Origin of the sequence: Rhizobium leguminosarum, from assembly GCF_001679785.1 — a bacterium.
GTDB lineage: Bacteria > Pseudomonadota > Alphaproteobacteria > Rhizobiales > Rhizobiaceae > Rhizobium > Rhizobium leguminosarum_R.
Genome location: NZ_CP016286.1, coordinates 1,461,470 through 1,915,139, shown reverse-complemented (window position 1 = coordinate 1,915,139; position 453,670 = coordinate 1,461,470). Strand labels below are relative to the sequence as shown.

The following is a 453,670-nucleotide window of genomic DNA, read 5'->3' as shown; positions in this document are numbered from 1 at the left end:
ATTCAAGCCGCAGAACATGTCGAACAATGCGGCGGTCGCCGATGACGGCGGCGAGATCGGCCGGGCGCAGTGGCTGCAGTCGCTGGCTGCGCGCACGCCATCCTCGGTGCACATGAACCCGGTGCTGCTTAAGCCGCAATCGGAAAATGGCAGCCAGATCATCGTGCAGGGCAAGGTGTTCGGGCAGGCGAAGGGGCGAGACTACCAGCGGCTGAGGCCGCAGCTTCTCGGCGCCGTGCTCGAAAGTTTCGAAAAAGTGGCTGCGGGGGCCGACCTCGTTATTGTCGAGGGCGCCGGATCGCCGGCCGAGATCAATCTCAGGGCCGGCGATATCGCCAATATGGGCTTTGCGACGCGTGCCGGCGTGCCGGTCGTGCTCGTCGGCGATATCGACCGCGGCGGGGTCATTGCCTCGCTGGTCGGCACGCATGCAATCCTCGACGAGGGCGACCGGGCGACGATTGCGGGCTATATCATCAACAAGTTCCGCGGCGACGTCTCGCTGTTTGACGACGGCATCCGCGCCATCGAAGGCTTTACCGGCTGGTCGTGTTTCGGCATCGTGCCGTGGCTGCCGGGTGCTGCGCGCCTGCCGGCCGAAGATTCGGTCGTGCTCGAACGGCTGGCGAGGGGCGGGGCGGGCGCGCTGAAAATCGCCGTGCCTGTGCTGCCGCGCATCGCCAATTTCGACGATCTCGACCCGCTGCGGACCGAGCCGGATGTCGAGCTGGTCTTCGTGCGATCAGGCGAGCGGATCCCTGCCGATGCGGGCCTCGTCGTACTTCCCGGCTCGAAATCGACAATATCGGATCTCGACGACTTCAGGGCTGAGGGCTGGGACCGCGATCTCCAGGCGCATGTCAGGCGCGGCGGCCGGGTGATCGGCATCTGCGGCGGTTACCAGATGCTCGGCCGCATGGTGCACGATCCGCTCGGCATCGAGGGCGGGACGCTGGAGACACCGGGGCTTGGGCTGCTCGATATCGAGACCGAGATGGCGCCGGAAAAGACCGTGCGCAACAGCAAGGCTCGCTCGACCGAATATGACGCGCCGCTTGCCGGCTACCAGATCCATCTCGGCATCACCCGCGGCCCGGATTGCGATCGGCCTTCGGCGATCATCGACGGCGCGCCCGACGGTGCGTTGTCGGCCGACGGCCGGATCATGGGCACCTATCTGCACGGCCTCTTCGGCAGTGACACTTACCGCGCTCGACTGCTTCAAAGCTTCGGCCTATCAGGCGAGCAGCGGAATTACCGCGAGAGCGTCGAGCAGGCGCTCGACGAGATCGCCGGAGAATTGGAACGTCATCTCGATCCGCGCTGGCTGGCCGGGCTGCTCGGTTAGGCCGCACCTCGTAGCATCATCGGCCGTCGTTCGGCTATTGCCAAATTAGTTGACTGAGTCCATTAATTGTCGCGACGGCGGGCCTGGTTGAGAGCGACGAAAACTGTGAGCATATTGGATAGATTTTCACTGGCAGGTCAGGTGGCGCTCGTGACCGGCGGCGGCCGTGGTCTGGGCTTCGAGATTGCGCGCGCCCTTGCCGAGGCCGGCGCGCATGTCATCGTCAACGGACGCACGGCGGCAACGCTGGAAGATGCCGTCAGGATCATACGCGCCGCGGGCGGCACGGCGGAGGCGGCTGCATTCGACATCGCCGACCGCGAGGCTCAACGTGCTGCGATGGCCGATATCGACAAGATCCATGGCCGTCTCGATATTCTGATCAACAATGTCGGCGCCCGCGACAGGCGGCCGCTGGCCGAATTCGACGATGATGCGATCATCGAGCTGCTGCGCACCGACCTGGCGGCGGCGATGACGCTTTCGCGTGACGCTGCCGTGCTGATGAAGCGACGCAACCACGGCCGCCTGATCGCTGTAACCTCGATCAGCGGCCATGTCGTCATGCCTGGCGACTGCGTCTATCCGGCAGCCAAGCAGGGACTGACCGGACTGATGCGCGGCATGGCGGTCGAATTCGGCCCGCACGGCATCACCAGCAATGCGATTGCGCCCGGCTGGTTTGCCACCGAGACGAACGCTGCGATGGCCTCGAACGAGGATTTGATGCCGTTCGTGCGCCAACGAATCCCGGTCCAGCGCTGGGGACGCCCGGACGAGATCGCCGGCGCCGCGCTGTTTCTTGCAAGCGACGCCGCTTCCTTCGTCAACGGCCACGTACTGACAGTGGACGGCGGCATGACGGTCCGGATGTGAGATATCCGCAGACGCTGCGGCATCGTCTTTCATTTCTGCGGCACTCTCCACTGCTTCTCGTCGGAGGTGAATGACGGTAACGGCAGGTATCACTTGCTCAGCCTGGCTTGTGGTCGTCGTAGCCGGAGTCCATGGCTAGAAATATCTGCCTGACTCGACTATTGGTTGATGTGGCAACGCCCCGGTTGGTCATCGCCGTCCATTTGCCCGATTTCCGACCATAAACTGCGTCGGTCATTTGGAGGTTCGGAAATTAACAATAATATTCAGTGGCTTATAGAACATGGAATCACAGCTGAGCATATTGGCGAGCTGATAGCCGGATTGTGCGATCGGCTGATCGCGGATGGCTTTCCGATCTGGCGGGGAAGTATTGCGATGCCGTCTATTCATCCCATGTATGGCGGCGTCTCGGCCAATTTCTTGCGCGGCGGTGCAACCACGATCGAGAATGCCGAATATGGCAGTGCGGCAGTCCTGAATTTCGAGAAGACGCCGATCTATTTTCTTTTGGGCCGTGGCGAAACGTCAGGTCGATGGAACATCGCCAAGGGTGAGGGTGTCGATGACTATCCGCAGCTTGCGGAATTCGCGCATGGCGGCGGCACGGATCACCTGGTCAGCCTGCTGGAATTCCCAAAGGAGGCTGCGCTGCGCGGGGTCAGTCTGTCTCTCACAAGCGACAGGCCGGGCGGATTTTCTGACGACCAATTGGCGATCGTCGCGAAGCTCTTCCCGGCGCTGGGGCTGGCTTGCTACCGCATCGCGGCATCGAAAACCGCTGCGGATATCCTCGCCGTCTACACGGGTGCCAAAACAAGCGCACGCATCCTTGCAGGCGAGATCCAGAGAGGAAAGGGTGGCTCGATCAATGCTGCGATCCTGCTTGCGGATCTCAGGAATTTCACGGCGTTGACCGAAGTCTATCAGCCAGGCGAAATCGCCGGGTTTCTGGACGAGCATTTCGAGCTGATCGGCCGGCATGTCGAGGAGAATTCCGGCGAGATCCTCAAGTTCATGGGCGACAGCGTGCTGGCGATCTTTCCGACCGATGCCGAAGACCAGCAAAAGGCGTGCATGGCTGCACTGGCTTCTGCAAGGAATATTCTGGAAGCCAACAAGGTGCTGAACGGTCAGCGGAGGAACGGTGGAGGTCCTGACATCGGCGTCGATGTCGTGCTGCATCTCGGCGAGGTCTTCTATGGAAATATCGGGGCGCGCGGCAGGCTTGATTTCACGGTCATCGGCAGCGCCGTCAACGAGGCCTCGCGGCTTGAAAAGCTCTGCGGCACGCTTGAGCAGGACCTGCTGATGTCGGAGAGCTTCGCGGCCACTTGCGCCGTGGCCTGCGAGTACCTGGGTTCGTTTGAATTGCGTGGCGTTTCGAAACGGGCAGAGGTGTTCAAACTCGCCGACGCCGTATCCTGAAGCGTCGATCCGATCGGCGCGACGGTGCTTAGATCTCGCCTGACACTTCACGGCGGCGGCGGTCGAGTTCTTCGCTGTAGCGGCGCAGCGTATAGCTTTCACTCAGCTGGCCGATCACCTTGCGTTCGATCAGGTTGTTGACGACGGCAAGTGCTTCGCTTTCGCTCTTGTCGAAGATCGCCGCCGCCTGCCTGGCATTCATCTGCGGCTGCAGGAAATCAATGCGGTAGTGGATGAAATCGGCAAGCGTCTTGCCCTCGTCCTGCGCATCGGTCGGATTGGCGTAGATCTCCGGCACCAGCACGAGGCCCGCATATTTGTCGCTCTCCTTGACGAGAATGACGCGCTGGGTCGAGCCGATCGGGAAGGCCTGCTTGAATTCCTCCAGAGAAATGCCCGCCCTTGCCGTCTTGACGTCGGCGCGCATCAGCTTGTCGACCGTCAGATTGCGGATCCAGCCGACATCATGGGCGCTGCGGATGCTTTCGCCGCGAAGATGAAAGCGCCATGTGGCGAAGGAGTAGCCGAAGGTCGAACTCACGACGAGCGAGGAGGTGATGACGGCGGCGAGGACCAGCGCCGTGATCGGGAAATCGCCGGTGATTTCGAGCGCCAGGAACGTCATGGTCAGCGGCCCGCCGATGACGGCGACGGCAAGCGAACTCATGCCGACAACGGCATAGATGACGGGCGTCAGCGTCGCATCGGCGAAATAGGGGCCGCAATAGGCGAAGAGTTTGCCGAGCAGGGCGCCCATGAACAGCGAGGCGAAGAACAGCCCGCCCCTGAAGCCGGAGCCGATCGAGATCGCCGAGGCGAAGGATTTCAAAAGGAAGAGGCCGATCAGCGTTGGGATCGCCACCTCATGGGAAAGGTTGAGATGCAGCGCGCCGTGGCCGGCCGAGAGCACCTGCGGCGAGATCATCGCCAAGAGGCCGACGATGATGCCGCCGAGTGCCGGGCGGAAGGGTGGGGCGATCGAGCTCTTGCGCGCCAGTTCCTCGACAAAGGCGACGCCCTGCATGATCAGGATGCCGACGCCGGCGCAGAACGCACCGAGCAGCAGCGCCGGGACATAATCGGCCGGCACGACCGAGCCGAAGCTGCCGATATCGATGGTGAAATCGCTGCCGGCGAGCAGCCTTGCGACCAAGGTGGAGACAAGGGCGGAGACGACGACAGGCGTCAGCGAGACGATCGTATAGGTGCCGATGATCAGCTCGAAAGCATAGAAGGCCCCGGTCAACGGCGCGTTGAAGGCGGCGGCGATGGCGCCCGCCGCGCCGCAGCCAACGAGGGTGCGCAGGTCCGAGCGGCGAAGCTGCAGCTTCAGGCCGAATTTTGAGGCGAGGCCGGCGGCAAGCTGGGTATACCCAGCCTCCAGGCCGACGGAGGCGCCGAAACCGTTGGAGATCAGGTTTTGGACGGCAACGATAATGCTGTCGGTCAGGGACAGGCGGCCGCCATGCAACGCATTGGCCTCGATCGGGTCGACCATCGGTTTCTTGCGCCGTTTCGCCAGCACGAAAAGCAGCAGGCCGAGCAGGGCGCCGCCGATGACGGGGGCGGTGAGCAGCAGCAGCTTGCTCTCGATCTCGGACGAGCTCAACCGTTCGCTGTCGGCGATGCCGAAGACCAGCTGATGCAACTCATTGGAGACATAGCTCATGCCGGTGACGGCGAGGCCCGAGATGATGCCGACGACGGCGCCCGCCAGCGACAGGCCGACCTCGCTGCGCCGGGTCAGCGCCCGCAGGCGTCCCGGATCGAAGAAAACACGCAGCGCGCGGAAACGGCGCCGATCCAATTTCATAAGCATGGCTAGACAACTAGGCGGGGAGAGGCCCGGTCAAGGGCGGAGATGGTCGTACAGTCCGCTTGCGATGCAATTGCGGCGAAAAACCGGCGGTTGGAATAAATTTTGATGACGTAAGTCTCTGATAAATGACGATATTTTAGGTGGGGTAAGTCGTGTTTTGGTAGCCACGCCTGTGAACTGGCGATTGGGCGGCCGCCAAGGCCGGTTGACTTCATCCCTGCGCTTGCCTAACCATCCGGATAACGGATGGTCGACTGACCATCCTGACATAACGGATGGTTCCGGATCGGTGTTGCGCCCCTCCGGATGAAAAGGGAATGTGACGGGGCGGACCCAAGCCGGGCGCCTTCATCACAGCCGACCCCGCGACTGTAGAGCGGTCAGGGTCTTCCATCCGGCATCAGGCCTTTCGGCTGACGGCTTGCAATAGTGCAAGCGGGCGGGATGGACGACATGCCGGAAAAGCCACTGGATATGCATGGTGATCAACCGGGGTCGGACGCCTCTCAAGTCTACGAATCGTCCACCTTTTCACTGATGCAGCCGGGAAGGCGAGGATGATCCGCTGGCACGATCAGGGCGACCGGTTTCCGGTCTGCCCCGATCGCGGCCGATAACCGCGAGCCAGGAGACCTGCCATGCGTGCCGGGCGAGAAGCCCACACCTGGGCACTATGCCCGTTGCCAGCACGGAGGTTGTCTTGGCTGAACGATTGAATTCAGCGCGGCCTGGTGCGGCGCACGCCACGCCTCCAAGCAGCGCTGCAGGAGGAGTGTTTTCGGCCGCTTATGTCGAATGCTGGGTACCCCCCTCTGTCCTGCCGGACATCTCCCCCACAAGGAGGGAGATCGGCAAGCAGCACGACCGTCGTCCTACATCAATTGTTTGGAGAAAAGCTCTCGGCGATTCAATCTCCCCCCTTGTGGGGGAGATGTCCGGCAGGACAGAGGGGGGTGTCACACCCTCAGTAACCGAGACAGATGCACTCGGAGCAAGCCACGGCTACGCACCCTCCCTGAGGGGCGTTTGAATATGACCGCCACCTTCATCCTGGGCGGCGCGCGCTCCGGCAAGTCGCGCTTCGCCGAAGCCCTTGTCACCGCGACCGGCCTCGACCGTCACTATGTCGCGACCGGCCGCGCCTGGGACGAGGAGATGCAGGCGCGCATCGCCCAACACCAGGCCGATCGTGGTCCGTCCTGGACGACGCATGAAGAGCCGCTCGACCTCGTCGGCAAGCTTACCGCCATCGACGGCGAGGGGCGCATCGTCCTCATCGATTGCCTGACGCTCTGGGTCACCAATCTGATGATCGAGGAGCGCGATATGGCGACGGAATTTGCCGCCCTTGCCGATTTCCTTCCCGCCGCGAAAGCGCGGCTCGTTTTCGTTTCCAACGAGGTGGGTCTCGGCATCGTGCCGGACAATCGCATGGCGCGGGATTTTCGCGATCATGCCGGCCGGCTGCACCAATCGATCGCGGCGAAGGCCGCTGAAGTCTATTTCATCGCGGCAGGCCTGCCGCTGAAAATGAAGGGTTAAGTCCATGAACCAGCAGAAGATTCCCGCAACCGTCATCACCGGCTTCCTCGGCGCCGGCAAGACGACGATGATCCGCAACCTGCTCACCAATGCCGGTGGCAAGAAGATTGCGTTGATCATCAACGAATTCGGCGATCTCGGCGTCGACGGCGACGTGCTGAAGGGCTGCGGTGCGGAGAATTGCACCGAGGACGACATCATCGAGCTCACCAATGGCTGCATATGCTGCACGGTTGCGGACGATTTCATTCCGACGATGACGAAGCTGCTCGAGCGCGAGCAGAGGCCCGACCATATCGTCATCGAGACTTCTGGCCTTGCCCTGCCGCAGCCGCTGGTCGCCGCCTTCAACTGGCCCGACATTCGCACCCAGGTGACCGTCGACGGCGTCATCACGGTGGTCGATAGTGCTGCCGTTGCCGCCGGTCGTTTCGCCGATGACCATAATGCCGTCGACGCGCGCCGCGCCGAGGATGAGTCGCTCGATCACGAGAGCCCGATCGAGGAGTTGTTCGAGGATCAGCTGACCTGCGCCGATCTCATCGTGCTCAACAAGACCGACCTGATCGACGCTGCCGGCCTCATCAGGGTGCGCGACGAGGTCGCCTCCCGTACGGTGCGCAAGCCCGTGATGATCGAGGCACGGAACGGGGAGGTGTCGGCCGGCATCCTGCTCGGCCTGGGCATCGGCACGGAGGACGATGTTGCCAATCGCAAGTCGCATCACGAGCTGGAGCAGGAGGACGGTGCGCCGCACGACCATGACGAATTTGACAGCTTCGTCGTCGAGCTCGGCCCGGTCGCCGATCCCGCCGGCTTCATTGAGTCGCTGAAGACTGTTATTTCAGCCCATGATGTGCTGCGCCTCAAGGGTTTCGTCGATGTCTCGGACAAGCCGATGCGGCTGCAGCTCCAGGCCGTCGGCAGCCGTATCGACCATTATTTCGACCGTGCTTGGGGCGCGAGCGAAAAGCGCGCCACGCGCCTTGTCGTTATCGGCCTGCGCGAAATGGATCAGGACGCGGTAAGGGCGGCGATCGAAGCGCTGGCATAGACGGATGCATCTGCTTCTGGTTCAACAGGGAACGATCAGCGACGGCGAGGAGGCAATCGACTTCGGGCAGACGCCGGGCGATATCCTGTTCCTGTCGGCGGCCGACAGCGAGCTTGCCGCGATCGCAACCGCCCATCGCGAGCGCGGGGCGGCACCTTCGCTGAGACTCGCCAGCCTGATGAGCCTCAAGCACCCGATGTCTGTTGATACCTATGTCGAGCGCACGGTGCGGCATGCCAAGCTGATTATCGTGCGCGCTCTCGGCGGTGCCAGCTATTTCCACTATGCGCTGGAAGCGCTGCATGCGGCTGCGGCCCGCGCCGGTGCACTGATTGCGGTCTTGCCGGGCGATGCCAGGCCGGATGCGGGGCTTGTGCCTTTCTCCAATGTTGATCTCGACGATCTCAATGCGCTCTGGGCCTATCTGATCGAGGGCGGCGATGCCAACGCGCAGGCTTTTCTTGACTATGCCGAGGCGATGCTGTCGGGCGCCGAGAAGCCGGCGCCGGCTGTGCCGCTGATGAAGGCAGGTATTTGGTGGCCGGGGCGGGGGTTGATCGGGGTTGAGGAGTGGCGGCGGGTTGCTGTTGCCGCGGTGTCTTCGGGTGTGGTGCCCGCCTTATCCGCAGAGCTCGAGATACCCCCCTCTGTCCTGCCGGACATCTCCCCCACAAGGGGGGAGATTGGCAAGTCGCTGAGGCTTCCCACAAACGAAACGTCGGAGGATGCCGCACTTTCGTCCGAGGAGATGGAACGAGGCCTCTCATCCCTGATCTCCCCCCTTGTGGGGGAGATGTCCGGCAGGACAGAGGGGGGTGTGCGGGTAATGGTAGCGGAGGAGGGATTTGAACCCCCGACAGTCGCCATCAGCTTCTACCGCGCCCTCGTCCAAAGCGGCGAGACCGGGCCGATCGAAGCTCTAGTCGGGGCGCTGACGACACTCGGCCTCCGGCCGCTGCCGGTCTTTGCCTATAGCCTCAAGGATCCGGTTTCCACAGGCATTCTCGAAAGCGTGTTTTCGACGCTGAAACCCGATGTCGTCATCAACACGACGGGCTTTGCCGTCTCCGCGCCAGGTGCAGACCGGCAGCCGACGGTGCTGGAGGCGAATGAGGCGATCGTGCTGCAGGCGATCCTGTCGGCCTCGTCGAGGGAGGCATGGCTCTCTTCCTCACAAGGCCTGTCGGCGCGCGATCTCGGCATGAACGTGGCGCTGCCCGAGGTCGACGGCCGGGTGCTGGCGCGGGCGATCTCGTTCAAGACGGCGGCGCGCTACGATGCTGCCGTCGAGACCAATATCGTCGCCAGCCAGGCCGATGCCGGCCGGGTGCACTATACGGCGGAGCTTGCCGCCAATTGGGCACGGCTGCGGAAGACGTCAGCGCACAACCGGCGCATCGCGCTCGTCATGGCGAATTATCCGAACCGCGACGGTCGGCTTGGCAACGGCGTCGGCTTGGATACGCCTGAAGGCACCATCGAGGTGCTGAAGGCTATGCGGGCGGCGGGTTATCCGGTCGCCGAGATTCCCGCCGATGGCGATGCGCTGATCCGCCACCTGATGGAAGGGCCGACCAATTCCGGTTCCGACGGAAAGATCATTCGCGAGACACTTTCCCTGAGTCGCTACAACAGCTTCCTGGAATCTCTTCCCAATAAGATTCAGGATGAGGTGAGAGCCCGCTGGGGCAGCCCGCAAGACGATCCGTATTTTCGCGAGGGCGTCTTCGCTCTGCCGTTCGCCCGTTTCGGCGAGGTGCTCGTCGGCATCCAGCCGGCGCGCGGCTACAATATCGATCCGAAGGAGAGCTACCATTCGCCGGATCTCGTGCCGCTGCACGGTTATCTCGCCTTCTATGCTTTTCTGCGCGAGAAATTCGGCGCTCATGCCGTCATCCACATGGGCAAACACGGCAATCTCGAATGGCTGCCCGGCAAGTCGCTGGCGCTGTCGGAGACATGTTATCCGGAAGCGATTCTCGGGCCGCTGCCGCACCTCTATCCTTTCATCGTCAACGATCCGGGCGAGGGCACGCAGGCCAAGCGCAGGGCCAGTGCCGTCATTATTGATCACCTGACACCGCCGCTGACGCGGGCGGAGAGCTACGGGCCATTGAAGGATCTGGAGGCACTGGTCGACGAATATTACGAGGCCTCCGGCGGCGATCCCCGCCGCATTCGTCTGCTCAGCCGTCAGATCCTCGATCTCGTGACCGATATCGGCCTCGACCGGGATGCCGGGATTGCGAAGGGCGAAAGCGAGGGCGAGGCTCTGAAGAAGCTCGACGCCTATCTCTGCGACCTCAAGGAAATGCAGATCCGCGATGGACTGCATGTGTTCGGTGTGTCGCCAGAGGGGCGGCTGCTGACGGACCTGACCGTGGCGCTGGCGCGGGTGCCGCGCGGGCTGGGTGAGGGTGGGGATGCGAGCTTGCAGCGGGCGATCGCGGCGGATGCGGGCTTGGGCGGCGGCATGCGGGGGATACCCCCCTCTGTCCTGCCGGACATCTCCCCCACAAGGGGGGAGATCGGCAAGTCGCTTGGGCTTCCCGAAAAAGAACCGTTTGAAGATGCCGCACCTTCGAAGCATGAGATTGAGCGGGGCCTCTCATCCTCGATCTCCCCCCTTGTGGGGGAGATGTCCGGCAGGACAGAGGGGGGGCCTCCATCTTCGACCCTCTCGATTGTGACATGGCCGCCGTTTGGACCGGCCCGCGACCTGAGATTCTCGCCGATATCCTCGATGCTCCATGGCGAACCAATGGAGACACCGTCGAGCGCATCGAACTACTCTCGGCGAAGTTCGTTTCCGGCGAGATGGATTGTCCAACCCTCTGGTCCCAAGCCAGATCGGTACTCTCCGAGATCGAAACCCGTCTTAAGCCCTCCATCCTCGCCTCCGGCCCGGCCGAAATCGCCGGCCTGCTCAAAGGCCTCGACGGCCGCTTCGTGGCGCCCGGCCCTTCCGGCGCGCCGACGCGCGGGCGGCCCGATGTGCTGCCGACCGGGCGGAATTTCTATTCGGTCGACAGCCGCGCCGTCCCGACGCCGGCCGCCTACGAACTCGGCAAGAAATCGGCGGAACTGCTTATCCGCCGCTATGTGCAGGATCACGGCGAATGGCCTGTCTCCTTCGGGCTGACGGCCTGGGGCACTTCGAACATGCGCACCGGCGGCGACGATATCGCCCAGGCCCTGGCGCTGATCGGCGTCAAGCCGCTCTGGGACATGAGCTCGCGCCGGGTCACCGGCTACGAGATCATTCCGCCGGCGATGCTCGGGCGGCCGCGCGTCGACGTGACGCTCCGCATTTCCGGCTTCTTCCGCGATGCCTTTCCCGAGCAGATCGCACTGTTCGACAAGGCGATCCGCGCCGTCGGCGCGCTGGAGGAGGATGTTGCCGACAATCCCATTGCCGAGCGCATGCGCGGCGAGGCGGCGCGGCTTGCGGCTGCGGGTCTCGACGAGAAGACGGCAGCGCGGCGGGCGGGCTACCGCGTCTTCGGCTCGAAGCCCGGCGCTTACGGCGCCGGCCTGCAGGCGCTGATCGACGAGAAGGGCTGGGAGCGGCGCGCCGATCTTGCCGAGGCCTATCTCGTCTGGGGCAGCTATGCCTATGGCGCCGGCGAGGAGGGCAAGGCCGAACGCGGTCTGTTCGAGGAGCGGCTGCGCTCGGTGCAGGCCGTCATTCAGAACCAGGACAATCGCGAGCACGATCTGCTCGACAGCGACGATTATTACCAGTTCGAGGGCGGCATGGCGGCGGCGGCCGGACAGCTCACTGGTGCGCGTCCCGAGATCTATCACAACGACCATTCCAGGCCGGAAAAGCCGGTGATCCGTTCGCTGGAAGAGGAGATCGGCCGGGTCGTGCGCGGGCGCGTCGTCAATCCGAAATGGATATCGGGTGTCATGCGCCACGGCTACAAGGGCGCTGCCGAGATCGCTGCTACGGTCGATTATCTCTTCGCCTTTTCGGCGACGACGGGCGCAGTCGGCGAACATCATTTCGAGGCCGTCTACCAAGCCTTTGTCGCCGATGCCGGCGTGCGCGACTTCATGATCGAGAAGAACCCTGCGGCATTCGACGAAATGAGAGAGCGGCTGTGCGAGGCGATCGACCGCAGCCTCTGGACGCCGCGCAGCAATTCGGCCCGGTTCCATCTGGCTGCAAACAACAGAATGAGGTGAGCTATGAGTGACGAGATCCCGGAAAACGAAACCGGCAAGGATGATGCGCGCCACGCCGAGAAAATGGCGAAGAAGAAGGCCGCGCGCGACAAGATCATGGCGACCAAGACCGATGGCAAGGGCCTGATCATCGTTCATACGGGCAAGGGCAAGGGCAAGTCCTCGGCGGCCTTCGGGATGATCTTCCGCCATATCGCCCACGGCAAGCCTTCGGCCGTCGTGCAGTTCATCAAGGGTGCGATGTGGACCGGAGAGCGTGACCTGATCGAGAAGCATTTCTCCGATCTCTGCCAGTTCCACACGATGGGAGAAGGTTTCACCTGGGAAACGCAGGACCGCGCCCGCGATGTCGCCGCAGCCTCAGCCGCCTGGGAAAAGGCCAAGGAGCTGATCCGCGACGAGCGCAATTCCATGGTGCTGCTCGACGAGATCAACATCGCACTACGCTACGACTATCTCGACATCAACGACGTCGTCACTTTCCTGAAGAACGAGAAGCCCGCCATGACACATGTCGTGCTGACGGGGCGCAACGCCAAGGAAGAACTGATCGAAATCGCCGATCTGGTGACCGAGATGGAACTCGTCAAACATCCCTTCCGCTCCGGCATCAAGGGCCAGCCGGGCGTGGAGTTCTGAGGCGTCAGTTGAGCGCGAGGCTGCGCAGGATGGCAGCCGTTTCCTCATCTGCCGGGAAGAAGGATTCGACCGCGAGTTCCGACAAAGTGATTTCGACAGGCGTGCCGAACACAGTCGTTGTCGAGATCAGGGAAAGCAAGCCGGCCTTGGTCGAAAGCTGAAGGGGAACGGCGATGCCGGCATAGTCGGTATGGACCTCGCCAGCAGTTTTAGGCGTTGGATAGGACAGCAACTCCTTCAAAAGCTTGTCCAACATTGGATCGCCCGAAGCCGAGAGCTGTTGGCGCAGCCTGCCGATAAGGTGGGCGCGCCACTCGGAAAGGTTTTTGATATGGGGCGCCAATCCTTGTGGATGCAGGCTGAGGCGCAGTACGTTGACGGGTGGCGTGAGCAGAGACTGGTCGGCAACGGCTGAGAGCAGCGGAGCGATGGCCGCATTGGCCGCGATGAGTGTCCAATGGCGGTCGACAGCGATTGCTGGGAAGGGCTCGTGCCCTTTCAGCACCATGTCGATGGCGCGACGGGCCGGTTCCAATGCGGGATCGTCGAGCGCGCGTTCGGCAAAAACAGGAGCGAAACCCGCCGCGAGCAGCAGCGGGTTCCTATCGCGAAGGGGCACGTCGAGCCGTTCGGCAAGATGCAGCAGCATGTCGCGGCTCGGTGTCGAGCGCCCGCTCTCGATGAAGCTCAGATGCCGCTGCGAGATCTCTGCCTCCAGCGCGAGGTCGAGCTGGCTCATGCGGCGGCGCTGGCGCCATTCGCGCAGATGGTCTCCAAGGGAGCGGGCGGTCGGCGTCATCAGGCGGCTTCCGGCAGCAAATCTATGAAACCGCGGACGGATTTCAGCTTGCCGCCTTCGAGCTCGGCGAAATCCGTGCCCTTGATTAGCGCATCGCCGTTTTCCGGGCCGAGGCCCCAGGAGAAGCGCAGGTTGTCGCCGTAGCCGTCGGCCGCCCCGATCAGGGCGAAGCGGAAGCCGGGGAAGCGGCTTTGTACCGCCTCGACCAGCGAATTGATCTGCTCATGGCCTTCGCCGCGCATCAGTGGGTCGATATAGGTCGCGGCTTTGCTCCAGCTCTCGGCGATGAGAGCGCGACGGCGAGCGGCATCCGTCTCGTTCCAGATGGCGAGATAGCGCTCTGCGTTGGTGTTTGCGTCGTTCATCGGGTCATCTCCTTTTGATCGCCCGTCAGTTCCAGGCAGTCCGATCATGCGGGAAGGCGATGCACCTTATCAATTACGCCAGAGGTAATGGAAGAGGGTCGAGGGGTCGTGTCAGACGCCGAGCCAGACACGCAGCGGATTTTCCGGGTCGGCGAGCAGCTTTACCGCAAGGGCGACGCAGACGATCACGAGCAGCGGCTTGATGAGCTTTGCGCCGATGCGCATGGCTAGCCGCGAGCCCAGCTGCGCGCCGAGGAACTGGCAAGCACCCATCAACAGGCCGATCTTCCAGAGTATCGCGCCGAAGCTTGCGAAGACGATCAGCGCGCCGAAATTCGAGCCAAGATTGAGAAGCTTGGTGTGGGCCGTCGCCTTCAGCATGCCGAAGCCGGCGAGCGTGACGAAGGCCAGCATGAAGAAGGAGCCCGTGCCGGGGCCGAAGACGCCATCATAGAAGCCGATAATGGGCACCAGGGTCAGGCCGAAGGTAAAGGGGGTCATGCGGCGGTAAGTGTCGAGGTCGTTGAGGTTCGGCTTGACGGCGAAGAAGATGGCGATCGCCACCAGGAGCACCGGCATGATGGCCTGCAGCATCTGGCCTGGAACGATCGTGGCGAGTGCCGCGCCGAGCGAACCGCCCATGACAGCCATCAGCGCCATCGGCAATTGTTCCGCAAGCTGCACATGGCCCTTGCGGGCATAGGCGATCGTGGCCGAGGCCGCGCCGAAGAGGGACTGCACCTTGTTGGTGCCGAGGGTCTGGAGCGGCGGAAAACCTGCGATCAGCATGACGGGGACGGTGATGAGGCCGCCGCCGCCGGCAATGGAATCGACGAACCCGGCAAAGAAAGCCGCCGCGCAGAGCAGCAGAAGCAGATGGAATGTGATATCGGGCAAGGTGGTCTTTCGGGCAAGGGATTTCGGAGGGCCTTGTTGCATTTGCCGTCCCGAGCTGCAATGTCTGCAAAGACATGGGCAGGGCGTATTTGACGGTTTCCATGAGCGATATCTCTTTCGATACGGCGAGGCGCCACGTGCTCGGCCTCGGCTGCGAGCGCGGCACGCCGCCTGCCGAGATGCTGGCGCTTGCGATCGAGGCGCTCGACGCAGCCGCTATCGGCGCGGCGGAACTCACAGCTATTGCCTCGATCGACAGCCGAAGATTGGAGCCGGCGATCCTTGCCGTTGCCGCGCATTTTTCCGTGCCTGCCGTGTTCTTCGGCGCGCTGCGGCTGGAGGAGGAGACGCCGCGGCTCGCGAATCCCTCCGCGATTGTCTTTGCCCGCGTCGGCTGCCATGGGGTCTCCGAGGCAGCTGCGCTGGCCGCTGCGGGGCCGAATGCCGAGCTTGCTGTCGCCAAGATCAAATCTGCACATGCGACGGCGGCAGTTGCCCGCAGCGGGTTGCAGAAAGCGTGATCGGCGTTATGTTGGCGCCAATTCACGGCGCCGTCCGGCAGCCTCACGGTTCACATCTAGAGGATATCTCATGCACAAGGTCATTTATGACACTGACCCTGGCGTCGACGACGCCATGGCGCTTCTCTTCCTGCATCGTCATCCCGAAATCGAGCTTCTCGGCATCACCACGGTCTTCGGCAACGCCTCGGTCGAGACGACGACGCGCAATGCGCTCTTCCTCAAGCGCGAATGGAATATTCCGGCACCCGTTTCCAAAGGCGCCAGCGTCACCATCGATTCCTCGCGCGCGGAGCGGCCATGGCCGGCCATGGTGCATGGCGACAACGGTCTCGGCGATATCGACGTACCGGAGACGATCGACCTGCCGCTCGATCCGCGCCCGGCGCATCGCTTTATCATCGACACGGTACGCGCCCATCCGGGCGAAGTGCGACTCGTCGCCGTTGGCCGAATGACCAATCTGGCGCTGGCGCTGAAGGAAGACCCGGAGATTGCGACGCTGGCGAAGGACGTCGTCATCATGGGCGGCAATTTCTATGTGCCGGGCAATGTCTCGCCGGTCGCCGAGGCCAATATCCACGGTGATCCCGAGGCTGCCGACATCGTCATGACCGCGCCGTGGAAGGTGGCCGTCATCGGCCTCGATGTCACTGCAATCACCACGATGAGCCGCAGCTATCTCGGTGAAATGGCAGCTAGGGGTGACAGGGCGGTCAAGCAGCTCGACGCACTTTCGCAGTCCTACATCGACTTCTACAAGCATGCGGTCGAAGACGGCATGATGGTGCATGACAGCTGCGCTTGCGTCTATGCCGTGGCGCCGGAGTTGTTCTCGTCGATATCGGGTGCGGTGCGTGTCGTCTGCGGCGGCATCGCCGACGGTCAGACGATCGTCAGGCCGGACGGACGGCGTTTTCCACCTGACGGCGCCTGGGATGGCCTGCCGAGCCAGGTGGTCTGCACCGGCATTGAGTCGAGAAAGGTCCTCGACCTCATCCGCAACACGCTGCTTGCAGCCTGACCGCTTGGGAGCCGGCTGCGGCGCAGCCGGCTCCGCGACAATACGACCATAATTCATAGTGTTATTCGGATTTCCCGAGGATTTGAATTCGCTCCCTCGCAAAGTGAGTCATGGTCATCTCAGCAACTTCGAGTGAGGCGGTGCTGACGGCGTTGACCTTACCCCTTACGGGGCCTAGATCAGCAACATGATCGATGCCGCATTCTCCCATCTTCCGGCGCTTGAGCCGGGCAGCGTCTGGCTCGTCGGCGCCGGTCCCGGCGATCCCGGGCTTCTGACGCTGCTCGCCGCCAAAGGGCTTTCCGAGGCTGACGTCATTGTTCACGACGCGCTGGTCAACGAAGAATGCCTGGCGCTGGCGCGGCCGGAAACGTTGGTGGAATATGCCGGCAAGCGCGGCGGCAAGCCTTCGGCCAAACAGCGCGACATCTCGCTGCGGCTGGTGGAACTGGCGCGCGCCGGCAAGCGGGTGCTGCGGCTGAAGGGCGGCGATCCCTTCGTCTTCGGTCGCGGCGGCGAAGAGGCGCTGATGTTGGTCGAACACAATATCCCCTTCCGCATCGTGCCCGGCATCACCGCCGGTATCGGCGGGCTCGCCTATGCCGGCATTCCGGTGACGCATCGCGACATCAACCATGCTGTCACTTTCCTCACCGGCCATGATTCCTCGGGCATCGTCCCCGAGCGGATCAATTGGGAGGCGATCGGCCGGGGCTCGCCCGTCATCGTGATGTATATGGCGATGAAACATATCGCCGAGATCAGCGCCAATCTGATCGCTGCCGGGCGGCTGCCGTCGGAGCCCGTTGCCTTCGTCTGCAATGCTGCCACCGGCCGTCAGCAGGTGCTGGAGACGACGCTTGGAGAGGCGATCGAGGCCGTTGCTGCCTCCGGCCTGGAGCCGCCGGCGGTGGTCGTCGTTGGCGAGGTGGTGCGGCTCAGGGCCTCGCTCGATTGGCTCGGCGCCCTCGGCGGACGGCGGCTGCAACCCGATCCATTCCGCCGTTCCGGCAAGGTGACGGCATGAGCGGCCTCCTGATCGCAGCACCTTCCTCCGGCGCCGGCAAGACGACGGTGACGCTCGGGCTGCTCCGAGCGCTTCGCCGGCGCGGCATCGCGGTCGCGCCCGGCAAGGCCGGCCCCGACTATATCGATCCTGCCTTTCATGCGGCCGCGAGCGGCACGCTTTGCCTGAATTTCGATCCCTGGGCGATGCGCCCGGAACTGATCTCGGCCAATGCCGCCCTTCACCGTTCCGGCGACCGCATCCTCGTCATCGAGGCGATGATGGGGCTTTTCGACGGCGCGGCCGACGGAAAGGGAACGGCGGCCGACCTCGCCGCCCAGCTGGGGCTTTCCGTGGTGCTCGTCGTCGACGCCTCGCGCATGTCGCAGTCAGTGGCGCCGCTGGTTGCCGGTTTTGCCGGCTTCCGCGCCAATGTCCGCGTTGCCGGTGTCATCCTCAACAAGGTCGGCAGTGACCGGCACGAAGCGATGCTGCGACAGGCGCTGGAGGCTATCCGCATGCCTGTCATCGCCGTGATCGGCAACGACAAGGCGCTTTCCCTGCCGGAGCGCCATCTCGGCCTCGTCCAGGCCGGCGAACATGCAACCCTCGACACTTTCATCGACAATGCGGCGGATGCGGTTTCCGAGGAATGCAATTTCGAATTTCTGCTACGCATTGCAAAGCAAGGGCTTAACCGGCCGTCGGCCGCCAATATCGACCGGCTGCCGCCGCTGGGCACACGCATTGCCGTGGCACGCGATGTCGCTTTTGCCTTTTGCTACGAGCATATGCTGCTCGGCTGGCGCCGCCGGGGTGCTGCGCTCTCCTTTTTCTCGCCGCTTGCCGACGAGGCACCAGCTACCGATGCCGATGCGATCTATCTGCCTGGCGGTTATCCTGAGCTGCATGCCGGACGGCTCGCGGAGGCGCAGAATTTCCGCGCCGGCATGCTCGACGCGGCGGCGCGCGGCGTCAGGATTTACGGCGAGTGCGGCGGCTACATGGTGCTCGGCGACGGGCTGATCGATGCGGAGGGCAAGCGCCATCAGATGCTCGGCCTGCTGCCCGTCGTTACCAGCTATGCCGAGCGAAAGCGCCATCTTGGCTATCGCCGTGTCGTGCCGCTCGACGGCGCCTTCTTCGCGCGGATGATGACGGCCCATGAATTCCACTATTCCAGCGTCGTCTCCGAGGGCGAGGGCAAACGGCTTTTCCAGGTGCAGGATGCGCTCGGGACCGATCTGGGTGCAGCCGGGCTCCGGTGCGGGCAGGTGGCGGGGTCCTACATGCATCTGATCGATCTAGCCGGAGCAACGGCTGCATGAGCGCACCGATCGTCCATGGCGGCGGCATCACCGCGGCTGCCGCTACCTTCGGCGGCAGGCCGGACGACTGGCTCGATCTTTCCACGGGCATCAATCCGTGCCCTGTCGCCCTGCCTGACATTCCGGCGCGAGCCTGGCACCGCCTGCCGGACCGGCACCTCGTCGACGAGGCGAGGCGTGCGGCGCGCGATCACTATGGCAGCGGTGAGATCCTGCCGCTGCCGGTGCCAGGCACGCAATCGGTGATCCAGCTTCTGCCACGCCTCGTCGAGGCGGGTAGGCTGGTTGGCGTCACGGACAACAGGGTCGCTGTGACGGACAACAAGGTTGCCGTGACGGACGATAGGATCGCCGTGACGGACAACAAGGTTGCCGTGGTATCGCCGACCTATGGGGAATATGCGCGTGCCTTCGCCTCTGCCGGTTTTGCCGTCGATGCGGTCGACGATCTTGCCGCGATCGGGAGCGAGCATCGGCTGACCGTCGTCGTCAATCCGAACAACCCCGATGGGTTGATATGGCCGACCGGAACGCTGATTGCCCTGCACGATAAGATGAAATCGGCAAACGGGTTTCTTGTCGTCGACGAGGCCTTCGGTGATACCGATCCGGCGCTCAGCCTCGCATTCCGGGCGCCGCAGCTTCCGAACCTCATCATCTTCCGCTCTTTCGGCAAGTTCTTCGGACTTGCCGGCCTGCGGCTCGGTTTTGCCATTGCGCGGGATGATATTCTCGAGCGTTTCGAGGACTGGCTCGGTCCCTGGGCAGTCTCCGGCCCGGCTCTTTCGATTGCAGGTTCGCTGCTGCGCTCGGATGTCTCTCCGATCCGCGGCCGCATCGATGAGCGCAACGCCGGCCTGCATGCGGTGCTGAGGGGCGCCGGGTTGCAAATCTCCGGAGGGACGGCGCTCTTCACCCTTGTCGCCGATGCGAGGGCCGGCGACATTTACACGCATCTCTGCCGCCATCATATTCTCGTCCGCAAGTTCGACTATGCGCCGGATTGGCTGCGTTTCGGGCTGCCGCCTGATCCGGCGGCAGACAGGCGGCTTGGCGAAGCCCTTCAGAGATTTGAGCGATGACGATCGACGAAAAGCTTCTCGTACTGCTTCTGGCCCTGCTGCTCGACCGGATCGCCGGCGATCCGCAATGGCTGTGGTCGCGGATGCCGCATCCCGTCGTCATGTTCGGCGCGGCGATCTCCTATGCCGACCGGCAGCTCAACCCGGCAAGTCTCACCGGCTCGCAACGCCGAATGAACGGTATCGCCGCCATCCTGGCGCTGCTTCTGGTGGCGATAGCCGCAGGCTTCGTGTTCAACCGGTTCTTCGCGCTGTTCGGCCTCGTCGGCATCTTGCTGGAGACCGGGCTGGTGGCGATCTTCCTGGCGCAGAAGAGCCTTGCCGATCACGTCGCGGCCGTCGCCGTCGCCTTACGCGACGAGGGGCTTGCCGGCGGGCGGGCCGCCGTTTCCCGTATCGTCGGACGCGATCCCGAGACGCTGGACGAGCCTGCCGTCTGCCGCGCGGCGATCGAAAGCCTTGCCGAGAATTTCTCCGACGGCGTCGTGGCGCCGGCGCTCTGGTATGCCATCTTCGGCCTGCCGGGGCTCTTCGCCTACAAGATGCTGAACACGGCGGATTCGATGATCGGCCATAAGTCGGAAAAATACATCGACTTCGGCTGGGCCGCCGCCCGACTCGACGATATCGCCAACTGGCCGGCCGCGCGCCTATCAATCCTGCTGATTGCCGCCGGCGCCTGGATCCGGCGGGGAATAAGCGCCGGCCGTGAGGCGATCCGCGTGGCGATGCGCGACGGGGCCCTGCACCGTTCGCCGAACTCCGGCAGGCCGGAGGCGGCCATGGCAGGTGCGCTGAACGTCCAGCTCGCCGGGCCGCGCATCTACGGCGGCGTCATCGTGCGTGAACCGATGATCAACGACACCGGCCGCGACGTGGCGACCTCAGGCGACATCGAGGACGGCGTATCGGTATTCTATGCCAGCTGCATGGTGCTCGCCGGTGTGACGTTCGGGCTTTTCTTGTGTTTTCTGTAGACGCGGCACGGTACGACCACGCCTCGGTAGACAGCTCCCACTCAAACGTTTATGCGAAACGCCTCATAACCCTACCAGACCGGAAACAGAGCGATGACAGTTCAGGTTGAATTACCGTGCCCAAAGTGCAAGAGCACCAAGATGAAGTTCGAGCGTCCCGAGATCCGGGAGACCGACATCATCACCTGTGCCGCCTGCGGCCATAATCTCGGGACCATGGCCTCGATCCGCGAGAAGATGAACAAGGCCTACCAAGGGCTCAATCAGGCTGGGGCGAAGCGCAAGCTTCAGTAAGCCTGCGGCCCACCCGCTTGCTGCCATGCGCCGTTAAAATTGTGATTACCATTCAGATTAAAGCAATCTAATAAGGATTGCCGTAGTCTCTCTTTCGTGAGGGCGCAATTAAGCTGCGCGAGTTCGAAGAGGGGTTATGATGAAGACGATTTTGGCGGCTGCGGCCGCAAGTTTATTGCTGCAGTTTTCTCCTGTTGCTGCTCAGGCAGCAACGCTGGTCGCCAATATCAGCATCGGCAAGCAGACGATGACTGTTTCCGAGAACGGCTTTGTCAAGTATCGCTGGAAGGTTTCGACCGCGCGCAACGGCTATGTCACGCCGACCGGTTCGTGGAGCGCCAAGTGGCTGTCACGCGATCATCGCTCGCGCAAATACGACAATGCGCCGATGCCCTTCGCCGTATTCTTCAACGGCGGTTACGCCGTTCACGCGACTTTCGACCTGAAGCGCCTGGGCCGGCCGGCTTCGCATGGCTGCGTTCGCCTGCACCCCGACAATGCCGCCCAATTCTTCTCGCTGACGCGGCAGGCCGGCCTTGCCAATACCCGCGTGGTCATTACGCGCTAACCGAACGGTTATGCGCCGCGATGATCCCTCTTATGCGCTGATCATCCGCTCCAGTTCATCCATGTCGGGGACGATGATATGTCGGAAATTCTCGATGCGAATGACGCCGCTCTTGCGCAGCCTGGTCATCTGGCGGCTGACGGTTTCGATCGTCAATCCGAGGAAATCGGCGATCTCGGCGCGGGATAGCGGCAGGTCGAAGGCGGTGCTTGTGGCCGTTTGCGGTTCGGCGTGGGTGGCGATGAGGTGGAGCAGGCTTGCGACCTTCTCCTCGGCGGTGCGGCGGCCGAGCGTCAGCATCCATTCGCGCGCGGCATCCAGCTCCTTCAGCGCCTGATCGTGCAGGCTGCGCTGCAGTTCCGGTGTCTCCGATATCATGCGGTCGAGCAGGTTGCGCGGGAAGACGCAGATTTCGGAATCGGTCGCAGCCTCGGCCGACAGCGTGCTTTCGCGCACGAAGGGCCTGCCGACGAAATCGGGGGCGAATTGCAGGCCGACGATCTGTTGGCGCCCGTCCGGCATCACCTTGCAGAGTTTCACTACCCCGCGCATGATGTTCGAATAGAAAGAGCTTTCCGAGCCTTGAGCGATGATCTCGCTGCCGACATCGACCTTGCGGCGTAGCGAGTGGCGGCCAAGCTCCCGGAGCTGGCTGCTGGACAGCGCGCCGCAGACGACGCCGTGCCGCGCCTGGCAGGAACGGCAGGCGACGAGAGTGCCGGCGTCGGAAACCTCACTGCGTGCGACGTCCATGTCCTGATCCCTTCGAAACCGCCTGTGCCGGTATGGCTGCGCATGCCGGGCATACCCTAGACGATTACGCCGCGATTGCGGGTTCGGCTATCCCGATTTCTTCCAGCGCGGCTTGATGATTATCAATTTCGCCGGGATCGCGATCTGATCCAGATCAAAGTTTCCGCGCGCTGGCAGTTGTTGGAAGCGCCGAGAAGAGGCCGTCCCGCGGGTTTGATTCGGATGGCTTCTTCGCCCCGCCGACAGGGCGGGCTTTCTAAAGCGGCATCGCCTTGCGCCCTGGGTGACAGCAAAGGCCGGCATTCCATTGCTGTTTAGGCAACACCCAGCCGGCAAATTGCCGCAACGCCGGGACGAAAGCATTGGCTTTTGAAATGGATTTGCCTATGAGGGGGTTTAAATCGTCATTTCATGAGGTACAGCGCGTGACCGCTACATTCGATAAAGTTGCCGACATTATTGCAGAAACCAGCGAGATCGACCGCGCGACGATCACGCCGGAGAGCCATACGATCGACGACCTCGGTATCGACAGCCTCGATTTCCTCGACATCGTCTTTGCGATCGACAAGGAATTCGGCATCAAGATCCCGCTCGAAAAGTGGACGCAGGAAGTCAACGAAGGCAAGGTTTCCACCGAAGAATACTTCGTGCTGAAGAACCTCTGCGCCAAGATCGACGAGCTCAAAGCAGCCAAGGCCTGAGCGATATAACAGTCTTTTTTGAACGCCCTGCCGCCCTGAATATGGCGGCCGGGCGGTTTCGTTCCTAACTAGTGCATGCGGCCCAAAAGTGCGCAGCGGTTTTGGGACAACGGCATGCATAAAACAAAGACCTAACGTGCGAACCAGACGCGCTTTAGGCGTCACCGGCGGGCGGATCTGGCCTGTCGGGCCGGAGGATCCGAATGCTGCTGGAATATTTCCAGATGATTGACCGCGTCGAAGCGGTGGACCTGAAGAAGGGCACGCTTAAGGCGCGATCCGTCGTGCCGGCGAAGAGCCCCGTCTTCGAGGGTCATTTTCCCGGCATGCCGCTCGTTCCCGGCGTGCTCCTGATCGAGACCATGGCCCAGGCCTCCGGCATGCTGGTGCTTGCCGTCACCAATTTTGCCGCCATGCCCTTCCTGATGACGGTCGACGGCGCCAAGATGCGCACCTTCGTCGAACCGGAAGCGGTGCTCGACATCGAGGCGGTGCTGGAGCATGACGGTTCGGGTTTCGCGGTCACCAAGGCTAAAATCACCAGCGGCGGCAAGAAGGTCTGCGATGCGCAGCTGAAACTGCGCACCATGCCGTTTTCCGAGGTGCCGCTCGGCGATATCGTGAAGAAACGTGCCGGCGAGATCGGGCTTCTCGAAGCGATCGCGGCGCAGGGAGTGATTGGATGAGCAAGGCTGCAAACGACGTCGTCATCTCGGGCATCGGCATCGTCACCTGTCAGGGCGTCGGCAAGGACGCGCATATCGCGCTGCTTTCGGCCGCGAGCACCCCGAAGGCGATCGTCGAGACCGAGAAGTTCAAGCCCTATCCGGTGCATCCGCTGCCCGAGATCGACTGGTCGCAGCAGATCGCCAAGCGCGGCGATCAGCGCCAGATGGAGAATTGGCAGCGCATCGGCGTCTTCGCCGCCGGCCTTGCGCTCGATGACGCCGGTTTCAAGGATGATATCGACGCCTGCGGCACGATGGACATGATCGTGGCGGCCGGCGGCGGCGAGCGCGACATCAATGTCGACACACTGATCGTCGACGAAGCGCTGAAGCGCAATGACCGCGAGTTGCTGCTCAACGAGAAGCTGACGACCGAGCTGAGGCCGACACTGTTCCTCGCCCAGCTGTCCAACCTGCTCGCCGGCAATATCTCGATCGTGCACAAGGTCACCGGTTCGTCGCGCACCTTCATGGGCGAGGAAGCGGCCGGCATATCCGCCGTCGAGACCGCCTTCTACCGCATCAAATCAGGCGAATCCTCGCATGCACTTGTTGGAGGCGCCTTCGCGGCTGAGCGGCCTGATATGATCCTGCTCACCGAAGCGATCGGCGCCCATGCGCGCGGCGACTGGGTGCCGCTCTGGTCGCGCAAGCCGAGCGACGGCGGCGGCATGATCACCGGTTCGGCAGGCGCCTTCCTGGTGCTCGAATCGCGCAAACATGCTGAAGCCCGCGGCGCCCATATCTATGCTGTCATCGACGCGGTCGAGGGCGACCGCGGCAACCGCAATTCCGGCAATCTCGAAGTTCGGCTGGAGCGGCTTTTGGCGCCGGCTGCCGGGCTTGCCACTGAGAGCACGGCGATCTTTTCCGGATCGACCGGCATGCACGATCTTGCCGCTCGCGAGCGGGCCGTGCTCGAACATCAATTGCCCGACGTTGCGATCCGCGGCTTCGGCGGCGTCACCGGCCATACGATCGAGACGCAGTTCACGCTGGGTCTAGCGCTTGCAGCCCTTGCCGTCGACGGCAAGGCCAAGGTTCCGCCGTTCGATGCCGCTCATGAGGCGCCGATGCGGGCAGGGGCCACGGCCGCCGTCGTGACCACGGTCGGACACCAGCGCGGCGAGGGTGTTGCCGTTCTTTCCGCAGATGCGTGAGGAGTGAGAGATATGACAGCTTCCGCTTATAGAGATCACCTCGGCCGTCCGATCGTGGCTGTTACCGGCATGGGCATCATCACCTCGCTCGGTCAGGGCCTCAGCGATAACTGGGCAGCGCTTTCGTCAGGCACGTCGGGCATCCACGAGATCAACCGATTCCCGACCGAGGGCCTGTCGACGCGGATCGCCGGCACCGTCGATTTTATCGGCATCCCGGTGCCGAATGCCGTCGAGCGCTCCTATGCCTTCGCCCGCGAAACGACGATCGAGGCGCTTGCCGATGCCGGCCTTTCCGGCGATTTCAACGGCCCGCTGTTCCTCGCCGCCCCGCCGATCGAGCCGGAGTGGAGCGCGCGCTTCGAGCTTGCGGACCGTTCGCCGGCTTCCGACCATCCAGGGGATGCCTATGAGCGCTTCCTGACGGCGCTGCGTCAGCGTCCGGATCCGGCCTTCCATGAGGCGGCCCTGTTCGGTGCGATTTCCGAGCGCCTTGCCGACCGGTTCGGCACCCGCGGCCTTCCCGTTACGCTGTCGACCGCCTGCGCCTCCGGGGTCACGGCGATCCAGCTCGGCATCGAGGCGATCCGTCAAGGCCGCACGGATCGCGCATTGACGGTCGCAACCGACGGATCGCTGAGTGCCGAAGCGCTGATCCGCTTCTCGTTGCTGTCAGCTCTTTCGACGCAGAACGATCCGCCGACCAAGGCTTCCAAGCCGTTCAGCAAGGATCGCGACGGCTTCGTCATCGCCGAAGGTGCAGCGACCCTGGTGCTGGAATCGCTGGAATCAGCGGTTGCCCGCGGCGCCAAGGTGCTCGGCATCATGAAGGGCGCCGGCGACAAGGCCGACAGCTTCCACCGCACCCGGTCGTCGCCCGATGGCGGCCCGGCAATCGCGACGATCCGCGCGGCCCTTGCCGATGCCGGCATCGACGAGAGTGGCATCGGCTACATCAATGCGCACGGCACCTCGACCCCGGAGAACGACAAGATGGAGTATGGCGCGATGTCGGCCGTGTTCGGCGACCGGCTCGTCGGCATTCCCGTGTCGTCGAACAAGTCGATGATCGGCCATACGCTGACGGCGGCGGGCGCCGTCGAGGCGGTGTTCTCGCTGCAGACGATGCTGACCGGAACGCTGCCGCCGACCATCAACTACAACAACCCCGATCCGTCGATCGTTCTCGATGTCGTGCCGAACAAGAAGCGGGAAGCACAGGTTTCAGCCGTGCTTTCCAACTCCTTCGGCTTCGGCGGGCAGAATGCCAGCCTTGTCATGGCGCTCGAACCGGCTTAAGCGGTTCGCGACAATTTCAAAACAAGAAGACCGTCTTGAAGGCGAGGGATTTTGCCATGCGCGCTTTGCAACTGATCGATGACCGCAAGCTTGAGATCACCGACCTGCCTGAACCGGACGTTCCTGGTGCCGGCGAGGTGACGCTGCGCGTCAAGGCGGTGGCGCTCAACCATATCGACGTCTGGGGCTGGCGCGGCATGGCATTCGCCAAGCGCAAGATGCCGCTGGTCATCGGTGCCGAAGCCTCCGGCGTCGTCGAGGCCATCGGGCCGGGCGTTGCCAACGTGCTGCCGGGCCAGCTCGTCGCGATCTACGGCGCGCGCACCTGCGGCCTCTGCCGCCCTTGCCGCGAAGGCCGCGACAATCTCTGCGAACATGTCTCCGGCGTGCATGGCTTCCATCTCGACGGCTTCGCGCAGGAGAAGGTCAACCTGCCGGCGCGCCTGCTGGTGCCAGCCCCTCCCGGCGTCGACGCGATCGGCGCGGCGCTTGCTCCTGTCACCTTCGGCACGGTCGAGCACATGCTGTTCGACAATGCCAAGCTTGAGCCGGGCGAGACGATCCTCGTCCATGCCGGCGGCTCCGGCATCGGCACAGCGGCGATCCAGCTTGCCAAGAAGATCGGCTGCACTGTCATCACCACGGTCGGTTCGGACGACAAGATCGAGAAGGCCAAGGCGCTCGGCGCGGATCACGTCATCAACTACCGCACCGACCGTTTCGAAGGCGTGGTGCGCAAGCTCACCAAGAAGAAGGGCGTCGACGTCGTTTTCGAACATGTCGGCAAGGACACTTGGGCAGGCTCGATGCTCTGCATGAAGCGCGGCGGGCGCCTCGTCACCTGCGGCTCGACCTCGGGTGTTTCCACTGAGATGAACCTGATGATGCTGTTCCAGCAACAACTCAAGCTCTTCGGTTCCTTCGGCTGCCGCATGGAGAACATGGCGAATGCGATGCAGAAGATGGGCCGCGGGCTCGTTCATCCCGTCATCGATACCGAAGTCAGCTTCAGCGATATCGACCGGGCGTTGGAGCGGATGGAATCGCGCCAGATCTTCGGTAAGATCATCCTGAAGATGGATTGACCGCGTGAAGCTGTTCATCACCCGGATCGTTCTGGCGCTCAGGAATTTCCAGCAATGGCTGGTGGCTCAGCTGATGTTCGGCTTCATGAATTTCCTGAAGCTGTTTCCGGCCGATGGCGCGATCCGCTTCGCCGACAGTATGATGCGCCGCCTCGGCCGGCTGACCAGCCGACACAGACTGATGCTGACCAATCTGCGCAACGCCTTCCCTGAGAAGAGCGAGGCCGAGATCGAGGAGATCGCGCTCGCCAGTTGGGGCAATATGGGCCGGCTTGCGGCCGAATACGTCTTCCTCGATCAGCTGTTCGACTATGATCCCGAAAAGTCGGAGCCGGGCAGGGTGGAGGTGTCGGGCGTCCCGATCTTCCTCGACCTGCGCGACAATCCGCGCCCCTTCATCGTCTTTACCGGCCATACCGCCAATTTCGAGCTGCTGCCGGTGGCGGGTGCCGCCTTCGGCCTCAACGTCACCGTGCTCTTTCGTCCGCCGAATAATCCTTATGTCGCCAAGAAGGTGTTCGACTTCAGGAGCGCCCGCATGGGCAAGCTGGTGCCCTCGCATGCAGGTTCGTCCTTCGCGCTCGCCCGTCAGTTGGAAGCAGGCCAGGGGGTGGGCGTGCTGGTCGACCAGAAATTCCGCAAGGGGCTGAAGGGCACCTTCTTCGGGCGCGACGTCAAGACCAATCCGCTGCTGCCGAAGCTGGTGCGCCAGTTCGACTGCGAAGTCTATCCGGCGCGCTGCATCCGTCTGCCCGGAAATCGCTATCGGCTGGAAATCGAGCCGCGGCTGGACATGCCGCGCGACGCCAAGGGCAATCTCGACCTGCCGGCCGCCGCCCAGCTGCTCAACGACAAGGTGGAAAGCTGGGTGCGGGAATATCCGGAGCAGTGGCTCTGGTACCACGACCGCTGGCAGATCAAGCAGACGCTCGCGCCTTAGAATAGGATGCTCCAAACGAATGGTTGGAGCATGATGTCGCCCGAAAACCGCTCACACTTTTCGGCATCATACTCTGAAAAAGGTCCACCCCCATTTATCAGCGGTGAAAAGCGGCAGGTGCTCTCGGATTGAAACTGAGGGCGCTTCATGTTACCCGTCACCCACCAAGACGCGAATAATGTCTACCGGAAGGCGCATTTTTGGGAAATGCAGCCATGTGAGGTTTCGGACTCGTCTCTTGTGACAATGGGAGTGGGAGGCGTCTTGCTGGAGCTTTTTCGAGCTTTTTCTTTGCGTTGCGTGCAAATCGAGGAAGCCATACGCGTCGGCGACGACCAGCGCGTCACAGCGCTCGACCGTCATGTCGAGCCGCTGGTCGAGGCAATCCTCGCCTGCCGGGCAGCCAATCTGCTCGAAGTCTACATGCAGCTGCAGTTCGTGAGCCACCTGATCAGCCAGGATGCCGACGACAGCGCCAGCGTCACGGAGCACACGTCGGTGCTCTCCTATCTGCTCGACCGCTATCTCGCGGCGCATGGGCCGGACTGGCGCGTGCCTTCGCCGCAGGATGTACGCATCGAGCCGCCGCCGGCCTATGTGCCGGATACCGATAACGGTCAGTTCCTCAACGCGGCGATCCTCGAAAGCCTGCCGGATCGCGTGGCGGTGCTGACCAGGGACTATCGCTACCTCTATTCCAATCCGGCCAACAGCGCCCATCTCAACAGGAAGCCGATGGAGCTCATCGGCCGCCACCTTTCCGAATTCATCGGCGAGGAGCGGTTTGCCGAATGCGCCAAGCATAAGCTCGACGCCTGTTTTGCCGGTGACCAGATCGACTATACCTATGAGCGTTCGGACGGCAGCGGCGGGTCGCGGCAGGTGCGCTGTCGCATGTCGCCGCTGCGCGATGCGGGCGGCACGGTGATTGGCGCCCTGCTCGTCATGGAGGATCTCGATCGGCTGTCGCAGGCTGCCTGATCCCGGTCGGTAGCCTTAGGCAGCATGACCAACTCGGCTGCCTTGGGTAGTCTGGCTAAGCAGCCGCCCAGACGGCGAGTTCGTAACCATCGCGGTCGAGGAAGTGGAAGCGACGGCCGCCGGGAAAATCGGTGATCGGCCGGCAGATCGTGCCGCCGGCTCTTTCGACTGAGGTCAGCACTTCTTCCAGATCATTGGCATAGACGACGACCAGCGGGCCGCCGCCTGTCCGCACCGGTCCGAAATCGGTAAAGCCGCCCTTCAGCCGGCCGTCGTCGAATTCGCAATAATTCGGGCCGTAATCGGTGAAACGCCAGCCGAAGGCCGAGCCGTAAAAGGCTTTGGCGGCAGCGATGTCGGCGACGTTGAATTCGACATAGTCGATGCGGCGGTCGTTGTTTTCTGTCTTCTCGGCCATCTATCTCTCCATCAGGGCTTTCAGCATGGCGAGATCTTTCTCGACATGGGCGGCATCGGCGGAAAACTGCGCGTCGGTCATGCCGGGCAGACGCAGCAGCGTGAACATGACCTCGCAGCCATCGCCGTTCGGCACGATGCGGAGGGCATTATAGACCCGGAGGCCGGATTCGATCGTCACCGTATGGTCGATCACGCCGAATTCATTGGCAGGCACGAAGCTCACCTTGACGCTGCCGAGAGCGCCGTGGGCGATCCAGTCGGCGCCGTGCGGCTCGAGTCCGGTCGCAAGGCCGGACGCCCAGAGCGGCATGTTCTCCGGCTTACCCGCGAATTCATAGACGTCGCGCCAGTCGCGCTCGATCGACAGGTGGATGATTTTCGCGGGCATTGTCGTCATGGCTTGCAGGTCCCTGTCATTTAGTTCGTCAGAATAACAAGCCGGCCGGCGGCGTCTTGAACAAAACGGTCAGTCGCCTCTTTTCCGCGTGCCGAGCTGGTCGAGAATGACGGCGGGCGTCAGCGTCGAAAGCTCGCCGACCTCGCGCGTCATGTGGGGCTGGTCGGCAAAGCCCGCTTCCAGCGCAAGGCGGGCAAGCGGCATCGTCCCCGACTTGCGGCAGAGGTCGAGGAAACGCTGGAACCGGCGGATCCGTTCCAGCGTCTTTGCGCCGTAGCCGAAATGATGGTGGCAGCGACGGCGCAGCTGCCTTTCGCTTATGCCGAGCCGGTCGAGCAGGCCGGATGCCGGGCGACCGCCGTCGGCGGCGGCGGCAAAGATCATGGCGGCGTCGCGGGCGGGCTCCTCTGCATCGCGCGCGGTCCCTTCGAGCAGGCGGCCAAACAGCGCCATCGCGGCCGAGAGGTCGGGACAATCCGCAAGCCGCGCTTCGAATTCGGCCGTGTTCTTCCAGCCGATGTCAGCAAGAGGCACCGAGCAGCCGACCAGTGCCGAGATCGGCGTCTTCAGCCAGGGTGCTGCAGCGCCGGGCGCAAAGCGTGCGCCGATGACTGTCGCGCCCGGCCGGATGATGGGAAAGGCCGCCGTCCTGTCGGGGCCGGCGACGACCAGCCGGCCGTCGATCCAGAGGAGATCGCAATAGCCATCCGGCACGATCGCCACCATTGCCGGCGGTCCGTTGTGAAGCGCATGAGACCAGAGGCGGCTGAAATGGCGTCGCAGCGTCGGCGGCGGTGCATATTCGCGGTAGCGGCCGGCGCGGGCCGCCAGGAGAGCCGTTTCTTTTCGTTTTCCCGATGCCAATGCGATATCTCCCGAGGCACTGATTATAACATGAGATAGGGCATTACGGGCAGAACGCGCGAAAAACTTGTGGCTTCGGATTAAAGCGGCAGCTGGTGGGTTGTCGGACAAGCAGGGATATTGCAAGCCTCATTTCATTGGTTTTTGCGAACCGATTGGACCCTTGCGAGACTTGCCGTTTGACCGAGACAGTGCCACAACACCGGTCCAAATGACACATCGGAGGTTTGTCGTGGAAAAGGCAGAAATCGGACTGATCGGCCTCGCGGTCATGGGCTCCAACCTGGCGCTCAACATCGCGGAGAAAGGCAATAAAATCGCGGTCTTCAACCGCACGCCGGAGAAAACCGACGAATTCTACGAAAGCGCCGGCGATCTGAAGAAGCAGATCATTCCCTGCAAGACTATCGAGGAATTCGTCGATGCGATCCGGCCGCCGCGTCCGATCATCATCATGATCAAGGCGGGCGAGCCTGTCGACCAGCAGATGGAGCTGCTGCGCCCGCATCTCTCCAAGGGCGACATCATGATCGATGCCGGCAACGCCAATTTCCGCGACACCGTCGCCCGCTTCGATCGGCTGAAGAATACCGATCTGACCTTCATCGGCATGGGTGTTTCCGGCGGCGAAGAAGGTGCGCGCCACGGCCCGTCGATCATGGTCGGCGGCACTGAAGAGTCCTGGAAGCGCGTCGAGAAGGTGCTGACCTCGATTGCCGCCCGTTACAATGACGAGCCCTGCGTCGCCTGGCTCGGCAATGACGGCGCCGGCCATTTCGTCAAGACCATCCACAACGGCATCGAATATGCCGACATGCAGATGATCGCCGAAATCTACGGCATCCTGCGCGACGGCCTCGGCAAGAGTGCCTCCGAAATCTCCGGCATCTTCGGCGAATGGAACAAGGGCCGGCTGAACTCCTACCTGATCGAAATCTCCGAGAAGGTGCTTGCCGCAACCGATCCGGTTTCCGGCGGGCCGATGGTCGATATGATCCTCGACAAGGCCGGCCAGAAGGGTACCGGCAAGTGGTCGGCGATCGAGGCGCAGAATATGGGCATTCCGGCAACGGCGATCGAAGCCGCAGTCGCCGCCCGCAGCCTCTCCTCGATGAAATCGCAGCGCGAAGCCGCCGAGAAGATCTTCGGAAAGCAGGTCGTGTCCTTCCCGATCGCTTACGGCCCCGAGCTCAACAAGGATCTGGAACTGGCGCTGTTTGCCGCCAAGATCGGCGCCTATGCGCAGGGCTTCGCGGTGATGGCGGAAGCGTCGCGCGAGTTCAACTGGTCGCTGCCGATGCCGACGATTGCCAGGATCTGGCGTGCCGGCTGCATCATCCGCTCGCAGTTCCTCGACGAGATCACCTCGGCCTTTACCAAGGCGCCTGATGCTGCAAACCTCATCGTCACGCCAGCCTTCTCCGACATGGTCAAGGAATCGATCCCGGCGCTGCGCCGTGTCGTCGGTGCCGCGATTGCCGCCGGCCTGCCGGTGCCGGCGCTGACCTCGGCCCTGACCTATTTCGACGCCTACCGCCAGGGCAGGGGAACGGCAAACCTCATCCAGGCGCAGCGCGATTTCTTCGGCGCCCACGGTTTCGACCGCCTTGATGGTAAGGCTTTCCACCACGGCCCCTGGGGCAGCGGCGCCTCGACCTTCTGAGGTTTACCGATTTTCAAGGAGAGGCCCGGCCACAGTGCCGGGCCTTTTGCTGAGATTCCGCAGCCGAGAACCCGGAGATCTAGGTGACGAGCATTCGGATAGCCGCCGCGCAGACGCCGGAATTTCGGGAGAATGTTGGGGCGGCCTTGGATTATGCGGTTAGGGTCGCGGCGCTCGCCGAGGCTGATGGCGTTGCCCTGCTGGTCTTTCCCGAAGGTTTTCTGCAAGGCTACCTGACCGATGAACGATCGGCGCGGCGTGTTGCCCTCGATCTCGCATCGGCCGAGTTCGCGGCGGTCCTGGATCGGTTGCCGAAGTCGGGACCGGTGCTGGTCATGGGGTTGATCGAGATCGATGACGGGCGATTGTTCAACACCGCCGTCGTCGTCGAGCGCGGCGTTCTCCTCGGCCGCTACCGGAAGGCCCACCTGTTGCGCGGCGAACGGGCTTTCGAGGCTGGAAAGGACAGTCCGCTCTTTGCGATCGGTGCCCTGCGCTTCGGGATCAATATCTGCTACGACACCAATTTTCCGGAGGCAGCCGCAAAGGTTGCTGCGTCTGGCGCATCGCTGATCTTATGCCTGTCCAACAACATGATGCCACGGGAGAAGGCGGAAATATTCAAGCCGCTGCACAATGCCGTTCGCGGTGAAAGATGCCGCGAAACGGGCCTGTGGCTGATATCGTCCGACGTAACGGGCGAGCGCGACGGGCGCATCGCCTGGGGACCGACGGCCGTGCTGAACCGGCAAGGGGAGGTCGTGGCGCAGCTCCCGCTGGAGGAGCTCGGCTTGCTGGTCTTCGACTTTCCCTGTGATGGACAAGATGCAGGGGCTCGACTCAAATGACGAGCACTGCGGAATTCGGGAATGTGCGAAAGTTGGATGGGGACTGTATCCCCATCCACTTCTCATGGCTGGCTAGATCCGCTGGCCAACGTCAATACGGTTGCCGTCGGGGTCTTCGAACACGAAGGCCCGCAATCCGTAGTCCTTGTCCTGAAGGCTCTTGATGATTCTCAGCCCATATTGCTGGCAAACCGCGTGCAAGGCATCGACATTGTCGACCATCAGGTGGGCAACATTGAAGTCCGCAGCCTTGTGGTTCGGCTGCAAGGTGAGATGCACTTCGCCCTGATCGCGCTTCAGGATCATGAAGCCGACAGGATTGCCGTTCTCGAATGTTTTCTTGAAGCCGAGGACATTGGCGTAAAAATCATAGGCTTTGGTCATGTCCTTGACCGGCAGCATGGCGGCAATTCGTCCGAAACGAACACCGTGATCGGCGATATCATTCATCGCAGAACCTCTGATTGCGAAGACGCAAACACCCTCCGGACGGTGCCGACAGTGATGGTACGCTTCGATGTTTCGATCAGCAGGACGGTGCCCACGAGCTTAGGTCTATAGCCTCGGAATCCTCTTCGGAAGAGCGGGTAGCGGAATCTCCGCGAGATTTTTCTGGGATCTACGACACTTCGTTTCAATGGGATAAGACATTGTTTGTACGGGCAGCCCTGACGACAACGCGCTTGAGGAATTGACAGAGATGCTTATCCGAGACGAAACGCCTGATGATATCGATGCGATTCATGATCTGACCTCGACCGCCTTCAAGCCGATGCCCTACAGCGACGGTACGGAAGCGGAGATTGTCCGAAGACTTCGTGCGGCGGGCGATCTCAAGATATCGCTGGTGGCCGAGCAGGGCGGCGAGATTCTCGGGCATGTGGCGTTTTCGCCGGTGACGATCAACGGCGCGCATGACGGCTGGTTCGGGCTGGGGCCGATATCGGTCAAGCCGGAGAGACAGCGACAGGGCATCGGCAAGGCGATGATTGCACGGGGTCTCGAATTGTTGAACGAGATGGGCGCCAGCGGATGCGCCTTGATCGGCAATCCCGAGATCTACAGCCGTGTCGGTTTCAGCAGCGATGGACAATTGAAGTATCTCGACCTCGATACGCGGCTCGTGCAGAGGATTGTTTTTCGCGGATCTCCGCCGAGCGGGACGTTGCAATTCGCTCCGGCATTTGAAAGCTAGAATATTTCGTTCAACGGCCGAAACTCCAAACCCAAGCTGACAGAGAAGGCGACGACATGTCCGAAGCGGGCGCGATGACCATTCGAACCGAGCGTCTCAAGCTCCGCATGCCTGGTATCAACGATTTCGCCGCCTATGCTGAGATCATGGCGTCGCCGCGATCCATCGGAATGGGTGGTCCGTTCGATCTGCGCGCGGCGTGGGGGATGTTCTGTCACGACGTCGCTCTGTGGCAGCTTTTCGGGCACGGAGCGCTGACGGTCGAGCTTGGCGAAACCGGCGAATGCGTCGGTCAGGTGGGGATCAATCACGGACCGCTCTTTCCCGAAAAGGAATTGGGCTGGTTCGTCTACGAGGAATACGAGGGCAGAGGCTATGCGACCGAAGCGGCCTTGGCGCTGCGCAACTGGGCCTTCGCGACGCTCAAGCTGCCGTCGCTGGTCAGCTATATTGCTCCCGGCAATGCTGCATCCGCTGCCGTTGCCGAACGGCTGGGCGCACGCCTCGATCCTGCTGCACCCAGAGATGACCCTAAGGATCTGGTTTATCGTCACTTCGCTTCCTGAACGGAGAACATGGTCCTGGGCACACTGCGACTGGTTGCAGACGTCTCAGTCCCTACATGTTGATCGGTTAGGGAATCGGGCTCTGCAAGAGATGGGGATATCGGATGACAGGCGAGAAGCGGGAACACTGGGACGAGGTCTATCGGACGAAATCTGCCGACAGCGTCAGCTGGTATCAGCCGACGCCCGGGCCTTCCTTGCGGGCGCTTGACGATCTGCAACTGCCGGCCACGGCCTCGCTGATCGATGTGGGCGGCGGCGCATCGAGCCTTGTCGACCGTCTTGTCGAGCGCGGGTGGTCCGACCTCACCGTCCTCGACATCGCCGCGCCGGCGCTCGAGGTCACCAAGGCGCGGCTGCGGGATGAAGCCGCCCGCATCGCCTGGGTGGTTGCCGACGTCACTTCATGGCAGCCCGACCGCCATTACGACGTGTGGCACGACCGCGCCGTTTTTCACTTCCTCACCGAACCGGAGCAGCGGCTGGCCTATCGTCGCGCGCTCGAAACCGGCACGGCGCCGGGCAGCGTCGTGATCATCGCGACCTTCGCGCCGGACGGGCCGGAACGGTGCAGCGGCTTGCCGGTCCAGCGTTACGACGCGGTGGCGCTTGCGACTGAATTCTCGTTTACCTTCGCGCTTCACAGTGACTGGCGGGAGGAACATACGACACCCGGCGGCGGCCGGCAGTCGTTCCAGTGGTGCGTTTTTCGCCGGCACTGACGATCTCGTCTACTGCTGCTTCGGTTCCCGAGAGAGGCAGTCGAGAATGAAATCCGCCCGGTCGGCGACCGCGATTTTCGGCAGCATGAAGACGTCGTAGCCGAGCGTCGGATAGACGGCGGCAAGTCGATCATATTCGGCGACCGCCTCGTCGAAGCCATGGCGCCGCTCGGGGTCGGTCGTGTAGATTTCGGGCCATGGCGGGGTGAGAAAAACCCTCTGGTGATAGCGGTGGGCGACGCTCAATTTTTCCAGGATCGGTTCTCCGGTGAGGTGTTGGAGCGCTGCCGCCGCATCGATCAGCCCACGATCGAAAAACGTCCAGCCCGCCTGCTCACGCGCCGCCGTGTGGTCAGCCATCGCCATCTCGATCGCGCGGCGGGCAAAGGCCGCCATGTCGACCCAGGGCAGGGCCGTGCCGCCCTCGAGTTCTTGGCTGACGATCCGCCGACCGGGCTCTTCGACGACGGCATGACCGCGGGCGGCAAGTTCCGCAAGCAGTGTCGATTTTCCGCCGCCGGAACATCCCGAAATCAAGACCGACCTGTTCATGATCAAGCTCCCGTCTCAGGCGGTCCGTCGGGCGCGCGCCAGGCCGTGGTCCACCAGTCGGTCGATGATTTCGGCGTAGGTGACACCGCTTGCCGCCATCGCCTTGGAATACATGCTGATATCGGTGAAGCCGGGGATGGTGTTGATTTCATTGACGAGGAACCGCATGTCATCTGTCAGGAAGAAGTCGATGCGGGCCATGCCGTCGCAACCGACGGCCCGGAAGGCCCTTGCGGCCACGTCGCGCATGGCGGTCTCGACCTCCTGCGGCAGTTCGGCCGGCACTTTCAGCGCCGCACCTTTCTCGTCGATATATTTGGCATCGTAACTGTAGAAGCCGTGGCTTTCCGCCGGCACGATCTCGCCCGGCCGGGAGACGAAGAGTTCTCCTGCCGCATCTTCCAAGACGCTGAATTCGATCTCACGGCCGCGCACGAATTCCTCGGCGAGCAGTGTGCGATCGTGGCGGAAGGCCTCAGTAAGGGCGGGCGCAAATTCCTGGCTGGCATGGACCTTGGCGACGCCGACCGACGATCCCTGGCGCGCAGGCTTGATGAAGAGCGGCAGGCCGAGCTCGCCTTCCAAGGCTGCCAGTGAAGGGGCGGCACCCGCATGGATCGTTACCGCGCGTGCCACCGGCAGGCCCGCTGCCCTCAGCAGGCGTTTGGCGATGTCCTTGTCGAGCGCTGCGGCGGAGCCGAGGATGCCGCAACCGGCGAGTGGAACGCGGGCCACCGCTGCAGCGCCCTGCACTGATCCGTCCTCGCCATGCGGGCCGTGGAGGACAGGAAACAGAATGTCGACCTTTGCTAGGTCATGCGGCGCGCCATGAGCTGGGATCGCCAGCACCCGGCCGTGCCCACCCGGCACCAGGCAGATTTCCGTGCCCGATGAAGGCGTCGCCAGTATACCGTCCTCGAAACTGCTCAGCAGCCATTGCCCCTCGCGGGTAATGAAAACAGGGATGGCGTCGTATTTTTCGGGCTTGAGCGCGCCCATGACATTGGTTGCCGAGAGCACGGAAACCTCATGCTCGGCCGAGCGGCCGCCGAAGAGCACGGCAATGCGCAGCCTGTTTGGGGATGGGGTCATGAAAGCCTCCGAAACGATCTGGTGTTGAAAAGGGTCAGGCGTCGACCGATATGCCGCGATTGGCGAAGAAACGGTCGAAGACGGCAAGCGGCAGTGTCACATCGGCCTGGCTCGCTTCGTCATGACCGGACGGGTTGTGAAAACGGATTGTTTCATCGCTGGCTGCCGTCACCAGCACCAAGTGTCCGCCTTTCGAGGGCGGCTCGCGCTCTGGCCAGCGGATGCCCGAGTTCACCGAGGCGATGAAGAACCGGCGCTTCGCGAGATGCTCGGGAATGGCCGATGTCTTGACACCGGTGATCGTCTCGGCGCCGAGGCCGAAACGCTCGGCGGCGAAACGGACGAAGGGCGCGTAGATCAGCCCTTTGATCGAGGCATCGATCTCGTTGACGACATAACCGCCATAGGCGGTGCAGGCGCGGGCAAGCTCGAGTGTCGGATGGATCTCGCCGCGGGCGGCAAGGATCATCTTCAGGCAGGCCATGCCGCAGACATTGACCGCCCAGCGCGCATATTCCTCGATCGTTCCGGCTCCCGAATAGCGCCAGAGCGGATCGTTGAGCAAGGCCTGCGATCCCTCGGCAAGCACCGGCAGTGTCATGCCCGGTGTTTCCCATTGGCTGAAATAGGGCACGCCGCTCTGCTGCATCCTGTCGAATCCCCCGTGGCTCGTCTCTGAGATGGCGGGCAATCTTGGCTTTTTTCGAACCGATGCGGCACACCCTGATCGTCAAGCCGCTGGCGCCATCCGTCCACCGCGCTATCCATGCCGTGACGCGGCGCGGCGAGGCAGTCACCCGAAGATCGCGGCGGTGCTCCGATCAGCTGGTAAGGAACGCGCTGGCGGATCTGAACGGAGCCTTTCGTACAAATACCCTCTTGGCATAAGCGATCTTATCGGGCACTCTTGGCTTATGACCATGGCAACTCAAGCACCAATTGCCCGCAGAAGCGGTGCACGACTTATCACCACGGCCTCCTGATCGGAGCCGGGTCAATGCTGTCGTTTGCTTTCCGTTTATTTGCCTGAGTTACCATCCATGGACATCAGATCGTTTCCCAAGCCATATTGTGCCTTTTCCGTCCTGCAGGCGGTACTGAGATTCCGTGCCGCAACTCCGCGTGCGTTTCGACTTGGCCGCGGCTGCCGGACGTCACCGGAGCACCGGCAGCCGTAGCTGCTCCTGAACCAAAGAACGCCTCCATTTTTCAGGACACGCCGCCGCATAGCCGACCGGCGCCAGGAGTGATGCATGCCTTATGATCCCAAGACGATCGAACCGAAGTGGCAGGCCTATTGGGCCGACCACCATATCTTCCGGGCGGAAATCGATCCGGCCAGACCGAAATTCTACGCACTCGACATGTTCCCATATCCTTCCGGTGCGGGCCTGCATGTCGGCCACCCTCTCGGCTATACGGCCACTGATATAACGTGCCGCTACAAACGCATGTGCGGCCTCAATGTCTTGCATCCGATGGGATGGGACAGTTTCGGGCTGCCGGCGGAGCGCCACGCGATGCGGACTGGTGTGCATCCCGATGTCACGACGAAGCGCAATATCGAGACGTTTCGCGGGCAGGTGCAGAGGCTGGGTTTCTCTTATGACTGGAGTCGCGAGTTTGCCACGACCGACCCCGCCTATGTGCGCTGGACGCAGTGGATCTTCCTGAAGCTGTTCGAGAAGGGCCTCGCCTATCAGGCGGAGGTCGCGGTCAACTGGTGCCCGGCCCAGAACGCGGTGCTTGCCGACGAGGAGGTCAAGGACGGGCGTTATGTCGAGACCGGCGATCCCGTCATTGGCCGCAGGATGCGTCAGTGGATGCTGCGCATCACGGCCTATGCCGATCGGCTGCTGCAGGGACTGGACGGCCTCGACTGGCCCGAAAACCTGAAAATCATGCAGCGCAACTGGATCGGACGCTCCGAGGGCGCCGAAATCCGGTTTTCGCTCGAGAATGGCGCGGAGGGCATCACCGTCTTCACGACGCGCCCCGAGACCCTGTTCGGAGCAAGCTATATCGTGCTCGCGCCGGAGCATCTCGCTGTCGCCACCACCGTTACGCCGGAAGCCCGAGAGGCGGTTGCCGCCTATATCGCCGAGGCCGAGGCATTGGAGGAAGCGATGCGTGCCGATGCTGGACGCGAGAAGACCGGCGTCTTCACCGGCGCCTATGCCGTCAATCCCGCCACCGCCGCCCGGCTCCCGATCTGGGTGGCCGATTACGTGCTGGCTGGCTACGGCACCGGCGCCTTGATGGCGGTGCCGGCCCATGATGCGCGGGACCGCGCCTTTGCCTGCGCGCAGGGCCTGCCGATCATTCGCGTGATCGACAGTGCGGACGATATCGAAAAGGCGGCGTTTGAGGGCGAGGGGAGGATGGTCAATTCCGGGCTTCCTGAATGGTCTGGCCTCGCCGGAGGCTAGGAAAGCCATCATCGCCTGGCTGCAGGCGAACGGCGCGGGCTGGCCTAAGGTCACCTATCGCCTGCGTGATTGGCTATTCTCCCGCCAGCGCTACTGGGGCGAGCCGATACCGGTGCTGCATCTGGCGGACGGCTCGGTGATGCCGCTGCCCGAGGAATGCCTGCCGCTGCTGCCGCCTGAACTGGACGACTACGCTCCGACGCCGGATGGCGAACCGCCGCTTGCCCGTGCGCAGGCCTGGGTCGAAACGATCGTGCCGGGTACCGACATTCCGGCACGGCAGGAGACTAATACGATGCCGCAATGGGCGGGCTCCTGCTGGTATTATCTTAGATTCCTCGATCCCGAAAACATCAGCGAACCTGTTGGGCGCGAGGCCGAGCGCTATTGGATGCCGGTCGACCTCTATGTCGGCGGCGCCGAGCATGCGGTCCTGCATCTTCTCTATGCCCGCTTCTGGCACAAGGTTCTCTACGACATCGGCGTCGTTTCGACGGAAGAGCCGTTCCACCGGCTGTTCAACCAGGGCATGATCCTCGCTCATTCTTACCGCGATACGGCGGGCCGGTATTACGAGCCGTCTTCCGTCGTCGAAGAGGAGGGCAGATGGTTGGCTGGATCGGCCGAAGTGCAGCGCGCCGTCGAGAAGATGTCGAAGTCGCGGCTGAACGTTGTTAACCCCGACGATGTCATCGATCAGTTCGGGGCCGACGCCTTGCGCCTGTACGAGATGTTCATGGGACCTCTGGACGCGGCAAAACCCTGGCAGACCGCTGGCGTGATCGGCGTGCGTCGGTTTCTGGAGCGTGCCTGGCGCATTGTCTGCGACGAGAGCGACGGATTGTCTCCAGCGGTGGTGGAGGCGGCCCCCAGCCCGCAGCTTCTGCGCTTGCGCCACCAGACGGTGAAGACCGTCACGGCGGATATCGAAGCAATTCGGTTCAACACCGCGGTTTCCCGGCTGATGGAACTGGCCAACGCACTGACGGCGGAAGCAGCGCGTCCGCGCGAAGTGGTGGACACATTCGTGCTGTTGCTTGCACCCTTTGCGCCTCACATAGCGGAGGAGTTATGGAGCAAGCTTGGTCACGGGGAAACACTGACATGGGTTTCCTGGCCGACCTTCGATCCTGCAATGATCGAGATGGAGACCCGCGAATATGTCGTGCAGATCAACGGCAAGGTTCGCCACCGCTTCGAAGCCGCCACCGATCTCGGCGAGGCGCTGCTTGCGGCGGCGCGATCCGAACCTTCAGTCATGGCCTTGCTCGACGGCAAAACGGTGATCAAGGAAGTTCTTGTCCCGGGGAGACTGGTGAATTTCGTCGTCGAAGACCAATGATGATCCAAAGCTGATCGTCGGGATTTGAGTCCGGCGGTCGGTTTCCTCCATCGACTGCCCTACCGGCCGCTCTCCGGCCAAGTCGGCTGGCTTACGCTCTGCAGCAGTTCCGGTTCGACGCCATCGATGCGGGCGATGACGGCTTTGGCCATTTCTCGGCCGGCTTGGCGCACGTCTTCCTGGGCGGTGATGATCTCGGGGCGGATCCAGTTCAGGATTGGTACCGATTGCTTGGAGACCATGTCGAGATCGCGGCCGAGCGCCTTGCCGGCGGCTTCTATGCCGGCATTGACAGCGATCGCCGCGCTACCGGCCGAACAGACGATGCCGTCGGGGGCGTTGGCCGAGCGCATCATCACCTCGACGATGTCGCGGATGTCGGCGAGCGGTGCGTCGGTGTTGACGCGCAGCGGCACTTCCTCGGCGCCGTAATCATGCAGGCCGGTTTGGAAGCCGATGCGGATATGGGCGTAGTAGGTGAGCTTGCTCGGCGGCTGCAGCAGGGCGATGCGGCGCCGGCCGCGCTTGACGAGCTTTTCCACCGCCTGATGAGCGAAGGCCTCGTTGTCGAAATCGTGGAACGGATGCGTGAGACCCGCATCGGTGCGCCCATGCGTAGCGAAGGGCATGCCGCGCTCCGTCAGCAGCCGCACGCGCGGATCATCCGGCTCGATGCGGGAGATGATGACGCCGTCGGCCGAGCCGGTATCGAGGATATAGCGCACCGGCTGCATCGGGTCCTTACTGTGGGAATGCGGCGTGATGACGATATGATAGGGCGTGCCGGACAGCACCTCGGAGATGCCGAAGACCATCTGGCTCGAAAAGCCCATGATCTCCTCGTCGATGCTGAGGACGAGGGCGATGACGTTGGTCTTGCCAGTGCGCAGGCGCACACCTGCCCTGTTCGGCTGGTAGCCGAGCTGGCGGGCGACCATGCGCACGCGCTCCTTGGTCTCGGCCCCGATATCCGGCGCATCCTTCAGCGCGCGTGACACCGTCGTCACGCCAAGGCCGGTCATGAAGGCGATCGTCTTCAATGTCGGGCGCTCGCGCGCCGTCGGTGCCGATGCGGCCTGCCCGAAATTTCCCTTGTTTTCCATCCCTGTAAGCCTGCCTCGCGCGAATTGGTGTCGCTTATAGAGGCTTTCTCAAGCGCGGTAAGCCCGCCCACCTGCCAAAATCGCGCCTCCCTAAGGAACGCAATCTGTAACGATACAGTAGAAATGTCGAGGACTTTTTCTTGTGTGCATTGCGGGATGCTACGCATAGGTTGAATCGGCGATTTATGACCCATTTTTCTGCAGTTGCGAAAAGGATAATCGGCCGCACGCAAGAATTGTTCTGAATATACTGTTTAAATTCAACAATTTATACCAGAAAACGCAGGTGCGGTGGCGCGTGGTCGAGAATCGATTCAAGGCACGCGAACGCCAGCCTTTCAACAGGCAGAAGTAGCAACTGTGGTGCTCACGGAAAAATTTGCAGGCGGGCAGTTGCGTGAGGAAATCGATTGATCTAAGTTTTTCCGGCAACGTTTCAGTGAGGGAGGAAAACTCATGAAAATCCGTCTAATGGCAGCCCTGCTTGCCGCTTCGGTCGCGCTTCCGCTGGGAGCCGCCAATGCCACCGATCTTGAAGTCACCCACTGGTGGACGTCTGGCGGCGAAGCTGCAGCGGTCGCCGAGTTGGCCAAGTCATTCGACGCCACCGGTAACCACTGGGTCGACGGCGCGATCGCCGGCTCCGGCGGCACTGCTCGCCCGATCATGATCAGCCGCATCACCGGCGGCGACCCGATGGGCGCGACCCAGTTCAACCATGGACGCCAGGCCGAGGAACTTGTCCAGGCCGGCCTGATGCGCGATCTGACCGACGTAGCGACCGCCGAGAAGTGGAAGGACATCATTCGTCCGTCGAGCCTGCTCGATTCTTGCACGATCGACGGCAAGATCTACTGCGCTCCCGTCAACATCCACTCCTGGCAGTGGTTGTGGCTTTCGAACGCCGCCTTCAAGAAGGCCGGCGTCGAAGTTCCGAAGAATTGGGACGAATTCGTCGCTGCGGCTCCGGCTCTCGAAAAGGCCGGCATCATTCCGCTCGCCGTCGGTGGTCAGCCGTGGCAGGCAACAGGCGCCTTCGACGTGCTGATGGTTGCGGTTGCCGGCAAGGATACCTTCAACAAGGTCTTCAAGGACAAGGATGCGGAAGTTGCTGCCGGTCCTGAAATCGCCAAGGTGTTCAAGGCCGCCGACGATGCTCGGCGCATGGCCAAAGGCAGCAACGTCCAGGATTGGAACCAAGCCACCAACCTTGTTATCACAGGTAAGGCCGGCGGCCAGATCATGGGCGACTGGGCGCAGGGCGAATTCGCGCTGGCCGGTCAGAAGGCCGGCACCGACTATACCTGCCTGCCGGGCCTCGGCGTGAACGAGATCATCTCGACGGGTGGCGACGCCTTCTACTTCCCGCTGCTGAAGGACGAGGAAAAGTCCAAGGCGCAGGCGGTGCTCGCCAAGACCCTGCTCGATCCCAAGACCCAGGTTGCCTTCAACCTGAAGAAGGGTTCGCTGCCGGTTCGCAGCGACGTCGATCTCGCCGCCGCCAACGATTGCATGAAGAAGGGTCTCGAAATCCTTCAGAAGGGCAACGTGATCCAAGGTACCGACCAGCTGCTTTCGGCCGACAGCCAGAAGCAGAAGGAAGACCTATTCTCCGAATTCTTCGCCAATCCGTCGATGACGCCGGAAGACGCTCAGAAGCGTTTCGCCGGGATCATCGCTTCTGCTGACTGATCGGCAGACTTGCTGCCTTGCGGTCCGGCTCCCATGGGGGCCGGATCGGTCCGGACGGCCGGTGATCGTCCGGCGGTTGGCGGCGTCTCTCCGGTATCTTCAAAGGTTCGGAGGTGGGGACGACAGGCGGCGTCTTGCCGTTTTGTTACTGTCGCATTTGCGATTGAGGAGAAGTGTTTATGACGGGTCAAGCGCGAGCAGGCCGGCCAAACAAGTTACTGCGCAATCTGAATGCCAAGATTGCGTCTATCCCGATGATCCTGACAGCGCTGGTGATCTTTGTCGGCGGCACGTTTTGGACGATCTTTTATTCTTTCACCAATTCCAAACTGCTTCCGCGGTTGAGCTTCGTCGGCTTCGATCAGTACGAGCGCCTATGGGCGGCACCCCGCTGGGTGACGGCGATCGAGAATCTGGCTGTCTACGGCATCCTCTCGCTGATCTTCAGCCTCGTGATCGGTTTCATGCTCGCCGCGCTGATGGACCAGAAGATCCGTTTCGAAAACACTTTCCGCACCATCTTTCTCTATCCCTTCGCGCTGTCCTTCATCGTGACGGGCCTGGTCTGGCAATGGGTTCTGAACCCCGATTTCGGCATTCAGGCGGTGGTGCGATCGATCGGGTGGACGAGCTTCACCTTCAATCCGCTTTATACGCCTGAAATCGTCATCTACGGCATTCTGATCGCGGCGCTGTGGCAGGGAACGGGTCTCGTCATGTGCCTGATGCTTGCCGGCCTGCGTGGGATCGACGAGGACATCTGGAAAGCGGCGCGCGTGGACGGCATTCCGATGTGGAGGACCTATCTCTTCATCGTGATCCCGATGATGCGGCCGGTCTTTATCACCACGATCGTGATCATCGCCTCCGGCATCGTCAAGGTCTACGACCTCGTGGTCGCCCAGACTTCAGGCGGACCGGGCATTTCCTCTGAAGTGCCGGCGAAATATGTCTACGACTACATGTTCCAGGCGCAGAACCTGGGGCAGGGCTTTGCTGCCTCGACCATGATGCTCGTCACTGTCGCGATCATCATCGTTCCGTGGGCCTATCTGGAATTCGGTGGAGGGCGCAAGCGTGGCTAATATAGAAGCTCTCAACACCGTTGCTGCCGGCATCGACGCCGTTGCGCGGAAGCTTGGCGACGGCCCCAGTGGCCCGAAGCCACGCCCGGCGCTGTCGGCGCGCAACATCATGCTCTACGGTACGCTGATCGTCGCAGCCCTTTACTATCTGCTGCCGCTCTATGTGATGGTCGTCACTTCGCTGAAGGGCATGCCGGAAATTCGTCTCGGCAACATCTTCTCGCCGCCGGTAGAGATCACTTTCGAACCCTGGGTGAAGGCCTGGGCGCAGGCCTGCACCGGCCTGAACTGTGATGGGCTATCGCGTGGGTTCTGGAACTCGGTGCGCATCACAGTGCCGTCGGTCATCATCTCGATCGCAATCGCCTCGGTGAACGGCTATGCGCTGGCCAACTGGCGCTTCAGGGGATCCGAGCTTTTCTTCTCGATCCTTATCATCGGCGCATTCATTCCCTACCAGGTGATGATCTATCCGATCGTCATTATCCTGCGCGAAATCGGTATCTACGGCACGCTGACCGGCCTCGTCATCGTCCATTCGATCTTCGGCATGCCGATCCTGACGCTGCTCTTCCGCAACTATTTCGTGTCGCTGCCGGAAGAGTTGTTCAAGGCGGCGCGTGTCGACGGGGCGGGCTTCTGGCAGATATTCCTGCGGATCATGCTGCCGATGTCGCTGCCGATCTTCGTCGTCGCGATGATCCTGCAGGTGACCGGCATCTGGAACGACTTCCTGTTCGGCGTGGTTTTTACCCGGCCGGATACCTATCCGATGACCGTGCAGCTCAACAACATCGTCAATTCCGTTCAGGGTGTGAAGGAATACAACGTCAACATGGCGGCAACGATCCTCACCGGTCTGGTGCCGCTCATCGTCTACTTCGTGTCGGGACGGCTTTTCGTCCGCGGCATCGCCGCCGGCGCAGTGAAGGGTTGATCTCATGAATATGAATGCAAGCGTCTCCATCAAGGATCTGTCCCTGAACTTCGGCTCGGTCAGCGTGCTGAAGGATCTCAATCTCGACATTAACGACGGCGAGTTCCTGGTTCTGCTCGGCTCGTCCGGCTGCGGCAAGTCGACCTTGCTGAATTGCATCGCCGGCCTGCTCGACGCCTCGGAAGGGCAGATCTTCATCAAGGGCAAGAACGTTACCTGGGAAGAGCCGAAGGACCGCGGCATCGGAATGGTGTTCCAATCCTATGCGCTCTATCCGCAGATGACCGTCGAGAAGAACCTGTCCTTCGGTCTTCGCGTCGCCAAGGTGCCGCAGGCAGAGATCGACAAGCGGGTGGCGCGTGCCTCCGAAATCCTGCAGATTCAGCTCCTCCTGAAGCGTAAGCCGGCTGAGCTTTCCGGCGGCCAGCGCCAGCGCGTGGCGATCGGCCGGGCACTGGTGCGCGACGTCGACGTCTTCCTGTTCGATGAGCCGCTGTCCAACCTCGACGCCAAGCTGCGCTCGGAACTTCGCGTCGAGATCAAGCGCCTGCACCAGTCGCTGAAGAACACGATGATCTACGTCACCCACGACCAGATCGAGGCGCTGACGCTTGCCGACCGCATCGCCATCATGAAGAGCGGCATCATCCAGCAGCTCGACGACCCGACGACGATCTACAACCGGCCGCGCAATCTGTTCGTTGCCGGCTTCATCGGCTCGCCGTCGATGAATTTCCTGCACGGCGAGCTGGTCAAATCAGGCGACGGCATTGCCTTTTCGGCCAACGGCGTCATTTTCTCGCTCGCTGCCTACGACGCTAGCGAGACGCTGCAGCCCGGCCGCAAGGTGGTGCTCGGCGTTCGTCCAGAACACATCAAGGTCAACGAGAATACCGGCGGCGAAGAACATGACGCCACCGTCGATATCGAGGAGCCGATGGGCGCGGACAATCTCCTGTGGCTGAAACATGCCGGTCACACGATGTCGGTACGCGTCAACGGCGCGCGCCGCTTCAACGTCGGAGCCAAGGTGAAGCTCAGCTTCGACATGTCGGTCGCCTCGGTCTTCGATGCCGAAACGGAGGACAGGATTTGATTGGCCGTCGGGAGGCTGCGTCTGAAGGCGCCTTGCTATTTCGTTGCTGCAAGGCCGTTGCCTAAGAATTCGACCGATGCTCCATACTCCCTCATTCCTGTGCTTGTCACAGGAATCCAGTGCGCCCAAGTCCTTGGGCGCGGGAGACTCTTTGGAAGCGCTTCTATTCACGGCGCGGACGCGCCGTGGCTGGATTCCTGTGACGAGCACAGGAATGAGGGAGGAGAGGTGAGTGCCTCTCATGCACAGTGAGGGTGGGCGGGAGGGCCCCTGAACGAACGACAGCTACCGGACGACGACCAAACGCCGTCCTTTTCAAAAACGTAAATCGGAAACGATATCGTGACGCATCGATCAACTACTCCCAACATCGACCTTTCCGGTTCGTGGCAGCTCGCCTCTGTCGACGGCGAGATCCGCACCGCGATCATGCTGCCGGGCGACGTGCACACGGCGCTTCACCGGGCAGGGCTGATCCCCGATCCCTATTTCGGCCGCAACGAGGAAAAGGTGCAGTGGGTCGCCGAGCGCGAATGGGCGGTCGAGCGCAGCTTCACGCTTCAGGAGGTCGAGGGCGACTGGTATCTCGATATCGACTATCTCGACACGGTCGCCAGCGTCCACGTCAACGGCTTTCTGGCGCTCGAAGCCGACAACAGCTTCCGCCGCTACCGGCCCGATGTCTCCAGCATGCTGAAATCAGGCGACAACAGCATCCGCATCGTCTTTGCCTCCAACATCGCTGTCGGCGCTGCGCGACAGAAGCAGCAGCCCTTCTACATTCCCTACAGCACGGGCAACTCGCCGATCCCCGACGGCAACATGCTGCGCAAGCCGCAGTGCCATTTCGGCTGGGACTGGAACATTGCCATTGCCCCGCTCGGCCTTTACGGGACGATCGCGCTGAAAAAGCTCGAAACGGCGCGCATCGAACACGTCGTCACCCGCCAGACCCACAATAATGACGGTTCGGTCGATCTCAAAGTGACGGCGACGCTGTTTTCCAAGGGGCCAGATATTGCCCAGGTCTATTTCGACCTCGATGGCGAGCGCGTGCGCCTGGATGTCGGCGTCAATGGCGAGACCCATGTCAACCACCTCTTCCATATCGACAATCCGCGCCTCTGGTGGCCCTCCGGCAGCGGCGAGCAGGCGCTCTACAGGCTTTCCGTCGAATTGCCGACGGATGAGGTGATCAAGCAGATCGGTCTTCGCAGCGTCGAGCTAATCACCACGCCGGATGCATCAGGCAGCCGCTTCGCCTTCAAGGTCAACGGCCGCGAGATCTTCTGCCGCGGCGCCAACTGGATCCCGGCCGACGCGCTGTTTTCGCTGTCTTCGCCTGAGAAGACCGAAGACCTGCTGCAATCGGCCAAAGCCGCCAACATGAACATGATCCGTGTCTGGGGCGGCGGCTTCTACGAGCAGGATCATTTCTACGATCTCTGCGACCGGTTGGGCCTGATGGTCTGGCAGGACTTCATGTTCGCCTGCAACCTCTATCCCTCGACCGAGGACTTTCTCGACAATGTGACGATTGAGGTCGATTACCAGGTGCGCCGGCTCTCCTCGCATCCCTCGATCGTGCTCTGGTGCGGCGACAACGAACTGGTCGGAGCGCTCACCTGGTTCGAGGAATCGAGGAAGGACCGCGACCGCTATCTCGTTTCCTATGATCGCCTCAACCGCACGATCGAGCAGGCAGTGAAAAAGGCGCTGCCCGGCGCGCTGTGGTGGCCGTCGAGCCCCGCTTCCGGTTATCTCGATTTCGGCGATGCCTGGCATGCGGACGGGTCCGGCGACATGCATTACTGGTCGGTCTGGCACGAGAACAAGTCGTTCGACAATTACCGCTCGGTGCGTCCGCGCTTTTGCTCGGAATTCGGCTTCCAGTCCTATACGTCGCTGCCTGTGATCAAGACCTATGCTGAGGCGAAAGACATGAACGTCGCTTCCCCGGTCATGGAGCTGCACCAGAAGAATGCCGGCGGCAACGAGCGTATCGCCGGCACGATGTTCCGTTATTTCCGATTTCCCAAGGATTTTCCGAACTTCGTCTATCTCTCTCAGATCCAGCAGGGGCTGGCGATCAAGACGGCGGTGGAATACTGGCGGTCGCTCAAACCGCATTGCATGGGCACGATCTACTGGCAGCTCAACGACACCTGGCCGGTCGCCTCCTGGTCGAGCCTCGATTATGGCGGCCGCTGGAAGGCGATGCACTATCTCGTCAAGCGCTTCTTCCAGCCGGTCGCGGTCGCGGCCATTCCTTCCGACGACGGAAAGACGATCCGCTTCTCGCTGGTCAACGACACGCTTGCCGATGTCAGCGTCGACCTTTCGATATCGCTGCTGACGACGAAGGGCGAGCGCGGGCACCTGAGAGACGTACAGGCCATATGTTCGCCGGATGCGGCCGTCACTGCCACGAGCATCGACGTTTCCGATATTCCCGAGGGAACGTTGCTTGCCTGGCGTTTCACCGCATCGAACGGCACGGGCGGCGAGGGGCACCATGTCAACGGTACCTACAAGGCGCTGGAGCTGGAACCTGCGGGGCTGACAGTCACCCACGAATATGTTGAGGAGAATGGCTCCGTCGACATCAACGTCACCGCTAGGGGACTTGCGCTTTTCGTGATGATCGAAACCGAGACAGACGGCAAATATTCCGACAACGCCTTCGATCTTGCGGCCGGCGAGAGCCGCCGCATCACCTTTACCCCGGCACGGCCGCTTGATCGTGGCGCGCTTCCGGAGTTCCGATTCTACGACCTGTATTCCTGCCAGTCGGCGGATTGATCTTGCAAGAATGGGCACGAGGCCCAAGGAGAACATGATGACGAAACTCAGCTACCAGCTCTATAGCGCCCGCAACTTCCAGCCCTATTCGGCGATCTTCGAAAAGCTCGGCAAGGCTGGCTATGCCGAAGTCGAGGGCTTCGGCGGCATCTATGCCGATCTCGACGATGCCGGGCTGAAGAGCCTTCGCGCCGACCTCGACAAGAATGGCCTGGTCATGGCGACTGGCCATTTCAGCCCTGATTTTCTGGAGAAGGAAGTCGAGAAGTCGCTGAACATTGCCAAGATTCTCGGCATGGATTCGATCTATGCGCCGCATCTGGCCGCTGACCAGCGGCCCTCCGACGCCGCCGGCTGGGTCGTCTTCGGCAAGCGTCTGCAGGAGATAGCCAAGCCCTACAAGGCTGCCGGCTACGAATTCGGCTGGCACAATCATGATTTCGAATTCTTCAAGCTGCAGGACGGCTCGCGGCCGATCGAGCGTATCTTCGAAGGCGCGCCCGATATTTCCTGGGAAGCCGACATCGCCTGGGTTATCCGCGGCGGCGCCGATCCCTTCGTCTGGGTCGAGAAGCTTGGGTCCCGCATCACCGCCGTGCACGTCAAGGACATCGCGCCGGCCGGCGAAGCGAAGGACGAGGACGGCTGGGCCGATGTCGGTCACGGCAAGGTTGAGTGGGCCAGGCTGATGACGGCATTGCGCGCCACCAAGGCCAAGCACTACGTCGTCGAACACGATAACCCGAATGACATCGACCGCAATATCAGCCGCTCGATCGCATCCTTCCAGACCTATTGAGGCTTCATCATGACCAGGGAACTTGGCGTCGGCATCATCGGATGTGGCAACATCTCCACCACTTACTTTTCGCTGGCACCGCTCTTCAAGGGGCTGAAGGTGCTGGCTTGCGCCGATATCAACGTGCAGGCGGCCGAGGCGCGCGCCAAGGAATATGGCGTCAAAGCGCAGACGATCGACGAGCTTCTCGTCAATGACGAGATCGACGTTGTTGTCAACCTGACGATCCCGGATGCGCATTTCCGGGTATCGAAGGCGATCCTCGAGGCCGGAAAACACGTCTATTCCGAAAAGCCGCTGGTGCTTTCGCTCGAAGAGGGCGAGGAGCTTCGTCGCATCGCCAAGGAAAAGAACCTCGCCGTCGGCTGCGCCCCCGACACGTTCCTCGGCGGCGCCCATCAGCTCGCACGCAAGTTCATCGACGACGGCGGCATCGGCCGGGTGACCTCGGGCGCCTGCTACGTGATGAGCCCCGGCATGGAAATGTGGCATCCGAACCCGGATTTCTTCTTCCTGCCGGGCGGCGGCCCGATCCTTGATCTCGGCCCTTATTACATCGCCAACCTGATCAACCTGATCGGCCCGGTCAAACGTGTCGGCGGCATGACCTCGATGGCGTCGCCGACCCGCACCATCACCAGCCAGCCGCGCAACGGTGAAATCATCCCGGTCAAGACGCCGACGACGATCCAGGCGCTGCTCGAATTCGTCAACGGCGCCACGGTGACGCTGACGGCGAGCTGGGACGTGTGGTCGCACCGCCATGCCAATATGGAACTCTACGGCACCGACGGCTCGCTCTACGTGCCGGATCCGAACTTCTTCGGCGGCGTGGTCGAGGCAAGCGGCCGTGACAAGGACATCAAGCCGCTCGATGCCTGGGAGCATCCATTCGGCAAGATCAACCAGGAAAGCCCGAGCGGATCGCGCGCCAACTACCGCACCGCCGGCTTGGCCGACATGGCGATGTCGCTGATCGAGGGCCGCGATGCGCGCTGCTCGCTCGACCGCACGCTGCACGGCGTCGACGTCATGACCTCGATCCTAAAGTCAGGCGAAGAGGGCCGTTTCATCGACCTGACCACAACCTGCACGCAACCGGCCGCCCTCGGCATCGAAGAAGCGCAGGCGCTTTTGAAGTGATAAGAAGATGCCGGGGATCTCACTGGATCGCGAGGCACCCCGCCAGAAACGTCATCCTCGGCCTCGTGCCGAGGATCTGCAAACAGGATGGCAGATGCTCGGCACAGGGCCGGGCATGACGACTAGACAGATATTTTTATCAAGGAGAGTCTCATGAGCTGGCAACCAGCCGCAGACCGTTATTCGAAAATGAAATATAACCGCACGGGCCGTTCCGGCCTGAAGCTGCCGGCCGTCTCGCTCGGCCTTTGGCACAATTTCGGCGGCGACACGCCGCATGACCGCAAAATCGATATGTGCCGCACGGCCTTCGACCTCGGCATCACCCATTTCGACCTCGCCAACAATTACGGCCCGCCGCCCGGCAGCGCCGAGACCGCTTTCGGCGAAATCATGCGCACCGAATTCGTCGGGCTTCGCGACGAGCTGATCATCTCCTCCAAGGCCGGCTACGACATGTGGCCCGGCCCTTACGGCGAATGGGGCAGCCGCAAGTATCTGATCGCCTCCTGCGACCAGAGCCTGAAGCGCATGGGCCTCGACTATGTCGACATCTTCTATTCACACCGCTTCGACCCGGAAACACCGCTGGAAGAGACCTGCGGCGCGCTCGACCATATCGTCCGTTCCGGCCGGGCGCTTTATGTCGGCATTTCCTCCTATAATTCGCAGCGCTCGCGTGAAGCAGCAAAGATCCTGAAGGATCTCGGCACACCGTGCCTGATCCACCAGCCGAGCTATTCGATGCTCAACCGCTGGGTCGAGGACGACAGGCTGCTCGATACGTTGGAAGAGGTCGGCATGGGCTCGGTCGTCTTTTCGCCGCTTGCCCAGGGCATGCTGTCGACGAAATATCTCGGCGGCATTCCCGAAGACAGCCGCGCGGCGCAGAACCACTTTCTCAAGCGCGACTACATCCGCCCCTCGATCATCGACAATATCCGCAAGCTCAACGAGATCGCCGAAAGGCGCGGCCAGACTCTGGCGCAGATGGCGATCGCCTGGGTACTGCGCGGCGGCCGCGTGACCTCCGCGCTGATCGGAGCAAGCCGCTCGTCGCAGATCGTGGATTGCGTCAAGGCGCTCGACAATCTCGAATTTAGTGTCGAGGAGCTTGCTGAGATCGACGTCTATGCCCGCGAGGCCGACATCAACCTCTGGGCCAAGTCCGCCGAACGCGAATAGTCATCTCAGGCCCGGAGGCAAGTCTTCCGGGCCTTTTTCTGCTATAATCTGATGTACGTACAGCAAAGCACCGCCGGTCGGAGGAGACCCTGTCATGATCCGCAATCCCATCCTGCCCGGGTTCAATCCCGATCCGTCGATCTGCCGCGTCGGCGCGGAGTATTACATCGCTACCTCGACGTTCGAATGGTATCCGGGCGTGCAGATCCACCATTCGCGTGACCTGGTGAACTGGACGCTGGTGCGCCGGCCGCTGGAGCGCAGATCGCAGCTCGACATGCGCGGCAATCCCGATAGCTGCGGCATCTGGGCGCCGTGCCTGTCCTATGCCGACGGGCAGTTCTGGCTGGTCTATACCAACGTCAAGCGCTACGACGGCAATTTCAAGGATGCGCCGAATTACATCGTCACGGCACCCACGATCGAGGCCGAATGGTCCGAGCCGGCCTATGTCAATTCCTCCGGCTTCGACCCTTCGCTCTTCCACGACGATGACGGCCGCAAGTGGTTCGTCAACATGCAGTGGAACCACCGGACCGAAAGCTATGGCGGCTCGCCGAAATCGCCGGCCTTTGACGGCATCCTGCTGCAGGAATGGGACCCGGCGGCAAAGGCGCTGAAGGGGCCGATTAAGAACATCTTCGCCGGCAGCCCGCTCGGCCTCGTCGAAGGTCCGCATCTCTTCAAACGTAACGGCTGGTATTATCTGACCACCGCCGAGGGCGGCACCGGCTACGACCATGCCGTCACCATGGCGCGGTCGCGTAATATCGACGGACCCTATGAGATGCATCCGAACATGCATCTGATTACCTCGAAGGACCATCCGGGCGCGGTGCTGCAGCGGGCAGGGCACGGCCAGTACGTCGAAACGCCCGAGGGCGAGGCCTATCACACCCATCTTTGCGGCCGGCCGCTGCCGCCAAAGCGGCGCTGCACGCTGGGCCGCGAGACCGCCCTGCAAAAGTGCGTCTGGCGCGACGACGACTGGCTGTACCTCGAAAACGGCACCTCAGTGCCCGATGTCGATGTGCCCGGCCTTTTCGGCGCGGTGCCGGTGGAAAAGCCGATGCGCAGCGAATACGGCTTCGATGGTGGCGCGCTGCCCGCCGATTTCCAATGGCTGCGCACGCCGGAGCCCGCGCGCATCTTCAACCTGGCGGATCGTCCCGGCCATCTGCGCCTGATTGCGCGCGAAAGCATCGGCTCCTGGTTCGAACAGTCGCTGGTCGCTCGCCGCCAGGAGCATCACAGTTTCCGCGCCGAGACCGTGGTCGAATTCTCGCCCGACACCTATCAGCAGGTGGCGGGGCTGACGCACTACTACAACCGCCATAAATTTCACGCCGTTGCGGTGACGCTGCACGAAACACTCGGCCGCTGCGTGACGATCCTCTCCTGCAACGGCGACTACCCGAACGGACGCCTGAGTTTTCCCGCCGAAAGCGGCGTGGCGATTGCCGCCGAGGGCCGCGTCCAGCTCGCCATGGAAATCCGGGAGAACGATCTGCAATTCTTCTGGCAGACCGAAGGCAAGGGCGCCTGGCAACCGATCGGCCCGGTCCTCGATGCCGGCGTGATCTCAGACGAGGGCGGACGCGGCGAACACGGCTCCTTCACCGGCGCCTTCGCCGGCGTGTTTGCCTTCGATACGTCAGGTCGGGCGAAGGCTGCGGATTTCGACTGGTTCAATTACGACGAGCTGTGAGGGACGGGCGCCAAGTCACCCGCCCCGTCCTACGAGGCTTCGGCCTCTGGCCTCCGCACCTCAGGATGAGGGCTGATCGGCGTGCCGTGCGGCTACGAGGCTGATGAACTCGGCTGTCATCCGCTATCCTGTCTCCAGCCTCATCCTTGTACGTTGCCGTTGCTGTATAAAAGGGCTGCGCGGCGGGGATGCGTGTCATCCTTGGGTCTTGAACTCGTACCTCAGCAAGCATCTCCGTCGCCATGTCTTCGCTCGAACGGTTGGTTGGGCTTCGAGCCCGCGTTGCAAGGAGGAGCAGTCATGCATATTCAGCAATCTTTCATGGTCGGTATCGATGTCTCGAAGGCCCATCTCGACGTGGCCGTCGAGGGCAAACGCGCCGTTGTCCGCTTCGACAACGATGCGCCAGGCTGTGCCGCGCTCGCAACGGCAGTGGCCGGCGCAGAGCTTGTCGTCGTCGAGGCGACCGGCGGTTACGAGATGGCGATCGTCAGAACGCTGATGGCCGCCGGTATTCCCGTCGCCGTCGTCAATCCCCGCCAGGTGCGCGACTTCGCCAGGGCCAGCGGTCGTTTGGCCAAGACCGACCAGGTCGACGCCCGCGTCACTCTCCACTTCGCCAGAGCGATGCGGCCGGCACAGATCCCCCATATCGACGACGGCCGCATCGCGCTTGCTGCGCTTGTCACCCGCCGTCGCCAACTCATCGACATGGCGGTCGCCGAGAAGAACCGCCTCGAGCATGCGCCTGAGGCCGTCGCAGCGCTGATTGGCGAGACCCTCGCCGCCCTCAAGGCCCAGCTCGCCCGCGTCGATGCCGCCATCGCGCTTGCCATCGAGGCCGAGCCCGACATGGCCGCACGCCGCAATCTGCTGCTGACCGTGCCAGGCATTGGCGAGGTCGGTGCCGCCGTGCTCATCGCCGAACTGCCCGAACTCGGCGCCATCGACGACAAGAAGCTCGCAGCCCTCGTCGGTGTTGCGCCGATGGCTCACGACAGCGGCACATGGCGTGGACAACGCCATATCGCCGGCGGCCGCGCCACCGTCCGATGCGCCCTCTATATGGCTACCCTCTCGGCCATCCGCTGCAACCCGGCCATCAAGACCTTCCACAAAAGGCTGCGCGACGCGGGCAAACCGCCCAAGGTCGCCATCGTCGCCGCCATGCGAAAGCTCATCATCATGATCAACACCATTCTTAAAAGACGAACCCCATGGAACCAGCCCCAACAACACGGTTGCTGAGGTGCCCCGCATGGGCCTCGAAGGACGGGGCTGGCCACTGGCGCCTTGGATACGTCAGGCAGGGCGAAGATGGCGGATTGTCGAAAAAAGAAAGCCGGCACAGGGCCGGCTAAGGCGAACGCGGCTGAACAGGGGATACTGGCCGGTTCCAAGCACTTCGTGACTGAACAATAACTTTCACTACAAGCCGAGGCAGCAAAAAAAGGCGCAACGAGAACACCCGAAACGGCTCCGCAAAGGAGTGGGCGGCGGGGCGGATACCGGTGCTGGCCTCGGTTCTGTTATCGGGCACGAATATCACCGGATGATGACATCTGAGACTAGCTGCCGCCTTTTCTTTTCGCTGGCCAGGTCGGCTTCTCGCGAAAACCCGATGCCGGCTACGTCACCTGCGTCAGTGGGTCGCCTACGCCATTGGGCCAACCGTGTTGGCAGCACGCGAATGCAGTGTTCATGCGCTTAAGGATGTTAAAGCGTTACAAAGGGACTATATAGCGGGCCGAAGTAAACTCCGAGAATCCGCAAGAGTCCCGCATGGCCCCCATCATTTCCGTTCAGAACCTCACCAAGACCTACTCCAATGGGTTCGAGGCCCTGAAGGGCATCAATCTCGACGTCGAAAAGGGTGAGATTCTGGCGCTGCTCGGGCCGAACGGCGCGGGCAAGACGACGCTGATCTCGATCATCTGCGGCATCGCCAATCCGAGCGGCGGCCGGGTGCTGGTCGCCGGCCACGACGTCGTGAAGGATTTCCGCGCCACCCGCGGGATGATCGGGCTGGTGCCGCAGGAGCTCACCACCGATCAGTTCGAGACGGTGTTCAATACAGTCAGCTTTTCGCGCGGGCTGCACGGCAAGAAAGCCAATCCTGCGCATATCGAGAAGGTGCTGCGCGCGCTCTCGCTCTGGGACAAGAAGGACAATATGCTGCGCCAGCTCTCCGGTGGGATGAAGCGACGGGTGCTGATCGCCAAGGCACTCTCCCATGAGCCGGATATCCTTTTCCTCGACGAGCCGACCGCCGGCGTCGATGTGACGCTGCGCAAGGACATGTGGCATGTCGTCGAAGAGCTTCGAGCCTCCGGTGTCACCATCATCCTGACCACCCATTATATTGAAGAGGCCGAGGAAATCGCCGACCGCGTCGGCGTCATCAACGGCGGTGAGTTGCTGCTCGTCGAGGACAAGGCAGCGTTGATGGCCAAGCTCGGCCGCAAGCAGCTCATCCTCGATCTCACCGAACCGCTGAGCCGCCTGCCGGACTGTTTTGCCGGCAATGGACTGACGCTGGAAGCGGACGGCAACCGGCTGACTTATGAGTTCGACGCTGGCAACGAACAGGAAAGCATTGCGGCACTGCTGACCCGGCTCGGTGAGAATAATATCCATTTCAAGGATCTGTCGACGCGGCAAAGCTCGCTCGAGGACATCTTCGTGGCGCTGGTGGGAGCGGGAAAATGAATATCGAGGCCGTCAAATCGATCTATTTCTTCGAGATGGCGCGCACGCGCCGCACGCTGTTGCAGAGCGTCATCTCGCCCGTCATTTCGACCTCGCTCTATTTCATCGTCTTTGGTGCCGCTGTCGGATCACGCATCCAGGAGGTGGAGGGTGTGTCCTACGGCGCCTTCATCACGCCCGGCCTGATCATGCTGACGCTGCTCGGCCAGTGCATCAGCAACGGCTCTTTCGGCATCTATTTCCCGAAATTCACCGGCACGATCTATGAGGTGCTTTCGGCGCCGGTGGCGATGACGGAGATCCTGCTCGGTTATGTCGGGGCGGCGGCGACCAAGGGGATGATCATCGGCTTCATTATCCTCCTGACCGCCAATCTCTTCGTTGACGTCAGGATCGAGCATCCCTTCATGATGATCCTGTTTTTCCTGCTGACGGCGATCACCTTCAGCCTGTTCGGCTTCATGATCGGCATCTGGGCCGGTAATTTCGAGCAGTTGAACCTCATTCCCATGCTGGTCGTGCCGCCGCTGACTTTCCTCGGCGGCAGCTTCTATTCCGTCAGCATGCTGCCGCCCTTCTGGCAGGCAGTCAGTCACCTTAACCCGGTGCTCTATCTCGTCAGCGGCTTCCGCTGGAGTTTTTACGGCATTGCCGACGTCAACCCAGCGATCAGCCTGGCGATGATCACAGGATTCTTGGTGATCTGCCTAGGAACACTCGCCTGGATCTTCAAGACAGGTTATCGGCTCCGCAACTGACTATTTCACCCGAACCATCGGAAAATCCGATGACGCCATCGGTTTCTTCCGTTTTTCTTCTGCTGTGATCCGCGGCATCTGCTGCGTCAGCCAAGAAGGAGACGGCAGATGACGGATATCAGGATCGAAGGCGCAAAGATCGTGATTGTTGGTGGCAGTTCCGGAATGGGGCTGGCACTGGCGAGGCGGCTGCTCGGGGAAGGGGCTATGGTGACGATCGCAGGACGCAGCGAAGACAAGCTTGCGGCGGCTCGCCGCGATCTCGGCGAGCATCCGAAACTCAAGACTCACGCCGTCGATATATCGCGGGAGGAGGAGGTCGCGACGCTGTTCCGCAATAGCGGGCCGGTCGATCATATCGTCAGCACGGCGGCCGACATAAAGGGTGCCTATCAGCTGCTGCCGTCAATCGAACTTGCGGCGGCGCAAAGGGTGGTCGAAAGCAAGTTCTACGGGCCGCTGCTACTGGCGAAATATAGTGCCGCCCATCTGCCGCCCTCAGGATCGATTACTTATACGTCAGGTGTCGCGGCCTACCGGCCGGCGGCGCGTGGATCAGTGGTCGCAGCCGTCAATGCGGCGCTCGAAGGCCTGGTCAGGGCGCTTGCTGTCGAACTGGCGCCGATCCGGATCAACGCGGTGTCACCCGGATGGGTGGATACGCCGATCTGGAGCTTCGTCGCCGGCGACGCCAAGCAGGCGACACTTGATGCGATGGCAGAGCGCCTGCCGGCCGGACGCGTTGGACGGCCCGATGATATTGCCGATGCGATCCGCTTCCTGATCGGCAACGGATTTACGACAGGCACTATCCTGCATGTCGAAGGCGGGCACCGGCTGGTCTGAGCGGCGAGAGTTCTTCGCTTGCCGATTGCAGCAGGAGGGCAAGCGTCGGCGGCTGCATGCGCCTGCGCCGCCACATCATCACCAGCGAGGCTGCGGGTGGTTTGCCCGGCCATGGCAGTTCGACGACGTTGCCCCTCGTCACGGCTGGGCCGACCGCAAGGCGCGGCACGAGGCCATAACCGGTGCCGGATGCGACGAGCCGGACGATCGTCGCGATGCTGTCGGCTTCGGTGACGATTGATGGTGCTGCAATGTGTGCTTCGGCAAAGGCCGTGTCGAACAGGTAACGGTAGACGCAGCCGGTTTCGGTGGCGACGAAGGGTGCGGTGCTCAGTGCCGCGAGGCTTGCGGGTGGTCGGGCTTGAAAATCGCGACCGGCAATCAGCACCAGCGGTTCACTGCAGATGCGGCGTGTCAGGAAGCGCTCATTCTGCTGCCCCCGATCGAAGGTGAAGGCGATATCGATCGAGCCCTGCTGCAATTGCGCATGTAATTCGCCGCTGCCGCCGACCTTGAGCTTGAGGCCGACGTCTGGGTTCTTCTTGCGAAAGAGTGACAGCCACGGCGCCAGCCTTTCGGCGGCGATGGTTTCGAGCGTCCCCAAGGTGATGGACTGTCCAGCGTTGCCGGCTGCAGCACTGACGCTGGCTTTCGCCTCCTCGTTCAGTGCCAGTATCTCCTCTGCGTAGGTTTTGAGGACTGCGCCTGCGGGTGTCGGGACAACGCCCTGGCGAGAGCGGAGGAAGAGGTCTGCGCCGACTTCCTCTTCCAACGCCTGTATCTGGTCGCTGAGGCTCGACTGAGCGAGATTGACCTCGGCAGCGGCGCGCGTGAGATTTCCGTGCCGGATCACCGCAAGGAATGTTTTCAATTGTCGTGGGTTCATGTCGGGCTCCGGTACGGCGCGCAGTGGCGCCTTGACGCAGGATATCAACAAAGCAGAAGGCGCTGCAACGCAGGAGCATGTGGCGGCGAACTGCTCACCTGCTGCGTATTGCATCAGTTCCCGTCAGGCGCTGCTGACGAGAAGGGCGCCGGAGATGATGAGGAGGGTGCCGGCGACGAGCTTTACGATGTCGAGTTCGGAGGCTTCGCCGAGAAAGACGGCGCCGATTGCCAGTGTCATCAGCACGTTGCAGCTCCAGATTGGGGCGAGTTTCGAGACGGGGACACCATAAGTGAAAAGCGCAAAGCTGATGAGGCCGGTGCCGACGGCAAAGCAGGCGCCGGCGAGGGCGGCAAAACCGAGACCTTCGGCGGTCCAGGGGGCAGGGCGCCAGATGAGTGCGGCGATCAGCCCGGCAAGCGCGCAGGCAGCGCCGAAGGCGATCAGGTAGACGGCGGAGCCGGTGGCTGATGTGGCGCTCTGCTTCTGGAAGATGGCGGTAATGCCCCAGAACAGGGCGGGCAGAACGCCGCCGATGACGATCGGCCAGAGTGAATTCATTGCAAAACTCCTGTCGCACCCATAGGTCAAGGCCTCGCCTGAGGCGAAGGCCGGCCGAACATGTGGTGCCACCAGACTAGGAGTTTCTTTTTGCTCTTTGTGGTCTTGTTGTTCTTCCGCTCAAGCTGCCAGATCCGGTCGTCGCCGTAAAGCGGCGGAACCGCAATTAGTCGCGCATGCGGAGTTCGTCGGTCTGCATCTGCAGCGAGCCCAGCGTTTCCAGGAAGCTCATGCCGAGCAGGCTCTGGTCGAGCCGGCCATCCTCGGAAACGCTGGCTGCGACATTGTTGCGGACGATCGGGCCGATCGCTACCTGGTCGAGCGTGACAGGTGCTGCGCGGCCGCGGCCGTTGGCTGTCATGATCGTCATGGAATAGGTGAGGCGGGAGAGATCGATGCCGATCCGTTCGGCATCTTCGCGCGACAGCGCCACCATGCTGGCGCCGGTATCGACGAGCATCTCGATCGTCTGGCCATTTACCGCGACATCGGCTTGGAAATGGCCGTTCAGCAGCTTGTGCAGAATGATCTCCTGGCCGCCCTCACTTGTGGTGACGACGACGGCGCGGCCGGGAACGAGGCCGGCGAGCAGCCTGTTGCCGACGCCGAGCGCTTCCTGGCGATAGAGGTAGACGGTCACGAGCGCCAGGATGATGACCAGCCAGATCATCATCTGGCGCATCGTTTCACCGACGCTGCGCCGGCTCGCCCAGATGCCGGCCGACAGCATCAGCGCGATCGGCAGCAGATAGACGACGCGGCCGAAGTCATCGCTCTGCAGACCGAGGATCCGGCTGTTGTCACTGTTGAGGATCAGCACGGCAAGGCCGATGCCGATCACGACTAGGAAGACGGTCAAACGGATCATAAAGGCCGCTCCGGCCCACCGGCGAGGCTCGTTTTCATATGGTTCGGCACCGTGGCGGCGCCGGCAAGCCTTGCCGGCAGCAGCGTCATGATCCGCCTTCGCTCAGCGTCGGAATAGCTCGTCCAGCTGCAGATTTCCTGAAGAGTCCGGCCGCAGCCGGCGCATAATCCGGTGCTGGGCTCCAGGGAGCAGAGGTGAATGCAGGGTGTTTGCATGAAGGATATATCGGAGTTTCAAAGAGCCGTGGCAAGGGCGCAAAGAGTGGCGATCTCGCAAATTTGTTGCGTTGCGCCCAAGGTATCGCCGGTGTGGCCGGCAAGCTTGCGGCGGATGAAAGCAGTGAAGGCGAGCCCTGCGATGCCGGTGGCGAGCAGGCTTGCGACCAGCGGCCGCAGGCCGAATGCGGGCCAGATCAGAAGCGCCGCGACGAGGCCGGCTGAGGCGAGCGCAAACTGCATCGCCGCCTCGTCCGGCTGGCCGGTCGAGGCGGCCACGCCATCAGCCTTTGCCGGTGCCAACCGCTGCCAGTGCCAGGCGATGGCGCCGCGGCTGAGAGCCGCGACGGCGGGAATGGCGAGGGCTGTCGTGAGCGGCGAGGAATGGCGGGCGATCACAGCAATCGCGGCTGCGCGGATCGCGAAGGAGAGGATCAGCGCTATCGCGCCATAGGTGCCGATCCGGCTATCTTTCATGATGAGGAGGCTCTGTTCGCGGCTCTTGCCGCCGCCGATGCCGTCGGCCGTATCGGCCAGACCGTCCTCGTGCAGCGCGCCGGTGACGAGGACCTGGACGGAAAGCGCGATCAGGGCTGCCATCAGCGGGTCCGCACGCAGCCCCAAAAGCAGGAGGAGGGCGAGTGCGGGGATGAAGCCGATGACGATGCCGGCAAAGGGAAAGGCGCGCACCAGCCGGCCGAGCCTGCCGTCATAACCTTTGAACAGCGATTGCGGCATGGGAATGCGGCTGAGGAAGGCGACGGCGCGGGCGGTATCGACCGCATAGTCCTTGATCTTCATTCTGCTTCATTCTGCCGGAGGTCTCGGCTTATGGTCGCGGCGGCGCTTTTGGAGTTGTTCGCCTCGTCCGCCCGCTTTAAGAGAGTGGCCACCCGCAAAGAAGCTGATTTGCGGGAAAAAAACAAGAATACCCGGATTCATAGGAAAACCGCACAGATGAGCGTTTCAGGCCTGCCGTTCGACGATTTCCGTACCCTGCTCCGTGACCTGCCGGGGCCGGATGCCCGCGCGCTGGTGGCGGCGCGCGAACGTGACGCGCAGCTGACCAAGCCGCCGGGCGCGCTCGGACGGCTCGAGGAAATCGCCTTCTGGCTTGCTGCCTGGACCGGCCGCACACCTGCCGTCAACCGGCCGCTGGTGGCGATCTTTGCCGGCAATCACGGCGTCACCAGGCAGGGAATCACGCCCTTTCCGCCAACGGTGACGCAACAGATGGTCGAGAACTTTGCAGCCGGCGGTGCTGCAATCAACCAGATCTGTGTCGCCTATGATCTCGGGCTGAAAGTCTTCGATCTGGCCCTCGATTATCCCACCGGCGACATCACCGAGGAGGCAGCGCTTTCCGAGCGCGATTGCGCCGCGACCATGGCCTTCGGCATGGAGGCGATCGCCGGCGGCACCGATCTGCTTTGCATCGGCGAGATGGGCATCGGCAATACGACGATTGCTGCGGCGATCAACTATGCACTCTACGGCGGCTCGGCGCGCGACTGGGTGGGACCCGGCACCGGTTCGGAAGGCGAAATGCTGGAGCGCAAGATCGCGGCGGTGGAAAAGGCGGTGGCGCTGCATGGCGACCATCTCGACGATCCGCTTGAGATCATGCGTCGGCTTGGCGGCCGCGAGATCGCGGCGATGGCCGGCGCCATCCTTGCTGCGCGCATGGAACGCATCCCGGTGCTGATCGACGGTTATGTCGCGACCGCGGCGGCGGCGATCCTGAAAGCCGCCAATCCGTCGGCACTCGATCATTGCCTGATCGGCCATGTTTCCGGCGAGCCCGGGCATTTGCGCTCGATCGAGATGCTCGGCAAGACGCCGCTTCTGGCGCTCGGCATGCGGCTCGGCGAAGGCACCGGTGCGGCGCTTGCCGCCGGTATCGTCAAGGCGGCCGCCGCCTGTCATTCCGGCATGGCGACCTTCGCCCAGGCAGGTGTGTCGAATAAGCATTAAGGCCGCGGTCGGCGCCGTCGATCCGCACGCGTTCGCTTGCGCGCCTCAAGTGGATTCGGTATTTGCGTATTCGCTCATCAAAGAGGAGACGGCAAAGCCTCTCCCGGTCTGTGATGCAACGGGAAGAGGAGGAGGCATCTTGACGAAGCCTGCGGTGACGAAAGAGACCGGACTTCGGCATTTCATCGCCGCTGCCAGCTATTCCTGGGCGGGCTTCCTGCGGGTGCTGAAAGAGGCGGCCTTCCGCCAGGAACTCGGCTTCTTCGTCGTTTCGATCGCGGCGCTGGCGCTGGTGGGAGCTACTGCGGGCGAGATCGTCGTCGCTGTGCTTCTGTTTCTCGGGCTCTTTTCGATGGAGGCGATGAATACCGCCGTCGAAGAGGTGATCGACCGGATTTCACCGGAGATTTCAATCGTCGGCAAACATGCCAAGGATCTCGGCTCCTTCGCGGTGACCTGCATGATCGCCGCCTGCTGCCTCTATCTCGGCTTCGTCCTCGGCAAGCACCTGTTCTTTGGATCCGGATGATTTCACGCTGGATCGGCCGGTGTCATCCGGATCCAAGTCTAAAAATTGAAGCATGATGTTGCCCGAAAACCGCTCACACTTTTCGGCATCATGCTTTCGCTGAATCAGGCAAAACTCTTGCGCTTGCGCGCGACGGCCTGAGCCTCCTCGACGGCCGGCAGGCTCTGGAGCACGCGCTTGGCGGGCAAGATAGCGATGACCTCGGTGCCCTCGCGAAGCTTCGATTTTAGCAGGAACTGTCCGTCATGCTTGGCAAGGATCGCCTGGACGATCGGCAGGCCGAGGCCGGTGCCCTGTTCGGCGCTCTTGATGGCGATCGAGCCCTGGCCGAAGGCCGACAGGACGACGGGAATCTCTTCTTCCGGAATGCCGGGGCCATTGTCCTTGATCGAGATGTACTGGCCGCCGCCGGCGGTCCAGCCGACCTTGACGTGGATCTCGCCGCCTTGCGGCGTGAACTTGACGGCATTGGAGAGAAGATTGAGCACCACCTGGCGCATCGACTTCTCGTCTGCCCAGATGGCCGGCAGCTGCCGCTCGAACTGGTCCGAAATGGCAATGTTCTTGGCGCGGGCGCGCAGTTGGACCATGCCGATGCAATCTTCGGTGATATCGAGCAGCGATATCGCCTCCTCGCTCAGCTCGTATTTGCCGGCCTCGATGCGCGACAGGTCGAGGATCTCATTGATGAGATCGAGGAGATGCTGGCCTGAACGGTGAATGTCGCCCGCATATTCCTTGTAGGTCGGATTGGCGAGCGGCCCCATGACCTCGGCCGACATCACCTCGGAAAAGCCGAGGATGGCGTTGAGCGGGGTTCTGAGTTCGTGCGACATGGAGGCAAGGAAGCGGGACTTGGCGAGGTTTGCCTCTTCGGCGCGACGGCGAGCCTCGTCCGACATCGATTTAGCCACTTCCAGCTCGGCGATCAGGTCGTCCTTCTCCGATTGGTAGGAAAGGATTCTGAGGTTCGACTTGAAGAGCCGGTCGCTGATATAATTGAAGAAGACGAGGGTGGTGGTGAAGAGCCCCGTGAGGCTGATTTCGAGCAGGTCGCGCGACAGGCCGCTCTTGGCGGCAAGCGCCAGGACCGCCGGCGAGAAGGCGGCGAGCACGGCGGGCGTCAGCATGAAGTTCGACATGGCCGTGACGGAGAGCGCGATCAGCAGCGTAGCGCCCTTATAGAGAATGAAGCTCGACGGATCGCAGGTGTCGCAGCCCTGCAGCGCGAAGACGGCCCAGCAGCAGCCGAGCAGGCACTGGCCGAGCAGCAGCAGGCGGCGCCATTTGCGGGCGTTCTCGGAGGTGATTTCCTGCCGGCGGGCGCGCCGCGCCAGCAGGATATTACCGGCGTGACAGGTGAGCGTCAGCAGCGCCCAGAAGAGCAATTGCGTATTCTGGGTGAAATAGACGCCAAGCGCGGTGATGATGACGACGAAGAGCGGCATGATCGTCGCGCCCTGCAGCACCGATGCCACGTACATGTTGAGCACGTCACGATCGAAGGAGGAATTTGACGCATGACCGGACTGAAGACGTTCGCGCGTCTGCCGCACGGCCTTGGAAACGGCCTTGTTGCGGTGGCTGCGCGACCTGTCGACGATGATCTTGTCGGTCGATGTGCTTACGCCGGTACTCATGTGCACGTTGAAACTTCATCCCAGGGTGGATAAGAGCTTAACCGACAATTCTTAAGAAGATGTTTGCCATCTTTGCCAAGGATTTGTTTTTTAAGGAGGCAAAAGCGTGACACGGGGCCTGCGCCTGATTCGCGACGGCGTGACCGCTTTTGCCATGCTGGCGCTCGTCGCGCTAATCGCCGCCAAGCTCAACGATGCAGCAAAAATCGAGCATATGGGCGCCTTTCATGCTGCCGACGGCGACAGCCTGACATTGGGAGACGAACGTTTGCGCCTCGAAGGTATCGATGCGCCGGAGCTCAACCAGAGCTGCGAGCGGGCGGGGAAGGCCTGGGCCTGCGGGCGCGCGGCGCGCGCGGCGCTGCAGGACATGGTGCTGGCATCGGGAACGCTGTGTCAGGGCAGCCGGCGCGACCGCTACGACAGGCTGCTCGTCATCTGCCGCAGCGGGGCGGGCAGCGACATCAATGCCGCCATGGTGCGCCGGGGCATGGCCATTTCCTATGACGGTTATGGCAAGGAGGAGGCCGAGGCGAAGACTCAGAGGGCGGGTCTCTGGGCCGGGACTTTCGAGCGGCCGCGCGATGTGCGCGATCATGCGCGCCAGAGTTCCGGTTTCGATGGCGCTCTGCGCTTCATCGGGCAGATCGTCGGGTGGGAGTAAAGCCATGAGCGACGAAGCCATGCTGGAGATGCTGCGGCATGAGATCGCCTCCTGTCGCATCTGTCGCGACGCGCCGGCGAAAGGCCTCGAATACCGGATGCCGCACGAGCCGCGGCCGGTGGCGGTGATCTCATCGAGCGCGCGCATCCTGATCGCCGGGCAGGCGCCCGGGCTTCGGGTGCATGAGAGCGGCCTGCCGTTTGACGATGCATCGGGCGACCGGCTGCGATCATGGCTCGGCGTTGACAGGGCAAGCTTCTATGACCGCGACCGATTCGCCATCGTGCCGATGGGCTTCTGCTTTCCCGGCTATGATGACAAGGGCGCGGATCTGCCGCCGCGGCGCGAATGCGCACCGTTCTGGCGGCAAAGAGTGATCTCGGCCATGCCGCAGATCGAACTGGTGCTGGTCATCGGCCAATATGCGCAGGCCTGGCATATGGCCGGCGAAAGGCAGGACAATATGACCGAGACGGTGCGGGCATGGCGCGACAGTCTTCTGTCCGACCGATCGCCGGCGGTGCTGCCGCTGCCGCATCCGAGCTGGCGCAATAGCGGCTGGCTGAAGCGCAATCCCTGGTTCGAGAAAGAATTGCTCCCGGTCCTGCAGGATCGGACGAAAATGCTGCTTTCCTGAAACAAAATTCTTTTCGTTGCGCGGAATCGAGTTATACAAAGAAAATAATTCGAAAGGACTGCTGTGCGCATGGATCGCCTCGACCGAAAAATACTGCGTCTTCTGCAAGAAGATTCGACGCTTGCCGTTGCCGATCTCGCCAAGAAAGTGGGGCTTTCGACGACGCCGTGCTGGCGGCGCATCCAGAAGATGGAGGAAGACGGCGTCATCAAGCGCCGAGTCGCCATTCTGGATCCGGAGAAGGTCAACACCAAGGTCACCGTCTTCGTGTCGATTCGCACTGCCACTCATTCGATCGAATGGCTGCGCCGCTTTTCCGAGGTGGTCGCCGAATTCCCCGAAGTGGTCGAATTCTACCGGATGAGCGGTGATGTCGACTATCTCCTGCGAGTCGTCGTGCCCGATATCGCCGCCTATGACGCGTTTTATAAGCGGATGATCGCCAAGATCGAGATTCGCGACGTTTCCTCCGCCTTTGCGATGGAGCAGATCAAGTATTCGACGCAACTGCCGCTCGACTACATGATTCTCGACAATGCCAAGTCCAACGAGGATTGAGGTCAAGCGTGCGGCGTGACCGCACGCGACACCGCAAAGTCCAGCGGGCCTCATACCAGGCGTGAGTCTGCGACCTCGGATATGCCGGTTGGGAGGCGACTTGTGACATTCTGGCCGGACGGGGAATGCCGGTTCGGCAAGACCGAGTTTGGGGATGTGCGGTCGCCCAACTGAAAAAAGCCTCAAAAATAGCGAAAAAACGCTCAAATCGCCCCTAATTCCTGGAAAAATGAATAGCCTGGTAAGGATTCCGGGGTTATGGTCGATGTAACCAATGGGCGATGTGTCATAATTTTGTCTCATTGGTATCGAATTCAGGACACCATGTTCCAAACCGCCACCTTGATTGTGCTTGTTAGCTGGCGGTAGAGTTTATGCGCTTCACCAGTATGTTCGACGGGGTTCGGACGGTGGAGAATTTGACAAATGGGGTGTAGCGTGTGCGGCTTGCGATGGAGGATCTCCGTCGCGGAGCCGTTTTGCATGTTTTTTGTATAAATATTTGAAATTGTTGTATAAAAATCACGTTGCCGGGGAAAGTAGCCCGTGAGAAGCCATCTGGCGTATATCTACAATTGCTTGATAGAGCCTTGTATGTGATGACGGTTTGGCGGTTCGATCGATCCGCACGCCGAGATGGCTGTTCAAACTGGGCCGGCTTCAAATCGACTACCCGATCTGAAGCCAGCCCCGATCGACAAAGGAATGGATTGGTAAATGAACATCAGAATGGTTTTGCTTGCATCAGCAGCAGCATTTGCTGCATCGACGCCGGTTCTTGCAGCTGACGCTATCGTTGCTGCCGAGCCGGAACCGGTTGAATATGTTCGCGTCTGCGACGCTTACGGCACCGGCTACTTCTACATCCCGGGCACCGAAACCTGCCTCAAGATCGAAGGCTACATCCGTTTCCAGGTCAACGTTGGCGACAACCCAGGTGGTGACAACGACTCTGATTGGGATGCAGTGACCCGCGGTCAGGTTCAGTTCACGGCCAAGAGCGATACCGAGTATGGTCCGCTGACCGGCGTCATCGTCATGCAGTTCAATGCTGACAATGCCACCGATCAGGACGCCATCCTCGACTCCGCTTACCTCGACGTCGCGGGCTTCCGCGCCGGTCTGTTCTACAGCTGGTGGGACGATGGTCTCTCCGGTGAAACCGACGACATCGGCTCGGTCGTAACGCTCCACAACTCGATCCGTTATCAGTATGAAAGCGGCACTTTCTACGCCGGCCTCAGCGTCGACGAACTGGAAGACGGCGTTTATCAGGGTGACGTGGATCCCGTCACCGGCCTCCTTGTTCCGAACGATGGTCCGAACAATGTCGGCGTTGCCTTCGGCATCGGCGGCACTGCCGGCGCATTCAGCTACCAGCTCACCGGTGGCTGGGACGTAGACAACGAAGACGGCGCAATCCGCGCTATGGGTACGGTTGAAATCGGTCCCGGTACGCTCGGCCTCGCTGCTGTGTACTCTTCCGGCCCGAACTCCTACTACTCGACGGCTGAATGGGCAATTGCTGCCGAATACGCCATCAAGGCAACCGACAAGCTGAAAATCACCCCGGGCGCTCAGTACTACGCCAACTACATCGGCGGTGCAGGCTCGTTTGACACCGTTCCTAGCGATTACGACGGTGCCGGTGATGCCTGGAAGGTCGGTCTGACGGTTGACTACCAGATCGTCGACAACTTCTACGCCAAGGCTTCGGTTCAGTACCTCGATCCGGAAGATGGTGAGGACTCCACTTCGGGCTACTTCCGCCTGCAGCGTTCGTTCTAATCCACTTGGTGGATGCTCCCGGTCTTCGGATCGGGAGCACTTCAATCAGTTTCTGATCCGAGTGACCTCCGATCAGCTACGGGGACGGGTCCGGTCTTCCCTGCCGGACCGTCCTTGCAGTGTTTTTTTGCGTGCAGGCTTCAAGGCAGTCAATCACGATGCCTCCAGGTGAGCCGAACCGATGCGGTGCGCATTGCACATGGGCATTCCGCCAGCCTCGCTTCTAGAGGCACCCCGTTTTTCCATTTTCTAACGAGTTGGATCCACCGATAGAATTGTCGTGCGGACGGCTATTTGTGTCCGTTCTCCCAAACAGCGTTGACTCACAGCGCCAGGCATCCTTATTCGAGCCGGCATCCCGCCTTATCTCAACCGTGCCAATAGTTTTTCGCCGGCCAGCTCCCTGACGGCATCCTTGCCGATCCAGCGGGCGGTTTTATCGGGACTTTCCGCCAGGATCCTTGCGAGCGCCAGGGCCGGCGCATGGCAGGCGAGGTTGCGCTTGCCGATGCTGCGCAGCGCCCAATTCACCGCCTTGCGCACGAAGTTTCGCGGGTCGCCGGCTTGGGCCTCGATCAGCGGCAACCAGGCGAGGATGGTCGCATCAGGTTCCTTCTTCAAGTGAACCGCGGTACCGGCAATCATGGCGAAGGCTGTGCGCCTAATAAATTCGCGCTCGTCGGCGGCGAAGTCTGAGATGAGCTCGTCCAGCCCGGCCTCGACGAAGAGATCGGCGGCGCAATCGACGATCTCCCAGGAGTTGAAATCATCTGCCCAATGTCGGGCTTCTTCCGTCGTCAACCGCTTCGGTTCGGCTGTGTAGAGGGCGAGCAGGCGGGCTTCGCGGATATCGCTTCGCCAGAGCTGCATTGCCCTGAGGTGATCCTTCTTCGCCAGTCTGGCGACCGCCCTTATATCGGGATTGGAGATGCCGAGGGCGCCGCCGGTAACGATGCCGAAGCGCGCCATGCCGGCGACATTCTCCTCCGAACGCAGCGTTTCGAGATGCGCGATCAACTCTGCCGCATCGGAGGAGGGGCCGATCATTTCTCGAGGCGGGCGAGCAGCGAGGATGTGTCCCAGCGATTGCCGCCCATTGCCTGCACGTCGCCGTAGAACTGATCGACGACGGCGGTGACCGGCAGTTTGGCGCCGTTGCGGCGGGCTTCGGTGAGCACGATGCCGAGATCCTTGCGCATCCAGTCGACCGCGAAGCCGAAGTCGTATTTGCCTGCGTTCATGGTTTTGTGGCGGTTTTCCATCTGCCAGGAACCAGCCGCACCCTTGGAAATCACCTCGACGACCTTTTCAATATCGAGGCCGGCGCGCTTGCCGAAATGCAGCGCTTCGGCAAGTCCCTGGACGAGGCCGGCGATGCAGATCTGGTTGACCATCTTGGTCAGCTGGCCCGAGCCTGCCGGCCCCATCAGGCCAACCATGCGGGCGTAGGCGTCGATGACAGGCCTGGCGCGTTCGAAGACGGCCTCGTCGCCGCCGCACATGACGGTCAGGATACCGTTTTCGGCGCCGGCCTGGCCGCCGGAGACGGGAGCGTCGATGAAGTCGACGCCTTTTTCCTTGGCCGCGGCATAAAGTTCGCGGGCGACTTCAGCGCTGGCGGTGGTGTTGTCGATCAGCACCGAACCGGGCTTCATGCCGTGTAAAGCGCCGCTCTCGCCCGATGTCACCGAGCGGAGATCTTCGTCATTGCCGACGCAGACGAAGACGAAATCGGCACCGGCGGCGGCCTCCGCCGGGGTGGGGGCGGCGTGGCCTGAAAATTTCTCGGCCCAGGCGGCGGCTTTTGCCGGCGTGCGGTTATAGACGGTGACATCGTGGCCGCCTTTCGTCTTCAAATGCCCCGCCATAGGGAAACCCATGACGCCGAGACCGATGAACGCGACTTTTGCCATATGTCCTATCCTTTTCCTCAAAGTGTAGGCCCGAGGATTAACCGAAACGGCGGGAGCAGAAAAGCCCGTGAAGACGGACTTCCTTCCGATTGACGCATATGAGGCTGGCTACCGTTCGGCCGAGCCCTAGATTGGAGGGAAGGCATTATGTTCCGGGGGTGACATGACCGAAATTCCGACGATCAAGCCGCGGCGCAAAGGCCGTAGCGGAATGCAGGCGATGCTTATTCCATCGCAGCAGATGGTCGCAGCGCAGATTCGATCGGCACCGGAAGGTGTCCTCACCGAATTAGGCACTCTCCGCCGCCGTCTCGCCGCTCAATACGGGGCGGACGCCTGTTGTCCGGTGACCGTGCAGCGGCATTTGCGTGCGATCGCCGAGTTGTCATTCGGCGCGCTGGAGAAGGGCGAGCCGGTTTCGACGATTACGCCCTATTGGCGCATGGTCAATCCCGCAAGCCTGCTTGCGAAGCGTCTTGCCGGCGGCCCCACCTTCATCCGTGAGCGCCTGGCCGCCGAAGGTCGGAGTGAGCCGGGATAATAGGCAGCATAAGGGCGCGCGAAAAAATTCCGCTTAAGGGCGATTCTCGGGCTGCAAAATTTCAGCAAAGGCCGAATGTCGCAAATAAAATTGTCGATCTAAATTATAGATTTCATCATCATGATGCTGGTAACTGACAGGTCGACCAGCCCGAAAACAGGCCCGACGCCGTTCAAGAAAGGAATAGTCATGATTTCACGTCGACAAACGCTCGGGCTTTTCGGAGCCGCTGCGGCCACGGCAATCTTGCCGGCCGTCAAGCCGGCACGCGCTGCCGCCAGCGAGTTGCGCATCGGCTGGCAGAAGAACGGCGTGCTGGCGCTCGCCAAACGCCGCGGCGCGCTTGAGAAGCGGCTTGCCGACCGCAGCATTGCGGTCAGCTGGTCAGAATTTACCTCCGGCCCGCCGCTTCTCGAAGCGCTGGGCGCCGGCGCTCTCGATTTCGGCGCGACCGGCGATGTGCCGCCGCTCTTTGCCCAGGCGGCCGGCGGGCAGCTCTATTATGTCGGGCTCTACAAGGGCAGCCCGGCAGCGTCGGCCATCCTCGTGCGCAAGGATTCGCCCATCAGGACGCTTGAAGATCTCAAGGGCAAAAAGGTTGCCTTCAAACGCGGCTCCAGCGCGCATAACGTAACCGTCAAGGTTCTGCGCCAGGCGGGGTTGAAGCCCGAAGATGTCGAGCAGCTCGATCTTTCGCCGCCGGATGCTGCGGCCGCCTTTAAGAATGGCAGCATCGACGCCTGGTCGATCTGGGATCCCTATCTGGCGATTGCCGAAGCCGATCCGGAGACGCGTATCCTGACGACCGCCGAAGGCATCGTCGACTCCTACAGTTTCTTCCTCGCCAATCGCGATTTCATCGAAGCCAACGGGCAGGTGGTCGTCGATGTGATCGATGAGCTTGCCAAGGTCGGCACGTCGGCCCAGAGCAATCTCGACGAGACGGTGAAGGAACTTTCCGAGATCACCGGCGTGCCGGTTGACGTGACACGCGTGACATTGACGCGAAAGGGTGCCGATCTCGGCAGCGTCTCGACCATCACCGATGCCGCCGCCGCCTATCAGCAGGCGCTCGCCGACGAGTTCTATGGGCTCAGCATCCTGCCGAAGAAGCTTACGACCGGCGATATCGTCTGGCGTCCCAAGGCAAGCTGATTTTCCGGCCGGGCCAAGATTTCCGCGAGGCGGCATGGAGAGGGCCTCCATGCCGCCGAACCGGAAAAATATTCCCCAAAACGGATTACAATAGAAAATTGATATTGTCGATCTAATTGGTGGTCTATGTCAGTATCCGATGATCAGAGCGGGACACAGGGCATCGACCAGCCGCCTTCTGATCGACAGGGATATTTCAGATGCTCACGCACAGATGGATAGTCCACCTTCTTACAACCGCCAGCGCGATCCTCCCAAGCATTCGCGCGGTGGGGACGTCGAGAGGGCGGAGAGTCTGCGCGTCGCCGCTTGCCGGGGCCATTTCTACCGCGCGAGTTGATTTTCGAATTCCGCAGCTAAAGGACCGTCTTTCATGACCACCATCTCCCATACAGGCACATCCGAGCCGATCAATTTCCTCTGGTTCATCCCGACATCGGGCGACGGCACTTATCTCGGCTCCTCCGAGCTCAACCGTGCACCCGAGATCGGCTATCTCACGCAGATCGCCCAGGCCGTCGACCGGCTCGGCTATTCCGGCGTGCTGCTGCCGACCGGGGTTGCCTGCGAGGAATCCTTCGTGACGGCCGCAGCCCTTGCCGCCAAGACTGAGAAGCTGCAGTTCCTGGTGGCGATCCGCCCGGGCACGGCGTCTCCGGCCTATTACGCGCGTCTGGCGACGACGCTCGACCGAATCTCTAACGGCCGCCTGCTGCTCAACATCGTCGTCGGCGGCAGTCCGGCGGAGCTTGCCGGCGACGGCATCCATCTCGAACATGACGAGCGTTATGCTCATGCCGAGGAGTTCTTCACCGTCTTCGAGGAACTGCTGGAAAAGGGAACGGCAAGCTTCGACGGCAAATACATCAAGGCAACCAATGCGCGCCTCGGCTTTCCCTCGGTGCAAAACCCGCGTCCGCCGCTCTATTTCGGCGGCTCGTCGGATGCCGGCATCGATTTCTCCGTCGGACGCGTCGACAAATACCTGACCTGGGGCGAGCCGCCGGCACAGGTTGCCGAGAAGATTACCAAGGTGCGCAAGGCCGCCGGCGAGCGCGGCCGCGAGGTGAGCTTCGGCATTCGCCTGCACTTCATCGTGCGCGAAACCGACGAGGAGGCATGGGAGGCGGCCGAGCGGCTGATCCGCCATCTCGACGACGACACGATCCGCGAAGCGCAGGAGCGCTTCGTTCATGAGTCCGACTCGGTCGGCCAGAAGCGCATGGCTGCCCTTCACGGCGGCCGGCGCGACAAGCTCGAAGTCTCGCCGAACCTCTGGGCCGGCGTCGGCCTGGTGCGTGCCGGTGCGGGCACGGCGCTGGTCGGCTCGCCGAAGACGGTGGCCGCGCGCCTTCGCGAGTATCAGGAGATCGGCATCGATACGGTGATCGGCTCCGGTTATCCGCATCTGGAAGAGGCCTATCGCGTCGCCGAACTGCTTTTCCCCGAACTCGGCATTACCCGCGAGCAGCAGCGCCTGGGCTTCAACAACGAGTTCGGCCGCAAGCAGGTCTTCGCAGGCGGCAGCCATGGCGGCAATCTGAAAGTCGTCTCCGGCTCCTGAACTCGAACGAAGACGCCGAGCGTGACACCATCGCAAGCCGCTTACGGCTTGCGACATCCTGCTCCCGATAAGCGCGAGGACAATCCCATGTCGACTTTCGATACTCCATTCGTACGATCGGTCGCTTCCGAAAAAGCCGGGAAGGCGGGGCTCCGCCTGCCGCTGCCCGGCCTGGAGAAGCTGACGCCCTATCTGGTGCCGGTGGCGATCGTGGCGTTCTGGCAGCTTGCCTCCTCGGCCGGCTGGATCTCATCGCGCATCATGCCGTCGCCGGCCGATGTCGGCCTTGCCTTCTGGTCGACGACGGTTTCCGGCCAGTTGCCGAATGACGTGCTGGTGAGCGCCGGCCGCGCCTTTGCCGGCCTTCTCGTCGGCGGCTCGATCGGCTTCCTGCTCGGTATCGCCAATGGCGTATCGCGCATCTCCGAACAGCTGACGGATACGACGCTGCAGATGCTGCGCACCATTCCGCATCTGGCGATGATCCCGCTTGTCATCCTGTGGTTCGGGATCGGCGAGGAATCGAAGCTGTTTCTCACGTCGCTCGGCGTGCTCTTCCCGGTTTATCTCAACACCTATCACGGGGTGCGCAATGTCGATCGCGATCTGATCGAGATGGGCAAAGTCTATGGCATGGGCAACTGGACGCTTTTCCGCAAGGTGATCTTTCCTGGTGCGCTGCCGTCGATCTTCGTCGGCCTCAGATATGCGCTCGGCATCATGTGGCTGACGCTGATCGTATCGGAATCGATTGCCGCATCGTCAGGCATCGGCCATATGGCCAACAATGCCCGCGAATTCATGATGACTGACGTCGTCGTGCTCGCCCTCGTCATTTATGCCGTGCTCGGCAAGCTTGCCGATGTCATCGCCCGGGCGCTGGAGAGGCGGCTGCTCGCCTGGAACCCGGTCTATCAGAAATAGGAGAGACGCCGTGACATCGATCGCAGATGAGCGTTTTCACGCCGTCGCCGAAGAAGAGCCAGCTTATGCGCGCGAACACGCGCCGGCAGTGGGCCGCAGTGCGTCCGCGGCGATCAGCCTGACGGGGCTTGAAAAGAGCTTTGGGGCCAACCGCGTGCTGCGCGGCATCAATCTGCATATTCCGGCCGGCGAGTTCGTCGCCGTGATCGGCAAGAGCGGCTGCGGCAAGAGCACGCTGCTGCGCATCCTGATGGGCCTCGACGAACCGAGCGCCGGCGAGCTGCATTTCGAGGATGCCGACGGCGCGCAGGTGAACCCGAACGCGCGTATCGTCTTTCAGGAGCCGCGGCTGCTGCCCTGGCTCAGTGTCGCAGACAATGTCGTCGTCGGACTCGGCGACGGCATCGACAGCCGGGCGGCGGCGAAGGCGGCCGATACCGTGCTTGCCGAAGTCCAGCTTGGCGAAAAGACCGGGGAATGGCCGGCGCGGCTTTCCGGCGGGCAACGGCAGCGCGTGGCGCTGGCGCGGGCGCTGGTCAGCCGGCCAGGCGTGCTGGCGCTCGACGAACCGCTCGGCGCCCTCGATGCGCTGACGCGGATCAGCATGCAGGAACTCATCAACCGTGTCTGGCACGAACTCGGCTTCACCGCAGTGCTCGTCACCCATGATGTCAGCGAAGCGGTGCATCTCGCCGACCGGGTCATCGTGCTCGACGAGGGGCGGATCGCACTCGATCTTCCCATTCCCTATCCGCGTCCACGCCGGCACGGCCATCCTGGCCTCGCCGAGCTGGAAGGCCGGCTGCTTGCTGCGATTCTCGGCACCGACGGCGGCCATTGATCCCAAGGCTATTCGCGACGCTGCATGACCTCGGCATAGGCGAGGCGTGTCCGCGCGAGCATGCATGCCCAATGGCGAAAATGTATAGCCGCTTGGGTATGTGAAACTTACTCGCCTCTGCCAAGCGCGCTGCCACGCGCACTAGATGCAGCAATAACTATTTTCTCGAGGTATTTTACGTCCAGCTTGACTCACTCATATCTCCATGGCTATACATAAATCCATAGCCAACGGGGTATGGATTGTAGATGTCGGACACCCAGGATGTGCTCTTCAGAACGCTCGCCGATCCGACCCGGAGGGCTCTTTTCGAACGGCTGTGCCGCGAAGGGGAGAAGACGGTCGGGGCTCTGACGTCTCGGGCCGGGGTCTCGCAACCGGTCGTCTCGAAACATCTCGGAATCCTCAAGCAAGCCGGATTGGTGCGCGACCGCCATGAAGGTCGCCAGACCCACTATAGCGCCCAGCTCGGTGCGCTGGCGCCACTGGTCGACTGGACGAGTGAGATGGCGGGCTTTTGGCAAAATCGGTTCGACCAGCTGGAAGATCTATTGAAAAGGATGGACCAATGACCGAAATTTCAAACGAAACCCGTTCCGTCATCGTCGAACGAGAGATCCCTTTTCCGCCGGAAAAGATCTGGCGCTCGCTCACCCAGCCGCATCTTATCGCGGACTGGCTGATGAAGAACGATTTCGTGCCGGTCGTGGATCACCGTTTCAAGCTGAGCGCGGATTGGGGCTCCGTCGATTGCCAGGTCCTGGAAGTCGAGCCGAACAAGACCCTGTCTTACACCTGGGCTGCCTATGATCTCGAAAGTGTCGTCACCTGGACTCTCACGCCCACGGGTGCGGGCACGCAGCTGCGCATGGAGCAGTCGGGCTTCCGGCCGGATCAGCGGCAGGCTTACGGCGGCGCCAAAAGCGGTTGGCAGCAGTTCTTCGCAAAGCTGGAGCAGGTGCTCACGCGCATCGAGTGAGATCGCTGCCAAAACGGATCACGCCATCCGCTTCGCTTGTTTTCGCAGGAGGTTCCCTTGAATTGGAATAATTGGCTTCGGCAGATCCACCGTTGGCTGTCCATTGCCTTTACGCTGGCCGTCATAATTAATATCATCGCAATGGTGCAGGAGAAATCGTCCGTCCGGGTGGGCCTCATGGCGCTGCTGCCGCTGACCTTGCTCCTGCTCACCGGTCTCTACTTGTTCGCGCTGCCATATGCCACCAGGTGGCGCGGCGCAGGACGCAGCGGAGGGTAGGAGTGAAGGCAATGTCCGGGAAGACATCCAAGACCGCGGCAAAGCTCACGAAGAAGACAGCCGCCAAGCCTGATACTGTGGAGCCGGTCCTTCTCTCGGGTGGCAACCCTCAGATCGCCAAGGGTTACGGCGACGCTCCAGTGCAAGCCTACATAGCCGCCATGCCCGGCTGGAAAAGCGATGTCGGGCGCCGTCTCGACGCGCTCATCACGCGCACGGTGCCCGGGGTGTATAAGGCCGTGAAATGGAACTCGCCTCTCTACGGCATGGAAGGGCAGGGCTGGTTCCTCGGTGTCCATTGCTTCGCGAAATATATCAAGGTCGCTTTCTTCCGCGGCACGTCGCTCAGTCCCATCCCGCCAGGCGAGTCCAAACAAAAGGAAGTGCGTTACTTCCACATTCATGAGGAAGACCAACTCGACGAGGCTCAGTTCGCCGCCTGGGTCGAGCAGGCCAGCCAATTGCCCGGCGAACGAATGTGAGCGGACGTCAAGGCACCAGCACTTAAGGGATGGAGGGGAAGATATCGATGAAAAAAGTCACGGCAACCCTGAAGAAGAGCGACTCCAGCGAAGAGAAGGGCGGAGACTCTCCTTCTCGTTTGATCGACGCGAGAATTGAGGAGTTGAGCGATTGGCGCGGCGAGATGCTCGCTCGGGTCCGAACTCTCATCAGGCAGGCCGAGCCCGACGTGGTCGAGGAATGGAAGTGGAGAGGCGTTCCGGTGTGGGAGCACGCCGGGATCATCTGCACCGGCGAGACCTACAAAAGCGTGGTGAAACTGACCTTCGCCAAAGGCGCCTCGCTGGAGGACCCTTCAGGCCTTTTCAACTCCAGCCTTGACGGCAACACCAGGCGAGCCATCGATTTCCATGAGGGCGACGAGATCGACGAGGAGGCGTTGAAGGCGCTCATTCGCGGTGCTGTCGCACTCAACACCTCAAAGCGGGCTGCGGTTCGTCCTGCCGGCTCGGGCAAGAAATCAAGCAGCGCTTGAGGCTTGGCTTATTTCGCCTGAAACGCGTCGCGTCAAACTTGATTCATGCGAGGCGATTTGGTTTTGCGTGACATGCGATCAGTGGATCGGGCTTTCCTCGCGCTCGAGGAAGAGTTCCAGATTGTCGAGGCCGATCTCGGTGCCCTGGAGGCGGGCACCGTTGTCGGCGTAGCCGTCGAGGAAGACCACCTGTTCGGTGAAGACCATTTTCGTGCCGCCGGGTGCGGCTTCGAAGGCAACGGTTGTGAGCGACGCGGAGATGCGGCTTTCCCCAAGCTTCATCTCATAGGCGTAGATGATGCGGGCATCGGGCACGATATCGATGTAATGGGCGTCATAGGCGTGCAGGAGGCCGTCAGTATCGGCGACGTAGTTCCTTTCCGCGCCGCCGGGGCGGAAATCGAGCCCGTAGTCCAGCGGCACCCACTCGCCATGGCAGGCGAACCATTGCCGTTTGGATTCCGGTGTTGACCAGGCGCGGAAGGCGCGGGAAATCGGCGCCTTGAGGTGGCGTTCGATGACGAGAGTGGCGTGTTCGGCGGATCGTGTCGTCATTCGGGGAGGGTCTCCGTTTCATTGGCGAGAAAGTGGTTCAGCCTGTCGAAGGTGGTCGTCCATTGGATCTTCCGCTGTTCCACCCAGCGCTCGACGGCGGCAAGCGCGTCCTGCTGCAAGCGGTAGGTTCGCACCCGGCCGGATTTTTCGGAGAAAACGAGGCCGCTTTCCTCCAGCACCTGCAGATGTTTCATCACCGTCGGCAGGGCAACCGCGAGCGGCGCGGCCAGTTCGGTGACGGAGGCCGGGCCGCGGCCGAGACGATCGATCATGCCGCGGCGGCTGCGGTCGGAAAGCGCGTGAAACATGCGGTCGAGATCTGCCTGGCTTTCCATCATCCCGCCGCATCCCGGAAGCGGGCCGGCAGCCTGTCTTTGTAGGGATAGAACTTGAAGTAGGGGCGGGCCTCTTCCAGCGCCCGTGCAAAGGACGGGCGCGCCTGCAGTCGCTCGTAGTAGCCGCGAAGGTTCGGCTGTTCCGATGAAAACGGAACCAGAGTCTCGGCATAGAAGAGGGCGGGGGCAGCGGCGCAATCGGCCATGGTGAAGCCGTCCCCTGATATCCATTGCTTATCGGCGAGCTGCTTTTCGATCATCGCGTAGGCGGTCGCGAGTGTCGCCTTGGCGGCTGCCACCTCCATTTCATCTGCCGTGCCCTCGGCGCGCCGACGATTGCTGACGATGGTCTGCATCGGTGTCTGGACATAGTGGTCGAAAAAGCGGTCCCAGAGGCGAACCTGCAGCGCCCGGTCGATCTCCGGCGGCAGCAGGCGAAGGGGGCCGGGATAATATTGCTCGAGATATTCGATGATGATCGACGTCTCTGGAATGGTGCTGTCGCGCGCCTCATCCCGCAGCAGCGGCATCTTGCCGATCGGCCAGAAGCGAAAGAGATCGGCGCGCGAGCTTTCGTCGGAAAGGTCGACGATGCGATTCTCGAAGGGAGTGCCGTTTTCGTAAAGCGCGATCAGCACTTTGTGGCAGAAAGAGGCGAGCGGATGCCCATAGAGCACGAGCGACATGCGGCGACCTTTGCTATCGTTGTGGTAAACTTTACCGATCGACTAACTATCAGGTCGTGACGCATTTCGCAACAGATACTTCGCCAACCGGGCAAGTATTCCGTCAGCCGATCTATCAGGTGTTGGCGTCAGCCATTATACCGGGCGATCACCAAATGGCCTGGTGTCGGCTGGCCGTCTTCCATGCGCACGTTGATATCCGATATCTCGACGAGTTCGAAACCGGTGGCCGTCAGGCGTTCTCTCACATAGGCGTCGGCATGGGCGAAGCGCTGGTGCGGGCCGACCATATAGGCGCGGCCGGCGAGGATTTCCTCGGGCAGGGTTTCCGAGGAGAAGATGAACAGGCCGCCCGGCGTCAGGTTCTCGGCGGCACCGAAGAACAGAGGTTCGAGCGCGCCGAGATAGGGCAGCACATCGGTGGCGGCGATGATGTCGAAGGCTTCCTCGTCGTTGTCGTCGAGGAAATCCTCGACCTCGGCGACGAAGAGCGTCTCGTAGAGATCCTTCTCATCGGCGATCTCGACCATCTTCTCCGATATGTCGATGCCCGTCATATCAGCGCAGAGGTCGCGCAGCGCGCCGCCGGTGAGGCCCGTGCCGCAGCCGAGATCGAGCAGCCGCTTGAATGGCCCGAGCTGCAGCGCCTGCAGGCGCTGACGCACCAGCATCGGTACGTGATAGCCGAGCTGCTCGACGAGCACGTCCTCGAAAACTTCGGCATGCTGGTCGAACAAGGTCTCGACATAGGCGTCGGGCGCTTTGACCGGCGTTTCGCCGCGACCCATCGCCGCAATGCGCACGGCCGCACCGCCGTGATCGTCGGGATCGATCGCCAGGACTTCCTCATAGGCTGCAACGGCGGCGTCGACATCGCCGGCCTTTTCCAGCGCCAGCGCGCGGTTATAGGCCTCGCCAAGAGCTTCTTCGTCGATCTTCTTTGCCATCGCAGCCCATCGTCCTTTTGTTTCAGGCATGCGTCTAAGACGGCTTTCGATGTTTTGCAATGGCGCGATTGCGGGCGCAGAATGGCCGAAAAGAAGACCAAGGGAGGAAAGGCCATGAAAACGGAGCCAGAGAGGACATCATCGGCGAGGGAAGGAGAGACCGGCCGGGCATTCCTGCTACCTACGACACCAAACGAGGTCACCAATACGCTCAGCCACTATTACCGCGGTGAACTCGGGCGGATGACGAGCTGGCGCGACCGCATCGACCGGACGTCCAACTGGGCGATCACCGTGGTTGCCGCACTGCTTTCGGTGTCGCTGTCGACGCCGACCTCGCATCACGGGGTGCTGCTGTTCGGGGTGATGCTGGTGACGCTGCTTCTAATGATCGAGGCGCGGCGCTACCGCTTCTTCGATATCTATCGCGCCCGCATTCGCCAGATCGAGCGCTGCTATTTCGCGCAAATCCTGGCGCCCGACGCCAATTCCGGCAGCGAATGGGCGGTGGTGGTCGCCAGCAGCTTGCGCAAGCCGCGCTTCCTGCTCAGCTATCAAGAGGCGATGCACCGTCGGCTCAAACGCAATTATGGCTGGATGTATTTCATCCTGTTGCTCGCCTGGTGCCTGAAGATCTCGACGCCGAAGCTGCAGACGGAGGGCATGCCGGCGCTGCAGGCGCAGTCATGGGCCTATGTCATCGACAATGCCGTGCTCGGGCCGCTTCCCGGCCTTGCGGTCATTGCCATCGTCGTCGCCTTCTATCTCGGCATGCTCGGTTTCGCGCTTCGCCCGGATCGCGACGAAGGCGAATTCGGCCATGGCGAGGCGCATGTCTGACGCGGTCAGAACATATCGCCCGAACCGTTCACACTTTTCGGCATCATGCTGCAGAGCCGATCAGTGCAGGATGAACTCGCCCTTCAGTGCCCGCCATTCGGTTGCCGAGATCAGTTTGCGGTGGATGTAGCGCACCGAATGCAGCGGCCCATCCAGCTTCTCTTCCCAGAATTTCAGGAAACCGCGCATTTCGGGAAAATCAGGAGCGAGGTCATAATCCTGCCAGACATAGGTCTGTAGGATCACCGGGTGGTCCGGCAGACGGTAGAGGATCTGGGCGGTCGTCAGACCATAGCCCTTCAGTTGTTTTTCCATGTCCTTGTGCATCGTATTCCGCTTCTTCTTGTTCCCACTCGCGCGCTTATTAGCGCCACATGATATGGAAACATGCGAGTGGTTAACGAAAGCTTTACAGATACTTCGTAAAAGGACAATTTATTTTTGATATCAATGGCTTGGCAGCGCCATTCCGAGAGTGCTGCCAAGCTGGCTTTTGTTTGATGAATGCCGTTATCCCAAAGCCGCGAGACAGTTTTGGGCGTCATGTATCAGCGCTTGAGGTGCCGGGTCAGGCGGCGCTCGAACCAGGCCCAGAGATGGCGTAAGGCCTCTACGATGGTGAGGTAGAAGATCGCCGCCCAGAGATAGGTCTGGTAGTCGAAAGTGCGGGAGAAGGCGTAGCGGGTTTCGCCCATCAGGTCGAGCACGGTGATGATGGCAACGACCGCCGAGCCCTTGATCAGAAGGATGATCTCGTTGCCGTAAGGGCGAAGTGCGACGATGAAGGCCTGCGGCAGGATGATCTTGCGAAAGGCGATGCTGTTATGGATGCCAAGTGCCGCGGCGGCCTCGCGCTGGCCGTGCGGCACGCTTTCGATCGCGCCGCGCAGGATTTCCGCCTGGTAGGCCGCGGTATTGATGGTCATGGCAAAAAGGCCGCAATACCAGGCTTCGCGGAAGAACCACCAGATGCCGACGGCCTCAAGCTGCGGCCGGAATACGCCGAGGCCGTAATAGACCAGGAACAGCTGGGCAAGCAGCGGCGTGCCGCGGAAGAAATAGATGTAGCCGTAGGCCAGCGCATTCAGCACGCGATTGTTTGACATGCGCGCCATGGCAAGCGGCAGCGACAGGATGGCGCCACAGATAACCGAAATGAAAACGAGGCTCAGCGTTATCCAGAGACCATGGAGGTAACGCGGCCCGTAGCGAATGAATTTTTCCGGATCCCAGCCATTGATAACGGAAATGACAAGAAGGGCCGCGAGCACAGCCCAGATGGCGACGAGAATATAGCCGGCCATGCGCGCCGGCGTCATCGGCTTTATCATCTCGCGGGGTGCTGGCTGCGGCGGGATCAGCGTTTCGGCGTAGCTCATCGACGGACCTCCGAACGCTTGGCCCAACGCTCGACATAGACGAGCAGAAAGGAGGAGAGGATGGCAAGCACCAGATAAAGACAGCAGGCCACACCATAAAAGAAGAAAGGTTCCTTGGTCACGCGCACGGCAACACTTGTCTGACGCAGGATATCGGCAAGGCTGATGATAGAGACGTAGGAGGTGTCCTTCAGGAGGACCATCCAGAGGTTCGTCAGGCCCGGCAGCGCGATGCGCACGAGCTGCGGAAGGATGATAAGGCGCAGCGTGCGGCCGCGATGCAGCCCAAGCGAGTCGCCCGCTTCATATTGTCCCCTGGGAATGGCGCGGAAGGCCGAGAGCAGCACTTCCGAACAGTAGGCGGAGAAGACGACCGAAAGCGCGATGACGCCGGCGAGGAAGGCGTTGATCTCGATCGGCGGCCCGTCATAACCGACGAAGGCAAGCAGAGACTGGATCAACATCTGCATGCCGTAGTAAATGATGAAGAGCGTCAAAAGCTCCGGCAGGCCGCGGAAGATCGTCGTGTATATGCCGGCCGCCAGCCGCAGCGACTTTTCCTCCGACTGCTGGCCGAGCGCAACCAGGAAGCCGATGGCGAGGCCGATCGGCAGGGTGACGATCGCCACCGAAACGGTGACCTGCAGGCCAAGCGCGATCTCGTCGCCCCAGCCGGTATCGCCACAGGCAAGAATCGTCGACTGACCTAACCAAGTGAAGATGCCAACGGGTCCGCACAGCGGATCGAAAATGTGCACAATCCAGCTCCAGAAGGAGCCCAGCGCGGAAAATAATCCGCCCATGCGAGAATTCCCCTCACGGCTTTTGCCGTTTTAATCTTGCTATCTTTGTCAAACAAAAATGGCGGAAGAGCAAGCCTTCCGCCATTACCTTCATCGGCGAGATAACGAATTTCTTATTCGCCGTAAACGTCGAAGTCGAAGTACTTGTCCTGGATCTTCTTGTATTCACCGCTGGCGCGGATCGCAGCGATCGCCGTGTTCAGCTTTTCCTTCAACGGGTCGCCCTTGCGGATGGCAATGCCTGCGCCGTTGCCGTTGATTTCCTTGTCGACCGGCAGGGTCGTCAGGATCTTGCAGCAGGCGCCGGCGTCGGACTTGACCCATTCGGAGAGAACGACGACGTCGTCGATGACGGCGTCGACACGGCCGCTGGCAACGTCGAGCTTGTATTCGTCAGCGGTCGGATAGAGCTTCAGCTCGGTGTCGGCGAGATGCTTCTCGGCATAGTTGGCGTGCGTCGTGGAGGTCTGCGCGCCGATCACCTTGCCCTTGAGGCCGGCGACGTCTGATATCGTCGAATCCTTCGGCACGGCAATGGCCGGCGGGGTGTTGTAGTATTTGTTCGAGAAATCGACGAGCTTCAGACGCTCCGGCGTGATCGACATGGAGGAGACGATCATGTCGAACTTCTTGGCGTTGAGCGCCGGGATGATGCCGTCCCAGTCGGTGCTGACGAAGGAGCATTCGGCCTTCATTTCAGCGCAGAGCGCCTTGGTAATGTCGATGTCGAAGCCCTGGATCGTGCCGCTGGCATCGACGAATTCGAAGGGCGGATAGGTCGAATCGGTGCCGATCACATATTTCTCGCCATCGGCCATGGCCGAACCGGTAAAGAGCGATATCGCCGCGATCGAGGCTGCCGCGAAAATACGGGTAGGGTTAAGCATGAGGATCCTCTCTGTTGGTAGCCGTCGCTCCTTTTTCTGTTGGGCTGACGGCCGCAGTTCAACGGTGCCGAGACCGCCTTGCGGCGATAATCAGACTTTTTTTCATGGAATTGCAACACAAATTCCCGCGCAATTGTGCGGTGCAAATAACAGGCGAGATGAACGAAAGCAGACTGCAACATTCACGGGAGGTTAATCCGGAGCTTTCTAGAACCGGAACAAATCGGCGGCTCGGCCATTGCCATTCCGCCGTTTCGCCTCAATGCGAAGCTAGGGGCGGAACCAGGGCCTGACGGCCTCAAGAAGCTCAAACAGGATCGAGGAAACCCGATGGGCATGAAATCAAGATTGTTCGCGAGCGCGGCTTTTCCGTTGCTTTCTATTTCGCTGGCTCTGCAGCCGGCAACGGCGATGGCTGCCGTGCGCGATGTCGCGACGCAGGCTTCGGCCGTGCGGCAGGCCGAGCAAGGCAGCTTCGAGGTGGCGCAGGATGCGCCTTCCGAGGAGGAACTGCTAAAGAAGAAGCGCAAGCAGAAGGAGGAAGCACCGGCTGAACAGGCGCCGGCCGCCGAGCAGCCGAAGGAAGCGCCCGCCGAGAAGCCGAAGGCCGAGCGGAAGGAGGCGCCTGCGCCCGAACCCAAGGCAGAGTCGGAACCGCCGAAGGCCGAAGCGCCGAGGGAGGAGCCTGCGCCCGAAAGCAAACCGCAGCGGAAAGCCAAGCAGGCAGCTCAGCCGGAAGCCGAGCCGCAGCAGGAAGAGCAACCTGTAACGCAGGAAAAGCCGAGAAAGCCGAAGAAGCAGGAGACGCAGCAAGCCGAGCCTGAGGCGCAGCCGGCGCCCGAGCAGCAGCCGGCCGCCAAGGAAACTCAGCCGGAGACGGAACAGGCCGAGCCCGAGGCCAAGCCCGAAGGCGGTAAGCGGGAAAAAGGGCAGGATAAGGCCCAGGGCCGAGACAAGGGCAAGGCTAAGACCGAGACTGCCGCTCCCGAGGCAGTGTCGCCGGCTGAGGAACAGGCAAAGCCCGAGGTGAAGCCGGAGGCAAAACCCGCTGCCGAAGCGCCTGCCAAGAAGCCGACAAAGGGCGAGGCTGCAGCACCCGCGGAGAAGCCAACCGAAGACAAGGCGGCCGCTCCCGAAGCCGCGCCCGCCGAAACGCCCAAGGATGGCACGGCTGCAAAGCCTGCCGCCAAACAGCCCGCCGGCGGACTGCCGGCTGCGCCCGCCACCGACACCGCCCAGCCGCTACCGGATGCCAGCAGTGGTCAGCAGGTGGAGCAGGCCATTCCGGCGCCGGAAAAGGCTTCGCCCGAGGAGTTGGAGCGCCGCAAGAAGATCGCTGCAGATCCGGCCAAGAGCAGTGAGACCGTCGTGCTGCCGGTCGAAAACGGTGCAGCCGTGCTCGACAGCGACAAGGATGCCGACCGCAGCAAGGGGCGGGAAGGTCGCCGTGACCGCGACAAGTTGCGCGCCGAGAGCCAGGAGGTGAAGGTGCCGACCTCGGACGCCGATGCGCAGGCCGGTGCCACCGCTGCGGCACCGGCGATCAAGCTCGAGGCAGTGACCAGCGAGAAAGGCACGAGGCTCGATACCCGGCCGCAATTCGTCCGTCCCGAGGGCGCGCGCGTCGACGACAGCACCGACGACAGCCGCGTGATCATTCAGTACAACAATCAAGTGATCGTGCGCAGCGACGATGACAGGCGGTTTCTGCGCGACGGCGAACGGCCAAGCTATGAGCAGCTGTCGGGCGATCGTTACCGCGAGACGATCGCGCGGCCGGAGGGCTATCGCATCGTTACGATCCGCAACCGCTACGGCGATATCATCCAGCGTTCGCGCGTCGATGCCCGCGGGCGCGAATACGTACTCTACTACTCGCCCGATCTCTATGAGGACCCGGATCGCGACTACTTCGAGGATCCGGGCGCCGATCTGCCGCCGATGCGGCTGCGCGTGCCGCTCGACGACTATATCATCGACACCAGCAGCGATCCGGACCGGGATTATTACGAGTTCCTCAGAGAGCCGCCCGTCGAGCAGGTAGAGCGCGTCTATTCGCTTGACGAGGTGAAGTATTCCGCCCGTATTCGCGACAAGGTGCGCCGTATCGATCTCGATACGATCACCTTCGCCACCGGCAGCGCCGAAATCCCGATGGCCCAGGCACGCACATTGCGCAAGGTCGCCGACGCGATCAACCAGGTGCTGGAGAAGGATCCTAGCGAGACCTTCCTGATTGAAGGACATACGGATGCGGTTGGTTCCGACCAGAGCAACCTGATCCTCTCCGACCAGCGGGCGGAGTCGGTCGCCAACGTGCTCTCCGATGTCTACGGCATCGCGCCGGAAAACCTGGCGACGCAGGGTTATGGCGAGCGCTACCTGAAGGTCAGTACATCAGAGCCAGAACAGGAAAACCGCCGCGTCACCATCCGCCGCGTCACGGCACTGGTCCGCCCGGTCGCTGCCAACAAGTGATGATTTGGGTGCCCCTCTCCATTTTTGGGGAGGGGCATTCCGTTTGCTTCTTCTTTCCAAGTGGCTTGAAGGGTGATTGAGAAGCGCGGCTCGCTCCCTCTTCTCCGGAGCGCCGGCAGGAGAGCGGATTGTCGTCGATCACCGGAGGCATTGCTACGCCCTTTAGCGCCTATGCGGCGCTGCCGACGCCCCGTATCTTTGAATTCATACGGCGCAGATCGCGATGTCCGAATGTCCTCTTGGTGGATTGCCGTACAAGTTACGGAGATTTTAGCCCACCGTGTCTCCGGTATTTTTAAGAAAAAAGTGCATTTTTTGGGTATCAATTGGAACGCTAATCCTGTCATCCGGGCCAACGCGCGATGACGCGTGAATCTGGGCAGTAAAGGCCGCTGACCCGACCTTGCCGATCGCCAGTGTGTATGGACCGAGGGGCTCGATATCGGCGACATGAAGGCTCACAGTTGAAACGTTGGGATCCCCAACCATAGTATGTTCCGGTCGGATTCCGAGAACCACTGACTGTCCCACTGCCGCCGAAAGGCGCTCGGCTCTTTGTGTCGGAACCGGAATGTCGACCCCACCCTCGGCTTGGAAGGCAATTCCACCGGCGTTTTGCACAAGCTGCCCCTCGATGAAGTTCATGCTTGGCGAGCCGATGAAGGCAGCAACGAAGAGATTCTTCGGAGATTCGTAAAGGGTGATCGGATCAGCGGCCTGTTCGATCCGCCCTTGATTCATAACCACCACCCGATCTGCCATCGTCATCGCCTCTACCTGATCATGTGTAACGTACACGATCGTGGTTTTGAGCCTGCGATGTAGGAGCTTGATTTCTGTTCGCATTTCAATGCGCAATTTGGCGTCGAGATTGGACAACGGTTCGTCGAACAGGAACACATCCGGCTGGCGAACAATCGCCCGGCCAATCGCCACGCGTTGGCGTTGGCCACCTGAGAGCGCGTTCGGCTTGCGTTTCAAATAGGCACCGAGATTGAGAATGCGCGCCGCATTTGCAACGGCGGCATCGATGTCCTGCTTCGGCGTTCCGCGCACCTTCATGCCGTAGCCGATGTTTTCGGCAACCGTCATATGCGGATAGAGCGCGTAGTTCTGAAACACCATCGAGCAATTGCGCAGACCCGGGCGCAGCGAGGTAACGTCCCGCTCGCCGATACGGATTTCCCCTGATGTCGTCTGTTCCAGCCCCGCGATCATCCGCAGGGTGGTTGTCTTGCCGCAGCCGGAAGGCCCGACAAGAACCACGAATTCCTTGTCGGCAATTGCCAAATCGAGCGGAGGAATGACCTCAACGCTACCAAAGGATTTGGTGACCTGATCCAAACGCACCTGAGACATGCTGTAACCTTTTCATGAGAATTCCAGCGCCTGGCCCAGCGCATCGGCCCGAAATCGGAATCGAATTTTCGGAAAGTACGATGCGTAGATTCAAAGTGTTAGAGCGTCCTTTGTGCGTCCGAAAGGACGCACGGCGCACTAAGCGGCGATGGTTTGCTTTTTCTTCAACGATGTCTAATCCCATCCCGGGACCGCCGGGATGGGATGTTGAGGACAGGTTTACTTTGCAGGCAGACCCATCGACGAACGATAGGCTGCCAGTTGCTTGTCACGGCCGAACTCGTCCGTCAGCTTGTTCCATCCCGCAGCCACGGTATCCAGCGCCTGCTGCGGCGTCACCTCTCCAGCCAATGCCTTTGAAAGCTCGATTTCGAGAATTTCCGTATAGGAGAAATAGCCCGGCAGGCGCATGTCGAGCGCCGTGTTCTTGGCGGTCACCGCGTTCTTCTGGCTTCCGAGATATTCCTTGGCCTCACGCTCGGAAAAGATCTTCGACCACAACGCCGTATTTGTCGTGTGCGAAAGACGGTAAGGATTGACGCCTGTGCCGCCGGTGATGGCCGCCTGACCGGAAACCGCCGGGCTCGTCAGGAACTGGATATAGTTCCAAGCGGCCTCCTGGTTCTTGGAGGACGACGGAACAGCCGCCTGCCAACCGCCGAAGGCCATGAAGGAAGTCTGGACGACCTCGGGCTGCTTGTCCCACTTTTTGGTCTTGTAGTTCCAGATCTCGTCGGATCCCGGCAGGGATGCCGAGCCGACGCTACCAGCAACTTTCGACTGCTTCGGGTCGGCGGCGATGACGCCGGTATCGCCCCAGCCGATCGATTCCGCGGCCTGGCCACCGGCAAAGGCCGCGTTCACTTCGCCGAACGAGAAGTTCAGCGCATTTGGCGGCGCCAGTTTGGAGGCGCGGATATATTCTTCCAGGCCGCGCACCCAGCCCGGATTGTTGACCTGCGCATCCATCGTGTCAGGATCGAAGAACATACCGCCGGGATTGTCGGGATGGCTGGTGTATCCTGCCACGTGACTGAACAGGAACCAGAATTGCTGGCCACCACGGCGGAAGGCTTCCGCCGTGCCCCAAAGGCCCTTGTCCGGCTGCTGGAAGAATTCAGCGATGTCGAGATACTGCTTCCATGTCTTCGGCGGGGCCAGATCGTAGCCATACTTCGCCTTGAAGGCGCTCTGGTTTTCCGCGTTTTCAAACAGATCAATGCGGTAGGTATAGGTGTGGGCGTCACCGTCCATGGTCTGCGACAGGACCTTGCCGTTCCAGACCATCAGTTGCTCGCGGTAAACCGGCGCGATGTCCTCCCAGTCGGCACCTGATTGCATCGCCTTGGGCATTTCCGAGAGAAAATCGGTGAAGTCCGGTGCCCAGGCCGGCGCAAAGGCGACCACGTCGAACGTGTCTTCGCCCGAGGTCAACGAGGTTACGATTTTCGGATAGAGTTCCGACCACGGAAATTCGACGACATTCACCTTGCCGCAGGTCTTTTCTTCCCAGCCCTTGGCCGCGAGTTGCAGCGCAGAGGCGATATAGGGGCCTGTCTGCGTCGTGGCGGTGAGCGTGACACCGGTGTAGTCCGGTTCGCACGCGAGCGCCGATGTGACGCCCGCCGCAGCAAGTAGTCCTGCGGCCGTTGAACTCAATAGCAATCTTCTCATGTTTTCCTCCCCGGAATTGAACAATGACTAGGCTTGTCGAACGGTCACTTTATTGCTCCTAAAAGCAGGCCAGACCGCATCAGCCTGCTCAAAATGCCCGCCATGACGACCATGGGTATGATCGCGACCAGGGCGGCTGCCGATATCGACCACCACTCGTCGCCGCGCTGGCTGTTTTGCCCTGCGACGAGAATGGGAAGGGTCTGCCATTTGGAACTGGTCAGGAAGAGTGCGAACAGGAACTCGTTCCAGACGAAGGCGAGCGTGATCATGAATGTCGCGATCAGGCCCGGCTTGGACATGGGCAGGACGATACCGAAGAAAATTCTCCACGACGGCACATTGTCGACCATCGCCGCCTCTTCGACTTCCACCGGCAGTGCCGCAAAGAAATCGCGCATCAGCCAGATCACGATCGGCAGCGAGAAGGCGACATAGGCAAAGGTGAGGCCCGTATAGGTGTCCACCAGCTTGAACCCCAACTTGCCCATTTCCGTGTACATTAGGAACAAGGCAAAGGCGGCGACGATCGGCGGAAACATGCGCTGGCTGACGAACCAGAAGACGATATCATCATTGCCCAGGAGCGGCCCTGGAAGCTTGATGCGGCTGGAGCCGATGGCGAGCGCAAGCGCGGCGACAAAGGCGTAGATCAGCGAAATAGCCTGTCCGTAGCCCAGAACATGACGGCCAAGAAGATATCCGCCGAAGGCAACAACGACGAAAATCACCCCGGATAGCAGCTTGACCTCGAAGGTGAAGCGCACCAGCGCATAGGCTGCCATCGAACCGATGAAGGTGGCCAGCACCGATGCGGATAGCCCGATGATCGTCGAGCTGATGAAGGTGTTGTAGAACTGGCCGCGTGCGCCGGACAGAAGCTCGCTCCAGGCTGTCAGCGTCGGGTCGAAATCGACGAACGGAATATAGGTCGGTCCGCCGACGACGCCGAGCGGCGACTTGAACGACGTGATCGCCACCCAGTAAAGCGGAAAGAAGGTGAAGGCGAGCCACAGTAGGCAGCCTGCGAGCGCCCACCAGCGGCCGGATCCTTTGAGGTCGCGCACGCTCATTTGTGCTTCTCCAGATAGGGCTTCAGGATGGCGAGATAGACGAGCCCGATCACGGTAATGACGATCAGGAACAGGAAGGACAGGGCGGAGGTGTAGCCGAGGTTGAACTTCTTGAAGCCCTCCTGATACGCGAACAGGGTCAGCGTTTCGGTCGAAATGCCAGGCCCTCCTCCTGTCATGACGAACACCGTGTCGATGATCTTGTAGCTCTCGATGAGGCGGATGAAGACCACAGCCACCGAAATCGGCAGCATCATCGGGAAAGTGATCCCCCAGAACTGCTGCCAGGGGCTGGCATTTTCAAGCGCGGCAGCCTCGTAGACGTCCTCCGGCAGGGTTTGCAACCCGGCAAGAAGCATAAGGATGACGAAGGGTGTCCACTGCCACACTTCGACGGAAATGATGGCGCCGATAGCCCATCTGGTCTGCGTCAGAAACGGCAGGTTGGGAAAACCGAAGACGGTCATCAGCTCATTGAGCGGGCCCATCGTGGGATTGAGGATCTGGCGGGCAATGAGTGCAACGGCAACGGGCGCTACCAGCATTGGCACCAGGAAGCTGACCCGGAACAAACCTTCGCCAGGCACCCGACGGTTAAGCGCCAGCGCCACGGAAAAACCGATGACATATTGCAGCGTCACCGCCACAAAAGCGATGATCGTCGTCGTCCAGGCGACATTCCAGAAGCGCGGATTCTGAAGCAGTTCCGTATAGTTGCCGAAGCCGACGAAACGCGCGGGGATCGGCGGCACGAGCCGCAGGCTCATGAAGCTGGTGGTCAGCGAATAGATCAGCGGGAAGATCGAGATCACCAGCACGATCAGCAACGCCGGCCAGATGAAGAAGTGTTTGATCGGATCATTGCGGGTCATGCTGCGCCTCCCTCATGGAGAAGCGCCTCGATTTCCTCGATCTTCGGCATTGCAGGTGCGGTACCCCGCCGCGTCACCGCAATACCGGCGGTCGCGCAGCCGAAGCGCACGGCCTCGACCGGACTAGCGCCCCGCGAGAGCGCTGCCGAGAAGCCGCCGACAAATGCATCGCCGGCGCCGGTGGTATCGATGACCGCTCCCGACGAGACCGCCGGAACATGAACCGATTGCCCGGCCGTATGATAGAGCACACCGCGACCACCCAGAGTGATCAGCGCGGCTTTCACGCCCTTGGCGAGAAGCGCGTCGCCAGCCCGTCTGGCGTCGTCGAGCGTGTCGAGCGGAAAACCGACGATGGCCGCTGCCTCGGTTTCGTTTGGGACGATATAGTCGCAGAGCGGGTAGATCGTGTCCGGAAACGGCTCGGCCGGCGCTGGATTGAAAACAGTGGTAACGCCGGCCGCATGGGCGATTTCGAGGGCGCGCTGCGCCGCTTCGGCCGGTTGTTCGAGCTGGGTCACGAAGACAGCCGATTGCTCGATGGTTTCGCGTGCCGCCTCAACATCGCTTACGCCGATGGTGCCTGCGGCACCTGGATAGACGATGATCGCATTGTCGCCGTTACCGTCATTGACGTAGATGAAGGCAGCGCCGGTCGGCATATCGTCCATCTGCACAACCTTCGGCGTCACGCCTGCTTCTGCATAGGTCTTCAGCGCCATATCGCCGAACGTGTCGCGGCCGATCTTCGAGATGAAGGAGACTGTTCCACCGGCGCGGGCAGCAGCGACAGCCTGGTTGGATCCCTTGCCGCCCGGGCCCACTGCAAAACCGGTCCCGGTGATGGTCTCGCCAACGTTTGGCATGCGCTTGGCCAGATAGGCCGTGTCGGCGACGAAAATCCCGAGGATCGAAACACCCACCTTCATTATCGTTTCCCCTCAAACGGTTTCCGGCGGAATGACGCCTTTGGTGAAGAGGAAGCAGCCGTAGAAGCGGTTTTCGCCCGTGGTGATGACGCAATAGGCCTTTTTGGCCTCCTCATAGAAGGCGAAACGCTCGATGCCATACATCGGCGCCGGCTTGCCCTCGGCGCCGTCGATAACGGCCTGGACTTCCTGCTGCACTGGAGGGATCTCGTCCGGCGCGCCCATGATTTCCATTCGCCCGGCAGACGGCTGCAACGGCGTATCCAGCGGCATCACCGAAAGAATAGCTTTGATGGCGCGGGCAGAGGACACATTGTCTATCCGCAACAGCTTGCCGAGCACCGTTTGCCGGGCAATGGAATCCGAAGGAAAATTGGTGTCGGAAACGACGACTGTGTCGCCATGCCCCATGGACCGAAGCGCGTGCAGCACATCCGCATTCAGAGCCGGATCGATATTCTTCAGCATGGAAATCCTCCCTTAGTTGCACCATTTCGCAGCACCTCGTGCCGCAAAACAGAGCCCGATAACCGCAGCTCTGTTACAGCTTTGCGATTCCCCTCAAATTCCGTCGTTTTCGCCTGCCGGTGCGGTTCTCCTCCCGCCCGGATGACCAGAGTTGGAGCCCTTATTCTCCGTAGGGGATCCAGATATTCTTCACATCCACAGCGCGGCGAAGGTATAGCGTGCCTTCGCCAGCGGCTCTGTCCATCCAGTCCGTCGCCTTGCCATTGTCCACGAAGGTTCGCTTGAGATTGCCCGAAGACAGCTTCTCCACCGTCGTCGAAAGTTCCGCCGAGCCGAAGGCCCACAACGCATCAACGTCATTGTGCGCGGCAAGGATCTTTGCCAGTTCGATCGCCGATCCGGTGACGATATTGACGACACCGGCAGGCACATCCGACGTTTCCAGAACGGAATAGAAATCCGTGGCCGAAAGCGGGAAGGGCTCACTCGGCACCGCGACGACACGATTGCCGGTGGCAATCAACGGCGCAATCAGACTGATAAAGCCGAGCAGCGGCGCTTCCGGCGGGCAAATGACGCCAACGACGCCAATGGCTTCCGGCATGGCCAGAGCAACGCCGCGAAGCGGCGGCTGGTGAATGCCACCCTCATATTTGTCCGCCCAGGCTGCGTAGGTGAACAGACGGGAAATCGCGGCGTCGACCTCGGCGTTTGCATTGGCTGCGGAAGCTCCGGTCATCGTTGTTATCCGCGAGGCGAACTCGTCGGCGCGGCCACTGACGTTTTCGGCGATGTAATAGAGAATCTGGGCGCGGTTATGAGTCGTCGCATTCGACCAGGCGGAGGCGGCCTGTGCGGCAACCACCGCATTGCGGATGTCCTTGCGGTTGCCTTCGCCGACCTCCCCGATCGCCTTGCCCTTGGGTGAGGCGATGACACGGGAATAATTGCCGTCCGGGCGTGCCTGCTTGCCGCCGATGAAGAGCTTTGCCGTCCGGTCGATGCTTGGCAGGGCAAAATCGCCGGCAACCGGCTTTACTTGCGAAAGTGCGGGCATGGCTGCGCGCGCCTTGCGACCGACCCAAGCCTTCGGCTTCAGATATTCGTAGCAACCTTCGCGTCCGCCTTCGCGGCCGAATCCGGATTCGCGCTTGCCGCCAAAACCGACGGCGGCATCGAAAAGATTGGTGGCATTCACCCAGACCACGCCGGCTGCGAGCTTTGCCGCAACGTTCAGCGCCAAGCCGATCGTCTCGCTCCAGACGCTGGCGGCGAGGCCGTAGCGGGTGTGATTGGCAAGCTGGATAGCCTCTTCCGGTGTGCGGAAAGTCATGGAGACCGCAACCGGGCCGAAGATTTCCTCGGTCGCGACGATCGATGTCGGCTGCACGCCGCTCAGAAGCGTCGGCGGGTAGAAGCTGCCGCCCTTCGGCAGGTCGATCTTGGCCTGATGCAGTGTCGCGCCTTCTGAAACTCCCTTTTTCACCAGCACTTCAATACGCGTCAATTGCACGGGCGCTATGATCGCACCCATATCGATGCACTTGTCCAAGGGCTGACCGACCCGCAATGTCTCCATCCGGCGCTTCAGCCGCTCGTGGAAAAGATCGGCAATGCCTTCCTGGACCAGAAGCCGCGAACCGGCGCAGCAGACCTGTCCCTGGTTGAACCAGATCGCGTCGACCACGCCTTCCACGGCGCCGTCAATATCGGCGTCGTCAAAAACGACGAAAGGGGACTTGCCGCCGAGTTCCAGCGTCAGCGATTTGCCGCTACCCGCGGTACGCTCGCGAATAACGCGCCCGACTTCGGTCGATCCGGTAAAGGCAATTTTGTCGATATCCTCATGCCCGACGAGCAGCGCGCCTGTTTCGCCTTCTCCGGTCACGATATTGAGTACGCCCGGCGGAAGGCCCGCCGCGGATGCCAGTTCGGCAAAGAGAAGCGCCGTCAGCGAGGTGAATTCGGCAGGCTTCAGGATGACGGCGTTGCCGAGCGCCAAAGCCGGCGCCACTTTCCACGCCAGCATCAGGAATGGGAAATTCCACGGGATGATCTGGCCGACGACGCCGACCGGCACATGATCGGCAAATTCCGTGTCCTGGATTTGCGCCCATCCAGCGTGATGATAGAAATGACGGGCCGCCAGGGGCACGTCGAGATCGCGGGTTTCGCGGATCGGCTTGCCGTTGTCGATTGCCTCGACCACAGCAATCAGACGCGCATGGCGCTGGATCATCCGGGCAAGTGCATAGAGATGGCGCGCCCGCGCGTGGCCCGGCAATCGCGCCCATGACGCCTGTGCATTGCGAGCCGCCGCAACTGCGTTGTCCACATCCGCCGCGCCGCCGTTTGCGAGCTTCGCCAGGACCTTGCCGGTGGCTGGCTCGAACGTGTCGAAGTTCTTGCCCGACGCAGAGGGCACGAATGCGCCATTAATGAAGTGACCGAAACCGGAAGCGTGGCGCGCCAGCCAGTCGCGAGCTTCGATATCGGATTCAGGGGCGGGGCCGTAGGACATCTCGTCGAAATACTTTGCAACAGTCATCTGGATCATCCAATCGGGTGTCTGTTGAGGGCCGAATAGGCACCGGTGACGTGATGCTCCAGCTGCCGCTCGATATCCGCAAGCAGGCTTGATGCACCGATGCGGAAGAGATCGGACTCCAGCCACTCGCGCCCCAGTTCGTCCTTCATCAGGAACTGGTAGTTCAACACGTCCTTCGCCGCGGAAATGCCTCCGGCCGGCTTGTAGCCGATTTTGATACCGGTGCGCTCCTGATAGGCGCGGATCGCCCGCAGCATGGTCAATGTCACGGCCAGCGTCGCATTGACGCCTTCCTTGCCGGTCGAGGTCTTGATGAAATCGGCTCCCGCCATCATGCAGACCAGCGAGGCCCTGGTGACATTGCGGAGTGTCTTCAGGTCGCCGGTCGCCAGAATGGCTTTGACATGCGCATCACCGCAGGCGGCGCGATATTCTTTCATTTCCTCGTAGAGTGCCGTCCAGTTGCCGGTCAGCACATGCTCGCGGGTGATGACGATGTCGATTTCCTTCGCACCATCGGCAACTGACGCCTCGATTTCCTTGACCTTGAGGTGGTGCGGGCTGAGGCCGGCAGGGAAACCGGTCGAAACCGCGGCGACCGGAATGCCGGAATCCCCGAGTGCTTCGACGGCCGTTGCAACAAAACGATGATAGACGCAGATGGCGCCGGTGGTGATCGAACGGCCGCTCATGCCAAGCGAATCCAGAATGTCGGCACGTATCGGATTCATCGCCTTCGCGCATAACCGCTTGACGCGCTCGGGAGTATCGTCGCCGTTCAGCGTCGTCAGATCGATGCAGGTAACCGCCTTCAGGAGCCAAGCCGCCTGTGCGTCTTTTTTGACGGTTCGGCGCCCGGGAAGCGAGGCTACGCGGCGCTCGGTGGCAGACAGGTTGACCCGGGCGTCAAGCACCCACGACAGGTCGAGTTCCATACCGGTATTGCGCGGCCGGTTATGGGTGCCGTCCGGCAATCGCGAAGGGGCTGCGTGATGCGCCGCGTTTACCGCATTGTGAACAGCAACGGTTTCCAAATCGAATCCTCCCGGCCAGAGCGTGAAAGTCTTGTTGCCATCAGTGCAGACGCACGAAGCGGAAGCTTCACAACTGGGTCAAATGTGACTTTTTTTTCACCGTTTGTGACGTTTGCATCACCGCGCCGCTGCGTCAAGTTTAGATTTCAATAGGCGCAGAAAAAATGCGGATCTCTCTCAGTCGAAGTCGTTCATACCGTTTTCGGTGATGACCACATCGAACGACTTCATGTCGCTGAAAAAGGCCGGCTTAAGCTTGCCGATTTTGCTGCTGTCGGCGAGAAGAATATTCTTTCGTGCCCGGGACATCGCCTTTTTCTTGATCTCCGCTTCGTGAAAATGCGCGCAGGTCGCGCCACGCCGGGCATCGACACCGGCTGCAGAAAGAAATGCCACGTTGATGACAAGCTGATCGAGCATTTCCAGCCCCGTGGCACCGGAAAAGCTCGCCGATGCGGGATGGTAAAGACCACCGAGCATAACAAGGCGAACGTTGGGTTTTCGCGTCAGACGATCGGCGACATTCATGGCGTAACAGATCGCCGTTATGTGAATCTGGTCTGGGAGGAGATCGACCAGATAGGGTAACGTGGTGCCGCAATCGAAAAAAACCGTATCATCATGGTGAATGTAATCAATGGCTTGTGCGCAAACTTGGCGTTTTGCAGCGGCATGACTGTCGGCTGCCTTGGAAATTTCATAGGCATCGTTTTCCGCTTCGATAGCCGGAACGATATGGCCGCCGAGGAACGCGAATTGGTCTGCATTGGCACTGACATCACGCCGAACCGTCATCTCTGAGACGCCCAGGATCTCGGCAGCATTCTTGATGTGCAGAATGCGATGTTGTGAAAGGGCCTCGGATAAGACTGCGATGCGCCGGCCCCTGCGACTATCCATATCGCATGTCTCCCTTAGTGTTCTGATGAAAATTTAACAAGGGACTGCCATTCCCATTCGTTTGCTCCTCGATCCACGATTCGGCATCAGCGCCGAGATACAGCTTCTGCACCAGCCGGTTGCGAGAGCATGGGATATCGTCGCAATTATATAGAGAAACTCTGCAATTTGAAATGAGAATTTGTGACTGATCTTCCATTTTGTGATGGAATAGTCACAAGACCGCATAAATGGTGCCCGACTTCGGCTGCGGGAGGCGGGGACGACGAGATCGACATTTCGGCCGGCAGGGGCGACTTCGTCATGCCTCTGGTCGGGTGACCTTCCGACCAGAGGCTTCATCCTCGCGACTGCTTAGGACATTCCTGGCTGCGCGCGCTACTCGCCGGCTTTCCTTGCTGCCGTTTCGATCGCATCGGCGACTTTTTCCGGTTGGGATGCGAAGACGGCGTGGCTTGCCTTTATTTCAGTCACGTCGCTTCCTGCACGTTTTGCCATGTCGCGTTCCAGCTCGGGGTTGATGGAGCGATCCTCGGTGGCGACGATCGACCAGCTTTTCTTCGTCCGCCATGCAGGCTGAGTGATCTTGGCGGAGAATGCTTGCTTTGCGGCGAAGACCTGTGACTTTGCCATGAAATCGGCTTCGGCCCGCGGAAGGTCGGCTGCGAAATCCGCGGCGAAGGCGCCCGGATCGAGATAGAGATATTTGCCGTCCTTCGTTTCCTTTATATCCATGCTGCCGGCGGGCTTCGAGCTGGCGAGGCTCAGCAGGCTTTCGCCCTTGTCGGGCTGGAATGCCGCGACATAGACCAGGCCCGCGACCGCGGGATCGTTGCCGGCTACGGTGATGACCATGCCGCCATAGCTGTGGCCGACGAGCAGGACCGGTCCGTCCTGAAGGTCGAGAACGCGCTTGGTCGCCGCCACATCGTCGTCGAGCGAGGTGATGGGCTGCTGGACGATGGTGACGTTGAAGCCGCGCTTCTCGAGAATGTCAGTCGCCTTGCGCCATCCCGAACCGTCGGCCAGCGCGCCGTGGACGATCACGATGTTCTTGACCGCGGCGGCCTCTGCGGCGAACGCGATGGCGGTGGTGGCAAATGCAAGCGCTGCAGTGAAAAGAAGACGTTTGTTCATGACTATCACTCCTTTGGTCATTGTTGATGATCGGGATATTGATGCGTTTCAGGTTCAGCCGAATGTGAAGGCGTAAGCCTGCACGCCGGGATCGAGGAAGCGGATCTCGAAGTTGCGGGCGGCGACCGTGCCTGACTGGCGGACGAGTTGATAAAGCCTTGTCGCGGTCACCGTGCCGTTGCCATCGGCATCGATGTCTGACCCGTGGTCGGGCCCTGGCGCCTTGCCGTCGATCTTCACCTGGAAGCGGATCGGCTTGTCGCCGGCGCCAGGCCCAAGAACGAGATGCAGATCGCGGGCGCTGAAGCGATAGGTGATGCCGCCGCCCGGCTGATCAAGCGTCGCCTGATCCCGGCCGACGATCCACGTTCCGGATAGACCCCAGCCATTGAGGCCGGGTTCGGCGATCGAATAGTTTTTCGCCGTATCGGCCTGCAGCCCTTCGGGAGAGGCGAAGTTCGCCGCCTGTTGGTAGCCGAGATAGGTCTCGCCGGAACGGATATTGCTGAGATCAGGACCTGCTTCCACGCCCTTGGCATCCGGCACGACCGGCGCACTTGCCGTCGTTTGGCTGCCGGCTTCGCGCAGCAGGTCCTGAATGGCCTTTTCGGTCCTGTTGTAATTGCCTTCGCCGAAATGGTGGTAGCGGATCTGGCCCTTGGCATCGATCAGATAGGCGGCAGGCCAGTAGCTGTTTTCGAAGGCGCGCCAGATGCTGTAATTATTGTCGATCGCAACGGGATAGCCGATCTGGAAGTCGCCGATCGCCTTCTTGACGTTGTCGATCTTCTTCTCGAAGGCAAATTCCGGGGCGTGGACGCCGATCACCACGAGACCCTGATCCGCATATTTTTCGGCCCAGGCCCTGACATAGGGGATGGTACGAATGCAGTTGATGCAGGAATAGGTCCAGAAGTCGACGAGCACGACCTTGCCTCGCAGCTGCTCGGTGGTGAGAGGCGTTGAGTTCAGCCATTCGACCGCGCCGTCGAGCGAAGGGGCGTGGCCTTCGACGGGCAAGTCGCTACGGAAGGGTTTCTTCGCATCGGCTGCGGCGATCATCACTTCGTTGCTCGCCAGCTCGGAGGATGCGCTACTGAGCGGCTTTGTATGCAGCCTGTCGAGCACGGCCTGTTCCAGCGATGTGGTGCTGGCATAGGAGAGCCGGGCGAGCAGGCTGGTGTCGAGGCCGAGCGCGATGACGGCGACGCCCGCCAGCACGGCAGCACCGAGCCCCTGACGAATCCTGTCGCCAACGCCGAGCGAACGCTTCATGGCGGTGAATATCCGGCCACCGACAAGCAGGGCGACGGCAAGCGAACTTGCAGCACCGGCGGCATAGGCGATCAGCAGGAAGGTCGTCTGCAGATTGGCGCCCTGCAATGCGGCTCCGGTCAGTACAAGGCCGAGGATCGGACCGGCGCAGGGCGCCCAGAGCAGCCCGGTGGCGACGCCGAGAAGAAGCGCGCTCTTCACTGTCGTGGTGCCGCGTCCGCCGCCGGTGGCATTCACAAGGTTGTTGCCAAGGTCGACGATCGGCCGGGCAAGCGTGCTTGCAAAACGCGGTGAAAGCAGGCTTGCGCCGAAGAGAGCAAGCAGAACGATGGCGGCAAGCCGGCCATATTCATTGGCGCGAATGGCCCAGCTGCCGCCGACTGCGGCCAGTGTGGCGACCAGCGCAAAGGTGGCGGCCATGCCCGCCAGCATGGGCAGCGTGCTCCTGACGAAGGGCTGTCCGGCACGGGCGAAGACGAAGGGGAGGATGGGCAGGATGCACGGGCTGAGGATCGTCAGCGCGCCTCCGAGATAGGCAATGATCAGAAGTGTCATCATCGTTTCCTTTGAAACCGATTGATCGGGCTCTGGACGGCGATGGGGCCTGAACCAGCAACGGCGGGGATATGGCCGGTGTAAAGTATCCCCGATGTGTCCGGCTTTGCGGGAAAATGTACCGAAGTGTCGGGGTAGGGCGGCGGCGATACAAAACGATACAAACTGCCGCGGTGGCGAGGAAAGGGCTGCGGCCAATGCGACTACTTGCTGAGGCCGCGCGATTGTATCGGAATGTATCCAGGCGGCCGGAAGCTACATCCGCATTCAAAAAACGGTTGCTTGCGACATATCAGGGATACAAGTAGAGCGCCTTTTCGCGACCGTGATCCATTCGACAGGAGAGACCGATGTCAGAGCAAATCAACCATCACCGCCGCCGTTTCTTCGGCATGACGGCAATCGCCCTTGCGGCCGTCGAATTCGGCGTAGCCGGCACGGCCGCGGCCCAGTCGTCTGCCACGGCCGCATCGGTGCCAGCTATAAAGCCCGGAACCAACACATCCTTCGAAGCGCTGAAGCAGGTCAAGGCAGGCGTGCTCGACATCGGTTATGCCGAGGCGGGAAAGGCGGATGCCCCGGTCGTATTGCTGCTGCATGGCTGGCCCTATGACATCTATAGTTTCGTCGATGTCGCACCGCTGCTTGCCGCGGCAGGCTACAGGGTGATCGTGCCCTATCTGCGCGGTTACGGCACGACGCGCTTCCTGGACGATCAGACGCCGCGCAACGGCCAGCCGTCAGCGCTCGCCGCCGATATGATCGCGCTGCTCGATGCGCTCGATATCGAGAAGGCCGTCGTTGCCGGCTACGACTGGGGCGGGCGGACCGCCAATATCATGGCGGCGCTCTGGCCCGAGCGCTGCAAGGCGATGGTATCTGTAAGCGGCTACCTGATCGGTAGCCAGGAGGCCAACAAGAAGCCGCTTCCGCCGAAAGCCGAACTTGCCTGGTGGTACCAGTTCTATTTCGCCACTGAACGCGGCCGTCTGGGATACGAGACCAACACGCATGATTTTGCAAAGCTTATCTGGCAGACGGCATCGCCGAAGTGGACTTTCGACGATGCGACATTCGGCAGATCGGCCGCTGCCTTCGACAATCCCGACCACGTCGCGATCGTCATTCACAATTACCGCTGGCGCCTGGGGCTTGCCGAAGGCGAGGCCAAGTACGATGCCTATGAGACGACTCTCGCCGCAGCGCCCGTCATTTCGGTGCCGACCATCACCATGGAGGGCGATGCAAACGGCGCACCGCATCCGCAGCCCTCCGCTTATGCCGGAAAATTCTCCGGCAGATACGAGCATCGCACGATCGGCGGCGGCATTGGCCACAACCTGCCTCAGGAAGCGCCGCAGGCGTTCGCGCAGGCGGTCATAGACGTCGATCGTTTCTAGGTCGACGATGCCGGTTGCAGCGCCTCGTTGCTCCGGCCAGCGGAATATGCGTAGGTCGCGTCAACCGCCTCGACATCGAGGCGGAGGGTGACTATCGGTGGGGAATAGGCAAATATGGATCATGTCGATCACATCCTGATCGTCGATGACGATCGCGAAATCCGCGAGCTGGTATCGGGCTACCTGCAGAAGAACGGCCTGCGTACGAGCGTTGCTGCCGACGGGCGGCAGATGCGCAGTTTTGTCGACGCCAATGCCGTCGACCTGATCGTGCTCGATGTGATGATGCCCGGCGATGACGGGCTGGTGCTGTGCCGCGAACTGCGCGCCGGCCGGCACAAGGCGATCCCGATCCTGATGCTGACGGCCCGCACCGACGAAATGGACAGGATCCTCGGGCTGGAGATGGGCGCCGACGACTATCTTCCCAAGCCCTTTGCTGCGCGTGAGCTGCTCGCCCGCATCAAGGCGGTGCTGCGGCGCACGCGGATGCTGCCGCCCAACCTGCAGATCAGCGAAGCCGGACAATTGCTGACCTTCGGCGACTGGCGGCTCGATACGGTGGCCAGGCACCTTCTCGACAGGGAGGGGACCGCGATTGCGCTGAGTGGCGCCGAATACCGTCTGCTCCGCGTCTTCATCGATCACCCGCAGCGGGTGCTCAATCGCGACCAGCTTCTGAGCCTGACACAGGGGCGCGACGCCGATCTCTTCGATCGCTCGATCGATCTCCTGGTCAGCCGCCTGCGTCAGCGGCTGGGCGACGATGCGCGCGAACCGACCTATATCAAGACGGTGCGCAGCGAAGGCTATGTGTTTTCGGTCCCGGTCGAAATATCGGAGCCGCGCCAATGAAGGCGGCGATCCCCTTGCGTTCGGGCCTGACGTGGCCGAGCACGTTGCGGTCGCGGATCTTCCTGATCCTGCTGATCGGACTGGCCTTCGCCTACGGTCTGTCCTTCAGTGTGCTCTATATGGAGCGGTACATGTCGGCCAAGGCGGTGATGCTCGGCACGCTGGAAAACGATGTTGCAACATCGATTGCGGTTCTCGATCGGCTTCCGCCAGGTGAGCGCGGCGACCTGCTCGACCGGCTGAGCCGCGGCAATTACCGTTTCGTGCTCGGACCCGGCCTTCCCGGCGTGCCTGACACGTCAAGCAAAGGGGCGGAAATCTCAGGAAAGATCGAGGAGGCCATCGGGCACCGCTTTCCCATCCGGATCGAACGAATTCCTGGCGATGTGAACCGGCTGCAGGCGCATCTGACACTGAGCGACGGAAGCCCCTTGACGATCGACGTCACGCCGAAGGGCGTCATGCCGATTGCCGCATGGCTGCCCTATGTCTTCATCGTCCAGATGGCGCTGCTCATCCTCTGTACCTGGTTTGCGGTTCGCCAGGCGATCCGGCCGCTCGGCGAGCTTGCCGCCGCCGCCGATGCGCTTGACCCGAACAAGGACGGCCCGGCTTTGAGTGAGGCGGCCCCGAGCGAGGTCGCACATGCGGCACGGGCTTTCAATGCGATGCGGGAGAGGATCGCCCATTACCTCGAAGAGCGCGTCCAGATCCTGGCGGCAATCTCGCATGACCTGCAGACGCCGATCACCCGCATGCGGCTGCGTGCCGACATGGCGGAGGATTCGCCGGAGAAAGACAAGCTGGTGCATGATCTCGGCGAGATCCAGCGCCTCGTTCAGGACGGCATTGCCTATGCACGCAGCGCGCACGGCAATGGCGAGAAGAGCGCCCGCATCGATCTCGCCTCGTTCATCGATAGCATAGCCTACGACTACCAGGATACTGGAAAGGCCGTCTCCGTCGTCGGTCTGGTTCAGGGCGCCGCCATTACCAAGCCGCATGCTCTTCGCCGCATCCTGTCGAACTTCATCGACAATGCCCTGAAGTTTGCCGGCGCCGCCGAGATCAGCGTCGAGCGCAGCCCAGAAAACGATATCATCATCACTGTCATGGACCACGGACCTGGAATTCCGGACGACATGCTCGAGGCTGCCATGCAGCCTTTCTTCCGGCTGGAGCAATCCCGCAACCGGGAAACCGGCGGCACCGGTCTCGGTCTTGCGATCGCCCAGCAGCTGACGGCCAAGATCGGCGGGTCGCTCCGGCTCTACAATCGCGCCGGTGGCGGACTGGCGGCGGAAGTCACCATCCATTGACGTCGGGGGTCGCCGCAAAATCTCGCCAGGTTTTGTATGCCAAGATGTCCTTGATACCGGATGCTACGCTTTGTGACATTTCGGGCGATTTCGGAAACATGGCGGATATATCCGTCAATCAAACCACACTCTGTCAACCCGGCCGCGCATCGCGGCCAGTCGCCTTTAGCGACGCAACAAAGGAGTGTTCCATGACAAAGATCGACAAGGTTCTCTATACCGGCAAGACCCACACGACAGGCGGGCGCGACGGCGCTTCGCAAAGCGACGACGGCGAACTGGACATCAAGCTTTCGCCTCCAGGCAGCAACCGTACCGGCACCAATCCCGAACAGCTTTTCGCTGCCGGCTGGTCTGCCTGCTTCATCGGCGCGATCGGCATTGCTGCCGGCAAGCTGAAGGTCAAGCTTCCTGCAGATGCCGCCGTCAACGCCGAGGTCGATCTCGGGGCGACCGACGGCGACTATTTCCTGCAGGCTCGCCTCAAGGTCAGCCTTCCGGGCATCGAAGCGGATCTGGCAAGGGCGCTTGTGGATGAAGCGCACCGGACCTGCCCCTATTCGAAAGCAACCCGCGGCAATATCAATGTCGAATTGAGCATTGCCTGACAGATGGGATCGATCGCCAAAAGGAACATGACGAGGCCGGTCGGGCCTCGTCGATGGAGGAACCAATGAGACTGATGATGATCTGCATTCTGGGGGCGACGATTTTCGCAGCGCCCTGCATCTACGATGTAAGCTCACAGGAGCCGTCGCCGCTTGCCGGCCTCGTGACGGCGGCATCCGCAGCTTCATCCTCAGGAGAGCGGCCGCCGCTCCAACTGCTCTATTAGACTCACCAGGGAGAAGACTGTGAAACTCTATCAGAACGAAATTTCCTCGGCGACATCTCGAGTTCGTATCGCGCTCGCCCTGAAGGGACTGACGGCCGAAGCGCTGCCGGTCACCATCCTTGGCGAAGATGCCGAGAGCCGGCAGGCCAGATATCGCAGTGTCAATCCGCAAGGGCTCGTGCCCGCCTTACTGACGGATAGCGGCGTTCTCCTCACCCAGTCGCTGGCGATCGTCGAATATCTCGATGAGCTTCAGCCTGAACCGCCATTGCTGCCTGATACAGCGGAAGATAGGGCGCTGGCGCGGTCGATCGCGCTTGCGATCACAGCAGAGATCCATGCGCTGTTGCCGCCACGCATCGGCCTGCATCTTCGCGCCACGTTCCAGGCTGATGCCGATGCCGTCACCGCCTGGGATCGTCATTGGGTCGGCGAGGGAATGGCCGCTGTCGAGACGATGATCGCCGGCCGCCGGCAAGGGGCCTTCGCCGTCGGCGATCGCCCGAGCATTGCCGATATCTTCCTGTTCCCGCAGGCGATCGGCGCCAGGCGCTTGGGGTTCGACCTAACGCAATGGCCTAATATCGCGGATATCGTCGCGAGGCTTGAGGCGATACCGGCTTTCCAGGATAATGCGCCAACACCGAGACGATGAGGCAATCGATGAAGAAGCGGCCGCAGGTGACTGTGGCCGCTTCGCTTCTCGTGTTCGGATGAGAGATCGCCCTGACGGACTTTCGGCCGCTTTTAGCGGTTGACCCTTGCCAGGCGGTGCGGGCGCCGGGCTCGAAGGTGACGCTGGCGCCAGCTGCACGTGCGGGGCTGGTCGCGGCAAACAGCGGGTCGACACGCACGCTGCCGGTAAACCAATCGGCCGATCCCTTGGCCGAAGGCTGCGAACCGCTTCGCTTGATTTCCATCTTTGTCTTCCTTTCGATGTCGGGGTGGACAATGTCCACTTGAGTAGCAAGGTATTTAGCGCGTGTGTTTGGTCGCGATTAGATGGTATAAACGGCAAGAACCCATGAGGAAGTTTCATCAATGCCGCGCCCTGCCGTCAACGACCTCATCGCCTTCCTCGCCGTTGCACGCGCACAGAGCTTCACAAAGGCGGCGGGCAAGCTGGGTGTGTCACAATCGGCGCTCAGCCATACCATCCGAGGGCTCGAGGAGCGGCTTGGACTGCGATTGCTGACACGCACGACGCGCAGCGTCTCGCCGACGGAGGCCGGCGAACGCCTGCTCGTCTCCATCGGGCCGCGGCTCGACGAGATCGAGAGCGAGCTGGCTGCCTTGAGCGCCTTCCGGGAGAAGCCGGCAGGCACCATCCGCATCAATGCCGGCGAGCATGCGGCCAATGCCGTCCTCTGGCCCGCCTTGGAAAAGCTGCTGCCTGATTATCCTGATATCAATGTCGAGATCATCGTCGACTACGGTCTGACTGACATCGTCGCCGAGCGTTATGATGCCGGGGTGCGGCTTGGAGAACAGGTGGCGAAAGACATGATCGCGGTGCGCATCGGCCCCGACATGCGCATGGCCGTGGTCGGCGCTCCCACCTATTTCGACACCAGGCCGAAGCCGCTGACGCCGCAGGACCTTACGGATCACAATTGCATCAATCTGCGCCTGCCAACCTATGGCAGCGTTTATGCATGGGAGTTCGAGAAGGGCGGGCGCGAGCTCAGGGTTCGGGTCGAAGGACAGTTGGTCTTCAACAATATAGCCCTGCGGCTGAACGCAGTGCTGGCTGGTCTTGGGCTGGCCTATATGCCGGAGGACTTGGTCGAGGCACATCTTGCCGAAGGGCGGCTGGTGCGCGTCCTCGAGGATTGGTGTCTGCCGTTTTCCGGCTACCATCTCTACTATCCGAGCCGCAGGCATACATCGCCGGCATTCGCCCTCGTCGTCGATGCACTTCGCTATCGAGGATAGATGCCCACCGTTTCCGGGCGGCCGGATCCGGGACTTACTGCCGAACCTCTCCAAGGCCGACGATGTCAGCGATGAAATCGGCGATGGCGCCTGTGTCGTCCAGATCGAAGACCGGCAGGGCCGTATCCGTGACGGTATGATCGGCGGCGATGGCGCAGATATGGGGATCGCTCGGCGCCAACGGTTCACGATTGGCGGCCTCCAGGCGGCGGGCCTCTATCTTCGGGATCGGTTCGCGTTTGTAACCTTCGATCAGCACGAGATCGCAGGGCGCGAGACGGGCGAGGATCTCCTCGAATTCAGGTTCCGGGGCACCGCGCAGCTCGTGCATGATGGCGTAGCGGGTGCCGGAGACGATGGTGACCTCATGGGCGCCAGCCTGGCGATGGCGGTAGCTGTCGGCCCCGACCTTGTCGATGTCGAAATCATGATGGGCGTGCTTGATCGTCGAGATCTTATAGCCGCGGCGGGTGAATTCCGTCACCAGCCGGACGGCGAGCCCCGTCTTGCCCGAGTTCTTCCAGCCGGCGATGCCGAAGATTTTCGGTGCGGTCATGCGCGGAGGGCCTCCAGCCAGCGTTCCGCCTCGACGAGATCATCAGGCGTGTTGATGTTGAAGAAGGGATCGAGCAGGCTGGCGCGGGTCGGATGCAGCGGGAACGCCACTTCCGTAACGTCATGCCGTAACAGGAAGTCGCGCACGCGGCGCTTCTCGTCGATGGCGATCCAGGCTTCGAGATCGGCGGCCAGCGTCACCGGCCAAAGCCCGAAGACGGGATGGCTGCGGCCCTCGGAGGCGGCAATGGCGATCTGCGACGGGTGCTCGACCGCTGCCGCCAGCCGGGCGACGAGATCGGCCGGGAAGAACGGGCAATCCACCGAGACCGTGACGACGTGGGTGATCGAGGGAAGGCCGGCGGCATAAACCATGGCCGCATGGATGCCGGCCATCGGTCCGGCCTTTCCGGGAAAACGGTCGGGAACGACAGGCACGTCCTCGGCGGCGGTTTCTGCATTGACGGCAACGAGCAAGGTCTGTTGCGAGAGGCGGGTCAGCACATGGCGGAGCAGGCTCTCGGCTCCGAGCATCACGCCCGCCTTGTCGCGGCCCATGCGCTGCGAACGTCCGCCGGCCAGGACGACGCCTGCTATATGAGATTTATCCAAGGAGAATTCAGCCATGATCCTTCCTCAAACCGGCGCGCGCGGCGCGGATTCCTGCGCGATCGGCGATACACGGCGCTTGGCCTCACGATAGAACGTATAGAGGCCGGAGGCGATGACGATCGCAGCCCCCAAGAGCGTCCAGTTGTCAGGCACTTCGGCGAAGAAGATGAAGCCGAGCAGAGAGGAGAAGATCAGGCTGGTATAGCGGAACGGCGCGACGAAGGAGATTTCGCCGGTGCGCATGGCGAGGATGACCGATTGGTAGCCGATGAGCACCAGCACAGAGGCGAGCACGAGATGCCCAAGCGCGTTAGCGCTGACCGGCTGCCAGCCGCCGAGCACCGGGATGAGGAGCGCGCCGAAGAAGGAGGCTGATATGGCGGTGATGACGGTTATCATCAGCGAGGGAATCTCCGGACTGATGCTCCGGGTGGCGAGATCGCGGCCGGCCGTCGTCAGCACCGCGGCGACGCAGAGGAGGGCGGCGGCGGTGAATCCCTCAGGGCCGGGGCGGATGATGATCATCACGCCGATGAGGCCGACGACGATGGCCGACCAGCGCCGCCAACCGACCGGCTCGCCAAAGAAGAGGGCAGCGCCGAAGGTGACGACCAACGGCAGCGATTGCAGGATCGCCGAGGCGTTGGCGATCGGCATCATGCCGAGCGCGGTGATATAGGTGACGGCGGCGAGCGCCTCGCAGATGATCCTGAAGATGATCATCGGCTCCAGCACGATGCGCCAGGAACGCAGCGCGCCCATTCTCCAGGCGATCAGATAGACGAGCAGGCTGGTGAAGAGGCCGCGCAGGAACATGATCTCGCCGGCGTTCATATAGGCGATCACCGATTTGGACAGAGCGTCGCTTGCGGAAAAGCCGGCCATCGCCAAGCTCATATAGATGGCGCCCTCAGTATTGCATGACCGCGGCATGAAGAGATTCCCGTTACCTGTGCGCTCCTTTTAGTCGCGAAGATGCATGAAGGGAATCGGATGAATGTCACACAAAGCATAAATCGATGATGCGGTGCACAATAACGCGGATGTCAACGCAGGCGTGGACACAGGTTTCCGCAAATCCCCGTTTTATAAGATGAATTCCGATATTTCCGACGCCGCAATCAAGGCGTCGATGAGGACGCGCCGTCGAGCTGCCGGTTCGGCCATAGGCGTTTTTCTCGTGCTACGCGGGAAACGGGTGGCTGCATCGTCTGAAGTTTGAGCATCTCGGATATCGCAACAACCCAGGAGAGACCGATATGACACTTCTCAACGACAAGATCGCAATCATCACCGGCGCAAGCTCCGGCATCGGCCGCGCGGCGGCGAAACTCTTTGCGCGGGAAGGCGCCAAGCTTGTGGTCACCGGCCGGCGGCAGGACGCGCTCGATGCCGTCATCACAGAAATCGAGGCGGAGGGCGGACAGGCCGTCGCCATATCAGGCGATGTCAGGGACGAGGCGCTGCAGGCAAGGCTCGTCGAGACGGCAGTCTCGCGCTTCGGCAGGCTCGACATCGCCTTCAACAATGCCGGCATCCTCGGTGAGATGGGGCCGGTCGCCGGGCTGTCGCTGGAGGGCTGGCGCGAGACGATCGAGACCAATCTCACCGCCGCGTTCCTCGGCGCCAAGTACCAGTCGGCGGTGATGGGAAAAGGCGGCGGATCGCTGATCTTCACCTCGACTTTCGTCGGCCACACTGTCGGCATGCCTGGCATGGCCGCCTATGCGGCGAGCAAGGCGGGGTTGATCGGTTTCGTGCAGGTGCTCGCCGCTGAACTCGGAGCGCAGAAGATCCGCGTCAACGCACTGCTTCCCGGCGGCACCGACACACCCGCCAGCATTACCAACGCGCCTGATGCCACGCCGGAGGTGCTCGCCTTCGTCGAGGGATTGCATGCGCTGAAACGCATGGCGCAACCCGAAGAGATCGCCAATGCGGCGCTTTTCCTCGCCTCCGACATGTCGAGCTTCGTGACCGGCACGGCGATGCTGGCGGATGGTGGGGTTTCGATCAGCCGGACATAGGGGCAGGAAATAGGGTGTGCTGTGGTAACCAGCCGTTCGCGTCTGGGACCCAGCCACCCGCCCTCGTCCTTCGAGGCTCCGGCCTGCGGCCTGCGCGCCTCAGGATGAGGGCTAATTGTGGTGCCGTGGGGCTTGGCACGCCCTCTCTCCAGCCTCATCCTGAGAGGCTGTGAATGTTTGGTGGCGGATGCGATTGGATTGTGATTCTGTTGGGTGGTTGATTTGCTTGGGGGATGATGGTGGGCGACGAGCTGTTCGAAGGATTGCCGGTGCATGAGGCGCGGCGAAGTGCTCAGGTGGCGGGCGGTGCGGCGCGCATGCGCGAGCCGGTGCGCGATCAGATCGAGTTGCGTGTGGTGGATATCGACAGCTTGATCGGCCAGGATCACGCGGTGCGCGTCATTTGGAGCTATGTCGAGGGACTGGATCTGAGCGGGCTCGAAGATCGGATCAAGGCGCGTGAGCACAGGCCGGGCCATCCACCGATTTCACCACGGCTTTTGCTGGCGCTGTGGCTCTATGCCAGCAGCGACGGCGTCGGCAGCGCGCGGGCGCTGGAACGGCTGTGCGGGAGCCACGACGTTTATCGCTGGCTGTGCGGCGGTGTCTCGGTGAACTATCACACGCTGGCGGATTTTCGGGTTGGTTGCGCCGATCTGCTCGACCGGCTGCTTTGCGAGCATCTGGCGGCGCTTGCCAATGCCGGGCTCGTCGCTCTCGATAGTCTGGCGCAGGATGGCGTGCGGGTACGGGCGAGCGCGGGCGCCGCCTCGTTCAGCCGCAAGGCGACGCTCGATCGGCATCTTTCGATTGCCGAGGCCGTTGTGGATCAGCTCAAGCAGGAGGTTGATGCGCGTTCGGATGCCAGCAATCGGCGCATCAAGGCGGCCAAGCAACGAGCGGCGCGCGAGCGTGGCGAGCGGGTCAGAGCAGCCCAGGCCGCGCTTGAAGAGATCGAGCACCGGCGCCAGGCACGCGAAGAAAAGCGTGGCAATGGCAAAAAGCCGAAGGAGCCGCGCGCCTCCAGCACGGATGCACAGGCGCGGGTGATGAAGATGGCCGACGGCGGCTTCCGTCCAGGTTATAATGTGCAGGTTGCGAGCGCGGCCGGTGAGCAGCTCGTGGTCGGGCTCGAGGTGACCAATGCCGGTTCCGATCGCGGCCTCATGCGGCCGATGCTGGAGCGGTTGGGCGCGCTGAGCGGCCATCTGCCGCGGCGCTATCTCGCCGATGGCGGCTTTTGCAGCGCTGAAGATATCGAGTGGGCGCACGCCGAAGGGGTTGAGGTCTTTTGTCCGCCCACTCAGTCCAAGCACGGAACCGATCCCTTCTTGCCGCGGCACGGCGACGGTCCGGGTGTGCCAGCCTGGCGGGCTCGCATGGCAAGCGAGATGGGCAAGGCTCAGTACAAACCCCGCTCGATCTGCGAATGCATCCATGCCCGCTGGCGCAACTGGAACCTGCGACAATTGCCGGTGCGCGGCATCGAAAAGGTCCGTGCCGTCGTGCTCTGCTACGCACTCACCAACAATATCTTGCAAGGCCATCGGCTTGCCAACGGCTAAACCAGCCCAATCACCCAGACGCCAACAAGCGACCATCCGAACGCACCTCGCAATCGTCTGACGCTCGATTGCATCGGCCAACCAAGACCGGCCAGAAACGCACCAGATTCAAAAGCTTCACAAGCTCTGAGGTGCCCCGCAGGGGCCTCGAAGGAGGGGGCTGGCGGCTTTGCGCAGATTAAGCGACTTCGCGTATGTCTCTTTCTGCTTGGCGGTCGAGATAGGCGACCAGATCCTCGATAGTGACGAGGGGGAGGTTGTGGCGTTCGGCGAAGAGCGTGAGTTCGGGCAGGCGGGACATGGTTCCGTCGTCATTGGCGACTTCGCAGATGACGCCGGCGGGGATCCTTCCGGCGAGGCGGGCGAGATCGACGGCGGCTTCGGTGTGGCCGGGGCGGCCGAGCACGCCGCGGGGGTTGGCGCGCAACGGGAAGATATGGCCGGGGCGGGCGAATTCGGCTGGCTTTGCGCGATCGTCGACTAGGGCGCGGACGGTGGCGGCGCGGTCGGCAGCCGAGATGCCTGTTGATGTGCCCTTGAGATAATCGACCGAAACCGTGAAGGCGGTTTTGTGCGATTCCGTGTTGTTGGGCACCATCAGCGGAATGTCGAGTGCATCGAGGCGCTCGCCTTCCATGGCGATGCAGACGAGGCCGCGGGCGTGGGTCATCATGAAGGCGATCGTTTCCGGGGTGACGGCATCGGCGGCGACCACGATATCGCCTTCGTTTTCCCGGTTCTGATCATCGACGACGACGACCATCTTGCCGCTGGCAATGGCTGATATGGCATCTTCAATTCTTGCGATAGTCATGCTGTCTGGCCTTTCAAGGGTTATGTCAGCGGGCTGACATGGTCTGCTCGGCTCAATCCGTGAGCGAGCCTTCTTCCCTTGGGCGAACAAACGTCAGCCGACTCCGGGATGGAGTGCGACTGCCCGTGTTGTCCTCTTCCATCCGGACTATACCGTCGGCTCCGGCATCTCACCGGATCTGCTGACCTTCCAGCAATAGTGCTACAGCGTCCTTTGCGCGTCTGAAAGACACGCGGCGCTGTAGTGCCGGAAGCGCTCGCGGGCTCCAGGATTGCTCCTGATACCGCCGGTGGGGAGTTACACCCCGCCCTGAGAACATTTCAAAGATAGGATCAAAAACAGGCAAATGGCAAGGTCACTCGACCTGGCAAAAATGCAAGGTTGCCCTAACGCCGATGGACACACTGTTCACACGGAGGCGACGACGGCGTGGCCTTCCGCGTTTCGTTGGTGGTTTGATTCGTGTCGTTGTCCCCAAACCACTGCGCACTTTTGGGCGACATGCATCAGGACATGATCAGGCCGCCGTCGACATTGATCGTCTGGCCGGTGATATAGGCGGCGTCATCGCTGGCGAGGAAGGTGACCAGGCCGGCGACGTCTTCGCCGGAGCCGGCCCGTTTCATCGGGATGCCTTCGACCCATTCCTTCATCAGTTCGCCGGGGGCGTAGTTGCCGAGCAACTTGCCCCAGGCCTGGTCGTTATAGGCCCACATGTCGGTCTCGATGATGCCGGGGCAGAAGGCGTTGACGGTGATCTTCTCGGTCGCGACTTCCTTGGCCAGGCTCTGGGTGATGCCGACGACGCCCATTTTCGAGGCGGCATAATGCGGCGTGTAGATGAAGCCGTCGCGGGCCTGGCCGGAGGCGGTGTTGATGATGCGGCCGCCGCGCTTGTGTTTGCGCATTCTTGATATCGCCTCCTGGGCGCAGAGGAAGACGCCCTTGGTGTTGACGGCCATGACCTTGTCCCATTCGTTTTCGGTCAGGTCCTCGACGCGGGCGATGGTGATGACGCCGGCATTCTGGATCGAGACGTCGACCGAGCCGAATTCCTTCTCGGCGGCATCGTAGAGGGCGGTGACGCTCGCCTTGTCGGTGACGTCGCCGATGAAGGAGATCGCCTTGCCGCCTTCGGCCCGGATCTGTTCGGCAACGCCGTGAACCAGGTCCTCATTGGCCGAGACGACAAGATTGGCGCCTTCTTTCGCAAAGCGTTTGGCGATCGCCGCTCCGATGCCGCGGCTTCCCCCGGTAATGACGACAGTCTTCTGCTCAAAGCGTTTCATGCTCTTTCCTTACGTCCGTCGACAAACAGCAAATGTGGATGCGACCTACCATGCGATCATTATTGGAGCTCAACTGGTTGTCGTGAATTCAGGCAGTCTTGAGCGCTGATGACGACGCCTGAGCTCTCCGTCCGTTCGATCGGCGTGAAGGGCGGGCAGACGACGATATCGCACGCCGTCATACCCGTTAGTCCCTTCAGCGCCTCGATCTCAGCCAGGGAGGAAGCGAGACCGTGCATTTTCCAGCGGCGGCAATGAGCTTTCTCATCGCATCACCAGCAGCAGAAACCGCCGTCGACGAGAAGATCGACGCCGGTCACGAAACTTGCCGCATTCGACAGCAGGAACACCGCCGGGCCTACCATCTCGTCCACCGCTGCCATGCGCTGCATCGGCGTCTGCTCTTCGAAGAGCTTGGTCTGGTGGACCATCTCCGGACGGGTGTTCATGGGCGTTGCCGTGTATCCGGGGGAGATGGTGTTGACGCGAATGCCGCGGTCGACCCATTCCATCGCCATGGACTTCGACATATGGATCACGCCGGCCTTGGAGGCGTTATAGTGCGCCTGGCTCAGCCCGCGGTTTACGATCACACCCGACATGGAAGCGATGTTGACGATGGAGCCGCGTCCATTCTTCAGCATGGCGCGAGCCTCTGCCTGGCAGGAAAGAAAGACGCCTTTCAGGTTGATATCCATCAACGTCTGATATTGGTCCTCCTCCATCTCTTCCGCCGGGTTTGCGTTAGCGATGCCCGCCGCGTTGACTGCAAGTGTCAATGGGCCGAGATCGGCCTCGGTACGTGCTATTGCATCTCCAAGGGAAGATTTGCTCGTGACATCCGCCGCGATCTGGATCGAGCGGCGGCCGGCGGCGCGAATATGTTCAGCCGTCTTGGCCAGCCCGTCGTCGGTTCGGCGGTCGAGCAGCGCCACGTCGGCGCCGCATTGCGCAAGGCCGATGGCAATGCGCTGCCCAATGCCGCTCCCGGCTCCGGTAACGATGGCAACCTTGCCGCTGAGATCGAAAAGCTTCGGGGCGTTCAGAGTGATGTCGGACACCGCTCTTCCTTTCTGTGTCTGTTTAGATGGTGGCTAGCTCCATGACCGAAACGTCATTTGCCTGGTCACGATTGAGAATCCCCGCCTGTTTGCCCTGCGCAAGCACGAGAATGCGATTGGAGACTCCGAGAACTTCTTCGAGGTCTGAGCTTACGACGATGACCGCCACGCCCTGTTTGGCAAGATTGACGATGATGTCGTAGATGCCCGCTCGGGCGCCGACGTCGATGCCTCTCGTCGGTTCGTCGAGCACGACGACCTTGGGATCGCGCATCAGCCACTTCGCGATCACGACCTTCTGCTGGTTACCGCCGGATAGGTCCGAGGCGTGCTGTTCAGCACGGCCCTTTACGCCGAACTTGGAAACTGCCTTTTCTGCAAACGAACGCTTGATGCGCGGCGTGATCCAACCGCCGCCGAGTTTGTCAAGATTGGCGTAGATAATGTTCTCGCTGATCCGGTGCCCGACGATCAGGCCCTGCTCCTTGCGGTCTTCCGGAACCATCACGATACCCTTGGCGATCGCGTCCGCCGGATCTCGCAGCCTCAGTTCCTCGCCTTCCAGCTTGATCGAACCAGCACTGATTGGATCTGCTCCCGAAATCGCACGCACCAGTTCGGTGCGGCCGGCGCCGACCAATCCGGCGATCCCCAGAATTTCCCCGGCCCGGACCTCGAAGGTAACGTCACGGAACGAGTTGTCCGGCGAGCTCAGCCCGGACACCTGGAGTACCGGACGATCTGTCGGAACCGGCAGGGTAGGGAACAAACGGTCAAGCGGGCGCCCGACCATGCTCTCGACAATCGTTCGCACCGGGGTCGCGCTGTCTGAGAATTCTTGCACCCGCTCCCCGTCACGAAGAACGACGATCCGGTCGGTTATCTGCTTGATCTCTTCCATACGGTGGGAAATGTAGACGATGCCGACGCCTTCTGATCGAAGCTTGCGAACCTGTTCGAAGAGAGCTTCCGTCTCCGCGCCGCCAAGGGCGGCTGTCGGCTCATCGAGGATCAGGAGCTTTGCGTTGAGAGCCAGCGCCTTGGCGATCTCGATAAGTTGCTGATTTGCCGTGGAAAGGCCGGCGACCGTTCGCGTTGCGGGGATGTGAAGGTTCAAGCGAGCGAGCTGGTCCTGGGCCCGGCGAACCATCTGGGCGCGGTCGACGACGCCGTTCTTCATCAGCCAGCGTCCGATGAAGACGTTTTCCGCGATCGACAGCTGCGGCAGAAGCTGCAGTTCCTGATGGATCAGGACAACGCCCTTGTCGATCGCTTCCCTTGGGGTGGCCGGGGCATAAGGCTGCCCCAGCCATGTCATTGATCCTTCGGATGGTGTGCGGGACCCGGCGATGATGCCGGATAGTGTTGACTTGCCCGCTCCGTTTTCACCGAGAAGTGCAACCACTTCGCCCGGATAGACGTCCAAGCTGACATTCTTCAGAACCTGGAGCGGCCCATACCATTTGGATATGCCCCTCAGGGAAAGAACTGGATCAGTCACGGCACACCTCCTCAAGACCTCGACTTCATTATGGATGGTTGGCGATGAAGCCTGCGACGTTTTCCTTGGTTGTCAGCGTGGCATCCATAAGCTGCACCGGGGGTACCTTTTCTCCGGCGACAAGTTTGGCGGCATTTTCGACCGCATCGCGGCCCATCTTCTGCGTCTGCTGTGTCGCCGTTACGTTGAAGACGCCCTTGCTGAGCGCTTCGAGAGCCGCGGTGTCGCCATCGAAGCCGCCAACGACGATCTTCTGCGACGGATTGGCGACCTTGATCGCCTGAGCGGCGCCAAGTGCGAGGCCGTCGGCCTGGGCGAACACGATGGAAACGTCAGGATTTGCCTGCAGCATATTCTGCATGATCTGGAAGCCTTCGTCCTGGCTCCAGATGTTCGAGAACTGTTCGGCGACAACCTTGACATCAGGATATGCCTTGAGAGATTCAGCGCAACCCTTCGAACGATCGACTTCCGGCGTTGTGCCCTTCTGGCCGTGGATGATGACCATCTTCCCCTTGCCGCCGGCTTCCTTCAGAATGTAGTCGCACACGGCCTTGGCAGACGCGACGGAATCCGTTGCAAGGAAGGTATCGCCGGGTGCTCCCTCGGCGTTGCGGTCAACGTTCACGACCGGAATACCAGCGCTCTTCGCGAGTTTGACCGGAACGGTCGCAGCCGCCGCACCTGCCGGAATGTAGATCAGCGCGTCGATCTTCTGGGTCAGGAGGTCCTGGATCTGGTTTACCTGCGTCGGCCCGTCGCCCTTTGCGTCGACCGTGATGACTTCGATGCCGCGCTTCTTGGCTTCGGCTTCGACCGATTGCTTGATCTGGTTGAAGAAGTTTGCCTGAAGGTTCGCAACGGCCAGGCCGAGCTTCTTCAGTTCCGCAGCTTGTACGGGCCCGAGCGTGAGGCCGAGCAGTGCAGCAGACGCGAGCATGATGCGCGCTATTTTCATTGTATTTCCTCCGTTGTTTGATGGAACCCTCGGGTATGTCCTCCCCCTAGGGGTATTGATCCGCCCCAAATTTTTGGGGCGGAATTCCGGGTCCGCCAACGCGGCGGACCCCGCTCGTCAGGCGCGACGCCGACGAATGGTCTCGGCGCCGACCGCGAGCACGATGACGATGCCGATGATCACCTGCTGCAGGAACGGCGAGACGTTGAGAAGATTGAGCCCGTTACGAAGGACGCCGATGATAAGAACGCCGATCAGCGTTCCACCGATGCCGCCCGCGCCGCCCGAGAGCGAAGTCCCGCCGATGACGACCGCTGCGATGGTGTCCAATTCATAGCCCAGACCGCTGGACGGCTGGACGGAATCCAGCCTGGCGGCGAGTACGATGCCTGCGAGCCCCGCAAGGACTGAACTTGCGACGTAGACGCCAATCGTCACGAGCGGGACGTTGATACCCGCAAGGCGCGCGACTTCCGGATTTCCTCCCACCGCGTAGAGCATGCGACCTTCGGACCGGAAGTGCAGGAAAAGCCAGGCCGCAAGAACAACCGCAAGCATGAGAAACACGGTGGCTGTCAACACGCCGAAATGGCGATCGATTGCCAGCATCATGAACCAGTCGGGGAATCCGACGATCTGCTGGCCGTCGGTGATCATATTTGCGACGCCGCGAGCCGCGGACATCATCGCAAGAGTGGCAATAAACGCTGGAACCCTGAACTGCGTCACCAGAAGTCCGACGATCAGCCCCGAAACGCCCGCTGCGACCAGAGCAAAAGCGATCCCGACCGGCAGCGGTAGGCCGGCGACATTCGCAGTCCAGCCCATGACCATCATCGCAAGAGCGAGCGCCGAGCCGACGGAAAGATCGATCCCGCCGATCAGGATGACGAAGGTCATTCCGACGGCCATGATGCCGAGGACAGTGATCTGATCGAGGATGTTGAGGCCGTTCCGAACCGAAAGAAACGTGTCGGTGCTGAGGCTCAGGAAGACGCAAAGCGCGAGCAACCCCACGAGCGGGCCGGTGGCACCCTTGAGCTTGTTCAACCAGGCGCCGGACGAAAGCCCGTGTTCATTGATATCGAGCGCCACCATTGTTCCTCCCTATGCCTAGGCTGACTGCTAATTCATTCTCAGAATAAATATTCACCGATGCTGGAAAATTCATTAACAAGTTGCTTTCCGGCTGTCAACAGGATTTCTAGACTTGCAACTGTTGGTGTAGCACTTAAAGGGCTTGACTAATCGTTGTCTTGTGCAAAAATATTGATGACTGAATATTTATGCATGAGAGGAATCCATGAATACGACAGAACTCGAGCGGGTCGCTCGCGAGATCCGATTGCGCGATCTCCAGGCGGTCTTTGAAGCGGGCGCCGGCCATATTGGCGGGGAAATGTCGGTCATCGACATTTTGACTGCCCTCTATTTTCGTGTGCTGAATGTTTGGCCCGATCAACCGAAGCACCCCGACCGCGACAGGTTCGTTCTTTCGAAGGGACATACTGCATGCGCGCTGTATGTGACGCTCGCAAAACGCGGCTTCATCCCGGAGGAAGAGATTTCCACCTTTTTGCAGCCGCATTCGAGGCTGAACGGGCATCCAAATTGCAACAAGGTTCCTGGCGTCGAAACGAATACCGGGCCACTCGGCCACGGTCTTCCAGTCGCAATAGGAATGGCAAAAGCCGCCAAACTCTCAGGTGCGAAATATCACACCTATGTCGTCACCGGCGACGGTGAGATGCAGGAGGGCTCCAACTGGGAAGCGATCATGGCGGCCGCGCAGTTCAAGCTCGATAACTTGACGCTGGTGATCGACCACAACAGGTTCCAGCAGGGCGCCGCCCTGGCGGAAACCAACGATCTCGCCCCGCTTCGTCCGAAGCTTGAAGCTTTCGATTGGCAAGTCACCGAGATCAATGGGAACAATATGAGCGAAGTCGTTTCAGCCCTCGAACACCGGGGATCGAGACCGCATTGCATCGTGGCCCACACTAACAAGGGGCATGGAATCTCGTTCATGCAAGACCGAGTCGACTGGCACCACAAGGTACCGAGCAAGGAACAATACGAAATCGCATTGGCAGAATTGTCGGAGGCACTGCAATGAACGCGCCAATAAACGCACCCAAGCTCTACGATTGCCGCGACGCATTCGCCACTACGCTTGAGCGGCTGGCAGCCGAAAACGAAACGATCGTTGCCGTCTGCAACGACTCCGTGGGTTCTTCCAAGCTCGGCGGCTTCAAGGCGAAGTTTGGAGAACGCCTCGTCAATGTCGGTATCGCCGAGCAGAACATGGTGGGGGTTGCAGCAGGCCTCGCCAATGGCGGACGCCTTCCGTTCGTGTGCGCCGCCGCTCCGTTTCTAACGGGACGGTCGCTGGAGCAGATCAAGGCCGATATTTCGTATTCGAATGCCAACGTCAAGCTGGTCGGCATTTCTTCCGGAATGGCGTATGGCGAACTCGGCCCGACCCATCACTCGATCGAAGACTTCGCTTGGACGCGGGTTCTGCCTAATCTTCCGGTCATTGCGCCTTGTGACCGCATCGAAACAGCTGCTGCGGTTGAGTGGGCCGCGGCCTACAACGGCCCCTGTTTCCTGCGTCTGTCTCGCGTAGGTGTGCCTGATCTTCTTCCGGAGGGTCACAAATTCGAACTTGGCAAGGCAAACCTCCTTCGCCAGGGTTCTGACGTCACCCTTATCGCAAACGGCACTTTGACTCATCGAATCTTAAAGGCTGCCGAGATCCTCGCAGAACGCGGCATCAATGCCAGGGTGCTCAACCTTGCAACGGTTCGTCCGATCGACGAGGACGCTATCATCGCCGCGGCGAAGGAAACCGGAGCGATCGTCACAGCCGAAGAGCATTCGATCTTTGGCGGGCTCGGTTCCGCGGTCGCCGAAGTGGTGGTCGACAATGCTCCGGTCCCGATGAAACGTCTCGGCGTTCCCGGCGTCTACGCTCCGACCGGTTCGGCAGAGTTCCTGCTCGACGAATTCGGGATGGCGCCGTCCGCAATCGCCGACGCGGCGCAGTCGCTGATCAGGCGCAAGTAACTGGGATCACGTGACCAGCCCGGACGCTTTTTGTCGTCCCGGCTGCCGTCTGATCTGGGGAGGATAGAATGCGGGCAATTCTGGCAATTGACCAGGGCACGACCAATTCAAAGGCAGTTCTCGTTTCCGAAAAGGGAGAAATTGTTGGCAGAGGTTCGGCTCCGGTCGGCATCACCTATCCGAAACCCGGCTGGGTCGAACAAGATCCACGCCGGCTCTACGCATCCGTCTGCGAGGCGATCGACGCCTGCCTGAACACCGCCCCCGACGTGGCTGTCGAGGCCGTGGCGATTTCCAATCAGCGCGAGTCAGTCACTGCCTGGGACGCCGAAACGGGAGAAGCACTTGGGCCGGTGGTAAGCTGGCAGTGCCGTCGAACGGCGCAAGATTGCGAACGTCTCATTGTCGAAGGCCACCTTCACCGTGTGCAGGCGCTCACAGGCCTGCCACTCGATCCGATGTTCCCGGGTTCGAAATTCCGATGGCTGCTCGACCGTATTCCGGCCGGGCGATCGGTGCGGCTGGGAACCGTCGACAGTTGGCTCGTCCACTGCCTGACGGGCGGGCGCCGGCACGTTTGCGATGCTTCGAATGCCGCCAGGAGCCAGTTGTTCGATCTCCAGGAGCAGAGATGGAGCGAGGAACTTGGCGAGATTTTCGGCGTGGATATCGCGCTCCTCCCCGAGGTACTCGACAGCTCTGCCGACTTCGGCAGGACGCAAGGGTTGCCAGGCGTGCCGGATGGAACTCCGATAATGGCCGTGATCGGAGACAGTCATGCTGCGCTGTTCGGTCATGGAGCATTCAAGCCGGGTGATGGCAAGGTAACCTTCGGAACCGGCTCGTCGGTGATGACGACGCTTCCGCGATTTATTCCCCCACGCAACGGCGTCACAACGACCGTAGCATGGCGTCTCCATGGAAAGCCGACTTTCGCTTTCGAAGGCAATATTCTCGTTTGCGCCGCCAGTCTCCCCTGGATGGCAGGCATTCTCGGCCTTTCGGACGTGGCGGCCCTCGTCGAACTTGCGGCGAGCGCCGAACCGGGCGGACCGGGCTTCGTGCCAGCATTCGTGGGACTGGGCGCACCTTATTGGAATTCCGACGCCCGGGCCCTGTTCTCCCAGATCAACTTCAATACGACACGTGCACAAATGGCGCGGTCGGTAACCGACTCGATCGCCCTCCAGGTGCACGACGTGATCGCCGCCATGCGAGCACAAAGCGGCGGCGAGCTCGGGGCGCTCTATGTCGACGGCGGACCGAGCCAAAACCGCTTCCTGATGCAATGTGTCTCGAACCTCATCGAACATCCCGTGATCCAATGCGAAGCACCCGAGGCGTCGGCTTTGGGGGCTGCATATCTCGCGGGTCTCTCACTTGGCTTGTGGAGCGATCTCCAGGTCATCGCGGAGCTGCCCCGGAGTTCACATATCATTGACCCGGAACCCGTGGATCGAGCGGTGCTTCTGAATACCTGGAATGATGCACTTGCCCGCTCGACGGCACGCGAAACAACGGCTAATGATGAATAAAAATTCACCCTAGGATTAGCGATGACTCGCCTCAATGAACTCCGTCTCATCTCAAGGGTCGCCCAGATGTACCACTTGGAGGGACGGCGACAGGCGGAGATCGCACAGCACCTTCGCCTGTCGCAGGCGACAGTGTCGCGCATGCTCAAGCGTGCCGAGGCCGAAGATATTGTGCGAACCAGCGTGACCCCCCCCGTTGGCACCTACAGCGAGCTTGAGAGCGCGCTTCGCGAGAAATATGATTTGCCGGAGGCGATCGTCGTTGAGTGTACGGAAGATCGGGACGGCGCCATCATGGCCCGTATCGGAGAGGCCGCGGCTCATCTCTTGGAGGTGACGCTTGCGCCAGGGGAAATCATCGGCGTTTCGAGCTGGAGCCAGACCATCTCCAAGATGGTCGAGAACATTCATCCCCTGAAGAGCGCTCAGGCGAAATACGTCGTCCAAACCCTTGGAGGCATGGGCGATCCTTCAGTGCAGACGCATGCGACGCAGCTTACCACGCGGCTTGCTCGGCTGACCGGCGCTGAGCCAAAACTGCTCGCTGTGCAGGGCGTTACGACGTCCAGAGAGGCAAAATTTCTTATGCAGGCCGATCCATACGTTCGGGAGACGATGGACTTGTTCGGCAGCATAACGCTTGCGATCGTCGGAATCGGAGCAGTCGAACCGTCCGAACTTCTCGCACGGTCCGGCAACATCTTTTCGTCTCGCGAACTGTCTGATCTCGCGGAAGCGGGAGCTGTCGGCGATATCTCCCTTCGCTTCTTCGATAAAAACGGCAAGCCGGTCAAGACACCTCTGGACGACCGGGTCATAGGGCTTCCACTCGAGGATCTCGAACGCGTGGACCGGGTCATTGCTCTTGCCGGCGGGTCCAAAAAGACCGACGCTATCGCAGGCGCGCTCCGCGTGGGGGTCATCCACATGCTTGTTACGGACAAGTTTACCGCGCAGCGACTGATCAACTGATGAGGCGGACTGATTTTGGCAGCCTCAATGCGCTGTACCATCCACAATCACGTGGTCGTGGTCCAGCGAGCATTTCTCCACCCGGGCCTCGACCCTGTAGATCTCCCGCAGCATCTCGGCGGTGACGACGTCGCGGGGGGTGCCGCAGGCGTGCATGCGGCCGTTGGCGATGACGAGGAACTTGTCAGTCGGCTTAGCTTCAGCTGCTCGCTGGCGCGGAGCAAGTGTTCGGTCGTCAACATCCCGTCAATGTAAGGCTCGATCGACAAAGGGAGCCTGCTGCACGTGCACTACAACACCTCGCGTCAACCATTTCTCCAAAAGCCTCGCCCTGGAATGGGTCAGCCGGAGGCCTTCGCGCCCGGGCTATGCGCTGTCTCCGAGGTGGCAGAGCAGCTGAAGGATTTTACGGCGAAACGTCTATGGCGCGGATTGCGACGATGGATGAGATGGTTAGGCCGGCGGTGTTCCTGGCGACTGGCTCGGCTTCTTTTACTACGGGGCGTGATTTGTTGGTGGATGAAGGTACCGATTGGTGAGTGGTGGTGGGAGTGACGAGCAGAACCTTGAAATGTACGGTAATACCTTTGTTTCAGAGTTCACCGCCATTGCGGGATTCTGCTATTGTTCGGAATGGCTGCAATGTGGAGGTTTTCTGCGGCAGCCGGTCGATAGCGCAGCGGCACGCTCCGCCCGGGGTTCGGAGCGCAGACCTGCAGCATCGACCCGACCACCGCCTCACGCGCGATCTTTACAGAGCCGCGTTAGCCAGGCAGCCCTTGGCCGATGGGGATCGGGCGTAGCAAAATAAATGCTCGATGTCTGGGAAAAGCGGAGTAAAGTCAGAAGCTGTCAACACCCATTGAGATCCTTCGGATGGGCTCGTCTGCTAATCCTCTCCGTGCTTACCGATGTCACGATATCCCTCTCTTGGAGACCTCCGGCGCCGGGTTCGCCGCAATCGCATGCGACCGGCCTAGCCCGAATCTCTCAAAGTAAAGGATGCATCGGGCCGAGAATCTGAGAAACTGGCTTTACGACAAAGGCTTACCAGATTCATTACGGAGCCACGTCACCTCGCTTGCGCCGGAATGCTGGGCGGCACAACCGCTTTACGAGGAACTCTACTGCGCGCGCGGCGACATGGAGAACCGCATCAAGGAATGCCAGCTCGATCTCTATGCCGACCGCACCAGCGCCCACACCATGCGCGCCAATCAGTTGCGGCTCTGGTTTGCATCCTTGGCCTATGTATTGATCGGTGCGCTACGTCGCCTCGGCCTCGCTCATACCCGGCTTGCCGATGCCACCTGCGGCACGATCCGATTGAAGCTGTTGAAGATCGGCGCGCAGGTCCGCGTCTCAGTCCGCCGCATCAAGGTGGCGATGGCTTCGGCCTGCCCCTATGCCGAGGAGTTTGCTCTGGCTCACGCCCGAATACGTGGCTGCGGCCCGATGATGCCGCCGGACCCGAACCCTCCCACCAACAACAGAGAATACATCACCGGCCCAGACAAAACGCCCCACATCGCGGCGACGACCGCCCGCGTCCTCCATGTGGACGCAACGCCAGCCGGCAGCGCGCGCAATCAATAACAGAGCGCTGTGAGAAAAGCGGGCTAGCGCGAACGAAGCATATCGCTGATCCTTCACTATGTTGACTCTTAAAAGGAATCGTCATCTTTTCAACCAAGGATAGTGGGGTGGTGGTTGGGTCATGGTGAATTCGAAAAGAAGTCAAGTAGCAACAGACATTGCAATCGCGGTGGCAACTGCCGTTCCCCTAATGATAGCCGGGCAACCGGGCGCCGCTATGGCCGCTCTTTCCGCCTCAGCGCCGAGTTTGATGGCGGCGGTTTCAAAATTTATGGCAGAACCGGACAAGCGCGACGCAGAGGTGGCGTGGGATATTTTGTCAGAAGCGTATGCTTTGAGTTTGGTCTATTTCTTCAGCAAAGTCGGTCTGGAGAGACGACCGGAAGGAGCAGAACTTCGGGATCTAATAGCGCGCCTGGTCACTCGTGCCGAAATTCTGGTGGAGCAAAGTAGTCAGAATGTCACAGCCGAGATGCTATATTCCCCATTGAAAGTTCCCTTTCTAAGGGATGCAGCAAAAAATCTACCGTATGAGGTGAAATTATTTCATCTTTTAGGTAGTGCGACGGATTGCAGAAACCTGTTCGAAAACTGTGTTGCCGAAGCTTTGATTAAGATCAAGGATTCATCTCCCGAACGATGGACGAGATTTGAGCAATCCTTGTCCGGCGCTTTTTTGGAGGCAATCGAAAAGCGTAAAAGCCTAGCAAGGCATCATGATTCGATTATTCGAACCTTTACACAGCGCGCAGTATTCGGTCAGGAAGATACAGGAATAACGCTTTCTGATCTTTACGTCCGGCAGCGGGCAATCTGGAATACAAAGGTAGCTATGGCTTTGCAACTCGGCGAGGAGGAGCATGAGCACCCGGCCGATCGTCGTAACTTCTTCCAAGATGAAAGGCAGCCACGCAAGTGGTGTTATCCGCTATTCGTAAATGACCTCCATGAGGTAGGTTTGTCATGGCTCGATGCGAAGGATCCGCAGGATGCAATTCGCGTGGTTGCTGGTGGACCGGGATCAGGTAAGTCTACTTTGCGCGTGCTTTTGCGATCGAAGTCATAGACCGGGGAACTCATGATGTCTTATTTATACCTCTTCAGGAGATAGAGGCGTCGGGGCTTTTTCAGCAAAGAATAGAAAATCTTTTCAGAAATCGCACAGATTTGGGCTTGGATCGCGTGCCAAACCCTCTTCTGTGGCTAGGGCAACGCGATCCAGACGGCTCGCCTCCAGAAAAGCCATTGCTGCTGATATGCGATGGTCTGGATGAAATCGCTCCACCAGATTCCTCTGAGGCAGCCACTGTTACATCTGATTTTATTCAAGCTCTGAAGAATTGGATGGACAGTAGGAATTCGGGTGGCTTCTTCACTTGCGCAATGGTTCTCGGCCGAACAATCTCTGCACAAGAAGCTTTCAAGAAGGCCGCCATCGACAACGGCGCGCTGATACGAGTGGGTGGATTGTTACCCATCAGTGGAACGGAAGAGTGGCGCGCCGCAGAGGAGCAGGGCGTTGCAAACGACCTGAGTAATTTGGCAGACGTAGACCAGCGTGCAATTTTTTGGAGAAATTGGTGTAGCGCAATCCAATCAAAAGAAACCGACCTTCCACAGGCTCTACAAGGGAACACCGAAGCAGCGACCGCCTTACGCGAGCTAACCACTGAGCCGCTGCTTTTATATCTTCTTCTGTGGACTGGCTATCTCGGGCACCGTTGGGAAGTCGCTGCAGAAAACAGAAACAATGTATATGAAGAAATTTTCAGACAGATCTATGTGAGGCGTTGGGGAATTGGACCCGAACAGACATCGAACCGAAATCGAGAAGAAGGAGGTCATGCGGCTACGCGAACGTTGGAGCAGAGTGATTTCTTTCTCTTACAAGAGGCTTTGGGTCTGGCGTCTTGGGCAAGTGGTGGTAGGACCGTCGCAACTGAGTCGTATAATTCTATGCTTAGGGATTATCTTCACCCCGATACCCACGAAGACCTATCGGGAGACATTTCCAGTTCTCTGAAGTCCGTAGCCATGCAAAGCTACACCCGCAGTATAGGGGGAGATGACGCCGGCTATGAGTTCGTGCATAAGTCACTCGGTGAGTACTTGATTGCTCGCGGACTTTCGACATGGATCCTAGGCAGTCTCAAACCCCTTACGGAGAGACAGTCAGAGCGCAGATGCTCCGATGCTGGAGCAATTCTCGCCAAAATAACCTGGCATGGGCCATTAACGACGGAGATATGTCGATTCTTCGAAGATGAATTGCGATTGCGCGTAGCGTCCTTCGATGCTGCTCGCGCTCGTCTCCGACACCTTGTTCCTCTTGCAAGCTGGGTGCTGACACATGGTATCCCGGTTCATCGAGAAGTACCCATAACTTACAGTGTTTCGCGAATCGGAAGCGCAGAGCAGCGTTCTTTAGACGTTTTTTGGACAGCTCTTCAAGCAGTCGCGCGACAGGCATACCCAGATGAAACTTACGGATTGTCCGAAGCCGCCGGTGGATGGAGCGCCGGGCCTTTGAAAATAACGTGGCATGGACCGTTTGGGTTCGCATCAATACTTTCTAAGTTATCATCGCCTTCATTGGTGGCGGAGACCAAACGATTCACTCGATTTGACTACCTTGATCTTCAAAAACAAGCTCTTACCGAAATAACCATCGGGGCCGTTCTATATACGACAAATCATAAAGACGGGACCGTATCTCCCAGGGAGTGGTTTCCAGTATCACTATTCGGCGCTAACTTAACCGACGCAGAATTTTACGGATCGAACCTCAGAAATGCCAACTTAAGACGGGCCGATTTGTCTGATGCCAGGCTTGTTGGGGCAAACTTGTCGAATGCTAATCTTTCTTATGCCGTTTTGCGTGGAGCATCGCTTAGTTCGGCACGGCTGGAGGATGTGCATCTAAACAATGCTGATTTCGAAGGAGCGAATCTTAGCGGGGCGTTTCTACGGCGATGTGATTTAACGGGAGCCAACTTAAACAAGATCGTGTCGGGTCTTGACTTTCCGATTCCCGACGACGTTGTCTCTCTTCTGGTGATGCAAGATTGTGATTTGGATAAAGCTTATCTAAGGGATGTCGACCTGAAAGACACCGTTATAGAGAGGTGTTCATTGATCTCGACTGACATTGGTGGGGCGAATCTGTCTGGCACTATTATTGTTGGAAGCAATCTAGACAGCTGCATAATTACATCCGAAACACGCCTTCCACAAAATGAATCCGATCTGATTCGGAAGTGGGAAGAATTGAATAGGTTGGCGCAGGAGGATGCCGAGCCTAGGGAGAGGCGCTCCTCGATCACCGGCATCCTTATTCGAATGGAAAAGCGCAATCATCTTTTGACCGTTGGGACCTAGGTGTTTAGTCATTCAAGGCCCACGTGCCAGGAATGCGTCGGGGAGCAAAAAATACCTGCTGTGCCCACAGTTCAACCCATCTTCACGTCCGAGAGCCGCTTCGTTCTTCGAGTTCCGAGTATTTCAAGCTCCCCCAGGCTCAATGCGCCGTCCCATCCACAATCACGTGGTCGTGGTCCAGCGAGCATTTCTCCACCCTAGCCTCGACCCTGTAGATCTCCCGCAGCATCTCGGCGGTAACGACGTCGCGGGGGGTGCCGCAGGCGTGCATGCGGCCGTTGGCGATGACGAGCACCTTGTCGGCGAAGCGCAGCGCCTGGTTGAGATCGTGGATGGCGATCAGCACGATCATGCCCTTGGCGCGGGCCTGGCGGCGCATGAAGTCGAGGACCTCGACCTGGCGGTGGAGGTCGAGCGCGCTGGTTGGCTCGTCCATCAGCATGATTTCGGGTTCGCGGACCAGCGCCTGGGCGATCGAGACGAGCTGGCGCTGGCCGCCAGAGAGAGCGCCGAGATCGCGGAAGGCGATGGCTGACATATCGAGCGCTTTCATGATCTCGTCGATGAAGCGGAGGTCGCTGTCGCTGACGGCCCAGGACTGGCCCTGCTTGCGGGCAAGCAGGATGGATTCGTAGACCGTCAGCACCGCGTTGGCCGAGGTATCCTGCGGCATGTAGCTGATGGCGTTTTTCGCCTTCGACCCTTCGACCACGATATGGCCCGGCCCTTTGAGCAGACCGGTGATGCGCTTGAAGAGGGTCGACTTGCCGGCAGCGTTCGGGCCGATCACCGCCACAACCTCGCCCGATTTCATCATCGGCGTCGTCACGTCTTCGACGAAGAGCTTGCGGCCGTGATAGGCGCCGACCGACTGCAACTGAAGCGCTACCACGACCGGCTCCTGTTCGAGAGGATGAGGGAGAAGAAGAAGGGCACGCCGACCAGCGCGGTGATGATGCCGATCGGGAAGACGACGCCCGGAATGATCGACTTCGAAACAATCGAGGTCAGCGACAGGAGCAGCGCGCCTGAGAGGATCGAGCCCGGCAGGAAGAAGCGCTGATCCTCGCCGAGGATCATGCGCGCGATATGCGGCCCGACGAGGCCGACGAAACCGATCGTGCCGACGAAGCTGACGGGGACTGCGGCAAGCAGCGAGACCACGAGCATGGTCTCCAGCCGGATGCGGCGGACATTGACGCCGAAGCTTGCGGCTTTGTCCTCGCCGAGGCGGATGGCCGTCAGCGCCCAGGCGTTGCGAGCAAAGAGCGGAAGTGCTGCCAGCAGCACGGCGAGCGTCACCCAGATCTTCGGCCAGGTGGCCTTGGTGAGGCTGCCCATCGTCCAGAAGACGACAGCCGACAGCGCCTGTTCTGAGGCGAGATATTGCAGGAAGGCGAGCAACGCATTGAAGGTGAAGACCAGCGCGATGCCGAGCAGCACCACCGTCTGCACCGAGACGCCGCGAGCCTGCGAGACGAAATGGATGAAGAGCGTGGCAATCAACGCCATGATGAAGGCATTGACCGGCACCAGCAGGCCGGCTGCAACCGGCAGAAGCGGAACGCTGGTGACGATCGCAAGTGCCGCGCCGAAGCTTGCCGCCGCTGAAATGCCGAGCGTGAAGGGGCTGGCGAGCGGATTGGCGAGGATCGTCTGCATCTGCGCGCCGGCGACGGAGAGCGACGCGCCGACGACGATCGCCATCACTGCAACCGGCATGCGGATGTCCCAAACGACGGCCCGCACCTGATCCGAAACGGAGGAGGGGTCGAGGAGGGCCGAGACAACCTCGGTAAGACTGTAGCGGGCCGGCCCCCAGGCGAGATCGACGGCAAAGGACAGGCAGAGCGCTGCCGTCATGGCGACAAGGATCAGCAGCTTGCGCCGGGCGAGGGCGCGGTAACGCTCCCTCCCGGCTTCGGCTTCGATCGATAGTGCGGCGATCTCGGCCATTTCGGATTACTGACCCGCCTTGGCGTCGACCCAGTAACCCGGCTGATAGGCAACCGGCAGGAATTTTTCGTGGAATTCCTTGAAGGTGGCATCCGGATCGAGATCGGCAAAGAGGTTCGGATGGAACCACTTGGCCAGCTGCTGGACGGCGACGAACTGGTAGGGGCTGGTATAGAACTGGTGCCAGATCGCATGGACATTGCCGCCGGCAACCGCTCTGGAGCCGGTAAAGGCAGGGTTTTCCATCAGCGTGTTCAGCGCCTTGCGGCTGTCGTCGAAGGTGGCTGCGGCATTCGGGCCGACATTCACAAAGTCCTTGGCATTCTTGGTCTGGCTCCAGTTGGAGCCGGTGACGACAATGACATCAGGATTGGAGGCGACGACCTGCTCGGCATTGATCGAACCGGTATAGCCCGGCAGGAAATCGGAGCCGAGATTGTGCCCGCCGGCCCAATCGACCATCAGGCCGAAATTATCGGGACCGAAGGTGCCGCAGCATTCGACCAGGCCTGCGGCGCGGTACATGAAGACATTCGGCTTCGGCGGATTGGCGGCCTTCAGCTTGTCGGTCACGCGGGCCATCTGCTCTTTCCAGAAGCTGGCGACGGCTTCGGCGCGGTCTTCATGGCCGAAGATCTGGCCGAGGATCTTCAAGCTCGGTTCGGTGTTGGCGAGGATATGCTCGCGGAAATCGATATAGACGATCTTCACACCGATGCCGTTCAGCATGTCTTCGAGCTTCACCTCGTCGGCGGCCGCCTTGTTGCCGATCGGCAGCAGCAGCACATCGGGATGAAGCTTGACGACTGTTTCGGTCTGCAGCGTGCCATCGGTCAGATTGCCGAGGAAGGGCAAGTCCTTGCCCTTCGGAAACTTCTCGACATAGGCGTTGAAGCCGTCCTTGTCAGTGGTCCAGAGATCGTTGCGCCAGCCGACGATCTTGGCGAAGGGATCGTCCTTCTCGATCGGCGCGACGGCGTAGAGCATGCGGCCTTCCCCAAGGATCACTCGCTCGACCGGCTTGTCGAAGCTCACTTCACGACCGGCCACATCCTTGATGGTAAAGGATTGCGCAAGCGCCGAAAGCGGCATCAGGCCCGCAACGGCGAATGCTGAGGCTGCGAGCGTTTTTACGAAATTCATCTGGAAATTCCCCCGAGGTCTGAATAATGTCCGCAGGCATAGGAAATATGACTTTGTGAATCAAGTTATATGTTTTAGAGCGTTTCCAAACTGATGCCGTGCCGGGGGCTGCGATGAATTCCATGAATACCAATTACTCCATCCGTGACGAAATCCGCGACTTCTGGTCGGAACGGGCGGCGACCTTCGACCAAAGCGTCGGCCATGAAATCTTTTCGGAAGCGGAGCGGAAGGGCTGGCAGCGGCTGATCAAAAAACATCTCGGCGAGGGCGAAGGGCGCGCAGCCCTCGATCTTGCTTGCGGCACCGCCGTGATTTCGCATCTGATGAACGATGTCGGCTTCAAGGTGACCGGGTTGGACTGGTCGGATGCGATGCTGGCGCAGGCGCGCGCCAAGGCGAAGAAGCGCGGCACCGATATTCGTTTCGTTTCCGGCGACGCCGAAAACACCATGGAGCCCAAGGACAGCTACGACGTCATCACCAACCGCCATCTCGTCTGGACGCTGGTCGATCCGGCTTCGGCCTTTAAGGAATGGTTCTCGGTATTGAAGCCGGGCGGCAAGGTGCTGATCCTCGACGGCAATATGGGCAAGGAAACTTGGGTCAAGGGCCTGCAGAAGCTGTGGACAAAGGTGACCGGCAAACCGCCGGCGAGCCACATGTCGCCGGAGATGATGGCGCGGCACCAGAAGATCCGCTCACGTGTGCATTTCTCCAGCCAGATGCCGGCCGAAGCAGTCGTCGACCTTCTGCGCCAAGCCGGCTTTACGGATATTGTCGTCGACCGCAAACTCGCCGATATCCATTGGGCGCAGGCGCGCAAGATGCCGTTCCTGTGTGGGCTGGAGCGCATGGTGCAGGACCGGTTTGCGATTTGTGCGCGTAAGCCTGGGTGATGGGGTGGGGTTGTCGATGAAGGGCGCGGCGTGCTCCCTCTTCTCCCCAGCGGGGAGAAGGTGGCCCGAAGGGTCGGTTGAGCATCTGTGTTTGGTGTCAAGGTGGATTTGGTGTCCAGATGCGGTTTTTGGTGATGAGGGTATTTGCGAGCACGATGAGCTTTCGCATGACGGCGACGAGGACGACCTTATTGGGTTTTCCGGCCTTCTTCAGTCTTTCGGCGAAGTGCGCGAGGTCCGGGTTGTGACGGGAGGCGGACAGGGCGGCCATGTAGATGGCGTTCCTGGGTGCGGGGCGTCCGCCCCTGATGGCGCGATGTCCGGCCCGCTCGCCGCTTTCGCAGGCGAGCGGCGCAAGGCCAGCCAGCATGGCGGCCTGCTTGCCGGAGCAGGCGCCAAGTTCGCAAAGGCCAGCGATCAGGCTTGCGGCGGTGACGGCTCCGATGCCGGGAATGGAGATGAGGATGTCGAGGCGGCGGCGCATCTCGGGCTCGGCGCCGATGCTCCGCTGGATTTCGGCATCCAGTCTTGCGATATGGGTGTCGAGCGCGGCAAGCCGGCGCGTCAGTTCCTTGCGCAGGAAGGCGGTCACGGCCGTCTTCATCCGGTTGGACAGGGCGGTGCGTTCACCGTTGGCCGCAGATCGGGCATTGACCAGTTCCTGCAGGGCTTCCAGGGCTTGGTCCTGCGGTGGGGTCTGTGCGGGCTTGAGGGCTTCTCCCATGATGGCCAAAAGCCGCGCATCGAGCCGATCGGTCTTGGCGAGAAAGCCGCAGGCTTTGGCAAACAGCCGGGCGCGCAGCGGATCGACGACCGACACGTAAAAGCCATCGGCATGCAGAGAACGCTGAACGGCGCGATGCCACTTGCCGGTCGCTTCCATGACGATATGCAGCGTCGAGCGCGGCATCTGGTCAAGCGCATCGAGCTCCCGCTTGAGGCGGCGCAGGCCGGCCGTGTCGTTGGCCACCCGAAAACTCCGGCCGAGAGGATGCAGATGAATGTCCAGCCACTCTTTACAGACATCGATACCGACATAAACTGTCGCTATCGCGGTGCGTTCGGACGATACCTTGCCTTGCATACGGGACCTGCTCCCCACTATCTGTTCAGGACAAACGCGAAGGACGGGCGGACCAGGCTCATCCCCGGTTCAAGCCAAGGGGGTTACGGTCCCGCCCGTCCGACCTCTGGGGGATGGCCATCCCCCAGAGGTCGCACCCATCATCAATGGATGCAGTTTGAACATGCAAGGGGGCCACTCGGCACAGCGTTGATTGCTCTTCGCTTGCGCTCAGCGCATTCGCTCCTGTCGTCGCTCACCCCCTCATTTGCCCTGAAGGGCATCTTCTCCCCACTGGGGAGAAGAGAGGAGGGAGTCTGCCGCACCGTATCCCGGCCCTTCGCATGGCTCAGGGCGTTCGAAGCTGCAATCGATTCACTGGATCGATTGCTCCCGCTTTGCGGGACCGCATCTCACCCCCCAGTGACACTCATATGCCGCGCGACCGCGGGGCGGTTATGCGTGCGGTCGATGATGAAGTCGTGGCCTTTGGGTTTGCGGGTGATGGCTTCGTCGATGGCAGTGCGGAGGAGGGCGTCGTCTTCGGTGGCGCGGAGTGCGGCGCGGAGATCGGCGGCGTCGTTCTGGCCGAGGCACATGTAGAGCGTGCCGGTGCAGGTGAGGCGGACGCGGTTGCAGCTTTCGCAGAAATTATGGGTCATCGGGGTGATGAAGCCAAGGCGGCCGCCGGTTTCTTCGACCCTGACGTAACGCGCCGGGCCGCCGGTCTGGTAATCGATGTCCGCAAGGGTGAACTGCCCTTCGAGATCGGCGCGCAGCTTTGAAAGCGGCAGATACTGGTCGGTGCGGTCTTCTTCGATCTCGCCCATCGGCATGGTTTCGATGACGGTGAGATCCATGCCGCGGCCATGGGCGAAGCGCAGCAGCTCCGGCATCTCGGCATCGTTGAAATCCTTCAGCGCCACGGCATTGAGCTTGATCTTCAGCCCGGCTTTCTGACCCGCGTCGATGCCTTCCATGACCTTGGCGAAATCACCCCAGCGGGTGATCTTGCGGAACTTGTCGGGGTCGAGCGTATCCAGCGAGACGTTGATCCGGCGCACACCGCAATCATAGAGCTCCTCGGCATGGCGGGAAAGCTGCGAGCCGTTGGTGGTCAGCGTCAATTCGTCGAGGCCGGAGCCGATCTTCTGGCCGAGCTGGCGCACCAGATACATGATGTTCTTGCGCACCAAGGGTTCGCCGCCGGTCAGCCTGATCTTGCTGACGCCCTTGGCGATGAAGGCGGAACAGAGCCGGTCGAGCTCTTCCAGCGTCAAAAGATCCTTCTTGGGCAGGAAGGTCATATTCTCCGCCATGCAATAGGTGCAGCGGAAATCGCAGCGGTCGGTGACGGAGACGCGGAGATAGGTGACCGCCCGCCCGAAGGGGTCGATCATCGGGTGTGCACCCGCCACCAGCGGCGATGCATTGCCTATCGTTCCGACTCTGGTGTTCACCTGTATCTCCGTACTCTCATCAATGTGGGCATATGCTATTGTCGCGTCAAGGGAAACAGCCCGCGCGAGCATGCCAATTTCAGCTTGCGCTGAAAAAGATCAGCGCCTACTCCTCGCATGAGAAGAGGACAAAATGATGAGCGATATCTGGCCGATCGAACTTCGCGTCTCGAAAGATAGGCAGCGGCTGGTGGTGACCTTTAACGACGGCCAGAGTTTCGACCTGTCGGCCGAACTCTTGCGCGTGCTGTCGCCCTCCGCCGAGGTGCAGGGCCATGGGCCGGGGCAGAAGGTGACGGTGCCGGGCAAACGTAATGTCGCGATCATCTCCATGATGCCGACCGGCAATTACGCGGTCCGGATCGGCTTCGACGACATGCACGATACCGGCATCTACACGTGGACTTATTTGCGCGAGCTCGGCGAACGGGGCGCTGAGCTGTTTTCCGCCTATGAGGACGAGCTGAGTGAAAAGGGCATGAACCGCGACACGGCGGAGAAGCCGCGCTGACGGCCATCAGAGTATCGCTATCACTTTCAAGCCACGCATAATTTCAGCCATCGGGGGCCATATGGCGAAGACGAACGGAAAGAATTGGCTGCGCGCCAAGGGCAGCGCCAGCGGCAACAAGGTGACCTTCCTCGAACTGTTTTTCGATCTGGTCTTCGTCTTTTCGATCTCGCAGCTTTCGCATGCGCTCGCTGCCCACTACACGCCGCTCGGTGCCGCCGAAGCGGCGCTGATGACCTTCGCCGTCTGGTGGGTGTGGATTTTCACCGCCTGGGTGACGAACTGGCTCGATCCGGACAAGATGCCGGTGCGCGGGATGCTGGTGGCGCTGATGATGCTCGGCCTGCTGCTGTCTGCCTCGATCCCCGAGGCTTTCGGCGACAAGGGACTGCTGTTTGCCGGCGCCTATGTGGCGATGCAGGTCGGGCGCTCGCTGTTTGCGACCTATGCGATGACGCGCGTCGACCGCGCCAATACGCTGAATTTCATCCGCATCACAACCTGGCTCGCGGTATCGGGGGTCCTCTGGATCGCCGGCGGGCTGCTCGAGCATGAAGCCCGGCTGATCGCCTGGGCGATTGCGTTGACGATCGAATATGCCGGGCCGGCCGCGGGCTTTGCCGTGCCGGGGCTCGGCCGCTCGACGGCGCGGGACTGGGACGTTTCCGGCGCGCATATGGCCGAGCGCTGCGCGCTCTTCGTCATCATCTGCCTCGGCGAAGCAATCCTCGTTTCCGGCCGCACCTTTTCGGAGCTGCCGTTCTCGGGGCTGACCGGCGTCGTCTTCGTCACCGCCTTCGTCGGAACGGTCGCCATGTGGTGGCTCTATTTCCGATTTGGACACGGGCGTGCCGCCCACCGCATCGAGCATTCAGAGACACCGGGCCGCTTGGCGCGGCAGGCCTTCACCTATGGGCATATCCCAATTCTTGCCGGCATCATCGTCCATGCGGTGGCGGTTGAATTCATGTTCTCGCATCCGCACGAAACCGGAGATCTCGGCATCGCCGCCGCGGTGCTCGGCGGTTCCGGCCTGTTCCTGATCGGCAACCTCTGGTTCAAGGGCGCGACCAGCGGGCGGATGCCGCTCTCGCATCTCGCAGGTCTCGTGCTGCTGATCCTGCTTGCCTTTGCCGCGCCATTCATCGAGGTGTATCTGATGGGCATTCTGGCGACGCTGGTGCTGATCGTCGTCGCCGCCTGGGAATACCGCTCGCTGACCGGTACGCAGGCAGCTCCGACGCTGCATTGAACATCAGTCCTCGTCGCGCTGATCTTTCAGCAGCACAGTGATGATGCGCTCCATCGAATCGGCGGTCGCCATGCATTGCGTTATTGGCTCGTTCGACAGCACGCGGTCGATGAGGCCGGTCTGGATGGCCATGGCTTCCTCACTCAGCTTTCGACCCGCTGGCGTCAAATAGAGGCGCAGCACGCGCTTGTCGCGCTCGTCATCGCGGCGAAGGATCAGGCCGCGCTTCTCCATCTGCGGCAAGAGCATGCTCATATTGGAGCGGCCGACCAGCAGTTTGCGCGCCAGCTCCTGCTGCGAGATGCCTTCGAAACGATAGAGATTGACCAGGATATCGAGGTGCGGCGGCTTGATGTCGAGATCGGCAAGCGAGCGGGCAAGAGATTGTTGCATCAGCTGGCAGGCGCGAGCCACCGCGATCCAGCTGCGAAAACGCGGATGATCCCAGGGAAGGGATTGATTTTTGTTCATCGTTGTACTTTATTGTTCAGTGTTGAACAGTCTTTTGGAATCCCACTATGGCAAACTTTGCGCTTGACGTCACCCGCCTCGGGTTTTCGCTGCTGCAGGCGGTTTCGCCTGATCTGGCAGGCAGAGCGGCGTTCCGCTTGTTCTGCCGGACGCCATCGGCAAAGCCGAAGGGAGCAAAGGCGAAAGCGGCGCATGTGGCGGGCGCGGTCCGGCTTGCCGATGCCGAACGTTTTACCCTCCGGCTCGCCGGCGGGCGCCAAGCGCATGCCTATCGGCTGAACGGCGGTGCGAGGGGCAAACGCAAGCGTTATCTGGTGACGCATGGCTGGGGATCGAGCGCGGCCTATATGGCCGAACTCGTTTCGATGCTTTCGGCGACAGGCGCGGAGGTCGTGGCGCTCGATTTTCCCGGCCACGGCCGCTCGGGCGGGCGCTTCCTGCATATGGGGCTTGCGGTCGAGACGATCGCGGCGGCCGAGGCGCGCTTTGGCGCATTCGATGCGACGATCGGTCATTCCTTCGGCGGTGCGGCGCTAATGGTCTCAGCGGCAGGCCTCCTGCCTGGCGTGGCGCCTTTTGGCGGCGACCGCCTGGTGCTGATCGGCGCGCCGAGCGAGATGGGCTGGCTGTTTACCGATTTCGGCCGGATGATCGGCCTTCGCCCTGCGACGCAAGCGGCGCTGGAGAACGAGGTCCATCGCGTCACCGGACGGAGACTTGAGGATTTCGACGCCGGCGAGGCGGCGGGCGCCATCGGCCGGCCGGTGCTCGTCATCCATGCCGAGGACGACAAGGAAGTGTCGTCTCTCCATGCCAGGCGCTATGGCGCGGCGGGGAAGGGCGTTCGGCTTCTCTGGGCGAACGGCTTCGGCCACCGGCGCATCATCGGCGCCGCACCGGTTCTTGCCGCGATCGCGGCTTTTCTCGGCGGCGATCAGGGCGTGGGTGAAGTACCCGACGAAAGCATCAAAAAAGATGCGGAGATCATTCCGTTTTTTGAGCTTCCGGCAAAACGCGCGGCATTGTAGCGTCCGTCGCGAAGATCAAGCCGCGGCGGAACGCCTCATGAAAATCATCAGCAGCATCGAAGAGCTCAATACGATCTATGGCGCCGGACTTTCGCCGGCCTCGGTAACCAAGGTGACGAAGCAATTGACCCCGCTCTATCGGGAGATGATCGAGATCTCACCGTTTGCGGCGCTTGCGACCGTCGGGCCGGAAGGGCTCGATTGTTCACCGCGCGGCGATCTCGGCGGCGTGGTGCGCGTCGCCGACGACGAGACGCTGCATCTGCCGGATTGGCGCGGCAACAACCGGGTCGATTCGCTCTCCAACATCGTGCGCGATCCGCGGCTGGCGCTGATGTTCCTGATCCCCGGCTCGAACACGACGATGCGCATCAACGGCCGCGGCGTCGTCTCCGACGATGAGGCGCTGCTTTCGAGCTTCGAGATGGACGGCAAACACCCGCGCACCGTCGTCGTCATCTCGATTGACGAGGTCTATTTCCAATGCGCGCGCGCCGTAATGAGGGCCAAGCTCTGGAATGGAGAACACTTCGTCGATCCGGCGAAGCTGCCGACGCCCGGGCAGATGCTGAAGGCCGCAACCGGCGATTTCGACCAGGAAACCTACGACCGGGAATGGCCGGGGCGGGCGGCGAAGACGATGTGGTAAAACGCCGTTATCTTGTTGTGACGGCTCAGTTTTTTGACAAACCTCGGCCTTTACTCGACGTCATCCTCGGCCTTGTGCCGAGGATCTGCTGCACCGGTTGCAGATGCTCGGGACAAGCCCGAGCATGACGAAAGAGGAGTTGGCCGGAGTGCCAGCAGCTTGTCGCCGTCACCTGTCGGTGACAGCGTGCGTGTGGCGTGGGAGGCCCTCACGTCTTATAAATCAGCCAGCTCTTGGTGAAATCCTTCTGCATGCCGTCCTGATAGAGGATGGTGCAGTTGCGGCCGGCATTCTTGGCGCCGTAGAGCGCGATGTCGGTTTTGCTGTAGAGTTCGCCGGCATCCCCGGCGCTGGAGGCCATGCAGATGCCGATCGAGACGGTGACCGGACCGTAATTCACCCGCGTGCGGGAATTCTTGAAGGGTGTCGTCTCCAGCGTGCGGCGGATGCGCTCGGCGATGCCGGTGACTTCCTCGGGCGTGTTGCCATCGATGATGAGGGCGAACTCCTCGCCGCCGGTGCGGGCGACGAAGATGTCGCGACGGACATTGCTGCGGATGACGGAAGCGACGGTGGCGAGCACCTTGTCGCCGACTGGATGGCCGTAGGTGTCGTTTATCTTCTTGAAATTGTCGATGTCGCAGAGCAGCAGCGCCGTCACCGGCCGCATGCTCGAGTTGTCGAAGATGGCGGCGAGGCGGTCGTCGAAGGCGCGGCGGTTGGAAAGGCGCGTCAGCGAGTCGGTGTTGGCGATGCGCTTGTATTCGTCGAGTTCCTTGCGGACCTGATCCATCTCCTGCGAGCGCTGGACGACGTCCTCGACGGTGCGTTCGCCATGCGCCATAGTGTCGCCGGTCGCCTGGCTCAGGAGATCGATAGCGTTTTCGATCAGTTCGACGCTGGCATTGCTCTTGGAGGTGATGCGCTTGTGGGTCTCGCCGAGCAGTCTGGTGTAGCTTTCCAGCGAACTCTGCTCCTGCCTGAGAATGCGCAACAGGCCATCGAGTTCGCCTGATATGCGCGTATGGGCGTCGTCGAAGACACGGGCCGGGCTGTGGGTGAAGTGCTGCGCGCCGAGCGCATCGAGTTCGGCCTGGGTCACCTGGCCGCCGAGGGCCGCGAGCTCGCGGGTGAGGGTTGGATTGGAGCCGATATAGGCCTCGTAGAAGAGTTGGTAATTGCGCGGTATCGGCGCGACGCCCAGGGAGCGCATGGCATAGGTGATCTGACCCGCAACGTCGGGAACCGGCACCTTGGGCGCGACAGCCGTATTCATCCGGCGAACTCCTCATATATTCAATGGCAATATTCTATTTGTTAGCTTAAATTTCTTGGGAAAAGATTAAAGCGATATATACCAAAGATTACATACGACAAGTGCCCCATGGGGCACTACTTCGATCAGGCCTATGATTCTCCACGGAAAAACGTATCTTTAGTGGGACAGTGCATACTCGCTGAGCGGGAGCGGTGTCTGAAAAACTTACAGTTCTTCTCTGCCGGAGACCGTATTCATCTTGTCGACAGTTGGTTTTGGCCGTTTCGTATTGCAGTACCGGAATTTCGGGGTGATATTTCTTGGTGGCAAACCCGATCATAGCCTGCAAGCCAAGGCGTGAGATCGTGGAAACCCGCCGTCATATTTCTTTCGCCATCCTGACCTTCACCGTGCTCGCCGCCGGCACCTTGCTGCTGGAGCACACCGGCTTCTTTGCCGGCGCGTTCCGCACGGAGATCTTGGCAAGGGTCGATGCCGGGGATGAGGTGAGCGTGGGCGGGGCGGTGACGGCGCGGGATGTCACCGCGTCGGATAAGGTGTCCGCACGGTAGAGCAGCCGGAAACGCAGCCTGCCGTCACCCCAAATTCAGCTCCTGGAAGAAATCATTGCCCTTGTCGTCAATAACGATGAAGGCCGGGAAGTCTTCGACTTCGATCTTCCAGACCGCTTCCATGCCGAGTTCGGGATATTCGAAGACCTCGACCTTGCGGATACAGTCCTGGGCAAGACGGGCGGCGGGGCCGCCGATCGAGCCGAGATAGAAGCCGCCGTGTTTCTTGCAGGCTTCGCGCACGGCGCGCGAACGGTTGCCCTTGGCGAGCATCACCATCGAGCCGCCGAAGGACTGGAACTGATCGACGTAACTGTCCATGCGGCCGGCCGTCGTCGGGCCGAAGGAGCCGGAGGCGTAGCCGACCGGCGTCTTGGCGGGACCGGCATAATAGACCGGGTGGTTTTTCAGGTAATCGGGCATGCCTTCGCCTTTTTCCAGCCGTTCGCGGATCTTGGCATGGGCGAGGTCGCGGGCGACGATGATGGTGCCGGTCAAGGACAGCCGTGTCTTGACGGGATGTCGGGAGAGTTCGGCGAGCACCTCGGCCATCGGCCGGTTGAGATCAATGCGCACCATGGATTCCGACAGTTTCGCCTCGTCGATCTCGGGCATGTATTTCGACGGATCGGTTTCGAGTTGCTCGACGAAGATGCCGTCGCGGGTGATGCGGCCCTTGGCCTGACGGTCGGCGGAACAGGAGACGCCGAGGCCGATCGGCAGCGAGGCGCCGTGGCGGGGCAGGCGGATGACACGCACGTCATGACAGAAATACTTGCCGCCGAACTGGGCGCCGACGCCCATCTGCTGGGTCAGCTTGTGGATTTCCTTCTCCATCTCGACGTCGCGAAAAGCGTGGCCGCTCTCGGAACCTTCGGTCGGCAACTCGTCGAGATAGCGGGTGGAGGCGAGCTTGACGGTTTTCAGGTTCATCTCGGCCGAGGTGCCGCCGATGACGATTGCCAGATGGTAGGGGGGACAGGCTGCCGTCCCTAACGTCAGGATCTTCTCCTTAAGGAAGTCGATCATGCGGTCATGGGTCAGGAGCGAGGGCGTGCCCTGATAGAGGAAGGTCTTGTTGGCCGAGCCGCCGCCTTTGGCGACGAAGAGGAATTCGTAGGCGTCGGTGCCTTCCTCATAGATGTCGATCTGGGCCGGCAGGTTGTTTTTGGTGTTCTTCTCCTCGAACATCTTGATGGGCGCCAGCTGCGAATAACGCAGGTTCTTCTTCTCGTAGGCGTCCATGACGCCGCGGGCGAGCGCTGCCGTATCCTCGCCTTCGGTCCAGACCCTGCGGCCTTTCTTGCCCATGATGATCGCCGTGCCGGTGTCCTGGCACATGGGCAGCACGCCGCCGGCTGATATATTGGCGTTCTTCAAGAGATCGTAGGCGACGAAACGGTCATTGTCGGTCGCCTCGGGATCGTCGAGGATCGAGGCGAGCTGCTTCAGGTGGCCGGGGCGCAGCAGATGGTTGATGTCGGCAAAGGCGGTTTCGGCCAGCAGGCGGATCCCCTCCGGCTCGACGGTCAGGATCTCCTGGCCCTTGAACGTGTCGACCGAGACATGGTCGCCGCTGAGCTTGCGATAGGGGGTGGTATCCTTGCCGAGGGGGAAGAGATCGTCAGCCATCGAAGTGACCTTTCTGGTAGGGCGTCGCTAGATTGGAACCGGTCTAAATCCGCCGCGGGGCAAAAGCAATCAGGACCACGCGCGGCGGATGAGGCAAAGCGTCGAAATCGGTCCGACAAAAAGACGACTTCAAGTTGCCTTCTGTTCGATGCCAGTACATATTCCCGGCAGCGTTAACCTGCCGGGGCTTCCAATGACAAATGCAAAGCCAACTGCTGTCGACGACCTTCTCGTTTTTTTCGAAGACAATTGGATCCGTGGGAATCTGCTGCGCCTCTCCAGCGATCCCGAGGGAGCGGACATGTATGTTCGCTTCGTCAATGGCGTGCGTATCGACGCCAAACATGGGCCTGACCACGAAACGATCATAAGGGGCGAATACGGAACCTTCAAACTGAAACCTGACGGTCACTTCGAGTACGAGCTGGACTACACGCTCGACGTCGTGAAAAATTTAACGAAATACGATCAGCTCATCGAGAAGTTGAGCTTCAAGATGTCCGATGGCTCAGGGGGCACGGACCTCGGCGTGCTGACCCTTGCGATCGACGGCGTCAACGAAGGCGAAAAATACCACGAAATCCTGGATTTCGACGATTTGGGCGTCACATCGAGGGCCGATAATTTCTCTCTGCCTGATTATCGCAACTTTGCGCTCTCGGTGAATGGAAGCCACGAGGTGACGCTTCTGAACGGGTATGTCTATGATACCATCCCGGGTGTCGACGCCATCACCGAGGACGGTTTCAGCGATACCGTTCTATCGCCGGGTTCTGCGCCCGTAAGCTTGAAAATGCTCGATGGCGGGGAGTTCACCTTTCAGAGCGTTTCGATTGCCGAATTGTCGGCAGCGCCCTTTCACCTGACGCTCACCGCGCTGAACGACGGCCAGATCGTTTATCAGCAGGAGCTCGAGGTCACCGGCCCCACTCTCGAGGTCAATCTCGAAGACATCGAAGAAATCCGGTTCGATTTCATGGGCAATTCCGTCGTGATGGACAACTTTTCGCTTTTTGCCTTGCTATAGACTGGAGGGAGTCGAGGCGTTGCGGCATATCCCCTTCTCCCCGCGAGCGGGGGTCCGAAGGACGGGTCGAGACCTGTGGCTCGACCCCGGTTGGTGGCGGCAGCCGGATGAGGGGCTGTGGCCTATGCGACCTTCCTACTTCGGCCCGATCATCGTTTCCGGGCGCACGATCTCGTCGTACTCTTCCGAGGTCACCAAGCCGCTGGCGAGGGCCTCTTCCTTTAGCGTCGTGCCGTTCTTATGCGCTGTTTTGGCGATCTTGGCGGCTGCGTCGTAGCCGATCTTCGGGGCGAGGGCGGTCACCAGCATCAGCGAGCGTTCGAGGCCGGCCTTGATATTGTCCTCGCGCGCCTCGATGCCGACGACGCAATTGTCGGTGAAGGAGACGGCGGCGTCGGCGAGCAGCTGCACCGATTGCAGGAAATTATAGGCCATCATCGGATTGTAGACGTTGAGTTCGAAATGGCCCTGGCTGTCGGCGAAGGTCAAAGCCGCGTTGTTGCCGAAGATATGGATGCAGACCTGGGTCAGCGCTTCGCACTGGGTCGGATTGACCTTGCCGGGCATGATCGAGGAGCCGGGCTCGTTTTCCGGCAGCGCCAGCTCGCCGAGGCCGGCGCGCGGGCCGGAACCGAGCAGGCGGATGTCGTTGGCGATCTTGAAGAGGGCGGCCGCCGCCGCATTGATGGCGCCGTGCGAAAAGACCATGCTGTCATGCGAGGCGAGCGCCTCGAACTTGTTCGGCGCTGTGACGAAAGGCATACCTGTGATGGCGGCGATCTCTTCGGCGACCTTTTCGGCAAAGCCCACCGGCGCGTTGAGGCCGGTGCCGACGGCAGTACCGCCCTGGGCTAGCTCGCAAAGGCCGGGCAGGGTCATTTCAATGCGCTTGATGGCGGAGCCGACCTGGGCGGCATAACCCGAAAATTCCTGGCCGAGCGTCAGCGGCGTCGCATCCTGGGTGTGGGTGCGGCCGATCTTGATGATGTGGCTGAATTCGGTGACCTTCATGTCGAGGGCGGCATGCAGGTGCTTCAGGGCCGGCAGCAGGTGATGGGCGATCTGCTCGGCGCAGGCGATGTGCATGGCCGTCGGATAGGTGTCGTTCGACGATTGGCTCATATTGACGTGATCGTTCGGATGCACCGGCTTCTTGGAACCCATGACGCCGCCGAGCATTTCTATCGCACGATTGGAGATCACTTCATTGGCGTTCATGTTCGACTGTGTGCCAGAACCGGTCTGCCAGACCACAAGCGGAAAATGGTCGTTCAGCTTGCCGTCGATCACTTCCTGGGCAGCCTCGACGATCGCCTTGCCGAGGGCCGGGTCGAGCTGGTCGAGCGCCATGTTGGCGCGGGCGGCGGCCTGCTTGACGATGCCGAGCGCGCGCACGATCGACAGCGGCTGCTTTTCCCAGCCGATCTTGAAATTGCCGAGCGAACGCTCGGCCTGGGCGCCCCAATATCGGTCGGCAGCGACGTCGATCGGGCCAAAAGTATCGGTTTCGGTGCGGGTTGCGGTCATCGGCCTTGCCTTCCCTTTACATGCTGTTTTCAGGCATTTTCGAAAGATGAGGTCTTATAGGTTGGAAAGTCCGACAAGAAAACTGGACGCTGTGCGAAATATTGAAATCGGCAGTCATGTTTGCGCGGGCTTTTCGGCGTGCCTTTTAAGCCACTTTGGAAATTTTATGCGTCCGGGCGTTTTCGCCGGACTGGTCTGGGGGCGAAAATTCGGTAAAAAATTAACTAATAATTTCATAATTTTGTGTGAACTGCTGGGCGGCGCCGGGCAGGATCTCCGTCACATAGAATTGAGTCCGCCGGCGCTGGCGGCGCACGCCGGTTTCTGATCAATGAGGCCCTACGCTGCTTGAATTTCGCGGGATTTGAGCTGAGAACAGCATGACACCGGGACTGGAATATATATGACCTTCGTTTTTAAAAGCGCGGCATCCGCGTTGGCAATTTCCTGCGGCGTGGCAGTGATGAGCGCCGCTCCCGCGCATGCTTACACACTGATGGATATGCTGCGCGGCGACAGGCAGCGGACCCAGAGCACTATCTTCATGGACCAGATGCCGCCCGGCCGCGTAGGCCAGCGGGGCGGCGTCGGCGGATCGCTCGGCGGGCTCGACCCGGAAGCGCCGCTGCCGAAAGTGAGCGGTCCGCGCTATTACACCTATAAAACCGAGACGCTGCAGTTCGTCGATACCGGCAGGTTCGCCGATCCGGTCGTCACCGGCGCGGTTGCCGATGTTTCGGGCAGCGGCGATGCCGCCGCCGAACCCGCCGTGCAGCGCCGTTTCCTGGCGCAGGCCAAGGTGCGCGCCAATGCCGACGTCGCAAAGGCGCTCGAAGCCTATTACGGCGACAGCCGCAATCCGCTCGTCTGGGTCGAGGGCAACCAGATCAACGACCGCGCCAAGTCGGCGATACTGGTACTTGCCGATGCGTCCTCCGTTGGCCTCGACCCGGCGGATTACGCCGTCCAGACGCCTGATATCGATCCGGCCAATCCCGATCCCGCCTTCCGCGACCGGGCGCTGACACAGTTCGAGCTCGATCTCTCGGCCAAAGTGCTGGCGTTCGTGCAGGACACGGTGCGCGGCCGCATCGATCCGAACAAGATCTCCGGCTATCACGATTTCCAGCGCAAGGTGGTCAATCTGGCCCCGGTGCTGAAGCTTGCCCGCATGAGCCCAGATGTCGACGCCTACATCGCCAGCCGCTCGCCTGATAGTCCGCAATTCCAGGCGCTGAAGGCGGAGCTTGCCAAGCTTCGCGCCGCCGACGGCGGCAATGAGGAGCGAATCGTCGTTTCGCTCGACAGGCTGCTGAGGCCTGGCGACAGCTCGCCGGAGATCGCCAATATCGTCAAGGCGATCGGCAAGCACGGTTCCGAAACGCTGAGGACCGATCATGCAGCAACGCTTGCTGCTTACGCCGGCAGCATCGACTATTCGCCCGACATCGTTTCGCTGGTCGAGGATTTCCAGAAAGAGCGTGGGCTGAAGCCCGATGGCGTCATCGGACAGGCGACGGTGCGCGCCATGACCGGCGGCGATACCAATGCCTCGAAGATCGACAAGCTCGTTGTCGCCATGGAGCAGGCGCGCTGGCTGCCGGAGGATCTCGGTTCCCGTTACGTCATGATCAACCAGCCTGCCTACATGGTCTACTACCACAATGACGGCAAGGAACAGCTGTCGATGCGCGTGGTGGTCGGCGGCAAGAATAACCAGACCTATTTCTTCGACGACGAAATCGAGACGGTCGAGTTCAACCCGTTCTGGGGCGTGCCGCAGTCGATCATCATCAACGAGATGCTGCCGAAGCTGCGCTCGGATCCGAACTATCTCGACCAGCTCGGTTATGAGGTCGAAGTGAACGGCCACGCCGTCGCCTCGTCGAGCGTCGACTGGTACGGCTCGACCAACAATGTTTCGGTGCGCCAGCCGCCAAGCAGCGACAATGCGCTCGGCGAACTGAAGATCCTGTTCCCGAACAGCCACGCGATCTACATGCACGACACGCCGTCGAAGAGTTTCTTCAAGCGCGACATGCGGGCGCTGAGCCACGGTTGCGTACGCCTTGCCGATCCGCGGGCGATGGCGGCCGCCGTGCTCGGCACGACGGTCGACGACGTCGCCAAGCAGATCGCCAGCGGGCAGAATCATGCGGTGCGTGTGCCGCAAAAGATCCCGGTCTATGTGTCCTACTTCACCGCCTGGCCGAACAAGGACGGCGTGGTGGAATATTTCGACGACGTCTACGGCCGCGACGCTTATGTCGACAAGGCTTTCGATGCGACGAGCATGGCGCGTGGGGCGCAGATCTGATAATCAGCTCTGATTAGTGATGCTGGCGGGCGGTCTTTGGGCCGCCCGGCTTGTTTTGGGGTATCTGCGTGCAAGAAATAAGAGGAGAGGACGTGCCGTGTGGCCCCCTCATCTGCCTGCCGGCATCTTCTCCCCGCCGGGGAGAAGCGGAATCGTGGCGGCGTCTCGCCCTTCCTGAAAGCGCCGTTTGTGGAAACGAGCGAAAGCAACTTGCTCTCCCTCTTCTCCCCAGCGGGGAGAAGGTGGCCCGAAGGGTCGGATGAGGGGCCGCGATCGCAAAGACATACGGCTGATCGCCACGTTTCAGACGGCAACCTTCTCCGCATATTCCCGCAACAGCGTTTCCACCAACTCCGGTGTCAACTCATCGAAATGGGTGATGATAACACCCGGATCGAGGCTTGAAACCGGCACGTCGGAATAGCCGAAAGGCACGGCGATCGACGGTACGCCGGCGTTTCTCGCCACGGCGATGTCGTTGACGCTGTCGCCGATCATCACTGTGCGGGCGATGTCGCCGCCGGCGCGTTCGATGGTGCCGGTGAGGTGGCGGGCGTCGGGCTTGCGGTATTCGAAGCTGTCGCCGCCGGTGATGGCGTCGAAATATCGGGTGAGATCGAGCTTGTCGAGCAGGCCGAGCGCCAGGCTCTCCATCTTGTTGGTGCAGACGGCGAGGCGGTAACCCTGCGATTTCAGCCGGTCCATGGCGGCGACCAGGCCGGGATATGGCTCGGTATGGCCGGGCATATTGCCGGCATAATGGGCGACGAAACGCTCGACCAGCGGCGGCAGCGCGTCGCTGTCGAGCGGATGACCGCGCAGCCGGCAGGCGCGCTCGATCATCACGCGCGCGCCCTGGCCGACGAGATGGGTGAGGTCGTCGTAACTGACCGGCTCGAGGTCAAGGGCCGCGATCGTATGGTTCAGGCTCTCGACCAGATCCACATGGGTATCGAGAAGGGTGCCGTCGAGATCGAAGACGACGAGCGCCGGGCGAGCGGGAACAGGGGTCAAGGGCATATCTCTTTGAGCGATGGTCGTCTTGAGGAGCGATGGATCGTCCTAGGGAACGATGGATCGTCCCTGAGGTAGGCGGTCGTGCGGCGGAAAGCAACGTCCGGCGATGGTTGGGAAGGCTGCAGGCCTCTGTTTCGGCTTTTCATTTTCCGTGATGATTTTGACTTTCGTTTGCCAGGCGAGCCGTGTAAACAGCACATCGAACGCAATATCAGGAGCTGGCGGCGCATGGATGCCCGCGAAATGAAGATCAAGGCCGCCGAGGCCGCACTCGCCCATGTCGAAAGCGGGATGCGTCTCGGGATCGGCACCGGCAGCACGGCGGAAGAATTCGTTCGCCTGCTGGCGGAGAAGGTCGCGGGCGGTTTCAGGGTCGAAGGCGTTCCGACGTCCGAACGAACCGCGCGGCTCTGTGTCGAACTCGGCGTGCCGCTGAAGTCGCTCGACGAACTGCCGGCACTCGACCTGACGATCGATGGCGCCGACGAGGTCGATCAGGCGCTCAGGCTGATCAAAGGCGGCGGCGGCGCACTGTTGCGAGAAAAGATCGTCGCGGCCGCCTCCGAGCGAATGATCGTCATTGCCGACGAGAGCAAGCTGGTGGAAACGCTCGGCGCCTTCGCGCTGCCGATCGAGGTCAATCCATTCGGGCTCGTCTCGACGCGGATCGCCATCGAAAAGGTCGCGGCACGGCTCGGTCTTTCCGGTGAACTCGATCTGCGCCAGTCGGGTGACGGAGAGTTTACCACGGATGGCGGTCATCACATCATCGACGCATCTTTTGGCCGCATTCCTGATGCAGAGGCGCTTTCGAGCGAGCTGAATTCCATACCCGGCGTCGTCGAACACGGGCTCTTTATCAATATGGCGGCACTTGCGATCATTGCCGGTCCTGCGGGTGCGCGCACGCTGCAGGCAAACAGATAACAGGAGCATATACTCATGATGAACATTGCAGGTCTTGGCCGTCTCGCCGCTGCGACCGTCGTTCTTTCCGGGCTTGCCTTCGGCTCCGCCGCCAATGCGCAGGAGGTCTCCGAAGAGCAACTGAAGGCTTCCCGCGCGGCGATCGACGCCATCGGCGCCACTGCCCAGTTCGACAACATCCTGCCCGGTCTTGCCGAGCGCCTGAAGGCCGGCCTGATCCAGGATTCGCCCAATTACCAGGACGTTATTTCGTCGACAGTCGACGCGCAGGCGCTGGCGCTGGCGCCGCGCCGCGGCGATCTGGAGAAGGAGGCGGCACTCACCTATGCCAAGACCTTCACCGTCGACGAGCTGAAGGCGATCGCCGACTTCTATAATTCCGACGTCGGCAAGAAGCTGCTGCGCGATGGCCCGGTCGCCTCGCGCGAGACAGCGAAGGCTGCCGACATCTGGGCGCAGGGCATTTCCCGCGACCTGGAAAAGCAGAGCAACGCCGAGCTTTCCAAGGTCATCAAGGCGCCGCCGCCGGCAACCGACAGCCCGACCGCTCCGGCACCGGCTGCCCAGCAGTAAGGCCTGCCCCCCTCAAATTTGCGAAAGCCCGGCATCGTCCGGGCTTTTTTGATATGATGCGGCAAATGCCGTTGGCGAGGCTTCAGGTGACTGCAGACATGTCCGATCATGATAAGGCCGTCCGAGTGCGGATATCCGGCAAGGTCCAGGGTGTCGGTTTTCGCTATTGGACGCGCGACGAGGCGGTCCGGCTCGGTTTGACGGGCTGGGTTCGCAATGAAGAGGACGGGGCGGTCGTCGCAGTGATCGCAGGACCCGACACCGCCATCACGACAATGATCGAGCGTTTCAGGCGCGGGCCTTTGGGGGCGTCGGTTTCGGGCGTCGAGACGGAAGCAGCCCAGCTTGAGAAGAAGCCGTCGGAATTCCGCATTAGCCGCTGACAGCAGCAATCGCTAGGCAGATTCAATTGCCAACGCATATGCGCCGCAACTCAGCCCCTATGGGTTGGGGTTCTTTGCAAGTTGCCACACACCCTCCTCATCCGGCTCCACGCGCTTGTTGCCGCGATAGAAGATCGGCAGTCTCGTCTTCTTGTCGATCGAAAAGCGGCTCGGCGTGTATTTTTCATGCTCGTGGCCCTGAATGGCGAGGCCGAGCGCTTCCTTGAATTTGCCAGCCTTGCACAGGTTGCTGAAGAGAGTTTGATCCATCTTTTGCTCCGCAATTCTTTTCCGTCCCATGGATTGCCTGCCAGCCTCGGCCGACCGGGTCAACCGCAAACGGTGACTGGTCAACCGGAATGGAGATTCGGCGATGGGAACCGGATGACGCAGGAGCGGGCTTTTGTTTTCATGACGATCGCCCTTATATCAGGAACATCCTTCCTGCGATTCCCTTCCGGAGCTCCTCATGTCTTCCTACGACTACGACCTCTTCGTCATCGGCGGCGGTTCCGGAGGCGTGCGCGGCGCCCGTGTCGCAGCATCGCTCGGCAAGAAGGTGGCGATCGCCGAGGAATACCGCTACGGCGGCACCTGCGTCATCCGCGGCTGCGTGCCGAAGAAGCTCTTCGTTTATGCCTCGCAGTTCCACGAGCATTTCGAGGATGCGGCAGGTTTTGGCTGGACGGTCGGCGAAAGCAGCTTCGACTGGAAGAAGCTGGTGGCAGCCAAGGATGTCGAAATCGCCCGGCTTGAAGGTCTCTACAAGAAGGGGCTCGCCGGCGCCAATGCCGAGATCCTGGAAACGCGCGCGGAACTCGTCGACGCCCATACCGTCCGGCTGCTGAAGACCGGACATACGGTGACGGCAAAGACGATCCTGATCGCCACCGGCGGGCGGCCGAACCCGCATGCAGCCCTTCCCGGTCATGAGCTCTGCGTCTCTTCCAACGAGGCCTTTCATCTCGAAGAGCTGCCGAAATCGATCGTGATATCAGGCGGCGGCTATATCGCCGTCGAGTTCGCCAATATCTTCCATGGGCTCGGAGTCGAGACGACGCTGATCTATCGCGGCGCCGAGATCCTGTCGCGCTTCGACGAGGATCTGAGGCGCGGGCTGCACGAGGCGATGGCCGCAAAGGGCATCCGCATCCTCTGCCACGATACGCTGCAGAAGGTTTCGAAAGGCGAGGACGGGCTCATTCTGGAGACGCTGAACAACGGCACGCTGCAAGCCGGCGTGGTCATGCTGGCGCTCGGGCGCGATCCGAACACCGAAGGCCTCGGCCTCGATGCGGCCGGCGTCGCCGTCGACGAGCGCGGCGCCGTTATCGTCGATGAATATTCCCGCACCAATGTCGAAAACATCTACGCGCTCGGCGATGTCACCAATCGGGTACAGCTGACGCCGGTGGCGATCCACGAGGCGATGTGCTTCATCGAGACCGAGTACAAGAACAATCCGACCCGGCCGGACTACGAGCTGATCCCGACCGCCGTCTTCTCGCAGCCTGAGATCGGCACCGTCGGCCTTTCGGAAGAGGAGGCGGGCAAGCGCTATTCCGAACTCGAGGTCTACCGCGCCCAGTTCCGGCCGCTGAAGGCCACTCTTTCCGGCCGCGCCGAGCGGATGATCATGAAGCTGATCGTCGATGCGGCGAGCCGCAAGGTGGTGGGCGCCCATATTCTCGGCCACGATGCCGGCGAGATGGCGCAGCTGCTCGGCATCACGCTGAAGGCCGGCTGCACCAAGGACGATTTCGACCGGACAATGGCGCTGCACCCAACGGCCGCCGAAGAGCTCGTCACCATGTATGCGCCGAGCTATCGGATCCGCGACGGCAAGCGGCTTTGAGCCGTGACCGGCTTTTGCCCTGCATGTCGTTGACCCGGAACCGCTGCACATTTCCGGGCGACATGCATTAGAGCGCTGTGCATCCTTTCGGACGCACAAAGGACGCTCTAACTTTTTGAACGACGCATTGTGCTTTCCGAAAATCGACTTCGTTTTCGGGTCGATGCGCTAGCTGGTGATGCGCGGCGAGCGGATAACCTTGAGGAAAAGCGCCTTCATCGCATCGGTGATACCTTCGGTCGGCGTTACTTCGAAATAGAAGCCGGGCGAAGCGCATGCCTGCATCTTCGTCGGGATCTCGCTCTGGAAGGGGCTGATCCATTTGTTGTACCAAGCGTTGCTCGGCAGCGGCAGATAGGTTGTGTAGAGCACGGCGATCTTGACACCGCGATCCTTCAGCGGCTTGCAGAAGGAGGTGTCGATCGGTTCCTGACAGCGGCCGCCGGTCGTCTTCTTGGTGCATGTCGACGGCTTGTAGCTGTCGCCGACGCCATCGGAAACGAAGAACAGGATCTTTTCGGGGCTGATATTCGACGTGCCGTCGCCGGCCGGATCGATGATGGTATTCATCTGGGTCAGGGCGCTATCGAAGCTCGTGAGCTGATCCTGGTTGTAGTTCTGGTAGGGAATGGTCATCAGGTCGACTGTGTCGGTGTAATTCTTCACCTTCGTCAGGTCGGATGTGGGGCTGGAGATCGTCGTCAGCTTTGCGTCCTCGGCTTTGGTGCCGAAAGTATAGACGCCCATGCGGAACTGGTCGCTGCTGACGCGTTCGGTCTTGGCCGTATCGGTGAGCGCCTGGGTTGCCTGGCGCACCACGTCGATGCGCATGGCGACGCTGAGACCCTTGGCGATGGTGTAGTTGTTGGTGCTCTGGTCCATCTGATGGCAGGCGAAGGCGCAGCCTGTTTTGGCCTGCAGCTTGGAAACATCGTTCGCGGTTGCGCCGACGCCCATGGAAGGCGTGTTGTCGAGCAGGATGTAGAAATCCATGAAGGCGGCGGTTTGATATTCGGCAGTCGCCGCACCCGAGATCGTGATCGAGTCCCGGCCCAGGATGCGCATGAAGGTGGTGGGCACGGTCGCGCTGAAGGAAACCTGCGAATTCAGCTTGTTGGCGGTCTTGGTGACATTAATGCCGAGATCGATATGAACGTCGGTCAGCTCCCCGGACATTTGAGACATGAAAATATTGCGGGCGTCGTCCTTGCCGAGCGAGATCGTGCCGTTGCCGCTCATGGTCATCGCGGCTGCGACCGCGCCGGATTTTTCCGCGATCGAACCGACGGCGGCGGCATCGGCAGCGGCGTAAAGCTGTGTCCTCAAGCTGAGCGCGTGGGCGAAATCCACCGCCATGCCGGCCGTACCGAAGAGCGGCACCACCAGCAGTGCCGTCATGATGCCGAAATTGCCCGAGCGGTCCGATATGAAACCGGGCGGAAGGATTGCCATGCCATGTCCCCGAAATTGAAACTCTTTCCGGTTCTACATTGAAAGTCTAAAATATAGGAAAATTGACATGGTATATGCTGGTTTAACTAGAGCAGGGCGGGCGGCGGCGGCGAGGCGACAACTCTCGGCGAATGGTCTTTGCAAGCCTGACCTAAAGGTCTATAAGCCGCCGTATATTGAGGGCATCCTGAGGTATGGATGTGAGAACAGGTGAGTGAGATGGCAGACAATTGGACCCCGAGCAGCTGGCGGCAAAAACCGATCCTGCAGGTTCCCGAATATCCCGACGCAGCCGCTTTGGCGGCAACGGAAGCCACGCTCGCCAGCTATCCGCCGCTTGTCTTTGCAGGTGAAGCGCGCCGCCTGAAGAAGCATCTCGCCAATGTCGCCGAAGGCAACGGTTTCCTGCTGCAGGGCGGCGACTGCGCCGAGAGCTTCGCCGAACACGGCGCCGATAATATCCGCGACTTCTTCCGCGCCTTCCTGCAGATGGCCGTGGTGCTGACCTTCGGCGCGCAGCTGCCGGTCGTCAAGGTCGGCCGCATCGCCGGCCAGTTCGCCAAGCCGCGTTCGTCAAATGTCGAGAAGCAGGGCGATGTGACGCTGCCGGCCTATCGCGGCGACATCATCAACGGCATCGAATTCACCGAGGAGTCGCGCATTCCGAATCCGGAACGCCAGGCCATGGCCTATCGCCAGTCGGCTGCGACGCTGAACCTGCTGCGCGCCTTTGCGATGGGCGGTTATGCCAATCTCGAAAACGTGCATCAGTGGATGCTCGGCTTCGTCAAGGACAGCCCGCAGGGCGAGCGCTACCGCAAGCTTGCCGACCGCATCAGCGAAACCATGGATTTCATGAAGGCGATCGGCATCACCTCGGAAAACCATCCGAGCCTGCGCGAGACCGATTTCTTCACCAGCCACGAGGCGCTGCTGCTCGGCTATGAGGAGGCGCTGACCCGCGTGGATTCCACGTCGGGCGACTGGTATGCAACGTCGGGCCACATGATCTGGATCGGCGACCGCACGCGCCAGGCCGACCATGCGCATGTCGAATATTGCCGCGGCATCAAGAACCCGATCGGCCTGAAATGCGGCCCGTCGCTGCAGGCCGACGACCTGCTGCAACTGATCGACATCCTGAATCCTGCCAACGAGGCCGGGCGCCTGACGCTGATCTGCCGCTTCGGCCATGAGAAGGTCGCCGACAGCCTGCCGAAGCTCATTCGCGCCGTCGAGCGCGAGGGCCGAAAGGTCGTCTGGTCCTGCGATCCGATGCACGGCAACACGATCACGCTCAACAACTACAAGACCCGTCCCTTCGAGCGGATCCTGTCGGAAGTCGAAAGCTTCTTCCAGATCCACCGCGCCGAAGGCTCGCATCCGGGTGGCATCCATATCGAGATGACCGGCAAGGACGTGACCGAGTGCACCGGGGGCGCCCGCGCGGTTTCCGCAGAAGACTTGCAGGACCGCTACCACACCCATTGCGACCCGCGCCTTAACGCCGACCAGGCACTCGAACTGGCTTTCCTGCTTGCCGAGCGCATGAAGGGCGGCCGCGACGAAAAGCGGATGGTCGCCAACGGCTGAGAGCCTGAAATGAATGAAGAAAAGCCCGGTTCGCCGGGCTTTTTATTGACAGGCCTCGCTCTTTGCTCGACGTCATCCTCGGCCTTGTGCCGGGGATCTGCTGCGCCGGCTGCAGATGCTCGGGACAAGCCCGAGCATGACGAAAGAGGAGTTGGTCGACTTGTTAGCAGCCCGGCGAACCGCCGGGCTTTTGTTATCGTGCACCCGCACCAGACGCTCAGATGCTAGCCTGGACGCTGTGCAGATTGGCGTAGACGCCGTTTTGCGCCATGAGCTCGTCATGAGTGCCCTGTTCGACAATGCCATCAGCCGTTAGGACCAGGATGCGGTCGGCATGGCGGACGGTCGACAGACGGTGGGCGATGACCAGGGTGGTTCGGCCGTTTGCCAGGCTGAGCAGCGCCTGCTGCACGGCCCGTTCGCTCTCGTTGTCGAGCGCGCTGGTCGCCTCATCGAAGATCAGGATCTCCGGATTCTTGAGGAAGGCGCGGGCGATGGTGATGCGCTGGCGCTGGCCGCCCGAGAGCTTGACGCCGCGTTGGCCGATATCGGTGTCATAGCCATGGGGCAGGGCGATGATGAAGTCGTGCGCATTGGCGGCGCGCGCGGCGGCTTCCAGCTCGGCGTCGGTGGCGTCGGGCCGGCCATAACGCAGGTTTTCCGCCACCGTGCCGGCAAACAGGTAGACATCCTGTTGCACCACCCCGACATGGCGCCGGAGCGAGGCCAGTGTCATATCGCGGATATCGATGCCATCGATCCGGATCGCCCCGGCCTCGACATCGTAGAAACGCGGTATCAGCGCGCAAAGCGTGCTCTTGCCAACCCCTGACGGGCCGACCAGAGCGACGAACTCACCGGGGGCGATGGTGAGCGACAGCTGCTCGAGCACGCGCGGGCCATCGGCCTCGTAACCGAAGGCGACGTTGGAAAAACTGATCTCTCCCCTTGGCGCCGGCATCAGCCGCGCGGCCGGCCGATCGGTGATATCGGGGGCGATCTCGAGGATCTCCATGGCCCTGACAAAGCCAGTGTAGCCCTCCTGCCAGAGGCGCACGAAATTCGCCAGCCGCTGCACGGGATCGACCAGCACGGCGACGCAGAGCAGGAAGGTCAGCATATCAGGCACGGTCAGCTCCGCCGCCAGGATGCGCAGGCCGCCGCCGATGATCACCAATATGGTGACGAGTTGGGCGAAGGTTTCGGTGCCGACCGAAAACCAGGCTTCGCTGCGGTAGCCCTCGGCGCGGCTGTGCAGGAAGCGTCGGTTCTGCTCGGCGAAGCGTTCCTTCTCCAGCGCCTCGTTGGCAAAGGACTGGACGACGCGAATGCCCGCAAGAGCGTCCTCCACCCGCTCGTTGACGGCGGCGATCTGCCGTTTGCTGGCTTCGAGCGCGCGGTTCATGCGCCGGTTGAAATAGAGCGCATAAGCCACTGCCACCGGGGTGAGTAGCAGGATCAGGGTTGCCAACGGTGGATCGATGAAAAACAGCACTAGCATGGCGCCGCCGTATTTGAGTACGGCGATGGAAAGATCCTCGGGGCCATGATGAAAGAGCTCACCCAGCCACAGGCTATCATTGGTGATGCGGCTCATCAGCTGGCCGGTGCGCTGGCGGTCGTAGAAGCTGAATGAGAGCTTCTGGCAATGCTCGAACAGTTCTTGCCGCACCGTCGCCTCGATGCGGGCGCCCATCACGTGGCCGCGATAATCGACGAAGAAGATCGCGGCGATCTGGACCGCGAGAACGGCCAGCATGACGCCGCCCATCGCAAGGATCTGTGCGAAGGACTGCGGCGCGTCGGGCAGAGTGAGAAGACGGCTGGTGACGACGTTGGCGCAGAGCGGCAGGGCAACCGCCGTGCCGGCGACGAGGATGGCGCACAGCAGATCCGCCAGCAGCAGCGGCAGATGCGGGCGATAGTAGGCGAGGAACTTGCGCATGCGCAACCGGCGCCGGCCGCGGTCGGCGGCATTCGGGTCGTCGCGGAAGAAGTTCAGGAAGGGGTTATGGCGTCGCGAGCTTTTCCTCGCGCGGGAGAACGGAATGTTCATGAAGCTGAATGTCCTTGTGGGGGATGTTTCCTTTCTGTTTGGACAGGGTCGCTCTCATGTCAGTCTCCCGAGGATTAATTGAACCGTTAGTATCGCCGACAACCGCGCATGATTCAATGCGGCGACGGGATGAGGCTGGCGGTGTTGTCGACAGGCAACAGGTTCCAGGCGCAATTTCCGGCCGGGCAGCGGCGATACGGCCTTATTGTACGAGCACCGATTGCTGGCAGCGCACATCGGTGACGCGCACGTCGGCATCGCCGATCTTGACGCCGAGCAGCGTCAGAAGGTTGAAGAGCAGCTCATCGAGCGGCGTGGTCAGGCCCGAGAGCGTATCGGCGACGGCACCCTGCACCACCGTCTTCGACAGGCCGATGCCGAGGCCGAGAATGGAGACCTGGATATCGGTCTCCTTGATCAGCGACCCCAAGGCCGAGGTCAGCGTATCCTTGGTCGAGACGTTCTTGATCGTTTTTGCCGCGATGTCGGCCGGCTGGAAGGTCAGCTTGCTCTTGCTGAGATTGGTCACGTTGACATGGGCGAGGCCCGAGACACTGAGCAGAATCGCATCGATCAGCTTGGCACGGGTGACGCGTGGCGCGCTGCCGAAATTGACGAAGGCGTTGGGATCGACGTCGCCGAGCGACAGTTCCGCGACGCCAGGCACGACATCGACGCCGACGCTGGCGTTCTTGGCGCCGCCGCCGAGACAGGAAATGCTTGCAAGCCCGGCCTCGGCATGGGCGACTTCGAGGTAGAGGGGCACGCGCACCTTCAGCCCGGCGAGGGAGTTGGCGCCGAGCACCGACGCTTCGAGCGCCAGGCGCACTTGCGCCGTGCGGACGGTGGCGCCAACGGCGCCGATCCCGTTCGAGGCTGCACCCTTCGGCATCTCGCCGATCGCAAGCGTCAGCTTGACCGTGGCAAGCCCGGGCACGGAGCCGCCGAGATTGGCGGTGACCTGCTTCTTCTGGTTCGCCGCAACGGCTGCCGCCGAGACGATATCCATCACGCTCGCCTCTGCCGAGAGCTGGGAGCCGCTACCGATGGCGCGCTCGCCGATCGGGCCGAGGTTGAAGAGATCCTCGAGCCTGATCTTGACCTGCGTTGTACCAAGCGCCTTTTCGATCGTATCGAGCGCCCTGGTGACCGTGAGTGTGAGACCGGCCGACTTGCCGAGCGTCTTCAGCAGGCGCGGATAGGAGATGTCGGTTGCCAGCAGCTCGTCATAGGTGCCGGCGGTGAGGTTGAGATCGGTCGCCAGCATATCGAGGAAGGGGAGCAGCTTGATATCGGCTGATGTGAGTGCCTCGTAATCGGCGACCTTCAGCGAGAGGCTGGTGCCGAGCAGGCTGCCGAGCAGCGAGTTCAGCACGCCGCCATTGAGGCTTGCCAGCCGCGAGCCGATGGAGAAGGCAGCAAGCTTGGAAGCCGAGGCGGTGCCGACCGCCCTGAGGTTGGGAGCGGCGGCAAAGGCGGTGGCGAAGATCAGTTTCGCCTTCTGGTTGATGCCGACCTTCACAGCGTCATAGGGTTGGGCGCCGGCGGCAAAACGGCTGCCGAGCGGCACCGAGGCATCGGCGAGATAGGTGCCGGGGATGAAGTCGGCGACGGCGTCGAATTGCGTGAGGTCTGATGTCAGCGGCAATGTGCCGTTCTTCGTCGCATAAGCCGTGTCGGTGCGGACGGCGATGTTGAGGCCGTTTTGGTCGAAATTGGCGACGAGGTTGTCGGCGGCGTGGTTGATGTCGGCGGCGGCAACGATAGCGCCGATATCGCTCAGTTGCTGCAGGCGCCGCTGCTGGAGCGTCATCATGCCGTAGTCGACGCCGAGACCAAGCGAATAGAGGATGAGGGGAGCTGAGAGCGCTGCCATGATGGCGATATTGCCTGACGCATTAGTGGCGATGCGCCGCAAGCGCTCATTGAATACCCGCATCTCACAGGCCCCCCATTCGGATGGTCGCGAAATGGCGGATCACATGGTCGGGCAGGGGAAAGGTGTAGAGGTCCCAGATCGGCAGGTTGACGGTGTCATATTCCGCCGTCACGGTGAACTGGTTGGCATTGCCTGGGTCGGTGGTGACGGTGATGTGGAGCTTGTTCTTTTCGAGTAGCGGATGGTCGATGGTGGACTGGTTGACGAAATCATTGACCAGCTGCGACCGCTCCTGGCTGGTCACGCCGGCAACGGCAGTGCGCGCCGCATCGGCGGTCAGCTGCTGCACGGCATGGGATGCGCTCAGATAGATGCCGTAGGCGATCATCGTCAGGACCACCAGGAGGAAGAGCGGCGCGACGATGGCGAATTCGATTGCTGCGGCGCCACGTTCGTTCGAAGGGAGACGTTGGAGAATTTTCATCTTTCACCTCTCATGCCGACCGTTCTGGATAACGATCATCGGTTGCGACTCTAGGGCCGCAAAGGTTAATTTTGAATTATCTAATAAACGTATTAGATGTATTAGAATGTTATGAAATTAATTACATTATCGAAAAATCATAATTTTCCGCGTTGTTATTCTTCTGATGCAACCCATGGTAAATTCCGGTGCCTGTAGGGGAGATGCGCGAATAAGGGGCTGCCGCGTCCCGCACTACGCCGATGTCTCGCTGTGATGCGCACGGGGCCTGCGGCCTTCAAGATTCCTGATGGTTCGTTCAGGGAAATGGATTTGACGCCGGAGGAGATCGGCGGCAACGTTCCCTCGGAAACAGAGGGGCGACGATGACCGAGCGACATACAGGCGGCTGCCTTTGCGGTGCCGTGCGATTTTCAAGTACGGCAAAGCCAGGACCGGTCGTCGGCTGCCATTGCTCGCAATGCCGCCGGCAGACGGGGCTTTATTACGCCGCGGTCAACGTGGCGCGCGCGGCGCTTTCGGTGGAAGGCGCCGAGGCGGTCCGCTGGTACAGGTCGAGCGAGGAGGCGCAGCGCGGCTTCTGCTCGAATTGCGGCTCCGCGCTGTTCTGGCAGGCGGACGGATCGGCGGAGATTTCGGTCATGGCAGGCGCCTTCGATACACCGAGCGGCCTTGCCTTCGGCCATCATATCTACTGCGCCGACAAGGGCGATTTCTACGAGATATCGGACGGCCTGCCGCAATATGCGGTGAATCCGACTTAAAGGGCGTCGCGCGACGCCCTTTAAGTCTTTATCTGATGCATGTCGTTGTCCCAAAACCGCTGCACACTTTTGGGCGACATGCATTAGCCCTTGGCGGCGAGCGCGGCTGTGAGGCGGGCCACGTCCTCGCGCAGCCCCGTCAGCTCGGTCAGCACGTGCATGTCGATCTTCTGGTGTAGGGAGAGCACTTCGAGCTCGGCCTTGAGATTGACCTCATAATCCTTGGCGGCTTCGAAGCGGTCGCGCTCGGCCTGGCGGTTCTGCGACATCATGATGATCGGCGCCTGGATGGCGGCGAGCATCGACAGGATGAGATTCAGGAAGACGAAGGGATAGGGGTCGAAGGCGCCGCTCACCAGAATGATGGTGTTGATCACCGTCCAGGCGACGAGGAAGACGAAGAAGGCGATGATGAAGGACCAGGAGCCGCCGATGCGGGCGATGCTGTCGGCGATGCGCTCGCCGAAGGAGGCGTCGGCTGAGAAGGCGGCGTTGACGTCGGTCGAGATGACCTTGCGTTCGTGCGCTTTCGCCAGCACGCGCCTTTCGACGTCGCCGAGTTCATCCGCCGGCTTGTCGAAATGATGGTGCACGAAATTCGAAAGATTAGACATTGCCTGTTTCCGATGCCGGTTATCGATGCGGTCGCTTTCGGCGCCAGTATTCCGCTCCGGAGGTAAATTGCAATGCGTATAGGTGCCGCGCGGGGGCACGCGCGATCCGTTCATAAAAATTTCGTCGTCGCGAGGTGCCGCTTTCGGCCCGAACGTGTTGCGGTCGTGAAAGGTGCAGGCTAAATAAATGACATGACACAGGAAAACGCTCTTTCTGATATCTTTCGCATCGCCATCGGCCAGCTCAACCCGACGGTCGGCGATGTCGCCGGCAATCTCGCCAAGGCGCGTGAGGCGCGCGCCGATGCTGCCCGCGAGGGCGCGCATCTGCTCGTCCTGACCGAGCTTTTCATCTCCGGTTATCCGCCGGAGGATCTGGTGCTGAAGCCCGCCTTCATCCGCGCCTGCTGGAAGGCGGTCGAGAATCTCGCGGCCGACACCGCCGATGGCGGACCGGGCGTGATCATCGGCTTTCCCCGGCAGGACAAGACCGGGCGCTACAATTCGGTCGCCGTGCTCAACGCCGGCAAGGTGATCGCGGTGCGCGACAAGATCGATCTGCCGAACTATGGCGAGTTCGACGAGAAGCGCGTCTTCGACCAGGGCGCCATGCCGGGGCCGGTGAATTTCCGCGGCGTGCGCATCGGCATTCCGATCTGCGAGGATATCTGGGGCGATCTCGGCGTCTGCGAGACGCTGGCCGAAAGCGGGGCCGAGATCCTGCTGTCGCCGAACGGTTCGCCCTATTACCGCGGCAAGGTTGATATCCGCCACCAAGTGGTGCTGAAGCAGGTGATCGAGACCGGCCTGCCGCTGATCTATGCCGCCCAGCTTGGCGGCCAGGACGAACTCGTCTTCGACGGTGCGAGCTTCGGCTTCAATGCCGACAAGTCGCTCGCCTTCCAGATGAGTCAGTTCGAAACGGCGCTGGCGGTGACGACGTGGAAGCGCGGCGACAGCGGCTGGCATTGCGCCGAAGGACCGATGGCGCATATCCCTGAAAGCGAAGAGGCCGATTACCGCGCCTGCCTGCTCGGCTTTCGCGACTACGTCAACAAGAACGGCTTCAAGACCGTGGTGCTCGGCCTTTCCGGCGGCATCGATTCGGCGATCTGCGCGGCAATCGCCGTCGATGCGCTCGGTGAGGAGCGGGTGCGCACCGTCATGCTGCCCTACCGCTATACTTCCGAGGATTCGTTGAAGGATGCGGCCGATTGCGCCAAGGCGCTCGGCTGCCGCTATGACATCGTACCGATCGAGCAGCCGGTGACGGGCTTCAGCAGCGCGCTGGCGAGTCTTTTCGAAGGCACGGATAGCGGCATCACCGAAGAGAACCTGCAGAGCCGGGCGCGAGGGGTCATTCTGATGGCCATCTCCAACAAGTTCGGCTCGATGGTGGTGACGACGGGCAACAAGTCGGAAATGTCGGTCGGCTACGCCACGCTTTACGGCGACATGAACGGCGGCTTCAACCCGATCAAGGACCTCTACAAGATGCAGGTCTATGCGCTTTCCCGCTGGCGTAACGAAAACATGCCGCCGGACGCGCTAGGCCCCTCCGGCGAGGTAATCCCGCAGAATATCATCGACAAGGCGCCTTCGGCCGAGCTTCGTCCTGACCAGAAGGACCAGGATTCGCTGCCGCCCTATCCCGTGCTCGACGATATTCTCGAATGCCTGGTGGAGAAGGAGATGGCGGTCGAGGAGATCGTCGCGCGCGGCCATGATGTTGCGACCGTTCACCGGGTCGAGCATCTGCTCTATCTCGCCGAATACAAGCGCCGGCAATCGGCGCCGGGCGTAAAGATCACCAAGAAGAATTTCGGCCGCGACCGGCGCTATCCGATCACCAACCGGTTCAGGGATCGCTGACGCAATCGAGATCGCTGACGCAATCGAGATCGCTGACGCAATCGAGATCGCTGACGGCATCAAGCTTTTCGGGAGGAAACATGCGCAGCTCGGTTGAGATCTATAATGTCAGGACGGGCAGGGCCCGCGAGGTCTGGCAAACGGACAGGCTGGTGGAGGCGCCGAACTTCTCGCCTGATGGTTCCTACCTGCTCTTGAACGGCGACGGGCTGCTTTACCGGTTGCCGCTCGATGGCGGGGAGGTGGTCAAGGTCGATACCGGCTTTGCCGTCAACTGCAACAATGATCACGGCATTTCGCCCGATGGCACTGAGATCGTCATTTCCGACAAGACCGAATTCGGCAAGTCGGCGATCTATATCCTGCCGATCGAAGGCGGCATGCCGCGGCTCATCACCCCGAACCTGCCATCCTACTGGCATGGCTGGTCGCCGGACGGGCGCCAGCTCGCCTATTGCGGCATCCGCGACGACCTCTTCGATATCTACACCATCTCCGTCGACGGCGGCGAGGAGACGCGGCTGACGCATGGCGAGGGCCGCAACGACGGGCCGGACTGGTCGGCGGATGGCCAGTGGATCTATTTTAACTCCAGCCGCACCGGGCTGATGCAGATCTGGCGCATCCATCCCGACGGCACCGGGCTCGAGCAGGTGACTTCGGACAATCAGGGCAATTGGTTCGCCCATCCGTCGCCCAACAACGACATGGTGCTGCTCCTCTCCTATGACCCATCGGTGTTTGACCATCCGCGCGACCTCGACGTGCGGCTGCGGCTGATGGATATGGACGGCGGCAATCTGAAGACGCTCTTCGAGCTTTTCGGGGGGCAGGGCACGATCAACGTGCCCTGCTGGTCTCCTGATGGCGAGGAATTCGCCTATGTCAGGTATTTTCCGGTGAGATCTTGAGACTGGCGCACCGCCATTTTATGATGGGGTGGTGGGTATTTGATGATATCGAGAGACCGCCTACTCGAACACTTTGCTTGGAATCGTTTCAGAAACGGGCTGTCTTTTAACGCCAGCGGCGGCCACCAGCCAGAACAGTCCACCAGCAGCAAAGCCGAATACAGCTGTCACTGCGAGCGATTTGACGGTCTCTAGCAATCCCCACCATGTCATCATGCCGTTTTGGTAAGTGATGTGGTCACCAGCATAAGCCTCGTCAGGGCCGAAAAATGCAACTAGGCACATCCAGGGGAAGGTCGCAACAAAGGCTCCAACCATCGCGCAATTTGCAAGGGGCGGCCCTACACGTCGCCTGAAGTATAGCAATGGAATCCCCAACACAGCAGTTGGCGGATACGCACCAATGAGCGCGATGGCCTGAGTTGTTCGGATAACGCGCTCGGTCATATCCGGCAGGCCCTGATACGGTGGGCTGTAAACAGCGTATGCGAAGGAGGCGATTTAGGGAACTACGATCAACGCAATCGCTACTCTCCACCAAGGTGGAGATGGAAGAGTTTTTACAGGCATGCGTCCCCTATCGAAAAAGTTTATTCGGCAGGATTGCACGTCACAGTGTGCGTAACAACGTCGCGCCCGGCCTCATCTTCGAATTGCTGATGCGCACGCTTTTGAGGGGTGGGTGATTGGGGGCTCCCAAGTTTGATTGCAGTTGCTGCCTCCAGTTCCGTGTAACTTGCAGAAGCGGACGGGGTATTCTATTTCAAGATGAGCTGTGGCATTTATTCATCTTCCTAATTGTGGGGGAAATATTGTGACCTGAATATCAGTGCTATTCTGGCTGGTAACGACTGGTCGCCCACTGCTCCAACCCGCTCTTTTGGCATCCGCGAACATGAGGATGAACCTGGAGGTATAGACTTGCTGGCTGTCTTGAGATGCGCGTGGACGCTGCGTGGTTTCACGGTCGCCGGCTCCTTGGTGGCAATGGGTTTCACGCTCGCAGGATGTTCATATCTTTTTGTCCGTGGCGTCGAGGGAAGCTACCTCGCAACGGGTACTCCGGTGCTCGGAAAGGTGACTGCGAGGAACGAGAGTGAGGAGATGGGGGGGACGATTGAGATCGGCTCGGCCGACAGGCAGCAATGCAAGGGTCGCTACAGCGTATCGCAGGTGAAGACGAATTTCTGGAAGCTTGAGACCGGCGAGCGAACCTACCGCGGGAAGATCTACTGTCTGGATGGTCGAGCAGGGGCGTTTGAACTCATATCGAAGGATAAGGGGAAAACCGGCTCGATTACCGGCGAAATCAATGGCGAGGCATTTCAACTCGATATGTTCGAATCGAAGAGCCGTGAGTGCATGACGGAAGAATGCAGATGGGGCTTGAAATGGACTTACGAAAAAGAGCGCGACGACATGCGTACCTATTACAGGGTCGCGACTGAACACGAGCCCGATTCAATGCATCCATGGCTCTATTAAATCTACTCCTATTCCGCGTGCCGGTGATCCGGTCCCGAGCTCCGCCCATGATGGCGGGGCGGTGGGTTAGTAACCCCACGCTGCTTGGGGATCGGCGACTTCGCGGATGATTGGACGAGAAATCTGATATTGGCCTTGGTTCCAACCAGCCCACTGGTACCGACAGCAGCGCCATAGTAATTGTTATAGCCGACCTGGCTGTCGGCAATTGCGGCGAACTTAGCCCCCATCGCGAGCGGCATTGCGGCCAGCGCCACGAATGCGACGACAGGCCCGAGCACCGGCGTAGTGGTGACGATCGATTGAGCACCGTTGATAGTCGTCTCCACAAGACGAAGTATTTTCCGACCAAGCCGGCTCCGACGATAAATGACGTGCCCGCGAAATATGCGCCTGTGTCGGCCCATCTGGTCGCTCCATCATCAGACACCTGCATTTGGCGGCTGTGGCTCGTTGGGATGAATGGGCATGAACTGGCGGTCACAGTCAACGGCAGTGTCGCCATCGGCGTACCCGTGAGATAACCGGGTTGCCCCCACCGCCCTGTAATGGGCGGCGGGTTTCTGCCCGCTGCGTTTAATGCTGACTATCAGGCTGCGACGGCTGCCTTGCGCCGGGCGCGGGCGGATGTCGCCAGGTCTTCCAGTACCGCGACCGACATGTCCCAGTCGATGCAGCCGTCGGTGATGGACTGGCCGTAAACCAGCGGCTTGCCGGGAACGAGGTCCTGGCGGCCGGCAACGAGGTTGCTTTCGATCATCATGCCCTTGATGTCGTTGTTGCCGGCGGCAATCTGCGCTGCCACGGATTTGACAACGAGCGGCTGGTTCATCGGGTCCTTGCCGCTGTTGGCGTGGCTGGCATCGATGAGGATGCGCGGGGCGACGCCGAGCCTGACGGCTTCGCCGGTCACCGCTTCGACATCGGCCGCTTCATAGTTCGGCCGTTTGCCGCCGCGCAGGATGATGTGGCAGTCCTCATTGCCCGTCGTCGAAGCGATCGCCGCCTGGCCGTCCTTGGTCACCGCCGGAAAGTGATGCGGCTGCGAGGCGGCGAGAATCGCATCGAGCGCCACACGCACGCCGCCGTCGGTACCGTTCTTGAAGCCGATCGGGCAGGAAAGGCCGGAGGCAAGCTGACGATGGACCTGGCTTTCGGTGGTGCGCGCGCCGATCGCACCCCAGCTGACGAGATCGGCAATATATTGCGGCGTGATCGTGTCGAGGAATTCGACGCCGGCCGGAAGACCCATCGCATTGATGTCGAGCAGCAGGCGTCTCGCAATCCTCAACCCTTCCTCGATGCGGTAGCTGCCGTCGAGATGCGGATCGTTCATCAGGCCCTTCCAGCCGACGGTCGTGCGGGGTTTTTCGAAATAGACGCGCATGACGATCTCGAGATCGCCGGCGAAGCGACGCCGCTGCTCTTCCAGCCGCGCGGCGTACTCCCGGGCGGCGACAGGGTCGTGGATGGAGCAGGGGCCGATGACGACGATCAGGCGATCGTCCTCGCCCTGGAGAATCTTGTGGATCGCATCACGATTGCTGGTCACGGTCTCGGTGACAGCGGGATTGCGGTGGATTTCCGCAATGATATCGGCGGGTTTGGTCAGCGGGGTGATCTCGACGATACGCAGATCATCAATGGTATCAGACACGGTATGGCTCCTGTTTGGTCATACCCGCGCGGAACAAAAAAGCCGCCAGGTAGACTAGCGGCTGTTCGGGTTGTCGTCGCGTCGAATTCAGTTACGCATGGACCCGTATCCGCTGGGAGCAGCGGTACCAATAAAATCCCGAGGCGTAGGTTGACGTGATCGACATCAGGCGTGTGTAGCGCCAAGACCAGGCATTGTCACGTAGAATTTGCCGCCTGAAAAGCTGATGCTCTTGCGGGGCACCATACCCCCGAGGAGGGCACGTCGCACTCGATTTCGCTCATGCAACGTCTTGCAAGTCTTTGTTTATGCATATCGCCCGAACCGTGCATGCTCCGGGCGATATGCGTTTTCATTGCTTTCGAATGTCGTTCCGGAGATCAGAGAGCGTCGACGTTCACACCGACGGTAATGGCGCCGATCGGCGTTCCCTTGTCGTCGGAAATCGTCACACTTGCCTGCGACTGCAGCGTCTGGGTCGACTCATCCTTTTCGATCTCGTCCACGAAGACGGCGTCCTTGCCGGCGCCGAAAGACTTCTGGAACTTGCCCTCGTCGCCCTGCCAGTAATCCGATGTTGTGTCGCTTTGACCGACATTCAGCCCCTTTGCATCCATGACGAAGATTTCGGTGATCTTGCCGCCGGAAGCTTCCTTCTTTCCCTGAAGGAATTTCGACAGGGCGTTGTTAAGCACGCCGTCGATCATCGAGTGGTCGGAGCCATCGACTTCGGCACGCCACTTCTTGTCGAGGGCGTCGACATCGGCTGCGCTGAGATTGGCGTTGGCAGTGTTCTGCACTTTGACAGCCTCGATGATGGCGGGGTCGTTGAGCCAGGGCTTGACGTCGCTCGTCACGTAGTCGGAGATCGGGGCAAGCTTGGCATCCTGCGCCATGGATACGCCGATCGGCACGGCAAATGCGGTGCAGGCCAAAAGAAATGCGGGCACGATTTTCTTCATAAGTGTTTCCTTCCGATTATAGGTTGCTGAAGACTAAGGCTATCAAACGAGGATGACGTCAGAACTCCTCCCAGGCGCCGGGAGCAGCGGCAATGGCGGCATTTCCTGCATGCCGCTGTACGGGGGCTCTCGGTTCGGGACGAGATTGGCGGGCGACTTGAACGGGTCTGGGCTGACTGGCCGCAGACGCGCCGACGACGAACCTGCCGGCCGAGTCCTGCAGAAGACGTCCCTGCTGCAGCAGCTCCTGGCAGGCCGCGTTGGTTTCCTCGACCATTGCCGCGTTCTGCTGCGTCGCCTGATCCATCTGGTTGATCGCGCCGTTGATTTCCTGCAGGCCCGTCGCCTGTTCGCGATAGGACTGGACGATGGAAGCGATACTGTCGCTGATGCGGTTGATCTGCTCCTCGATCTTCAGCAGGGCGTCGCCGGTTTCGTTCACCAGCCCGACGCCCGCGGCAACTTCCTGGCCGGACACATTGATCAGGTTTTTGATTTCCTTTGCTGCATTTGCCGACCGCTGGGCGAGTTCACGCACCTCCTGCGCGACAACCGCAAAACCCTTGCCGGCCTCACCGGCGCGCGCCGCCTCGACGCCGGCATTCAGCGCCAGCAGGTTGGTCTGGAACGCGATTTCATCAATGACGCCGATGATGCGGCCGATCTGGCTCGACGAGGTCTGAATCCGGTCCATCGCTCCGATCGCATCACGCACCACCGTTGCCGAGACATGAGCGCTCCGCTTGGTTTCCTCGACCAGCTTGCCGGCATTTTCGGCGCGCTGCGACGATGTTCTGACCGTGGTGGTCACCTCATCAAGTGCCGCGGCGGTCTGTTCCAGTGCTGCCGCCTGTTGCTCGGTCCGTCTGGCGAGTTGATCTGCGGAGGATGCCAGTTCGCTTGACCCGCCTTCGACCGCCACCGAGGCCATCTTGATCTCTGTCAGCGCGGCCGCGACCGCTTCGACCATGTTGTTGAAATCCCGCCGCAATTTATCGAATTCTGGGCCGAGATCGGCCAGGTGTATCGAGAAGTCGCCTGCGGCAAGCTTTTCCAATGAAGTTGCAAGAGCGGTCATGACCAGCCGTTGAGTTTTGCTGGCCTCTTCCGTGAACAATGTGTTGCGTGCCCGTTCGGCGTCGAGCGAAGCGCTCTGCTCGGCAGCGGCCTGCTCTCTTTCGACCTTCGATATCGCCTCATGACGGAAAACTTCCAACGCGCGTGCCAGAAAACCGATCTCGTCGCCATTTTCCTTGTAGGTGACAGGGGAGACCAGATCGCCTTTCTGCAACGCGCTGATTCTTTCGCTGAGGATTCTGATGGGCCGGCCAACAAGGCTGCGCATGGCGAGAAGGAAGGCGACGACGGCCAAGGCGGTGATCAGCGACTGGGTGAACAGCGAAACGAGAACCTTCTGCCTGACTTCAGCAGCGATTTTTTCGACGGACCAGTTGGTAACGATATAGCCGGTGGCCTTGCCTGATTTATCCAACGGGAGCGGCGCGATGATCGTGACCACGCCGGCGGATATTCCGCTGTCGTCGATCGTCGTTTTCTCCGGCTTGGCACCGAGGCTCTTCACCAGATCGGCCGGTGCGGGCAAACCGTTGATGCCATCGCGTGTCCACGTGTCGACGGCGGCAGGCTCAGAGTTGAATGCGGCAAACTGCACGAGATCGAGCGAAGGGTCATCGCGGTAGAGCGAATAGGCTTCACGGACCGCATTCGCCTTGCCCCACTTGACCCCGCCGGCGGCCAGCGAGGCAAACTGCTCCGCATCCTTGGACCAGTTGGCCTTGGCGCCATCGATCAGAGCCCGGGTTTCGTACATCCAGGTATAGGTGGCGAAAGCGGAAATGCCGCAGAGGTTGACGGCCACGATAATCGCCGCCAGCTTGGCTGTCAGAGGCATCGTTTTCAAAAAATGGAACATTCCGCGGCAGCCTAGAATTGCAGCTCAGTCGAACATGTTCCCGACCGGCGTCTCAATACGGGCATCCGCGCTGACGATCACATCACGAGCCCTCATGCCCATGTGCGGATAGCAACCCAAAACGCGCAAACGCAGTGTGTATTTGATATGTGAATAAATCATAAAGTAGAATGGGATGCCGGAGCACACACGTGTTATTTCGCTATTGCGCCCGCTGGAGATCTGCCTCGCCCCGCTGGAGAGAAGAGGTATGTCGCGCGTCCATGTTCCCTACGCCCCGGCCGAAGAAGAGAGACAGATGGCACCGCTTGGCGCGCGCGGCTAGAATCAACCATCTGGTTCGCGGCTTGCCGCCGCGCCGGTTTGCTGAAATAGATGCGCCGTCAGGTGCCCGCCGGTAAGGCGGGAGAATCGGGAATCCGGTGCAAGGCCGGAACGTGCCCAACGCTGTAAGGCCGACGCTTGCCGCTTCATCACGCCACTGGCTTCTTGCCGGGAAGGCTGCGGCAGACGGATGACGCCAAGTCAGAAGACCGGCCTGGCAAAGATAGACCGATCCGCGCGGACGGCGGGGCGGTTGCGTTGTTGGGGATTTGACGATGCGACCCTTTGATGAGGATGCCCTTTCGGCGGCGTCCGGTTTTTCCGTGGCCGAACGCGAGGCCGTCTATCATGCGATCATGACGCGGCGTGACGTTCGCAGCCAGTTCCTGCCCGATCTCTTGCCGGACGACGTTGTAGAGCGTCTGCTGACGGCCGCTCACCACGCACCCTCCGTCGGCTTCATGCAGCCGTGGAATTTCATTCTGGTGAAAAGTGCCGCTGTGCGGGCGCGCGTCCGGGATGCCTTCGCGAGCGCCAACGACGAGGCGGCGCTGATGTTTGCCGGCGATCGGCGGCAGGCCTACCGCGCCCTCAAGCTCGAAGGCATCGTGGAGGCGCCGCTCGGCATATGTGTGACCTGCGATCCCACGCGCAGCGGCAGCGTGGTGCTGGGGCGCACCCACAATTCGAAGATGGATTCATACTCGACCGTCTGCGCCATCCAGAATCTCTGGCTGGCGGCGCGGGCGGAAGGGGTCGGCATCGGTTGGGTCAGCATCTTCCGCGAAGGCGATCTGAAAACCATTCTCGGCATACCCGAGCATATCGAAGTAGTCGCCTGGCTCTGTGCCGGTTTCGTCGATCGGCTCTATGACGAGCCGGAACTCTCCGTCAAAGGCTGGCGGCAGCGGCTGCCGCTGGAGGATCTGGTCTTCCATGATGGATGGGGACTGAACACCTAGGGCAGTGCGGTGGAGCATGGCCTCAATCGCACAGTCACGACACTCAAGGTGAGCAAACCGATGTCGGGGATCGCCGACGCCGGGCGAGGGCGAGGTATCTTTATTCCGGGCCTTTATATCGATACGCTGAAGGCGAATCCCGGAATTCCAAATGATATTCGGCTATCGGCGGCTCGATCGGAGGATAACGGCCCAATGAACATGATCGACTTGAAGGAACGCATCATCGTCATCACAGGCGGTGCGCGCGGCATCGGCTACGCTATCGCAGAGCGCGTCATCCAGTCTGGTGGCAAGGTGGCAATCTGGGACCTGAACGAAAACATGGCGAAGGACAGCGCTTCCGCTCTCGGCTCCGGCACGGTCGCTTTCGGCGTCAACGTCGCAGATCCCCAATCAGTGAAAAACGCGGCGGCGACGACCGAGGAGATTTTTGGCCGTATCGACGGCCTCGTCAATTCCGCCGGGATTACCGGTCCGGTTAAGCCCACGATTGAATACGATGTCATCGAGTGGAAAGATGTTGTCGATGTCTGCCTCACGGGAACCTTCAACTGCTGCCGCCACGTCGTTCCGGTCATGTTAAAGCGCGACTACGGGCGGATCGTGAACATCTCTTCGGTGGCAGGCAAGGAAGGAAATCCGAACATCGCTGCCTATAGCGCAGCGAAAGCCGGTGTGCTGGGCTTCACCAAGTCTCTTGGCAAGGAACTCGCAAAGACGGGAATCGCCGTGAACGCGGTAACGCCGACCACAGCAAAGACACCTATATTGGACGGGCTGACACCGGAATTTATCGAATATATGCGCGTCCGCATTCCGCGCGACCGTTTTGTTGAACTTCATGAGATCGCTTCGATGGTCGTCTGGCTGCTCTCCGAAGAGAACTCTTTCACGACCGCATCGACGTTCGACCTGAGCGGCGGTCGTACGACCTACTGACCATGCTCAAGCGACCCGCATTGACATCCCGCCGCAAGTTCACCTGACGTCGGCTTCATCTCAAGCACCCCGGCACAACGCCGCGATAGCTTCGTCACCGCCGTTTGAGCTGCTTGGTCACCGCTGCTGTTGCGGCTGAGGGCCGGGCGCTGCCGGATTGGCGAGGTCGATCGAACCCTGGTCGCCAGCAAGGAATTGCGGGCCGACCTGACGGACCTTGTTCTGTGTCGGATCGTAGGGTCGCTCGGGCGATGGTTGCGGTGCGATCTGCGCTGCAGCATCCTTTACCGGCGGATTGGTGCGGATGGTGGTGATCGAGCCCTGCTGCGGCGGTTCGCTCAACGCCTGCTTGCCGCGCATCTCCTCGTAATAGGCGGTGAGATTGCAGGCGCAGGAGGACTTTTCTCCGGGCGCGCGGTTTTTGTAGGCGAAGGCGTTCTTCATGGCGCTGTAGGGCGTGCCGGTTGCGACCGAGATCATGTTCGAGGCTTCGGTACTCGTCACATCACGATAGAACAATTCTGTCTCGATACCCGGGCACATCTTGGCGCAGGTCTGGGCGTCGCGGCCGAAATCGACCAACGTGGCGTTCGAGCTGATCGGGAAGAAGCCGCCGTCGCAGCTGCGCACACACATGGTGCTGACCGGCGAGAGCATCTCGGCCCTCGGCAGGCCGTAACGCGGATCGATCTCTTCACCGCCGCCGAGTGGGATGAAGGTATCGGTGCGCATCGCCTGTTCCTCGACGCTTGGAGCCGGTTCGTTGGCGCTGCGATCGCTCGGAGCATAGAAGTTTTCGCTGTTGCAGCCATTGCCGTCGAGGGCGGCCGTCAGTTCGCGGCGGGCCTGGTCATTATCGCTGCCCCGGCCGAGCAATTCGCCGCGGCGGTCCTGGAGGTAGCGTATATTGTCGATCATCCTGCCTTCGGCCTGCGAGAGCTCGGCGCAATAATCGGCATTCTCGCCGCCGATGACGACCATACTGCCTGAGGTGCAGCCATAGCTACGCAGATCGTTGCGGACCTTGCGCAGCTCGAGGTTCTGCTCAGCCATGGCGCTGGCAAACTGGCGCGCTTCCGGGCCGTTGCTGTTGCCGATCGACCGCGGCAGGTCGGCAAGACGGCCGCGCAGGTCGTCGCAGACCGCACTGGTCTGCGCGGCGGCGGGCGCAGCCAAGGCAAGGAGGAGGGCAAGAGACAGGTTTCGGCGTTTCACGGCGTCGTCCCGGAATGAGCAAAGAATCGATCGGTCGATTGCGGCCTCGATCGCCGCGGGTTTCTCTTAGGGTATTTCTCTTAATAAGCTGGGATAAATTCCTAGCGTATTTTCGCGATTTTATCCAGCGGACCGCCAGAGACCCAGTGTTCGATTATGAAGAAGCTGCCGATGGTAAACAATGAGGCCAAGTGCCCACTCCAATCTCCTGACTCGCTTGGGGAACGTACTCATATCGGGACGTCGAAAATGACAGGAATTGCCAACGAACTCAGCTCCCCCGCAACGACAGTCGGGCTGCCGGAAACCCAACACGGCTTCCACGTCTTCGTGGACGGTTGTTATGAACCCGGTTCCGGGCGCGGCGGATGGGCGTTCGTCGTTTATCGTGATGCGGCGGAAATCGCGTCGGGCTTTGGTGGCGCCGAAGATTCCGCCAATAATTCGATGGAATTGACCGCCGTCCTCAGGGCGGCAATCTGGATCAACTGCGAGGCAAGCGGCGAGCCCGCGACGATCTGGTCCGATTCCATCTACGCCATCAAAGGCTGCAACAGCTGGCGACATATCTGGAAGAACAACGGCTGGAAGAAAAGCAGCCCGAATGGGAATGCCCGAAGGCGAACGATCGCCAATGCGGAACTCTGGAAAGCCGTCGATCTTCAACTATCCCAGAATGGTCTGGTGACCATTGCCTGGTGCAAAGGCCATTCCGGCATTGCTGGCAACGAGCGCGCGGATGCGCTGGCGGATAAAGGGTGCCTGTCGATAGGGAGTGCCTGATATGTGTGACATCAGGACATGTGTCGGGACGGCTTCAGGGTCTTTTTGTTGGGTCGCGGGCAACCGGCTCACGCCGGTTGCGATGCCTCGACGACGGCGAGTGCCGCCATGTTGACGACGCCGCGGGAGGTGACCGAGGGGGCGAGGATGTGGGCGGGCAGGGCGGTGCCGAGCAGGATCGGGCCGACGTGCAGGCCGTCGGTCATCGACTTGACCACACCGAGGGTGATGTTGGCGGCATCGAGGTTCGGGAAGACCAAAAGATTGGCTTCGTCGTGCAGGGTCGTGTCCGGCATGACGCGCTTGCGCAGTGCTTCGGTGATGGCGCTTTCGCCGTGCATCTCACCGTCGACCTCGAGGTCGGGCGCGGCTTCGCGCACGAGCTGCAGGGCGTTGCGCATCTTCGTGGCGCTTTCGGATTCACGCGAGCCGAAGTTGGAATGCGAGACCAGGGCAGCGCGCGGCGTGAGGCCGAAACGGCGGATTTCCTCGGCCGCAAGCACCGTCGCCTCGGCGACCTCTTCGGCGGTCGGATTGAAGGTGACGTAGGTGTCGGTGAAGAAGGTGGCGCCGCGCTGCGAAATCATCAGGCTGAGTGCGGAGAAATCGCGGACATTCTTGCGCTTGCCGATGATCTGGCGAACGTCGCGCAGGTGCTTCTCGTAGCGGCCTTCAAGGCCGCAGATCAGCGCATCGGCCTCGCCGCGCCTCAGCGCCAGCGCGCCGATGACGGTGGTGTTGGTGCGCACGATCGTGCGGGCAGCTTCCGGGATGACGCCGCGGCGGCCGACGAGGGAGAAATAGAGATCGACATATTCGCGGAAGCGCGGATCGTCTTCCGGATTGATGACCTCGAAATCCGACAGCGGCCGGATGCGCAGGCCGTAGCGCTTCAGGCGCGTCTCGATGACTTGCGGGCGGCCGATCAGGATCGGTTCGGCAAGGCCTTCTTCGAGCAGCACCTGAGCGGCGCGCAGCACGCGCTCGTCCTCGCCTTCGGAAAAGATAACGCGCTTGCGCTCGGCGGCCTTGGCGGCGGTGAAGATCGGCTTCATGACGAAGCCGGAGCGGAAAACGAAGCGGTTCAGCTGGTCGAGATAGGCGTCGAAATCCTGGATCGGGCGGCGCGCCACGCCGCTCTGTTCGGCGGCCTTGGCGACCGCAGGTGCGATGCGCAGGATCAAGCGCGGATCGAAGGGTGAGGGGATCAGATAGTCAGGGCCGAAGACCGGAGTCTCACCGGAATAGGCGCGGGCGGCGACGTCGGACGGCTCTTCGCGCGCAAGGGCCGCGATGGCGCGCACGGCCGCCATCTTCATTTCCTCGTTGATCGTCTCGGCGCCGCAATCGAGCGCGCCGCGGAAGATATAGGGGAAGCAGAGGACGTTGTTGACCTGGTTGGCGAAATCCGAGCGGCCGGTGCAGATCATCGCATCGGGGCGGGCAGCACGGGCGAGATCAGGCATGATCTCCGGCGTCGGATTGGCGAGCGCCATGATCAGCGGCTTGTCGGCCATCTGCGCCAGCAGTTCCGGCTTCAGCACGCCGGCAGCCGAGAGGCCCAGGAAGACGTCGGCGCCGCCGATATTTTCGGCGAGCGTGCGCGTATCGCTCTTCTGCGCGTAGATGGATTTCCATTCGTCCATCAGCTCGATACGGCCCTCATAGACGAGGCCTTCGAGATCGTGGACCCAGATGTTTTCGCGTTTTGCCCCGAGAATGACAAGCAGGTTGAGGCAGGCAAGAGCGGCAGCACCGGCGCCGGAGGCGACGATCTTGATGTCGGCGATGTTCTTGCCGGCGAGTTCCAGCCCGTTCAGGATCGCGGCGGCGACGATGATTGCCGTGCCGTGCTGATCGTCGTGGAAGACGGGGATCTTCATCTTTTCGCGCAGGCGCCGCTCGACGTCGAAACACTCCGGTGCCTTGATGTCTTCGAGGTTGATGCCGCCGAAGGTCGGCTCCAGCGAGGCGATGGTCGAGACCATCTGGTCGACGCCTGGGGCATCGATCTCGATATCGAAGACGTCGATCCCGGCGAATTTCTTGAAGAGCACGGCCTTGCCCTCCATGACCGGCTTGGAGGCAAGCGGGCCGATATTGCCGAGGCCAAGCACGGCGGTGCCGTTGGAGATAACGGCGACGAGATTGGCGCGCGAGGTATATTCTGCCGCCATTTCGGGATTGTCGCGGATGGCAAGGCAAGGGGCGGCAACGCCGGGCGAATAGGCGAGCGCCAGGTCGCGCTGGTTGCCGAGCGGCTTTGTCGCCTGGATCTCAAGCTTGCCGGGGCGGGGATAGCGGTGGAAGAAAAGCGCCTGTTCGTCGAGATCGCCGCTCGTCAGGTTCTTTTCCGTCTTCGATTTTTCCGGGTGATCCATCGCCGCCTCCGTGCACGTCTTTTGAGCTCCCTCCATACATCAATCGGCTACGGGCGACAGTATGGAAATGAGGGATGGGAGAAGATTTCGTGAGGTGGGCAGAGGGGTGTATCCACGCCGTGACCATTCGGCCTTCAAGCAGCCGCCGCAGCTAATCCTTTTGGGGAAACTTGTTTGACGACCTCAACAGGAGCAGGATGCCGGCCGCGACGGTGCGGGGCGCCGGTCGCATGGAGGAAATCATGGACAATTTGAACCTCACGACCCTGCAAAAGGGGCAGACGATGGTCAATGACGTGGCCATCGATGCTTTTGCCGCCGGATTTCGCGGCAGTCTCCTGACCAGCAAAGACATGGATTACAACGAGGCGCGGACGATCTGGAATGCGATGATCGACCGCAGCCCCGGGCTCATCGCGCGTTGCGCGGGTGCCGCCGATGTCGTGCGGGCAGTGCGGTTTGCACGCGACAATAATCTGCTCCTTTCGGTGCGCGGCGGCGGCCACGGTATCGCCGGCAATGCGGTCTGCGAGGGCGGTGTGGTCATCGACCTGTCGGCGATGAAATCGGTGCGGGTCGATCCGCAGATGCGCCGCGCCAGGATCGAGCCGGGAGCCACGCTTGCCGATGTCGATCAGGAAACGCTGGCCTTCGGGCTGGTGCTGCCGACCGGCATCAATTCCACGACCGGCATTGCTGGATTGACACTTGGCGGCGGCTTCGGCTGGCTGACACGCAAATTCGGGCTGACGATCGACAATCTGCTTTCGGTTGATGTGGTGACGGCCGATGGCGAACTGGTCAAGGCGAGCGAGACGGAAATGCCGGACCTCTTCTGGTCGTTGCGCGGCGGCGGCGGCAATTTCGGCGTCGTGACTTCTTTCGAATTCCAGCTCAACCCTCTCAACACAGAGGTTCTCGCTGGGCTCGTCGTGCATCCCTTCGCCGATGCGGAAATGGTGCTCAAGGAGTACCGGCAGGCGCTGGAGGCGGCTCCGGACGAGCTGACCTGCTGGGTGGTGATGCGCCAGGCGCCGCCGCTGCCGTTCCTTCCCGCGGAATGGCACGGTAAGGAAATCGTCGTGCTTGCCATGTGCTATTGCGGAGACATCGCGGCGGGCGAAAAGGCGACAGCCAGATTGCGCGCGATCGGAAATCCGATTGCCGACGTCGTCGGTCCGGTGCCGTTCACCGGCTGGCAGCAGGCCTTCGACCCGTTGCTCACCCCCGGTGCGCGCAATTACTGGAAGAGTCAGGATTTCGCCTCCCTCTCGGATGCGGCGATCGACGTGCTGCTCAACGCCGTGCGCAAGCTGCCCGGACCGGAATGCGAGATCTTCATCGGTCATGTCGGCGGTGCGGCTGGCCGCGTGGCCACCGAAGCCACCGCATTTCCGCAACGCAGCTCGCATTTCGTCATGAATGTGCATGCGCGCTGGCGGGAAGCCGGGATGGATGGAAGCTGTATCGGTTGGGCACGGGAGCTTTTCGAGGCAACCAAGCCGCATTCGGTCGGCACCGCCTATATCAACTTCATGCCCGAAGACGAAGGCGATCGCGTCGAGACTGCCTACGGCGCCAATTACGCTCGCCTTGCCGAGATCAAGCGGCGCTACGATCCGAACAATCTGTTCCGGATGAACCAGAATGTTAAACCGATGGCGGCAGTGCGAGCTGCCTAGCCCCGACGATCCCGCGCTCGGGTGATATAGCCGGGCGCGGGATGAGGCGCCAATCACTTGTCACCCCTCGGTGAGTTCGATCAATTCGCGCAGCAGAACCGCGTCGTCGGACGCGGCATGGCCGTCAGGCCGTAAAACATGGGCAAGCCATGCGCCGTCCGCCGCCAGGCGAACGATCTCGAGTCGCATTCCGCCATCGGTTTCGGCGTGTTTGATGAGCCGGTCATTCATCCATTTATGCCAGAGAGACTTGGAGTAGGGGTCGGCAAGCACGGTCATCGTCTGCGCCGACCACGGGCTGTTGTTGAGGGCGCGGTCGGAAAACAGGGTGCGGACATAGGCGCGGGTGAATGTGCCGTGGCCGCCCTTATCCTTTTTCAGTTCTCCATCGATCTCGCGGTCGAGGTTTTCCATCATGCCGTCGAACACGGCCTCTATAAGCGCCTGCTTATTGGGGAAGTGGTGAAACAGACCTCCCTTGGTCACGCCGGCGGCACTCGCGACCGCCTGCAGGCTGACGGCGGCGAGACCATGTTCCAGCGCCAGCTTGGTGGCGCAATCGAGAAGAGCCTGCCGCACGACGTCCGGCTGTTTCTTTCTGTTGCGGGGGCTATCTACCAATGCATGACCTGTGTTCGAGATAAGCTTCGCGCCGAGGCGGCGCGAGAGGATCAGTATCACTCCCGGGATCGCCGGGCCATGGGAGTTCTGATCATGATAGTGCTATCATACCTACCGGTAGGTATCTTGCAATGCAAAAAAAGATCGACTATCTGTCGGCTGAGGAGGCCCGCCGAACGTCATTTCGGCGGGCTGTGCTTTTTGGGACCCCAGCGGGACCAGCAGGAAGGCTAATGAACATGCTTTTTCGAACGAAATCATTGCGTTATACGCTTGTCCTGGCGCTGATATCAGGTGCATGCCTGCCGGCTTACGCTCAGGAGGGCGGCGCGATGCCACCTGCCGCCGTCAGCGTCCTGACGCTCAACCCGCGTCCGGTTCCCGTTATCAGCGAGCTGCCGGGCCGCATCGCCGCGACGCGTGTTTCGGAGGTGCGGGCCAGAGTTTCCGGCATCCTGCAGGAACGGATCTTCGAGCAGGGCAGCCTCGTTCATCAGGGCGATGTGCTCTACCGGATCGATCCGGCGCTTTTCCGGGTGCGTGTGGCCAGTGCGGAAGCAAGCCTCGATCGCGCCAGGGCGACGCAGCTGAATGCCCGCCAGCAGTTGGACCGGCAGAAGTCGCTGCGCGACCGCGATGTTGCAAGCGGTATCGAATACGATGCGGCAGCCGTCGCCCTTGCCCAGGCCGATGCGGATGTCGCGCTGGCGCAGGCAGCACTTGACGAGGCGAAGATCAATCTCGGCTATACCGAAGTCCGCGCACCGATATCAGGTATCATCGGCGGCGCGCTGGTGACGGAAGGCGCGCTGGTGACGGCCGACGCCGGCGATGCGCTGGCGATGATCCAGCAGATCGACCCCGTCTATGCCGACTTCACACAATCCTCCGGAGACCTGCTGGCGCTGAAGCGGGCGGTCGAGAACGGCAGCCTCGCATCGACGGAAGCCGGGAAGGCCGACATCAAGCTCGTCTTCGACGACGGCACGGTCTATGGCGAAGCCGGAAAGCTGCTCTTCAGCAGCGCCAGCGTCGATGCGACGACGGGCCAGGTTACCCTCCGCGGTGAATTCCCCAATCCGAAGGGCGACCTGCTGCCCGGTCTTTACGTCCGCGTCCGTATCGAACAGGCCGTCCGTGAGAAGGCGATCCTCATCCCGCAGCGCGCCGTCATCCGCACGGCCGACGGCAAGGCGCAGGTCTATGTCGTCCAGGAGGGAGACGTAGCACAGCCGCGTGACGTGGAGCTCGGTCAAACCTTCGGCAATGAATGGGTGGTCGAAAGCGGCCTGTCATCAGGTGAGCGTCTCGTTGTCGACGGCAGCCAGAAACTGCAGCCGGGCGCAAAGGTCGCGCCGGAAGAGTGGCGGGATGGCCAGCTTGCGTCCGGTGACGCCAAGAAGCCGGAGTAAGGTCGATGGCACGCTTCTTTATCGATCGCCCGATCCTGGCCTGGGTCTTTGCGATCTTCATCTCTCTCGCCGGCCTGATCGCGCTGCCGTTCCTGCCGGTTGCGCAATATCCGAAGGTCGCGCCGCCGCAGCTCAGCATCACCACCAGCTATCCCGGCGCATCGCCCCAGGATATCTATCAGGGCGTCACTCGCCAGATCGAAGAAGAGCTGAACGGCGTCGAGCACCTTTCCTATTTCGAGTCGACCTCCGATACATCGGGTGCGATGACCATTACCGCGACCTTTGCGGCCGGCACTGATATCGACCAGGCCTCGGTCGACGTTCAGAACGCCATCCGCCGCGTCGAACCGCGGCTGCCGCAATCCGTCAAGGATCAGGGCATCACGGTCGAGGAGGCATCGTCCGGCTTCCTGATGTTCATCTCGCTGACATCGACGGATGGGAAGACGGACGAGGTGGCACTTGGCGACTATCTCAACCGAAACGTCATCGGCGAGCTACGCCGTCTCGAGGGTGTCGGCCGCGCCCAGCTGTTTGCGTCGCAGCGGGCGATGCGCATCTGGATCGATCCCGACAAGATGGTCGGCCTGAACCTCACCGCGTCCGACATCAGCGCGGCGATCTCGGCGCAGAACGCCCAGGTCGCGGCTGGCCAGATCGGCGCAGCACCCAATCCGATCTCGCAGGACCTGACGGCGACGGTGCTGGTGAAGGGGCAACTGACCGACATCAAGGAGTTCGGAGACATCGTGCTGCGCGCCAATGCCGACGGATCGAACGTCAGGCTGCGCGATGTCGCGCGCATCGAAGAGGGCAGCGAGAGCTACAGCTTCTCCACCCGCTTGAACGGGCAGCCGAGTGGCGCCATTGCCATCCAGCTGTCGTCGACGGGCAATGCCGTCAACACCTCCAACCTGGTCAAGGCGAAGATGGAGGAGCTGTCACGCTTCTTCCCTGACGGCGTCGAATATTCCGTTCCCTATGATACCAGCCCGTTCGTCTCGGCATCGATCGAGAAGGTGGCGCATACACTCGCAGAAGCCGTCGCGCTCGTCTTCGTCGTCATGCTCATCTTCCTGCAGAGCTTCCGCTACACCATCATTCCAACGCTCGTCGTGCCCGTCGCGCTGCTCGGGACGCTTGCTGTCATGTTTGCTGCCGGCTTCTCGATCAACGTGCTGACGATGTTTGCGATGGTGCTTGCCATCGGCATTCTCGTCGACGACGCCATCGTGGTGGTGGAAAACGTCGAGCGGCTGATGGCGGTGGAAGGGCTGTCACCGAAGGAAGCGACCAAGAAGGCGATGCGGCAGATCACCGGCGCGATCCTCGGGATTACGCTGGTTCTCTCCTGCGTCTTCGTGCCAATGGCGTTCTTCCCAGGCTCCACAGGCATCATCTACCGTCAGTTCAGTCTGACCATGGTCGTATCCATCCTGTTTTCGGCCTTCCTGGCGCTGTCGCTGACCCCGGCGCTTTGCGCCACTTTCCTGAAGCCGATCAAGGGTCACCACGAGAAGAAGGGCATTGCCGGCTGGTTCAACCGCAACTTCGACCGGTTGACCGGCCGTTATGCCCGCACCGTCGAGGGACTGGCCAAGCGCTCCTGGCGGGTCATGGCCGTCTATGTCGCGCTGCTCGTCGGCCTTGGCTACCTCTTCGTCAACCTGCCGAGCAGCTTCGTGCCGGATGAGGATCAGGGCTTCCTGATCGTCGACGTGCAGGGACCGCCGGAGGCGAGCCGCAACCGCACGGTGGCCTCGCTCGAAAGCATCGAGGCGATCTTCAAGAAAGAGCCGGCCGTTGCCAACGTCGTCGCGATCCAGGGCTTCAGCTTCTCGGGGCAGGGACCGAACGCTGCCCTGGTATTCGTCACACTCAAGGACTGGGCCGAACGCGGCGCCGGCAATTCGGTACAGGAGATCTCCAACCGCGCCAACATGCAGTTGTTTGGGCTGAAGGACGCCACATCCTTCGCGCTGTCGCCGCCGCCGATCGAAGGGTTCGGCACGACCAACGGCTTCACCTTCCGCCTTCAGGATCGCGGGGCGAAAGGCCAGGCGGCACTGACCGAGGCGGCGGGAATGCTGATCGGCAAGGCATCGCAGAATCCCATCATCGCAGGTATCCGCCCGGAAGGCATGCCGGACTCGGCCCAGCTCGTGCTCGTTATCGATCGCGAGAAGGCAAATACCTTCGGCGTCGCCTTCGCCGACATCAACAGCACGATCACCGCCAATCTCGGTTCGAGCTATGTCAATGACTTCCCGAATTCGGGCCGCATGCAGCGCGTCATCGTGCAGGCGCAGGACAAGAGCAGGCTTCAGGCGGAAGACCTGATGAAGCTCAATGTCCGCAATGCGAGCGGCGGCATGGTGCCGCTGTCGTCCTTCGCCGTCGCCGAATGGCAGAAGGGACCGGCGCAGATCGTCGGTTATAACGGCTACCCTTCCGTGCGTATCTCTGGCGCTCCGGCGCCTGGATATTCGTCGGGCGCGGCAATTGTCGAAATGGAGCGGCTGGCCTCGGAACTTCCCGACGGTTTCGGCTTCGAATGGACCGGCCAGTCGCTGGAGGAGCTGAGATCGGGATCGCAGGCGCCGTTCCTGTTCGGCCTCAGCATCCTTTTCGTCTTCCTGCTGCTGTCGGGGCTTTACGAGAGTTGGTCCATCCCGTTGTCGGTGATGCTGGTCGTGCCGCTTGGCGTCATCGGCTGCGTGCTCGCGGTGATGAGCCGCGACATGTCCAACGACATCTACTTCAAGGTCGGCCTGATCGCGATCATCGGACTGTCGGCAAAGAACGCCATCCTGATCGTCGAATTCGCCAAGGACGGCTTTGCCGAGGGCAAATCGCTGATGGATGCCGCGATCGAAGGCGCCCGTCTGCGCTTCCGGCCGATCATCATGACCTCGCTCGCCTTCACTTTGGGCGTGGTGCCGCTGGCGATCGCCACCGGGCCAAGTGCGGCGAGCCAGAATGCCATCGGCACGGGCGTGCTCGGCGGCATGATCTCGGCGACGGTGCTGGCGATCTTCTTCGTTCCCGTCTTCTTCGTCTTTGTGCTGCGTCTCTTAAGGACGAAGCGGCCGGAGACTGTGAACGAGGAGGCGCCGGCCGGGCAGGAGCCGGCAACCGTCACGTCGCCGACCTGAGGTGAAGAGTTGGCGGTTGCCTTGCGCAACCCGCCGCACCTTTGCGCCGGTCCGATTTCAGGAATTATGCAGTCGGCTTCGGCGTGATCGTCACGTCGGCGCCATAGGCATCGCGCAGTTCGCCTTCCTGTCCCGGCTGCCGGTCGGCGGCCTGATGCAGCAGGATTGACTCGTATCCTTGCGAGCGCGTCCCCTCGATCAGGGTGATATCGGCGTTTCCAGGATTGTCGGAGCGCTCGAACCACTCGACAGGGCGGTGCAGGAAGTTCATTTCGACCGCCCGGTTGGTGACGCCATGACCGACGATCACGAGGTTGTGGTCGCTATTTTCGGCGTCGTGCATGACGGTCTGGAGGAACAGGCGCACCCGCTGCGCCACATCCGCCCGGCTTTCGCCATCCGGCGGCCGTGCGTAGAACTTGCCGCTGTTGCTGCGCAGCCTTGCCCATTTTTCGAACTCCTCGGGAAACTTCTGCTTCTGTTCGGCGTGGTCGTAGATTTCGGTGAAGAGACCGAAATCCTGCTCGCGCAGCAGATAATCCTCCCTGATATCGCCGACGAAGCTTTCCGGCAGGGCCTCGAGCAGCGCATCCTTGCTCTGCCGGGTCCTGAGAAAGGGCGAATACCAGATCTGCAGCTTGCCGAAACCCGCGCTCGGCAATGCTTGCAGGTAGGAGGCGATCACCCCGCCTGCCTCGAGGGCCTGCCGATGGCCCCATCGCGTCAGCGGCACGTTGTGATCGCCGAATTGACGGTAGGCCTGTTCGTTGATGTTGCCGAGGGATTCGCCATGGCGAACGAGAAAAAGACGCATCAGCCATCCCGCATTGTCGGATATGAATCGCCGCCATCATGAACGCCCTGAATGCGCAGGGCAACATGGCCGGCAGGCCTGGCAGCGACGGGCATCCTGTCCGCGCGGCGACAGGCATTCTGCCAGCGCGGCGACAGGCATTCTGCCAGCGCGGCGACAGGCATTCTGCCAGCGCGGGATGATCGGGTTTGCAGCGCTTTTCCACACCTTGTCATCTTCCTGAAACACGAGTCTGATTTTGGAAGGCTAGATGAAAGATGGGACATGAGCGGCAGCTCGTGAAAGACATGATGGAACCCAGACATTTCCGCACGCTCTTCATTTCCGATGTCCATCTCGGCTCGAAGGCCGCGAAGGCCGACTTCCTGCTGGATTTCCTGCGCCACCACGAGGCCGATACGATCGTGCTCGTCGGCGACATCGTCGATGGCTGGCGCCTGAAGCGCAGCTGGTACTGGCCGCAGGTCTGCAACGACGTCGTCCAGAAGCTGTTGCGCAAGGCGCGCAAGGGCACGCGCGTCGTCTATATTCCCGGCAATCACGACGAATTCCTGCGCGCCTTCCCGGGCATGCATTTCGGCGGCATCGAGGTCGTCGAGCGCATGATGCATGACGGCGCCGACGGCAAGAAATACCTGATCCTGCATGGTGACGAGTTCGACGTCGTCGTCCGCAATGCCCGGCTGCTCGCCTATCTCGGCGACTGGGCCTATGACACGGCGATCCGCATCAACATCATCCTTGCGGCAGTGCGCCGCCGGCTCGGCATGCCCTACTGGTCGTTCTCGGCCTGGGCGAAGCTGCAGGTCAAGCATGCGGTCAACTTCATCGGCGAATTCGAGCGCGTCGTGGCCGAGGAAGCCCGCAAACATGGCGCCGACGGCGTCATCTGCGGACATATCCATCATGCCGTGATCCAGGACATGGACGGCATCCGCTACATCAACACCGGCGATTGGGTGGAAAGCTGCACGGCGGTCGCCGAACACGAGGACGGCACGTTCGAACTGATCACCTGGCGGTCTCTCGCCAGCAGCGTGCCTGCGCTTGTAGCCATCGAAATGCATGACGAGGGTGAATTGGCCCCGCAGGCTGCCTGATTTTGGCGCCTGCGCTTTACAGCGCCGCGTGTCTTTTCAGACGCGCAAAGGACGCCGTAGCACTTTGAAATTATGCTTTAGGAATTTAGCCGTTACCGTCAGGCGACAGGCCCTATTTATTTTCTAAAACGTTTCAGAACGGCTATTTCTCGCAATAGTCGTCTCCGGGGTGGTGTGTTAGGACAACGACCGGTTTCCTTCAGGTCCACCCATGATTCCCGCTCAAAATTCCCCGACGGGTGAGGGAGCGCCGCCGCGCTTCCGATTGCTCAGCGCGCTTTCCTATTGCGCGCCGCTGCTCGTCAACGGCATCGTCCTGCCGTTCTTCCCCGTTTGGCTTGCCGGCCACAGCTTCAGCGACCACGAAATCGGTGTGATCCTGGCCGTTCCGATGGTGGTGCGCGTGCTGGTGGCGCCTGTTGTCGCCATGATCGCCGACCGGATGAAGGAGCGCGCCGACGTGCTGCTCTGGTCAGGCGGCCTGTCGCTGCTGACGGCGGTGGCACTCTACTGGACGACGACTTTCTGGCCTGTCTTCATCGTCTTTACGCTGCAGGGCGCCACCTTCGCGCCCTATGTGCCGGTCGTCGAATCGATCGTCATATCGGGCGTGCGCCGCTGGGGGCTCGATTACGGATCGATGCGGGTCTGGGGCTCGATCGCCTTCATCGTCTCGACGCTGGTCGGTGGCCAGTTGATCAACCGGTGGGGCGGCGGGATGGTGCTTGATGTCATGGCGTTCGGCTTTACCATGACCGTTGTCATGGCGATCTTCTGTCCGCGCATCGGGCCGACGCGGCGCCGCGGCCAGCCGATCGATCTTCCGGCCGCCACCGGCAGCGGCCTGCGTGAGCCGCACCTGCTGCTGCTCTTGATCGGCGTCGCCATCCAGCAATCGAGCCATGCGGTGCTCAACGCCTTCTCCTCGATCTACTGGCATCACCTCGGCTTTTCCGGCACCGAGGTCGGCCTGCTCTGGAGCGCCGGCGTCGCTTCGGAAGTGACGGTGTTCTTCCTGTCGAAGCGCCTCAGCCGTCGCTTCGACGCTTGGACGCTGATCCGCTTCGGCTGCGCCATCAGCGTCTGCCGCTGGATCCTGTTTCCGATGAATACCGGTTTTGCCGGTTTCTTCCTGCTCCAATGTTTCCACGGCTTCACCTACGCCTTCGTGCATACGGGCGTGCAGCGGCGGATCGTGGCGACGGTGCAGGAGACGCAGGAATCCTCGGCACAGGGCGCCTATTTCTTTTATGTCGGCATGGCGATGGCGCTGATGACCCTGGCGTCGGGTTATCTCTATGCCTGGCTCGGCGTCGTCAGCTATTACGTCATGGCCGTAGTCGCTTTCTCCGGCCTCGGCCTCGTCATCTTTGCCTATTATCTTCAGCCCCAGAGGGTGCTTTCGGGCGGAAAGACCAGGGAAGCGGCGTAATGCAGGCCGGGTTCGCGGTCGCGGGCAAGTAATAGCGGACCATCGAGATCGACGAAATCGGCATTCTGGGCGAGCAGAACGGCGGGCGCCATGGCAAGCGAGGTGCCGACCATGCAGCCGATCATGATGCTGAAACCAAGCCGCTCGGCCTCGGCCTTCATCGCCAGCGCCTCCGTCAGGCCGCCCGTCTTGTCGAGCTTGATGTTGATCGCGTCGTAGCGGTCGGCAAGGCTTGCGAGATCGCCGGTGTGGTGGACGCTCTCATCGGCGCAGACGAGAAGCGGGCGGCGGATTTCGGCAAGCAACGCATCGCGGCCAGCCGGCAGCGGCTGTTCGACGAGGGCCACACCCGCTTGCGCCGCGATATTGAGGTGGTGTTCCAACACTGCTTCCGGCCAGCCCTCATTGGCATCGAGGATGATGGCGGCATCGGGCGCTGCGGCGCGGACGGCGCGGATGCGGCTTTCATCGTCGCCGGTTCCGACCTTGACCTTGAGCAGTGCACGGCCGGCATGTTCGCGCGCCTGGGCGGCCATCACCTCCGGCTCACCGAGCGAGATGGTGTAAGCGGTGGTGAGCGGCTGCGGAGCGGAAAGGCCGAGGCGGGCGGCGACGCTGTCTCCCGTCCGCTTGGCCTCAAGATCCCATAGGGCGCAATCGACGGCGTTGCGGGCCGCACCCGGCGGCATGGCCGACAGCAGGTCATGGCGCGAAATACCGGCCTCTATCAGCGGTCGCGCCGCCTCGATCTGGGCGAAAACACCCTCCATGGTCTCGCCGTAGCGGCGGTAAGGCACGCATTCGCCGAGCCCCCGCGCACCCGCTTCGATAAGCCTGCAAGTGATGACCTCGGCTTCGGTCTTTGCCCCGCGCGAGATGGTGAAGGTTCCGGCAATCGGGAAGGAATTCATCTGGATATCGAGGGTGCGCGGCATTATTGCTCTCCTGCAAGCATGGAAATTGCACGGTGCTTCTGTATATTGACGCGCCGGACGGACGATCTGCTTCGCGATTCGGCAATGTCGCTGTAAGCCTTGAAAGACACAAGTATCTTGAACGCCGAGAATCGCAACGCCGCCTCACTGCAAGTGGACGACCAGGCTGATGGCTCGGGACAGCGTGTGCGTCTTCAGGGCAATTGGCGCAGCGCCTACATCCATCTGGTGCTACGCGATTTTGAAAAGCTCCTGCAGAAGAAGACCGGCGACCTGACGGTAGACCTCTCGGAGATTTCGGAGATCGACACAGCCGGAATCTGGCTGCTGTGCCGGCTGAAAAAGCAAGAAGAGGCGGGCGGGAGGGCGGTTCGCTTCGAAGGCACCAACTCGCATATCGACGAAATGCTGGAGATGTTTTCCGAGGAGCCGGCCAAGCCCGAGCCGGAGCAGGTGGAGAAAGTCTCGTTTGCCACGCGCATCTTCGCGCCGATCGGCAAAATGACCTATGAAGTCTGGGACAATTTCGCCGCTGCCATGTATATCCTCGGCTCGGCGGTGCGCGGCGCGCAGATGAAGTTCGGCCGCGGCAGCGGCGTTTCGCCGGCCTCGATCGTCAACCAGATCGACCATATGGGCGTTCGCGCCGTTCCGATCATCTTGCTGATGTCTTTCCTGATCGGGGCGATCATCGCCCAGCAAGGCGCCTTCCAGCTGCGCTACTTCGGTGCTGAGGTCTTCGTCGTCGATCTCGTCGGCATCCTGCAATTGCGCGAAATCGGCGTGCTTCTGACGTCGATCATGATCGCCGGCCGCTCGGGCAGCGCGATCACCGCCGAAATCGGCTCGATGAAGATGCGCGAGGAGATCGACGCGCTGAAGGTGATGGGGCTGAACCCCATCGGCGTGCTGATCTTCCCGCGGCTGGTGGCGTTGACCATTGCGCTGCCGCTTTTGACGGTGCTCGCAAATTTCGCTTCGCTGGGCGGGGCTGCCGCTGTCGCCTGGGGCTATTCCGGTATCACCTTCGCCAACTTTCTGTCGCGCCTGCACGAGGCGGTGACACTGTCGACGGTGCTCTCAGGCATGATCAAGGCGCCGTTCATGGCGCTGGTCATCGGCATCGTCGCCGCCGTCGAGGGGCTGAAGGTCGGCGGCAGCGCGGAATCGCTCGGCCAGCATGTGACGGCCGCGGTGGTGAAGGCGATTTTCGTCGTCATCCTAATGGACGGGCTTTTTGCGATGTTCTATGCAGCGATCGACTTTTAGCATGGCGGACCGCGTGGACGAGAAACCGATCGATACGGGAGACAAGGACGAAAGGGACATCGTGCTGTCGGCACGCGACGTCACCGTCGGCTTCGGCTCCAAGGTCGTGCTCGACAATCTGAACCTCAATATCTACCGCGGCGAGATCCTCGGTTTCGTCGGCGCGTCTGGCACCGGCAAATCGGTGTTGATGCGCACCGTGCTCAGGCTGCTGCCGCGCCGCTCCGGCACGATCAAGATCCTCGGCCAGGATTTCGACGAGCTCGACGAGCCGCAGCGCAACGCGCTCGACATGCGGCTCGGCGTGCTCTTCCAGCAGGGGGCGCTGTTCTCGTCGCTGACGGTCAAGGAAAACATCCAGGTGCCGATGCGCGAATATCTCGACCTGCCGACCTCGCTGATGGACGAGCTGGCGCATCTGAAGATCCGCATGGTCGGGCTTGCGGCCGATGCCGCCGACAAATATCCGTCCGAACTGTCAGGCGGCATGATCAAGCGCGCAGCCCTTGCCCGCGCGCTGTCACTCGATCCGGAACTCGTCTTTCTGGACGAACCGACTTCGGGTCTCGACCCGATCGGTGCGGCCGAATTCGACGAACTGATCGCCAACCTGCGCGATAGTCTGGGACTGACCGTGTATATGGTCACGCACGACCTCGACAGCCTGTTTTCGGTCTGCGACCGTATTGCCGTGCTCGGAAAGAAACGGGTAATGGTGGAAGGCACGATCGAAGACATGCTGGCCTATGACGATCCGTGGGTGCAGGCCTATTTCAAGGGCAAACGTGCGCGGTCGATCGTGCCGCAGGACGATGGCGCGCGGCACGGCAGCAGCGGGAAGTGACCGGATAAGATGGAAACCAAAGCCAATTACACGATTGTCGGTTTTTTCACGGTGCTGGTGATCGCGGCGGCGTTCGGCTTCGTCTACTGGATGGCCGAATATGGCCGCGGCGGCCCGATGACGGAGTTGATCGTTCGTATTCCGGGCTCGGCCAACGGCCTCAGCGTCGGTTCGCCGGTGCGCTTCAACGGTATCCAGATCGGCTCGGTGCAGACGCTGTCGATCGATGCCGACGATCCGCAATATTCGCTGGCCTTCACCCAGGTCCGTACCGATGCGCCGATCTACCCCTCCACCAAGGCAGCCCTGGAAATCCAGGGTCTGACCGGGGCTGCCTATATCGAACTTTCGGGCGGCCGCAAGGGCGAGGAAAGTATACTCCAGCATGCGATCGACAATAACAAACGCGCCGTCATCGTCGCCGACCAGTCGAGCGTCACCAATCTTCTGGCGACGGCCGACAAGATCCTCGATCGGGCCAACGACGCGGTCGGCGAACTTCAGGGTTTCATCGAAGATTCGCGCGGGCCGCTAACCGAGACTTTCAAGAATGCCGAGACGTTCTCGGATGCGCTTGCCAAGAATTCCGGCAATATCGACGCCTTCCTGCAGAGCGTGGGTGAACTCTCCAATACGGTGAAGGCCGTGTCGGGCCGTGTCGATTCGACGCTTCAGGCCGTCGAATCGCTGGTCAAGGCGGTCGATGCGCAAAAGATCGACAACATCGTCTCCAATGCCGAGAAGATCACCGCCAATGTCGCCGATGCCTCAGGCGACCTCAAAGGGGCGATCCAGAAGTTCGACCAGACGGCCACCACCTTCAACGATTTCGGCAAGCAGGCGCAGGCGACGCTCGATCGCGTCGATACGCTCGTTGCCCAGATCGATCCGGCGAAGGTGAAGGGTTCCGTCGACGACATCGCGCAGGGGACCAAGGATGCGCGCGCCGCCGTCGCCTCTATCCGCGATGTCGCCAACACGGTTTCGGCGCGTCAGAAAGATATCGACCAGACGATCCAGGACGTCTCTCAGCTTGCCAACAAGCTGAATTCGGCGTCGACCCGAATCGACGGCATTCTCATCAAGGTCGATGCGCTGCTCGGAACCGACAATACGCAATCACTGTTTGCCGAGGCGCGCAATACGCTGGAATCCTTCAAGAAGGTGGCCGACAACCTGAATTCGCGGATCGGGCCGATCGCCGACAATCTGCAGAAATTCTCGAGCGGTGGCTTGCGCGACGTGCAGACTCTCATCAATGACATGCGCGGAACCGTGAGCAATCTGAACGATACGATCAGCAACTTCGACCGCAATCCGCAACGCCTGATCTTCGGCGGGGACACGGTCAAGCAATATGACGGCCGGACGCGGCGTTAAACTTGGGAAGTCAGGGGTAGCCTAATATGGTCGCATCGCATCTGTTGTCGCGCCGTTCTTGGATCAGGGGAACGGTGATCGCGCTGCCGCTGACGGCGCTGATCCTTTCCGGGTGCGGCACCGCGGCCAAGAACGATACTTATGATCTTTCCGCCGCCGTCGACGGCAGCGGACCCGCGGCCAAATCCCGCCAGATCCTGATCGCCAGCCCGACGGCGCTAAGGTCGCTCGACAGCGAGCAGATCGTGATCCGTGTTTCGCCGTCGGAAATCCAGTATCTCTCAAAGGCGCAGTGGGGCGACAAGCTGCCGCGCATAGTGCAGTCGAAGCTGGTGGAAGCCTTTGAGAACTCCGGCAAGCTCGGCGGCGTCGGCATGCCGGGGCAGGGGCTGGCGATCGACTATCAGGTCGTCACCGATATCCGCTCCTTCGAAATCGATGCTTCGAACGGCAATCAGGCGGTGGTCGAAATTTCCGCCAAGATCCTCAACGACCGCAACGGCTCGGTGCGCGCCCAGAAGGTGTTCCGCGCCATGGCGCCGGCCGGAGGTGACAATGAAGGCTTCGTCAAGGGCCTCGACCGCGCCTTCTCCACGGTTGCCTCCGAAATCGTCTCGTGGACGCTACCCTTGATCTGACCGGCGTTTGCACGACGGCGCCTCGATCCGCGCCTTGCCGGTTTTTTGAAAAATATCGACGCTGATGACATTAAGATCGTCGTCGCATTCAGTTTCTTCATGAATTTATGGACGATGTATCAGGCCAAGCATGGCGGACGGAACCGTTGCGTGTCGTGGAGTTCCATCCACGCCGATCACGCCATTGGGGCTCGACGGCGGGTGCTGAAGTCGGGTTCGATCCTGTTCAACGATCGGCGTTCGACCATCGACTGCACCGTCAAATCCATCGGCTCGGAGAGCGCCGGCATTTCAGCCACCAATACATCAGGCATTCCTTCGGAATTCATCCTGGCTATCAGAGGCGAAGGATTCGAAACGAATTGCAGGGTGATCGCGCAAGACCGGCAGCATCTGGAAGTGGCTTTCAGGTAACCTGTCGACGGGTCTCCGCTCATCGACTACTTCGTCGGCTGCGAATCCGTCATCGTCGCTCCCGGCTGGCTACCCGGTGTGGTGGAGGCAGTGGTGCTTGATGATGGCGACAGGGTGCTGTCCAGCAGACTTGCCATCTTGTCGTCGCGTATACTCGCGGTCTTTTCGCCCATGACGACGCCGACCACGCGGCGGCCATCCTTCAGAGCCGAGGTCACGACGTTGTAGCCCGATGCATCGGTGTAGCCTGTCTTGATGCCGTCGACGCCATCATAACGATACATGAGGTTGTTGTGGCCGCGCAGCTTCATGCCGCGGAACTGGAAGCCGCGCATGGAGAAGAGCTTGAACTCCTCGGGGAAGTCCCGCATCAGCGAAACGCCGAGCGTCGCCATGTCCCGCGCCGTGGTGACCTGCTCCGGATCGGGAAGGCCCGACGGGTTCTTGAAGACCGTATCCTTCATGCCGAGCTGGCGCGCCTTGTCGGTCATCGTCTTGGCGAAGGCCTGTTCGGTGCCGCCGAGCTGTTCGGCAATCGCCACAGCCGCATCATTGGCGGAGAGCACGACGATTCCTTCGACGGCTTCGCGCAGCGTCACCTTGCGGCCAACGCCGACGGCGAGCTTGAAGGGCTCCTTGCTTTCGGCATTTTCCGACATGGTGAGCTTCTGGTCCCAGTTGAGGCGTCCGTCATGCAGGGCCTCAAAGGCGAGATAGAGCGTCATCATCTTGGTCAGCGACGCCGGATAGTTCAGATCGTCCTGATTGGAACCTTCGAGGACCCGGCCGGACTGCACATCCACGACGAAGCTTGCCTGGCCTGCCTGAACCTGAGTGAAAGCGCCCATCAGGAAAAAGGAAGAGAGCGCGGTAGCGAGGAGCCGGGATGTCGTCTTGGTCATCAATGTTGCTGTCTCTGTCGTTTGGATGGCGGAGTGAGCCGTTCTGTTTGAATATGAGCGGATCAGAAAAGTTTGTGACGGAATGAAGGACAGCGGGCAATAAAAAAGGATCTTCCACAGCTGATTCCTTTTGTCTCACCCTCTTCGGTTTTGACAATGATGCGTACGGCACGTAAAAAACGCGCCATGAGCATGAAGCGCGCGCCCTTCTCCCGTCATATCAGCACCTGCCCGCGGGTTGCGATCGTGCGCGCTTTTGGCGGACGAGGTCTTCGCGTCCTGCTGTGACGTCGGGGCGCTGCAGGCGTCCGGCGCGCTGCTGGACGTAAAGCCCCTCACCACGTCAATCAAGGTTGCCAGGGAGACAGGCACCGTGCTCAATATTTATCATGTCAATTCGCTCGTCCATTGGGAGGAGCGCGAGATCCATTTGCGCGATCATATGATCGGCTTCTTCTCGGAAGAGGTCCGCAATTTTCTCAGATCCGTCAATCCGGCCTGGGATCTCAGGAGGGTCGAGGCGCCGACACTGATGCCGCGGTCGCTGGTGTCAAGCGCCTATTCGAACGCCGATATCTGGATCCAGGAACAGCTATCCGCCAGCGATATCGCGCTGGTGCTGAGACCGGAAACCACGCCGTCGACCTACGTCTACATGCAGCACATTCTCGGCAATCACTCGAAGACACGGCTGCCGCTCTGCGTCTGGCAGGCCGGCAAATCCTATCGTCGCGAGCAGGAGCAGCCGACCAAACACATGCGGCTGAAGGAATTCTGGCAGCTCGAATTCCAATGCGCCTTCACGGCCGACAGCGGCAACGACTATCACGCCGCTTGCATCGAGCCGGTCCGCCGGATGATCGCATCGCTGATCCATCTGCCGACGCGGATCGTACCCTCCGACCGGCTTCCGGCCTATTCCGAGGTGACTGTCGATATCGAGGTCGACAATGGCGACAAGTGGATGGAGGTCTGCTCGATCTCCCGACGCACGGACTTTCCGCAGCGCTACCAGTCGCAGCCTAAAAAGGGAGCGGCGGTCGACCATGACGTGCTGGTGCTTGAGATCGCCATCGGCCTCGATCGGTGCCTCTACAACTGGAACATAGCGGCCGATCGATGAGATATCGGAAGCCGGGGCTGCCAAGCAGTCCCGGTTCTCCTGCAGCCCGAAAATTTATGAAAAGGCTATCTCGGCGGCGGGACGGATTTCTACCGTCGCTTGCCCGCATCGAAACCATCGAGTGTTTCGTTGTGATGGGCAATGATCTCGGAAAAGGTCAAGGTCGCCGTGTCGCCGGTCGTGTGACCATCGGCAATCAACGTCACGTCATATCCAGCGACACGGCACGCCTGACTGTCGTGTCGACGCAGAATTGCGACATGCATCCACCGACGAGGAGGTGGGTGACCGATCGTTCGTCCAGGCGTTCGGCAAGGTCGGTCTCGAAGAAGGAGTCGGCGCTTTTCTTGCGCACAACGACCTCGGCCTGCCTCGGCGCGACCTCGTCGCGCAGCGCCCAACCCGGCGTGCCGACAGCCACTCGATGGCCGCTGTCGCCGTCGTGCTGAACGAGTACGATCGGCGCGCCCGCCTGCCGAGCTTTTTCCCTGTAGCGCGGCCAGCCGTGAGACGGTCTCGTCGAGTGCGGCATCGACTTGAGGCTGCCGCTCCGGCGAGGCTTTGCCGCTGAGGATCGCATTCTGCACGTCGATGATCAGAAGGGCCTTGGTCATTTCTGGAGGTTTCCGTAGCTGGACGGCGGACGGTTTCGTTTGGGAATGCTTGCTTTCGTGTGCCTTAGTTCACACCCACATTATAGAACGAAAGCCGCCTGACACGTGTTCAAGCGGCTTTCCAATCGTGGGTGCCAGGCTAAGCTCAGCCGAGCCTGCCTGCGGCGTGGGCGAGCATGGTGTAGACCTTGCCCGTATCCGAGGTGAGGTAGGACTGCGTCACCGTGCGGTTCGGGTCGGTGCGGGCGACGTCGGCGAGAAGCTTTTCGAAATCGCCAATATAGCGGTCGACGGCGGTGCGGAACTCCGGTTCGCGGTCATATTTGCGCTTGATCTCGTCGAAGGTCTGCTGGCCCTTCAGCGTGTAGAGGCGGCGGGTGAAGACGTCGCGCTCGCCGCGCTGATAACGGCGCCAGAGATCGACCGAAGCGTCGTGATCGATGGCGCGGGCTATATCGACCGAGAGCGAGTTCAGCGATTCGACGACGTGGCGCGGATTGCGGCTGTCATTGCTGCGCGCCGCCGGCGCGGCAGTTTCCGCCGGGCGGGCAGGAACACGGGCGGCCGCGGCCTCGTCGGCGGCGTCCTCACGCGATGCGCCACGCAGGAGATCGCTGATCCAGCCGCCGCTTTCCGGACGGGCCGGCTCTTGGCGATCTGTTCCCGGGCGGCCTGTTTCCTGGCGAGCGGGGGCAGGCTGCGGCGCGGCGCGCTGGGGGGCGGCAGCCGGCGCAGACGGTGCGATCGTCCCGCGCAGACCTGTCGCTTCGATCGGCGGCGGTGCTGCCGGCTGCGGCGGCTGGGCTGCAACCGGCTGAGCGGGACGCGGGGCAGGCTGTACCTGAGCGAGCGTGCGGGCGACGGGCTCGGAGATCTCGAGCTGCTGGCTGGAGCGGCCGACGAGCTGGGAGATATCCTGCAGCGCCTTGATCTGCTCGGCGACGGCCCGGCGCATGGCCGAGGCGCTTTCCTTGGCTTCCTCGGGAAGGTCGAAGGCGCCGCGCTTCAGTTCGGCGCGGGTGGCGTCGAGCTCGCTGCGGATGTCGGCCGCAGAGCGGCGGATATCCTCGGTGGCGCCGGAGAAGCGGCCGACGGCGTCATCGATCGCCTCGCGCAGCGCTTCGCGCATGTGCTGGGCGGCGCCGTCGGAAGCGCGGCCGGCTTCGCCGAGCATGCGCTCGACTTCCGACAGCGAGGCCGTGAGACCGCCGCGAATGCGATTGGAGAGATCGCCGGAGCGGCGCTCGACATTGGCGAAGGTGCCGTCGATCGTCGTATTGGCCTCGTCGCCGGCGCGGGTGATTGCCTCGCGCATCGTCTCTGCCGCTTCCTGGGCGCGCTTCTCGGTTTCGGTGAGAATGCGGCCGATATCGGCGAAGGAGGATTGCACGCCCTCGCGCAAATTGCCGGTAACCTGGCTGGAGCGTTGCTCTGCCCGTTCGAACACGGTCTCGATCATGCTCCCGAGGCCTTGCATGGTCTTTTCGATCTCCGCGGAGCGCGAGACGAGGCCGACCGAGAGCGTCTGCAGAGCGCTCTCGCGCTCTTCGAGCGTCGAGGCGAGGTTGGACTGGGCGGCGCCGAGAAGCTGCGAAGCCTGGGTCAGAACCTTGGAGTGTTCGTCGAAGCGGCCGATGATGCCGCCGACCTGCGCCAGCGTCTGGCCCGAAATGTCGGAGAGGCGGTCGACCTTGCCTTCGAGAAGCCTGGTCGAGGCGGAGACCATTTCGGCGGCCTTGGTGGCGGAGTCGGCAAAGCGCGTGGTGGTATCGCCGAGACGGCCGTCGACGCTGGCCAGCTGCTCGGCGGCGCGGTTCATCATCATCGCCATTGCCGCACTGCTTTCCGACATGCGCTCGACGAGGCCGTTGACGTTGCCAACCAGGCTGTTCTCGATGGCGCTGACGGCATTGGCGACATTCTCGGTGCGGGCGGCAACGGCGCTGGCGAGCGCTTCGTTTTCGGCGCGCAGACGGTCGGCGCTGAGGTTGGCCGCGGCGGTGATGCGGGCGGCGGCCTGCTCGCCGGCATCGGTGTACCGGTCGATGATCGGACGGGCCGTTTCGTCGAGGATGCGCGTCAATTCGACCGAACGGCCTGATAGCATCGAGTTGAGGTCGCGAGTACGCTCTTCAAGCGTCGAGCGGATCGAGTTACCGCGTGCTTCGAGCGCCCGGTCGATGTCGGAGAACGTCGTATCGATCTCGCGGGCACGCTCTTCGAGGTTGGTGCGAATGGCGCTGCTGCGCGCTTCGAGCGCCCGGTCGACATCCGCCATGGTGGCGGAAATCTCGCTGCCGGCGCCCGACAGCGTCGAGCGGATGGCATTGCCGCGTGTCTCCAGAGACTGGCCGGCATCCGACAGCACCTTGGAGATGGCATTGACTTGCGTGCCGACGATGGTCTCGGCCTCGGCGACCTTGTTGACGATGGCGTTGCCGGCTTCCGAGAAAGTCTGGGCGACGGCAGCGGCCTGGCTTGCCAGCCGGTTCTGAGCTTCGGCGACGCGAGTGACGATCTGTGACGAGCGTTCATCCATGGTGCGGGTGAATTCGTCGCTTTTCACATTGAGATCCTCGGCGAATTGCTGGCCGGTCTTGCCAAGCAGTTCGGTGGTTCTCGTCGCTTCGCCTTCCATTCCCTGGGCCGCGTCGGCAACTGCGTTGCGCAGCGTCGAGGCGAGACCAGCGGCCTTGCCTTCGATGGTGCGGTTGACGGCCTCGAGGCCGACGGTCAACGCACGGTCCATCGTAGAGAGGCGTTCCTCGATGCGTTCATTGCCGCGGTCGAGCGTTTCGGCGAGGCTCGCGGTGCGGCCATCGATGGCGCCGGTCAGGCTGGTGGTGCGGCTGTCCAGCGTCTCGGCCAGATTGGCGGTGCGGCTGTCGATCGCCTGAGTGAGGTTTGCGGCACTGCCTTCGAGCGTCGCCGAGATGCGCTGTGTGGCGTCGTTGCTGAGCGCGCCGAGACGAGAGACGCCGTCGGTAAGCACGCCGGACAGCTGGCTGCTGGCCGCTTCGACCTTTTCGGCAACGCCGCCGACGCCGTCGCGGATGCGGGTCTCGATCGCCGCAAGACCGGCTTCCACACGCGATCCGGTTTCTTCAAAACGGCCCGTCAGGTTTTCGACCGACCGATCGAGATGGGTGGACAAATCCTGGGTGGAGCTCGAAATCGCACTTGCCGCCTCCTGGAAGCGGCCGGCGATCTGGCCGGCGCCGGCATGCATGCGATCTTCCAATGTCTGGGCGCCGGCATCGATCGCCTGGCGGATCGCGGCCTCACGGTGCTCCAGCGACAATTCGAGCATGCCGACACTCGTCGCCACCGAAGTGCCGATGCTGGTCGCCTGTTCGGCCAGCGTATCGCTGATCAGCGCATGGGCCTGGTTCAGCGATAGGTCTATGGCGTTGGCGCGGTCTTCGAGCGTCGTGCGGATGCGCTCATGGGCAGAGGCAAGCCCGCCCTCGATGCGCGCCGCGGCCTCGTCGGCGAGGCCTCCGAGCCGCGTATGCGCATCGGTCAGGCGGCCTTCGATGCGGCCGGTCAAGCCGCCGACGAGATCCTCGAAGCGGGCGCCGCCGGCATCGAGAACGTCCGAGAGGGCAGCGCTATGCTCGGAAAGCGCATTTTCGAGCCGCTGCTGATTGTCGGTATAGGCGGTGCGGATCGCATCGGTCTTGTCGGAGAAGGCACCGGCGACTCGTGCCTCGGCACCGGAGACGGCCTCCATGATGGCGTTGCTGCGGGCTTCGAGCACGCTGTCGAAGCGGCTCTGGTTATCATCGAGCGAAATGGCGAGCGCCATGGTCTTTTCGTCGAGCGTATCGGTGAGCCGATTATGGGTTGCCGTTACGGCGCCGATGATCGCGGCGGTACGGTGGCCCAAGGCTTCCTCGAGGCGGGCCTGGCCTTCGCTCAGCGAGGTGGCGAGGGCGGCGGCCTTCTGGTCGAGTACACCGTTCAGGCCAACATGCGTGCCGGAAACCGCATTGGTGATCGCATCGGCGCCTGTTGTCAGCGTCTCCTCGAGACGGCTCTGGCTCTCATTCAGCGAGATGGCAAGCGCCATCGCCCGATCGTCGAGCGTCTCGGACAGGCGGTCGTGGGTGGCAGAGACCGCATTCAGGAAGGATTCCGAGCGGCTCTCCAGCGTATCCTGCAGGCGGCTCTGGCCCTCGTTCAGGGAGGCGGCGATCGCCGTCGCCTTTTCGTCGAGCGTTTCCGAGAGACGGTCGTGCGTGCCGGACACGGCCTTGAGGAAGGCTTCGGAACGTGCTTCCAGCGTGTCTTCGATCCGCGACTGGCTCTCATTGAGCGAGATGGCGAGTGCCATCGCCTTTTCGTCCAGCGTCTCGGACAGACGGTCATGCGTGCCGGAGACCGCATTCAGCAGGGCAGCCGAACGGGTTTCCAGCGTGTCTTCGATCCGCGTCTGGGTTTCGTTGAGCGAGATGGCGAGTGCCATCGCCTTTTCGTCCAGCGTCTCGGAGAGGCGATCATGGGTACCGGAGACGGCGTTCAGCAGGGCTGCGGAGCGGGTTTCGAGCGTATTCTCGATACGGGCATGGCCTTCGCTCAGCGAGGTGGCAAAAGCTGCCGCCTTGCCGTCCAGCGTCTCGGAGAGGCGATCATGGGTGCCGGAGACGGCTTTCAGCAGAGCGGCGGAACGGGTTTCAAGCGTCTCCTCGATACGGGCCTGGCTCTCGTTCAAGGACATGGCCAGCGCCATCGCCTTCTCGTCGAGCGTCTCGGCAAGACGGTCGCGCGTGCCGGATACAGTGTTCAGCAGTGCCTCGGCGCGCGTTCCAAGCGCATCCTCGATGCGGGCATGGCGCTCGTCGAGCGAGGTCGTAAGGGCCGCCGCCTTGCTGTCCAGCGTTTCCGACAGACGATCATGCGTGCCTGACACGGCGTTGAGGAAGGCCTCGGAGCGGGTCTCGAGCGTATCTTCGATGCGGGCCTGATTTTCGCTGAGCGAAATGGCGAGCGCCATCGCCTTCTCGTCGAGCGTCTCGGAGAGGCGATCATGGGTGCCGGAGACGGCGTTCAACAGAGCTTCGGAGCGGGTCTCGAGCGTGTCCTCGATGCGGGCCTGGCTCTCGTTCAGAGAGATGGCAAGCGCCATCGCCTTTTCGTCGAGCGTCTCGGCAAGACGGTCATGGGTGCCGGAGACGGCATTGATGATGGCGTCGGAGCGGGTCGTCAATGCTTCCTCGAAGCGGCCGTGATGGGTGGTCAGTGCCTCGAGCAATGCGCCGCCGCGCTCTGCCATGACGCTGTCGATACGGCCGTGGGCCGTGCCGAGCGCCTCGCTGATTTCGGCCGCACGGGCTGTAAGCACGCCGCTCAGCTCCTCGGCGCGACCGCCGAAGGCAGCGGTCACCTGCTCGGTGCCAGCGGCAACGGCAGTCGTCAGATCGGTGGTGGTGGTGCGCAGCGTGTCGCGGAATTCGGCCGAGCGTGTCTGAAGGTTGTTCTGCAGCTCGGAGGTGCCGGTCGCAAGCGTCAGCGCGATTTCCGAGGTGGCGCTTTGCAGCGCCGAGGTTAGCTCGCCGGTGCGGCTGGTGAGCGCGGTGGTGATTTCGTCCGCCCGGCTGCCGAGCGTGCTTTCCAGCACTTCGTGGCCGGTGGCGAGCGCAGTGGCGAGCGCCAGCGACTGGTCTGATATCGACGAACCGAGCCGGTCGATGCCGGAATTCAGGATGCCATCGATCGAATCCGAGCCGCCGGTCAGCGTCTCGTTGATACGGGCGAGGCTCTCCATCAGCTTGGTGTCGAGCGAGCCGGTGCGTTTGTCGAAGGCGCTGGTGAATTCGGCGACGCGTTCGTCGAAGGCGGTCGACAGCTGGGCGACGGTCGTCTGTAGCCGCTCCTCGAAGAAGCCGGAGCGCACGTCGAGATCCATGACGGCGTCGTCGGCGGTGGTCTGCAGGCTCTGGCGGAAGCTTGCGCCCTTTTCGTCGAGCGCGCTGTTCAGCTTCGACAGCACGTCGTCGAGCGTGCCGCCGATGGTGCGTTCGCCTGACGTCAGGCTCTCGTTGATCTCACGGGTGCGGGCGATCAGGATCTCGTTGAGCTGGTGCGTACGCTCATTCAGCGCCGCATTCAGCTTTTCGGTGCTGCTGTCCATGGTCGAGGCGCGCGTCTCGAACTGGCTGAGCAGCCTTTCGCCATGATCGTTGAGATTGACGGAGAGGGCTTCGAGGCGGTTGTCGAATTCGGTGGCCAGCGCAAAACCCGATGCGTTCAGGGTCTGCAGCAGGGTATCGGTCTTGGCTGCGAGCAGGCTGCCCATCGACTGCAGGGCGCTGTCCGATTTTTCCAAGATCGTCGCGGCGCGTGTATCGATCAGCGAGGCGAAGGCTTCGCCCGATGTGGCAAGCCGCACCGCGATCTCTTCGGTCGCAAGCGACAGTTCTTCCTTCAACTGGTCGTGGACGCTGCCGATCGAGGTGCGGATACGGTCGGCATGGCTGACGATCGCCTCGCGCTCGGAGCCGAGTTCGTGGACGAGGCCGCGAACGCGCAACTCGTTGTCGGCATAAGAACGTTCAAGCGCATTGACTTCGGAATGGACGAGCGTTTCCAGCTCGGAGGCGCGCGCGATGGTGCGCTCGATGCCTTCATTCATGGCCGAGACCTCACGGCGCACGGCCTGGCCGACGGTCATGATGCGCTCGGAGGCGATGGTTTCCGGCTCTGCCAGGCGCAACGCCACCTCTGCCATGGAGCGGGCGGCGTTGCGCATGTCCTGGGCGCGGGAGATCATGATGGCGAAGGCATAGAACATCATCACGGGAATGATGATGCCGACGAGGCCGGCGATGACGCCGGGCAGGGCGACGAGATCGGCGAGCGAACGGATCTGCCAGATCTGCGGAGCATAAAGCAGCGACATCAGGCCGAGGCCGGCCATGACCCAAAGCACGGAAAACAGGGTGGCGGTACGCACCGCCGAGCGGCTGGAGGCGCCGTCAAAGGATTTCAGGATCGAGGCGGGCGTATTGCGGCTGGCATCGTTGGCGGGCGCGAAAGCCGGCCCCCTGGAAGCCTGCTCGCCAGCGGCACCGCGGCGGCTGCGGCGCTGCGCTTCTTCCTGGGCCTGCTGGTTACGCGCATTTACTGGATCAGACACATTAGCCTCCGGGGCCTGGGGCGCGTCGCCGCGGCGAGACGGTACGTTATCCTTGCTAAAGTCGATCTGGAGCGCCTCGTCCAATGCCTTGAACGCCTTGTCCTCAATTGACTCATTATATTTGTTGTTCGCCATTCGGTTATGCCTCGTTACTGTCAGCCAGTCCGACAGCGCATCCTGGGCTTCCGCCTCACCCGGGAACAACTTTGCCGTTCCAGCCCTCCATCCCAACGAAGGACGGATAAGCATGTCATTTCAGAGTAGATAGCCGCTTTTTCAAACGGAAGGTATCAAAACACTACCATTATCCACTCGCTCGGCAAAGGCGCGTACCATAAACCCGCTCCACCAGTATCGTAGTGACACATCTGGGCTCTTCACACAATTAATGAAGGCTTGAGATTTATGGCTCGTTAACTCGTTGTTAACACCTTTGAATCCTAGCTACGGCTTAAAAACCAATAATTTAGGGATATTTAACGGACGTTAACCATATGGCGAGATTTCCGCCCCGAATGTGCCGGAATTTAACGTGATGGCCACCCTCCTGTCGCAGAACTGTTGCAACTGCAGACGACAGAGACGGGAGAATTGGCAATGGCAGCCCAGATGGCAGCATTGAACATCGTATTCGAGGCGCCGGATAATGCAAAGGGACCGTGTCCCTCCAAGGTCCGGCCGATCGATCTGGTGCATCTCGCAAAGCAGACGATGGGCGACAAGACGCTGGAACTCGAAGTCCTTCAGATGTTTGCGCGCCAGGCCCGCGCATGCCTCCAGGACATTGCCAGCGGCGAAACGATCCGTATCGGCGCAGCCGCGCATCGGCTGAAGGGCGCGGCAAGCTCGGTCGGCGCGTTCCGCGTGTCGCAGACGGCGGAAGCCGTCGAGGAAAACGGCGGCGATGCCGGCGCGACGGCAGCGCTCGGGGCCGCCGTCATCGACGCCGAGAATTTCATCCTGAAGCTCTGCCGCGGCTGATCTCCAGGTTTTTATCTGACGCATGTCGTTGTCCCAAAACCGCTGCGTATTTTTGGGCGACGTGCATAGGATAGCGTTCGAACGAGGCCCGTTGTTCCATTGCGGAACCGCGGGCCTTTTTGCGACGTCCCTGATGACGCTTTGAAGACGGCGGGCGAAGGCCCGATCTGCGAGGTTGTGGCAAATTTCCCCAATATTGACTGATGCGTCGAATTGTCGGAAGAAAATCCGCCCACTCACTTGAAGACCGGAAATAGTCCTGATGCCCAAACTTACCATCGTCGCCTTCGACGGCACGCGCTTCGACCTCGACGTCGACCAAGGCTCCACCGTGATGGAGAATGCCGTGCGCAATTCGGTCCCCGGCATCGAGGCCGAATGCGGCGGCGCCTGCGCCTGCGCGACCTGTCATGTCTATGTCGACGAGGAGTGGACGGAGAAGGTCGGCCAGCCGGAAGCGATGGAAGAGGACATGCTCGACTTCGCCTTCGATGTGCGCCCGACCTCGCGGCTGTCCTGTCAGATCCGGATGAAGGCTGTCTATGACGGGCTGGTGGTGCATGTGCCGGAACGCCAGGCCTGACGCGTACTGCGCTTCAAACGTCGCCGAAAAATTCGATAAAAAAAGACGCCTCGCGCGCTAGAGCGAGCGAGGCGAGGCGGGCGCATTACCTACGGATGAGGGAGGAACATCCGCGGCTTCGGAACGCGCCAGGAGAACCCAGCGATGAAAGTGCAGATGCCGTACCTGAACTTTCGAATGTGTTCATATTAACGCGTTCCGGTTGAGTCTGCCAGGATGAAAAATGACCATTCAATCGCTGGGGAGGGGGTAAGTTTCGCACAAGTTTCGTTATGCAGCTAAGGGTTTTCGCTCGCAACCAGACTGGAAAAGCCTTATTTTGCGCCGGCTCGACCGTTGATTCGATTGTTCAGCAACCTCAGCATGCGCTTCTGAAAATTGACCGCCTCGACCCGGTCGAATCGCGCCTGCTGCCGGTCGTGCTCCTCTATACCGCGAGCTGATTCGTCGGAGACGAGTTCCTGCATGGCTTCGCAGCTGCGCTGCTGCGGCAGCGCGCGGATGGCGCGCTCCATGGCGCGGGCCTGGTCGCGGGCGATCTCGGCATGGCGCTCCTCGTGGCGCTTGATATCGCTCGACAGCGCGTCCCAGATCATCGACAGCTCCTTGCTGGCGCCCTTGCGGCTGCTCCAGCGCGGCAGGATGATCTGGGTGTGGACCGTGACCTTGACGTTGCCGACGCGGCAGCGCCCGTTATTTTGAATATAGGTTGCCTCGCCGCCGAAGCGGATCTTCGTAGCGCCGGGATGGCGCGCCGAGGAACCGCTCGCCGTCGGGCCGCGCCGGCTGAGTTCGCGGTCGAGCTCATCCGCGGTTTTGCCGCGAATGTCGAAATAGGAATAGCTTTTCGATGCGATCACTTCGGCTGCCGACAGGCTGCAGAGGGAAAGAGCAATGGAAAAGGCGATAGGAACGACCATATAACGCACTGCAAGCGGCATTCTGAACGCAACCCGTGTTGAAATCGGCAGGAGCTTGGGGCATAGCCACCCCAAGCGCAATATCAGATGGCGCTTTTTTCGTCATCAATGGGATAAGTCTGGTGACAGGGCTCGAAGGCAGCATATGGCGTGTCGGCCATGGCCGGGAGATCGAACTCGGGCGTCGTTCGGTGATCATGGCGATCATCAACGTGACGCCGGACTCCTTTTCCGATGGCGGACGCTTTGAAACCGTCGATGCGGCGGTCGAACAGGCGTTGCGGGCGGTGAGCGAAGGTGCCGGCATTATCGATATCGGCGGCGAATCGACCCGGCCGAACGCAGCAACCGTCAGCCCTTCCGAGGAGCAGGCGCGCGTGCTGCCCGTCATCGAGGCGCTGCGCGGCCGCACCCAGGCGCTGATTTCCATCGACACCTATCGCGCCGAAACGGCGCGGCTTGCAATCAGTGCCGGCGCCCATATCGTCAATGACGTCTTTGGGCTGCAGAAGGAGCCCGATATCGCTGATATTGCCGCGGTGACCGGAGCTGGGCTCTGTATCATGCATACCGGCCGCGACAGGGTGAAACTTGACGATGTGATTGCCGATCAGGTGCGTTTCCTCGAACGGTCGCTTGATATCGCCGCTGCGTCAGGCGTCAACCGCGACCGCATCGTGCTCGATCCGGGCTTCGGCTTCGCCAAGGAGACGGCGGAGGAGAACCTGGAACTGATGGCGCGGTTTTCCGAACTTTCCCGCTTCGGCCTGCCGCTGCTCGCCGGGACGTCGCGGAAGCGCTTCCTGGGCGCCGTGACGGGGCGTGAGGCGCAAGACAGGGATGCGGCGACGGCTGCGACCAGCGCGCTGCTCAGGCTTCAAGGGGCTGCGGTTTTCCGGGTGCACAATGTCGCAATCAACAGGGATGCGCTCGATATCGCCGATGCTATGCTTAATGCGCGCCAGGAATTCGAGAGGAAGCGGCCGACATGACCACCTACACGATCACGCTGCAGAACTGCGCCTTCTTTGCGCGCCACGGCGTGCATGACGAGGAGGAATTCCTCGGCCAGCGCTTCTTCGTCGATGCCGAGCTCGATGTCGTCGCCGGTGAGGCGCTGGAAAGCGATTCGATCAACGATACCGTCAATTACGGCATCGCCTTTACCGTGATCGAGCAGATCGTCACCGGCAAGCGGCGTTACCTGATCGAGGCCCTGGCGCTCGATATCGCCAAGGGGCTCTGCGAGACATTCCCGCAGATCCGGCGGGCGAAGATCACTGTGCGCAAGCCGAACGCGCCGGTGCCCGGCGTGCTCGATTTCGTGCAGGTGAGCGTTGAGCACTTTGCCTGAGGCCGGGTTCCAATCCGCCACACTCGGTCTCGGCGGCAATATCGGCGACCCTGCGAAGGCGATGGCTGCGGCACTGCAGAAGCTGGACCGACGGGACGACTGCCGGGTTAGCGCGGTCTCGCGGCTCTATCGCACGCCGCCTTGGGGCAAGACCGACCAATCGTTCTTCTTCAATGCCTGCGCTGTCGTCGAGACCAGGCTGGAGCCCGAGGCTTTGCTCGATGTCTGCCTGTCGATCGAACGCGAGATGAAACGCGAGCGCATCGAGCGCTGGGGTCCGCGCACGCTTGATATCGACGTGCTGACCTATGGCGACGTGATCCAGGACGCGCCGCGGCTGGAACTGCCGCATCCGCGGATGACCGATCGCGGTTTCGTGCTGATGCCGCTTGCCGATATCGCGCCGGGTCTTCGGGTCAGGGGCAGGGCGGTCAGTGACTGGCTGTCGGATGCCGAGGTGACCGGCATCGAGATTGCCAACAACAGTCGCGATTGGTGGCTGAGCGCCTGAAACAGGGAAACTGAAACGGAAACGGCGGGAAACCCGCCGCTTCAGGAAAATCCTCTGTGCGATTTGTCTACTGGATGGAACCGACGGCCATCTCGTCGACCTGGCGGGTCAGCGTCAGGCCGATGACCGGGATCATCTGGCTTTCGACCTTGACCGAAACGGTGACGTTCATCGTCTTGTCATCGCGCACGCGGGCAATCATCGCACCATTCAGCTTGGCGCGGTTGATGCCGACAACGACGGTATCCTCGCTGACGGCGCCGGAGACGACGTCAAGGCCCTTGCCGGCGGCGCCGTCGAGGAATTTGCCCTTGTAGCTCGAGCCTGACTGAGAGATGACGGCGGTCATCGGCTGCTTGAAGACGCCGACGCGGCAAGTGCCGTCGAGCTTGATGCCGGCGCTGCTGTCGCCGGTCGGCTCGCCGATCAGGCTGCAGGTGAATTTCGTGCCCTTGTACTTGCCGGCGACGATTTCGCCGGGGCCCTTCCAGGAGCCGGCAACGGAATCGAAGAAAGCCTTGTCACGGGTTGCAGCGGTGGCTGCCGGTGCGACATCTGCGACGGGAGACAATGCCGCGGCGGCCAAGCCGCATACGATGAGAAACTTGCGCGAATACATGGATTTTCCTTGGCAAACACCACTCACGAACTGGCTGCAAGTTTTGCCGAAGAATGGTTAATCCTTCCTTTCGATTGTGCCGAAATGCAAGGTAGTACAGGGTTTTCGCGCCGTGATGGTTTTAAAAACCTGTCACTAAAGCATTGAATATACTGAAATTTCTTCGGCATTACGCTACGGCAAGCGAAAACTGCGGAATCGCTGCTTCGTTCAAGGATTGTTGCCGCGCGGCGACATGGAGGGGGTGAGATCGCCGATGAAATCACCGATTCCCGGCCGCTTCAGGGCGCGAAAGGCGAGCGGGCGGCAGAGATCCATGGCCGCGATTCCAATGCGGGCGGTCATCAGGCCGTTGATGACGCCTTCGCCCAGTCGTGCCGAGAGCTTCGAGGCCAGCCCGTGGCCGAGCACCTGTTGGACGAGGCTGTCGCCGACGGCGATCGAGCCCGTGACGGCCAGATGCGCCAGCACGTCACGCAACAGACGGAACATGCCGAGTGTGCCAGGCCGGCCACCGTAAAGCTCAGCCATGGCGCGGATGAGGCGCACGGCCTCATAGAGCACGTAGAGCAGGTCGACCACGGCGCGCGGGCTGACAGCAGTAACGATCGAGACGCGCTTCGAGGCATTGACGATCAGGGCGCGGGCCTTGCGGTCGAGCGGAGCGAGCAGTTCCCGTTCGGCTAGCGCGATCAGATGCGGGGGATCGATGACCTCGCCCTCGGTCGCCTTCAGCGTCGCGCGGCCCTTCGCCGTCTCCGGATTGGCGGAAAGGAGCGTGGTAAGGCGTGCGACGACGGCGCGCGCTTTCACTGGTCGGGTTTCGAGCATCGCCGCGTCTGCCTCGGCCTTGATCGTCTGGACGGCGGCAAGGCGAATCATTCCGATGGTTTCGCGGATGACGAGGGCCAGCACGGCAAGGATGCCGACCGCTAGCACGGCAAGGGCGGCATAGCCCAACCAGTCGGCGCGGGTGAAGAGATCGCGGATCAGGCTATCGGTCCAGAGGCCGATGGCGAGCGACAGCAGGATGCCGAAGGCCCCGGCGGCGATCTTGCCGAACGAGGTCCGCCGCTTGCGCGGCGCTGCAACGGGGACGGCGCTCAGATCCTTGTCGGGATTGAGGAAAGGATCGTCCTCATCAGGTGTCACGACGATATTTTCAGAGAAGCTTTCCGGCTTGCGCCGCTCACCTCCTTGCCGGCCGTTGTCACGCCGCTCGGTGGCTTCGTCCTCATAGGTGAAGGCGGCGGGTGCGCGGCGCGGCGGATCGGACGGGGGCTTGCTCATGCGAGACGGTCTCCGAACAGGAACTGCATGGCGCGGTCGAGGCGGATATGCGGCACCGACAGCTTGATGCCGCCACCGGTTTCCTCGAGATGCGGCGGCCGGAACCTGACGACGTTGACATCGGGCAGTTGCAGGCCGGTCTCGCCCGCGGCGATGCGGTCGAACAGGCTTTCCGGATCCTCCGGCAGATCGCCGGGGAAGATCGCGGTCTTTCTTTCCCCGTCGAAACGCTCGCCGGCGATGGTTTCACCCTCCATCGGCGTGCCGACGATGACCGGCAGTTCATGGCCGTCACGCTTGACGGTCGCTTCGCGGGTGGCGCGCACGGAAGCAAGCGCCATGACGTCGATGCCGGCACCAGCCATGCCGATGCGCTCGATGGCGCGATCCACCAGGCGGCGGGTCAGCGCATCGAGCCGGTCGTGGCTTTCATGGTGAAGATGATCGGCCTTGGTGGCGGCGACCAGCACGCGGTCGATGCGGCGCCCGAGCAGGGAGGAGAGCAGCGAATTGGTGCCGGGGCGGAAACAGGCGAGCACGTCGGTCAGCGCGCGTTCCAGATCCTGCACGGCTTCAGGGCCGCGGTTCATCGCCTGCAGCGCATCGACCAGGACGATCTGCCGGTCGAGCCGGGCGAAATGCTCGCGGAAGAAAGGTTTGACGACGACCGATTTGTAGGCCTCGTAGCGCCGCTCCATCATCGTCCAGAGCGAGCCGCGGCCTGGACGGCCGTCCGGCGGCAGAGCCAGCGGCGCGAAGGTCAACGCCGGCGAGCCGTCGAGATCGCCGGGCAGGAGCAGGCGGCCAGGCGGCAGGGTGGAAAGCGAGCGTTCGTCGGCCTTGCAGGTTTTGAGATAATCGGCAAAGGCGGTGGCGAGGTCGCGGGCGACCATCTCGTCGGCGCCGGCATGGATGTCAGTGGTACGTGTCAGCACCAGCCATTGGCGCGACAGCTCGGAGCGGACGCCGGTTTCGGCAAGTGCCAACGTTTCCTCGCTGAACGTGCGGTAATCCTTGCCGAGCAGCGGCAGGTCGAGCAACCATTCGCCGGGATAATCGACGATATCGATCGACAAGCGGCCAGGCGAAAACAACCGGTTCCAGCCGCTGGCGCTCTGATAATCCAGTGTGATGCGCAGTTCGGATATGGCGCGGGTCGAATCCGGCCAGATACGGTCCTTCACCAGCGCGCGGATATGGTCCTCGTACTGGAAGCGCGGCACGGCATCATCCGGCTGCGGTTCCAGCCGCACCGCCGAGACGCGGCCGGATTGGACCGGCTCGAACAGCGGCAGTCGGCCGCCATGCAGCAGATTGTGGACCAGCGAGGAGATGAAGACCGTCTTGCCGGAGCGGGAGAGGCCGGTAACGCCGAGCCGCACGGTCGGATTGACGAGGCCGCTCGCCCGGTCGGCGAGATTGTCGAAGGCGATGCGGGCGTCATCGGCAAAGGATGTCAGTCGTGGCGGCAAGGCGCAATTCCGGTTGGTGACTGACGGCAATATAGGAAGGGCGCGCCGCCCGCAAAAGAAGCGGCGCGAAAGTCTTCAGACGACGACGAAATCGGTGAGGCGCCAGACGGCGGCGGAAGCGTCGTAATCGACGACGGCAAGGCCTGCTGTCGGGAAGCCGCCGGGAAGGGCGCCTGCCATCGCCTCATGGCCGATAAGCGCCTCCAGCGCCTGCTCCATGGTTGGATTGTGGCCGACCAGCATAACGGCCGCCTCATCCTGCGCATCGATGATCTCGAGATAGGTATCGACCGTGGCGTTGTAGAGCGCATCGACATACCGCACGTCGAGCGTGACGCCTATCGCCCGGTGGACGGCGCCTGATGTATCGCGGCAGCGCAGCGCCGTCGAACTGATCAGGAGATCGGGACGGTAGCCCTTGTCGGCGGCCTTATCGGCGATGATCTCTGCATCGCCAAAGCCCTTTTCGTTCAGCGGACGGTCGAAATCGCGCTGTCCGGGTTCGGCCCAGGCGGCCTCGGCATGACGCAGGAGATAGATGCGGTTGGGCGGAGGCAGCGGTACGGTCATGGGCAAATCCAGGATCGGGCGGGTCTTTTCAGTAGCGGTTGCGATTGGTCGCCGTCAATCGCCAAGCGGGCCGCAACTGCCTAAAACGTGGCTGACAACACGGCGTTTTGAAGGCGAAGCAAAAAACGGCGGCCGGAATAACCATGACAAAATAGATCGTTAGCCGAAAATTGTAACAGATTTAAAAATCTGTTTACCTGTCGTATTTGGCTTGAATCGCGACTAGCGCTTGGGATATACACCCCGCCAGATGAGATGTTCTTCAGGAGAATCGCGTTGAGTGAGAAGATCGATCTTAGCAATTACGTTCCCTCGGAAGAGGAAGAGTTCATGAACGTAAACCAGCGTGCCTATTTCAGGTCCAAGCTGGTTGCATGGAGAAATGATATCCTTAGAGAAGCGCGCGAGACACTCGACCACCTGGCCGAGGAAAGCGCAAACCATCCTGATCTCGCTGACCGAGCGTCGTCGGAAACAGACCGGGCGATCGAACTTCGCGCCCGTGATCGGCAGAGAAAGCTGATTTCCAAGATCGATGCGGCACTGCAGCGCATCGAAGACGGCACCTACGGCTATTGCGAGGAAACCGGCGAACCGATCGGCCTCAAGCGTCTTGACGCCCGCCCGATCGCGACATTGTCGATCGAGGCGCAGGAGCGTCACGAACGCCGCGAAAAGGTCTATCGCGACGAATGAGAGTTTTCATGCAGGCATGAGAGCAGAATAGGCGCCGCGATCCGATCGCGGCGCCTTTTACAATTACGGCGAGCTCCCGGTCGCCACAGACCGCCACCATTGCTCCCGGCCGGTCTCGGCGGCAAGGTCGACTGCAACCCTGGTGCCGTTCTTGATCCGTCGCCGCAAAACGTCGGCTCGATTCGAATCCGTCCGCAGCATGCCACCATCATGAAGAGCCTGTAGCCGGGTGCGTGAAACTTGCAACTCGGACGCCAGCAGGCGGTCGAGGCGCGTGCTGGATGGAAACGGGACCATCAGTTCGATTTCCAGTCTCGTCCAATTGGCAATCTCCTGCTGCATCTCTTTTGCGATTTCAAATTCGGCAAACTCGTCGACACGCTGCGACTTTCGCCTGAGAGCCTCGAGGTTGAACGCTTCTGCCCGGATCCAATCCGGATCGTTGGACTGCAACGCCTCGAGGACTGCGGGATCGATGTCGCGAACATTCCGGCGCTCGAAGATCGGACGGTTCCACGTCTTTTCGCAGGTCGAGCATTTGTAGATAAGCCAGGCATCGAGCTTGCGGCCATTGGCGTTGAGCCGGATCTTGTCGCTGCATCGGAAAGCTCTGAGGCCCCCGCAGCCGCTGCACACAATCCAGGGCTGGGGCGCTGTTTTCGGCAGAATGGTCCATCGGACCCGAAGGGTATTGCACATATCGTGTTGGTCTTCCGTTCGGAAGTCCACCAGGATGGTGCGTGAGAAAGCCCTTGGGGGCGCGGTGTGGCGATGTTCTGGGCGGCGGAAGAGCTGAGACAGCGGAGCTGCACATGGCACATGTCAACAATGCCAAACCGGTCTCTCGCCACCACCCGATGAACATGTTCATACGCCGTCAGCGTGTCGCCGTCCGGCAGTACGGGTGAAACTGGAGTGAGACCGGAATTTACTTAGGCAAAGTATGACCTCGATGCGCCAACGCTCTTCAACCGGAGCGATAACAAATTATCGGCACAAGATGGAGTCCCCTGGCGCATCGGGAACTGAAAGTCGCCGCATTGCGGCTTTTATGCAACTTGGTGATGAAGGAAGGTCGGACGTGCATTTCCGGTCACTTGTCGCGCCCGATCACTTGTCGCGGTTGACGCTCATCTCGCCGAAGATGCGGGCGACTTCCTTTTGCAGATCGGTATCGGCGCCGGTGATCGGGGCCATTTCCGGATCGCGGCGCGGCAGGTTTCCGGGTTGCGGCGCTCCGGGCCGGGGCGCCTGGTTTGCCGGCGCCGGCACGATGCGTTCAGCCGTCAGATTGTTCGACATTTCCTGTTCCAGCACCCGCTGGAAATCAAGACGGCTCGCTGCTGCCGACTGCGCAGCCGAATCGTCTTCGGCGCTACCTGGTGCGGCGCGTGCGGTCGCCGGCATGTCCTTGACAGGCGGGGCGGAGACTTCGGGTTCGATGCGCTGCTGCGGCAGCACGCGCTGGCGGGCGGCATCGAGGATCTCGGCGGCACTTGAGGTATCGTGGAACGGTGCGGGCTGCGCGGCCGGGGGAGCGACGGGACGCTCCAGCGGACGCGGCTGGGGCGGGATGGCACGCAGAGGATTGTCGCGTTCGGCCGACAGCGGAGCTGTCACGGGCTCTGCTGGAAGAGGGCTCGTGACCACCGGCGGTGCCACGGCCGGCTGAGCTGGCGGTTGGGCCGACGGTTCTGGGCGTGGGCGCGGCTCCGGCGAAACCGGTGCGGAGAAAGTGGGCTCGGCGGCCGGCTCGACACGGGCTGCGACCGGCGGGCGCGGTGGCGAGACCGGCGGTGTTTCCGGCCGCGCGACGGATGCCGGACGCTGATCGACGGATATCGGACGCTGCTCGACGGGCTGCGGGCGGATTGCGCTTTCCGGCTGCTCGGCCGCCGCGGGCAGGATGCGGCTTTCGATGACGATATCGCTCTGGCCGCCGATCATGATCAGGTGCTCGACCTCGTCGCGGCGCACCAGCACCAGCCGGCGACGGGCATCGACGGCTGCGGCATCCAGCACCTGCAGGCGGGGCTGGCGATTGCGGCCGCCGCGCACGAAGGGCGAGGGCGCCCGGCTGCGGATCACCCAGAGCACGATGATGAGCAGGAGAAGCGCCAGACCAACGCCACCGGCGGCAAGCAGGAAACGGCTGCCATAAGCTCCGACAACATCATCCAACATGGTCACTCACTCCATTTCGCATTCGGCACATATTGACGACTTTTCCGTTCCTTAGGCAAGGGCCGCCGATGCTGTCCAGTCACCGGAGAACGCGATTTCGTGTTCCGCTGCTTGGCACCCGGCGACCTTGCGCACGGGTGGCAGCGTTGGGCTTTTGGGGCAGATGGCGCTGTTGCCTGTGAATTCAAGCAGTCTTGCCGGCTAGCGGTGTTTTTGCCGACGCGGCAAATTGCTAAGAAGGAAAGAGTGCCTGATTCCTGCTTCGTGTTCGTGCTACGAAGCGGGAGGGCTTATGTGAGGAATACATGACGAAATCGCGTCAGGCCGACGACTATAACGCACCGCTTGTGGATCGTGGGGGGCGTTCTGGCACGGTCTTGCGCATTCTTCTGCTGGCGCTCGTGCTGATCGCGGCTGCCGGCGCCTTCGTCTTCTTCAAAAAATCGCTCGACAACGAGGTCGTGCTTGGCGGTCTCGGCGTGCTCGCCATGGTCGGCATCTTCTTCCTGGTGTCTTCGGTCATCGGCTTCATCGAAGTGATGCCGCAGCGCCAATCCGACAGCCTGGCGCGCGCCTTCCTCAACAGCCATCCCGACGGTACGCTGATCACCGACGAAAAAGGCCGGATCATCTATGCCAATGCCGCCTATGGCGCGCTGACCGGCGCGCGCAAGGCGACCGAGGTGCAGACGCTGGAAACGCTGCTGTCGCGCCACCGCGAATCCAACGAGGCGCTCTACAGGCTGGTCAACGGGCTGCGCGAGGGCAAGGAAGGCCGGGAGGAATTTCGCCTGCTACGCGCCGTCGGGCCCGGCAGCAACAGCTCCGGCGCGCATTGGTACCGGCTGAAGGCGCGGCTGCTGCAGCCGGAGGAAAACGGCGGCAAGCCGCTGCAGATCTGGCAGATCACCGATATCACGACTGAGCGCGACGACCAGGAGCGCTTCTTCAAGGAATTGCAGAACGCGATCGACTATCTCGACCATGCGCCGGCCGGCTTCTTTTCCGCCGGCAGGAAGGGCGAGATCTTCTACCTGAATGCGACGCTTGCCGAATGGCTGGGCCTCGACCTCACCAAGTTCGTGCCGGGCTCGATGACGATCGGCGATGTCGTGGCGGGCGAGGGACTGGCGCTGATCCAGTCGGTGCAGGCCGAACCGGGCCTGAAGAAGACCGTGACGCTCGATCTCGACTTGCGCAAGAGCAACGGCCAGAGCCTACCGGTGCAGATCATCCATAGCGTCACCTCGATGCGCGACGGCGCACCCGGCGAAAGCCGGACGATCGTGCTGGCGCGTGAAAAGAGCGATGCCGGCGGCCAGTCCGCTTCGGCCGCCGCCATGCGCTTCACACGCTTCTTCAACAATACGCCGATGGCGATCGCCTCGGTCGACGGCAACGGGCGCATCCTGCGGACCAACGCGCCGTTCCTGAAGATGTTCTCCGGCGTCGTCTCGCGCGACGACCTCGAAAAGGCGCCGCATCTTGAAACCATCGTGCAGGAAAGCGACCGGCCACAGCTGGCCGCGGCGCTGGCGGCGGCCAAGGACCGGCAGGGCGACATCGCGCCGCTCGACACCCGCACACCGACCGACGAGGCGCGCTATTTCCGCTTCTATGTCAATGCCGTCATCGACCAGAGCGACGAGGCGCCAGAGGAGGCGGCGATCGTCTATGCCGTCGAGGTGACCGAGCAGAAGGCGCTGGAAGCGCAGATGGCGCAGACGCAGAAGATGAATGCCGTGGGAACGCTCGCCGGCGGCATCGCGCATGATTTCAACAATGTGCTGACGGCGATCCTGCTTTCCTCCGACCACCTGCTTCTGCAGGCGCGGCCCTCGGATGCGAGCTTTGCCGACCTGATAGAGATCAAGCGCAACGCCAACCGCGCCGCGGTGCTGGTGCGCCAGCTGCTCGCCTTCTCGCGCAAGCAGACGATGCGGCCCTCGGTGCTGAACCTTACCGATGTCGTCGGCGACCTGCGCATGCTGGTCGATCGGCTGCTTTCCGGCACCAATGTCAAGCTCGACGTGCAATATGGCCGCGACCTCTGGCCTGTCAAAACAGACCTTTCGCAGTTCGAGCAGGTGCTGATCAATCTCTGCGTCAATGCGCGCGACGCGATGCCCGAGGGTGGCACGCTGACACTGCGCACCCGCAATCTGACCGCCGCCGAGGTCGCGGCCTTCAATTACTCCTACATGCCAGCCGAGGACATGGTGCTGGTCGAAGTCGCCGATAACGGCACCGGCATCGCACCGGAGATCATGGACAAGATCTTCGAGCCGTTCTTCACTACCAAGGATGTCGGCAAGGGCACCGGCCTCGGGCTCGCCATGGTCTACGGCATCGTCAAACAGTCGGGCGGCTACATCCAGCCGGAATCCGAAGTCGGCAAAGGCACGACCTTCCGCGTCTTCCTGCCGCGCCACATTCCGGAGCCGGCGGTGGCCGCCGAAGCAGGTTCGATCGACGGCGCCGTCGCCGGGGCCGAAGTGGTGCCGCTGCCGGTATCGCCGCAGCAGCCGGAAGACCTTACGGGATCGGCCGTCATCCTTCTCGTCGAGGACGAGGAGGCGGTGCGCCGCGGCGGCAAGCGCATGCTGGAAACGCGCGGCTACACCGTGCACGAGGCGGGCTCGGGCGTCGAGGCGCTGGCCATCTTGGAAGAACTCGACGGCAAGGTCGACATCGTCGTCTCCGACGTCGTCATGCCCGAAATGGACGGGCCGACGCTGCTGCGCGAGCTGCGCAAGACCTATCCCGACATGAAATTCATCTTCGTCTCGGGTTACGCCGAAGATGCCTTTGCCCGCAACCTGCCGCCGGAAGCGAAATTTGGCTTCCTGCCGAAGCCGTTTTCGCTGAAACAGCTCGCTGTTGTGGTGAAGGAGACGTTGGACGGGTGAGGGAAGGGATGGTTGTCGGGGAAGCTGTGCCGTGCAAGCCCCCACAGGTGGGGAGATCGGCTGGGCGCACCGGCTTCCCAACCAAGTATCCATTGCAGTTCGGCGAAGCGTTGATGTGATGCGAAGTTTTCGCCGCTTGTAATCTCCCCACCTGTGGGGGAGATGCCCGGCGGGGTGTCCGACCCGGATAGATAGGTAACAGAACGGACCGTTTACATAGGTGACAGTTCTCTGACAGCCGGGAGGACCCGGCGATGGTTTGGAGAGAGACTGGCATCATGGACGAGCGGCTGCGCTTTGTTGGGGAATGTCTTGCGGGCGAGGAGACGATGACGGCGCTGTGTGCTGCCTACGGGATATCGCGCAAGACGGGCTACAAATGGTTGGAGCGGTATCGGGCGCTCGGGCCTGCGGGGCTTATCGACCTGCCGCGGGCGCCGCTTGAGCACGGGCGGGCAACGGCGGCGGAGCTGGTGGCGCGGATCGTGGCGGAGAAGGAGGCGAATCCGCAGTGGGGGCCGAAGAAGGTGCTGGCGCGGCTGAAGCGGTCGGCGCCGCAGCTTTGCTGGCCGGCGGCCTCGACGATAGGCGAGATCCTGAAGCGCCACGGGCTGGTCGGGCGCCGGCGGCATCGCTGGCGGGCGGCTGGTTGCGGCCCGTTCGCACCGGCCAACGGGCCCAATGCGGTGTGGAGCGCCGATTACAAGGGCTGGTTCCGGACCCGCGATGGGCGGCGCTGCGAGCCACTGACGGTGATGGATACGGCGAGCCGCTTTCTGCTGGCGCTGCAAGCCTGCGCGACGCCGGCCGAGGCAGAGGCCTGGCCGGTGTTCGAGCGGCTGTTTGCCGAGCACGGACTGCCGGAGCGCTTTCGCAGCGACAACGGTTCGCCCTTCGCGGCGATTGGCGTCACCGGGCTGACGACGCTTGCTGTGCGGTTCATCAAGCTCGGCATCGGCCTGGAGCGCATCCAGCCGGGCAAACCGCAGCAGAACGGCCGCCACGAACGCTTCCATCTGACGATGCTGCCGCTGGCCATGGCGCCGGAGGTCGACCATGCCGCGCAGCAGGCGGTCTTTGACGCATTTCGCCAGAATTACAACGCCGAGCGTCCACACGAGGCGCTCGCTATGGACGTGCCTGCTGATCATTACCGACCGTCACTGCGGCGCCTGCCCGACCGCCTGCCTGAACCGGACTATCCGGCCGAGGCGGCGGTGCGCCGGGTGCGCTCCAATGGCGAGATCAAATGGAACGGCGACCTCGTCTATGTCGCAGCAGCGCTGGCCGGCGAGGTCGTGGCGATCGAGGAGAATGAAGCGGGCATCTGGACGCTACGCTTCCATGCCCATCCGCTCGGCATCATCGACAGGAAGACCAAGCGGCTTGTCCGCCCCAGCGCCCTGCAACCCCGACCAGCCGGCGCAGGGGCGGACACTGGTTTACAAGGGGGAGAACTGTAACCCATCTATCCGGTTCAATCTGTTACCCATCTATCGGCTGGACACAGGCAGAGGGGGCTGGAACGGCACCACCTATCTGATGAAGCGATTCCAGCTACCCCATCACACCGCTCATTCCCCCAGCGCCACCGCGATCTCCGCGGCAAGCCGTGCATTGTTCTCAACCAGCGCAATATTGGTCTTCAGGCTCTGGCCGTCCGTTAGGTCGAAGATGGTCGACAGAAGATAAGGTGTTACCGCCTTGCCGGTGACTTCGTCACGCTCGGCGCTGTCGAGCGCCCGCTCGATATAGATTTCCATCTCCTCGCGCGCGATCTCGTCGGCCTCGGGCACGGGGTTGGCAACGAGCATGCCGCCGTCGACGCCGAGTTGTTCGCGCACCGTCTGGAAATTGGCGATGGCGGCCGGGCTGTTCAGCGACAGCGGGCTGCGGATGCCCGAGGAGCGCGACCAGAAGGCGGGGAATTCCTCGCTCTCATAGGTGACGACAGGCACGCCGCGGGTTTCCAGCACTTCCAGCGTCTTTGGAATGTCGAGGATTGCCTTGGCGCCGGCGCAGACGACGATGACGCCGGTGCGCGCGAGTTCCTCGAGATCGGCTGATATATCGAAGCTTTCCTCGGCGCCGCGATGCACGCCGCCGATGCCGCCTGTGGCAAAGACGCGGATGCCGGCACGCGCCGCCGCGATCATCGTCGCCGCGACCGTGGTGGCGCCGGTGCGGCGCTCGGCGATGGCGAAGGCGAGATCGGCGCGCGACACCTTCATCACTTCGGTTGCCCTGGCGAGTTGTTCTAGTTCCGCAGCCTCAAGGCCGATATGCAGCGTGCCGTGAATGACGGCGATCGTTGCCGGCACCGCACCCTGTTCGCGGATGATCGCCTCGACGCTGCGGGCCATCTCGATATTGCCGGGATAGGGCATGCCGTGGGTGATGATCGTCGATTCCAGCGCCACCAGCGGCGCGCCGCGCTGCTTGGCGCTGGCGACTTCCTTCGAATAGGCGATCGGCAGAAGAGGGGAGATGGGCTTGGTCATGGTCTTGTCCTGTGATCGACAGAGCATGATGCCGAAGTGCGAGCGGTTTTCGGACGACATCATGCTCAACTATTTAATCAGCCGCTTCAATGCAGAATTCTGACCTTGGGAACAAGGGCAAGCGCCTCATTCAGCAGATCGGGCGTCAGATTTTCGTTGACGGCATGCCGCGACTGGACGGTCAGCGTGGCGGCTGCTGTGCCGTGACGAACGGCTTCTTCGAGCGGCAAGCCTGATATCAATGCGGCGAGCGTGCCGGCCGCAAGGGAATCGCCGGCACCCGTGACATCGGCGACGGTGTCGGCAATCGGCGGCTGCAACGTCACGGCGCGGCCCTCGCAAAGTGCGACCAGCTCGCGCCGGCCGCGGGTGACGACGGCGTTCCTGATGCCGATCTCGTTCAGCAAAGGTAGCCAGCCGGCGGCGTCTTCCGGCCGCTCGCCAGCAAGGGCGGCAGCTTCAGCCTCATTCAGGAACAGGTAGTCGATATCCCCGATGCAGGGCTTCAGCCTGACGACCTTGGCCGGCGAGATGGCGATTGCCGCGACGGGCTTGCCTAGCGAACGTGCCTTTGCGACGATCGCCGCGATCGTCTCTTCCGGCAGGTTGGCGTCGACGAGGATGAAATCATGCGCGGCGAAGGCCTCCCGCACCCAGCGGATGGAGAGACGCCGCGGCACGAAGAAGCGGTAAAGATCCATGTCGGCAAGGGCGATCACCAGATTGCCGTCCTTCTCGATGATCGCCGTGTAGCTCGGCGTCTTGCGGTCGAGGAAAACGAAGGGCCGGTCGTCGATGCCGGCGAAATCGGCAGCTTCTCCGACCGTCTCGCCCATCGGATCGCCGCCGCGCGGCGAGATCATCGTCACCTGAAAACCGAGCCTTGCCAGGTTGCGCGCCGCATTGAAGCCACCGCCGCCCGGCTCCTCGAACCAGATGCCGGGATTGCTGGCGCCAGGCGCCGTCTCGCCGGAGATACGGCCGCGCCGATCGATATGGGCGCCGCCGAGAACGAGAATCTTTTTCTTCATCCGAGCCGCTCTCCCGATGCCCGAAAGGCGAATCGATGCGATGCGCCTTGCGCCGCTCGTGCCAGCACTTCGAACCTAAGTCGTTGCTTTTCATCGATAAAACAAATACAGAACACGGGTCGTTTTACCTTTTTCTTTCAATTATTTGATCGCCTATTGCGAAAATGGAACAAATAGGGTACAAACTCGACATTGCTAGAGCGGCTTCAATAACCTAAAGGTGGATCGGATGTCTCAGAATTCATTGCGGCTGGTAGAGGACAAATCGGTGGACAAAAGCAAGGCGCTTGAAGCGGCACTCTCACAGATAGAGCGGTCGTTCGGCAAGGGCTCGATCATGAAACTCGGCTCCAACGAGAATGTTGTCGAGATCGAGACGATCTCGACCGGCTCGCTTGGCCTCGATATTGCACTCGGCGTTGGTGGCCTGCCGAGGGGCCGCATCGTCGAAATCTACGGGCCGGAAAGCTCCGGTAAGACGACGCTTGCATTGCAGACGATTGCCGAAGCGCAGAAGAAGGGTGGCATCTGCGCCTTCGTCGATGCCGAACATGCGCTCGATCCCGTCTATGCCCGCAAGCTTGGCGTCGACCTACAGAACCTTTTGATCTCGCAGCCCGATACCGGCGAGCAGGCGCTCGAAATCACCGATACGCTGGTGCGCTCCGGCGCCGTCGACGTTCTCGTCGTCGACTCGGTCGCGGCCCTGACGCCGCGTGCCGAAATCGAAGGCGAGATGGGCGACAGCCTTCCCGGCCTGCAGGCACGACTGATGAGCCAGGCGCTGCGCAAGCTCACCGCTTCGATCTCGAAGTCGAACACCATGGTGATCTTCATCAACCAGATCCGCATGAAGATCGGCGTCATGTTCGGCTCGCCGGAAACGACGACGGGCGGCAATGCGCTGAAATTCTACGCCTCCGTGCGCCTCGACATCCGCCGCATCGGCGCGGTCAAGGAGCGCGAAGAGGTGATCGGCAACCAGACCCGCGTCAAGGTCGTCAAGAACAAGATGGCGCCGCCCTTCAAGCAGGTCGAGTTCGACATAATGTATGGCGAGGGTGTTTCCAAGACCGGCGAACTGGTCGATCTCGGCGTCAAGGCCGGCATCGTCGAAAAATCGGGCGCCTGGTTCTCCTATAACAGCCAGCGCCTCGGCCAGGGCCGCGAAAACGCCAAGACCTTCCTGCGCGATAATCCGGATCTCGCCCGCGAGATCGAACTGTCGCTGCGCCAGAATGCCGGCCTGATCGCCGACCGCTTCCTGCAGAACGGCGGACCGGAGCCCGATGACGGCGATGGCGATGCCTCCGCGGAAATGTAATTTTCGCGCTTAAACTCATCGGACAGTTCCAACCGGCCGCATTCCTGATGAGAATGCGGCCGGTTTTGTTTGTCTGCTGGACAGTGGCGGGGGCGAACGTTAAAAGCCGATGGATTTGTATTTACCTGCCTCCGGCAGCATTGAAGGGCATAGCATGAGCGGCGTGAACGATATCCGGTCGACCTTCCTCGACTATTTCAAGAAGAACGGCCATGAGATCGTTCCGTCGAGCCCGCTCGTGCCGCGCAACGACCCGACGCTGATGTTCACCAATGCCGGCATGGTGCAGTTCAAGAACGTCTTCACCGGCCTCGAAAAGCGTCCCTATTCGACGGCGACGACTTCGCAGAAATGCGTGCGAGCCGGCGGCAAGCACAACGACCTCGATAATGTCGGCTATACTGCACGCCACCTGACCTTCTTCGAGATGCTCGGCAACTTCTCCTTCGGCGACTATTTCAAGGAGAATGCGATCGAGCTTGCCTGGAAGCTCGTCACTGAGGGCTTCGACCTTCCGAAGAACCGCCTGCTGGTGACCGTCTATTCCGAGGACGAGGAAGCTGCGACGCTGTGGAAGAAAATCGCCGGCTTTTCCGACGACAAGATCATCCGCATCCCAACCTCTGACAATTTCTGGCAGATGGGTGATACCGGCCCCTGCGGCCCGTGCTCGGAAATCTTCATCGACCAGGGTGAGAATGTTTGGGGCGGCCCTCCGGGCTCCCCGGAGGAAGATGGCGACCGGTTCCTGGAATTCTGGAACCTCGTCTTCATGCAGTTCGAGCAGACCGCACCCGGCGAGCGCTCGCCGCTGCCGCGTCCGTCGATCGATACCGGCATGGGCCTGGAGCGCATGGCCGCCGTTCTGCAGGGCGTTCAGAGCGTATTCGACACCGATCTCTTCCGCACGCTGATCGGCACCATCGAGGACACGATGGGCGTCAAGGCGGAAGGCAGCGCCAGCCACCGCGTCATTGCCGACCATCTGCGCTCCTCGGCCTTCCTGATCGCCGACGGCGTGCTTCCGTCGAATGAGGGCCGCGGTTATGTGCTGCGCCGCATCATGCGCCGCGCCATGCGCCATGCACAGCTGCTCGGCGCCAAGGAGCCGCTGGTCTACAAGCTGCTGCCGACGCTGGTGCAGCAGATGGGCCGCGCCTATCCCGAACTGGTGCGCGCCGAGGCGCTGATCTCGGAAACGCTGAAGCTGGAGGAAAACCGCTTCCGCAAGACGTTGGAACGCGGCCTGTCGCTTCTGTCGGACGCGACAACGGATCTTTCCAAGGGCGATATGCTGGATGGTGAGACCGCCTTCAAGCTCTACGACACTTACGGCTTCCCGCTCGATCTGACGCAGGATGCACTGCGTGCCCGTGAGATCGGCGTCGACATCTCCGGCTTCACCGATGCGATGCAGCGCCAAAAGGCCGAAGCCCGCTCGCACTGGGCCGGTTCCGGCGAGAAGGCGACGGAAACCATCTGGTTCGAGCTCAAGGAAAAACACGGTGCTACCGAATTCCTGGGCTACGACACCGAAACGGCTGAAGGCGTCGTGCAGGCGATCGTCAAAGAGGGCGCGGTTTCGACCGAGGCCAAGGCCGGCGACAAGGTGCAGATCGTCGTCAGCCAGACGCCGTTCTACGGCGAATCCGGTGGCCAGATGGGCGATACCGGCGTGATCTCGTCCGACCACGGCAAGATCGAGATTTCAGATACGCAGAAGAGGGGCGAAGGTCTGTTCGTGCATCAGGGTACCGTCGTCGACGGCGTGTTCAAGGATGGCGATGCGGTCGTGCTGACCGTCGATCATGCCCGCCGGTCGCGCCTGCGCGCCAACCATTCTGCGACCCACCTGCTGCACGAGGCGCTGCGCGAGGTGCTCGGCACCCATGTTGCCCAGAAGGGCTCGCTGGTCGCGCCCGAGCGCTTGCGTTTCGACGTTTCGCATCCGAAGCCGATGTCGGCCGAGGAACTGAAGATCGTCGAGGATATGGCAAACGAGATCGTGCTGCAGAATTCGCCGGTTACCACGCGGCTGATGAGCGTCGACGATGCGATCGCCGAAGGCGCGATGGCGCTGTTCGGCGAAAAATACGGCGATGAAGTCCGGGTCGTGGCGATGGGCGAGGGTGTGCGTGGCGCCAAGGCCGGCAAAGCCTATTCGATCGAACTCTGCGGCGGCACGCATGTCGGGGCCACCGGCCAGATCGGCCTGATCCGCGTTCTCGGCGAAAGCGCCGTCGGCGCCGGCGTTCGCCGCATCGAGGCCGTCACCGGCGAATCGGCGCGCGAATATCTGGCCGAACAGGACGAACGCGTAAAGACGCTTGCCGCCTCGCTGAAGGTGCAGCCGGGCGAGGTGCTGTCGCGTGTCGAAGCGCTGATGGACGAGCGCCGCAAGCTCGAAAAGGAACTGGCTGACGCCAAGCGCAAACTCGCCATGGGCGGTGGGCAGGGCGGCTCGGTCGATGCCGTGCGCGAAGTCGCCGGCGTCAAGTTCCTCGGCAAGGCGATTTCGGGCGTCGATCCCAAGGATTTGAAGGGGCTTGCCGATGACGGCAAGACCAGCATCGGGTCGGGCGTCGTCGCGCTCGTCGGCGTGTCCGACGACGGCAAGGCAAGTGCTGTGGTGGCGGTGACACCGGATCTGGTGCAGCGCTACAGCGCCGTCGATCTCGTCCGCATCGCATCTGCCGCCCTCGGCGGCAAGGGCGGCGGCGGCCGCCCCGACATGGCGCAGGCAGGCGGCCCCGACGGATCGAAGGCCGGTGAAGCGATTGAGGCGGTTGCCGTGGCACTAGCCGGCTGAGCTGCCGCCTGACAACAGTTTGAAATTCAAACCGGTTGCGAGATCACGGATTTCGCAGCCGGTTTTGTTTTTAGCGCCGTGGTCCCTCGATGTTCAGTTTCGCGGCTGCAATGCCAGGCGGCAGGCGAGCCCGGTGAAGACCGTTGCCAGAATGTATTGCGGTAACTTCGGGAAACGGCTCGCCGACTGGAGTCTCGAACGGATCGTGCTTCCGAGGAAAATCACGGCGCCATTCACGACGAGGCCGATTCCGTTCAGGATGCTTGCAAGTATCAGCATCTGCATCGTCAGCGGCCCGGCTGACGCATTCACGAATTGTGGAAAGAGCGCCATGACGAAGAGCGCCATCTTCGGATTGAGCAGATTGGTGGCAAGGCCCGCAAAGAAGATACGCCGGCCCGACAGCCGCTTCAGCGTCGATGCCGGCTGAAAGGCGACGCCTTCCGAGCGGACCGTCTTGTAGGCGAGATAGAGAAGATAGCAACAGCCGGCCCAGCGCACAGTTTCATAGGCGGCCGGCACGGTCATGAAGAGCTGCGACAGCCCAAAGGCTGCGGCAAGGGCGTGGCAATAGGTGCCGAGCGCGATGCCGGCATAGGTCAGGAAGCCGGCAGCGCGTCCCTGGCTGATGCTGCGGGAGGCGATCAGCAGCATGTCGGGACCGGGCGTGGCGGTCAGCACCAGCGCTGCGGCGGCAAAGAGCATTAATGTTGAAAAATCCGGCATCTATCATTCCTTTTGGGTTCGAGCCGGAATTCCGGTCTACGCAGGATTCGCCGAAGGTTCAAGTCAGCAGGATTTGTCAAATCGGGATATGGTTCTCTGCGGTCGATCGATTTGCACGAGGTTCCGACATGAATGGCGAAACGGCATGGGCACTTTATGAAAACCGTCTGAGACGAGTTTCGGCCTATATTCACGACCACCTCGACGAGGAGTTGGATATGGAGCGCCTTGCCGAGATCGCCTGCATGTCGAGCTATCACTGGCACAGGATCTACCGGGCGATTTACGGCGAGACGCTGGCGGTGACCGTCAAGCGGCTCAGGCTGCATCGCGCGGCGGGCGAGATCGTCCGCACGGAGCTTGCCGTCAGCGAAATTGCGAAGCGATCAGGCTATCCCAATCTCCAATCCTTCAATCGTATCTTCAAGTCGGTCTACGGCATGCCGCCGGCCCGCTATCGGAAAGAGGGAAGCCACACAACCTTCGAACCCTCACCTGACGGAAAGACCAAAGCCATGTTAGACGTTACCATACGCGAGATCGGGCCGATCGAGTTGATCGGCGTTGCCCATACCGGCTCCTACATGCAGATCGACAAGGCTTTCGAGACACTGTTCGGCACGCTTTATGCCCGCGGCCTCGCCAAGCCCGACATGCGGATGATCGGCGTCTATCTCGACGATCCCGATCTTGTGCCGGAGGAAAAGCTGCGCTCGATCGCCTGCGTCACCGGCGCTGCCGAAGTGCCGGCGGCGGTACCCTTGGAGCGGCGCACGATCGACGGCGGCGATTATGCGGTGCTGCGCCACAGGGGTCCCTATGCCGACATGTCCAAGTCCTATCAGTGGCTCTTTGCCGAATGGCTGCCTAAATCCGGTCGGCAGCTGAAGGACAGGGTCATGTTCGAGGAATATCTCAACAATCCGCGCGAGGTGCCGCCGACCGAGCTTTTGACGGACATTCACATACCGCTTGTCTAAAGTCGTCGATCGGGGGCGCGGCGGATCTGCCGCGTCCCTGGACGGTCAGGCGACCTTTCGCGTCCTGGAATTTTCAAGCGGCCTGCATGGTCTTGATGGCTTCGTCATCAAGGGCGTTTGCCCGCTTGTAGGCCTCGCGCTCGCTGATGCGGCCGACATAGTCGAGGAAGGCCTGGCGTCTTTCGATGCCGCCGAAGCCGATGCCCCAGCCGATATGGGAGCCGACATAGACGTCGGCGGCGGTGAAACGCTCGCCGGTGATGTAGGTCGAAGCGGAGACGGCTTTCTCAAGCGTATCCATGACGTCGCCGAAACCGCCGCAGCCGGCCATGCGCAGCCGCTCTTTGGGAATTTCGAAGCCGAGAGCCTTCATCGTCACCGCCGATTCGAGCGGGCCGGCGGCAAAGAACATCCAGCGGTAATAGCGGGCGCGCTCCTCCGGTCTCGGCGCCAGGGCCTTTTCGGGGAAGGTCTCGGCCAGATAGGCGCAGATCGCCGCGCATTCGGTGACGATTGTGTCGCCGTGGCGGATTGCCGGCACCTTGCCCATCGGATTGACCGCGAGATATTCCGGCGCCTTCATGGTTTCGCCGAAGGTCAGGAATTCGGTGCGATAGGGCTGGCCGATCTCCTCCAGCATCCAGCGCGCGATGCGGCCGCGCGACATCGGGTTCGTATAGAATACCAATTCTTCGGTCATGACGTCCTCCTCGTGTTGCCGTTATTGGTCCCACGGAATCAATAGCGCAGCGATGGCCGCCTGCAAGTCCCGGCCGCTAGAGCGCCTTGCGATATTGGATGAAGCCGGAGCGCTCGGCGATCCTGTCATAGAGCCGGCGGGCCGTTGCATTGGTTTCGTGGGTCATCCAATAGAGCCTGCCTGCGCCGTTGGCGCGGGCGAGGTCGGCGACGGCCTCGATCAAAGCGGCCCCGGTGCCGAGCCCGCGCTGGCTGTTGTCGACATAGAGATCCTGCAGATAGCAGGTCCATTGCGGCAGCCAGCAGGAGCGGTGAAAGATGGCATGGACGATGCCGACAAGCTGGCCGTCTTCATCGAAGGCGCCGAGCGCATGCATCGGTTCGTCAGGATCCTGGAAACGAGCCCAGGTGAGATCCGTGGTTTCGGGCGGGATGACCACTTCATAGAACCGCTGATAGGCCTCCCAAAGGGGTTCCCAAGCGGCTCGGTCAAAGGGTTCGAGCGGTCGCAGGATGACCGTCATCGGTTCATTCTCCCAAAATAAAACGGCGGGGAAATCCCCGCCGCTCCGATGTTATCTCGGAAAGACCGGCTTACGCCATGGCCTTCTGCAGGTTCTGATCGATCTTGTCGAGGAAGGCGGTGGTCGAGAGCCACGGCTGGTCGGGGCCGATCAACAGCGCCAGGTCCTTGGTCATGAAACCGGATTCGACGGTGTCGACGCAGACCTTTTCCAGCGTGGAAGCGAACTTGGCGAGCTCGGCATTGTCGTCGAGCTTGGCGCGGTGGGCGAGGCCACGGGTCCAGGCGAAGATGGAGGCGATCGAGTTCGTCGAGGTTTCCTGTCCCTTCTGGTGCTGGCGGTAGTGGCGGGTGACCGTGCCGTGAGCGGCTTCGGCTTCGACCGTCTTGCCGTCGGGCGTGAGCAGAACCGAGGTCATCAGGCCGAGAGAGCCGAAGCCCTGGGCAACGGTATCGGACTGGACGTCGCCGTCATAGTTCTTGCAGGCCCAGACGTAGCCGCCGGACCACTTGAGCGCCGAGGCGACCATGTCGTCGATCAGGCGGTGTTCGTAGGTGATGCCGGCTTCCTTGAACTGATCCTTGAATTCGGTCTCGTAGACTTCCTCGAAGATGTCCTTGAAGCGGCCGTCATAGGCCTTGAGGATGGTGTTCTTGGTCGACAGATAGACCGGCCACTTGCGCATCAGGCCGTACATCATCGAAGCGCGGGCGAATTCGCGGATCGATTCATCGAGGTTGTACATCGCCATGGCAACGCCGGCGCCCGGTGCGTTGAAGACTTCCTTCTCGATGACGGTGCCGTCTTCGCCGACGAACTTGATCGTCAGCTTGCCCTTGCCGGGGAACTTGAAATCGGTGGCGCGGTACTGGTCGCCGAAGGCGTGGCGGCCGACGACGATCGGCTTGGTCCAGCCGGGAACGAGGCGCGGCACGTTCTTGCAGATGATCGGCTCGCGGAAGATGACGCCGCCGAGGATGTTGCGGATCGTGCCGTTCGGGCTCTTCCACATTTCCTTGAGGTTGAATTCCTTGACGCGGGCCTCATCCGGCGTGATCGTCGCGCACTTGATGCCGACGCCATACTTCTTGATGGCGTTGGCGGCATCGACGGTGACCTGGTCGTTGGTGGCGTCGCGGTTTTCGACCGAGAGGTCGAAATAGTCGATGTCGAGGTCGAGATACGGATGGATAAGCTTATCCTTGATGAGCTGCCAGATGATGCGCGTCATTTCATCGCCGTCGAGATCGGCGACGGGATTGGCGACCTTGATCTTGTTCATGTATCTGCCTCGTTCGAGCTTCAATGGGGACCGGCGTCCCGGGTGGGTGATATGATGAGGAGCGCTATAGCATTGTGATCAGGGAACGCAAAGCTGCAAGGGGCTCGACAATGCGTTTTTGCCGCCATTGCCAAGCGCCGGAAATTGGCTAGTGTCCGCCTCGATCTGCCGTCCCGGACATTCGACCATGAAGACATTCGCCGTTGTTATCGCAAGCGTTATCGCCTTTTCCGGCATCGGCCATGCCGCCGACATTACCGCTCCCGTGAAGGAGATCATGGAGGCGACCAAGAGCAATTGGGCCGACAATAACAGCGACTGGACCGACATCTTCGATGCGAGCCGGCTTGACCATCTCTACAGCCGCGATTTCGTCGCGAAGTACCAGGCGGCGGCACAGTTTCCTGCCGTCGACGATGACGGCATTTCGCCCTTCGACTACGACGTTATCGTCAATGGCCAGGAGGCCTGCCCGCTGGAGGATTTGACGATGGCGGCAGCGCCGGTGGTCGACGGCATGGCCGAGGTGACGGTACGCTTCCGAAAATCCGCCTGCTCGGCGGCGCCCGATGCCAAGGAGTATACGACCGTTCGTTTCCTGGTGGTCGAAGAAGGCGGCAAGCCCGTCATCGACGATATCGTCACCGAGAATATCGAAACGCAGGCGCGCGATTCCCTGAAGGCGACGATGGCGCTGATTGCCAAGGGCCAATAGGCGCGCGACATTCGAGAGCATCGGGGTGATCTCAGGCGGTTTGATTTCCGCTCTTGCGGCGGTATCTGTTGATCCCTGGGCGGCATGAGGGGCTTCTGCATTTGTTTTCCGGTTTTCAGTTCCGCGACTGGCTGCTTGCCAACGATCCGGCGCTTTCGCGCCTGCGCATGGCTTCGCGGGTGACGCTGACGATCGTTTTCTCCTTCCTGGTCCTCCTCGCCATCCAGATGTTCATCGTGCCGTTGCCGACCGCGGCTTTCGGTCTTGGCATCGTGCTGTCGATCGAGGGCGGGGTGGCGGTTCGCGACAAGGGCAATACGCGACAGCTGGTGACGCGGCTTTTCGGTTGCGTCGCAAGTCTTGGCGTCGTCGCCATCGCGGCGGGCCTCGAGGATCGCCGTTTGCTCTCCGATCTCGTCTTCCTGGTGGTGATCGCGCTCGCATCGGCGGGCCGCGTGTTCGGGCCGCGCGGTTTTGCGATCGGCATGTTCGCCTTCACCTCCTATTTCATGGGGTCCTATTTCCGGCCTTCTCTTGCCGAGCTGCCAGCGGTGGCGATCGGCCCCGTCGTCTCGGTGCTCGTTGGCCACCTGGTGAGAGCCGTGCTCCTGCCGAACGACTGGCGGCGCGACCTGCTGCGCTCGCTCGAAAGCGTGCGCGGCCGGATCAACCAGATCCTCTTCAAGCTCGCCGCCCTTGCCGGTGGCGCCGAGATCGGCGAAGCCGACCGGCAGGAGCTGCGCCAGCTGGAAGACCGGCTGAAGGAAGTGGTGCTGATGGCCGAGACCTTCATTCCACGCCCGCCGGCCGGCGTCTTCGACGGTGCTTCCGATCCCGCCGCGGAATTGGCGATTCGGCTCTTCGATGCACATCTCGCTGCCGAAAGCGCGATCGTGGTGAGCTTCCAGAGCCTGCCGCCCTTTGCGCTCGTCCATGCCGTGATCGAGGCCGACAAGGCGGAGCTCGCCACCTATGAGGGGATGGCCGAAGCCATCAAGGACGAGCCGCAAGGCGAAACCGTGCGGGCGCTACTCTGGCTCGGCGAGGCGCGGCAGCAATTGACGCAGGCGATTGGCGAGGGGCAGGCTTCCGGCTTTGCCGGCATCGATGCCGTCAAGGACACGGCACAGCCCGAGAAGATCGACTTTTCATTCGCCAATCCGCTGCTGCGCTCGGCGCTGCAGATCACGCTCGCCTCGGCGCTCGCCATGGGCTTCGGCCTGCTCTTGTCGCGCGAGCGCTGGTTCTGGGCGGTGCTTGCCGCCTTCCTTGTTTTCACCAACACCAATTCGCGCGGCGACACGGCGATGAAGGCGCTGTCGCGCTCGCTCGGCACGGTGTTCGGGATTGCCATCGGTCTCGTGCTGGCAACGCTGATTTCGGGTGAGCCTGTCATCGCCATTCCGGTCGCCGGCATCTGTATCTTCTTGGCTTTCTATTTCCTGCAGGTCTCCTACGCGACGATGACCTTCTTCATCTCGATCGTGCTCTGCCTGGTCTACGGCATGACTGGGGTGCTGACGCTCGATCTCCTGCAACTGCGCATCGGGGAGACCTTGATCGGCGCGGTGGCCGGGACGGCGGTTGCCTTCCTGGTCTTTCCGGCACGCACGCGCGGCGCGCTTGATGCCGCACTCGCCCGCTGGTTTCAGGCGCTGGACGAGTTGTTGAGCGCGATCGGCGATGGCAAGAGCGGTTTTGCGCTGATTGCACTGTCGCAGAAGATCGATGCCTGTTACCGCGACGTAACGGTGGCGGCGCGGCCGCTCGGCTCGTCCTGGTCGGTGGTGACGCGGCCCGGCGAGATCCGCCAGACGCTGGCGATCTTCCTCTCCTGCACCTATTGGGCGCGCATCCTGGCGAAGAGCTACGCAGCGCCGGTCGAGGCTGACGAGATGAAGAGGCTGATCGCGTCGGATCTGGCGCTAATGAAGAATGCGGCCCCGCGCGGCTCGACCTGTTTCTTCATCGAGCGCAAGGCGTCGCGGACGACAAGGCGGCACCTGCCGCTGTCGCGCGAAGGCGCCAGACTCGGGCTCGAAATGATCGGTTCGGCGCTGGAAAGGCTCTATCCGCAGGCTGATGTCTTGCCGTTTGCGCCGGGCGAGGTTATTGCGCGCTCGAAACAGGGATAGAACCATGGCAGGCACGAACAGCGAGCGTCAACTTCTGGCCGAAGGGCCGGCCATCATTCTGGTCGAGCCGCAGATGGGCGAGAATATCGGCATGGTGGCGCGTGCCATGGCGAATTTCGGCCTTGCTGAACTCCGCCTCGTCAATCCGCGCGACGGCTGGCCGAACGAGAAAGCCTTGGCGACCGCCTCCAAGGCCGATCACGTGATCGAGGCAACCAAGGTCTACGATACGCTGGAGCAGGCGGTCGCCGACCTTAATTTCGTCTATGCGACGACGGCGCGCGAGCGCGACGGCTACAAGCCGGTGCGCTCGCCGGTCATTGCCGCCGAGACGCTCCGGGCGAGGTTTCGCGCCGGCGAGGGAACCGGGATCCTCTTCGGACGCGAGCGCTGGGGGCTGACCAACGAGGAGGTGGCGCTTGCCGACGAGATCGTCACCTTTCCCGTCAATCCGGCCTTTGCGTCGCTGAACATCGCCCAGGCGGTGCTGCTGATGTCCTATGAATGGATGAAATCCGGCATGGAGGATCTCGGCGCCGTGCCCTTCCAGGCGATGGGGCAGACGCCTTCGACCAAGGAACAGCTGTTCGGCCTGTTCGACCAGCTGGAAGAGGCGCTCGATGCGCGCGGTTATTTCCATCCCGCCGGGAAAAAGCCGAAAATGGTCGACAATCTGCGCGCCGTTCTATCTCGCCGGGCCTTCACGGAGCAGGAAATCAGCGTGTTGCGCGGCGTCATCTCCTCCCTCGACCGTTTTTCGCGCAAGAGCCCGCGCGGCGGCCGGTTCCCGACAGCGGCCAAGGAAACACCGCCAGATGACAGCGCCGACGCATGAGCTGAAACCCGTCCTCGTCTTCGATTCCGGCATTGGCGGGCTGACCGTCTTGCGCGAGGCGCGCGTGCTGATGCCGGAACGCGGCTTCATCTATGTCGCCGACGATGCCGGCTTTCCCTATGGCGGCTGGGAGGAACAGGCGCTGAAGGAGCGGGTAATCGGCCTCTTCGGCCGGCTGCTCGAAGAGCACGACCCTGAAGTCTGCATCATCGCCTGCAACACGGCCTTCACGCTTGTTGGTGCCGATCTGCGCGCCGCCTTTCCCCAGATGACCTTCGTCGGCACCGTGCCGGCGATCAAGCCAGCAGCGGAGCGCACGCGGTCCGGCCTGGTCTCGGTGCTCGCGACGCCGGGCACGGTCAAGCGCGCCTATACGCGTGATCTCATCCAGTCCTTCGCCCAGCAATGCCATGTCCGCCTCGTCGGCTCGGAGAACCTGGCTCGCATGGCGGAGGCCTATATTCGCGGCGACACCGTCTCCGACGACGCCGTGCTTGCCGAGATCGACCAATGCTTCGTCGAGAAGGACGGACGAAAGACCGATATCGTCGTGCTCGCCTGCACGCATTATCCCTTCATGGCGAACCTATTCCGGCGGCTTGCGCCCTGGCCGGTCGACTGGCTCGACCCGGCCGAAGCGATCGCGCGCCGCGCCCGCACACTGGTGCCGCTGATCGCAGACGCTGTGCATCCCGACAATTTCGACTTCGCGGTGCTCACCTCGGGCAATCCCGATTTTGCGACCCGGCGGCTGATGCAGGGATTCGGATTGAGGGCGTAGCTCGGCGAAGAGATGCGCGATCACGGCGATGGATCAATTTCCCGGATGATGCCAGGAATTGTCCTGTGGGTTGGCGAAAACCGATCCTGAAAAACCGCGCATTCTTTGATAGACGGGGCGATGCCGTTTCGGAAGAATGGCGCTTCGTTCATGTGAGTCTCTTCGCCGCGAGGGTATGCATTGCAGGTTGGCATCGATATGGGATTGGCGTCCGGCGCTCCGGCGACGCTCGATATCGAGGAGCTGCTGGCGACACGTCTGCTCGTGCAGGGCAATTCCGGATCGGGCAAGTCGCATCTGCTGCGCCGCCTGCTCGAGCAATCGGCGCAATGGGTGCAGCAGGTCATCATCGATCCAGAGGGTGATTTCGTCACGCTCAGCGACAGGTTCGGCCATGTCGTGGTCGACGGTGAGCGCACGGAGGCGGAGTTGGCGGGCATCGCCAACCGCATCCGTCAGCATCGCGTTTCCTGCGTGCTGACGCTCGAAGGCCTCGATCTCGAAGACCAGATGCGCGCTGCAGCCGCCTTCCTCAACGGCATGTTCGATGCCGATCGCGAATACTGGTATCCGGTTCTCGTCGTGGTCGACGAGGCGCAGATGTTTGCGCCATCGGTCGGCGGCGATGTCTCGGAAGATGCGCGCAAGATGTCGCTCGGCGCGATGACCAACCTGATGTGCCGCGGCCGCAAGCGCGGCCTTGCCGGCGTGATCGCGACACAGCGGCTTGCCAAACTCGCCAAGAACGTCGCGGCCGAGGCCTCGAATTTCCTGATGGGCCGCACCTTCCTCGATATCGACATGGCGCGCGCCGCCGACCTGCTCGGCATGGACCGGCGCCAGGCCGAGATGTTCCGCGACCTGAAGCGCGGCAATTTCGTTGCCCTCGGACCGGCGCTGTCGCGCCGGCCGCTGCCGATCCAGATCGGCGCGGTGGAGACCTCGGCGCGCTCTTCCAGCCCGAAACTGATGCCGCTGCCGGATGCGCCGCAAGATGTCGAAGACCTGATCTTCACGCCCGATCCGGAGGAATTCCAACGCCCGCTGGTGCGCCGCGCCCCGCCGGCGCCGCGGCCGACGACCGATATTCTGGCCGAACTCTCGCGCTCGACGCCGGCGGCATCGGCTGCACCTGCGGAGGCGAGGGCGAGCCAGGTGGAAGTCTCCGCCGAAGAGCGGGAGGAGCGCCTTGCCGGCGTGCTTGCCGAAATCCTCGACGATCCCACCTCCGCCTTCCGAACCGATTCGGTGCTTTACCAGGACTTTCTGGTAAGGCTGCGTATGCGCCGGGTACCGGGACCGCCGATCGCGCTGCCGGATTTCCGCCGGCGCGTGGCGATCTCGCGCTCCGGCGTCGATGCGACGACGGCTGCGACCGATACCTGGGCAACGGCGCTGTCGCTGTCATCAGGTGTCACCGACGACCTGCAGGGCGTCTTCCTGATGCTCGCCAAGGCCGCCGTCTGCGGCGAGCCGTGCCCGTCGGACGCCCGCATCGCCCGCGCCTACGGCACCCATTCCGCCCGCCGCGCGAGGCGCCTGCTCGGCTATTTCGAGGAGCAGGGCATCATCGTCGTGCACGCCGATTTTTCCGGCAAGCGTATCGTCGCTTTCCCTGATATGGACTGCCAGACGGCGCCGGGCGACGCCAACGGACCCGACACGGGCGACCGACCGCTGGCGGCGGAATAGTGGCGCTTTCGGGGTTGCCGCTGTTGACATTTTCATGACGGCCCTCTAAAGACCGCCGCAAGCACCGGGCAGCAATGTCCGGTGTTTCATTTGACATGTCCCGTGGATCGTTCCTGTTCGCTAACCGGAACATCCTGTCAGGTCTTGGAAGAGACCAGAGGAGGGCGTGTTTCCTTCGTGCGGTTTGGCAACAAGCCGTCATAAACCTTTGAAAGGAAATACGATGAGCAAGCGCGAATCGTCTAAGTACAAAATTGACCGCCGTATGGGTGAAAATATCTGGGGCCGTCCGAAGTCCCCGGTGAACCGCCGCGAATACGGCCCGGGCCAGCACGGCCAGCGCCGCAAGGGCAAGCTTTCGGACTTCGGTGTGCAGCTGCGCGCCAAGCAGAAGCTTAAGGGTTACTACGGTGACCTGCGCGAAAAGCAGTTCCGCGCGATCTTCGCCGAAGCCGACCGCCGCAAGGGCGACACCTCTGAAAACCTGATCGGCCTCTTGGAATCGCGCCTCGACGCGATCGTCTATCGCGCCAAGTTCGTTCCGACGGTCTTTGCTGCCCGTCAGTTCGTCAACCATGGCCACGTCTCGGTCAACGGTGTGCGCGTCAACATCGGTTCTTATCGTTGCAAGGCCGGCGACGTCATCGAAGTTCGCGAAAAGTCGAAGCAGCTGGTGATCGTTCTGGAAGCCGTCAGCCTCGCAGAGCGCGACGTTCCCGACTACATCGAAGTCGATCATAACAAGATGGTCGCAACCTTCGGCCGCGTCCCGACGCTCAGCGACGTTCCGTTCCCGGTCGTCATGGAACCGCACCTGGTCGTCGAATTCTATTCGCGTTAATGCATTCGTCTCGCAGTCGAAACCGATTGCGAGACAACAGCATGCGTCGATATACGGAAAGCCGCTCTTTGGAGCGGCTTTTTTGCGATCTGGAGAGAAGCGATGGCAGATTTGCAGGCGACCCTCGATAGCATTTACGCCGATATCCAGCCGCGGATCGGCGAGGGCAGGGTCGCGGACTATATTCCCGAGCTGGCCAAGGTCGATCCGCAGCAGTTCGGCATGGCGATCGTCACCGTCGACGGCAAAGTCTATCGCGTCGGCAATGCCGATACCGCTTTCTCGATCCAGAGCATATCGAAGGTCTTCATGCTGACGCTGGCGCTCGGCAAGGTCGGCGAAGGGCTGTGGAAGCGTGTCGGACGCGAGCCCTCCGGATCGGCTTTCAACTCGATCGTCCAGCTCGAGCACGAGAGCGGCATTCCCCGCAATCCCTTCATCAATGCCGGCGCGATCGCCGTTAGCGACGTCGTCATGGCCGGCCATGCGCCGCGCGAGGCAATCGGCGAGCTGCTGCGTTTCGTGCGTTATCTCGCCGATGACGAGTCGATCACCATCGACGACAAGGTGGCGCGTTCGGAGACGCAGACGGGCTACCGGAATTTTGCGCTTGCCAATTTCATGCGCGCCTACCGCAATCTCGACCATCCCGTCGACCACGTGCTCGGCGTCTATTTCCATCAATGCGCGCTGTCGATGAGCTGCGAGCAGCTCGCCCGCGCCGGGCTGTTCCTGGCGGCGCGCGGCAGCAATCCGACGACCGGCCATTCGGTGGTCTCGCCGAAGCGGGCGCGGCGTATCAATGCGCTGATGCTGACCTGCGGCCATTACGACGGTTCGGGCGACTTCGCCTATCATGTCGGCCTGCCCGGCAAGAGCGGCGTCGGCGGCGGCATCTTCGCCGTGGCGCCGGGCATCGCCTCGATCGCGGTGTGGTCGCCGGGACTGAACAAGGTCGGCAATTCACAGCTCGGCGCTGCGGCGCTGGAGATGCTTGCGGCGCGCACCGGCTGGTCGGTTTTCGGAGATTGACGCTGTGTTGCCAGGCGGCTTTCTGCTAGAGCAAACGTGGATTTTCTGTAGGACGAAGCAATGAATATCGCAGCCAAGATCGCCGATGATTTGGAAACCGGCGAAGCCGACACCAGTGGCCATGCGCTGTTTGCCGATGCGCCGCGTTCTGTCTCCTTCAACAAGCTGCGCAAACGCCTGCTCCGCCAGGTGCGGCAGGCCTTCGACGATTTCGACATGCTGAAGGGCCAGAAGCGCTGGCTGGTCGGCCTTTCCGGTGGCAAGGACTCTTATGGGCTGCTGGCGCTGCTGCTCGATCTCAAATGGCGCGGCCTGCTGCCGGTCGAGCTCATCGCCTGCAATCTCGACCAAGGCCAGCCGAATTTTCCGAAACATGTGCTGCCGGACTATCTCACCAAGATCGGCGTCCGCCATCGGATCGAATATCGCGACACCTATTCGATCGTGAAGGAGAAGGTGCCTGAAGGCGCCACCTATTGCTCGCTCTGTTCGCGGCTGCGCCGCGGCAATCTCTACCGCGTCGCGCGCGAAGAGGGGTGCGATGCGCTGGTGCTCGGCCATCACCGCGAAGACATTCTCGAAACCTTCTTCATGAATTTCTTCCATGGCGGCCGGCTCGCCTCGATGCCGGCGAAGCTTTTGAACGACGAGGGCGACCTGATGGTGCTGCGGCCGCTCGCCTACGCTGCCGAGGACGACCTCGCGAAGTTCGCCGCCGCCATGCAGTTTCCGATCATCCCCTGCGATCTCTGCGGCTCACAGGACGGGCTGCAGCGCAATGCGATGAAGGACATGCTCGCCGATATCGAGCGGCGCATGCCCGGCCGCAAGGACACGATGCTGCGAGCGCTTTCGCATGTGAACCCGTCGCATCTGCTCGATCCGAAACTTTTCGACTTTTCCACTCTTGGTGTCACAGACCCTTCATGAAGGCCCGGCTAAGCAGGCTGCTCATGCATGAAGGACAGGATTTCGCATGACCATTTCAGATCAGGATATTCTCTTTCTCGGCGATTGCGTGAGGCAAGCGGCGCAAGCGGAGATCATGCCGCGTTTTCGTAGTCTCGGCGCGGGCGATGTTTCGGAAAAGACCTCGGCGATCGATTTGGTAACGCAGGCGGATGTGCTTGCCGAAGCCCATATCACCGCGGCGCTGAGAGAGCGTTTTCCCACGGCACTCATCGTCGGCGAGGAGGCCTATGATGCCGACCGGTCGGTCGTGCCGGCCCTTGCCGAGGCCGAGGTTGCCTTCGTCATCGATCCCGTCGACGGCACCTTTAATTTTGCCGCGGGGCTTCCGGTTTTCGGGACAATACTGGCAGTGACGGTCAGAGGCGAGACGGTCGCTGGCATCATTCACGATCCCGTTCTCGGCGATACGGTGACGGCGATCAAAGGGGCCGGCGCCTTTCTGACCCGCCAGGACGGGCAGTCGACCAAGCTGAAGGTCGCCGAGCCTGCCAGCCTGAGCCAGATGGTCGGCGGCCTGTCGTGGGGTCATATGGATGAGCCCGACCGCTCGCGTATCTGCGCCAACATGGCGAAGGCCCGGATGACCTTCGCCTTCAATTGCTCGGCCTACGAATATTGGATGGTCGCCGCCGGCAAGATGCATTTCATCGGCCATGCGAAGCTGATGCCCTGGGACCACCTGGCCGGTGTGCTCGCGCATCAGGAGGCCGGCGGCCATACGGCGAAATTCGACGGCACCCCTTATCGACCCGGCGAGACGAGGGGCGGGATCATCTCCGCGCCCGATCGGGAAAGCTGGCAGCTGATCCGGCATGAGATCGTCGGCATCTGATTCAAGGTTCTTCTGAGAGACCTAAGCGTGAGGATTTGACATGACTTCGATTGTCGACGTGACCGTTCTTGCCGATCTGCTGCGCCGCGCGGCGAAGGCGGAGATCCTGCCGCGCTTTCGCCGGCTCGGCCAGGGCGAGGTGCGCGCCAAGAGCGAGGCGACCGATCTCGTCACCGAGGCTGATGAGCAGGCGGAACGGATGATCAAGGCGGAAGCTGCGCAACTCTGGCCGGGCGCACTCTTCCTTGGCGAAGAATCGGTCGCGGCCAATCCCGATTTGCTCTACGGGCTCGCACATGCCGATCTCGCGATCGTCGTCGATCCGGTCGACGGAACTTTCAATTTCGCCTCTGGCATCCCGGCCTTCGGCGTCATGGCGTCCGTTATCTCCGGCGGCGAGACGGTTGCCGGCATCATCTACGATCCGATGGGCGACGACTGGGTGATGGCGGAAAAAGGCGGCGGCGCCTGGCTGCGGCGGCCGGATGGCGGCGCCGAGCGGCTCTCGGTCGCAGCTCCCGTGGGATTGGAACATATGGTCGGCATGGCCTCGACCGGCTACCTGCCGAAGGAGAAGCGCGCCGAGGTGCTCGGCAATCTCGCCAAGGTACGCTTCCTCACCAATTACCGCTGCGCCGCCCACGAATACCGCACCTTTGCCGGCGGGTATGTGCATTACCTCATGTACAACAAGCTGATGCCGTGGGATCACCTTGCCGGCACGCTGATCTCGCAGGAGGCCGGCGCCTATGCGGCGCGCTTCGACGGATCGCCCTACCTGCCGCATCATCTCGACGGCGGGCTGCTGATTACCCCGACAAGGCCTCATGGGACGTGTTGCGGCGTGAGGTTTTCACGGTCTGAACACTCGCCTCAAAGCGTAGAGCCTTTACTGCTGCCCTCATGCTATAGGACAGCGAGAATGTGCTCCCACGCCAGTCGTCCCAACTCTGCGTCGGCTTCGTCACTTCCACCGTGAGCGTGCAGCGATGATCGGGAAGTCGTTTCGCCCGGCAGCAGAATGCGATGGCCCGCATTTTCTCCCAGCACAAGCTGGGTAAGTAAGCCCGAATCTGCGCGCCGCCGAACAAGTGATGCGGCAAATTTGTCTGATGGCCAGAGCGCGTCATCGCATCCTGCTACGAGCAGAATTTCGGCATTCGTTTTCTCCAAAGGGATAGCCGCTGCGTCGATCTCTGACTCGTGCACTTGAAGGCATCGTTCGAACAGGCCCCGATAGGCGACCAGCTCGTCTCTGTATTCCCGCACCCATTCTGGGTCTGACGAAACAAAAGGAAGCGGTGTACCTCGCAATGTCCACGACGAGCGCTCGGGCCAGCTGATGCCATCAAGCCCTGGACCAATATTTCCCCAGACGACTGAAGAAGGGCTTATTGCCACGACCGCGTTGATGCGCGGATCGTATACCGCTGTGAGCAGCGCAGCTTCGGCGCCTTTCGATGTTCCCACCAGGACGATGCGTTTACAACCGAGTTCGATCAAGTAGTCCGTGGCAGAGAAAAAAGTTTCCAGCGGCACTTCGCAAATGCCTGGCACCTGGCCTTCGCCGCCGAACCAGCGAAGCGCTATGACCGTTGCCGCCTGGCTCGCAAACAACCTGGCGCGGGCCACATCGACCCGGCCACTGGAGCCGCCGAGTACCACAACGCCAGTGCCGGTATCTGGTTTGACTTGAAATATCTCACCCTGCAATGGCGGGGGGAGACGTTGATATTCTGCATCCAAAACCAGGCTCCTTCTTCCAGGGGGCATCCAGATTTAGGAACGTGCCGAGTTTGCCATCTAATGCAATGCCGCCGGGGATCAACCGTTCCGGCAGATTTCCCATTTCAGAAGTGAGCAGCACCCGGATCGAGCTGCGGGCTGTCGCCGGGGTGGGTGAAAAGCTTGCCGTTTTCGGCCCAGAGGGTGGCTGCGATGGTCACCGCGCCGAAGAGCGCAAAGCCGCCGAAGAGCGGCTGCACCGTGCCGTTGAACATCTGGCCGACCAGGCCGCCGAGAATGGCGCCGGCGGTCGTCGAAACGAAGCCGGTGATGGCGGTCGCCGTGCCGGCGAGATTGCCCATCGGTTCGAGGCTGATGGCGGTGAAATTGGTGGCGATCACGGCAAACATCATCAGCACGATGGTGAAGATGCCGTAGGCGACGGCGAAATCCGGCTTGCCGGCCAGCGAATAGAAAAAGCCGGCAGCCGACAGCGCCGTGAAGATCAGCAGGGCAGCGTGCGAGATGCGGCGCATGCCGAATTTGCGCACGAAGAAGCCGTTGGCGAAATTGGCGACGGCGATGCCGCCGGCGGTGGCCGCAAAGGCGATCGGCAACCAGTCGCCAAGGCCATAGACCTCGCCGAAGACCTGTTGCACCGAGATCACATAGGCGCTGATGACGCCGGTGAACATGGTGAGGCCGATCATGTAGCCGCAGGTGATGCGGTTGGTGAGCACGGTCTTGAAGCCATCCACGACGGAGCCGACCGACAGTGGCAGCCGCTCTTCCGGCGGCAGCGATTCCTTCAGCCGCAGGAGAGCCCAGACGAACAGGACGGTAGCGATGATGCCGAGCAGGATGAAGATCCAGTGCCAGTTGGCATAGAGGATGATGAGCTGGCCGACGGATGGGGCAACGATCGGCACGATCATGAAGACGATCATCACATAGGACATGACACGGGCCATTTCGCGGCCACCGAAGCAGTCGCGCACCATGGCCATGGTGGTGATACGCACGGCCGCACCGCCGATACCCTGGACAAAACGCATGACGAGCAGCATTTCGAAGCTGCCGGTCGCTGCGGCGGCAAACATTCCGACAATATAGCAGGCCAAGCCGCCGAGCAGGATGTTGCGGCGGCCGAACGTATCCGAAAGGCTGCCGAAGAAGATCTGCGAGACGCCGAATCCTAAGAAGAACACGCCGATGATCAACTGCGCGTCGTTGGTATTGGTGACGCCGAGGGAATGGCCGATATTGGGCAATGCCGGCAGCATGCTGTCGATCGCCATAGCAACGCTGGCGGTCATGATGGCGATGGTAACGACGAATTCGCCAAAACCCATGCCGATGCGGCGGGAGCCCTGGTTTTCCTGGTGCGGTTTATGCGGCGGCGTCATGTGGTGAAATCCCGGATGTAAATGGGGCCTGCCGTTCAGACGGCTGGGTTCTGCGATTGGAAGAGGCGGCCCTTCTCGGCGATCAGCACGAAGACGAGCCCGATGATCGACACGGTGAAATAACCGGCGACCATCGGCAGCGCAGTGCCGTCGAAGGCCTGGCCGATGCCGGCGCCGATGATGGCGCCGCCGACCGTGCTCATGAAGCCGAGGACCGAGGAGGCGGTGCCGGCGACGTGGCCGAGCGGCTCCATGGCGAGTGAATTAAAGTTCGAGCCGATCCAGCCGAACTGGAACATGGAAAGGCCGAAGAAAGAGATGAACAGAGCGAAGGGCATCGGCTCGGTGCTGGCCATCTGGACGATCAGCCAGATGGTATTGATGGCGATGAAGCCGATGAGCGAGCCATGCGACAGGCGGCGCATGCCGAGCTTGCCGACGAAGCGCGAATTGAAGAAGGACGATAGTGACATGAAGATCGCCACGCCGGCAAAGGCGAAGGGGAAATAGACGCCGAGATCGTAAATGCCGACATAGACTTGCTGGGCCGAATTGATGAAACCGAACAGCGCGCCGAAGATGAAGGTGCTGGCAATGGTGTAGCAGAGTGCGACGCGATTGGTCAGCACCAGCTTGAAGGCGCCGAAGATCGAGCGGGCGGTGAAGGGCCTGACATTGGCGGGATGGAGGGTTTCCGGCAGGCGCAGATAGGCCCAGACGGCAATAGCAGTCGCCATGGTGGCGATGAAGAGGAAGATCAGGTGCCAGTTGCCGAAGAACATGACGACCTGGCCGGTGCCGGGCGCAATCACCGGCACGATCATGAAGACCATCATGATCAGTGACATGACTTCGGCCATCTGCCGTCCGCCATAGATATCGCGGACGATGGAGATGGTGATGACGCGGGTGGCCGCCGAGCCGATGCCCTGGACGAAGCGCAGCACCAGCAGGCCGGCGAAGGAGGGAACGAAGACGATGCCGATGGCCGAAACGATATAGACGACGAGGCCGAACAACAGCGGCGTGCGGCGGCCGAAGCGATCGGAAAGCGGTCCGTAGAAAAGCTGGGCGCAGCCGAAGCCGAGCAGATAGGAGGAGACGACGAATTGCCGGTGGTTCTCGCTCTCGACGCCGAGGCTCGCGCCGATCTGCTGCAAGGCCGGAAGCATGATGTCGATTGCCAGCGAGTTGATGGCCATCAGGAATGCGGCAAGCGCGATGAATTCTCGCTTGCCCATGGGCAGGCGGCCCGCGGACACGGCTTGTGATGAATCTGTCACAATGAAATTCCCATAAACAGGTCGAGGCGCTGCTGGCCGCAGCGCCTCGAACTCAAGAAACAGATTTGGAAACCGGGCGGACGTCCGGTGACCGGTCAGGCGGCGCCGCGAACGGTGATGCCATTTTCCTGGAGATGCTGCTGCAGCTCACCAGCCTGGAACATTTCCCGGACGATGTCACAGCCGCCGACGAACTCGCCCTTTATGTAAAGCTGCGGGATTGTCGGCCAGTTGGAATATTCCTTGATGCCCTGGCGGATTTCCGAATCGGCGAGCACGTTGACGCTCTTGTAGTCAACACCGATGTAATCAAGAATTTGCACGACCTGCCCGGAGAAACCGCACTGCGGAAACTGCGGCGTGCCCTTCATGAAGAGGACGACGTCGTTGGTCTTGATTTCGTTGCCGATGAATTCGTGAATGCCGCTCATGGGACCTAATCCTTTCAACAGGCGGGTTAAAGGCCCACCGTTTCAATCGTTGCCTTTAGATAGCATGCGACAGCAGGAATTCCAGCCGCCCGAGCCAAAAAAATACCAATTGGGGCAGGCCGTTGAAGGGGTTGTTGCCGTCGCGCTACTGCACATCAAAGTGCGACAGCGTCCTTTGCGCGTCCTCAAAAGACCCGCGGCCCTGCAGCGGGGCAGAATTCGTCCGAAAACCGCTCACATTTTCATCGGGGCTTAGCTACGCGCTGACGGCTGCGGCCAGCGGCGGTGCGGCGCTTGCTGACCTGTTTGCGGGCGGGCTTGGGCTTGGCCGCGGCCGCCTTGCGCGCAGCCGCCGTCGTTGCGGCGGGGCGTGTCTTACGCTCCCTGCGCTTCGTCGTGACGCGGCCGGTGGTTTTCTTCAGGATCTCCTTCAGCACGCTGTCGACGACGCCTGATATCAATTCTTTGACTAGGTCGACCACAAAACCCCTCCGTTCGTGATGGAAACGACATGGCTGCTATTGAATTCCGGAAGAGTTCGGTTAGCAAGACGGCTTCGAGACCATGGCTGCTTTTTGCCCATATCAGTGGCGCAGCGGCCGGATCGCAGCAACATGCCGGCCAATCGCCCGGCCGGAAGAGCGAATGAAACTGATCGAGAAGCGGGTCGTCCTGCATTTCCCGGGCTTCGAGCCGCTGGACGGCATTGCCCACAGGGGGCGCTACGAGCGTTCGGCCAGGCAGAGTGCTGCCGTCTGGGGCTATTCGGTTGAGACGGGGGCAGCGGACGAGCGGAGCGATCTGATCAGTTTCGAGGTCAGGACGGCTGAGAGGGTAGCGGCGCCCGAGGCAGGGACCGGTTCCCCCGGCTGGCAGACGAAGAGCCACATCCATGTGGTCGATCACGATATACTGGTGCGCAAGCTGCGTGCCGGCAACACGCTGAGCCAGATCATTGCGGGCTTCCGAAGCTGCGCAGAGATCATGTTCGAAGGCGGCATGCGGGGGTATTTCCGCCATGCCTGGCGCTTCGGCCTGTTCTTTCTGTTCCCGTTCCTGCTGACGGCGCTGGCGATCGTGCTGACGGCGCAGATCGCCATCGTGCCCTATGGTCTCGGCTTTTCGCCGTGGCATGTGCTGTGGAGCGGACCGCTGGCGTTTTGTTTCTTCATCTTCGCCTTCCTGCCGTTTTCCGAACGTTTCCATACACTGCATCTCTTTGCCGATTGGAAAATGGCCGTGGCGCTCGGCCGCATGGACCGGTCAGATTTCAACGACTGGCTGGAAGACCGGGCCGCTACCGTGCGCAAGGCGCTTGACGAAGAGGCGGACGAATATGTGATCTCTTCGCACAGCATGGGATCGAGCGTCGCCGCCCATGTCATCGGCATTTTGCTGGAAAGGGAGCCGGAGATCTTCAAGGGCAAGCGTGTGGTGTTTGCCACACTCGGCAGCGCTATTCTGCAATGTGCGCTCATGTCATCGGCAACGCTGCTTCGCGCCCGCGTCGGGCTGATCGCCCGCTGTCCCGATATTTCCTGGCTCGACGTGCAGTGCCTGACGGATTCGATCAATTTCTACAAGGTGCCGGTCGTTGCCGTCTCCGGCCATGCGGATGCGCCTCAGGCAAAGATGATCCTGATCCGCGTCAAGCAGATGCTGACGCGCGAGCACTACCGCAAGATCCGCAAGGACCAGCTGCGCGTCCACCGGCAATATGTGCTTGGGCCTGATCTGCAGGCGCCCTTCGATTTCACGCTTTTGACATCCGGGCCGATGCCGGCCTCGGTCTTTGCCGATCCCGACAAAAAGAGAATGCCCGGCTGAGGGCCGGGCATCGTCATCGGGATTGCGTCGGGCTCTATTCCGGCGCGGAGGTCTGCAGCGCCAGCGCGTGCAGTATGCCGCCCATATTGCCCTTCAGCGCCTCGTAGACCATCTGGTGCTGCTGCACACGGCTCTTGCCGCGGAAGGCTTCGGCGACGACTTCGGCGGCGTAGTGATCGCCGTCGCCCGCCAGATCGCGGATCGTCACCTTGGCACCGGGAATCCCAGCCTTGATCATGTCTTCGATATCGCCGGGTTTCATGGCCATGATCGTTACTCCTTGCGCATCATTCCGCAGCAAGTTCGCCGCGGCCTTCCATGAAATCAGGGAACCACGATTCATGGGCATCGCGCAATTGCTGAATCGGCAGCGAGATGAGATCTCCGACAATGAGCGCCGTTCCTCCGACCGTGCCGAGACGGCGGAAGGGAACGCCGCCACCTTCTGCATTGACGCAGACGAAATCGGCGACATCGGCAGGCAACGTCAGGACGTAGCGCGCCTGATCCTCACCGAAGAGCAGCGCATGCGGTGAGCCTTTGCCTTCGCTCAGATCGATCGTCAGGCCTTTGCCCGAGGCCATCGCCATTTCGGCGAGCGCCACGGCAAGGCCGCCTGAGGAAATGTCGTGGCAGGCGGTCGCCTGGCCGTTGCGGATCACGGAGCGGACGAAATCGCCATTGCGTCTTTCGGCGAACAGATCCACTTCAGGAGCCGGACCTTCGCTGCTGGAAAGCACATCGCGGAGATAGACGGACTGGCCGAGATGGCTGCCGTCGACGCCGATCATGATCACCTTGTCGCCATCGTTGGCGCTGCCGATGCGGGTCATCTTGCGCCAGTCCGGCAACAGGCCGACGCCTGCGATCGTCGGGGTCGGCAGGATGGCGACGCCGTTGGTCTCGTTGTAGAGCGAAACGTTGCCTGACACGATCGGGAAATCCAGCGCGCGGCAGGCCTCGCCAATGCCTTTCACCGCCTGAACGAACTGGCCCATGATTTCTGGCTTTTCGGGATTGCCGAAGTTCAGATTGTCGGTGGCGGCGAGCGGTTCGGCGCCTGTCGCGGTGATGTTGCGCCAGCATTCGGCGACCGCCTGCTTGCCGCCTTCGAAGGGATCCGCCTCGACATAACGTGGGGTGACATCGGAGGAGAAGGCAAGCGCCTTGAAGGGATGGCCGTCGACACGTACGACGCCGGCATCGCCGCCCGGAAGCTGCAGCGAATTGCCCTGGATCAGCGTATCATATTGCTCATAGACCCAGCGGCGGCTCGACTGGTTGGCGGAGCCGACGAGTTGCAGCAGCGCCTGGCCGTAATCCTGAGGAGCGGCGACGAGATTGGCGGGCAGCGGGGCATGCTTGCCGGATTCGCGCCAGGGGCGATCATATTCCGGTGCCTGGTCGCCCAGATCCTTGATCGGCAGGTTGGCGACTTCCTCACCCTGGTGCATGACGCGGAAGCGCAGATCGTCGGTCGTCCAGCCGACGATGGCAAAGTCGAGGCCCCACTTGACGAAGATCGCCTTGGCTTCCTCTTCCTTCTCCGGCTGCAGCACCATGAGCATGCGCTCCTGGCTTTCCGACAGCATCATTTCGTAGGCCGTCATCCTCTCTTCGCGGACCGGCACCTTGTCGAGCTCGAGCAGGATGCCGAGATCGCCCTTGGCGCCCATTTCGACGGCCGAGCAGGTGAGGCCGGCCGCACCCATGTCCTGGATGGCGATGACGGCGCCGGTCTGCATCAGCTCGAGGCAGGCTTCCAGCAGGCACTTCTCGGTGAAGGGGTCGCCGACCTGAACGGTCGGGCGCTTCTCTTCGATCGATTCGTCGAATTCGGCCGACGCCATCGTCGCGCCGCCGACGCCGTCGCGGCCAGTCTTGGCGCCGAGATAGACGACCGGAAGACCAACGCCCTTGGCTTCGGACAGGAAGATGGCGTTCGACTTCGCAATACCGGCGGCAAAGGCGTTGACGAGGATGTTGCCGTTGTAGCGGGCGTCGAACTCGACCTCGCCGCCGACCGTCGGCACGCCGAAAGAATTGCCGTAGCCGCCGACGCCGGAGACGACGCCGGAGACGAGGTGGCGGGTCTTCGGATGATCCGGTTCGCCGAAGCGCAGCGCGTTCATCGCAGCGATCGGGCGCGCACCCATGGTGAAGACGTCGCGCAGGATGCCGCCGACGCCGGTCGCAGCACCCTGATAAGGCTCGATATAGGAGGGGTGGTTGTGGCTCTCCATCTTGAAGACGACGCAATCGCCGTCATCGATGTCGACCACGCCGGCATTTTCGCCCGGGCCCTGGATGACGCGCGGCCCCTTGGTCGGCAGCGTGCGCAGCCACTTCTTCGAAGATTTGTAGGAGCAGTGCTCGTTCCACATGGCCGAGAAGATGCCGAGTTCGGTAAACGTCGGTTCGCGGCCGATCAGATCCAGAATGCGCTGGTACTCGTCCGGCTTCAGGCCATGGCCCGCGATGAGTTCCGGCGTGATCGGGATGGTATTTGGAATGGTCATGAGCGGAAAGTCCCTGGCGCGTTTTGCGCTGTCTTTAGCTTATGTAGCGGCAATGCGCGACAGGAAAATGCCCGCCGTCAACAGAGGGCGGGCAGGCTTTCTTCGCAAAGGCGGCAACCACTCAGAACTTGTAGCCGATCTGCAGACCGGCGCGCGTCATGCCGTCGTTCGGCCCGTCGCAGAGATTGGCGTGCGAGGAGTGGGCGATCTGAGCCATGACGTTCCAGTGGGCGTTGAAACGATAGCCGGCACCCAGATATTCGTGGAAGAGGACGCGACAGCCGAGTTCCGGGCCGTCATCGTCGCCCTCGAGATCGCCGGTATGGATGACGCCGCCGAAGCCGGCTTCGGCAAAGAGCCTTTCGTTGAAATCGACCGTCCAGGTGAAACCGGTGAAGAACTGGGTGGCTTCGCCCGACGTGCCGATCGAGGTGCCGAGATGGACGCGGGGATGCAGCAATTGTTGCTGCCAGCCGACCGCCGTATCGTAGCCGAAGGGATCGAAGAGAGCGGTAATTTCGGGAAAGACGCCGTCTTCCCTGGAGTGGCCCGATTGCACCGAGGCCGAAGCGCCGAACCGCAGTTCATCGAATATCTGCTCGCCGGCAGTTGCCGAGCTCACAACCGAGATGGTGGCTGCCGCTGCTAATGATGCCATACCAAAAAACGCAACGCGATCTTTCCGAAGTCGGCCCTCATTTGCTGTTCTTTGATTCGCGTCAGACGGGAACAACAAAGAGGTAACATGGAGGTTGAGTCGGTGAAGCGCTCCGAATAGGCTCCGGCGTTTTTTCCGAATTATGACGTGTATTTGCAACAGGTCATATTTCGCCGTCATAGGCGGATCCGCCGTTTTCCAGCAGCCGGCGCAGGATCATCAGGCCTGAGATCAGTTCCTGCCCCGTCTTCGGCGAGGAAAAACCGATGCGAACGCGATGATAAGGTCGCTCTCCGCGCGCCGACTTGAACTCGTCCTCGTCGTCGACGAGCACGCCGTCGCGGAAGGCGGCATTCTTGAAGGTGCCCGACATCCAGGGTTCCGGCAGTTTCAGCCAGAGGAAGGGCGCGTGCGGATGCGATTCGAAATCGAAGCCCTGCAACTGCTCGCGGGCGAGCCGGACGCGCCGGGAGAGTTCCTCGACACTTGCCTTGCGGATCTCGTGCGCCATGCCGCCTTCGACGAGGCGCGCGCAGGTCTCCGCCAGGATGAAGGGCAGGCCGCCGGTGATCATCCTGTGCGTCACCTTGATGCGCTGGGCAAAATGCGGCGGGCAGGCGACCCAGCCGCCGCGCACGCCGGCGGCGACCGATTTCGACAGGCCATTGACGAGGAAGGTGCGATCGGGCGCGATCGAGGCGAGCAGTGGCGTATCGTCGTCGGCCATGCCGCCGTAGAGGTCGTCTTCGATCAGCCAGACCCCGTGTTTCCTGGCGATTGCGGCGATTGCCGCGCGCCGCTCATAGGGCATGATCGCCAACGTCGGATTGTGGACGGTCGGCATCAGGAAGGCGATCTTCGGATGCTGCTGCTGACAGAGCCGCTCGAAATCCTCTGGAATTACGCCCAGTTTATCGGAATCGACCGTCAGCGTGCGGCGGCCGAGAAGGCGGGCGCTGCGGCTGACCTGGGTATAGGTGAGATCCTCGAAGACGATTTTGTCCCCCGGCGCCGAGACGGCGGCGATGACAGCAATCGCCGCTGCATGGGCGCCGAGCGTCGGCACGATGTTTTCGACCTCCGGCGTCCAGCCGCTGCGGGCAAGCCACAGGCGGCCGGCCTCGAACCAGTTGCGCGGAAAACTCCGGGAATAGGAGGAGATTTCGGCAAGATGCTGCTCGCCGATCTCGGCGAGGATGCCAGCGATGATCTTGCCCTGGCCGAGATCGGGAGCGGCTGTCGTATCGAAGCGGATTTTGTTGGCTGGCGCATCCTGGATGCGGGTGCCGCCGAGTGACACGGTCAGCGGATCGATCTGTTCGCCGGGCGGCGTTTCGGAACGGTTCAGCACATAGGTGCCGCGCCCCACTTCGCCGGCGACCAGGCCGCGCTCATGTACCAGCGCATAGGCGCGGCCGATCGTGCCGATCGTCACGCCGATGTCGTAGGCAAGGTTGCGTTGCGGCGGCAATTTGCTGCCGGCGGGCAGGGCGCCGCTTGATATGGCGGATTCGATGCTGTCGGCAAGCCGGAGATAGACCGGCCCAGAGCCGCGGGAAATATCGGGAAGCCAATTTGTCATGGTGACAATTGTATATATTGGCACATTGTATCGGTCAAGCGTATGAGTCAATTCCAACGGCAAACCGAGAGGATTCCTGGAATGTCTGCCTTGCCTGAGATCAAAATGCCGATTGTACCGATTGTCTCTTGTGATGACAGGAGACAAATCATCCTCCCAGACGCGCCCGCCGAGGTGACGACGCATTTGGAGCGAATCTGGGCCGCCATTCTTCTCTGGCATCAAAAGCGGGAAGGCCGGCGCGCGCTGAGAGGCCTGACGGCGACCGAGCTCAAGGATATCGGTGTGTCGCAGTCCGATGCCGCGCGCGAAGTCGGCAAGTCGTTTTTCTGGGACTGATTATGCAGAACTCAAAGAGTTACAGCGGTCTTCGCGCGTCTGAAAAGACGCGTGGCGCTGTCATCGCCGCGATCAACTGCAGGCCTTGTTGCCGCCGGACCAGCGATTGACGTCGGCGGTGATGCGGCCGGCGACGGGTTCCTGCATCATCGGACCGAAGGCCTGCAGGCGGGACGGGCTTCCCTCAGCCTGCACGACGAGCAGCGGCCGGCTTTCAGGGCTGCCCTTATGGACGAGCAGGATGCGCGGACGGCCGGTGAAAGAATTGAGCTCCGGCGCGAGCTTGTAGGCTGCAAAGGCCGGATCGCCCGATTTGAACCAGCAGGCATTGGCGCCAAGCGCCACGCGTTCCATCGTCGGCAGTGCGGCGCGGTTCGGGCCGGTCGGCGCCGGCGTCTGGCAAGCTGCGACCATGGCTGCGAGAGCGGTCAACAGGGCGGCGTGTGCGACGGAGAGGCGAGGGCGCATCGATTGCTCCAGATCCGAACAGAAGGATTTTCGTGTGTCGAGGTTCAGGCGGCGATGACGTCGAGCGCCGAGGCGAAGAGGCCGCGGCCGTCCGAACCGCCATGGGCGGCCTCGATCAGGTTCTCGGGATGCGGCATCATGCCGAGCACATTGCCCTTTTCGTTCATGACGGCGGCGATATCATTGATCGAGCCGTTCGGATTGGTGCCTTCGGCATAACGGAACACCACCTGGCCATTGCCTTCGATCGCAGCCAGCGTCGCATCATCGGCGAAATAATTGCCGTCATGATGGGCGACCGGGCAGCGAATGACCTGTCCTTGCGCATAGGCGCGGGTGAAATCCGTCTCGGCCTTGACGACTTCGAGTTTGATCTCGCGGCAGACGAATTTCAGCGAGGAATTGCGCATCAGCGCGCCGGGCAGCAGGCCGGCCTCGACGAGGATCTGGAAGCCGTTGCAGACGCCGAGGACCTTCACGCCCTTTGAAGCCTTGTCGATGATTGCCTGCATGACCGGCATGCGGGCTGCGATCGCGCCGCAGCGCAGATAATCGCCATAAGAAAAACCGCCGGGGATGACGATCAGGTCGACATCGGGGATCTCGGTTTCCGTCTGCCAGATCGTCACCGGTGGCTGGCCGGAGATCTTGGTCAAGGCGGCGATCATGTCGCGGTCGCGGTTGAGGCCCGGAAGTTGAACGACGGCTGATTTCATGGGGTCCCTGCGTTTCGCGAAAGATATTGAACTGGAACGCTTTCGGCGAGCCATACTCCATTGTCGGAGACAAAGAAAGAATGACCCTCTGAAAACATGCGGGCCGCGTCCACGCGCAGGATGAGATGTTCACCCTTGCGGCGCGCTGCGACAATTTTCGCCGTTTCGACATCCGCCGACAGATGAACGTAGTGCCGCTGCATCTTCTGCAAACCTTCGCGCTCGATCGACTCCCAGTTCGTCAGAGACGTGCCGTGAAAAAGAGCGGCGGGCGGTTCGACCTGGTTCAATGCGAGATCGACGTCGACGCTATGACCTTGGTTTGCGCGAATTCTGTTATCGGTAAGCGTGAAGCGCTTCTTTGGATTGTTTTCGACGATCTCGATAATATCAGCGCGGGAAACGTCGTATTTCGACGCCAACGCTTTTTCGAGCTCATCGAACGACACCCAACCCTCGCTATCAAGCGTCAGGCCAGCAGCATCAGGCGCATGACGCAAAACATAGCTCATATATTTCGAGACTTCCGTCTCCAGCTTTGCTTTCATCATGACGCCAAATCCTCAAAGTCCGCCGGACGACGGGTCTGTGATCATCAGTCGATCGCGATTGCGTAGTTCTCGATCACCGTATTGGCGAGCAGTTTTTCGCACATGGCCTTGAGGTCGGCCTCAGCCTTGCCCTTGTCGGTGCCATCAAGCTCCAGGTCGAAGACCTTGCCCTGTCTTACATGGCCGACGCCCGAGAAGCCAAGGGCACTGAGCGCACCCTCGATAGCCTTGCCCTGCGGATCGAGAACGCCGTTTTTCAGCGTGACGGTGACACGAGCCTTGATCACTTTGTCTTTCCTGCCTTACTTGACGAGAACCGGGCCTGTGCCGCGCACAGGCTCGTTTTCATTGATGATGCCGAGACGGCGCGCGACTTCGGAATAGGCTTCGAGCAACCCGCCGAGGTCGCGGCGGAAGCGGTCCTTGTCCATCTTCTCGTGGGTTTCGATATCCCAGAGCCGGCAGCTGTCCGGCGAGATTTCGTCGGCGAGGATGATGCGCATCATATCGCCTTCGAAGAGACGGCCGCATTCGATCTTGAAATCGACGAGCTGGATGCCGACGCCGAGGAAGAGGCCGGTCATGAAGTCGTTGACGCGGATGGCAAGCGCCATGATGTCATCGAGTTCGGCGGGATTTGCCCAGCCGAAGGCGGTGATGTGCTCTTCGGAGACCATCGGATCGTCGAGCGCGTCGGACTTGTAATAGAATTCGATGATCGAGCGCGGCAGCACGACGCCTTCGTCGATGCCGAGGCGCTTGGCGAGAGAACCGGCCGCGACATTGCGCACGACGATCTCCAGCGGGATCATCTCTACTTCCTTGATCAACTGCTCGCGCATGTTGAGCCGGCGGATGAAATGAGTAGGGATGCCGATCTTGTTCAGGTGGCTGAAGATATATTCGCAGATGCGGTTGTTGAGTACGCCCTTGCCATCGATGACTTCGTGTTTCTTCTTGTTGAAGGCAGTGGCATCGTCCTTGAAGAACTGGATCAAAGTGCCCGGTTCCGGCCCCTCATACAGAATCTTTGCCTTGCCCTCGTAGATACGGCGGCGACGGTTCATCGTGGTCATTCTCTATTGTTGGCGCTCTTGGGATAGCGCGAGTGGATCGATCTCGTGGCGTCCCCTTAAAGGAAAAGAGAGGGTTTCACAATCCGCCTGTCGCTCCTTCCCCGGTTTGACGATTCTGTGGCCCCGGTTTCAAGATTCTGTGGCCCCGGTTTCCGAATTTCGCGGCCTTGGATTCCAATTTTACGGAATACCGCCAAGAGAATCGAATGAATTCGCAAGAGGAGTTTAGCGCCTTTTCCTCTACGGTGGAATGAAGGCGAAATGGCGAGCCGTTTATGCAGGTTTTTATTTGGCGGCTCTGCTTGGCAGCGCGCGGCGAAGCTGCGCCTGCAAGGCGCGAGCGGCGATTTGCCCGTGCCGCCAGTTTCCGGAGCGGATGAAGGAGGGGATCTGCATGGCCGGCATCGGCCGGGCGAGCGCGTAGCCCTGCAGCGTGTCACAGTCGAGTTCTTCGAGAATGCGGATATGCTCCGCCGTTTCGACGCCCTCGGCGATGACGAGGATGTTCAGCGAGCGGCCGATATCGATGATCGAGCCGACGAGTTTGCGCTGCTCGGCCGATTGCGGCAGCATGCGGATCAACTCGCGGTCGATCTTCAGCGTCTTCGGGCTCAGGCGCAACAGGCTGACGATCGAGGCATGGCCGGTGCCGAAGTCGTCGATCTGGATGTCGATGCCGAGCTTGCGCAGCTTTTTCAGGTTGGCGGCCACCGCCTCGTCGCAATCGTCGAGCGAGATCGATTCCAGCAGCTCGAAGGAGAAGGTGCCGGGCTCGATCTTCAAGGCGCGGAGCTTCTTGCCGAGATCGGGATCGGCGAGCCGCCTGGCGGAGACGTTGACCGATATCTTCGGGATCGGCAGCCCGTCCTTCAGCCATACCTTCCGGTCGGCAATGGCGCGCTCCAGGATCAGGGCGTCGATGGTCGAGACGACGTCGAGGTCCTCTGCAATGTCGAGGAAGCGGTCGGGGGTCAGCAGCCCGTGCACCGGGTGCTGCCAGCGTGCAAGCGTTTCGACGCCTGCGACATCGAGCGTGCGGGCATCGAACTGCAGCTGATAGAAGGGCACGAATTCATTGCGTTCGAGGCCGATCAGGATCTCGTCGGCAAGGTGCTTCGCGGAGATGATGTCGCGGCGGGCAGAGGCCGAGAAGAACTCGAAGCGGTTGCGGCCCAGGCCCTTGGCACGATAAAGGGCGATATCGGCGTCGAGCAGCATCTGCTTGGCGTCGAGCTTCGGTCCGCTATCGATGGCGATGCCGACGCTGGCGCCAAAACGGCAATCGTGCCCCTCATATCTGACGGGTTTGCGCAATTCGCGGATGACACGTTCGGCAAGGCTGGCGATCTTCTTCGATGCGGGATCGACGATGCAGAGGATGACGAATTCGTCGCCGCCGATGCGGGCGACGAAATCGACGGCGCGGACGGACGTTCTCAGCACGCTTGCGGCATGCTGCAGCATGGCGTCGCCGGCCCGGTGGCCGAGCGTGTCGTTGATCTGCTTGAAGCGGTCGAGATCGATATGCAGGATCGCCAGGGCCAGGCCCTTGGCCCGGCATTCCGCCGAGCGGTCGTCCAGCATCTTGTCGAGATAGCGGCGATTCGGCAGGCCGGTGAGGTAATCGTGCAGCGCCAGGTGCTCGATGCTCTCCTTGGCGGCTTCGAGCTCGCGGTTGCGCGCCTCGGCCAGATCCTTGGCGCGCCGCAGTTCGTTGCGCAGCGCGACTTCCTCGGTGACGTCCCAGTTGGCGCCGATCAGCTTGCGGTGGCCGTTGCCGTCGATGAAGAAGGCCGAGCGGGCGCGGATGACGCGTTCGGCGCCGTCGCCGCGGATGATGCGGTATTCCTGCTGGAAATCGCTTCCACTTTCGACGCTACGGTCGGACAAGCCAAGCACGCGTTCGCGGTCGTCGGGATGCAGGCTTTTCGCCCAGGCGTCGCTGGCGATCTGGCGTGAGGCGCCCTGCAGCCCGTAGATGGCAATGAGGCGGTCGTCCCATTCGACGCTATCATGCTCGATATCGGCCTCGAAGACGCCGATGCGGGAAATCTCCAGCGCCAGATCGAGCCGGCGCGACAAACGCGACAGCGTCTCCTCGGCTTCCTTGCGGGCGGTGATATCCGTATCCGTGCCGATGATGCGCGTCGGCACGCCGTTCTCGTCCCATTCGACGCATGCGCCGCGACACTCGATCCAGACCCAGTGGCCGTCCTTGTGGCGCTCGCGATATTCGAAGACCTGGTAATTTGGATCGCCGGCGTTCTGCCGGTCGATTGCATGGACGACGAAATCACGATCGTCGGGATGAACGAGCTGCAGCCAGGCCTCGTAATCGCCGTCGGCTTCCTCGTCGGGCGCCATGCCGCGGATGGTTTTCCACGTCGGCGAGTAATATTTCCGGTCGAGACGGTAGTTGTGATCCCATACGCCGAGACCAGAGCCGACCAGCGCATAATTCCAGCGGCTCTCCCGCTCGGTGAGGTCGGAATCGTCGGTTGGCCCATTGCCGATGCCTGCCTCAACCGCTGCGGCATCGCCATGCGGATCACCGGCCTCTGTACGGGCTTTCTTCACGGGCATTCTCGCTTATCTCACCTCGGCGCAGTCTGCTGTCATTCCATTAAGAAAGACTTAGAAAGCACTTGCTCAACAAGCGAGAATGCGGGTTTTCCTCAATCAGCGGAGAGCCGGCCGAGGAACTGGGCAAAGACCATGGTGCCTTCGGGCCAGGGGCCATGACCGGAATCGGCATTGATGTGGCCGGCTTCGCCTGCATCGACGAGGAAGGAGCCCCAGCTGCTGGCGACATCATCGGCATGCTCGTAGCTGCCGAACGGATCGTTGCGGCTGGCCACGGTGATCGACGGGAAGGGCAGCGGATCGCGTGGATAGGGGCCGAAGGTCATCAGGTGCTTCGGTCGAATGTCGGGATTGGCGACATCGGGCGGGGCGACGAGGAAAGCGCCCGCCACCCGGTTGCGGAAATGCGGGATGGCATGGATCACCGAGGGGACGCCCAGCGAATGGGCGACGAGAAGGACCGGGCGGGTCGAGGCGTTCACCTCCTCGGCGATGCGGGCGATCCAGTCCTCGCGGACCGGCTTCGTCCATTCGGCTTGTTCAACGCGCCGCGCCGTGCTGAGCTTTGCCTCCCAGCGGCTCTGCCAGTGGCTCGGGCCGGAATTGGTGTAACCGGGGATGATGAGGATATCTGCGTCTGAGGCTTTCATGATGCCGCCGATGTGAGAAAGCTGGTCCAAGATGTCAAGAGGGGGATGTCAAGGGAGGGAGCGACACGGGCCCTGAAAGTTGCTATATTCCTCCAGTGCCGGTTGCGGAATTCGTATCGGCTTGCCCGCCGATATGCTTTCCGCCGCCGATCAAGTCTCGGCTGAGGAGGAGAAAGCCATGGCGGCATTTCACGTCATGACGGGTGCAAGCGAAAGCTTAGCGCGGCCCGTCGTCAATCGCATCGGTATCGCCGACGTCTTCGACGCGCTGAAGCGCGGATACGATGATTTCATGGAGAAACCGTCCCACTATGTGTTCCTGTGCCTGATGTACCCGATCGCCGGCGTCTTCCTGACGCTGTGGACCTCAGGCGCCAATCTTTTGCCGATGGTCTTCCCGCTGATGGCAGGTTTCGTGCTGATCGGCCCGATCGCGGCGATCGGCCTTTACGAGATCAGCCGCCGGCGCGAGGCCGGCCTCGACGCGTCCTGGACGCATGCGCTCGACGTGCGCCATTCGCCGGCACTGCCGTCGATCGTCGCGGTCGGCTTGATGCTCTGCGGCCTCTTCATCGTCTGGCTGGTGACGGCGCAGACACTCTACAGCAACCTGCTCGGCGAGGTCTTTCCGCGCAGCATGGGGGATTTCTTCCGCCAGGTCTTCAGCACGTCGGAGGGCATGCAGCTGATCCTCTGGGGCAATCTCATCGGCTTCGTCTTTGCGCTCGTCGTGCTGGCGATCACCGTCATCACCTTTCCGCTGCTGCTCGACCGCGATGTCGGGGCGGTGGCCGCCGTCACGGCGTCGATCCGCGCGACGATTCTCAATCCGGTGCCGGTGCTGCTCTGGGGCCTGATCGTCGCCGCGCTGCTCCTCATCGGCACGATCCCGGTCTTTGCCGGGCTTGCGCTGGTCATCCCGATCCTCGGCCATGCGACCTGGCATCTCTATCGCAAGCTGATTGGGAGGGAAGGGGAAGTCACAGCATAACCACGGCCTCGCCTGCGGGCAATTCCGGACCCCGAGGGGAATATCGGATCCCTTGGGGAATCTGGGATCCCTGGGGAATCTAAGATCCCTGGGAACCTCGAACCTGCCTCGGAGTTTGTTTAACCGGAGCATGATGTCGTCGACATCATGCTCCGGAGGCGTCGAGGGAGGATTCCAGAGGTGACGATGAAGCATCTGTTTGCCCGCTTCGCAACCAAGACATCGGAATGGGCGGGCAAGCCCGCCGCCTTCATCCTGGCGCTGACGGTTGTCGTCATTTGGGCCTCGCTCGGCCCCTTCTTCGACTATTCCGAAACATGGCAGCTAATCATCAATACCGGCACGACGATCATCACCTTCCTGATGGTCTTCGTGCTGCAGAACGCCCAGACGCGCGACACGCGGGCGATCCAGGCCAAGCTCAACGAAATCATCCTGACCAGCCATGCCGAGAACCGTTTCATCGGCATCGAAAATCTCGACGAGGAGGAGCTGAAGCGCCTCAACCAGCTGGTCGCCAAGGCCGCCAAGGGCAGGGGTGAGACGGAGGCTTGCAGGGTATCGGAGTCAACCGAAGCGGCAAATGCGGCGCCGTCGAAAAAGGCGGAGGCGCGGAAACGCTCTGTTGCCGCCAAAGCGCCGAAGCAGAAACAACGGCCGCTTGAGAAAAGCTAAACTATGAAATACAATCGGCACTTATATTCAGTTCATTAAATCCAACTCGGCAGGGGAAAATGAACGACTCCCTTCTTAGAGAGCCGCAGGTCGAGCTGTTCTTTCAGGCTTATTTCATAGGAATGACATTAGGTCATTTGCCATTTTTCTTCGAAGATATCGGATTTATCGCGTTTATTCCAAAGTTTATTGTTTCGCTGCCAATCGTTTTTGTATTGTTTATTTTTTATCGCGTTAAATACATTGAAATAAATTCACGGCCATTTCTTTGGTCATCAATCATTTTTATAGTAATTTTGTTGCTGATTGTGGCGGCTTTCTTGTTGTTGTCAGGTGGAAGTATTCAGAGGCTGACCTTGTTAGCTTTTTTCCTAATTATTTCTGTGCCTTCTGTCCTTGTCGCATGCATCTACTTTCCAGTTATGATCAGGCTGCGACTAAGGAAAGAAGCCGTCTGATAGATTCTCGACGGAGAAGTATGCCGGCAGAAAAACGGCGCCTGCAAGGGCGCCGCTGTATCGTCGATTGCAGGTCCGCTCACGCCGCCCCAAACACGCGCCGGAAGATCGTATCGACATGCTTGGTATGATAGCCGAGGTCGAATTTTTCGCGGATGTCCTCTTCCGACAATGCGGCGCGGACTTCGGCGTCTGCAAGCAGCTCTTCCAGAAAATCCTTGCCCTGTTCCCAGACCTTCATGGCGTTGCGCTGGACGAGGCGGTAGGCATCTTCGCGGGAAGTGCCGGCCTGGGTCAGTGCCAGCAGGACACGCTGCGAATGGACGAGGCCGCGGAATTTGTTGAGATTCTTTTCCATGTTCTCAGGGTAAACCAGCAGCTTTTCGATGACGCCGGCAAGCCGCGACAGGGCGAAATCGAGTGTCACCGTGGCATCCGGGCCGATCATGCGTTCGACCGAGGAGTGGGAAATATCGCGTTCATGCCAGAGGGCGACGTTTTCCATTGCCGGCATGGCATAGGAGCGGACCATGCGGGCAAGGCCGGTCAGGTTTTCGGTCAGAACCGGGTTGCGCTTATGCGGCATGGCCGAAGAGCCCTTCTGGCCGGGCGAGAAATATTCCTCGGCTTCCAGCACCTCGGTGCGCTGCAGGTGGCGGATCTCGGTCGCCAGCCGCTCGATCGACGAGGCGACGACGCCAAGCGTGGCGAAATACATGGCGTGGCGGTCACGCGGGATGACCTGCGTCGACACCGGCTCGGCCTTCAGGCCGAGGGCCTCGGCGACGTGTTCCTCGACGCGCGGATCGATATTGGCGAAGGTGCCGACGGCCCCCGATATGGCGCAGGTCGCGACTTCCTCGCGGGCGGCGACGAGGCGCTGGCGGCAGCGCTCGAATTCGGCATAGGCGAGCGCCAGCTTGACGCCGAAGGTGGTGGGCTCGGCGTGGATGCCGTGCGAACGGCCGATGGTGACGGTGTCCTTGTGTTCGAACGCGCGGTTTTTCAGCGCTTCGAGCAGGCGGTCGATATCAGCGAGCAGGATGTCGGTGGCGCGCACCAGCTGGACGTTGAAGCAGGTGTCGAGCACGTCGGACGAGGTCATGCCCTGGTGGACGAAGCGCGCATCCGGGCCGACGATCTCAGCGAGATGGGTGAGGAAGGCGATGACGTCGTGCTTGGTGACGGCCTCGATCTCATCGATGCGGTCGACGTCGAAGGCGGCGCCGCCGCCCTTTTCCCAGATCGTCTTTGCCGCCGATTTCGGGATGACGCCGAGTTCGGCCAGCGCGTCGCAGGCATGCGCCTCGATCTCGAACCAGATGCGAAACTTGGTTTCGGGAGACCAGATGGCGACCATTTCGGGCCGGGAATAACGCGGGATCATGGGCGGCTGCCTTCACTTCAAGAGGTTTGCTTCATCAAGGTTAGCGCCCCTGTAGCAAAGACGGGCGGCAATCTCAACGCATGCGTTTGGCAAGATGATAGCTGCTTGCGACAAGACAGACGAGGCCGAGCGGCAGGAAGAGACGCAGGCCGATCACCAGGAACTGATAGACTGCGCTGATACTGGTGAAGACGAACTGGAAAGCCCAGACGATACTGCCGAAGGGCGCATGCCAGCGAGAATAGAAGATCCGGTATTCCATGGCGAAGAGGAAGGCGGTCATCAGGATCGTGGCCGTTGTCAGCGTCACGAAAAAAGCGGCAAAACGTGCTTCCGGCGGCCTGCCATAGGCAAGGAAGCGGGCAACCGGCAGGGCGAACGGCCAGGCGAACAGGCCGCCGGCGAAATAGAGTGCGGCGATCTCGGCAAGGCGGCTCGTCTGCAGGCCATTGCGCAGGTAAAGGCCGAGCATGGCGGCGGCGAGCATCTGCATCCCCCAAAGCAACGCGCCGCCGACCAGATCGGGGTAGGGCGGCCGTGCAGCTCTTAGACGATCCATCCTGGAGCGATCCGTCCTCGGGTGATCGGTCCTCGGGCGATCCATGCTCAGGGATGAACCGGAACGGCGATCCAGCGTCCGTTCCTGTCGGCATCGAAGGCCAGGACGAGGGCGATGTGAACCTGGTTTCCGCCTTCAGGCTGATAGACCACGGCGCCACCGATCCGGTATTCGACGGAACATGCGCGCTCTGCGGGAACCGCGGTCGCCTGGCGCGCCGCCTGGCGGTTCGGAGCGCCTTCCTTCTCGATCATCTGCAGGCTGAAGCCGATGACCCGCTTGTCGACTGCAGCGCAATCCTTCGGCGTCGGCACCGGCATCTCGCCGAGCGAGAGCGTATAGGGCGCCTTCGGCGGACCGTCGGTCGCAAGCGTGGTGTAGCGAAGCGTCTTCGAGGGCGAGCCAAGTTCGGTCGGCGGATTGAAGGCGGCGATCAGGCCGGGATTGGTCAGAAGATCGTATTTGTCCATCTGGCTGCGCGCTGCCGTCAGGTTCTGCCGCCGCGCCTTGGAGAGATTGGCGTCCTTGTCGGTCAACTCGGTATGGAAAGGCGTGCCCTCGAGATAGTGGCCGTCTTCGGTATCGATGAAATAGGTGTTGGAGTAGGGAAGGTTGCCGCTCTCCTCGATGCCGAACTCCTGAAATCCGAAGACCTTGCCGTCGGCGGAAAAGCCGATCGGCTGGATATTGGCGATATCGCCGGCAAATGACAGGCCGGGTAGGCCGGCAAATGCGGCAGCAAGCATGCCACCAATGATCATACGTTTGTTCATGCTCGTGCCCCTTCGGCTGCCTGACGCAGATCGGCGACAGTCCGGCGATAATCCTCGACCGTATCGCCCTTGAAAATTGCCGAGCCGGCGACGAGGACGTTGCCGCCGGCGCGCGCGATATCAGGCGCCGTTTCCACCGTGACGCCGCCGTCGACCTCGAGTTCGATCGGTCGATCACCGATCAGTGACTTTGCCGCCGCGATCTTCTTCGCCATCGCCGGAATGAATTTCTGTCCGCCGAAGCCGGGATTGACCGACATGATCAGGATGAGGTCGACATCGTCGAGCACGTTCTCGATCGCGCTGAGCGGTGTCGCCGGATTGATCGTCACGCCGACCTTCTTGCCGAGATTACGGATGGTCTGCAGCGAGCGGTGCAGATGCGGCCCGGCTTCGGCATGGACGGTGATACGGTCGCAGCCGGCCTTGGCGAAGGCTTCGAGATAGTCGTCGACCGGCGAGATCATCAGGTGGCAGTCGAAGGTGGCTGATGTGTAGGAACGCAGCGACTTGATGACATCGGGGCCGAAGGAAATGTTCGGCACGAAATGGCCGTCCATCACGTCGAGATGGATCCAGTCGGCGCCGGCAGCCGTCACGTCGCGCACCTCTTCGCCGAGCCTGGCGAAATCCGCTGCGAGGATCGAGGGGGCAATGCGAATGGGCAGCGTCATCAAATTTTACTCCGTATGGGGTCCATCTGTCCGCGGCGCCCGAATTCAAGGCTGACGCCGCTCATTGCGTCGGCGCGGCAGGTGGAAAAAAGCCGTTGCTCCGCCATTCGAGCAGGCGGTAGGGGTTTTGCGAAAGTTCATGCGCACCGGTGAAGGCGATAGCGCCGACCGGCGTCTGGAATGTCGTGCCGAGAAGCGTTTCCTGGAGGGGCTTGCCCGTCGCAGCTGCGGCTTGCCCCGCCTGGCCGGCAATGAGGGCCGCGGCCAGCGACGGCAGGACATAACCTTCCGGCTCGACGCCTTTGGCGCGCAGCGCATCGGCTGTAGCTGCGCTTTCCGGCAGAAGGGCGTATTCGGGCAGGGCGACGGCGCGCACGCCATCTGCGAGCGGCAGCGGCTGGTTGGCGGCGCGCATGGCATCGCCGCCGAGGATGGACAGCTGGATGTTCTCGGCCTTGGCGTCGCGGGCGATGACGGCGATGTCGTTGCGGTCGCCGCCGATGAAGACCCTGGTGGCGCCGGCTCGTTTCAGGCGGCGGACGAGGGCGATCTGCTGCTCCTGTCCCGGCCGGTAGGTATCGGTAAAGACCGGCTTCAGGCCATTCTGCTCCAGCGCGTTGCGCACCGCTTCCGTCAGTTCGCGGCCATGGATGGTGCCGTCCTCGATCAGGGCGATCGGATCGGCGGCCCAGTCCTTCAGGATCACCTCGATGACCTTTGCCGCCTCCGCACCGTCGGCAGGCGCCGCGCGGAAAAGCGGCCAGCCGCTCTTCAGCGCATCCTCCATCAGGATGCGGGAGCGCACGGAGACGGTGATCGCCGGAATATTGGCGTCCTTCAGCTTCGGCAGCGCTCCTTCCAGCGTTTCGCTGCAGAGAAAGCCGACCGCGACCTGCACCTTGGCATTGACAAGCGCTCCGGCGACCGCGGCACCACTATTCTCCTCGCAGGTCTCGTTGATGGCGACGAGGGTATTTCCGGACTGCTGGATCTCGAAACCGGCGCCGGCGGCAATCTGGGCGCCGAGGAGGGCGAGCGGGCCGTTCTGAGGGGCGACGACACCGATCGTCACGCCGGCCGCATGGCTTTCAGCCGCCGCTCCCAGCAGCGCCAGAAAAGCTGCTATGCCACGCAGGTTGATCATGAAAGGCGGAAATCCTAGCCATCGTCCATGCCCTTTTATCCGCAAGGCCGCGATCGTCAAAGAAAAACAAGCGCAACGCAGCGCTTTTCACCGGTCCTATTGTAGAAAAGGTAACCGATGCTCGCCATATTGGCGCGATGACAAGACAATCCAGGCATATGGCGCGCGCACGGAGAAGCAGGTGTTGAACAGGCAGCATATCGACCCCGGCCTTTATCGCGATGCCATGAGCCGGTATGCCGGCCATGTGCAGCTCGTGACGACGGCGATGGGCGAGCTGCGCCGCGGCGTCACCATCACTGCAGCCTGCTCGGTCTCGGACAATCCGGCCTCTGTGCTGATCTGCCTCAACAACACCAATCCGAAGAACGAGATCTTCTTCCGCAGCGGCGTCTTCGTGCTCAACACGCTTGGCGCTCATCACCAGGCCGTTGCCGACGCTTTCTCCGGGCGCACCGCGCTTACCAATGACGACCGCTTCGCCAGCGCCCGTTTCGACACACTCGTCACCGGCGCGCCGGTTCTCTTCGATGCGCTCGCAGCCTTCGATTGCCGGGTGATCGATATTAAGGAAATGCCGACGCACAATGTCGTCTTCGGCGAGGTTGCGGCTGTCCGCTTCAGCGAAAAGCACCCGGCGCTCATCTATATGAACCGGGATTATCACGCGCTGTAATCCGGCTTGCGGTATTCGAGGAAGCAGAGAATGGACAATGCCGGGATCGAGGAAATGTTTCAGGGGCTCGGGCCAGTCACGATCAAGCGCATGTTCGGTGGAAAGGGCATCTATCATCTCGGACGGATCATCGCGCTCGAAGTGCGCGACGAAATGCTGCTGAAGGCCGACGAGACGAGCGCCCCGGAGTTTGCCGCCGCTGGCTCCACGCAATGGACCTATGAGGGAAAGAAGGGCAAGCCGGTAAAAATGCCCTATTGGTCGATCCCCGACGAGGCTTACGATGATCCCGATCTGATGGCGAAATGGGTGAGGCTTGCCTATGAGGCGTCGCTTCGCGCCGAATAGTTAGCCGCGTTCAGCGGGCGACAAGGCTGCTATCGCCGCCTTGGTGAAGGCCGACAGTGGCGCGGGCAATTCCGTCAGTGGAAACCAGCCGAAATCCGAGAGCTTGTCCGGTTCGGTCAGTTGAGGCTCGCCCTCGACGTCGCGAGCGAGATAGAGAATCGAGATCCAGTGTTGGCGGTCAGCATCGATGATCTGCTCGGTCATGCCGAGCCGTTCGATACTGCCGATCGTCAGGCCGGTTTCCTCTTCGGCCTCACGGCGCGCGGCAGTCTCTGCCGGCTCCATGTGATCGACCTTGCCGCCGACGATATTCCAATAGCCGGCTTCAGGTGATCGCATACGTTTGTAAAGAAGGATCCTGGCGTCGCGCAGAATCACCAGGCCGACGCCGAGACCCGGGAAATCAATGCCGGGCCTGCCCATGGTAATGCTTAGACCTTGGCGCTGCCGGCGATCAGCATGAAGGCCGGGATATCGTCGCCGAAGCCGACCGGGGTCGGGCCGTCGTCGTGGTCGCGATGACGGCGGCGGTCGCGGCTGTCGTCGTTTGCCGGGTAGGGCCGACTGTTGCGCGCGTTGTTCTGCGGCTTCTGCTCTGCTTTGCGCTCGTTCTTCACGATGTCGGCCTTTACTGGTGCTGCTTCAATCACGTCGACGCCATTATCCTGTATGTCGTTATCAGATTTATGACTCGCGGCGGCGCGATTGCCGCGTCCGCGTCCACGATCCTTGTCGCCATTCTCTCTCGGCGCACGATCTCGGCCTGCACCATCTCTGGCGCCACGCTCGCGGCTATTGCGGCGCGGGCGTTCGCTATCCCGGCTGTCTTCTGCCGGCGGCGGCAGCGACGTCAGGTCACCGCTCAACCATTCGACCTTTTCGCCGATCAGCTTCTCAATGGCATCGACGAATTTGGTGTCGCGCTTGGTGACGAGGGTGAAGGCGGCACCCGAGCGGCCGGCACGGCCGGTGCGGCCGATGCGGTGGACGTAATCCTCGGAATGGATCGGCACGTCGAAATTGAAGACGTGGCTGACATCGGGGATATCGAGGCCGCGGGCGGCGACGTCGGAAGCGACCAGAAGCTGGAGATTGCCGTCACGGAAACTCTGCAGCGTCATCGTGCGGGAACGCTGGTCCATGTCGCCATGCAGAGCGCCGACCGAGAAGCCGTGACGCTCGAGCGACCGGAACAGATCGGCGACATCCTTCTTGCGGTTGCAGAAGACGATGGCGTTCTTGAGTTCGGTCTGGGCGCGGACGAGTTCGCGCAGGACGGCGCGCTTTTCGTAATCCTTGCCGTGCGAAGCGACGAAACGCTGCGTCACGGTCGCTGCGGCGGAAGCCGGCTTTGCGACCTCGATGCGCTCGGGATTCTGCAGGAAACGGTCCGCGAGCTTCTGGATCTCCGACGGCATGGTTGCCGAGAAGAACAGCGTCTGGCGGGTGAACGGGATCATCTTGGCGATGCGCTCGATATCGGGGATGAAACCCATGTCGAGCATGCGGTCGGCCTCGTCGATGACGAGGATCTCGACGCCGCTCATCAGCAGCTTGCCGCGCTCGAAATGGTCGAGAAGGCGGCCAGGGGTGCAGATCAGCACATCGGCGCCGCGTTCGAGCTTGCGGTCCTGGTCCTCGAAGGAAACGCCGCCGATCAGAAGGGCGACGTTAAGGCGGTGGTTCTTGCCGTATTTCTCGAAGTTCTCGGCGACCTGGGCGGCGAGTTCGCGCGTCGGTTCAAGAATCAGCGTGCGGGGCATGCGCGCACGCGCACGGCCCTTCTCCAGAAGTGACAGCATCGGCAGCACGAAGGATGCCGTCTTGCCAGTGCCGGTCTGCGCGATACCGCAAATATCGCGGCGCTCGAGCGCAAACGGGATGGCTCCCGCCTGAATGGGCGTGGGGATCGTGTAGCCCGCGTCCGTAACAGCGGATAGCACTTTTTGGCTTAGGCCAAGGTCAGCAAATGTCGTCAAAGGGAAAACTGTTTCCATTCCGTTCGGCCGAGCTCTGAACGAGTCGGCGGGATTGCATGCCGCAATGCAGCGCGACATAGCCCCGAATGGCCGGCAAGTCAAGAAATAGAGACGCCGCACCCATTGCAGAGTGAAGCGTTGGTTACCGGACAGGAGTTACTTGATATAGGTGGCGAGTTTAAGGCCGGCATTCATGAAATAGACTGGATCGACGGCATGGCCGTCCTGGCGCACTTCATAATGCAGGTGCGTGCCCGTCGAGCGGCCGGTACTGCCGGCAAGGCCGATGACGTCGTTGCGGTCGACCGTGTCGCCGACTTTGACCAGAATCTCCGACATATGCCCGTAGCGCGTTGAGATGCCGTTGCCGTGATCGATCTCGACCATGTTGCCGTAGCCACCGGTCCAGCCGGCCGAAATGACCTTGCCGGGCGCCGTCGGGCGGATCCTTTCGCCGGGCGAAAAGCGGAAATCGATGCCGGAATGGAGCGCGAGGCGGCCGAGGAAAGGGTCGCGGCGGTTGCCGAAGGGGCTGGTCACGTCCTTGCCGATAGCGGGATTGCGGAAGGGCAGGGATTCCGCGGTACTGCGCACTGCTTCGAGCCGGGTCAGCGCGCCGTCGAGCGCTGCCAGCGAATTGTTGAAGCCGTCGTTGCTTTCCGGCTCGACATAGGGGCCACCGACGGCATCGTCGTCGTCTTTCCTGGCAGCGGTCTCGGGCATCGGAATCTTGAAGCGGGTCAGCACGGTCTCGATGGCGTTGGCGGCATTGCCGGCATCGCTCGTCAGCTGTTCGACACGGCTGCGCTGGTCCTGTTCGACATCTTTTAGCGACAGCGTCACCTTGGAGAAGATGCGGTCGGCACGGTCGCCGACCGTGTCGGTGGCCGGCACATAGGCAAGCGTCGAATTGTCGGGCGTCGCATCGGCGGGCGCGCCGCTCGCCAGCTGTTTCTCGATCGCCTCGATGCCGCTCCCGGTGAGTGAAGCGCGCTTGTCCTTGACATCGGGTGCATAGGACTGAACGGGCGAAGACGGTGAAGGCGGGGCGCCGTCCTTTTCCGTCAGGCCGGAACTCTCGGCCCGGTCGAGCAGATTGTCGAGCTTGCCATGGCGCGAGGTCAGCGCCATCTGCTGCTCCATCAGCTTGTCGACCTTGTCTTCCACCACCTGCTGGTCGAGAAGCTGGCGGGAGGTGATGCGGTCGACCTGCGCGCGGAGGGCGGCGATGCGGTCTTCATAATCGTGCTGCATGCGGGCCTGGCGGGCCATGGTGGCGCCGATCAGGTCGTCGCGCAGCACGAGATAGGACGTGGCCAGGAGGTAGCCGATCGAGAACACGCCGACGAAGCAGAAGGCAAGTGCTGCCATCCATGGCCGGACCGTCATATGGCGGACCTTGTCGCCGCTTGCCAGGATGAGGATATGCTCCTGCGCCCGCCTGCCGAATACCCGGTGCTGATGTCCGCTGTTCACGCAGGCTCTCCCGATTGATGCTCTACGCCTCTTTCGGAAATTAGACACCGTTATGGTTAATGAATGCTTTCATTGTCGCCGTCGCGTCATAAATTTCAGTGACTTCAAGCGTGGCTGATCGATGCGAGCGATCGGTAGAAGGACGGCGTCAGCCCGGCCTCGGCGCGGGCAAGGTCGTTGAAGGGCGGCTTCAGCGGTCCGCGGAAATTGGCCCGCACCAGCTCCTGGAAGGCCTTTGCCGGATCGCGCTTCTCGCGGGCGCAGAGGAAGCGGAACCATTTGGCGCCGACGGCGACATGGCCTTTCTCGTCATTGTAGATGACGTCGAGCACCGCTGCACTTTCGAGATCGCCGGTCTGGCGCATCTTCGCCTGCAGCGACGGGGTGACGTCGAGGCCGCGGGCTTCCAGAATCAGTGGCACGACGGCGAGCCTTGCCGTCAGATCGTTGCGCGTCGAATGGGCGGCCTGCCAGAGCCCGTCATGGGCGGGCAGATCGCCGTAATCGGCGCCGAGATCGTTGAGCCTGGCGCGCACCATGCGGAAATGCTTCGCTTCCTCGAAGGCGACCAGCATCCAGCCGTCGAAAAAGGAATTCGGCACCTGCTCGGTCGCGAATCGCGCGACGATATCGAGCGCCAGATCGACGGCGTTGAGCTCGATATGGGCGATGGCGTGCAGCAGGGCGATCCGCCCTTTGAGCGTATGCAGCGAGCGCTTCTCCACCTGGGTCGGCGGCGTCAGCACCGGTTTGTCGGGACCGCCGGGCCTGTCGGGCAGGGCTGCATCGAGCGGCGAGCGCAGCGACACCCGGCGGGCGAACCAGCGGGTGGCGCTTTCCTGCGCAAGCGCCGTCTTGCGGTCGAGGTCGGCGGAAGAGATCGCATCGATGGCGCCGCCGCGCAGCGAGGTTATCGTGAGATTCCCGGTCACGCCGCCAGGTTCCTCACGGCCTCGAGCACGGTTTCGGCATGGCCCTGCACCTTCACCTTCTGCCAGATGGTGGCGATCGTCCCGTCCTGGCGAATCAGGAAGGTGGTGCGTTCGACACCCATGAAGTTGCGGCCGTACATGCTCTTTTCCTTCCAGACGCCATAGGCCTGCAGCGTCGTCTTTTCCTCATCCGAGGCAAGCGCCACCGAAAGACGGTGCTTCTTGATGAACTTGTCATGGCAGGCGGCCGAATCGGGCGACATGCCGATGACGGCAGCACCCGCCGCTTCGAACTCGGCTGCTAACGCGGTGAAAGCCAGCGATTCGGCGGTGCAGCCTGTGGTGTCGTCCTTGGGATAGAAGAACAACACGAGCGGCTTGCCGTGGAATTCGGCCAGCGAAACGCGGCCGCCGCCGTCGCGGGGAAGGTTGAAATCAGGGGCCGTGACGCCGATGCCTGGAACCGCCATTGTGAAAACCTTTCTTTTGCCGGGTTTGTGTGGTGACACTTTCTCTCCCCGAATTATATAGTGGACGGATACCCGTCCAGCATGGCCGGGTTCATTTCTTCACGTAAAGGGAGAGCCCGAGGGCGCATGTCAGCCATCCGCGGCGAAAAGGTCACGTTTCGCAAGAAGGATATCGTTGCGCTGGACCGCTTGCCGTCCGCCCAGGCCGAGGATCCGATCATCGTCCATTGCCCGCCGCCGCGTTCGCCGATGCGCCGCACGGCGAAGCTGACCTGCGGATTTCTGGGACTGATCCTCGTTATTCTCGCTGCCATCGTTTTCACCGTCGAGAGCGGCATGTTCGACAAGCCGCTGTCGCAGCAGGCGCAGGCGGCGCTGAATGGCGTGGCCGGACCGCGCTACCGCGCCGAGGTCGGTTCCACCGTCATCCGCTTCACCTCGGATTTCCGGCTGGCGCTCGAAGCGCGCAACGTCAACATGATCGACCAGGAGAGCGGCCAGCACCTGTCGACGACGGGCTCGGTGCGCCTGGGGCTCGATCCGCTGCAGCTTTTCCGCGGCCGCATCGCCGTCGCGGACATCGAAGCGGAGGATATCGCGCTCGATACCGCGCTTCTGCCCTCCGGCAATGCCGTCAAGCTCGACGATCTGCGCATCGACGCCATGCCGGCGGCGATGGAGAAGATCTTCTCGCAGTTCGACATGTTCGACAGCATCGTGACGCGCGGCTCGACCAATTCGGTGCGCATCTCCGGCATCGACATCAAGCTTGCCGATACCGCCAACGGTCCGCTGTCGCTCGTCATCGACAATCTGGTCTTTGCCCATGCCGGTCCGTCCTCGCTGCAATTGACCGGCGAAGTCGCGCTCAACGGCGAAGTGGCGGAGCTCGACGTGCTGGCCGAGAAGGAAGACGGCCACGTATCCAAGGTCGCGGCGACACTCAGGCATGCGGACCTCACGCCCTTCGCGCTGAAACGCAACGATCAGGGCATGATCCGGCAAGGGCTGAGCGCCTTTGCCGATCTGACAGTGTCGGCCACCAGAGCGCGCGATGGCGTGCAGCCGGCGCTGGCGGCGACGATCGACATCGATCCCGGCCAGATCTATGCGGATGGCGATCCGCAGCAGCTGTCGGGCGGGCAAATCAATCTCATCTATGATTTCGCCAAGCAGACGATCGAGATCGCCCGATCGAACGCCCGGTTCGGCGCGACTGCGCTTCCCATCAATGGGGCGCTGATCGATCTCGACAAGCTCGACCCGCAGGCGGGCAAAGGCTTCGGCATCGACCTGCTCGTCAGCGGCGGCACGGCAGCCCCTGGCGGCTCCGGCGAGGAGCCGCTCTCCTTCGACATCCAGGCGACCGGGCGCTACATGGTCGCCGGCCGTGAATTCCAGTTTCCCAACATAACCGTTTCCAGCCCGCTCGGCGCGCTCTACGGATCACTGCACGTCAAACTGGGCGACAAATCGCCGGAGATCAGCTTTGCCGGCCAGTCGGCGCAGTTGCAGACGATCGCGATCAAGCAGCTCTGGCCATTCTGGATGGCGCCCAAGGTGCGCACCTGGGTGCACGGCAATCTTTTCGGCGGCACCGTCACGGACGCCGCCATATCCGTGTTCATACCCTTCGGCAGGCTGGACGAGGCAGCCGGCGGAAAAGGATTGAAGCTGGACGCCAACCAGATCCGCATCGGCTTCGACATCACGGGGGCGCGGATGAACGTCGCCGGCGACATTCCGCCGATCCGCGACACGTCAGCACATTTCGACCTGACCGGCCCGGTTGCGACGATCGCGATCAAGAGCGGTACCTCCTATTTCCCCTCCGGCCGGTCGGTCGGTCTCGGGCAGGGGACGTTCATCCTGCCTGCCACCTACGATAAACCGCTGATGGCCGATATCGATCTCGCGGTCTCCGGAGCGGCGGACGCCGTCGGCGAGCTTCTGACCTACCGGCCGATCCGGGTGCTGCAGCGCGCCGGCTTTACGCCCGATGATCTCAAGGGCCGGATCGAGGCGAATGTGAGGGCCCATTTCGGCCTGCTCTCCTCGCAAAACCCGCCGCCGGCCGAATGGACGGCGGCAATGAAGCTCACCGATATCGATCTTGCCAAGCCGTTTTCCGGCAGGATGATCAGCAATCTCGACGGCACCCTGAACGGCAATCCGAAGCGAATCACGCTTGACGCCAAAGCCCAGATCGACGGCGTCCCGGCCGATATCGATCTTACCGAACCGGTCGAGGCATCCGACACAGCGGCCAAACAACGGGTGATCACCGCGACGCTTTCCGAGGACCAGCGCAACAAGCTGATACCCGGCCTTTCGGGCATCGTCGGCGGCAGCGTGAAGATGGTGCTGACGCGAATCGACGACGACCGGCAGGACGTCCAGCTCGATCTCACCAAGTCGCTGCTCGAACTGCCCTGGATCGGTTGGGCGAAGGGCAGCGGCATTGCTGCCACGGCGGAATTCGAAACGTCCGGGCCGGCTGACAATACCCAGATCAAGAACTTCCGGCTGAAGGGCGACGGTTTCGGCGCCAACGGATCGCTGAACATAGGCAAGGGCGGGCTGATCTCGGCCGATTTCGACAGCGTCAAGCTCTCCTCGCTCGACGATTTCGCCCTGTCGGTGAAGCGCAGCAAGGGCAATTTCGACGTCTCGGTCTCCGGTGCCAGCGCCGATGCGCGGCCGGTCATTGCGCGGTTGAAATCGGGATCGGACGGCGATGGTGATGGGGATGCCGGGGATGCCGGCGACACCGGCGTATCGGTGCGCGCCAGGCTGAAAAACGTCATCGGCTTCAACGACGAGAAGGTCGGCAATTTCCAGGCGCAAATATCACTGCGCGGCGACAAGCTGCAGGCGCTCAATTTTTCCGCCGTGACCGACAGCGGCGAGGCCGTGGTCAGCCAGATGAAGGACGGCGGCGTCATCAACATCACCAGCGGCGACGCCGGCGCGGTATCTCGTTTCGCCGATCTCTACCAGCACATGCAGGGCGGGTTGCTCAATCTGGCAATCCGGCTGGGGGCGGAGGGCGGCTGGGACGGCTCGCTCGACGTGCGCCGCTTTGCGATCGTCAACGAACAACGCCTGCGATCGATCGTCTCGACGCCTGTCGGAAATGAGCAGCGCAGCCTCAACGAGGCGGTCAAGCGCGACATCGATACTTCGTCGCAGCGCTTCCAGCGCGGCTTTGCCCGCGTCGTCTCGCGCAATGGCATGGTCGGCATCGAGAACGGCGTGCTGCGCGGCGACCAGATCGGCGCAACCTTCCAGGGCATCGTGCGCGACCGCAAGGGCAACATGGACATGACCGGCACCTTCATGCCAGCCTACGGCCTTAACCGCCTTTTTGCCGAACTGCCGCTGATCGGCGTCATCCTCGGCAATGGCAGCGACCGCGGCCTGATCGGCATTACCTTCAAGCTGACGGGCAAGTTCGACCAGCCGAACCTGCAGATCAATCCGCTGTCGATCATCGCGCCGGGCGTCTTCCGGCAGATCTTCGAATTCCAGTGAGGCGGGAAGCGGTCACGGCAGAGGTCGTGGCGAGACGTACCTAAATCTCCGTCCGCCTGAGGAGATAGTCGAGGCCGCCGACGCGATACCAACGATAGCCGTATGCATCGAGCATGACGGTATGAAATCCTTTTTCGTCCGCCTTGCTGCTCGCACCATCGGCGATATCGATCAATTGTCGCCCGTCTTCACCGATGTCAGGATCGAAAGTCACTTCCGCCGGCTGCGCATGCAGATTGTGCAGGATCAATACGGAATTGCCGCGCCAGTCATAACGAAGCGCCAGCACGCCGTCGTCGCCGGTGTCGATCACGGAAAAATCGCCCCAGCCGATCTCAGGGGCTTCCTTGCGCATCCGGATCATCCGCTCGGTCCAGTTCAGCAAAGAATTGGGATCGCGCCGCTGTTCGGCAACATTGACATGCTGGAAACCGTAGGGACCATCCTTGATAACGGGCAAGATCGGCTTTTCACTTTTGGTGAACCCGCCTTCCGGTTCCGTCGACCATTGCATCGGCGTGCGGGCGCAATTGCGCTCGGGCATGCCTAGATCGTCGCCCATGCCGATTTCGTCGCCGTAGCGGATGACGGGCGTTCCAGGCAGCGAAAACAGCAGGCTGTAGGCCATTTCGATCCTGCGGTGGTCGCCGCCGAGCATGGGCGCCAGGCGACGACGAATGCCCCTGTCGTAAAGCTGCATGTCCTTTTCAGGCCCGAAGGCGGCAAATACCGCGCCACGTTGGTTTTCCGTCAATCGCCCGAGATCCAGTTCATCATGGTTGCGGAGGAAGAGGCCCCATTGCGCGGTCGCCGGGCGCGGTTTCGTGGCCTCCATCGCCTTCTGGAGCGGCCGGGTATCGGCGCTGGCGAAAGCATAAAACAGCGCCTGATTGACCTGGAAATTAAACATCATCTGCATGCGGTCGCCATCATCGCCGAAATATTCGAAATTGTCCTTCGGCAGGATATTGGCCTCCGCCAGGATGATGGAATCGCCTAGGCGCCACTGCAGGAATTCGCGAAACTTCCTCAGCATATCGAACTGTTCGACAGGCTTGGTAACGTCGGCGCCTTTCGTTGCGATGATGAAGGGGGCGGCATCCATCCTGAATCCGGAGACGCCGAGCTGGATCCAGAAGCCCATGATCTTGAGGATCTCCGCCTGCACCTCGGGGTTCGACGTATTGAGATCGGGCTGGTGATCGTAAAAACGGTGAAAATAATAGGCTTTGGCCTTGTCGTCATAGGTCCAGGTCGTCTTCTGGACGCCCGGGAAGACCATGCCCTGATCGGCATTATCAGGCTTTTTCTCCGACCAGACGTACCAGTCGCGATAGCGCGAGCGCGGATCGCTCCTGGCGTCCTGGAACCAGGGATGGTCCCTGGATGTATGATTGATCACCAGATCGATCAGCACCCGGATACCGCGCTGCTTGGCGCCGTGGGTGAATTCGACGAAGTCGCCGAGCGAGCCATAGCGCGGGTCGACATTGTAATAATCGGAGACGTCATAACCGTCATCGCGACCGGGCGACGCCTGAAACGGCATGAGCCAGACCGCCGTCACACCGAGGCCGGAGAGATAATCGAGGCGCCGCATCAGACCCTGAAAATCACCCACGCCGTCACCGTTCGCATCCATGAAGGTCTCGACGGACAGGCAATAGATGACAGCGTTCTTATACCAGAGGTCGTTGATCATGCCGGGGCTCCAATCCAATCTGGTCGCAAATCCCGGCGGGCGGAAAAGGTTCCGACAAAGTATTCGTTATGCGGGTCGTGGCGCTTTGCAGCGGAGAAGTGCGTGGGCTCCTCCTCGACAAAACCGAATTGAAGCCCAGACTGACAAATTCGGTAGTGACGCTTTGCCTATTTTAGGGAAATCTGATGTACTGTACTGTCCCGGTCAGCAGGCAACGGCCGGTGCAGTGTCGGAGGATGCCATGCAGTGCGTCCGGACAGTTTCTTTTGCATCTGCCGCCATGATGGCCGTCACGATAGCCGACGTGTCGCTTTCTGCGGAAAAGAGCGTGCGGTTGAAATCGCAAGAGGCGGTCATCCGTTCGGACCACGTCCTGATGGTTCCTCTGGACGCGATGATGACGCCGCCGATCTTCTCGATCAGCTGGTGGTCGCGGGTGAAGCCGGCTTCAAGCGTCGATCCGCCGGGCTATCTTCTTAACAGACCAGACGAGATGACGAAGAATACCGGCGGGGAGCCGAACGATCTTGCTCGCCGACCCGAATAGTGAGGTAAAGAAAAGCCGGCGCAGGCGCCGGCTTCGATATTCGGAATTGAAGGCCCTTACGCCGCGCGGCGGATCAGGATGTGTTTCTTCTTGCCGAGCGAAAGCTTGATGACGCCGTCGGCGGTGATTTCGCCGCTGCCGATCATCTTGCGTTCGTCGCTGACCGCCTCGTCGTTGATGCGGACTGCGCCACCCTGGACGTGACGGCGGGCTTCGCCGTTCGACGAGGCAAGGCCGGCACGAACGATCAGCGACAGCAGGCCGATGCCGCCGTCGAGTTCGGTGGCAGGGATATCGACCGAGGGCAGGTTCTCCGAGAGGCCGCCTTCCTCGAAGGTTTTGCGCGCGGTTTCAGCGGCCTGCTCGGCGGCCGGGCGGCCGTGCAGGATCGCCGTTACCTCGGTTGCAAGGATCTTCTTGACCTCGTTGATCTCCGAGCCGCCGAGTGCGGAGAGACGGGCGATTTCATCCATCGGCAGCGTTGTGTAGAGCTTCAGGAAGCGCGAGACGTCGGCATCCTCGGTGTTGCGCCAATACTGCCAGAAATCATAGGCCGAGAGCATGTCGGCGTTCAGCCAGACAGCGCCGGTCGCCGACTTGCCCATCTTGGCGCCCGACGACGTCGTCAGTAGCGGTGACGTCAGCGCATAGAGCTGCGGTGTCCCCATGCGGTGACCGAGATCGATACCGTTGACGATATTGCCCCACTGGTCCGAACCACCCATCTGCAGTCGGCAATCGTAGCGCTTGGTAAGCTCGACGAAGTCATAGGCCTGGAGGATCATGTAGTTGAATTCCAGGAAGGACAACGACTGTTCGCGGTCGAGACGCGTCTTAACGCTGTCGAAGGACAGCATGCGGTTGACCGAGAAGTGCTTGCCGACATCGCGCAGGAATTCGAGGTAGTTCAGCGAGCGCAGCCATTCGGCATTGTTGATCATCAGCGCGTCCTTAGGGCCGTCGCCGTAGTTCAGGTAATTGGAGAAGACGCGCTTGATCGAGGCGATGTTGCCTTCGATCGTATCCACGGTCATGAGCTGGCGCGCCTCTTCCTTGAAGGAGGGGTCGCCGACCATACCGGTGCCGCCACCCATCAGCGAGATGGCGCGATGACCGGTCTTCTGCATCCAGTGCAGCATCATGATCTGGATCAGCGAGCCGGCGTGCAGGCTGGGCGCCGTCGGATCGAAGCCGATATATGCCGTCACGGTTTCCTTCGCGAACAGGTTATCGAGGCCGCTTTCATCGGAAACCTGATGAATGAAGCCGCGCTCTTTCAGCGTGCGGAGGAAATCGGACTTGAACTCGGACATAGGTTTCGTCTCTTGGTGTCTGCTCCGCACCCTATGGGGGCTTGGCGCAAGTTCGTTGTTGTTGATCTGTCGCGGCGCGTTTAGCACTGTTTTTATAAAAGTGCATCCGGGAATCGCATGGGAGGCAAGCCTCATGAATGTCATCAGGACCGCGATCGGGCTGATGAGCGGCACGTCGATGGACGGAATCGACGTCGCGTTGATCAGGACCGACGGCCGCGGCTTCATCGAGCGCGGGCCGTTCATGGGCGTGCCCTATGATGCGGATTTTCGCGGGCAGCTCAAACGGGCGCTGGAACTGTCGCGTCCACTCAGTGAGAGAAGCCAGCGACCGACTGAGCTTCGCGATATCGAGCTTGAACTGACGTTGCGGCATGCAATTGCCGTTACGGCATTCATGGAGCGTTTCGGCCTAGCGGCCGATGCCGTCGATGTCCTCGGCTTCCATGGCCAGACGGTGCTTCATCGCCCTGACGAGGGATTGACGATTCAGATCGGCGACGGCGAGGAACTGGCGAAGAGAACCGGCATAGCGGTGGTCTACGACATGCGTGCCAACGATATGGTTCATGGCGGGCAGGGCGCGCCGCTGGTGCCGGCCTATCACGCGGCACTTGCGGGAAAATTCCAGCAGGCGGGACAGGCGGTGTGCTTCGTCAATATCGGCGGTATCTCCAATGTCACCTTTATCGCCACGGACGGCCGGATATCGGCGTTCGACAGCGGTCCGGGCAATACGCTGATCGACCAGTGGGTGGAGATGCAGACCGGCAAAACCTATGACCCCGGCGGCGAGATCGGTGGGCGAGGAAAGGTCGTGGCCAGCCTGGCGGAACGCTATCTGCAAAGCCCGTTCTTCCGCGGCAATATTCGCCGCTCGCTGGACCGCGGCGACTTCGCGCCGCTTCGGCCGGAGGAGGCGGGTCTTGAAGACGGCGCCCGGACGCTGGCGCATGTCGCCGCCGCCTCGATCATCAAATCCGCCGGTTTCCTCCCCGAGACCCCAGCGCTCTATATCGTCTGCGGCGGCGGGCGGCTGAACGCCACTCTCATGGCAGAGTTCTCAGTCATGGCCGAAAGGCTGGGCTCGAGGGTGTTGACGGCCGAGGCGGCGGGCTTCGACGGCGATGCGATGGAAGCCGAGGCTTGGGCCTATCTCGCCGTCCGGTCGCTGGACGGGCTGCCGCTGACATTTCCCGGCACGACAGGGGTCGCGGCTCCCGTCAGCGGTGGGTTGCTGGCAACGCCATGACAGAGCAAATGGTCATACTGAAGACGCCACGGCTTACCTTCGTCATGTGGGACGAAGGCGATGCGATCCTGGTGCAACAGCTGCATTCAACGATGGCGACGACCTGATATCTGTCCGGCAACGTGCCGTGGAGCCTCGAGAAAGCCGAGCAGCGGCTGAGGGGCTGGTTCGAGGAGCAGGCGCGCGACGGCACGACCAAATACAAGCTCCTCGCCGAGGACGGTAGCTTCGTCGGCCGCGCGGGGATTTCGAAGTTCAGGAACGAGCAATTCGAACTCGGTTATTCCCTGCGCGAGGAGGCTTGGGGCAGGGGCCTGGCGACCGAAGCGGCGAGTGCATTGGCCGACTGGTTCTTCGAAAGGGAGCTTGCATCGGGCTTCATCGCCTTCACGCATCCCGAAAACATCGCCTCGCAGCGTGTCCTCAGAAAGATCGGCATGCGCGAACGCGCGCCGATCCTGATCGATGGAGTGCTGGACACGGCTTTCGAACTGACCGCCGATATGCGGCCGGCAAAGCTCTAACTCTTTACGGCGACCGGCCGGACATGGGATTCGCGCCCAGCCTGATTGCCATCCTCGACGCCCCTGACCTGGGCGATGAACGAGAATTTCTTGCGCAGGCCGAGGATCGGCTTCTCGATGAAATGCCAGGACAGCACCGCAACGGCGAGAGCCGATGGCAGGCCGACGAGATAGAGCGCCAGCGCACCATATTTCGGATAGAGGAAAACCGACGGGAACGAGCTGATCCAGATCTGCAAAAACGGGTCGTGATAAAGATAGACGCCGTAGGAATAGTCGCCTTTCCTGAAAAAGGCCGGGATGGGCACCTCGGACAGGCCGACGAAGACGGTGATGTAAACAAGAGAGGTGATGACCAGGGGCCGGTTGAGCACCGACTCCGTCGCGCGGCTGTCCAGGGTGAGGATGGCGACGATGCAGACCAGGCAGGCAGCGCCGAATATCCAGCGGGAATGCGGAATGACTGCCCTAAACTGAAAGGCGACAATGCCCATCATGAAGGCCGTTATCAGCTGGGAGCCTCGGCTCATGAACAGGAAGCGCGCGATCGGCTTGATCGAACCCGGCAACAGGTAGGGCATCTTCTGCACGATAAGGCCGATAACGATGTAGGCGACCGTCACCGCCAGCAGCTTGTAGCGCGTCTTCACGATGGCGGTGATCATCAGGAACGACATGATGATGTAGCAGAAGATTTCCCAGGGAACCGTCCAGAGAGCGCCGTTGACGCGCTGGCTCGGATTATCCTGGAAGACGCCCGGAAGCTCGTAATGGATCCAGCCGACGATATTCAGGAAGTATTTGAAAAACCGCTGATCGGTAAAATATTCGGAGTGGTAAACGACCGTAATGATCGGCCCGATGATCAGCGAACAAACGACGATATCGACGGCGAGGGCCGGGACGATGCGCAAGCCTCGGTTGATCAGAAAATTCCGAAGGCTCAGGCGCTGGGCGCTGCCGGCGATCAGAAATCCGCTCAAAGCGAAGAACATCGGAACAAGAGCGTATTCAGTAAACCAGAATACTGACCCCCTGATGAAGTCATTGTTGTCGGTTAACAAAAAGGAATGGGTCAATACGATGGAAAAGGCGAGCCCTATTCGAAGAAAATCGAACCCCGGACCAATTCCCCTATACTTATCCAGGACTTCCCCGAACGACTTGGTCATTGCGGACCTCGCTTTTGTTAGGATCGCGAGGACCCTACCGCACTGCAACATGGATTGCAACACGGTAGGTGATCTGTTCCGGGACAGCCGGCCCGGTTGTGTTGCGGACCGTCATGGCCTCGATGAGGCCGAGATTTGTGGTGTCAGCGAATCCGCTTGGCGGCCGGTTCCGGCACCAGTTCGCCGTTGAGGCGACGGTCGAGATAGTCCTCGCATTCGCCCATCAGCGTTTCCACCTGGCCGTTGAAGAAGTGGTTGGCGTTGGCAACGGTGCGATGGGTGATGAGGATGCCCTTCTGGGTCTTCAGCTTCTCGACCAGGCCGTTGACATCCTTTTCCGGGGCCACCTTGTCGGCTTCGCCGTTGATGATGAGGCCGGAAGACGGGCAGGGTGCCAGGAAGGAAAAGTCGTAGGTGTTTGGCTGCGGCGCGATCGACATGAAGCCTTCGATCTCCGGTCGGCGCATCAGGAGCTGCATGCCGATCCAGGAGCCGAAGGAATAACCGGCGACCCAACAGGTCTTGGAATCAGGATGCAGGCTCTGCACCCAGTCGAGCGCCGAGGCGGCATCCGAGAGCTCGCCGGCGCCGTGGTCGAATTCACCCTGGCTGCGGCCGATGCCCCGGAAATTGAAGCGCAGCGTCGTGAACCCGCGCTTCTGGAACATGTAGAAGAGCTGATAGACGATCTGATTGTTCATCGTGCCGCCGAACTGCGGATGCGGATGCAGAATCAGGGCGATGGGCGCGCTTTTTTCCTTGGAGGGCTGGTAGCGGCCTTCAAGACGGCCGGCTGGGCCGTTGAAAATAACTTCGGGCATTGGTACTCCGGGTTTTATTTCGCGTTCGCGCTGCGTTGGATGACAACCTGACTTGACTAGTGTTGTCAGCTTTTCTAAAACGCAGTTTAGAACAATTCGAAACTTGCATGGCGATCCACGCATCGTGGAACGTGTCATAAGGCAAGCCCGGCGGAAATTTCAAGAAAAATGAACCGCGGCCGCTGAAGCAAGCTCGTCAAGCGCAGGACTGAAGATCATGGCGCCGCCACGCCTTTATCTCGACTGGAATGCCACAGCGCCGCTGCACCCCGCAGCACGCGCGGCGATCATGCGCGCCATCGACGTATTTGGCAATCCGAACAGCGTGCATGGAGAGGGTCGCGCCGCGCGCGCCGCCATCGAAGGCGCACGACGCAAGGTGGCAGCACTTGCCGGCACCGATGCCGGCAATGTGGTCTTTACCAGCGGCGCGACCGAAGCCGCCAATCTGGTGCTGACGCCGGATTTCCGCATGGGCCGCACGCCGCTTCGGCTCGGCCATCTTTATTTTTCGGCGATCGAGCACCCGGCTGTGCGCGAAGGCGGCCGCTTCGCCAGGGAGAGTATGACGGAGATTCCGGTGACGGAAGCCGGCATCGTCGATCTCGATACGCTCGGCCGCCTGCTTGATGCGCATGACAAGGCCGCCGGCCTGCCGATGGTCGCTATCATGCTCGTCAACAACGAGACGGGCATCGTCCAGCCGGTCGAGGCGGCGGCTAAGATCGTCCACGCCCATGGTGGGCTCTTCGTCGTCGACGCCGTGCAGGCGGCCGGCCGCATCGCGCTCGATATCGTCAGGATCGGTGCGGACTTCATGATCGTTTCCTCGCACAAGATCGGCGGGCCGAAGGGTGCCGGCGCGCTCATTGCGCAGGGCGAAGCGCTGATGCCCAGGCCGCTGATCCAGGGCGGCGGGCAGGAGCGGGGTCACCGCTCAGGGACGCAGAATTCGCTGGCGCTAATCGGCTTCGGCGCGGCAGCTGAAGCGGCGGCCGACGAACTCGAGGCGCGCAATGTGGCAATCGGCGCGTTGCGCGAGCGGCTCGAGGCCGGCATGCGTGAGGCGGCAGCCGATGTGATGATCCACGGCGAGGGTGGCGAGCGTGTCACCAATACGATCTTCTTCACCCTGCCGGGGCTGAAAGCCGAGACTGGACAGATCGCCTTCGATCTCGAAGGCGTTGCACTTTCCGCAGGTTCGGCCTGCTCATCGGGTCGCCTTGGCGAAAGCCATGTGCTGACGGCGATGGGACGTGACGCCAAGCTCGGCGCTCTGCGCATCTCGCTCGGCTTTTCGACGACGGAAGAGGATATCGACAGGGCGATTGCGGCTTTCGCAAAGATCGCCAACCGGCGCAGGTCGGCTGGGGAGGCGGCTTGCCCGGTGTCAAAACTTGCGGAAACGCAAATTTCTGCTTGCCAATCGGGCTGAAAAGTCCCTTTTGGCCTCTTACATAAGGGGCAAGATAATTGCCCAAACGCTACAAGCTGCCGGACCTTGTATCCGGCGAGATTGGAGAATGAAATGGCTGCCGTGCAGGAAACAATCGACCAGGTGCGCCTGATCGATGTGGATCAGTACAAATACGGTTTCGAGACCGTCATCGAGATGGACAAGGCGCCGAAGGGCCTGTCCGAGGATATCATCCGCTTTATTTCGGCCAAGAAGCAGGAGCCGGAATGGATGCTGGAATGGCGTCTCGAGGCCTATCGGCGCTGGCTGACGCTGGAAGAGCCGACCTGGGCGCGAGTCAATTATCCGAAGATCGATTTCAACGACATCTATTATTACGCTGCGCCGAAAAGCACGCCGGGTCCGAAGTCGCTCGATGAGGTCGATCCGGAGCTGTTGAAGGTCTATGAGAAGCTCGGCATTCCGCTGCGTGAGCAGGAGATTCTTGCCGGCGTCGAGAAGCCGAAGATCGCCGTCGACGCCGTTTTCGACAGCGTCTCGGTCGTCACCACCTTCAAGGCAGAGCTGAAGAAGGCCGGCGTGATCTTCATGTCGATCTCGGAGGCCATCCGCGAATATCCCGATCTCGTCCGGAAATATCTCGGCTCGGTCGTGCCGACCTCGGACAACTATTATGCGACGCTCAATTCGGCGGTCTTCACCGATGGCTCCTTCGTCTTCGTGCCGAAAGGCGTTCGTTGCCCGATGGAGCTGTCCACCTATTTCCGCATCAATGAGAAGGGCACCGGCCAGTTTGAGCGCACGCTGATCATCGCGGAAGAGGGCGCCTACGTCTCCTATCTCGAAGGCTGCACGGCGCCGCAGCGCGATGAAAACCAGCTGCATGCCGCCGTGGTCGAGCTGGTTGCGCTCGATGATGCCGAGATCAAATATTCCACCGTCCAGAACTGGTATCCTGGCGACAAGAACGGCAAGGGCGGCATCTACAACTTCGTCACCAAGCGCGGCGATTGCCGCGGCGACCGTTCGAAGATTTCGTGGACGCAGGTCGAAACCGGCTCGGCGATCACCTGGAAATATCCATCCTGCATCCTGCGCGGCGACGACAGCCGCGGCGAGTTCTACTCGATCGCCGTGTCGAACGGCCATCAGCAGATCGACAGTGGCACCAAGATGATCCATCTCGGCAAGAACACGTCGAGCCGCATCGTTTCCAAGGGCATCGCCGCCGGTGTTTCGAACAACACCTATCGTGGCCAGGTTTCGGCTCACCGCAAGGCGTCGAACGCGCGCAACTTCACCCAGTGCGATTCGCTGTTGATCGGCGACAAGTGCGGCGCCCATACCGTGCCTTACATCGAGGCGAAGAATTCGACGGCGCAGTTCGAACATGAGGCGACAACCTCGAAGATCTCCGAGGGTCAGCTGTTTTACTGCCTGCAGCGCGGCATCCCGACCGAAGCGGCGATCGCGCTGATCGTCAACGGCTTCGTCAAGGAAGTCCTGCAGGAGCTGCCGATGGAATTCGCCGTCGAGGCGCAGAAGCTGATCAGCATCTCGCTCGAGGGCTCGGTCGGTTAGCCGCAGTTTTCCGTCATCCTCGGGCTTGTCCCGAGGATCTACGCACGTATCCGGAAAGTGGGATGAGTGGTTTCGTCTACATGATGTCCGACAAACCACGAGGCGTAACGAGCGATTTGCACGGACGCATTTGGGAACATCGCAACGAAATCCAGAAGGGTTTTACGCAGAAATACAGAGCAAAGAATCTCGTCTGGTTTGAGCACCATCCGAACATCGTGTTGGCGATCCAGCGGGAAAAATCTCTGAAGCGCTATATGCGTGAATGGAAGATCAAGCTCGTAGAGGAGCTCAATCCGACCTGGATGGATCTCTACGAGCGGATCGATGAAATCGAGAATGTCTATCGACCGCATCCGAATACGCGGGAGTGGAGCGATTACAATTGACGGCTTAGATCCTCGGGACAAGCCCGAGGATGACGGATCGAGACCGGTGCGAACGGTCTATCAGGCGGCACTTGAATCCGCTTTATGAACAGGAAGAACGAAATGCTAGAAATCAAGAACCTTCATGCCCGTATCGCCGAAGACGGCACCGAGATCATCCGTGGCCTGAACCTGACGGTGAAGGCCGGCGAAGTTGCCGCGATCATGGGGCCGAACGGCTCCGGCAAGTCGACGCTCTCCTATGTGCTGTCCGGCCGCAGTGACTACGAAGTCACCGAGGGTGACATTCTCTATAATGGCGAAAGCATTCTCGAGCTCGATCCGGCCGAGCGCGCCGCCAAGGGCATCTTCCTTGCCTTCCAGTACCCGGTCGAAATTCCGGGCGTCGCCACCATGCAGTTCCTGAAGGTGGCGATGAACGAGCAGCGCAAGGCGCGCGGCGAAGACGAGCTGACGACGCCGGATTTCATGCGCCGCGTCAAGGATGCCGCCGGCAAGCTGCAGATCAATACCGAGATGCTGAAGCGGCCGCTGAACGTCGGCTTCTCCGGCGGCGAGAAGAAGCGGGCCGAGATCCTGCAGATGGCGCTGCTCGAACCGAAGCTCTGCGTGCTTGACGAAACCGATTCCGGCCTGGACATCGATGCGCTGAAGATTGTCGCCGACGGCGTCAACGCGCTGCGTTCGCCGGACCGCGCGGTCGTGGTCATCACCCACTACCAGCGCCTGCTCGACTATATCGTGCCGGATACCGTCCACGTGCTCTACAAGGGCCAGGTGATCAAGTCGGGCGACAAGACGCTGGCGCATGAGCTGGAAGCCAACGGCTATGCCGACATCATCGGCACGGCGGCCTGAGTTTCGGGTGGAAAGGACGACGTCCATGAATATGCAGACGACGAGCCGCCTGACTGCGGCCGAGACGGCGCTGATCGAGGCTTTCAACCAGCAGATCGGCGAGCTGCCGGGCAATGGCGCGGTGACGGCACTGCGCGACCGACTTCTCGACGACCTGAAGAAAGCCGGCCTGCCGACGCGCCGCATCGAGGCCTGGCACTATACCGACCTCAAGAACCTGCTGCGCACTGTCCCGCAGCAGGCGGGCGATGCCGGCTCGCAGGCTTTGGAGCCGCTCGTTGATGACGCCACGGTGCTGGCGGTGATCCAAGGCCATTCCAACCAGAAGGCTACGGTCGACGGTCTTGGCGTTTCGGCCTATTCCGAACGTCTGCTTGACGGCTCTGCCGCGGGTGGCCTGGATGCACTCGGTTCTGACGACGCGGTCGGCCGCATCAATGGCAGCTTCGTGCGCGATGGCTATGTCGTCGACGTGCCTGCCGATACCGAGCTTGAAAACCCCCTTGAAATCCAGTTCATCCATGCCGGTGGGCAGACGCATACGCGCTTGCCTGTGTCCTTCGGCGCCGGCGTCAAGGCGACCGTCATCGAGCGTCACCGCACGGTGACCGGCGATGCAGCGCTGGTGTCCCATGTCAGCGACATCACGGTTGGCGAAGGCGCCGAACTGACCTGGATCATCCTCCAGCAGCAGGGGGCTGACGATACGCATCTCGGGCAGATCCGCATCGATCTGGGCGCTGACGCCAAGCTCCGGCTTTTCGTCATCAATGCCGGCGGCAAGCTGGTCCGGCAGGAGCTGCATATCAAGGTGACGGGCGAAGGCGCCGATCTGACGTTGCGCGGCATAAACCTGCTCGGAGCAGAAAGCCATACCGACGTGACGATGGTGCTCGGCCACGACGTACCGAATACCGGCTCGACCGAAGTGATCCGCAACGTCGTCTTCGACCGTGCCAAGGGCGTCTTCCAGGGCATGATCCGAGTGGCGCCCGATGCGCAGAAGACCGATGCCAAGATGGCCTGCAACACGCTGCTGATGTCCGACGACGCAGAATTCTCGGTCAAGCCCGAGCTTGAGATCTTCGCCGATGATGTCCAGTGCGGCCACGGCGCGACGGTGACCGATATCGACGCCAACCATCTCTATTACATGATGGCGCGGGGTATTCCGGAGAACAAGGCGCGGGCGATGCTCGTCAACGCCTTCGTCGCCGAGATTGTCGAGGAACTGGAAGACGAGGCCCTGGTCGAGGCGCTGGAAGGCGTGATTTCGGCCTGGCTCGAAAAGCACGCCTGATCGGATATACCAATGGACAAGATAGTGCCGGCCACGCAATACGACGTCGAAGCCATTCGCCGGGATTTTCCGATCCTGGCGGAGAAGGTGCACGGCAAGCCGCTGGTCTATCTCGACAACGGCGCCTCGGCGCAGAAGCCGCAGGTGGTGATCGACGCCATCTCGCATGCCTATTCCCATGAATATGCCAATGTGCATCGCGGCCTGCACTATCTCTCGAATGCGGCGACGGACGCTTATGAGGCAGCGCGCGAGAAGGTCCGCCGCTTTCTCAACGCGCCTTCGGTGAACGACATCGTTTTCACCAAGAATTCGACAGAAGCGATCAACACCGTCGCCTATGGCTGGGGCATGCCGAAGATTGGTGAAGGCGACGAGATCGTGCTGACGATCATGGAGCACCATTCCAATATCGTGCCCTGGCACTTCATCCGCGAGCGGCAGGGCGCCAAACTCGTCTGGGTGCCCGTCGACGACGAGGGCGCCTTCCATATCGAGGATTTCGAGAAAAGCCTGACGGAGCGCACCAAGCTCGTCGCCATCACCCATATGTCGAATGCGCTCGGCACGATCGTTCCCGTCAAGGAAGTCTGCCGGATCGCGCACGAACGCGGCATCCCGGTGCTGATCGACGGCAGCCAGGGCGCCGTGCATCTGCCTGTTGATGTGCAGGATATCGATTGCGACTGGTACGTCATGACCGGCCACAAGCTCTACGGCCCGTCGGGCATCGGCGTGCTCTATGGCAAGAAGGAACGGCTTTTCGAGATGCGCCCCTTCCAGGGTGGCGGCGAGATGATCTTCGAAGTCGCCGAGGACGTGGTTACCTATAATGATCCGCCGCATCGCTTCGAGGCCGGCACACCACCGATCGTCCAGGCGATCGGGCTGGGTTACGCGCTCGATTATATGGAGAAGATCGGCCGCGAGGCGATCGCCCGGCATGAGGCAGATCTTGCCGCCTATGCGGTCGAGCGGCTGAAATCCGTCAACTCGCTACGCGTCTTCGGGACGGCGCCAGACAAGGGCAGCATCTTCTCTTTCGAGCTTGCCGGCATCCATGCCCATGACGTCTCGATGGTGATCGACCGGCAGGGTGTTGCGGTCAGGGCCGGCACGCATTGCGCCATGCCGCTCTTGAAACGCTTCGGCGTCACCTCCACATGCCGTGCATCGTTCGGCATGTACAATACCCGCGCCGAGGTCGATGCGCTCGCCGATGCGCTTGAATATGCGCGCAAGTTTTTTGCTTGAGGAGTGTCCGTGATGAGCCTGGACGAAAGCGAACAGAAGATCGACGTGCGCGAAGGCATCGTGCATTCCAGCATTCCGGCCGATGAGCTGGCGCGGCTGAGCGACGACGTTATCAGCGCGCTGAAGACCGTCTACGATCCTGAAATTCCTGCCGACATCTTCGAGCTCGGTCTGATCTACAAGATCGACATCGAGGACGACCGGATGGTGAAGATCATGATGACGCTGACCGCACCCGGCTGCCCGGTGGCCGGCGAGATGCCCGGCTGGGTCGAAAACGCCGTCGGCGCCGTCGAAGGCGTGTCGGGCGTCGAGGTTGCCATGACCTTCGATCCGCCGTGGACGCCGGATCGCATGTCCGAAGAGGCGCAGGTCGCCGTCGGCTGGTATTGATATCCCGCGGTATTGATCCGTTTACCTCGGACGACTACATTTGAATCACGATGCACCGGATCTTGACCCCGGTTGCGGAAGGAGAATGAGCCGATGGGCTTTGCAATCATGAGCATGACGGACGGTGCTGCGGCCCGCGTCAAAGCGATCGTCGAGAACTCGGGACCGGATGCCAAGGGCGTGCGCGTCGGCATCAAGAAGGGCGGCTGCGCCGGGATGGAATATACCATCGACCTGGTGAGCGAGCCCAATGCCAAGGACGACCTGATTGAGCACGATGGTGCAAAGGTCTGGGTCGAGCCATCCGCGGCTCTTTACCTGCTCGGCACCGAAATGGGCTTCGAGACGACGACGCTCCGCTCCGGCTTCACCTTCACCAATCCGAACCAGACATCGGCCTGCGGCTGCGGCGAATCCGTCGAGCTGAAGCCTGCCGATCTCGCGGCCCTTGCCGCCCAGCGCCAAAGCGAGCCGGCGCATTCCTGACGCCCTTCAGGCCGGCGGAAAATTTTCCGCCAGCCAACTCTTGATAAAATCCGGTTCGTTCTCATCCAGGCCATGGCCCGCCGGGAGCAGACGCGTCGTGATGCCGGCGCCACTTTTTTCGATCTGATCCCTGACCAGCACAACATCCTCAGGCGCGCGACGCTCATCGCGTTCGCCGGCGAGTATCAAGACGCGATGGCCTCTCAGGTCGGGAAAATCGGCGGCCGGCGCGGGTGACAACGGTCTGAGCAGGATGGCGCCAGCTGCGGTTTCCGGGCGATGCAGCAGGACCGAAGCCGCAATGATCGCACCATTCGAAAAGCCGAGCAGCACAGGTGGCCGTCTCAGCAGACCGTTCTCCAAGGCCCTCGCCAGGAAATCAGCAAGGTGATGGGTCTTGTTGAAGAGATCGATGTAATCGAGCGTCCGGTCCGGGTTTCGACGAAAGAAGGCAAAGCCTTCCTCCCACTCGACCGCACCCCTGAGCGCCAGATAAGGACGATCCGGCCCGACCTTGTCCGCAAGCCCGATGAGATTGCGTTCATGCATGCCGCTGCCATGCAGCAGCACCAGTGGTGCCGCATCGAGCTCAGCTCTTCCCGTGACGAAAACGAAATCCTGATATTCCGGCATGGTATCAACCCGCATCAATGGCGCGGATCGGCATAGGCTTGATTCGAGACGATTTTATAACAATAACGTCACTTAGGGGCGCTCAATCGCGCTTGATGCTCATCAGCATTTCCCACATGTCGGCGCCAGTCTCGAAGACAACGGCGTTTGCCTTATAGCTCTGTTCGGCTTCAATCAGGTCGGTCAGTTCGGTGGCCGGATCGACATCTGACGCGGTCGGGTTGATGACGGCCTGGACGCCGCCTGACACAACGGAGGTGAGGCTGGTGTTCAGCCTGGCATAGGCCGGCGTGCTGCTATTTGCAATGTTGTTGGCAATCGCGCTAACCCGCGTCGTCTGCGCTCGCATTCCCGAAAGAGCAGTGCTCGTAACACCCGATATGCTCATCAGCCGTTTCCCCAGAAATGGATGAAATTCTTGTACATGCAAGGGCTTAGGGAATGTTGAAGGCGTTGCGTTAGCAAAGACCTATAGGTTCGCGCATCTTCGCATCCATTTGTTCCCGATTGGCACGGAACGGGGTCGGGGGCGCGGAGCCATGGCCAGCTTCGCTATCGCGACGCCACCCAGTCATGCCAATCGCTCTCGTTGCCGTTGAACACGTTCAGGTCGATCTTGCCGTCGACGCCTTCGGAAAGGCCCGAGCCGGAATACTGCCAAAAGACCCACTTGCGGCCGGGGTAGACCTTGGAGGGATGAGCGGCTACCGAGCGCAACCAGAAGGGATAATTGAGCAGTTCGCCCTTCAGGTTGTCGCGATAGAAATCCGGCGCGGTGTAGATGATCGGGCGCTGGCCATAATGGCGTTCCACCTTATCCATGAACACCTGCATCTTCTCCAGGACGCGCTTGCGGGAGAGTCTTTGCTTGCAGCTCGACTCACCGTTCCATTCGACGTCGATGACGGGCGGGAGCGCGTTGGCTTCCTTCGGCACATTGCGGATGAACCAATCGGCCTGTTCGCCGGCAGTTCGGCACCAATAGAAGAAGTGATAGGCGCCGTGTTTCAGTCCGGCTTCCTTTGCGCGGCGCCAGTTCTTCTTGAACATCGGATCGAGGTGATCGCCGCCGTCGGTCGCCTTTATGTAGACGAAGTTCGCGCCTTGCTTTCTCAAGGTCTCCCAGTCGATCTCGCCTTGCCAGCGCGAGACGTCGACGCCATGCACGGCAAGCTTTCTTGGCGAAATCCTGCCGAAGTTGATCGGCTTGGCATCGCGAAAGCGATGGCCGTAAACTCGCGAGCGCGTCGACGATTTCGGGCCGGCATCAGGATTAACTCCCGGCTCGGCGGGCATGAGCATCGCGACTGGCCGTTCAGTCGGCATGGGCATGCCGACCGCCCCGTCCGCGGGCACGAGCGCCTGCGGCTCCGGTCCGGTCCAGCTCAGCGCTTGCTGCTGCGCGCTTGACTGCGGAGCAGCATCGCCCACGACGGCAGCCGGTATCGGGCCGTTCGGTTTCGTGATTGCATTCGTCGTTTCCGTCGACGGCACGGGGGTGAGCACATCTTCGGCGCCGGAGCTTGCGGCGCAGCCCGACAGGATCAGGGTGGCGAGGAGAATTGCTGGCACAGCCGATGGACGCATAGGAACCCGCACGCAAAACAGAGATCGACGGCAACATCCATGATGAGTGGAACCCGCCCATTTCAAATTGCTAACAGAGACTTGCTAAGAAAGGTTAAATTTGAACCCATGCCTCGAAATGGATTGCGAGGCTCGCGATTGTGCGAGCATCCGCTTCGAACCCGCCGATGCGCGGCACATCCTCGGCACATTGCCGAGGATGAAATCGCTAAAGGACGAGATACGTCATAAGATCCCCCCCGTGTCAGGGGAATTTCAGAATTTATTACTCCGCCGCTTCGGCGTAGCTTTCCACCGGCGGGCAGGTGCAGATCAGGTTGCGGTCGCCGTAGACATTGTCGACGCGGTTGACCGGGGACCAGTATTTGTCGACGCGGAAGGCGCCGGGCGGGAAGCAGGCTTGTTCGCGTGAGTAGGGGCGATCCCACTCGCCGACGAGATCTTCCACCGTGTGCGGGGCGTTCTTCAGCGGGTTGTTCACCTTGTCCATGCTGCCATCCTCGATGGCGCGGGCTTCCTCGCGGATCGCCAGCATCGCTTCGCAGAAGCGGTCGAGTTCGGCCTTGGTCTCGCTTTCCGTCGGCTCGATCATCAGCGTGCCTGCGACCGGCCAGCTCATGGTCGGGGCATGGAAGCCGCAGTCGATCAGGCGCTTGGCGACGTCGTCGACGGTGACACCGGAGCTGTCGACCAGCGGGCGGGTGTCGATGATGCATTCATGCGCGACACGGCCGGCCTGCGACTTGTAGAGCACGTCATAGGCGCCCTTCAGCCGGGTGGCGATGTAGTTGGCGTTGAGGATTGCCACCTTGGTCGCCTGCGTCAGGCCTTCGCCGCCCATCATCAGGCAATAGCTCCAGGAGATCGGCAGGATCGAGGCGGAGCCGAAGGCGGCGGCCGAGACCGCACCCGAGCGGCCGTCGGTTTCGGGATGACCGGGGAGATAGGGAGCCAGATGCGCCTTGACGCCGATCGGGCCCATGCCGGGTCCGCCGCCGCCATGCGGAATGCAGAAGGTCTTGTGCAGGTTGAGATGCGAAACGTCGGAGCCGATGTCACCGGGGCGAGACAGGCCGACCATGGCATTCATGTTGGCGCCGTCGAGATAGACCTGGCCGCCATGCTCATGCACCAGATCGCAGATTTCCTTGACGGTCTCCTCGAAGACGCCGTGCGTCGAAGGGTAGGTGATCATGCAGCAGGAGAGGTTTGCCGCATGCTGCTCAGCCTTAGCGCGGAAATCGTCGAGATCGATATCGCCGTTTTCACGCACCTTGACGACGACGACCTTCATGCCGACCATCTGGGCCGAAGCCGGATTGGTACCGTGCGCCGAGGTCGGGATCAGGCAGACGTCGCGATGACCGTCGCCATTCGCGATATGAAAGTTGCGGATCGTCAGCAGGCCGGCATATTCGCCCTGCGCACCGGAATTCGGCTGCATGGAGAAGGCGTCGTAGCCGGTGACGGCGCAGAGCTTTTCGATCAGGTCGTCGATCATCTCGCGGTAGCCGAGCGCCTGGTCGGGTGGCACGAAGGGATGGATGTCGGAAAATTCCGGCCAGGTGATCGGCAGCATTTCCGCCGTCGCGTTGAGTTTCATCGTGCAGGAGCCGAGCGGGATCATCGAGCGGTCGAGCGCCAGATCCCGGTCGGAGAGCCGGCGGATGTAACGCGTCATCTCGCTTTCGGCGCGGTTCATGTGGAAGATCGGATGGGTGAGGTAATCGCTGGTGCGGAGCAGGCCCTTCGGCAGGCGATAGGAAGGCTCGAAATCGGCAATGGTGAAATTGCCGCCGAAGGCGCGCCAGACGGCTTCGAGCGTCGCCGGCCGGGTGCGTTCGTCGAGGCTCATGCCGATTTTGGTTTCGCCGACCTTGCGCAGATTGACGCCTTCGGCGACGGCGGCACGCAGGATGAGCCCCTGCATGTGGCCGACATCGACGGTGATCGTGTCGAAGAAAGCATCAGGCTCAACCTTATAGCCAAGCTTTTCCAGGCCCTTGGCCATCAGCACGGCTTTCTGGTGTACCTGCTGGGCGATCGCCTTGATACCCTTCGGGCCGTGGAAGACGGCGTACATCGAGGCCATGACGGCAAGCAGCACCTGGGCGGTGCAGATGTTCGACGTCGCCTTCTCGCGGCGGATATGCTGCTCGCGGGTCTGTAGCGACAGGCGATAGGCGCGGTTGCCGCGGGCATCGACGGAGACGCCGACGAGGCGGCCGGGCATGGAGCGCTTGATGGCATCCTTGACCGACATGTAAGCCGCATGCGGGCCGCCGTAGCCGACCGGGACGCCGAAGCGCTGCGAGGAGCCGACGGCAATATCGGCGCCCATTTCGCCGGGCGATTTCAGCAACGTCAACGCCAGGATATCGGCGGCGACGATCGCTATGGCGCCGGTTTGGTGCAGGCGGGAGATCAGGCCGGTAAAATCATGCACATGACCGTGCGTGCCGGGATACTGGAAGATCGCGCCAAAGACGTCCACAGGATCGAGATCGGTGAAGGGATTGCCGACGATGACGCTCCAGCCGAGCGGCTCGGCGCGGGTGCGGATGAGGGCGATGGTCTGCGGATGGCAGTCGGCATCGACGAAGAAGGCCTTTGCCTTCGACTTGGCGACGCGCTCGGCGATCGCCATGCCTTCGGCGGCGGCGGTTGCCTCGTCGAGCAGCGAGGCGTTGGCAACGTCGAGGCCGGTGAGGTCGCAGATCATCGTCTGGTAGTTCAGCAGCGCTTCCAGGCGGCCCTGGCTGATCTCCGGCTGGTAGGGCGTATAGGCGGTGTACCAGGCCGGGTTTTCCAGGATGTTGCGCTGGATGACCGGCGGCGTGATGGTGCCGTAGTAACCTTGGCCGATCAGCGAGACCAGCACCTTGTTCTTGTTGGCGGTCTCGCGCAGCTTGTCGAGTGCCTCGCGCTCGGTCATCGGCGCGCCCCAGACGAGCGGCTCCTTCTGGCGGATCGAGGGCGGCAGCGTTGCGTCGATCAGGCTGTCGAGGCTGTTGTAACCGATCACCTTCAGCATATCGTTCATCTCGGCCGGCGAGGGGCCGATGTGACGGCGATTGGCGAAATCGTAGGGCTGATAGTCGGTGAACTGGAATTCTGTCGGCGTCGTCATTACGCAGTGAGCTCCTTGTAGGCCGCCTCGTCGAGCAGGCCATCTGCGTCCGCAGCGTTTGCCAGCTTCAGCTTGAAGAACCAGCCGGCGCCCTGAGGATCGGAATTGACCAGCGACGGATCTGCAACGATGGCCGGATTGACCTCGGTGATCTCGCCATCCAGCGGACAATAGACGTCGGAAGCAGCCTTGACGGATTCAACGGTCGCGGCATTGCCGTTCTTGGAGAAGGTCGCGCCGACTTCCGGCAGTTCGACGAAAACCAGGTCGCCGAGCTGATCGACTGCATAAGTGGTGATGCCGACCGTCGCAACGCCGCCTTCGATCTTCAGCCATTCGTGTTCTTCGGTAAATTTCAGCATTATTCGTCCTCTCTGGAAAAGGTTTAGCGTTTGTAGGTCGGTGTAACGAAGGGCAGGGCGCTGACGGTGGTCGGCAGATATTTGCCACGCACCTCTGCATAGACGAGCGTGCCTGCCGCAGCATGGGAGACCGGTACGTAGCCCATGGCGACGGGGCCTTCGACGGTGGGGCCGAAGCCGCCCGAAGTGACCTCGCCGATTTCGATCTTGCCCTCGGCATCGGCATAAAGCTTGGCATGGGCGCGCACCGGCGCCTTGCCTTCCGGCTTCAGGCCGACGCGGCGGCGTACGGCGCCGTTTTCGAGTTCGGACAGGATGCGGCCGGAGCCCGGGAAACCGCCGGCGCGCGCGCCGTTGCCGCGTCGTGCCTTCTGCATGGCCCATTCCAGCGCCGCCTCGACCGGCGAGGTGGTCGTGTCGATATCGTTGCCGTAGAGGCAGAGGCCGGCTTCGAGGCGCAGCGAATCGCGGGCGCCGAGGCCGATCGCCTGGACGTCCGGGTGTTCGAGCAGACGCATGGTGACATCCACGGCCTTGTCGACGGGGATCGAGATCTCGAAGCCGTCTTCGCCGCTATAGCCGGAGCGCGAGACCAGACATGAAACATCGTGCAGGCGGCAGTGGCGCACATCCATGAACTTCATCGCCGCGACATCGGCCCAGAGTTCGGCAAGAACCGCAACCGCACGCGGCCCCTGCAGCGCGATCAGGGCGCGATCGAGAAGCGTGATGTCGCACTGATCGCCGATATGGGTCTGCAGATGGGCGAGATCGGCCTCCTTGCAGGCGGCGTTGACGACGACGAAGAGGTGGTCGTCGAGATGGGCGATCATCAGGTCGTCGAGAATGCAGCCGGTGTCGTCGGTGAAGAAGCCGTAGCGCTGGCGGCCTTCGGCAAGGCCGAGGATGTCGACCGGCACCAGGCTTTCGAGCGCCAGCGCCGCATCCTCGTAGCTGCCCGACTTCGCCTTCACGATGACCTGGCCCATGTGGGAGACATCGAAGAGGCCGGCTTCGGCGCGGGTATGAAGATGCTCCTTCATCACGCCTGCGGGATATTGCACCGGCATGTCGTAACCGGCGAACGGCACCATGCGGGCGCCGAGCGAAAGATGCAGGGCATGCAGCGGGGTTTTCTTCAGGGCAGCAGTATCGTCCAAAAGACGCCTCCGGGGTTTGCGCCTTCTCGCGAAGGCGCGGGCTCAAATCTGAAGGCGCGGCTGCGCACTTCTCTCCTGAGCCCCCTCTGTCCCTTTGCCTGAGATTGTTATCCCTTCGGCGAGCGTTTCGAGAACGCTTCTCTCCAGAGTTCCGTCTGCCCCTTGCTGGTCCTTTTGCCTGAGAGTTTCCGGGGCGGTTGCTCCTTCGGCACCGGTGGCGAAAGCACCGGCTTCTCCCAACAAGGTTGGCGCAATTATCCGGCGGGTGTAGCGCTTGGCAAGGCCAAATGTCGCGACCGGACAATTTTTTGTCGCCATATCCCGGAGAAGGCCCGATCAGCGGCAAATCTGCTTTTGCATTTCGCGGGGAAACCGGCTATCGCGACATGCTGTTGAAGGGGATTTCATGCGACAGACCGGACTGAAAGCGACGCTCTTCCTGCGCATGCTTTGCGCATTGAGCTTGGCTTTGCTCGGCCTCGCCCATCAGGCGCCGCTGGCTGTCGCCTCCGAAGGCAACGATGCTGCGGCCTATGTGCTGCCCGACGGCACTTTCGCCTCGCTCTGCGTCACCGCGAAGGACGCCGACGGCAAGACCGTCGTCTTCAAGTCGAATTGCGAAGCCTGCCGGTTGTCGACCTCCACTATTCTGCCGACGCCGGATGCGGCCTCCTGGCTCGAGCGCAAGTTTGCCTCGCTGATCAACGTGCCGATCGAAATCTCCGCCGTTGCCGGCGCAAGCGCTGTCAGCCGGGCGAATTCCCGCGCGCCTCCCATCTTCGCCTGATCTGCCTTCGCAATCCATGATGCAGCATGCTGGTCCGCCTGAGAGAAGTCCGCGGCCGGCGAGGAGACATCCGATGAAAACTATCAACACATCTGGCGTGTCATTCGGGCTTGCCGCCCTTCTTTCCGTGACCGCCTTTGCCAGCGCCGAGGCGCATGTGACCTTTCTCGACAGAGAGGCGAAGCAGGAGAGCACCATTCTCGCTACGCTGCAGGTGCCGCATGGCTGCGACGGCAAGGCGACAACGGAAGTGCGGGTCAAGCTGCCGGAAGGCTTCGTCCTCGCCAAGCCGCAGCCGAAGGCCGGCTGGGAGCTCGAGGTGATCAAGGGCGACTACCAGAAGACCTACGACAATCACGGCGACAAGGTGAAGACGGGCGCGATCGAAGTGCGCTGGAAGAACGGCAATCTCTCCGACGATTTCTACGACACCTTCGTCATCCAGGGTAAGGTATCAGGCGTCGAAGCCGGCACCTCGCTCGCTTTTCCGGTGACGCAGATATGCGGCGACACGGTCGCGGCCTGGGATCAGGTGGCCAAGGAAGGCGGCGACGCGCATGGGATGAAAAGCCCGGCGCCGCTGTTGAAGGTCGCTGCCGGCGAAGATCATGGTCACGATCATGACGATATGGCCGGCATGGACATGACCGCTATGTCGGGCGCTGCCGCACCGGTCGGCGACACGGTCAAGGCCGGCGATCTCGAAATCTCCGGCGGATTCGCCAAGGCAATGCTGCCCGGCCAGCCGGTCGGCGGCGGCTTTTTCACGGTGAAGAATAAGGGCCAGGCGGATGATCGCCTGGTGTCCGTCAGTTCGCCCGCAGCTGGCGAGGTTCAGATCCACGAGATGGTGACGAAGGACAACGTCATGCGCATGCGCCAGCTGAAGGACGGTATCGCCATCGCCGCCGGCGAGACGATCAAGCTCGAACCCGGCCATCTGCATCTGATGTTCCAGAAGGTGAAGTCGCCGTTCAAGCAGGGCGATACCGTGCCGGTGACGCTGACCTTCGAAAAGGCCGGCAAGGTCGATCTGGTCCTGCGGGTGCTGTCCGCCCAAGGCAAATGAAGTAGACTGATTAAACAGAAAAGCCTGCGACTGTAACCGCAGTCGCAGGCTTTCGTTTGGAAGGTGATGGGCCTCAGAAGTCTTCGTAGGATCGCAGCGCCTGTTTCAGGCCGGCCTGCGGCTGGCGGTTGCCTTTGGCCATCAGGTCGAGGGCCACTTCGGTCGACTGGATGATGCTGGAGGGCTCGTCTATTTCCTGAGTGCCTTCGGCCGTCAACTGCCGGTCGGCAACGCGGCGCGCATCGCGGGCGGCGGTGCTCGTCGCGACACGCTGCGGGATTCGGAGCGAGTCGAAGGCAATGGCGGCGGTGCTCGCCGATATGGACAGGAGCTGGGTCATGCCGTCAGCGTATCGGTACGCCCTTGGCGCCATTATAAAAAAATCATCGGCATTTTACCGGATGGTAAGAATTCATTCCTTCCCGATTGGAATCGCTGCGGAGTTGCGATAAATCCGGCTGATGATCCAGGCTCTTCTCGTCGCCGTCGGCGGCGCCATCGGTTCTCTTCTCAGATATTATGTCGGCCAATGGGCGCTGAGACTCATGGGTCCGGCATTTCCCTGGGGCACGCTCGCCGTCAATGTGGTCGGCTGTTTCGTCATCGGCGTCTTCGCCGAGTTGATCGCGCGGAAGTTCAACGCCTCGGTGGAGCTGCGCCTCCTGCTGATCACCGGTTTCCTCGGCGGTTTCACAACCTTCTCGGCCTTCTCGCTGGATGCAATCTCGCTGTTCGAGCGCGGCGAGGCCGTCGCTGGCGGTATTTACATCGCTGCGAGCGTCGGGCTTTCGATGGCGGCCGTCATCGCCGGGCTCGCCGTCATGCGCGCTTTGGCCTGATTTCTTTTCCGGTTTCCGTTTTGCTTGAAAATGCTCTAAAGGCTGCGGCAAGAACGCCGGCTCGGCCTGCGCTGCAATTTCCGAAAGATTTTTTATGGCTGGCATAGAACATATCAAGGTTGAACCCGACGAAGCCGGCATGCGGCTCGATCGCTGGTTCAAGGTGCACTTTCCCGGGCTCGGCTTCGGTCCGCTGCAGAAGCTCTTGCGCTCCGGCCAGGTGCGCGTCGACGGTGGACGTGTCAAATCGGATGCGCGCGTGCAGCCCGGCCAGACGGTGCGCGTGCCGCCGATGGATGTCGATGCCAAGTTGAAATCCGGACCGATCGCCGGCAAGGATCTCAAACATTCGACGGATTTCCAACTCTTGTCGCGCATGGTGCTGCACGAGGACGAAAAGGTAATCGTACTCAACAAGCCCCCTGGTCTTGCGGTGCAGGGTGGCTCGGGTGTGGCCAGGCATATCGACCAAATGCTCGAAGCCTGGACTAGCCCGAAGGGCGAGAAGCCGCGGCTTGTTCACCGTCTCGACCGCGACACCTCGGGTGTTCTCGTCATCGCCCGCACGCGCGGCGCGGCGCAGAAGCTGACGGCGGCCTTCCGCGAGCGCGACACCAAAAAGACCTACTGGGCGCTGGTCAAGGGCGTGCCGCGCAAGCACGAGGACAAGATTTCGACCTGGCTCGTCAAGGAGCCGACCGTCGACGGCGACCGCATGCGCATCGCCAAGCACGGCGAGGACGGCGCCGACCATGCGATTTCCTTCTACCGGGTGCTGGAGACGGCGGCACAGAACCTCGCATGGCTGGAGATGGAGCCCTATACCGGCCGTACCCACCAGTTGCGCGTCCATGCCCTGCATATCGGCCACCCGATCATCGGCGATCCGAAATATTTCGACGACGATCCGAATTGGGATTTTCCAGGCGGCGTTCAGAAGAAGCTGCATCTGCACGCCCGTCACATCGACATTCCGCACCCCTCCGGCGGCCGCCTGCGTGTCAGCGCGCCGCTGCCGGCGCATATGGTGCAGACCTGGAACCTTCTCGGTCTCGACCTTGCCGGCGCTGAAAGGGACAGTGAATGAAACTTGCCCTTTTCGATTGCGACGGCACGCTGGTCGACAGTGCTGCGCTGATCCACGAAACCATGCGCAGGACCTTCGACAAGTTCGGCAAGTTGGAACCGCGACTCGAAGACACCAAGGCCATTATCGGCCTGTCCCTCGATATCGCGATCGCCCGCATGCAGGGCAGGCCGCATGTCGAGCAGCAAGACATCGATATGACGGCGCATTACAAATCGCTGTTCTCGATCGTGCGTCAGGATCTCGATTACAAGGAGCCGCTGTTTCCCGGCATCCGCGAAATGATCGATGCACTGACTGGGCGAGAAGACCTGCTGCTCGGCGCGGTGACGGGCAAATCCAGGCGCGGGCTCAAGCTGGTGATGGAGACGCATGGTTTCGACAAGCATTTCATCGTCGCGCGCACCGCCGACGATTGCCCCTCCAAGCCGCATCCGGCCATGGTGACCGAATGCTGCGATGAAACAGGCATGAATGCTGTCGACACCATTGTCATCGGCGATGCAGTTTACGATATGCAGATGGCCAAGGCTGCCGGCGCCAAGGCGATCGGCGTTGCCTGGGGCTATGCCAGCGTGGATGAGCTGATCGCCAACGGCGCTGATGCGATCGTCTATCATCCGAACGAGATATTGCGTCATTTTTCCTGAGGTGAGCCCATGCGCGATCTGCTGAACGACCTTTCCGAAAGCCTGAGCCATCCCGATCCCATCCGCCGCGCGCAGATCCAGATGAAGAAGCCGCTGCCGAAGCGCTTCTATACCCAAGTCTCCGTTGCCGAGCACGAGGGTGATTTTGCGATCACGCTCGACGGCAAGATGGTGCGCACGCCGGCACGCCAAGTTCTCGCCGTGCCGACCGAGGCGCTGGCGCGGCTTGTCGCCGCCGAATGGCAGGCGCAGGGCGAGGAGATCAATCCCCAGAGCATGCCGGTAACGCGGCTCGTCAACACCGCACTCGACGGCGTTGCCGCCAACGCGCAGGCGATCTTCGAGGATATATTGCGTTTTTCATCCAGCGACCTCATCTGCTACCGCGCCGAGGAGCCGGAACTGCTGGTCGAGCGCCAGGCCGAGCGCTGGGATCCCGTGATCGACTGGGCGGCGACCGATCTCGGCGCCCGCTTCATCCTCGTCGAAGGGGTGATGCCTCATGAGCAGCCGCGCGAGGCGATCGCCGCCTTCGCCGTCACGCTCGCGAGATATGATAGCCCGATGGCGCTTGCCGCCCTCCACACAGTCACCACGCTGACGGGCTCGGCGATCCTGGCGCTGGCCTTCGCCGAGAGCCGGGTAACGGTGGAGGAGGCCTGGTCGCTTGCCCATCTCGACGAGGACTGGACGATCGAGCATTGGGGCAGCGACGAGGAAGCCGAGGAGCGGCGGGCCAAGCGCTTTGCCGAGTTCAAAGCCGCAGCCGATGTTTTTTTCGCCCTAAGCGCCTGAAACATATTGCCTTCCAATGCATTATGACGAAGTCTGCGACTCCAACGGGGTGGTGCGGGATTTTGCAATGAATTGGCTGAGGTCGTGTTTTTGCCGGGCGACACTCGTCTGTGTCGCGCTCACGGCCTGCGGCAGCCTCTCGGCCACCAAGCCGGCGGCGCCGGTCTATGATGTGCGCAGCGCCGTCGTTCTCTCCGGTCCGAACATGCCGGCCGAGCTGCTTTCCGGTATCAACGACCGCGTCAACGCGGCGATCAACGCCACCGTGCGCGACACCGTGCTGCCGCGGGTGGTGCTGACGATCCGCGTGGTTTCCGTCCAGAAGGGCCTCGGCTTCCAGAAGGACCGCAACGTCGCCAAGATCAGCATAGACGCGGCCTCTGTCGAGGACGGCTCGGTCATCGCCGTCAGCGCCTTCGACGTCACCAGCATAGCTGCCGATCCCAAGCTTGCCGACGAGATCCTGGCCGAGGACGCCGCCGCAAGGATACGCTCGGTTTTCTCACTCAGCGGGCGCGCTCATTAGCACGACGCTCTAACCGCCGGATTGCCGCCCGCAGCGGCGAGGGAGATCGCATGAAGGAAATTCTCGAAGAACTGGAACGGCGCCGCGACGTCGCCCGCCTCGGCGGCGGCGAGGCGCGCATCGCCGCCCAGCACAAGCGCGGCAAGCTGACGGCGCGCGAGCGCATCGATCTCTTCCTTGACGAAGGCTCTTTCGAGGAGTTCGACATGTTCGTTGAACACCGCTCCACCGATTTCGGCATGGACAAGAGCCGGATTGCCGGCGACGGCGTCGTTACCGGCTGGGGCACGGTCAATGGCCGCACCGTGTTCGTCTTCGCCAAGGACTTCACCGTCTTCGGCGGCTCGCTGTCTGAAGCGCACGCCGAGAAGATCATGAAGGTGCAGGACATGGCGCTGAAGAACCGCGCGCCGATCGTCGGTATCTATGATGCGGGTGGCGCTCGTATCCAGGAGGGCGTGGCGGCTCTCGGCGGTTATGCCGAGGTATTTCAGCGCAATGTGCTTGCTTCCGGCGTCATTCCGCAGATCTCGGTGATCATGGGTCCTTGCGCCGGCGGCGACGTCTATTCGCCTGCGATGACCGATTTCATCTTCATGGTGCGTGATACCTCCTACATGTTCGTCACCGGGCCGGACGTGGTGAAAACCGTCACCAACGAGACGGTGACATCAGAAGAGCTCGGCGGCGCCGTGGTGCATACTGTGCGCTCATCGATTGCCGACGGCGCCTATGAGAATGATGTCGAAACGCTGCTGCAGGTGCGCCGGCTGATCGATTTCCTGCCGCTTTCGAACACCGCGCCGCTGCCGGAGATCGAATGTTACCAGTCGGTGACAGATGTCGATGCCTCGCTCGATACGCTGGTGCCGGCGAGTTCCAACAAACCTTACGACATCAAGGAACTGATCCGGAAGGTGGCGGACGAGGGGGATTTCTTCGAGATCCAGGCGAGCTTTGCCAAAAATATCGTCTGCGGCTTCGGCCGCGTCGAAGGCTCGACCGTCGGCTTTGTCGCCAATCAGCCGATGGTGCTGGCCGGCGTTCTCGACAGCGACGCCTCGCGCAAGGCGGCCCGCTTCGTGCGCTTCTGCGACTGCTTCAACATTCCGATCGTCACCTTCGTCGACGTGCCGGGCTTCCTGCCGGGTACGGCGCAGGAATATGGCGGCCTCATCAAGCACGGCGCCAAGCTGCTCTTCGCCTATGCCGAGGCGACGGTGCCGAAGCTCACCGTCATCACCCGCAAGGCCTTCGGCGGCGCCTATGACGTGATGGCGTCGAAGCATCTGCGCGGCGACCTGAACTATGCCTGGCCGACGGCACAGATCGCCGTGATGGGCGCCAAGGGCGCTGTCGAGATCATCTTCCGCAAGGATATCGCCGATCCGGAGAAAATCGCCGCGCACACGAAAATGTACGAGGACCGGTTCCTCTCGCCCTTCGTCGCCGCCGAGCGTGGTTATGTCGACGAGGTGATCATGCCGCATTCCACCCGGCGGCGGCTGGCGCGCGGGCTGAAGATGCTGCGCAACAAGGATCTCGCCAATCCGTGGAAGAAACACGACAACATCCCGCTTTGATAGCCGGCCGATGAATAAAACTGTGCGCTCAAGTGTTTAGCCGCTGTCGAAAAAGTGAACGGCCGTCAGCGATCCGTGTGTTCATTCCTTGCCGAGGACAAGCTAACGCTCGGCTCTTATTGTTAAAGGAGAGGTTTAATGTCAACTTTCGAGCGTCTTTCTGCCTATAGCCCCTATGGGCTGGCCGCTCTCAGAATCATCACGGCGCTGCTGTTCATCGAACACGGCACGATGAAGCTTTTCGGTTTCCCTGCTTCGCAAATGTCAGGCTCGCTGTCGCCGATGATGCTGTTCGCCGCCCTGATCGAGCTGATCGGCGGCATCCTCATTCTCGTCGGCCTGCTGACGCGTCCGGTCGCCTTCCTGCTGGCCGGCGAAATGGCGGTCGCCTATTTCATGGCGCATGCCCCGAGCAGCTTCTTCCCGGCCGTCAACCAGGGCGACGCAGCGATCCTGTTCTGCTTCGTTTTCCTCTACCTGGTCTTCGCCGGTCCCGGCGCTTTTGCCGTCGATAACCGCAAGACGGTTTGAACGATAAGCTGAGGGGCGTCGGCGACGCCCCTCCACCTCATATCAGGCGGTAAGCTTGAGGCCGGCGATGCCGGCGACGATCAGCGTGATGCAGGCAAGGCGGGAGACACTTGCCTCATCGCCCAGCAGCCAGATGCCGAGAAAGACGGTGCCGACCGTGCCGATGCCGGTCCAGACCGCATAGGCGGTGCCGATCGGCAGATGCTTCACCGCCAGGCCGAGCAGCACGATGCTGATCACCATCGATATGACGGTCAGCGCCGTCGGCATCGGCCGTGTGAAGCCCTCGGTATATTTAAGGCCGATCGCCCAGCCACATTCAAAAAGACCGGCGAGAAAAAGCAGAAACCAGGCCATGCGACTCTCCTTGTTCAAGAGCGAGGCCGTCCCCGCGACAGTTGCATCCCAGAGAATGCCGCAGTCGTCTGCGATGACGCCTATATGCGTGAGGAAACGGCCGACTTCAAGGTAGGAATCGGCATGGCTGCCATGCCACCCGATTCTTGCGGCCTACAGCGCCGCGCACGATGTAGCACCTTTAGTTGCTGCATCACGGCTGCCCGCCGGCCTCCGCGGCAAGGCACTTGGCGCGGCGGCAGAGGCGATCGAAGGTTTCGAGGAAGCGTGAGCGGTCCTTCGGGCTGAAGGCGGCGTTGTAGCCCTTGCTCTCGCCGGTTTCACGCAGATGCGCGCCGAGATCGCGCATGGCGCTCGCCATGCCGATATTGGTCTCGTCGAAGACGCGCCCTGTGGGGCCGCTGACGAAGGCGCCAGTCGCGACACAGCGCACGGCAAGCGGCACATCGGCGGTGACGACGACATCGCCCGCGCCGGCGCGTTCGGCGATCCAGTTGTCGGCGGCGTCGAAGGCGTTGGAGACGATGACGTTGTGGATCATCGGATCGCGCGAGGGGCGCAGGCCGGAATTGGCAACGAAGGTAACTTCGAGGCCGTGGCGTTCCGCGACCTTCAGGACTTCCGGTTTCACCGGGCAGGCATCGGCGTCGACATAGATCATGGCAATCTCCTCATGCCGGTTGCGTGACCTGCTGGCGGACCATATCGATATGGGGACTGCCGTCTTCCAGATATTCTTGTGACACCGCGATGAAACCGAAAGATTGGTAGAACCGGCGCAAATGGGCCTGTGCCGACAAGGCAATGGGATTTTCCGGATAAAGCCGCTCGCAAGCGGCAATCGCCTCGCTCATCAGTACATCGCCCAGCCGCTTGCCGCGATGCTCGGGCGAGACGACAACGCGGCCGATCTTCGACGGATCCTGTGGCTCATACGGTTTCAGGATTCGCGCCGTGCCCAGGAGTTCGGCACCTTCCAGCAGCCGCAGATGCAAGGCATCGATATCCTTGCCGTCAAGTTCCGGGCAGGGGCAGTTCTGCTCGACGACGAAGACATCGACGCGCATTCTCAAGAGGTCGTAGAGCTCCCGCGGGGTAAGTTCATCGAGACTCCTGAGGTCTACCGTATAGGTGGCAGCAGCCCCCGTCGCCTTGACCTCCACCAGCACTTCGCCGGCCCGCGCCCCCTTCAGCTGCACGGTCGTCACTTCCAGCGGTTTCCTGCCTGAACGGCAACGGCGGCGCGAACGTCCATTTCATATCTCCTGCTGATTTTGTCGGTACCCAGCTGCTTGTCGGGCTCGGCAAGCCGGGCTGACGTGAAGCCGGCCGCCTGGCTTATCTCTCAGGCGAATTCCATGATCACGGCATCGACGGCCAGGCTTTCGCCGGCCGCGGCATTGATCTTCGACACGACGAGATCGCGGTCGGCGCGCAGCACGTTTTCCATCTTCATCGCTTCAACGATCGCAAGCGTCTCACCGGCCTTGACCTCCTGGCCCTCGGCCACCGCGATGGCGACGACGAGGCCGGGCATCGGGCAGAGCAGGAGCTTGGAAGTATCGGGCGGCAGCTTCACCGGCATCAGCCTGTCGAGCTCGGCATGACGCGGCGAAAAGACCTTGGCAATCACCGAAAGCCCCTGCCAGTCGATACGCAACCCGTTCGGAACGGGGCGGATCTGCGCGGTGACGTCGCGACCGCCGACCTTGCCCCTCCAGACAGGGTCGCCCGGTCTCCAATCGGTGACAACATTCTGGCTCTCTCCTTCTATCGCCCCATCGATCGCGATATCCATATCGAAGGGGATGGTGACGAGACCGTCGAGCAATCGTGCCGCGCCGTACTTGTCGCCGATCTTGACCACCCAATCTTCGCGCAACGCGCCCGATGCGGCGCGCAGACGATCGGCGAAACGTTCGCGGCGGTTCGTTTCAATCAGCGAGGCGGAGAGGGCAATGCCCGCGAGCACGGCTTCTTCCGCCGGGTCCGGTTTCATCGGCGCAAAACCATCGGGATATTCCTCGGCGATGAAGCCTGTGGACAGCCGGCCTTCGCGCCAGCGCGGATGTTTCATCAGCGCCGACAGGAAAGGAACATTGTGCTCGATACCATCGACGACGAAGCCGTCGAGCGCCCGGCCCATGGCTTCGATCGCCTCGAGCCGTGTCGGCGCCCAGGTGCAGAGCTTGGCGATCATAGGATCGTAATACATCGAAATCTCGGCACCCTCGAAGACGCCCGTATCGTTGCGGACGACGACATTGCCGGTCCTGCCTTCCGCCGGCGGGCGGTAACGCGTCAGGCGGCCGGTCGAGGGCAGGAAGTTGCGGTAGGGATCTTCGGCATAGAGCCGGCTCTCGATCGCCCAGCCGTCGAGCCTGACGTCCTCCTGGGCGAGGGGAAGAGGCTCTCCCGCTGCGACCCGGATCATCTGCTCGACAAGGTCGATGCCGGTGATGAGTTCGGTCACGGGATGTTCGACCTGCAGGCGAGTATTCATTTCGAGGAAATAGAAATTGCGGTCGCGGTCGACGATGAATTCGACGGTCCCGGCGCTCTGGTAGTCGACGGCCTTCGCCAGCGCCACCGATTGTTCGCCCATGGCCTTGCGGGTCTTTTCGTCGAGGAAGGGCGAGGGCGCCTCTTCCGCCACCTTCTGGTTTCGCCGCTGGATCGAGCATTCACGTTCGCCGAGGTAGACGACGTTGCCATGCGCGTCGGCCAGCACCTGGATCTCGATATGGCGGGGTTCGACGACGAACTTCTCGATGAAGACGCGGTCGTCGCCGAAGGAGCTTTTCGCCTCGGAGCGGGCACGTTCGAAGCCGTCGCGCACTTCTGCCTGGTTCCATGCAATGCGCATGCCCTTGCCGCCGCCACCAGCCGACGCCTTGATCATGACGGGATAACCGATCCCGCCCGATATCACTTCCGCATGGGCGGCATCCTCGATGATGCCGAGATGGCCAGGCACGGTGGAGACACCGGCGGCATTGGCGAATTTCTTCGATTCGATCTTGTCGCCCATCGCCATAATCGCTTTCGGCTTCGGGCCGATGAAGACGATGCCCTGCTTTTCCAGTTCAGCGCAGAAGGAGGCGCGTTCGGACAGGAAGCCGTAGCCGGGATGCACCGCCTCGGCGCCGGTTGCCTTGCAGGCGGCAATGATCTTTTCGGCAACCAGATAGCTCTCCGACGCCGCGGCCGGGCCGATATGAACGGCCTCGTCGGCCATCTCGACATGCAGCGCGTCCCGATCCGCATCCGAATAGACCGCGACGGTCAAAATGCCCATGCGGCGCGCAGTCTTGATCACGCGGCAGGCGATTTCGCCGCGATTCGCGATCAGGATTTTCTTGAACATCGAGACTCCACCCAGAAATGCATCCCGGAGTTTTACGCACAAAACACCGGAACGCACAATCAGGCTTGGGGAGCGTCAGGCGACGGCAGCTTCTGCGACGGGTTCCTCGTCGACGATGCGCAGCCAGCGGCTGCGCCGCGGCTCGGCATAGTCGCGCAGCTCGACGGCAGCCATGATCCCCGCCCAGTGCGGATGATTGGCGCCGCGCAGCGTTGCCTGCTCGATCTGCTGGAGAACGCCGTATTCGACCGACGAGACCGGAATGACGCCGCCTTCTGCGACGCTTCTGAAGATACGCATCGCATAATCGATGTCCTGGCGAGTGATGCCCCGGCGATCGATGGCGCGCGACAGCTTGTAGCCACCGATATTGTCGGTGATCGCCAGGCGGAGCTGATCGAGGGCGAGCGCTCTCAACTCGACTGGGACATCGGCCGAAATCTCCATGACGTGGAGAATGAGTTCGAGCTCGAGCGCCGAGTTGACGACACCATCGGTCGTGAACATGCGCATGATCCAGGCGACGTTGATTTCATCCAGCGAGCCCTGCGGATAGGTGTAATGGACGATGAAACCGGCGAGCTGCTCCACGAAGAAAGCGTTCCAGTCGGCACATTTTTCAGGGCAGGAATTGTTGAGCGCCAACATCGCCACGACATCGTCGGATGTCCGGATACCCTCCGGAAAACTATGTTTGCGCAGCAGTACTATATCTTCGGCCGTCAGCCGATGCTTGCCGGCCACGACACAGGCCGGAAAAGCGAGACGAAATTCGCTCATGTTTTAACTCCAGGCTTCATCATGAAGCCGGAGACGGTTTTACCGCCTGCGAATTGACGATCCCTCAAGAAGAGGAGTTAACCCGATATTCCCCGGGTCAGGAGGATTTTAACGATTGCGCCTGCAGCCGCTCTCGCCAGATGATGAAGAGGCCTGACGCAACGATAATGAAGATGCCGATCCATTTGGAAAAGCTCGGGAAATCGTTGAATAGCGCATAGCCGAGAACGGTCGCCGAGATGATCTCGAAGTACTGGAACGGCGCAAGCAGCGACAGCGGCGCGAGGCGGAAAGCCCGGACGACGAGCATATGCGCATATCCCGAGATCGAGCCAAGGGCGAGAAGCAGAACAAGGCCGAGGCTGGAGGAGGGCAGAGAGACGGCAAAATCGGCATTGCCGGAACTGTTGCCGATCAGAAGGGCGGCCGCCATGAAGACCGTTCCGCCGATGCCGGCCATCGTCTGCATGGTCAGTGGCGAATCGGCCTCGCCGATGGCGCGGTTGAGGAAGAGATAGAGCGAGAACAGAAAGGCGCAGGCGACCGGCAGCAGCGCCTTCAGGCCGAAGATTTCGTAGCTCGGCTGAATGACGATCATCGCGCCGCCGAAACCGACGACGATCGCCGTCCAACGCCGCCAGCCGACCTTCTCTCCGAGAAACAGCGCCGACAGGGCGGCCAGCATGAAAGGCTCGACGAAATAGATGGCGAAGACATCGGCAAGCGGCATGTATTTGACGGCGACAAAGAACAGCAGGCTCGCCCCACCATGCAGCGCACCGCGCAGCAGGTTCATCCACGGCCGTTGGGCCGAAAGCGCCTTCAGCCCGAAAACGGCGAAAAGAATCGGCAGGGTGCACGCGATCTGGAAGAAAAATCGGTAGAAGGTCACCTGACCCGGCGACATCGCCTCGAAGGTCGCCATATATTTGGCGATGGCATCCATGATCGGCAGGATGAGCATGGCGCCGGACATGATGGCCATGCCCTGCAGGGAATTTTGATGGGGCTCTGGCATGGCTGCTGATTCTTGCGAGGATGACGCCATCAACCATGAGAAGGCCGGGCATTCAAGCCGAGCAATCGGGAAGAGGTCAGACTTCGTTCACCGTCTCGCCGAAAACCTGTTCGAAGGCGGCGCGCATGCGGATATCCACATCCGCCATCATGACAGGCAGGCCGAGATCGACGAGGCTGGTGACGCCATAGGCCGATATCCCGCAGGGTACGATGCCGTCGAAATGATCGAGATCGGGATCGACGTTGAGCGACAGGCCGTGGAAGGTCACCCATTTCCGCAGCCGGATGCCGAGGGCGGCGATCTTGTCCTCCGCCATCGTTCCATCGGCCAGCAGCGGCCTTTCCGGGCGGCGAACCCAGACACCGACGCGATCCTCGCGCCGCTCGCCGCGCACATTCATCATGTCGAGCGTGCGGATGACGACATCCTCCAGCGCGGCGACGAAGGCGCGCACATCCTGGCGCCGCCGTTTCAGGTCGAGCATGACGTAGGCGACGCGCTGGCCGGGTCCATGATAGGTATATTCGCCGCCCCGCCCTGTCGCAAAGACCGGAAACCGGTCAGGCTGGACGAGGTCTTTGGCATTGGCGCTCGTGCCGGAGGTATAGAGTGGCGGATGCTCGACCAGCCAGACAAGCTCATCGCCGCCGTCCGATATCACCGCCACCTCGCGCTCCATCGTCTCCACCGCCTCCTCATAGGGAACGAGGCCATCGGCGATGCGCCAGCGTACCGGCCGGGTGCCTAGTTGTGGGAGCATGGAGAATTCGAGATCGGTGCGAAGCATGGCCATTCCTTGCCGCTCCCCCGAAATGACAGCGCAAAAAGTGGCGGCAGGACAGCTATATGGACCCGTTTCGGGGGCAATTCAAATGCTGTGAGCGGTTTTCAAAAAAACTGTCATATCGCCCTTGTGCACCCCAGATGCTTTTGCTACATGCTGCCCCGCCGACGCAAATCGGCACCTACCACGATGCGGTCGTGGCGGAATTGGTAGACGCGCAGCGTTGAGGTCGCTGTGGGGCAACCCGTGGAAGTTCGAGTCTTCTCGACCGCACCAATAATAGTTTAAAAAACCCTCGTGACCATCTGGTTCTACGAGGTTTTTTTATGCCATCATTTCTGTGGACGTCTCGTTGACGCTAAAGTGGGCGACGACTGCGTGCCGAGCGCGCCTTACTCCTCCATGAATTGCGATAGTGCGGCGAAGTCATCATGTAAATGGCCCGATGCAATCGCCCGTCGGAATATCTTCTCATAGCCATCAACGACGGAGCGGTCGATCTTGCGCGCTTCCATCAGTTCCAGAAGATGCTGGAAGGCGCCATAGTGCGGCGAGATCGATGAGAGTGTTTCATCATCGCTGGCAAAACGCCCAGCGTTGGTCCGTTTGATAAGGTCGGCAACCAATCCTTCGATGACGGGCGCTGTCGCCGTCCATTGCCGGGCCAGCTCACCGAGGTCTATTCTCTCGGCTTGCGATACGGCGATCGCGTTCAGCGTTCCGAACAGTGCACCCCACATCAGGGCCAGCAACGCGCTATCAAGTGCGTTGGCGAGACCTGGCTCCTCCCCGATATGCTGGGCATTGCCGCTGAGCGCCTGAAAGACGTCCCTGTTTGAATCGAAGACCTCTCTTGGTCCGGAGAGCAGTATCGTGCCACCATCCGTGCCGATGAAATCCGGAGTGGCCATGATCGCCCCATCGAGGTACTTGGCTCCACGTTCAACGATCCAATGGCTTGCTTCGCGTGCACCATGCGGCGTTCCTGACGTGAGCTCCACGACCAATTTGTCGCGAATGGCTAACGCTACGGCCTCGTTGCGCAGAAGTGCGGCGGTTGCAGTGTAATCGCTGACGTTCACGATGATGATCTGTGCCGCTTCAATGGCTTCCAGGACGGATGCCGCAACAGTGGCGCCGATCGCGGCCAAGGGCTCGGCCTTTTGTTTCGTCCTGTTCCAGACCGTTGTGCGATACCCCGCCCGGACCAAGGCGCGGGCAAGTGCCGATCCCATACGTCCCGTCCCCAAAATGCTGATTGCAGGCTTCATGACTACACTCCATATCCATTGGCGCGATGCGCCGTGCTCTTGTCATCACGGCAAAGGTTATGGTGGGGTGCGCAGCGCACAATACGCACCGAGGCGTAAGTGGTTACCGGACAGTTAGGAGGACATCATGAGCAAGTCCACGGATAATTGTGGCTTCGCGACCGCGATCAAGATGATCGAAGGCAAGTGGAAAGTGGACATACTTTGCGAGCTCGGAACGGCGTCGCGCAGGTTCGGTCGGTTGCGGCAGGCAATACCTGAGATCAGTGAAAAAATGCTGGCGCAGCAATTGCGAGAGTTAGAGGCTGATGGACTTGTCGATCGAAAAGCCTATCCGGAATTGCCGGCGAAGGTCGTCTATTCGCTGACGGAGCGCGGCGTAGCGCTCAACGCCGCAGCCGAAGCCCTATGTCGTTGGGCCGAGCAATTTAGCCCTATCGCCGACGCCTCGACCCAAGTCTATGCAGCTCCTGCATCATTGCAAAATGTCAGCTAGAAACGAAAGACAGGCGACAATTTCGTGAGAGTTGCGGTGCCAGCGGGGAGACAAATGCACGAAAGAAAGGGCCGATTTCGGCCCTTTCTTTCTGCCAATCAATGCGTCGCGCGGCATGCTTCCGTACGGGAGGCGCCGCTGTCTGCACCCTTGGTGTGGGAGCCCTTCGGGCCAATCATGCTGTGGCATGGGGGCAGGGGGTTGATACCGGCCGTTGCGGTCTTGTCGACGACAGGAGTCGCCATGGCGCTTGGGGCGAAGCCGTCGCTGTCATTGGTGTAGTCGCTGGAATAGGCCGGGGCCTTGTGGCTGCTGTAGTGGACCGGAGCGGGCCTCGACATCGGGCTCGGGGCGAAGCCGTCGCTGTCATTGGTGTAATCGCTGGAATAGGTCGGTTGGGCGAAGGCAGCGCCTGCGAGGCTGACGGCGAAAATGGACGCGGCAAGGGCAAATTTGATGCGCATGAGTCTATCTCCTCAATCTACTGTTGAATTCCACAGCATAAACTAACCCTCGGCACACACGAGTTCGCGCTCCAATTCAGGCAATTTTGTGATAATATGGCGGAGCAGCCGCGACCATTTGTCCGAATGAAATCACAGTGTTGTCAACGGAATTGACGTTCTCGTGACAGAAGCCGCCTAACAGAAAACCGGCGATTAGACTCGCGAATAATACAGTTGTTGCTACAATCGTAAATTGTTAACTTTTGGTAATGTTGAGAACGATCATCAACGGGCGACGGCAGTTGCCGCCCGTTGATGATCTGCACTTTGTGCGTGAAGTCAGTCCTCGTTCGGGATATGCGCGTCGACACCGGTCAGCTGCAACTTATTGCGGACATGATGGACGCCATCGACCGAAAGCGCGCCGAGTTCGACCTTGCGGGCGATGCCGATCGTCTCCACCGAGCCTTCCAGGGTAACGACGTGACCGTCTGCATGAACCTCGACGCTGTCGATATCGACCTCGGGAATGTTTTCGAGATTGTCGTTCACCCGCGCTTCGAGATCGTCGCTTTCATCGCGGTCGATCGTATTGGCGCGCAGCGAATCTCTCAGGCGATTCTCGTTGCCGTCTTCATCCGTGCCATCGATCCGGAAGCCCTTGTTGGGATCGCTGTCGAAATTGGCAGCGGTCTCGCCGTAAGGACGATTATCCGGGCCGCCGGTGCCGGCGCCGCTGCCATCGGCATAGGGCCAGCCTTCGTCGAGATTGCGCTCTTCGAGGTCGCGATAATCTTCCTCCCGGGAAAGCTCAGGCTTCTCCCGGGAAAACTGGGTCTTGTCACCGATCCTTGCCATTGCACTCGCTCCTTGTTTCTTTGCTGGAAACGCCGGCAACGGCGAATGGTTCGGCGTGGACCGCGATTTGTCAGCCGTGATTGTCAGCCCTGGGCCTTCTCCCATTTCTTCACGAGACGGTCGCGCTTCAGCCGTGAGAGGCGCTGCAGCCAGAAAATGCCGTCGAGCTGGTCGACTTCGTGCTGGATGCAGATGGCGAGGAAATCTTCGGCACCGTCCTCGTGCACGGCGCCCTCGGCGTCCTGATAGCGGAAGCGGATCGCCCGCGGGCGCGTCACCTCGTCGGTCGCGCCGGGCATCGAGACGCTGCCTTCGGTATGGTTCATCGTCTCCTTCGAAAACCAGGTGATATGAGGATTGACGTAAAGGCGCACGCCGTCGGCCTTGTCGAGCTCCAGCACCGTGACACGGCTGAAGACGCCGATATGGGCGGCGGTGATGCCGACGCCGGGGGCTGCGCGCATCGTCGCCAGCAGGTCCTCGGAAAGCGCTGTGAGCGAGGAATCGAAGACCGTCACCGGCGCGCAGACAGTCTTGAGGCCCGGATGCGGATAACGCAGAATCGGACGGATGGGCATGGGGCAGGCTTCCTCTGCTTGGACGGGTGAGGAAACTATCGCCGGCCGCATGCATTGTCATCACGAAGCACGGTTTAGCGCTTTACGGCACGGATGCTTTGGGCTAGCAGGGGCCAAGAATTCCGGCTGCGGGAGCCTCGCGCGGGATTCGCTTATCCGCTTGTTGACAATGTGTTTTCGGCCGACATTTGCGAATGCGGCGCGGCAGTCGTTGAAATTCGAACCAGATGCGAGGGCGGCATATGACGACGACCGACACAGAAGATCGCATTCGCCGGCGTCCCGATGATGAGGATGCCGATATTTACGACGAGGACGGCAATGTCCGCGGCGACTTCCTGGCGCTCGTGGGCGCTGCGATCGCCGACCGCGACACGCTGTTCCTGCGCCAGAACGTTGCCCGCCTGCATGAATCCGAAATAGGCGACCTGCTGGAATCGATCCAGCCGGATCAGCGCCTGGCGCTGGTGCGCCTGCTCGGCGACGATTTCGACATGACGGCGCTGACCGAGGTCGACGAGGCGATCCGCCGCGAAATCGTCGACCAGATGCCGAACGCGCAGATCGCAGCCGCGATTGGCGAGCTCGATTCGGACGATGCCGTCTACATTCTCGAAGACCTCGACAAGGAGGACCGCGAAGAAATCCTCGCGCAGCTGCCGTTTACCGAGCGGGTGCGGCTGCGCCGGGCGCTCGACTATCCGGAAAGCTCGGCCGGGCGCCGCATGCAGACGGAATTCGTCGCCGTGCCGCCATTCTGGACGGTCGGCCAGACGATCGACTACATGCGCGATGAAGAGGATCTGCCGTATTCCTTCTCGCAGATCTTCGTCATCGATCCGACCTTCAAGCTGCTCGGCGCCGTCGATCTGGACCAGATCCTGCGCACCAAGCGGCAGACGAAGATCGAGCAGATCATGCGTGAGACTAACCATCCGGTTCCGGCCGAGATGGACCAGGAGGAGGCGGCCCAGCTCTTCGAGCAGTACGACCTTCTCTCGGCCGCCGTCGTCGACGAAAACGGCCGGCTGGTCGGCGTGCTGACCATCGACGACGTCGTCGACGTCATCCACGAGGAGGCGGACGAGGACATCAAGCGCCTCGGCGGCGTCGGCGACGAAGAGCTGTCGGACAATGTGCTCTCGACGGTGCGTTCGCGCTTCCTGTGGCTTTTGATCAATCTCGGCACGGCGATGCTGTCGGCAAGCGTCATCGGCCTGTTCGACGCCTCGATCGAGAAGATGATCGCGCTTGCAGTGCTGATGCCGATCGTCGCTTCGATGGGCGGCAATGCCGGCACGCAGACGATGACGGTGACGGTGCGCGCGCTCGCCACCCGCGATCTCGACATCTACAATGCCGGCCGCATCATCCGCAGGGAGGCGGGCGTCGGCATCCTTAACGGCATCGTCTTCGCGACAATCATGGGCGCGATCGCCGGCACCTGGTTCCACGACTACCAGCTCGGCGGGGTGATTGCGGCGGCGATGGTCATCAACCTGATGGCGGCGGCCCTTGCCGGCATCCTGCTGCCGCTGCTGCTCGACAAGATGGGCGCCGACCCGGCGATCGCCTCTTCGGTCTTCGTGACGACGGTGACGGACTGTACCGGCTTCTTCGCCTTTCTCGGCATTGCCACATGGTGGTTCGGCATCTGAACCGCCGAAAATTGACTATTACGTAAAAGTCAATATTATCGTCTGTCCGACGACGGGGAACACATGCCGGTGAACAAATTTTATAGCATAACGGAACTGACGCGCGAATTCGGGGTCTCGACGCGCACGCTCCGCTTCTACGAGGACGAGGGACTGATCCATCCGGAGCGGCGTGGACGCACCCGTCTGTTCCGGCAAGCCGACAGGAGGCTCATCGCAGAAATTCTCCGCGGCCGGCGCATCGGTTTCACCATCGCCGAGATCCGTGAGATCATCCAGGTCTACAAGGAGCCGCCGGGCGAACTCGGCCAGCTGAAGCTCCTGATGAAGCGCGTCGATGAGAAGCGCGACGACCTGCGCCAGAAGCGCAAGGATATCGACGACACGCTGGCGGAACTCGACGCGATCGAAGAGACCTGCCTCGGCCGCCTGGCCGAAATCGGCGTCAACACCTGAAAAGCGCCGCAGAGCGATTACCGGCCTTTATTGCGCCTCGGCGCTGCATTCGGCAGCAATCGTCTGAACCCGCTCGTCGTTCTGTATATCGATCGCGCCCTCCTGCAGCGGCATGAACAGGGCTTGCGCCTGCAATTTCCCCAGCGTGCACTGGCAGAAGCTGTGGCAGAGCGCTTCGCCTTGCTGCATGACGCAAGAGGCGTTGCATTGCCTGAGGTAAGTTGCGACCGGATCCGGGGCTTGCGGCGGGAGGACGAGGGAAATCCCATAGGCGATGCCAATCAATACGGGCTGGTGGATGAGATAGAAGGCAAGGCTGTGGCGGCCGAGCCTTGCCGGCCACCAGGAGCCGGTGCCGACGGCGGCAAGCCGGTGCGGCAGCTTGGTTCTGATGGCGATCGAGGCGATACTCAATCCAGCGAAGAAGGGCGTTGCCCAGGGAAACAGCGGCACGTAGTCGTTGGACCGTTCCGGCGTCACCGCAAGGCCGATCCAGGCGAGATATCGCGGATCGAAGAAGGATGAGCGAAGCAGGCCGGGTGGCCCGAAATTATCGGTGATCCAGGCAGCAAAGAGCACGAGCGTAGCGATGAGCGTGACGGCGAGCGGCAGTCTCAAAAAAACGACGCCGACGAGCGTGAGCACCGCGATGCAGTGCAGGATGCCGAAATAGATCCACTCGTTCGGCATCGCGATGCGTGTGGCAATCGAGATCACCGCGGCTGCCGCGGCGATCATGCCGAAACGCTTCCAGAAGGACGGCCAGCGAATCTCAGGCGTGCTTGAGAGCACCAGGCTGATGCCGACGATGAAGAGAAAGGTCGTGGCGATCGCCCGGGCATAGATCTTCAGCCAGCCGGTTTCGGCCGTGCCCGGCGCGAGATAGCCCATGAACTCCATGTCCCAGCTGAAATGGTAGCTCGCCATGGCGATCAGCGCGATGCCGCGCGCCGTATCCAATAGACCGATGCGCGGCGGTTTTGCCGTTGCATCGGCTTCGCTTGCCTGCCTTGTCATCAAAGTCCCTCGGACAAATCATTTCCGTCGCTCGACGGCCTATCGCGGCGAATAGAAGAAAGGTGGAGATTTGATGGCGGGCCGGTATCCATGATCGCCAGTCGCGCTTGCGAAAAAAATTGCCGTCGTGTCAGCACGACGATGACGATCGCCGTCGTCAGCATGAAGACATAGGGGTTGATGAACCAGCCGAGATAGCCGATCGACAGGAAGATTGCCCTGAGGCCCTCGTTGAAATTGCTGCCGGCAATGACATTCATGCGGATGACGCGTTCGGCGGCCCGCTCGGCGGCGATGACGTCGCGCTCGGTGTCGCGCATCATCGGGATCGAGCCGAAGAGGATGGTGCAGTAGTTGAACAGCCGGTAGGACCAGCCGAATTTGAAGAAGGCGTAGCCGAAAAGTGCTGCCAGTCCGCCGACCTTCATCTCGAAAACGGCATGGCCGCCATGGAAGACGAAGGGCAGGTCGGCGAAGACGGCGTCGACCTTCTCCGTCGCGCCGAGCAATGCAAAGCAGCTGCCGATCGCGAAGATCGAGGTCGAGGCAAAGAAAGCGGTGCCGTTCTGAAGGCCGGCCATGATCTGCGTGTCGATCATCTTCAGGTCGCGGCGCAGCGAATTGTAAATCCACTCCCGGCGCCGTTCGGTCATCGCATGGGTCAGGCTGGTGCGCCCGAAGAAGGTACGGCCATGCAGCAGCCAGGAATAGCCCATCCAGACAAAGGCAAAGAAAGCCAGAGCGATATAATCCGCCGTCGTCATCAGTGATTCGGTCTCCGCATGAACGCGGCCACTATGCCGCAAGTCGGATTATGCCGCATGGCCGAGTTCGGCGGCTTTACCCGGGCTTTCGGCCATGCGGCAGTTCGGCATAATCGAGCCGTCGGGAAACGACAAGGTTTGGTGGATCGTCGACCGCCACTTCTGGACTAAAAATGGCAATGCGGCGTCCGTTAGCTCGCAGATTGAGGGCGGGGACCTAGCGCTCTCACGCCGGAGCGAAGTCAATGCCATCGATCGCGCCTGCAACCGCCAGATGAGTGCGCCGCGTTAACCGCTTGTAAAGTCGTGATGGCCAATTGTTCGGGACTGAACCTCAACTCCGAATTCAAAAGTGACTCATGAGTCGGCCGGATTACATCCCGAGTCTTGATGGCCTGCGCGGTGTCGCTGCGCTTCTGGTCGTTGGAGCCCATATTGGCCTTATCTTTCCGATCACAGCTCCGCATCTCATGACGATGGGCGACGAAGCTGTCGGTTTGTTTTTTGCTCTCAGCGGCTTTCTGATGGCTCATCTTTACGGCTCACGGCCGGTCACGAAAGAAAATGTGCTGGATTTTCTTGTGAGCCGCTTTGCCCGCATCTATCCGGTTTACCTGGTGGCCGTTATTCTCGTAGCGATGCTGTCGAGCATGCGAAATCTGGATTTTGTTCAGCCGATCGTTAGCGGCACGGATTTTCTGCGCCATGTCTTTCTGCTCGGCTCGAGCGGTGTTTTCTGGTCGATACCACCCGAGATCCAATTCTACCTGCTCTTTCCTGTCCTGTGGCTCTGTCTGGCTCAGCCGCGGCGCCATAGCGGCATGATTGTGGGCCTCGCCGTGGCCGTCGTCGTCGATGGCCTGGTCGGTTTGCCGGGGCCGGGAATCATGCTCGTCTCCAAGCTTCCTTACTTTCTTTTCGGCGCACTCGCCGGGATGATGCATTCCTACTGGAATAGCTGGATTCCATCCGCCCTCACAGGAATTCTGACGCTTTTCCTTCTTGCGGTGTTTTTCACTTACCGGCATATCCTGCCCGGCTTTTCCCCTGAATTTTGGGGTCTGCAAAGTGCGGTGGCCGCTGCCGTCATTGTCGGGCTCGTCGCTCGACAACCTCCGATCGCAGCAGATGTCCTGGCAGCGGCACCGGTACGGTTTCTAGGGAAGATCAGCTTTTCGCTTTACCTTTTCCATGTCCCCATCATGTTTTTGGCGCGTTTGACCTTTGATGCCTTGATGCCCGAACCGGCGCTCATCGTGATGACACTTTGCATTGCGGTAGCCGGGGCATGGTTCATCCACGAGACGATAGAGGCTCCAGGCCGGCGGCTGCTAGTCCTGATATGGCAGGACAATCGCTGGCGCCTGGTTTCGCGCGAAACTCCGGCCGACCAAATGGACCGCGCAATTCTCGGCCTGCAGGAGATCGAAAAGCGCCTGGTGAACGACGCAACGCCAGCCATGGCCGATCAACGACAAATCTCGACGACGGCCGAACCCTGGGATGGAGCCGAGGGCACGGTCATTCAAGATGATCGCAACGGGAAGCTTCGCGCATAGCTCAGCTAAGCTCTTGGGCGAGTCCGATGAGAAGCCCTCCAGGCCCGCGGATGTAGCAGAGCCGATAGGTGTCTTGATAGTCCGCGACTTCGCCGACGAGCTGCGCGCCGCGCTTGCGGAGCCTCTCAAGCGTCTCGTCGATGTCATCCACGGCGAACATGACGCGGAGGTAGCCGAGCGCGTTGACCGGCGCGTTCCGGTGATCCGCGACGACAGGCGGCGTGAGAAAGCGGGAGAGCTCGAGCCGGCTATGGCCATCCGGCGTGCGCATCATGGCAATCTCGACGTGCTGATCGCCCAGTCCAGTGACACGTCCAGCCCATTCTCCTTCGATCGCAGCCCGCCCTTCGAGCTCGAGGCCGAGGTCGCGAAAGAAATCAATCGTCTCTTCGAGGTCATCGACGACGATTCCCACGTTGTCCATCCGTTTGAGCGCCATGTGTCCAATCTCCCAATCTACAAGGTGTCGTCTAGCATCGACGTCAGCAGGACATTGGGAGTCGGTGCAGACTGTCAAGATAGAGTTACCAGTTCTTCCTCCGCATAGGCTTCATTGAATGCAGCAATGAATGCCAAGGCGGACCACTTGGTTTAGCGCGTGACCCCGAAAATCGGATTCGATTTTCGGGAAGGATTATGCGCACACTCAAAGTGCCTGCGCGTCCTATTGGACACGCGGCGCTCCAGTGTGAGCCGGAATGTCGCACCGGCTCCATGCGATGTCGGTGTGCTGCACGGATTCGAAACCGACCTCGCTTAAGCTTGCATCCTCGTATTCAGAAGGCGCACCCATGTTTCTCTCGGTATTCGATGTCTTCAAGATCGGTGTTGGGCCGTCGAGCTCGCACACGATGGGTCCGATGTCGGCCGCCAACCGGTTTCTCGAATTGATCCTGTCGAACGAATGGCCGCGGCCGTCATCGGGCGCGCAGGTCACAGCCATCAAGGTCAGCCTGCACGGCTCGCTCGCCCATACCGGTATCGGCCACGGCACGGGCAGGGCCGTTATTCTCGGGCTGATGGGCGAAGCGCCCGACAGCGTCGATCCCGACCGGATGGACGGCATCGTCGACACCGTGGAGCGCACCGGCCGCATCACGCCGCTGGGCCATCCCGGCTATCAGTTCCAGCCGAAGACCGACCTGATCTTCGATAAGAAACAGCCGCTGCCCGGCCATGCCAACGGCATGGTCTTTTCCGCCTATGACAGGGACGGCCGACTGCTCCTCAAGCGCATCTATTATTCGGTCGGCGGCGGCTTCGTCGTCACCGACACCGAGCTCGAGCAGATGCGGGCGAAGAAAAACACGCCCGGCGGCACGCGTGTGCCCTATCCCTTCTCCACCGCCAAGCAGATGCTCGAGATGGCGGAACGCTCAGGGCTGTCGATAGCCCAGATGAAGCGGGCGAACGAGGAGAGCCAGCGCAGCCAAGAGGAACTCGACCAGGGGCTTGACCGTATCTGGGAGGCAATGCGCTCCTGCATCGAGCGCGGCCTCAAGGTCGACGGCATCATGCCGGGCGGCCTCAACGTCAAGCGTCGCGCCCGCAGGATTCACGACAAGCTGGAGGAGGAGTGGCGCAGCAACCGCATCAACCCGTTGCTCGCCAACGACTGGCTGAGCGTCTATGCGATGGCCGTCAACGAGGAGAATGCAGCCGGCGGGCGCGTCGTCACGGCGCCGACCAACGGGGCAGCCGGCGTCATTCCGGCGACGATCCGCTATTACGAGCATTTCCACGAGGACTGGGACCAGAACGGCATCCGCGATTACCTGCTGACGGCCGCCGCCATCGGCGGCATCATCAAGCATAATGCCTCGATCTCGGGCGCCGAGGTCGGCTGTCAGGGCGAGGTCGGCTCGGCGGCGGCGATGGCTGCCGCGGGGCTTGCGGCCGTCATGGGCGGCACGCCGGAACAGATTGAAAACGCCGCCGAAATCGCGCTCGAACATCATCTCGGCATGACCTGCGATCCGATCGCCGGCCTCGTGCAGGTTCCCTGCATCGAACGCAACGCGCTCGGTGCCGTCAAGGCCGTCACGGCAGCCTCGCTCGCCATCAAGGGCGACGGCCAGCATTTCGTGCCGCTCGATGCCTGCATCGAGACGATGCGCCAGACCGGCCACGACATGAGCGAGAAATACAAGGAGACCTCGACGGGTGGTCTTGCCGTCAACGTCGTCGAATGCTGAGTTTGTGGACGCGTGATGCTTCGCGCTTGACGCTCGCTGCCAAAAGGATTTCAACGGCAGCATGGCATTGCATCTCATCAAACTCTGTGTCGGCGCCGACTCGATAGACGATCTGCGCGAATGGGTGGCGGAACGCTCGCTGCGCGCCATCGCCGCCGGCCTCGAGCCGCATTCGGTGCATACAACGCGCATGGCGCCGAAACGCATGGAGGAGCTGCTTGACGGCGGCTCGCTCTACTGGGTGATCAAGGGGCAGGTGCAGGCGCGGCAGAAGCTGCTCGACATCGAGACCTTCACCGACGGCGAGGGCATTTCACGCTGCCGCCTGATGCTCGGCCCTGAGGTCATCGAGACGGCCGTACAGCCGAAGCGTCCCTTCCAGGGCTGGCGTTATTACACTGAGGATGACGTGCCGCGCGACCTGACAAGCCTTGGCGCCGGAATTGCCGAAATGCCCGCGGATCTTCGCCGCGAGCTTACGGACCTTGGTCTGCTCTAGCCCTTAGGGTTCAGCGCAGGCGCAGCTGCACCGGCGCGCTGCCATCCGGCGAGGTCACATGCAGATGGATGCGGGCTTCAGGCTGGGAATAGCGCCAGGCGCGTGCACCGTGGCACAGCAGCAGATTGATGAGATCCCGGGTCTTCGGAGACTTCGCCTTCGGCCGCTGCAGGCCGATCTCGGCGAGGCGCAAAGCCGCCTCGTGCAACGGATGCAGAGATGAGCGCCCCTTGGCCGCCATGCGGCGGTCTGAAGGCATTCCCGGAACATTCTCATTGATCGCCATGGTTTTCCCCGTACGCAATACTGATCGAGTTCAAGAACGGTGGCCGGAAACGCAAACACCGATTCCGGCCGTCACCGATGCCGCCGGCCATTTAGCAGGCAGCATCGAATAGCTCATTGGGCAGCCGCCCAGCACTTGATGCCTGCCTTCTTCAAGGCCTTGCAGGCGTTGACGGCGTCGCGCTGATCGTCGAAACCGCCGAAGCGGGCGCGGTAGAGCTGATCACCGCCAGCGGCATAGGCGACCGCGAAGGGCTTTGCCGAGGCCAGCGCCTTGCCGGCCTTGCTCCTGGCGCTTTCCAGAAGGTCCATGGCCATCTGCCGGCTCGGCGAGACGCCGACCTGCACGACCCAGCCGGTCGGACCGTTGCTGGTTGAAGCAGCACGAGTCGGTGAGGGAGTGGTCGACGCAGTGGTGACGGTATCGACCGACGTATCGCCCTGTTCCGACGGCATAGACGCGGGCGTCGGCTTTGGTGCGGCGACCGTTGCCTGCTGCTTGAAGGTCATGGTCTTGACCTTGGTCGGCGCCGGCATCGGCTGTGCTACCAGTGGATTGTCGGATTTCGGCTGAGCGGTCTCGGCATAGGCGACCTCGGTCTCGTCGACCTGGTAGCGCGCATCCGGCAGCGGGCCTTTGTGCGGCAGGCTGAGATCGGCAGCGGCTGCCGAAACCGGCGGCTGCGCTGCGATGATCGTCTTTGCGGCCAGCTGTTGGGCGACCTGCTGCTGGGCCTTCTTCGGTTGGACCGGAGCGGGTGTCTCGATGATCGATGGGGCAGGGGCTGCCTGGGCGATCAGCGCCGACGATCCGCCACGGCTCGATGCCTTCGGCAGGTAGGTGGCGATCAGATTGCGCATCTGGGCATCGCGGGCGGGCGTCGAGGCGCCACCCATCACGACGCCGACAATCGATTTGCCATCGACCTGCACCGAGCTTACCAGGTTGAAGCCGGCAGCGCGGGTGTAACCGGTTTTGATGCCGTCGACGCCGCGCACTGAACCGACGAGGCGGTTGTGGCTGCGGATCGTGCGGCTGCCGAACTTGAAGGCGCGCGTGGAGAAATAGCCGTAATATTGCGGGAAATGCTGGCGAAGGGCGATACCGAGGCGGGCTTGGTCGCGCGCCGTCGTCATCTGCGCCGTATTCGGCAGGCCGTTGGCGTTGCGATAGGTGGTGCGCGTCATGCCGAGCGCATGCGCCTTGGCGGTCATCAACTGGGCGAAGCGATCCTCGCTGCCGCCCAGCATTTCGCCGAGCGCGGTTGCGGCATCATTGGCCGACAGGGTAACGAGACCGAGAATGCCCTGCTCGACGGTGATCGTGCCGCCGGCGCGCACGCCGAGCTTGGTCGGCGCCTGGGCTGACGCATAGGCGGAGAAGGGAACCGGCGTATCGAGGCGGATGCGACCCTGCTCCAATGCCTCGAAGGTCATGTAGAGGGTCATCATCTTGGTCAGAGAGGCGGGGTATTGCAGCCGGTCGGCGTTCTCACTGTAGAGAACGTTGCCGGTCTTTGCGTCGACGACGATGCCTGCATATTTCGGATTTGCCGCTTCCGCGTCGGCATTCACCGAATCGACCATGACGATCGTGACGGCTACCGAAAGGATCGCCAGCAGCCTTGCGAAAAAACTGCCGGATCGGGACGATGATACGGAGGAGACTGACCTTGACACTATTCCACTCTTCGCTTGCATTCAGATATTTGGCGCTTCAGATTTTGGCAGGAACCGCACACCTCCCGCCGCACAGCTCGTCTTCTAAAATTACCGGCTGGGCGTTACCAATCCGTTTATGATGAATCGTTTATTTCGCTGTCCGGGGAGCATTTTACGGTGTTGTTGCAGAACGGTTCACAAGACGCGCGTCTACAAAGGTGCGGATAGCGGCATCAATATGTTCCCAGTCGTCGAGATGGCTGCTTGAGAAGCGGTAGAGAACGCTGAGATCCCGACCGACTTTGATATCGCGCTGACAATCTCCGCCCGCCGCCTTATCCGGGGCTGACGGCAAGATGCAGCGCACGACGTAATCCGGCCCGCCCTTGACGGGCGCCGTCAGGAGCACCTCGTCGCCGTAACCCGCATCGGCGCGAAGACGGTGCAGCGTCAGCCCGTCGCGGAAGGGCTCCGCCGGTCCTTCGAGCAGATGCGAATAGATCGGCTCCAGCCGCCCGGACATGTCGCGCGACATAGTGCTCTGGGTAATCTGCAGGAAGATCAGCCCGGAGGATTGGGCGATATCGTCGAATCGAAGGTGGTTTTCCTTGCCGTAACCCTGCATTTCCGGCCAGGCGAGGTAGAGATCGATGCGCTCGGCGGCGCCTTCATGCCTTTGACTCGGGAAACGGATGGTATTCTCGGGGAATTTTACGGTGTCGCGGCCGATGGCCAGCTGGATTTCAACCGTGCTGTCGGTGTTGCCGGCAAGCGAGATATGCTGGCCGAACCAGCGGCCGCCGATGCTGATGGCTATGGTCAGGACCGCCAGGACAGCAATCACCGCCATCGTGCGGAGGAGAAACCCCATGGAAAGAAGCGGTTGCTCGTCGGGTGCGCTGCGCGCGGCATGGCTCATGGCGGTTCTTCGCGTTTCGGTCCGCCGCAGGAAGAACATGAGCCGCCGGTGCCGATGATGATTCTCATCGTCATGATCGGACTGGCTAGGTTAACAATTCACTAACGCACTGTGGGGAATCTTCAAAGGGGCGAGCCGTTCCCGGGACAGCGGGAACGGCTCTTGGGCACCGGTCGGGGACGGGATGCGGGGACTGACCGGGCCGCAGGCAGCAACCGGCAAATAGCCGGCAGGCTGTTCTTACTTGACGCTACCGACCGCGACGGCGCGGCCATCCTGAAGCTTCGACCAGCGGGCCGGATCGTCGGCGGACTGGCGCTTCAGATAGGTGTATTCGGTGTCCGACCACAGCAGCACCTTGTTGCGCATGTTGTCGAGGATGAAGTCGCCATGATCGGTACGAACAGTCAGCACGGCATGGCCTTCGCCATTCGGCTGCAGCACGACGGTGATCAGCGTGTCGGAGGGCGAGAAACCGTCATCGATCAGCATCTTGCGCTTCAGCAGGGCGTAATCTTCGCAGTCGCCGACGGTGCGCGGATAGGCCCAGCGCTCCTCGACACCGTAGATCTGCTCATCCGTCATCGGCTGGATCGACGAATTGACGGCGTAATTGACCTTGAGAATTTCCTTCCAGCGATCCTCGGTGAGGATGGCCGGTCCGGCATCGCCGCCGACCTCGACACATTCGGTCGGGTTGGCCTTGCAGAATTCGTAGTGTCCGATAGGCGGGCTGGCATTGCCTGCCAGGGCCATGCTGGCGGGCATCGCCTGTCCCGAACCCGCCATTGCCATCATGATCGCACCGGCCAGAAGGCCGCCTTTCAGGATATTCGCAGTTGTCATTGCCGTCTCCCCGTAAGTTGAGGTGACAATGGCACAGACGTTTTTACCCCACGCAAAATTACGTAATAGAATTAAAGGCTTAGTTGATTCAAATGCCGAGAAAACTTGACTAAAAACAGATTCGAATGCGCATAAAATTTGACGCGGATTTGTCGCGAATTCGTTTAAAGTTTTAATGCACGCGACAAGGCTTTCGCCCGCTAAAAGGTTGCGTCGTCGTCCTGATGTTAAGGATTTTCGTTGAGCCGGATAAATTCCGACGGCCGGCCGGCGATCTGCAGCGACGTGGGCCCGGCCATCGATGCTGCCGGATTTGACCGATTTGGTCGGTTCGAAAGCAGAATATCGCTCAGATCGCCGATGTGGACGGGAGAATTATTTTTTGAGAGAATCGCGAAATCGATCGGTGGCGGCGACGATCGCTGCGCTCATATCCGGATTTGCGGTGGAATGGGCAGCATGCGGAAGGATGCTGAGCTCGCTTTGCGGCCAAGCGCGGGCGAGTTCCCAGGCCGTGACGAGCGGCGCCTCGATATCGAACCTTCCCTGCAGCAGGATACCGGGTATGCCGGTGAGCCGCGCGGCGTTCTTCAAAAGCTGGCCATCCTCCAACCAAGCGCCGTTGCTGAAGTAATGGGTGATGATGCGGGCGCGGGTCAGCAAATAGGCCGGATCGGCCCAACGGCGCGGCCGGCCTTGGGGATCGGCGAGCAGAATCGAGGCCGCCTCCCAATCATGCCAGTCGCGCGCCGCCTTGAGGCGCGTCTCCGGATCGGCATCGTTGAGGAGACGATGATAGGCGGCAATCATGTCCTCGTCTCGTCCCTGGCTGCCTGGAGGGACCGCCTGGCGGAAACGGTGCCATTCTTCCGGAAAGAGCGGCGCCATGCCACGATAGAGCCAGTCGATTTCCGAACGCCGGGTGGTGGTCACGCCTGACAGGACGATCGCCGCGACGCGCTCCGGATGGGTTTCGGCATAGGCGAGCGCCAGCGTCGAACCCCAGGAATTGCCGAAAAGGAGCCAGTTGTCGATGCCGAGATAGGCCCGCAGCCGCTCGATATCGGCAACGAGATGCCAGGTGGTGTTAAGGGAGAGATCGGTTTCAGGATCGGCAGCACTCGGCAGGCTACGGCCGCAATTGCGCTGATCGAACAGAATAATTCGGTAGGCGTCAGGATCAAAGTAGCGCCGCGCCGCAGTCGAACAGCCGGAACCAGGGCCGCCATGCAACACCAGCGCCGGGCGACCCGCCGGATTGCCGCAGACCTCCCAACAGATCAGATTGCCGTCGCCCGTATCGAGCTGACCATGATCATAGGGTTCAATTTCGGGATAAAGAGCTGACATGGACGCACCTGCGATCGAGGCGGGCCTTATCCGTCATATCCGTGACGAACGGATGACGGGCGAGGGCGAGGCATTCCCGGGCGCAAAAACACTGCACAAGTTGGGCAACCTCATTGGGTGCCGATCGGTGTCGCAGCTTGTTCCACTCATAATATTATCTACCGACTGGGTGGAACGACTTGCGACAGGATTTCGCGCTTGCTTTCCAAAGCCAGATTCGTTGCCGCTTGCAAAGCTCCTGCCGTGAAGTGCAGGCTTTTCCAACACGACCTGACCGGGCGCGCAGCGGACCTGGCAATCGCATTTGATGGAAGTTCGTCGAGAATTGCATCTCGCCGCGGAATCCTCGGCAAGGCAGCGCCATTTTCCGCAGCTGTTAAAGGAATTCGCGCAGCGTCTCGCGGGACTGGATCGACAGGAATTCGATTGCCACACCTTCGACGAAGTGGCGCACGACGCGACCACGCATGTTGCCGAGGCGCACCGCCGTTCCGATCGAAGGGCGCATCTCGACGTCGACGGCAGCGCCCGACAGCGAAAGGTCCATGATGCGGCAGGAATAACGCGAACCGTCCTCGAGCGTCAGCTCGGTCTTCGTGTCGCGGGGCGTCAAACGATCATGGCGGCGATCCTCGGGCAGGCCGAGTTCGTGCTTGTTGGCAAGCCAGGTGAGCTGGGCCGCGAGCTTCTCGCGCTTCCGGTCGGTGGCGTTGATCGACATGGTGAAGCCGCGGCCATCGATCGTCTGGACATAACCTTCGACGCGGCCGAGATGGTCGATATAGGCGACGACGCGTTCGTTGGCGCGCGGCCGGCCGAGGCAGGTGACGTACATATCGCCAGGCGACATGTCGATCACCATGCATTCGAATTCCTCGTAGTTCGCAAGCATCAGCCGGCCCTGCATATTGATGGGCACGCGCTGAAAAACGCCCTGTTCAGGGCGCGGCGCAGGTCGTTGCGTCTGAGCTGGCTGGAACGAGTGCATCAAAGGGCTTCTTCATGAAAATCGCAGAGACCGATCTTTACCCACAATCCATTAACAGAAGGTTGTTTTGCCCGATCCCCATATAGCGGAAAACGAGTATGCCGGATGTGCCGAAATGGGATCGTCAGCGCGCCTCCGCGCTCAGCAGCTGCGACACCATGCGGCGCATGACCTGGCCGAAATGGATGCTTTTGCCAGCGACGATCCTATTGATGGGGCGCGGTTCGGTCGGTGCTGCCTTGTCGAATTTTCCGGGCAGCAGGCGGCTGCGGTCGAGCGCCAGGAATTCGAGCGGTACGATCTCCAGCCAGCTCGCGGCCGCTGCTGGCGCGATCGCGCCGAGCAGCCGGTCGCAGGCGCCGTCCGGCGAACGCAGTGGCATCATGATAATCTCGAAGGAGGCCTGATGGCCGACGGTGCTGTAGCCGGTGGCGTTGAACAGGGCCGGCATGGCATGGTCCATGACGCCCATCGCCGTGCGTTCGATGTCCGCGAGCTGACCATTTGCCCAGAGAGACGAAAAACGTTCGCCGCGCAGGTCACGCCCAAAGAGATCACAGATGCGGGTGCCGGCGAGCCGGAAACCGATGTCTCCGCCCTCGCGCCTCTCAAGAATGAACAGACTCTGGAGCAGGTGAGGGACGGCGGAGGGTTCGACCTGTGATTTCAGCGGCGCATCGGCAGCGCCGCGGATACGGTTCCAATAGTCAAAAATTTCGATGGTCGTTTGCACACGCATTTCACACCAACCTGTCCCATTCCGGAGCATTTTCGGGCAGTCATTGCCCTTACAGGCTCTACCTTGCGGATTTCATGCCAGATCGCGGCGGTTAAGGTTAAGAGATGGTTTCGGTTGAGATGCAGTGCCTGTCGTGACACTGTCCTGCCATCGCTTCGACTTTCGAAGTTCAGCACAACCTGCCCGGGCCGAGGTCTTTTCCTGGAGCTCCCGGTACGCCGTCCGGCACTTCGGACGGCTTTTTTTTTGACAGTCGCTCCTGTATGGCTGTGGCCTCAACGAGGCAAAACACAGATGAATGAGCAGACGGCCGAGCCGCGCAAGGCGCCCGAACCTCCCGAGGTCCAGCCGCCGGCACGACCGCGTGAACCGGTCTTCAACCTTCCGCCGGCGCTGTTCTTCAGCCTTTGCCTGCTTGGTATCATCTATGCGGTGCAGGAGCTCCTGCTGTCCGACGATGCGCTGAACTGGCTATTCTTCACCTTCGGCTTCGTTCCCGCCCGCTATGTGATTCCGCTGTCGCAGCAGGGGCCGGAGCTGTTCTGGACGCCCGTCACTTATTCGCTGCTGCACGGCAGCGTCCAGCATATCGTCTTCAACGCTTTCTGGCTGATGGCCTTCGGCGCGCCGGTCGTGCGCCGCATCGGGACGCTGCGTTTCGTGCTCTTCTGGGTTTTTTCCGCCGTCGCATCCGCCATTCTGCACGCGGCCCTGAACTGGGGAGACGTGTCGCTGCTGATCGGTGCGTCGGGCGTCATCTCCGGGCTGATGGGGGCCGCCTGCCGATTCGCCTTTCCGGCCGAACGGCGGCCGATGCTGCCTGCGCATCTCAATCCCCGGCTTTCCATCGTCGAGGCGCTGAAGAGCCGCACCGTCATCATCTTCATGCTGCTCTGGCTGGTCGGTAATGCGCTGATCGCCGTCGGCATCCCGCTCGTCGGCGACAGCGACCAGGCGATTGCGTGGGACGCGCATATCGGCGGTTTCGTGTTCGGCTTCCTGCTGTTTTCGCTGTTCGACCGGGCGCCGCGCCCGCCGGTGATGGAACCTGACGGAACCGAGAAGGATATGTTGCAATCCTGAGCCGGGCAGTGCACGATCGATCTATATCCGTGCCGGGGGGAGAAACCGCCGCGGATGCCTGTGACAAGTGTTTCACGGACATAGGAGGTTCGAATGACCAGTTCAGTCAAAGCAATCCTCGACCTGAAGGGCAGGGACGTCATCACTGCCGCGCCGAGCACCACCGTCGCCGAGGCTGCCGCCATCCTCAGCAAAAAGAAGATCGGCGCCATCGTCGTCGTCGGCATGGAGAACCGGATTTCCGGCATGTTCACCGAGCGCGATCTCGTGCATGCGATCGCCAAACACGGCAAGGAAGGCCTCGACCAACCGCTGGCCCAGGTCATGACCGCGAAGGTCTATCGCTGCCATGAGGAGACGACCGTCAACGAGCTGATGGAGCTGATGACCAGCCGTCGTTTCCGTCACGTACCGGTGGAAAGCAACGGCAAGCTTGCCGGCATCATCTCGATCGGCGACGTGGTGAAATCGCGCATCGCCGAAGTCGAGCGTGAGGCCGAGGAAATCAAGGCCTATATCGCCGGCTGAGGTTTTCGCCTGCCTCGCTTGACTAACGTCGTCGTCCAAACCCTCACGCTTTCGGACGACGTGCATCAGGGGTTGCTTGCGTAGACTTCCTGCATGCGCTGGATCTCGGGGAGCCGGGCTCTGGCTTCCTCGTAGCCGCGTTCGATCGCTTCGCCGGCCCTATGGAATTCGGAAAGGCCGATATAGCTGAGGCGCGGCTGCAGCGAAATGTCGGGCGGGTCGCCGGCAAGGCGGGCGCGGGCGATCCTGTCCTGGATGATGTTGAAGGCCTGCACCATGACGCCGGTCATGCCGAGGCGCGCATAAGGCGCCTCTTCCTGCTTCTGCACCTCCTGGGCCGACAGGCTGGCATTGTGCCGGACGACGGCCGAGCGGCCGTAGAGATCGTAATTGAGATTGACGGCGACGACGAGCGGCTGCTCGTAGGCGCGGCAGACGGAGACGGGGACGGGATTGACCAGTGCGCCGTCGACCAGCGTGCGGTGATTGCTGCGCACCGGCTCGAAAATGCCGGGCAGGGCATAGGAGGCGCGCAGCGCCGTAATCAGCGAACCATTGGCAATCCAGACCTCATGGCCGGTATTGACCTCGGCCGCGACCGCGACGAACGGCCGGTCGAGATCCTCGACGTTCAGGCCTTCGAGATGTTCCTGCATGCGCTTGGTCAGCCGCATACCGCCGAACAGGCCGCTGCCGCCGATGGTGAGATCGAGGAGACTTGCGATGCGGCGCATCGTCAGCGAGCGCGCGAAACTTTCGAGTTCATCAAGCTTGCCGGCGAGATAGCAGCCACCGACCAGCGCGCCTATCGAGGTGCCGGCAATCATGCCGATCTCGACCTTTGCCTCGTCGAGGGCGCGCAGCACGCCGATATGGGCCCAGCCGCGGGCAGCGCCGCCGCCGAGTGCCAGCGCGATCTTGATTTTCTTTTGAGGCGCAGGAGGCGGGAGCATATCGAGCGTGGTCGACATGCCGGAATCGGAACCCTCGCCTTCAGAGCTTTGACGATGCAGACTCCAGCTCAGCATGGCGCTCTCCCCTCCCAGCAGAACACTTGATTTTTGATAGTGTGCCCGTTCAGTTTCCAAATGGTATAGAGAAGCGGTTTCTGGCGCAATAAGGAGCAAATGACAGGAAAATCAGGCTATTTTCCGTAGACATCCTGCGGATCGAAATGAAGCTCATCGTCAACGATATCAAGCATCGGCTTTCCGTCTCGAAGCGTGATCGTCCGGTAGAAGCAGGAGCGGCGGCCGGTGTGACAGGTGGCGTCGTGGCCAGCGACCTCGACCTTCAGCCAGATGGCGTCCTGATCACAATCGGTGCGGATTTCCTTCACCGTCTGGAGATTGCCCGAGGTCTCGCCCTTCTTCCAGAGCTTGCCGCGCGAACGGCTGAAATAGTGCGCCGTGCCGGTCTGAATGGTCAGCGCCAGCGCCTGGGCATTCATATGCGCCACCATCAGCAGCTCGCCGTCGCCGGCGTCGGTGACGATCGCGGTGATCAGGCCGCGGTCGTCGAAACGCGGCGTGAAATCGCCGGCGTCTTCCAACGCCGACTTGTCCTCGGATGGTTGATTGAAGATCAGTTGACTCATCGCGGCCCTCCTGAGGGAGCCGGTATCAGCGGCTCCGCACCATGGTCATGAAGCGGGCCTGATCGGCCGGCTCAGTCTTGAACGTTCCCGTAAACGTCGTCGTCAACGTGGTCGAGCCCTGCTTCTGAACGCCGCGCATCGCCATGCACATATGTTCGGCCTCGATCAACACGGCGACACCGCGCGGATTAAGCGTATCGTCGATCGCGCGGGCGATCTGCGCGGTCATCGTTTCCTGCGTCTGCAGGCGGCGGCCATAGATCTCGACAACACGGGCAATCTTCGACAGGCCGAGCACACGCCCGTCAGGCATGTAGGCAACGTGGGCCTTGCCGATGATCGGCACCATGTGGTGTTCGCAATGCGAGTAGAACGGAATATCCTTGACGAGGACCATGTCGTCGTAACCGGCGACCTCCTCGAAGGTGCGGCCGAGCACGTCTTCCGCCGCCATGTCGTAACCGGAAAAAAGCTCGCGGTACGATTTGACGACGCGGGCCGGCGTTTCGAGCAGGCCTTCACGTGTCGGGTCGTCACCGGCCCAGCGCAGCAGAACGCGAACGGCTTCCTCGGCCTCCTGCTGGGAGGGGCGATCCGAGTCGCGGTTCGTCTGCGGAAAATTCTTTACGATGGCGTCCATGAACAATGGTCTCCTGGTCCGCACCGCGGACCCATCTGTCGGAATCGCCACTGGTCAATCCCATGCGGGAATTCATGCACCTTTGGCAGGCTCCGGGGCTTTCAGGGCAATTTCAACGCCCGTCCGGCACGGTTTCCCAATCAAACTTACACCAGGCCATTGCATTTTCATGGCCTTCGAACGACATACATATAGGAAGACGGCCATTATATGTAAGTATCCTCACACGACACGGTGTGTTTTTTGTTTTGACGACAATAACGCTCCCAGAGAGGCCGATCCGCAGTGATTTTGGAGCGGAAATCCAGCATGGACGATATCTACAACAGCAAAATCCTCGAATTCGCCGGCAATATTCCGCTGACCGGCACGCTTGATGATGCCGATGCCAGCGCCCAGGCCCATTCGAAGCTCTGCGGCTCGAAGGTGCGGATCTGGCTGAAAATGGATGGCGACACCGTGACCGGTTTTGCCCATGACGTGAAGGCCTGCGCGCTCGGCCAGGCCTCGTCCTCTATCATGGCCCGCCATGTGGTCGGCGCCACGTCGGACGAATTGCGCCAGGCCCGCCAGGACATGCTCGCCATGTTGAAAGCGGACGGGGCGGGGCCTCGTGGACGATTCGAAGACATGCGCTATCTGCTGCCGGTGCGGGACTACAAGGCCCGCCATGCCTCGACGATGCTGACCTTCGATGCCGTCGTCGATGCGATCGGGCAGATCGAGGCGAAACGGGCGGAAGTTGTCGAGGCGTAACTGACATGTGCGAGTTCTGCGTTCGGCAGGCCGATGATGAGGACGACGGCGCCGCCGCCGGATCGGACAAGCCGCGCGAAAAGGCCGCACGCACTTCCCGCAACTATACCGGTCCGTTCCGGAAGACGCCCGACCGCCTGCTCGGCATGGGGCTGATCCGCCTCTACCAGCTGACGCTTTCCGGCTTTGTCGGCAATTCCTGCCGCCATATCCCGACCTGCTCCGAATACGGCTACGAGTCGATCGCCCGCCACGGCCTCTGGGCCGGCGGCTGGATGACGCTGTTTCGCGTCGGCCGCTGCGGCCCGGGCGGCACCAGCGGCCTCGACCAGGTGCCGGAGATGCTCGGCGACAGCTTCCGCTGGTGGACGCCTTGGCGCTATCTCGCCCTCGGGCGGAAGAAAGGGTGAGCGCCATGAGCACCTTCATCGCCCTGCTGCACAGCATTGTCCTGACGCCCGACCGCCGCGTCATCATGCAGGATTTGCGCGCACTTGCCGAAGAGCTCGGTTATCGCGAGCCGCGCACGCTGGTTTCCACAGGCAATCTTGTCTTCGAGGCCGACGAAATGCGGCCGCACGAAATCGAGACCCATCTGGAGGAGGCTTTTGAAGAAAAGTTCGGCAAACATGTCGATATTATCGTGCGCAGCGACTGCACCTGGATGGCGCTTTGCAGCACCAATCCCTTCAAGGACGGCAATGGCGACCAGGTCATCGTCCGGGTAATGCGTCTGCCGGTCGATCCCAAGAAGGTGGAGGCACTGAAACCGCTGATGACGGAGGGACAGCGCATCGCCGTCGTCGGCGGCGATCTCTGGATCGATTTCGCCGGCAAGCCGAGCCAATCCAAGCTGCTTTCGGCGCTGACGACCAAGCGGCTCGGCGTCGGTACGATGCGCAACTGGAACACCGTGCGCGGGCTGACTCAAATGATTATATAACCCCCGCTTTTTCTTTACTCAGACAGGAAATCTGGCTATCAGGCGGCTGCGCATTCAGCTCCGCGGAGGCGCTTTCATGTCAACCACCCGCATTCGTTGGCGGGACTGGACAAGGAGAATTTCGATGTCCCAAGCTATTTCCCTGACATTTCCCGATGGTTCCGTGCGCGGCTATGATGCCGGCGCAACCGGCCGGGATGTCGCCGAATCCATTTCCAAGTCGCTCGCCAAGAAGGCGGTCGCCGTTGCAATCGACGGCACCGTGCGCGACCTTTCCGATCCCGTGACAACAGGCAGGATCGAGATCATCACCCGCAATGACGACCGCGCGCTCGAACTCATCCGCCACGACGCGGCGCATGTCATGGCCGAAGCGGTGCAGGAGCTGTGGCCCGGCACCCAGGTGACGATCGGCCCGGTCATCGAAAACGGTTTCTATTACGACTTCGCCAAGAACGAGCCTTTCACACTCGACGATCTGCCGAAGATCGAAAAGAAGATGAAGGAGATCATCGCCCGCAACGCCGCCTTCACCAAGCAGGTCTGGTCGCGCGAGAAGGCGAAACAGGTCTTCGCCGACAAGGGCGAGCAGTACAAGGTCGAACTCGTCGATGCGATCCCGGAAGGGCAGGATCTCAAGATCTATTACCAGGGCGACTGGTTCGACCTCTGCCGCGGCCCGCACATGGCCTCGACCGGCCAGATCGGTTCCGCCTTCAAGCTCTTGAAGGTAGCCGGCGCCTATTGGCGCGGCGACAGCAACAATCCGATGCTGAGCCGCATCTACGGCACGGCCTTCGCCGAACAGTCGGAACTCGACAACTACCTGCATATGCTTGCCGAAGCCGAAAAGCGCGATCATCGCCGCCTCGGCCGCGAGATGGATCTCTTCCATTTCCAGGAAGAGGGTCCCGGCGTCGTCTTCTGGCACGGCAAGGGCTGGCGCGTATTCCAGACGCTGGTCGCCTATATGCGCCGCCGGCTGGCCGGCGATTATCAGGAAGTCAATGCGCCGCAGGTGCTCGACAAGTCGCTGTGGGAAACCTCCGGTCACTGGGGCTGGTATCGCGACAACATGTTCAAGGTAACGGTTGCCGGCGACGACACCGATGACGACCGCGTCTTCGCGCTGAAGCCGATGAACTGCCCCGGCCATATCCAGATCTTCAAGCACGGGCTGAAATCCTACCGCGAGCTGCCGATCAGGCTCGCCGAATTCGGCAATGTCCATCGCTACGAGCCGTCGGGCGCGCTGCACGGTTTGATGCGCGTGCGCGGCTTCACGCAGGACGATGCGCACATCTTCTGCACCGACGAGCAGATGGCCGCCGAATGCCTGAAGATCAACGACCTGATCCTTTCGGTCTACAAGGATTTCGGCTTCGATGAAGTCACGATCAAGCTCTCGACCCGGCCGGAAAAGCGCGTCGGTTCGGACGAGCTGTGGGACCGCGCCGAAAGCGTGATGATGGGAGTGCTGGAGACGATCCAGCAGCAGTCCAACAATATCAAGACCGGCATCGTGCCGGGCGAGGGCGCCTTCTACGGTCCGAAGTTCGAATATACACTGAAGGATGCGATCGGCCGCGAATGGCAGTGCGGGACGACGCAGGTCGACTTCAACCTGCCGGAACGGTTCGGCGCCTTCTACATCGACAGCAACTCGGAAAAGACGCAGCCGGTGATGATCCATCGCGCCATCTGCGGCTCGATGGAGCGCTTTCTCGGCATCCTGATCGAGAACTTCGCCGGCCACATGCCGCTCTGGGTATCGCCGCTGCAGGTGGTGGTCGCAACGATCACCTCGGAAGCCGACGCCTACGGGCTTGAGGTGGCCGAGGCGCTGCGCGAGGCCGGCCTCAACGTCGAGACCGACTTCCGCAACGAGAAGATCAACTACAAGATCCGCGAGCATTCGGTCACCAAGGTTCCTGTCATCATCGTCTGCGGCAGGAAGGAGGCCGAGGAGCGCACGGTCAACATCCGGCGCCTCGGCAGCCAGGACCAGGTTTCGATGGGGCTCGACGCCGCCGTCGAGAGCCTTACCCTCGAAGCGACACCGCCCGACATTCGTCGTAAGGCCGAGGCAAAGAAAGCCAAGGCGGCCTGAAAGCGGCCGGGAACCGACAGCGCTGGGCTTCGGCGCTGTCGGAAGCTGATCTATCACCATGATCGGAACGTGTCGTCCCGGGTGAGTTTCAGAAAATATTCTGTGCCAATGATGGAATCTGCGCCTGAGCATTGCTGAGCTGCACGGTCGGAGGCTTCTGGCCATGACCGTCTTCTCAGTGGCGCCGACGTCGTCTCGAGCTGAAGCCGCTCGCGGTAAAAGTCAATCGAGGCTGGTGTCGTCGCCGCCCTGCGGCACGAGCTGTTCGTAGGAGGGCAGCGGTTCCACCGGAGCCGGCTGGACGCCCGGCGGCGGTGGCGTGCCGACCGGTACCTGCTGCACCGTGCGGGCCGCGCTGACCGGCGGCTGCGGCTGCTGGTCCTTCATCAGGACCTCGACATCGGTGTTCCTGCCGGCGACGACGGTGAAATCGCGCTGGTAGATCTTGTCCTTGTTGCGGGCGACGGCGGAATATCCGCCTTCGGCGAGAACCATGGTCGGAAAGGCGCTGACACTTTCGCCGACGCTGTCGCCGGCCGCCGTCAGGATCGACCATGCCGTATCGGCGATCGCCTCGCCGCCGGCGTCGGAGACCAGCTTGAAGGTGATCTGCGCGGCGCGATGCTGGATCGTCGCCTCGGTCAGCTTGCCGGCCTCGACCTGGATGTCGGCGCGGATCACGGCGTTGACGTTGCCATATTCGGAAACGATGTGGTAGGTGCCGGCATTGAGACGGACAACGGTATTCGGCGAAACATCGGCCACGACGAGGCCGCGCTCGCCATCGTCGCGCACTTCCGAGGAATAGATCGAGAAGCTCAACTGGTCGGGGCGAATGCGGGCATCGGCGCCGGAGACGGCATTGAGCAGCAGGCCGCCGGCATCGAGCACCATCACCTGCTTGTCGACCTCGCCTTCTACGGGCACGGTCAGTTTCTTCGTGACCCCGGCGCGGCCGAAGGAGACGTTGACGAAATAATCGCCGGGGGCGAGCTGGAAGGCGGCGGGGCCGCCCTTGGCGCTGGCGATCAGCGGCAGCTTGCCGTCGGATCCGGCGATGGGGCTGAAGACGTACCAGGAGAGGCCTTCCTCGACCGGCGTGCCGTCCGCCGTCAGCTTGGCTTCCATCGGGACGTCGCGCAGCTTGACCCCTTCGGGCACCGTGCCGGGCGCGATGAAGGCATCGAGCTTCGGCATCTTCGGCGTCGATTCAAGCTGTTTGAATTCCTTGAAGGCATCCTGAGCGCCGGCGCCGAGGGGCATCAATACCATCAGGGCAATGGCAAGGCCGATGCGTGCAAGAGGCAAAATGCCAAACATCTGTTTCGTGAACCGATTGACTTCTGAAATAGCAAAGGTCACTTCAAGACCAACGCGATGGCAAATTCAAGACCCACCCTTTGCAGCAGCATAAAAATGAGAGCTTCTCCCGTATGAAATCCGATATCAAGCTGATCGACTACCTCGCCGTGCGCCGCTCCATCCCCGCTTTCCAGATGTGTGAACCAGGCCCCGAGAAGGCCGAGATCGAGGAGATCCTGCGTCTTGCCTCGCGTGTTCCCGATCACGGCAAGATTGCGCCCTGGCGCTTCATCGTCTATCGCGGAGAGCAGCGCGTGCGTCTCGGCGAGGAGCTTCTGGCGCTGGCGCTTCAGACAAAGCCCGATCTTTCCGAAGAGATGATCCAGGTCGAGCGCAGCCGTTTTACTCGCGCGCCCGTGGTCGTCGCCGTCGTCAGCAAGGCGGGGCCGCATATCAAGATCCCGGAATGGGAACAACTGATGTCGGCAGGCGCGCTCTGCTTCAACGTCATCCTCGCCGCCAACGCCAATGGTTATGTCGCCAACTGGCTGACGGAGTGGTTCGCCTATGATGAGCGCGCCCATCCGCTGCTCGGCGTCGGGCCTGATGAAAAAGTGGCGGGCTTCATCCATATCGGCTCGACGACATTTCCGGCGAGCGAGCGGCCACGGCCGGAGCTTGCCGATACCGTGACCTGGGTCGGCGGAGACGACTGATGTTCTACACCACCGACAGCAACCGGCATGGGCTCGCGCATGATCCTTTCAAGGCGATCGTGTCGCCGCGCCCGATCGGCTGGATCGGCAGCAAGGGCAGGGACGGATCGATCAATCTGGCGCCCTATTCCTTCTTCAATGCCGTTGCCGACCGGCCGAAGCTGGTGATGTTTTCTTCGGGCGGGCGCAAGCACAGCCAGCGCAATGCGGCAGAGACCGGCGTCTTCACCTGCAATTTCGTCAGCCGCGATCTCGCCGAGAAGATGAACCTCTCCTCGGCGGCGCTGCCCTATGGCGACAGCGAATTCGACTTCGCCGGCCTGACGGCGAAGCCGGCCGAACTGATCGACGCGCCCTATGTCGGCGAGGCTTTTGCGGTGCTCGAATGCAGGGTGACCGAGATCATCGAGCCGAAGACGCTGTCGGGCGAACCGTCCGAAAACGTCCTCGTCTTCGGCGAAGTGGTCGGCATCCGTATCGACGAAGCGATCGTCAGGGACGGCCGTCTCGACATGTCGATCGCCCGACCTTTGGCGCGCATGGGCTACATGGATTACAGCGAAGGCAGCGATGTTTTCGAGATGATCCGGCCGAAGCCGCAGCAAGGCTGAGCCGAACCGGCAAAGTGTCCAAAGGCTTAAGAAACATGGTGAACCAATCCTAAACCTTTTGCCGCTACGGTCGCAGCATTGAATGGAGCGCGATTCGCGTTCAAATGCTGGGGCGTCGTGTGATCGTAGAAGCTTTCCTTCGTTGGATCGAAACGGCCAAGACCGGTGACCGGGCCCGGGCCGCAAATGCTCTCGGGCGCGCCTATCTGCAGTCCGAAATGTCCGTGGACGAGCGGGCGGCGGCCGAAATGGCGATGAGCTTTCTTCTCGACGATCCGTCGCCGCGCGTGCGGCTTGCTCTTGCCGAGGCGATCGCCTGGTCGCCCGATGCGCCGCGCAACTTGATTCTTTCGCTTGCCGAAGACCAGCCCGAGGTCGCCTGTCATGCGGTGACCTGCTCGCCGCTTTTGAGCGACGCCGATCTCGTCGACCTTGCCGCGCGCGGCAACGGCGCCACCCGCATGCTGATCGCCGCCAGAGCGCATGTGACGCGCCCGGTTTCCGCCGCGTTAGCTGAGGTTGGCGACGAAGAAGAACTGCTCTGCCTGCTCGAGAATGACGGTGCTGTGATTTCCAGCCTTTCGTTGAAACGCATCGCGGAACGGCTCGGCGACTGCTGCGATATCCGCAACCTGCTTCTCGACCGAAGCGATCTTCCCGCCGATGCCCGCCAGCTGCTCACCCAGCATGTCAGCAATGCGCTGATCGGGCTGCCGCTGGCGCAGGCGGCGATCGGCCTCCAGCGGCTTCAGCGCATCAGCCGCGAGGCGACCGAGGCTGCCATCGTCTCGATCGCCGGCGATATCGCCCCGCGCGAAATACCCGATCTCGTCCAGCATCTGCGCCTCAACGGCCGCCTGACGCCATCCTTCCTGATGCATGCGCTCTGCGCCGGCAAGGTGGATTTCTTCGCCGGCGCGATCGTCGATCTGACCGCGTGCAGCGAGCGCCGGGTGCGTTCGATCCTGGCAACCGGGCGGATGCATGCGGTGCGCGCGCTCTATGAGTCCGCCGGCCTGCCGAGGGATATCAGCGTGATCTTCGTCGAGGCGACGATGCTGTGGCGCGACGCCGCCAGAAAAGCACCGGGCAGCGTGCTCGGCAATGTCTGCGGCCGTCTTCTCGAAAAATTCCGCCATCACGACGCGCATGGCGCGATCGGCGAGTTGCTCGACATGGTGGAAAAGCTGCACGTTAACGAGCAGCGACAATCGGCCCGCGTCTACGCGGCGCTTGCGGCCGCCTAATCAGCCAGCCGCGTCACCACCCAGGAATAGCTGGCGGAGACGAAGTGCACGGGTTTGGTCAGTGTGTCCTTGACGTTTCTGCCCGAGGGCAGATGGGCGCGGACCTGCCCGGCGATGCCTTCAGCAAAACCGGCGATCCTTCCTGCGGGTTGGGGCGCTGCGACAGCCACCTCGGACGCGGCGGCTGGCACGGGCGCCGGTTTCGGCGGCTCGGCGGCGGCGACGGCTTTCGGCGCCTCGCACACCGCGATCACCGAGGGATAGTTGGCATTCACATAGGTCTTCAGCCGTCGTTCGGCTTCGGCATCGCAGGCGGCAATGGTTTCCCAGCGTTTATCGACGGTCGCGACATAATTGCACTGGCTGATGGAATCGTCGCAGCCGAGAATGGTCATCGCGATCAGCACCGCTTGCATATTCTGCTTCCTTGATTATTGAGCACATCATCGTCTTAGAGGGCGCAATTCCAACCGAATGAAGGCAAGGGCATTAACTCTTCGCCATATCGGGGAAAATTTGTCCCGCGCCGGCAGAGGGAGCCAACATGTCCGTCACCATTACCCTTGAACCACCACGCCAGGAGGGCATCATCCGGCTTCTCGATCTTTCCGATGCCTATGCGCAATCGCTCTATCCTGCGGAGAGCAACCATCTGGTCGACCTTTCCGTGCTGGAAAAGCCTTCGGTGAGCTTTCTGGTCGCGCGCAATGGCGATGCGATCGTCGGCTGCTGCGCGCTGGTCGAGGCCGGGGACGGCACGGCGGAGATCAAGCGCATGTTCGTCGATCCCGAGGCGAGGGGGCTGAGGATCGCCAGCGGCCTGATGAATGCGCTCGAAGCGATCGCCGGAGAAAAGGGTCTGACGGCGATCCGGCTCGAAACCGGCATCTACCAGCCCGAGGCGATCGCGCTCTACCGCAAATATGGATATCGAGACATCGAGCCTTTCGGCAGCTATCTGCCGGATCCGCTCAGCCTGTTCATGGAAAAGCGGCTGGGGTAGCCAGTCTGCAAAGGTATGTTCAGCCTTCGGCGACGCGCGGCATGGTTTTCGGCGAACCGGGGACCGGCGGCGGGGCCTGTTCGTCGATGATGATCTGCGGACCGGCCTCGCTCTTGTCGGCGTTGCGGGCCTCGTGGATCCATTCGCGCCAGATGGCGACGATCAGCGCCATCAGCACCGGGCCGATGAAGAGGCCGAGGAAACCCATCGTCTTGACGCCGCCGACGAGGCCGAAGAAGGTCGGCAGGAAGGGCAGCTTGATCGGACCGCCGACGAGCTTCGGCCGCAGCGTCTTGTCGACGATGAAGAGCTCGACCGTCCCCCAGACGAAGAGACTGATGCCGGCGACATGCGAGCCGCTCGCCAGCAGATAGACGGAGACCAGCGTGAAGGAGAGCGGCGCACCGCCAGGTATCAGCGCCATCACGCCCGTCAGCACGCCGAGCGTCACCGGCGAGGGCACGCCGGCAATCCAGTAGGCAAGGCCGAGCACGATGCCTTCGCCGATCGCGATCAGCGTCATGCCCATGACGGTGGAGCTGATCGTCGCCGGCACGACGCGGGAAATACGCTCCCAGCGGTTCGGCAGGATGCGCTCGCCCAGCATGTCGATCTGCTTGGAGAAGGAGAAGCCGTCGCGATAGACGAAGAACAGCGCGATCAGCATGAAGAGCAGCGTCAGCAGCAGGTGGAAGGCGCCGCCGCCGGCCGCCAGCACGGCACGGTAGATGTTGCCGATATTGGCGCCGCTGACCGCCTGGATGACCTCGCCGAGCGCGCCGGGACTGCCGATATATTTTGTCCAGACTTCATCGAGATAGGCGCCGGCCCAAGGCAGCGCGACGATCCAGTTGGGCGTGGGGGCGCCGGCGCGGTTGGCGTGGATTGCCCAAGCGACCCAGGTGCGCACTTCGCCCGTCGTATAGGTCACCGCAAGCCCGATCGGGATGACCAGGAAGGTGATGATCAGGATGATGGCGATGGTCGCGGCGATCGTCGTATTGCCGCCGACGCGGGCAAGAAGCTTGCGGTAGAGCGGCCAGCTGGCAAAGCCGATGACGAGGGCTGCGAGCACCGGCACGAGGAAGCCGTAGAAGAAATAGACGCCGGCAGCGACGACCAGGACCAGCAGCCAGCGCGCCGCCGAAATGGAGGGAATCAGCGGCGTGCGCGTCTGCGCCGACGATCCGAGCCATCGCGGTTCATGATTGCTTTTCTGACGGTCGAACACACCCACGCGCGCCTCTTCTTTTTCTTGTACTCTGGTTATGGGCCATGATCCCGACGGTTTCAAGGTCGGCACCGTGAAAGCGTATACAAAGCGTGCCTATTCGACGCTCAGATCCGGACGTCTTACTGCTGCGGACGGCTGAGAACCTTGAAGGCATAGAATTGCGTCTTCTGGCTGGCCGAGAAATTATTGTCGGAGCCGAGAATGAGAACATCGGTGCCGTCCTTGGCGTTGCCGAGCGACATGGCCTCGATATTGTCGGGAACGATGCCGATCGCCCTCAAATCGAGGAACTGGCTTTTGCGGACGGGGGCGACGCGCTGGTCGTTTTTGGCGAGCGAAGCGATAGCGGATACATCGGTGGCATCGGCCAGATCCATCATCATGATCTTGATGCTGTTGCCGAAGCCCTGGGCATAGCTGCGTTCGACGGCGAGCAGGCGGTGATCGTCGAGGGCGAGAATCTCGGACATGCCGTTGTCATTGCCGCCGTCGGCCTTGGTGGCGGCCTGCGGGATCGGCGAGACGGGATAGACATACTCAGCCTTCGGCTCGCTGGTGGTGCCGTCGTAGCGGACGATGCGCGACAGGCTGCCTGACGTCAGCGAGGATTTCGGACCATCCTGGTAAAGGGCGGCTTCGACACCGACGAAGACATCGCCGGAGGGCGCGATGGCAAGATCCTCGAAGGCGAGATTGTCACGGATGCCGGTCGACTTGTCCGCGGTGGGCGCAAAGCCCTCCGGCAGCTTGAATTCCCGAACGAAGGAACCGTCCGGCGACGCGACGCGGACGAAGGGTGCCAGCAACGCCTTGCCGTCGCCTTCGCTGCCCCAATAGATACCGTCCTTGCCGAGGCGGATCGATTCCGGATCGACGGTCCGGGCAGCGAAGGGCTCGCCGTTCTTGTCCTTCAAGGTCACCTGCTTGACGACCGAGACGCCCTTGAGGCCCGACGCGTCGAGATCGACGTCGAGTTCATAGAAGCGGGCAGGGCCTCTTTCCGAGCGGTCGTCGCTGATGGCAATATAATGGCCGGTGGCGGCATCGAAATCGAGGCCGGAAATACCGCCGAATTCGACGCCGTTTTCCATGTGGCCGGTCGGGATGACGAATTCACCGAGATAGGAGAGCGAGATGCCAGCGGCGCAATCGCCGAAGGGGCAGGCGGTCTTGAAGGTGGCGCCGATATCGGTGGCCCCAATATCTGTGGTGCTGGCGGTGACGGTGCTGGACAGGAGAACGAAAGCGGCAACCGCGAGAAAACGCTTGGTCATGACAAATATCCGGCAAGGGGTTTGAAAACCGTTCGACCGGCGCAAATGCTCCCTGGGGAGGCACGCCGACAGCTTCATGCGCCGGTTGTTTGACGGAGTTGTTACGGTTCTTCGTCAGTTCCGTGAAATCGTGAATGCTAAAATGCATCGCGCCGAACTCATGTCCTCAGACCGTTCGGCGCGTTCGATGGTATACGCTATATATCGAGATTTTCCGCGAAGGCCGCGCGGTCCTGGATGAAGCGGAAGCGGGCTTCCGGCTTGGTGCCCATCAGATCGTCGACGGCGGCGCGCGTGCCTTCGAAATCCACCTCGTCGATCAGCACCTTGAGCAGGGTGCGCTTGGACGGATCCATCGTGGTTTCCTTGAGCTGGGCGGGCATCATTTCGCCGAGACCTTTGAAGCGGCTGATCTCGACCTTGGCCTTGCCCTTGAACTCCGTCTGCATCAGCTCGGCGCGATGATTGTCGTCGCGGGCATAGGCGGATTTCGAGCCTTGAGTGATCTTGTAGAGCGGCGGCACGGCGAGGAAGAGGTGGCCGCCGCGCACCAGCTCCGGCATCTCCTGATAGAAGAAGGTGATGAGCAGCGAGGCGATGTGGGCACCGTCGACGTCGGCATCGGTCATGACGATGATGCGCTCGTAGCGCAGGTCTTCGTCGCGGTATTTCGAGCGTGTGCCGCAGCCGAGCGCCTGGACGAGATCGGCGAGCTGCTGGTTGGCGCCGAGTTTTTCGCGGCCGGCGCTGGCAACGTTGAGGATCTTGCCGCGTAGCGGCAGAATTGCCTGATTGGCGCGGTTGCGCGCCTGCTTGGCCGAACCGCCTGCCGAATCACCCTCGACGATGAAGAGTTCGGCACCCTCGGCAGTGTTCTGCGAGCAGTCGGCGAGCTTGCCGGGCAGGCGCAATTTGCGCACCGCGCTCTTGCGGTTGACTTCCTTTTCCTTGCGGCGGCGCAGGCGCTCCTCGGCGCGCTCGATCACCCAGTCGAGCAGCTTGGCCGACTCGTTCGGATTGTCGGCAAGGTAATGGTCGAAGGGGTCTCGCAGCGCGTTCTCGACGATGCGCTGGGCCTCGACTGTCGCAAGCTTGTCCTTGGTCTGGCCGACGAATTCCGGCTCGCGGATGAAGACCGACAGCATGCCGACGGCCGAAATCATCACGTCGTCGGTGGTGATCTGCGCGGCACGCTTGTTCTGCGTCAGCTCGGCATAGGCCTTCAGGCCCTTGGTCAACGCGATGCGCAGCCCCGCCTCATGCGTGCCGCCTTCGGGTGTCGGGATGGTGTTGCAATAGGAATGCACCTGCGGATCGCCGCCATACCAGGTGATCGCCCATTCCATCGAGCCGTGGCCGCTGGTCTTCTCGGTCTTGCCGGCAAAGATCTCGCGGGTGACGGTGAACTCCTTGCCCATCGTCGCCTGGAGATAGTCCTTCAGGCCGCCGGGGAAGTGGAAGACGGCCTTGTCAGGGACCTCGGAACCTTCTGGCAGCACGCCCGCCTCGCAGCTCCAGCGGATCTCGACGCCGCCGAAGAGATAGGCTTTCGAGCGCGCCATGCGGAAGACGCGGGCGGCATCGAACTTCATGTGATCCCCAAAGATCTGGGGGTCGGGATGGAAGCGCACGCGGGTGCCGCGGCGGTTGTGAACGTCGCCCAACTCTTCGAGACCGCCCTGCGGCAGGCCGCGGGAGAAGCGCTGGCGGTAGAGCTTGCGGTTTCGCGCAACTTCAACCTCGAGGTCGTCGGAAAGCGCGTTGACGACCGAGACGCCGACGCCGTGCAGGCCGCCCGACGTCTCATAGGCCTTGCCGTCGAATTTGCCGCCGGCATGCAGCTTGGTCATGATGACTTCGAGCGTCGACTTGCCCGGCACCTGCGGATGGTTCTCGACCGGGATGCCGCGGCCATTGTCGGAGACGGTGAGATAACCCTCGAGGTCGAGATAGACCTCGATGAAATTGGCGTGTCCGGCGACCGCCTCGTCCATCGCGTTGTCGATGACTTCGGCAAACAGGTGGTGCAGCGCCTTTTCATCGGTGCCGCCGATATACATGCCGGGGCGCATGCGCACCGGCTCGAGGCCTTCGAGGACGCGGATCGACGAGGCGCCGTAATCATCCGAGTTCGAGGCGGCGGGCGCCGGGCGTGCGGAGGCGCCGCCAGCGGGGGATGCTGCTGCGGCAGGCGCAGCCGGAGCCGGCGGCCGTTCGGCGGGCACCGCAGGCTTCTGCGCCTCCTCGCGTTTTTCAGAGAGGGGCATTCCGGAAAAGAGGTCGTTGCTATCGTCCATGGAGCCGTTCAGATCTTCATCCTGTCTTAGGTCTGGCTTGGGCGGGCATCCGCCGCCGACCCAAAATCACCGCATTTCATGCCACGTTTGCGAATCAGGCAGATTTTGCCAGAAAGCACCTCTATACGCGACACCGCCGGTTTGGGTGGGCTTTTCCCAAATGATTTGCGTTGCCGGGCGCAGAATGGCAAGCGGCGGCAGGCTTCAGGAACCATCCGAATGCGAATGTCCACAAGTCATTGCACCATCATCACCGCAATTGCGGCGTTTTTCTTGTGCGCGGCCGTCCTCTCCGCTGTTGGTCCGGCAGAGGCGGCCGACGCTTTGCCGCCTTTCAAGGACGACCTGTTTTCGAAGCAGACCGTGCTGCAGACAGGTGATGACGGCGCCTTCGAGGTCATCGACTATGACGAGATGCGCGATATCAACGGCCGCGACCAGATCCCGCAAAAGCGGGTGAAGCAGAAATATGTGGCGCTCGGCATCCGCAAGGCGCAAGCGGACGAGACGCTGTCTCTCGACGGCATCAAGCTTGATGTCACCAGGGTGGGACCCGCTCAGAGTGCCGCTTTCACGGTGATTTTCATCCATGGGCGCGACGGCGACCGCCGGCTCGGTGCCAACGACTATAGCTTCGGTGGCAATTTCAATCGGCTGAAGAACCTCGTCGCCGGCAATGGCGGCGTTTATTATTCGCCGACGGTCAAGAGCTTCGACAGCAGCGGCGTTGCGGCGATCGCCGGCCTGATCCGCTATGCCAGCGCGCAATCGCCCGGCCGGCCGATCATCCTTTCCTGCGCCTCGATGGGCAGCCAAGTTTGCTGGGGCGTTGCGCGCGACAGCGACAGCGTCAAGCGGCTGAAGGGCATGCTTGTTATGAGCGGGGTGACCGATCCCGATTTTACCAGGAGCGCCTTCTACAAGGCGAAGCTGCCGCTGTGGTTCGCCCATGGCAGCCGTGACCCGGTCTATGCCGCCGCCAACCAGCAGGCGCTGTTCGAAAGTCTGCACAAGGCAAAGTATCCGGCGCGTTTCACGCTGTTTCAGACCGGCAATCACGGGACGCCGATCCGGATGATCGACTGGCGTAGGGTGTTGAACTGGATTCTGGCTGGCTAAAGCATGTCGCGCAAAAGTGTGCAGCGGTTTTTGTGATAACGACATGCATAAAAATAACGAAAGGGCGGTTTTCGGCAGAAATATGCGCGGGATCGCAGAGATTCCCCTTACGTCAAGGGCATGATGCTTTTCTTTGCTGCAAGCTTTTGATATTGCCCAAGGCATAAGCAGATCGTGGAAGGCCAGCATGACACCTGATGTGCGCCCGCTTGTGGCGGGAAACTGGAAAATGAATGGCATGCGTGCCTCCCTGGATCAGATCAAGGCGATCGCCGAGGGTGTTCGCCCGCCGCTGGCCGACAAGGTCGAAGCGCTGATCTGCCCGCCGGCGACGCTGCTCTATGTGGCGACGGCGCTGTGCACCGACAGCCCGCTGGCGATCGGCGCTCAGGACTGCCATCAGAACCCATCCGGTGCGCATACCGGCGACATCTCGGCCGAGATGATTGCCGATTGTTTCGGCACCTATGTCATCGTCGGCCATTCCGAGCGGCGCACCGACCATGCCGAAACCGATCATCTGGTGCGCGCCAAGGCGGAGGCCGCCTTCGCCGCAGGGCTGACGGCGATCATCTGTATCGGCGAGACCGCGGATGAGCGCCGGACAGGCCAGGCGCTCGACGTCATCAAGCGCCAGCTTTCCGCCTCGGTTCCGGACGGCGCCACCGCTGAGAGCACAGTCATCGCCTACGAGCCGATCTGGGCGATCGGCACCGGCGTGACGCCGACATCAGGTGATGTCGAAAAGGCGCATGCCTTCATGCGGGCAGAGCTTGCGGCTCGCTTCGGCGACGAAGGCCGCAAGATGCGTCTTCTCTATGGCGGCTCGGTCAAGCCGGCCAATGCCCATGAGTTGATGGGCATTGCCAATGTCGACGGCGCGCTGATCGGCGGAGCAAGCTTGAAAGCGGCCGACTTCCTCGCCATCTACCGGGCCTATGAGGCGCTGCTCGCCTGAGGCATTTTTTACTCCTGGGTTTATTCCCGAGTTTATTCCGGGCTGAAGGGCTTGGAATAGATGAAAGCCTCATGTAAAGAGCCGCCAGAATTCTTACTTATGTCCGTCTCCAGGCGGGCAGGACTGGACCCATGCAGACCGTATTGATTGTCATCCATCTCATGATCGTGCTCGCCCTTGTCGGCGTCGTGCTCATCCAGCGCTCGGAAGGCGGCGGCCTCGGCATCGGCGGCGGTTCCGGCTTCATGTCGGCCCGCGGCACGGCCAATGCGCTGACGCGCACGACCGCGATCCTTGCGACCCTGTTTTTCCTGACCTCGCTCGGCCTCGGCATCCTGACGCGTTACGAGGGCCGACCGAGCGACATTCTCGACCGCATTCCGGCAACAGGCGGCCAGGGTAACGGTATTCTCGATTCGCTCGGCGGCGCGCAGGCTCCGGCAACCCCGCCGGCCGGCAACGGCGTTCCGAGCAGCGGCGCGGCAGCACCCGCACCGCAGGCTCCCGCCGCTCAGGCGCCTGCAACTGGTGCTCAGGCCCCGGCGGCCACCGCGCCTTCAACGACCGCTCCGGCAACGACTGCCCCGGCAACGCCCGCAGCTCCGGCCGCGCCGGCACCGGCTCAGCCCTCCGGCGTCCCGACGGGACAGTAAGCCGGTCTTCGACATAAACCGCCGGCAGGCCCTCGGGTCTGCCGGTTTTCTTTTGTTCAGATTCCTGCGCCACGCATCGAAAGTTCTGGAAAAGAATTTTTGGGCTGGTGGAATCGTTTTTGAAAAGGTATCCGGTGAATCCCATGGCGCGATACGTATTCATCACTGGCGGCGTGGTTTCCTCTCTCGGAAAAGGAATTGCGGCCGCGGCTCTCGGAGCGTTGCTGCAGGCCCGTGGATATCGGGTTCGGCTTCGCAAGCTCGACCCCTATCTGAACGTGGACCCGGGCACGATGAGCCCGACCCAGCACGGCGAGGTCTTCGTCACCGACGACGGCGCGGAAACCGATCTCGATCTCGGTCACTACGAACGCTTCACGGGGCGTTCGGCGACCAAGACCGACAACATCACCACCGGCCGCATCTACAAGAACATCATCGACAAGGAACGGCGCGGCGACTATCTCGGCGCGACGGTGCAGGTCATCCCTCACGTCACCAACGAGATCAAGGATTTCGTCATCGAGGGCAATGACGACTACGACTTCGTCATCTGCGAGATCGGCGGCACGGTCGGCGACATCGAAGCGATGCCGTTCATGGAGGCGATCCGCCAGCTCGGCAACGACCTGCCGCGCGGCACTGCCGTCTACGTCCACCTGACGCTGATGCCCTATATTCCGGCGGCCGGCGAGCTCAAGACCAAGCCGACGCAGCATTCGGTGAAGGAACTGCAGGCACTCGGCATTCATCCCGATATCCTGCTGGTGCGGGCCGATCGCGAAATTCCGGAAGCCGAACGCCGCAAGCTCTCGTTGTTCTGCAACGTTCGCCCGTCTGCCGTCATCCAGGCGCTCGACGTCGCCAACATCTACGATGTACCGATAGCCTACCACAAGGAAGGCCTCGACGACGAAGTGCTCGCGGCCTTCGGTATCGAGCCGGCGCCGAAGCCGCGGCTCGATCCGTGGGAAGAGGTGTGCAACCGCATCCGCACGCCGGAGGGCGCGGTGACGATCGCCATCGTCGGCAAATATACCGGCCTCAAGGATGCCTATAAGTCGCTGATCGAGGCGCTGCATCACGGCGGCATCGCCAATCGCGTCAAGGTCAATCTTGAATGGATCGAGTCCGAGGTCTTCGAAAAGGAAGATCCGGCGCCTTATCTCGAAAAGGTACACGGTATCCTCGTGCCCGGCGGCTTCGGTGAACGCGGTTCGGAAGGCAAGATCCACGCTGCCCGCTTTGCCCGCGAGCGCAAGGTGCCGTATTTCGGCATCTGCTTCGGCATGCAGATGGCGGTCATCGAGGCGGCGCGCAATCTCGCCGACGTGTCCGGTGCCTCCTCGACCGAATTCGGCCCGACGAAAGAGCCGGTGGTCGGCCTGATGACCGAATGGGTCAAGGGCAACGAGCTGCAGAAGCGCACGGCAGCCGGGGATCTCGGCGGCACGATGCGCCTCGGCGCCTACAAGGCGGCGTTGAAGAAGGGCACGAAGATCTCGGATATCTACGGTTCCACCGATATTTCCGAGCGTCACCGCCACCGCTACGAGGTCAATATCGACTACAAGGACCGGCTCGAGAACTGCGGCCTCGTCTTCTCCGGCATGTCGCCGGACGGCGTGCTGCCGGAGACGATCGAATATCCCGATCATCCCTGGTTCATCGGCGTGCAGTACCACCCGGAACTGAAGAGCCGGCCGCTCGACCCGCATCCGCTGTTTGCCAGCTTCATCGAAGCGGCGACGGAACAGAGCCGTCTCGTCTGACGAGTTCGGCTCCAGATCGCGCGGTTATGCGCGATCTGGATAAATCCCCCTTCCACTTTCACGCAGCCGCCGGGAGGGGCCCGATATAGACCGAGCGCGGCCGGATCAGCCGGCCGTCGAGCGTCTGTTCGCGCGCATGCGCCAGCCATCCGACGGTGCGGCCGATCGCGAAGACGCCGGTGAAGGCCTCACGCGGAAAGGCGAGCGCTTCGAGCAGCAGCGCGGTATAAAACTCGACATTGACGTCAAGCGGCCGGTTCGGCTTGCGCGCCTTCAGGATCGCCAATGCAGCGACCTCCACGGCTTCCGCCAAAGCACCACGGGCGCCGTTCACCTGGCCGGTTGATATCAGCGGCTTCAGCGCCCCCTTCAGCGCATCGGCGCGCGGATCGCGGACGCGATAGATACGGTGGCCGAAACCCATCAGCCTTTCCCCGCGGTCGAGTGCTTCCTCGAGCCACGGGTGAGCATTCTCCGCCGTGCCGATCGCATCCAGCATGTCGAGCACGGGACCGGGCGCGCCGCCATGCAGCGGCCCTTTCAGCGCGCTCAGTGCGGCGAGCACCGAAGAGGTGAGGCCGGCCTGCGTCGAGGCGATAACGCGCGATGCGAAGGTCGAGGCATTGAGGCCATGGTCTGATATCGTCACGAGATAGGTGTCGAGTGCCGCTGTCTGCTCCCTGGTCGGCAATTTTCCGGTCAGCATGCGCAGGATATCGGCCGCCTGCGGCAGCGAGGCGTCCGGCGCGATCGGTCTTTTGCCGCGTTGCTTGCGAAGGATCGCCGGCAGGAAAACTGCGGGCGCCGCCAGAAGGCTGAGAGCGGTATCGAAATCCTCGCCGTCGGGCAGGCGGGCGATCAACGCCCGCATCGCATCAATAGGAGGCAAAGCGAGCAGGGCGGCATCGGCGGCCTTGATATGGCCGAAAATCCTCGTTCGCTCCTGCGCCAACCAGTCGCGCAATTCCGCTTCGTCGAAGCTTTTTTCCATCAGCCCATCGAGCAATAGGGCGGCGACGCCTTCATAGGTGCCGTCTGCAACCAGGTGATCCAGCGACACGCCGCGGATGATCAGTCGCCCCGCTTCGCCATCGACATCCGAAAGCAGCGTTTCGGCAGCAATGACATCTTCCAAGCCGTTTTTCATGTTGTTTCTCCTTTACGGTCCGGATGATCCGACCTAGTTTCATTGACGTCAATCTTGACGCAATTGATCAACATGAGGTTCCGATGTCTTGGCTGACCGCCGAGGAGGCGCTGCAGGCGCTGAAGACCAAGCCGCAGACGCTTTATGCAAATGTCAGTCGCGGGCGCATCCGCGCCAGGCCCGATCCCGCCGACCCGCGCCGCAGCCTCTACCAGGCTGCCGACGTACAGCGGCTTGCCGAACGCCATGCCGGCCGCCGCAAGACCGAAACGGTCGCCGCCGAGGCGATCCGCTGGGGCGATCCAGTTCTGTCCTCGGCAATCTCGACCATCATCGGCGGACGGCTTTTCTATCGCGGAAAGGATGCGGCCGGTTTCGCAGAAGTCGCGACGCTCGAGCAGACGGCGGCACTGCTCTGGAACGGCGCGGAGCCACTCTCCTCCGGCAGCGGGACCGGACATGCCTCTCCGTCGCTTCAGGCGGCATTCCTGGCGCTGGCAGGGCGGGTGACATCGGATCTGCCGTCGCTCGGCCGCTCTCAGGCAGCACTTCGGCGTGAAGCAAGCGGGGTTCTCGACACGGTCGCCGATGCTCTGGCGCCTGGGCCTTCCGACCGGCCGCTGCATCTCAGGCTTGCGGCAAGCTGGCAGCGGCCGCATGCTGCCGATTGCCTGCGCCGCGCGCTGGTACTGCTTGCCGATCACGAACTCAACGCCTCAGCCTTTGCGGCGCGGGTCACGGCGTCGGCGGGTGCAGCCCTTTCGGCCACCGTGCTGTCCGGTCTGGCGACGCTGACAGGGCCGCTGCACGGCGCTGCCTGGCAGGGCGTCGGCGCCTTGATGGAGACCGCTTCCACCCTTGGGGCGGAGCAGGCGATCCGCCTTACGCTTGCCCAGGGCAATCGCCTGTCGGCCTTCGGCCATCCGCTCTATCCCGATGGCGATGTCAGGGCCTTGGCGCTGCTGTCGCACTTCCCCCTGCCGCCGCAATTTGCCGAGGTCCGGGAAGTGGGCGAGGAGATGGTCGGCGAGAAGGTCAACGTCGATTTTGCGCTTGCCGCAATGGCCGCCGCCTTCAGTCTCCCAAGGGAGGCGCCGATCATCATTTTCTCGCTTGCCCGTTCAGTCGGTTGGCTTGCCCATGCAATGGAACAGATCGACAGCGGCGAATTGATTCGGCCGCGGGCGCGTTATACCGGACCGGTGCCTGAAACGGATAATAGAGCGTAAGAATTCCGCCGGCGATTGCGACGATTTGCTTTTTTGGTCTAGGGAAATATTTGAATTCGGCTATCATGCTTCACATTAGAAGACGGTTGGGAAGAAGACGGTTGGCGGGCGCTTTCGAAAAGAGCTGTTCCGCACGGTCAAGGGGACTTTCCATGAATACGACGTTTCGCAGCCTTTTTGCCGCCGCACTCGCTGCCGGCCTCATTCCGCATGGGGCGGCCTTTGCGCAGTCTGCGGGCTGCACGGTATCGCGTGATGCCGGCGCCCGCCAGGTACTCAGTTGTCCGGGCGGCGTGACGGTGACGGCAGAGGCCGGCGCGGCCTACAGCCTCGTCGACCGCAACCGTGACGGCAGCCCCGATTCGGCATCGCTGCGCCGCAAGGCCATTCTCGTCGATGTCGATAACACCCAGCACGCCGGTGGTTTCCAGGTCGTGACGCCGCAGGCGATCGCGGCTGTGCGCGGCACCCAATGGGCTGTCGATGTCGCAGGCGGCCAGACCTCGGTGCTGGTCGTCAGAGGCAGCGTCGCAGTCCGCCGCTCGGCCGGCGAGCCGGTGGTGCTGTCGCCGGGCGAGGGCGTCGACGTTACCGCCGGAACCGAACCCTTCGTCGTGCGTCGCTGGCCGGCGCCGCGCGCCGCTGCCCTTCTTGCCCGTCTCGGCCAATAAATCCCATGAACCATCGCCTGCTGACAGTGATCGCGCTGCTGCTCGCCGGTGTTTGGGGAGCTGCGCTCGGCTATGTCAATCTCCATGCCGGAAGCGGCCTTCTCGACCGGATGGAGGCCTCGCTTGCCGATATCCGCAGCGCCATCGTCGGGGCGAAGACACCGCCTCCCGTCGTCTCGATCGTCGCGATCGACGACCGCACCGCTAGGGCACACGGCTATCCGCTCGATCGGGCGACACTTGCGCGCCTCGCCAATGCGATCACCGCGTTGAAGCCGAAGGCCCTGGCGATCGACATTCTGCTGGTCGATCCGGGGCCGGAGGCGGGTGATGCCGCGCTGACATCAGCCCTTCGCCAGGGGCCAAGCGTGATTGCGGCCGCGGCCACTTTTGCGCAAAGCAGTCAGCGGGTCACCGATGCGGCCGAGGATCCGCTTGCCGCCATCCCGGAGGCAAACCAGCTGCTGTTGCCGCTTCCCCGCTTTGCCGAGGTCGCCGCGGTCGGCATCGTCAATGTCGCAACCGACCAGACCGGCACGCCACGCTTCATCCCGTTGATCTCGCGTGCCGCAGACCGGCTAGATCCGGCTTTTCCGCTGCGTGCCGCGTCGGTGGCGCTCGGCGTCGATCCCACCATCGAACGCGACGCCATCATGCTCGGAAAGCTGCGTATTCCCACAGATATCGGCCAGCGTCTGCCGGTGACCTTCTATGGCGGGCACGGCAGCATCGCAACCTTCAGCGCCGCCGATGCGCTGGATGGCAAGCTTTCGGCGGATGCGGTGGCAGGCCGCATCGTCGTCATCGGTTCGACTGTCACCGGCGGCGGCGACGTCTTCCCGACACCGTTCGATCCCGTCATGCCCGGCGTCGAGGTGATGTCGACGGCGATCACCCATCTTGTTACCGGTGACGGCATGGTGCGCGACCGCAGGATGCGGCTGATCGATGCCGCCACCGCCGTCGGACTGCCGATCGTGCTCGTGTCGCTGGTCGCCTGGCGCCGGAGTGCGGCAGGTTATGTCATCATCGTGCTGACGCTGATCGTCTGGGCGATGCTCAATCTGTCGGCCTATGCGCATGGCTACTGGCTGAGTGCGGCGCTGCCGATCGCCGCAGCGCTGCCGCCGGCGCTGGCGTTCGGCGCGGCCGAACTCTGGCTCGACCGTGGCCGCGCCCGCCATTTCGCCGAGCAGAGCGCGCTTCTGCAGCGCATCGAGGCGCCTGGGCTCGGTGAGTGGCTGGCGCGCGATCCGAACTTCCTCGCCGCGCCGGTGCGCCAGAACGCCGCCGTCATCTTCATCGATCTCTCGGGCTTCACGGGCCTCAGCGAAAATGTCGGGCCGGTGGCGGTGAGCGAGATGCTGAGCGGCTTCTTCGAACTGGTCGACGAGGAGGCGCGCGCCCATGGCGGCGCCATCACCAGCTTCATGGGCGACGGGGCGATGATCCTGTTTGGCCTGCCGCAGCCCGCCGATGACGACGCCGCCCGCGCTGCCGCCTGCGCCGTCAGTCTGTGCGAGCGCACCCGGGCCTGGCTTCAAGCGCATGCGGGCTTTGCCCAGAAGAAGATCGGCTTCAAGGTCGGCGCCCATTGCGGCCCGATCGTCGCCTCGCGATTGGGCAGCGGCGACCGGCAGCAGATCACCGCGGCGGGCGATACCATCAATGTCGGCAGCCGGCTGATGGAGGTGGCCGCCCGCCACGGCGTCGAGCTGGCGCTGAGCGCCGAAATCGTCCGCGCCGCCGGTCCCGATAGCGTGCTCACGCAGTCCGGTCGCATGGAGGGACCGTTGGAAACGGCGCTGCGCGGCCGAGCAAGTCGCATCGACGCCTGGCTGTGGCGTAGCCGCACGCTTTGACAATCGCCGCGGGAGCGGCTAGGAACGGCGCAAATACCCCGCCGGCTGGTTCCGGCCATGGCGCAGCAACGCGCCTGACAGCTCCGAAAGATCGAACTCATGACAGAATTTAACGGCGTCGTTCCGGCGATCGCCAAGGCGTTGCAGAAGCGCGGTTACGCCGAACTCACTCCGGTGCAGAAGGCGATGCTCGATCCGGCGCTCGCCGCTTCCGACGCGCTGGTCTCGGCCCAGACCGGCTCCGGCAAGACTGTCGCCTTCGGTCTGGCGCTGGCGCCGACGCTGCTTGATGGCAGGGAGCGCTTCGGCAATGCCGGCGCTCCGCTCGCCCTCGTCATCGCCCCGACGCGCGAGCTTGCCTTGCAGGTCAAGCGCGAGCTCGACTGGCTCTTTGAGATGACGGGCGCGGTGATCGTCAGTTGCGTCGGCGGCATGGACATCCGCAGCGAACGCCGCTCGCTCGAACGCGGAGCCCATATCGTCGTCGGCACGCCCGGCCGGCTTTGCGACCATATTCGCCGCAGGGCGCTCGACATGTCGGAACTGAAAGCCGCCGTGCTCGACGAGGCCGACGAGATGCTCGATCTCGGCTTCCGGGAGGATCTCGAATTCATCCTCGATGCGGCGCCGGACGAACGCCGGACGCTGATGTTTTCGGCAACGGTGCCGGCGGCGATTGCCAAGCTTGCCAAGAGCTACCAGCGCGATGCTGTGCGCATCAGCACTGCGGCCGAGGAAAAACAGCATATCGACATCGAATATCGCGCACTGATGGTCGCCCCGAGCGACCGCGAGAATGCGATCATCAACGTGCTGCGCTATTACGAGGCGACCAATGCCATCGTCTTCTGCTCGACGCGCGCTGCCGTCAATCATCTGACGGCACGCTTCAACAACCGCAATTTCGCCGTCGTGGCGCTGTCCGGCGAGCTGACGCAGAACGAGCGCACCCACGCGCTGCAGGCGATGCGCGACGGGCGCGCCCGTGTCTGCATCGCGACCGACGTTGCCGCCCGCGGCATCGACCTGCCGGGGCTCGATCTCGTCATCCATGCCGACCTGCCGACCAATCCGGACACGCTGCTGCACCGCAGCGGCCGCACCGGCCGGGCCGGACGCAAGGGCATCAGCGCCATGATCGTGCCGCTGAATGCACGGCGCAAGGCGGAACGCCTGCTCGAGAATGCCGGTATTTCGGCTGCCTGGGCGCGCCCGCCTTCGGCCGAGGAAGTAAGTGAGCGCGACGACGAGCGGCTGCTCGCCGATCCGATCTTCAACGAAACGCCGCAGGAGGAAGAGCAGGGGCTGGTACAGCAACTTCTCGCCAGCCACGGCGCCGAAAAGCTTGCCGCGGCTTTCTTACGTCTTTACCGCACCAATCACTCGGCGCCAGAGGATCTGCTCGAGGTCACCGTACAGGACGAGCGCAGCCGCAAGCGCCGCGACAATGCCGAGCCGTACGAGCCGGCGCAGAAGGGTCCGCGCGAAGATTTCGGCGCCAGCGTCTGGTTCTCCGTCTCGGTCGGACGCAAGCAGAATGCCGAGCCGCGCTGGCTAATCCCGATGCTCTGCCGCAACGGCAATGTGACAAAGCGCGAGATCGGCGCGATCAAGATGCAGCCCGAGGAAACTTTTGTGGAGATCGCCGCGGCGAGCGCCGAAAGCTTCCTGGCGGCGATCGGTCCGAACAAGGCGCTCGAACGCGGTATCCGCGTGACCAGGCTTTCCGGCACGCCGGACTTCAGCCGGGCGCCTGCGCCAAAACCCTATGCCGGCAAGCCATCCCGTGACGAGCGGCCGGATGATTCGTTCCGCGGCGAGCGGCCGAAGAACAAGTTCGGCAAGGGTCCGGGCGGCGGTTATGCTGCAGCCGACAATAGCGGCGGGGAAAGACGGGATAGCAAACCCTGGAGCAAGAAGCCGGGCAACCCCCCTTTCGATGGCCCGAAGTCCGACAAGCCGAAATTCGAAGGCCCCAGATCCGAGGCCCCCAAATATGAGGGTAAGGGCGGCGCCGCACCGAAGAACAAGTTTTCAAAGAAGAAGCCCGGCTGATTTTGCCGGCAGCCCTTCGCTGGTCTGGCGGAGGGCTTTGGGCCGTATCCCCGAGGGAGGCAAGGATGGTGATGGAAACGGCGATCCTCAGTGTCCCGGTTTTCAGTACGCTCTGCAATGAGGCCTTCCGGCTGCGACGCGCCGTTTTCGTGCATGAGCAGAAGGTTCCCGAAGCCGAGGAATTCGATGCCGACGATCTCAACGCCCATCATCTCGTCGCCGTCACGGCGGGCGAGGTCTCCGGCACGCTGCGGGTCATCTACGCCGAGGAACATGTGAAGATCGGCCGGGTTGCGGTTGCCGGCCAATGGCGCGGCCAGGGCATTGCAGCCGCAATGATCGGGCGAGCGATAGACCTGCATCGCGGCGCCTGCAACAACCGCTTCTATCTGACCGCGCAGGCGGACAAGCTGCCGCTCTACGAGCGTTTCGGCTTCGTCGCCTATGGCGCGGAATTTCTTGACGGTGGCATGCCGCATCTCGCTATGAAGAATTACTGAGCTTCGGTGACGACGATGAAACGCCCGGGCATGTCGCAACCCGATCCGGCCGCTTTAATCCGTGCCAACCTGCCGATATCACCCGTTCCCTCCGTCCCCGAGATCCGGCTTCATACGGCAGGACCTGCGAGCGGGCTCTGGCGGCTTGCCGGTCGTGGAGAGGCCGACCCGCCGCCTTACTGGGCCTATCCCTGGGCCGGCGGCGCGGTGCTAGCCCGCCATCTGCTCGATCGGCCGGAAACGGTCGCCGGTCGCCACGTCCTCGATCTCGGCGCCGGCTCCGGGCTCGTCGCCATCGCGGCGGCAAAGGCCGGAGCAGCCATGGTGACGGCGGTCGATATCGATGCCAATGCCATTGCCGCAATCGGGCTCAACGCAGCGATCAACGGTGTGAACATCGTGGCCTTGGCCGCCGATATCGTCGAGGATCAGCCACCAGCGACTGACCTTCTCGTGGTCGGCGACCTGTTCTACGATCCCTCGCTTGCCTTGCGGGTGATGGCCTTCCTGCGGCGTTGCCAGGCGAGCGGCGTCGAGGTGCTGATCGGCGATCCCGAGCGGGCCTACCTGCCGCAGGGTGAACTCAGGCGAATCGCCACCCATGCGGTTGCGGATTTCGGCGCAGGTAAGGGGGGCAAGGCGGTGCACGCGGGGGTCTTTCGCTTGCCGGCAATACTGAACGGCAAGATTAACACTTAGTCTTGCTGCCGCGTTACCTTCTATCCCAACCGAATGACTGCGTGCTCAATGCAGACGCAGTGTTTTCATTTTCCGTCATCGATGCAGATGCCGGCTAAACGACAAGATTCAGGATGGATGCCAAAGGTAGCCGCAAGGGATTCGTCAAAGCATCTATTGTCTGAGGAGTAATCCATTTCAATCAGCGCAAACCATCTCTTTGAGGTAGTAGTCTTTGGTCTGGTAGTAATACTTTCCAAAACATTGACGCGGCTGTGCTTGCTTCGGCAAAATTCCAGCCTTTATCAGATCCTGAAATTGATCTTGTTCCGCCAATATCTCCTTTTCGATGAAGTTAGTGACAATCGGCTGGAGTTCCGGGTAGTTTGCGACGCAATTGCTTATCTGGTCCTCATTACCTTTATGCGCGAAGACGATGTAGCCGATGTCGGCCGCTGGCTTGCGCACCCCAAGCTTGCTTCCATCCAGGATCGTATGGCCTTTCAGCACACTGAGCTTTTCAATCAGCAACCGATATCGCCTGAGATGCTCGGTCATATCATCCGAGCAAAGAATAAGTGTTTTTGGCGTCGCCGCGTCTTTCAGATCGGGCGCTAGCCACTCAGTCGCCCAGGGGGCGCCGGGATCGGAAGGTGTCTCCAGTGCGGGGCTTCCTTGTACCGCCGCAACGGCGGACGAACAGGCTGCGAGAAGGATGACGGCCGACAACGTGCACCTGGATAACATAAGCATCACCTATACACGTGGCTCCTGCGGCCGTGATCAGCCTGCAGGAGCGAAAAAGATTGCTCAGACGAGACAAATTGCAACTGCAATATCAGGCCAGAAGGTCCGGGCGCAACAGCATGACGGGGCAGGGCGCTCCGGCCGGCAGTTCCGGCGCGTGCGGCGGGCGGATGACGAGGCAGTCGGCTGCGGCGAACACCTTCATCATCGAGGAATCCTGCTTGCCGAAAGGTTCGGCGAGCCATTGGCCGGCGACGGATTTCGAAAGCTTCGCCCTGATATAGTCCTGCCGGTGGTCGTTGGCGCGCAGTGTGACCGCGGCCTCCACCGTTACCTCGCGCCGCACCGGCGGCAGGGAGGCGAGCTTGCGGATCAGCGGCTCGAGGAAGAGCAGAGAACAGACAAGGCTGGAAACCGGATTGCCGGGCAGGCCGAGCACATGCGTCTCGCCGAAGCTCCCCACCATCAGCGGTTTACCGGGGCGCATGGCGATGCGCCAGAAATCGAGCTGCATGCCGGCCTCGATCAGCGTGGCCTGCACCAGATCATGGTCGCCGACCGAAGCGCCGCCGAGCGTGACGATCACATCGACCTTGGCGTCCCGCGCCGTGTCGATCGCCGCGCTGATCTTGGCCTTATCGTCAGGCACGATACCGAGATCGAGCACATCGGCGCCGGCTTTACGGGCAAGAGCTGCAATACCAAACGTATTGGATGCGATGATTTGAGAAGGGCCGGGCGTGCTTCCGGGCGGCAGCAATTCGTCGCCGGTTGCGAGGATGGCGATCAGCGGGCGCCGCAGCACCTCGACATCTGGCCGGTTCATGCCGGCAGCGACCGTCAGCCGCGAAAAGTCGAGCACGGTGCCGGCCGACAGCACCGCTTCGCCTTCGGCGAAATCCTGGCCGCGGGGCCGCACATGCTGGCCCTGCCGCACAGGGAAATTGGTTCTGATGCCGCCCTCGATCTTCTCCGCATCCTCCTGCAGCAGGACGCTGTCGGCGCCTGGCGGAACAGGCGCGCCGGTGAAGATACGGACGGCCTCTCCCTGGCCGACGCTTCCCTCGAAACCGTGGCCGGCGGAAGACATGCCGATGACCTTCAGCACGGCGCCCGGTTCCGGCGCGTCTTCGCGGCGTAACGCATAGCCATCCATGGCGGAAGCATTGAAGGGCGGCTGGGTCAGGCCGGCTGTCAGATCGACGGCCAGAACGCGGCCCTCAGCCTCGGCAAGCGGCAGCGTCTCGGACGTAACAATGGGCTTTGCGCGAGAGAGCAAGCGGTTCAGGGCTTCGGCGACCGGGAGAAGGTTCATCTTGCCTCCGGATGACGGAAATCGCCGGATTTTCCGCCGGACTTTTCAAGAAGTCTGATGCCGCCGATCTCCATTGCCTTATCGGCCGCCTTGGCCATGTCGTAGATCGTCAGACACGCGACCGAGACGGCGGTCAGCGCCTCCATCTCCACACCGGTCTTGCCGGTCAGCTTGGCGGTCGCCGTTACGCGCAGGCCGGGCAGGGCGGCATCTTCCTCGATCTCGACCGTGACCTTCGTCAGCATCAGCGGATGGCAGAGCGGGATGAGATCGGCGGTGCGTTTTGCCGCCATGATGCCGGCAAGGCGCGCCGTGCCGATCACATCGCCCTTCTTGGCATCGCCTTGGCGGATGAGCGCGAGCGTTTCCGGCGCCATTTTCACATGGCCCTCGGCAATGGCGATGCGCACCGTCTCAACCTTGTCGGAGACATCGACCATATGCGCCTCGCCCGAGGCACCGATATGCGTGAGGCCTGGCTTTTGGCCGCTCATATCATTCGGCCGCGATGGCGGCTTCGCCGAAGAGCAGCGCGCGGGTGGCGGCGGCGACGTCCTCCTTGCGCATCAGGCTCTCGCCGACAAGGAAGGTATTGATGTCGACGGCCTGCAGGCGCTTGCAATCGGCATGGGTGAAGATGCCGCTTTCGCCGACCAGCAGCCGGTCGTCAGGCACCATGGGGGCAAGCGCCTCGCTGACCGTCAGGCTGACCTCGAAGGTACGCAGATTGCGGTTGTTGATGCCGATGAGCGACGAGGAGAGTTTCAGCGCCCGCTCCATCTCCTCGGCGTCGTGGACCTCGACCAGCACGTCCATGCCGAGGGCGAAGGCCTCGTCCTGCAGGCGTTCGGCTTCATCGTCGGACAGCGAGGCCATGATCAGCAGGATGCAGTCTGCGCCCCAGGCGCGGGCCTCGTGCACCTGATAAGTCTCGAACATGAAATCCTTGCGCAGCGCCGGCAGCGCGCTGGCAGCGCGGGCGGCTGTCAGAAATTCCGGCGCCCCCTGGAAGCTCGGCCTGTCGGTCAGCACCGAAAGGCAGGCGGCACCGCCGGCCTCATAGGCGCTTGCCAGCGACGGCGGATCGAAATCCGGGCGAATGAGACCCTTCGAGGGGCTTGCCTTCTTGATCTCGGCGATCAGACCGAAGCGGCCGGCATCACGCTTGGTAACGAGCGCCTTGTGGAAGCCGCGCGGCGCGGACTGGCCGGCCTGCATCGCCTTCAGATCGGCAAGCGACACTGCCGCCTTGGCAGCGGCGATCTCCTCGCGCTTGTAGAGTTCGATCTTCTTCAGGATATCGGTCATCGAACAATCCTAGTCGATATCATTGGAAACGGCGATGAGTTTGTCGAGGGCGAGCGCGGTCGCACCGCTATCCAGCGACTGCGTGGCCAGCGTCATGCCGTCGCGGATCGTTTCGACCTTGCCGGCGATGACGAGCGAGGCGGCGGCATTGGCGAGCGAGACATCGCGATAGGCATTCTTGGCGCCGCCGAGCACCTCGCGAAGCGCTGCGGCATTGGCAACGCCGTCACCGCCCTTGATGTCGGCGAGCACGCAAGGGCTGACGCCGAAATCGGCGGGCGAGAGCTCGAAGGTGCGGATCTTGCCGTCTTCGAGGGCTGCGACTTGTGTGATGCCGGTGGTGGTGATCTCGTCGAGGCCGTCGCCGTGGACCACCCAGACGCATTCGGAGCCAAGATCGCGCATGACTTCGGCAAGCGGCACCAGCCATTGCGGCGAGAAGACGCCGAGCAGTTGGCGGCGGACGCCGGCCGGACTGGAGAGCGGCCCGAGCAGGTTGAAGATCGTGCGCGTGCCGAGCTCGACCCTGGAGGGGCCGACATGGCGCATGGCGGAATGATGCATCTGCGCGAACATGAAGCCGACGCCGGCTTCGGCAATGCAGCGGGAGATGATCTCGGGACCGACGTCGAGCTTGACACCGAGTGCGGCCAGATTGTCGGCTGCGCCCGATTTCGAACTCAGCGCCCGGTTGCCATGCTTGGCGACGGGCACACCGGCGCCGGCTGCGATCAGCGCCGCCAGCGTCGAGATGTTGTAGGTGCCGCTGGCATCGCCGCCGGTGCCGACGATGTCGATCGCATCGGCAGGCGCCTCGACGGTCAGCATCTTCGAGCGCATCGCGGTGACGGCGCCGACGATCTCATCGACGGTTTCGCCACGCACGCGCAACGCCATCAGGAAGCCGCCGATCTGCGAGGGCGTCGCCTGGCCCGACATCAGGATGTCGAAGGCTGCGCGGGCCTCGTCACGCGTCAGCGGCTCGCGGCTTGCGGCCTTGGCCAGGAACGGCTTCAGATCGGTCATAAAGCCTCCTAGCGGACCGTCGCCTGTTCAGCGAGCGTCTGGTTTATCTGAGCGCCGTACTGCGTCTGCAGCAGGTTGACCATCTGATCGAGAATATCGTCGCCGGCGGCATTGGCCATGGCGGTGATCTGGGCATCGCGACTGTTCAGCACTTCGCCGGTCGGCTGGGTGTTGACCTCGGTGACCTTCAGCAGGATCTGCGTCGAGGGATCGGCGCCGACGGCACTCGCGACCGTATCGACCGGACCGGAGAAGGCGGCGGTGACGCCGGCGCGGCCGAGGACTGCATCATCGGTGGAGCGGGTGACACCGCTCTTGCTTTCGACGGCAATGCCGAGCGGCGTTGCGATATCGGCAAGGGCCGTGCCTTTCTTCGCCTCGGCCTTCAATGCGTCGGCCTTCTTGGCGAGCTCGGCCTTCTGCTGCTCCGCCGTCCAGTCCTCGACGGCCTTTTCGCGCACTTCGGCGACTGGGCGGTCGCGGTCCGGCGTGATTTCGCGGACGTTGAACCAGACATAGCCGTCGTTACCGATCGGCAGCGGCGGCGCATCGACGCCGACCTCGGTCTTGAAGGCTTCTCCGAGCAGCTGCTGCCTGGCTGGGATATCCTTGACCTCTTTGCCGTCCTTGTCGGCGCCGGTCATATCGACGGCGTCGACGGTCACGGCGGTGAGCTTCAGCTGGCCGGCAATATCCTCGAGCGTCGAACCGCCCGCGCGCAGATCCTCGATGCGATCGTGAACGTTGATCACTTCCTGAGAGGCGTTGGAGAGCGCCAGCTGCTTGCGGATATCCTCCTTCACCTCGTCGAAATTCTTCGTCGTTTCCGGCTTGATGTTGGTGACGCGCAGGATGACGGGGCCGAAGGAGCCATCGACGACAGGCGTCGTGCCGCCATCGCGCGAAACCGTAAAGGCCGCATCGGCAACGGCCTGGTCGGGAACCTTGTCCTTGGTGAACTCGCCGAGCAGCACGTCGCTTGCCGTCTTGCCCTGGTCGGAAACCAGCTGGTCGAAGCCGGTGCCGCTCTTCAGCGCCGTTTCAGCAGCGGCGGCGAGATCCTTGCTGGCGAAGGTCAGCTGTTCGATGGTGCGGCTTTCAGGCGTGCGATAGGTATCCTTGCTCTTGTCGAAGGCTTCGTGGATCTGGTCGTCGGTGACGGTCGCGGCATCGGCGATATCGGCAGGCTGCAGCTTGAGATAGGCGAGCTTGCGGTATTCAGGCGCCCGATAGCGCTGCTTGACACCTTCGAACCACGTCGCCAGCACGTCGTCGGCAGGCGCCTTGATCGGCTCGATATTGGCATTGGTGAGCAGCAGGTATTCGATGCTGCGGCTTTCGTCACCATAGAGCTTCAGGGCGTCCACCAGCGTCTTCGGTGCGGTGAAGCCGTTGGAGATGGCATCGACCACCTGGCTGCGGACAGCGACCTTGCTGCGCTCCTTGATGTAATCGTCCTGACGGATGCCGGCATTCTGCAGGCGCGAGATGAAGAGCTCGCGGTCGAACCGGCCGTTGACGGCCTTGAAAGCCGGATCGTCAGCGATCAGCTGGGCGAGGCGATCTTCGGAAAGGCCGAGGTTCATGTCTTCGGCGAGCTGGTCGAGCGAGGCGCCGGCGACGAGCTGGGCGAGCACCTGCTGCTCGACGCCGAAGGCGCGGGCCTGCTCGGGGGTGAGGCGCGTGCCGAACTGCTGGCTGAGGCTTGCTACCTGGCGCTGATAGGCGAGGTGGAATTCGTTGACGTCCACATGCTGATCGCCGACGGTCACGACCGTGGTGCTGTTGCCGCCTGACAGCAGCTCATGCGACACACCCCAGACGCCGAAGGACGCGACGAGCAGAAGCAGGAGGAGCTTGGCAACCCAGGTCTGAGCAGCTCTTCTCAGGATATGGAACATAGAAACGCAAACCTCGCAGTATCATTAACCCGCGCACGGGCGGACATTCGACGTTCCTTAAAACAAACCCGACAGGAAATGAAGGGTTTGTCGCGCGAAAAGCTGCACAAGGCGGTCGCTCGGCCGTGGCGGCTTTGCGGCGAACAAAAGATCGGTTGCGGCGGAACCTTTCGGGCCGCCATTTCGTTGAAGCGGCATCCCATGAAACAGGAGCAGACCATGGCAGAATTGAAAACCGCTTCCGCCGAATCCACCGCTGCGCGCGTCAAGGCTGATATTGCAGCAGACGATCTGTCGGCGCAGGTCGCAGCCCTTCGCAACGATCTCTCCCGATTGACGGAAAGCGTGGTCGCGCTGGGGCAGGGGGCGAAGTCGGCGGTGACCGATGAGGCTTCGCTGATGACGGAACGGCTGCGCGACAAGGTGCGCGAAGAGCCGCTCGTGGCACTCGCCGTGACGGCAGGCATTGCCTACGTGTTCGGCCTGCTCAGCCGTCGCTGAACGGGAATTCGGGGTAAGGAAAAGCCGGACGTCATGAACGCCCGGCTTTTAATATTTCCGACCACCGGCAAGGCGCCTGAGGCCAGCTATCGCGAGCGAGTCAGCGACGGATGACACGCCCGATCGCGATCAAGATGCAGGCACCGACGAACCCGGTGATCAGATAACCCAGCCAACCGGCGAGCGGCTGGATGTTCAACAGACCCAGGACCCAGTTGGCGACAATAGCGCCGATGATGCCGAGCAATATGTTCATGAGCAGGCTCATGCTGCTGCGCATGGCCTTTTCCGCCAGCCATCCGGCGACACCGCCGATAATGATGGCTGCAATCCAACCCACGCCTGCGTCTTCCATGGTTATTTCCCTCCTGGCAAAACGAGTCACAGAATGCACGAAATGAAAGGAAGTTCCACTCCCAGTTACTGAGATTGCTTGCGGGTTCAGCAACTTATGTGACTCACGGCTGCAGCAAGGTGACCGGAGAGTTCAACGCGTGGGCGATAATCTGGAACAATAGGCCGGCAATGGCGAGCACTGCGAATCCGAAAGGCATGATCAGGCTTTTGCTAAACATCTTCCTCTCCCCTTTTGCGTAAAGCATAAGCCGAATCGGACGGAGCGCAACGATATTGTTAACGGATAGTTAAGCTTGGCAATTAATTAAAATTAAATACATCGAAAAACGCAAAAATACTTTCGGACGTTGAAATCTTTGTTTTGCACCTTTCCCGTGTTGTTGTCGGATCATCTGCGATATATGCGCTTCAGACCTTCCATTTTCCGCCTTGCTATCGAGGCGGAAACTGGTGCTGTTATCTCTCGGCATCGCAAACAATGAGGCCGCGGAACGCGGTCAGTACCGGTTCCAGTGATCGCGCGCCTTTAGGGCCAATCCATTTGCCGCGGGGCAAATCAGGTCCGGTGGACGATCAGCATGAAGACGAGGAAGGACGCTGTTGCGACCGTCGCGGCGAAGGCAATCTGGTAGTCCATGTCGTCAACCCCAATTGGATGGCTCCCGTAAACGCGTGTGGCGTCACGGAGTTCCATGTCGCGAGTTCGCGCTCAGCGCCCGCGGATTGATTTTGGCGAAGAATGCGTCATCTTCCCTAGAACAGGATGATTTAGGCCCCGGCGGCCTAAAATCTGAATCCTGTTCTAAATTAAGAGTTAGAGCATGATGTCGTCCGAAAACCGGCTCACACTTTTCGGCATCATGCTCTGAATCACCTTTTCATTCGGGGAAACACTTGATGCCAAAAGCTGCAATCGCTATCGCCTGTATCTGCCTGATGACACTTTCCGGCTGCGGCAATACCGCATACGGGCTGAAGAAGGATGGACAGGAAGCGAGCCACGCCATGGACAATGCGACACATCGGGTGCTTTCGGCCGGCGCCAAGAAGTGATGCAGGCGATGGAATAAAAAAAGCCCGCCTGGGGTGAGGCGGGCTTAGGATTAACAGGGAGAATGGACGGATAGACTCCGTCTCAAATAATAAAGCATTTTCTTAAGCGCATCACTTTACGTCATTCGACGTAACGGTGACCGGCAACGACCGACGCGGCCATGATTCGCAATCAAATCATAGATATCCGGATCGAATCAGAAGTTGCCCCAGTTCTGAGCGCGGGCACGAGCGCGAATAATCCGGTATTCGCGACCGCCATAGAGCGAGCCGATTGTCAGCAGAAGCGTCAGAACGTCCCAGATGATATGCATGTTATCCTCTTAGGTTGGACGGCCCTGCCGTCGATCGGTCAAGATACAATAGCAATCTTTCGAACGTGCTTATATGACAAGAAATCGGGATGAGCGGGAAAGCCGGCAGGGCGCTTCCGCAGAAGAGAGGCGGCGTTTCCGCCTTGGAGCAGAAAAGTGAACAGATTCGACGGTGGCTTATGACGATTTTCTCCGTCCGCCACATCACGTCCTACCGTTACGTCAGGGACGTCGATTTCGGTGAGCATCGCTTGATGTTCCGGCCGCGCGACAGTTTCGACCAGCGACTGATCGAAGCGTCGCTGACGATCTATCCTGAGGAAAGTCATGTGCGCTGGATCCACGATGTTTTCGGCAATTGCGTGGCGCTCGTCGATTTTTCGAGGCCGGCGTCCGAACTTCGTTTCGAAACCTGGATCACGCTCGATCATACGCCGCAGGTCGCCCTGGATCTGAAGGTCGACGAGGCTGCCTTGACCTATCCATTCTCTTACGACAAGGACGAGATCGCTGATCTGACCCCGGCGATGCAGCGCCATTATCCCGACCCGAACGACGAGGTCGGACGCTGGGCGCGACAGTTCGTGCGCCAGGGGCGTCCGACGGAGACCGGGCATCTGCTGATGACGCTCTGTTACGCCATCCGCGAAAGCTTCGTCTATGCGCGGCGCCATGAACATGGAACGCAGACGCCGGTGCAGACCTTGCAGCTTCGCTCCGGCACCTGCCGGGATTTTGCGCTTCTGATGATGGAGGCAGCACGCATCCTCGGCCTCGCGGCGCGATTCGTCACAGGCTATGTCTATGTTCCCGACCGGGACGGTTCCACCGTGCTCGGCGGCGGTTCGACGCATGCGTGGTGCCAGATCTATCTTCCAGGCGCCGGCTGGACGGAGTTCGATCCGACCAATGGCATCGTCGGCAACCGCGATCTCATTCGTGTCGCGGTTGCCCGCGATCCGCGCCAGGCAGTCCCGTTGAGCGGCAGCTATGACGGGGACGGGAAGGATTTCGACAGCATGACGGTGCAGGTCAACGTCACCACGAGGTAACTCCGAAGTAATCTTGAATACTCCGAGCCGGCCCCCACGCAGCGACAGTTCCGCGACCACGGAACCGGGTAGCGCGATCAACGTTCAATACTCACCTCCACCGATGCGGAGACGCGACAAGGAAGCGACAATGAAGATACGCGCCGGGTTTCATCTGGGCTATGAATGCACGCAGCCGACGCCGATGCTGCTCGTCCTCAACATTCATCCCTCCCGTCGCGCCGATCTTCTCAGTGATCAGATCCTGACATTCGACCGGCCGATCGAGGCCTGGGGCTATACCGATGTGTTCGGCAATGCCTGCAGCCGGATCGTCGCTCCGCCGGGGCTGACGACGATCTCCACGGAATTCGAAATCTACGACAGCGGCCAACCCGACATCGTTCCCGACGATGCCGTCCAGCACGCGATCAATGACCTGCCGGACGATGTGCTGGTCTTCCTGCTCGGAAGCCGTTATTGCGACACCGACAGGCTTGCAGATTTCGCTTGGGCGACGTTCTCGTCGACGCCGCTCGGCTGGGCGCGCGTCCAGGCGATCTGCGATTTCGTCCATGACCACATCACTTTCGATTACCTGAAGGCCGACGTCCTCAGGACAGCGCATGGCGGCTTCACCGACAAGGCGGGCGTTTGCCGCGACTTTGCCCATCTCGCCATCGCGCTTTGCCGATGCATGAATATCCCGGCCAGATATTGCACCGGCTATCTCGGCGATATCGGCGTTCCGATCGATCCCAATCCGATGGATTTCAGCGCCTGGTTCGAGGTCTTTCTCGGCGGCCACTGGCATACGGTCGACGCCCGCCACAACACGCCGCGCATCGGCCGAATCCTGATGGGAACCGGCCGCGACGCCACCGACGTCGCCATGTCGACAGCCTTCGGTCCGGCAACGCTCTCCCGTTTCGAGGTGATCACCGAGGAAGTGCCGCAGGAGGCGGTGAAGGCCGATTGATCGGCGGGCGGCCTTACGATGCGTCGACAACCAGCATCGCGAGCGAGGCGGATCCTATGCCTTCTTCAAAAACTCGGTTTTCAACACGAGGCCTTTGACCTGCTTGGTGCTGCACTCGATCTCGCCCGGATTGTCGGTCAGACGAATGCCCTTGACCAGCGTTCCGCGCTTCAGCGTCTCCGAGGTTCCCTTGACCTTGAGGTCCTTGATGAGCGTCACGGAATCGCCGTCGTGAAGCTGGCTTCCGTTGCTGTCCTTTACAATGATGTCGGTCATAATGTCCCCGCTTGGTGATCCGGACGGGAAATCATGTTGGCTTGGAATAGTCAACGATTGGTCAGGATCTTCAGCCTACGCGTCCCTTCAATCAGCTCGCGCGCAGGCGTCCCGAACGCAGCCGCGCAGCCAGCGATGCGCCGGATCGGCATCCATCCTGGGGTGCCAGAGCAATGACACCGTGATCTCAGGCGTCGGGACGGGGAGGGGAAAACTGTGCATTCCCGCGCGCAAGGCTTCGGTGTGGCGTTCGGGCACGCTGGCGATCAGATCGGAGTTCCGGGCGAGCGCCAACGCCGTGGAAAAGCCGCTGACGATGGTGGCGATCTGCCGCTCCAGCCCGAGCGCATTCAAGGCGTCATCGATCTGTCCCTTGTCGAGGCCGCGCCGCGAGACGTAGATGTGCTGGCCGGCGGCATAAAGGGAGGGCGTTATCTCGCGCTCGCAAAGCGGATGCCCCAAGCGCACGACGCCGATGAAACAATCGCGGAACAAGGCCTGCGCCCGCACCTCCGGACCCGTCGTCCCGCCGACGACGCCGGTTTCCAGATCGACGGTCCCGTCGCGAAGCGGGGCGCTGTCCTTGTCCGGCTTCTGCACGAAGCGCAGCCGCACGCCGGGCGCTTGCCGGCCGAGGCGGGCGATGAGATCAGGTCCGAAGCTCTCGGCAAAGCCTTCGCTGGTGCGCAGCGTGAACGTCCGGACCAGTTGTCCAAGATCGAGCGCCTCTGCAGGACGCAGGATCGCCTGCGCGTCCTCGACAATCCGGCCGACCCGCTCGCGCAGTTCGAGCGCGCGGGGCGTGGGGACGAGGCCACGGCCGGCGCGCACCAGCAGCGGATCGCCCGTCGTTTCGCGCAATCGCGCCAAGGCCCGGCTCATCGCCGACGGGCTGAGCCGCAGCCTTTGCGCCGCACGCGCAACGCTGCCTTCGGCAAGCAGCACATCGAGGGTGACAAGAAGGTTGAGATCGGGCGTCGACATGCGTCAGGTATAACACACTTTCATCGTGATGTGGCGTCAGACGCATGAATTAAGTGCAAACAATGCGCCTTCCGCCATATCAAGCAGAGGACTAGGTTTTCACCGGTTCCATTCGGGGAAAACGGAGTTCACGGGGTGAAATCGATCATTGCAGAGCGAAGCGAGGCCATCGCCGAACAGGCACCCTCCGTACGATGGGCGCTTGCCAGTCTTTCCCTCTCGATGTTGCTGCCGTCACTCGGCACCAGCATCGCCAATGTCGGCCTGCCGAGCCTGGCGCAGGCGTTCGATGCGGCCTTCCAGGACGTGCAGTGGATCGTTCTCGCCTATCTCCTTGCCATCACCACCCTGATCGTCAGCGTCGGACGGCTCGGCGACATCACCGGCCGCCGCCGGCTGCTGCTCATCGGCATCCTGCTCTTCACGCTGGCCTCGGTCCTCTGCGGCGTCGCGCCGACGTTATGGCTGATGATTGCCGCGCGCGCTGTGCAGGGCCTGGGTGCGGCCATCATGATGGCTCTGACCATGGCCTTTGTCGGCGAAACGGTGCCGAAAGAAAGAACCGGGAGCGCCATGGGGCTGCTCGGAACGATGTCAGCGATCGGCACCGCTCTTGGGCCCTCGCTCGGCGGCCTGCTGATCGCCGGGCTCGGATGGCCGGCAATCTTTCTCGTCAACGTGCCGCTCGGCGTTCTGACCTTCTTTCTCGCCTATCGCCATCTGCCCGCCGATATCAGCAAGGGGAAGACGGATCGGAAGGGCTTCGACATGGCGGGCACACTGTTGCTTGCGCTGACGCTTTCGGCCTATGCGCTGGCGATGACGATCGGGCACGGTCGCTTTGGGCCGATGAACATCGCTCTGCTCTCGGCCGCCGTCTTCGGCACCGGTTTGTTCGTCTTCGCCGAGGCGAGAGCGGCATCACCGCTGATCCAGTTGACGGTATTCCGCAATCGCGTGCTCACCGCCAGCCTCGTGATGAACGCGCTGGTGTCGACTGTGATGATGGCGACGCTGGTGGTGGCGCCGTTCTACCTTTCCCATGCGCTCGGACTCAATCAAGCGCTCGTCGGCATCGTCATGTCGATCGGCCCCGTCATCTCCATCTTGAGCGGGGTCCCGGCCGGTCGCCTGGTCGACCGTCTGGACGGCCCATTCGTCGTCGTCGCAGGGCTCCTCGCCATGGCGGCAGCCTCCGTCGCCATGGCCGTGCTTCCCGGGATATCAGGCTACATCGCCGCCATTGCCATGCTGACACCCGGCTATCAGCTGTTCCAGGCGGCCAACAACACTGCCGTCATGGCGGACGTCCGACCGGACCAGCGCGGCGTCATCTCGGGCATGCTCAACCTGTCGCGCAATCTCGGGCTGATTACCGGCGCATCCGTGATGGGCGCCGTCTTCGCGTTCTCTTCGGGAACACCCGATATCACAGCGGCGCATCCCGAGGCCGTTGCCTCAGGTATGCGGACGACCTTCGCGGTCGCGGCAGCACTGGTTATCGCCGCACTCGCCATCGCGGCCGGGATTTATCGACGCCGAACCAATTCCGAAGGCGCATGATCGGTGCCCGGTATGGGCATGCGAGCACAAGCCGCCGGGAATTCAACTGGACTCGAGCTTGCCGGTCCAGCGGTTTCGCCCCTTCCAATATGAGCACTCCGGGCACGCCTCGCCAACAGGATAGTCGATTCCCTCCTCGTGGGGGCACCCGAGGATTCCATCCGCCATCACCACCGATTTCACTTCATTCTCGCGCAGGAATGCAGCGATCTCGGCGATAACGGTCTCGTCCGTCCTGAGGTCGCCGGTTTCGGCAAACCATCGGCGCAGATCGACCGGATCCGCATGCAGCGCCGGCATAATGCTGACGGCGGCCTTGCTGGCGCGGCGGTTGTCAGGCCCATAATAGGCGATCGTACCCATGGGGTAGCCGCGGTTACCGCGCTTGCTCTTTTTCTCGAGCCATTTCCGTGGTTGCCAGCCTAATTTCATCATCGCTGCTCGCTTTTTCAGTGGTTTGTTATTCTATTATCCAGCCTAATTCGCAGGGTAAAGTTCGGTAGCAATGAAAATGGGCTGAGCATATGGCCGGCAAGAGACAATGGATCGGGACGCGAATCGAGAAGCCGGCTCCGGCCGACAATCTTGAGAAGCAGGCGATTATTGCAGCCTGCGAGGCCTTCATTCGCGATATTCTGAAGCCGCGCTTCCTGCCCGAAATCCGGCCGACCGAGTGGAACTATGTCATCGATATCAGGGGCTCATGGGCGGGAAATCGGTATCGGTTCATGCAGCGCTACAGATCCGGCTTTGAGGACAATCGCGGCGAAGAGTTCGATGCCCCCTTCGCCCGCATCGACCGCATGGGACCAGACCGGTTCGATATCTATTGGATGCGGCACACGGGCAAATGGTGGCGGCTCCATTCCGGGGTGACGCTTGCCGAGGCGCTGCGAATCCTAGAAACTGACGGCGTACTGCATCCGGTCTGATCAAGACAGAACGGCGCCGCAGACTGGAACCGCCTTCGTCCATGATGAAATCTCGACCACCACGGCCATGAGTGAATATCAATATTACGAATTCCAAGCGATCGACCGCCGCCTCAACGACGCGGATCGCCGGTCCCTCCGGGAGCTATCGACCCGGGCGCGGATCACCTCCACGAGCTTCACCAACTCCTACGAATGGGGCGACTTCAAGGGTGATCCGGCCGACCTCATGGAGCGCTGGTTCGACCTGCACCTCTACCTCGCCAATTGGGGGACGAGGCGCCTGATGATCCGCTTTCCAAAGCGGCTCATCGACCAGCGACGGCTCGACGGATTTCTCAGCGCGGTCGATGGCGCCGAACTTACCACCTCAGGTGAAAACCTGATCCTCGATATCATATGCGAGGAAGTGGAATCCGAGGATGATTGGGAAGAGGGGCCGGGCTGGCTCGCGGCGCTGATGCCGTTGCGCGCGGACGTGCTGGGCGGTGATCTCAGGCTTTTTTATCTGCTGTGGCTGATGGCTGTTCAGGCGGAGTCGCTCGGGCCGGAGGAGGTGGCGCCACTGCCGGGGCTAGGTCCGATGACAGATGCACTTGAAGCCTTCGCGCAATTCTTCGGTCTCGATGCCGACCTCGTTGCAGCGGCCGCCGAACGCCCGGCCGAGACGACGTTGGCCGGCTCGATGGCATCGGATGCCGTCCAAAGCTTTGTCGCCGCTTTGCCCGACAATGAGAAGACGATGATGCTTACCCGTCTGATCGAGGGCGATCCGCATGTGGCAAGCGAGCTGCAGAAAAACGTCCGGAGCTTCTCCGCCGCGTCCTCCGCAGCCAAGCCGGCCGCCGCGTACACGGTTGCGGAACTGCAAGCCCGTGCCGGTGCGATTTGCCACATCCGCGAGCGCAAGGAAAATGAGCGACTGGCGGCGGAACGAAAAAAGCAGGAGGCAGAAGAGGCCCGCGCCCGCCGCACACGGCTCAACGCGATCATCCAGCGGGGCGATTCGGTCTGGCGCGAGATCGAGACCGAGATCGAGCGCCGCAACGCTTCCGGCTACGACAAGGCCGCCAGCCTGCTCACCGACCTGAAGACGATCGCAGAACAAAATGGCGGCACTGCCGATTTCACCCGCCGCCTGCATTCGATCCGTGAACGCCACGCTCAGAAGGGGCGCTTCATCGAGCGGCTGAACGTTTTCGGTTAGCCCGCGCCAGCGCAGCTCAGACCAAGGTCCGATCCATCCCGGACTTCGTGCCCATAGCAACTTCCCATCGATGCAATAGGTTGCTTCGGCATGCGTGGAGGTGTCGGAGTTTTGCTGTGACTAAAATGATCGTTGCGGGGATGATCCTGGCGCCGCTTGTCTTCTGGGGCTCTATTGGCGTCCTGATATACGCGTACTTCTCGTGATGGCTATTCGGCAATCACCGACTGAGGTCGGCCGCGTCCGGCTTATTTGCCGATAGGAGCGACGGTCAAGATTGCGACCAGGGCAGCCGGCTTCATGAGGCTGCATTGGCATCATGGAATGAGAATGATTGAACCGCGCGCTCGGCGCGCTTCCATGTCTTCGTGCACTTGGCCGCATCGCCGAGCCCGTATTTCGAAACATTCTGCGCCTTGACGATGCCGGCCGTGGCGCCGAAGAGATTCCGAACTGCCGCCTGACCGCCGACACATCGGGATCAGATCGAGTGGCCACGGAAGATCGCAACGGCCGCAGTGACCAGCGCGGCATTGTCGTTGGCAATCGTCCCATCAGGGAGGTGCTTGCCATCTTCCAGGCCGATACGGGTGGAGTAGCGCCGCTCGCGCGCCAACCTGACGAAGGGCCAGACGGTGTAGTCGAAACCGTGCAGAAGAATGGGCCGATTGACCCGGCTATCCCTGAGCGCCTTGATGATGCCGTCCGCGATATCGAATGCGCGCTGCAAATCCTGTTCGTCATCGAGCTCAATGAGCACGCGAAAGACCCGTTCATGATCATCGAGGCCGATGTAGCGCTCCGCATCGGCGACCGATGCCAGTCCGACTTCAATGCCGACCCCCTTCTGCTGCAGGAGCTGCATGACACCGGGCGCATCGTCATCGGAAAGGTTCACCGAGGCATAATCCGGCAGGACACGCCAGCGGCGGATGGCTTCCCGCGTTTTCTCCCGATCACCTTCGATCCAGGCGCCGGTGGACACGCCGATCAGCGTTCCCGGACAGACACGGCGGATCGCGCCGACAGTGTCGTCGACGGCGGCAAGGCTCTCCTTGCCATCGGTTCCTCGCGAATGAACATGGAGCTCCGCAGCGCCGGCAGCGACCGAAGCCGTGGCATCACGCACCATAGCATCGATCGTTAGGGGAAGAAGGGGATGGAAATCGCTCGACCGCGCGCCGTTGATGCAAGCTTGAACGATCATAAAAGGAGCCTCGCGCTTGTTGGGCCGCTTAAGACACCGGGCATACCAACTCGGAAACCCGAAGACCTAGGGCGCTGCTGACAAAGTCATTTCCCTTGCCGTTGCAGCCCCAATAATATCAAATCAGTCGAGATAGGCGACTGCTGCTCTCATGCAGGGTCAAGCTGCGCGCACGCCGACCAGAGGACGGCCACGTGATCTCGTGGCAGCGACGTGACGTCAATCTGCCGCCCGACCCCATTCTTAAGTTAATGGCGGTCGCGTCCTGTTGCTGCCTGTATATCATCTGATCGTCAACGCAAAGGAGGGGGCGTGAAACTCATCTATTGCCCTCAGGGAAGGCCGACCTTCATGACGATTGCGATGACGGATGGATCTCGTGCGAATTTTCGGAAAAATCGGCATATGGCGGAAGAGGTGGGATTCGAACCCACGGTACGGTTTCCCGCACGCCGGTTTTCAAGACCGGTTCCTTAAACCACTCGGACACTCTTCCATCTGATTGAAAAGGTCGAGAAATCTACATTTTGTCGATTTCTGCGAACCGGCCGTTGCTGCCGATTTGCTACCCAATCACTCGATGGCTGGCTTTTTAGCAGCTTTGATAGCAGCGTCAACGTTCTCTGCAGCATTTGCAGGCATCCTGGCATGACGTGCGAACAAATTCGAGCGTGAACACCGAGGGGGCCCGTTTCGCTCCCTGGAAATGACTCGCGTTCTCCTTTGCTTGGGCGTTAACTGCGTGTTCCGGTGGAGGAACAAACCATGGCCATGTATCTCACACGCTTCAGCTATACGCCCGAGACCTGGGCGCGGATGATCGAAAAGCCCGAGGATCGCCGAGAGGCGGCACGTAGTTACATTGAATCCGTGGGCGGAAAGCTGCATGGGTTCTGGTACGCCTTCGGCGAGCATGATGGTTGGAATCTGTGGGAGGCGCCTGACAACGTGTCGATGGCGGCTGTCGCACTTGCGATCGGCGCAGGAGGCGCGCTCAGCTCTATGGAGACCACCGTCCTCCTCAGCGTCGAGGATACGATCGAAGCCTTGGAAAAGGCGAAGTCGGTTCGGTATCGCCCACCGGCAGCGTAGGCGCGGCCCACCGCTTCCGATCATGTTGAATATGAACGCTTCGCGCGCATCGTTCCCGGCGCAAGCTTTCTGAAAATTGCGGCAGAGGCGCCAAGCGTCCCTATTTGGCCAGCACAGCCGTTTGTAGCCGATGAAGCTGTCTATCTCCGATTTGAATCCCTCAGCCAGCGAAATCAGCGGGGCGCTGTTTGCATTATGAGCGGACAATACATCGGAAGCCTAGATGGCAAGTTGCTGTATCGACGGGTTGCGCCATGCGTGCGGCCGGCCGGTAACGGCGGCAATAATTGGGCGCGCAAAGATGCGAGCCGCCCTTCATGACTTTGCGTGGAATGCGGATCTGCGGTTGGCGCGGATCATAGCTGCTCGAGAGTTCAGCGCCGACAGGATTCGAGATCGTGCAGCACGGGCTGTCGATCATGCCATGCTCTTGATACCAGTCGGTCGTCCATTCCCAGACATTGCCGACCATATCGAACAGACCATAGCCGTTGGCCGGAAAGCTCCCCACGGGAGATGTCCCCTCGTAACCGTCCTCGCGACTGTTCTGGACGGGAAACTCGCCTTGCCAAGTGTTGGCCATATGCCGACCGCCCGGCAACATTTCCTCTCCCCATACGTAGTCCGCCGCCTCAAGCCCTCCGCGTGCGGCAAACTCCCATTCTGCTTCGGTTGGCAATTCCTTGCCGGCCCAGGCCGCATAGGCTTGTGCGTCCTCGAAGGTGACATGGACGACCGGGTGCTCCAATAACCCCTTGATCGTGCTTGCCGGCCCTCGCGGATGCCGCCAGTTTGCTCCGCGCACATATTTCCACCAGTTGTAGTGGTTCGTCAGGTCAACGGGCGGCTTTGGCTTGACGAAAACGACCGATGATGGTGCCAGCATTTCCGTGATCGCACCGGGATAGTCTGCCGGGTTGGCCGGCCGCTCCGCCGCGGTGACATAGCCGGTCGACTCGACAAAGGCGGAAAACGCCCGGTTCGTCACGGGGCATGTGTCCACCCAGAACCCATCGACACGAACCCTGTGCGCCGGGGCTTCCTCCCCATAGTGGCGATCCGAGCCCATCAGGAAATCGCCGCCGGGGATCCATAACATACGACCGCTCGCACGCGCTTTCACAATCGGTGGTTCCAACATGGCTTTGCCTTGCATCCGACCTTCACTGATCATTTATTCGCAAAGACCTTCACTCAATTGACCCCGGCTGGTTGCCGTCATCAACGTCTGGAAGAGAACTCGTCTTTGCCGGCCTTCGCGTAAAATTACTGCACCTCGCGATGTGCGAAGAACAGACTCCAAAGCCTTCCTTTGCCGAGTGCCACTCCCAGTTCCCTCGATGCCAGATAAGGGATCAAGATCAACAGCATGATTGCGCTCATAGCCAGGAGTTCGGGCAGCCGACTGGCTATGTCGGCGATCACAACCGAGAGTGCCCGGCCATGAAGGAAGCCAACGACGCACTCTTCAGCAAGCGACATGACGAGGATCAGCGACAGATAGAGTGCCGCCTTATAGGCGACGACGCTGAGAAGTCTCGAACTACCGGACCGCTCTCCGAGGCCGATCGTATGACCGAGCAGGATGAACTTTCCAAGAATGAGGGCCTTGATCGCGGGTATGCCGAACACAAGAAATTCCACACCCTGACCACCGAGGACGGCCATTTTGTAGAGGAGGATTGCCGCGAAACAGACATAGAGATAGACGCAGAGGAAGGCGTACTCCTTTATCTCGTGCTTGGCTCGCTGGAGGATAGTCGTCGCTTGCCCGTTCTCATTCGCAATCATCGATCTTTTTCCGATCATAGTCGGGATGCCGCCGAAAATTCACGGCGACATCCTTGCCTTCGTCAACGTCTGATCACTGTCCGCCACCCCGCTGGAGTTTCTCCAGCACATGGTCCAGCGAGAAGCTGCCCGGCGACTGGCGGGGCGGATATTTTACATAGGTTTGAAGATGTTTGGCCACGTATGCCTGGGCCGGAACCAGCGCGAAGGCATGTTCGACGCGCCATCTTGCATAGTCTCCCGCTGCATGCTGGGCAATTTCGAACGGATCGGCGCGCAGGTCGATTAATTTCGGAAATCGCAGTGTGATCAGAGGATCCTGCCACACGTCCAACCCTTCTGCTCGTTGTTCCATGAACACTAGCTTCCACCGGTCGTAGCGTAATCCCGCCAGGTTCCCCTCGTCAGTCCAGTAAAAATACTCCTTGCGCGCCCCAGGCCCTGTCCCGTCAAACAGTTGGCGTTGGTTGTAGCCGTCAAGATGCACGTTGAATGTCTTGCCGGCCGCTTCATAGCCGGTCAGAAGCTTGGCTGCGATGTCAGGCTCGCCGGCTGCCGCAACCAAGGTCGGCAGCCAATCCTCGTGGGAAACAATCTCGTTGATCTCGGTTCCCGGTTTGACAACGCCCGGCCAGCGCACCATCCCGGGCACACGGTAACCACCTTCCCAATTGGTATTCTTTTCGCCATGGAAAGGCGTTGTGCCGCCATCAGGCCAGGAAAACACCTCTGCACCGTTATCGGTCGTCCAGACAACGATGGTGTTTTCGGCGATGCCAAGTTCGTCGAGCTGGTCGAGCAGCTGGCCAACCATAGCGTCGAATTCAGCCATGCCGTCGGCAACGATCCCCAAGCCCGTTTTGCCTTTCGACTCCGCCTTAAGATGCGTATAGATATGCATCCGAGTCGCGTTGAACCAGCAAAAGAACGGCTTTTCGGCTTTGGCGCTGCGGTCGATGAAGTCCTTGGCAGCACCTAGGAATTCCTCGTCAACGGTTTCCATGCGTTTTCTGGTGAGCGGTCCCGTATCCTCAATCGTCTGCTTGCCCACTCTTCCGAAACGCGGATCCTCGGTCGGATCGTCTGTCTCGCTCGCTTTGCATTTCAGCACCCCACGCGGTCCGAATTTTGCGCGAAACTGTGGATCCTTCGGGTAATCGGGGTTCTCCGGTTCTTCTTCGGCATTGAGGTGATAGAGGTTGCCGAAGAATTCATCGAAGCCGTGGACGGTTGGCAGAAACTCGTTTCGATCGCCGAGATGGTTCTTGCCGAACTGGCCGGTAACATAACCTTGCGGCTTGAGCAGTTCGGCGATCGTCGGATCCTTCTCAGACAGGCCTTCCTTGGCTCCGGGAAGGCCGACTTTGAGCAGCCCCGTGCGAAAACAGCTTTGGCCGGTAATAAAGGCCGCTCGCCCCGCCGTGCAGGATTGCTGCGCGTAGAGATCGGTGAACATCGCACCTTCGTCGGCGATACGGTCGATATTTGGCGTCTGGTATCCCATCTGACCGCGATTGTAAGCGCTGGTGTTCCACCAGCCAATGTCATCGCCGAAGATCACAAGAATGTTCGGCTTCTTTGCTCCTGCCTGGGCAAGCGCCGGAATGCTGGCGATCGGACAGAATGCCGCCAAGGCGATTGCCGAGCCGCCGCCCAGCAGGATCTGGCGCCGGGTACTATTGAGATCCGTCCTTCCCGTTTTATCGCTCATCTCATGCCTCCCTAACTGTCACAGAGATTTTGGCGTCAGAAAGCAACCTAACGCATTCGAATATCCGCGCTATTGCACTTAGGGGCAGTTGCCTTGGCCATGGATATCGTTCGAGGATAATCAGACGCTGGAGGCTGAGCTTGCTGCGCCTGCGTTATGAGCACGATGAAACTAAGTTCCTGGTGCAGAACGGAGGTTGACGGGGAATTGGTCCGACGAAGATCTGCACCACTCGGCCGCTATCGAAATGCCACGCGCATCTCTCGCGCAGACTATGCGCATTTCGACCGGGGTCGCCGCCGTAAGCAAAACCGCTGACCTCTCAATGATAGAAGCTCGGCCGGCACTGCAATGAGAAGGTGGCATACAACTGGAGATTCAACGGACTTAGCTTCCGTCCGATCCAAGGCCCTTCGGACCGTTGAGCTGGTTCATATCCTCGCCGAGAGATCGAACCGCCTCCATCGTCACGGCGAGGGCCGACATCAGGATTGCGATGTCGTTGTCTTTATCCGGCTGGGAAAGAGCGCGAGATCGAGCGTGCAACTGCTGGCTGATGGTATCGAGCCGCGTCAGGGTTTCATCGTTCATGGTTATCCTCCAAAGGTCTAAACCTTCAAAGCCTGCGGCGGACAATTCGTTCCCATACAGAAGGGAGAGCCGCCCCGCTGAGGCGTATCAAATACGCGCCGGCCGTGTTTCAATATGGCGCTTTGGGGGTGTCCGGAAGCGTCCGGATGTTCACCATATGCCCCGCATCGGCACGATCATTTCGGGCCTCATTGCGGCGGCGGAAGGGCAGGCGGAAAGGGCTTCCGTTAGTGATTTATAAACCATAACCATTAGAATTGTCGCTATCGCTGCGAAATCGTTCGTAAATTTGCCACGAACTTAGCAAGATTAAAGCCTCGTTAGGCGGGCGGGAATAAGGCGCTATTGCCCCAAGATGGGCAGGGTTCCTTAACCATAACGATCTTTGAGCGGCGTGGGGCATATGAAACTGGATTACGGGGCGGCGTCTTTCGCAACGACAGCACGGTGGCTGGCGATCTCGGCAATGTGTGCGACGGTTGCGGCTTGCGGCACGACGCAGGCGGTGCCGAAGAAAAAATCCCACGGCAAAGAATATTTCTCCGAATCCGAATATGGCGTGAAGGCGAGCCCGCGGGTCGCCACCGGCAACAATATCCCGAAGGGCGGCGGCCGCTACATCGTCGGCAACCCTTACGAGGTGAAAGGCAAGTGGTATTATCCGAAGGAAGATTTCGCCTATAACAAGGTCGGCGTCGCCTCCTGGTATGGCTCGGCCTTTCATGGGCGCCTGACGGCGAATGGCGAAGTCTACGACCAGATGCATCTTTCCGCTGCACATCCGACCTTCCCCCTGCCGAGCTATGCGCGAGTCACCAATCTCGAATCCGGTTCCTCCGTCATCGTGCGCGTCAACGATCGCGGTCCCTATCACGCAGGCCGCATCATCGACCTTTCCAATAAGACGGCCGACATGCTGGATCTGCAGCACAGCGGCACCGGCAAGGTGCGCGTGCAATATGTCGGCCGCGCCCGCATGGACGGCCACGACATGCCCTATCTGATGGCCTCCTACGCGCCGAAGGGCAGCCGCATTCCCGGTGTCAATCCGGAAGGCCAGATCGCAACCGGCGTGATGGTCGCCTCCAACAGCCGCAAGATCACCCGCGACCAGCTACAGAGTTCGGAAGACTACGAGACGCCGGCCAACGTGCCGGTGCCGAGGTCGGCCACCTCTTATGCCGGCTCGACGCCGAGCGCCCGCAACAATGCGGCAGGCGCCGCAGCGCCCGCTCAGGCACCGGCTGGCCATGTTCTGGTCGCGCCAACAGCGCCGTCCTTCAACAATGGCGCTCAGGCGATGGACCAGATGGTCGTGCTGCCGGAGATCGGTCCGATGCCCTACGAGCGGCCCCAGAATTCGCTGGCGCTCGGCTACCAGAACGAAGAGGTGAAGACGGTGACCGTCGATCTCGCCTTCGACGCGGTCATGGTGCGCAATGACGGGCTGACCCAAGAGTCCATCCTTGCCTCGGCCAAGCGCCAGCAGTCAAAGTTCGCCGCGCGCTGAACTGGCAATTGCATCGGATTTCCTCGCGTTCTAACCTCCCGACATACGCCGCTCGATCAATGGAAATTGCGATGCTGAAGCCCATGCTTCGCCTGCTTGCATGCCTCACGTCGCTCACCACCGGCGCATTTGCAGCCGATGGCGGTGGCGCCGGTTTCGCCACCAAGGCGGCGCAGGCCTATATGATAGAGGCCGCCACCGGCACGGTGCTTCTCGCCAAAAACGAGGATCAAGGTTTTTCGCCGGCCTCGCTCGCCAAGCTGATGACGATGGATCTGGTTTTCGAGGCGCTGACCAAGGGCCAGATCACGCTCGACACCGAATATCCCGTTTCCGAATATGCCTGGCGGACAGGCGGCGCGCCGTCGCGGACGGCAACGATGTTTGCCAGCCTGAAATCACGCGTGCGCGTCGAGGACCTGATCAAGGGCGTCGCCATCCAGGGCGCCAATGACAGCTGCATCATCCTCGCCGAGGGCATGGCCGGAAGCGAGCAGCAATTTGCCGGGTCGATGACGCGGCGTGCCCGCGAGCTCGGCATGGAGAAGGCGGAGTTCGGCAATTCCACCGGCCTTCCCGATGGCAAGAGCAAGGTGACGGCACGCGAGATGGTGACGCTCGCCGCCGCCCTTCAGCAATCTTATCCGAACCTTTACCCCTATTTCGCGCAGCCGGATTTCGAGTGGAACAAGATTTTCCAGCGCAACCGCAACCCGCTGCTTGGGCTCGACCTCGGCGCCGACGGACTTGCGACCGGCTTTACCGAGGGCGAGGGGTATTCGATTGTCGCTTCGGTTCAGCGCGACGGCAGGCGGCTGTTTCTGGCGCTTGCCGGCATCGCTTCCGACAAGGAGCGGACGGAGGAGGCCAAGCGCGTACTCGAATGGGGGCTGACGGCCTTCGAGAACCGGCAGATCTTCGGCGAGAAGGAAGTGATCGGCGCCGCCAGCGTCTATGGCGGCACGGCGCGCACCGTCGATCTCGTCGCCAAGGCGCCGGTCAGCGTCTATATTCCGATCAGCAATCCCGACCGGCTGTCGGCGCGCATCATCTATCGCTGGCCGCTGACGGCGCCGGTCAAGCCGGATAGCCAGGCAGGCACGCTCAGGATTTTCGCAGGCAGCCGGCTGCTCAGGGAGGTGCCGCTCTATACGGTGCAGGCAGTCGGCGAGGGCTCGCTCAGCAGCCGCGCGGTCGATGCCATGCTGGAACTCGGCGAATCGCTGTTCTTCTCCTGGCTCTGGGACCAGCCCGCGCCCGTCTGACGCCCGATTTCTGGTACAATTTGCCGGGAAAGGTGAATATGTCGCCGCGGCGAAAGGTTTTCCTCCCCGATATCTTCGGATAGATAGAAGGAGCGGGGCGCGTGCGGCGCCTGGAATGCGGGAAGTTGTCATTGTCATCCGGTACGGGATTGTTCGTTACGTTTGAAGGCGGGGAAGGCGCTGGGAAATCCACGCAGATCCGCCGCCTCGCCGAGGCGCTGAAGGGCGAAGGTCATGACGTGCTGATGACGCGCGAACCGGGCGGATCGCCGGGCGCGGAGGCCGTGCGCCACGTGCTGCTGTCGGGGGCTGCCGAAGCCTTCGGCACGCGGATGGAGGCGATCCTTTTTGCCGCGGCGCGCAACGACCATGTCGAAGAGGTGATCCGGCCGGCCTTGGCCGCAGGCAAGGTCGTGCTCTGCGACCGCTTCATGGATTCCTCCCGCGTCTATCAAGGCATCACCGGCAATCTCGAGCCCGACTTCATCGAGACGCTGCAGCGCATCGCCATCAATGGCGTGATGCCGGATTGCACAGTGATCCTCGACATCCCCGCCAAAATCGGGCTGGAGCGGGCGCAGAAGCGGGCCGCGGCCGACGGTCCCGATCGTTTCGAGAAGGAGCGGCTGGAAACGCACGAGAAACGGCGCGAGGCCTTTCTCGATATCGCCGCCCGCGAGCCGGAGCGCTGCCACGTGGTCAACGCCATGCAGACGGAAGAGGCGATCGCCGCCGAGATCCTGGCGATCGTGAAACAGCTGCTGTCGCCGGCAGGTCGTGCGCGAATGCCGGAAGCCGCTCACCATGAGTGAGGCCTATCATGAGTGAGGAGAGGCCAGGACTGCTCGACGGCGCCATCTGGCCGGCGGAAAATACCAGGCTGTTCGGCCACGAGGATGCGGAGGCGTTCCTTGCGCAGTCCTACCGATCCGGCAAGGGCCATCACGCCATCCTGATCGAGGGGCCGGAGGGCATCGGCAAGGCCACACTCGCCTTCCGTTTCGCCAATCACGTGCTCTCGCATCCCGATCCCGAGACAGCGCGGGAGACGATCGGCGATCCAGATCCAGCCTCTTCCGTCAGCCGGCAGATCATCTCCGGCGCCTCGCACAATCTGCTGCATCTTGCCCGGCCGGTGGACGAGAAGACCGGCAAGGTGAAATCGGCGATCACGGTCGACGAGGTGCGCCGCGCCGGCAAGTTCTTCTCGCAAACGTCTGGCACCGGCAACTGGCGGATCGTCATCATCGATCCGGCCGACGACATGAACCGCAATGCGGCCAACGCCATCCTGAAGATCCTGGAAGAACCGCCGAAGCGGGCGCTGTTCCTGGTGCTGTCGCATGCGCCGGGACGGCTGCTGCCGACGATCCGCTCGCGTTGCCTGCCGCTGAAGCTGGCGCCGCTTGCCGATGACGCGCTCGTCGCTGCCCTTGCCCATCTCGGCATATCAGGTGAGGGCGGGGCGCTGCTTTCGGCCGCCAAGGGCAGCGTCAGCGAGGCGCTGAAACTGTTGAACTACGGCGGCGGCGAGATCATTGCCGCCTACGACGAGATGCTTTCCGCCGAGGGGCCGACAGCCCGCAAGGCGATGCTTCGGCTGGCCGACGCGCTTTCGGGCCGGGAAAGCGACACGATCTTCGATTTCTTCGTCAGCCATGTCGGCAACGACATCATGAACCGTGCGCGCGCGGCGGCCGGCGAGGGGCAAATCGCCGCGGCGGAGCGGCTGGCACGGCTCTATTCCGAGATCACCGAGCGGCTCACCATTTCGGATGGCTACAATCTCGACCGCAAGCAGACGATCATCAACATTCTCGCCGATATCAAGCAGCCGGGCCTTTAGCCTAGTTTCCGTCCATAAACGCTGGTTTTCTTGAGCTTGCAGCGCACTTGGGTTCCGCTTGGTGGCCGCTTTGAAGCCATGCGGTGTGGCTCATGGGTGCTAATTGCGGCGGCCAGGATTTCTGGTGGACATGCGCGCATTGGCAACTGCCGGCGTCACGCCGGTCCGGTTTTGGCTGGCGACATGGGATGTCAGGTCGGCCTGAGGCGGGCGAAGAGGGCGAGATTGTATGCGACCACCGAGGACCAGACATAAGCCTTGAAGTGGTCGAGCCCACGCCAGGTGCAGCGCCCCAAGCCGTAGGCGCGTTTGAGGCAGGAGATGCCGGCCTCGATGCCGGCGCGGAAGTTGCGCAGCTTGCGATAGACCCAGCGGCTCTTGACCATGTCTTCGATCCTGAGGCCGCACTTCTTGTGGAAGGCCATGTCGCAGATGCCCCAGGCTTTGGCTCGGCTCAAATTATCGCGGCTGGCATAGCCGCCGTCGGCCGCCGCCTGACGCGGCGCCTCGCCCCAGATGCCGATGTGGCGTTCCAGCATCGGCAGCAAGCGCTCGCTGTCGGCCGCCGCCTGACGCGGCGCCTCGCCCCAGATGCCGATGTGGCGTTCCAGCATCGGCAGCAAGCGCTCGCTGTCGGCCGGGTTGCCGGTTTCGACGACGAGGTCGAGGATCAGCCCGCTTGTGCCGGTGGTCAAATTGATCTTATGGCCATACTCGACGTCGCGGCTGCCTTTGACGATGATGTCGGCATGCGGCTCGAACAAACTGACCAGCTTGTCGCCAGCCGGCACCGCCTCGCCGGCCAGGACCCGCCGCTCGGTCTGGGCGATGATCCGTTCGATCAGCGGCTTATAGTGGCGGAGTTGGGCCTGCCAGAGTTCGACCGCCGGGCCCGCCGCCAAGGGCAGTTGCGCCGCCGCCTGTTCGAGATAGCTCAAGGTGGTGCGCGTGATCCTGAGCAGCGCGCGATAGTGCTGAACTCGTTTCGGACGACCGCGGGTAAATTGGATCGCCCGGGATCGCTTCTTCGCCGCGCGGCAGTGATCGTGCCATGAGATGGCGCTGCCCAAGGAAGCCGCCTGCTGCAACAGCCGCACCATCACCCGCACGCAGTCCCACAAAAGACTACTGTCGCTCGGTTCGTGCATCAGCGCCGAAGTGACGGTGCTGTCGATGCGCACGACCTTGCCGCGTTCCACCTTGTCCTGCCGGGCGCTCGTCAACAGCACGCGATTGATCGCTTCAAAGGTCCCGGCCCGGATCGCGCTGATCGTCTTGTGCAAGACCGACTTCTTCGGGTTCCACCCCCACGGCAGCCGGGCAAAGGCCCGGAACGAGGCGGAATCTTCCAGATGAAAGGCCAACTCCTCATAACTCAACTGACGGTGTTGTTTGAGCAGGGCGCAACGCAGCACGGCCTCCGCCGGCAGGCCCTCGCGGCCGGTCTCCTTGACGCCGTGGCGGCGCAGGTCCTGCGCTACCAGCCCGAGCAGATCACGATGCTCATCCAGCCATTGCGACATGGCTTTCAGCTCGCGGCCGATCTCGTGTTCGGCGAAAAGATCGAATATATTGGCTTGGACGGTGCGTTCTTGGCGCATTGTCGGCTCCGGCGGTTGCGGGTTTGTCTTTAGAATCAATGGCTTGATCTAAAGTATACCTGAAACCGCCGGGCTTTGCCCGCCGCAATATCGCAATTCCTCCAATAATTTCAGTGGTTTACCGTTTGTGGACGGGCACTGGTCTAGCTGGGTCCGTCCGCCGCATTTGCATGACCTTGTGGTGGCTTGACCGCTGTCAGAGCCATCCCCGCCTCTTGAAATAGAGGTAGGGCATGACGGCGGACAGCACCATCAGGAGGACTGCGAAGGGATAGCCGAGATACCACTTCAACTCCGGCATGACGTCGAAGTTCATGCCGTAGATCGAGGCAACCAAGGTCGGCGGCAGAAACACCACGGCCGCCACCGAGAAGATCTTGATGATCTGGTTCTGCTCCAGATTGATGAGTCCGAGCGTCGCATCGAGCAGGAAGTTGATCTTCCCCGACAGGAAGTTGGCATGGTCTGCAAGCGAGGTCGCATCCCGCTGCAGCAGCTTGATACGCTGCCGAACTTCCTTGGCAGGTTTGCGCTCCGGGCTCTCCAGCGCCGCATGATAGGCGACGAGCCGGGATATGCTGATCAGGCTCTCACGGATCGCCGTGAGGAAATCGGCCTTCTGGCCGATCTGTTCGATCAGCGACCGCAGGTCCTGCGTCTTCTTCGTGACGTTCGAGACCTTGCTGCGGAAGACCTCGCGTGAGACCGCATCGATCTCGTTGCCGAGCCGCTCGAGGGCGTCGGCCAGGCGGTCTATCAGCGCCTCGATCAGGCCGGTCATCAGCATCTCGCCATTGGCGCAGGGAACGCCGCCGCCATTGGTGCGCTGCGCCCGCGACTGGAAAACGTCGAACGGCTTTGGCTCTGCATACCGCACGGTTACGAGGCTCGATCCCTTCAGAATGAAGGTCACCGGCGTCTTGACGGGATCGTCGCCGTCGAGGCCGGTCAGTGCGGTCATCGTCATGAACTCAGCGCCGCTCTCCTGGTAAAGGCGGGCGGACAGCTCGATGTCCTCCATCTCCTCGCGCGTCGGAATGGCAATGCCCAGTTGGCGCTCGACAGACCTGTCTTCCTCCGGGATTGGATTGAGCAGGTCGTGCCAGACCGGAGTAGGAGTGGCAGCTTCCGGACCGGGAATGGGCGGCTCGAGTGCAAGGTGATCGGCGTGGTGCCAGTAGGTGCGCAGCATATGCTCTCCTGATAGATCGCCGGCCTCTCCGGAGCCTCGACCAGGAGACGGGTTACGGAAGCAGCGATCGTGATGACGTCGAACTTCGACCGTCGGGGTTCATCTCGTTTTCCTTTGGTTCGATGACAGTTTTATGAGTGTCATCGGTGCCCGAATGCTCCTGGCCGGACATGAAGTCAAGCGGCTCAGCAAGGCTAGCCAAATGATCGCCCTCCGATGATCTGATCAGCTGATCAGCAGCTTGCCTGCGACCACGGCAAGCGTGGCGGCAAGGACGATGCGGATGGTGCGTTCGTGCAGCTTCGGCGCCAGAAGGCTGCCGATGATGATGCCGGGGATAGAGCCGATCAACAAGGCAAGCAGCATCGGCCAGTCGATCTCGCCGATCAGCCAATAGCCCGTGCCGCCGATCAAGGTGAGCGGTACCGCATGGACGATATCGGAACCGACGATCTCGCGCACATCGAGCCTGGGATAGAGGACCAGCAGGATCGTCACTCCCAGCGCGCCGGCGCCGACCGAGGTCAAGGTGACGAGGACGCCGAGAACGAACCCAAGAATGACGGTGAGGGCGAGGATGGTCGTCGGCTTTGGCGGCGTGCGATCGCCGATGGCACGCCGCGCCAATTCGAGGATCGGGCCACGGAAGACCAGCATGATTGCGGTCATGACGAGAAGCCAGCCGAGTGCGGTGGTGATCGTGTTGGTCACGCCGATGCTTTTGCGATCGACGCCGGCCAGCAGCCAGAGCATCAGCAGGGCTGCCGGCAGGCTGCCGGCTGCGAGACTGCCGACGATCTTCCAGTTGACCCGCCCGTGCATACCGTGAACGGCCGTGCCGGCGGTCTTGGTGATTGCCCCATAGAGAAGATCGGTGCCGACGGCAGTGGCGGGATGGACGCCGAAGAGCAGTACCAGCAGCGGCGTCATCAGCGAACCGCCGCCAACACCGGTGATGCCGACAAGCGCGCCGACGAAGAGGCCCGAAAGCGAATAGAGCGGCTCGAATGTCAAGCAGGCGCCCCCGACGGCGCGCGGCCACGGCCATTCCGGTAGATGAAAACTCGCACTTCGTTCTTGTCCCGACCTCTTTCCCAAGACGGGTAGATTGGCCGAGAAGCCGAGTCAAGTTCACGGCGCTATCGTGCCGTAAATCATCGACAACTGGAAAGTTGAGGTTTCGCTTGACGGTGACATGCGCTAAGAGCGGCTGACCATTTTTATAGAGTTAGCCGGACATTGGCCGCCATGACAGACAAGACACCCTTCTACATCACCACCGCGATTTCCTACCCTAACGGCAAGCCGCATATCGGCCATGCCTATGAGCTGATCGCGACCGATGCGATGGCGCGCTACCAGCGCCTGGACGGCAAGGATGTGTTTTTCCTCACAGGCACCGACGAACACGGCCAGAAGATGCAGCAGACGGCGCGCGCCGAGGGTATCACCGCGCAGGCACTCGCCGACCGCAACTCCGGCGAATTCGAGGCGATGGCGACGCTGCTCAACGCCTCGAACGATGACTTTATCCGCACCACGCAGGAGCGTCATCACGAGACGTCGCGTAACATCTGGAAGCTGATGGCCGAGAATGGCGACATCTACAAGGACAGCTATGCCGGCTGGTATTCGGTGCGCGACGAAGCCTACTACCAGGAAAACGAGACGGAGCTGCGCGCCGACGGCGTGCGCTACGGGCCGCAGGGCACGCCGGTCGAATGGGTGGAAGAGGCAAGCTATTTCTTCAAGCTCTCCGAATACCAGGAGAAGCTGCTTGCGCATTACGAGGCAAACCCTGATTTCATCGGCCCGGCCGAGCGCCGCAACGAGGTGATCTCCTTCGTCAAGTCGGGCCTTAAGGACCTCTCGGTCTCGCGCACGACCTTCGACTGGGGCATCAAGGTGCCGAACGATCCGGCCCACGTCATGTATGTCTGGGTCGACGCGCTGACCAACTACATCACAGCAACAGGCTATATCGAGGACAGGAACGGTCCGCGGGCGAAATACTGGCCGGCTGACGTGCACATCATCGGCAAGGACATCATCCGCTTTCACGCCGTCTACTGGCCGGCCTTCCTGATGTCGGCGAAGCTGCCTCTGCCGAAGCGGGTTTTTGCCCATGGCTTCCTGCTCAACAAGGGCGAGAAGATGTCGAAGTCGCTTGGCAACGTCGTCGATCCCGTCAACCTGGTGAACCATTTCGGCCTCGACCAGGTGCGCTACTTCTTCCTGCGCGAAGTGTCCTTCGGCCAGGACGGCAGCTATAGCGAAGAGGCGATCGGCACCCGCATCAACTCGGACCTGGCCAACGGTATCGGCAATCTCGCCAGCCGCTCGCTGTCGATGATCGTCAAGAATTGCGACGGCAAGATCCCGGAATGCGGGGCGCTCAGCGACGAGGACAAGGCGATGCTGGCTGAGGTCGACGCGCTGCATGCCTCGACCCGCGAGGATATGGGCAAGCAGCAGATCCACCGGGCGCTCGCCTCGATCATCTCGGTCGTCTCCGAGACCGACCGTTATTTCGCCGGCCAGGCGCCGTGGGCGCTGAAGAAGACCGATCCGGAGCGCATGGGCACGGTGCTCTATGTCACCGCCGAAGTCGTGCGCCAGATCGCCATTCTGCTGCAGCCCTTCATGCCGGAATCATCGGCCAAGCTGCTCAATCTAGTCGCAGCACCCGACGACAAGCGCGACTTCGCCGCTCTTGGGCAAGCCGGCCGTCTCGTTGCCGGAACGGCACTCGAAGCGCCGACGCCGGTCTTCCCGCGCTACGTGGCTCCGGAGGCTTGAGGCCGTGCTGATCGACACGCATTGCCATCTTGATTTCGCCGACTTCGAGGCGGAGCGGGACGAGATCGTCGCGCGCGCGCATCAGGCTGGCGTCGCGCAAATGGTGACGATCTCGACGCGGGTACGCAAGCTCGAGACGCTGCTTGCCATCACTGAGAAATATCCTTCGGTGTTCTGCTCGGTCGGCACGCATCCGAACAATGCCGACGAAGAGCTGGATATCCAGACGGAAGAGCTGGTGCGTCTCGCCAATGCCCATGAGAAGGTGGTGGCGATCGGCGAGGCCGGTCTCGACTATTTCTACGACACGCAAAAGCCCGAGGACCAGCAGACAGGCTTCCGCCGCCATATCGCGGCGGCGCGCGAGACGCAGCTGCCGCTCGTCATCCACAGCCGCAGCGCCGACGAGGACATGGCCGATATCCTGACGGAGGAAAGCGGGAAGGGGGCATTTCCCTTCATCCTGCACTGCTTCTCCGCAGGGCCAGAACTTGCCAAGACCGGCGTCGCACTCGGCGGCTATATCTCCTTCTCAGGCATCCTGACCTTCCCGAAGTCGGACGAGCTGCGCGCGATCGCCAAGGCGATCCCGCTTGATCGGCTGCTTGTGGAAACAGACGCGCCCTATCTGGCACCGAAGCGCTGGCGCGGCAAGCGCAACGAACCGTCCTACGTCGTCAACACGGCCGAGGTGCTCGCCGATACGATCGGCCTTGCCACTGAAGAGGTCGCGCGGATCACGACGGAGAACGCTTTCCGCCTGTTCTCGAAGATGCCGAGGATCTAGCGGCGTGCTCTACCGGCGGCGTTTCACCATTCTGGGCTGTTCGTCGTCACCGGGCGTGCCGCGCATCACCGGCGACTGGGGCGCCTGCAATCCCGACAATCCGAAGAACCGGCGCACGCGCGCTGCCTTCATGGTGCAACAATTCGCACCCGATGGCGGGGTGACGACCGTCGTCATCGACACCGGGCCGGATTTTCGCGAGCAGATGATCAGGGCAGGGGCCGACCATGTCGATGCCGTGCTCTACAGCCATCCGCATGCGGATCATATTCATGGCATCGACGATCTGCGCGGCTATTTCCACAATAGCCGCCGCCGGGTGCCGATCTTTGCCGACCAATTTACGATGGACAGGCTGCGGGAAGCCTTCGGCTATTGCCTGGAAACGCCGCCGGGCAGCAATTATCCGCCGATCGTGCTGCCGGTCGTCATCGAAAATCTCGACGCGCCCGTCGAAATTCATGGTCCCGGCGGGACGATCGCCTTCCATCCGCACATCCAGCAGCATGGGGATATCCACTCGCTCGGATTTCGCATCGGCGATGTGGCTTATTGCAGTGATATCAGCGATTTCCCGCCGCAGACCGTCGCGAAGCTTCAGAATCTCGACATGCTGATCATCGACGCGCTGCAATATACCTATCACCCGAGCCATCTGTCGCTGGAACAGTCGCTCGACTGGATCGGCCGGCTGAAGCCGAAACAGGCGATCCTCACCCATATGCACACGCCGCTCGATTACGACGTGGTGATGGCTGAGACGCCGGACCATGTGGTGCCGGCGTATGACCAGATGAGCTTCGAGACCGAGGTCAGGATTTAGAGCCTTTCCTGGTCAGCTTGAAGCATTCTGCCGGAGCAGGTTTTCGTCAGGGCAAAGGCGATTGGCGACGGGCATGCGCCTTGGTACGTCCGAGCCGATCGCCTTTGCCCTGACGGAAAGATGCCCGGCCCTTCGGGTTGGCTGAAACGGGCCGGCTGATCGACCGGCCGGCTTGGCCGTAGAGTGGGGCTACGACGCGCGCCGGCCGGTCGACCATCCGACTCCGTTTGAGCCAACAGAATGCTTCAATCTGACCAGGAAATGCTCTTAAAGCTTGAACCCGCTCGCTTGCACGTAGGGCAGCAGTTCGACGCCGCCGCGGTGGATCATGTCGAGCGAGACATAGAGGATGATCAGCAGGCCGACATAGGCGATCCAGCGATGGTTGGAGAGCAGGCGGGCGATAAAGTTTGCGGCAATACCCATCAGCGCGATCGACAGGGCAAGACCGATGACCAGCACGCTCGGATGTTCGCGCGCAGCGCCGGCAACGGCCAGCACGTTATCGAGCGACATCGAGACGTCGGCGATGACGATCTGGGTCGCCGCCTGGAAGAAGGTCTTTTTCGGCGCGCCTTCGCCACCCACCGCTTCGTGATTCTCGCCATGGCCGGCGCGAAGCTCTCGCCACATCTTCCAGCAGACCCAGAGCAGCAGCAGGCCGCCGGCCAGCAGCAGGCCGACGATCGCCAGCAGGTAGACTGCGACGCTGGCAAATAGAATGCGCAGAACGGTCGCGGCCACAATGCCGACGATAATCGCCTTGCGGCGCTGCGTCGCCTCGAGGCCGGCAGCAGCAAGACCGATAACCACGGCGTTGTCGCCGGCGAGAACGAGGTCGATAGCAATGACCTGCAGCAAAGCCGTCATACCGGCTGCCGTAAACATGTCCATATGAATATCCCCAATACGTCAAAGCCGTGCTAGCGTCTCGAAGGTTTGACGTCAACCGCTGAGCGATTTCGCAAGCGGCGTAATTTGCGAGTCTGCGCGCCGAAATGGCAGGCAGCAACGAAACAGCAGGCGATGCGGCGGAGCATCGCCATTCCCTTGGAACATTCAACCCAGCCGCCGGTTCTTCAAGTCAGGAAACCAGACTTCGGCCAAACGGATTGGCGGCTGGACCAGACATCGAGAGGAGAGTCCCATGGGCAGCATTTACAATGATACCAACCCGTCCTTTTCAGGCCCGACAGGCGGCAGCAGCCTTGCTGCATTGTTCGACAGCCGATCGGACGCCGAATCCGCCGTCTCCCGTCTTGAAGACGCGGGTGTGCCGGTTGCGAGAATAAGGCTGATGCCAGGATATGAGGCGGACGCAAAAAATGCCGCCGCTATGAGCGAAGACCGCAGCGGCTTCTTCGACGCGCTGGCAGACTTCTTCTTCCCCGACGAAGATCGCGCGGTCTACGCAGAAGGGCTGCGGCGAGGCGGCTTCCTCGTCCAGGTCAATGATGTCGATGACGCGCTCTACGAGACCGTCCACGATATTCTGGACGATGAAGGCAGCATCGACATGGATGAGCGGGCAGATCTCTGGTCGTTGGAGGACAGGCAACAAGGCGCGTCCAATACCGGTTTTGCCGGATCGGCGCAGGGCGGCAAAGCCTCGGAAAACCTCGCTGTATCCGAGAGCGCATTCGACGATGCGCGCCCGGTGGCAATGCGGGACACCGCGCATGGAAGTGCCAAGGTGCGTGCCTATACCTTCCCCGAGCCTGGCACAGACCCCGGCTCTAAACCATCAAACGATGCCAATCGGCAATCACAAACCCAATCGCAAGGCGGATCTCACCAGAGCCAGGGTTTCCGACGCGACCATTGATATCATGAGGCCCGGCCGCAATGCCGGGCCTCATTTCCTCTCGCTCACCTATTCGAGAACATGTCGATGCAATCATCCATCAACCGCCACGGCCTTCCGCCTGACCCCGACGAACTGATCGCGGAAGGTGATCCGCCATTCGCCGACGCCGCGGAGCAGACGGCGCGTGAAAAGGCCGACGAGAGCCTGAATGCCCTGCAGCATGAGGTCAGGCTGCTAAACGCCCGCATAGGCGTGCTGCGCGAGGACGCCGAAGCGGCGCTCAAAGCCAAGGCCACATCGGTTGATGCAAGCGCCCATGTCCAGCTCGGCGACTATCCCTGGCTGAAACTTGCCGCGGCGATCGGCGCAACCTTCATTGCAGCCAGGCTGGTTCGGCGTCTTCCGCTCGGCGCCCAGCTTGCAGGATTTGCCGGTCATATCCACGAGGTGAGACGGCAGTGACGATCGCTAATGGCGGCTGCCTGGCGCGGACGAATATCGTTCCAGGCACCGATTGAGTGGACACGTCATTGGAGCCGGTGATCGATATGCGAACAAGCGCTCATGTCGAAACCAAGCCGACAATTCCGGCCAAGGTCGCGACACCGCCTGCGATCGCGAAACGAACCGCATAGGCGATGCTCCCCATACTTGCTGCAAGAACGGCTTTCGCAAGAAAATTGGCGAAAGCGGCGACCGCTATGGCGCGAGTGGCTGCGTCAGCAGGCACCTGGATGGATGACAGTTTCGCAACGGCAAGCGTTATCGCATCGAGATCGCCCAGTCCTGTGATGAACGCAAGCGCGATCAGCGACTGAGTTCCAAAGACGATCAAGGTCATTCGCGTCAGGACTGTCACGACGGCGAGAACGAGCGCGAAGCGCAGCACGACCATCACCTCGAGCGGGTTTCGGGGTGAAAAATCGGTGCTGTCATCCGGACGCTGCAGCAATGCGGCGAAGCCGCCTGCTATGGCGAGGGTGGCAGCAGCCGGAGCCAGTAATGGAGCAAGATCCCTGAAAACAGCTGGTGCAATGACCCCGCAAATCAAAAGCACGCGGGCGAGAGAAACGGCTCCCCGCCAGCATTGCTCCCGCTGAGAGGAGTGGGGAGAGGGCAGGCATCTGCTTCGACTGACGGGCGAAGGAAAGCGTCAGCGCCGTCGAGGAAACGATGCCGCCGCTGGTCCCGGTCAGCAGTATTCCGGCGCGGGGCGCCGCTCAGCTTGATGAGTATATAACCGGCAAAGGAAACGGCTCCTACCAGGATCGTCATCATCCAAAGCTCGAAAAGATTGATTGTCTGCCAAGGATCAATCGGTTCGTTGGGAAGGATAGGGAGGATGACGATGGTCATCGTCAGCAGGATCAGGGCGGCCCTGAGTTCAAGCCAGGTCAATCGGCGAAGAAATCCATGCAACGGCTCCCGCGCTGCAAGAAGGGCGGTTATTGCCACAGCGCTTGCGGCCGTTACCGTCATATCCGCCACAACCGCGCCAAAGCCCAGCGCAAAGACCGCCAAGGCCGCAATGGTGCCGGTGGCGCTGTAATCCTCTTCTCGTGCCGCCTGCATGCGGCTGAAGAGGAGAACCGTGATGCAAAAGAATATAAAGATAGCTGTCGGCAGAATCGGCCCTGTCACAGGCTGGAGGAAACCGCAGAAACCGCCGAGGAAACTTGACAAGCCATAGGTGCGGATACCGGCCACTCTTTTGCCTGGCGCAGCCTCACGATCGTGCCAGCCGCGCTCAATGCCGACAAGAATGCCGATTGCAAGCGCCAGACTGAGGCGCTGGAATGCTTCTGTCGTCACCAATGATGTCATCATCCGACGGGTCAAGGCGCGCCAACCGATTCATCGAAGGCAGCTGCGCCGTATATGCCATTGCTGTTCACCCGCAAGCTGCTACTCAGCGGCGTCCGGACGGGGTTGGCTCCGCGAAGTGCTGATATTCAATCGCGCTTCGCATTTCATCGCTTAACATAGATCTTTGCCGCTTCGCCCAACGAATTCCGCTTGCTTCCTGATGAGGACGGTCAATATCACGCTCGCACTTTCGCGGTGGAGCGACCTTGATTTTCGTCAAAGCGCGGGAGACACCTCTGCGCTATGATAACCTCCAACCATTCGGAGGACATCAGCCGTGAAAGCGCAATTCCATTTACCGCTGGCCACCTATCCAGACGCAAGTTCCTTCTCGCTCCTTCAGAACGCTGTCGCTGTTTCCCTTCACCAGAAGGCCGGTTTGACAGCAAGTATACCGCTGGTCAGGATCGAACCCTTTCAGCCGCGATTTCCATCACTCCTTGACGTAGACAAAATGCGTGCGGAGGCGGAGTGCTTGAGTAAGGACAATGGAACCGTTCTCGGCCAGACGCTCCGTGATTATGCGAAAAAGGCTGAGGTCGAGGTCGAGATCCAACCATTCGATGTGAGGGAGCCATTTGTCGCACAAACTCTTGCCGAGCTGTCGCGCGTATACGATCTTTCCATTTTGGAAGCATCTGTGCTGATGAGGCCGCTGATCGAGAGCGTGCTGTTTGAAAGCGGGAGACCGCTCCTGCTTTTTCCCCCGGATAATTTCTCCGGCCGGATCGATGCTGTCGCCGTCGCCTGGGATGGAGGAGCCACCGTCGCGCGGGCACTGGCGGGTGCCAGGTTCTTGCTGGAACGGGTATCGCGTGTCGTCCTGATTTCCGTCACCGATGATAAGCAGATTGACGAGCGCAGCCGAGACCGCCTTGCGACCGCGCTCCGAAAGGCTGGTCTTGCCGTCGATATCGCAGCCGTGCAAGCGAAGGGAAACTCGCCAGCCAGCGTCATCCAAGCTGCCGCCCGGGAACGCAAGGCAGATTTGCTCGTCGCCGGCGCATTCGGCCATTCGAGACTACGCGAATTCCTCTTGGGAGGGGTGACACGGTCGCTGTTGACCCACCTCGAAATGCCCACTCTCCTTTGTCACTAATTCAGAGTGCGCGCGGCGCGTCGCCGACGGCAGCAATATCGCCATCACCGAAAGTCTGATGCCACAACCAACGCTTTGGAAGGAATCAATGAACCTGCGCGACGTCTGAAGGCATCGGCTTGGCAAGCTCCTTGACGATCGCTTCAAGCGCATCGGCCGTTGCCCGCAGGCCGGATGACCGCGCAATTTTCAGTGCCGCATTGCAGTGAGCGGACAATTCGTCTTGCTCCCCGTGATCATTCGTCGGGAATACGATTCCCGCATATTGCGATGGGTTTCCAGCTTCATCCCTGAAACAGCGGCCCAAGGCCGCGACGGCGACTATTTGCCCGCTTCGATCAAATACACGATAGTCACAGCGATACGGATTTCCAGTAATCACCGAATCTGAAATCGCCTTGGCGACAGACGGCTTGTCGTCCGGGTGAATCCGGTCGAGGTATCGTATGACCGGCAGCCCCGTGAGAGTCTCTTCGGGATCAAGCCCAAAGAGGTTTGCCAGCGCCGAATCCGCATAAACCTTGTCGGTCGCCAACTCCCAGGTGAAAATGCCAGGCTCTTCGGTAAAAGAAAATTCGGACGTTCCCAAAGCTCTGTTGACAAGACTCATTCCGCATCCCCGGTCTGCACGCCAATGCTGCCGGGTGGCTACGTCCCCCGGTTCTTGAAAGAATACGACGCGCTCGATCAACAACAGGGCGGTCGACCATTTCACCCCCGATCTTAGCCGCGTTTCCATCGGACGCAACTCCAAGGACAATCCGCGGGCCTGCGACCACCACACACGCTCGTTGCGCGCAACCAGCGGAGTCGTTTTCTTGACGCGCACAGCGAAGATGTGCTCCACCTCGGCTTCGACGTTCCAGAAAGCGACGAAGCTGACAAGACCGGCGCGAAGGGTTGACGGAAATCATGACGAAAATCGATCTCAATTCTGATCTGGGGAGGCGTTTGGACCCTGGCGCATGGGCGACGACAAGGCGATCCTGGACGTCGTCACCAGTGCAAACATCGCATGTGGCGGCCATGCCGGGGATCCAGCGACGATGGTCGAGACGCTCACACTCGCAAGCGAGCGGGGTGTCGTCGCCGGAGCCCATCCGGGTTTTGCAGATCGCGAGGGCTTCGGGCGACGTCTGATCCCCTTGAGCATCCGGGAAGTGGAGCAGCTTGTGGCGACGCAGACAGGCGCGCTGATGGGAGCTGCGGCTCTGGCGGGCGCCCGGGTCCGCTACGTCAAACCGCACGGCGCACTCGCCAATTGGGCGGCCGACGAACGGCCGGTCGCCGACGCCATCATCCGCGCAACCCGAGCGGTCTCACCGGAACTGGCCATACTGGCGATCTCCGGAACAGAGCTGGAGCATGCGGCCCGCGATGCCGGGATGACCGTCTTCAGCGAGATTTTTGCCGATCGCGGCTACCTCTCCACGGGTCGGCTCGTTCCGCGCAACTTGCCGGGAGCGATGATCGATGATCCCGTGGAGGCAGCTTCGAGATTGATCGGGTACCTGTCCCGCGGCCTCATGCCGACGGTCGACGGCGTTCCGATCCCTCTCGATGCGCACTCGATCTGCGTTCATGGGGACAGCCCAGGAGCGCTTGCCATGGCCGTCCATGTGCGCCGGGAATTGCAGAAGGCAGGCATCGAGGTGGGGCCATTCCTCCAGCCGACACAGGAAAACAGGTGATGGCCAAAGGCTATCTTATCGCCCAGGTTACCGTCACCGATCCGGACGCCTATCGGACCTGCGCGCGGGCCGCGGATGCGGATTTCATTCTGATCGAAGGCGCCGACTGAGGTGTCACAGGACCCATCCGCAGCGTCCGGCAGCGTTCCGACCTACCGCCCGGTGGGCGGGCACGCGGTGCTCGTCGAATTCGGCGCGACCATCGATAAACGGATCCACGATCAGGTCGTCAAGCTGGATGCCGCCTTGAAGGCGGCACCCTTTGAAGGATTCGTCGAAGCCGTTCCGGCCTATGCCAGCATTCTCATCTGCTTCGACCCGCTCGTGGCCGATCATCGGACGACGGAGGCGGCCATTGCCGAACTTCTGGGGGCTGAGGTTCCACAGACGATCGGGGCGATGCGCGAAGTCGAAGTCTGCTACGATGCTGATCTTGCGCCCGATCTTGCCGCCGTCGCCGAGGCAAGCGGATTATCGCCGGAAGACGTTATATCCGCCCATCTATCCGGCGACTACAGCGTCTTCATGTACGGCTTCGCTCCAGGATACGCTTACCTCGCAGGCGTGCCCAAAGCCATTCAGCAGCCGAGGAAGCCGGCGCCTATTCGTGGCATCGCCGCCGGAAGCGTGCTGATCGCCGGTCCGCAATGCCTGGTGAGTACGCTCACCATGCCGACCGGCTGGTGGATCATCGGCCGCTCGCCGACGAAGATCCTCAACCCCGCGTCCAGCGACCGTCCGTTCCTTTTCGACGTCGGCGACGCAGTGTGTTTCCGCCGCATATCGAGGGCCGAATTCGACGCGAGGTGCCTCGCATGAGCCAAGCCATCCTTGCAATCAACTTCGCGGGTCCTCACGTCGCGGTCCAGGACGGAGGACGTCACGGATTGATGCGTTACGGCGTTCCGGCCTCCGGTCCGATGGACAGGACCTCGTTTGCCGCCGCCAACGTCGCCGTCGGCAATCCTGCCTTTCAGCCGGCAATCGAAGTCTCCATGGGCGGCCTGGTTCTCGACTGCATCTCGGGGGAGGTTACGTTCGCCGTCGCGGGAGGAGGCTTCATCGTAGAGCATGCCGGCGACAAGCGCGGCGCATGGATGGTCGCCACCTTGAGGGCCGGGGAGCGGCTGGCAATTCGTCCGGGACACTGGGGAAGCTGGACGTATCTGGCCTTCGCCGGTCATATCGAGGCGAAGATCTGGCTGGGCAGCATGTCGACGCACAGTCTCTCCGGCCTTGGCGGCGGGCGCCTTGCTGCCGGACAGACGGTCACCGTCGCCGATCCGGAAGTGCGAGACGGTCGACATGGTCCGATCATATGTCCGGTCATCGCAAGACCGCGGTCCGCGCTGCGTGTGGTGGTCGGTCCACAGGATCGGTTCTTCTCGAAAGAAACCTTGTCGAATTTCGTTTCATCGCCTTTCCGCCTGAGCGACTCCTATGACCGCATGGGAGTACGCCTCCAAGGTCCGTCGCTTGCGCCAAGCGTCGCGCTGGACATGCCGTCGGAAGCGATCGTGCGGGGCTCTGTGCAGGTCGCCGGAGACGGTGTTCCCACCATTCTGCTGGCCGACCACCAGACGACCGGAGGATATCCCAAGATCGCCACGGTGGTGGATTCGGATCTGGACGGCTTCGTCCAGTTGCGCCCACGCGACCATATCGGCTTCCTGGCCGTGACACCGCAGCAGGCGATTGAACACATTCGGCTTCGGGCTTCGACGATGTCCCGTTACCTCGCGGCAGTCCGCGACGGACCATGACGCGCGACCATAGGCATGTCGATCTGAAGGGTAGGGCGGCGATAGGCGCTTGGAGCTGCCGTTAGCTCGAAGTACTGTTCAGAAAAAATCCACATTCGGTTCGGGGGCACCATGGATTTTCTGAACATCGCGGCGATCGTTTTCTTCCTCCTCGTCTGGGTGGCCGTCGAGCCTTTGATGGCAGCAGGGTGGCCGAGGAAGAACGACAGCCTTTCCGTTGACATGGTGCGCATTCGCGCCGCCTGGATGCGGGAGGTGCTGACGCGAGACAACAACTTCATCGGCGATGCCGCGATCCTCGGGCACACGATCAATTCGGCGTCCTTCTTCGGCTCCGCCAATCTCATCGTCATCGTCGGGCTCAGCGGCGCGCTGTTCATGGAGCCGAACTATGGATCGGGTGGTGGCCTGATCGCGATGTTTGCGGCCCAGGATCCGGCGTGGTTTTTCCAATGCAAGGTCCTCCTGATCATGGCGACGCTGCTGCGGGGCCTATCCGATTTCATCTGGGCGGTCCGGCAGATCAACTACTGCCTGGCGGCGATCGGGGCGAGCCCATCCCGCGATGAGGAGAGGGACATCGGCGGCTGGACGAATGCCCTGACCCTGGTTTTGAACCCTGCGCTTCGATCGTTCAGTGTCGGCGTCCGGTCTTATTACTTCACCTTCGCAGCCGCCTTCTGGTTCCTCGGGCCAATCCCCTTCGCTGTTGCGACCATCCTGAGCGTCGGCGTGTTGATCTGGCGTCAATCCTGGTCGGATGCTGCGAAAGGGATCATGGCCATACGCAAGCTGCTTGACTAAAGCCAAGTCTTAGGCTGGGCTTGAACAGAAGCGGCATCTTAATGGCGGTATCAGATGGATCGTCTCGAAGCGATGCGCATATTGCTGGCGGTCGTCGACGCCGGGAGCATCTCGGCCGGCAGCAGGAAGCTCAACGCGCCATTGCCCAGCGTCAGCCGCAAGGTCGCCGAACTTGAGCGGCAGCTTGGGGCAAACCTCATCGTCCGCACCAGCCGCAATCTGCAGCTCACTGATGCCGGGCGCGACTATGTTGACGCCGCTCGAAAGATCATGGCGGATCTCGATGAGGCCGAACGACGAGCGTCGGGGGAATACCAGACGCCCAGAGGCGTGCTGACGATCACGATGCCGATCGAATACGGGAGCCGCTACGTGCTGCCCATTGCGCTGAGTTTCATGGACAAATACCCGGAGGTGTCGCTGAACCTTCTGTCGCTCGACCGCACGGTTGATCTCGTGTCCGAGCAGGTGGATATCGCGATCCGTCTCGGCGACCTCGCCGAAAGCGCCCTCCATGCCGCCAAGGTCGGGGAATTCCGCCTGCTGACCTGCGCGAGCCCTGCCTATCTCAAGCGGCATGGCATGCCGGAGCGTCCCGGCGATCTCATCGATCGCGACGGGATCATCTTCAACAAGCGAACATTCTTCTGGAGATTCGACGTCGATGGTACACCGATGGAGGCGGTGCCCCGCAACCGGCTGGAAGTGAATACCGCGGCAAACTGTGTTGCGGCGGCGGTCGGCGGGGCGGGGATCGCGCGGCTGTTCGACTATCAGATTCCAGACGAGCTGGCGTCCGGCGCGCTCGTTCCCATCCTCGGCGATTTCGACGGCCCACCCCAGCCCATTCATATCGTCTACGCGCGACAAGGGCTTCTCGCGTTGAAGGTACGGGCTTTCGTCGACTGGGCACTGCCGCGGCTGCGCGCATCCTCATGAAGATAATCAAACATTATCTGAATGATGCGTAGATCTCCTCAACTGTTTGTTTCGGGTTCTGAAGGTGCGGAAAGTGACCAATGCCGGGCAGGACATCGACTTTTGCACCGATCTTGCCAGCGAACTCGATGCCCATCTCGCTGCTGATATAGATGTCCTTCTCGCCCCAGATCACTTTCACGAGCGTTTTCAGCCGGTCGAGGTTGGCCTCCAGGTGATGCTGGTCGCGGGTGAAATTCGCGTAGTAGTGGGCAAAGGCGTCCACCGACGTGACGCCGTTGAGGCTCCACGAATGGCTCATGTCTTGCTGGACCTCGATCGGCAGATCGAATTGTTCAGCGGATGAGAGGCCGCGCCTGTGCACGTTTTGAAGGATCTCGTCGCTCGTCTTGTTCATGTAGGTGCGGGTAGGCGAGGCGGTCGGCTCGGCTTTGAGGTTCTGCAGGTTCTCCCACATATATTGCGGCCGGTCGAACGGCGCGAAGTCCCCGACGATGATCTGTCTGGCGATTTTCGGCTCTTCGAGGGCAAGTAGCAGAGCGGGGAGGGCAGCGATATCAGTCGCATAGATCACGAGCTTCGACCCGTCGATGCCTGCCCGCTCGATATAGGCCTTCAACACTCGGGCGTACGCCCTCGGCGCATAGGAAAACCGGTCCAAATCCGGGCGCGACGACTGCCGGTAGCCCGGCCAATCGAAGGCATGGACGTCGTAGTCGTGCGCAAGAGTTGTCGCGATCTCCTTCCACACCGTCAGTGTTTCCGGAAACCCATGCAGGAAAAGCACGGTGCCTTTTGGCGAGGAGGCGCGGACAACCATCCTCCTCAGCGTCAGGACTTCGTCGATCTCGATGAAGTCGACGACGTCATGCGCGGCTTCTCTGGACGCGGAAACGAAGGCTTCAGCCGCCTGGGAAGAGAGAGTTGCTGCGGCTGATGCAGCATTTACGGTTTTGTCCTTAGACATAGGCTGTCCTTTCTGAACGGCGGTCAGCCAAAGCCCAAGCGCCGGCTGTCTCCACAAATAATTGAGCATGGCGTGAGCCCGCGGTAGCCGGAGAAAGTGAGAGGAACCCTCTCGACGGCGGCAGCGGCAATCCGGCTGCCCAAGGCTGACATCTGAATGAGAGGGTGCCTCTCACTTTCCCGAGGTGCCGGCCGGCCGTCGACCCGCCCAAATATCCACCAACCGCCGATTTGAGACAGCTCGTTGGCGTTTGCTTGCGGACGGCAGAGCGTCGGCCGCGACAATATAAGGAAGAACTGATATGACTGACATTACCCAAAGCAGACAGGTTGCGGCCACCCCCGACAAGGTCCGCGGCCTCCCGGGCCACGTCACTGTCGGCACGAACGATCTGGATGCCGCCTCGGCATTCTACGACAAGCTTCTGGCCGTGTTCGGGATCGGACGAGTCCTCGTCCAGCCCAACCGAGCCATCTACTACGGTCATCGCACGCTCGAATTCGGCATCATCAAGCCGTTCGATGGCCGCCCTGCCACCGTCGGCAACGGTGGAATGATTGCTTTCGAAGCTCCGTCCCGTTCAAAGGTCGACGAAGCCCATGCAACTGCATTGGGTGGCTCGGACGAAGGGGCTCCTGGTCCGCGTGGCGAGAACGGCACGGGTCCTTACTGCGCATATTTTCGCGATCCCGAAGGCAACAAGCTTCTGATCTTTCGTTCCGGAGCGGACCAAGCCTGACATTTTCGGCATTGAAGCGGGCAGGGCATCTTTTCCTCTCCTCGATATCACGAAAGGACACGGCATCATGGCAATGCTGAACGTTTTGAAACACCGCGACGTATCGCGCCGCTCACTGCTGTCAGGCTTTGCCGCGGCCGGCGTAACCGCCGTTTTCCTTCCTCGCACGTCCAACGCCGCTGATGTTGTCGGCGTCGCGTCCGAGGAGGTTCGACCGTTCAAGGTTGAGGTCTCCGAGGCGGCGTTCGCAGATCTCAGGCGGCGTCTCGCCGAGACTCGGTGGGCCGACGGCGAAACCGTCATGGACCGTTCGCAGGGCGTCCAGCCCGACAGGCTGAAGGAGCTGGTGCGCTACTGGCAGTCGTCTTACGACTGGCGGAAGGCGGAGAGCAGGCTGAATACATTTCCGCAGTTTCTCACCGCTGTCGATGGACTGGACATCCATTTCATCCATGTCCGTTCCCGTCATGAAAACGCGCTGCCGCTGATCATGACCCACGGCTGGCCAGGTTCGGCCTTCGAGCTGCTTGATGTCATCGGGCCGCTGACGGATCCGACGGCGCATGGCGGCACGGCTGATGATGCCTTCCATCTGGTGATCCCTTCGATTCCAGGATTCGGCTTTTCCGGCAAACCTCCTGCAACAGGTTGGAACCCCCAGCGGATAGCGGCCGCCTGGGACGTGCTGATGAAGCGTCTGAACTATGACCGCTATGCCTCGCAAGGCGGTGACTGGGGCGCGATCATCAGCGACGCCTTGGGTCGCCAGGCGCCCGAAGGGCTGCTCGCGATCCACGTCAACCGGGTCGAGCGTGCCACGACGTTTCCATCGGACGCAGCGCAGGCTCTTAAAAATGGAGGGCCGGCTCCGGATAACTTGTCTGCCGATGAGAAGGTCGTCTTCGACGAGGCCCGGGACTTCCTCAACAACGGCTTCGGTTACGCAGCGATCATGAGCACGCGGCCGGAAACGATCGGTTACGGCATTGCGGATTCTCCGGTCGGCCTAGCCGCCTGGCTTTACGACAAGATCGCCGACTGGGTGTATACACGCGGCGACCCCGAACAAGCTCTTGGCAAGGATGCCGTCCTCGACAACATCACACTGTACTGGCTGACGAATACCGGCCCCTCGAATTGCCGCATCTATTGGGAAAACGTCATGTCGGGCGCGAAGCTCACGCCCGTCAAAGTCCCGGTCGCCGTCACGGTGTTTCCCGGAGAGGTCTACAAGCCGCCAAAGCACTGGCTGTCGAAGGCCTATCCGAAACTTATCTACTACAACCACGCCTCCAAGGGCGGTCACTTCGCTGCCTGGGAGGAGCCGGAACTCTTCAGCCAGGAGATCCGGGAGGCCTTCAGAAGCGTGCGGTCTTAGCGCCGCCTGGCCTTTGGTTCGCAGTCTGCGCCCCGAGACCGGTTCGTCGATTGACGTTGGTCGTGCAACGCTTCACAAAGTCCGAAGTTTCGACCAACCCGGCAAAAGCGACGACACCGTCGCGGGGACCACGGCTATATGCGCATCATCGACGACCGTCATCCCCGCCGCAGAGTGTGCGCATTCCTGACGCTGGTACTTTCAACGCTTCTGCTGGCGAGCGCAAACCCCGGATCGGCGGCTGAGCCGACCAATTCCTCGGCGCCGATCCGGGTTATTATCGAATTGCCGAATGATGACTCCGGACGAGCGCTGGTCAATCGGATCGTCCCAAGCAATCAGGAACCGGCGCAGCCGGTAGCAGTCTCGCAAGAGGCGGCACCGACGTCGATTGCCACGTCACTACAGGATTTGCGCCAGAGGTTGCTCACACTCGTCGATGCCTTTCCGACCCTGCCCGGGCAGATCCAGTCGGCGATCCGGGTCTTCCAAACGGATGATCGTATCGAACCTGTCGGCCTGATCTTGGCGGTCATACTCTTCGTCGCAGGCGGGTTCGTTGCTCAGCGCCTTGCCTGGTGGTCAGGGCGAGGGCTGCTCCATTTTGTGCTGAACGCGCCTGCTGACACCGTCCGGCAGCGGATCAAGCTCCACGCCGCCCGGCTTTCAATGGGTCTTCTCGCCTTGGTCGGTTACCTGATCGGAAGCCTCGGCGCGTTTATCCTCTTTCCATGGCCTGCCGTGTTTCGCGATATCGCGCTCATTCTGCTATCAGCCGCGCTGATGGTGCGCCTTGGCGTGCTTGTGGGCCGCATTGTCATCGCGCCAGGCGCCCGCCTGCCGCATATGCGGCTTCTGACGCTTGTCACCTCGCTTGCCTGGTTCTGGTATTACTGGCTCCTCGGAATCGTCGCTGTGCTGGCGGCTGGCTGGGCCACCATTGAAGTGATCAAGACGATCCGGGCTTCACCCATCTTGGTCGACCTCTTTACCGCAGCATGGTTTGGTGTCGTTTCAATCGCTTTGATCGTTATGATCTGGTTGCGGCACTTTCGTTCCGACGGGCCGCCCATGAGCCGGCTGGTCTGTGTCGGCTTCAGCGCGAGCATGCTGCTATCGTGGCTGTTATGGGTATCCGGGCTCCGCGGTGCATTCTGGACATTGGTCGTCATCACGCTTCTGCCGCTTACCGTTTCGGTGGCTCATGATATCATTCGTCGCATTATACAATCCGGCGACGAGCAGGCGGTCGAGGATCCGGCTATCGTCGGATGGTCTGTTGTCATCATGCAAACGCTGCGGAACGGCCTCATTGTGGTCGCCGCGCTGCTCATTGCCCGCGCGTGGAATGTCAATCTCAGCGATCTCGCCGCTGCCGAAACCGTGACCACACGCTTGATCCGCGCCGGAATCCGCATTGTTATCGTGCTGCTGGTGACCGACGTAATCTGGAAGCTCGCAAGCACGCTGATCGACAGCCAGATGGCGGTGGCGTCGCGAAGCGAGCAGGGGGGACATCAGGATGGCCCCGAAGCGCGTCGGCGTCAGCGGTTGAATACGCTCCTTCCCATTCTTCGCAATGTGCTGTTCCTGGCGATCGGCGCCGTTGGCTTCCTGATGATCCTGGATGCCGTTGGCATCCAGATCGGACCACTGCTGGCGGGCGCTGGCGTCGTCGGCATAGCGGTCGGCTTCGGTGCGCAAACACTCGTCAAGGACATCATCTCTGGCGTCTTTTATCTGTTCGACGATGCCTTTCGCATCGGCGAATACATCCAGGCGGCGAAATATAAAGGCACAGTCGAAGGTTTCTCGCTGCGATCGATCCGCTTGCGACATCATCGCGGTCCGGTCACCATCGTTCCCTTCGGCGAACTCGGCGCGGTGCAAAACCTCAGCCGCGACTGGGTCATCGATATTATTACGCTCACCCTGAACTACGACAGTGACCTCGAGGAGGTCCGCAAGACCATCAAACGCATCGGCGTTGAGCTTCTGGAGGATGCCGAACTCGGGCCTAACATCATCGAGCCCTTGAAAATGCAAGGGATCGAGCAGATGGCGGATTATGGGGTGCAGATACGGCTGAAGTTCATGACGAAATCCGGCGAACAGTTCGGCGTTCGCCGAAAGGCCCTTGCCATGCTCAAGAAGACATTCGCGGAAAAAGGCATCCAGTTTGCAACGCCGACCGTCCATGTTTCCGGCGGTCCCGCCGATGCAGCGGCAACCGCAGCCGCATCGGAGCTGCAAAGACCATCGAAAGTCATCCCGACACTTGAGGAATAGCAACGGCGAGCCCACGGCGGGGTTTCAATCGAATCCCGTCTCAACAGTCTGACCCGGACATTGTCGTCAAGCGCGCGTCGTCCGAGACACGGGTTTTAAAAAGAATCTGTTGGCTGGCACCCAGCCGCTCAACGAGGCACGTCCGCAGGCGAACTCGTCGATATGCTGGATCGTCCAGGCGCAAATTCGAGCGGGGCGACTTTAAAAGAGCGGATTATGAGATGAATGACGAAGGTATGTCATTTGTAAAACCGGCGGAAAGATCGGATTAGAATCCCAGAAAAGGTGGGTTTTGCCATTTCGATAGGAACGATCTGCCGGATCAAACCGGGTCTGGCGCCGGATTTGATTCCACGACCATTTCTTGATCGACATTTTCCTGGTTTTGAAGAAAAACCATTTCAAACCGCCCCGTCCCGGTTGCCGGGTTGGAGGCCATTGATCGAGAAGTGGAACTGATAAAAGCTGGCGGGGCTGGTGGTTCCAACTTGATCGCACGGCTTTCGGCTAGACAGCAGCAAATATTCATTCCACCCTTGGTTTAATGCAGTCGGCCGTTTATTCATGCGTAAGTCATTCATTTGGGTCCTGATTCGCCGGATCCGGATTTTAAATTTTCGATTTTTTAAACGACGTAATTACATCATGTTTCAGCTCGGCCAACTCCTCACGGCAATCCTTCGGATCATCGTGGTGCCATTTATCGGGCTGTATTACTTTTTCGCGGCAATCGGTCAGCTTGCCTTCTTCCTCGCGTCAATCCCCAGCCTACTGTTGACGCTTGTTTCGTCGGCCATTGTGCTGCTTCGTTCAAGATCAAGCGGTCTATTTCTGGCTTCAATCGCAGATGCCCTGGCGGCCGAGTCCGGCCGCCGCTCCTTCATTGAACGCAGTCTCTTGACCGACCGCCAGATCAAGATCCGGGAAACACCACCGCTTTTCGAAACACCCGAGGGACCAAGGCGGCTCTCAAACGCCGAGGCGTCGGCCCAAGAAATCCGACTTCGCTATCAGAAAGAAAGAGAGACCGTACTGTTCGGCCGAGCAGGCGATGCGTTGCAGACGCTATCTGAATTTGCGACCCGATCAGGAGAGACAAGTCTCGAATACAGTTTGTCCTTAAGAAAGTTGTCATTCTGGGAAAGACGTCAGGGATACCTTGATTGGGTTGTCACCATTGCCACGCCACATCGCGAGCTTATCGAAGGTCATCTGCTGAGGCTGAAAGAATGGTTGGGGATTGGCGTTGAGTTCGGCGCCTATTCTCCCGCAACGCTTCATCGTGCGTGCCGCGATACGCCGGAGGAGATGGGGACGATTGCGGGAGGTGTCAAAACCGTTTCCGATTTATTGTACGCGCTAACCTGCAAGCACGTTTTGCCCCGCTGCGATCACGACATCTTTCCCACGTTGAGCCCCGGAGCCGACATTCCGGACGCGACATTGATAAATATGCATGACGGGTGTTTTGCGGGTCACTTCGGATCGGCTTTGCCCATTGTCGAGCAATCGTTTCTATCTGATCTCTACGCTGAGGGTCGATATGTGACCAGACTCGGCGGAGCGTCTCCCGTTGAAGGTTACGTCGAAAACCGGGTTTCCGAATATACGATTGATGGCACGCTTTACAGTTTTCCAGCGTGTACGGTCGCGGTTCGAAGGAGGCGCATTCTCGGCCTCTTTGTTTATCCTCGGACGTCGAAAGGCTTTTCCAAGAAGGGCGACTCCGGTTCCTGGGTGGTCGCGGGCCTTGGCGGGAAGAATAGCTTTCTTGGGCTGATCCACGGCGGCACTGAGCGCTTCAGTTACGTAATCCTGGCGGAACCGTTGTTTGAATTTCTGAACGACCGCTTGGCAGCGATAAATCCAAGTGAACGCATTAGCAATGTAATTCCATTCGAGGATCGATAATGGCTTCAGCAACAACTTTTTTCACATCGGATTCGCTTGCGTCGGTTGCGACCGCCTCTTTAATAATAATTGTTGTCACGAACACAGTCAGAAGGGTCCTGGGGGTTCAGTCCGTGTGGGTGCCTGCGGCGGTTTCCTTGATCGTGGCTTTCGCGGGCGCTGTTAATGCGGGCATTTTGCATGGGATTTGGGACGGCGTCCTGGCGGTTTTCAACGGATGTCTCCTGTTTTGCACAGCGACTGGCGCTCAAGAGACCGTTGTGTCAAATCCGATTGCCAAGGACACGGACCGCCCATCGTTGCAGAGCGCAAAGCGCGTCAGGTGGTTCTCGTCCTGGCTTCGTAAAAACGAAGGTCGCTCTCGCTACAAAGCGTAGGATGGAACGGAGGGTGGTAGACCTGGGTCCGCCTTCTTGTCGGCGGGAAGAGCCAAATCTGGACGCCCGAGATCAGGTTGCTCGAATTCAAATTCTTCCAAATCGGCGCACCCGCTCTCTGGGGAGGTTGCGCGAAACAAGTCTGCCTGTAGGACGGACGTTTGGGACGCTGTCACAACTGTAGTTTCACTGGGCTTGCAGTTGGCTCTCTGTTGGGGTTGCAAGCGGCGAGAGACGCTTCCACGCCGCCGCCGGATTGGCCAAAGGCAGGCAGACACGCACCCCGCCGGATTGTGAGTACCACCGGTTAAATCCCAATGCTGCATTGCAGGAAAATAGGGATGGCACTGAGTATCAACGAACGGCGGCCAGCGCGTGCGCTAGTTTAAGTGCGCGGTTTCACGACCTGTCCCCGTGCAGTGAAAGGTATGCAGAGGTGCCGTTGCCGGTCGTCTCAACGCCTTTATCCTAGCGCGAATTCCCTCATCACTGAGATAATCTCCACATAGCCCGGATCGTTTTCAAACTCCAAGACCTCGGCAGCCAGTCTGCCGAATACCATCGTCAGCGATTTTCTTCCGCGCGGCATCGGACGCGAAGCGATTTCGTGGAGCACCTCTTTGACCGCTGCCAGCCCAGCGCTGGTGACTGCGATCCCCTCACGACCCGCATCCACCCATTCCGACGATGTCAGTGTTTCCAGATCAGGTTCGCTTCCATGCCGCATTACCGCACCCAGCGTTTCTGTAAAGTGGATCGCTGTTTGCAGTGGGAGCGCGTCGAGCCACGCGTCGGAAACAAGATCCTCGTTGAGGCGCAGCGACACGTACGGTTCGAATGGTGACGACCGGAGCTGGGATGTGGAGCGTTCGATCAGCTTAAGGTTCTCGCGTACGACCCAGGCGAAATCTGCGCTGTCTTGCCATGTCCGCCCCTTGAAGGTCATCAGTTCGCGATCATGAATGGGGCAGCAGCGCATCGACTTGAGCGCCCATTCCACCTTCGCATAAGAGCGAGTGGGGTTGTGCTGCGGTCCCATCCCGTCGATCACACATCGGGGACAAAGTCTGCAGCGGAGGGGATCCACGAACCGCCTCGCGAAGCGGTGCCCATTGATCATGACATCGCGTCCGACCGAAGCGACCCCGACATCCAGACGTGTCGTAGGGACACCTGTGATCTCGGCGAAAATTTGCATGTCCCGGGGCCCGCCATTGAGCAGGCCCCAGAAACTAAATTCAAAAAGCTCAGCAAAGTAGGATGCCGACCTCAACCCGTACGCCGCCGCCAACCGCGAGCAGAAACTCCCGACTGTTTCTCCCGGATTGAATTTCACTACTGGTCGGATGGTACTCACAGGCCGAGTACCTTTGCATGACGGGGATGCTCTTTCTGCCAGAGGCGGTCCGCCTCACGAAGTTTGGCCAGCCGTGGGGTGATTTCGCTCCAGTGTGCCACAGAGAAGATGTTATCGAGTGGACCGCAGCCCGAAAAATGGCTGTACGCCTTCTTGAAGTGCTCGTCGGTCACGACGACGTCGTCGTCCCAGATCGCAATTTCAGTTGCCGCGCGAATGATCTGGGTGACCGTTCCAAAATCGTGCTCGCCAGCATGCGCCAGGCGGTGGATGAATTCCGGATCATTATGCAGCGCGGTTTTAAGGGAGGCATGCTCGGTAATGATCGTCTTGGCAGCGTGCTGGATGGTGGCAATGCCGACGGCGTCTTTCATCTTTTCGAAGTGAACGACGGTATGGCGATTGGTGAGCTGCTTTATCGTGAGGAAAGAACCAAGGGGCTCTACGCCCGCCAAAATCAGGCGCACCGGCCAGTCGGGCATCTGCACGAGGTTCTTAAAAGCATTTGCGATCTTGGTGATCTCGATCACATTGGCGGTGTCGATGGCGTGCTGCGCTTCGTCGACGAAGACCCAATGAACCCGCCGTGCTTTCAAGGCATCACGGAAAACCTGCCAGGCCTCGTTTTCTTGCAGTTTCTTGCGGATCGGAAACTTGAGTGCGTGGAGACCCTCCAATGCGAAAAGCAACGGAGTGTTTGGCGAGGGGTTGGTAAACGAGAGAACGGGATCGAACTCGTTACCGTCGTCGTCAACGTAGGGCAGCATCGCGGGACGCTGGTTGATGTGCTCGAACAAGGCGGTCGTTTTGCCCGCGCCGGATTCGCCCAACACCGCGATGATCCGGCGCTTGTCAGGACGGGAAAACTTCCCAATTTCGGAAACAGCAATGCTGGTTTCCTGGGCATCGAGATCATATGCAAGGCTTTCGTCGCGCTTTAGACCGATATATCGACCGTTCATATGTGCGATACGATCCGCCTTCAGGAGACGATGCGCAGGTTGCAGTGCGCGAATGCGGGCGATGGAGGGGCTAATCATGGTCGTTGCAGTGGTCATAAACGATACCTCTTTTTGAAAACAAGGGATGCCGAGCCCGGTCTTCCGGGCGCGGCATGGCTAGCGATCGAAGCGGCTGGAGGTGCTGGGGGCGATGGCCGGTGCGGGGTCAAGCGATGATGAGGAGCGATCGGTAGCAGGCGCTGCCTCCACGCTCGCCGACGGACGCTTCGAGCGGTCGCTATTGCCCCGCTTAGACGTCTTGGCGTGTTCTGCCGCCCGCTTTTGCGCCTTGGCCTCCTCGCGGGCCAGCAGCATTCCAGCATACATGTCGCTGTAGAGGTCGATCAGGTTCGACTCATCGTGCAGTACAGGCACTTCTTCCTCTTCGTCATCGATGATCTCGACCGTGTGAGCGAGGCTCTTTTCCCAGCGCTTAAAGTCGTCGTCGTTAACGACCGCTGTTCCGAGCTGCGCTTCAGCGCGAGCGATCTCAGCTTGATTTCGAAGATATTCCTTGGCCCTGAGGGCAACCGAACGGTGAACCTTTGCCGTCCTCTGGTTCAGGATGCGAAGACGTTTGTTGAACGCCATCCACTTCCAAACACTCATGCCCGCGAATTCCTGATGCAGGGCTGGCACGTTCAACCAGCCCTGCTCATGTTGGACGGAGATCATCCCGAGGTCTGAAATGCCTACTCGGATTTCGACATCGATATCCTTCTTCAGGAAGAGGTGATGGAGAGCCTTGGACCAATACTGGATGCCAAGGAACCGAATTCCAGCGTTCGTGAGCTTGCGGGTGCCCTTAACGCCAAAAATGTGGCGATGAATGTTCTGAGACATGGGCGGCGTAGGCTTGTAAAACTTGTTCAGGCGCTCCCAGGCTGCAAGCGGCGTTTCCCCCTGAAGCCCGTAGTGCGCAGTGTTGTGGTAGACATCGATCAGGAAGCGATACATGAGTTCCGCGTACTGATCATACGCGATGCTGGCCTGCTCTGACGCAGTAAGGTCGCCCATCTCATCTGGACTGCCCCACGTACGTCCGGCAAAGGTTGCGAGCGCATCCCGGTTGATGGTGCGGAACCACCGTTCGATCGTACCTTTCGAGCGAGGGTCGCCCGCTTTCGGCTGGAAGAAGCATGCACCGGCGTCAAGCACCGCTACGCGCATTGCCATGCTCGCCAGCCAAGTGGCGGAGTCGATGACCACTTCCTCTGCATTGCCCTGCTGCTTCCACCTGGTTACGCAACCAAGGGTCTCGGAGAGCTGTGACTTGTCTTGAAAGACCATGCCCAGAGTGGCAACGGCCGTCGAAGCGCTCGGCTCTTCTGGATGGAAGCGAAGCCCAAGCAGGCTTCTTGTAGCGGTGTCGATAGCCGCTGTGATCCAAAGTCGGACCCGTGAAACGACATCTTTCTCTGCTTTCGTGAGCTTGTTCCACAACCCTGCCAGCATCATGATCGTCATGAGGTCGACTTGGCTTTCGTCAAGTTCGATGCGCTCAAGTGGTCGATCGGTGTCGATTCCGAACCGAACGGCAGCATTCTTATTCCGTGCTGCCTCTTTTCCCAGATAAGCTAACTCGAGATGTCCTCTTGGGATCTGATTGCAGCGCTCTCGAAACGTATCGATGTTCGGAACTCGAAGTTCTTTATGAACCTTTGCACCTAACGCCTTGTTCTGTTTCCTGATTACGTCGTTCTCTCGATCGAACGCCGCTTCCAGCATTTCATAGAGTTCGGTGATTGCTGTCCGATCCGACGACGCCTTGATCGCGACATGCTCATTGATAATCACCAGTTCGGGTGCGGTAAAATGCTCTCTCCGGCCCTTACCGGTGTTGTCGTAGAACACGATGGGATCGTAGTCCGCACGCTCGTAGCGCGTTACCCAGTCGAGAAGTGTTCCTCCCTTGGGCGCAGCGGGAATGGTTTCCATGGTCTGGCGTTTTCGGCCTTCATCCTCATGCAGCTTCTCCGCCGCCGCGACGATCAGCGCGTGCTGTTCGATAGCCCAACGTGCCGCATCTGCTTTGGTACGCTTTACCTCGCCGCGTTCGTAGGCGTTTGCGAAGCGCTTGCACCAATCTACGCAGAAGAGGATGTGCTTCTGCTCATCGGGCTTGAGGGGACTGAGCAGGCTTGAGATGTCGGTCGAAGCAAAATGGCCATGCTGAGGGCGGCGACGCGGGATGTAACCCATCGGGTTTTTTGGGCGATGGAATCCCTTGTGCAAATCGATATGTGAGAAGAACTCCTCGGGACCGGGATCGCCGACGCGCAGGAACCAATGACCATCCTGAGCGGAGCGCTGCCACTCGTACATGATGTCGCGATCTTCGACGCGGTCGCCTTTGTAGAAGGAATAGATGCGGTATTCGAATTGGTTCTCTTCGCGGTAGCGGTAGGCGTTCAGTGCAGCAGCCATTTTGCTTAACTCCTTTTAAAACGGCGCAAGAATTCTCACGCGGCCTTTCGGGCCGATTTAGCCAAGACCTACTGAGAGCCCTGGTCTGCAGAAGAGGTGAGCGGCCGTGCTACGGCGGAGCAGCTGGCCAGATTCCCAAGGACCGGCAAATGCTGCGAGTGCGGAAGATCGTTACCAAGACGGCAGCCTCCGAATTCAAACCCGTGGATCGATGAACGATGGTCATTGTGGGTTGAGACCTAGCGAGGAGCGCGGTTTAAGACAGGTTTGAGCTGTCGCTAAGGACCTCGTCCGTGCTCTCTGGAAATGTCCACGTACCACTCGCGTAGAAAAATGTTGCAAGATCGCAGGCGTACTCGTCGACCTCTACGCGCTGGCGAGTACCAAGGGCGGTCAGATCACCGGAATGTTTCCCGAGCAGCTCGTTGTAAAGTGTGTCGGTCATTGTACTGTTCCTTTTAGGCAAGCGTTTCCGATCAGCCTCACGGCTGTCGACGGGCGCTAATTCGCGCGTATGTGAGTGGAGAGGTGCTGGCCGCTTAAGGTGGGGCGCGGGCGGCGATTGCACCAGCGCGAAGATGATGCGGCAACAAGCATGAGACTTGACGCACCGGGCTCACTCCTCTTCCTGCCGGACGCGCACATACGGCGCGTCGATTAGTTTGCGGTGTGGCTGCGTGTTTCACTAATTTCGGGACAGCGATTCCGGTAATTCGCGGACAGCGATTTCAGTAAATACGGGACAGCGATTCCGCTAATTCCGGGACAGTCTCGGACGTGGATTTAAGGTCGATTTTCGCAAGCGCCGTTCTGGCAGATTGCCTCCTCATCATCGGTTGAGAGGGGCCATGCCAAGACGGAAGCAAGCGAGACGAACGACAGTGAAAGACATTCGATCGATACTGCGACTGACGCACGAGCAGGGCCTTTCGGTTCGCGCCGTTTCGGAACGCCTGAAGATCAGCAAAACCTCTGTGGCGACGTATCTGTTGCGAGCGAGGGAGACCGGACTTTCGGTCTGGCCGTTGCCTGCGGGCCTGGACGATGATGCCGCGCTGGAGCGACATCTTTTCCGGCGCGTTGGCCGGCCGCCACAGGACTTGGTCGAGCCGGATTGGCGGTCCGTTTCCGCCGAGCTGAAGCGCAAGGGTGTAACGCTGACGCTGCTCTGGCAGGAATACAGGGCGAGCCATCCCGACGGCTACGGCTACACATGGTTTTGCGACCGTTTTGCCGTCTTCGAACGCCGCGCTCACGCGACGTTCCGCAACCGTCATGAGGCGGGCGCGGTGATGCAGACGGATTATGCCGGCCACACCATCCCCATCATCGACCCTTCGACCGGCGTCATCCATTCGGCACAAATCTTTGTGGCGATGCTTCCCGCCTCGTCGTTGACATTCGCCTGTGCCAGCTTCAGCCAGAAACTGCCGGACTGGATCGAGGGCCAGGAACGCGCGCTGAGCTTCTTCGGCGGCGTCACGAAGGCGATCGTGTGCGACAACCTGAAGGCAGGCGTCGCCAAGGCGCTGTGGTTCGAGCCGACGCTCAACGCCACCTTCGCTGCTATGGCCGAACATTACGATACGACCATCCTGCCGACCAGAAGCCGCAAGCCGCGTGACAAAGCCAAGGTCGAAGGTGCAGTGCTGATCGTCGAGCGCTGGATATTGGCTCGCCTCAGAAACCGACGCTTCTTCAGTCTGGCTGATCTGAATGCCGCGATCTCGGTTCTGCTTGACGACTTGAACAACCGCCCGATGCGCCACATCGGAAAGTCGCGCCGAGACCTGTTCGAGGAGGTAGAGAGAAAGGCGCTTGCGCCGCTGCCAGCAACGCCGTTCGACTATGCGGAATGGAAATCGGCGAAGGTCCATCCCGATTACCATGTCGAGGTCGACAAGACCTTCTACTCTGTGCCGCACCGCTTGATCGGCCGACAGGTTGATGTGCGTCTGACCCACCGGGTGGTCGAGGTATTTCTCGATCACAAGCGGATTGCCAGCCATATCAGGCGTTCTCAGCGATCCGGGCATGTGACGGTCAACGAGCATATGCCCAAATCCCACCAGCGTTATGCCAACACGACGCCGGCATCGCTTTTGAACCAGGCGGCAAGGATCGGGGTGAACACCGCCATTCTGGTCGAGCGGATGATGCGCGATCGTCCTCATCCCGAACAAGGATATCGCTCGGCCTTCGGCATTCTGTCCCTTGCCCGCCGTTACGAGACGGATCGCCTGGAAGCGGCGTGCGAGCGGGCGCTGGTCATCAACTCCATCACCTATTCCTCTGTCGCCGCCATTCTCAAATCCGGTCTCGATCGAACCAAACCCCAGACAGACCCGGCAAAACCCACCCCGCCGCACACCAACATCCGCGGCGGCTCCTATTACCAGTGAAGGAAAGGAAAGACCCATGCTGACACATCCAACCCTCGATCAGATGCAGGCCCTTGGCCTTGCCGGAATGGCAACGGCCTATCGCGAACTTGCCGCTCAGAACAACAGCAGCGATCTCAGCCGCGACGAGTGGCTCGGCCTGATGCTCGATCGGGAAACGGCTCTGCGATCCGACAAGCGCCTGACCAACCGGCTTGCAGCTTCAAAGCTCCGCTTTCCCGACGCCTGCATCGAGAACATCGACTTTGCCGCTCATCGTGGTCTCGACCGCCGCAACACTCTGTCGCTTGCGCAAGGGGCGTGGTTGAAGGCACATGAGAATATGATCATCACCGGCCAGACCGGCACGGGAAAAACCTGGCTCGCCTGCGCCTTCGGCCGTCAGGCTGCCCGGCTCGATCATTCCATCCTCTACCTGCGTATGCCGCGTCTGTTCGAAGATCTGGGCCTTGCCAGGCTTGACGGCCGCTTTCCACGCCTGGTCGACAAACTCGCCCGCGTCCAGTTGCTGATCCTCGACGACTGGGGAACGCACACGCTCACAGATCAACAACGCCTCGACCTGCTGGAAATCTTCGAGGAACGCTATCGCCGGAAATCAACGCTCATCACCGCGCAGCTTCCTGTCGCCCAGTGGCATGACATGATCGGAGAACCGACCATCGCAGACGCAATCCTCGATCGGATCATCCACAATGCGCACCGCATTGCCCTTGAAGGCGACAGCATGCGACGGCAAAAAACACCATCCCACTTGACCGGCGCTGAAAACGGCGAAATCAATCGCTCATGACTTCAACCAGGCAGGCGAAAATCGACCACACCATGCTGTCCCGGAATTAGTGAAACCACTGTCCGCGATTTAGTGAAACGACTGTCCCGTTCTTCCGAAATACGCAGTGGCTGGACGAGTTCGAGAACACCGTCATAGAGCAGGCACAAAATGGCATTGAAACCATCGGCAAAACGCTTGAAGGTCCGGGCAACCTTGTAGGCGCTGAACTCACCCCGGATGTCTCTTACGAGGTCGAGCATGTACTGGCAGTCGGCCTCATCGCGAACTTTATGAGCATGTACGATGCTCTTGCTGTTCCAAGCGACATCGCGCGTCAAAGTACGATCAGTGAGGAGGACAACCTTGTCAGCGAACCCGTCCAAATGGGGCTTGGTGCGCTCGACAACTTCTTTGATTTTGGTCTTCTCGAGCTGGTCGACGGGCTTGATCGGGTAAACGATCTTAAGGCCGTTCTTCAGGCTCGCTCGAAGGTCATAGATGTGCTTGCGCTTCTTGCCGTCGGCATCAAAATATGTGACTGCGGGTGGCTGGTCCTCGATCTCGACAACCGCACTGCTTGCCATCAGAAAAAGGATACAAGTCAGTTCGTAGGTGCTGCTGAAGCCGATGGCGCGATTGGTCCGGGGGTCTACGATGTAACCGCGAGCGTGCGCTTTCGTACGCTTTGGTGGCTGTCGCGTCCCGGTGGAAGCCTTATGCCCTGTCCAAAGCTTGGCATCGTGCGCGACCCCACCGTCGTCATAGAAGCGAACGGTTACGAACTCACCTGCAGGTGCGTAATCCCCGAGAGGGTCATATGCTGTCGGCTCGTCATCGACGTAATTGTCGATGCCGTGCTCGCATTCGATCATGTAGCGAAGAACCCGCTTGGTAGTCATCACATTCCTGTTCCGGACACGGCTGTGCCACCAATCAATAAAGATGGGGTGATTGGTTCGCTGAAATCAGCGATGGACGGTTATGACCGGACGATCAGGGAAGGGCGGGTCGGCGTCGGGGCCGTCAGGTACGTGATATTCGTCGACAACCGCCTTGGTGGCGGCTTCGGCAAGGGAGATGACCACATTGTTGGAGGTGGGCGCATCGTAGCCCAGAGGCTCGAACGAGCGCCCGAAGAACAGCTCTGTGAACGCCTTGAACGAAGGCGTCCAATCATTGGGATTTGCAGACGATTCAGGCGTGGGGTGGTAGTTGGACATGCTCGGCCTCCATAACAAACTGGATTGTTTGGAGGGCAAACTGGCCTGCTGCCGGTTTCATGGACACGAGGTTAAGGTGTTCCTCCTGAAACCGGAGAGCATGAATGCAAAGACGAATATTCAGCCGCGAGTACAAGCTTGAGGCGGTGAAGCTGGTCAGGGAGCGTGGGGTTGCCGTTGCGCAGGCTGCCCGTGATCTTGATGTCCACGAGAATGTGTTGCGCAAATGGGTTCGGGAATACGGCGACGATCCCGGCCAATCCTTTCCTGGAAAAGGGCAAATGAAGCCGGAGCAGCTTGAGATCGAGCGGCTCCGTCGTGAAGTCGCAAAGCTGAAGGCAGAGCGCGATATCCTAAAAAAGGCCGCAGCCTACTTTGCCAGGGACGCGATATGAAGTTCGCGTTCGTTGCAAAGCACCGCTCGATCTGGCCGGTGGCATGGCTCTGTGAAGCGCTGGGAGTTTCTCGTTCAGGTTTCCACGCCTGGTTCAATCGTTCTCCGAGCGAACATGCACGCCATGACGAGGTCCTGCTGGAAAGGATCAAGCAGAGTTTCCAGTCCAGCGACCGCACCTATGGTGCCCGACGGGTCTGGCACGATGTGCTGGAGGAAGGGTTATCCTGTGGCCTCCATCGTATTGAGCGGCTGATGCGCTTGAATGCGCTCAGGGCAAGACCGAGGCGGCGTGGCTTGCCAAAGGATGCCGGTGACCGTGCCGTCATCATGCCTAACGTGCTGGACCGCCAGTTCGTGGCAGACCGTCCGAACCAGAAATGGGTGGCTGACTTCACCTATATCTGGACCGCGGAAGGCTGGCTGTATGTCGCAGCCGTCATCGACCTGTTCTCACGCCGTGTCGTCGGCTGGTCGATGAATGCCAACATGACAGCCCAACTCGTCACAGATGCGCTGATCATGGCGATATGGCGTCGAGGAAAACCAGATGCTCTGCTGCATCACTCCGACCAGGGCAGCCAATATACCAGCGAGCAGTTCCAGCGCCTCATGGGAGATCACGGCATCACCTGCTCGATGAGCCGCTCTGGAAATGTCTGGGACAACGCTGCAATGGAGAGCTTCTTCTCCTCACTGAAAACGGAGAGAACGGCACGGAAGGTTTATCGCACGAGGAATGACGCCAGAGCCGATGTGTTCGATTACATCGAGCGCTTCTACAACCCGAAGCGTCGCCACTCGACACTGGGCTATCTCAGCCCCAATGACTTTGAAACAAAGGTGGGATTAGCTTAACCTCGTGTCCGATAAACCGGCAGCAGGCCAGTTTGGCCGTGACAAAGTTAGCTTCGCACCCCGAAGGCAGTCCCTGGCGTGAGAAATACCAAGATTGGATACGACAGCTGGACGAGCGCATTGTGGACGCAGGAAGGGCGTCAATGGAAAGGGAGACGGTGACAGTCATCCCGGCCGACAGCCCGCCCGCTGAGCCTTCGTCAACGAGCGAAGCAAATTCGGTCGTCGTAACCGGAACCACTAGCATACCGCGTAAGCAAATTAAATTGTCGAAGCCAGGTCCACCTAAGGTGGTCGGAACGGCTAGGATCCGGCGGAATGCATCGCTTCCACATGCGAGGGTGGTCGCTCGCGCACAGGACGAAGGCAACGCGCTCGTCCAAGGAAATGCGCAAGAGGCTGCCTACCGGAAGTCGCTGCTCTCCGAAAACGAGCTACTCCGTAAAATGCTTGAGCGATTTGCGTAACAGTCGGGGATAGCAGTCGAACTCGAAGGCGGGCTTTTGCCAGGCGGCCGGTGGGCGCCGTACGGTCAGGAGGTTGTGCCTGACTAACCCTGGGTGTCCTTAGCCATGCACGGCAAATCCACGGAATTGACAATGACACCTCCCCTCGCGAATGACTGCCTTGACCTTCACAGATCTCAGTGTTTCATCGGCGACAAGGTCGATATTCGGGAAGTCATCCGGACTAAACATATCTTCGCTGATCCAGAGGCCAGTTGGGTCAATGCCCGATTTGTGTGCGGATAAGAATTTTTCCAGGGCATGGTCCCTGGATTCGGCGTCGATCAACATTCGGGCCCTAACGAGGTTGAAGAATGGCATGTGAAAGATCGTAAGCTCCTGTTCAATACCTGAACTCCGGCTCCGAAGACGATGCTTTCGCTTCCATGTCGATGCAACCCTTGAGGATGCTGTACGAGGAGTCACTCGATCGCGCGACCTCGTCACAGTAGCGCTTCGCGCTTTCTGCGATCTGACTCCACGACGACTTGAGCGTATCGTAGGCTTCCTGTTCCATCGAAAGGCACCCGTTGTAGATGGTGCGCGATCCGCCACTCACCTCTGATACCTTAGAACAGTAGCTTGGGGGATCGTAGCGTGGAATGGAGTCCGCGTGCGCCGCACCGCTGAAGGCAAGCACTGCGCCAAAAACGAGGCCCCACTTCATATTGTTTTCGAGCGGCAGAGACCGGCTCATTTTGCGGCCACAACGCTTGTGGCGCCACTCTTTGCACGGATCTTGTTGAACTTTTCCTGGGCGTTGTGCTCTCGCGCGATCCGCGCCATCTCGACGGATACCACCCGGCGGCCGACTGGCCAGAAGCTGAGACCGGCGAGCTTGAATGATTGAAGTCCGAACGGGATGGTGATGATGAAAATGCAGTTGATCACGCCAGCAACCAAGTGACCGACGAACAAGCCGATACCGAAGGTGCAGGCCCAGATGACATTTACGACGAAACCAATCGTTCCAGTCAGCGCGGTCACGGCAGTGACGCCTTTCCCGTCCAGCTCACGAACGTGAACGACTTCCTTGCCAAAAGGAAACGCTGACAGCTTGGCCATCTCAATAGCTCCACGCGAAAGCGGCAAGCCCACGATCGTTAACGCGAAGAGTATGGCTCCGAGTAACCACATGAGGGAAAGTACAGCGCCCCCGAAGACAAACCAGATGATATTTCCCACGAATCGCATTTGAGCCCCTCAACCAAAACACGAGTTGTAGTTGAACAATCGGCCCATGGAAGTCAATCGGAATGCGCGTGTTCCGAAGAGGCTAGGTTGTTTCCTTCGCTCCGCAATTGATAGTGGGATCCAATCCGTGAACGGAAGCTAGGTTTTCGCGAGATCATCTGGTCCCGCTTCAATGGCGACGATCAGGGAAGATTGACAGTGTCTGGTTTTCGAATGACCCTTTCGATAGTGCAACTGAGTTTTCATATGCGATACTTCTCGGTTGGCCTGCAAATGGCCGCAACAGTCTATATCCAGGCTGACTCCTTGACCGAGGCGCAGGGAAAGCTGGAGCAGATTCTTTCGAAATCCATCGATGCTCGGGACGGCCGTTGGTTTTCCGACGCTTCGTTCGGAACGCCCGCACTTCCTGAGATCAGCTTTGCAACGGCTATGGAAATCCGAGGACCTGCACAGGACGACACCTGTAAAACCATAAATATCGATGACGTCGAACAATTGATGTGGTCGTCGTCCGACGCTTCGAAGTCCAAAGTGCTTCCGCGCTCATCAAGTCAGTTCCGAAGCAAGACAGGATCATTCTATTGGGCGGATCTCGAGGTTAGGACCGTCGGGATCATGAAGTTCGAGACAGAGACCGAGGCGAAGGCTTTTCTTTCCCAGATCACAGAGGAGCGCCCCCCTGTTCACTGGGAAATGGCGGATGAATGGTTCGAATTGGATGGTTTTGAAAAGGCGGAATATCCGCTAATACTCTCGCCGAATATTGAGGTGCTCGCAGTTTCTGATGCTCTCCCACTAGAGCTACATTGGTCTATCTCAGAAGAGATGAAGGGCGGGGAGGGGGCACGGCACTGAGACAGTCGCATTGCGGATTTTCAGCGATGATCGAGTTGAGCGCCCTCCAGGTTTCAATCAATCCAAGGGAAAATATGGACGGTAATTTTCGTAGGTGAAAAATACATTGACTGAGCCGTCACTGTTCAAGGCAATCCGGCTCAGGGCATCCTGCAGATCCTCCTCGCGCTTGACAGAAGCCACGCTCACAAGGTCTTTGGCCAAAGTCCTGAAAGCCAACGCACGAATGCGAGGAGAAAAATAGTCGTGGACCTTAAAGCAAGTCTCGAAATATCGTAGATCCCGGTCGTCGATTTTCCGTTTTCTGTCCGGCGAGTTGAAGTAGACGGAATCCGAATCCTCAAGTGTTTGAGTATCCAGATCGCAATAGTAAGCGTAGCGCGAGCCGCCTTCAAACGGCGGAATTCGGTCGTCGAAGCCGTCTTTTTGTAATTCTACATCAAGGATCGCCCAAGCCTCGCTAACGGCAGATATTGCCAACTCCAATGCTTGTGCCCGTATCGGTTTCGACCAGTGCTCCTTTTCCTTCTCGGTGTAAGTGCAATTTTGGGGGTCAGTGCAATCCATCTGTCAGGCGCTCTGCTTAGGTAGCTTCAATACTGTGTCGATCGGCGTTCAGACGCAAACGACTATTTCTCCGCCAAGCCTTCTGGCGTCAGCGCTTAAGATCGTCCGCTCATCAAGGAATTGCTCACTTGAACTGCGGTGGCCGGATTAGCCATGGGCACCCCCTTTCACCAAGCATCGGCGGAAGTCTTTCGCCCGCTGTGATGGCGATAGCACACGACCTTATTTTACTCTCTGATTTGGGTATCTGCATCTAATACAGAGCTCAAAATTGCCGATGCAAAGGCAAACGTTGACTTCGTCAAGCTGCCTACGCACCATTGATCTCGATGCATTTGGATTTTCGACTTGCGCAAACTTCTTTGCTTGAGCACCTCACACTTGTCCGCGGCTACCAAGCGGTTTCTAATGTCTCATGATCAAAAAGAGTGGCTTACAGTGGGCGGGCCATTTGGAGATACCGGCTGGATATTCCACGTTGATGAAGACGCGGCGCTCAATTTCGGCAACCGACGGTTCAAGGATCTATGGCGTTCTTTTGCGTACGCTGCCGATCGCGGTTACGACCTCATCCTCTTCGATGATGTTGAGGAGCCGGTACGGGATCTGGCGGTCTATTGATGCCCGCAATAATGTAGCAGTATCAATCTTTCTTGGTCAAAACCTTCAAGATCGAACCTCTTCCAGGAGTGAGTGAAGTTGATGCTCGCGCAACATCTACCTCGCGGAGCTGCAGGTTACAAAGTGGGTGAAGTATGAAGATTACGCCAACCCTATCCCGAAGGCAGATCTCTGGTTCAAAGCGCCGACGACAAATACGGTCACGAAGCTGTCCGAACATTGCCTGGCGTACGACTTTGCCGCACAGCGAGGGAGAGAAAATATTGGTGGCTGGATTGAGACGGCCGCTGGCAAAGCGGGTAGGTAATTGAAAGGCGTCGCGTCTCTCAATTCTACACGAGAAATTTCAAGCTATAGCAACGTTCATTGAGGTCCCGAGAAGGACCGTTCATGCAGCACAAGATCGGTGGCGGCGCTATTGGGATGGACTGAGGTGGCCATACCGTCCGCTCTCGGATGGAGGCGACGGCGGTTTTGTTACGGAACAGATCACGCTGGTGCCTCTTTTTGTGTAGCGCGTCTTTGAGATAGACCACGCATAGGGGCGGAGACTGAATCGATTGCCTGACCCAAGATTTGTGGGATCGTTCCAAGGGACACGAGGCATTCCTTGGCGTTGACATCTGCGAAAATACAACTGCAGAATGGTGAATTGGATTGAGTCGAAGGTTTTTCAGATGGCAAGGTATTCCGATCTTGTGGTTTTGCTTCCAGGTATCACCGGGTCAGTTTTAGCGAAAGACGGCGAAGTCCTTTGGGGTACCGCTGCGCGTGATTTCTGGAGAATGTTTTGGGAAAAATCCCTGGACCAAATGCAGCTGCGATCGGCTGACAACGGCGATGACGATCTGGGTGACGGCATTGAGGCGATTGGGCTCGTTTCAAACGTAACGATCGTTCCTGGACTGCTCAAGATCGATGGCTATTCTAATACATCGAGCTACCTCACTGGAAATCTACCTCTAACGCGAGGCGAGAACTATTTTGAGTTTCCCTATGACTGGCGGCGCGACAACCGTGTTTCTGCTCGTAGGTTGGAGCGGTTCTGCCACGAGAAACTGAAGCTGTGGCGCGAGTTGAGCGGCAATGAGGCAGCCAAAATAGTTTTCATTGCCCACTCCATGGGCGGGCTGGTTGCAAGGTACTACATCGAATGCCTTGAGGGTTGGAAGTGCGTTCGTTCCTTGATCACCCTTGGGACGCCCTACCGCGGATCATTGAATGCACTCGACAGCATCTGTAACGGCACGAAGAAGAAATTCGCTGGGTTCGAAGTGGATGGATCGCACGCGTTTCGCTCTTTCCAATCGCTCTACCAACTCCTGCCAACGTATCCGGTGATCGATCTCGGAGACGGGGCTCTAAGGCGAACAACAGAGGTCGACTTGCCATTTTTGGAAGCTGATCGAGCGGCGCAAGCTCGCGCCTTTCACAGTGAGATAGAAGAAGCAGCTAGCGCGAATGTTGCTGCGGTCGCGAACCTCAATGATCGAACGCGGATCGTTCCTGTCATCGGCATTGACCAGCCGACGTCGCAGTCTGCGATGTGGGCTGGGGCCGGGCCACTACAAATGTTGCGCTCAATAGGGGGCGAAGACGATGGTGGTGACCAAACGGTTCCGCAGTAAGCGCTCATTTCGCTGCGCGTTGACGCAGTGGATTGTGACGCCCGCAGCGGCTTATGCGGCAGTGGATTTGGCGAAGTTAAATGGGAGCAGATCGTCGATATTGGCGCCGTCCGGACGCTGCGGCGATTCGGTAAAGACGTGTCGCAACCAGGTGAATGGCTCGACGCCACAGGCGCGACAGGTCAGCATAAGGCTGTAGATGACAGCGCTTGCCTTGGCCCCGTCGACAGTGTCGCAAAATAGCCAGCTCTTCCTTCCAGTGGCAAAAACTCTGATATCGCGTTCCAATAAATTGTTGTCGATCGGCATCCTGCCGTCTTCGGTGTAGCGGGTCAGATATTGCCACTGGTTTCGCGTATAGGAGATCGCATCGCCGAGCTTGGTGTCGGGCACGACCTTGGGGGCCATCCTGTCGAGCCACTCCTTCAGGGCATCAAGGACTGGAACGCTATGCTTCTGGCGCAAGCGCCGGATGCAATCGGCCTGCGTTTCGCCGTCATCCGGCTTTTCGTCCCGCACCTGCCTTTCAATCCGATAGAGCTGGTCGAAGAACTTCAATGCCTGCGCGGGCGGCCCGCTTTGTTTCTTCCCGGCCTTGAAGGCGTTGACGAAGCGTCGCCTGGCGTGAGCCATACACCCGACATGCGTTGCGCCCTTCAGGGTGCGCCAGCCCTGATAGCCGTCGCTCATCAGGATGCCGCGATAGTCACCAAGGAAAGTCTGCGGATGCACCTGCCCACGACCGGGCTGATATTCGAGCAGCACAACCGGTTCGACACTATCCTGCCCGCTGCGATAGGCCCAGATGTAGGACTCGTCAGTTGCTTTCCTGTCCTTTTCCTTCAGCACCTGCACCGTGGTCTCGTCACCGTGAATGACGTTCTGCGACAAGAGCCGCTGCTTCAGTGCATCGTAGATGCGAACGAGGTGCTTTTCGCTGGACCCGATCACCCAATGGCCAAGAGCGCCACGGCTGACAGGGACGCCAGCGCGCTCGAAGGCCTGTGCCAGGCGATAGAGCGGTGTGCCGTCGACATATTTATGAACAAGAGCAAAGGCCAGCGTCGAGGCCGTGGCAATGCTCCCCGGCAAGGGCTGTGCGGGCATCGGCGCGATGATAACGGGAGTGCTGATATCGGTGCGCTCGCAGTTGCGGCAAGCATACTTGGCCCGGGCATTCTGCAGCACCGTGGCCTTCACCTCGATATGCAGCTGCTCGGTGACGAGTTCGCCCATGCGATGCAACGGATGGCGGCAGCACGGACAGGTCTTCTGATCGTCGGCAAGGTCATATTCAACGCGTTGGCGGGGCAAATTTGCCGGAAGAGGTTTACGCCCGCGCTTGCGGCCTTCGGGCTTTTCCACCTCTGGCAATCCCGTGTCGGGAAGCTCAGTGGCGTCGGTCTCGTCACAGTCGGCCAAGCCCTCATCAGCATCGGCCTCGAGAGCGGCGTTCTCGGCTTCATTGAAGACGCGATCCATATGCTTTTCGCTGCGCGGCGCAAAACGATGCAGTTGTGCAAGCGCCAGTTCTTCCTCGAGCTTGAAGACACGCTGCTCAAGGGCGTCTCTCTCAGCCCGCAGCGCGACGTTCTCGGCAGCATTCGCCGCCAGAAGCGCCATCAGTTCCGCAACGGTCGGGGTGCCGGCTCGTGTCATCGTAGCTTTGAATCTGAGCCGCCCCGCTCCGTCAACAGCCTTCAGCCGACAAACTCATATTGCCGAACAGGATGGCGCACCATCGCGTCGAGATCGATGCCGTCAAGCAGCCAGCGCAACTGTTCGGTATCGAGCGTCACGACCGGCGCCTCGCGGCGGGGCCAGCGAAACCGGTCTTCGGACAAGGCTTTCAATACAAGCACGAACCCTGACCGCTCGAAGAACAGGAGCTTCATCCGGGTGCGCCGGCGGTTGCAAAAGACAAAGACAGCACGCTCGAACGGGCTCAGGCCCATCGACTGCTCGACCAGGATCGCCAGGCTGTTGATCCCCGCACGAAAGTCGATCGGGTCCCGGTGAAGATAGACGCGAAGATCGTCAGCCAGCCGGAACATTGCACCGCCCCAGAATTTCGATCATCGCCGAAAGAGCCCGCTCATCCACATCCTCAAGCTCAAGCCGCACACCATTTGGCAAAGACGCCATCAGCCGCATTCCTGCCGATGATGGCCGGGCCGGCATGTCGGGCTGCCGCGCAATCGGCGACGCTGCAACCACAGGAACAAAGGCCGACGTTTCCTGCCCTGCAGCAGCCGTCAAACTACCCTGGGCCTGCCGATCTCGGCGAAGCTTCACCCAGTTGCGTAACTGATTGGCGTTGACGCCGTGCGCCAGTGCCAGACGGGCAACCGATACGCCGGGCTTCATTGCGGCGTCGATCAGCCGGTCTTTCTCGACCGGATCGAAACGCCGCTTCCCGTTGGGAAGAACCTTCACTGCCCGAAGACCCCCTGAGCCCTTCAAGTTATCCAATGTCATTGTGTCCACAGTCTCCCTTGTGGACACAGACTCCCTCATTCGCCGTTCAGTGAACAGGTGCGGGGAATTGTGCGCTTACGTTCCGCAGGTTTCCGCGCTCCCGTTCGATGTGCATCCTAGTGCGGCAACATATATCTCCGATACTCACTCAGCGCTTCCAGGAGTGACCGGCGCCCTGGAACATCTCCGGGGGCTTCTAACGGCCGCGGTGATTGATACCGCCAAGTACAGAGACACACAGCGCCAGGATCGCATAGGGCTAGATGTATCCGATATCTATGACGCCGCTGAAGAGGTTAAGATCGTCGCCCATCCAACCGCATATCGACAAACTCTTGTCGCTAGGTTCTACCTTGAGGATGATTCAAGCTTTGCAGAGAAGGCGACAATGCGTCTAAATGGTGAGCAGCATGAGTGTAAGGTCATATTGAAGCCTGGGTCTTATCGGGTAGTTGTTGACGGAGAAGACACTAAGCCTGCTTCGGACGTGTTTGCAGTCGTCGGCCCTGAAGGGACCTGAAATGACCTCCCGACGAACCGCCGCAAATTTCGGCAGCCCCACCGTTTCGCTTCCAAGTCGAGAGTGGGAAGCGACCATCGAATTCTTTCAGCGCGAGTTTCCGGGAGCTCTTCGCACGATCCGTCTGTCGTTCAACGAAGGATTTGGCGATCTGTACGCGGAGGTTGCGTCAGAGGCTGCGAAGGCTTTTCTTCTAGATTTGTTTGAAAAGCATCCGATGATCCGTCGACTGGAAGCTAATGTTGAGGTCGTAGGCGTATTTCGCCCAGCAAACCAGCGCGACGCTTTCGACACTGCCTTTAATAGGTTGGGCGAAGGGGCCCAGGATGGCAAGGACGCGGGCGAAACGGTTCAACGACACCCGCACATCAAGGCCCTCGGCGAGCTTCGTGTTGGCGCAGAGGTAGCGATCAAGGTTGGGCTTGAAGTCTATCCGGATGGTAAGACAAGCGGAGGACCGTCTGATTTCGGGGGATTGCCGACGGGATGGGAGGCTTTCGAAGTCGAAGTCATCCTGACCTCGTTGCACTTAGATTTCGCCGACAACCAGTTCACAAAGGTCATACAGGTAAAAAGAGCCGGACGTTCTCAAGCTGCGTTGTTCGATGTCGTTGTGAACGAGCACGCCGTGGAAGCTGGCATAGTACAAGTTGATGCGAACTTCATGTTTGAGGGGCGCCGTTGTGGCGAGGCGCGACGAGTCTTTGAGGTCGTGCAAGATAGCTCTAATATTTCGGTGGCTGAACCGGACCCCAAACCTCAGGCAGGGTTCACAAATCCTGCAGAGATCAGAAGGAACATGCCGTCCGCCGAATTGAGCATTTTCATTCACCACGACGGAAACACATCCGATGGTCTATTTCGATGGTCGGGCTATTCAAAAATCGCAGACGGCGAAAAGAAAACCACGAGCGGTACGATTAACCTGGGCTCGTCTCGCCAATCTTTCGTGCAGCAGCTTTTCAGTCGCTGTGGGAAACTGGATAAGGATGCGCTGAAAAGGACTTTCCGATCCGTCGGAGAAGACTTGTGGAAGAAAATGCCTTCCGACTTCAGAGCTCAGTATCTGAAACTTGTTGAGGCCTCCGGTGCGTCGTTTCCCATCCAGATTTATTCTGAGGAGCCGCTCGTGCCTTGGGAGCTGATGTGGCCGTCGGAACCGGATGCGAACGTCGAGCTTGACCATCTTTTTATGAACCACCCGATCGCGAGGTGGCGCGTGGGTGAGCGCGAAGCGTCCTACGAGTTTAGGGCCGGTACGATCGCCTCTTTCGTTCCGGATTATGGACGCGGTGACACGCTGCCAGCTGCCTTGGCGGAGGGCAAGTGGCTAACCGATCGGTTTGGGGCGATCGCTCACAAGCCTACAGCCGAAGCATTCTTGGATTTGCTGGAAAACCCTCCGAATTCAACAGCTGTTCAACTTCTTCACTTCGCCGGACATGGCGCAAATGGGGATCAAACCCGCGGCGCCAATATCGAAATGACAGATCGCCCGTTGGCGGTTGACGAAGTGAAGCAAAGCGGTGTGAAACTGGGCAGACGAGATCGAAGTTTCGTAGTGCTGAATGCCTGCAAAGTCGGCGCGTCGACTTTGGAGCTGGAGTCAGAAAATGGATGGGCTTCCGCTCTTATTGGAAACGGATTCGGTGCGGTTCTCGCGCCCCTATGGATCGTACAGGATGAGTACGCTTCCAGTTTGATCAAGGGCACCCTTGAATCTTTTCTGGGTGATCAGAAACCCTTAGGGGAAGCGCTCCGAGATGCCCGAAAGGCCTGTCGCGAAACTTCAGCGACGCCCTATGCCTATATTCTGCACGGTGACGTGATGGCTCGCTCTTTAGGGCGGGCTCATATCACCTCCTAGCGGCTGCGACATTCGCGCCAATCAACGCTTGCGCGGGTACAGCAGCCATGACGGGATTGTAGATGTCTGCTTCTCCATTCAGGATCTTGATCGATACCATCAGAGAGAACTTTACTGATCTTGCGTATCGCTCACTGTGTCGGATATCAGCCCACCAGCCTCGTATCGGGGCTATGGAAATCCCGTCGCGATCAGCAAGTTGATAAGCAGGACCGCGCCAAATGTCGTGGTGGATGGTTCCCTTTCGGGGAAGACGCGATCCAGCAATCCAACCGTCATCTGAGCCTCCGAATGTGTCGTCATCCTCACCCAACTCATTGAAGCGAAGCCGCGCACGGGCATCAGTTTCGCCAAAGCGGCGGACGTCGAACTTCAGCTGGTGTGAAGGATAGCGGTCATGACGATTACGCGCGATCGCATGAGGGTCAGGCTCGACAAAGTAGGAAAGCGTTACGCGCATTTCAGCTTTCCGCTGATTGAGTGCTTGCAACTCCCGTGTCGGCCAGGGGAGCTTGAAGTATTTCATTTCCTTGAGACGAACCTGATTGGAGTCGCCGATCTCGAAAGGCTGGAGTGTATCCTCGACGATCATCGTCATGTCGCTTTTTGAGCTCATGAACAATCGCTGCTCGTTAGGAACGCCCCAGCCGTAACGAGCCAGGAGTGCGGCCCAGGAGTCCCTAGCAGATAACGACTGTTCGAGCTCCGTTCGCTGGCGGAGCATTTCGGGCGTCCAATCCGCGCAGTGAACCATCATCCCGCGGATTGTCTCCGTTCGAAATTTAGGATAACGGGCCATCAGCCTCGCGGCCAATCCAGAGGCCGCAGCCGTTGCAGCGCTCGTCTCACCTGTCATTGCCAACATCTTTGTCCCTGGGCCGCGAGCGGTCGTAAGCACTAGGTTTTCTGGCGATGGACGAGAAAAGATCTCGTCGAAATCGATCTCGAAATTTCCTCCTTCCATTACGATATCTGGCTTGAATGTTTTTGTGACGGTCCAGTCTTGAGATGTACGGGAGGTCGGCGCGAGGTCGCCGGCTCCAGCAATCAAATCGTCACCATCCGCCTTCCATGTCATCGCTCCGACAGCCAAGGCGTTCAGAGCTTGCGCAGGAGACTGAACGCCGAAGCGCCGATTGCGATCTGCATAATCGGCCACTTGATAGGGTTCATCTTCGCTGTGAGATACGTTTCCGACAGCGACACAGAACAATCGCGGCTGTTTGCCCCCTCCATACGCAAGCTGATCCAAGGCAGCCGAAGTCGAGGACGGGCGGCCATCTTGAGGCTCATCATGCGCGGTCTGCGCCAGACAAAACACCCGCTCGGAGGATTCTTCCTCAACTAATTCGACGGCTCTTTGGATCGCGTCACGAGCGGGGATGTCGATTCCGCCCTCGGGCGCGGTTACAACGACGGACTCCAGCGCCGTTGTAAGCCGAATGGATCCCTGGCCCGAGGCAACTTCAGAAAGATCGCCGAAGAGGGCGACACCCGCCATCTTTGTACCGTGACCGTCGTGATCAGCGATGGCCCAGTCGTCACTAACGGTGTGGCACCGGCCTCTCGGCAGAGAACCGCGCAGCAGCTCGTTTGCAAAATTGACGCCGGTGTCGAGCACAGTGACCCGAGGTGCGCCTGCTGCTGCCGGTGCAATGCGATCTACTAGTGAGGTTACAGCAGATGAACTGACGACTGAGGGAGCGCTCATGTAGTCGGAAGCAAAAGATGATGCGCCTCGCAGCTCCACGACTGCACCGGTCACTCGAACCAACTGGCGCATCTGCTCGGGAGTTGCTGTTACATTCCGTACGGTTGTCTCCACGAATTGCGTTGCGCGGTCTTCTGTATCGACCTCAAGCTGTCCAGCAACTTTCGAAAATAGATAATCGTAGTCGTTACGTGTCCACACCTCCCAAGTAAAGTCGCCTGGCCGACGTGGAAAGCGATCTACATCATCGGTCCAGTAATCGCGAAGGTGAGCTTCTCTAATCGACGAGGCACTTTCGAAAAGCTTGAAATTGCGTGGTCGGCGAGCATCATCTCCAAGGAGATCTTCAAACTCGTCTTCCTTCTCCTCCCATTTGGCGTAAGCGTCGAGCGTCGTGCGCATGGAGCGAGCGGTCGTCAGCGAAACAAAAAAAGTTGCAGTGTCGAAGACCTGTTCGTTCCTCGGGAGTTGAGAGCTGTTGCTCTGCATCGTCAGCAGCTTCAAACCTTGCGTCGTTGAACGCGCCGTATTGCTGACAAACAGTGGTCCGTCACGACTATCAATAGCGATAGCCATACCACGCTGATTGAGCGGAACTCCCGATCGGGCCTGATCACGCCTGATCCCCATAAGGGCAGCGGTGGCTGTTTCCAGGTCTCCCCGAAGCTTTTGGGCATGCCCGGGCCGATCTGGCACCAACGGCGGCATCTTGCCAGGACCGCCTCGCCGAGGTGCACGAAATTCAGTGGAGACTATACCAGTGTTGCGTAGGTGAATATGTGGAAGTCGTGCCATATCGAGTCGTTGTCAGAGTAAGTGTCCGACAACTTGTCGCGCACCAGTTGCATTGTCAATAAATGAAATTGTATCAGATTCAAGCGGCTATTGAATACCGTTTCCTGTCGCATGCCCGCTGCCATCACAGGTCGTGCAAGGCTACCCGATCAGAAATAGCCCGAAGAATGATTTCCGTTGTCATTTCGGAGGCGTTATCGAGCACCGCATCGCGGGCTGCATCGTTAGCGACGGCGACCAGGTCAGCCTGGCTGAGGCCGTCCGTTATTTCATCGATGGAAGCCCAGTCGATGGTTGTGAGATCGAATTGCGCCAGATGATTTGAGATAATCAAACGAGCCTCAGGCGGCGTGGGTTTGGCGTAACTGAATGCGGCGTGAAATCGCCTGAAAATCGCCGGATCAAGCAGAACTCGATGGTTGGTCGCAGCCACGATTAAGCTATCTGATTTGTCATCTTCCAGGAATTGGAGAAACGAATTCAGCATTCGACGGGCTTCACCGATGTCATTGTCCGCATCTCGGCGTGAGGCGAGGGCATCGACTTCATCAAAGAAGTAAACCCCTTTCGTCGCCTTCATCGCGTCGAATAAGAGCCTCAGTTTTCCCGCGGTTTCCCCCATGAATTTGGTGATGACACCATCGAGCAAGATCGTAAAAAGCGGCAATCCGAGTTCAGCCGCGATAGCTGCTGCCGTCATTCCCTTGCCAGTTCCAGGTGGGCCGGAAAATAGAAGCTTTCGCCGGGGGTTGAGTCCCCTGGCTTCAAGAAGTTGCCTGTCCTTGTGCTCTCGAACGATGCTCCTGACGCGTCGGTCGAGATCGGGGTTGAGGATCAGATTGGAAAGGGCAACATCAGGATAGGATGCTTTCAGAAGTCCGGCGAGTTCCCCTCTCGGGGCAACGATGGGAACCGTATTTGCGTCTCTACGCTCGGATTTTCGGCGAGCAGCCTCGACGAGCCCCCGAATATCCCCAGCAACCTTGAACTTGCCGGAACGGCTCGCCTCCTCTGCGATGTGCTCAACGACCGCCAAGAAGCGCTGGTCGTCACGCGCCACATGGCTTTGGATCATCGCTAGAAGGTGCTTGGTGGCGGTCATGCCCTTTTCCTATTTTAGCGGACGGTTTGCGTCGAGCAGTATTTGGACCGCTGCCTCCAGTTCTGGAACCATTGTAAGGAATTTTTGCAATATATGCAACGCTCGTTCGTGATCCTCAACAGTAGGGGTGTGCGGAATAGGTTTATTGAGGAAATCTTCGGCCGCTTGTGCCATTTCAGCGGACATGGCTTTGGCGTTCAGAGCACGGCTAAGCGATGAGGGATGGGTTCCCATCGCTCTCGCAACGCCAGCGACCGAGAGTCCGTGCTCTCGGCGCATCCGTTCTATGTCAGCGCAAAGCGTTCCTTTGTCGGCTCTTTTAGGGCGTCCCTTCATGATGCGTAAATTGCATATAGTCGCAATAAAGGCGAGTGGTTTCTTTTAGTGGATAAGTTCTTCCGGACTACCCAAGGAAGTAACGACGTTATCACAGCCATGCGAGGCGCGATCGGGTGTCAATCGGCGTCCAAAATTCATTCCTTATTGGAGTGAACCCCTCGGGCTGGACCAGCTAGTCGCCTTCATACGCAGATCTTGGTCACAATGCCCAAAAATGTCTACGGAACTATAGCGCGACGATCAGGATGAGACGCCGCATTGCCTCGCCTGAACTGCTCCCTGAGAATGGGTTATTGCCTCATCTAAATTGCTCCCGACGAATCAACCTCGGGAGCTTTGATGAGGAAGGTAAGCATGGCGACACGTGTGGAATTGGTGGCGGCGATCAGTTGTCGCTATGTGTTAGGCGGGCGGGCCGAGAAGGCGAGGATGTTGGACGAGTTCGTGGCGCTCACGGGCTTTCATCGCAAGCATGCGATGCGACTGCTGCGAGGAGAACGCGAACCGGCGAAGGGTGGTCCTCGGCCAGGGCGCCGGGTTTACGGCGATGACGTGCGGGCGGCGCTCGTCGTTGTTTGGGAGGCGTCGGATCGAATTTGCGGCAAGCGACTACACCCCCTGTTGCCAACACTGATCGAAGCGATGGAACGTCATGGACATGGCGATATGAATAGCGAGACGCGCCGGCAACTCTTGACGATGAGCCCAGCGACGATTGATCGAGTCCTCAAGGAGATTAAAGCGAGCGCCACGGGTCCGCGGCGCCGGAAAGGATCAACGGCGATTCGGCGTAGTGTTCCCGTTCGAACGTTCTCGGATTGGGATGACCCCGCACCCGGCTTTGTCGAGGCTGATCTCGTTTCTCATTCCGGCCCGTACGCGAGAGGTGCCTTCTCGCAAACGCTGGTGTTGACCGATATAGCCACGGGCTGGACGGAATGCGCGCCGCTGCTGGTTCGCGAGCAAACGGTACTGATCACTGCGTTGACCGAACTGCGCAAGTTGCTGCCGTTCCCGCTGCTGGGCTTCGACACCGACAACGACAGTGTGTTCATGAACGAGAGCGTTCATGAGTATTGCTTGCGAGATAATATCGAACTCACCCGTTGCCGCCCCTACCGAAAGAACGACCAGGCATTTGTCGAGCAGAAGAATGGCGCGATCGTGCGCAAGATCGTTGGATACCGACGCTTCGAGGGGCTGCGAGCCACCCGGGAGCTGGCCAAGCTTTATTCCTCAATGCGGTTGTTCGTGAATTTCTTTCAGCCATCATTCAAGCTGAAAGAAAAGCACCGTGACGGAGCCAAGGTGATCAAGCGCTATCATCGTCCCGCCACGCCTTATCAGCGGCTGCTTGACGACGCACGCACGCCGGAGGATACATGCCTTCGGCTCAAGGCGATGTACCTGACGCTCGATCCGGTTCGGCTGCTCCGCGACATACGGCTGGCACAAGAGAGATTGGTCGAAATTGCTGACAAGCCTGATGGTCCGCCTGCCACCGACGGCGAGGCATTACCGCTCGAAGACTTTCTGTCTGGCTTACGGATTGCTTGGCGTGGTGGTGAAGTGAAACCGACTGCCCGCTCCAAGCCAGCGGCCAAGCGAGAGCGGCGGAGGCCCGATCCTCTACTCGCCGTCACTGCCGAACTCGAGGATTGGTTCGAGGCGGAGCCTTGGCGAACTTCGCGAGAGTTGCTTGAACGCTTGCAGGTCAAATACCCCGGCGTGTATCCCGACGGCCTCATTCGGACCGTGCAGCGTCGAATGAAGATCTGGCGCAGTACACAGGCCAATGCGCTGGTGTTCGGGCCATTCGCCGATGCCGCGCGGCAGACGCAAAACGTAGAGGTCGTGCAGTGAGGCTCTTACCGCCAGGTTGGCCTTCGACAACCCGCGGAAAACATGATGAACGCCCGCGAAGCCGCCCGCTCGCTACAGCGCTATTGAGGGCGCGCTCGCGAGCGGCTTCGCTACCTCCGTCACCTTGCACCAGGTGCGGGGACAAGATCGTAACAACCCGTGAGGCATTCGAGAACATCCGAGTGAGGCAACGGCATTATTCTCCGGGAACACTCTTGGGTGAGGCAATACGAGTCTCACCTTGTTTGTCGCCGCGCATACGGAACTAAGGAGGCGACGTAGGCAGGTGTCTTCGCCAGCTCAACGCGTTCAATAGAATTTTGCACGAATGGCAACGCTTGCTGCCAATTTAGAAAACAGCACGGCGATTTTCATTAAGAACGAGGACGGATAGGGGTCGGAGACCCCGAGACGCAGAGCTATCGCGGGAAAAATAGCAAATAATTGGATTCTAGCGCAAACCGGTGGCGCAACTAATCGAGCCGTCCGTTCGGAAATGTGGGCGGAGCTAATGCTCATGACGCGAGGAAAAAGTCTGCGGTTTTGGACGTCGTAGTTGCCCATAGATGCGTTGCTCGGATACGTCCTCAAAATGGTGAGTGTTAAATCTAGGCACGTCAACGGCAAATAGCGGACGTCGACCTGAACGTCTTGGCGTTCCGCAAACTGGAATGCATCACGTAGAACTAGCTTGGTGTCTAACTTCCACTACGGAGCTAGCGGCGAACTTCGCTGGCATGCCGCAAGCGGATCTGAAGCAGGCGCTGGTCACTAAATACGAGCCCGGTGCTCCCATCGTATGGCACCGCGACAAAGCTGTCTTCGGACGCGTTGTGGGGATCTCGCTGCTCTCACCCTGCACGTTCCGCCTGCGGGTTCGGCACGGTGCGAAGTGGGAGCGTTATTCACTCACGGCCGAGCCCGGCTCCGTTTATCTGCTATCTGGCCCAGCCAGGACGGTATGGGAACACTCGATCCCGCCCGTGGATAACCTCCGATATTCCGTGACTTTTAGAGAGTTGGCTTAGGTTGACGTTGGATGGCCCGAGCCAGCAATCCAGGGGATTGTCGACTTCAGACAGTTCTCGATGTCCCGCTCCTTTTATCGCTTACATCTGCGGTCACCGGATCGTCGATTGCTATTTGGCCTCTTGCATATCCTCGATTAGCGATAACAGTGTCGATGTGATCAATTTGATCGCAGTTAGTCGAGCTTGAGCGACCAATGGGAGAGGGGGCACCGACCCGTGCTCGTCGATAACGGACAGTACCATAGAGCCGATGATCTCGAGCCCACTTGAGACAGCCTGAAGTCTCGCCCAACTATTCCATTTCGTTTTGCGGAATTTTTGATCCCACAACGTCTCTGGATCGGGTGTTGGGTGCGTTATCGAAAGCCTGTGGAGTACGGAATCAAGCTCTGTAGCGACCTGGCGCCGACTGCTTCGCCGCAGAGCGGCATTGGCGTCGAAGGCTAACGCGAACGACGTTCGGAATTCTTTGATAGCGCTGCTAACGGCCTGGAGATAAGAGACGTGCTCCTTGATGCGCTCAAGCGCACCAGGTCGCGCGATTGCCGCAAAGAGTTCATTCATGGATGTCATTGCTAGGGATGCGACTGCGTCTCATCGATGATTGATTGGGTTCGCCATCGGCGCAAGGCCGAATTGTCGGGATCGAAGCGAGAGCGCGGTCCGTCGACTTCTCACATCGTTCGGGGTCTTTGAGCCAAGGTTTTGCTTCGGCGAACGTCCTGATGAAAAGTTCAAGGCCATTCTCTCCGCGGGTCGGTCAAACTGCCTTATCACTGATCGCAGTCTCGCGACGTAACCAATCGTGACTGACCACCACGATCCGGAATATTCTCTGTCATCGGCTTTCGCATCGGTTCGTCTACGCGCATGCCCGGCAACCGGAAGATATACGTCGTGTGGCCGAGAGTGGCGGAAATTCGCCGTTGTCTTTTGCTTGGCCTGCAGACAACCTATGAACATTGGAGACGGAATAATTTTGCTCGGCTTACCGTAATCCGGACGCACGTTCCGAACTTGTGTCTTTCGTTCCTAATAATCCGGTCTTTGCTCCGGTTCTACATCATTGTAATCAAACGGCATCCACAAGTTCCATAATCTATCTTATGCGATGCATGTCTGTAGCGGCTATTTAGTAATGCGACAGTTGGGCCAGTTAGAGATGCGACAGTCTCGCCTCTCTACGCACTGGTCAATGCCAACGTCGGGAGCAAGGATGACGATCTTCAGCCTGGTCGAGACCATGAGCGGTCGGAGTCGTCATGTCCTTTATGATCACCATGTCGCAGAAAGAATTGCATCGCCTCGAAGTTATCCAGAAGATTCGTGACGAGCGCCTGAGCGTCGTCCAGGCCGCCGAACTGCTCGACCTCAGTCGAAGTCAGGTCCATCGGCTGCTGCAGGCTTATGACCGGAATGGTCCAGCCGGCCTTGTTTCCAAGAAGCGATCACAGCCGAGCAACCGGCGCCACAGCGAGGAGTTTCGCAATGCGGCGCTGGATCTGATCCGGGAGCGCTATCTGGATTTCGGTCCGACGCTGGCGCGCGAGAAGCTGATGGAACTGCATCAGATCTCGGTCGCCAAGGAGACGCTGCGGCAATGGATGACCGAGGCCGGCATCTGGATCTCGCGGCGTGAGCGTAAGCAGCGGGTTTTCCAGCCGCGCGGCCGGCGCGACTGTTTCGGCGAACTCGTGCAGATCGATGGATCGCATCACTGGTGGTTTGAGAACCGTGGTCCCAAATGCGCCCTGCTTGTCTATATCGATGACGCCACCGGCAAGTTGCTGCATCTGCGGTTCGCTGGGTCAGAGAACACGTTCGACTACCTGCATGCGACAAAGGCTTATCTGCAGCAATGGGGTAAACCTCTGGCCTTCTACAGCGACAAGCATGGTGTCTTTCGTTCGACCCATGCGTCGGAGAAAGACCGCACGAGCGGCCTGACGCAGTTTGGTCGTGCGCTTTATGAGCTGAACATCGACATCATCTGCGCCAATACTCCGCAGGCAAAGGGCCGTGTGGAACGCGCCAACCAGACGCTGCAGGACCGGCTGGTCAAGGAGATGCGGCTTCGCGGCATCGATACGATCGAGGCGGCCAACGGCTATGCATCAGAATTCATTGCGGATTTCAATTCCCGTTTTGGCAAACCGCCACGCAATCCGAAGGACATGCACCGGCCGCTTGCCGCGCATGAGAATCTCGATGGCGCCATGTGCCGCAAGGAAGTCCGCACACTGTCGCAGTCCCTGACGCTCCGTTACGACAAGGTCTTGTTCATTCTCGATCCGACGGAGCGGGCCAGAGGGCTGGCGGGAAAGAAGGTCGTTGTCTGCGACTACCCGGACGGCCGCCTCGAGATCATGCACGAGAGCTTCACCCTGCCCTACAGAACCTTCGATACATTGCGGTCGGTCCACCGGGCAGAGGTTGTCGAGAACAAGCGTCTCGACGACATGCTTTCCGTCGTCGCCGAGCTGCAGGCTGGGCGGGAACAGCAGCGCAGTAAGAGCGGCCCTCGCCGCACCGGCCAGACGGATCATATGTTCGGTATTCCCGATGGCAGCCAGGGCAATGGTTATCAGAAGCGTGGCCGCAAGCCTGGCCGGCGGACGGACTTCATGAATGATCCGGAGGTCATCGCAAAAAGGCAGAAGGCGCTGGCGCGCATGGAGGCCGCGGAATGATCGCCTGCACTCATAGTCTCAAAGCTAAAGCCGAAGGGTGTTCCTCACCCGCCCCCGCTCCTCCCTTGCAACCCGGTCCAGCCGGTCGGATCGGCGGCTAATCCGAAGCGCAAGTGTCGCGTTTCTAACCGGCTGACAGCGTCGCGCATCTAATCAGCTTTGACAATGTCTGTAGCGGCTATTTAGTAATGCGACAGTTGGGCCAGTTAGAGATGCGACAGTCTCGCCTCTCGACGCGCTGGTCAATGTCAACGTCGGGAGCAAGGATGACGACCTTTAGCCTGGTCGAGACCATGAGCGGTCGGAGTCGTCATGTCCTTTATGATCACCATGTCGCAGAAAGAGTTGCATCGCCTCGAAGTCGTCCAGAAGATCCGCGCTCAGCGCCTGAGCGTCGTCCAGGCCGCAGAACTGCTTGGGCTCAGCCGAAGTCAGGTCCACAGGCTGCTGCAGGCTTATGACCTGAATGGTCCAGCCGGCCTGGTTTCGAAGAAGCGATCGAGACCGAGCAATCGGCGCCACAGCGCGGAGTTTCGCAATGCGGCGCTGGATCTCATCCGCGAGCGCTATCTGGATTTCGGTCCGACGCTGGCGCGCGAGAAGCTGATCGAACTGCATCAGATCTCGGTCGCCAAGGAGACGCTGCGGCAATGGATGACCGAGGCCGGCATCTGGGTCTCGCGTCGAGAGCGCAAGCAGCGGGTTTTCCAGCCACGTGGCCGGCGCGACTGTTTCGGGGAACTGGTTCAGATCGATGGATCGGTACCCTCACCCGCCCCGATCTGATCTGATCTGATCTGATCTTGCAAAACGGTTTATCTCAACGGGGGCAAGGTCACGACACATCCATTGACCTAGTCCTGATTGGCAACCACTGGCAAACTGCCTTCGTTCGAAAGACGGGTTTCGGTCTGCCGGGCGGCCGAGACAATGCGGCGCTTTGCGCGGATCGCGTGCCATTGTTGGTCGATCAGGACGCCGATGAGGATCACGCCACCCATGACAGCGAAATTCAACGACGAAGGGATACCAAGGAGATTCACGAGATTCTGCAACTCCTGGAGCAGGACCGTGCCCAGCACGACGCCGACGATCGATCCCTCGCCGCCGCGGAGCGAAAAACCGCCAAGTACGGCAGCAGCAATTGCGTAGAGTTCGTAGAACTGACCATGGCTCGCCGGCGAGATCGAGCGCGTGTACATGGCGAAATAAATCGCCGAAAGCGCCGTCAGCAGCCCGCAGATGACATAGGCCGACATGACCATGCGGCCGGTACGGATACCGGAATAGCGGGCCGCCTCCTCGTTCTTCCCGATCGCGTAAAGATAACGCCCGAAAACAGAGCGATGCAGCATGATCCACATGACCACGGCAATGATGACGAGGGCGATGAAAGTGTTGGGAACGCCGTAAAACCGTCCGGCGGTCAGGAATTCGAGGTCGGGAAAATTCTGGCCGAAAGCAAAACCCGCGGTTCCGTCAGCCGTATAGAAGCGCGCTGCCCCACGATAAATCAGGAGGCCGCAGAGGGTGACGACGAAGGGCTGCAGGTTGAGCCGGGTGATCAGCCAACCGTGGACGGCGCCTATGACCGCGCCGAGCGCGAGGATGAGCGGCAGCGCCAGCATCCATGACATGTCCTGGACCGCGATGAAATCGACGAACAGCACGCCAAGAAGCGCCACCAGCGAGCCGACGGAAAGCTCGATACCGCCTGTAATGATGACAAAGGCCTGGCCGATCGACAGGATACCGAACAGGCCGATCAGGTTGGCGGTGTTGGCCAGGTTGATCGGCAGCAGGAAGCGCGGATTGATGATGGCGACGACGATGCCGACGACGACGATCAAAAGCAGCAGTCCGAGATCTTTTTTGATCATTCGAGATCCATCCCCGATACTTACTATATTAGCCGCAGCCGCTATTTTACCCGTTTGCCGACAGCAAGCAAAAGGACGCTTTCCTGGCTGATTTCGTCCTCTTCCAGTATGCCGGCGATCTGGCCTTCGTGCATGACGGCGATGCGGTCAGAAACGCCGATCACCTCTTCCATGTCGCTGGAAATCATTAGGATCGCCACTCCGGCATCGGCAAGCGCTCGCATCAGGCCGTAGATCTCGTTCTTCGCGCCGATATCAATGCCGCGCGTCGGCTCGTCGAAAATCATCACCCTCGGGCTCATCGACAACCATTTGGCAAGCACCACCTTCTGCTGGTTGCCGCCGGACAGAGTGCCGGTTCGTGTCGTAACGGAGGGCGCCTTGATACCGAGGCGAACGCGCTGCTTTTCGGCCGCCTCCCTCTCCCGCTCGGCAGAAAGCATGAAGCGGCTGGAGAGCCGGGGAAGGTCGGCAAGGCTTATGTTCTGGGCGATCGGGAGATCAAGAAGAATGCCGTTGCGCTTGCGATCCTCCGGGACCAGGAAAATGCCACGAGCGACGGCGTCCCGGGCAGACTTGATCGTAATTTGCCGCCCGTCCTGCAGAATGGCTCCGCCGTAGCTCCGGTCGATGCCGAAGAGTACTTTTGCAAGCTCGGTGCGGCCCGACCCAACGAGACCTGCAAGCCCCATGATTTCTCCATACCGGATTTCCAGATCAACGGGGCGACCGGGATACGCCTCGGTGCGCACGCCGCTTGCCTTCAGCGCAACTGCGCCGGGCGAGCGCTGCGGTTTTGCGGTCCGGGCCGCAAGCACCCGGCCGATCATCAGCTTGACCATCTGGTCGTGACCGATGTCTTTCTTGGCAAGCGTACCCACAAGCGTGCCGTCGCGCAGGACTACGACCCGGTCCGCGACGCGCTCAACCTCGTGGAGGCGATGCGAGATGAAAACCACACTGATGCCATCGGCTTTCAGCGATTTGATAATGCTCAGGAGACGCTCGGTTTCCGCCAGCGGCAGGCTGGACGTGGGTTCGTCAAAGATGACGAGCCTGGCGTTGATGGACAGCGCCTTGGCGATTTCCACCATCTGCTGCTCGGCAAGGGAAAGCGATGCCACGGGTATGTCGGCGGAAAAATGAGCCCCTACCCGCTTCAAGAGCGGCTTCACCATGTCTCGCAGCCGATTGCGATCGACGAGCTTGAGAGGTCCGGCCTTCAGCGGCTCGCGGCCCAGGAAGATATTGGCAGCAACGTCAAGATTCTCAAAGAGATTGAGTTCCTGGTGTACGAAGGCGATGCCGGATGCGATGCTCGATTCCACAGTGAGGAAACGAAGCTCTGCGCCGTCGAGCAGAATCGTGCCTCGGTCGGGTGCGATCACGCCGCCGAGAATCTTCATCAACGTCGATTTTCCAGCCCCGTTCTCGCCGACAAGGCCGATGACCTCACCCGGTATGATGTCGATCGACAGGCCCTCAAGCGCAACGACGCCCGGATAGGTCTTGCCAACGCCGGAAAGCGAAAGGAATGGCGTTGCAAGCGCGTTCGGTGACGGGATGTCGGAGCTGTGGTTCATCGCCTGTCCATGGCTGCCAATACTGTCGGCATGACAACGTCTTTCGCGGCGGCGGCAACTGCCCCCGCCGCGAAGGAGGGTTATTTTCCAGACATGGCCTTCAGGCTGGCGGCATATTTGTCAACGTCATCCTTGCCGATGATTACCGTCGGGATGATGATCAAGCCGTTGCTGGGGACGCCGGATTTGTCGCCCTTGAGGTAGGCAGCCATCAGCTTCATGCCTTGATGGGCCCATTCGAACGGCTGTTGCACGACGGTCGCTGCTACCGTGCCTTCCTTGACGCCGCCGAGCGTGATCGGATCGTCATCAAAGCCGACGACGGTGATCTGGCCGAGTTTGCCGGCGTCGCGCAGCGCCTCATAGATGCGCGGCGTATTGTAGGAGTAGAAGCCGACCATGCAGGTGACGTCGGGGCTGGCCACCAGCGCGTCCTCGACGTTCTTCTTTGCGCGCGTCTGGTCGATATCGTCGCCTCGTACATCTGTCAGCTCGATCTTCGTGCCCTTCAGGCCGTCCTTCATGCCCTGGATGCGTTCCTTGGCATTGTCGGCGCCGAGCAGGCCGACGAAGCCGATGCATTTGCCGCCGTCCGGCATCGCTTTCTTGGCGATTTCGGCGGCCTGCATGCCGGCGTCGATATTCGATGAGCCGATATAGGCGACGCGGTTGGTCTGCGGCGCGTCGCTATCTGTGGTGAAGAGAGCAGTCTGCGAGCCGATCTTGTTCAAGCCGTCCGTCTGGGTCTTGGGATCGACTGCGGAAACCATGATCCCCTTGACGCCGGCACTGACCAAATCTTCCATAAGCCGCTGCTGAACGGCGACGGATGCCTGCTCAGGGTACTTCAGCTCCATCTGGTAGTCTGGCATCTCGCCCTGCGCCTTCTTCACACCCGCCTCTGCGGCTTTCCAGAAGTCGGATGCGCCGTTGACGACAAATGCGAGTGTCGGCTTGTCGGCAGCATGCGATACGGCCATCGGCGCCGCGCTCAGCATCAACCCGGCAAAGAACAAGGCTGCATTGCGTTTCAGCTGTTTCATAATATACCTCCCGAGGGCCGCAGTTGCACGGGCCCGTTTCCGATTTACGGCCGGCCGGATGCGCGCCCCCTCCTAGGGCCGTCGCAAAGCGACGAGTGGCATAGGTTCCGATCGTTCCCTGACGGTATACAAGAAATTTAATTAGTAAATAGTATTATCAATGCAGATCAAAACATTTCATCGCGCGGTGGCTAGGATGGCTATTTTGTACTGGTATTGGCCAATAACTGATAGTGTTGCAACAATTCATGCAATTGCCAGCGCTTTCAGATAGATGCTAATACTAATTACCTAAGCCGACGATCAATCGCCCTAACCCGTTATCCCAAGCAGAGACAGTTTCCACGAATGCGAAAACCCAAGACCCAAAATAAGCCTGTGCGCGTGACGATGATGGACATTGCCGCGGCGGCTGGCTGCTCGCAGGCGGCCGTCTCCTTCGTCCTCAACGACACACCCGGCACCCGCATCTCACAGCAGACGCGCGATCGCGTATTGGAGGCGGCGCGCGCGCTCGGTTACATGGAGAAGACCTATACGACGAAGGCCTCTTATTCGGGACTGGACAACGTCATCGGTTTCGCCGTGGATCAACTCGCCACCAGCCCGGAAGCGATCGTTGCGATCGAAGGCGCGCGGCAAGCCTCCTGGAGCGCCGGCAATGTCCTTCTGGTAACCCAGACGCTCAGTGACCCCGTCATGGAGCCGAAAGCAATCGAGGCGTTGACGAACGGAGGCATATCGGCGCTCATATATATGACGATCTATACCCGCCAGGTGGAGCTTCCATCCTATGTCAGCAAGCTCAGCATCCCGACGGTGCTGCTGAACTGTTATACGGCGGACCATGCCTTTCCCGCCGTGGTACCAAGCGAAATCGCAGGCGGGCAGAGCTCCACCCGGCATCTGATCACGCACGGACACCATCGGATCGCGACGATCACCGGCGAAATCTGGATGCAGGCGGCGCAGGACCGGCTGACGGGATATCGCCGCGCGCTGGCGACCGCCGATATCCCCTTCGATCCTGAATTGGTCATTGAAGGCGACTGGTCGGCCGGTGCCGGCTATGCGTCCACGATGAAACTGCTTGCTCTGAAAGAGCCGCCCACCGCGATCTTCTGCCAGAACGACCGCACTGCCATCGGGTGCTACGAAGCGCTCAAGGACGCAGGGCTTCGCATTCCCCAGGACATGTCGGTGGTGGGTTATGACGACGAAGAAATCTCACGACATCTCGTCCCTCCACTGACGACTTCGGTCCTTCCACATCTTGCCATGGGGCAATGGGCGATCGAACATCTCAACCCGGAAAGTACACCCGGCAAGCGCTATCCCATTGCGAAGCTCGAATGCTCGCTCGTCAAGCGTCATTCCGTCGCCGCGCCGCGGGCCGAGGCGCGGCAGATCCTCGATGGCGCATATACCTCTTCATAGAACTTGGGTTCGCGCGCCGGCGGCTAGCTCAGAAACCCTGATCGGGGCGCACTGGAAGACGCGGTCGAAATCGCTTAGTGGCGATCGTACGGGCAGAGTTTGCCTTGTCGATAGGTTGCGAACGGGTTGCCCCCTGCCCTTGCCTCGTCACTGGCTACCCAACCGATCTCAAATATTCTCAACCACAGATACAATCTACGCAGAGGCAACGTTGACGACGTGTAGATTTGGAGCTAGCTCTATCGGCCATGAAAATCGCAATGGTTCTCGTAGTGGTGATATCGCGCATGGGCAGGACGGTCTGATCGTCCGGCAATAGCCACCCATGCGCCGAAAACAGGTCCCTGACGGGGCCTTTTTTTATGCCCCGTCGCACCCATCACCTCACTCACGACGGAACCCAGATATGACCGGCGAGACAGCCAACTCTTCCCTCAACAACCCCTCCGATCGTCGCATGAACGGCGGCGAGATCGTTCTGCAAGCGCTGCGCGACAACGGCGTCGAACACATTTTCGGTTATCCCGGCGCAGCGGTGCTGCCGATCTATGACGAAATCTTCCAACAGGAGGACATCAAACATTTCCTGGTGCGCCATGAGCAAGGCGCCGGACACGCCGCCGAAGGCTATGCCCGCTCGACAGGAAGAGCCGGCGTCATGCTGGTGACATCGGGACCAGGCGTTACAAATGCGGTTACGGCGCTGCAGGATGCTCTTATGAGCTCCGTTCCACTCGTCTGCCTCGCCGGCCAGGTGCCGACAAGTCTGATCGGCACGGATGCTTTTCAGGAATGCGATACGGTCGGCATCACTCGCCCCTGCACAAAGCACAATTTCCTCGTCAAACACGTCGACGACCTGGCCAAGACGATCCATCTGGCTTTCCGGATCGCGACGGCCGGCCGACCCGGCCCTGTTCTCGTCGACATGCCGAAGGACGTGCTCTTCGCCAGCGGGACCTACGTTGCACCTGACCAGGTAGCTCCGCTGCCGAGCTACCAGCCGGCAATGCAAGGCGATCGGAACGCGATCCGAGCGGCGGTCGCATTGATGGCCGAAGCCCGGCGCCCCATCATCTATGCCGGCGGCGGCATCATCAATTCGGGACCGGACGCGTCGAGATTGTTGCGTGAGTTCGTCGACCTCACCGGCTTTCCCGTAACGTCCACCATTATGGGGCTTGGAGCCTATCCCGCCAGCGGGCGGAACTGGCTGCGCGTCGCCGGACAGGACGGATCGCATGAAGCCAACATGGCAATTGGCGACTGCGATCTGATGGTCGCCATCGGCGCGCGGTTTGACGATCTTGCGATCTCTCGCGTCCATGAGTTTTCGCCTCACTCGAAGAAAATCCAGATCGATATCGATGCCTCGTCGATCAACAAACGCGTTCCCGTCGATATCGGCATTCAAGCCGACGCGGCGCATGTGCTGGCGGATATGATCCATGCTTGGCGGTCGCTCTGCACTATGCCCGACCAGAAGCGGTTGCGGGCGTGGTGGACGCAGATCGACCATTGGCGAGCCTACGATTCGTTTTCCTACGAGCGGCTGGACCATGCAATCATGCCGCAACATGCGCTGGAGCGCCTGCATGCGCTGACAAAGCCGCACGACCCCATCATCGCCACGGAGATCGGTCAGCAGATGTGGGTGGCGCAGTTCTTCGGTTTCGACAAACCCAATCGCTGGATTAGCTCAGGGGGATTGGGGACTATGGGTTTCGGCCTTCCTGCCGCGCTGGGGGCGCAGCTCGCAAATCCCGGCCGCCTTGTCATCGACATTGCCGGCGACGCGTCTGTGCAAACGACGATGAAGGAGCTGTCGACGGCGATACAGCATCAAGCGCCGATCAAGATCTTCGTCTTGAGCGATGAGCATCCGGGCATGGCGCGAGAATTGGATCAAGTGCCGGAGGGCAGTGGTCGATTTCGCTCTTATTCGGCTTCGCTCCCCGATTTCGCCAAGCTTGCAGAAGCCTACGGCGCCATCGGCCTTCGTTGCGAGAGCCCGGCCGACCTCGACGCCAGGATCGAGGAGATGATCGACGTGGACTGGCCGGTGCTCCTCCACTGCCGGGTTGCAAGGCTGACCGATACCCATCGGCAGTAACGGCTGATGATCGAACACCCCAAAAGCAAGCCGTGCGATCGTGCAGCCCGCAGTCATCGTCTATCCTAGCCGAAGACCTCATGATCGAGACTGGCGTCTCGATCATGTATTTATGCCGTTCTATGAGATCGATTTTCTTCAGCCCGCTTCTGATCAAAGATGCTGTGTCACGACTCTTTGTTTGAAAGAGCGGCCAAGTCCTCTTTAAGCCGCACCGGTAAATCCATCCGTTCGTGAAGAATGCTGATGACGCCAAGATCACCGTTCTCAAGCTCACGAAAGAATAGGTAGTGATGCTCATAGCGGCTGAAATAGGCCCGACGCCTGATGTCAGCGGGAACTGCCAACCGTTGCGGAAGCTGTCGCCAGATCAGGCGATCCTCGCATAAACGCTGCAAATAAACATGTAGCCCGAGAATGTACGCATCTGCCTGTTTTTCTCCCCACGCTTCGAAAGTGTCACGCCAAATCTTGTCCTGCGCGGCGTCAGCGCGTGGATAAAACCGATAGGCTACCATGCTCAGCGGCGCTTGTTGCGGCGGATAACGTCTTCAGCGGAAACAACGACAAACTCGCTGTCGTCGGCACGCATTGCGGGTGCAAGCTCCTTTTGCAGGCCATCCCATGCCTCGTCGCGCGTTTGCAAATCGCGTCGGATTAGGGCGCGAATGTACTCGCTCGCATTCTCATAGAGGCCGTCGTCACCGATCTGCTGCTGAATGTGATCTTGCAGCACGCCGCTGACCTTCACATGAATGCTGCCCGATGCCATGGGCCTACCCTTTCGTTCTTCCTCTATCGTGGTGCAGCGTAGCATATATTGTCAATATTCATCACAAAGAATTCAATCGTGACATCTCGAACCTCGCTCGGCAACTCGGGTGGCTTAAAGATGTTCCGAACAGGATCATCATCGTGGTTCGCCGTTTGTTTAGTGCTTGCGGGCCTGGGGCAGCAGGTTCATGCTTGTTTCCTATTCTGAGGCCTGCTGGTTGCGGCTGAAATAGCCGTACATCGGGGTTTCGTGAGATGCGTCCGATGGAGTGCAGCGGCTGCGGGTTCGATATTCAGAGCGGTTTTGCTTTCTGTCCGCGATGCGGCGCAAGGCAACCGATCTCGTGCGCTGCCTGCGGCTATCCCTGTCAGCCCGATTTTGCCTTCTGCCCCCAATGTGGTGCGTCGATACCCAGTACAGCGCAACCCGCATCGAAGCCGAAGATCGAGACTGTACCGTCCAAGCCGGAGGGCGATGCCGACCGGCGGCCGGTGACCGTGCTCTTTGCCGATCTCTGCGGCTTCACGACTCTGAGCGAGCAGATCGACCCTGAAGTCATGCGTGTGCTGCAGAACGAATTGTTCGAAGAGATGACCCAGGCAGTCGAAGCCTATGGCGGCTTCGTCGACAAGTTCGTCGGCGATGCGCTGCTCGCGCTATTCGGTGCGCCGGTCGCTCATGAGGACGATCCCGTCCGGGCGCTTGGTGCCGCACTCGATATGATCGGTCGGGCGACGCAGGTCGGCGAGCGCTGGCACTCCCGCGCCGGCGTGCCGCTGCGTCTGCATATCGGCATCAATAGCGGCCCTGTCGTCACTGGCGGCTTCGGCGCGGTCAGCGCAAAATCCTATTCAGTGACCGGCGACACGGTGAACACCGCCCAGCGCCTGCAATCCATGGCCGGTGAAAACGATATCCTTGTCGGGCCGCTGACCTATCGCCTCACCCGCCATGCCTTTGCCTTCGACAGTCTCGGCGCGCAGGCGTTGCGCGGCAAAAGCGGAAACGTTCTGGTCCATCGCCTGACAGGTCTGTTGGAGGCTCCGCATACGGCGCGCGGGCTCGAGAGTTTCGGCCTTCAGGCGCCCATGATCGGACGGGATACGGAGCTGTCGCGGTTGCTGACATGCCTCGATCTTGCCTGCGGCGGTGCGGCTCAGCTTGTCCGCCTGATCGGCGAAGCGGGCATCGGCAAGTCGCGGCTGGTCAACGAATTCGTCGCGATAGCCAGCAATGCCGCCCGTTTCCAGGGCCTGGCCATCCGCAAAGCGACCTGCTCTCCCCTCGGCGAACAATCCTATGGCACGCTCGGCGCGGTCGTGCGCAGCGCCTACGGCATTGGCGAGCGGGACGATCTCGACAGGGCGCGGCAATTGCTGGCAACGGGCTTCCGTGCGCTCGATCTGACGCAGGAAGAGGTCGAAGGACTTTTGCCGCTCTTTCTGCATGTCCTCGGCCTCGGCGATCCCGATGGCGCGTTGCGGTACATCGAGCCGGAGCAGCTGCGGCGGCAGATCTTCTATGCCGTCCGCACCGTCTTCGAGCGGCGGCTGGCGCAAGGTCCCCTGCTGCTTGTCATCGAGGATCTGCACTGGGCGGACGCCGCCTCGCTGGAAGTGCTTCGCTTCATGATGGACCGGCTGGAGCGCAGCCGGTTGATGCTGCTGGCGATCTACCGGCCGACATCGCAGACCGACCCACTGGACTCCAATCGTGTCAGCGTCACCGTGCAGCGTCTTGCCCCCCTCTTTGCGGCCGACGGGCAGAAGCTGCTTGCTGCGTTTTTTGGCGTGGATCACGCCAAGTTGCCGGTGACGATGCGCAAGCGCATCCTCGACCGCGCCGGCGGCAATCCGCTTTTCATCGAAGAAATCCTTCGGGTGCTGATCGATATGGGCACGTTGCACAATGACGGCCAGCACTGGCATGTCGCAGCGGAAGACACGGATGTTGATATACCGGTGAACCTGCAAGCCCTGTTGCTTGCCCGCGTCGATCGTCTGCCACAGGAGATCAGACGGCTGGCGCAAGAGGCTGCGGTGGTCGGCCCGAAATTCGATACCGCCCTGCTCCGCACCATCGCCACCGACCCAGCCGCCATCGATGCCGCATTGGATCATCTCTGCGATGCCAATATCATCGAGGAATTGCGTGGGCCGGATGCCGGCGGGTCGCCGGGCTATCGCTTCAGCCAGACGCTGATGCATGACGTCATCTATCACAATCTCCTGCTTCAACGGCGCATGGAGCTTCATCAACGGATCGGTCAGGTTCTGGAACGTCAATATGGTGCAGCGCCCGACCGGCCTGAGCATCTGGCGCAGCTCGGCCATCACTTCAGCCTGACCACCGAAAAGGCCAAGGGCGCCACCTATCTGATGGCGGCGGGCGATCTGGCGCGAAAGGCCTATGCCAATGACGATGCAATGCGCCTCTACCGTCAGGCCCTTGCGGCCTTCGCAAACGAGGCGGAGGTGACACCGGAGCAACAGGCGCTTCTGGAGCGTCTTGCCGATCTCTGCGGTCCAGCGGGCCTGCGCGACGCCGCCTTGAACCATTATCAGCGAGCGCTGGCGATCCACAGCACCAAAGACGACCCTATTGCTGCGGCGAGGATATTGCGCAAGATCGGCCGTTTGCATCTTGATGCAGGACGCCGCGATCAAGCGGAGACATATTTGGCCGAAGCCGAAGCGATGATCGCAACGATCGATGCGCCGGTCGAACGTGCACATGTCCTGCAGGAGCGCGGCCATCTGGCCTTCCGCATGGGGGATCAGGCCGCTGCCGCAGAGTGGGCGACGCAGGCGCTGCAATGCCTGCAAACACTGCCGATCGACGGGACGACCGAGGCCGGACGGGAGACGGCGCGGGCGATGGCGGAGGCGCTGAATACCAAGGGTGCGGCCTTTGCGCGGCTCGGGCGTCGCCGCGAGGCCGTACAGGAAGTGGAGCGCAGCCTCTCGGTTGCCGAGAAGGCCGATCTGCAAAGTGCTGCCTGTCGTGCCTATTCCAATCTCGGCGTTCTCTACACGATTGTCGATCCTGCCAACGCCATCAGAATCTGCCGGCGCGGTCTGGAGGTTGCGACCCGTATAGGCGATCTCGGCTTCCAGGCGCGCCTTCTCGCCAACCTCGCAGTCGCATGCTGTACCTTCACCGATCGCTGCGCCGCCGAGGGTGTACCAGCGGCGGAGAAGGCCGTCGAAATCGACCGGGCGCTCGATCAGCGCGACCATCTTTCCGTGCCGCTGATCGTGCTGGGCCAGATTCATCAGTGCCACGGGCAACCGAAGCTAGCTCGTAAGTATTACGAAGAAGCCCTTGAGGTTGCGAAGGAAATTGATGAACCGCAACTGCTGTTTCCGTGCTATGATGGCTTGGCGACACTCAGCCTTGAGCATGACGACATGGACGAGGCGGAACGGTATTTCACGCTGGCACAGGATGTCTGCATCCGCCACAACCTCGATCCAGGCACGCTCGTCGTCCTGCCGTTTCTCGACTGACCTGTCCTCGTTGCAGTGATCGCCGGAGATCGATTAGGCAAATCGATTCAAGAAGATAAAGGGAGGAACGAAACATGCAGGAGAACCACGCCGCAAGACCATTGCAGCCCGGAGATCGCGCGCCGAACGTGGTGCTGGATGCGATCACTCGCCAGGGCAAGGTCGCCATCGACGATTTTCGCGGCCAGAAGCCGGTGCTCGTCGGGTTGTTCCGCGGATTGCATTGCCCCTTCTGTCGCCGGCAGATCGCCGCCATGGCCGAACTCACCGGCGCATTGCAGGAGAAGGGCATCGACAGCCTGACCGTCGTCAACACGCCGATCGACCGCGCCCGCCTCTATTTCCGCTACCATCCGCTTCCCAATCTGCTGGCGGCCTCGGACCCGGAACGGGTTTCGCACAGGGCCTTCGGCTTGCCGAATCTGCAGTTCACCGAAGATGAGAATGAGTGGCCGCGCAAAGTCAGCATGAACACGGTGATGTCGATGCGCATCGACATGCCGGGCGAGCTTCCAGCGCCTATGGACCCGATGGCGGCGTCGGAATTCCTCGACAGGGCGGACGGCTATGAAATCACCGAGGATGACAAGCAGATGATCGCCACCGGCCACGGCCAGCTCGTCGGCGAATTCCTGCTCGATCGGGATGGCGTCGTGCGCTGGTGTTTCACGGAAGTCGAAGGGGATGGCCGCCATATGTTCGGCGGTCCGGCCCCTCGGGAAGTGATGTCGGCAGCGTCGAACATGGCTGTTTGAAGCGAATTAGGTCGTGCTTGAAAAGTCGGACGCTTGAACAAGGCGAGCAATTCCCGGTCCCGCATGATCGCCCTTATTCCATCCTGAACTTGGCGTGGCAGGTCGTACAGGTCTGGAGCATGAGGTGGAACGCGTGTTCCGCCGGCATTGCCAGCAGTTCCTGCTCGTCGCGAACATGGGTGCCGAGCGGGCCGCCGCCCATGGTCTCTCCGGGCTTCATGCGCATGCTGGCGGTCATCGACCCGGGGTTGTTCTGCGCGGCGGCGTCCAGCGCGACGGCGTAGTCGCGCAGATCGTTGGCGATGCGGTCGAACCGGTCGCGCTCCTTAAGGATGTTCGGCCCGGCCTTCGATTGACGGCTGTCGGCCTCGGACGCGAAATGTGCGGACAGAACGCTCCCGGACCTGTCACGGATGGTGTCGGCCGCCCATTTGAACTCGCTGGCGTTGTAGGCCGCCGGATCCTTGAACATGCTGGAGATCGTCTTCGCCGCGGCGGCCATGGCCTTCATCTCCGCCTGTCGACGGGAGACGAGGTCCTCCGCGGCTGGCGACGGAACCCCCGCCATCAGGACTGCTCCCACGATGGAGAGCAGTCCAACCTTCTTCACGTAAGCGGTCTGTTTCATAAACGCTGCATTCCAAACCGGGCCATGCCACTTGCTTCGGATATCCGTCGCTTCACCGGATATCCGTTCTCATCTGGGCAGGAAGAGGGCGAACGGACACCGCCCTCCCCGATCACGCCGCCATCTTGCGGCAGCTATCGGCGCAACGGCGGCAGGCGTCGACGCAGCTTTGCATGTCGCCCACCCGCTCGCAGTCTTCGGCGCACTGGCCGCAGATTTCCGCGCATTCCCGGCAGACGTGCTTGTGGTGCTCCGAGCCGATCAGCATGAAGTGCGCTGAGGTCCGGCAAATCTCCGCGCATGCCATCATCAGCTTGAAGTGCGGAGGCTTGGTGTGCTCCCCGCCCAGTTCCAGGCAATGTCCCATGGCCATCGACAGGCATTCGCTGTAGCAGGCGAGGCAATTGTCGATGCAGGCTTTCATTTCAGTCGACATGTGGTGCATGGCGCAATCTCCTATTTGACTTCCTTGTCCACCCACTTGGACATCTCTTCGATCTCCTTTTTCTGAGCTTCGATGACCTTCTGTGCCATCTGCTTGGCCTCTTCATTGTCGCCGTGCTTGAGTTCGACCTCCGACATGCTGATCGCGCCCATATGGTGGGCAATCATGCCGCAGACGAAGGAGACGTCGGCGTCCTTCTTCATCATCCCCTGCATCATGTTCATGTGCATGCCCTTCATGCCGTCCATCGACGCCTTCTGGTAGTCCGTCATGTCGCCCATCGGCATGCCGTCCGAAGGCATGTCCGCCTTCGACATGTCCATGTCTTCGGACTTGCATTTTTCCGGATAGGCCATCGTCGACTGGGCGGAAACCGCCGACGGCAGGATTGCAAAGCCGGCAGCGACTGCCGTGCACAAGGCAAGCTTGGTGAACGTCTTCATGTTCGATCTCCAAAATCTGGTTGATTGTTTTGGTCCGTTTCAGCCCGCCTGAAATCGGGGCGGCGGATCGATCGAACGGATCAGCAGGAGCGGCCTGTCGACGGGCTCCGTCCGTTCATGCCTCCCCGGTTCGAAGCGCGGAGCCGCGACCTTGGCAACTTCCGCAAGGATCGGACAGCAGTGCATCGCCGAACAGCACCCGGCGGCCTGCATGGCGTAGGCATGCCCCGCATGGTGATCACGCTCCCCCACCACTGCACAGTGCTGGCTTTGAAGGGTGCTCGGCGCCGCGGCCATGCCGAAAGGATTCGCCGCCACCAGGAGAGCGACGACCAAAAGCCGAGCGTAGCGGAAGATGCTTCCAAGTCTCATTCGGCTGGGTTCCCTTCCGGCGCCGAACTGTGCGGCAGCCGCAATGTTCCACAGTACCAGTGATCTGTGGCGGCCTTGCGTTTTGGCAACGGCCGATGAGGAAGCATTAACCGTCGCCGGCTAGTCTGCGCCTCTCGCTCGGAACAATTCGATGAAACCTGGCTATTCGCTGGCCCAGATAGGACTTCACTGGCTGATCGCCCTCCTGGTGCCGGTCCAGTATCTGACGGGCGGCAGCATCGAGAGAACCCACCACGCCGTCCACATGAGCATGACTCCGGCGTATTGGGACGTCGTCCAGCACCATCTCCACAACTACGCGGGAATGGCGATCGGCCTGCTGATGGGCCTGCGGCTGGTTCTTCGTCTTCTTCAGCCCTCCGAAACCAGCGCACCCAGCTCATGGAGTGAGCGAGCAGCCGCGGCGCTTCACCACGCCTTCTACGCCGCGATTATTGGGCAGGCCTGCATGGGCGTCGTCGCTAGCTACTTCTGGTTCGGGATTGCGCCGTACCACGTCGTCGGATCGAGGATAATCCTGGCGATGGTGACGCTGCATCTCGCGGCGGCGATTTGGCACACGGTCGTCGCCCGTGACGAGATGGTCGACCGGATGGTGTTCCCGCGCCGGAAGCGGTCAGCCGAGGATCTGTAACGTCGCGAACATCAGCACGACG

Annotated in this window: 424 protein-coding genes, 2 tRNA genes, 14 pseudogenes and 5 riboswitches (1 of these 445 only partly in view); of the genes and pseudogenes, 228 read left to right on the top strand and 212 right to left on the bottom strand. The window is 61.1% G+C overall.

Translation table 11 applies throughout. The features are described from left to right. The 3 genes from BA011_RS09580 to BA011_RS09570 form a co-directional block, all read left to right on the top strand. On the top strand, window positions 1–1,348 hold the 3' portion of the coding sequence (locus BA011_RS09580) for a cobyric acid synthase (protein ID WP_065282475.1). Its footprint begins 107 nt before the window's first position; the window shows 1,348 of its 1,455 coding nt (coding positions 108–1,455); its start codon lies beyond the left edge, outside the window; it ends in the stop codon at window positions 1,346–1,348. A gap of 105 nt (window positions 1,349–1,453) precedes the next feature. Beyond that, entirely contained in the window at window positions 1,454–2,224 is a 771-nt protein-coding gene (locus tag BA011_RS09575; protein ID WP_065280272.1) for an SDR family oxidoreductase, read from the top strand. Window positions 2,225–2,392: 168 nt separating this feature from the next. Further along, on the top strand, window positions 2,393–3,652 hold the full coding sequence (locus tag BA011_RS09570; RefSeq protein WP_065280271.1) for an adenylate/guanylate cyclase domain-containing protein: 1,260 nt from the start codon (window positions 2,393–2,395) through the stop codon (window positions 3,650–3,652). A gap of 28 nt (window positions 3,653–3,680) precedes the next feature. Here BA011_RS09570 and BA011_RS09565 read toward each other — a convergent pair whose 3' ends face one another. Beyond that, window positions 3,681–5,471 carry a chloride channel protein gene (locus BA011_RS09565; RefSeq protein WP_065280270.1) on the bottom strand — a complete coding sequence of 597 codons (1,791 nt, stop codon included), beginning with the start codon at window positions 5,469–5,471 and terminating at the stop codon, window positions 3,681–3,683. A gap of 259 nt (window positions 5,472–5,730) precedes the next feature. After that, window positions 5,731–6,127: riboswitch (cobalamin riboswitch) on the top strand. Between the two features lie 376 nt (window positions 6,128–6,503). On the opposite strand from BA011_RS09565, the gene cobU reads away from it, so the two are divergent. The 4 genes and pseudogenes from cobU (at window position 6,504) to cobO (ending at window position 12,897) form a co-directional block, all read left to right on the top strand. After that, window positions 6,504–7,013 carry a bifunctional adenosylcobinamide kinase/adenosylcobinamide-phosphate guanylyltransferase gene (cobU, locus tag BA011_RS09560; RefSeq protein ID WP_065280269.1) on the top strand — a complete coding sequence of 170 codons (510 nt, stop codon included), beginning with the start codon at window positions 6,504–6,506 and terminating at the stop codon, window positions 7,011–7,013. A gap of 4 nt (window positions 7,014–7,017) precedes the next feature. Further along, a complete protein-coding gene (cobW, locus tag BA011_RS09555) occupies window positions 7,018–8,067 on the top strand; it encodes a cobalamin biosynthesis protein CobW (protein WP_065280268.1) in 1,050 nt (349 codons plus the stop codon). Window positions 8,068–8,071: 4 nt separating this feature from the next. Next, window positions 8,072–12,269 (top strand): annotated as a pseudogene (gene cobN, locus BA011_RS09550) (cobaltochelatase subunit CobN). Continuing rightward, the gene (gene cobO, locus BA011_RS09545; RefSeq protein ID WP_027668405.1) at window positions 12,262–12,897 is read left to right on the top strand and encodes a cob(I)yrinic acid a,c-diamide adenosyltransferase; all 636 of its coding nucleotides are present in this window, start codon (window positions 12,262–12,264) and stop codon (window positions 12,895–12,897) included. The pseudogene cobN and the gene cobO overlap by 8 nt, the downstream one beginning before the upstream one ends. A gap of 4 nt (window positions 12,898–12,901) precedes the next feature. Here the strand turns inward: cobO and BA011_RS09540 are convergent, their stop codons facing one another. The 3 genes from BA011_RS09540 to BA011_RS09530 all read right to left on the bottom strand — a co-directional run bounded on the left by BA011_RS09540 (window position 12,902) and on the right by BA011_RS09530 (window position 14,958). Beyond that, window positions 12,902–13,696: a helix-turn-helix domain-containing protein gene (locus BA011_RS09540; protein ID WP_065280267.1), complete on the bottom strand. Its 795-nt coding sequence runs from the start codon at window positions 13,694–13,696 to the stop codon at window positions 12,902–12,904. Beyond that, window positions 13,696–14,109, bottom strand: coding sequence for a nuclear transport factor 2 family protein (locus tag BA011_RS09535; RefSeq protein WP_017988609.1), 414 nt, complete (start codon window positions 14,107–14,109; stop codon window positions 13,696–13,698). The genes BA011_RS09540 and BA011_RS09535 overlap by 1 nt, the downstream gene beginning before the upstream one ends. Window positions 14,110–14,172: 63 nt before the next feature. After that, window positions 14,173–14,958: a TSUP family transporter gene (locus tag BA011_RS09530; RefSeq protein ID WP_065280266.1), complete on the bottom strand. Its 786-nt coding sequence runs from the start codon at window positions 14,956–14,958 to the stop codon at window positions 14,173–14,175. Window positions 14,959–15,059: 101 nt separating this feature from the next. On the opposite strand from BA011_RS09530, the gene BA011_RS09525 reads away from it, so the two are divergent. From BA011_RS09525 to BA011_RS09490, 8 genes are all read left to right on the top strand, one after another. Beyond that, complete coding sequence (locus tag BA011_RS09525) at window positions 15,060–15,479, top strand: cobalamin biosynthesis protein (protein ID WP_065282474.1); 420 nt, start codon at window positions 15,060–15,062, stop codon at window positions 15,477–15,479. A gap of 70 nt (window positions 15,480–15,549) precedes the next feature. Continuing rightward, window positions 15,550–16,503, top strand: coding sequence for a nucleoside hydrolase (locus BA011_RS09520; RefSeq protein WP_065280265.1), 954 nt, complete (start codon window positions 15,550–15,552; stop codon window positions 16,501–16,503). Window positions 16,504–16,690: 187 nt separating this feature from the next. After that, window positions 16,691–17,530 carry a uroporphyrinogen-III C-methyltransferase gene (gene cobA / locus BA011_RS09515; protein ID WP_065280264.1) on the top strand — a complete coding sequence of 280 codons (840 nt, stop codon included), beginning with the start codon at window positions 16,691–16,693 and terminating at the stop codon, window positions 17,528–17,530. Beyond that, on the top strand, window positions 17,527–18,837 hold the full coding sequence (locus BA011_RS09510) for a cobyrinate a,c-diamide synthase (RefSeq protein WP_065280263.1): 1,311 nt from the start codon (window positions 17,527–17,529) through the stop codon (window positions 18,835–18,837). The genes cobA and BA011_RS09510 overlap by 4 nt, the downstream gene beginning before the upstream one ends. Then, window positions 18,834–19,919: a threonine-phosphate decarboxylase gene (locus BA011_RS09505; protein WP_065280262.1), complete on the top strand. Its 1,086-nt coding sequence runs from the start codon at window positions 18,834–18,836 to the stop codon at window positions 19,917–19,919. The genes BA011_RS09510 and BA011_RS09505 overlap by 4 nt, the downstream gene beginning before the upstream one ends. After that, window positions 19,916–20,896 carry an adenosylcobinamide-phosphate synthase CbiB gene (cbiB, locus tag BA011_RS09500; protein ID WP_065280261.1) on the top strand — a complete coding sequence of 327 codons (981 nt, stop codon included), beginning with the start codon at window positions 19,916–19,918 and terminating at the stop codon, window positions 20,894–20,896. Before BA011_RS09505 ends, cbiB begins: the two co-directional genes overlap by 4 nt. Before the next feature lie 93 nt (window positions 20,897–20,989). Beyond that, window positions 20,990–21,190: an ECs_2282 family putative zinc-binding protein gene (locus BA011_RS09495; RefSeq protein ID WP_003540491.1), complete on the top strand. Its 201-nt coding sequence runs from the start codon at window positions 20,990–20,992 to the stop codon at window positions 21,188–21,190. Between the two features lie 136 nt (window positions 21,191–21,326). Further along, entirely contained in the window at window positions 21,327–21,758 is a 432-nt protein-coding gene (locus BA011_RS09490) for a L,D-transpeptidase (protein ID WP_017960829.1), read from the top strand. 30 nt (window positions 21,759–21,788) lie between these two features. Here BA011_RS09490 and BA011_RS09485 read toward each other — a convergent pair whose 3' ends face one another. Then, complete coding sequence (locus BA011_RS09485; protein ID WP_065280260.1) at window positions 21,789–22,511, bottom strand: Crp/Fnr family transcriptional regulator; 723 nt, start codon at window positions 22,509–22,511, stop codon at window positions 21,789–21,791. A 425-nt stretch (window positions 22,512–22,936) separates the two neighbouring features. Between BA011_RS09485 and BA011_RS09480 the strand changes: the two genes are divergently transcribed. From BA011_RS09480 to BA011_RS09450, 7 genes are all read left to right on the top strand, one after another. Continuing rightward, entirely contained in the window at window positions 22,937–23,215 is a 279-nt protein-coding gene (locus BA011_RS09480) for an acyl carrier protein (protein WP_003540486.1), read from the top strand. Between the two features lie 203 nt (window positions 23,216–23,418). Then, window positions 23,419–23,901, top strand: coding sequence for a 3-hydroxyacyl-ACP dehydratase FabZ family protein (locus tag BA011_RS09475; protein ID WP_003540474.1), 483 nt, complete (start codon window positions 23,419–23,421; stop codon window positions 23,899–23,901). Then, the gene (locus BA011_RS09470) at window positions 23,898–25,103 is read left to right on the top strand and encodes a beta-ketoacyl-ACP synthase (protein ID WP_065280259.1); all 1,206 of its coding nucleotides are present in this window, start codon (window positions 23,898–23,900) and stop codon (window positions 25,101–25,103) included. Before BA011_RS09475 ends, BA011_RS09470 begins: the two co-directional genes overlap by 4 nt. Before the next feature lie 12 nt (window positions 25,104–25,115). Further along, window positions 25,116–26,402, top strand: coding sequence for a beta-ketoacyl-ACP synthase (locus BA011_RS09465; protein WP_003540471.1), 1,287 nt, complete (start codon window positions 25,116–25,118; stop codon window positions 26,400–26,402). 56 nt (window positions 26,403–26,458) lie between these two features. Continuing rightward, entirely contained in the window at window positions 26,459–27,487 is a 1,029-nt protein-coding gene (locus tag BA011_RS09460) for a zinc-binding dehydrogenase (RefSeq protein ID WP_065280258.1), read from the top strand. A 4-nt stretch (window positions 27,488–27,491) separates the two neighbouring features. After that, entirely contained in the window at window positions 27,492–28,427 is a 936-nt protein-coding gene (locus BA011_RS09455; RefSeq protein WP_065280257.1) for a lipid A biosynthesis lauroyl acyltransferase, read from the top strand. A 264-nt stretch (window positions 28,428–28,691) separates the two neighbouring features. Next, window positions 28,692–29,408 (top strand): PAS domain-containing protein, encoded by a 717-nt coding sequence (locus BA011_RS09450; RefSeq protein ID WP_151343414.1) that lies wholly within the window; start codon window positions 28,692–28,694, stop codon window positions 29,406–29,408. 55 nt (window positions 29,409–29,463) lie between these two features. Here BA011_RS09450 and BA011_RS09445 read toward each other — a convergent pair whose 3' ends face one another. The 3 genes from BA011_RS09445 to BA011_RS09435 all read right to left on the bottom strand — a co-directional run bounded on the left by BA011_RS09445 (window position 29,464) and on the right by BA011_RS09435 (window position 31,089). Then, window positions 29,464–29,826, bottom strand: coding sequence for a VOC family protein (locus BA011_RS09445; protein WP_025394906.1), 363 nt, complete (start codon window positions 29,824–29,826; stop codon window positions 29,464–29,466). After that, window positions 29,827–30,225: a polyketide cyclase gene (locus tag BA011_RS09440; RefSeq protein WP_025394905.1), complete on the bottom strand. Its 399-nt coding sequence runs from the start codon at window positions 30,223–30,225 to the stop codon at window positions 29,827–29,829. Window positions 30,226–30,294: 69 nt separating this feature from the next. Further along, window positions 30,295–31,089, bottom strand: coding sequence for a helix-turn-helix domain-containing protein (locus BA011_RS09435; RefSeq protein ID WP_065280255.1), 795 nt, complete (start codon window positions 31,087–31,089; stop codon window positions 30,295–30,297). Window positions 31,090–31,300: 211 nt separating this feature from the next. Between BA011_RS09435 and gndA the strand changes: the two genes are divergently transcribed. Together gndA and BA011_RS09425 are read left to right on the top strand one after the other, a co-directional pair. Continuing rightward, a complete protein-coding gene (gene gndA, locus BA011_RS09430; RefSeq protein WP_186806527.1) occupies window positions 31,301–32,752 on the top strand; it encodes an NADP-dependent phosphogluconate dehydrogenase in 1,452 nt (483 codons plus the stop codon). Window positions 32,753–32,835: 83 nt separating this feature from the next. Next, complete coding sequence (locus BA011_RS09425) at window positions 32,836–33,600, top strand: carbon-nitrogen hydrolase family protein (protein ID WP_065280253.1); 765 nt, start codon at window positions 32,836–32,838, stop codon at window positions 33,598–33,600. Between the two features lie 72 nt (window positions 33,601–33,672). On the opposite strand, the gene BA011_RS09420 is transcribed toward BA011_RS09425, so the two are convergent. Continuing rightward, on the bottom strand, window positions 33,673–34,050 hold the full coding sequence (locus BA011_RS09420; RefSeq protein ID WP_065280252.1) for a VOC family protein: 378 nt from the start codon (window positions 34,048–34,050) through the stop codon (window positions 33,673–33,675). 250 nt (window positions 34,051–34,300) lie between these two features. Here BA011_RS09420 and BA011_RS09415 point away from each other — a divergent pair, with 250 nt between their 5' ends. The 3 genes from BA011_RS09415 to BA011_RS09405 all read left to right on the top strand — a co-directional run bounded on the left by BA011_RS09415 (window position 34,301) and on the right by BA011_RS09405 (window position 36,083). After that, window positions 34,301–34,795 (top strand): GNAT family N-acetyltransferase, encoded by a 495-nt coding sequence (locus tag BA011_RS09415; protein WP_065280251.1) that lies wholly within the window; start codon window positions 34,301–34,303, stop codon window positions 34,793–34,795. 56 nt (window positions 34,796–34,851) lie between these two features. Further along, window positions 34,852–35,361: a GNAT family N-acetyltransferase gene (locus BA011_RS09410; RefSeq protein WP_065280250.1), complete on the top strand. Its 510-nt coding sequence runs from the start codon at window positions 34,852–34,854 to the stop codon at window positions 35,359–35,361. Between the two features lie 104 nt (window positions 35,362–35,465). Continuing rightward, on the top strand, window positions 35,466–36,083 hold the full coding sequence (locus BA011_RS09405; RefSeq protein WP_065280249.1) for a class I SAM-dependent methyltransferase: 618 nt from the start codon (window positions 35,466–35,468) through the stop codon (window positions 36,081–36,083). 9 nt (window positions 36,084–36,092) lie between these two features. Here the strand turns inward: BA011_RS09405 and BA011_RS09400 are convergent, their stop codons facing one another. The 3 genes from BA011_RS09400 to BA011_RS09390 are packed head-to-tail and all read right to left on the bottom strand — an operon-like array spanning window position 36,093 to window position 38,376. Beyond that, a complete protein-coding gene (locus BA011_RS09400; RefSeq protein WP_065280248.1) occupies window positions 36,093–36,635 on the bottom strand; it encodes an AAA family ATPase in 543 nt (180 codons plus the stop codon). Between the two features lie 15 nt (window positions 36,636–36,650). After that, the gene (locus tag BA011_RS09395; protein WP_065280247.1) at window positions 36,651–37,727 is read right to left on the bottom strand and encodes a D-alanine--D-alanine ligase family protein; all 1,077 of its coding nucleotides are present in this window, start codon (window positions 37,725–37,727) and stop codon (window positions 36,651–36,653) included. A 34-nt stretch (window positions 37,728–37,761) separates the two neighbouring features. Further along, window positions 37,762–38,376, bottom strand: a complete 615-nt coding sequence (locus BA011_RS09390; RefSeq protein ID WP_065282473.1) for a C39 family peptidase — start codon at window positions 38,374–38,376, stop codon at window positions 37,762–37,764. 604 nt (window positions 38,377–38,980) lie between these two features. Between BA011_RS09390 and leuS the strand changes: the two are divergent. Continuing rightward, window positions 38,981–41,498, top strand: a pseudogene (gene leuS / locus BA011_RS09380) (leucine--tRNA ligase). A gap of 59 nt (window positions 41,499–41,557) precedes the next feature. On the opposite strand, the gene BA011_RS09375 reads toward leuS, so the two are convergent. Next, complete coding sequence (locus tag BA011_RS09375; RefSeq protein ID WP_017960810.1) at window positions 41,558–42,601, bottom strand: LacI family transcriptional regulator; 1,044 nt, start codon at window positions 42,599–42,601, stop codon at window positions 41,558–41,560. Between the two features lie 456 nt (window positions 42,602–43,057). Here BA011_RS09375 and BA011_RS09370 point away from each other — a divergent pair, with 456 nt between their 5' ends. The 13 genes from BA011_RS09370 (at window position 43,058) to BA011_RS09310 (ending at window position 59,361) form a co-directional block, all read left to right on the top strand. Further along, the gene (locus tag BA011_RS09370) at window positions 43,058–44,293 is read left to right on the top strand and encodes an ABC transporter substrate-binding protein (RefSeq protein ID WP_065280245.1); all 1,236 of its coding nucleotides are present in this window, start codon (window positions 43,058–43,060) and stop codon (window positions 44,291–44,293) included. A gap of 179 nt (window positions 44,294–44,472) precedes the next feature. Beyond that, window positions 44,473–45,378 carry a carbohydrate ABC transporter permease gene (locus BA011_RS09365; protein WP_065280244.1) on the top strand — a complete coding sequence of 302 codons (906 nt, stop codon included), beginning with the start codon at window positions 44,473–44,475 and terminating at the stop codon, window positions 45,376–45,378. Next, window positions 45,371–46,315 (top strand): carbohydrate ABC transporter permease, encoded by a 945-nt coding sequence (locus tag BA011_RS09360; RefSeq protein ID WP_065280243.1) that lies wholly within the window; start codon window positions 45,371–45,373, stop codon window positions 46,313–46,315. Before BA011_RS09365 ends, BA011_RS09360 begins: the two co-directional genes overlap by 8 nt. A gap of 4 nt (window positions 46,316–46,319) precedes the next feature. Then, on the top strand, window positions 46,320–47,411 hold the full coding sequence (locus tag BA011_RS09355) for an ABC transporter ATP-binding protein (protein ID WP_186806526.1): 1,092 nt from the start codon (window positions 46,320–46,322) through the stop codon (window positions 47,409–47,411). Window positions 47,412–47,753: 342 nt separating this feature from the next. Beyond that, window positions 47,754–50,213: a beta-mannosidase gene (locus tag BA011_RS09350; protein WP_065280242.1), complete on the top strand. Its 2,460-nt coding sequence runs from the start codon at window positions 47,754–47,756 to the stop codon at window positions 50,211–50,213. 37 nt (window positions 50,214–50,250) lie between these two features. Then, complete coding sequence (locus BA011_RS09345) at window positions 50,251–51,012, top strand: sugar phosphate isomerase/epimerase family protein (protein WP_065280241.1); 762 nt, start codon at window positions 50,251–50,253, stop codon at window positions 51,010–51,012. A gap of 9 nt (window positions 51,013–51,021) precedes the next feature. Further along, a complete protein-coding gene (locus BA011_RS09340) occupies window positions 51,022–52,155 on the top strand; it encodes a Gfo/Idh/MocA family protein (protein WP_065280240.1) in 1,134 nt (377 codons plus the stop codon). Between the two features lie 153 nt (window positions 52,156–52,308). Next, window positions 52,309–53,340 (top strand): L-glyceraldehyde 3-phosphate reductase, encoded by a 1,032-nt coding sequence (gene mgrA / locus BA011_RS09335; protein WP_065280239.1) that lies wholly within the window; start codon window positions 52,309–52,311, stop codon window positions 53,338–53,340. Window positions 53,341–53,434: 94 nt separating this feature from the next. Beyond that, window positions 53,435–55,048: a glycoside hydrolase family 43 protein gene (locus BA011_RS09330; RefSeq protein WP_065280238.1), complete on the top strand. Its 1,614-nt coding sequence runs from the start codon at window positions 53,435–53,437 to the stop codon at window positions 55,046–55,048. 300 nt (window positions 55,049–55,348) lie between these two features. Then, window positions 55,349–56,296 (top strand): IS110 family transposase, encoded by a 948-nt coding sequence (locus BA011_RS09325; RefSeq protein WP_065280237.1) that lies wholly within the window; start codon window positions 55,349–55,351, stop codon window positions 56,294–56,296. Window positions 56,297–56,830: 534 nt separating this feature from the next. Further along, window positions 56,831–57,757, top strand: coding sequence for an ABC transporter ATP-binding protein (locus BA011_RS09320; protein WP_065280236.1), 927 nt, complete (start codon window positions 56,831–56,833; stop codon window positions 57,755–57,757). Next, window positions 57,754–58,515: an ABC transporter permease gene (locus BA011_RS09315; RefSeq protein WP_065280235.1), complete on the top strand. Its 762-nt coding sequence runs from the start codon at window positions 57,754–57,756 to the stop codon at window positions 58,513–58,515. The genes BA011_RS09320 and BA011_RS09315 overlap by 4 nt, the downstream gene beginning before the upstream one ends. Window positions 58,516–58,623: 108 nt before the next feature. Beyond that, a complete protein-coding gene (locus tag BA011_RS09310; RefSeq protein WP_065280234.1) occupies window positions 58,624–59,361 on the top strand; it encodes an SDR family oxidoreductase in 738 nt (245 codons plus the stop codon). Here the strand turns inward: BA011_RS09310 and BA011_RS09305 are convergent. The 5 genes from BA011_RS09305 to BA011_RS09285 all read right to left on the bottom strand — a co-directional run bounded on the left by BA011_RS09305 (window position 59,324) and on the right by BA011_RS09285 (window position 62,692). Then, window positions 59,324–60,247: a LysR family transcriptional regulator gene (locus BA011_RS09305; protein ID WP_065280233.1), complete on the bottom strand. Its 924-nt coding sequence runs from the start codon at window positions 60,245–60,247 to the stop codon at window positions 59,324–59,326. The genes BA011_RS09310 and BA011_RS09305 overlap by 38 nt on opposite strands. 123 nt (window positions 60,248–60,370) lie before the next feature. Then, on the bottom strand, window positions 60,371–60,808 hold the full coding sequence (locus tag BA011_RS09300; RefSeq protein WP_065280232.1) for an EamA family transporter: 438 nt from the start codon (window positions 60,806–60,808) through the stop codon (window positions 60,371–60,373). Window positions 60,809–60,974: 166 nt separating this feature from the next. Next, a complete protein-coding gene (locus BA011_RS09295) occupies window positions 60,975–61,676 on the bottom strand; it encodes a TIGR02281 family clan AA aspartic protease (protein WP_065280231.1) in 702 nt (233 codons plus the stop codon). Next, a complete protein-coding gene (locus BA011_RS09290) occupies window positions 61,673–61,891 on the bottom strand; it encodes a DUF1289 domain-containing protein (protein ID WP_065280230.1) in 219 nt (72 codons plus the stop codon). The genes BA011_RS09295 and BA011_RS09290 overlap by 4 nt, the downstream gene beginning before the upstream one ends. A gap of 18 nt (window positions 61,892–61,909) precedes the next feature. Continuing rightward, complete coding sequence (locus BA011_RS09285) at window positions 61,910–62,692, bottom strand: adenosylcobinamide-GDP ribazoletransferase (protein ID WP_065280229.1); 783 nt, start codon at window positions 62,690–62,692, stop codon at window positions 61,910–61,912. A 156-nt stretch (window positions 62,693–62,848) separates the two neighbouring features. Between BA011_RS09285 and cobT the strand changes: the two genes are divergently transcribed. Next, window positions 62,849–63,865, top strand: coding sequence for a nicotinate-nucleotide--dimethylbenzimidazole phosphoribosyltransferase (cobT, locus tag BA011_RS09280; RefSeq protein WP_020050292.1), 1,017 nt, complete (start codon window positions 62,849–62,851; stop codon window positions 63,863–63,865). Window positions 63,866–64,004: 139 nt separating this feature from the next. Then, the gene (locus tag BA011_RS09275) at window positions 64,005–64,394 is read left to right on the top strand and encodes a diacylglycerol kinase (RefSeq protein ID WP_020050291.1); all 390 of its coding nucleotides are present in this window, start codon (window positions 64,005–64,007) and stop codon (window positions 64,392–64,394) included. A gap of 104 nt (window positions 64,395–64,498) precedes the next feature. Here the strand turns inward: BA011_RS09275 and BA011_RS09270 are convergent, their stop codons facing one another. After that, complete coding sequence (locus BA011_RS09270) at window positions 64,499–66,034, bottom strand: sensor histidine kinase (RefSeq protein WP_065280228.1); 1,536 nt, start codon at window positions 66,032–66,034, stop codon at window positions 64,499–64,501. A 106-nt stretch (window positions 66,035–66,140) separates the two neighbouring features. Between BA011_RS09270 and BA011_RS09265 the strand changes: the two genes are divergently transcribed. The 4 genes from BA011_RS09265 to BA011_RS09250 all read left to right on the top strand — a co-directional run bounded on the left by BA011_RS09265 (window position 66,141) and on the right by BA011_RS09250 (window position 69,681). Continuing rightward, entirely contained in the window at window positions 66,141–66,698 is a 558-nt protein-coding gene (locus BA011_RS09265; RefSeq protein ID WP_065280227.1) for a thermonuclease family protein, read from the top strand. Between the two features lie 4 nt (window positions 66,699–66,702). Beyond that, window positions 66,703–67,335, top strand: coding sequence for a uracil-DNA glycosylase family protein (locus tag BA011_RS09260; protein ID WP_065280226.1), 633 nt, complete (start codon window positions 66,703–66,705; stop codon window positions 67,333–67,335). Window positions 67,336–67,404: 69 nt separating this feature from the next. Continuing rightward, a complete protein-coding gene (locus tag BA011_RS09255) occupies window positions 67,405–67,893 on the top strand; it encodes an Lrp/AsnC family transcriptional regulator (RefSeq protein ID WP_003540387.1) in 489 nt (162 codons plus the stop codon). 717 nt (window positions 67,894–68,610) lie between these two features. Next, on the top strand, window positions 68,611–69,681 hold the full coding sequence (locus tag BA011_RS09250) for a porin (RefSeq protein WP_065280225.1): 1,071 nt from the start codon (window positions 68,611–68,613) through the stop codon (window positions 69,679–69,681). Between the two features lie 363 nt (window positions 69,682–70,044). Here BA011_RS09250 and BA011_RS09245 read toward each other — a convergent pair whose 3' ends face one another. Next, on the bottom strand, window positions 70,045–70,728 hold the full coding sequence (locus BA011_RS09245) for a DNA alkylation repair protein (RefSeq protein ID WP_065280224.1): 684 nt from the start codon (window positions 70,726–70,728) through the stop codon (window positions 70,045–70,047). After that, window positions 70,725–71,594 (bottom strand): NAD(P)-dependent oxidoreductase, encoded by an 870-nt coding sequence (locus BA011_RS09240; protein WP_065280223.1) that lies wholly within the window; start codon window positions 71,592–71,594, stop codon window positions 70,725–70,727. Before BA011_RS09240 ends, BA011_RS09245 begins: the two co-directional genes overlap by 4 nt. Before the next feature lie 163 nt (window positions 71,595–71,757). Between BA011_RS09240 and BA011_RS09235 the strand changes: the two genes are divergently transcribed. The 10 genes from BA011_RS09235 (at window position 71,758) to BA011_RS09190 (ending at window position 78,874) form a co-directional block, all read left to right on the top strand. Then, on the top strand, window positions 71,758–72,135 hold the full coding sequence (locus BA011_RS09235; RefSeq protein WP_065280222.1) for a hypothetical protein: 378 nt from the start codon (window positions 71,758–71,760) through the stop codon (window positions 72,133–72,135). Between the two features lie 189 nt (window positions 72,136–72,324). Next, the gene (locus tag BA011_RS09230) at window positions 72,325–73,290 is read left to right on the top strand and encodes an aliphatic sulfonate ABC transporter substrate-binding protein (RefSeq protein ID WP_065280221.1); all 966 of its coding nucleotides are present in this window, start codon (window positions 72,325–72,327) and stop codon (window positions 73,288–73,290) included. Window positions 73,291–73,663: 373 nt separating this feature from the next. Then, window positions 73,664–74,854 carry an FMNH2-dependent alkanesulfonate monooxygenase gene (gene ssuD, locus BA011_RS09225; RefSeq protein ID WP_065280220.1) on the top strand — a complete coding sequence of 397 codons (1,191 nt, stop codon included), beginning with the start codon at window positions 73,664–73,666 and terminating at the stop codon, window positions 74,852–74,854. 87 nt (window positions 74,855–74,941) lie between these two features. Continuing rightward, window positions 74,942–75,778, top strand: a complete 837-nt coding sequence (ssuC, locus tag BA011_RS09220) for an aliphatic sulfonate ABC transporter permease SsuC (protein ID WP_065280219.1) — start codon at window positions 74,942–74,944, stop codon at window positions 75,776–75,778. Between the two features lie 10 nt (window positions 75,779–75,788). After that, the gene (locus BA011_RS09215; protein ID WP_065280218.1) at window positions 75,789–76,619 is read left to right on the top strand and encodes an ABC transporter ATP-binding protein; all 831 of its coding nucleotides are present in this window, start codon (window positions 75,789–75,791) and stop codon (window positions 76,617–76,619) included. Window positions 76,620–76,867: 248 nt separating this feature from the next. Then, window positions 76,868–77,191 carry an ArsR/SmtB family transcription factor gene (locus BA011_RS09210; protein WP_065280217.1) on the top strand — a complete coding sequence of 108 codons (324 nt, stop codon included), beginning with the start codon at window positions 76,868–76,870 and terminating at the stop codon, window positions 77,189–77,191. Next, entirely contained in the window at window positions 77,188–77,598 is a 411-nt protein-coding gene (locus tag BA011_RS09205) for an SRPBCC family protein (RefSeq protein WP_065280216.1), read from the top strand. Before BA011_RS09210 ends, BA011_RS09205 begins: the two co-directional genes overlap by 4 nt. A 57-nt stretch (window positions 77,599–77,655) precedes the next feature. After that, window positions 77,656–77,877: a hypothetical protein gene (locus BA011_RS09200; protein ID WP_065282471.1), complete on the top strand. Its 222-nt coding sequence runs from the start codon at window positions 77,656–77,658 to the stop codon at window positions 77,875–77,877. Between the two features lie 11 nt (window positions 77,878–77,888). Then, on the top strand, window positions 77,889–78,359 hold the full coding sequence (locus tag BA011_RS09195; RefSeq protein WP_065282470.1) for a DUF1801 domain-containing protein: 471 nt from the start codon (window positions 77,889–77,891) through the stop codon (window positions 78,357–78,359). Window positions 78,360–78,406: 47 nt separating this feature from the next. After that, window positions 78,407–78,874, top strand: coding sequence for a DUF1801 domain-containing protein (locus BA011_RS09190; RefSeq protein WP_065280215.1), 468 nt, complete (start codon window positions 78,407–78,409; stop codon window positions 78,872–78,874). Window positions 78,875–78,952: 78 nt separating this feature from the next. Here the strand turns inward: BA011_RS09190 and BA011_RS09185 are convergent, their stop codons facing one another. The 4 genes from BA011_RS09185 to BA011_RS09170 all read right to left on the bottom strand — a co-directional run bounded on the left by BA011_RS09185 (window position 78,953) and on the right by BA011_RS09170 (window position 81,397). Beyond that, on the bottom strand, window positions 78,953–79,429 hold the full coding sequence (locus tag BA011_RS09185) for an SRPBCC family protein (RefSeq protein ID WP_027667603.1): 477 nt from the start codon (window positions 79,427–79,429) through the stop codon (window positions 78,953–78,955). Beyond that, on the bottom strand, window positions 79,426–79,767 hold the full coding sequence (locus BA011_RS09180) for an ArsR/SmtB family transcription factor (protein ID WP_065280214.1): 342 nt from the start codon (window positions 79,765–79,767) through the stop codon (window positions 79,426–79,428). The genes BA011_RS09185 and BA011_RS09180 overlap by 4 nt, the downstream gene beginning before the upstream one ends. Further along, complete coding sequence (locus BA011_RS09175; protein ID WP_065280213.1) at window positions 79,764–80,450, bottom strand: glutathione S-transferase family protein; 687 nt, start codon at window positions 80,448–80,450, stop codon at window positions 79,764–79,766. Before BA011_RS09175 ends, BA011_RS09180 begins: the two co-directional genes overlap by 4 nt. A 128-nt stretch (window positions 80,451–80,578) precedes the next feature. Beyond that, complete coding sequence (locus tag BA011_RS09170) at window positions 80,579–81,397, bottom strand: class I SAM-dependent DNA methyltransferase (RefSeq protein WP_065280212.1); 819 nt, start codon at window positions 81,395–81,397, stop codon at window positions 80,579–80,581. 114 nt (window positions 81,398–81,511) lie between these two features. Between BA011_RS09170 and BA011_RS09165 the strand changes: the two genes are divergently transcribed. Continuing rightward, window positions 81,512–82,237, top strand: a complete 726-nt coding sequence (locus BA011_RS09165) for a DUF2270 domain-containing protein (RefSeq protein ID WP_065282469.1) — start codon at window positions 81,512–81,514, stop codon at window positions 82,235–82,237. Between the two features lie 60 nt (window positions 82,238–82,297). On the opposite strand, the gene BA011_RS09160 is transcribed toward BA011_RS09165, so the two are convergent. The 4 genes from BA011_RS09160 to BA011_RS09145 all read right to left on the bottom strand — a co-directional run bounded on the left by BA011_RS09160 (window position 82,298) and on the right by BA011_RS09145 (window position 85,306). Next, window positions 82,298–82,564 (bottom strand): usg protein, encoded by a 267-nt coding sequence (locus BA011_RS09160; RefSeq protein WP_003540344.1) that lies wholly within the window; start codon window positions 82,562–82,564, stop codon window positions 82,298–82,300. 221 nt (window positions 82,565–82,785) lie between these two features. Next, on the bottom strand, window positions 82,786–83,616 hold the full coding sequence (locus BA011_RS09155; RefSeq protein ID WP_020050268.1) for an ABC transporter permease: 831 nt from the start codon (window positions 83,614–83,616) through the stop codon (window positions 82,786–82,788). After that, window positions 83,613–84,419, bottom strand: coding sequence for an ABC transporter permease (locus BA011_RS09150; RefSeq protein ID WP_065280211.1), 807 nt, complete (start codon window positions 84,417–84,419; stop codon window positions 83,613–83,615). Before BA011_RS09150 ends, BA011_RS09155 begins: the two co-directional genes overlap by 4 nt. Before the next feature lie 113 nt (window positions 84,420–84,532). After that, the gene (locus BA011_RS09145; RefSeq protein WP_065280210.1) at window positions 84,533–85,306 is read right to left on the bottom strand and encodes a transporter substrate-binding domain-containing protein; all 774 of its coding nucleotides are present in this window, start codon (window positions 85,304–85,306) and stop codon (window positions 84,533–84,535) included. 330 nt (window positions 85,307–85,636) lie between these two features. Between BA011_RS09145 and BA011_RS09140 the strand changes: the two genes are divergently transcribed. Beyond that, complete coding sequence (locus BA011_RS09140) at window positions 85,637–87,784, top strand: OmpA family protein (protein ID WP_065280209.1); 2,148 nt, start codon at window positions 85,637–85,639, stop codon at window positions 87,782–87,784. A gap of 270 nt (window positions 87,785–88,054) precedes the next feature. Here BA011_RS09140 and BA011_RS09135 read toward each other — a convergent pair whose 3' ends face one another. The 11 genes from BA011_RS09135 to BA011_RS09085 all read right to left on the bottom strand — a co-directional run bounded on the left by BA011_RS09135 (window position 88,055) and on the right by BA011_RS09085 (window position 101,608). Continuing rightward, window positions 88,055–89,143: an ABC transporter ATP-binding protein gene (locus tag BA011_RS09135; protein WP_027667609.1), complete on the bottom strand. Its 1,089-nt coding sequence runs from the start codon at window positions 89,141–89,143 to the stop codon at window positions 88,055–88,057. A gap of 219 nt (window positions 89,144–89,362) precedes the next feature. Beyond that, window positions 89,363–90,817, bottom strand: a complete 1,455-nt coding sequence (locus BA011_RS09130; RefSeq protein ID WP_065280208.1) for an extracellular solute-binding protein — start codon at window positions 90,815–90,817, stop codon at window positions 89,363–89,365. A gap of 44 nt (window positions 90,818–90,861) precedes the next feature. Then, window positions 90,862–91,890 (bottom strand): carbohydrate ABC transporter permease, encoded by a 1,029-nt coding sequence (locus tag BA011_RS09125; protein ID WP_065280207.1) that lies wholly within the window; start codon window positions 91,888–91,890, stop codon window positions 90,862–90,864. Next, entirely contained in the window at window positions 91,887–92,762 is an 876-nt protein-coding gene (locus BA011_RS09120; RefSeq protein WP_003540324.1) for a carbohydrate ABC transporter permease, read from the bottom strand. The genes BA011_RS09125 and BA011_RS09120 overlap by 4 nt, the downstream gene beginning before the upstream one ends. After that, a complete protein-coding gene (rbsK, locus tag BA011_RS09115) occupies window positions 92,759–93,691 on the bottom strand; it encodes a ribokinase (protein WP_065280206.1) in 933 nt (310 codons plus the stop codon). The genes BA011_RS09120 and rbsK overlap by 4 nt, the downstream gene beginning before the upstream one ends. Before the next feature lie 12 nt (window positions 93,692–93,703). Then, the gene (locus BA011_RS09110; RefSeq protein ID WP_020048069.1) at window positions 93,704–94,159 is read right to left on the bottom strand and encodes an RbsD/FucU family protein; all 456 of its coding nucleotides are present in this window, start codon (window positions 94,157–94,159) and stop codon (window positions 93,704–93,706) included. A gap of 160 nt (window positions 94,160–94,319) precedes the next feature. Next, window positions 94,320–96,707 carry an aldehyde dehydrogenase family protein gene (locus BA011_RS09105; protein ID WP_065280205.1) on the bottom strand — a complete coding sequence of 796 codons (2,388 nt, stop codon included), beginning with the start codon at window positions 96,705–96,707 and terminating at the stop codon, window positions 94,320–94,322. A 5-nt stretch (window positions 96,708–96,712) separates the two neighbouring features. Further along, entirely contained in the window at window positions 96,713–97,741 is a 1,029-nt protein-coding gene (deoC, locus tag BA011_RS09100; protein WP_065280204.1) for a deoxyribose-phosphate aldolase, read from the bottom strand. Window positions 97,742–97,918: 177 nt separating this feature from the next. Beyond that, on the bottom strand, window positions 97,919–98,641 hold the full coding sequence (locus BA011_RS09095; RefSeq protein ID WP_062942175.1) for a DeoR family transcriptional regulator: 723 nt from the start codon (window positions 98,639–98,641) through the stop codon (window positions 97,919–97,921). A 378-nt stretch (window positions 98,642–99,019) separates the two neighbouring features. Continuing rightward, a complete protein-coding gene (locus tag BA011_RS09090) occupies window positions 99,020–99,778 on the bottom strand; it encodes an alpha/beta fold hydrolase (RefSeq protein WP_065280203.1) in 759 nt (252 codons plus the stop codon). 54 nt (window positions 99,779–99,832) lie between these two features. Continuing rightward, window positions 99,833–101,608, bottom strand: coding sequence for a cytochrome c biogenesis protein DipZ (locus tag BA011_RS09085; protein WP_065280202.1), 1,776 nt, complete (start codon window positions 101,606–101,608; stop codon window positions 99,833–99,835). Window positions 101,609–101,958: 350 nt separating this feature from the next. Between BA011_RS09085 and BA011_RS09080 the strand changes: the two genes are divergently transcribed. The 6 genes from BA011_RS09080 (at window position 101,959) to maiA (ending at window position 106,672) form a co-directional block, all read left to right on the top strand. After that, window positions 101,959–103,008, top strand: coding sequence for an alpha/beta fold hydrolase (locus BA011_RS09080; protein ID WP_065280201.1), 1,050 nt, complete (start codon window positions 101,959–101,961; stop codon window positions 103,006–103,008). 114 nt (window positions 103,009–103,122) lie between these two features. After that, entirely contained in the window at window positions 103,123–103,863 is a 741-nt protein-coding gene (locus BA011_RS09075) for a response regulator (RefSeq protein WP_018068635.1), read from the top strand. Further along, a complete protein-coding gene (locus BA011_RS09070; protein WP_065280200.1) occupies window positions 103,860–105,182 on the top strand; it encodes a sensor histidine kinase in 1,323 nt (440 codons plus the stop codon). The genes BA011_RS09075 and BA011_RS09070 overlap by 4 nt, the downstream gene beginning before the upstream one ends. Before the next feature lie 191 nt (window positions 105,183–105,373). Then, window positions 105,374–105,790, top strand: a complete 417-nt coding sequence (locus BA011_RS09065) for an organic hydroperoxide resistance protein (RefSeq protein ID WP_065280199.1) — start codon at window positions 105,374–105,376, stop codon at window positions 105,788–105,790. 65 nt (window positions 105,791–105,855) lie between these two features. Continuing rightward, window positions 105,856–106,017, top strand: coding sequence for a hypothetical protein (locus tag BA011_RS44205; RefSeq protein ID WP_186806525.1), 162 nt, complete (start codon window positions 105,856–105,858; stop codon window positions 106,015–106,017). Window positions 106,018–106,036: 19 nt separating this feature from the next. Then, window positions 106,037–106,672, top strand: coding sequence for a maleylacetoacetate isomerase (gene maiA / locus BA011_RS09060; protein WP_065280198.1), 636 nt, complete (start codon window positions 106,037–106,039; stop codon window positions 106,670–106,672). Between the two features lie 109 nt (window positions 106,673–106,781). On the opposite strand, the pseudogene BA011_RS41310 reads toward maiA, so the two are convergent. Beyond that, window positions 106,782–106,937, bottom strand: a pseudogene (locus BA011_RS41310) (cupin domain-containing protein); the annotation flags it as partial. Window positions 106,938–107,058: 121 nt separating this feature from the next. Between BA011_RS41310 and BA011_RS09055 the strand changes: the two are divergent. Continuing rightward, a complete protein-coding gene (locus BA011_RS09055) occupies window positions 107,059–107,952 on the top strand; it encodes a LysR family transcriptional regulator (RefSeq protein ID WP_065280197.1) in 894 nt (297 codons plus the stop codon). Between the two features lie 34 nt (window positions 107,953–107,986). Here BA011_RS09055 and mobB read toward each other — a convergent pair whose 3' ends face one another. Genes mobB through BA011_RS09040 form a run of 3 tightly spaced genes read right to left on the bottom strand, consistent with a single transcriptional unit; the run spans window position 107,987 to window position 110,052 of the window. Beyond that, window positions 107,987–108,508 carry a molybdopterin-guanine dinucleotide biosynthesis protein B gene (gene mobB / locus BA011_RS09050; protein WP_065280196.1) on the bottom strand — a complete coding sequence of 174 codons (522 nt, stop codon included), beginning with the start codon at window positions 108,506–108,508 and terminating at the stop codon, window positions 107,987–107,989. Next, a complete protein-coding gene (mobA, locus tag BA011_RS09045) occupies window positions 108,505–109,134 on the bottom strand; it encodes a molybdenum cofactor guanylyltransferase MobA (protein WP_065280195.1) in 630 nt (209 codons plus the stop codon). The genes mobB and mobA overlap by 4 nt, the downstream gene beginning before the upstream one ends. Window positions 109,135–109,143: 9 nt before the next feature. After that, window positions 109,144–110,052: a DMT family transporter gene (locus BA011_RS09040; protein ID WP_065280194.1), complete on the bottom strand. Its 909-nt coding sequence runs from the start codon at window positions 110,050–110,052 to the stop codon at window positions 109,144–109,146. A 326-nt stretch (window positions 110,053–110,378) separates the two neighbouring features. Between BA011_RS09040 and BA011_RS09035 the strand changes: the two genes are divergently transcribed. Beyond that, entirely contained in the window at window positions 110,379–111,146 is a 768-nt protein-coding gene (locus BA011_RS09035; protein WP_065280193.1) for an SDR family oxidoreductase, read from the top strand. A gap of 233 nt (window positions 111,147–111,379) precedes the next feature. Further along, window positions 111,380–112,711: an IS1182 family transposase gene (locus tag BA011_RS09030; RefSeq protein ID WP_151343413.1), complete on the top strand. Its 1,332-nt coding sequence runs from the start codon at window positions 111,380–111,382 to the stop codon at window positions 112,709–112,711. A 178-nt stretch (window positions 112,712–112,889) separates the two neighbouring features. On the opposite strand, the gene ribB is transcribed toward BA011_RS09030, so the two are convergent. The 6 genes from ribB to BA011_RS08995 all read right to left on the bottom strand — a co-directional run bounded on the left by ribB (window position 112,890) and on the right by BA011_RS08995 (window position 119,432). Further along, complete coding sequence (gene ribB / locus BA011_RS09025) at window positions 112,890–113,525, bottom strand: 3,4-dihydroxy-2-butanone-4-phosphate synthase (protein ID WP_065280192.1); 636 nt, start codon at window positions 113,523–113,525, stop codon at window positions 112,890–112,892. Window positions 113,526–113,651: 126 nt separating this feature from the next. After that, window positions 113,652–113,846: riboswitch (FMN riboswitch) on the bottom strand. Window positions 113,847–114,031: 185 nt separating this feature from the next. Beyond that, window positions 114,032–114,814, bottom strand: a complete 783-nt coding sequence (locus tag BA011_RS09020; RefSeq protein WP_017994294.1) for a glucose 1-dehydrogenase — start codon at window positions 114,812–114,814, stop codon at window positions 114,032–114,034. 272 nt (window positions 114,815–115,086) lie between these two features. After that, window positions 115,087–115,875, bottom strand: a complete 789-nt coding sequence (locus BA011_RS09010; RefSeq protein ID WP_065280190.1) for an SDR family oxidoreductase — start codon at window positions 115,873–115,875, stop codon at window positions 115,087–115,089. A gap of 22 nt (window positions 115,876–115,897) precedes the next feature. Further along, the gene (locus BA011_RS09005; protein ID WP_065280189.1) at window positions 115,898–117,376 is read right to left on the bottom strand and encodes a sugar ABC transporter ATP-binding protein; all 1,479 of its coding nucleotides are present in this window, start codon (window positions 117,374–117,376) and stop codon (window positions 115,898–115,900) included. A 28-nt stretch (window positions 117,377–117,404) separates the two neighbouring features. Next, window positions 117,405–118,334 (bottom strand): sugar ABC transporter substrate-binding protein, encoded by a 930-nt coding sequence (locus BA011_RS09000; RefSeq protein ID WP_065280188.1) that lies wholly within the window; start codon window positions 118,332–118,334, stop codon window positions 117,405–117,407. Window positions 118,335–118,451: 117 nt separating this feature from the next. Further along, window positions 118,452–119,432 carry an ABC transporter permease gene (locus tag BA011_RS08995; protein WP_065280187.1) on the bottom strand — a complete coding sequence of 327 codons (981 nt, stop codon included), beginning with the start codon at window positions 119,430–119,432 and terminating at the stop codon, window positions 118,452–118,454. A 205-nt stretch (window positions 119,433–119,637) separates the two neighbouring features. Between BA011_RS08995 and BA011_RS08990 the strand changes: the two genes are divergently transcribed. The 4 genes from BA011_RS08990 (at window position 119,638) to BA011_RS08975 (ending at window position 123,910) form a co-directional block, all read left to right on the top strand. Beyond that, window positions 119,638–120,450: a transketolase gene (locus BA011_RS08990; protein ID WP_065280186.1), complete on the top strand. Its 813-nt coding sequence runs from the start codon at window positions 119,638–119,640 to the stop codon at window positions 120,448–120,450. Next, the gene (locus tag BA011_RS08985) at window positions 120,447–121,403 is read left to right on the top strand and encodes a transketolase family protein (protein ID WP_062942160.1); all 957 of its coding nucleotides are present in this window, start codon (window positions 120,447–120,449) and stop codon (window positions 121,401–121,403) included. The genes BA011_RS08990 and BA011_RS08985 overlap by 4 nt, the downstream gene beginning before the upstream one ends. 68 nt (window positions 121,404–121,471) lie before the next feature. Beyond that, window positions 121,472–122,938, top strand: a complete 1,467-nt coding sequence (locus BA011_RS08980) for an FGGY family carbohydrate kinase (RefSeq protein ID WP_065280185.1) — start codon at window positions 121,472–121,474, stop codon at window positions 122,936–122,938. A 21-nt stretch (window positions 122,939–122,959) separates the two neighbouring features. Beyond that, entirely contained in the window at window positions 122,960–123,910 is a 951-nt protein-coding gene (locus BA011_RS08975) for a sugar-binding transcriptional regulator (RefSeq protein WP_003540269.1), read from the top strand. A gap of 24 nt (window positions 123,911–123,934) precedes the next feature. Here the strand turns inward: BA011_RS08975 and BA011_RS41305 are convergent. After that, a pseudogene (locus tag BA011_RS41305) lies at window positions 123,935–124,096 on the bottom strand (ABC transporter ATP-binding protein); the annotation flags it as partial. 885 nt (window positions 124,097–124,981) lie between these two features. Here BA011_RS41305 and BA011_RS41300 point away from each other — a divergent pair. From BA011_RS41300 to BA011_RS41295, 3 genes and pseudogenes are all read left to right on the top strand, one after another. Beyond that, window positions 124,982–125,353 (top strand): annotated as a pseudogene (locus tag BA011_RS41300) (transposase); the annotation flags it as partial. 274 nt (window positions 125,354–125,627) lie between these two features. Next, window positions 125,628–126,572: a hypothetical protein gene (locus BA011_RS08960; RefSeq protein WP_065280182.1), complete on the top strand. Its 945-nt coding sequence runs from the start codon at window positions 125,628–125,630 to the stop codon at window positions 126,570–126,572. A 116-nt stretch (window positions 126,573–126,688) separates the two neighbouring features. Further along, entirely contained in the window at window positions 126,689–128,884 is a 2,196-nt protein-coding gene (locus BA011_RS41295) for a pentapeptide repeat-containing protein (RefSeq protein WP_237352664.1), read from the top strand. A 139-nt stretch (window positions 128,885–129,023) separates the two neighbouring features. On the opposite strand, the gene BA011_RS08950 is transcribed toward BA011_RS41295, so the two are convergent. The 3 genes from BA011_RS08950 to BA011_RS08940 are packed head-to-tail and all read right to left on the bottom strand — an operon-like array spanning window position 129,024 to window position 131,983. After that, entirely contained in the window at window positions 129,024–129,776 is a 753-nt protein-coding gene (locus tag BA011_RS08950) for an ABC transporter ATP-binding protein (protein WP_065280180.1), read from the bottom strand. Continuing rightward, on the bottom strand, window positions 129,770–130,840 hold the full coding sequence (locus BA011_RS08945) for a FecCD family ABC transporter permease (RefSeq protein WP_065280179.1): 1,071 nt from the start codon (window positions 130,838–130,840) through the stop codon (window positions 129,770–129,772). The genes BA011_RS08950 and BA011_RS08945 overlap by 7 nt, the downstream gene beginning before the upstream one ends. 6 nt (window positions 130,841–130,846) lie before the next feature. Beyond that, on the bottom strand, window positions 130,847–131,983 hold the full coding sequence (locus tag BA011_RS08940) for an ABC transporter substrate-binding protein (protein WP_065280178.1): 1,137 nt from the start codon (window positions 131,981–131,983) through the stop codon (window positions 130,847–130,849). Between the two features lie 113 nt (window positions 131,984–132,096). Between BA011_RS08940 and BA011_RS08935 the strand changes: the two genes are divergently transcribed. Further along, window positions 132,097–132,882: a class I SAM-dependent methyltransferase gene (locus BA011_RS08935; RefSeq protein WP_065280177.1), complete on the top strand. Its 786-nt coding sequence runs from the start codon at window positions 132,097–132,099 to the stop codon at window positions 132,880–132,882. Window positions 132,883–132,979: 97 nt separating this feature from the next. Here the strand turns inward: BA011_RS08935 and BA011_RS08930 are convergent, their stop codons facing one another. Both BA011_RS08930 and moaA read right to left on the bottom strand, forming a co-directional pair. Continuing rightward, window positions 132,980–133,966 (bottom strand): IS110 family transposase, encoded by a 987-nt coding sequence (locus BA011_RS08930; RefSeq protein ID WP_065280176.1) that lies wholly within the window; start codon window positions 133,964–133,966, stop codon window positions 132,980–132,982. Between the two features lie 392 nt (window positions 133,967–134,358). Then, on the bottom strand, window positions 134,359–135,405 hold the full coding sequence (gene moaA, locus BA011_RS08925; RefSeq protein WP_065280175.1) for a GTP 3',8-cyclase MoaA: 1,047 nt from the start codon (window positions 135,403–135,405) through the stop codon (window positions 134,359–134,361). A gap of 136 nt (window positions 135,406–135,541) precedes the next feature. Here moaA and BA011_RS08920 point away from each other — a divergent pair, with 136 nt between their 5' ends. Both BA011_RS08920 and BA011_RS08915 read left to right on the top strand, forming a co-directional pair. Beyond that, entirely contained in the window at window positions 135,542–135,916 is a 375-nt protein-coding gene (locus BA011_RS08920; protein WP_065282467.1) for a gamma-butyrobetaine hydroxylase-like domain-containing protein, read from the top strand. Window positions 135,917–135,977: 61 nt separating this feature from the next. Then, window positions 135,978–137,168 carry a low temperature requirement protein A gene (locus BA011_RS08915; protein ID WP_065280174.1) on the top strand — a complete coding sequence of 397 codons (1,191 nt, stop codon included), beginning with the start codon at window positions 135,978–135,980 and terminating at the stop codon, window positions 137,166–137,168. A gap of 3 nt (window positions 137,169–137,171) precedes the next feature. On the opposite strand, the gene BA011_RS08910 is transcribed toward BA011_RS08915, so the two are convergent. Further along, on the bottom strand, window positions 137,172–137,639 hold the full coding sequence (locus BA011_RS08910) for a MarR family winged helix-turn-helix transcriptional regulator (RefSeq protein WP_065280173.1): 468 nt from the start codon (window positions 137,637–137,639) through the stop codon (window positions 137,172–137,174). Window positions 137,640–137,686: 47 nt separating this feature from the next. Here BA011_RS08910 and BA011_RS08905 point away from each other — a divergent pair, with 47 nt between their 5' ends. Continuing rightward, window positions 137,687–138,667 (top strand): alpha/beta hydrolase, encoded by a 981-nt coding sequence (locus BA011_RS08905; protein ID WP_065280172.1) that lies wholly within the window; start codon window positions 137,687–137,689, stop codon window positions 138,665–138,667. Window positions 138,668–138,704: 37 nt separating this feature from the next. Then, window positions 138,705–139,316, top strand: coding sequence for a pyridoxamine 5'-phosphate oxidase family protein (locus tag BA011_RS08900; protein ID WP_065280171.1), 612 nt, complete (start codon window positions 138,705–138,707; stop codon window positions 139,314–139,316). Window positions 139,317–139,524: 208 nt separating this feature from the next. On the opposite strand, the gene BA011_RS08895 is transcribed toward BA011_RS08900, so the two are convergent. Further along, entirely contained in the window at window positions 139,525–140,592 is a 1,068-nt protein-coding gene (locus tag BA011_RS08895; protein ID WP_065280170.1) for a GGDEF domain-containing protein, read from the bottom strand. Window positions 140,593–140,939: 347 nt separating this feature from the next. On the opposite strand from BA011_RS08895, the gene BA011_RS08890 reads away from it, so the two are divergent. After that, window positions 140,940–141,146, top strand: a complete 207-nt coding sequence (locus BA011_RS08890; RefSeq protein WP_065282466.1) for a hypothetical protein — start codon at window positions 140,940–140,942, stop codon at window positions 141,144–141,146. 24 nt (window positions 141,147–141,170) lie between these two features. On the opposite strand, the gene BA011_RS08885 is transcribed toward BA011_RS08890, so the two are convergent. After that, the gene (locus BA011_RS08885) at window positions 141,171–142,778 is read right to left on the bottom strand and encodes a fumarate hydratase (protein ID WP_065280169.1); all 1,608 of its coding nucleotides are present in this window, start codon (window positions 142,776–142,778) and stop codon (window positions 141,171–141,173) included. Between the two features lie 193 nt (window positions 142,779–142,971). On the opposite strand from BA011_RS08885, the gene BA011_RS08880 reads away from it, so the two are divergent. After that, window positions 142,972–143,805, top strand: a complete 834-nt coding sequence (locus BA011_RS08880) for a VCBS domain-containing protein (protein ID WP_065280168.1) — start codon at window positions 142,972–142,974, stop codon at window positions 143,803–143,805. A gap of 135 nt (window positions 143,806–143,940) precedes the next feature. Here the strand turns inward: BA011_RS08880 and fumC are convergent, their stop codons facing one another. After that, window positions 143,941–145,332, bottom strand: a complete 1,392-nt coding sequence (gene fumC / locus BA011_RS08875; protein WP_065280167.1) for a class II fumarate hydratase — start codon at window positions 145,330–145,332, stop codon at window positions 143,941–143,943. Between the two features lie 61 nt (window positions 145,333–145,393). Here fumC and BA011_RS41285 point away from each other — a divergent pair, with 61 nt between their 5' ends. Next, the gene (locus tag BA011_RS41285) at window positions 145,394–145,660 is read left to right on the top strand and encodes a hypothetical protein (RefSeq protein ID WP_151343411.1); all 267 of its coding nucleotides are present in this window, start codon (window positions 145,394–145,396) and stop codon (window positions 145,658–145,660) included. Between the two features lie 75 nt (window positions 145,661–145,735). Further along, window positions 145,736–147,649, top strand: coding sequence for a L,D-transpeptidase family protein (locus BA011_RS08870; RefSeq protein ID WP_065280166.1), 1,914 nt, complete (start codon window positions 145,736–145,738; stop codon window positions 147,647–147,649). 303 nt (window positions 147,650–147,952) lie between these two features. On the opposite strand, the gene BA011_RS08865 is transcribed toward BA011_RS08870, so the two are convergent. Then, window positions 147,953–148,669: an HAD family hydrolase gene (locus tag BA011_RS08865; RefSeq protein ID WP_186806523.1), complete on the bottom strand. Its 717-nt coding sequence runs from the start codon at window positions 148,667–148,669 to the stop codon at window positions 147,953–147,955. A gap of 225 nt (window positions 148,670–148,894) precedes the next feature. Here BA011_RS08865 and rpiA point away from each other — a divergent pair, with 225 nt between their 5' ends. The 3 genes from rpiA (at window position 148,895) to BA011_RS08850 (ending at window position 150,549) form a co-directional block, all read left to right on the top strand. Continuing rightward, complete coding sequence (rpiA, locus tag BA011_RS08860; protein ID WP_003540249.1) at window positions 148,895–149,593, top strand: ribose-5-phosphate isomerase RpiA; 699 nt, start codon at window positions 148,895–148,897, stop codon at window positions 149,591–149,593. A gap of 15 nt (window positions 149,594–149,608) precedes the next feature. Next, window positions 149,609–150,166 carry a DUF2059 domain-containing protein gene (locus BA011_RS08855; RefSeq protein ID WP_065280165.1) on the top strand — a complete coding sequence of 186 codons (558 nt, stop codon included), beginning with the start codon at window positions 149,609–149,611 and terminating at the stop codon, window positions 150,164–150,166. A gap of 98 nt (window positions 150,167–150,264) precedes the next feature. Then, the gene (locus BA011_RS08850; protein WP_065282464.1) at window positions 150,265–150,549 is read left to right on the top strand and encodes an acylphosphatase; all 285 of its coding nucleotides are present in this window, start codon (window positions 150,265–150,267) and stop codon (window positions 150,547–150,549) included. A 57-nt stretch (window positions 150,550–150,606) separates the two neighbouring features. Here BA011_RS08850 and BA011_RS08845 read toward each other — a convergent pair whose 3' ends face one another. Further along, a complete protein-coding gene (locus BA011_RS08845; protein WP_026159907.1) occupies window positions 150,607–150,819 on the bottom strand; it encodes a hypothetical protein in 213 nt (70 codons plus the stop codon). A gap of 199 nt (window positions 150,820–151,018) precedes the next feature. On the opposite strand from BA011_RS08845, the gene gor reads away from it, so the two are divergent. Continuing rightward, window positions 151,019–152,404, top strand: a complete 1,386-nt coding sequence (gene gor, locus BA011_RS08840; RefSeq protein ID WP_065280164.1) for a glutathione-disulfide reductase — start codon at window positions 151,019–151,021, stop codon at window positions 152,402–152,404. Between the two features lie 168 nt (window positions 152,405–152,572). On the opposite strand, the gene BA011_RS08835 is transcribed toward gor, so the two are convergent. Continuing rightward, window positions 152,573–153,856, bottom strand: coding sequence for a pilus assembly protein TadG-related protein (locus BA011_RS08835; RefSeq protein WP_065280163.1), 1,284 nt, complete (start codon window positions 153,854–153,856; stop codon window positions 152,573–152,575). A 219-nt stretch (window positions 153,857–154,075) separates the two neighbouring features. Here BA011_RS08835 and BA011_RS08830 point away from each other — a divergent pair, with 219 nt between their 5' ends. Then, the gene (locus BA011_RS08830) at window positions 154,076–155,449 is read left to right on the top strand and encodes a class II 3-deoxy-7-phosphoheptulonate synthase (RefSeq protein ID WP_029875504.1); all 1,374 of its coding nucleotides are present in this window, start codon (window positions 154,076–154,078) and stop codon (window positions 155,447–155,449) included. 217 nt (window positions 155,450–155,666) lie between these two features. Here the strand turns inward: BA011_RS08830 and BA011_RS08825 are convergent, their stop codons facing one another. The 3 genes from BA011_RS08825 to BA011_RS08815 all read right to left on the bottom strand — a co-directional run bounded on the left by BA011_RS08825 (window position 155,667) and on the right by BA011_RS08815 (window position 159,868). Further along, entirely contained in the window at window positions 155,667–157,505 is a 1,839-nt protein-coding gene (locus BA011_RS08825; RefSeq protein WP_065280162.1) for an ABC transporter ATP-binding protein, read from the bottom strand. A 202-nt stretch (window positions 157,506–157,707) separates the two neighbouring features. Further along, window positions 157,708–159,444 (bottom strand): pilus assembly protein TadG-related protein, encoded by a 1,737-nt coding sequence (locus tag BA011_RS08820; protein ID WP_065280161.1) that lies wholly within the window; start codon window positions 159,442–159,444, stop codon window positions 157,708–157,710. 1 nt (window position 159,445) lies between these two features. Next, the gene (locus BA011_RS08815) at window positions 159,446–159,868 is read right to left on the bottom strand and encodes a TadE/TadG family type IV pilus assembly protein (RefSeq protein WP_065280160.1); all 423 of its coding nucleotides are present in this window, start codon (window positions 159,866–159,868) and stop codon (window positions 159,446–159,448) included. A 365-nt stretch (window positions 159,869–160,233) separates the two neighbouring features. Here BA011_RS08815 and BA011_RS08810 point away from each other — a divergent pair, with 365 nt between their 5' ends. Then, window positions 160,234–160,632 carry a GFA family protein gene (locus tag BA011_RS08810; protein ID WP_065280159.1) on the top strand — a complete coding sequence of 133 codons (399 nt, stop codon included), beginning with the start codon at window positions 160,234–160,236 and terminating at the stop codon, window positions 160,630–160,632. Between the two features lie 83 nt (window positions 160,633–160,715). On the opposite strand, the gene BA011_RS08805 is transcribed toward BA011_RS08810, so the two are convergent. Continuing rightward, window positions 160,716–161,246 carry a DUF1003 domain-containing protein gene (locus BA011_RS08805; RefSeq protein WP_065282463.1) on the bottom strand — a complete coding sequence of 177 codons (531 nt, stop codon included), beginning with the start codon at window positions 161,244–161,246 and terminating at the stop codon, window positions 160,716–160,718. A 192-nt stretch (window positions 161,247–161,438) separates the two neighbouring features. Here BA011_RS08805 and BA011_RS08800 point away from each other — a divergent pair, with 192 nt between their 5' ends. After that, window positions 161,439–163,118, top strand: a complete 1,680-nt coding sequence (locus tag BA011_RS08800; RefSeq protein ID WP_065280158.1) for an NAD+ synthase — start codon at window positions 161,439–161,441, stop codon at window positions 163,116–163,118. 80 nt (window positions 163,119–163,198) lie between these two features. After that, complete coding sequence (locus BA011_RS08795; protein WP_065280157.1) at window positions 163,199–164,029, top strand: TolB family protein; 831 nt, start codon at window positions 163,199–163,201, stop codon at window positions 164,027–164,029. 60 nt (window positions 164,030–164,089) lie between these two features. On the opposite strand, the gene BA011_RS08790 is transcribed toward BA011_RS08795, so the two are convergent. Next, window positions 164,090–164,476, bottom strand: a complete 387-nt coding sequence (locus tag BA011_RS08790) for a hypothetical protein (protein ID WP_237352606.1) — start codon at window positions 164,474–164,476, stop codon at window positions 164,090–164,092. Between the two features lie 474 nt (window positions 164,477–164,950). Here BA011_RS08790 and BA011_RS08785 point away from each other — a divergent pair, with 474 nt between their 5' ends. Beyond that, a complete protein-coding gene (locus tag BA011_RS08785; protein ID WP_065280156.1) occupies window positions 164,951–165,514 on the top strand; it encodes a hypothetical protein in 564 nt (187 codons plus the stop codon). Window positions 165,515–165,522: 8 nt separating this feature from the next. Here BA011_RS08785 and BA011_RS08780 read toward each other — a convergent pair whose 3' ends face one another. The 4 genes from BA011_RS08780 to BA011_RS08765 form a co-directional block, all read right to left on the bottom strand. Next, on the bottom strand, window positions 165,523–165,843 hold the full coding sequence (locus BA011_RS08780; RefSeq protein ID WP_065280155.1) for a hypothetical protein: 321 nt from the start codon (window positions 165,841–165,843) through the stop codon (window positions 165,523–165,525). Window positions 165,844–166,103: 260 nt separating this feature from the next. Then, window positions 166,104–167,171 (bottom strand): 3-deoxy-7-phosphoheptulonate synthase, encoded by a 1,068-nt coding sequence (locus tag BA011_RS08775; RefSeq protein WP_065280154.1) that lies wholly within the window; start codon window positions 167,169–167,171, stop codon window positions 166,104–166,106. Window positions 167,172–167,551: 380 nt separating this feature from the next. Further along, complete coding sequence (locus BA011_RS08770) at window positions 167,552–168,133, bottom strand: hypothetical protein (protein ID WP_065280153.1); 582 nt, start codon at window positions 168,131–168,133, stop codon at window positions 167,552–167,554. 58 nt (window positions 168,134–168,191) lie between these two features. Further along, complete coding sequence (locus BA011_RS08765) at window positions 168,192–170,066, bottom strand: HAMP domain-containing methyl-accepting chemotaxis protein (RefSeq protein ID WP_065280152.1); 1,875 nt, start codon at window positions 170,064–170,066, stop codon at window positions 168,192–168,194. Window positions 170,067–170,434: 368 nt separating this feature from the next. Further along, a riboswitch (cobalamin riboswitch) is annotated at window positions 170,435–170,623 on the top strand. 42 nt (window positions 170,624–170,665) lie between these two features. On the opposite strand from BA011_RS08765, the gene bluB reads away from it, so the two are divergent. Then, complete coding sequence (gene bluB, locus BA011_RS08760; RefSeq protein ID WP_065280151.1) at window positions 170,666–171,352, top strand: 5,6-dimethylbenzimidazole synthase; 687 nt, start codon at window positions 170,666–170,668, stop codon at window positions 171,350–171,352. Window positions 171,353–171,547: 195 nt separating this feature from the next. Further along, window positions 171,548–172,294, top strand: coding sequence for an SDR family NAD(P)-dependent oxidoreductase (locus tag BA011_RS08755; protein ID WP_065282462.1), 747 nt, complete (start codon window positions 171,548–171,550; stop codon window positions 172,292–172,294). 117 nt (window positions 172,295–172,411) lie between these two features. Here the strand turns inward: BA011_RS08755 and BA011_RS08750 are convergent, their stop codons facing one another. Beyond that, window positions 172,412–173,509, bottom strand: coding sequence for a DUF2865 domain-containing protein (locus BA011_RS08750; protein ID WP_065280150.1), 1,098 nt, complete (start codon window positions 173,507–173,509; stop codon window positions 172,412–172,414). Between the two features lie 249 nt (window positions 173,510–173,758). On the opposite strand from BA011_RS08750, the gene BA011_RS08745 reads away from it, so the two are divergent. Then, on the top strand, window positions 173,759–174,292 hold the full coding sequence (locus BA011_RS08745; protein ID WP_065280149.1) for a ribonuclease H family protein: 534 nt from the start codon (window positions 173,759–173,761) through the stop codon (window positions 174,290–174,292). Window positions 174,293–174,360: 68 nt separating this feature from the next. Here the strand turns inward: BA011_RS08745 and BA011_RS08740 are convergent, their stop codons facing one another. Then, window positions 174,361–176,673 carry an NADP-dependent malic enzyme gene (locus BA011_RS08740; protein ID WP_065280148.1) on the bottom strand — a complete coding sequence of 771 codons (2,313 nt, stop codon included), beginning with the start codon at window positions 176,671–176,673 and terminating at the stop codon, window positions 174,361–174,363. A 242-nt stretch (window positions 176,674–176,915) separates the two neighbouring features. On the opposite strand from BA011_RS08740, the gene BA011_RS08735 reads away from it, so the two are divergent. Then, window positions 176,916–178,355: an FAD-binding oxidoreductase gene (locus BA011_RS08735; RefSeq protein ID WP_065282461.1), complete on the top strand. Its 1,440-nt coding sequence runs from the start codon at window positions 176,916–176,918 to the stop codon at window positions 178,353–178,355. Window positions 178,356–178,415: 60 nt separating this feature from the next. Here BA011_RS08735 and BA011_RS08730 read toward each other — a convergent pair whose 3' ends face one another. After that, on the bottom strand, window positions 178,416–178,976 hold the full coding sequence (locus BA011_RS08730) for a TetR/AcrR family transcriptional regulator (RefSeq protein WP_065282460.1): 561 nt from the start codon (window positions 178,974–178,976) through the stop codon (window positions 178,416–178,418). A 233-nt stretch (window positions 178,977–179,209) separates the two neighbouring features. On the opposite strand from BA011_RS08730, the gene BA011_RS08725 reads away from it, so the two are divergent. Continuing rightward, the gene (locus BA011_RS08725) at window positions 179,210–180,388 is read left to right on the top strand and encodes an efflux RND transporter periplasmic adaptor subunit (protein WP_186806522.1); all 1,179 of its coding nucleotides are present in this window, start codon (window positions 179,210–179,212) and stop codon (window positions 180,386–180,388) included. Between the two features lie 5 nt (window positions 180,389–180,393). Beyond that, window positions 180,394–183,546, top strand: a complete 3,153-nt coding sequence (locus BA011_RS08720; protein ID WP_065280147.1) for an efflux RND transporter permease subunit — start codon at window positions 180,394–180,396, stop codon at window positions 183,544–183,546. 64 nt (window positions 183,547–183,610) lie between these two features. Here the strand turns inward: BA011_RS08720 and BA011_RS08715 are convergent, their stop codons facing one another. Then, window positions 183,611–184,360 (bottom strand): histidine phosphatase family protein, encoded by a 750-nt coding sequence (locus BA011_RS08715; RefSeq protein WP_065280146.1) that lies wholly within the window; start codon window positions 184,358–184,360, stop codon window positions 183,611–183,613. A 257-nt stretch (window positions 184,361–184,617) separates the two neighbouring features. On the opposite strand from BA011_RS08715, the gene BA011_RS08710 reads away from it, so the two are divergent. Both BA011_RS08710 and BA011_RS08705 read left to right on the top strand, forming a co-directional pair. Next, the gene (locus BA011_RS08710; RefSeq protein ID WP_065280145.1) at window positions 184,618–185,460 is read left to right on the top strand and encodes a UDP-2,3-diacylglucosamine diphosphatase; all 843 of its coding nucleotides are present in this window, start codon (window positions 184,618–184,620) and stop codon (window positions 185,458–185,460) included. 211 nt (window positions 185,461–185,671) lie between these two features. Then, window positions 185,672–186,892: an MFS transporter gene (locus BA011_RS08705; protein WP_065280144.1), complete on the top strand. Its 1,221-nt coding sequence runs from the start codon at window positions 185,672–185,674 to the stop codon at window positions 186,890–186,892. Here BA011_RS08705 and dgcA read toward each other — a convergent pair. Further along, a complete protein-coding gene (gene dgcA, locus BA011_RS08700; protein WP_065280143.1) occupies window positions 186,844–187,827 on the bottom strand; it encodes an N-acetyl-D-Glu racemase DgcA in 984 nt (327 codons plus the stop codon). The genes BA011_RS08705 and dgcA overlap by 49 nt on opposite strands. A 99-nt stretch (window positions 187,828–187,926) precedes the next feature. On the opposite strand from dgcA, the gene BA011_RS08695 reads away from it, so the two are divergent. The 5 genes and pseudogenes from BA011_RS08695 to BA011_RS08675 form a co-directional block, all read left to right on the top strand. Then, window positions 187,927–189,096, top strand: coding sequence for an ABC transporter permease (locus BA011_RS08695; protein WP_186806521.1), 1,170 nt, complete (start codon window positions 187,927–187,929; stop codon window positions 189,094–189,096). 1 nt (window position 189,097) lies between these two features. After that, window positions 189,098–189,940 (top strand): ABC transporter ATP-binding protein, encoded by an 843-nt coding sequence (locus BA011_RS08690; protein ID WP_065280141.1) that lies wholly within the window; start codon window positions 189,098–189,100, stop codon window positions 189,938–189,940. Between the two features lie 9 nt (window positions 189,941–189,949). Next, window positions 189,950–191,320, top strand: coding sequence for an MlaD family protein (locus BA011_RS08685; protein WP_065280140.1), 1,371 nt, complete (start codon window positions 189,950–189,952; stop codon window positions 191,318–191,320). Window positions 191,321–191,346: 26 nt separating this feature from the next. Beyond that, complete coding sequence (locus BA011_RS08680; protein ID WP_027667687.1) at window positions 191,347–191,958, top strand: ABC-type transport auxiliary lipoprotein family protein; 612 nt, start codon at window positions 191,347–191,349, stop codon at window positions 191,956–191,958. Between the two features lie 114 nt (window positions 191,959–192,072). Beyond that, window positions 192,073–192,372: pseudogene (locus BA011_RS08675) on the top strand (sensor domain-containing diguanylate cyclase); the annotation flags it as partial. Window positions 192,373–192,398: 26 nt separating this feature from the next. Here the strand turns inward: BA011_RS08675 and BA011_RS08670 are convergent. Further along, complete coding sequence (locus tag BA011_RS08670) at window positions 192,399–193,274, bottom strand: D-alanyl-D-alanine carboxypeptidase family protein (RefSeq protein ID WP_065280138.1); 876 nt, start codon at window positions 193,272–193,274, stop codon at window positions 192,399–192,401. 373 nt (window positions 193,275–193,647) lie between these two features. On the opposite strand from BA011_RS08670, the gene BA011_RS08665 reads away from it, so the two are divergent. Beyond that, window positions 193,648–194,397 (top strand): aminoacyl--tRNA ligase-related protein, encoded by a 750-nt coding sequence (locus BA011_RS08665; RefSeq protein WP_065282458.1) that lies wholly within the window; start codon window positions 193,648–193,650, stop codon window positions 194,395–194,397. A 54-nt stretch (window positions 194,398–194,451) separates the two neighbouring features. On the opposite strand, the pseudogene BA011_RS08660 reads toward BA011_RS08665, so the two are convergent. Beyond that, window positions 194,452–195,011: pseudogene (locus BA011_RS08660) on the bottom strand (cysteine hydrolase family protein). Between the two features lie 145 nt (window positions 195,012–195,156). After that, on the bottom strand, window positions 195,157–202,284 hold the full coding sequence (locus BA011_RS08655) for a hypothetical protein (RefSeq protein WP_065280137.1): 7,128 nt from the start codon (window positions 202,282–202,284) through the stop codon (window positions 195,157–195,159). A 462-nt stretch (window positions 202,285–202,746) separates the two neighbouring features. On the opposite strand from BA011_RS08655, the gene BA011_RS08650 reads away from it, so the two are divergent. After that, entirely contained in the window at window positions 202,747–203,130 is a 384-nt protein-coding gene (locus BA011_RS08650) for an Hpt domain-containing protein (protein WP_003540152.1), read from the top strand. A 262-nt stretch (window positions 203,131–203,392) separates the two neighbouring features. Then, window positions 203,393–203,713, top strand: coding sequence for a 2Fe-2S iron-sulfur cluster-binding protein (locus BA011_RS08645; protein WP_003540151.1), 321 nt, complete (start codon window positions 203,393–203,395; stop codon window positions 203,711–203,713). Between the two features lie 314 nt (window positions 203,714–204,027). On the opposite strand, the gene BA011_RS08640 is transcribed toward BA011_RS08645, so the two are convergent. Then, window positions 204,028–204,654 (bottom strand): DUF922 domain-containing Zn-dependent protease, encoded by a 627-nt coding sequence (locus tag BA011_RS08640; protein ID WP_065280136.1) that lies wholly within the window; start codon window positions 204,652–204,654, stop codon window positions 204,028–204,030. A gap of 101 nt (window positions 204,655–204,755) precedes the next feature. Here BA011_RS08640 and folP point away from each other — a divergent pair, with 101 nt between their 5' ends. From folP to folK, 3 genes are read left to right on the top strand one after another with little or no spacing between them, the layout of a single operon-like run. Beyond that, on the top strand, window positions 204,756–205,625 hold the full coding sequence (folP, locus tag BA011_RS08635) for a dihydropteroate synthase (protein WP_065280135.1): 870 nt from the start codon (window positions 204,756–204,758) through the stop codon (window positions 205,623–205,625). Then, on the top strand, window positions 205,622–205,987 hold the full coding sequence (folB, locus tag BA011_RS08630) for a dihydroneopterin aldolase (RefSeq protein ID WP_027667693.1): 366 nt from the start codon (window positions 205,622–205,624) through the stop codon (window positions 205,985–205,987). The genes folP and folB overlap by 4 nt, the downstream gene beginning before the upstream one ends. Beyond that, on the top strand, window positions 205,980–206,498 hold the full coding sequence (folK, locus tag BA011_RS08625) for a 2-amino-4-hydroxy-6-hydroxymethyldihydropteridine diphosphokinase (protein WP_065280134.1): 519 nt from the start codon (window positions 205,980–205,982) through the stop codon (window positions 206,496–206,498). Before folB ends, folK begins: the two co-directional genes overlap by 8 nt. A 67-nt stretch (window positions 206,499–206,565) precedes the next feature. Here the strand turns inward: folK and BA011_RS08620 are convergent, their stop codons facing one another. Then, a complete protein-coding gene (locus BA011_RS08620; protein WP_065280133.1) occupies window positions 206,566–207,117 on the bottom strand; it encodes a hypothetical protein in 552 nt (183 codons plus the stop codon). Window positions 207,118–207,126: 9 nt separating this feature from the next. Between BA011_RS08620 and BA011_RS44195 the strand changes: the two genes are divergently transcribed. Beyond that, the gene (locus BA011_RS44195) at window positions 207,127–207,264 is read left to right on the top strand and encodes a hypothetical protein (RefSeq protein ID WP_186806520.1); all 138 of its coding nucleotides are present in this window, start codon (window positions 207,127–207,129) and stop codon (window positions 207,262–207,264) included. Window positions 207,265–207,327: 63 nt separating this feature from the next. Here BA011_RS44195 and BA011_RS08615 read toward each other — a convergent pair whose 3' ends face one another. From BA011_RS08615 to BA011_RS08605, 3 genes are all read right to left on the bottom strand, one after another. Continuing rightward, on the bottom strand, window positions 207,328–208,407 hold the full coding sequence (locus BA011_RS08615) for a YcjF family protein (protein WP_065280132.1): 1,080 nt from the start codon (window positions 208,405–208,407) through the stop codon (window positions 207,328–207,330). Next, window positions 208,404–209,879: a YcjX family protein gene (locus BA011_RS08610; RefSeq protein ID WP_065280131.1), complete on the bottom strand. Its 1,476-nt coding sequence runs from the start codon at window positions 209,877–209,879 to the stop codon at window positions 208,404–208,406. Before BA011_RS08610 ends, BA011_RS08615 begins: the two co-directional genes overlap by 4 nt. Window positions 209,880–209,954: 75 nt before the next feature. Then, window positions 209,955–210,449, bottom strand: coding sequence for a SixA phosphatase family protein (locus BA011_RS08605; RefSeq protein WP_065280130.1), 495 nt, complete (start codon window positions 210,447–210,449; stop codon window positions 209,955–209,957). A 276-nt stretch (window positions 210,450–210,725) separates the two neighbouring features. On the opposite strand from BA011_RS08605, the gene dksA reads away from it, so the two are divergent. After that, window positions 210,726–211,145 (top strand): RNA polymerase-binding protein DksA, encoded by a 420-nt coding sequence (gene dksA, locus BA011_RS08600; protein ID WP_003540142.1) that lies wholly within the window; start codon window positions 210,726–210,728, stop codon window positions 211,143–211,145. Window positions 211,146–211,208: 63 nt separating this feature from the next. Here dksA and BA011_RS08595 read toward each other — a convergent pair whose 3' ends face one another. Next, a complete protein-coding gene (locus BA011_RS08595) occupies window positions 211,209–211,844 on the bottom strand; it encodes a DUF1062 domain-containing protein (RefSeq protein WP_065280129.1) in 636 nt (211 codons plus the stop codon). Window positions 211,845–212,255: 411 nt separating this feature from the next. Then, a complete protein-coding gene (locus BA011_RS08590; RefSeq protein ID WP_065280128.1) occupies window positions 212,256–213,335 on the bottom strand; it encodes a flagellar biosynthetic protein FliO in 1,080 nt (359 codons plus the stop codon). A gap of 299 nt (window positions 213,336–213,634) precedes the next feature. Here BA011_RS08590 and cckA point away from each other — a divergent pair, with 299 nt between their 5' ends. Both cckA and BA011_RS08580 read left to right on the top strand, forming a co-directional pair. Beyond that, window positions 213,635–216,238 carry a cell cycle histidine kinase CckA gene (cckA, locus tag BA011_RS08585; RefSeq protein WP_065280127.1) on the top strand — a complete coding sequence of 868 codons (2,604 nt, stop codon included), beginning with the start codon at window positions 213,635–213,637 and terminating at the stop codon, window positions 216,236–216,238. A gap of 254 nt (window positions 216,239–216,492) precedes the next feature. Further along, window positions 216,493–217,701 (top strand): helix-turn-helix domain-containing protein, encoded by a 1,209-nt coding sequence (locus tag BA011_RS08580; protein WP_065278963.1) that lies wholly within the window; start codon window positions 216,493–216,495, stop codon window positions 217,699–217,701. 111 nt (window positions 217,702–217,812) lie between these two features. Here BA011_RS08580 and BA011_RS08575 read toward each other — a convergent pair whose 3' ends face one another. Together BA011_RS08575 and BA011_RS08570 are read right to left on the bottom strand one after the other, a co-directional pair. Next, window positions 217,813–218,739 carry a pseudouridine-5'-phosphate glycosidase gene (locus BA011_RS08575; RefSeq protein WP_065282457.1) on the bottom strand — a complete coding sequence of 309 codons (927 nt, stop codon included), beginning with the start codon at window positions 218,737–218,739 and terminating at the stop codon, window positions 217,813–217,815. 86 nt (window positions 218,740–218,825) lie between these two features. Continuing rightward, window positions 218,826–219,770: a carbohydrate kinase family protein gene (locus BA011_RS08570; RefSeq protein WP_065280126.1), complete on the bottom strand. Its 945-nt coding sequence runs from the start codon at window positions 219,768–219,770 to the stop codon at window positions 218,826–218,828. A gap of 229 nt (window positions 219,771–219,999) precedes the next feature. Here BA011_RS08570 and recA point away from each other — a divergent pair, with 229 nt between their 5' ends. Together recA and alaS are read left to right on the top strand one after the other, a co-directional pair. Next, a complete protein-coding gene (recA, locus tag BA011_RS08565) occupies window positions 220,000–221,094 on the top strand; it encodes a recombinase RecA (RefSeq protein WP_012757658.1) in 1,095 nt (364 codons plus the stop codon). Between the two features lie 154 nt (window positions 221,095–221,248). After that, complete coding sequence (gene alaS / locus BA011_RS08560) at window positions 221,249–223,903, top strand: alanine--tRNA ligase (RefSeq protein ID WP_065280125.1); 2,655 nt, start codon at window positions 221,249–221,251, stop codon at window positions 223,901–223,903. A 93-nt stretch (window positions 223,904–223,996) separates the two neighbouring features. Here alaS and BA011_RS08555 read toward each other — a convergent pair whose 3' ends face one another. Further along, a complete protein-coding gene (locus BA011_RS08555) occupies window positions 223,997–224,629 on the bottom strand; it encodes a LysE family translocator (RefSeq protein ID WP_065280124.1) in 633 nt (210 codons plus the stop codon). 128 nt (window positions 224,630–224,757) lie between these two features. Between BA011_RS08555 and BA011_RS08550 the strand changes: the two genes are divergently transcribed. Next, window positions 224,758–225,609, top strand: a complete 852-nt coding sequence (locus BA011_RS08550; protein ID WP_065280123.1) for an AraC family transcriptional regulator — start codon at window positions 224,758–224,760, stop codon at window positions 225,607–225,609. Window positions 225,610–225,682: 73 nt separating this feature from the next. Here BA011_RS08550 and BA011_RS08545 read toward each other — a convergent pair whose 3' ends face one another. The 3 genes from BA011_RS08545 to BA011_RS08535 all read right to left on the bottom strand — a co-directional run bounded on the left by BA011_RS08545 (window position 225,683) and on the right by BA011_RS08535 (window position 228,114). Beyond that, window positions 225,683–226,309, bottom strand: coding sequence for a glutathione S-transferase family protein (locus BA011_RS08545; protein ID WP_065280122.1), 627 nt, complete (start codon window positions 226,307–226,309; stop codon window positions 225,683–225,685). 76 nt (window positions 226,310–226,385) lie between these two features. Further along, the gene (locus tag BA011_RS08540) at window positions 226,386–226,832 is read right to left on the bottom strand and encodes a GNAT family N-acetyltransferase (RefSeq protein ID WP_065280121.1); all 447 of its coding nucleotides are present in this window, start codon (window positions 226,830–226,832) and stop codon (window positions 226,386–226,388) included. 70 nt (window positions 226,833–226,902) lie between these two features. Beyond that, window positions 226,903–228,114: an NADP-dependent isocitrate dehydrogenase gene (locus BA011_RS08535; RefSeq protein WP_065280120.1), complete on the bottom strand. Its 1,212-nt coding sequence runs from the start codon at window positions 228,112–228,114 to the stop codon at window positions 226,903–226,905. Between the two features lie 187 nt (window positions 228,115–228,301). Between BA011_RS08535 and BA011_RS08530 the strand changes: the two genes are divergently transcribed. The 4 genes from BA011_RS08530 to murI all read left to right on the top strand — a co-directional run bounded on the left by BA011_RS08530 (window position 228,302) and on the right by murI (window position 232,580). Further along, a complete protein-coding gene (locus BA011_RS08530; protein ID WP_065282456.1) occupies window positions 228,302–228,829 on the top strand; it encodes a hypothetical protein in 528 nt (175 codons plus the stop codon). A gap of 95 nt (window positions 228,830–228,924) precedes the next feature. Continuing rightward, window positions 228,925–230,964 carry an FUSC family protein gene (locus tag BA011_RS08525; RefSeq protein WP_065282455.1) on the top strand — a complete coding sequence of 680 codons (2,040 nt, stop codon included), beginning with the start codon at window positions 228,925–228,927 and terminating at the stop codon, window positions 230,962–230,964. Between the two features lie 4 nt (window positions 230,965–230,968). Further along, window positions 230,969–231,799, top strand: a complete 831-nt coding sequence (locus BA011_RS08520; RefSeq protein ID WP_018483700.1) for an RNA methyltransferase — start codon at window positions 230,969–230,971, stop codon at window positions 231,797–231,799. Further along, window positions 231,780–232,580 carry a glutamate racemase gene (gene murI, locus BA011_RS08515; RefSeq protein ID WP_065280119.1) on the top strand — a complete coding sequence of 267 codons (801 nt, stop codon included), beginning with the start codon at window positions 231,780–231,782 and terminating at the stop codon, window positions 232,578–232,580. Before BA011_RS08520 ends, murI begins: the two co-directional genes overlap by 20 nt. A 20-nt stretch (window positions 232,581–232,600) precedes the next feature. On the opposite strand, the gene BA011_RS46095 is transcribed toward murI, so the two are convergent. Next, window positions 232,601–232,732 (bottom strand): hypothetical protein, encoded by a 132-nt coding sequence (locus BA011_RS46095; RefSeq protein WP_257785314.1) that lies wholly within the window; start codon window positions 232,730–232,732, stop codon window positions 232,601–232,603. 28 nt (window positions 232,733–232,760) lie between these two features. Here BA011_RS46095 and BA011_RS08510 point away from each other — a divergent pair, with 28 nt between their 5' ends. From BA011_RS08510 to BA011_RS08485, 6 genes and pseudogenes are all read left to right on the top strand, one after another. Further along, a complete protein-coding gene (locus BA011_RS08510; RefSeq protein WP_065280118.1) occupies window positions 232,761–234,272 on the top strand; it encodes an ATP-binding protein in 1,512 nt (503 codons plus the stop codon). Between the two features lie 223 nt (window positions 234,273–234,495). Next, window positions 234,496–235,113, top strand: coding sequence for a 30S ribosomal protein S4 (gene rpsD / locus BA011_RS08505; RefSeq protein ID WP_003540107.1), 618 nt, complete (start codon window positions 234,496–234,498; stop codon window positions 235,111–235,113). A 102-nt stretch (window positions 235,114–235,215) separates the two neighbouring features. Further along, on the top strand, window positions 235,216–236,145 hold the full coding sequence (locus BA011_RS08500) for a glutaminase (protein WP_065280117.1): 930 nt from the start codon (window positions 235,216–235,218) through the stop codon (window positions 236,143–236,145). Between the two features lie 60 nt (window positions 236,146–236,205). Continuing rightward, window positions 236,206–237,075, top strand: coding sequence for a tRNA 2-thiocytidine(32) synthetase TtcA (gene ttcA, locus BA011_RS08495; protein ID WP_065280116.1), 870 nt, complete (start codon window positions 236,206–236,208; stop codon window positions 237,073–237,075). 46 nt (window positions 237,076–237,121) lie between these two features. Then, entirely contained in the window at window positions 237,122–237,949 is an 828-nt protein-coding gene (locus tag BA011_RS08490; protein ID WP_065280115.1) for an inositol monophosphatase family protein, read from the top strand. A gap of 40 nt (window positions 237,950–237,989) precedes the next feature. Further along, window positions 237,990–238,813: pseudogene (locus BA011_RS08485) on the top strand (inositol monophosphatase family protein). A gap of 42 nt (window positions 238,814–238,855) precedes the next feature. Here BA011_RS08485 and BA011_RS08480 read toward each other — a convergent pair. The 5 genes from BA011_RS08480 to BA011_RS08460 form a co-directional block, all read right to left on the bottom strand. Further along, entirely contained in the window at window positions 238,856–239,722 is an 867-nt protein-coding gene (locus BA011_RS08480; protein WP_151343409.1) for an acyl-CoA thioester hydrolase/BAAT C-terminal domain-containing protein, read from the bottom strand. Between the two features lie 77 nt (window positions 239,723–239,799). Then, the gene (locus BA011_RS08475) at window positions 239,800–241,080 is read right to left on the bottom strand and encodes a multidrug effflux MFS transporter (RefSeq protein ID WP_065280113.1); all 1,281 of its coding nucleotides are present in this window, start codon (window positions 241,078–241,080) and stop codon (window positions 239,800–239,802) included. A gap of 35 nt (window positions 241,081–241,115) precedes the next feature. Continuing rightward, on the bottom strand, window positions 241,116–242,321 hold the full coding sequence (locus BA011_RS08470) for a multidrug effflux MFS transporter (protein ID WP_065282454.1): 1,206 nt from the start codon (window positions 242,319–242,321) through the stop codon (window positions 241,116–241,118). A 137-nt stretch (window positions 242,322–242,458) separates the two neighbouring features. Further along, complete coding sequence (grxD, locus tag BA011_RS08465; protein ID WP_018242201.1) at window positions 242,459–242,794, bottom strand: Grx4 family monothiol glutaredoxin; 336 nt, start codon at window positions 242,792–242,794, stop codon at window positions 242,459–242,461. Between the two features lie 242 nt (window positions 242,795–243,036). Continuing rightward, a complete protein-coding gene (locus tag BA011_RS08460) occupies window positions 243,037–243,276 on the bottom strand; it encodes a hypothetical protein (RefSeq protein WP_065280112.1) in 240 nt (79 codons plus the stop codon). A 163-nt stretch (window positions 243,277–243,439) separates the two neighbouring features. On the opposite strand from BA011_RS08460, the gene BA011_RS08455 reads away from it, so the two are divergent. After that, entirely contained in the window at window positions 243,440–244,621 is a 1,182-nt protein-coding gene (locus BA011_RS08455) for a hypothetical protein (protein WP_065280111.1), read from the top strand. Between the two features lie 34 nt (window positions 244,622–244,655). Here BA011_RS08455 and BA011_RS08450 read toward each other — a convergent pair whose 3' ends face one another. The 4 genes and pseudogenes from BA011_RS08450 to BA011_RS08435 form a co-directional block, all read right to left on the bottom strand. Continuing rightward, entirely contained in the window at window positions 244,656–244,889 is a 234-nt protein-coding gene (locus BA011_RS08450) for a BolA/IbaG family iron-sulfur metabolism protein (protein ID WP_003579540.1), read from the bottom strand. A gap of 19 nt (window positions 244,890–244,908) precedes the next feature. Further along, complete coding sequence (gene purL / locus BA011_RS08445; RefSeq protein ID WP_065280110.1) at window positions 244,909–247,140, bottom strand: phosphoribosylformylglycinamidine synthase subunit PurL; 2,232 nt, start codon at window positions 247,138–247,140, stop codon at window positions 244,909–244,911. 121 nt (window positions 247,141–247,261) lie between these two features. Then, window positions 247,262–247,839 (bottom strand): annotated as a pseudogene (locus BA011_RS08440) (acyloxyacyl hydrolase). Between the two features lie 122 nt (window positions 247,840–247,961). Further along, window positions 247,962–249,380 (bottom strand): PLP-dependent aminotransferase family protein, encoded by a 1,419-nt coding sequence (locus tag BA011_RS08435; RefSeq protein ID WP_065280108.1) that lies wholly within the window; start codon window positions 249,378–249,380, stop codon window positions 247,962–247,964. An 81-nt stretch (window positions 249,381–249,461) separates the two neighbouring features. On the opposite strand from BA011_RS08435, the gene BA011_RS08430 reads away from it, so the two are divergent. Further along, complete coding sequence (locus BA011_RS08430) at window positions 249,462–249,719, top strand: DUF1127 domain-containing protein (RefSeq protein ID WP_017988467.1); 258 nt, start codon at window positions 249,462–249,464, stop codon at window positions 249,717–249,719. A 72-nt stretch (window positions 249,720–249,791) separates the two neighbouring features. Here BA011_RS08430 and BA011_RS08425 read toward each other — a convergent pair whose 3' ends face one another. The 7 genes from BA011_RS08425 to BA011_RS08395 all read right to left on the bottom strand — a co-directional run bounded on the left by BA011_RS08425 (window position 249,792) and on the right by BA011_RS08395 (window position 255,763). Continuing rightward, window positions 249,792–250,187 carry a hypothetical protein gene (locus tag BA011_RS08425; protein ID WP_065280107.1) on the bottom strand — a complete coding sequence of 132 codons (396 nt, stop codon included), beginning with the start codon at window positions 250,185–250,187 and terminating at the stop codon, window positions 249,792–249,794. A 44-nt stretch (window positions 250,188–250,231) separates the two neighbouring features. Continuing rightward, window positions 250,232–250,903 carry a phosphoribosylformylglycinamidine synthase subunit PurQ gene (purQ, locus tag BA011_RS08420; RefSeq protein WP_065280106.1) on the bottom strand — a complete coding sequence of 224 codons (672 nt, stop codon included), beginning with the start codon at window positions 250,901–250,903 and terminating at the stop codon, window positions 250,232–250,234. Beyond that, window positions 250,900–251,454 carry an RNA 2'-phosphotransferase gene (locus tag BA011_RS08415; RefSeq protein ID WP_065280105.1) on the bottom strand — a complete coding sequence of 185 codons (555 nt, stop codon included), beginning with the start codon at window positions 251,452–251,454 and terminating at the stop codon, window positions 250,900–250,902. The genes purQ and BA011_RS08415 overlap by 4 nt, the downstream gene beginning before the upstream one ends. Window positions 251,455–251,498: 44 nt before the next feature. Continuing rightward, window positions 251,499–251,741: a phosphoribosylformylglycinamidine synthase subunit PurS gene (gene purS, locus BA011_RS08410; protein ID WP_065280104.1), complete on the bottom strand. Its 243-nt coding sequence runs from the start codon at window positions 251,739–251,741 to the stop codon at window positions 251,499–251,501. A gap of 15 nt (window positions 251,742–251,756) precedes the next feature. Then, window positions 251,757–252,521: a phosphoribosylaminoimidazolesuccinocarboxamide synthase gene (gene purC, locus BA011_RS08405; protein ID WP_003540062.1), complete on the bottom strand. Its 765-nt coding sequence runs from the start codon at window positions 252,519–252,521 to the stop codon at window positions 251,757–251,759. A 294-nt stretch (window positions 252,522–252,815) separates the two neighbouring features. Continuing rightward, on the bottom strand, window positions 252,816–255,113 hold the full coding sequence (locus tag BA011_RS08400; protein ID WP_065280103.1) for an EAL domain-containing protein: 2,298 nt from the start codon (window positions 255,111–255,113) through the stop codon (window positions 252,816–252,818). Between the two features lie 92 nt (window positions 255,114–255,205). After that, window positions 255,206–255,763: an alpha/beta hydrolase gene (locus BA011_RS08395; RefSeq protein ID WP_065280102.1), complete on the bottom strand. Its 558-nt coding sequence runs from the start codon at window positions 255,761–255,763 to the stop codon at window positions 255,206–255,208. A 178-nt stretch (window positions 255,764–255,941) separates the two neighbouring features. Between BA011_RS08395 and BA011_RS08390 the strand changes: the two genes are divergently transcribed. From BA011_RS08390 to BA011_RS08380, 3 genes are all read left to right on the top strand, one after another. Then, window positions 255,942–256,754 (top strand): DUF2189 domain-containing protein, encoded by an 813-nt coding sequence (locus BA011_RS08390; RefSeq protein ID WP_065282453.1) that lies wholly within the window; start codon window positions 255,942–255,944, stop codon window positions 256,752–256,754. Window positions 256,755–256,940: 186 nt separating this feature from the next. Then, the gene (locus BA011_RS08385) at window positions 256,941–257,429 is read left to right on the top strand and encodes a low affinity iron permease family protein (protein ID WP_065280101.1); all 489 of its coding nucleotides are present in this window, start codon (window positions 256,941–256,943) and stop codon (window positions 257,427–257,429) included. Between the two features lie 59 nt (window positions 257,430–257,488). Then, complete coding sequence (locus BA011_RS08380) at window positions 257,489–257,887, top strand: hypothetical protein (RefSeq protein WP_065280100.1); 399 nt, start codon at window positions 257,489–257,491, stop codon at window positions 257,885–257,887. Between the two features lie 79 nt (window positions 257,888–257,966). On the opposite strand, the gene purB is transcribed toward BA011_RS08380, so the two are convergent. From purB to BA011_RS08355, 5 genes are all read right to left on the bottom strand, one after another. Next, entirely contained in the window at window positions 257,967–259,274 is a 1,308-nt protein-coding gene (gene purB, locus BA011_RS08375; RefSeq protein WP_065280099.1) for an adenylosuccinate lyase, read from the bottom strand. A 73-nt stretch (window positions 259,275–259,347) separates the two neighbouring features. Beyond that, window positions 259,348–259,833, bottom strand: a complete 486-nt coding sequence (locus tag BA011_RS08370) for a hypothetical protein (RefSeq protein ID WP_065280098.1) — start codon at window positions 259,831–259,833, stop codon at window positions 259,348–259,350. Window positions 259,834–259,880: 47 nt separating this feature from the next. After that, window positions 259,881–260,606, bottom strand: coding sequence for a DUF2259 domain-containing protein (locus BA011_RS08365; RefSeq protein ID WP_065280097.1), 726 nt, complete (start codon window positions 260,604–260,606; stop codon window positions 259,881–259,883). Then, window positions 260,603–261,280 carry a ribulose-phosphate 3-epimerase gene (rpe, locus tag BA011_RS08360; protein WP_003559730.1) on the bottom strand — a complete coding sequence of 226 codons (678 nt, stop codon included), beginning with the start codon at window positions 261,278–261,280 and terminating at the stop codon, window positions 260,603–260,605. The genes BA011_RS08365 and rpe overlap by 4 nt, the downstream gene beginning before the upstream one ends. Window positions 261,281–261,341: 61 nt before the next feature. Further along, the gene (locus BA011_RS08355; protein ID WP_065280096.1) at window positions 261,342–262,424 is read right to left on the bottom strand and encodes a branched-chain amino acid ABC transporter substrate-binding protein; all 1,083 of its coding nucleotides are present in this window, start codon (window positions 262,422–262,424) and stop codon (window positions 261,342–261,344) included. A gap of 181 nt (window positions 262,425–262,605) precedes the next feature. On the opposite strand from BA011_RS08355, the gene BA011_RS08350 reads away from it, so the two are divergent. Then, the gene (locus tag BA011_RS08350) at window positions 262,606–263,100 is read left to right on the top strand and encodes a flavin reductase (RefSeq protein ID WP_017960624.1); all 495 of its coding nucleotides are present in this window, start codon (window positions 262,606–262,608) and stop codon (window positions 263,098–263,100) included. Window positions 263,101–263,130: 30 nt separating this feature from the next. Further along, window positions 263,131–263,448: a TfoX/Sxy family protein gene (locus tag BA011_RS08345; protein ID WP_065280095.1), complete on the top strand. Its 318-nt coding sequence runs from the start codon at window positions 263,131–263,133 to the stop codon at window positions 263,446–263,448. On the opposite strand, the gene BA011_RS08340 is transcribed toward BA011_RS08345, so the two are convergent. The 5 genes from BA011_RS08340 to BA011_RS08320 form a co-directional block, all read right to left on the bottom strand. Next, window positions 263,449–263,871: an NUDIX domain-containing protein gene (locus tag BA011_RS08340; protein WP_065280094.1), complete on the bottom strand. Its 423-nt coding sequence runs from the start codon at window positions 263,869–263,871 to the stop codon at window positions 263,449–263,451. It abuts the gene before it with no gap. Between the two features lie 8 nt (window positions 263,872–263,879). Continuing rightward, a complete protein-coding gene (locus tag BA011_RS08335) occupies window positions 263,880–265,445 on the bottom strand; it encodes a DEAD/DEAH box helicase (RefSeq protein WP_017960621.1) in 1,566 nt (521 codons plus the stop codon). A gap of 138 nt (window positions 265,446–265,583) precedes the next feature. Continuing rightward, the gene (locus BA011_RS08330) at window positions 265,584–266,903 is read right to left on the bottom strand and encodes a peptidoglycan DD-metalloendopeptidase family protein (protein WP_065280093.1); all 1,320 of its coding nucleotides are present in this window, start codon (window positions 266,901–266,903) and stop codon (window positions 265,584–265,586) included. 104 nt (window positions 266,904–267,007) lie between these two features. After that, complete coding sequence (locus tag BA011_RS08325; RefSeq protein ID WP_065280092.1) at window positions 267,008–267,835, bottom strand: ferritin-like domain-containing protein; 828 nt, start codon at window positions 267,833–267,835, stop codon at window positions 267,008–267,010. Continuing rightward, window positions 267,832–268,305, bottom strand: coding sequence for a peroxiredoxin (locus BA011_RS08320; RefSeq protein WP_020050109.1), 474 nt, complete (start codon window positions 268,303–268,305; stop codon window positions 267,832–267,834). The genes BA011_RS08325 and BA011_RS08320 overlap by 4 nt, the downstream gene beginning before the upstream one ends. A 126-nt stretch (window positions 268,306–268,431) precedes the next feature. Between BA011_RS08320 and BA011_RS08315 the strand changes: the two genes are divergently transcribed. After that, window positions 268,432–271,839, top strand: a complete 3,408-nt coding sequence (locus BA011_RS08315; protein WP_065280091.1) for an AsmA-like C-terminal domain-containing protein — start codon at window positions 268,432–268,434, stop codon at window positions 271,837–271,839. A 40-nt stretch (window positions 271,840–271,879) separates the two neighbouring features. On the opposite strand, the gene BA011_RS08310 is transcribed toward BA011_RS08315, so the two are convergent. After that, entirely contained in the window at window positions 271,880–273,541 is a 1,662-nt protein-coding gene (locus tag BA011_RS08310) for an alpha-amylase family protein (protein ID WP_065280090.1), read from the bottom strand. Between the two features lie 241 nt (window positions 273,542–273,782). Here BA011_RS08310 and BA011_RS08305 point away from each other — a divergent pair, with 241 nt between their 5' ends. Beyond that, on the top strand, window positions 273,783–274,088 hold the full coding sequence (locus BA011_RS08305; RefSeq protein ID WP_065280089.1) for a hypothetical protein: 306 nt from the start codon (window positions 273,783–273,785) through the stop codon (window positions 274,086–274,088). A gap of 56 nt (window positions 274,089–274,144) precedes the next feature. Here BA011_RS08305 and tyrS read toward each other — a convergent pair whose 3' ends face one another. Further along, entirely contained in the window at window positions 274,145–275,401 is a 1,257-nt protein-coding gene (gene tyrS, locus BA011_RS08300; protein ID WP_065280088.1) for a tyrosine--tRNA ligase, read from the bottom strand. 133 nt (window positions 275,402–275,534) lie between these two features. Here tyrS and BA011_RS08295 point away from each other — a divergent pair, with 133 nt between their 5' ends. Beyond that, complete coding sequence (locus BA011_RS08295; RefSeq protein WP_065280087.1) at window positions 275,535–276,653, top strand: anhydro-N-acetylmuramic acid kinase; 1,119 nt, start codon at window positions 275,535–275,537, stop codon at window positions 276,651–276,653. Further along, a pseudogene (locus BA011_RS08290) lies at window positions 276,650–277,177 on the top strand (GNAT family N-acetyltransferase). Before BA011_RS08295 ends, BA011_RS08290 begins: the two are co-directional and overlap by 4 nt. Here BA011_RS08290 and BA011_RS08285 read toward each other — a convergent pair. Beyond that, window positions 277,174–278,349, bottom strand: a complete 1,176-nt coding sequence (locus BA011_RS08285; protein ID WP_065280086.1) for an acyltransferase family protein — start codon at window positions 278,347–278,349, stop codon at window positions 277,174–277,176. The pseudogene BA011_RS08290 and the gene BA011_RS08285 overlap by 4 nt on opposite strands. A gap of 143 nt (window positions 278,350–278,492) precedes the next feature. Continuing rightward, window positions 278,493–279,170 carry an alpha/beta hydrolase gene (locus BA011_RS08280; protein WP_003559715.1) on the bottom strand — a complete coding sequence of 226 codons (678 nt, stop codon included), beginning with the start codon at window positions 279,168–279,170 and terminating at the stop codon, window positions 278,493–278,495. Window positions 279,171–279,387: 217 nt separating this feature from the next. Here BA011_RS08280 and BA011_RS08275 point away from each other — a divergent pair, with 217 nt between their 5' ends. The 8 genes from BA011_RS08275 to sufA all read left to right on the top strand — a co-directional run bounded on the left by BA011_RS08275 (window position 279,388) and on the right by sufA (window position 286,848). Further along, window positions 279,388–280,605, top strand: a complete 1,218-nt coding sequence (locus tag BA011_RS08275) for a cysteine desulfurase family protein (RefSeq protein ID WP_065280085.1) — start codon at window positions 279,388–279,390, stop codon at window positions 280,603–280,605. Between the two features lie 93 nt (window positions 280,606–280,698). Continuing rightward, window positions 280,699–282,168 carry a Fe-S cluster assembly protein SufB gene (sufB, locus tag BA011_RS08270; RefSeq protein WP_065280084.1) on the top strand — a complete coding sequence of 490 codons (1,470 nt, stop codon included), beginning with the start codon at window positions 280,699–280,701 and terminating at the stop codon, window positions 282,166–282,168. A gap of 62 nt (window positions 282,169–282,230) precedes the next feature. Continuing rightward, window positions 282,231–282,557, top strand: a complete 327-nt coding sequence (locus BA011_RS08265; RefSeq protein WP_065280083.1) for a GIY-YIG nuclease family protein — start codon at window positions 282,231–282,233, stop codon at window positions 282,555–282,557. Between the two features lie 102 nt (window positions 282,558–282,659). Then, the gene (sufC, locus tag BA011_RS08260) at window positions 282,660–283,415 is read left to right on the top strand and encodes a Fe-S cluster assembly ATPase SufC (protein WP_003539985.1); all 756 of its coding nucleotides are present in this window, start codon (window positions 282,660–282,662) and stop codon (window positions 283,413–283,415) included. Window positions 283,416–283,440: 25 nt separating this feature from the next. Further along, entirely contained in the window at window positions 283,441–284,715 is a 1,275-nt protein-coding gene (sufD, locus tag BA011_RS08255; RefSeq protein ID WP_065280082.1) for a Fe-S cluster assembly protein SufD, read from the top strand. Window positions 284,716–284,727: 12 nt separating this feature from the next. After that, window positions 284,728–285,969 (top strand): cysteine desulfurase, encoded by a 1,242-nt coding sequence (locus BA011_RS08250; RefSeq protein WP_065280081.1) that lies wholly within the window; start codon window positions 284,728–284,730, stop codon window positions 285,967–285,969. Between the two features lie 12 nt (window positions 285,970–285,981). Continuing rightward, a complete protein-coding gene (locus BA011_RS08245) occupies window positions 285,982–286,362 on the top strand; it encodes an SUF system Fe-S cluster assembly protein (RefSeq protein WP_003559708.1) in 381 nt (126 codons plus the stop codon). 93 nt (window positions 286,363–286,455) lie between these two features. Then, window positions 286,456–286,848: a Fe-S cluster assembly scaffold SufA gene (gene sufA / locus BA011_RS08240; RefSeq protein ID WP_065280080.1), complete on the top strand. Its 393-nt coding sequence runs from the start codon at window positions 286,456–286,458 to the stop codon at window positions 286,846–286,848. A 6-nt stretch (window positions 286,849–286,854) separates the two neighbouring features. Here sufA and BA011_RS08235 read toward each other — a convergent pair whose 3' ends face one another. The 6 genes from BA011_RS08235 to gcvT form a co-directional block, all read right to left on the bottom strand. Next, complete coding sequence (locus BA011_RS08235) at window positions 286,855–287,496, bottom strand: alpha/beta hydrolase (protein ID WP_237352604.1); 642 nt, start codon at window positions 287,494–287,496, stop codon at window positions 286,855–286,857. Window positions 287,497–287,563: 67 nt separating this feature from the next. After that, entirely contained in the window at window positions 287,564–287,869 is a 306-nt protein-coding gene (locus tag BA011_RS08230; RefSeq protein WP_065280078.1) for a flagellar basal body rod protein FlgC, read from the bottom strand. Window positions 287,870–288,033: 164 nt separating this feature from the next. Further along, window positions 288,034–289,068 carry a GH25 family lysozyme gene (locus BA011_RS08225; RefSeq protein WP_065280077.1) on the bottom strand — a complete coding sequence of 345 codons (1,035 nt, stop codon included), beginning with the start codon at window positions 289,066–289,068 and terminating at the stop codon, window positions 288,034–288,036. A gap of 265 nt (window positions 289,069–289,333) precedes the next feature. Continuing rightward, window positions 289,334–292,198 carry an aminomethyl-transferring glycine dehydrogenase gene (gcvP, locus tag BA011_RS08220; protein ID WP_065280076.1) on the bottom strand — a complete coding sequence of 955 codons (2,865 nt, stop codon included), beginning with the start codon at window positions 292,196–292,198 and terminating at the stop codon, window positions 289,334–289,336. Then, window positions 292,198–292,560, bottom strand: a complete 363-nt coding sequence (gene gcvH, locus BA011_RS08215) for a glycine cleavage system protein GcvH (protein WP_017994172.1) — start codon at window positions 292,558–292,560, stop codon at window positions 292,198–292,200. Before gcvH ends, gcvP begins: the two co-directional genes overlap by 1 nt. Window positions 292,561–292,583: 23 nt before the next feature. Beyond that, complete coding sequence (gcvT, locus tag BA011_RS08210) at window positions 292,584–293,720, bottom strand: glycine cleavage system aminomethyltransferase GcvT (RefSeq protein WP_065280075.1); 1,137 nt, start codon at window positions 293,718–293,720, stop codon at window positions 292,584–292,586. Window positions 293,721–293,796: 76 nt separating this feature from the next. Further along, a riboswitch (glycine riboswitch) is annotated at window positions 293,797–293,877 on the bottom strand. Between the two features lie 3 nt (window positions 293,878–293,880). Beyond that, a riboswitch (glycine riboswitch) is annotated at window positions 293,881–293,969 on the bottom strand. 157 nt (window positions 293,970–294,126) lie between these two features. Here gcvT and BA011_RS08205 point away from each other — a divergent pair. Together BA011_RS08205 and BA011_RS08200 are read left to right on the top strand one after the other, a co-directional pair. Further along, complete coding sequence (locus BA011_RS08205) at window positions 294,127–294,507, top strand: hypothetical protein (RefSeq protein ID WP_065280074.1); 381 nt, start codon at window positions 294,127–294,129, stop codon at window positions 294,505–294,507. Between the two features lie 73 nt (window positions 294,508–294,580). Next, window positions 294,581–295,576 carry a DUF1775 domain-containing protein gene (locus BA011_RS08200; protein WP_065280073.1) on the top strand — a complete coding sequence of 332 codons (996 nt, stop codon included), beginning with the start codon at window positions 294,581–294,583 and terminating at the stop codon, window positions 295,574–295,576. Window positions 295,577–295,649: 73 nt separating this feature from the next. Here BA011_RS08200 and BA011_RS08195 read toward each other — a convergent pair whose 3' ends face one another. After that, on the bottom strand, window positions 295,650–295,916 hold the full coding sequence (locus BA011_RS08195; protein ID WP_065280072.1) for a hypothetical protein: 267 nt from the start codon (window positions 295,914–295,916) through the stop codon (window positions 295,650–295,652). 121 nt (window positions 295,917–296,037) lie between these two features. Between BA011_RS08195 and crcB the strand changes: the two genes are divergently transcribed. From crcB to BA011_RS08160, 7 genes are all read left to right on the top strand, one after another. Beyond that, window positions 296,038–296,415: a fluoride efflux transporter CrcB gene (crcB, locus tag BA011_RS08190; RefSeq protein WP_003539962.1), complete on the top strand. Its 378-nt coding sequence runs from the start codon at window positions 296,038–296,040 to the stop codon at window positions 296,413–296,415. Window positions 296,416–296,509: 94 nt separating this feature from the next. Then, window positions 296,510–297,502 (top strand): RluA family pseudouridine synthase, encoded by a 993-nt coding sequence (locus BA011_RS08185; protein ID WP_003559680.1) that lies wholly within the window; start codon window positions 296,510–296,512, stop codon window positions 297,500–297,502. Beyond that, complete coding sequence (locus tag BA011_RS08180) at window positions 297,499–298,152, top strand: HAD-IA family hydrolase (RefSeq protein WP_065280071.1); 654 nt, start codon at window positions 297,499–297,501, stop codon at window positions 298,150–298,152. The genes BA011_RS08185 and BA011_RS08180 overlap by 4 nt, the downstream gene beginning before the upstream one ends. Before the next feature lie 9 nt (window positions 298,153–298,161). Further along, a complete protein-coding gene (locus tag BA011_RS08175) occupies window positions 298,162–298,947 on the top strand; it encodes an ATP12 family chaperone protein (protein ID WP_065280070.1) in 786 nt (261 codons plus the stop codon). A 67-nt stretch (window positions 298,948–299,014) separates the two neighbouring features. After that, window positions 299,015–299,473 carry a hypothetical protein gene (locus BA011_RS08170; protein ID WP_027667504.1) on the top strand — a complete coding sequence of 153 codons (459 nt, stop codon included), beginning with the start codon at window positions 299,015–299,017 and terminating at the stop codon, window positions 299,471–299,473. 50 nt (window positions 299,474–299,523) lie between these two features. Beyond that, the gene (locus BA011_RS08165; RefSeq protein WP_065280069.1) at window positions 299,524–301,056 is read left to right on the top strand and encodes an acyl-CoA carboxylase subunit beta; all 1,533 of its coding nucleotides are present in this window, start codon (window positions 299,524–299,526) and stop codon (window positions 301,054–301,056) included. Window positions 301,057–301,194: 138 nt separating this feature from the next. Continuing rightward, entirely contained in the window at window positions 301,195–301,587 is a 393-nt protein-coding gene (locus BA011_RS08160) for a DoxX family protein (protein ID WP_065280068.1), read from the top strand. A 42-nt stretch (window positions 301,588–301,629) separates the two neighbouring features. On the opposite strand, the gene sugE is transcribed toward BA011_RS08160, so the two are convergent. The 7 genes from sugE to lipB form a co-directional block, all read right to left on the bottom strand. Beyond that, the gene (sugE, locus tag BA011_RS08155) at window positions 301,630–301,944 is read right to left on the bottom strand and encodes a quaternary ammonium compound efflux SMR transporter SugE (RefSeq protein ID WP_027667501.1); all 315 of its coding nucleotides are present in this window, start codon (window positions 301,942–301,944) and stop codon (window positions 301,630–301,632) included. Window positions 301,945–302,137: 193 nt separating this feature from the next. Further along, window positions 302,138–302,605 (bottom strand): YaiI/YqxD family protein, encoded by a 468-nt coding sequence (locus tag BA011_RS08150; protein WP_065280067.1) that lies wholly within the window; start codon window positions 302,603–302,605, stop codon window positions 302,138–302,140. Window positions 302,606–302,615: 10 nt separating this feature from the next. After that, window positions 302,616–303,107: a GNAT family N-acetyltransferase gene (locus tag BA011_RS08145; protein WP_065282452.1), complete on the bottom strand. Its 492-nt coding sequence runs from the start codon at window positions 303,105–303,107 to the stop codon at window positions 302,616–302,618. Window positions 303,108–303,289: 182 nt separating this feature from the next. Next, window positions 303,290–305,311, bottom strand: a complete 2,022-nt coding sequence (locus BA011_RS08140; RefSeq protein ID WP_065280066.1) for an acetyl-CoA carboxylase biotin carboxylase subunit — start codon at window positions 305,309–305,311, stop codon at window positions 303,290–303,292. Window positions 305,312–305,386: 75 nt separating this feature from the next. Further along, entirely contained in the window at window positions 305,387–306,091 is a 705-nt protein-coding gene (locus BA011_RS08135; RefSeq protein ID WP_011652111.1) for a hypothetical protein, read from the bottom strand. Between the two features lie 97 nt (window positions 306,092–306,188). Continuing rightward, the gene (locus BA011_RS08130) at window positions 306,189–307,139 is read right to left on the bottom strand and encodes a DMT family transporter (RefSeq protein ID WP_065280065.1); all 951 of its coding nucleotides are present in this window, start codon (window positions 307,137–307,139) and stop codon (window positions 306,189–306,191) included. A gap of 46 nt (window positions 307,140–307,185) precedes the next feature. After that, the gene (gene lipB / locus BA011_RS08125; protein WP_065280064.1) at window positions 307,186–307,905 is read right to left on the bottom strand and encodes a lipoyl(octanoyl) transferase LipB; all 720 of its coding nucleotides are present in this window, start codon (window positions 307,903–307,905) and stop codon (window positions 307,186–307,188) included. Window positions 307,906–308,087: 182 nt separating this feature from the next. Here lipB and BA011_RS08120 point away from each other — a divergent pair. Further along, window positions 308,088–308,172: transfer RNA gene (locus BA011_RS08120), tRNA-Leu, on the top strand. A gap of 116 nt (window positions 308,173–308,288) precedes the next feature. On the opposite strand, the gene BA011_RS08115 is transcribed toward BA011_RS08120, so the two are convergent. Beyond that, entirely contained in the window at window positions 308,289–309,167 is an 879-nt protein-coding gene (locus BA011_RS08115; protein WP_065280063.1) for an NAD(P)-dependent oxidoreductase, read from the bottom strand. Between the two features lie 127 nt (window positions 309,168–309,294). Here BA011_RS08115 and BA011_RS08110 point away from each other — a divergent pair, with 127 nt between their 5' ends. After that, window positions 309,295–309,663: a winged helix-turn-helix transcriptional regulator gene (locus BA011_RS08110; protein WP_065280062.1), complete on the top strand. Its 369-nt coding sequence runs from the start codon at window positions 309,295–309,297 to the stop codon at window positions 309,661–309,663. Window positions 309,664–309,761: 98 nt separating this feature from the next. On the opposite strand, the gene BA011_RS08105 is transcribed toward BA011_RS08110, so the two are convergent. The 3 genes from BA011_RS08105 to BA011_RS08095 all read right to left on the bottom strand — a co-directional run bounded on the left by BA011_RS08105 (window position 309,762) and on the right by BA011_RS08095 (window position 311,545). Then, window positions 309,762–310,127, bottom strand: a complete 366-nt coding sequence (locus BA011_RS08105; RefSeq protein WP_065280061.1) for a hypothetical protein — start codon at window positions 310,125–310,127, stop codon at window positions 309,762–309,764. A 321-nt stretch (window positions 310,128–310,448) separates the two neighbouring features. Further along, entirely contained in the window at window positions 310,449–310,967 is a 519-nt protein-coding gene (locus tag BA011_RS08100; RefSeq protein ID WP_065280060.1) for a BON domain-containing protein, read from the bottom strand. Between the two features lie 83 nt (window positions 310,968–311,050). After that, window positions 311,051–311,545, bottom strand: coding sequence for a peptide deformylase (locus tag BA011_RS08095; RefSeq protein ID WP_065280059.1), 495 nt, complete (start codon window positions 311,543–311,545; stop codon window positions 311,051–311,053). 242 nt (window positions 311,546–311,787) lie between these two features. Between BA011_RS08095 and mgtE the strand changes: the two genes are divergently transcribed. Continuing rightward, window positions 311,788–313,203: a magnesium transporter gene (gene mgtE, locus BA011_RS08090; RefSeq protein WP_027667491.1), complete on the top strand. Its 1,416-nt coding sequence runs from the start codon at window positions 311,788–311,790 to the stop codon at window positions 313,201–313,203. Window positions 313,204–313,266: 63 nt separating this feature from the next. Beyond that, on the top strand, window positions 313,267–313,659 hold the full coding sequence (locus BA011_RS08085) for a MerR family transcriptional regulator (protein WP_017960578.1): 393 nt from the start codon (window positions 313,267–313,269) through the stop codon (window positions 313,657–313,659). Between the two features lie 27 nt (window positions 313,660–313,686). Here BA011_RS08085 and BA011_RS08080 read toward each other — a convergent pair whose 3' ends face one another. The 3 genes from BA011_RS08080 to BA011_RS46090 are packed head-to-tail and all read right to left on the bottom strand — an operon-like array spanning window position 313,687 to window position 315,620. Next, a complete protein-coding gene (locus BA011_RS08080) occupies window positions 313,687–314,676 on the bottom strand; it encodes a heparan-alpha-glucosaminide N-acetyltransferase (RefSeq protein ID WP_065280058.1) in 990 nt (329 codons plus the stop codon). Further along, a complete protein-coding gene (locus BA011_RS08075) occupies window positions 314,676–315,440 on the bottom strand; it encodes a DUF599 domain-containing protein (RefSeq protein ID WP_065280057.1) in 765 nt (254 codons plus the stop codon). The genes BA011_RS08080 and BA011_RS08075 overlap by 1 nt, the downstream gene beginning before the upstream one ends. A gap of 48 nt (window positions 315,441–315,488) precedes the next feature. Next, window positions 315,489–315,620, bottom strand: a complete 132-nt coding sequence (locus BA011_RS46090; RefSeq protein ID WP_257785309.1) for a hypothetical protein — start codon at window positions 315,618–315,620, stop codon at window positions 315,489–315,491. Window positions 315,621–315,799: 179 nt separating this feature from the next. Between BA011_RS46090 and BA011_RS08065 the strand changes: the two genes are divergently transcribed. Further along, window positions 315,800–316,999, top strand: coding sequence for an acyltransferase family protein (locus BA011_RS08065; RefSeq protein WP_065280055.1), 1,200 nt, complete (start codon window positions 315,800–315,802; stop codon window positions 316,997–316,999). A 1-nt stretch (window position 317,000) separates the two neighbouring features. Here BA011_RS08065 and BA011_RS08060 read toward each other — a convergent pair whose 3' ends face one another. Then, the gene (locus tag BA011_RS08060) at window positions 317,001–317,438 is read right to left on the bottom strand and encodes a VOC family protein (protein WP_065280054.1); all 438 of its coding nucleotides are present in this window, start codon (window positions 317,436–317,438) and stop codon (window positions 317,001–317,003) included. A 352-nt stretch (window positions 317,439–317,790) separates the two neighbouring features. Between BA011_RS08060 and BA011_RS08055 the strand changes: the two genes are divergently transcribed. After that, on the top strand, window positions 317,791–319,194 hold the full coding sequence (locus BA011_RS08055) for an L-serine ammonia-lyase (protein ID WP_065282451.1): 1,404 nt from the start codon (window positions 317,791–317,793) through the stop codon (window positions 319,192–319,194). Window positions 319,195–319,255: 61 nt separating this feature from the next. Further along, complete coding sequence (locus BA011_RS08050) at window positions 319,256–319,693, top strand: DUF1489 family protein (protein ID WP_003559632.1); 438 nt, start codon at window positions 319,256–319,258, stop codon at window positions 319,691–319,693. Window positions 319,694–319,703: 10 nt separating this feature from the next. Here BA011_RS08050 and BA011_RS08045 read toward each other — a convergent pair whose 3' ends face one another. The 7 genes from BA011_RS08045 to BA011_RS08010 all read right to left on the bottom strand — a co-directional run bounded on the left by BA011_RS08045 (window position 319,704) and on the right by BA011_RS08010 (window position 326,512). Beyond that, window positions 319,704–319,979: a hypothetical protein gene (locus BA011_RS08045; protein WP_003539905.1), complete on the bottom strand. Its 276-nt coding sequence runs from the start codon at window positions 319,977–319,979 to the stop codon at window positions 319,704–319,706. A 113-nt stretch (window positions 319,980–320,092) separates the two neighbouring features. Further along, window positions 320,093–321,679, bottom strand: coding sequence for a D-alanyl-D-alanine carboxypeptidase (locus BA011_RS08040; RefSeq protein WP_065280053.1), 1,587 nt, complete (start codon window positions 321,677–321,679; stop codon window positions 320,093–320,095). 133 nt (window positions 321,680–321,812) lie between these two features. Further along, window positions 321,813–322,598 (bottom strand): hypothetical protein, encoded by a 786-nt coding sequence (locus tag BA011_RS08035; protein WP_065280052.1) that lies wholly within the window; start codon window positions 322,596–322,598, stop codon window positions 321,813–321,815. A gap of 201 nt (window positions 322,599–322,799) precedes the next feature. Then, window positions 322,800–323,405: a transglutaminase-like cysteine peptidase gene (locus BA011_RS08030; protein ID WP_065280051.1), complete on the bottom strand. Its 606-nt coding sequence runs from the start codon at window positions 323,403–323,405 to the stop codon at window positions 322,800–322,802. Between the two features lie 375 nt (window positions 323,406–323,780). Beyond that, complete coding sequence (pip, locus tag BA011_RS08025; RefSeq protein ID WP_065280050.1) at window positions 323,781–324,755, bottom strand: prolyl aminopeptidase; 975 nt, start codon at window positions 324,753–324,755, stop codon at window positions 323,781–323,783. Between the two features lie 376 nt (window positions 324,756–325,131). After that, the gene (locus BA011_RS08015) at window positions 325,132–325,743 is read right to left on the bottom strand and encodes a PilZ domain-containing protein (RefSeq protein ID WP_065280048.1); all 612 of its coding nucleotides are present in this window, start codon (window positions 325,741–325,743) and stop codon (window positions 325,132–325,134) included. Between the two features lie 124 nt (window positions 325,744–325,867). Further along, a complete protein-coding gene (locus BA011_RS08010) occupies window positions 325,868–326,512 on the bottom strand; it encodes a PAS domain-containing protein (protein ID WP_151343407.1) in 645 nt (214 codons plus the stop codon). A 264-nt stretch (window positions 326,513–326,776) separates the two neighbouring features. Between BA011_RS08010 and BA011_RS08005 the strand changes: the two genes are divergently transcribed. Beyond that, window positions 326,777–327,565, top strand: a complete 789-nt coding sequence (locus BA011_RS08005; protein ID WP_065280046.1) for a rhomboid family intramembrane serine protease — start codon at window positions 326,777–326,779, stop codon at window positions 327,563–327,565. 93 nt (window positions 327,566–327,658) lie between these two features. Then, window positions 327,659–328,093, top strand: a complete 435-nt coding sequence (locus BA011_RS08000; protein WP_003539882.1) for a CBS domain-containing protein — start codon at window positions 327,659–327,661, stop codon at window positions 328,091–328,093. Between the two features lie 65 nt (window positions 328,094–328,158). Here BA011_RS08000 and BA011_RS07995 read toward each other — a convergent pair whose 3' ends face one another. The 3 genes from BA011_RS07995 to folE all read right to left on the bottom strand — a co-directional run bounded on the left by BA011_RS07995 (window position 328,159) and on the right by folE (window position 330,330). Continuing rightward, the gene (locus tag BA011_RS07995; RefSeq protein ID WP_065280045.1) at window positions 328,159–329,121 is read right to left on the bottom strand and encodes a patatin-like phospholipase family protein; all 963 of its coding nucleotides are present in this window, start codon (window positions 329,119–329,121) and stop codon (window positions 328,159–328,161) included. A 116-nt stretch (window positions 329,122–329,237) separates the two neighbouring features. Continuing rightward, on the bottom strand, window positions 329,238–329,690 hold the full coding sequence (gene hisI, locus BA011_RS07990; protein ID WP_017964406.1) for a phosphoribosyl-AMP cyclohydrolase: 453 nt from the start codon (window positions 329,688–329,690) through the stop codon (window positions 329,238–329,240). Between the two features lie 25 nt (window positions 329,691–329,715). Next, window positions 329,716–330,330, bottom strand: coding sequence for a GTP cyclohydrolase I FolE (gene folE, locus BA011_RS07985; protein WP_017960561.1), 615 nt, complete (start codon window positions 330,328–330,330; stop codon window positions 329,716–329,718). A 309-nt stretch (window positions 330,331–330,639) separates the two neighbouring features. Between folE and BA011_RS07980 the strand changes: the two genes are divergently transcribed. The 4 genes from BA011_RS07980 to thrS all read left to right on the top strand — a co-directional run bounded on the left by BA011_RS07980 (window position 330,640) and on the right by thrS (window position 334,139). Then, complete coding sequence (locus BA011_RS07980; RefSeq protein ID WP_065280044.1) at window positions 330,640–331,086, top strand: iron-sulfur cluster assembly scaffold protein; 447 nt, start codon at window positions 330,640–330,642, stop codon at window positions 331,084–331,086. 5 nt (window positions 331,087–331,091) lie between these two features. Beyond that, the gene (gene yidD / locus BA011_RS07975) at window positions 331,092–331,496 is read left to right on the top strand and encodes a membrane protein insertion efficiency factor YidD (protein ID WP_065280043.1); all 405 of its coding nucleotides are present in this window, start codon (window positions 331,092–331,094) and stop codon (window positions 331,494–331,496) included. A 5-nt stretch (window positions 331,497–331,501) separates the two neighbouring features. Then, complete coding sequence (locus tag BA011_RS07970) at window positions 331,502–332,029, top strand: DUF1697 domain-containing protein (RefSeq protein WP_065282450.1); 528 nt, start codon at window positions 331,502–331,504, stop codon at window positions 332,027–332,029. Window positions 332,030–332,153: 124 nt separating this feature from the next. Beyond that, window positions 332,154–334,139 (top strand): threonine--tRNA ligase, encoded by a 1,986-nt coding sequence (gene thrS, locus BA011_RS07965; RefSeq protein ID WP_065280042.1) that lies wholly within the window; start codon window positions 332,154–332,156, stop codon window positions 334,137–334,139. Window positions 334,140–334,361: 222 nt separating this feature from the next. On the opposite strand, the gene BA011_RS07960 is transcribed toward thrS, so the two are convergent. Then, the gene (locus tag BA011_RS07960; RefSeq protein WP_065280041.1) at window positions 334,362–335,459 is read right to left on the bottom strand and encodes a hypothetical protein; all 1,098 of its coding nucleotides are present in this window, start codon (window positions 335,457–335,459) and stop codon (window positions 334,362–334,364) included. A gap of 113 nt (window positions 335,460–335,572) precedes the next feature. Between BA011_RS07960 and BA011_RS07955 the strand changes: the two genes are divergently transcribed. From BA011_RS07955 to BA011_RS07945, 3 genes are all read left to right on the top strand, one after another. Further along, window positions 335,573–336,157, top strand: coding sequence for a nitroreductase family protein (locus BA011_RS07955; RefSeq protein WP_065280040.1), 585 nt, complete (start codon window positions 335,573–335,575; stop codon window positions 336,155–336,157). Continuing rightward, window positions 336,157–336,768, top strand: coding sequence for a flavin reductase family protein (locus BA011_RS07950; RefSeq protein WP_065280039.1), 612 nt, complete (start codon window positions 336,157–336,159; stop codon window positions 336,766–336,768). Before BA011_RS07955 ends, BA011_RS07950 begins: the two co-directional genes overlap by 1 nt. Window positions 336,769–336,872: 104 nt before the next feature. Further along, window positions 336,873–338,015, top strand: a complete 1,143-nt coding sequence (locus BA011_RS07945) for a DUF2336 domain-containing protein (RefSeq protein ID WP_065280038.1) — start codon at window positions 336,873–336,875, stop codon at window positions 338,013–338,015. On the opposite strand, the gene BA011_RS07940 is transcribed toward BA011_RS07945, so the two are convergent. After that, window positions 338,012–338,431 carry a hypothetical protein gene (locus BA011_RS07940; RefSeq protein WP_065280037.1) on the bottom strand — a complete coding sequence of 140 codons (420 nt, stop codon included), beginning with the start codon at window positions 338,429–338,431 and terminating at the stop codon, window positions 338,012–338,014. The two genes, BA011_RS07945 and BA011_RS07940, sit on opposite strands and share 4 nt — an antisense overlap. A 128-nt stretch (window positions 338,432–338,559) precedes the next feature. Between BA011_RS07940 and BA011_RS07935 the strand changes: the two genes are divergently transcribed. Continuing rightward, complete coding sequence (locus BA011_RS07935; protein WP_065280036.1) at window positions 338,560–339,018, top strand: GNAT family N-acetyltransferase; 459 nt, start codon at window positions 338,560–338,562, stop codon at window positions 339,016–339,018. A 19-nt stretch (window positions 339,019–339,037) separates the two neighbouring features. Here BA011_RS07935 and BA011_RS07930 read toward each other — a convergent pair whose 3' ends face one another. The 3 genes from BA011_RS07930 to parE form a co-directional block, all read right to left on the bottom strand. Beyond that, complete coding sequence (locus BA011_RS07930) at window positions 339,038–340,255, bottom strand: AI-2E family transporter (RefSeq protein ID WP_065280035.1); 1,218 nt, start codon at window positions 340,253–340,255, stop codon at window positions 339,038–339,040. Between the two features lie 116 nt (window positions 340,256–340,371). Further along, window positions 340,372–341,526, bottom strand: a complete 1,155-nt coding sequence (locus tag BA011_RS07925; protein WP_065280034.1) for an esterase-like activity of phytase family protein — start codon at window positions 341,524–341,526, stop codon at window positions 340,372–340,374. 197 nt (window positions 341,527–341,723) lie between these two features. Continuing rightward, complete coding sequence (gene parE / locus BA011_RS07920) at window positions 341,724–343,823, bottom strand: DNA topoisomerase IV subunit B (RefSeq protein WP_065280033.1); 2,100 nt, start codon at window positions 343,821–343,823, stop codon at window positions 341,724–341,726. Window positions 343,824–344,042: 219 nt separating this feature from the next. Here parE and BA011_RS07915 point away from each other — a divergent pair, with 219 nt between their 5' ends. From BA011_RS07915 to BA011_RS07900, 4 genes are all read left to right on the top strand, one after another. Further along, window positions 344,043–344,942 carry a phospholipase gene (locus BA011_RS07915; protein ID WP_065280032.1) on the top strand — a complete coding sequence of 300 codons (900 nt, stop codon included), beginning with the start codon at window positions 344,043–344,045 and terminating at the stop codon, window positions 344,940–344,942. 187 nt (window positions 344,943–345,129) lie between these two features. Further along, a complete protein-coding gene (gene tpiA / locus BA011_RS07910; protein WP_065280031.1) occupies window positions 345,130–345,900 on the top strand; it encodes a triose-phosphate isomerase in 771 nt (256 codons plus the stop codon). Window positions 345,901–346,031: 131 nt separating this feature from the next. Continuing rightward, on the top strand, window positions 346,032–346,553 hold the full coding sequence (gene secG, locus BA011_RS07905; RefSeq protein ID WP_065280030.1) for a preprotein translocase subunit SecG: 522 nt from the start codon (window positions 346,032–346,034) through the stop codon (window positions 346,551–346,553). Between the two features lie 143 nt (window positions 346,554–346,696). Further along, window positions 346,697–348,325: a CTP synthase gene (locus tag BA011_RS07900; RefSeq protein WP_020050039.1), complete on the top strand. Its 1,629-nt coding sequence runs from the start codon at window positions 346,697–346,699 to the stop codon at window positions 348,323–348,325. Between the two features lie 58 nt (window positions 348,326–348,383). On the opposite strand, the gene BA011_RS07895 is transcribed toward BA011_RS07900, so the two are convergent. Beyond that, a complete protein-coding gene (locus BA011_RS07895) occupies window positions 348,384–349,472 on the bottom strand; it encodes a citrate synthase/methylcitrate synthase (RefSeq protein ID WP_065280029.1) in 1,089 nt (362 codons plus the stop codon). 83 nt (window positions 349,473–349,555) lie between these two features. On the opposite strand from BA011_RS07895, the gene BA011_RS07890 reads away from it, so the two are divergent. From BA011_RS07890 to BA011_RS07865, 6 genes are all read left to right on the top strand, one after another. Beyond that, window positions 349,556–350,701 (top strand): citrate synthase, encoded by a 1,146-nt coding sequence (locus tag BA011_RS07890; protein WP_065280028.1) that lies wholly within the window; start codon window positions 349,556–349,558, stop codon window positions 350,699–350,701. A 152-nt stretch (window positions 350,702–350,853) separates the two neighbouring features. After that, complete coding sequence (locus BA011_RS07885) at window positions 350,854–351,372, top strand: FecR domain-containing protein (RefSeq protein ID WP_065280027.1); 519 nt, start codon at window positions 350,854–350,856, stop codon at window positions 351,370–351,372. A 5-nt stretch (window positions 351,373–351,377) separates the two neighbouring features. Further along, window positions 351,378–353,234, top strand: coding sequence for a CHASE2 domain-containing protein (locus BA011_RS07880; protein ID WP_065280026.1), 1,857 nt, complete (start codon window positions 351,378–351,380; stop codon window positions 353,232–353,234). A 99-nt stretch (window positions 353,235–353,333) separates the two neighbouring features. Next, window positions 353,334–355,289: a DEAD/DEAH box helicase gene (locus tag BA011_RS07875; RefSeq protein WP_065280025.1), complete on the top strand. Its 1,956-nt coding sequence runs from the start codon at window positions 353,334–353,336 to the stop codon at window positions 355,287–355,289. Window positions 355,290–355,354: 65 nt separating this feature from the next. Beyond that, window positions 355,355–355,789, top strand: a complete 435-nt coding sequence (locus tag BA011_RS07870) for a GNAT family N-acetyltransferase (RefSeq protein WP_065280024.1) — start codon at window positions 355,355–355,357, stop codon at window positions 355,787–355,789. A gap of 15 nt (window positions 355,790–355,804) precedes the next feature. Next, window positions 355,805–356,488 carry a class I SAM-dependent methyltransferase gene (locus BA011_RS07865; protein WP_065280023.1) on the top strand — a complete coding sequence of 228 codons (684 nt, stop codon included), beginning with the start codon at window positions 355,805–355,807 and terminating at the stop codon, window positions 356,486–356,488. A 177-nt stretch (window positions 356,489–356,665) separates the two neighbouring features. Here BA011_RS07865 and BA011_RS07860 read toward each other — a convergent pair whose 3' ends face one another. The 6 genes from BA011_RS07860 to BA011_RS07835 all read right to left on the bottom strand — a co-directional run bounded on the left by BA011_RS07860 (window position 356,666) and on the right by BA011_RS07835 (window position 362,764). Then, window positions 356,666–357,196: a hypothetical protein gene (locus tag BA011_RS07860; RefSeq protein ID WP_237352602.1), complete on the bottom strand. Its 531-nt coding sequence runs from the start codon at window positions 357,194–357,196 to the stop codon at window positions 356,666–356,668. 109 nt (window positions 357,197–357,305) lie between these two features. Then, complete coding sequence (gene glp / locus BA011_RS07855) at window positions 357,306–358,529, bottom strand: gephyrin-like molybdotransferase Glp (protein ID WP_065280022.1); 1,224 nt, start codon at window positions 358,527–358,529, stop codon at window positions 357,306–357,308. Next, window positions 358,526–359,023 carry a cyclic pyranopterin monophosphate synthase MoaC gene (gene moaC, locus BA011_RS07850; RefSeq protein WP_065280021.1) on the bottom strand — a complete coding sequence of 166 codons (498 nt, stop codon included), beginning with the start codon at window positions 359,021–359,023 and terminating at the stop codon, window positions 358,526–358,528. Before moaC ends, glp begins: the two co-directional genes overlap by 4 nt. A gap of 1 nt (window position 359,024) precedes the next feature. Next, window positions 359,025–359,837 carry an indole-3-glycerol phosphate synthase TrpC gene (gene trpC / locus BA011_RS07845; protein WP_065280020.1) on the bottom strand — a complete coding sequence of 271 codons (813 nt, stop codon included), beginning with the start codon at window positions 359,835–359,837 and terminating at the stop codon, window positions 359,025–359,027. Window positions 359,838–359,846: 9 nt separating this feature from the next. Continuing rightward, the gene (trpD, locus tag BA011_RS07840) at window positions 359,847–360,863 is read right to left on the bottom strand and encodes an anthranilate phosphoribosyltransferase (RefSeq protein WP_065280019.1); all 1,017 of its coding nucleotides are present in this window, start codon (window positions 360,861–360,863) and stop codon (window positions 359,847–359,849) included. An 8-nt stretch (window positions 360,864–360,871) separates the two neighbouring features. After that, window positions 360,872–362,764 (bottom strand): peptidylprolyl isomerase, encoded by a 1,893-nt coding sequence (locus tag BA011_RS07835; RefSeq protein WP_065280018.1) that lies wholly within the window; start codon window positions 362,762–362,764, stop codon window positions 360,872–360,874. 219 nt (window positions 362,765–362,983) lie between these two features. On the opposite strand from BA011_RS07835, the gene BA011_RS07830 reads away from it, so the two are divergent. Further along, window positions 362,984–363,265 carry a hypothetical protein gene (locus BA011_RS07830; RefSeq protein WP_025394620.1) on the top strand — a complete coding sequence of 94 codons (282 nt, stop codon included), beginning with the start codon at window positions 362,984–362,986 and terminating at the stop codon, window positions 363,263–363,265. A gap of 100 nt (window positions 363,266–363,365) precedes the next feature. On the opposite strand, the gene BA011_RS07825 is transcribed toward BA011_RS07830, so the two are convergent. Beyond that, window positions 363,366–363,620 carry a GlsB/YeaQ/YmgE family stress response membrane protein gene (locus tag BA011_RS07825; protein WP_017960528.1) on the bottom strand — a complete coding sequence of 85 codons (255 nt, stop codon included), beginning with the start codon at window positions 363,618–363,620 and terminating at the stop codon, window positions 363,366–363,368. 558 nt (window positions 363,621–364,178) lie between these two features. Next, a complete protein-coding gene (locus tag BA011_RS44190) occupies window positions 364,179–364,316 on the bottom strand; it encodes a hypothetical protein (RefSeq protein ID WP_186806519.1) in 138 nt (45 codons plus the stop codon). 203 nt (window positions 364,317–364,519) lie between these two features. Between BA011_RS44190 and BA011_RS07820 the strand changes: the two genes are divergently transcribed. The 3 genes from BA011_RS07820 to BA011_RS07810 all read left to right on the top strand — a co-directional run bounded on the left by BA011_RS07820 (window position 364,520) and on the right by BA011_RS07810 (window position 366,999). Then, window positions 364,520–364,675: an entericidin gene (locus BA011_RS07820; RefSeq protein WP_065280017.1), complete on the top strand. Its 156-nt coding sequence runs from the start codon at window positions 364,520–364,522 to the stop codon at window positions 364,673–364,675. Window positions 364,676–365,168: 493 nt separating this feature from the next. Next, complete coding sequence (locus BA011_RS07815) at window positions 365,169–366,041, top strand: transglutaminase family protein (RefSeq protein ID WP_065282449.1); 873 nt, start codon at window positions 365,169–365,171, stop codon at window positions 366,039–366,041. A gap of 130 nt (window positions 366,042–366,171) precedes the next feature. Further along, the gene (locus BA011_RS07810) at window positions 366,172–366,999 is read left to right on the top strand and encodes a transglutaminase-like domain-containing protein (protein WP_065280016.1); all 828 of its coding nucleotides are present in this window, start codon (window positions 366,172–366,174) and stop codon (window positions 366,997–366,999) included. A gap of 54 nt (window positions 367,000–367,053) precedes the next feature. On the opposite strand, the gene BA011_RS07805 is transcribed toward BA011_RS07810, so the two are convergent. Both BA011_RS07805 and BA011_RS07800 read right to left on the bottom strand, forming a co-directional pair. Then, on the bottom strand, window positions 367,054–367,275 hold the full coding sequence (locus BA011_RS07805) for an alkylphosphonate utilization protein (RefSeq protein ID WP_020050017.1): 222 nt from the start codon (window positions 367,273–367,275) through the stop codon (window positions 367,054–367,056). 87 nt (window positions 367,276–367,362) lie between these two features. Continuing rightward, a complete protein-coding gene (locus tag BA011_RS07800) occupies window positions 367,363–368,259 on the bottom strand; it encodes a LysR family transcriptional regulator (protein ID WP_065280015.1) in 897 nt (298 codons plus the stop codon). Window positions 368,260–368,394: 135 nt separating this feature from the next. Between BA011_RS07800 and BA011_RS07795 the strand changes: the two genes are divergently transcribed. Next, the gene (locus BA011_RS07795; RefSeq protein WP_065280014.1) at window positions 368,395–369,822 is read left to right on the top strand and encodes an MFS transporter; all 1,428 of its coding nucleotides are present in this window, start codon (window positions 368,395–368,397) and stop codon (window positions 369,820–369,822) included. Between the two features lie 42 nt (window positions 369,823–369,864). Here BA011_RS07795 and BA011_RS07790 read toward each other — a convergent pair whose 3' ends face one another. After that, window positions 369,865–370,257, bottom strand: a complete 393-nt coding sequence (locus BA011_RS07790; protein ID WP_237352600.1) for a hypothetical protein — start codon at window positions 370,255–370,257, stop codon at window positions 369,865–369,867. Between the two features lie 89 nt (window positions 370,258–370,346). Between BA011_RS07790 and BA011_RS07785 the strand changes: the two genes are divergently transcribed. Together BA011_RS07785 and BA011_RS07780 are read left to right on the top strand one after the other, a co-directional pair. After that, a complete protein-coding gene (locus tag BA011_RS07785; protein WP_065280013.1) occupies window positions 370,347–370,754 on the top strand; it encodes a hypothetical protein in 408 nt (135 codons plus the stop codon). Window positions 370,755–370,821: 67 nt separating this feature from the next. Further along, a complete protein-coding gene (locus BA011_RS07780; protein ID WP_065280012.1) occupies window positions 370,822–371,961 on the top strand; it encodes a hypothetical protein in 1,140 nt (379 codons plus the stop codon). Between the two features lie 481 nt (window positions 371,962–372,442). On the opposite strand, the gene BA011_RS07775 is transcribed toward BA011_RS07780, so the two are convergent. After that, a complete protein-coding gene (locus tag BA011_RS07775; protein ID WP_065280011.1) occupies window positions 372,443–373,168 on the bottom strand; it encodes a 3-keto-5-aminohexanoate cleavage protein in 726 nt (241 codons plus the stop codon). A 406-nt stretch (window positions 373,169–373,574) separates the two neighbouring features. After that, a tRNA-Ser gene (locus BA011_RS07770) sits at window positions 373,575–373,664 on the bottom strand. A 269-nt stretch (window positions 373,665–373,933) separates the two neighbouring features. On the opposite strand from BA011_RS07770, the gene BA011_RS07765 reads away from it, so the two are divergent. Continuing rightward, entirely contained in the window at window positions 373,934–374,260 is a 327-nt protein-coding gene (locus BA011_RS07765) for a GYD domain-containing protein (RefSeq protein ID WP_065280010.1), read from the top strand. A gap of 193 nt (window positions 374,261–374,453) precedes the next feature. Here BA011_RS07765 and BA011_RS07760 read toward each other — a convergent pair whose 3' ends face one another. From BA011_RS07760 to BA011_RS07745, 4 genes are all read right to left on the bottom strand, one after another. Beyond that, window positions 374,454–375,416, bottom strand: a complete 963-nt coding sequence (locus tag BA011_RS07760; protein ID WP_151343406.1) for a formylglycine-generating enzyme family protein — start codon at window positions 375,414–375,416, stop codon at window positions 374,454–374,456. Window positions 375,417–375,526: 110 nt separating this feature from the next. Beyond that, window positions 375,527–376,051, bottom strand: a complete 525-nt coding sequence (locus BA011_RS07755; protein ID WP_065280009.1) for a hypothetical protein — start codon at window positions 376,049–376,051, stop codon at window positions 375,527–375,529. Between the two features lie 73 nt (window positions 376,052–376,124). Beyond that, window positions 376,125–377,762 carry an arylsulfatase gene (locus BA011_RS07750; protein ID WP_065280008.1) on the bottom strand — a complete coding sequence of 546 codons (1,638 nt, stop codon included), beginning with the start codon at window positions 377,760–377,762 and terminating at the stop codon, window positions 376,125–376,127. 387 nt (window positions 377,763–378,149) lie between these two features. Continuing rightward, window positions 378,150–378,353: a hypothetical protein gene (locus BA011_RS07745; protein WP_065280007.1), complete on the bottom strand. Its 204-nt coding sequence runs from the start codon at window positions 378,351–378,353 to the stop codon at window positions 378,150–378,152. A gap of 403 nt (window positions 378,354–378,756) precedes the next feature. On the opposite strand from BA011_RS07745, the gene BA011_RS07740 reads away from it, so the two are divergent. The 4 genes from BA011_RS07740 (at window position 378,757) to BA011_RS07725 (ending at window position 382,974) form a co-directional block, all read left to right on the top strand. Then, on the top strand, window positions 378,757–379,863 hold the full coding sequence (locus tag BA011_RS07740) for a septal ring lytic transglycosylase RlpA family protein (RefSeq protein ID WP_065280006.1): 1,107 nt from the start codon (window positions 378,757–378,759) through the stop codon (window positions 379,861–379,863). A 71-nt stretch (window positions 379,864–379,934) separates the two neighbouring features. Further along, a complete protein-coding gene (locus tag BA011_RS07735; protein WP_065280005.1) occupies window positions 379,935–381,128 on the top strand; it encodes a D-alanyl-D-alanine carboxypeptidase family protein in 1,194 nt (397 codons plus the stop codon). Window positions 381,129–381,259: 131 nt separating this feature from the next. After that, window positions 381,260–381,940, top strand: a complete 681-nt coding sequence (gene tmk / locus BA011_RS07730) for a dTMP kinase (RefSeq protein WP_065280004.1) — start codon at window positions 381,260–381,262, stop codon at window positions 381,938–381,940. An 8-nt stretch (window positions 381,941–381,948) separates the two neighbouring features. Further along, a complete protein-coding gene (locus tag BA011_RS07725) occupies window positions 381,949–382,974 on the top strand; it encodes a DNA polymerase III subunit delta' (RefSeq protein WP_065280003.1) in 1,026 nt (341 codons plus the stop codon). A 191-nt stretch (window positions 382,975–383,165) separates the two neighbouring features. Here BA011_RS07725 and BA011_RS07720 read toward each other — a convergent pair whose 3' ends face one another. From BA011_RS07720 to BA011_RS07710, 3 genes are all read right to left on the bottom strand, one after another. Then, a complete protein-coding gene (locus BA011_RS07720; RefSeq protein WP_065280002.1) occupies window positions 383,166–384,575 on the bottom strand; it encodes an ISNCY family transposase in 1,410 nt (469 codons plus the stop codon). Between the two features lie 196 nt (window positions 384,576–384,771). Beyond that, complete coding sequence (gene corA, locus BA011_RS07715) at window positions 384,772–385,767, bottom strand: magnesium/cobalt transporter CorA (RefSeq protein ID WP_065280001.1); 996 nt, start codon at window positions 385,765–385,767, stop codon at window positions 384,772–384,774. Window positions 385,768–385,992: 225 nt separating this feature from the next. Then, window positions 385,993–386,781 carry a sulfite exporter TauE/SafE family protein gene (locus BA011_RS07710; RefSeq protein ID WP_065280000.1) on the bottom strand — a complete coding sequence of 263 codons (789 nt, stop codon included), beginning with the start codon at window positions 386,779–386,781 and terminating at the stop codon, window positions 385,993–385,995. Window positions 386,782–387,015: 234 nt separating this feature from the next. Here BA011_RS07710 and metG point away from each other — a divergent pair, with 234 nt between their 5' ends. From metG to BA011_RS07695, 3 genes are read left to right on the top strand one after another with little or no spacing between them, the layout of a single operon-like run. Continuing rightward, window positions 387,016–388,566, top strand: coding sequence for a methionine--tRNA ligase (gene metG / locus BA011_RS07705; RefSeq protein ID WP_065282447.1), 1,551 nt, complete (start codon window positions 387,016–387,018; stop codon window positions 388,564–388,566). A 4-nt stretch (window positions 388,567–388,570) separates the two neighbouring features. Further along, window positions 388,571–389,353: a TatD family hydrolase gene (locus BA011_RS07700; protein WP_065279999.1), complete on the top strand. Its 783-nt coding sequence runs from the start codon at window positions 388,571–388,573 to the stop codon at window positions 389,351–389,353. A gap of 4 nt (window positions 389,354–389,357) precedes the next feature. Then, the gene (locus tag BA011_RS07695; protein ID WP_065279998.1) at window positions 389,358–390,176 is read left to right on the top strand and encodes an MBL fold metallo-hydrolase; all 819 of its coding nucleotides are present in this window, start codon (window positions 389,358–389,360) and stop codon (window positions 390,174–390,176) included. A 267-nt stretch (window positions 390,177–390,443) separates the two neighbouring features. On the opposite strand, the gene BA011_RS07690 is transcribed toward BA011_RS07695, so the two are convergent. Continuing rightward, window positions 390,444–391,070 (bottom strand): TerC family protein, encoded by a 627-nt coding sequence (locus BA011_RS07690; RefSeq protein ID WP_065279997.1) that lies wholly within the window; start codon window positions 391,068–391,070, stop codon window positions 390,444–390,446. A gap of 253 nt (window positions 391,071–391,323) precedes the next feature. Between BA011_RS07690 and BA011_RS07685 the strand changes: the two genes are divergently transcribed. Then, on the top strand, window positions 391,324–392,001 hold the full coding sequence (locus tag BA011_RS07685) for a hypothetical protein (RefSeq protein ID WP_065279996.1): 678 nt from the start codon (window positions 391,324–391,326) through the stop codon (window positions 391,999–392,001). A gap of 66 nt (window positions 392,002–392,067) precedes the next feature. Continuing rightward, window positions 392,068–392,445 carry a hypothetical protein gene (locus BA011_RS07680; protein WP_065282446.1) on the top strand — a complete coding sequence of 126 codons (378 nt, stop codon included), beginning with the start codon at window positions 392,068–392,070 and terminating at the stop codon, window positions 392,443–392,445. A 100-nt stretch (window positions 392,446–392,545) separates the two neighbouring features. Here the strand turns inward: BA011_RS07680 and BA011_RS07675 are convergent. Further along, window positions 392,546–393,810: pseudogene (locus tag BA011_RS07675) on the bottom strand (MgtC/SapB family protein). A 316-nt stretch (window positions 393,811–394,126) separates the two neighbouring features. Between BA011_RS07675 and BA011_RS07670 the strand changes: the two are divergent. Then, window positions 394,127–394,948, top strand: a complete 822-nt coding sequence (locus BA011_RS07670; protein ID WP_065279995.1) for a universal stress protein — start codon at window positions 394,127–394,129, stop codon at window positions 394,946–394,948. A gap of 85 nt (window positions 394,949–395,033) precedes the next feature. Here the strand turns inward: BA011_RS07670 and BA011_RS07665 are convergent, their stop codons facing one another. Continuing rightward, window positions 395,034–395,558, bottom strand: coding sequence for a PAS domain-containing protein (locus BA011_RS07665; protein ID WP_065282445.1), 525 nt, complete (start codon window positions 395,556–395,558; stop codon window positions 395,034–395,036). Between the two features lie 302 nt (window positions 395,559–395,860). Between BA011_RS07665 and BA011_RS07660 the strand changes: the two are divergent. The 5 genes and pseudogenes from BA011_RS07660 (at window position 395,861) to BA011_RS07640 (ending at window position 400,145) form a co-directional block, all read left to right on the top strand. Continuing rightward, window positions 395,861–396,639 (top strand): annotated as a pseudogene (locus BA011_RS07660) (LamB/YcsF family protein). A 111-nt stretch (window positions 396,640–396,750) separates the two neighbouring features. Next, window positions 396,751–397,458: a 5-oxoprolinase subunit B family protein gene (locus BA011_RS07655; protein ID WP_186806518.1), complete on the top strand. Its 708-nt coding sequence runs from the start codon at window positions 396,751–396,753 to the stop codon at window positions 397,456–397,458. Further along, window positions 397,446–398,402 carry a biotin-dependent carboxyltransferase family protein gene (locus BA011_RS07650; RefSeq protein ID WP_065279994.1) on the top strand — a complete coding sequence of 319 codons (957 nt, stop codon included), beginning with the start codon at window positions 397,446–397,448 and terminating at the stop codon, window positions 398,400–398,402. Before BA011_RS07655 ends, BA011_RS07650 begins: the two co-directional genes overlap by 13 nt. A gap of 111 nt (window positions 398,403–398,513) precedes the next feature. Further along, window positions 398,514–399,206 (top strand): DUF599 domain-containing protein, encoded by a 693-nt coding sequence (locus BA011_RS07645; protein WP_017960494.1) that lies wholly within the window; start codon window positions 398,514–398,516, stop codon window positions 399,204–399,206. Window positions 399,207–399,260: 54 nt separating this feature from the next. Further along, window positions 399,261–400,145, top strand: a complete 885-nt coding sequence (locus BA011_RS07640; protein ID WP_065279993.1) for a LysR family transcriptional regulator — start codon at window positions 399,261–399,263, stop codon at window positions 400,143–400,145. A 13-nt stretch (window positions 400,146–400,158) separates the two neighbouring features. Here BA011_RS07640 and BA011_RS07635 read toward each other — a convergent pair whose 3' ends face one another. Continuing rightward, window positions 400,159–401,112 carry an alpha/beta fold hydrolase gene (locus BA011_RS07635; protein ID WP_065279992.1) on the bottom strand — a complete coding sequence of 318 codons (954 nt, stop codon included), beginning with the start codon at window positions 401,110–401,112 and terminating at the stop codon, window positions 400,159–400,161. 301 nt (window positions 401,113–401,413) lie between these two features. On the opposite strand from BA011_RS07635, the gene BA011_RS07630 reads away from it, so the two are divergent. From BA011_RS07630 to BA011_RS07615, 4 genes are all read left to right on the top strand, one after another. Further along, entirely contained in the window at window positions 401,414–401,851 is a 438-nt protein-coding gene (locus BA011_RS07630) for a VOC family protein (protein WP_065279991.1), read from the top strand. 67 nt (window positions 401,852–401,918) lie between these two features. Next, window positions 401,919–403,229 (top strand): epoxide hydrolase family protein, encoded by a 1,311-nt coding sequence (locus BA011_RS07625; protein ID WP_065279990.1) that lies wholly within the window; start codon window positions 401,919–401,921, stop codon window positions 403,227–403,229. A 138-nt stretch (window positions 403,230–403,367) separates the two neighbouring features. After that, a complete protein-coding gene (locus BA011_RS07620) occupies window positions 403,368–405,518 on the top strand; it encodes a mechanosensitive ion channel family protein (RefSeq protein WP_065279989.1) in 2,151 nt (716 codons plus the stop codon). A 564-nt stretch (window positions 405,519–406,082) separates the two neighbouring features. Then, complete coding sequence (locus tag BA011_RS07615) at window positions 406,083–407,429, top strand: hypothetical protein (protein ID WP_065279988.1); 1,347 nt, start codon at window positions 406,083–406,085, stop codon at window positions 407,427–407,429. A gap of 840 nt (window positions 407,430–408,269) precedes the next feature. On the opposite strand, the gene BA011_RS07605 is transcribed toward BA011_RS07615, so the two are convergent. From BA011_RS07605 to BA011_RS07590, 4 genes are all read right to left on the bottom strand, one after another. Next, window positions 408,270–409,142, bottom strand: coding sequence for a TniQ family protein (locus tag BA011_RS07605; RefSeq protein WP_186806517.1), 873 nt, complete (start codon window positions 409,140–409,142; stop codon window positions 408,270–408,272). Window positions 409,143–409,159: 17 nt separating this feature from the next. Then, window positions 409,160–410,221 carry an ATP-binding protein gene (locus BA011_RS07600; protein ID WP_065279985.1) on the bottom strand — a complete coding sequence of 354 codons (1,062 nt, stop codon included), beginning with the start codon at window positions 410,219–410,221 and terminating at the stop codon, window positions 409,160–409,162. Window positions 410,222–410,281: 60 nt separating this feature from the next. Next, the gene (locus BA011_RS07595) at window positions 410,282–412,591 is read right to left on the bottom strand and encodes a Mu transposase C-terminal domain-containing protein (protein ID WP_065279984.1); all 2,310 of its coding nucleotides are present in this window, start codon (window positions 412,589–412,591) and stop codon (window positions 410,282–410,284) included. 256 nt (window positions 412,592–412,847) lie between these two features. Beyond that, window positions 412,848–413,036: a hypothetical protein gene (locus BA011_RS07590; protein WP_065279983.1), complete on the bottom strand. Its 189-nt coding sequence runs from the start codon at window positions 413,034–413,036 to the stop codon at window positions 412,848–412,850. Between the two features lie 403 nt (window positions 413,037–413,439). On the opposite strand from BA011_RS07590, the gene istA reads away from it, so the two are divergent. After that, the gene (gene istA, locus BA011_RS07585) at window positions 413,440–414,993 is read left to right on the top strand and encodes an IS21 family transposase (RefSeq protein ID WP_065279982.1); all 1,554 of its coding nucleotides are present in this window, start codon (window positions 413,440–413,442) and stop codon (window positions 414,991–414,993) included. A gap of 16 nt (window positions 414,994–415,009) precedes the next feature. Further along, the gene (gene istB / locus BA011_RS07580; RefSeq protein ID WP_065279981.1) at window positions 415,010–415,786 is read left to right on the top strand and encodes an IS21-like element helper ATPase IstB; all 777 of its coding nucleotides are present in this window, start codon (window positions 415,010–415,012) and stop codon (window positions 415,784–415,786) included. A 2-nt stretch (window positions 415,787–415,788) separates the two neighbouring features. Here the strand turns inward: istB and BA011_RS07575 are convergent, their stop codons facing one another. Next, entirely contained in the window at window positions 415,789–416,670 is an 882-nt protein-coding gene (locus BA011_RS07575) for a hypothetical protein (RefSeq protein WP_151343404.1), read from the bottom strand. Window positions 416,671–416,733: 63 nt separating this feature from the next. Continuing rightward, window positions 416,734–416,988: a hypothetical protein gene (locus BA011_RS07570; protein WP_065279979.1), complete on the bottom strand. Its 255-nt coding sequence runs from the start codon at window positions 416,986–416,988 to the stop codon at window positions 416,734–416,736. Window positions 416,989–417,092: 104 nt separating this feature from the next. Here BA011_RS07570 and BA011_RS07560 point away from each other — a divergent pair. Next, window positions 417,093–418,240, top strand: a protein-coding gene (locus BA011_RS07560; RefSeq protein ID WP_151343403.1) for an IS3 family transposase whose coding sequence is annotated in 2 segments (ribosomal slippage) — window positions 417,093–417,342 and window positions 417,342–418,240 — 1,149 coding nt in all. Because the reading frame shifts where the segments join, the coding sequence is not laid out codon by codon here. A gap of 566 nt (window positions 418,241–418,806) precedes the next feature. Here BA011_RS07560 and BA011_RS07550 read toward each other — a convergent pair. The 4 genes and pseudogenes from BA011_RS07550 to BA011_RS45000 form a co-directional block, all read right to left on the bottom strand. Further along, the gene (locus BA011_RS07550; protein ID WP_065279976.1) at window positions 418,807–419,067 is read right to left on the bottom strand and encodes a hypothetical protein; all 261 of its coding nucleotides are present in this window, start codon (window positions 419,065–419,067) and stop codon (window positions 418,807–418,809) included. Window positions 419,068–419,089: 22 nt separating this feature from the next. Then, a complete protein-coding gene (locus tag BA011_RS07545; protein WP_065279975.1) occupies window positions 419,090–419,413 on the bottom strand; it encodes a hypothetical protein in 324 nt (107 codons plus the stop codon). Between the two features lie 26 nt (window positions 419,414–419,439). Next, complete coding sequence (locus BA011_RS07540) at window positions 419,440–419,811, bottom strand: YccF domain-containing protein (RefSeq protein ID WP_237352663.1); 372 nt, start codon at window positions 419,809–419,811, stop codon at window positions 419,440–419,442. Window positions 419,812–419,838: 27 nt separating this feature from the next. Continuing rightward, window positions 419,839–419,883: pseudogene (locus BA011_RS45000) on the bottom strand (hypothetical protein); the annotation flags it as partial. A 255-nt stretch (window positions 419,884–420,138) separates the two neighbouring features. Between BA011_RS45000 and BA011_RS07535 the strand changes: the two are divergent. After that, complete coding sequence (locus tag BA011_RS07535; protein WP_151343402.1) at window positions 420,139–420,798, top strand: hypothetical protein; 660 nt, start codon at window positions 420,139–420,141, stop codon at window positions 420,796–420,798. 57 nt (window positions 420,799–420,855) lie between these two features. Here BA011_RS07535 and BA011_RS07530 read toward each other — a convergent pair whose 3' ends face one another. Further along, window positions 420,856–421,365, bottom strand: coding sequence for a hypothetical protein (locus BA011_RS07530; RefSeq protein WP_065279972.1), 510 nt, complete (start codon window positions 421,363–421,365; stop codon window positions 420,856–420,858). 408 nt (window positions 421,366–421,773) lie between these two features. On the opposite strand from BA011_RS07530, the gene BA011_RS07525 reads away from it, so the two are divergent. Then, window positions 421,774–421,986, top strand: a complete 213-nt coding sequence (locus BA011_RS07525) for a hypothetical protein (protein WP_130814850.1) — start codon at window positions 421,774–421,776, stop codon at window positions 421,984–421,986. Window positions 421,987–422,663: 677 nt separating this feature from the next. Beyond that, window positions 422,664–423,614 carry a lipase/acyltransferase domain-containing protein gene (locus tag BA011_RS07520; protein WP_186806516.1) on the top strand — a complete coding sequence of 317 codons (951 nt, stop codon included), beginning with the start codon at window positions 422,664–422,666 and terminating at the stop codon, window positions 423,612–423,614. A 51-nt stretch (window positions 423,615–423,665) separates the two neighbouring features. Here the strand turns inward: BA011_RS07520 and tnpC are convergent, their stop codons facing one another. The 3 genes from tnpC to tnpA are packed head-to-tail and all read right to left on the bottom strand — an operon-like array spanning window position 423,666 to window position 426,092. Next, window positions 423,666–425,273, bottom strand: a complete 1,608-nt coding sequence (tnpC, locus tag BA011_RS07515) for an IS66 family transposase (protein WP_065279183.1) — start codon at window positions 425,271–425,273, stop codon at window positions 423,666–423,668. 41 nt (window positions 425,274–425,314) lie between these two features. Beyond that, on the bottom strand, window positions 425,315–425,668 hold the full coding sequence (gene tnpB, locus BA011_RS07510) for an IS66 family insertion sequence element accessory protein TnpB (RefSeq protein WP_018240906.1): 354 nt from the start codon (window positions 425,666–425,668) through the stop codon (window positions 425,315–425,317). Further along, window positions 425,652–426,092, bottom strand: coding sequence for an IS66-like element accessory protein TnpA (gene tnpA / locus BA011_RS07505; protein ID WP_065282368.1), 441 nt, complete (start codon window positions 426,090–426,092; stop codon window positions 425,652–425,654). Before tnpA ends, tnpB begins: the two co-directional genes overlap by 17 nt. 163 nt (window positions 426,093–426,255) lie before the next feature. Here tnpA and BA011_RS44840 point away from each other — a divergent pair, with 163 nt between their 5' ends. Both BA011_RS44840 and BA011_RS07495 read left to right on the top strand, forming a co-directional pair. Then, the gene (locus BA011_RS44840; protein ID WP_065279969.1) at window positions 426,256–426,612 is read left to right on the top strand and encodes a hypothetical protein; all 357 of its coding nucleotides are present in this window, start codon (window positions 426,256–426,258) and stop codon (window positions 426,610–426,612) included. A 1-nt stretch (window position 426,613) separates the two neighbouring features. Beyond that, complete coding sequence (locus tag BA011_RS07495; protein WP_065279968.1) at window positions 426,614–428,479, top strand: CHAT domain-containing protein; 1,866 nt, start codon at window positions 426,614–426,616, stop codon at window positions 428,477–428,479. Here the strand turns inward: BA011_RS07495 and BA011_RS07490 are convergent. From BA011_RS07490 to BA011_RS46510, 3 genes are all read right to left on the bottom strand, one after another. Continuing rightward, window positions 428,469–430,898 (bottom strand): S8 family peptidase, encoded by a 2,430-nt coding sequence (locus tag BA011_RS07490; protein WP_186806515.1) that lies wholly within the window; start codon window positions 430,896–430,898, stop codon window positions 428,469–428,471. The two genes, BA011_RS07495 and BA011_RS07490, sit on opposite strands and share 11 nt — an antisense overlap. A gap of 211 nt (window positions 430,899–431,109) precedes the next feature. Beyond that, window positions 431,110–432,087, bottom strand: coding sequence for an AAA family ATPase (locus tag BA011_RS07485; RefSeq protein ID WP_065279966.1), 978 nt, complete (start codon window positions 432,085–432,087; stop codon window positions 431,110–431,112). A 9-nt stretch (window positions 432,088–432,096) separates the two neighbouring features. Further along, window positions 432,097–432,321: a hypothetical protein gene (locus BA011_RS46510; RefSeq protein ID WP_420493424.1), complete on the bottom strand. Its 225-nt coding sequence runs from the start codon at window positions 432,319–432,321 to the stop codon at window positions 432,097–432,099. A 444-nt stretch (window positions 432,322–432,765) separates the two neighbouring features. Here BA011_RS46510 and BA011_RS07480 point away from each other — a divergent pair, with 444 nt between their 5' ends. The 4 genes and pseudogenes from BA011_RS07480 to BA011_RS07460 form a co-directional block, all read left to right on the top strand. Further along, window positions 432,766–434,289, top strand: coding sequence for an ISNCY family transposase (locus BA011_RS07480; RefSeq protein ID WP_065279116.1), 1,524 nt, complete (start codon window positions 432,766–432,768; stop codon window positions 434,287–434,289). A gap of 671 nt (window positions 434,290–434,960) precedes the next feature. After that, the gene (locus BA011_RS07475; protein WP_151343399.1) at window positions 434,961–435,317 is read left to right on the top strand and encodes an alpha-ketoglutarate-dependent dioxygenase AlkB; all 357 of its coding nucleotides are present in this window, start codon (window positions 434,961–434,963) and stop codon (window positions 435,315–435,317) included. A 1,265-nt stretch (window positions 435,318–436,582) separates the two neighbouring features. Continuing rightward, window positions 436,583–438,010 (top strand): ISNCY family transposase, encoded by a 1,428-nt coding sequence (locus BA011_RS07465; protein WP_065279332.1) that lies wholly within the window; start codon window positions 436,583–436,585, stop codon window positions 438,008–438,010. A 312-nt stretch (window positions 438,011–438,322) separates the two neighbouring features. Then, a pseudogene (locus tag BA011_RS07460) lies at window positions 438,323–438,772 on the top strand (helix-turn-helix domain-containing protein); the annotation flags it as partial. 92 nt (window positions 438,773–438,864) lie between these two features. Here BA011_RS07460 and BA011_RS07455 read toward each other — a convergent pair. The 3 genes from BA011_RS07455 to BA011_RS07445 all read right to left on the bottom strand — a co-directional run bounded on the left by BA011_RS07455 (window position 438,865) and on the right by BA011_RS07445 (window position 442,516). Next, window positions 438,865–439,890: an ABC transporter permease gene (locus tag BA011_RS07455; protein ID WP_065279964.1), complete on the bottom strand. Its 1,026-nt coding sequence runs from the start codon at window positions 439,888–439,890 to the stop codon at window positions 438,865–438,867. A gap of 41 nt (window positions 439,891–439,931) precedes the next feature. Further along, window positions 439,932–441,473 (bottom strand): sugar ABC transporter ATP-binding protein, encoded by a 1,542-nt coding sequence (locus BA011_RS07450; protein ID WP_065279963.1) that lies wholly within the window; start codon window positions 441,471–441,473, stop codon window positions 439,932–439,934. 80 nt (window positions 441,474–441,553) lie between these two features. After that, on the bottom strand, window positions 441,554–442,516 hold the full coding sequence (locus BA011_RS07445) for a sugar-binding protein (protein WP_065279962.1): 963 nt from the start codon (window positions 442,514–442,516) through the stop codon (window positions 441,554–441,556). Between the two features lie 348 nt (window positions 442,517–442,864). Between BA011_RS07445 and BA011_RS07440 the strand changes: the two genes are divergently transcribed. Continuing rightward, on the top strand, window positions 442,865–443,953 hold the full coding sequence (locus BA011_RS07440) for a LacI family DNA-binding transcriptional regulator (protein ID WP_065279961.1): 1,089 nt from the start codon (window positions 442,865–442,867) through the stop codon (window positions 443,951–443,953). A gap of 406 nt (window positions 443,954–444,359) precedes the next feature. Next, window positions 444,360–446,066, top strand: a complete 1,707-nt coding sequence (gene ilvB / locus BA011_RS07435) for a biosynthetic-type acetolactate synthase large subunit (RefSeq protein WP_065279960.1) — start codon at window positions 444,360–444,362, stop codon at window positions 446,064–446,066. A gap of 167 nt (window positions 446,067–446,233) precedes the next feature. Here the strand turns inward: ilvB and BA011_RS07430 are convergent, their stop codons facing one another. Beyond that, a complete protein-coding gene (locus tag BA011_RS07430) occupies window positions 446,234–446,584 on the bottom strand; it encodes a type II toxin-antitoxin system RelE/ParE family toxin (protein ID WP_065279959.1) in 351 nt (116 codons plus the stop codon). 2 nt (window positions 446,585–446,586) lie between these two features. Next, entirely contained in the window at window positions 446,587–446,838 is a 252-nt protein-coding gene (locus tag BA011_RS07425) for a ribbon-helix-helix domain-containing protein (protein WP_027665810.1), read from the bottom strand. 266 nt (window positions 446,839–447,104) lie between these two features. Between BA011_RS07425 and BA011_RS07420 the strand changes: the two genes are divergently transcribed. Next, a complete protein-coding gene (locus BA011_RS07420) occupies window positions 447,105–450,350 on the top strand; it encodes an adenylate/guanylate cyclase domain-containing protein (RefSeq protein WP_065279958.1) in 3,246 nt (1,081 codons plus the stop codon). A gap of 74 nt (window positions 450,351–450,424) precedes the next feature. Further along, window positions 450,425–451,105, top strand: a complete 681-nt coding sequence (locus tag BA011_RS07415; protein WP_065279957.1) for a peroxiredoxin-like family protein — start codon at window positions 450,425–450,427, stop codon at window positions 451,103–451,105. A 73-nt stretch (window positions 451,106–451,178) separates the two neighbouring features. On the opposite strand, the gene BA011_RS07410 is transcribed toward BA011_RS07415, so the two are convergent. The 4 genes from BA011_RS07410 to BA011_RS07395 all read right to left on the bottom strand — a co-directional run bounded on the left by BA011_RS07410 (window position 451,179) and on the right by BA011_RS07395 (window position 452,993). Further along, window positions 451,179–451,733, bottom strand: coding sequence for a cytochrome c (locus BA011_RS07410; RefSeq protein ID WP_065279956.1), 555 nt, complete (start codon window positions 451,731–451,733; stop codon window positions 451,179–451,181). 112 nt (window positions 451,734–451,845) lie between these two features. Next, window positions 451,846–452,178: a four-helix bundle copper-binding protein gene (locus BA011_RS07405; protein WP_003539709.1), complete on the bottom strand. Its 333-nt coding sequence runs from the start codon at window positions 452,176–452,178 to the stop codon at window positions 451,846–451,848. A gap of 11 nt (window positions 452,179–452,189) precedes the next feature. Continuing rightward, window positions 452,190–452,621 (bottom strand): DUF305 domain-containing protein, encoded by a 432-nt coding sequence (locus tag BA011_RS07400; protein ID WP_065279955.1) that lies wholly within the window; start codon window positions 452,619–452,621, stop codon window positions 452,190–452,192. A 39-nt stretch (window positions 452,622–452,660) separates the two neighbouring features. Next, complete coding sequence (locus BA011_RS07395; RefSeq protein WP_065279954.1) at window positions 452,661–452,993, bottom strand: hypothetical protein; 333 nt, start codon at window positions 452,991–452,993, stop codon at window positions 452,661–452,663. Window positions 452,994–453,144: 151 nt separating this feature from the next. Here BA011_RS07395 and BA011_RS07390 point away from each other — a divergent pair, with 151 nt between their 5' ends. After that, a complete protein-coding gene (locus tag BA011_RS07390; RefSeq protein WP_065279953.1) occupies window positions 453,145–453,648 on the top strand; it encodes a cytochrome b in 504 nt (167 codons plus the stop codon). Window positions 453,649–453,670: the final 22 nt, after the last annotated feature.

What these genes read in the sequence shown, in the direction of transcription:
- BA011_RS09570 (WP_065280271.1), top strand. Translation starts at nt 2,393, where the DNA reads ATGTGGCAACGCCCCGGTTGGTCATCGCCGTCCATTTGCCCGATTTCC.
- BA011_RS09565 (WP_065280270.1), bottom strand. Translation starts at nt 5,471, where the DNA reads ATGCTTATGAAATTGGATCGGCGCCGTTTCCGCGCGCTGCGTGTTTTC.
- cobU (WP_065280269.1), top strand. Translation starts at nt 6,504, where the DNA reads ATGACCGCCACCTTCATCCTGGGCGGCGCGCGCTCCGGCAAGTCGCGC.
- cobW (WP_065280268.1), top strand. Translation starts at nt 7,018, where the DNA reads ATGAACCAGCAGAAGATTCCCGCAACCGTCATCACCGGCTTCCTCGGC.
- cobO (WP_027668405.1), top strand. Translation starts at nt 12,262, where the DNA reads ATGAGTGACGAGATCCCGGAAAACGAAACCGGCAAGGATGATGCGCGC.
- BA011_RS09540 (WP_065280267.1), bottom strand. Translation starts at nt 13,696, where the DNA reads ATGACGCCGACCGCCCGCTCCCTTGGAGACCATCTGCGCGAATGGCGC.
- BA011_RS09535 (WP_017988609.1), bottom strand. Translation starts at nt 14,109, where the DNA reads ATGATCGGACTGCCTGGAACTGACGGGCGATCAAAAGGAGATGACCCG.
- BA011_RS09525 (WP_065282474.1), top strand. Translation starts at nt 15,060, where the DNA reads ATGAGCGATATCTCTTTCGATACGGCGAGGCGCCACGTGCTCGGCCTC.
- BA011_RS09520 (WP_065280265.1), top strand. Translation starts at nt 15,550, where the DNA reads ATGCACAAGGTCATTTATGACACTGACCCTGGCGTCGACGACGCCATG.
- cobA (WP_065280264.1), top strand. Translation starts at nt 16,691, where the DNA reads ATGATCGATGCCGCATTCTCCCATCTTCCGGCGCTTGAGCCGGGCAGC.
- BA011_RS09510 (WP_065280263.1), top strand. Translation starts at nt 17,527, where the DNA reads ATGAGCGGCCTCCTGATCGCAGCACCTTCCTCCGGCGCCGGCAAGACG.
- BA011_RS09505 (WP_065280262.1), top strand. Translation starts at nt 18,834, where the DNA reads ATGAGCGCACCGATCGTCCATGGCGGCGGCATCACCGCGGCTGCCGCT.
- cbiB (WP_065280261.1), top strand. Translation starts at nt 19,916, where the DNA reads ATGACGATCGACGAAAAGCTTCTCGTACTGCTTCTGGCCCTGCTGCTC.
- BA011_RS09495 (WP_003540491.1), top strand. Translation starts at nt 20,990, where the DNA reads ATGACAGTTCAGGTTGAATTACCGTGCCCAAAGTGCAAGAGCACCAAG.
- BA011_RS09490 (WP_017960829.1), top strand. Translation starts at nt 21,327, where the DNA reads ATGATGAAGACGATTTTGGCGGCTGCGGCCGCAAGTTTATTGCTGCAG.
- BA011_RS09485 (WP_065280260.1), bottom strand. Translation starts at nt 22,511, where the DNA reads ATGGACGTCGCACGCAGTGAGGTTTCCGACGCCGGCACTCTCGTCGCC.
- BA011_RS09475 (WP_003540474.1), top strand. Translation starts at nt 23,419, where the DNA reads ATGCTGCTGGAATATTTCCAGATGATTGACCGCGTCGAAGCGGTGGAC.
- BA011_RS09470 (WP_065280259.1), top strand. Translation starts at nt 23,898, where the DNA reads ATGAGCAAGGCTGCAAACGACGTCGTCATCTCGGGCATCGGCATCGTC.
- BA011_RS09465 (WP_003540471.1), top strand. Translation starts at nt 25,116, where the DNA reads ATGACAGCTTCCGCTTATAGAGATCACCTCGGCCGTCCGATCGTGGCT.
- BA011_RS09460 (WP_065280258.1), top strand. Translation starts at nt 26,459, where the DNA reads ATGCGCGCTTTGCAACTGATCGATGACCGCAAGCTTGAGATCACCGAC.
- BA011_RS09445 (WP_025394906.1), bottom strand. Translation starts at nt 29,826, where the DNA reads ATGGCCGAGAAGACAGAAAACAACGACCGCCGCATCGACTATGTCGAA.
- BA011_RS09440 (WP_025394905.1), bottom strand. Translation starts at nt 30,225, where the DNA reads ATGACGACAATGCCCGCGAAAATCATCCACCTGTCGATCGAGCGCGAC.
- gndA (WP_186806527.1), top strand. Translation starts at nt 31,301, where the DNA reads ATGACACATCGGAGGTTTGTCGTGGAAAAGGCAGAAATCGGACTGATC.
- BA011_RS09420 (WP_065280252.1), bottom strand. Translation starts at nt 34,050, where the DNA reads ATGAATGATATCGCCGATCACGGTGTTCGTTTCGGACGAATTGCCGCC.
- BA011_RS09415 (WP_065280251.1), top strand. Translation starts at nt 34,301, where the DNA reads ATGCTTATCCGAGACGAAACGCCTGATGATATCGATGCGATTCATGAT.
- BA011_RS09410 (WP_065280250.1), top strand. Translation starts at nt 34,852, where the DNA reads ATGTCCGAAGCGGGCGCGATGACCATTCGAACCGAGCGTCTCAAGCTC.
- BA011_RS09405 (WP_065280249.1), top strand. Translation starts at nt 35,466, where the DNA reads ATGACAGGCGAGAAGCGGGAACACTGGGACGAGGTCTATCGGACGAAA.
- BA011_RS09400 (WP_065280248.1), bottom strand. Translation starts at nt 36,635, where the DNA reads ATGAACAGGTCGGTCTTGATTTCGGGATGTTCCGGCGGCGGAAAATCG.
- BA011_RS09395 (WP_065280247.1), bottom strand. Translation starts at nt 37,727, where the DNA reads ATGACCCCATCCCCAAACAGGCTGCGCATTGCCGTGCTCTTCGGCGGC.
- BA011_RS09390 (WP_065282473.1), bottom strand. Translation starts at nt 38,376, where the DNA reads ATGCAGCAGAGCGGCGTGCCCTATTTCAGCCAATGGGAAACACCGGGC.
- BA011_RS09375 (WP_017960810.1), bottom strand. Translation starts at nt 42,601, where the DNA reads ATGGAAAACAAGGGAAATTTCGGGCAGGCCGCATCGGCACCGACGGCG.
- BA011_RS09370 (WP_065280245.1), top strand. Translation starts at nt 43,058, where the DNA reads ATGAAAATCCGTCTAATGGCAGCCCTGCTTGCCGCTTCGGTCGCGCTT.
- BA011_RS09365 (WP_065280244.1), top strand. Translation starts at nt 44,473, where the DNA reads ATGACGGGTCAAGCGCGAGCAGGCCGGCCAAACAAGTTACTGCGCAAT.
- BA011_RS09355 (WP_186806526.1), top strand. Translation starts at nt 46,320, where the DNA reads ATGAATATGAATGCAAGCGTCTCCATCAAGGATCTGTCCCTGAACTTC.
- BA011_RS09345 (WP_065280241.1), top strand. Translation starts at nt 50,251, where the DNA reads ATGACGAAACTCAGCTACCAGCTCTATAGCGCCCGCAACTTCCAGCCC.
- BA011_RS09340 (WP_065280240.1), top strand. Translation starts at nt 51,022, where the DNA reads ATGACCAGGGAACTTGGCGTCGGCATCATCGGATGTGGCAACATCTCC.
- mgrA (WP_065280239.1), top strand. Translation starts at nt 52,309, where the DNA reads ATGAGCTGGCAACCAGCCGCAGACCGTTATTCGAAAATGAAATATAAC.
- BA011_RS09330 (WP_065280238.1), top strand. Translation starts at nt 53,435, where the DNA reads ATGATCCGCAATCCCATCCTGCCCGGGTTCAATCCCGATCCGTCGATC.
- BA011_RS09325 (WP_065280237.1), top strand. Translation starts at nt 55,349, where the DNA reads ATGCATATTCAGCAATCTTTCATGGTCGGTATCGATGTCTCGAAGGCC.
- BA011_RS09320 (WP_065280236.1), top strand. Translation starts at nt 56,831, where the DNA reads ATGGCCCCCATCATTTCCGTTCAGAACCTCACCAAGACCTACTCCAAT.
- BA011_RS09315 (WP_065280235.1), top strand. Translation starts at nt 57,754, where the DNA reads ATGAATATCGAGGCCGTCAAATCGATCTATTTCTTCGAGATGGCGCGC.
- BA011_RS09310 (WP_065280234.1), top strand. Translation starts at nt 58,624, where the DNA reads ATGACGGATATCAGGATCGAAGGCGCAAAGATCGTGATTGTTGGTGGC.
- BA011_RS09305 (WP_065280233.1), bottom strand. Translation starts at nt 60,247, where the DNA reads ATGAACCCACGACAATTGAAAACATTCCTTGCGGTGATCCGGCACGGA.
- BA011_RS09300 (WP_065280232.1), bottom strand. Translation starts at nt 60,808, where the DNA reads ATGAATTCACTCTGGCCGATCGTCATCGGCGGCGTTCTGCCCGCCCTG.
- BA011_RS09295 (WP_065280231.1), bottom strand. Translation starts at nt 61,676, where the DNA reads ATGATCCGTTTGACCGTCTTCCTAGTCGTGATCGGCATCGGCCTTGCC.
- BA011_RS09290 (WP_065280230.1), bottom strand. Translation starts at nt 61,891, where the DNA reads ATGCAAACACCCTGCATTCACCTCTGCTCCCTGGAGCCCAGCACCGGA.
- BA011_RS09285 (WP_065280229.1), bottom strand. Translation starts at nt 62,692, where the DNA reads ATGAAGATCAAGGACTATGCGGTCGATACCGCCCGCGCCGTCGCCTTC.
- cobT (WP_020050292.1), top strand. Translation starts at nt 62,849, where the DNA reads ATGAGCGTTTCAGGCCTGCCGTTCGACGATTTCCGTACCCTGCTCCGT.
- BA011_RS09270 (WP_065280228.1), bottom strand. Translation starts at nt 66,034, where the DNA reads ATGAGTACCGGCGTAAGCACATCGACCGACAAGATCATCGTCGACAGG.
- BA011_RS09260 (WP_065280226.1), top strand. Translation starts at nt 66,703, where the DNA reads ATGAGCGACGAAGCCATGCTGGAGATGCTGCGGCATGAGATCGCCTCC.
- BA011_RS09255 (WP_003540387.1), top strand. Translation starts at nt 67,405, where the DNA reads ATGGATCGCCTCGACCGAAAAATACTGCGTCTTCTGCAAGAAGATTCG.
- BA011_RS09250 (WP_065280225.1), top strand. Translation starts at nt 68,611, where the DNA reads ATGAACATCAGAATGGTTTTGCTTGCATCAGCAGCAGCATTTGCTGCA.
- BA011_RS09245 (WP_065280224.1), bottom strand. Translation starts at nt 70,728, where the DNA reads ATGATCGGCCCCTCCTCCGATGCGGCAGAGTTGATCGCGCATCTCGAA.
- BA011_RS09240 (WP_065280223.1), bottom strand. Translation starts at nt 71,594, where the DNA reads ATGGCAAAAGTCGCGTTCATCGGTCTCGGCGTCATGGGTTTCCCTATG.
- BA011_RS09235 (WP_065280222.1), top strand. Translation starts at nt 71,758, where the DNA reads ATGACCGAAATTCCGACGATCAAGCCGCGGCGCAAAGGCCGTAGCGGA.
- BA011_RS09230 (WP_065280221.1), top strand. Translation starts at nt 72,325, where the DNA reads ATGATTTCACGTCGACAAACGCTCGGGCTTTTCGGAGCCGCTGCGGCC.
- ssuD (WP_065280220.1), top strand. Translation starts at nt 73,664, where the DNA reads ATGACCACCATCTCCCATACAGGCACATCCGAGCCGATCAATTTCCTC.
- ssuC (WP_065280219.1), top strand. Translation starts at nt 74,942, where the DNA reads ATGTCGACTTTCGATACTCCATTCGTACGATCGGTCGCTTCCGAAAAA.
- BA011_RS09210 (WP_065280217.1), top strand. Translation starts at nt 76,868, where the DNA reads ATGTCGGACACCCAGGATGTGCTCTTCAGAACGCTCGCCGATCCGACC.
- BA011_RS09205 (WP_065280216.1), top strand. Translation starts at nt 77,188, where the DNA reads ATGACCGAAATTTCAAACGAAACCCGTTCCGTCATCGTCGAACGAGAG.
- BA011_RS09195 (WP_065282470.1), top strand. Translation starts at nt 77,889, where the DNA reads ATGTCCGGGAAGACATCCAAGACCGCGGCAAAGCTCACGAAGAAGACA.
- BA011_RS09190 (WP_065280215.1), top strand. Translation starts at nt 78,407, where the DNA reads ATGAAAAAAGTCACGGCAACCCTGAAGAAGAGCGACTCCAGCGAAGAG.
- BA011_RS09185 (WP_027667603.1), bottom strand. Translation starts at nt 79,429, where the DNA reads ATGACGACACGATCCGCCGAACACGCCACTCTCGTCATCGAACGCCAC.
- BA011_RS09180 (WP_065280214.1), bottom strand. Translation starts at nt 79,767, where the DNA reads ATGATGGAAAGCCAGGCAGATCTCGACCGCATGTTTCACGCGCTTTCC.
- BA011_RS09175 (WP_065280213.1), bottom strand. Translation starts at nt 80,450, where the DNA reads ATGTCGCTCGTGCTCTATGGGCATCCGCTCGCCTCTTTCTGCCACAAA.
- BA011_RS09170 (WP_065280212.1), bottom strand. Translation starts at nt 81,397, where the DNA reads ATGGCAAAGAAGATCGACGAAGAAGCTCTTGGCGAGGCCTATAACCGC.
- BA011_RS09165 (WP_065282469.1), top strand. Translation starts at nt 81,512, where the DNA reads ATGAAAACGGAGCCAGAGAGGACATCATCGGCGAGGGAAGGAGAGACC.
- BA011_RS09160 (WP_003540344.1), bottom strand. Translation starts at nt 82,564, where the DNA reads ATGCACAAGGACATGGAAAAACAACTGAAGGGCTATGGTCTGACGACC.
- BA011_RS09155 (WP_020050268.1), bottom strand. Translation starts at nt 83,616, where the DNA reads ATGAGCTACGCCGAAACGCTGATCCCGCCGCAGCCAGCACCCCGCGAG.
- BA011_RS09150 (WP_065280211.1), bottom strand. Translation starts at nt 84,419, where the DNA reads ATGGGCGGATTATTTTCCGCGCTGGGCTCCTTCTGGAGCTGGATTGTG.
- BA011_RS09145 (WP_065280210.1), bottom strand. Translation starts at nt 85,306, where the DNA reads ATGCTTAACCCTACCCGTATTTTCGCGGCAGCCTCGATCGCGGCGATA.
- BA011_RS09140 (WP_065280209.1), top strand. Translation starts at nt 85,637, where the DNA reads ATGGGCATGAAATCAAGATTGTTCGCGAGCGCGGCTTTTCCGTTGCTT.
- BA011_RS09135 (WP_027667609.1), bottom strand. Translation starts at nt 89,143, where the DNA reads ATGTCTCAGGTGCGTTTGGATCAGGTCACCAAATCCTTTGGTAGCGTT.
- BA011_RS09130 (WP_065280208.1), bottom strand. Translation starts at nt 90,817, where the DNA reads ATGAGAAGATTGCTATTGAGTTCAACGGCCGCAGGACTACTTGCTGCG.
- BA011_RS09125 (WP_065280207.1), bottom strand. Translation starts at nt 91,890, where the DNA reads ATGAGCGTGCGCGACCTCAAAGGATCCGGCCGCTGGTGGGCGCTCGCA.
- BA011_RS09120 (WP_003540324.1), bottom strand. Translation starts at nt 92,762, where the DNA reads ATGACCCGCAATGATCCGATCAAACACTTCTTCATCTGGCCGGCGTTG.
- rbsK (WP_065280206.1), bottom strand. Translation starts at nt 93,691, where the DNA reads ATGAAGGTGGGTGTTTCGATCCTCGGGATTTTCGTCGCCGACACGGCC.
- BA011_RS09110 (WP_020048069.1), bottom strand. Translation starts at nt 94,159, where the DNA reads ATGCTGAAGAATATCGATCCGGCTCTGAATGCGGATGTGCTGCACGCG.
- BA011_RS09105 (WP_065280205.1), bottom strand. Translation starts at nt 96,707, where the DNA reads ATGACTGTTGCAAAGTATTTCGACGAGATGTCCTACGGCCCCGCCCCT.
- BA011_RS09095 (WP_062942175.1), bottom strand. Translation starts at nt 98,641, where the DNA reads ATGGATAGTCGCAGGGGCCGGCGCATCGCAGTCTTATCCGAGGCCCTT.
- BA011_RS09090 (WP_065280203.1), bottom strand. Translation starts at nt 99,778, where the DNA reads ATGAACAAACGTCTTCTTTTCACTGCAGCGCTTGCATTTGCCACCACC.
- BA011_RS09085 (WP_065280202.1), bottom strand. Translation starts at nt 101,608, where the DNA reads ATGACACTTCTGATCATTGCCTATCTCGGAGGCGCGCTGACGATCCTC.
- BA011_RS09080 (WP_065280201.1), top strand. Translation starts at nt 101,959, where the DNA reads ATGTCAGAGCAAATCAACCATCACCGCCGCCGTTTCTTCGGCATGACG.
- BA011_RS09075 (WP_018068635.1), top strand. Translation starts at nt 103,123, where the DNA reads ATGGATCATGTCGATCACATCCTGATCGTCGATGACGATCGCGAAATC.
- BA011_RS09070 (WP_065280200.1), top strand. Translation starts at nt 103,860, where the DNA reads ATGAAGGCGGCGATCCCCTTGCGTTCGGGCCTGACGTGGCCGAGCACG.
- BA011_RS09065 (WP_065280199.1), top strand. Translation starts at nt 105,374, where the DNA reads ATGACAAAGATCGACAAGGTTCTCTATACCGGCAAGACCCACACGACA.
- BA011_RS44205 (WP_186806525.1), top strand. Translation starts at nt 105,856, where the DNA reads ATGAGACTGATGATGATCTGCATTCTGGGGGCGACGATTTTCGCAGCG.
- BA011_RS09055 (WP_065280197.1), top strand. Translation starts at nt 107,059, where the DNA reads ATGCCGCGCCCTGCCGTCAACGACCTCATCGCCTTCCTCGCCGTTGCA.
- mobB (WP_065280196.1), bottom strand. Translation starts at nt 108,508, where the DNA reads ATGACCGCACCGAAAATCTTCGGCATCGCCGGCTGGAAGAACTCGGGC.
- mobA (WP_065280195.1), bottom strand. Translation starts at nt 109,134, where the DNA reads ATGGCTGAATTCTCCTTGGATAAATCTCATATAGCAGGCGTCGTCCTG.
- BA011_RS09040 (WP_065280194.1), bottom strand. Translation starts at nt 110,052, where the DNA reads ATGCCGCGGTCATGCAATACTGAGGGCGCCATCTATATGAGCTTGGCG.
- BA011_RS09035 (WP_065280193.1), top strand. Translation starts at nt 110,379, where the DNA reads ATGACACTTCTCAACGACAAGATCGCAATCATCACCGGCGCAAGCTCC.
- BA011_RS09030 (WP_151343413.1), top strand. Translation starts at nt 111,380, where the DNA reads ATGATGGTGGGCGACGAGCTGTTCGAAGGATTGCCGGTGCATGAGGCG.
- ribB (WP_065280192.1), bottom strand. Translation starts at nt 113,525, where the DNA reads ATGACTATCGCAAGAATTGAAGATGCCATATCAGCCATTGCCAGCGGC.
- BA011_RS09020 (WP_017994294.1), bottom strand. Translation starts at nt 114,814, where the DNA reads ATGAAACGCTTTGAGCAGAAGACTGTCGTCATTACCGGGGGAAGCCGC.
- BA011_RS09000 (WP_065280188.1), bottom strand. Translation starts at nt 118,334, where the DNA reads ATGAAAATAGCGCGCATCATGCTCGCGTCTGCTGCACTGCTCGGCCTC.
- BA011_RS08995 (WP_065280187.1), bottom strand. Translation starts at nt 119,432, where the DNA reads ATGGTGGCGCTCGATATCAATGAACACGGGCTTTCGTCCGGCGCCTGG.
- BA011_RS08990 (WP_065280186.1), top strand. Translation starts at nt 119,638, where the DNA reads ATGAATACGACAGAACTCGAGCGGGTCGCTCGCGAGATCCGATTGCGC.
- BA011_RS08985 (WP_062942160.1), top strand. Translation starts at nt 120,447, where the DNA reads ATGAACGCGCCAATAAACGCACCCAAGCTCTACGATTGCCGCGACGCA.
- BA011_RS08980 (WP_065280185.1), top strand. Translation starts at nt 121,472, where the DNA reads ATGCGGGCAATTCTGGCAATTGACCAGGGCACGACCAATTCAAAGGCA.
- BA011_RS08975 (WP_003540269.1), top strand. Translation starts at nt 122,960, where the DNA reads ATGACTCGCCTCAATGAACTCCGTCTCATCTCAAGGGTCGCCCAGATG.
- BA011_RS08960 (WP_065280182.1), top strand. Translation starts at nt 125,628, where the DNA reads ATGGTGAATTCGAAAAGAAGTCAAGTAGCAACAGACATTGCAATCGCG.
- BA011_RS08945 (WP_065280179.1), bottom strand. Translation starts at nt 130,840, where the DNA reads ATGGCCGAGATCGCCGCACTATCGATCGAAGCCGAAGCCGGGAGGGAG.
- BA011_RS08940 (WP_065280178.1), bottom strand. Translation starts at nt 131,983, where the DNA reads ATGAATTTCGTAAAAACGCTCGCAGCCTCAGCATTCGCCGTTGCGGGC.
- BA011_RS08935 (WP_065280177.1), top strand. Translation starts at nt 132,097, where the DNA reads ATGAATTCCATGAATACCAATTACTCCATCCGTGACGAAATCCGCGAC.
- BA011_RS08930 (WP_065280176.1), bottom strand. Translation starts at nt 133,966, where the DNA reads ATGCAAGGCAAGGTATCGTCCGAACGCACCGCGATAGCGACAGTTTAT.
- BA011_RS08920 (WP_065282467.1), top strand. Translation starts at nt 135,542, where the DNA reads ATGAGCGATATCTGGCCGATCGAACTTCGCGTCTCGAAAGATAGGCAG.
- BA011_RS08915 (WP_065280174.1), top strand. Translation starts at nt 135,978, where the DNA reads ATGGCGAAGACGAACGGAAAGAATTGGCTGCGCGCCAAGGGCAGCGCC.
- BA011_RS08910 (WP_065280173.1), bottom strand. Translation starts at nt 137,639, where the DNA reads ATGAACAAAAATCAATCCCTTCCCTGGGATCATCCGCGTTTTCGCAGC.
- BA011_RS08905 (WP_065280172.1), top strand. Translation starts at nt 137,687, where the DNA reads ATGGCAAACTTTGCGCTTGACGTCACCCGCCTCGGGTTTTCGCTGCTG.
- BA011_RS08900 (WP_065280171.1), top strand. Translation starts at nt 138,705, where the DNA reads ATGAAAATCATCAGCAGCATCGAAGAGCTCAATACGATCTATGGCGCC.
- BA011_RS08895 (WP_065280170.1), bottom strand. Translation starts at nt 140,592, where the DNA reads ATGAATACGGCTGTCGCGCCCAAGGTGCCGGTTCCCGACGTTGCGGGT.
- BA011_RS08885 (WP_065280169.1), bottom strand. Translation starts at nt 142,778, where the DNA reads ATGGCTGACGATCTCTTCCCCCTCGGCAAGGATACCACCCCCTATCGC.
- BA011_RS08880 (WP_065280168.1), top strand. Translation starts at nt 142,972, where the DNA reads ATGACAAATGCAAAGCCAACTGCTGTCGACGACCTTCTCGTTTTTTTC.
- fumC (WP_065280167.1), bottom strand. Translation starts at nt 145,332, where the DNA reads ATGACCGCAACCCGCACCGAAACCGATACTTTTGGCCCGATCGACGTC.
- BA011_RS08870 (WP_065280166.1), top strand. Translation starts at nt 145,736, where the DNA reads ATGACCTTCGTTTTTAAAAGCGCGGCATCCGCGTTGGCAATTTCCTGC.
- BA011_RS08865 (WP_186806523.1), bottom strand. Translation starts at nt 148,669, where the DNA reads ATGCCCTTGACCCCTGTTCCCGCTCGCCCGGCGCTCGTCGTCTTCGAT.
- rpiA (WP_003540249.1), top strand. Translation starts at nt 148,895, where the DNA reads ATGGATGCCCGCGAAATGAAGATCAAGGCCGCCGAGGCCGCACTCGCC.
- BA011_RS08855 (WP_065280165.1), top strand. Translation starts at nt 149,609, where the DNA reads ATGATGAACATTGCAGGTCTTGGCCGTCTCGCCGCTGCGACCGTCGTT.
- BA011_RS08850 (WP_065282464.1), top strand. Translation starts at nt 150,265, where the DNA reads ATGTCCGATCATGATAAGGCCGTCCGAGTGCGGATATCCGGCAAGGTC.
- BA011_RS08845 (WP_026159907.1), bottom strand. Translation starts at nt 150,819, where the DNA reads ATGGATCAAACTCTCTTCAGCAACCTGTGCAAGGCTGGCAAATTCAAG.
- gor (WP_065280164.1), top strand. Translation starts at nt 151,019, where the DNA reads ATGTCTTCCTACGACTACGACCTCTTCGTCATCGGCGGCGGTTCCGGA.
- BA011_RS08835 (WP_065280163.1), bottom strand. Translation starts at nt 153,856, where the DNA reads ATGGCAATCCTTCCGCCCGGTTTCATATCGGACCGCTCGGGCAATTTC.
- BA011_RS08830 (WP_029875504.1), top strand. Translation starts at nt 154,076, where the DNA reads ATGGCAGACAATTGGACCCCGAGCAGCTGGCGGCAAAAACCGATCCTG.
- BA011_RS08825 (WP_065280162.1), bottom strand. Translation starts at nt 157,505, where the DNA reads ATGAACATTCCGTTCTCCCGCGCGAGGAAAAGCTCGCGACGCCATAAC.
- BA011_RS08820 (WP_065280161.1), bottom strand. Translation starts at nt 159,444, where the DNA reads ATGCGGGTATTCAATGAGCGCTTGCGGCGCATCGCCACTAATGCGTCA.
- BA011_RS08815 (WP_065280160.1), bottom strand. Translation starts at nt 159,868, where the DNA reads ATGAAAATTCTCCAACGTCTCCCTTCGAACGAACGTGGCGCCGCAGCA.
- BA011_RS08810 (WP_065280159.1), top strand. Translation starts at nt 160,234, where the DNA reads ATGACCGAGCGACATACAGGCGGCTGCCTTTGCGGTGCCGTGCGATTT.
- BA011_RS08805 (WP_065282463.1), bottom strand. Translation starts at nt 161,246, where the DNA reads ATGTCTAATCTTTCGAATTTCGTGCACCATCATTTCGACAAGCCGGCG.
- BA011_RS08800 (WP_065280158.1), top strand. Translation starts at nt 161,439, where the DNA reads ATGACACAGGAAAACGCTCTTTCTGATATCTTTCGCATCGCCATCGGC.
- BA011_RS08795 (WP_065280157.1), top strand. Translation starts at nt 163,199, where the DNA reads ATGCGCAGCTCGGTTGAGATCTATAATGTCAGGACGGGCAGGGCCCGC.
- BA011_RS08790 (WP_237352606.1), bottom strand. Translation starts at nt 164,476, where the DNA reads ATGACCGAGCGCGTTATCCGAACAACTCAGGCCATCGCGCTCATTGGT.
- BA011_RS08770 (WP_065280153.1), bottom strand. Translation starts at nt 168,133, where the DNA reads ATGAAGAAAATCGTGCCCGCATTTCTTTTGGCCTGCACCGCATTTGCC.
- BA011_RS08765 (WP_065280152.1), bottom strand. Translation starts at nt 170,066, where the DNA reads ATGTTCCATTTTTTGAAAACGATGCCTCTGACAGCCAAGCTGGCGGCG.
- bluB (WP_065280151.1), top strand. Translation starts at nt 170,666, where the DNA reads ATGCGACCCTTTGATGAGGATGCCCTTTCGGCGGCGTCCGGTTTTTCC.
- BA011_RS08755 (WP_065282462.1), top strand. Translation starts at nt 171,548, where the DNA reads ATGAACATGATCGACTTGAAGGAACGCATCATCGTCATCACAGGCGGT.
- BA011_RS08745 (WP_065280149.1), top strand. Translation starts at nt 173,759, where the DNA reads ATGACAGGAATTGCCAACGAACTCAGCTCCCCCGCAACGACAGTCGGG.
- BA011_RS08740 (WP_065280148.1), bottom strand. Translation starts at nt 176,673, where the DNA reads ATGGATCACCCGGAAAAATCGAAGACGGAAAAGAACCTGACGAGCGGC.
- BA011_RS08735 (WP_065282461.1), top strand. Translation starts at nt 176,916, where the DNA reads ATGGACAATTTGAACCTCACGACCCTGCAAAAGGGGCAGACGATGGTC.
- BA011_RS08725 (WP_186806522.1), top strand. Translation starts at nt 179,210, where the DNA reads ATGAACATGCTTTTTCGAACGAAATCATTGCGTTATACGCTTGTCCTG.
- BA011_RS08720 (WP_065280147.1), top strand. Translation starts at nt 180,394, where the DNA reads ATGGCACGCTTCTTTATCGATCGCCCGATCCTGGCCTGGGTCTTTGCG.
- BA011_RS08715 (WP_065280146.1), bottom strand. Translation starts at nt 184,360, where the DNA reads ATGCGTCTTTTTCTCGTTCGCCATGGCGAATCCCTCGGCAACATCAAC.
- BA011_RS08710 (WP_065280145.1), top strand. Translation starts at nt 184,618, where the DNA reads ATGGGACATGAGCGGCAGCTCGTGAAAGACATGATGGAACCCAGACAT.
- BA011_RS08705 (WP_065280144.1), top strand. Translation starts at nt 185,672, where the DNA reads ATGATTCCCGCTCAAAATTCCCCGACGGGTGAGGGAGCGCCGCCGCGC.
- dgcA (WP_065280143.1), bottom strand. Translation starts at nt 187,827, where the DNA reads ATGCCGCGCACCCTCGATATCCAGATGAATTCCTTCCCGATTGCCGGA.
- BA011_RS08690 (WP_065280141.1), top strand. Translation starts at nt 189,098, where the DNA reads ATGGCGGACCGCGTGGACGAGAAACCGATCGATACGGGAGACAAGGAC.
- BA011_RS08685 (WP_065280140.1), top strand. Translation starts at nt 189,950, where the DNA reads ATGGAAACCAAAGCCAATTACACGATTGTCGGTTTTTTCACGGTGCTG.
- BA011_RS08680 (WP_027667687.1), top strand. Translation starts at nt 191,347, where the DNA reads ATGGTCGCATCGCATCTGTTGTCGCGCCGTTCTTGGATCAGGGGAACG.
- BA011_RS08670 (WP_065280138.1), bottom strand. Translation starts at nt 193,274, where the DNA reads ATGACCAAGACGACATCCCGGCTCCTCGCTACCGCGCTCTCTTCCTTT.
- BA011_RS08655 (WP_065280137.1), bottom strand. Translation starts at nt 202,284, where the DNA reads ATGGCGAACAACAAATATAATGAGTCAATTGAGGACAAGGCGTTCAAG.
- BA011_RS08650 (WP_003540152.1), top strand. Translation starts at nt 202,747, where the DNA reads ATGGCAGCCCAGATGGCAGCATTGAACATCGTATTCGAGGCGCCGGAT.
- BA011_RS08645 (WP_003540151.1), top strand. Translation starts at nt 203,393, where the DNA reads ATGCCCAAACTTACCATCGTCGCCTTCGACGGCACGCGCTTCGACCTC.
- BA011_RS08640 (WP_065280136.1), bottom strand. Translation starts at nt 204,654, where the DNA reads ATGCCGCTTGCAGTGCGTTATATGGTCGTTCCTATCGCCTTTTCCATT.
- folB (WP_027667693.1), top strand. Translation starts at nt 205,622, where the DNA reads ATGACCACCTACACGATCACGCTGCAGAACTGCGCCTTCTTTGCGCGC.
- BA011_RS08620 (WP_065280133.1), bottom strand. Translation starts at nt 207,117, where the DNA reads ATGTATTCGCGCAAGTTTCTCATCGTATGCGGCTTGGCCGCCGCGGCA.
- BA011_RS08615 (WP_065280132.1), bottom strand. Translation starts at nt 208,407, where the DNA reads ATGAGCAAGCCCCCGTCCGATCCGCCGCGCCGCGCACCCGCCGCCTTC.
- BA011_RS08605 (WP_065280130.1), bottom strand. Translation starts at nt 210,449, where the DNA reads ATGACCGTACCGCTGCCTCCGCCCAACCGCATCTATCTCCTGCGTCAT.
- BA011_RS08595 (WP_065280129.1), bottom strand. Translation starts at nt 211,844, where the DNA reads ATGTGCAATACCCTTCGGGTCCGATGGACCATTCTGCCGAAAACAGCG.
- cckA (WP_065280127.1), top strand. Translation starts at nt 213,635, where the DNA reads ATGACGAAATCGCGTCAGGCCGACGACTATAACGCACCGCTTGTGGAT.
- BA011_RS08580 (WP_065278963.1), top strand. Translation starts at nt 216,493, where the DNA reads ATGGTTTGGAGAGAGACTGGCATCATGGACGAGCGGCTGCGCTTTGTT.
- BA011_RS08575 (WP_065282457.1), bottom strand. Translation starts at nt 218,739, where the DNA reads ATGACCAAGCCCATCTCCCCTCTTCTGCCGATCGCCTATTCGAAGGAA.
- BA011_RS08570 (WP_065280126.1), bottom strand. Translation starts at nt 219,770, where the DNA reads ATGAAGAAAAAGATTCTCGTTCTCGGCGGCGCCCATATCGATCGGCGC.
- recA (WP_012757658.1), top strand. Translation starts at nt 220,000, where the DNA reads ATGTCTCAGAATTCATTGCGGCTGGTAGAGGACAAATCGGTGGACAAA.
- alaS (WP_065280125.1), top strand. Translation starts at nt 221,249, where the DNA reads ATGAGCGGCGTGAACGATATCCGGTCGACCTTCCTCGACTATTTCAAG.
- BA011_RS08555 (WP_065280124.1), bottom strand. Translation starts at nt 224,629, where the DNA reads ATGCCGGATTTTTCAACATTAATGCTCTTTGCCGCCGCAGCGCTGGTG.
- BA011_RS08550 (WP_065280123.1), top strand. Translation starts at nt 224,758, where the DNA reads ATGAATGGCGAAACGGCATGGGCACTTTATGAAAACCGTCTGAGACGA.
- BA011_RS08545 (WP_065280122.1), bottom strand. Translation starts at nt 226,309, where the DNA reads ATGACCGAAGAATTGGTATTCTATACGAACCCGATGTCGCGCGGCCGC.
- BA011_RS08540 (WP_065280121.1), bottom strand. Translation starts at nt 226,832, where the DNA reads ATGACGGTCATCCTGCGACCGCTCGAACCCTTTGACCGAGCCGCTTGG.
- BA011_RS08535 (WP_065280120.1), bottom strand. Translation starts at nt 228,114, where the DNA reads ATGAACAAGATCAAGGTCGCCAATCCCGTCGCCGATCTCGACGGCGAT.
- BA011_RS08530 (WP_065282456.1), top strand. Translation starts at nt 228,302, where the DNA reads ATGAAGACATTCGCCGTTGTTATCGCAAGCGTTATCGCCTTTTCCGGC.
- BA011_RS08520 (WP_018483700.1), top strand. Translation starts at nt 230,969, where the DNA reads ATGGCAGGCACGAACAGCGAGCGTCAACTTCTGGCCGAAGGGCCGGCC.
- murI (WP_065280119.1), top strand. Translation starts at nt 231,780, where the DNA reads ATGACAGCGCCGACGCATGAGCTGAAACCCGTCCTCGTCTTCGATTCC.
- BA011_RS46095 (WP_257785314.1), bottom strand. Translation starts at nt 232,732, where the DNA reads ATGAACGAAGCGCCATTCTTCCGAAACGGCATCGCCCCGTCTATCAAA.
- rpsD (WP_003540107.1), top strand. Translation starts at nt 234,496, where the DNA reads ATGAGCAAGCGCGAATCGTCTAAGTACAAAATTGACCGCCGTATGGGT.
- BA011_RS08500 (WP_065280117.1), top strand. Translation starts at nt 235,216, where the DNA reads ATGGCAGATTTGCAGGCGACCCTCGATAGCATTTACGCCGATATCCAG.
- ttcA (WP_065280116.1), top strand. Translation starts at nt 236,206, where the DNA reads ATGAATATCGCAGCCAAGATCGCCGATGATTTGGAAACCGGCGAAGCC.
- BA011_RS08490 (WP_065280115.1), top strand. Translation starts at nt 237,122, where the DNA reads ATGACCATTTCAGATCAGGATATTCTCTTTCTCGGCGATTGCGTGAGG.
- BA011_RS08480 (WP_151343409.1), bottom strand. Translation starts at nt 239,722, where the DNA reads ATGCCCCCTGGAAGAAGGAGCCTGGTTTTGGATGCAGAATATCAACGT.
- BA011_RS08475 (WP_065280113.1), bottom strand. Translation starts at nt 241,080, where the DNA reads ATGACGCCGCCGCATAAACCGCACCAGGAAAACCAGGGCTCCCGCCGC.
- BA011_RS08470 (WP_065282454.1), bottom strand. Translation starts at nt 242,321, where the DNA reads ATGGGCAAGCGAGAATTCATCGCGCTTGCCGCATTCCTGATGGCCATC.
- grxD (WP_018242201.1), bottom strand. Translation starts at nt 242,794, where the DNA reads ATGAGCGGCATTCACGAATTCATCGGCAACGAAATCAAGACCAACGAC.
- BA011_RS08455 (WP_065280111.1), top strand. Translation starts at nt 243,440, where the DNA reads ATGAAACTGATCGAGAAGCGGGTCGTCCTGCATTTCCCGGGCTTCGAG.
- BA011_RS08450 (WP_003579540.1), bottom strand. Translation starts at nt 244,889, where the DNA reads ATGGCCATGAAACCCGGCGATATCGAAGACATGATCAAGGCTGGGATT.
- purL (WP_065280110.1), bottom strand. Translation starts at nt 247,140, where the DNA reads ATGACCATTCCAAATACCATCCCGATCACGCCGGAACTCATCGCGGGC.
- BA011_RS08435 (WP_065280108.1), bottom strand. Translation starts at nt 249,380, where the DNA reads ATGACAAATTGGCTTCCCGATATTTCCCGCGGCTCTGGGCCGGTCTAT.
- BA011_RS08430 (WP_017988467.1), top strand. Translation starts at nt 249,462, where the DNA reads ATGTCTGCCTTGCCTGAGATCAAAATGCCGATTGTACCGATTGTCTCT.
- BA011_RS08425 (WP_065280107.1), bottom strand. Translation starts at nt 250,187, where the DNA reads ATGCGCCCTCGCCTCTCCGTCGCACACGCCGCCCTGTTGACCGCTCTC.
- purQ (WP_065280106.1), bottom strand. Translation starts at nt 250,903, where the DNA reads ATGAAATCAGCCGTCGTTCAACTTCCGGGCCTCAACCGCGACCGCGAC.
- BA011_RS08415 (WP_065280105.1), bottom strand. Translation starts at nt 251,454, where the DNA reads ATGATGAAAGCAAAGCTGGAGACGGAAGTCTCGAAATATATGAGCTAT.
- purC (WP_003540062.1), bottom strand. Translation starts at nt 252,521, where the DNA reads ATGAACCGTCGCCGCCGTATCTACGAGGGCAAGGCAAAGATTCTGTAT.
- BA011_RS08400 (WP_065280103.1), bottom strand. Translation starts at nt 255,113, where the DNA reads ATGCCCGTGAAGAAAGCCCGTACAGAGGCCGGTGATCCGCATGGCGAT.
- BA011_RS08395 (WP_065280102.1), bottom strand. Translation starts at nt 255,763, where the DNA reads ATGAAAGCCTCAGACGCAGATATCCTCATCATCCCCGGTTACACCAAT.
- BA011_RS08390 (WP_065282453.1), top strand. Translation starts at nt 255,942, where the DNA reads ATGGCGGCATTTCACGTCATGACGGGTGCAAGCGAAAGCTTAGCGCGG.
- BA011_RS08385 (WP_065280101.1), top strand. Translation starts at nt 256,941, where the DNA reads ATGAAGCATCTGTTTGCCCGCTTCGCAACCAAGACATCGGAATGGGCG.
- BA011_RS08380 (WP_065280100.1), top strand. Translation starts at nt 257,489, where the DNA reads ATGAACGACTCCCTTCTTAGAGAGCCGCAGGTCGAGCTGTTCTTTCAG.
- purB (WP_065280099.1), bottom strand. Translation starts at nt 259,274, where the DNA reads ATGATCCCGCGTTATTCCCGGCCCGAAATGGTCGCCATCTGGTCTCCC.
- BA011_RS08370 (WP_065280098.1), bottom strand. Translation starts at nt 259,833, where the DNA reads ATGGATCGTCTAAGAGCTGCACGGCCGCCCTACCCCGATCTGGTCGGC.
- BA011_RS08365 (WP_065280097.1), bottom strand. Translation starts at nt 260,606, where the DNA reads ATGAACAAACGTATGATCATTGGTGGCATGCTTGCTGCCGCATTTGCC.
- rpe (WP_003559730.1), bottom strand. Translation starts at nt 261,280, where the DNA reads ATGACGCTGCCCATTCGCATTGCCCCCTCGATCCTCGCAGCGGATTTC.
- BA011_RS08355 (WP_065280096.1), bottom strand. Translation starts at nt 262,424, where the DNA reads ATGATCAACCTGCGTGGCATAGCAGCTTTTCTGGCGCTGCTGGGAGCG.
- BA011_RS08345 (WP_065280095.1), top strand. Translation starts at nt 263,131, where the DNA reads ATGGACAATGCCGGGATCGAGGAAATGTTTCAGGGGCTCGGGCCAGTC.
- BA011_RS08340 (WP_065280094.1), bottom strand. Translation starts at nt 263,871, where the DNA reads ATGGGCAGGCCCGGCATTGATTTCCCGGGTCTCGGCGTCGGCCTGGTG.
- BA011_RS08335 (WP_017960621.1), bottom strand. Translation starts at nt 265,445, where the DNA reads ATGGAAACAGTTTTCCCTTTGACGACATTTGCTGACCTTGGCCTAAGC.
- BA011_RS08320 (WP_020050109.1), bottom strand. Translation starts at nt 268,305, where the DNA reads ATGGCGGTTCCAGGCATCGGCGTCACGGCCCCTGATTTCAACCTTCCC.
- BA011_RS08315 (WP_065280091.1), top strand. Translation starts at nt 268,432, where the DNA reads ATGTCAGCCATCCGCGGCGAAAAGGTCACGTTTCGCAAGAAGGATATC.
- BA011_RS08310 (WP_065280090.1), bottom strand. Translation starts at nt 273,541, where the DNA reads ATGATCAACGACCTCTGGTATAAGAACGCTGTCATCTATTGCCTGTCC.
- BA011_RS08305 (WP_065280089.1), top strand. Translation starts at nt 273,783, where the DNA reads ATGCAGTGCGTCCGGACAGTTTCTTTTGCATCTGCCGCCATGATGGCC.
- tyrS (WP_065280088.1), bottom strand. Translation starts at nt 275,401, where the DNA reads ATGTCCGAGTTCAAGTCCGATTTCCTCCGCACGCTGAAAGAGCGCGGC.
- BA011_RS08295 (WP_065280087.1), top strand. Translation starts at nt 275,535, where the DNA reads ATGAATGTCATCAGGACCGCGATCGGGCTGATGAGCGGCACGTCGATG.
- BA011_RS08285 (WP_065280086.1), bottom strand. Translation starts at nt 278,349, where the DNA reads ATGACCAAGTCGTTCGGGGAAGTCCTGGATAAGTATAGGGGAATTGGT.
- BA011_RS08280 (WP_003559715.1), bottom strand. Translation starts at nt 279,170, where the DNA reads ATGCCCGAAGTTATTTTCAACGGCCCAGCCGGCCGTCTTGAAGGCCGC.
- BA011_RS08275 (WP_065280085.1), top strand. Translation starts at nt 279,388, where the DNA reads ATGGCGCCGCCACGCCTTTATCTCGACTGGAATGCCACAGCGCCGCTG.
- sufB (WP_065280084.1), top strand. Translation starts at nt 280,699, where the DNA reads ATGGCTGCCGTGCAGGAAACAATCGACCAGGTGCGCCTGATCGATGTG.
- BA011_RS08265 (WP_065280083.1), top strand. Translation starts at nt 282,231, where the DNA reads ATGAGTGGTTTCGTCTACATGATGTCCGACAAACCACGAGGCGTAACG.
- sufC (WP_003539985.1), top strand. Translation starts at nt 282,660, where the DNA reads ATGCTAGAAATCAAGAACCTTCATGCCCGTATCGCCGAAGACGGCACC.
- sufD (WP_065280082.1), top strand. Translation starts at nt 283,441, where the DNA reads ATGAATATGCAGACGACGAGCCGCCTGACTGCGGCCGAGACGGCGCTG.
- BA011_RS08250 (WP_065280081.1), top strand. Translation starts at nt 284,728, where the DNA reads ATGGACAAGATAGTGCCGGCCACGCAATACGACGTCGAAGCCATTCGC.
- BA011_RS08245 (WP_003559708.1), top strand. Translation starts at nt 285,982, where the DNA reads ATGAGCCTGGACGAAAGCGAACAGAAGATCGACGTGCGCGAAGGCATC.
- sufA (WP_065280080.1), top strand. Translation starts at nt 286,456, where the DNA reads ATGGGCTTTGCAATCATGAGCATGACGGACGGTGCTGCGGCCCGCGTC.
- BA011_RS08235 (WP_237352604.1), bottom strand. Translation starts at nt 287,496, where the DNA reads ATGCGGGTTGATACCATGCCGGAATATCAGGATTTCGTTTTCGTCACG.
- BA011_RS08230 (WP_065280078.1), bottom strand. Translation starts at nt 287,869, where the DNA reads ATGAGCATATCGGGTGTTACGAGCACTGCTCTTTCGGGAATGCGAGCG.
- BA011_RS08225 (WP_065280077.1), bottom strand. Translation starts at nt 289,068, where the DNA reads ATGCGTCCATCGGCTGTGCCAGCAATTCTCCTCGCCACCCTGATCCTG.
- gcvP (WP_065280076.1), bottom strand. Translation starts at nt 292,198, where the DNA reads ATGACGACGCCGACAGAATTCCAGTTCACCGACTATCAGCCCTACGAT.
- gcvH (WP_017994172.1), bottom strand. Translation starts at nt 292,560, where the DNA reads ATGCTGAAATTTACCGAAGAACACGAATGGCTGAAGATCGAAGGCGGC.
- BA011_RS08205 (WP_065280074.1), top strand. Translation starts at nt 294,127, where the DNA reads ATGCGACAGACCGGACTGAAAGCGACGCTCTTCCTGCGCATGCTTTGC.
- BA011_RS08200 (WP_065280073.1), top strand. Translation starts at nt 294,581, where the DNA reads ATGAAAACTATCAACACATCTGGCGTGTCATTCGGGCTTGCCGCCCTT.
- BA011_RS08195 (WP_065280072.1), bottom strand. Translation starts at nt 295,916, where the DNA reads ATGACCCAGCTCCTGTCCATATCGGCGAGCACCGCCGCCATTGCCTTC.
- crcB (WP_003539962.1), top strand. Translation starts at nt 296,038, where the DNA reads ATGATCCAGGCTCTTCTCGTCGCCGTCGGCGGCGCCATCGGTTCTCTT.
- BA011_RS08185 (WP_003559680.1), top strand. Translation starts at nt 296,510, where the DNA reads ATGGCTGGCATAGAACATATCAAGGTTGAACCCGACGAAGCCGGCATG.
- BA011_RS08180 (WP_065280071.1), top strand. Translation starts at nt 297,499, where the DNA reads ATGAAACTTGCCCTTTTCGATTGCGACGGCACGCTGGTCGACAGTGCT.
- BA011_RS08175 (WP_065280070.1), top strand. Translation starts at nt 298,162, where the DNA reads ATGCGCGATCTGCTGAACGACCTTTCCGAAAGCCTGAGCCATCCCGAT.
- BA011_RS08170 (WP_027667504.1), top strand. Translation starts at nt 299,015, where the DNA reads ATGAATTGGCTGAGGTCGTGTTTTTGCCGGGCGACACTCGTCTGTGTC.
- BA011_RS08165 (WP_065280069.1), top strand. Translation starts at nt 299,524, where the DNA reads ATGAAGGAAATTCTCGAAGAACTGGAACGGCGCCGCGACGTCGCCCGC.
- BA011_RS08160 (WP_065280068.1), top strand. Translation starts at nt 301,195, where the DNA reads ATGTCAACTTTCGAGCGTCTTTCTGCCTATAGCCCCTATGGGCTGGCC.
- sugE (WP_027667501.1), bottom strand. Translation starts at nt 301,944, where the DNA reads ATGGCCTGGTTTCTGCTTTTTCTCGCCGGTCTTTTTGAATGTGGCTGG.
- BA011_RS08150 (WP_065280067.1), bottom strand. Translation starts at nt 302,605, where the DNA reads ATGATCTATGTCGACGCCGATGCCTGCCCGGTGAAACCGGAAGTCCTG.
- BA011_RS08140 (WP_065280066.1), bottom strand. Translation starts at nt 305,311, where the DNA reads ATGTTCAAGAAAATCCTGATCGCGAATCGCGGCGAAATCGCCTGCCGC.
- BA011_RS08135 (WP_011652111.1), bottom strand. Translation starts at nt 306,091, where the DNA reads ATGAGCGAATTTCGTCTCGCTTTTCCGGCCTGTGTCGTGGCCGGCAAG.
- BA011_RS08130 (WP_065280065.1), bottom strand. Translation starts at nt 307,139, where the DNA reads ATGGCGTCATCCTCGCAAGAATCAGCAGCCATGCCAGAGCCCCATCAA.
- lipB (WP_065280064.1), bottom strand. Translation starts at nt 307,905, where the DNA reads ATGGCCATGCTTCGCACCGATCTCGAATTCTCCATGCTCCCACAACTA.
- BA011_RS08115 (WP_065280063.1), bottom strand. Translation starts at nt 309,167, where the DNA reads ATGAAGCCTGCAATCAGCATTTTGGGGACGGGACGTATGGGATCGGCA.
- BA011_RS08110 (WP_065280062.1), top strand. Translation starts at nt 309,295, where the DNA reads ATGAGCAAGTCCACGGATAATTGTGGCTTCGCGACCGCGATCAAGATG.
- BA011_RS08105 (WP_065280061.1), bottom strand. Translation starts at nt 310,127, where the DNA reads ATGCGCATCAAATTTGCCCTTGCCGCGTCCATTTTCGCCGTCAGCCTC.
- BA011_RS08100 (WP_065280060.1), bottom strand. Translation starts at nt 310,967, where the DNA reads ATGGCAAGGATCGGTGACAAGACCCAGTTTTCCCGGGAGAAGCCTGAG.
- BA011_RS08095 (WP_065280059.1), bottom strand. Translation starts at nt 311,545, where the DNA reads ATGCCCATCCGTCCGATTCTGCGTTATCCGCATCCGGGCCTCAAGACT.
- mgtE (WP_027667491.1), top strand. Translation starts at nt 311,788, where the DNA reads ATGACGACGACCGACACAGAAGATCGCATTCGCCGGCGTCCCGATGAT.
- BA011_RS08085 (WP_017960578.1), top strand. Translation starts at nt 313,267, where the DNA reads ATGCCGGTGAACAAATTTTATAGCATAACGGAACTGACGCGCGAATTC.
- BA011_RS08080 (WP_065280058.1), bottom strand. Translation starts at nt 314,676, where the DNA reads ATGACAAGGCAGGCAAGCGAAGCCGATGCAACGGCAAAACCGCCGCGC.
- BA011_RS08075 (WP_065280057.1), bottom strand. Translation starts at nt 315,440, where the DNA reads ATGACGACGGCGGATTATATCGCTCTGGCTTTCTTTGCCTTTGTCTGG.
- BA011_RS08065 (WP_065280055.1), top strand. Translation starts at nt 315,800, where the DNA reads ATGAGTCGGCCGGATTACATCCCGAGTCTTGATGGCCTGCGCGGTGTC.
- BA011_RS08060 (WP_065280054.1), bottom strand. Translation starts at nt 317,438, where the DNA reads ATGGCGCTCAAACGGATGGACAACGTGGGAATCGTCGTCGATGACCTC.
- BA011_RS08055 (WP_065282451.1), top strand. Translation starts at nt 317,791, where the DNA reads ATGTTTCTCTCGGTATTCGATGTCTTCAAGATCGGTGTTGGGCCGTCG.
- BA011_RS08050 (WP_003559632.1), top strand. Translation starts at nt 319,256, where the DNA reads ATGGCATTGCATCTCATCAAACTCTGTGTCGGCGCCGACTCGATAGAC.
- BA011_RS08045 (WP_003539905.1), bottom strand. Translation starts at nt 319,979, where the DNA reads ATGGCGATCAATGAGAATGTTCCGGGAATGCCTTCAGACCGCCGCATG.
- BA011_RS08040 (WP_065280053.1), bottom strand. Translation starts at nt 321,679, where the DNA reads ATGCAAGCGAAGAGTGGAATAGTGTCAAGGTCAGTCTCCTCCGTATCA.
- BA011_RS08035 (WP_065280052.1), bottom strand. Translation starts at nt 322,598, where the DNA reads ATGTTCTTCCTGCGGCGGACCGAAACGCGAAGAACCGCCATGAGCCAT.
- BA011_RS08030 (WP_065280051.1), bottom strand. Translation starts at nt 323,405, where the DNA reads ATGACAACTGCGAATATCCTGAAAGGCGGCCTTCTGGCCGGTGCGATC.
- pip (WP_065280050.1), bottom strand. Translation starts at nt 324,755, where the DNA reads ATGTCAGCTCTTTATCCCGAAATTGAACCCTATGATCATGGTCAGCTC.
- BA011_RS08015 (WP_065280048.1), bottom strand. Translation starts at nt 325,743, where the DNA reads ATGCACTCGTTCCAGCCAGCTCAGACGCAACGACCTGCGCCGCGCCCT.
- BA011_RS08010 (WP_151343407.1), bottom strand. Translation starts at nt 326,512, where the DNA reads ATGCTCCGGAATGGGACAGGTTGGTGTGAAATGCGTGTGCAAACGACC.
- BA011_RS08005 (WP_065280046.1), top strand. Translation starts at nt 326,777, where the DNA reads ATGAATGAGCAGACGGCCGAGCCGCGCAAGGCGCCCGAACCTCCCGAG.
- BA011_RS08000 (WP_003539882.1), top strand. Translation starts at nt 327,659, where the DNA reads ATGACCAGTTCAGTCAAAGCAATCCTCGACCTGAAGGGCAGGGACGTC.
- BA011_RS07995 (WP_065280045.1), bottom strand. Translation starts at nt 329,121, where the DNA reads ATGCTGAGCTGGAGTCTGCATCGTCAAAGCTCTGAAGGCGAGGGTTCC.
- hisI (WP_017964406.1), bottom strand. Translation starts at nt 329,690, where the DNA reads ATGAGTCAACTGATCTTCAATCAACCATCCGAGGACAAGTCGGCGTTG.
- folE (WP_017960561.1), bottom strand. Translation starts at nt 330,330, where the DNA reads ATGGACGCCATCGTAAAGAATTTTCCGCAGACGAACCGCGACTCGGAT.
- BA011_RS07980 (WP_065280044.1), top strand. Translation starts at nt 330,640, where the DNA reads ATGGACGATATCTACAACAGCAAAATCCTCGAATTCGCCGGCAATATT.
- yidD (WP_065280043.1), top strand. Translation starts at nt 331,092, where the DNA reads ATGTGCGAGTTCTGCGTTCGGCAGGCCGATGATGAGGACGACGGCGCC.
- BA011_RS07970 (WP_065282450.1), top strand. Translation starts at nt 331,502, where the DNA reads ATGAGCACCTTCATCGCCCTGCTGCACAGCATTGTCCTGACGCCCGAC.
- thrS (WP_065280042.1), top strand. Translation starts at nt 332,154, where the DNA reads ATGTCCCAAGCTATTTCCCTGACATTTCCCGATGGTTCCGTGCGCGGC.
- BA011_RS07960 (WP_065280041.1), bottom strand. Translation starts at nt 335,459, where the DNA reads ATGTTTGGCATTTTGCCTCTTGCACGCATCGGCCTTGCCATTGCCCTG.
- BA011_RS07955 (WP_065280040.1), top strand. Translation starts at nt 335,573, where the DNA reads ATGAAATCCGATATCAAGCTGATCGACTACCTCGCCGTGCGCCGCTCC.
- BA011_RS07950 (WP_065280039.1), top strand. Translation starts at nt 336,157, where the DNA reads ATGTTCTACACCACCGACAGCAACCGGCATGGGCTCGCGCATGATCCT.
- BA011_RS07945 (WP_065280038.1), top strand. Translation starts at nt 336,873, where the DNA reads ATGCTGGGGCGTCGTGTGATCGTAGAAGCTTTCCTTCGTTGGATCGAA.
- BA011_RS07940 (WP_065280037.1), bottom strand. Translation starts at nt 338,431, where the DNA reads ATGCAAGCGGTGCTGATCGCGATGACCATTCTCGGCTGCGACGATTCC.
- BA011_RS07935 (WP_065280036.1), top strand. Translation starts at nt 338,560, where the DNA reads ATGTCCGTCACCATTACCCTTGAACCACCACGCCAGGAGGGCATCATC.
- BA011_RS07925 (WP_065280034.1), bottom strand. Translation starts at nt 341,526, where the DNA reads ATGACCAAGCGTTTTCTCGCGGTTGCCGCTTTCGTTCTCCTGTCCAGC.
- parE (WP_065280033.1), bottom strand. Translation starts at nt 343,823, where the DNA reads ATGGACGATAGCAACGACCTCTTTTCCGGAATGCCCCTCTCTGAAAAA.
- BA011_RS07915 (WP_065280032.1), top strand. Translation starts at nt 344,043, where the DNA reads ATGCGAATGTCCACAAGTCATTGCACCATCATCACCGCAATTGCGGCG.
- tpiA (WP_065280031.1), top strand. Translation starts at nt 345,130, where the DNA reads ATGACACCTGATGTGCGCCCGCTTGTGGCGGGAAACTGGAAAATGAAT.
- secG (WP_065280030.1), top strand. Translation starts at nt 346,032, where the DNA reads ATGCAGACCGTATTGATTGTCATCCATCTCATGATCGTGCTCGCCCTT.
- BA011_RS07900 (WP_020050039.1), top strand. Translation starts at nt 346,697, where the DNA reads ATGGCGCGATACGTATTCATCACTGGCGGCGTGGTTTCCTCTCTCGGA.
- BA011_RS07895 (WP_065280029.1), bottom strand. Translation starts at nt 349,472, where the DNA reads ATGAAAAACGGCTTGGAAGATGTCATTGCTGCCGAAACGCTGCTTTCG.
- BA011_RS07890 (WP_065280028.1), top strand. Translation starts at nt 349,556, where the DNA reads ATGTCTTGGCTGACCGCCGAGGAGGCGCTGCAGGCGCTGAAGACCAAG.
- BA011_RS07885 (WP_065280027.1), top strand. Translation starts at nt 350,854, where the DNA reads ATGAATACGACGTTTCGCAGCCTTTTTGCCGCCGCACTCGCTGCCGGC.
- BA011_RS07880 (WP_065280026.1), top strand. Translation starts at nt 351,378, where the DNA reads ATGAACCATCGCCTGCTGACAGTGATCGCGCTGCTGCTCGCCGGTGTT.
- BA011_RS07875 (WP_065280025.1), top strand. Translation starts at nt 353,334, where the DNA reads ATGACAGAATTTAACGGCGTCGTTCCGGCGATCGCCAAGGCGTTGCAG.
- BA011_RS07870 (WP_065280024.1), top strand. Translation starts at nt 355,355, where the DNA reads ATGGTGATGGAAACGGCGATCCTCAGTGTCCCGGTTTTCAGTACGCTC.
- BA011_RS07865 (WP_065280023.1), top strand. Translation starts at nt 355,805, where the DNA reads ATGAAACGCCCGGGCATGTCGCAACCCGATCCGGCCGCTTTAATCCGT.
- glp (WP_065280022.1), bottom strand. Translation starts at nt 358,529, where the DNA reads ATGAACCTTCTCCCGGTCGCCGAAGCCCTGAACCGCTTGCTCTCTCGC.
- moaC (WP_065280021.1), bottom strand. Translation starts at nt 359,023, where the DNA reads ATGAGCGGCCAAAAGCCAGGCCTCACGCATATCGGTGCCTCGGGCGAG.
- trpC (WP_065280020.1), bottom strand. Translation starts at nt 359,837, where the DNA reads ATGACCGATATCCTGAAGAAGATCGAACTCTACAAGCGCGAGGAGATC.
- trpD (WP_065280019.1), bottom strand. Translation starts at nt 360,863, where the DNA reads ATGACCGATCTGAAGCCGTTCCTGGCCAAGGCCGCAAGCCGCGAGCCG.
- BA011_RS07835 (WP_065280018.1), bottom strand. Translation starts at nt 362,764, where the DNA reads ATGTTCCATATCCTGAGAAGAGCTGCTCAGACCTGGGTTGCCAAGCTC.
- BA011_RS07830 (WP_025394620.1), top strand. Translation starts at nt 362,984, where the DNA reads ATGGCAGAATTGAAAACCGCTTCCGCCGAATCCACCGCTGCGCGCGTC.
- BA011_RS07825 (WP_017960528.1), bottom strand. Translation starts at nt 363,620, where the DNA reads ATGGAAGACGCAGGCGTGGGTTGGATTGCAGCCATCATTATCGGCGGT.
- BA011_RS44190 (WP_186806519.1), bottom strand. Translation starts at nt 364,316, where the DNA reads ATGGAACTCCGTGACGCCACACGCGTTTACGGGAGCCATCCAATTGGG.
- BA011_RS07820 (WP_065280017.1), top strand. Translation starts at nt 364,520, where the DNA reads ATGCCAAAAGCTGCAATCGCTATCGCCTGTATCTGCCTGATGACACTT.
- BA011_RS07815 (WP_065282449.1), top strand. Translation starts at nt 365,169, where the DNA reads ATGACGATTTTCTCCGTCCGCCACATCACGTCCTACCGTTACGTCAGG.
- BA011_RS07810 (WP_065280016.1), top strand. Translation starts at nt 366,172, where the DNA reads ATGAAGATACGCGCCGGGTTTCATCTGGGCTATGAATGCACGCAGCCG.
- BA011_RS07805 (WP_020050017.1), bottom strand. Translation starts at nt 367,275, where the DNA reads ATGACCGACATCATTGTAAAGGACAGCAACGGAAGCCAGCTTCACGAC.
- BA011_RS07800 (WP_065280015.1), bottom strand. Translation starts at nt 368,259, where the DNA reads ATGTCGACGCCCGATCTCAACCTTCTTGTCACCCTCGATGTGCTGCTT.
- BA011_RS07790 (WP_237352600.1), bottom strand. Translation starts at nt 370,257, where the DNA reads ATGATGAAATTAGGCTGGCAACCACGGAAATGGCTCGAGAAAAAGAGC.
- BA011_RS07785 (WP_065280013.1), top strand. Translation starts at nt 370,347, where the DNA reads ATGGCCGGCAAGAGACAATGGATCGGGACGCGAATCGAGAAGCCGGCT.
- BA011_RS07780 (WP_065280012.1), top strand. Translation starts at nt 370,822, where the DNA reads ATGAGTGAATATCAATATTACGAATTCCAAGCGATCGACCGCCGCCTC.
- BA011_RS07775 (WP_065280011.1), bottom strand. Translation starts at nt 373,168, where the DNA reads ATGATCGTTCAAGCTTGCATCAACGGCGCGCGGTCGAGCGATTTCCAT.
- BA011_RS07765 (WP_065280010.1), top strand. Translation starts at nt 373,934, where the DNA reads ATGGCCATGTATCTCACACGCTTCAGCTATACGCCCGAGACCTGGGCG.
- BA011_RS07760 (WP_151343406.1), bottom strand. Translation starts at nt 375,416, where the DNA reads ATGCAAGGCAAAGCCATGTTGGAACCACCGATTGTGAAAGCGCGTGCG.
- BA011_RS07755 (WP_065280009.1), bottom strand. Translation starts at nt 376,051, where the DNA reads ATGATTGCGAATGAGAACGGGCAAGCGACGACTATCCTCCAGCGAGCC.
- BA011_RS07750 (WP_065280008.1), bottom strand. Translation starts at nt 377,762, where the DNA reads ATGAGCGATAAAACGGGAAGGACGGATCTCAATAGTACCCGGCGCCAG.
- BA011_RS07745 (WP_065280007.1), bottom strand. Translation starts at nt 378,353, where the DNA reads ATGAACGATGAAACCCTGACGCGGCTCGATACCATCAGCCAGCAGTTG.
- BA011_RS07740 (WP_065280006.1), top strand. Translation starts at nt 378,757, where the DNA reads ATGAAACTGGATTACGGGGCGGCGTCTTTCGCAACGACAGCACGGTGG.
- BA011_RS07735 (WP_065280005.1), top strand. Translation starts at nt 379,935, where the DNA reads ATGCTGAAGCCCATGCTTCGCCTGCTTGCATGCCTCACGTCGCTCACC.
- BA011_RS07725 (WP_065280003.1), top strand. Translation starts at nt 381,949, where the DNA reads ATGAGTGAGGAGAGGCCAGGACTGCTCGACGGCGCCATCTGGCCGGCG.
- BA011_RS07720 (WP_065280002.1), bottom strand. Translation starts at nt 384,575, where the DNA reads ATGCGCCAAGAACGCACCGTCCAAGCCAATATATTCGATCTTTTCGCC.
- corA (WP_065280001.1), bottom strand. Translation starts at nt 385,767, where the DNA reads ATGCTGCGCACCTACTGGCACCACGCCGATCACCTTGCACTCGAGCCG.
- metG (WP_065282447.1), top strand. Translation starts at nt 387,016, where the DNA reads ATGACAGACAAGACACCCTTCTACATCACCACCGCGATTTCCTACCCT.
- BA011_RS07690 (WP_065279997.1), bottom strand. Translation starts at nt 391,070, where the DNA reads ATGGACATGTTTACGGCAGCCGGTATGACGGCTTTGCTGCAGGTCATT.
- BA011_RS07685 (WP_065279996.1), top strand. Translation starts at nt 391,324, where the DNA reads ATGGGCAGCATTTACAATGATACCAACCCGTCCTTTTCAGGCCCGACA.
- BA011_RS07680 (WP_065282446.1), top strand. Translation starts at nt 392,068, where the DNA reads ATGCAATCATCCATCAACCGCCACGGCCTTCCGCCTGACCCCGACGAA.
- BA011_RS07665 (WP_065282445.1), bottom strand. Translation starts at nt 395,558, where the DNA reads ATGAGTCTTGTCAACAGAGCTTTGGGAACGTCCGAATTTTCTTTTACC.
- BA011_RS07645 (WP_017960494.1), top strand. Translation starts at nt 398,514, where the DNA reads ATGGATTTTCTGAACATCGCGGCGATCGTTTTCTTCCTCCTCGTCTGG.
- BA011_RS07640 (WP_065279993.1), top strand. Translation starts at nt 399,261, where the DNA reads ATGGATCGTCTCGAAGCGATGCGCATATTGCTGGCGGTCGTCGACGCC.
- BA011_RS07635 (WP_065279992.1), bottom strand. Translation starts at nt 401,112, where the DNA reads ATGTCTAAGGACAAAACCGTAAATGCTGCATCAGCCGCAGCAACTCTC.
- BA011_RS07630 (WP_065279991.1), top strand. Translation starts at nt 401,414, where the DNA reads ATGACTGACATTACCCAAAGCAGACAGGTTGCGGCCACCCCCGACAAG.
- BA011_RS07625 (WP_065279990.1), top strand. Translation starts at nt 401,919, where the DNA reads ATGGCAATGCTGAACGTTTTGAAACACCGCGACGTATCGCGCCGCTCA.
- BA011_RS07620 (WP_065279989.1), top strand. Translation starts at nt 403,368, where the DNA reads ATGCGCATCATCGACGACCGTCATCCCCGCCGCAGAGTGTGCGCATTC.
- BA011_RS07615 (WP_065279988.1), top strand. Translation starts at nt 406,083, where the DNA reads ATGCGTAAGTCATTCATTTGGGTCCTGATTCGCCGGATCCGGATTTTA.
- BA011_RS07600 (WP_065279985.1), bottom strand. Translation starts at nt 410,221, where the DNA reads ATGACCACTGCAACGACCATGATTAGCCCCTCCATCGCCCGCATTCGC.
- BA011_RS07595 (WP_065279984.1), bottom strand. Translation starts at nt 412,591, where the DNA reads ATGGCTGCTGCACTGAACGCCTACCGCTACCGCGAAGAGAACCAATTC.
- BA011_RS07590 (WP_065279983.1), bottom strand. Translation starts at nt 413,036, where the DNA reads ATGACCGACACACTTTACAACGAGCTGCTCGGGAAACATTCCGGTGAT.
- istA (WP_065279982.1), top strand. Translation starts at nt 413,440, where the DNA reads ATGCCAAGACGGAAGCAAGCGAGACGAACGACAGTGAAAGACATTCGA.
- istB (WP_065279981.1), top strand. Translation starts at nt 415,010, where the DNA reads ATGCTGACACATCCAACCCTCGATCAGATGCAGGCCCTTGGCCTTGCC.
- BA011_RS07570 (WP_065279979.1), bottom strand. Translation starts at nt 416,988, where the DNA reads ATGTCCAACTACCACCCCACGCCTGAATCGTCTGCAAATCCCAATGAT.
- BA011_RS07550 (WP_065279976.1), bottom strand. Translation starts at nt 419,067, where the DNA reads ATGCCATTCTTCAACCTCGTTAGGGCCCGAATGTTGATCGACGCCGAA.
- BA011_RS07545 (WP_065279975.1), bottom strand. Translation starts at nt 419,413, where the DNA reads ATGAAGTGGGGCCTCGTTTTTGGCGCAGTGCTTGCCTTCAGCGGTGCG.
- BA011_RS07540 (WP_237352663.1), bottom strand. Translation starts at nt 419,811, where the DNA reads ATGGCCAAGCTGTCAGCGTTTCCTTTTGGCAAGGAAGTCGTTCACGTT.
- BA011_RS07530 (WP_065279972.1), bottom strand. Translation starts at nt 421,365, where the DNA reads ATGGATTGCACTGACCCCCAAAATTGCACTTACACCGAGAAGGAAAAG.
- BA011_RS07525 (WP_130814850.1), top strand. Translation starts at nt 421,774, where the DNA reads ATGTCTCATGATCAAAAAGAGTGGCTTACAGTGGGCGGGCCATTTGGA.
- BA011_RS07520 (WP_186806516.1), top strand. Translation starts at nt 422,664, where the DNA reads ATGGCAAGGTATTCCGATCTTGTGGTTTTGCTTCCAGGTATCACCGGG.
- tnpC (WP_065279183.1), bottom strand. Translation starts at nt 425,273, where the DNA reads ATGACACGAGCCGGCACCCCGACCGTTGCGGAACTGATGGCGCTTCTG.
- tnpB (WP_018240906.1), bottom strand. Translation starts at nt 425,668, where the DNA reads ATGTTCCGGCTGGCTGACGATCTTCGCGTCTATCTTCACCGGGACCCG.
- tnpA (WP_065282368.1), bottom strand. Translation starts at nt 426,092, where the DNA reads ATGACATTGGATAACTTGAAGGGCTCAGGGGGTCTTCGGGCAGTGAAG.
- BA011_RS07495 (WP_065279968.1), top strand. Translation starts at nt 426,614, where the DNA reads ATGACCTCCCGACGAACCGCCGCAAATTTCGGCAGCCCCACCGTTTCG.
- BA011_RS07490 (WP_186806515.1), bottom strand. Translation starts at nt 430,898, where the DNA reads ATGCCGCCGTTGGTGCCAGATCGGCCCGGGCATGCCCAAAAGCTTCGG.
- BA011_RS07485 (WP_065279966.1), bottom strand. Translation starts at nt 432,087, where the DNA reads ATGACCGCCACCAAGCACCTTCTAGCGATGATCCAAAGCCATGTGGCG.
- BA011_RS46510 (WP_420493424.1), bottom strand. Translation starts at nt 432,321, where the DNA reads ATGGGAACCCATCCCTCATCGCTTAGCCGTGCTCTGAACGCCAAAGCC.
- BA011_RS07480 (WP_065279116.1), top strand. Translation starts at nt 432,766, where the DNA reads ATGAGGAAGGTAAGCATGGCGACACGTGTGGAATTGGTGGCGGCGATC.
- BA011_RS07475 (WP_151343399.1), top strand. Translation starts at nt 434,961, where the DNA reads ATGCATCACGTAGAACTAGCTTGGTGTCTAACTTCCACTACGGAGCTA.
- BA011_RS07465 (WP_065279332.1), top strand. Translation starts at nt 436,583, where the DNA reads ATGTCCTTTATGATCACCATGTCGCAGAAAGAATTGCATCGCCTCGAA.
- BA011_RS07455 (WP_065279964.1), bottom strand. Translation starts at nt 439,890, where the DNA reads ATGATCAAAAAAGATCTCGGACTGCTGCTTTTGATCGTCGTCGTCGGC.
- BA011_RS07450 (WP_065279963.1), bottom strand. Translation starts at nt 441,473, where the DNA reads ATGAACCACAGCTCCGACATCCCGTCACCGAACGCGCTTGCAACGCCA.
- BA011_RS07445 (WP_065279962.1), bottom strand. Translation starts at nt 442,516, where the DNA reads ATGAAACAGCTGAAACGCAATGCAGCCTTGTTCTTTGCCGGGTTGATG.
- BA011_RS07440 (WP_065279961.1), top strand. Translation starts at nt 442,865, where the DNA reads ATGCGAAAACCCAAGACCCAAAATAAGCCTGTGCGCGTGACGATGATG.
- ilvB (WP_065279960.1), top strand. Translation starts at nt 444,360, where the DNA reads ATGACCGGCGAGACAGCCAACTCTTCCCTCAACAACCCCTCCGATCGT.
- BA011_RS07430 (WP_065279959.1), bottom strand. Translation starts at nt 446,584, where the DNA reads ATGGTAGCCTATCGGTTTTATCCACGCGCTGACGCCGCGCAGGACAAG.
- BA011_RS07425 (WP_027665810.1), bottom strand. Translation starts at nt 446,838, where the DNA reads ATGGCATCGGGCAGCATTCATGTGAAGGTCAGCGGCGTGCTGCAAGAT.
- BA011_RS07420 (WP_065279958.1), top strand. Translation starts at nt 447,105, where the DNA reads ATGGAGTGCAGCGGCTGCGGGTTCGATATTCAGAGCGGTTTTGCTTTC.
- BA011_RS07415 (WP_065279957.1), top strand. Translation starts at nt 450,425, where the DNA reads ATGCAGGAGAACCACGCCGCAAGACCATTGCAGCCCGGAGATCGCGCG.
- BA011_RS07410 (WP_065279956.1), bottom strand. Translation starts at nt 451,733, where the DNA reads ATGAAACAGACCGCTTACGTGAAGAAGGTTGGACTGCTCTCCATCGTG.
- BA011_RS07405 (WP_003539709.1), bottom strand. Translation starts at nt 452,178, where the DNA reads ATGCACCACATGTCGACTGAAATGAAAGCCTGCATCGACAATTGCCTC.
- BA011_RS07400 (WP_065279955.1), bottom strand. Translation starts at nt 452,621, where the DNA reads ATGAAGACGTTCACCAAGCTTGCCTTGTGCACGGCAGTCGCTGCCGGC.
- BA011_RS07395 (WP_065279954.1), bottom strand. Translation starts at nt 452,993, where the DNA reads ATGAGACTTGGAAGCATCTTCCGCTACGCTCGGCTTTTGGTCGTCGCT.
- BA011_RS07390 (WP_065279953.1), top strand. Translation starts at nt 453,145, where the DNA reads ATGAAACCTGGCTATTCGCTGGCCCAGATAGGACTTCACTGGCTGATC.